Source organism: Peribacillus sp. FSL K6-1552, from assembly GCF_038005205.1.
GTDB lineage: Bacteria > Bacillota > Bacilli > Bacillales > DSM-1321 > Peribacillus > Peribacillus butanolivorans.
The window spans coordinates 2766672-3228044 of sequence record NZ_JBBOST010000001.1 but is presented as its reverse complement, the minus strand read 5'-3'; the positions used below and the strand labels follow the sequence as shown (position 1 = coordinate 3228044).

At 36.2% G+C, this 461373-nt stretch carries 398 protein-coding genes, 2 other RNA genes, 27 pseudogenes and 6 riboswitches (1 of these 433 cut by a window edge); of the genes and pseudogenes, 260 read left to right on the top strand and 167 right to left on the bottom strand.

The genetic code is table 11. The annotated features are described in order from the left end of the window. Both NST21_RS15520 and NST21_RS15515 read right to left on the bottom strand, forming a co-directional pair. Positions 1–671 (bottom strand): annotated as a pseudogene (locus NST21_RS15520) (tyrosine-type recombinase/integrase); it reaches 169 nt to the left of the window's first position. Positions 672–945: 274 nt separating this feature from the next. Further along, positions 946–1377 (bottom strand): annotated as a pseudogene (locus NST21_RS15515) (dihydrofolate reductase family protein); the annotation flags it as partial. A gap of 112 nt (positions 1378–1489) precedes the next feature. Between NST21_RS15515 and NST21_RS15510 the strand changes: the two are divergent. From NST21_RS15510 to NST21_RS15500, 3 genes are all read left to right on the top strand, one after another. Beyond that, on the top strand, positions 1490–2878 hold the full coding sequence (locus tag NST21_RS15510) for a M28 family peptidase (RefSeq protein ID WP_057216448.1): 1389 nt from the start codon (positions 1490–1492) through the stop codon (positions 2876–2878). Between the two features lie 937 nt (positions 2879–3815). Then, a complete protein-coding gene (locus NST21_RS15505) occupies positions 3816–5333 on the top strand; it encodes a LysM peptidoglycan-binding domain-containing protein (RefSeq protein WP_340890063.1) in 1518 nt (505 codons plus the stop codon). Between the two features lie 150 nt (positions 5334–5483). Further along, positions 5484–5666: an AbrB/MazE/SpoVT family DNA-binding domain-containing protein gene (locus tag NST21_RS15500; RefSeq protein ID WP_340890061.1), complete on the top strand. Its 183-nt coding sequence runs from the start codon at positions 5484–5486 to the stop codon at positions 5664–5666. Positions 5667–5917: 251 nt separating this feature from the next. Here the strand turns inward: NST21_RS15500 and NST21_RS15495 are convergent, their stop codons facing one another. Beyond that, positions 5918–7750: a sigma 54-interacting transcriptional regulator gene (locus NST21_RS15495; RefSeq protein WP_340890060.1), complete on the bottom strand. Its 1833-nt coding sequence runs from the start codon at positions 7748–7750 to the stop codon at positions 5918–5920. Positions 7751–7946: 196 nt separating this feature from the next. On the opposite strand from NST21_RS15495, the gene NST21_RS15490 reads away from it, so the two are divergent. The 9 genes from NST21_RS15490 (at position 7947) to NST21_RS15450 (ending at position 16487) form a co-directional block, all read left to right on the top strand. Beyond that, a complete protein-coding gene (locus tag NST21_RS15490; RefSeq protein ID WP_141993493.1) occupies positions 7947–8150 on the top strand; it encodes a hypothetical protein in 204 nt (67 codons plus the stop codon). A gap of 85 nt (positions 8151–8235) precedes the next feature. After that, on the top strand, positions 8236–9648 hold the full coding sequence (locus tag NST21_RS15485; RefSeq protein WP_340890057.1) for a purine-cytosine permease family protein: 1413 nt from the start codon (positions 8236–8238) through the stop codon (positions 9646–9648). A gap of 47 nt (positions 9649–9695) precedes the next feature. Beyond that, positions 9696–10685 carry a heme-dependent oxidative N-demethylase family protein gene (locus NST21_RS15480; protein ID WP_340890056.1) on the top strand — a complete coding sequence of 330 codons (990 nt, stop codon included), beginning with the start codon at positions 9696–9698 and terminating at the stop codon, positions 10683–10685. 13 nt (positions 10686–10698) lie between these two features. Further along, a complete protein-coding gene (locus NST21_RS15475; protein WP_340890055.1) occupies positions 10699–11220 on the top strand; it encodes a hypothetical protein in 522 nt (173 codons plus the stop codon). 5 nt (positions 11221–11225) lie between these two features. Beyond that, a complete protein-coding gene (locus tag NST21_RS15470; protein WP_340890054.1) occupies positions 11226–12191 on the top strand; it encodes a PDR/VanB family oxidoreductase in 966 nt (321 codons plus the stop codon). Between the two features lie 52 nt (positions 12192–12243). After that, positions 12244–13737 carry an aldehyde dehydrogenase family protein gene (locus NST21_RS15465; RefSeq protein ID WP_340890053.1) on the top strand — a complete coding sequence of 498 codons (1494 nt, stop codon included), beginning with the start codon at positions 12244–12246 and terminating at the stop codon, positions 13735–13737. Between the two features lie 363 nt (positions 13738–14100). Beyond that, the gene (locus tag NST21_RS15460; RefSeq protein ID WP_340890051.1) at positions 14101–14355 is read left to right on the top strand and encodes a hypothetical protein; all 255 of its coding nucleotides are present in this window, start codon (positions 14101–14103) and stop codon (positions 14353–14355) included. A gap of 448 nt (positions 14356–14803) precedes the next feature. Next, positions 14804–15430, top strand: a complete 627-nt coding sequence (locus NST21_RS15455; RefSeq protein ID WP_340890050.1) for a fumarylacetoacetate hydrolase family protein — start codon at positions 14804–14806, stop codon at positions 15428–15430. Between the two features lie 97 nt (positions 15431–15527). Next, the gene (locus tag NST21_RS15450; RefSeq protein WP_340890049.1) at positions 15528–16487 is read left to right on the top strand and encodes a D-2-hydroxyacid dehydrogenase; all 960 of its coding nucleotides are present in this window, start codon (positions 15528–15530) and stop codon (positions 16485–16487) included. A 714-nt stretch (positions 16488–17201) separates the two neighbouring features. On the opposite strand, the gene NST21_RS15445 is transcribed toward NST21_RS15450, so the two are convergent. Together NST21_RS15445 and NST21_RS15440 are read right to left on the bottom strand one after the other, a co-directional pair. Continuing rightward, the gene (locus NST21_RS15445; protein WP_340892573.1) at positions 17202–18320 is read right to left on the bottom strand and encodes an NAD(P)/FAD-dependent oxidoreductase; all 1119 of its coding nucleotides are present in this window, start codon (positions 18318–18320) and stop codon (positions 17202–17204) included. Between the two features lie 975 nt (positions 18321–19295). Further along, positions 19296–19472 carry a homing endonuclease associated repeat-containing protein gene (locus NST21_RS15440; RefSeq protein WP_200949504.1) on the bottom strand — a complete coding sequence of 59 codons (177 nt, stop codon included), beginning with the start codon at positions 19470–19472 and terminating at the stop codon, positions 19296–19298. A gap of 688 nt (positions 19473–20160) precedes the next feature. Here NST21_RS15440 and sigH point away from each other — a divergent pair. From sigH to NST21_RS15415, 5 genes are all read left to right on the top strand, one after another. After that, complete coding sequence (sigH, locus tag NST21_RS15435; protein ID WP_056529825.1) at positions 20161–20808, top strand: RNA polymerase sporulation sigma factor SigH; 648 nt, start codon at positions 20161–20163, stop codon at positions 20806–20808. 356 nt (positions 20809–21164) lie between these two features. Next, on the top strand, positions 21165–21719 hold the full coding sequence (locus NST21_RS15430; RefSeq protein WP_340890047.1) for a cysteine hydrolase family protein: 555 nt from the start codon (positions 21165–21167) through the stop codon (positions 21717–21719). A 257-nt stretch (positions 21720–21976) separates the two neighbouring features. After that, positions 21977–22537 carry a GNAT family N-acetyltransferase gene (locus NST21_RS15425; protein WP_340892572.1) on the top strand — a complete coding sequence of 187 codons (561 nt, stop codon included), beginning with the start codon at positions 21977–21979 and terminating at the stop codon, positions 22535–22537. Between the two features lie 307 nt (positions 22538–22844). Next, positions 22845–23300 carry a GNAT family N-acetyltransferase gene (locus NST21_RS15420; protein ID WP_056529819.1) on the top strand — a complete coding sequence of 152 codons (456 nt, stop codon included), beginning with the start codon at positions 22845–22847 and terminating at the stop codon, positions 23298–23300. 185 nt (positions 23301–23485) lie between these two features. Next, the gene (locus NST21_RS15415) at positions 23486–23905 is read left to right on the top strand and encodes a DUF4181 domain-containing protein (protein WP_056529816.1); all 420 of its coding nucleotides are present in this window, start codon (positions 23486–23488) and stop codon (positions 23903–23905) included. 329 nt (positions 23906–24234) lie between these two features. Here the strand turns inward: NST21_RS15415 and NST21_RS15410 are convergent, their stop codons facing one another. Together NST21_RS15410 and NST21_RS15405 are read right to left on the bottom strand one after the other, a co-directional pair. Further along, the gene (locus tag NST21_RS15410; RefSeq protein WP_340890044.1) at positions 24235–24573 is read right to left on the bottom strand and encodes a hypothetical protein; all 339 of its coding nucleotides are present in this window, start codon (positions 24571–24573) and stop codon (positions 24235–24237) included. Between the two features lie 140 nt (positions 24574–24713). Then, positions 24714–24878, bottom strand: coding sequence for a hypothetical protein (locus NST21_RS15405; RefSeq protein ID WP_340890043.1), 165 nt, complete (start codon positions 24876–24878; stop codon positions 24714–24716). Between the two features lie 520 nt (positions 24879–25398). Here NST21_RS15405 and NST21_RS15400 point away from each other — a divergent pair. The 3 genes from NST21_RS15400 (at position 25399) to NST21_RS15390 (ending at position 28083) form a co-directional block, all read left to right on the top strand. Next, entirely contained in the window at positions 25399–26559 is a 1161-nt protein-coding gene (locus tag NST21_RS15400) for a CapA family protein (protein ID WP_340890042.1), read from the top strand. Positions 26560–27103: 544 nt separating this feature from the next. Continuing rightward, positions 27104–27823 (top strand): IS110 family transposase, encoded by a 720-nt coding sequence (locus NST21_RS15395; protein WP_340890040.1) that lies wholly within the window; start codon positions 27104–27106, stop codon positions 27821–27823. Between the two features lie 71 nt (positions 27824–27894). After that, on the top strand, positions 27895–28083 hold the full coding sequence (locus NST21_RS15390) for a transposase (RefSeq protein ID WP_340890038.1): 189 nt from the start codon (positions 27895–27897) through the stop codon (positions 28081–28083). 563 nt (positions 28084–28646) lie between these two features. Here the strand turns inward: NST21_RS15390 and NST21_RS15385 are convergent. Together NST21_RS15385 and NST21_RS15380 are read right to left on the bottom strand one after the other, a co-directional pair. Next, positions 28647–29630: a glycosyltransferase family 2 protein gene (locus NST21_RS15385; protein ID WP_340890036.1), complete on the bottom strand. Its 984-nt coding sequence runs from the start codon at positions 29628–29630 to the stop codon at positions 28647–28649. Between the two features lie 561 nt (positions 29631–30191). Beyond that, positions 30192–30345 (bottom strand): annotated as a pseudogene (locus NST21_RS15380) (YitT family protein); the annotation flags it as partial. Positions 30346–30487: 142 nt separating this feature from the next. Here NST21_RS15380 and NST21_RS15375 point away from each other — a divergent pair. The 5 genes from NST21_RS15375 to NST21_RS15355 all read left to right on the top strand — a co-directional run bounded on the left by NST21_RS15375 (position 30488) and on the right by NST21_RS15355 (position 34025). Next, positions 30488–30940, top strand: coding sequence for a MarR family winged helix-turn-helix transcriptional regulator (locus NST21_RS15375; protein WP_098177371.1), 453 nt, complete (start codon positions 30488–30490; stop codon positions 30938–30940). A 21-nt stretch (positions 30941–30961) separates the two neighbouring features. Continuing rightward, positions 30962–31480 carry a GNAT family N-acetyltransferase gene (locus NST21_RS15370; RefSeq protein ID WP_340890031.1) on the top strand — a complete coding sequence of 173 codons (519 nt, stop codon included), beginning with the start codon at positions 30962–30964 and terminating at the stop codon, positions 31478–31480. A 23-nt stretch (positions 31481–31503) separates the two neighbouring features. Then, positions 31504–32127 (top strand): FMN-binding negative transcriptional regulator, encoded by a 624-nt coding sequence (locus tag NST21_RS15365; RefSeq protein WP_340890028.1) that lies wholly within the window; start codon positions 31504–31506, stop codon positions 32125–32127. Positions 32128–32716: 589 nt separating this feature from the next. Continuing rightward, complete coding sequence (map, locus tag NST21_RS15360) at positions 32717–33457, top strand: type I methionyl aminopeptidase (RefSeq protein ID WP_056524056.1); 741 nt, start codon at positions 32717–32719, stop codon at positions 33455–33457. A 274-nt stretch (positions 33458–33731) separates the two neighbouring features. Then, positions 33732–34025, top strand: coding sequence for an antibiotic biosynthesis monooxygenase family protein (locus tag NST21_RS15355; RefSeq protein WP_057216429.1), 294 nt, complete (start codon positions 33732–33734; stop codon positions 34023–34025). An 80-nt stretch (positions 34026–34105) separates the two neighbouring features. Here NST21_RS15355 and NST21_RS15350 read toward each other — a convergent pair whose 3' ends face one another. Beyond that, positions 34106–34474, bottom strand: coding sequence for a hypothetical protein (locus NST21_RS15350; RefSeq protein WP_340890024.1), 369 nt, complete (start codon positions 34472–34474; stop codon positions 34106–34108). A gap of 256 nt (positions 34475–34730) precedes the next feature. Here NST21_RS15350 and NST21_RS15345 point away from each other — a divergent pair, with 256 nt between their 5' ends. The 8 genes and pseudogenes from NST21_RS15345 (at position 34731) to NST21_RS15315 (ending at position 38904) form a co-directional block, all read left to right on the top strand. Then, entirely contained in the window at positions 34731–34949 is a 219-nt protein-coding gene (locus NST21_RS15345; RefSeq protein ID WP_056524047.1) for a hypothetical protein, read from the top strand. A 605-nt stretch (positions 34950–35554) separates the two neighbouring features. Beyond that, entirely contained in the window at positions 35555–36295 is a 741-nt protein-coding gene (locus NST21_RS15340) for a VCBS repeat-containing protein (RefSeq protein ID WP_340892571.1), read from the top strand. A gap of 38 nt (positions 36296–36333) precedes the next feature. Further along, a pseudogene (locus tag NST21_RS28905) lies at positions 36334–36459 on the top strand (IS110 family transposase); the annotation flags it as partial. 489 nt (positions 36460–36948) lie between these two features. After that, a complete protein-coding gene (locus tag NST21_RS15335; protein ID WP_056524041.1) occupies positions 36949–37131 on the top strand; it encodes a hypothetical protein in 183 nt (60 codons plus the stop codon). 114 nt (positions 37132–37245) lie between these two features. Beyond that, positions 37246–37377 carry a DUF6254 family protein gene (locus tag NST21_RS15330; RefSeq protein ID WP_223305502.1) on the top strand — a complete coding sequence of 44 codons (132 nt, stop codon included), beginning with the start codon at positions 37246–37248 and terminating at the stop codon, positions 37375–37377. Positions 37378–37506: 129 nt separating this feature from the next. Next, positions 37507–37635: pseudogene (locus tag NST21_RS15325) on the top strand (DUF4822 domain-containing protein); the annotation flags it as partial. A gap of 256 nt (positions 37636–37891) precedes the next feature. Beyond that, on the top strand, positions 37892–38344 hold the full coding sequence (locus NST21_RS15320) for a nucleoside deaminase (RefSeq protein ID WP_340890019.1): 453 nt from the start codon (positions 37892–37894) through the stop codon (positions 38342–38344). A gap of 266 nt (positions 38345–38610) precedes the next feature. Beyond that, the gene (locus NST21_RS15315; RefSeq protein ID WP_340890017.1) at positions 38611–38904 is read left to right on the top strand and encodes a recombinase family protein; all 294 of its coding nucleotides are present in this window, start codon (positions 38611–38613) and stop codon (positions 38902–38904) included. A 175-nt stretch (positions 38905–39079) separates the two neighbouring features. Here NST21_RS15315 and NST21_RS15310 read toward each other — a convergent pair whose 3' ends face one another. Continuing rightward, positions 39080–40075, bottom strand: coding sequence for a zinc-dependent alcohol dehydrogenase family protein (locus NST21_RS15310; protein ID WP_340890015.1), 996 nt, complete (start codon positions 40073–40075; stop codon positions 39080–39082). A 207-nt stretch (positions 40076–40282) separates the two neighbouring features. On the opposite strand from NST21_RS15310, the gene NST21_RS15305 reads away from it, so the two are divergent. The 4 genes from NST21_RS15305 to NST21_RS15290 all read left to right on the top strand — a co-directional run bounded on the left by NST21_RS15305 (position 40283) and on the right by NST21_RS15290 (position 43133). Next, complete coding sequence (locus NST21_RS15305; protein ID WP_340890012.1) at positions 40283–40537, top strand: hypothetical protein; 255 nt, start codon at positions 40283–40285, stop codon at positions 40535–40537. 585 nt (positions 40538–41122) lie between these two features. Then, positions 41123–41401: a hypothetical protein gene (locus NST21_RS15300; RefSeq protein WP_340890009.1), complete on the top strand. Its 279-nt coding sequence runs from the start codon at positions 41123–41125 to the stop codon at positions 41399–41401. 268 nt (positions 41402–41669) lie between these two features. Next, a complete protein-coding gene (locus tag NST21_RS15295) occupies positions 41670–42035 on the top strand; it encodes a VOC family protein (protein ID WP_340890008.1) in 366 nt (121 codons plus the stop codon). 471 nt (positions 42036–42506) lie between these two features. Then, complete coding sequence (locus NST21_RS15290; protein ID WP_289334962.1) at positions 42507–43133, top strand: isochorismatase family cysteine hydrolase; 627 nt, start codon at positions 42507–42509, stop codon at positions 43131–43133. Between the two features lie 232 nt (positions 43134–43365). Here the strand turns inward: NST21_RS15290 and NST21_RS28900 are convergent. Then, positions 43366–43443: pseudogene (locus NST21_RS28900) on the bottom strand (hypothetical protein); the annotation flags it as partial. 462 nt (positions 43444–43905) lie between these two features. Between NST21_RS28900 and NST21_RS15285 the strand changes: the two are divergent. Further along, positions 43906–44952 (top strand): SDR family oxidoreductase, encoded by a 1047-nt coding sequence (locus NST21_RS15285; RefSeq protein ID WP_340890003.1) that lies wholly within the window; start codon positions 43906–43908, stop codon positions 44950–44952. Between the two features lie 306 nt (positions 44953–45258). After that, positions 45259–45612: pseudogene (locus NST21_RS15280) on the top strand (GNAT family N-acetyltransferase); the annotation flags it as partial. A gap of 522 nt (positions 45613–46134) precedes the next feature. On the opposite strand, the gene NST21_RS15275 reads toward NST21_RS15280, so the two are convergent. Together NST21_RS15275 and NST21_RS15270 are read right to left on the bottom strand one after the other, a co-directional pair. Beyond that, positions 46135–46272, bottom strand: coding sequence for a hypothetical protein (locus NST21_RS15275; RefSeq protein WP_340890001.1), 138 nt, complete (start codon positions 46270–46272; stop codon positions 46135–46137). Between the two features lie 923 nt (positions 46273–47195). Further along, the gene (locus NST21_RS15270; RefSeq protein WP_340890000.1) at positions 47196–47903 is read right to left on the bottom strand and encodes a DNA alkylation repair protein; all 708 of its coding nucleotides are present in this window, start codon (positions 47901–47903) and stop codon (positions 47196–47198) included. A 941-nt stretch (positions 47904–48844) separates the two neighbouring features. Here NST21_RS15270 and NST21_RS15265 point away from each other — a divergent pair. The 7 genes and pseudogenes from NST21_RS15265 to NST21_RS15235 all read left to right on the top strand — a co-directional run bounded on the left by NST21_RS15265 (position 48845) and on the right by NST21_RS15235 (position 58740). After that, on the top strand, positions 48845–51220 hold the full coding sequence (locus tag NST21_RS15265) for a M14 family zinc carboxypeptidase (protein ID WP_340889997.1): 2376 nt from the start codon (positions 48845–48847) through the stop codon (positions 51218–51220). Positions 51221–51909: 689 nt separating this feature from the next. Beyond that, positions 51910–53385 carry a spore germination protein gene (locus NST21_RS15260; protein WP_340889994.1) on the top strand — a complete coding sequence of 492 codons (1476 nt, stop codon included), beginning with the start codon at positions 51910–51912 and terminating at the stop codon, positions 53383–53385. Positions 53386–53405: 20 nt separating this feature from the next. Then, positions 53406–54500: a GerAB/ArcD/ProY family transporter gene (locus tag NST21_RS15255; RefSeq protein ID WP_340889991.1), complete on the top strand. Its 1095-nt coding sequence runs from the start codon at positions 53406–53408 to the stop codon at positions 54498–54500. Further along, positions 54497–55573, top strand: a complete 1077-nt coding sequence (locus NST21_RS15250) for a Ger(x)C family spore germination protein (RefSeq protein ID WP_340889989.1) — start codon at positions 54497–54499, stop codon at positions 55571–55573. The genes NST21_RS15255 and NST21_RS15250 overlap by 4 nt, the downstream gene beginning before the upstream one ends. 206 nt (positions 55574–55779) lie before the next feature. Next, positions 55780–55918: pseudogene (locus NST21_RS15245) on the top strand (GlsB/YeaQ/YmgE family stress response membrane protein); the annotation flags it as partial. A gap of 415 nt (positions 55919–56333) precedes the next feature. Beyond that, the gene (locus NST21_RS15240) at positions 56334–57773 is read left to right on the top strand and encodes an MFS transporter (RefSeq protein ID WP_340889987.1); all 1440 of its coding nucleotides are present in this window, start codon (positions 56334–56336) and stop codon (positions 57771–57773) included. A gap of 355 nt (positions 57774–58128) precedes the next feature. Beyond that, a complete protein-coding gene (locus NST21_RS15235; protein ID WP_340889984.1) occupies positions 58129–58740 on the top strand; it encodes a HutD/Ves family protein in 612 nt (203 codons plus the stop codon). A 1062-nt stretch (positions 58741–59802) separates the two neighbouring features. Here NST21_RS15235 and NST21_RS15230 read toward each other — a convergent pair. Beyond that, on the bottom strand, positions 59803–60453 hold the full coding sequence (locus NST21_RS15230; protein WP_340889981.1) for a plasmid stabilization protein: 651 nt from the start codon (positions 60451–60453) through the stop codon (positions 59803–59805). 46 nt (positions 60454–60499) lie between these two features. After that, on the bottom strand, positions 60500–60799 hold the full coding sequence (locus NST21_RS15225) for a hypothetical protein (RefSeq protein WP_251037956.1): 300 nt from the start codon (positions 60797–60799) through the stop codon (positions 60500–60502). Positions 60800–61174: 375 nt separating this feature from the next. On the opposite strand from NST21_RS15225, the gene mobQ reads away from it, so the two are divergent. The 6 genes from mobQ to NST21_RS15195 all read left to right on the top strand — a co-directional run bounded on the left by mobQ (position 61175) and on the right by NST21_RS15195 (position 68370). After that, the gene (mobQ, locus tag NST21_RS15220; protein ID WP_340889974.1) at positions 61175–63118 is read left to right on the top strand and encodes a MobQ family relaxase; all 1944 of its coding nucleotides are present in this window, start codon (positions 61175–61177) and stop codon (positions 63116–63118) included. A gap of 554 nt (positions 63119–63672) precedes the next feature. After that, the gene (locus tag NST21_RS15215) at positions 63673–65160 is read left to right on the top strand and encodes a hypothetical protein (protein ID WP_340889972.1); all 1488 of its coding nucleotides are present in this window, start codon (positions 63673–63675) and stop codon (positions 65158–65160) included. Positions 65161–65176: 16 nt separating this feature from the next. Then, the gene (locus tag NST21_RS15210) at positions 65177–65614 is read left to right on the top strand and encodes a hypothetical protein (RefSeq protein WP_340889970.1); all 438 of its coding nucleotides are present in this window, start codon (positions 65177–65179) and stop codon (positions 65612–65614) included. 764 nt (positions 65615–66378) lie between these two features. After that, positions 66379–66882, top strand: a complete 504-nt coding sequence (locus NST21_RS15205; protein ID WP_340889968.1) for a hypothetical protein — start codon at positions 66379–66381, stop codon at positions 66880–66882. A 79-nt stretch (positions 66883–66961) separates the two neighbouring features. Further along, the gene (locus tag NST21_RS15200; RefSeq protein WP_340889966.1) at positions 66962–67903 is read left to right on the top strand and encodes a hypothetical protein; all 942 of its coding nucleotides are present in this window, start codon (positions 66962–66964) and stop codon (positions 67901–67903) included. 326 nt (positions 67904–68229) lie between these two features. Next, on the top strand, positions 68230–68370 hold the full coding sequence (locus NST21_RS15195; protein WP_340889964.1) for a hypothetical protein: 141 nt from the start codon (positions 68230–68232) through the stop codon (positions 68368–68370). Between the two features lie 302 nt (positions 68371–68672). Here NST21_RS15195 and NST21_RS15190 read toward each other — a convergent pair whose 3' ends face one another. Next, positions 68673–69134, bottom strand: coding sequence for a hypothetical protein (locus NST21_RS15190; RefSeq protein WP_340889958.1), 462 nt, complete (start codon positions 69132–69134; stop codon positions 68673–68675). 111 nt (positions 69135–69245) lie between these two features. On the opposite strand from NST21_RS15190, the gene NST21_RS15185 reads away from it, so the two are divergent. The 6 genes from NST21_RS15185 (at position 69246) to NST21_RS28895 (ending at position 74114) form a co-directional block, all read left to right on the top strand. Further along, complete coding sequence (locus tag NST21_RS15185) at positions 69246–69776, top strand: sigma-70 family RNA polymerase sigma factor (RefSeq protein WP_340889956.1); 531 nt, start codon at positions 69246–69248, stop codon at positions 69774–69776. Beyond that, on the top strand, positions 69766–70821 hold the full coding sequence (locus tag NST21_RS15180; protein ID WP_340889954.1) for a DUF4030 domain-containing protein: 1056 nt from the start codon (positions 69766–69768) through the stop codon (positions 70819–70821). The genes NST21_RS15185 and NST21_RS15180 overlap by 11 nt, the downstream gene beginning before the upstream one ends. Before the next feature lie 140 nt (positions 70822–70961). Next, complete coding sequence (locus NST21_RS15175; protein WP_340889953.1) at positions 70962–71117, top strand: hypothetical protein; 156 nt, start codon at positions 70962–70964, stop codon at positions 71115–71117. 672 nt (positions 71118–71789) lie between these two features. Beyond that, complete coding sequence (locus NST21_RS15170; RefSeq protein WP_340889952.1) at positions 71790–72416, top strand: MerR family transcriptional regulator; 627 nt, start codon at positions 71790–71792, stop codon at positions 72414–72416. Positions 72417–73026: 610 nt separating this feature from the next. Beyond that, positions 73027–73797, top strand: coding sequence for a hypothetical protein (locus tag NST21_RS15165; protein WP_340889951.1), 771 nt, complete (start codon positions 73027–73029; stop codon positions 73795–73797). A gap of 215 nt (positions 73798–74012) precedes the next feature. After that, a complete protein-coding gene (locus tag NST21_RS28895) occupies positions 74013–74114 on the top strand; it encodes a hypothetical protein (protein ID WP_445670524.1) in 102 nt (33 codons plus the stop codon). Positions 74115–74669: 555 nt separating this feature from the next. On the opposite strand, the gene NST21_RS15155 is transcribed toward NST21_RS28895, so the two are convergent. Further along, positions 74670–75473 carry a MerR family transcriptional regulator gene (locus NST21_RS15155; protein WP_340889950.1) on the bottom strand — a complete coding sequence of 268 codons (804 nt, stop codon included), beginning with the start codon at positions 75471–75473 and terminating at the stop codon, positions 74670–74672. A gap of 151 nt (positions 75474–75624) precedes the next feature. Between NST21_RS15155 and NST21_RS15150 the strand changes: the two genes are divergently transcribed. The 5 genes from NST21_RS15150 (at position 75625) to speB (ending at position 83018) form a co-directional block, all read left to right on the top strand. Then, the gene (locus tag NST21_RS15150; RefSeq protein ID WP_340889948.1) at positions 75625–77019 is read left to right on the top strand and encodes an APC family permease; all 1395 of its coding nucleotides are present in this window, start codon (positions 75625–75627) and stop codon (positions 77017–77019) included. A gap of 137 nt (positions 77020–77156) precedes the next feature. Then, positions 77157–78629: an aldehyde dehydrogenase family protein gene (locus tag NST21_RS15145; RefSeq protein WP_340889946.1), complete on the top strand. Its 1473-nt coding sequence runs from the start codon at positions 77157–77159 to the stop codon at positions 78627–78629. Positions 78630–78726: 97 nt separating this feature from the next. After that, on the top strand, positions 78727–79908 hold the full coding sequence (locus tag NST21_RS15140; RefSeq protein ID WP_242486889.1) for an iron-containing alcohol dehydrogenase: 1182 nt from the start codon (positions 78727–78729) through the stop codon (positions 79906–79908). A 188-nt stretch (positions 79909–80096) separates the two neighbouring features. Continuing rightward, the gene (locus NST21_RS15135; RefSeq protein WP_340889942.1) at positions 80097–81569 is read left to right on the top strand and encodes an aldehyde dehydrogenase family protein; all 1473 of its coding nucleotides are present in this window, start codon (positions 80097–80099) and stop codon (positions 81567–81569) included. Between the two features lie 447 nt (positions 81570–82016). Then, complete coding sequence (gene speB / locus NST21_RS15130; RefSeq protein WP_057216381.1) at positions 82017–83018, top strand: agmatinase; 1002 nt, start codon at positions 82017–82019, stop codon at positions 83016–83018. Positions 83019–83183: 165 nt separating this feature from the next. Then, positions 83184–83283: riboswitch (glycine riboswitch) on the top strand. After that, a riboswitch (glycine riboswitch) is annotated at positions 83284–83377 on the top strand. It begins immediately after the preceding riboswitch. Positions 83378–83437: 60 nt separating this feature from the next. On the opposite strand, the gene NST21_RS28890 is transcribed toward speB, so the two are convergent. Next, entirely contained in the window at positions 83438–83560 is a 123-nt protein-coding gene (locus NST21_RS28890; protein WP_445670523.1) for an IS3 family transposase, read from the bottom strand. Between the two features lie 401 nt (positions 83561–83961). Here NST21_RS28890 and NST21_RS15120 point away from each other — a divergent pair, with 401 nt between their 5' ends. The 31 genes and pseudogenes from NST21_RS15120 (at position 83962) to NST21_RS14975 (ending at position 116044) form a co-directional block, all read left to right on the top strand. Further along, positions 83962–85074 carry an ABC transporter substrate-binding protein gene (locus tag NST21_RS15120; protein ID WP_340889936.1) on the top strand — a complete coding sequence of 371 codons (1113 nt, stop codon included), beginning with the start codon at positions 83962–83964 and terminating at the stop codon, positions 85072–85074. Beyond that, positions 85064–85897, top strand: coding sequence for an alkaline phosphatase family protein (locus tag NST21_RS15115; RefSeq protein ID WP_340889934.1), 834 nt, complete (start codon positions 85064–85066; stop codon positions 85895–85897). The genes NST21_RS15120 and NST21_RS15115 overlap by 11 nt, the downstream gene beginning before the upstream one ends. Before the next feature lie 116 nt (positions 85898–86013). Next, a complete protein-coding gene (locus NST21_RS15110) occupies positions 86014–86868 on the top strand; it encodes an ABC transporter permease (protein WP_053346232.1) in 855 nt (284 codons plus the stop codon). Next, positions 86865–87737 carry an ABC transporter permease gene (locus NST21_RS15105; RefSeq protein ID WP_340889931.1) on the top strand — a complete coding sequence of 291 codons (873 nt, stop codon included), beginning with the start codon at positions 86865–86867 and terminating at the stop codon, positions 87735–87737. The genes NST21_RS15110 and NST21_RS15105 overlap by 4 nt, the downstream gene beginning before the upstream one ends. Further along, the gene (locus NST21_RS15100) at positions 87737–88750 is read left to right on the top strand and encodes an ABC transporter ATP-binding protein (protein WP_340889929.1); all 1014 of its coding nucleotides are present in this window, start codon (positions 87737–87739) and stop codon (positions 88748–88750) included. Before NST21_RS15105 ends, NST21_RS15100 begins: the two co-directional genes overlap by 1 nt. Before the next feature lie 27 nt (positions 88751–88777). Further along, positions 88778–89560, top strand: coding sequence for a DeoR/GlpR family DNA-binding transcription regulator (locus NST21_RS15095; protein WP_340889927.1), 783 nt, complete (start codon positions 88778–88780; stop codon positions 89558–89560). Positions 89561–89692: 132 nt separating this feature from the next. After that, positions 89693–90565 carry a Cof-type HAD-IIB family hydrolase gene (locus tag NST21_RS15090; protein ID WP_340889925.1) on the top strand — a complete coding sequence of 291 codons (873 nt, stop codon included), beginning with the start codon at positions 89693–89695 and terminating at the stop codon, positions 90563–90565. 29 nt (positions 90566–90594) lie between these two features. Continuing rightward, positions 90595–90924: a DMT family transporter gene (locus tag NST21_RS15085; protein WP_340889924.1), complete on the top strand. Its 330-nt coding sequence runs from the start codon at positions 90595–90597 to the stop codon at positions 90922–90924. Between the two features lie 40 nt (positions 90925–90964). Continuing rightward, a complete protein-coding gene (locus NST21_RS15080; protein ID WP_190271474.1) occupies positions 90965–91285 on the top strand; it encodes a DMT family transporter in 321 nt (106 codons plus the stop codon). Positions 91286–91758: 473 nt separating this feature from the next. Beyond that, positions 91759–91861, top strand: a riboswitch (glycine riboswitch). 3 nt (positions 91862–91864) lie between these two features. Further along, positions 91865–91921, top strand: a riboswitch (glycine riboswitch). A 365-nt stretch (positions 91922–92286) separates the two neighbouring features. Beyond that, on the top strand, positions 92287–93675 hold the full coding sequence (locus NST21_RS15075) for an amino acid permease (RefSeq protein WP_340889921.1): 1389 nt from the start codon (positions 92287–92289) through the stop codon (positions 93673–93675). A 317-nt stretch (positions 93676–93992) separates the two neighbouring features. After that, a riboswitch (glycine riboswitch) is annotated at positions 93993–94098 on the top strand. Between the two features lie 119 nt (positions 94099–94217). Next, positions 94218–95468 carry a serine hydroxymethyltransferase gene (gene glyA, locus NST21_RS15070; protein ID WP_340889920.1) on the top strand — a complete coding sequence of 417 codons (1251 nt, stop codon included), beginning with the start codon at positions 94218–94220 and terminating at the stop codon, positions 95466–95468. Positions 95469–95488: 20 nt separating this feature from the next. Continuing rightward, a complete protein-coding gene (locus tag NST21_RS15065) occupies positions 95489–96001 on the top strand; it encodes a serine dehydratase beta chain (protein WP_053346223.1) in 513 nt (170 codons plus the stop codon). Continuing rightward, entirely contained in the window at positions 96001–96882 is an 882-nt protein-coding gene (gene sdaAA / locus NST21_RS15060) for an L-serine ammonia-lyase, iron-sulfur-dependent, subunit alpha (protein WP_340892569.1), read from the top strand. Before NST21_RS15065 ends, sdaAA begins: the two co-directional genes overlap by 1 nt. A gap of 20 nt (positions 96883–96902) precedes the next feature. Beyond that, on the top strand, positions 96903–98012 hold the full coding sequence (gcvT, locus tag NST21_RS15055) for a glycine cleavage system aminomethyltransferase GcvT (RefSeq protein ID WP_340889917.1): 1110 nt from the start codon (positions 96903–96905) through the stop codon (positions 98010–98012). A gap of 149 nt (positions 98013–98161) precedes the next feature. Beyond that, positions 98162–98557, top strand: a complete 396-nt coding sequence (gene gcvH / locus NST21_RS15050) for a glycine cleavage system protein GcvH (RefSeq protein ID WP_340889915.1) — start codon at positions 98162–98164, stop codon at positions 98555–98557. A 1-nt stretch (position 98558) separates the two neighbouring features. Next, entirely contained in the window at positions 98559–99911 is a 1353-nt protein-coding gene (gene gcvPA, locus NST21_RS15045; protein ID WP_340889913.1) for an aminomethyl-transferring glycine dehydrogenase subunit GcvPA, read from the top strand. Continuing rightward, on the top strand, positions 99904–101388 hold the full coding sequence (gene gcvPB / locus NST21_RS15040) for an aminomethyl-transferring glycine dehydrogenase subunit GcvPB (protein WP_340889911.1): 1485 nt from the start codon (positions 99904–99906) through the stop codon (positions 101386–101388). The genes gcvPA and gcvPB overlap by 8 nt, the downstream gene beginning before the upstream one ends. 249 nt (positions 101389–101637) lie before the next feature. Further along, complete coding sequence (gene lipA, locus NST21_RS15035; RefSeq protein ID WP_340889909.1) at positions 101638–102516, top strand: lipoyl synthase; 879 nt, start codon at positions 101638–101640, stop codon at positions 102514–102516. A gap of 38 nt (positions 102517–102554) precedes the next feature. Then, a complete protein-coding gene (locus NST21_RS15030; RefSeq protein WP_056523945.1) occupies positions 102555–102860 on the top strand; it encodes an iron-sulfur cluster biosynthesis family protein in 306 nt (101 codons plus the stop codon). 108 nt (positions 102861–102968) lie between these two features. Beyond that, entirely contained in the window at positions 102969–104366 is a 1398-nt protein-coding gene (gene lpdA, locus NST21_RS15025) for a dihydrolipoyl dehydrogenase (RefSeq protein WP_340889907.1), read from the top strand. A gap of 206 nt (positions 104367–104572) precedes the next feature. Next, positions 104573–105442 (top strand): formyltetrahydrofolate deformylase, encoded by an 870-nt coding sequence (gene purU / locus NST21_RS15020; RefSeq protein WP_340889904.1) that lies wholly within the window; start codon positions 104573–104575, stop codon positions 105440–105442. A 455-nt stretch (positions 105443–105897) separates the two neighbouring features. Next, positions 105898–106115, top strand: a pseudogene (locus NST21_RS28885) (IS110 family transposase); the annotation flags it as partial. Between the two features lie 885 nt (positions 106116–107000). Then, entirely contained in the window at positions 107001–107186 is a 186-nt protein-coding gene (locus tag NST21_RS15015; RefSeq protein ID WP_056523936.1) for a hypothetical protein, read from the top strand. Between the two features lie 355 nt (positions 107187–107541). Then, on the top strand, positions 107542–109338 hold the full coding sequence (locus NST21_RS15010) for a M3 family oligoendopeptidase (RefSeq protein ID WP_340889902.1): 1797 nt from the start codon (positions 107542–107544) through the stop codon (positions 109336–109338). Positions 109339–109488: 150 nt separating this feature from the next. After that, a complete protein-coding gene (locus tag NST21_RS15005; RefSeq protein ID WP_340889901.1) occupies positions 109489–110253 on the top strand; it encodes a hypothetical protein in 765 nt (254 codons plus the stop codon). 215 nt (positions 110254–110468) lie between these two features. After that, on the top strand, positions 110469–110996 hold the full coding sequence (locus tag NST21_RS15000; RefSeq protein ID WP_340892568.1) for a nucleotidyltransferase family protein: 528 nt from the start codon (positions 110469–110471) through the stop codon (positions 110994–110996). Between the two features lie 181 nt (positions 110997–111177). Continuing rightward, positions 111178–111663 carry a GNAT family N-acetyltransferase gene (locus tag NST21_RS14995; RefSeq protein ID WP_340889899.1) on the top strand — a complete coding sequence of 162 codons (486 nt, stop codon included), beginning with the start codon at positions 111178–111180 and terminating at the stop codon, positions 111661–111663. Between the two features lie 186 nt (positions 111664–111849). Then, a complete protein-coding gene (locus NST21_RS14990; protein ID WP_340889897.1) occupies positions 111850–112275 on the top strand; it encodes an HIT family protein in 426 nt (141 codons plus the stop codon). A 220-nt stretch (positions 112276–112495) separates the two neighbouring features. Further along, positions 112496–113968: an amidase family protein gene (locus NST21_RS14985; RefSeq protein ID WP_340889896.1), complete on the top strand. Its 1473-nt coding sequence runs from the start codon at positions 112496–112498 to the stop codon at positions 113966–113968. A 113-nt stretch (positions 113969–114081) separates the two neighbouring features. Beyond that, positions 114082–114540, top strand: a complete 459-nt coding sequence (locus NST21_RS14980; protein ID WP_340889895.1) for a VOC family protein — start codon at positions 114082–114084, stop codon at positions 114538–114540. Between the two features lie 337 nt (positions 114541–114877). After that, positions 114878–116044, top strand: a complete 1167-nt coding sequence (locus NST21_RS14975; protein WP_340889894.1) for an MFS transporter — start codon at positions 114878–114880, stop codon at positions 116042–116044. A 485-nt stretch (positions 116045–116529) separates the two neighbouring features. Here NST21_RS14975 and NST21_RS14965 read toward each other — a convergent pair. Together NST21_RS14965 and NST21_RS14960 are read right to left on the bottom strand one after the other, a co-directional pair. After that, positions 116530–116634: pseudogene (locus tag NST21_RS14965) on the bottom strand (IS6 family transposase); the annotation flags it as partial. A gap of 162 nt (positions 116635–116796) precedes the next feature. After that, positions 116797–118026 (bottom strand): MerR family transcriptional regulator, encoded by a 1230-nt coding sequence (locus tag NST21_RS14960; protein WP_340889893.1) that lies wholly within the window; start codon positions 118024–118026, stop codon positions 116797–116799. 186 nt (positions 118027–118212) lie between these two features. Here NST21_RS14960 and NST21_RS14955 point away from each other — a divergent pair, with 186 nt between their 5' ends. The 8 genes and pseudogenes from NST21_RS14955 to NST21_RS14920 form a co-directional block, all read left to right on the top strand. Then, positions 118213–119499, top strand: coding sequence for an NAD(P)/FAD-dependent oxidoreductase (locus NST21_RS14955; protein ID WP_340889892.1), 1287 nt, complete (start codon positions 118213–118215; stop codon positions 119497–119499). A gap of 13 nt (positions 119500–119512) precedes the next feature. Next, on the top strand, positions 119513–120985 hold the full coding sequence (locus tag NST21_RS14950; RefSeq protein WP_340889891.1) for an aldehyde dehydrogenase family protein: 1473 nt from the start codon (positions 119513–119515) through the stop codon (positions 120983–120985). 45 nt (positions 120986–121030) lie between these two features. Then, positions 121031–122449 (top strand): MATE family efflux transporter, encoded by a 1419-nt coding sequence (locus NST21_RS14945; protein WP_340889888.1) that lies wholly within the window; start codon positions 121031–121033, stop codon positions 122447–122449. A 45-nt stretch (positions 122450–122494) separates the two neighbouring features. After that, positions 122495–122776, top strand: coding sequence for a cupin domain-containing protein (locus NST21_RS14940; RefSeq protein WP_340889886.1), 282 nt, complete (start codon positions 122495–122497; stop codon positions 122774–122776). Positions 122777–122959: 183 nt separating this feature from the next. Then, entirely contained in the window at positions 122960–124420 is a 1461-nt protein-coding gene (locus NST21_RS14935) for a CoA-acylating methylmalonate-semialdehyde dehydrogenase (RefSeq protein WP_098177619.1), read from the top strand. A gap of 45 nt (positions 124421–124465) precedes the next feature. After that, on the top strand, positions 124466–125806 hold the full coding sequence (locus NST21_RS14930; protein ID WP_340889883.1) for an aspartate aminotransferase family protein: 1341 nt from the start codon (positions 124466–124468) through the stop codon (positions 125804–125806). Between the two features lie 107 nt (positions 125807–125913). After that, the gene (locus NST21_RS14925; RefSeq protein WP_340889881.1) at positions 125914–127533 is read left to right on the top strand and encodes an amidohydrolase; all 1620 of its coding nucleotides are present in this window, start codon (positions 125914–125916) and stop codon (positions 127531–127533) included. 109 nt (positions 127534–127642) lie between these two features. Continuing rightward, positions 127643–127929 (top strand): annotated as a pseudogene (locus NST21_RS14920) (Zn-dependent hydrolase); the annotation flags it as partial. 161 nt (positions 127930–128090) lie between these two features. Here the strand turns inward: NST21_RS14920 and NST21_RS14915 are convergent. Then, complete coding sequence (locus NST21_RS14915; RefSeq protein ID WP_340889879.1) at positions 128091–128732, bottom strand: GTP pyrophosphokinase; 642 nt, start codon at positions 128730–128732, stop codon at positions 128091–128093. Positions 128733–128788: 56 nt separating this feature from the next. Here NST21_RS14915 and NST21_RS14910 point away from each other — a divergent pair. From NST21_RS14910 to NST21_RS14885, 6 genes and pseudogenes are all read left to right on the top strand, one after another. Then, positions 128789–129142: pseudogene (locus tag NST21_RS14910) on the top strand (IS6 family transposase); the annotation flags it as partial. Between the two features lie 24 nt (positions 129143–129166). Continuing rightward, positions 129167–129442: a hypothetical protein gene (locus tag NST21_RS14905; protein WP_445670522.1), complete on the top strand. Its 276-nt coding sequence runs from the start codon at positions 129167–129169 to the stop codon at positions 129440–129442. A 112-nt stretch (positions 129443–129554) separates the two neighbouring features. Beyond that, positions 129555–129721: pseudogene (locus NST21_RS14900) on the top strand (MFS transporter); the annotation flags it as partial. Positions 129722–130098: 377 nt separating this feature from the next. After that, complete coding sequence (locus tag NST21_RS14895; RefSeq protein ID WP_340889876.1) at positions 130099–130461, top strand: hypothetical protein; 363 nt, start codon at positions 130099–130101, stop codon at positions 130459–130461. A 165-nt stretch (positions 130462–130626) separates the two neighbouring features. Next, positions 130627–131511 carry an ABC transporter ATP-binding protein gene (locus tag NST21_RS14890; protein WP_340889875.1) on the top strand — a complete coding sequence of 295 codons (885 nt, stop codon included), beginning with the start codon at positions 130627–130629 and terminating at the stop codon, positions 131509–131511. After that, entirely contained in the window at positions 131508–134036 is a 2529-nt protein-coding gene (locus NST21_RS14885) for an ABC transporter permease (protein WP_340889873.1), read from the top strand. Before NST21_RS14890 ends, NST21_RS14885 begins: the two co-directional genes overlap by 4 nt. Positions 134037–134395: 359 nt before the next feature. On the opposite strand, the gene NST21_RS14880 is transcribed toward NST21_RS14885, so the two are convergent. Next, on the bottom strand, positions 134396–134953 hold the full coding sequence (locus NST21_RS14880; protein ID WP_340889872.1) for a hypothetical protein: 558 nt from the start codon (positions 134951–134953) through the stop codon (positions 134396–134398). A gap of 540 nt (positions 134954–135493) precedes the next feature. Between NST21_RS14880 and NST21_RS14875 the strand changes: the two genes are divergently transcribed. Together NST21_RS14875 and NST21_RS28880 are read left to right on the top strand one after the other, a co-directional pair. Further along, positions 135494–135628, top strand: coding sequence for a hypothetical protein (locus NST21_RS14875; protein ID WP_340889871.1), 135 nt, complete (start codon positions 135494–135496; stop codon positions 135626–135628). Between the two features lie 314 nt (positions 135629–135942). Further along, positions 135943–136080, top strand: a pseudogene (locus NST21_RS28880) (zinc-ribbon domain-containing protein); the annotation flags it as partial. 136 nt (positions 136081–136216) lie between these two features. On the opposite strand, the gene NST21_RS14870 reads toward NST21_RS28880, so the two are convergent. Continuing rightward, complete coding sequence (locus NST21_RS14870) at positions 136217–137044, bottom strand: glycerophosphodiester phosphodiesterase (RefSeq protein WP_340889870.1); 828 nt, start codon at positions 137042–137044, stop codon at positions 136217–136219. Positions 137045–137787: 743 nt separating this feature from the next. Here NST21_RS14870 and NST21_RS14865 point away from each other — a divergent pair. The 13 genes from NST21_RS14865 (at position 137788) to NST21_RS14815 (ending at position 149218) form a co-directional block, all read left to right on the top strand. Then, entirely contained in the window at positions 137788–138018 is a 231-nt protein-coding gene (locus NST21_RS14865) for a hypothetical protein (protein ID WP_340892693.1), read from the top strand. After that, positions 137969–138256, top strand: a complete 288-nt coding sequence (locus NST21_RS14860) for a PhoD-like phosphatase N-terminal domain-containing protein (RefSeq protein WP_340889869.1) — start codon at positions 137969–137971, stop codon at positions 138254–138256. The genes NST21_RS14865 and NST21_RS14860 overlap by 50 nt, the downstream gene beginning before the upstream one ends. Positions 138257–138302: 46 nt before the next feature. Next, positions 138303–138488, top strand: coding sequence for an alkaline phosphatase D family protein (locus tag NST21_RS28875; RefSeq protein WP_445670600.1), 186 nt, complete (start codon positions 138303–138305; stop codon positions 138486–138488). Next, positions 138416–138589 (top strand): alkaline phosphatase D family protein, encoded by a 174-nt coding sequence (locus tag NST21_RS28870; protein ID WP_445670599.1) that lies wholly within the window; start codon positions 138416–138418, stop codon positions 138587–138589. Before NST21_RS28875 ends, NST21_RS28870 begins: the two co-directional genes overlap by 73 nt. 731 nt (positions 138590–139320) lie before the next feature. Continuing rightward, positions 139321–139716 (top strand): VOC family protein, encoded by a 396-nt coding sequence (locus NST21_RS14855; RefSeq protein ID WP_340889868.1) that lies wholly within the window; start codon positions 139321–139323, stop codon positions 139714–139716. Between the two features lie 24 nt (positions 139717–139740). After that, complete coding sequence (locus NST21_RS14850) at positions 139741–140112, top strand: MmcQ/YjbR family DNA-binding protein (RefSeq protein ID WP_053346157.1); 372 nt, start codon at positions 139741–139743, stop codon at positions 140110–140112. Between the two features lie 45 nt (positions 140113–140157). Further along, positions 140158–141363: an aminotransferase-like domain-containing protein gene (locus NST21_RS14845; protein ID WP_445670521.1), complete on the top strand. Its 1206-nt coding sequence runs from the start codon at positions 140158–140160 to the stop codon at positions 141361–141363. Between the two features lie 516 nt (positions 141364–141879). Further along, positions 141880–142764 carry a hypothetical protein gene (locus tag NST21_RS14840; protein ID WP_340889866.1) on the top strand — a complete coding sequence of 295 codons (885 nt, stop codon included), beginning with the start codon at positions 141880–141882 and terminating at the stop codon, positions 142762–142764. A 561-nt stretch (positions 142765–143325) separates the two neighbouring features. Then, positions 143326–144945, top strand: a complete 1620-nt coding sequence (locus NST21_RS14835) for an amidohydrolase (protein WP_340889864.1) — start codon at positions 143326–143328, stop codon at positions 144943–144945. A gap of 155 nt (positions 144946–145100) precedes the next feature. After that, positions 145101–146333: a Zn-dependent hydrolase gene (locus tag NST21_RS14830; protein ID WP_340889862.1), complete on the top strand. Its 1233-nt coding sequence runs from the start codon at positions 145101–145103 to the stop codon at positions 146331–146333. Positions 146334–146525: 192 nt separating this feature from the next. After that, positions 146526–146726, top strand: a complete 201-nt coding sequence (locus NST21_RS14825) for a DUF3311 domain-containing protein (protein ID WP_053346153.1) — start codon at positions 146526–146528, stop codon at positions 146724–146726. Continuing rightward, positions 146723–148213 (top strand): sodium:solute symporter family protein, encoded by a 1491-nt coding sequence (locus tag NST21_RS14820; RefSeq protein WP_340889861.1) that lies wholly within the window; start codon positions 146723–146725, stop codon positions 148211–148213. The genes NST21_RS14825 and NST21_RS14820 overlap by 4 nt, the downstream gene beginning before the upstream one ends. A gap of 138 nt (positions 148214–148351) precedes the next feature. Further along, positions 148352–149218 carry a nitrilase-related carbon-nitrogen hydrolase gene (locus NST21_RS14815; protein WP_340889859.1) on the top strand — a complete coding sequence of 289 codons (867 nt, stop codon included), beginning with the start codon at positions 148352–148354 and terminating at the stop codon, positions 149216–149218. 122 nt (positions 149219–149340) lie between these two features. Here the strand turns inward: NST21_RS14815 and NST21_RS14810 are convergent, their stop codons facing one another. Then, positions 149341–149907, bottom strand: coding sequence for a peptidoglycan-binding domain-containing protein (locus NST21_RS14810; protein ID WP_340889858.1), 567 nt, complete (start codon positions 149905–149907; stop codon positions 149341–149343). A gap of 473 nt (positions 149908–150380) precedes the next feature. On the opposite strand from NST21_RS14810, the pseudogene NST21_RS14805 reads away from it, so the two are divergent. Continuing rightward, positions 150381–150518: pseudogene (locus NST21_RS14805) on the top strand (permease); the annotation flags it as partial. 735 nt (positions 150519–151253) lie between these two features. Here the strand turns inward: NST21_RS14805 and NST21_RS14800 are convergent. After that, positions 151254–151628 carry a DUF2294 domain-containing protein gene (locus NST21_RS14800; RefSeq protein ID WP_056523721.1) on the bottom strand — a complete coding sequence of 125 codons (375 nt, stop codon included), beginning with the start codon at positions 151626–151628 and terminating at the stop codon, positions 151254–151256. Between the two features lie 244 nt (positions 151629–151872). Continuing rightward, positions 151873–152014, top strand: a riboswitch (cyclic di-AMP (ydaO/yuaA leader). Positions 152015–153000: 986 nt separating this feature from the next. Between NST21_RS14800 and kdpA the strand changes: the two genes are divergently transcribed. From kdpA to NST21_RS14765, 7 genes are all read left to right on the top strand, one after another. Further along, positions 153001–154674 (top strand): potassium-transporting ATPase subunit KdpA, encoded by a 1674-nt coding sequence (gene kdpA, locus NST21_RS14795; RefSeq protein WP_340889856.1) that lies wholly within the window; start codon positions 153001–153003, stop codon positions 154672–154674. A gap of 22 nt (positions 154675–154696) precedes the next feature. Beyond that, entirely contained in the window at positions 154697–156736 is a 2040-nt protein-coding gene (kdpB, locus tag NST21_RS14790) for a potassium-transporting ATPase subunit KdpB (protein WP_340889854.1), read from the top strand. Positions 156737–156760: 24 nt separating this feature from the next. After that, on the top strand, positions 156761–157318 hold the full coding sequence (gene kdpC, locus NST21_RS14785) for a potassium-transporting ATPase subunit KdpC (protein ID WP_201253557.1): 558 nt from the start codon (positions 156761–156763) through the stop codon (positions 157316–157318). Positions 157319–157379: 61 nt separating this feature from the next. Next, the gene (locus tag NST21_RS14780; protein WP_340889849.1) at positions 157380–159704 is read left to right on the top strand and encodes a universal stress protein; all 2325 of its coding nucleotides are present in this window, start codon (positions 157380–157382) and stop codon (positions 159702–159704) included. Positions 159705–160304: 600 nt separating this feature from the next. Then, complete coding sequence (locus tag NST21_RS14775; protein WP_083450911.1) at positions 160305–160769, top strand: DUF2690 domain-containing protein; 465 nt, start codon at positions 160305–160307, stop codon at positions 160767–160769. Between the two features lie 69 nt (positions 160770–160838). Beyond that, complete coding sequence (locus tag NST21_RS14770) at positions 160839–161300, top strand: YjfA family protein (protein ID WP_445670598.1); 462 nt, start codon at positions 160839–160841, stop codon at positions 161298–161300. Positions 161301–161762: 462 nt separating this feature from the next. Then, entirely contained in the window at positions 161763–163562 is a 1800-nt protein-coding gene (locus NST21_RS14765) for a S9 family peptidase (RefSeq protein ID WP_340889845.1), read from the top strand. A gap of 464 nt (positions 163563–164026) precedes the next feature. Here NST21_RS14765 and NST21_RS14760 read toward each other — a convergent pair whose 3' ends face one another. Continuing rightward, positions 164027–164740 (bottom strand): class I SAM-dependent methyltransferase, encoded by a 714-nt coding sequence (locus NST21_RS14760; RefSeq protein WP_340889844.1) that lies wholly within the window; start codon positions 164738–164740, stop codon positions 164027–164029. Between the two features lie 179 nt (positions 164741–164919). Between NST21_RS14760 and NST21_RS14755 the strand changes: the two genes are divergently transcribed. From NST21_RS14755 to NST21_RS14655, 21 genes and pseudogenes are all read left to right on the top strand, one after another. Further along, entirely contained in the window at positions 164920–165177 is a 258-nt protein-coding gene (locus NST21_RS14755) for a hypothetical protein (protein WP_340889843.1), read from the top strand. A gap of 432 nt (positions 165178–165609) precedes the next feature. Further along, the gene (locus NST21_RS14750) at positions 165610–167451 is read left to right on the top strand and encodes a sigma-54 interaction domain-containing protein (RefSeq protein ID WP_340889841.1); all 1842 of its coding nucleotides are present in this window, start codon (positions 165610–165612) and stop codon (positions 167449–167451) included. A gap of 177 nt (positions 167452–167628) precedes the next feature. Further along, entirely contained in the window at positions 167629–168732 is a 1104-nt protein-coding gene (locus NST21_RS14745) for a tartrate dehydrogenase (RefSeq protein WP_340889840.1), read from the top strand. Further along, positions 168729–170150: an aldehyde dehydrogenase family protein gene (locus NST21_RS14740; protein WP_056523756.1), complete on the top strand. Its 1422-nt coding sequence runs from the start codon at positions 168729–168731 to the stop codon at positions 170148–170150. Before NST21_RS14745 ends, NST21_RS14740 begins: the two co-directional genes overlap by 4 nt. Beyond that, complete coding sequence (locus NST21_RS14735; RefSeq protein ID WP_056523759.1) at positions 170147–170917, top strand: SDR family NAD(P)-dependent oxidoreductase; 771 nt, start codon at positions 170147–170149, stop codon at positions 170915–170917. The genes NST21_RS14740 and NST21_RS14735 overlap by 4 nt, the downstream gene beginning before the upstream one ends. Before the next feature lie 633 nt (positions 170918–171550). Then, positions 171551–172873: an MFS transporter gene (locus tag NST21_RS14730; RefSeq protein WP_340889838.1), complete on the top strand. Its 1323-nt coding sequence runs from the start codon at positions 171551–171553 to the stop codon at positions 172871–172873. A 374-nt stretch (positions 172874–173247) separates the two neighbouring features. Continuing rightward, positions 173248–174822, top strand: coding sequence for an ABC transporter substrate-binding protein (locus NST21_RS14725; RefSeq protein WP_340889836.1), 1575 nt, complete (start codon positions 173248–173250; stop codon positions 174820–174822). 69 nt (positions 174823–174891) lie between these two features. Next, positions 174892–175842, top strand: coding sequence for an ABC transporter permease (locus NST21_RS14720; RefSeq protein WP_056523768.1), 951 nt, complete (start codon positions 174892–174894; stop codon positions 175840–175842). A gap of 27 nt (positions 175843–175869) precedes the next feature. Continuing rightward, on the top strand, positions 175870–176775 hold the full coding sequence (locus NST21_RS14715) for an ABC transporter permease (protein WP_056523771.1): 906 nt from the start codon (positions 175870–175872) through the stop codon (positions 176773–176775). Positions 176776–176808: 33 nt separating this feature from the next. Further along, positions 176809–177828 (top strand): ABC transporter ATP-binding protein, encoded by a 1020-nt coding sequence (locus NST21_RS14710; RefSeq protein WP_340889830.1) that lies wholly within the window; start codon positions 176809–176811, stop codon positions 177826–177828. Then, positions 177773–178792 carry an ABC transporter ATP-binding protein gene (locus tag NST21_RS14705; protein WP_057214449.1) on the top strand — a complete coding sequence of 340 codons (1020 nt, stop codon included), beginning with the start codon at positions 177773–177775 and terminating at the stop codon, positions 178790–178792. The genes NST21_RS14710 and NST21_RS14705 overlap by 56 nt, the downstream gene beginning before the upstream one ends. Before the next feature lie 90 nt (positions 178793–178882). After that, positions 178883–180511, top strand: a complete 1629-nt coding sequence (locus NST21_RS14700; RefSeq protein ID WP_340889827.1) for an amidohydrolase — start codon at positions 178883–178885, stop codon at positions 180509–180511. A 71-nt stretch (positions 180512–180582) separates the two neighbouring features. Then, positions 180583–182052 carry a M81 family metallopeptidase gene (locus NST21_RS14695; RefSeq protein WP_340889825.1) on the top strand — a complete coding sequence of 490 codons (1470 nt, stop codon included), beginning with the start codon at positions 180583–180585 and terminating at the stop codon, positions 182050–182052. Between the two features lie 163 nt (positions 182053–182215). After that, positions 182216–183442, top strand: coding sequence for a M20 family metallopeptidase (locus NST21_RS14690; RefSeq protein WP_056523790.1), 1227 nt, complete (start codon positions 182216–182218; stop codon positions 183440–183442). A 622-nt stretch (positions 183443–184064) separates the two neighbouring features. Then, positions 184065–185381: a MarR family transcriptional regulator gene (locus NST21_RS14685; RefSeq protein ID WP_340889823.1), complete on the top strand. Its 1317-nt coding sequence runs from the start codon at positions 184065–184067 to the stop codon at positions 185379–185381. Positions 185382–185467: 86 nt separating this feature from the next. Further along, positions 185468–186574: a mandelate racemase/muconate lactonizing enzyme family protein gene (locus NST21_RS14680; RefSeq protein ID WP_340889821.1), complete on the top strand. Its 1107-nt coding sequence runs from the start codon at positions 185468–185470 to the stop codon at positions 186572–186574. A 50-nt stretch (positions 186575–186624) separates the two neighbouring features. Beyond that, positions 186625–188043 carry a YfcC family protein gene (locus NST21_RS14675; protein ID WP_201184787.1) on the top strand — a complete coding sequence of 473 codons (1419 nt, stop codon included), beginning with the start codon at positions 186625–186627 and terminating at the stop codon, positions 188041–188043. A gap of 19 nt (positions 188044–188062) precedes the next feature. Then, a complete protein-coding gene (locus NST21_RS14670; protein ID WP_340889819.1) occupies positions 188063–189205 on the top strand; it encodes a M20 peptidase aminoacylase family protein in 1143 nt (380 codons plus the stop codon). Between the two features lie 269 nt (positions 189206–189474). Continuing rightward, a complete protein-coding gene (locus tag NST21_RS14665) occupies positions 189475–190860 on the top strand; it encodes an acyclic terpene utilization AtuA family protein (protein WP_340889818.1) in 1386 nt (461 codons plus the stop codon). Further along, the gene (locus NST21_RS14660) at positions 190832–191164 is read left to right on the top strand and encodes an AtuA-related protein (protein WP_340889816.1); all 333 of its coding nucleotides are present in this window, start codon (positions 190832–190834) and stop codon (positions 191162–191164) included. Before NST21_RS14665 ends, NST21_RS14660 begins: the two co-directional genes overlap by 29 nt. Before the next feature lie 486 nt (positions 191165–191650). Further along, a pseudogene (locus tag NST21_RS14655) lies at positions 191651–192453 on the top strand (DUF2935 domain-containing protein). Between the two features lie 303 nt (positions 192454–192756). Here the strand turns inward: NST21_RS14655 and NST21_RS14650 are convergent. Beyond that, positions 192757–193179 carry a VOC family protein gene (locus tag NST21_RS14650; RefSeq protein ID WP_056522925.1) on the bottom strand — a complete coding sequence of 141 codons (423 nt, stop codon included), beginning with the start codon at positions 193177–193179 and terminating at the stop codon, positions 192757–192759. Positions 193180–193784: 605 nt separating this feature from the next. Here NST21_RS14650 and NST21_RS14645 point away from each other — a divergent pair. Further along, a complete protein-coding gene (locus NST21_RS14645) occupies positions 193785–195413 on the top strand; it encodes an acetolactate synthase large subunit (RefSeq protein ID WP_340889811.1) in 1629 nt (542 codons plus the stop codon). A gap of 83 nt (positions 195414–195496) precedes the next feature. Then, complete coding sequence (locus NST21_RS14640) at positions 195497–195772, top strand: hypothetical protein (RefSeq protein WP_340889809.1); 276 nt, start codon at positions 195497–195499, stop codon at positions 195770–195772. Between the two features lie 473 nt (positions 195773–196245). Here NST21_RS14640 and NST21_RS14635 read toward each other — a convergent pair whose 3' ends face one another. Next, positions 196246–196401 carry a DUF4021 domain-containing protein gene (locus tag NST21_RS14635; RefSeq protein WP_340889807.1) on the bottom strand — a complete coding sequence of 52 codons (156 nt, stop codon included), beginning with the start codon at positions 196399–196401 and terminating at the stop codon, positions 196246–196248. Positions 196402–196700: 299 nt separating this feature from the next. Here NST21_RS14635 and NST21_RS14630 point away from each other — a divergent pair, with 299 nt between their 5' ends. Next, the gene (locus NST21_RS14630) at positions 196701–197267 is read left to right on the top strand and encodes a lysozyme family protein (protein WP_340889806.1); all 567 of its coding nucleotides are present in this window, start codon (positions 196701–196703) and stop codon (positions 197265–197267) included. A 377-nt stretch (positions 197268–197644) separates the two neighbouring features. On the opposite strand, the gene NST21_RS14625 is transcribed toward NST21_RS14630, so the two are convergent. Then, complete coding sequence (locus tag NST21_RS14625; RefSeq protein ID WP_056522919.1) at positions 197645–198550, bottom strand: LysR family transcriptional regulator; 906 nt, start codon at positions 198548–198550, stop codon at positions 197645–197647. A gap of 339 nt (positions 198551–198889) precedes the next feature. Between NST21_RS14625 and NST21_RS14620 the strand changes: the two genes are divergently transcribed. Both NST21_RS14620 and cysI read left to right on the top strand, forming a co-directional pair. After that, the gene (locus NST21_RS14620) at positions 198890–200698 is read left to right on the top strand and encodes an assimilatory sulfite reductase (NADPH) flavoprotein subunit (protein WP_340889805.1); all 1809 of its coding nucleotides are present in this window, start codon (positions 198890–198892) and stop codon (positions 200696–200698) included. Positions 200699–200724: 26 nt separating this feature from the next. Further along, positions 200725–202443 (top strand): assimilatory sulfite reductase (NADPH) hemoprotein subunit, encoded by a 1719-nt coding sequence (cysI, locus tag NST21_RS14615; RefSeq protein ID WP_340889803.1) that lies wholly within the window; start codon positions 200725–200727, stop codon positions 202441–202443. 904 nt (positions 202444–203347) lie between these two features. On the opposite strand, the gene NST21_RS14610 is transcribed toward cysI, so the two are convergent. The 3 genes and pseudogenes from NST21_RS14610 to NST21_RS14600 form a co-directional block, all read right to left on the bottom strand. Then, positions 203348–204400 carry a two-component system sensor histidine kinase NtrB gene (locus NST21_RS14610; protein ID WP_340889802.1) on the bottom strand — a complete coding sequence of 351 codons (1053 nt, stop codon included), beginning with the start codon at positions 204398–204400 and terminating at the stop codon, positions 203348–203350. Between the two features lie 458 nt (positions 204401–204858). Beyond that, a pseudogene (locus NST21_RS14605) lies at positions 204859–205072 on the bottom strand (IS3 family transposase); the annotation flags it as partial. A gap of 147 nt (positions 205073–205219) precedes the next feature. Beyond that, complete coding sequence (locus tag NST21_RS14600) at positions 205220–206128, bottom strand: LysR family transcriptional regulator (protein ID WP_340889801.1); 909 nt, start codon at positions 206126–206128, stop codon at positions 205220–205222. Positions 206129–206295: 167 nt separating this feature from the next. On the opposite strand from NST21_RS14600, the gene NST21_RS14595 reads away from it, so the two are divergent. From NST21_RS14595 to NST21_RS14575, 5 genes are all read left to right on the top strand, one after another. Further along, positions 206296–207471, top strand: coding sequence for an acyl-CoA dehydrogenase family protein (locus NST21_RS14595; RefSeq protein WP_340889800.1), 1176 nt, complete (start codon positions 206296–206298; stop codon positions 207469–207471). Between the two features lie 112 nt (positions 207472–207583). After that, positions 207584–209161, top strand: a complete 1578-nt coding sequence (locus NST21_RS14590; RefSeq protein ID WP_340889798.1) for a class I adenylate-forming enzyme family protein — start codon at positions 207584–207586, stop codon at positions 209159–209161. Between the two features lie 186 nt (positions 209162–209347). Further along, the gene (locus NST21_RS14585) at positions 209348–210583 is read left to right on the top strand and encodes an MFS transporter (RefSeq protein WP_340889797.1); all 1236 of its coding nucleotides are present in this window, start codon (positions 209348–209350) and stop codon (positions 210581–210583) included. Between the two features lie 19 nt (positions 210584–210602). Continuing rightward, complete coding sequence (locus NST21_RS14580) at positions 210603–211787, top strand: serine hydrolase domain-containing protein (RefSeq protein WP_340889795.1); 1185 nt, start codon at positions 210603–210605, stop codon at positions 211785–211787. A gap of 115 nt (positions 211788–211902) precedes the next feature. After that, positions 211903–212016, top strand: coding sequence for a DUF202 domain-containing protein (locus NST21_RS14575; protein WP_340889794.1), 114 nt, complete (start codon positions 211903–211905; stop codon positions 212014–212016). 2200 nt (positions 212017–214216) lie between these two features. Here the strand turns inward: NST21_RS14575 and NST21_RS14570 are convergent. Continuing rightward, positions 214217–214759 carry a chromate transporter gene (locus NST21_RS14570; protein WP_340892564.1) on the bottom strand — a complete coding sequence of 181 codons (543 nt, stop codon included), beginning with the start codon at positions 214757–214759 and terminating at the stop codon, positions 214217–214219. Between the two features lie 86 nt (positions 214760–214845). Next, positions 214846–215475 carry a chromate transporter gene (locus NST21_RS14565; RefSeq protein WP_340889793.1) on the bottom strand — a complete coding sequence of 210 codons (630 nt, stop codon included), beginning with the start codon at positions 215473–215475 and terminating at the stop codon, positions 214846–214848. Between the two features lie 258 nt (positions 215476–215733). On the opposite strand from NST21_RS14565, the gene NST21_RS14560 reads away from it, so the two are divergent. Continuing rightward, positions 215734–216612, top strand: coding sequence for a LysR substrate-binding domain-containing protein (locus NST21_RS14560; protein WP_116822130.1), 879 nt, complete (start codon positions 215734–215736; stop codon positions 216610–216612). Between the two features lie 617 nt (positions 216613–217229). Here NST21_RS14560 and NST21_RS14555 read toward each other — a convergent pair. Then, positions 217230–217376, bottom strand: coding sequence for a hypothetical protein (locus tag NST21_RS14555; protein WP_242485253.1), 147 nt, complete (start codon positions 217374–217376; stop codon positions 217230–217232). Positions 217377–217553: 177 nt separating this feature from the next. Here NST21_RS14555 and NST21_RS14550 point away from each other — a divergent pair, with 177 nt between their 5' ends. The 3 genes from NST21_RS14550 to NST21_RS14540 all read left to right on the top strand — a co-directional run bounded on the left by NST21_RS14550 (position 217554) and on the right by NST21_RS14540 (position 219953). After that, the gene (locus NST21_RS14550; protein ID WP_340889792.1) at positions 217554–217778 is read left to right on the top strand and encodes a hypothetical protein; all 225 of its coding nucleotides are present in this window, start codon (positions 217554–217556) and stop codon (positions 217776–217778) included. A gap of 55 nt (positions 217779–217833) precedes the next feature. Then, a complete protein-coding gene (locus NST21_RS14545; protein ID WP_162878852.1) occupies positions 217834–217977 on the top strand; it encodes a hypothetical protein in 144 nt (47 codons plus the stop codon). A gap of 383 nt (positions 217978–218360) precedes the next feature. Beyond that, complete coding sequence (locus tag NST21_RS14540) at positions 218361–219953, top strand: phosphodiester glycosidase family protein (protein ID WP_340889791.1); 1593 nt, start codon at positions 218361–218363, stop codon at positions 219951–219953. Between the two features lie 472 nt (positions 219954–220425). On the opposite strand, the gene NST21_RS14530 is transcribed toward NST21_RS14540, so the two are convergent. After that, positions 220426–221817: a DUF4910 domain-containing protein gene (locus NST21_RS14530; RefSeq protein ID WP_340889790.1), complete on the bottom strand. Its 1392-nt coding sequence runs from the start codon at positions 221815–221817 to the stop codon at positions 220426–220428. 145 nt (positions 221818–221962) lie between these two features. On the opposite strand from NST21_RS14530, the gene NST21_RS14525 reads away from it, so the two are divergent. The 3 genes from NST21_RS14525 to NST21_RS14515 all read left to right on the top strand — a co-directional run bounded on the left by NST21_RS14525 (position 221963) and on the right by NST21_RS14515 (position 222983). Then, on the top strand, positions 221963–222118 hold the full coding sequence (locus NST21_RS14525; RefSeq protein WP_340889789.1) for a hypothetical protein: 156 nt from the start codon (positions 221963–221965) through the stop codon (positions 222116–222118). 10 nt (positions 222119–222128) lie between these two features. Continuing rightward, positions 222129–222500: a hypothetical protein gene (locus NST21_RS14520; protein ID WP_340889788.1), complete on the top strand. Its 372-nt coding sequence runs from the start codon at positions 222129–222131 to the stop codon at positions 222498–222500. A 333-nt stretch (positions 222501–222833) separates the two neighbouring features. Beyond that, on the top strand, positions 222834–222983 hold the full coding sequence (locus NST21_RS14515; RefSeq protein ID WP_169787516.1) for a hypothetical protein: 150 nt from the start codon (positions 222834–222836) through the stop codon (positions 222981–222983). Between the two features lie 781 nt (positions 222984–223764). Here NST21_RS14515 and NST21_RS14510 read toward each other — a convergent pair. Beyond that, positions 223765–224097, bottom strand: coding sequence for a YmaF family protein (locus tag NST21_RS14510; protein WP_340889787.1), 333 nt, complete (start codon positions 224095–224097; stop codon positions 223765–223767). 741 nt (positions 224098–224838) lie between these two features. On the opposite strand from NST21_RS14510, the gene NST21_RS14505 reads away from it, so the two are divergent. From NST21_RS14505 to NST21_RS14485, 5 genes are all read left to right on the top strand, one after another. Then, positions 224839–225231, top strand: a complete 393-nt coding sequence (locus tag NST21_RS14505) for a sporulation protein (RefSeq protein WP_223305511.1) — start codon at positions 224839–224841, stop codon at positions 225229–225231. 22 nt (positions 225232–225253) lie between these two features. Continuing rightward, on the top strand, positions 225254–226135 hold the full coding sequence (locus NST21_RS14500; RefSeq protein WP_340889786.1) for a mechanosensitive ion channel family protein: 882 nt from the start codon (positions 225254–225256) through the stop codon (positions 226133–226135). Positions 226136–226637: 502 nt separating this feature from the next. Continuing rightward, positions 226638–227897: an MFS transporter gene (locus NST21_RS14495; protein ID WP_340889784.1), complete on the top strand. Its 1260-nt coding sequence runs from the start codon at positions 226638–226640 to the stop codon at positions 227895–227897. A 1043-nt stretch (positions 227898–228940) separates the two neighbouring features. After that, positions 228941–230350, top strand: coding sequence for a metallophosphoesterase (locus NST21_RS14490; protein WP_340889783.1), 1410 nt, complete (start codon positions 228941–228943; stop codon positions 230348–230350). A 43-nt stretch (positions 230351–230393) separates the two neighbouring features. After that, entirely contained in the window at positions 230394–230576 is a 183-nt protein-coding gene (locus NST21_RS14485; protein WP_056522886.1) for a twin-arginine translocase TatA/TatE family subunit, read from the top strand. A 539-nt stretch (positions 230577–231115) separates the two neighbouring features. Here the strand turns inward: NST21_RS14485 and NST21_RS14480 are convergent. Continuing rightward, positions 231116–232266, bottom strand: a protein-coding gene (locus tag NST21_RS14480) for an IS3 family transposase (protein ID WP_445670500.1) whose coding sequence is annotated in 2 segments (ribosomal slippage) — positions 231116–232017 and positions 232017–232266 — 1152 coding nt in all. Because the reading frame shifts where the segments join, the coding sequence is not laid out codon by codon here. A gap of 203 nt (positions 232267–232469) precedes the next feature. On the opposite strand from NST21_RS14480, the gene NST21_RS14475 reads away from it, so the two are divergent. The 12 genes from NST21_RS14475 to NST21_RS14420 all read left to right on the top strand — a co-directional run bounded on the left by NST21_RS14475 (position 232470) and on the right by NST21_RS14420 (position 240715). Continuing rightward, complete coding sequence (locus NST21_RS14475; RefSeq protein ID WP_328116233.1) at positions 232470–233105, top strand: FMN-dependent NADH-azoreductase; 636 nt, start codon at positions 232470–232472, stop codon at positions 233103–233105. A gap of 748 nt (positions 233106–233853) precedes the next feature. Next, positions 233854–234279, top strand: coding sequence for an OsmC family protein (locus tag NST21_RS14470; RefSeq protein ID WP_180320464.1), 426 nt, complete (start codon positions 233854–233856; stop codon positions 234277–234279). A 632-nt stretch (positions 234280–234911) separates the two neighbouring features. After that, positions 234912–235169, top strand: coding sequence for a DUF2533 family protein (locus NST21_RS14465; protein WP_056522882.1), 258 nt, complete (start codon positions 234912–234914; stop codon positions 235167–235169). A gap of 797 nt (positions 235170–235966) precedes the next feature. Beyond that, positions 235967–236104, top strand: coding sequence for a hypothetical protein (locus tag NST21_RS28865; RefSeq protein ID WP_377426778.1), 138 nt, complete (start codon positions 235967–235969; stop codon positions 236102–236104). Positions 236105–236160: 56 nt separating this feature from the next. Further along, positions 236161–236859 carry a Crp/Fnr family transcriptional regulator gene (locus NST21_RS14455; protein WP_340889780.1) on the top strand — a complete coding sequence of 233 codons (699 nt, stop codon included), beginning with the start codon at positions 236161–236163 and terminating at the stop codon, positions 236857–236859. Then, on the top strand, positions 236860–237192 hold the full coding sequence (locus NST21_RS14450) for a DMT family transporter (RefSeq protein WP_340892562.1): 333 nt from the start codon (positions 236860–236862) through the stop codon (positions 237190–237192). Positions 237193–237221: 29 nt separating this feature from the next. Then, on the top strand, positions 237222–237947 hold the full coding sequence (locus NST21_RS14445) for a YjjG family noncanonical pyrimidine nucleotidase (protein ID WP_340889779.1): 726 nt from the start codon (positions 237222–237224) through the stop codon (positions 237945–237947). A gap of 302 nt (positions 237948–238249) precedes the next feature. Further along, positions 238250–238456, top strand: a complete 207-nt coding sequence (locus NST21_RS14440; protein ID WP_340889778.1) for a 2-pyrone-4,6-dicarboxylate hydrolase — start codon at positions 238250–238252, stop codon at positions 238454–238456. Continuing rightward, positions 238434–238871 carry a hypothetical protein gene (locus NST21_RS14435; RefSeq protein ID WP_340889777.1) on the top strand — a complete coding sequence of 146 codons (438 nt, stop codon included), beginning with the start codon at positions 238434–238436 and terminating at the stop codon, positions 238869–238871. The genes NST21_RS14440 and NST21_RS14435 overlap by 23 nt, the downstream gene beginning before the upstream one ends. A gap of 234 nt (positions 238872–239105) precedes the next feature. After that, positions 239106–239492 carry an iron chaperone gene (locus tag NST21_RS14430; protein ID WP_340892560.1) on the top strand — a complete coding sequence of 129 codons (387 nt, stop codon included), beginning with the start codon at positions 239106–239108 and terminating at the stop codon, positions 239490–239492. Positions 239493–239918: 426 nt separating this feature from the next. Then, positions 239919–240296, top strand: coding sequence for a VOC family protein (locus NST21_RS14425; protein WP_340889776.1), 378 nt, complete (start codon positions 239919–239921; stop codon positions 240294–240296). A gap of 152 nt (positions 240297–240448) precedes the next feature. Further along, positions 240449–240715, top strand: a complete 267-nt coding sequence (locus NST21_RS14420; protein ID WP_445670520.1) for an NAD(P)-dependent oxidoreductase — start codon at positions 240449–240451, stop codon at positions 240713–240715. 130 nt (positions 240716–240845) lie between these two features. Here NST21_RS14420 and NST21_RS14415 read toward each other — a convergent pair whose 3' ends face one another. Continuing rightward, positions 240846–241751 (bottom strand): DMT family transporter, encoded by a 906-nt coding sequence (locus NST21_RS14415; protein ID WP_340889775.1) that lies wholly within the window; start codon positions 241749–241751, stop codon positions 240846–240848. 101 nt (positions 241752–241852) lie between these two features. Between NST21_RS14415 and NST21_RS14410 the strand changes: the two genes are divergently transcribed. After that, positions 241853–242731, top strand: a complete 879-nt coding sequence (locus NST21_RS14410) for an AraC family transcriptional regulator (RefSeq protein WP_340889773.1) — start codon at positions 241853–241855, stop codon at positions 242729–242731. A gap of 208 nt (positions 242732–242939) precedes the next feature. Further along, positions 242940–243503 (top strand): MOSC domain-containing protein, encoded by a 564-nt coding sequence (locus NST21_RS14405; RefSeq protein ID WP_340889772.1) that lies wholly within the window; start codon positions 242940–242942, stop codon positions 243501–243503. Between the two features lie 251 nt (positions 243504–243754). On the opposite strand, the gene NST21_RS14400 is transcribed toward NST21_RS14405, so the two are convergent. Continuing rightward, positions 243755–244075, bottom strand: a complete 321-nt coding sequence (locus NST21_RS14400; protein ID WP_056522869.1) for a 2Fe-2S iron-sulfur cluster-binding protein — start codon at positions 244073–244075, stop codon at positions 243755–243757. 317 nt (positions 244076–244392) lie between these two features. Here NST21_RS14400 and cdaS point away from each other — a divergent pair, with 317 nt between their 5' ends. The 4 genes from cdaS (at position 244393) to NST21_RS14380 (ending at position 247916) form a co-directional block, all read left to right on the top strand. Next, entirely contained in the window at positions 244393–245013 is a 621-nt protein-coding gene (gene cdaS, locus NST21_RS14395) for a sporulation-specific diadenylate cyclase CdaS (protein ID WP_340889770.1), read from the top strand. A 390-nt stretch (positions 245014–245403) separates the two neighbouring features. Continuing rightward, positions 245404–245847 carry a MarR family winged helix-turn-helix transcriptional regulator gene (locus NST21_RS14390; protein WP_340889769.1) on the top strand — a complete coding sequence of 148 codons (444 nt, stop codon included), beginning with the start codon at positions 245404–245406 and terminating at the stop codon, positions 245845–245847. A gap of 51 nt (positions 245848–245898) precedes the next feature. Continuing rightward, a complete protein-coding gene (locus NST21_RS14385) occupies positions 245899–246840 on the top strand; it encodes a ring-cleaving dioxygenase (RefSeq protein WP_340889768.1) in 942 nt (313 codons plus the stop codon). A gap of 17 nt (positions 246841–246857) precedes the next feature. Continuing rightward, a complete protein-coding gene (locus NST21_RS14380; RefSeq protein ID WP_340889766.1) occupies positions 246858–247916 on the top strand; it encodes an LLM class flavin-dependent oxidoreductase in 1059 nt (352 codons plus the stop codon). A 398-nt stretch (positions 247917–248314) separates the two neighbouring features. Here NST21_RS14380 and NST21_RS14370 read toward each other — a convergent pair whose 3' ends face one another. Both NST21_RS14370 and NST21_RS14365 read right to left on the bottom strand, forming a co-directional pair. Continuing rightward, entirely contained in the window at positions 248315–248821 is a 507-nt protein-coding gene (locus NST21_RS14370) for a D-lyxose/D-mannose family sugar isomerase (RefSeq protein ID WP_057215634.1), read from the bottom strand. Positions 248822–249183: 362 nt separating this feature from the next. Then, positions 249184–251145 (bottom strand): BglG family transcription antiterminator, encoded by a 1962-nt coding sequence (locus NST21_RS14365; protein ID WP_340889764.1) that lies wholly within the window; start codon positions 251143–251145, stop codon positions 249184–249186. Between the two features lie 670 nt (positions 251146–251815). Between NST21_RS14365 and NST21_RS14360 the strand changes: the two genes are divergently transcribed. From NST21_RS14360 to manA, 8 genes are all read left to right on the top strand, one after another. Next, entirely contained in the window at positions 251816–252280 is a 465-nt protein-coding gene (locus NST21_RS14360) for a PTS sugar transporter subunit IIA (protein WP_057215640.1), read from the top strand. An 80-nt stretch (positions 252281–252360) separates the two neighbouring features. Next, positions 252361–252690, top strand: coding sequence for a PTS fructose transporter subunit IIB (locus NST21_RS14355; RefSeq protein ID WP_057215642.1), 330 nt, complete (start codon positions 252361–252363; stop codon positions 252688–252690). Positions 252691–252693: 3 nt separating this feature from the next. Next, positions 252694–253785, top strand: a complete 1092-nt coding sequence (locus NST21_RS14350) for a PTS fructose transporter subunit IIC (protein WP_340889762.1) — start codon at positions 252694–252696, stop codon at positions 253783–253785. 183 nt (positions 253786–253968) lie between these two features. Then, positions 253969–254877 carry a ketose-bisphosphate aldolase gene (locus tag NST21_RS14345; RefSeq protein WP_340889758.1) on the top strand — a complete coding sequence of 303 codons (909 nt, stop codon included), beginning with the start codon at positions 253969–253971 and terminating at the stop codon, positions 254875–254877. A gap of 346 nt (positions 254878–255223) precedes the next feature. Next, on the top strand, positions 255224–255748 hold the full coding sequence (locus tag NST21_RS14340; RefSeq protein ID WP_340889756.1) for a type 1 glutamine amidotransferase domain-containing protein: 525 nt from the start codon (positions 255224–255226) through the stop codon (positions 255746–255748). A 33-nt stretch (positions 255749–255781) separates the two neighbouring features. Beyond that, positions 255782–257296 carry a xylulokinase gene (gene xylB / locus NST21_RS14335; protein ID WP_340889754.1) on the top strand — a complete coding sequence of 505 codons (1515 nt, stop codon included), beginning with the start codon at positions 255782–255784 and terminating at the stop codon, positions 257294–257296. Between the two features lie 524 nt (positions 257297–257820). Beyond that, complete coding sequence (locus NST21_RS14330) at positions 257821–258702, top strand: ROK family protein (RefSeq protein ID WP_340889752.1); 882 nt, start codon at positions 257821–257823, stop codon at positions 258700–258702. A gap of 46 nt (positions 258703–258748) precedes the next feature. Continuing rightward, positions 258749–259696 (top strand): mannose-6-phosphate isomerase, class I, encoded by a 948-nt coding sequence (manA, locus tag NST21_RS14325; protein ID WP_340889750.1) that lies wholly within the window; start codon positions 258749–258751, stop codon positions 259694–259696. 1058 nt (positions 259697–260754) lie between these two features. Here the strand turns inward: manA and NST21_RS14320 are convergent. The 4 genes and pseudogenes from NST21_RS14320 to NST21_RS28855 form a co-directional block, all read right to left on the bottom strand. Continuing rightward, positions 260755–261384 (bottom strand): hypothetical protein, encoded by a 630-nt coding sequence (locus NST21_RS14320; RefSeq protein ID WP_340889748.1) that lies wholly within the window; start codon positions 261382–261384, stop codon positions 260755–260757. Positions 261385–261480: 96 nt separating this feature from the next. Continuing rightward, on the bottom strand, positions 261481–261648 hold the full coding sequence (locus NST21_RS28860) for an SMI1/KNR4 family protein (RefSeq protein WP_445670597.1): 168 nt from the start codon (positions 261646–261648) through the stop codon (positions 261481–261483). 323 nt (positions 261649–261971) lie between these two features. After that, positions 261972–262130: pseudogene (locus NST21_RS14315) on the bottom strand (hypothetical protein); the annotation flags it as partial. 51 nt (positions 262131–262181) lie between these two features. Further along, a pseudogene (locus NST21_RS28855) lies at positions 262182–262641 on the bottom strand (transposase); the annotation flags it as partial. Between the two features lie 291 nt (positions 262642–262932). Here NST21_RS28855 and NST21_RS14300 point away from each other — a divergent pair. The 11 genes from NST21_RS14300 to NST21_RS14250 all read left to right on the top strand — a co-directional run bounded on the left by NST21_RS14300 (position 262933) and on the right by NST21_RS14250 (position 275154). Continuing rightward, positions 262933–263556: a TetR/AcrR family transcriptional regulator gene (locus NST21_RS14300; protein WP_340889745.1), complete on the top strand. Its 624-nt coding sequence runs from the start codon at positions 262933–262935 to the stop codon at positions 263554–263556. A gap of 68 nt (positions 263557–263624) precedes the next feature. Further along, entirely contained in the window at positions 263625–264509 is an 885-nt protein-coding gene (locus NST21_RS14295; protein ID WP_340889743.1) for an ABC transporter ATP-binding protein, read from the top strand. A 6-nt stretch (positions 264510–264515) separates the two neighbouring features. Next, positions 264516–265313, top strand: a complete 798-nt coding sequence (locus tag NST21_RS14290) for an ABC transporter permease subunit (protein WP_340889742.1) — start codon at positions 264516–264518, stop codon at positions 265311–265313. Between the two features lie 45 nt (positions 265314–265358). Continuing rightward, a complete protein-coding gene (locus NST21_RS14285; protein ID WP_201249452.1) occupies positions 265359–266156 on the top strand; it encodes an ABC transporter permease subunit in 798 nt (265 codons plus the stop codon). A 432-nt stretch (positions 266157–266588) separates the two neighbouring features. Beyond that, the gene (locus NST21_RS14280; protein WP_340889741.1) at positions 266589–266750 is read left to right on the top strand and encodes a hypothetical protein; all 162 of its coding nucleotides are present in this window, start codon (positions 266589–266591) and stop codon (positions 266748–266750) included. Between the two features lie 337 nt (positions 266751–267087). Further along, positions 267088–267834, top strand: a complete 747-nt coding sequence (map, locus tag NST21_RS14275) for a type I methionyl aminopeptidase (RefSeq protein WP_057215668.1) — start codon at positions 267088–267090, stop codon at positions 267832–267834. Positions 267835–268096: 262 nt separating this feature from the next. After that, positions 268097–268849: a helix-turn-helix transcriptional regulator gene (locus NST21_RS14270; protein WP_056522848.1), complete on the top strand. Its 753-nt coding sequence runs from the start codon at positions 268097–268099 to the stop codon at positions 268847–268849. A 154-nt stretch (positions 268850–269003) separates the two neighbouring features. After that, the gene (locus NST21_RS14265; protein ID WP_340889737.1) at positions 269004–270251 is read left to right on the top strand and encodes a GTPase; all 1248 of its coding nucleotides are present in this window, start codon (positions 269004–269006) and stop codon (positions 270249–270251) included. A 122-nt stretch (positions 270252–270373) separates the two neighbouring features. Beyond that, positions 270374–271513, top strand: coding sequence for an acyl-CoA dehydrogenase family protein (locus tag NST21_RS14260; RefSeq protein WP_340889735.1), 1140 nt, complete (start codon positions 270374–270376; stop codon positions 271511–271513). A 368-nt stretch (positions 271514–271881) separates the two neighbouring features. Continuing rightward, the gene (locus NST21_RS14255) at positions 271882–273048 is read left to right on the top strand and encodes a HAMP domain-containing sensor histidine kinase (RefSeq protein ID WP_340889734.1); all 1167 of its coding nucleotides are present in this window, start codon (positions 271882–271884) and stop codon (positions 273046–273048) included. Positions 273049–273165: 117 nt separating this feature from the next. After that, entirely contained in the window at positions 273166–275154 is a 1989-nt protein-coding gene (locus NST21_RS14250) for an acetoacetate--CoA ligase (protein WP_340889733.1), read from the top strand. Between the two features lie 544 nt (positions 275155–275698). On the opposite strand, the gene NST21_RS14245 is transcribed toward NST21_RS14250, so the two are convergent. Then, positions 275699–276901 carry an MFS transporter gene (locus NST21_RS14245; RefSeq protein WP_340889732.1) on the bottom strand — a complete coding sequence of 401 codons (1203 nt, stop codon included), beginning with the start codon at positions 276899–276901 and terminating at the stop codon, positions 275699–275701. 26 nt (positions 276902–276927) lie between these two features. Further along, positions 276928–277509, bottom strand: coding sequence for a TetR/AcrR family transcriptional regulator (locus NST21_RS14240; RefSeq protein WP_340889731.1), 582 nt, complete (start codon positions 277507–277509; stop codon positions 276928–276930). Between the two features lie 875 nt (positions 277510–278384). On the opposite strand from NST21_RS14240, the gene NST21_RS14235 reads away from it, so the two are divergent. The 9 genes from NST21_RS14235 (at position 278385) to NST21_RS14195 (ending at position 288355) form a co-directional block, all read left to right on the top strand. Continuing rightward, on the top strand, positions 278385–279377 hold the full coding sequence (locus NST21_RS14235) for a thiamine pyrophosphate-dependent dehydrogenase E1 component subunit alpha (protein WP_098177950.1): 993 nt from the start codon (positions 278385–278387) through the stop codon (positions 279375–279377). 21 nt (positions 279378–279398) lie between these two features. After that, complete coding sequence (locus tag NST21_RS14230) at positions 279399–280433, top strand: alpha-ketoacid dehydrogenase subunit beta (RefSeq protein ID WP_340889729.1); 1035 nt, start codon at positions 279399–279401, stop codon at positions 280431–280433. A gap of 53 nt (positions 280434–280486) precedes the next feature. After that, positions 280487–281716: a dihydrolipoamide acetyltransferase family protein gene (locus NST21_RS14225; RefSeq protein WP_340889728.1), complete on the top strand. Its 1230-nt coding sequence runs from the start codon at positions 280487–280489 to the stop codon at positions 281714–281716. A gap of 17 nt (positions 281717–281733) precedes the next feature. Continuing rightward, on the top strand, positions 281734–283116 hold the full coding sequence (lpdA, locus tag NST21_RS14220; RefSeq protein WP_340889727.1) for a dihydrolipoyl dehydrogenase: 1383 nt from the start codon (positions 281734–281736) through the stop codon (positions 283114–283116). Positions 283117–283151: 35 nt separating this feature from the next. Then, on the top strand, positions 283152–283928 hold the full coding sequence (locus tag NST21_RS14215; RefSeq protein WP_340889726.1) for an acetoin reductase: 777 nt from the start codon (positions 283152–283154) through the stop codon (positions 283926–283928). A 268-nt stretch (positions 283929–284196) separates the two neighbouring features. Further along, positions 284197–286077 (top strand): sigma-54-dependent Fis family transcriptional regulator, encoded by a 1881-nt coding sequence (locus tag NST21_RS14210; protein WP_340889725.1) that lies wholly within the window; start codon positions 284197–284199, stop codon positions 286075–286077. 80 nt (positions 286078–286157) lie between these two features. After that, a complete protein-coding gene (locus NST21_RS14205; protein WP_056522828.1) occupies positions 286158–287135 on the top strand; it encodes an NAD(P)H-dependent flavin oxidoreductase in 978 nt (325 codons plus the stop codon). A gap of 324 nt (positions 287136–287459) precedes the next feature. Further along, complete coding sequence (locus tag NST21_RS14200) at positions 287460–287987, top strand: GNAT family N-acetyltransferase (RefSeq protein WP_340889724.1); 528 nt, start codon at positions 287460–287462, stop codon at positions 287985–287987. A 215-nt stretch (positions 287988–288202) separates the two neighbouring features. Next, positions 288203–288355, top strand: a complete 153-nt coding sequence (locus NST21_RS14195) for a YfhD family protein (RefSeq protein WP_152952274.1) — start codon at positions 288203–288205, stop codon at positions 288353–288355. A gap of 1536 nt (positions 288356–289891) precedes the next feature. Here the strand turns inward: NST21_RS14195 and NST21_RS14190 are convergent. Then, complete coding sequence (locus tag NST21_RS14190; protein ID WP_340889719.1) at positions 289892–290362, bottom strand: hypothetical protein; 471 nt, start codon at positions 290360–290362, stop codon at positions 289892–289894. Positions 290363–290708: 346 nt separating this feature from the next. Further along, positions 290709–292139, bottom strand: coding sequence for a DHA2 family efflux MFS transporter permease subunit (locus NST21_RS14185; RefSeq protein WP_340889718.1), 1431 nt, complete (start codon positions 292137–292139; stop codon positions 290709–290711). 178 nt (positions 292140–292317) lie between these two features. On the opposite strand from NST21_RS14185, the gene NST21_RS14180 reads away from it, so the two are divergent. Continuing rightward, on the top strand, positions 292318–292764 hold the full coding sequence (locus NST21_RS14180; protein WP_053346085.1) for a MarR family winged helix-turn-helix transcriptional regulator: 447 nt from the start codon (positions 292318–292320) through the stop codon (positions 292762–292764). 242 nt (positions 292765–293006) lie between these two features. Here the strand turns inward: NST21_RS14180 and NST21_RS14175 are convergent, their stop codons facing one another. The 8 genes from NST21_RS14175 to NST21_RS14140 form a co-directional block, all read right to left on the bottom strand. Continuing rightward, positions 293007–293831 (bottom strand): class I SAM-dependent methyltransferase, encoded by an 825-nt coding sequence (locus NST21_RS14175; protein WP_340889717.1) that lies wholly within the window; start codon positions 293829–293831, stop codon positions 293007–293009. A 416-nt stretch (positions 293832–294247) separates the two neighbouring features. After that, positions 294248–295069: an alpha/beta fold hydrolase gene (locus NST21_RS14170; RefSeq protein ID WP_340889715.1), complete on the bottom strand. Its 822-nt coding sequence runs from the start codon at positions 295067–295069 to the stop codon at positions 294248–294250. Positions 295070–295824: 755 nt separating this feature from the next. Next, complete coding sequence (locus NST21_RS14165) at positions 295825–296280, bottom strand: hypothetical protein (RefSeq protein ID WP_377426858.1); 456 nt, start codon at positions 296278–296280, stop codon at positions 295825–295827. Between the two features lie 42 nt (positions 296281–296322). After that, positions 296323–296814, bottom strand: a complete 492-nt coding sequence (locus tag NST21_RS14160) for a (2Fe-2S)-binding protein (protein WP_340889713.1) — start codon at positions 296812–296814, stop codon at positions 296323–296325. Next, complete coding sequence (locus NST21_RS14155) at positions 296807–297649, bottom strand: FAD binding domain-containing protein (protein ID WP_340889712.1); 843 nt, start codon at positions 297647–297649, stop codon at positions 296807–296809. Before NST21_RS14155 ends, NST21_RS14160 begins: the two co-directional genes overlap by 8 nt. Beyond that, positions 297649–299970, bottom strand: a complete 2322-nt coding sequence (locus NST21_RS14150) for a xanthine dehydrogenase family protein molybdopterin-binding subunit (protein ID WP_340889711.1) — start codon at positions 299968–299970, stop codon at positions 297649–297651. Before NST21_RS14150 ends, NST21_RS14155 begins: the two co-directional genes overlap by 1 nt. Before the next feature lie 783 nt (positions 299971–300753). Continuing rightward, positions 300754–301200 carry a HEAT repeat domain-containing protein gene (locus NST21_RS14145; protein ID WP_200949354.1) on the bottom strand — a complete coding sequence of 149 codons (447 nt, stop codon included), beginning with the start codon at positions 301198–301200 and terminating at the stop codon, positions 300754–300756. Between the two features lie 528 nt (positions 301201–301728). After that, a complete protein-coding gene (locus NST21_RS14140) occupies positions 301729–301887 on the bottom strand; it encodes a hypothetical protein (RefSeq protein ID WP_340889710.1) in 159 nt (52 codons plus the stop codon). 794 nt (positions 301888–302681) lie between these two features. On the opposite strand from NST21_RS14140, the gene NST21_RS14135 reads away from it, so the two are divergent. Next, positions 302682–303323: a hypothetical protein gene (locus NST21_RS14135; RefSeq protein WP_340889709.1), complete on the top strand. Its 642-nt coding sequence runs from the start codon at positions 302682–302684 to the stop codon at positions 303321–303323. A gap of 76 nt (positions 303324–303399) precedes the next feature. Here the strand turns inward: NST21_RS14135 and NST21_RS14130 are convergent, their stop codons facing one another. From NST21_RS14130 to NST21_RS14100, 7 genes are all read right to left on the bottom strand, one after another. Beyond that, entirely contained in the window at positions 303400–304206 is an 807-nt protein-coding gene (locus NST21_RS14130; protein WP_176527609.1) for an ABC transporter permease, read from the bottom strand. Continuing rightward, positions 304206–305150, bottom strand: a complete 945-nt coding sequence (locus NST21_RS14125) for an ABC transporter permease (protein WP_340889708.1) — start codon at positions 305148–305150, stop codon at positions 304206–304208. The genes NST21_RS14130 and NST21_RS14125 overlap by 1 nt, the downstream gene beginning before the upstream one ends. After that, complete coding sequence (locus tag NST21_RS14120; protein ID WP_082527332.1) at positions 305114–306280, bottom strand: ABC transporter ATP-binding protein; 1167 nt, start codon at positions 306278–306280, stop codon at positions 305114–305116. Before NST21_RS14120 ends, NST21_RS14125 begins: the two co-directional genes overlap by 37 nt. Before the next feature lie 19 nt (positions 306281–306299). Continuing rightward, positions 306300–307400 (bottom strand): ABC transporter substrate-binding protein, encoded by a 1101-nt coding sequence (locus NST21_RS14115; RefSeq protein WP_340889706.1) that lies wholly within the window; start codon positions 307398–307400, stop codon positions 306300–306302. Between the two features lie 26 nt (positions 307401–307426). Continuing rightward, on the bottom strand, positions 307427–308428 hold the full coding sequence (locus tag NST21_RS14110; protein ID WP_340889704.1) for a TAXI family TRAP transporter solute-binding subunit: 1002 nt from the start codon (positions 308426–308428) through the stop codon (positions 307427–307429). Between the two features lie 174 nt (positions 308429–308602). Then, on the bottom strand, positions 308603–309979 hold the full coding sequence (locus NST21_RS14105) for a sigma-54-dependent transcriptional regulator (RefSeq protein ID WP_340889703.1): 1377 nt from the start codon (positions 309977–309979) through the stop codon (positions 308603–308605). Positions 309980–310027: 48 nt separating this feature from the next. Then, complete coding sequence (locus tag NST21_RS14100; protein WP_340889702.1) at positions 310028–312016, bottom strand: transporter substrate-binding domain-containing protein; 1989 nt, start codon at positions 312014–312016, stop codon at positions 310028–310030. 635 nt (positions 312017–312651) lie between these two features. Between NST21_RS14100 and NST21_RS14095 the strand changes: the two genes are divergently transcribed. Further along, complete coding sequence (locus NST21_RS14095; RefSeq protein ID WP_340889701.1) at positions 312652–312828, top strand: hypothetical protein; 177 nt, start codon at positions 312652–312654, stop codon at positions 312826–312828. A 356-nt stretch (positions 312829–313184) separates the two neighbouring features. Here NST21_RS14095 and NST21_RS14090 read toward each other — a convergent pair whose 3' ends face one another. The 4 genes from NST21_RS14090 to nirB (NST21_RS14075) form a co-directional block, all read right to left on the bottom strand. Further along, positions 313185–313514 carry a hypothetical protein gene (locus tag NST21_RS14090; protein ID WP_056519558.1) on the bottom strand — a complete coding sequence of 110 codons (330 nt, stop codon included), beginning with the start codon at positions 313512–313514 and terminating at the stop codon, positions 313185–313187. 283 nt (positions 313515–313797) lie between these two features. Next, on the bottom strand, positions 313798–315423 hold the full coding sequence (locus NST21_RS14085; RefSeq protein WP_340889700.1) for a family 14 glycosylhydrolase: 1626 nt from the start codon (positions 315421–315423) through the stop codon (positions 313798–313800). Positions 315424–315787: 364 nt separating this feature from the next. Continuing rightward, positions 315788–316105, bottom strand: a complete 318-nt coding sequence (gene nirD / locus NST21_RS14080) for a nitrite reductase small subunit NirD (RefSeq protein ID WP_340889698.1) — start codon at positions 316103–316105, stop codon at positions 315788–315790. Between the two features lie 20 nt (positions 316106–316125). Further along, positions 316126–318540, bottom strand: coding sequence for a nitrite reductase large subunit NirB (nirB, locus tag NST21_RS14075; protein WP_340889697.1), 2415 nt, complete (start codon positions 318538–318540; stop codon positions 316126–316128). Positions 318541–318733: 193 nt separating this feature from the next. On the opposite strand from nirB (NST21_RS14075), the gene NST21_RS14070 reads away from it, so the two are divergent. After that, the gene (locus NST21_RS14070) at positions 318734–319069 is read left to right on the top strand and encodes a MerR family transcriptional regulator (RefSeq protein WP_340889696.1); all 336 of its coding nucleotides are present in this window, start codon (positions 318734–318736) and stop codon (positions 319067–319069) included. A 604-nt stretch (positions 319070–319673) separates the two neighbouring features. Here NST21_RS14070 and nasC read toward each other — a convergent pair. The 3 genes from nasC to NST21_RS14055 form a co-directional block, all read right to left on the bottom strand. After that, positions 319674–321824: an assimilatory nitrate reductase catalytic subunit NasC gene (nasC, locus tag NST21_RS14065; RefSeq protein ID WP_340889695.1), complete on the bottom strand. Its 2151-nt coding sequence runs from the start codon at positions 321822–321824 to the stop codon at positions 319674–319676. A gap of 86 nt (positions 321825–321910) precedes the next feature. Then, on the bottom strand, positions 321911–324268 hold the full coding sequence (gene nirB, locus NST21_RS14060) for a nitrite reductase large subunit NirB (protein WP_340889694.1): 2358 nt from the start codon (positions 324266–324268) through the stop codon (positions 321911–321913). A gap of 142 nt (positions 324269–324410) precedes the next feature. Continuing rightward, positions 324411–325616 (bottom strand): nitrate/nitrite transporter, encoded by a 1206-nt coding sequence (locus NST21_RS14055; RefSeq protein WP_340889693.1) that lies wholly within the window; start codon positions 325614–325616, stop codon positions 324411–324413. Between the two features lie 782 nt (positions 325617–326398). On the opposite strand from NST21_RS14055, the gene NST21_RS14050 reads away from it, so the two are divergent. Further along, complete coding sequence (locus tag NST21_RS14050; protein WP_340889692.1) at positions 326399–326941, top strand: ribonuclease H-like YkuK family protein; 543 nt, start codon at positions 326399–326401, stop codon at positions 326939–326941. 217 nt (positions 326942–327158) lie between these two features. On the opposite strand, the gene ssrS (NST21_RS14045) is transcribed toward NST21_RS14050, so the two are convergent. The 3 genes from ssrS (NST21_RS14045) to NST21_RS14035 form a co-directional block, all read right to left on the bottom strand. After that, a non-coding RNA gene (ssrS, locus tag NST21_RS14045) (6S RNA) lies at positions 327159–327345 on the bottom strand. Between the two features lie 500 nt (positions 327346–327845). Beyond that, positions 327846–328343, bottom strand: coding sequence for an SRPBCC family protein (locus tag NST21_RS14040; protein ID WP_340889689.1), 498 nt, complete (start codon positions 328341–328343; stop codon positions 327846–327848). Positions 328344–328458: 115 nt separating this feature from the next. Next, positions 328459–328758: an ArsR/SmtB family transcription factor gene (locus NST21_RS14035; protein ID WP_340889688.1), complete on the bottom strand. Its 300-nt coding sequence runs from the start codon at positions 328756–328758 to the stop codon at positions 328459–328461. 452 nt (positions 328759–329210) lie between these two features. On the opposite strand from NST21_RS14035, the gene NST21_RS14030 reads away from it, so the two are divergent. Continuing rightward, a complete protein-coding gene (locus NST21_RS14030) occupies positions 329211–329744 on the top strand; it encodes an IseA DL-endopeptidase inhibitor family protein (RefSeq protein ID WP_340889687.1) in 534 nt (177 codons plus the stop codon). 170 nt (positions 329745–329914) lie between these two features. Here NST21_RS14030 and NST21_RS14025 read toward each other — a convergent pair whose 3' ends face one another. From NST21_RS14025 to NST21_RS14015, 3 genes are all read right to left on the bottom strand, one after another. Further along, a complete protein-coding gene (locus NST21_RS14025) occupies positions 329915–330907 on the bottom strand; it encodes an HAAS signaling domain-containing protein (RefSeq protein ID WP_340889686.1) in 993 nt (330 codons plus the stop codon). Then, positions 330894–331241 carry a PadR family transcriptional regulator gene (locus NST21_RS14020; RefSeq protein WP_053346065.1) on the bottom strand — a complete coding sequence of 116 codons (348 nt, stop codon included), beginning with the start codon at positions 331239–331241 and terminating at the stop codon, positions 330894–330896. The genes NST21_RS14025 and NST21_RS14020 overlap by 14 nt, the downstream gene beginning before the upstream one ends. A 303-nt stretch (positions 331242–331544) precedes the next feature. After that, entirely contained in the window at positions 331545–332684 is a 1140-nt protein-coding gene (locus NST21_RS14015) for a glycerate kinase (protein WP_340889685.1), read from the bottom strand. Positions 332685–332995: 311 nt separating this feature from the next. On the opposite strand from NST21_RS14015, the gene NST21_RS14010 reads away from it, so the two are divergent. Together NST21_RS14010 and NST21_RS14005 are read left to right on the top strand one after the other, a co-directional pair. Beyond that, complete coding sequence (locus NST21_RS14010) at positions 332996–334090, top strand: CdaR family transcriptional regulator (RefSeq protein ID WP_340889683.1); 1095 nt, start codon at positions 332996–332998, stop codon at positions 334088–334090. A 141-nt stretch (positions 334091–334231) separates the two neighbouring features. After that, a complete protein-coding gene (locus NST21_RS14005; protein WP_057213775.1) occupies positions 334232–335839 on the top strand; it encodes an FMN-binding glutamate synthase family protein in 1608 nt (535 codons plus the stop codon). Here NST21_RS14005 and NST21_RS14000 read toward each other — a convergent pair. From NST21_RS14000 to NST21_RS13990, 3 genes are all read right to left on the bottom strand, one after another. Then, on the bottom strand, positions 335801–336046 hold the full coding sequence (locus tag NST21_RS14000) for a hypothetical protein (protein WP_340892692.1): 246 nt from the start codon (positions 336044–336046) through the stop codon (positions 335801–335803). The genes NST21_RS14005 and NST21_RS14000 overlap by 39 nt on opposite strands. 350 nt (positions 336047–336396) lie before the next feature. Next, positions 336397–337335 carry an MBL fold metallo-hydrolase gene (locus tag NST21_RS13995; protein WP_340889682.1) on the bottom strand — a complete coding sequence of 313 codons (939 nt, stop codon included), beginning with the start codon at positions 337333–337335 and terminating at the stop codon, positions 336397–336399. Between the two features lie 437 nt (positions 337336–337772). Next, positions 337773–338366 (bottom strand): branched-chain amino acid aminotransferase, encoded by a 594-nt coding sequence (locus NST21_RS13990; protein ID WP_190269573.1) that lies wholly within the window; start codon positions 338364–338366, stop codon positions 337773–337775. A 175-nt stretch (positions 338367–338541) separates the two neighbouring features. On the opposite strand from NST21_RS13990, the gene NST21_RS13985 reads away from it, so the two are divergent. Further along, positions 338542–339660, top strand: a complete 1119-nt coding sequence (locus NST21_RS13985) for an NAD(P)/FAD-dependent oxidoreductase (RefSeq protein ID WP_328116491.1) — start codon at positions 338542–338544, stop codon at positions 339658–339660. Positions 339661–339943: 283 nt separating this feature from the next. Here the strand turns inward: NST21_RS13985 and glaH are convergent, their stop codons facing one another. The 4 genes from glaH to NST21_RS13965 all read right to left on the bottom strand — a co-directional run bounded on the left by glaH (position 339944) and on the right by NST21_RS13965 (position 343479). Further along, complete coding sequence (glaH, locus tag NST21_RS13980) at positions 339944–340882, bottom strand: glutarate dioxygenase GlaH (protein WP_340889678.1); 939 nt, start codon at positions 340880–340882, stop codon at positions 339944–339946. 332 nt (positions 340883–341214) lie between these two features. Further along, positions 341215–341556, bottom strand: a complete 342-nt coding sequence (locus tag NST21_RS13975; protein ID WP_057213787.1) for a DUF3870 domain-containing protein — start codon at positions 341554–341556, stop codon at positions 341215–341217. A 26-nt stretch (positions 341557–341582) separates the two neighbouring features. Continuing rightward, positions 341583–342800, bottom strand: coding sequence for an L-2-hydroxyglutarate oxidase (gene lhgO / locus NST21_RS13970; RefSeq protein ID WP_056519520.1), 1218 nt, complete (start codon positions 342798–342800; stop codon positions 341583–341585). 19 nt (positions 342801–342819) lie between these two features. After that, complete coding sequence (locus NST21_RS13965) at positions 342820–343479, bottom strand: GntR family transcriptional regulator (protein WP_056519518.1); 660 nt, start codon at positions 343477–343479, stop codon at positions 342820–342822. A 435-nt stretch (positions 343480–343914) separates the two neighbouring features. Here NST21_RS13965 and NST21_RS13960 point away from each other — a divergent pair, with 435 nt between their 5' ends. Beyond that, a complete protein-coding gene (locus NST21_RS13960) occupies positions 343915–344310 on the top strand; it encodes a GyrI-like domain-containing protein (protein ID WP_340889676.1) in 396 nt (131 codons plus the stop codon). A gap of 515 nt (positions 344311–344825) precedes the next feature. On the opposite strand, the gene NST21_RS13955 is transcribed toward NST21_RS13960, so the two are convergent. Together NST21_RS13955 and uvsE are read right to left on the bottom strand one after the other, a co-directional pair. Then, positions 344826–345398 carry a site-specific integrase gene (locus NST21_RS13955; RefSeq protein ID WP_223305274.1) on the bottom strand — a complete coding sequence of 191 codons (573 nt, stop codon included), beginning with the start codon at positions 345396–345398 and terminating at the stop codon, positions 344826–344828. A 535-nt stretch (positions 345399–345933) separates the two neighbouring features. Beyond that, entirely contained in the window at positions 345934–346905 is a 972-nt protein-coding gene (uvsE, locus tag NST21_RS13950) for a UV DNA damage repair endonuclease UvsE (RefSeq protein ID WP_340889672.1), read from the bottom strand. A gap of 217 nt (positions 346906–347122) precedes the next feature. Here uvsE and NST21_RS13945 point away from each other — a divergent pair. Continuing rightward, positions 347123–347481: pseudogene (locus NST21_RS13945) on the top strand (transposase); the annotation flags it as partial. Between the two features lie 102 nt (positions 347482–347583). On the opposite strand, the gene NST21_RS13940 reads toward NST21_RS13945, so the two are convergent. From NST21_RS13940 to NST21_RS13905, 8 genes and pseudogenes are all read right to left on the bottom strand, one after another. Further along, positions 347584–348084 carry a PCYCGC motif-containing (lipo)protein gene (locus NST21_RS13940; protein ID WP_056519510.1) on the bottom strand — a complete coding sequence of 167 codons (501 nt, stop codon included), beginning with the start codon at positions 348082–348084 and terminating at the stop codon, positions 347584–347586. A gap of 280 nt (positions 348085–348364) precedes the next feature. After that, positions 348365–348825: pseudogene (locus tag NST21_RS13935) on the bottom strand (2Fe-2S iron-sulfur cluster-binding protein); the annotation flags it as partial. A gap of 277 nt (positions 348826–349102) precedes the next feature. After that, positions 349103–350974: pseudogene (gene pulA, locus NST21_RS13930) on the bottom strand (type I pullulanase); the annotation flags it as partial. Positions 350975–351512: 538 nt separating this feature from the next. Continuing rightward, a complete protein-coding gene (locus tag NST21_RS13925; RefSeq protein WP_340889669.1) occupies positions 351513–353642 on the bottom strand; it encodes an ATP-dependent Clp protease ATP-binding subunit in 2130 nt (709 codons plus the stop codon). Between the two features lie 472 nt (positions 353643–354114). Beyond that, on the bottom strand, positions 354115–354402 hold the full coding sequence (locus NST21_RS13920; RefSeq protein WP_340892553.1) for a sugar phosphate isomerase/epimerase family protein: 288 nt from the start codon (positions 354400–354402) through the stop codon (positions 354115–354117). Next, positions 354380–354586: a hypothetical protein gene (locus tag NST21_RS13915; RefSeq protein WP_340889667.1), complete on the bottom strand. Its 207-nt coding sequence runs from the start codon at positions 354584–354586 to the stop codon at positions 354380–354382. Before NST21_RS13915 ends, NST21_RS13920 begins: the two co-directional genes overlap by 23 nt. Next, positions 354583–354777 (bottom strand): hypothetical protein, encoded by a 195-nt coding sequence (locus NST21_RS13910; RefSeq protein WP_340889665.1) that lies wholly within the window; start codon positions 354775–354777, stop codon positions 354583–354585. Before NST21_RS13910 ends, NST21_RS13915 begins: the two co-directional genes overlap by 4 nt. 63 nt (positions 354778–354840) lie before the next feature. Continuing rightward, positions 354841–354990: a hypothetical protein gene (locus tag NST21_RS13905; protein WP_157444317.1), complete on the bottom strand. Its 150-nt coding sequence runs from the start codon at positions 354988–354990 to the stop codon at positions 354841–354843. 234 nt (positions 354991–355224) lie between these two features. Between NST21_RS13905 and NST21_RS13900 the strand changes: the two genes are divergently transcribed. The 8 genes from NST21_RS13900 to NST21_RS28850 all read left to right on the top strand — a co-directional run bounded on the left by NST21_RS13900 (position 355225) and on the right by NST21_RS28850 (position 358663). Beyond that, positions 355225–355383 (top strand): hypothetical protein, encoded by a 159-nt coding sequence (locus NST21_RS13900; protein ID WP_157443762.1) that lies wholly within the window; start codon positions 355225–355227, stop codon positions 355381–355383. Next, a complete protein-coding gene (locus tag NST21_RS13895; protein WP_340889662.1) occupies positions 355380–355541 on the top strand; it encodes a hypothetical protein in 162 nt (53 codons plus the stop codon). Before NST21_RS13900 ends, NST21_RS13895 begins: the two co-directional genes overlap by 4 nt. 59 nt (positions 355542–355600) lie before the next feature. After that, positions 355601–355804 (top strand): hypothetical protein, encoded by a 204-nt coding sequence (locus NST21_RS13890; protein WP_056519503.1) that lies wholly within the window; start codon positions 355601–355603, stop codon positions 355802–355804. A gap of 51 nt (positions 355805–355855) precedes the next feature. Then, positions 355856–356125 (top strand): hypothetical protein, encoded by a 270-nt coding sequence (locus NST21_RS13885; protein ID WP_340889661.1) that lies wholly within the window; start codon positions 355856–355858, stop codon positions 356123–356125. Between the two features lie 75 nt (positions 356126–356200). After that, positions 356201–356386, top strand: coding sequence for a hypothetical protein (locus NST21_RS13880; protein WP_056519497.1), 186 nt, complete (start codon positions 356201–356203; stop codon positions 356384–356386). Positions 356387–357184: 798 nt separating this feature from the next. Continuing rightward, the gene (locus NST21_RS13875) at positions 357185–357502 is read left to right on the top strand and encodes a hypothetical protein (protein ID WP_340889659.1); all 318 of its coding nucleotides are present in this window, start codon (positions 357185–357187) and stop codon (positions 357500–357502) included. Positions 357503–358081: 579 nt separating this feature from the next. Continuing rightward, positions 358082–358480: a hypothetical protein gene (locus NST21_RS13870; RefSeq protein WP_340889657.1), complete on the top strand. Its 399-nt coding sequence runs from the start codon at positions 358082–358084 to the stop codon at positions 358478–358480. Then, positions 358481–358663, top strand: coding sequence for a sigma 54-interacting transcriptional regulator (locus NST21_RS28850; protein WP_445670596.1), 183 nt, complete (start codon positions 358481–358483; stop codon positions 358661–358663). 922 nt (positions 358664–359585) lie between these two features. Here the strand turns inward: NST21_RS28850 and NST21_RS13865 are convergent. The 7 genes from NST21_RS13865 to NST21_RS13835 form a co-directional block, all read right to left on the bottom strand. After that, positions 359586–359705, bottom strand: coding sequence for a hypothetical protein (locus NST21_RS13865; protein WP_340889656.1), 120 nt, complete (start codon positions 359703–359705; stop codon positions 359586–359588). Between the two features lie 151 nt (positions 359706–359856). Beyond that, entirely contained in the window at positions 359857–360108 is a 252-nt protein-coding gene (locus NST21_RS13860) for a histidine kinase dimerization/phospho-acceptor domain-containing protein (protein ID WP_235569429.1), read from the bottom strand. A 703-nt stretch (positions 360109–360811) separates the two neighbouring features. Next, on the bottom strand, positions 360812–361996 hold the full coding sequence (locus NST21_RS13855; RefSeq protein WP_057213815.1) for an acetyl-CoA C-acetyltransferase: 1185 nt from the start codon (positions 361994–361996) through the stop codon (positions 360812–360814). A gap of 253 nt (positions 361997–362249) precedes the next feature. Continuing rightward, positions 362250–363392, bottom strand: coding sequence for an acyl-CoA dehydrogenase (locus NST21_RS13850; protein ID WP_340889653.1), 1143 nt, complete (start codon positions 363390–363392; stop codon positions 362250–362252). A gap of 139 nt (positions 363393–363531) precedes the next feature. Next, a complete protein-coding gene (locus tag NST21_RS13845) occupies positions 363532–364314 on the bottom strand; it encodes an SDR family NAD(P)-dependent oxidoreductase (RefSeq protein WP_340889652.1) in 783 nt (260 codons plus the stop codon). 225 nt (positions 364315–364539) lie between these two features. Beyond that, a complete protein-coding gene (locus NST21_RS13840; protein WP_057213822.1) occupies positions 364540–365016 on the bottom strand; it encodes a 2,4'-dihydroxyacetophenone dioxygenase family protein in 477 nt (158 codons plus the stop codon). A gap of 189 nt (positions 365017–365205) precedes the next feature. Then, positions 365206–365994: an SDR family NAD(P)-dependent oxidoreductase gene (locus tag NST21_RS13835; protein ID WP_057213825.1), complete on the bottom strand. Its 789-nt coding sequence runs from the start codon at positions 365992–365994 to the stop codon at positions 365206–365208. A 143-nt stretch (positions 365995–366137) separates the two neighbouring features. Between NST21_RS13835 and NST21_RS13830 the strand changes: the two genes are divergently transcribed. Then, entirely contained in the window at positions 366138–367043 is a 906-nt protein-coding gene (locus NST21_RS13830; RefSeq protein WP_340889650.1) for a LysR family transcriptional regulator, read from the top strand. Positions 367044–367136: 93 nt separating this feature from the next. Here the strand turns inward: NST21_RS13830 and NST21_RS13825 are convergent, their stop codons facing one another. The 4 genes from NST21_RS13825 to NST21_RS13810 all read right to left on the bottom strand — a co-directional run bounded on the left by NST21_RS13825 (position 367137) and on the right by NST21_RS13810 (position 371549). Beyond that, positions 367137–367817: a 3-oxoacid CoA-transferase subunit B gene (locus NST21_RS13825; RefSeq protein WP_340889649.1), complete on the bottom strand. Its 681-nt coding sequence runs from the start codon at positions 367815–367817 to the stop codon at positions 367137–367139. 63 nt (positions 367818–367880) lie between these two features. Continuing rightward, positions 367881–368585 (bottom strand): CoA transferase subunit A, encoded by a 705-nt coding sequence (locus NST21_RS13820; RefSeq protein WP_431844661.1) that lies wholly within the window; start codon positions 368583–368585, stop codon positions 367881–367883. Positions 368586–369095: 510 nt separating this feature from the next. Then, positions 369096–370379 carry an MFS transporter gene (locus tag NST21_RS13815; protein ID WP_340889645.1) on the bottom strand — a complete coding sequence of 428 codons (1284 nt, stop codon included), beginning with the start codon at positions 370377–370379 and terminating at the stop codon, positions 369096–369098. Positions 370380–370493: 114 nt separating this feature from the next. Then, positions 370494–371549, bottom strand: a complete 1056-nt coding sequence (locus NST21_RS13810) for a TauD/TfdA family dioxygenase (protein WP_340889643.1) — start codon at positions 371547–371549, stop codon at positions 370494–370496. Between the two features lie 470 nt (positions 371550–372019). Between NST21_RS13810 and NST21_RS13805 the strand changes: the two genes are divergently transcribed. Then, the gene (locus tag NST21_RS13805; RefSeq protein ID WP_340889642.1) at positions 372020–372793 is read left to right on the top strand and encodes an SDR family NAD(P)-dependent oxidoreductase; all 774 of its coding nucleotides are present in this window, start codon (positions 372020–372022) and stop codon (positions 372791–372793) included. 127 nt (positions 372794–372920) lie between these two features. Here the strand turns inward: NST21_RS13805 and NST21_RS13800 are convergent, their stop codons facing one another. The 6 genes from NST21_RS13800 to NST21_RS13775 form a co-directional block, all read right to left on the bottom strand. After that, complete coding sequence (locus NST21_RS13800; protein WP_340889641.1) at positions 372921–373868, bottom strand: alpha/beta hydrolase; 948 nt, start codon at positions 373866–373868, stop codon at positions 372921–372923. Positions 373869–374053: 185 nt separating this feature from the next. Next, on the bottom strand, positions 374054–375052 hold the full coding sequence (locus tag NST21_RS13795) for a TauD/TfdA family dioxygenase (RefSeq protein ID WP_340889640.1): 999 nt from the start codon (positions 375050–375052) through the stop codon (positions 374054–374056). A gap of 171 nt (positions 375053–375223) precedes the next feature. Next, the gene (locus tag NST21_RS13790; RefSeq protein ID WP_340889638.1) at positions 375224–376516 is read right to left on the bottom strand and encodes an MFS transporter; all 1293 of its coding nucleotides are present in this window, start codon (positions 376514–376516) and stop codon (positions 375224–375226) included. A gap of 94 nt (positions 376517–376610) precedes the next feature. Continuing rightward, positions 376611–377666 (bottom strand): TauD/TfdA family dioxygenase, encoded by a 1056-nt coding sequence (locus NST21_RS13785; protein WP_098174436.1) that lies wholly within the window; start codon positions 377664–377666, stop codon positions 376611–376613. Between the two features lie 33 nt (positions 377667–377699). Beyond that, positions 377700–379220: a long-chain-fatty-acid--CoA ligase gene (locus NST21_RS13780; protein ID WP_340889637.1), complete on the bottom strand. Its 1521-nt coding sequence runs from the start codon at positions 379218–379220 to the stop codon at positions 377700–377702. 274 nt (positions 379221–379494) lie between these two features. Beyond that, entirely contained in the window at positions 379495–380391 is an 897-nt protein-coding gene (locus NST21_RS13775) for a LysR family transcriptional regulator (RefSeq protein WP_340889635.1), read from the bottom strand. A gap of 119 nt (positions 380392–380510) precedes the next feature. Between NST21_RS13775 and NST21_RS13770 the strand changes: the two genes are divergently transcribed. The 3 genes and pseudogenes from NST21_RS13770 to NST21_RS28845 all read left to right on the top strand — a co-directional run bounded on the left by NST21_RS13770 (position 380511) and on the right by NST21_RS28845 (position 382272). After that, complete coding sequence (locus NST21_RS13770; protein WP_082527327.1) at positions 380511–381551, top strand: YeiH family protein; 1041 nt, start codon at positions 380511–380513, stop codon at positions 381549–381551. Between the two features lie 242 nt (positions 381552–381793). Further along, a pseudogene (locus NST21_RS13765) lies at positions 381794–381940 on the top strand (IS110 family transposase); the annotation flags it as partial. Positions 381941–382155: 215 nt separating this feature from the next. After that, the gene (locus tag NST21_RS28845) at positions 382156–382272 is read left to right on the top strand and encodes a hypothetical protein (protein WP_445670517.1); all 117 of its coding nucleotides are present in this window, start codon (positions 382156–382158) and stop codon (positions 382270–382272) included. A gap of 81 nt (positions 382273–382353) precedes the next feature. Here the strand turns inward: NST21_RS28845 and NST21_RS13760 are convergent, their stop codons facing one another. Further along, a complete protein-coding gene (locus tag NST21_RS13760) occupies positions 382354–384924 on the bottom strand; it encodes a helicase-related protein (RefSeq protein WP_340889634.1) in 2571 nt (856 codons plus the stop codon). A gap of 621 nt (positions 384925–385545) precedes the next feature. On the opposite strand from NST21_RS13760, the gene NST21_RS13755 reads away from it, so the two are divergent. Beyond that, entirely contained in the window at positions 385546–386502 is a 957-nt protein-coding gene (locus tag NST21_RS13755; RefSeq protein ID WP_340889632.1) for a sensor domain-containing diguanylate cyclase, read from the top strand. Positions 386503–386792: 290 nt separating this feature from the next. Here NST21_RS13755 and NST21_RS13750 read toward each other — a convergent pair whose 3' ends face one another. From NST21_RS13750 to NST21_RS13740, 3 genes and pseudogenes are all read right to left on the bottom strand, one after another. Continuing rightward, positions 386793–386972, bottom strand: coding sequence for a hypothetical protein (locus NST21_RS13750; RefSeq protein ID WP_340889630.1), 180 nt, complete (start codon positions 386970–386972; stop codon positions 386793–386795). Continuing rightward, positions 386973–387716, bottom strand: coding sequence for a type II toxin-antitoxin system SpoIISA family toxin (locus NST21_RS13745; RefSeq protein WP_053346022.1), 744 nt, complete (start codon positions 387714–387716; stop codon positions 386973–386975). It lies immediately after the preceding gene. A gap of 112 nt (positions 387717–387828) precedes the next feature. Then, positions 387829–388050: pseudogene (locus tag NST21_RS13740) on the bottom strand (GntP family permease); the annotation flags it as partial. An 839-nt stretch (positions 388051–388889) separates the two neighbouring features. Between NST21_RS13740 and NST21_RS13735 the strand changes: the two are divergent. Both NST21_RS13735 and NST21_RS13730 read left to right on the top strand, forming a co-directional pair. Beyond that, positions 388890–390116, top strand: coding sequence for an acyl-CoA dehydrogenase family protein (locus NST21_RS13735; protein WP_340889629.1), 1227 nt, complete (start codon positions 388890–388892; stop codon positions 390114–390116). Then, positions 390076–391122 carry a phosphotransferase family protein gene (locus tag NST21_RS13730; RefSeq protein WP_340889627.1) on the top strand — a complete coding sequence of 349 codons (1047 nt, stop codon included), beginning with the start codon at positions 390076–390078 and terminating at the stop codon, positions 391120–391122. Before NST21_RS13735 ends, NST21_RS13730 begins: the two co-directional genes overlap by 41 nt. 561 nt (positions 391123–391683) lie before the next feature. Here NST21_RS13730 and NST21_RS13725 read toward each other — a convergent pair. The 10 genes from NST21_RS13725 to phaQ all read right to left on the bottom strand — a co-directional run bounded on the left by NST21_RS13725 (position 391684) and on the right by phaQ (position 402260). Next, entirely contained in the window at positions 391684–392865 is a 1182-nt protein-coding gene (locus tag NST21_RS13725; RefSeq protein ID WP_340889626.1) for a M20 family metallopeptidase, read from the bottom strand. A gap of 152 nt (positions 392866–393017) precedes the next feature. Then, positions 393018–394082: an alpha/beta fold hydrolase gene (locus NST21_RS13720; protein WP_340889624.1), complete on the bottom strand. Its 1065-nt coding sequence runs from the start codon at positions 394080–394082 to the stop codon at positions 393018–393020. Between the two features lie 18 nt (positions 394083–394100). Continuing rightward, positions 394101–394673 (bottom strand): polyhydroxyalkanoate biosynthesis repressor PhaR, encoded by a 573-nt coding sequence (locus NST21_RS13715; RefSeq protein ID WP_340889622.1) that lies wholly within the window; start codon positions 394671–394673, stop codon positions 394101–394103. Then, on the bottom strand, positions 394651–395280 hold the full coding sequence (locus tag NST21_RS13710; protein ID WP_340889621.1) for a hypothetical protein: 630 nt from the start codon (positions 395278–395280) through the stop codon (positions 394651–394653). Before NST21_RS13710 ends, NST21_RS13715 begins: the two co-directional genes overlap by 23 nt. Before the next feature lie 117 nt (positions 395281–395397). Continuing rightward, positions 395398–396723 (bottom strand): MFS transporter, encoded by a 1326-nt coding sequence (locus tag NST21_RS13705; RefSeq protein ID WP_340889619.1) that lies wholly within the window; start codon positions 396721–396723, stop codon positions 395398–395400. An 85-nt stretch (positions 396724–396808) separates the two neighbouring features. Continuing rightward, on the bottom strand, positions 396809–398398 hold the full coding sequence (locus NST21_RS13700; RefSeq protein ID WP_340889617.1) for a class I adenylate-forming enzyme family protein: 1590 nt from the start codon (positions 398396–398398) through the stop codon (positions 396809–396811). A gap of 24 nt (positions 398399–398422) precedes the next feature. Beyond that, positions 398423–399187 (bottom strand): SDR family NAD(P)-dependent oxidoreductase, encoded by a 765-nt coding sequence (locus NST21_RS13695; protein ID WP_057213876.1) that lies wholly within the window; start codon positions 399185–399187, stop codon positions 398423–398425. Between the two features lie 304 nt (positions 399188–399491). Continuing rightward, positions 399492–400922, bottom strand: a complete 1431-nt coding sequence (locus NST21_RS13690) for a sigma-54 interaction domain-containing protein (protein ID WP_340889615.1) — start codon at positions 400920–400922, stop codon at positions 399492–399494. A 365-nt stretch (positions 400923–401287) separates the two neighbouring features. Continuing rightward, on the bottom strand, positions 401288–401839 hold the full coding sequence (locus tag NST21_RS13685; protein ID WP_057213883.1) for a hypothetical protein: 552 nt from the start codon (positions 401837–401839) through the stop codon (positions 401288–401290). Beyond that, the gene (phaQ, locus tag NST21_RS13680) at positions 401820–402260 is read right to left on the bottom strand and encodes a poly-beta-hydroxybutyrate-responsive repressor (RefSeq protein WP_053346010.1); all 441 of its coding nucleotides are present in this window, start codon (positions 402258–402260) and stop codon (positions 401820–401822) included. Before phaQ ends, NST21_RS13685 begins: the two co-directional genes overlap by 20 nt. A 534-nt stretch (positions 402261–402794) precedes the next feature. On the opposite strand from phaQ, the gene NST21_RS13675 reads away from it, so the two are divergent. Together NST21_RS13675 and NST21_RS13665 are read left to right on the top strand one after the other, a co-directional pair. Then, positions 402795–403583 (top strand): alpha/beta fold hydrolase, encoded by a 789-nt coding sequence (locus NST21_RS13675; protein WP_223305279.1) that lies wholly within the window; start codon positions 402795–402797, stop codon positions 403581–403583. 1072 nt (positions 403584–404655) lie between these two features. Further along, positions 404656–405444 carry an alpha/beta fold hydrolase gene (locus NST21_RS13665; protein ID WP_340889613.1) on the top strand — a complete coding sequence of 263 codons (789 nt, stop codon included), beginning with the start codon at positions 404656–404658 and terminating at the stop codon, positions 405442–405444. Positions 405445–405510: 66 nt separating this feature from the next. On the opposite strand, the gene NST21_RS13660 is transcribed toward NST21_RS13665, so the two are convergent. Continuing rightward, positions 405511–405948, bottom strand: a complete 438-nt coding sequence (locus tag NST21_RS13660) for a hypothetical protein (protein ID WP_340889612.1) — start codon at positions 405946–405948, stop codon at positions 405511–405513. A gap of 157 nt (positions 405949–406105) precedes the next feature. On the opposite strand from NST21_RS13660, the gene NST21_RS13655 reads away from it, so the two are divergent. The 3 genes and pseudogenes from NST21_RS13655 (at position 406106) to NST21_RS13645 (ending at position 408582) form a co-directional block, all read left to right on the top strand. Then, positions 406106–406909 carry an alpha/beta fold hydrolase gene (locus NST21_RS13655; RefSeq protein ID WP_340889611.1) on the top strand — a complete coding sequence of 268 codons (804 nt, stop codon included), beginning with the start codon at positions 406106–406108 and terminating at the stop codon, positions 406907–406909. 9 nt (positions 406910–406918) lie between these two features. Beyond that, positions 406919–407169 (top strand): annotated as a pseudogene (locus tag NST21_RS13650) (6-phospho-3-hexuloisomerase); the annotation flags it as partial. A 327-nt stretch (positions 407170–407496) separates the two neighbouring features. Then, on the top strand, positions 407497–408582 hold the full coding sequence (locus tag NST21_RS13645; protein ID WP_340889610.1) for an MBL fold metallo-hydrolase: 1086 nt from the start codon (positions 407497–407499) through the stop codon (positions 408580–408582). Positions 408583–408623: 41 nt separating this feature from the next. Here NST21_RS13645 and NST21_RS13640 read toward each other — a convergent pair whose 3' ends face one another. Beyond that, positions 408624–409574 carry a DMT family transporter gene (locus NST21_RS13640; RefSeq protein ID WP_340889608.1) on the bottom strand — a complete coding sequence of 317 codons (951 nt, stop codon included), beginning with the start codon at positions 409572–409574 and terminating at the stop codon, positions 408624–408626. Positions 409575–410430: 856 nt separating this feature from the next. Between NST21_RS13640 and NST21_RS13635 the strand changes: the two genes are divergently transcribed. Next, positions 410431–410757 carry a YnfA family protein gene (locus tag NST21_RS13635; RefSeq protein ID WP_340889607.1) on the top strand — a complete coding sequence of 109 codons (327 nt, stop codon included), beginning with the start codon at positions 410431–410433 and terminating at the stop codon, positions 410755–410757. 147 nt (positions 410758–410904) lie between these two features. On the opposite strand, the gene NST21_RS13630 is transcribed toward NST21_RS13635, so the two are convergent. The 4 genes from NST21_RS13630 to ssrS (NST21_RS13615) form a co-directional block, all read right to left on the bottom strand. After that, on the bottom strand, positions 410905–412248 hold the full coding sequence (locus tag NST21_RS13630) for an MFS transporter (RefSeq protein ID WP_340889605.1): 1344 nt from the start codon (positions 412246–412248) through the stop codon (positions 410905–410907). Between the two features lie 272 nt (positions 412249–412520). Further along, positions 412521–412712 carry a hypothetical protein gene (locus tag NST21_RS13625; protein ID WP_056519400.1) on the bottom strand — a complete coding sequence of 64 codons (192 nt, stop codon included), beginning with the start codon at positions 412710–412712 and terminating at the stop codon, positions 412521–412523. A 536-nt stretch (positions 412713–413248) separates the two neighbouring features. Then, complete coding sequence (locus NST21_RS13620; RefSeq protein ID WP_340889603.1) at positions 413249–414616, bottom strand: MFS transporter; 1368 nt, start codon at positions 414614–414616, stop codon at positions 413249–413251. 407 nt (positions 414617–415023) lie between these two features. Beyond that, positions 415024–415211, bottom strand: a non-coding RNA gene (gene ssrS / locus NST21_RS13615) — 6S RNA. Between the two features lie 383 nt (positions 415212–415594). Here ssrS (NST21_RS13615) and NST21_RS13610 point away from each other — a divergent pair. Beyond that, positions 415595–415801, top strand: coding sequence for a twin-arginine translocase TatA/TatE family subunit (locus tag NST21_RS13610; protein ID WP_201180600.1), 207 nt, complete (start codon positions 415595–415597; stop codon positions 415799–415801). A 649-nt stretch (positions 415802–416450) separates the two neighbouring features. On the opposite strand, the gene NST21_RS13605 is transcribed toward NST21_RS13610, so the two are convergent. Continuing rightward, positions 416451–417857, bottom strand: a complete 1407-nt coding sequence (locus NST21_RS13605) for an amino acid permease (RefSeq protein ID WP_340889601.1) — start codon at positions 417855–417857, stop codon at positions 416451–416453. Between the two features lie 545 nt (positions 417858–418402). On the opposite strand from NST21_RS13605, the gene NST21_RS13600 reads away from it, so the two are divergent. Further along, a complete protein-coding gene (locus NST21_RS13600; RefSeq protein ID WP_340889600.1) occupies positions 418403–419464 on the top strand; it encodes a DUF3900 domain-containing protein in 1062 nt (353 codons plus the stop codon). Between the two features lie 1565 nt (positions 419465–421029). Here the strand turns inward: NST21_RS13600 and NST21_RS13595 are convergent. From NST21_RS13595 to NST21_RS13575, 6 genes and pseudogenes are all read right to left on the bottom strand, one after another. Then, the gene (locus NST21_RS13595) at positions 421030–421794 is read right to left on the bottom strand and encodes a hypothetical protein (protein ID WP_340889599.1); all 765 of its coding nucleotides are present in this window, start codon (positions 421792–421794) and stop codon (positions 421030–421032) included. A gap of 963 nt (positions 421795–422757) precedes the next feature. Then, on the bottom strand, positions 422758–424659 hold the full coding sequence (locus tag NST21_RS13590; RefSeq protein ID WP_340889597.1) for a hypothetical protein: 1902 nt from the start codon (positions 424657–424659) through the stop codon (positions 422758–422760). Positions 424660–424971: 312 nt separating this feature from the next. Continuing rightward, a pseudogene (locus tag NST21_RS13585) lies at positions 424972–425046 on the bottom strand (recombinase family protein); the annotation flags it as partial. 19 nt (positions 425047–425065) lie between these two features. Then, positions 425066–425203, bottom strand: coding sequence for a hypothetical protein (locus NST21_RS13580; RefSeq protein WP_340892690.1), 138 nt, complete (start codon positions 425201–425203; stop codon positions 425066–425068). A gap of 5 nt (positions 425204–425208) precedes the next feature. After that, a pseudogene (locus NST21_RS28840) lies at positions 425209–425259 on the bottom strand (zinc-ribbon domain-containing protein); the annotation flags it as partial. A 578-nt stretch (positions 425260–425837) separates the two neighbouring features. Next, entirely contained in the window at positions 425838–426467 is a 630-nt protein-coding gene (locus NST21_RS13575; RefSeq protein WP_340889595.1) for a hypothetical protein, read from the bottom strand. Between the two features lie 815 nt (positions 426468–427282). Between NST21_RS13575 and NST21_RS13570 the strand changes: the two genes are divergently transcribed. Further along, a complete protein-coding gene (locus NST21_RS13570; protein WP_340889592.1) occupies positions 427283–429025 on the top strand; it encodes an ATP-dependent nuclease in 1743 nt (580 codons plus the stop codon). 274 nt (positions 429026–429299) lie between these two features. Here NST21_RS13570 and NST21_RS13565 read toward each other — a convergent pair whose 3' ends face one another. Then, positions 429300–429875, bottom strand: coding sequence for a recombinase family protein (locus tag NST21_RS13565; protein WP_340889590.1), 576 nt, complete (start codon positions 429873–429875; stop codon positions 429300–429302). Between the two features lie 222 nt (positions 429876–430097). On the opposite strand from NST21_RS13565, the gene NST21_RS13560 reads away from it, so the two are divergent. After that, positions 430098–430301: an NUMOD4 domain-containing protein gene (locus NST21_RS13560; RefSeq protein WP_340892547.1), complete on the top strand. Its 204-nt coding sequence runs from the start codon at positions 430098–430100 to the stop codon at positions 430299–430301. A gap of 99 nt (positions 430302–430400) precedes the next feature. Beyond that, positions 430401–430562: a hypothetical protein gene (locus NST21_RS13555; protein ID WP_340889589.1), complete on the top strand. Its 162-nt coding sequence runs from the start codon at positions 430401–430403 to the stop codon at positions 430560–430562. 418 nt (positions 430563–430980) lie between these two features. Here the strand turns inward: NST21_RS13555 and NST21_RS13550 are convergent, their stop codons facing one another. From NST21_RS13550 to NST21_RS13515, 8 genes are all read right to left on the bottom strand, one after another. Beyond that, the gene (locus NST21_RS13550; RefSeq protein WP_340889587.1) at positions 430981–436299 is read right to left on the bottom strand and encodes a TOTE conflict system archaeo-eukaryotic primase domain-containing protein; all 5319 of its coding nucleotides are present in this window, start codon (positions 436297–436299) and stop codon (positions 430981–430983) included. A 988-nt stretch (positions 436300–437287) separates the two neighbouring features. Beyond that, on the bottom strand, positions 437288–437776 hold the full coding sequence (locus NST21_RS13545) for a hypothetical protein (protein ID WP_340889586.1): 489 nt from the start codon (positions 437774–437776) through the stop codon (positions 437288–437290). Between the two features lie 21 nt (positions 437777–437797). Further along, a protein-coding gene (locus NST21_RS13540) for an IS3 family transposase (protein WP_340888119.1) occupies positions 437798–439146 on the bottom strand; the annotation gives its coding sequence in 2 pieces (ribosomal slippage) (positions 437798–438702 and positions 438702–439146; 1350 coding nt in all). Between the two features lie 440 nt (positions 439147–439586). Next, positions 439587–440737, bottom strand: a protein-coding gene (locus tag NST21_RS13535; protein WP_445670500.1) for an IS3 family transposase whose coding sequence is annotated in 2 segments (ribosomal slippage) — positions 439587–440488 and positions 440488–440737 — 1152 coding nt in all. Because the reading frame shifts where the segments join, the coding sequence is not laid out codon by codon here. Positions 440738–441213: 476 nt separating this feature from the next. Further along, the gene (locus tag NST21_RS13530; RefSeq protein WP_340889585.1) at positions 441214–442272 is read right to left on the bottom strand and encodes a hypothetical protein; all 1059 of its coding nucleotides are present in this window, start codon (positions 442270–442272) and stop codon (positions 441214–441216) included. Positions 442273–442403: 131 nt separating this feature from the next. Continuing rightward, positions 442404–443627 (bottom strand): HNH endonuclease, encoded by a 1224-nt coding sequence (locus tag NST21_RS13525; protein ID WP_340889584.1) that lies wholly within the window; start codon positions 443625–443627, stop codon positions 442404–442406. A gap of 24 nt (positions 443628–443651) precedes the next feature. Further along, positions 443652–444578 (bottom strand): HNH endonuclease, encoded by a 927-nt coding sequence (locus NST21_RS13520; protein ID WP_340889583.1) that lies wholly within the window; start codon positions 444576–444578, stop codon positions 443652–443654. Positions 444579–444875: 297 nt separating this feature from the next. Beyond that, complete coding sequence (locus NST21_RS13515) at positions 444876–445301, bottom strand: hypothetical protein (protein ID WP_340889582.1); 426 nt, start codon at positions 445299–445301, stop codon at positions 444876–444878. A 70-nt stretch (positions 445302–445371) separates the two neighbouring features. Here NST21_RS13515 and NST21_RS13510 point away from each other — a divergent pair. Next, a protein-coding gene (locus tag NST21_RS13510; protein WP_445670595.1) for an IS3 family transposase occupies positions 445372–446471 on the top strand; the annotation gives its coding sequence in 2 pieces (ribosomal slippage) (positions 445372–445570 and positions 445570–446471; 1101 coding nt in all). 320 nt (positions 446472–446791) lie between these two features. Here NST21_RS13510 and NST21_RS13505 read toward each other — a convergent pair. Further along, complete coding sequence (locus NST21_RS13505) at positions 446792–447376, bottom strand: SMI1/KNR4 family protein (RefSeq protein ID WP_340892543.1); 585 nt, start codon at positions 447374–447376, stop codon at positions 446792–446794. A gap of 177 nt (positions 447377–447553) precedes the next feature. Further along, positions 447554–448102, bottom strand: a complete 549-nt coding sequence (lepB, locus tag NST21_RS13500) for a signal peptidase I (protein WP_340889581.1) — start codon at positions 448100–448102, stop codon at positions 447554–447556. A 279-nt stretch (positions 448103–448381) separates the two neighbouring features. Here lepB and NST21_RS13495 point away from each other — a divergent pair, with 279 nt between their 5' ends. Continuing rightward, entirely contained in the window at positions 448382–449230 is an 849-nt protein-coding gene (locus NST21_RS13495; RefSeq protein ID WP_340889580.1) for a TVP38/TMEM64 family protein, read from the top strand. Positions 449231–449300: 70 nt separating this feature from the next. Here the strand turns inward: NST21_RS13495 and NST21_RS13490 are convergent, their stop codons facing one another. From NST21_RS13490 to NST21_RS13415, 16 genes are all read right to left on the bottom strand, one after another. Continuing rightward, complete coding sequence (locus NST21_RS13490; protein ID WP_340889579.1) at positions 449301–449465, bottom strand: hypothetical protein; 165 nt, start codon at positions 449463–449465, stop codon at positions 449301–449303. Positions 449466–449488: 23 nt separating this feature from the next. After that, the gene (locus tag NST21_RS13485) at positions 449489–450088 is read right to left on the bottom strand and encodes a hypothetical protein (protein WP_340889578.1); all 600 of its coding nucleotides are present in this window, start codon (positions 450086–450088) and stop codon (positions 449489–449491) included. 1018 nt (positions 450089–451106) lie between these two features. Next, positions 451107–451610 carry a DinB family protein gene (locus NST21_RS13480; protein ID WP_340889576.1) on the bottom strand — a complete coding sequence of 168 codons (504 nt, stop codon included), beginning with the start codon at positions 451608–451610 and terminating at the stop codon, positions 451107–451109. A gap of 200 nt (positions 451611–451810) precedes the next feature. Next, complete coding sequence (locus tag NST21_RS13475; protein WP_340889574.1) at positions 451811–452260, bottom strand: DinB family protein; 450 nt, start codon at positions 452258–452260, stop codon at positions 451811–451813. 789 nt (positions 452261–453049) lie between these two features. Next, entirely contained in the window at positions 453050–453469 is a 420-nt protein-coding gene (locus tag NST21_RS13470) for a UPF0715 family protein (RefSeq protein WP_340889573.1), read from the bottom strand. A 267-nt stretch (positions 453470–453736) separates the two neighbouring features. Next, positions 453737–454246 carry a YfiT family bacillithiol transferase gene (locus tag NST21_RS13465; RefSeq protein ID WP_340889571.1) on the bottom strand — a complete coding sequence of 170 codons (510 nt, stop codon included), beginning with the start codon at positions 454244–454246 and terminating at the stop codon, positions 453737–453739. A 367-nt stretch (positions 454247–454613) separates the two neighbouring features. Beyond that, positions 454614–454808, bottom strand: a complete 195-nt coding sequence (locus tag NST21_RS13460) for a CDGSH iron-sulfur domain-containing protein (protein WP_081109037.1) — start codon at positions 454806–454808, stop codon at positions 454614–454616. A gap of 379 nt (positions 454809–455187) precedes the next feature. After that, positions 455188–455475: a hypothetical protein gene (locus NST21_RS13455; RefSeq protein WP_340889570.1), complete on the bottom strand. Its 288-nt coding sequence runs from the start codon at positions 455473–455475 to the stop codon at positions 455188–455190. 162 nt (positions 455476–455637) lie between these two features. Next, positions 455638–456180, bottom strand: a complete 543-nt coding sequence (locus NST21_RS13450; RefSeq protein ID WP_340892540.1) for a hypothetical protein — start codon at positions 456178–456180, stop codon at positions 455638–455640. A gap of 309 nt (positions 456181–456489) precedes the next feature. Then, positions 456490–457158 (bottom strand): hypothetical protein, encoded by a 669-nt coding sequence (locus NST21_RS13445; protein WP_340889567.1) that lies wholly within the window; start codon positions 457156–457158, stop codon positions 456490–456492. 229 nt (positions 457159–457387) lie between these two features. Continuing rightward, entirely contained in the window at positions 457388–457879 is a 492-nt protein-coding gene (locus NST21_RS13440; RefSeq protein ID WP_340892538.1) for a DUF6584 family protein, read from the bottom strand. A 170-nt stretch (positions 457880–458049) separates the two neighbouring features. Then, positions 458050–458280 carry a hypothetical protein gene (locus NST21_RS13435; RefSeq protein WP_340889565.1) on the bottom strand — a complete coding sequence of 77 codons (231 nt, stop codon included), beginning with the start codon at positions 458278–458280 and terminating at the stop codon, positions 458050–458052. Positions 458281–458541: 261 nt separating this feature from the next. Then, positions 458542–459096, bottom strand: coding sequence for a GNAT family N-acetyltransferase (locus tag NST21_RS13430; RefSeq protein WP_340889562.1), 555 nt, complete (start codon positions 459094–459096; stop codon positions 458542–458544). A 292-nt stretch (positions 459097–459388) separates the two neighbouring features. Then, positions 459389–459853, bottom strand: coding sequence for a hypothetical protein (locus NST21_RS13425; RefSeq protein ID WP_340889560.1), 465 nt, complete (start codon positions 459851–459853; stop codon positions 459389–459391). A gap of 218 nt (positions 459854–460071) precedes the next feature. Continuing rightward, the gene (locus tag NST21_RS13420) at positions 460072–460452 is read right to left on the bottom strand and encodes a hypothetical protein (RefSeq protein WP_340889558.1); all 381 of its coding nucleotides are present in this window, start codon (positions 460450–460452) and stop codon (positions 460072–460074) included. After that, positions 460442–460942 carry a helix-turn-helix transcriptional regulator gene (locus NST21_RS13415; protein WP_340889556.1) on the bottom strand — a complete coding sequence of 167 codons (501 nt, stop codon included), beginning with the start codon at positions 460940–460942 and terminating at the stop codon, positions 460442–460444. The genes NST21_RS13420 and NST21_RS13415 overlap by 11 nt, the downstream gene beginning before the upstream one ends. Between the last annotated feature and the right edge of the window lie 431 nt (positions 460943–461373).

Below are 461373 nucleotides of genomic sequence, written 5' to 3'. Positions count from 1 at the left end.
CTCTTTTTAATGTCCGTTCTCTTTGCTACCAGTTTTATAATGTTTCTCGCTTGAGAAATACTCATTCGATGGGGTGCACGTGTTGTCACAAATAGTGCTTCCTCATGATCTTTTCGCTCATTTAAATATCGCTTCAACCATATTTCACAACGAGTATTGAAATATACTTCTCGTTCTTTATGTCCTTTACCTAATACGATTGCTGATTGATTAGAGAAATTGATTGAGGCCCTATCTAGAGTTATGGCTTCACCAATTCTGCATCCTGTTGAATACATAAACTCAAATAAAGCATTTTCGAATGTTGTATGACAAGCTTCCCGCAAATGTTCAATTTCCTCTTCAGACAAGTATTTTGGAACCCTTAATTCTAATTTTGGTTCCTTGATTTTGGAGGCAGGATTTCCATTAATTAAATTTTCATCCTGGGCCCATCTAAATAAAGATTTAATAAATCGAATTCTGTGACCCAGACTGGATGGCTTAAGCTTTTCAGCTGCTTTTCCCAGATAAACAATAAGAGAATTAGTTGAAAGTTCTTGAATGGATATATTTCCAAAACTATTCACCAACGAGTTAAATTGGACGTAATAGGCCTTTAATGTTCGTGGAGAATAACCTTGGATTTGCTTATCTGCCTTATATAAACCCCATACATCAGTTAAGATCATACCTGTTTCTCTCCAATCTATACCATATTAATAGACAGTATAGACAAAAGAAGAACTATTATACTAGATTAGTAGATTTTTCATTAAACAATAACACCTGTTAGTTAAAGAAGAAAAGGCTGCCTTAAGACAGCTCCGATCTTCAGCTAACGCACCCGTTAGTTCTATAATAAAAGTGAACCTTCTTCAAGAATCGCGCCCGATTGTTGAAGAAGTGACAATTACTATCGAGTATTACCTATATTGTATTTTATCTTTGGAATGTGCAATATTATTAATTCCCATTCAAATGATAGATTAGTTGCACAACGCCAGAGGAGAACGTTCTTGTATTAACCATTTTTAAATTCAACCTCTGTTTTATATCAATAAACAACGGTTTTCCTTCTCCCAAAATAACAGGGTGAACAGATAATCTAAATTCATCAACAAGCCCTAAATTGATAAAAGTTGTAATAAGACTTGCTCCACCATATAACCAGATGTCTTTACCAGGCTTATTCTTTAATTTATTTACTTCTTTAAGAATATTATCATTTATGAATATTGCTTTATTATCAGTCCCTTTTTGCGTTCTGGAAAACACATATTTTTCTTTACTATGAACTAATTCCCAAATTTCTTTTTCAGTATCAGTATCTTCAATTTCTGGAGTAAATTGTCCCCATAAATCGTAGCTTTTTCTTCCATATAAAATAGTATCAATGAGAGCGGGTGTCAGACACCGATTGATAGTTGGAATTTAAAGACTAATGACTCATTTACAAACTATTCAGTTAAATACATAATTAGGAATATTATGAAGAAGGAGGGATTATATGTATAGAAAATCACTAACAGTACTATTAGCTGCGGGTATGGTTCTATCAACTGGTACAGTATTTGCACAAACAAACGGGGCAACAAATGCCCAGTCTGACACAGCTTTTGATAACAAAGTTATCAAAAAAATTAGTGCGGACAATATGTATAATACGATTGCCTATCTATCAGAGCAACCGAGGGCTGCTGGTACAGAAGGGGAGCTCCGTGCAGTCAAATACATAGAAAGTCAGTTTAAGAGTCTTGGTTTTGAAACAAAGGTTCAGCCTTTTCCCATCTATGATACGGTGCAAAATGTAAAAGTGAAAATTGGTGACAGTGATTTAGGAGGAACACCGCGTGCCATTAGCGGCAGTATCAGCGGGAAGGTAACGGCCGAACTTGTTAATGTTGGAAAAGCAAAGCCAGAGGAAGTTGGAGAAAATGTATCTGGGAAAATTGCACTAGTTGAACGTGGGGACATTACCTTTGTTGAAAAGGTTCAGAATGTCCTAAATAAAGGAGCGGTTGGCGTTTTAATGTACAACAACTCACCATCAGGAAATAATTTCGGACAAGTATCAGCGGGGCAAAATATACCTGCTGTAGCCATTACCCAAGCCCAAGGGTTAGAGTTGGTCGAACAGCTTAAAACTAAACAAATCACGTCCACTCTGGAAGTGGGAAAAGCTGAAAGAATCGAAAAGACATCCTACAATGTCATCGCTTCCCTAAAACCAAAAGCCAATAAGGATAATGGTCAAATCGTGACTGTTGGAGCCCATCATGATTCTGTCCCGGGCGGCCCTGGTGCAAACGATGATGCTTCGGGTGTATCAGCTGTGCTGGAACTGGCAAGGATCCTGGCCAAAACGCCAATTGACACTGAAATTCGCTTCCTCACGTTCGGATCTGAGGAAAGAGGGCTCGTTGGATCATCCTTCTATGCAGATTCCCTTCCCAAAGAGGATGTAGACCGCATGGTGGCTCACTTCCAAATGGATATGATAGGCGGACGTGATGCTGGCGAGGATAATCCTGCAGGTGGTTTGATTATGTATACCATTGATGGAATGAAAAACCTTGTGACGGACCTGGGTTCCTCAGCAGGGGCCAGAACGATGGATGTTGCGATTCCTTATGGACAGCTGGGCAGGAGTGACCACCAACCATTCCATGAGCTTGGCATTCCATCCGCCTTGTTTATCCATTCCCCTGTAGAGCCTTGGTATCACCAGCCTACAGATACACTGGATAAGATATCGAAAGAAAAATTGCAGCAAGCAGCTGAAATTGTCGGTGCCAGTGTGTATCAAATTGCCCGTCCGGAAACTCCGGCATTAACAAATGCACGTGTAGCTCCTGGCACGGTAGACTATGATTTTGATGACCGTCCGGTAGATTAAATATTTCATTGTACAGAATTACGAGATTAATAATGGATCTTGGAGAAAATCAGGAGGGCAGCTGTGTAGTTTACAGATGCTCTCTTCTTTATGTATGATGTAAGGAGATTATCTCATGAGCTATTTACAAGTAGTAGGTGGGGAATATTTGACGCTTACTTATAAAACCTTAAATACGAATTTTAAAAGAGTAATTTAATTCAAAGAAATAGAGCTAAGTACTATAGTGGCTTTTATTATGTGTAGAACAATTTATAGTAATAGATTATGAAACTTCGAATCTTAAACAAATGGGGCATTGATCCAAGAACGGTTAATGCTCTTTATTTGTACTAACGGTGCAGGATTGTAAAAAAAAGAGTTTGAAATTTAGGAGGTTAGTCAGTGCATTTAAAAGTTTTTCTATTACTTTTATTCTGCAGATGTATTTATTAGTTTACGAGCAACTTTTAGGGAGGATTGGTAATTGATTAGGTTCCAGAAGCAACAGCGTTTCAAAAAATTAAGGATATGTAGCTAATGGACTTTTTGGAAATTTTATTATTAATTATATCTCTTCACAATCTATTTAATTTTAGGATGACTGTTGCCTTAGACGTATTGAAACTAATAACATACTAACAATGAGTATTGTTTATGTGGCATGCTGGCAACTTGTGATTTGACTGGAAGCTATCTTTGAGACAGCTTTTTTCTTATTGAACTCCCTCGGCTAATAGTAGTTGTTGCCGCACCAGTAGAATAGTCATCCTTTTTAGACTCGTCATTAGGCGAGTTTTCTTTCTATTTTCATCTATTTGAATAGGGTAAATAATTAAGAAAATAGGAGGGGCGATTAAGAAATAACTTTTCCACAAAGTACCTCTATTTTATAACTATTCTCCATAGTAAACTAGTAAAGTTAAATTTATCAAAATTTAAGGAGAATAAAATAATAGTGAAAAAATTCTTTGGATGTCTTATTATGTTCTGCCTTCTTTGTATTTGTCTCTTTCCAACCAGTGGTAAAGCATCAAGTGATACACTTTACATAGGTTCTGTTAAAGCGGGCACTACAAAGGTTTATAGTTCTCCTAAACTAGGTTCCACTATGCTAATGACCTTAAAAAAAGGCGAGGAGTTTCCCATCATTTCTTCGGTCGTTGGAGATTCTACGAAGCCTATTATACATAAAGTAAAGACTGGAAACACATTATGGAAAGTAGCAAATCAATATGGAGTTTCAGTAAGTGAGTTACAGAAAGAAAACAAATTAACCTCTTCCGAAATTAATGTTGGCCAAAACCTGAAGATTCCCCAAAAATATAAGATCCATAAGGTTGTATCAGGAGATACATTGTGGAAGATTTCTACTAAATATGAGGTAACCAAAAGTGATTTGACGAAATTAAATAACTTACGAACAGTTACCCTTAAAGTTGGTCAAAAATTGAAGATTCCCGATTATTACTACCAGGTTCAACTGCTTGATGGTAAAAAGGGATGGATAAAGAAATCTCTACTTCAAAAAAAGAAGCAAAGCCTTATCGTCATGGGCTGGAAGCATAATGGATCGAAAGAAAACTACACCCAACAACTTAAACACCCCAATTTAAATGTAGTATCTCCTCGTTCCTATACGCTGAAGGATTCCGGTAATTTCGTTTCCGTTTCTGTCGATACAAAATACGTTCAATACGCTCATAAACAAGGAAAACAAGTATGGCAACTCATCGGTAATAAATTTGACCCTGTTTTAACTGGTTCTATACTAGGCAGTACAAAAAAACGTCAAAAATTAGTTTCAGCTTTACGTGATTCACTTGTTCAAACTAATAGTGATGGAATAAATGTAGATTTTGAAAACATTGATCCAAAAAATAAGAAGGACTTTGTACTTTTCATAGGCGAACTAAAAAAGGCACTAAAACCTTATGGAATTAAAATATCCGTGGATGTCACTCGAGAAAATGATGACCCTTTTTGGTCAAAAAGTCTAGATAGGAAAGAACTTGGCAAAATAGCAGACTATATAATCATAATGGGTTATGACGAGCATTGGGGAGGGAGCCCAGTAGCCGGGTCCGTTTCCTCGTTACCTTGGATCAAAGAAGGAACTAAGCTTTTAATGAAAGAAGTACCTGCTCATAAGATAATATTGGCTGTACCATTTTATACGAGAGAATGGGTAACTGATTTATCGACCAATAAAGTGAAAAGTCATGACCGTACTATGGCTGAGGTCAACAAAATCATTTCATCTCATGGACTTAAAAAGGTATGGGATAAAAAGACCTCACAAAATTACGTGGAGTATACTTCCAAAGGGAAAAAGCATCAAATATGGATAGAAGATAAAAAATCGATGAAGCTTCGGCTTGATCTGGTAAAACAAAATCATCTAGGCGGTGTATCTGCTTGGTACATTGGATCAGAAACACCTGACATTTGGGATGTATATCATTTTAATCAATAGTTTAACAGAAAAACCTTCGGATAATGGAGGCTGTTCAGCTTGTAGAATACGGTCCTTTTTAGGGTCTAAATCTGCAAGCTTTTTTTGTGTAATCAAAAATAACAGATTCCAGATAAAAGTAGTATAAACAATTTGAAGGAGGAATGAATAATGGCCATTAGGAAATTAACTAAAGTCGCCAATAGCTTGGGTATTACGTTTCCAGTTGAAATGTTGAAAGCTGCAAATTTAGCTTTTGGCGACGAATTAGAGGTTGAGTTCAAGGGTGAAGAAATCATTTTTATAATCTATCTTTCCACTAATCAAATTATTGCTATCGATGCCATTCAATAAAAGTTTATTCTCCTACTGAATCAATCGGAGTAAAAGATCCCGGTCTCCTTGATTCTGCAGTGAGCAGACCCAGACAAACTGTTAAAACCTCTCTTAATTTCCTTTATAACCTTAATAATGTATATCTAATGTTAATAACGAAAAAGCTGACTACAAAAGCCCGGTCAAGACGGCTCCTTTAATCAGCTTTTCTTTTTTCGCTATAGCATCCAACCAGTTTGAATTAATCCCGACATGACTGCGTCCTAAAATCAAACATGTATATTGAGTTGCTTACGGAGTCGTTGCATTTCAGAATTAAAATAGGCTTTACTGTAATCACATCCGACAATAGCAACGATATTGCCGTCATCATCAATAATTGGCGCAAAGCTTGTTTTCCACTCACCGTACCTGTCTTCGTATATGGGAGTAACACCCGCTTTACCATTAAACGCCTGGTAAGCGACATTAACCATTTCCGGGGGACCAATATATTCTTCCCCCGGTTCAATTACAAAGCCTTTGTCTGCAACGAGGTGAATCAGACGTCCATCCTCCGTCATGATAAATATAAAGACCCATTCAATTACGCCTTCCTTTTCTTGAATCATGGTAAGCTTTTGTTTTAATTTCTGGGAATAGGAAGTTTGCCGGTTCATATTTTTTTGTAGACTGATAACCTCTTCAGCTGGAATGATAGCTGCGGTTACAGCGGCAACGGAACGAAGCCGTTGATTTATTTGTTCTTCCAAAATGGCCCGTTTATTCACTGGTGAAAAGCGTGCCTCTTCAATTTTATTACGTAATTTTTTGTATTTCCTACTCATAGTCGGCTGGCTGACTTCCAATACCTTTGCCGCTAGTTTTAATGATTTGTATTGTTCCATTGCCATGTTGATCAGTTGTTCCTCCACAAGTTCGACTGCTTCTTGCAAAGGCATTAGAAAATCGATAACAGGTAGTGAAGTGGGTTTGGGCCCTTTAAAAGGGAGGACCTCTTTAACCAAAGCAACATCCACTTCCGGTATTCCGCTTGTAATCACAAGCCTCTCAACTGTATTTTCAAGTTCGCGCACGTTACCGGGCCATTGATAGATACATAGCAAGTCGATTGCATCCGGGGTGAAGGCTACATTTCGATTGTACAGTGTATTGTACTTTTGTAAAAAAAATTGAACCAGGTGAGGGATTTCATCTACACGATTCCTAAGCGGCGGAAGATGGATAGGTACGACGTGAAGACGATAATATAAGTCTTCTCGAAATTCACCTTTTTTCACCATTTTTTCGAGCGATTTATTTGTTGCGGCAATCACTTGAATATCAACAGGGTGTGAGGTCGTACTTCCTATTGGTGTGACCACGCGTTCCTGAAGGACGCGAAGCAGTTTTACCTGTACGTTAAGCGGTAACTCGCCCACTTCATCCAAGAATAAGATACCCTTATGGGCCAGTGTGAATTTCCCTTTGGCGCCGTCTTTCCGTGCGCTGGTAAAAGCCCCTTCTACGTAGCCAAACAGTTCGCTTTCAATCAAGTTTTCCGGGATGGCGCCGCAATTGACAGGTATAAATGGACCGTCGCTTCTGTTACCCATATTATGTATGGCCCTGGCGGCTATTTCCTTTCCTACACCGGATTCCCCCAATAAAAGGACTGTTGCGCTGACATCACAAACCATTTGCATTTTATGAAGAACATCAAGCATGGGTTTACTGCGGATCACAAATGGAAAAGATGGCTTCTTTGATTCCAACAAAGGCCCCGATTGCCTCATTGATGTATCTGGATAAGAGTCTTTAATTTCTTTGTAGGCCCAGACCCATGCCCCAGATTCAATCGGATACGCCGTCATCAGCATCTCTGGACCCTGCCATGAGGGCTGCAGGAAAGATCTTTTTTCATTTTTGCCCATTACCTCTTCTGCAAAGCTTGTAGAAAATAAATCTTGTTCCACATCTTTGATGGAACCGCCGACATTAGCGGATTTGACTGTTTGGAATAAGGAATTCCCTGTTCCGGTCGATTTCAGTATGGTGCCATTTTTATCTGTCACAATAAGCTGATCGTAAATAGACAAGAGTGCAGAGGTGAAGTGATCCATTTATGTCTACCTGCCTTTCATTAAACTTCCTAGTTTTTATATTACAGAAATTTCACAATTGTTCAATAGTTTCAAAAATGAATATTCTTCCTTTTGAAAACCCAGTAAGCATGGTGTTTTCTGATTGGCATGTTTATTGCATTAGAGTAAAGAGAAGGGACTAAAATGCATGATTGCAAAGGAGGGAGAAGCTATTTTGAATAAAGAGAATCAGTTCCAACAGAATATCAATTCTGAAGATCCCTTTATTAAAAATCTATATTCAGATTTGAATGAGCGGATCAATGCGTATGAGCAGGAAGATGCCGTGAAAATCGACAAAATGAAATGGAAGGATGCGACAGGTTCTATTTTTCTCATGATTTTAATCATCTTTTACCTGGTCTATACACTTTTCTAAAGTAGTTTTGTTTAGCTCACCCAAAATAAATACAGCCTTATTTCCAAGCGATACAATCATTATTTTATAGTTGGGAGAGAAGCGAGTGAGTAAAGAGAATTCCTCCATTTCAAAGGATGTGGCCTTTGGCTTTTTACCGGCAAGTAAAAGTGACCGGATTTTTAACCTTCGGGATTTAATTTTAGTTCAGGTTGTTATTGGCCTCTCATCTTTTGGGCTGTTAACTGGTGGATACACAGGTACAATGCTTGATGCGAAGCAGTCACTTGCAGCGATTTTATTCGGTAACGCCTTCCCTATGCTGTTGATTGTTCCCATTACCCTTTATTTTGCGCGGTATGGCATAGATACTTTTGTCGGGTTTCGAAGTTCACTAGGGTATCTAGGATCCAATATCTTTTTCTTTGTTTTTCTTATTTTAACTCTCGGCTACATTTCCATTGCGCTTTTCATGTCCGGCCAGGCGTTAGCAGAGGCTGCGAATTGGATGGGGATGCCCGCCATTTTCTCAAGCCAAGCAACGGGAGCACCGTTTTTCTCGATTTTACTCTTTATCTGTGCATTTCTTGTAACGGTGAGGGGACCGGTAGCGATTCAAAAATATACCGCAGTAGCCGTTCCGGTTTTTATGGTTCTCATGTTTGGCCTTCTCGCAATAGTCTTGTTTGGACAGGGATTCACGAAAGTTGCCAATATACTTCCTTCTGAACCGTTTGAAACGACTTCTCGATCATTCGCGACAGCCCTGGAATTGAATATCGGTCTCGGCTTTTCATGGCTTCCGTACCTTGGCCAATACAGCCGTTTATCTAAAACAGAAGGAGGCGCATTTAAAGCAGGATTCTACAGCTTTGGAATCATCGTCTGTATCGCTGCTTTAGTTGGGGCCCTTGCTGCATTAGTCGCTGGATCACTTAATCCTTCTGACTGGATGTTTTCAATTGCAGGAAGTTGGGGCGGATTCATTGGCTTGATTTTACTTTCGGTAGGGAATATCGGTGCAGCCATTTTCCTGATGTACTCACAAGCTGTCAGCTTTAAAACTGTATTCCCGAAAAAGTCATGGATGATTGCGATGGGTACAACCGTACCGGCTATATTCCTACTTCTAAGCTCAACGTTCTACGATGCATTTGGTTCATTCATTGCTGTCATTTCTTTTATTATGGCTGTTCTTGGTGGCATTGTCGTTGCAGATTACTTTTTTGTAAAGCGCCAACGCATTTCGATAAGGGATTTGTATGACACGCAAGGCTCTTATACCTATTGGAAAGGCATTAACCCGTCGGCCGTTCTCACGGTGGTCATAGGAACAATCGTTTACTGGGCACTCTATAATCCATTGACTTTTGAAGCAAGTGACTTTTTCCTTTATACGGCTGCCGGAATTCCAACATACTTTGTCGCTTTAGTCACCTATTATGTTTCATCTAAATACATTTTCCGTTTTGAAGTTGACATGGAACGTCCATCCGTTGAATTAAAGGAAGCTAAATAGAAAAAAACGCACTTTAAAGAATCTAGGGAACGAGAGGAGATTGTTCAATGTTTACACAAAGTTTAGATTTCAAAACAACTGATTTAGATACATTCCCATTTCCATTCACTTCAGGTAACTATCGTTATTCAAACGACTTGAAAAGACTCTCAAACATTAACTGTATTGAAGTTACACCAGAATACAAACTCCAAGTGGAAACGAAGCGTCGTCTCCTTCAAGAACAGCCGCATATAAGGTTTCAATCTTTTTCACACACATTAGAAATGCAATGGGAAGTATTGGAAATGCTAATCGACATGGCAACTGATCGCTATCCGGAGCATTTCGAGGTCATTAAAGATGGAGACAACTGGACCTTCAAGAACCACATTTTCGGGGAATCCGATTCATTTGTGTATGGCGATGCCAGAACACTTCCAAATGAGCCGCTTGATTATATAGGCCGCCATTTCCACAATGATTTTGTTTTAATGGTTCATCGCGATAGTAATTTCTATTTGGAAGTGGGGCAGGTTTCATACGCCGCACTCTTCTCGGCTAACTGGAATAAAGGCATGTCCTTTGATGAAATCCATGCACCTGTTCCATTTGTATCGCGGAAAGGTGATGAACTGGCAGATCGCGTTCGTAAGTTTTTATTATCCATCGAACCAGGAAAGCCATGGACACGCATCAACTGGAACCTGATGGCGAACCGTTGGGATGTCAACTATGAAACGATGGATGTGTGGGAGCCGCAGCGTTCTGAGATAACACCAGAAAATGCAGGAAAGCTGGTTCGTTTGCGTGTTGAAGAACAAAAATTTTATCGCATGCCACGAAGCAATGCCATTCTGTTCGTATTGAACACACAGTTCCTGCCACTTGAAGATTTGACATTACGCAAGGAGTGGTTTGATCTGACGTATAGCGTACTGCAGGATATTCCAGAACCTATGGCTGAATACAAAGGGATTGCCCCGTTTCTTTCGCAATCAGTCGAATATTTGAGACGCATTGATGAAGAACAAAAAGCAAAAATAAACAATAAGTAGGAGGAAGAGGGCCTTGTACAATAGTCCAGTATTGTTTGATAAATCTGTTACGATCGTAAATCAATTTACTCCTCGGAATGAACGAAGAAAGTTTGTCGTCATTTCAGATCAAGCCGGATATGAAAAGGCGAAAAGTTTCATTTCTGAAATCACAGGTACAGTCCCTTTTGAATGTCTTTCCATTAACGGAATAGAAAATAAAGAGGAGATTAAGAGAGTCATCTTGTCACAAAAGATGGGCACTCAATTTTATATTGCGGTTGCATGGAACAATGCCGTTATGGTCTTCTCGCTGGGGGTAGAAGCTGGTCTATCTGAAGATGAGATTCAGACGGTGATTATCGGGCCTAAACGACGCTACGTATATTGCATGAAATGTTTCGAAGTGTCGGAAGTCGCAGAAGAAGCAGAGATTGCAGAATGTGACCATTGCAGAGCCAGTCTTGAAATTGGTCCTTTTTATTCAATCGTACGGGAAGGATATATTGGTTACCCATTCATCCCAGTCGAAAAAGAAGAAGTAGTAGGGAGCTGATCATCATGCGGGTAGTAGGAAATATTCAAATGAAAGTAAATAAGATCATTCAAGAAACTCCATTCGTGAAACAGTTCGAGTTAATTCCAGTTGATGGAAAATCGTTGCCTGCATTTACAGGCGGTTCGCATTTGACCACTTTCATGCAGGCCGGGGATACGATTTTCGAGAGAGAATATTCCCTTATCAGCAACCCAAGGGACCGAAAAAAATATGCAATTTCCATTCGGCGTGATGAGACGTCACGCGGAGGCTCTGCTTTCTGGCATGAACATGTAAAGGTAGATTCCAGGCTGGAAGTCAGTTTCCCTAAAAATAACTTCCCTCTCAGCTTTCGAGCTAAGCATCATGCTTTTTATGCAGCTGGAATTGGCATCACCCCATTTCTGGCAATGATGGAAGACATGGCTGCCGAAGGGCAAACCTTCGAACTCCATTATGCAGCACGCACGCCGGAATTATGTCCTTTTTATGATCTGCTGAAAGCCAAATATCCTGATCAATGCACCTTTTATTTTTCGCAGGCAGAAGACAAACGCAGAATGTTGCCAGAGACGATGATGGATCATCGCATTGGCACACATGTATATTTTTGCGGACCACTCGAGATGGTACAAGAGTATCGAAAAGCTGCCAGTTCATATGGTTATCCGGAACACGCGATCCACTTCGAATTATTTGCGACAATAAATGATGGGCCGCAAGAACCTTTCATTGTCGACCTTACAGACAGCGATCGGTCCATCCACGTTCATGAAGGTGAAACACTGCTTGATGCGCTTTTAAGGGAAGGAATTGATGCACCCTATTCTTGTAAAGTGGGCGGGTGCGGAAGTTGTGAGATAGATGTTGCAGAAGGTGAAGTGGATCACCGGGATAACTTCCTTAGCGAAGAAAACCGTCAAACACGCAAGTCAATCCTGACTTGCTGCTCACGTGCAAAGGACGACAGACTTGTCTTAAAACTTTAACGATTCCGTACAGGGAAAATTAAAAAAAAAATGAAAACCGGAGGCATAAAACATGACAATTTTAGAAACGGCAGTTTTAGAGCTTAAAAATTACATCGACGGTAAGTGGCAGACCTCATCTTCATATGAAGTAATCCCGGTAATTAATCCTGCAACACAGGAAGTCATTGCAAGGGCTCCGCGTGCGACCAAGGAAGATACAGAAAATGCAATCTCAGTAGCGAAAACAGCTTTTGAAAGTGGAATCTGGTCAGGTCTAACAGCACAGGAGCGTTCTTCCTACCTTTATAAAATTGCGGATAAAATTGATGAACGTGCGGAAGAGTTAACAATTCTTGAAACAATGGACAACGGGAAACTTAAAGCAGAGGCGGGCTTCGATATTGCCGATGCCGCCGCGTGTTTCCGTTACTACGCTGGCTTAATCCTTCATCCAGAAGGTGAAACTTACCAAGTTCCCGCTCCCGTGCAAGCGATGGTTGTTCGCGAGCCAGTAGGTGTAGCTGGTTTGATTGTACCTTGGAACTTCCCTCTTCTAATGAGTGTCTGGAAAATCGCACCGGCCCTTGCGGCAGGTAACACAATTGTATATAAACCGGCTGAATTGACACCTGTAACAGCAATGAAATTATTTGAAATCCTAGAGGAAGTAGGTATCCCTAAAGGTGTGGCTAATATGGTGATGGGCCGGGGTACTGTTGTCGGTCAGACCATTGCAGAAAGCAAGGATGTTGACATTGTTTCATTTACAGGAAGTACGGATGTTGGCCGCTCTATCATGAAAGCGGCCGCGGGCAACTTAAAGAAAATTTCCCTTGAGCTTGGCGGTAAATCGCCTAACATCGTTTTTGCAGATGCAGATTTAGAGACAGCCGTCGATTACGGATTATTTGGCATCTTCTTCGGTGCCGGTCAAGTATGTTCATCAGGTAGCCGAATTCTAGTTGAAGAAAATATTTATGATGAATATGTAAAACGCTATGTGGAACGCGCAAATAAAATCAAAGTTGGACCTGGCCTTGCAGAAGACAGCAACATGGGGGCAATTGTCAGCGAAGCGCAAATGAATAGCATTTTGAACTATATTGAAATCGGGAAACAGGAAGGTGCGACACTTGCAGCAGGCGGTTACCGTCTTGTTGATGAGGGCCTTGACAAAGGATTCTTCATTGCACCGACTGTCTTCACCGATGTAACACCTGACATGCGCATCGTACAAGAGGAAATCTTCGGTCCAGTCGTTGTCATCCAAAAGTTTAAAGATGAAGAAGAAGCTATTAAACTTGCAAATGATACAGACTACGGCCTTGCAGGCGGCGTCTTCACTAACGATGGGGCAAAAGGATTGCGCGTGATCAAGAAAGTACGGGCAGGCATCACATGGGTAAATGATTATCATTCAACATATGTCGAGGCGCCATGGGGCGGTTACAAACAGAGCGGGATTGGACGCAGTTTAGGAAAATACGGCTTGGATGAATACCAGGAAATTAAACAAATCAACATTAATCTCGATGTAAAACCGGTCGGCTGGTTCCCAAATTAAGTATATATAATTTGAGAAGTAGCAATCAACTTTATTTAATCAAATCAAAAAACCTAATCCAAATACGGATTAGGTTTTTTTCGAATTGTCGAGAAACCTTTTTAAGCCCTCAAAAAAAAAGATAAAGATGTTCTTAATATTTCTTAATCTTATTAATAACTGAGGGCAACTATATGTATTTTAGATCCAGTTTAAAATCATACATAAGCTTATTAAGAAGATAATATTTCTTATTCCACAAACGGGCCTGAAGATCAGAGCTGTCTTTAAGGCAGCTTCTTCTTTAGATAACTATCGGGGCAGGATAGTTCGACAATTTATTGGGATTTCGTGGTAATTCACGTTAAGGGAGGAGGATGAGAGATGACATACGCAGTAATTATTTTAGTAATTGGAATAATAATAGCTATTTTTCTAAGTATCAAGAAACCAAAAAAATCGAAGTACAGCATTTGGGGGATAACTATAATGTTCGTAATAGCCCCTTTATTTTCGTGGATAGTCAGTACTCTCTATGGAATAAGTGAGGGGAGTGGATTTGCAGCGATAGGAGTATTAATCATTATGTTCCCTATTCTTTTTATAGCTGCGGTATTCCTTTTTTTGATAGGCGATTGATAAAAGAAATCTAAACAATTTATTTCTTCAATTAAAGGGGCAGTATTCCTGTAATGAATGAAAATGAGATTTGAGCACAAAAAGACCTCTTGATATGATGGAAGTGTCCCAAAGCTCGCCAGCGAAACGGATAAATACATCAAACCAGGAGGTCAAACATGAAGTATAACCAAAATAAAAAAACTTTAAAATTACTTCTGAAACACTTATTATCGGTGTCGATATCGCAAAATTCAAACATGTAGCCAGAGCTCAAGACTTTAACGATGCATGTCTTCTATTCGCTTATTCGTAGTCTTTAATACACATAATTATTAGATTTTTTTGTGTGTTACAATAAAGACATCGGCATACACTATCTCTTATTTTCTAACGAGAAACTTAGATAAAGAGTAATATTTTAGAATTAAAAGCTATAACACTACATTTATAGAAAGGGGAAAAGAACATGAATGAGATTAGAAATATTTATTGCGTTGGTCGAAACTACGTAGCACATGCAAAGGAATTAAATAATGAGGTACCTACTTCCCCATTTCTATTTTCTAAGCCTACCCATGCCTACATGGAAGCAAATGGTCAAGAGATTTACCTGCCTGGCAATCGTGGTTCTGTCCATTTTGAAACTGAACTTGTCATAAAGATTGGAAGACAACATGAAGTAGGCATGAAGGTAGATGAAGTGATAGAAAGTATGGGGATTGGGATCGATTTTACTTTACGGGAAGTTCAAAGTGAACTTAAGAAAAAAGGGCATCCATGGTTACTTGCAAAAGGTTTCCCTAATTCGGCTATTGTGAGTGAATTCGTTGTTTTTCCAGGAATAGAAGAAATAAAAAAAGTAGATTTCATGCTAATTAAAAATGGGGAGAAGGTTCAGCAAGGAAATATTAAAAATATGATTTTTGATTTGCAGACAATCGTGGATTTCACGGCCCTACACTTTGGATTGGGTGAAGGTGACATAATCTTTACGGGAACACCTGAAGGAGTTGGACCAGTTTTAGACGGAGATCATTTATCATTGGTATGGGATAATAAAGTTCTCGGTGAATGTTTTATTAAATTAGCTTAATTCAGTTTTCTTATATTTTTAACTAATTAAATTTATCATAATATGAGATTCTAGATCTCGCTTTGTGGCGTATTTGTATTTAAAAAGGAGCGATTTAATGAGTATAATCCAACCTAATATTCTTGTCTTTAGCCCTATGCAAACAGATGTTGAGACTTATGCTGAAAGTATTCGCAATGATGGGTTTATGTCAATAAAGACAGCTACAACTTTGGATGAAGTTGAAAAATATTTACCTGGTACTGAAGTTATTTTGGGATGGAACTTCCCCACGCATCTACTAAGTAAACCAATTGCCTCATCTGTCCGCTGGTTTCAGTCAATGGGAGCCGGAGTCAATGATTTAATTGAAGACAAATCTATACCTGAGAGCATTATACTAACCCGAATTGTAAACCAATTTGGTACTTATATTTCTGAATATGTATTTTCGTTTCTCTTGTACATAGTGAAAGACCATCCTCGTATGAGACAATCACAAATGGAACGGAGATGGGATCCTTTCATTTCTGAAACTCTGAAGGGGAAAACAATCGGGGTAGCCGGCCTCGGATCGATTGGTGCCGAAATTGTACGTAAAGCTCGAGTGTTTGATATGAATGTACATGGATTAAGCTTTAGCGGAAAACAAGCATCATTAGTGGACTGTCACTTTACTCCAGATCAATTGAGTGAATTTGTAAAAGATCTAGATTATTTGGTCCTAACCCTTCCTTTAACGGATTCCACACATCATATTATGACTAGGGACCTCCTTTTAGCAATGAAACCAAAAGCTTGTCTTATCAATGTTGGCCGTGGATTATTAATTGATGAAGAGAATTTAATATCTGTTATGCAATCAGGACATCTTCAGACAGCTATCCTTGATGTTTTTGAGACAGAACCGTTACCTAAAGACCATGTCTTCTGGACAATGCCGAATGTATATGTCACTTCTCATCTGTCAGGACCGAGTACTATTGAAGGCGTAAGCAGTTTTTTTATTGGAAATTTAAAGCGATTTTTAAGTGAACAGCCGTTACATGGATTGGTAGATCGGAAACGCGGATATTAACTAGAAGCATGAATAAACCGCTTTGAATCAATTCATTCAAAACGGTTTATTCATGTCGTCTTTTATCTCTTCAGATATTCCTTTTGTTAAACAACCGTTGAGAAAGACTCCTAGGACAAAGTTAAAAACTTCACTTGCTTTGAATTCACTACCATAGAAATAATGGAGTTAGTATAGTTTCATGGACACATTTTAGTTAAGTCCTTTACTTCATTAAGGGAGTTGCTTCGGCAGCTCTTTTTCCTATGGGGGTACCATCAGCAAAACGCGGATTTACAACGTTAAGGGGATCTGGATGCAAAAATAGCCACTCCCTCCAAAAACTATTAATTTATGTCAAAAAGTATATTAATAATATGAAATGTTTCAAAATGAAAAAACATACTTAATGACACACGGAATATTACCTGTTTTCCAACGTGTCATTAAGTATGCTTTTTGACAGTAGCTACAACATGAAAAATACATTAAATTCCTGTTGTTAAATGGCAATAAAGATGTTTAAACCAGTAAATAAAGTTGCTACACATCATTAATATGTTGTTTAAAAGTATTAGTCATATTATTCCATTAAAAGGGCCATTTAATGGAATAAGAGGTTGGATAAAACCCCACTTTTTATACAGCCATCAGGAGTACCAGAGTGTCCTGTAACATTGATTTATTAACGATGTATAAAAATCAGATACGATTGACAGAAAGATAATAATAAAGTTAGCTGAATTTAAGTAAGTAATAACTTTCAAACGCTCGCTTCAGCATATGTGGCATCATGCCACTCGTTGTGCATGTTAATGTTCCTTGTTTAAACGGTTTATTCATAATAAACATAGCACCTTCTTTTCCAAGCTCCATAAAATAAAGTGTTTCGTGTTGGAATGATCGAAGTGGTTCATGATGCATTTGTTTGACAATATTTTCAACAGCAAGTACGCCCTGGAGCTCAGCAGCACGCCCTGTTTTTGTTCCTTTGATATTATTTGCATCACCAACAACATAAATATTTTCCCATTGAACGGATTGGAGAGTTTCATGAACAGGTAGGATGCCATTTTCATGCACAAAATCTTTCGATGATAGAATACATTCCTTTCCTTTATAAGGAGGCAAAACGAGTAAAAATGAATATGGAAGTCGTTCTCCGTTATTCAAATAGACCTTTCCATCATCAACCTGTTCAATAGAAACATTACAGTAGTACGGTATCTGTTTTTCCGCCATTAATACTTCAAGCTTCTCTGTCGGCTCTTTTCCATTTCCGTCAAATAGCTCTTTTTCATATGTAAAAAACGTCATGGGGCATTTGATACGACGCTCATTGAGATATGCATCCAACTCAAATAAAAACTCATAAGCAATACCTTGGTTCGGATTCTCCTGCGCAACTCCTATAACAATTGGTTCACCTTCTTCCATTTCTTCAAGATTTTTTCTTGTTTTAAGAGCAGATGATACATCATAGATAGATGCACTTTTTCCTTCTAATCCTTTTATTCTTGCCCAGTCAGGAGAAGCGCCTGATGCAAGTATTAAATAATCGTACTCAATGATTACATCATCATTACATATCACATAATTTTGTTTTGGCATAAGTGATTTGACACTTTGTTCAATGAACCTAACACCTATCTTTTCAAATGTTGGACGAAGTGGAAAGGAGAGTTTTTTAATACTATGTTTGTGAAATGGAAGCCAAATTAGGGATGGACGAAAAATAAATTCTTCCTTATCAGAAATAACGGTGATCTCATGTTGAGAATGTTTTAATTTTTTTCTAATCTCAACAGCAGCATTTAACCCTCCAAATCCACTACCAATAACAACAATACGCATCGCATTCACTTCACTTCCACTTTTTTCTTTAGTTTTTTCTAAACCATGCCTATTTATGTTTTATTTCTACACGTTTAAATATATTTAAGGCGTTTTATGACTTATTTGTTGTAGCTCTTGAGATTTTTTAATATTCAATAATCGGGCGCTTTAGTCGAACAAGAAGTTAAAGGGTGATACATATTAAACATGTCTAATATGTATCACCCTTTATTTTTTATAACTTTTTACAATTTTGGTCTTGATAAAAAAAGCATCTTTCTGTCATTCCGTACGTGTCGCTTCGGACCGATAACCACGGACTGTACGGCTTACGCCTACATTCCGTAGGTTCTTGTTCCATTTACGGCTAACGCCACATACCGAACGAGCCGAAAACAGGAAAATCAAGATTGAAAGATCAAAAGAATAAAAGACAAAAGAGAGCAGCCGAAACGGCTACTTTGTTGGAATTCTCTTAGCGTATAAAATTTCCGAAAAGGGCGGTATAGCATTATTGCTACTTTCCGTAAAAGTACACTTTTATGAACGGTGTTTATCGAGTGTAAAAAGCAATCTACTCCCATTCAAATCATTATCACTTGGGGTACTAGGGCAGTACTAACGCAAAAACAAAGATACCCCTGCCCAACTTTTAAAGCTGGTAACAGAGGCAATTGCAGTAAACCATTTAGATGTTTCAAATTATAGTATTACCCCAAACATGGTTTGCGTTTCCAAAGAGATTTAGCCTGTCATGATAACAAGTGCTTTTTAAATGGGCAGGGAATCGGGAAATAATGAACGTTAATGCGGCTACCGATATTTGTCAGATCAAAAAAAGAGCTTTAATTATCTTATGAACAAATATAAAAAACCACAAAAACTCCCTTTTCAACTCAGGTAGCTTCTGTGGTTGGATCCAACACATTTGTAATACAAAAGCGAAAGAATTATACCCCAATTTGGAAAAAAATGTTTATGTATCGTTTATGGTTAAGTTCCAATGCTATGTTCTACTGCATTATCCCAACTAGGAAAATAATACAATGCATTTTTCATTAACTCTGGATCTGACTTCTTTACCTCTTTCTTCCGAGGTGGCTTCCCTTCTTTTTCTACTAATTCAGAAATTTGATTCACGACTTCTTCAACACTCATACTTACTTCCATTTGTATCCTCCTTCTCGAGATTTAGTTATATATATATATTTTCCTATTCAAGAAAAATAATACATTTTTTCCATCTGAACTGCCCAGTTCGAAACGAAGGCGTCATTGGATTTACAAAATCGATTGCTCTTGAACTTGGGCAATATGGCATTACTGCTAACTGTATTGCCCCATAAATAAAAGTAAAAGTGAAATTGCTTAACTCGTACGATTGAAACAAAAAGCAAAAGCAAAAACTGATGCTAGTACTAGCAAGGATGAAATGGATTCAATCGATATTTTGCTTGAAGGTAAGAAAGCACACTCTAAAAGAATATACAAGCCCTACCCCAACTAGAAATGATGTTGGTTTATAAAAGTGTTTGATCATTTATCAATACACTATGTGTTATGAAACTAAAGCCGTCCTTTAACATAAGAAAAGAATCTTAACAAAAATGTTTAATCAATCTTTATCTTAGATCAATTGCATTTTTAATTTTTTCATATTTCGACAGCGTTTTCATTTGTTGTCCTTTATACTTTTAATATGATAGAGAAATGATCAAGAGATATTAAAGTTGATTAAACAAGCGCTAGTTTCATAATGAATACATTATTTCTATATTGGTTTAGTTGCCTTAAGGAAAAGACAATCTATCAGCTTATTAAACATCAGAACTCAACTAAGTTTGGCGGAGGGATATGAGTGAGGGGAAACATCGGAGTACAGCAGATTGAAAATTATGCTAAATTAGAAGATAAAGTTTTGGTAAAGATGGTTCATAGTGGAGATAGCGAGTCATTGGCTTTTTTAATTAATAAATATCAGAATTTTGTTCGTGCGAAGACAACCCCATACTTTTTAATTGGCGCAGATAAAGAAGATCTTGTTCAAGAGGGAATGATTGGTCTATATAAAGCTATTCGTGACTTTAGAGAGGACAGGATGACTTCTTTTAAAGCTTTTGCTGAACTTTGTATCACTAGACAGATTATAACCGCAATCAAAACGGCTACTCGTCAAAAGCATGCACCTCTAAATTCGTATGTTTCTCTTGACAAGCCTCTTTATGATGAAGAATCTAACTATACACTTATGGATATGATATCCGGAGAAAAAATAACGAATCCCGAAGCATTAATCATTAACCAAGAAAAAGCTGATGATATAGAACTAAAAATATCAGAATTGCTTAGTGATTTGGAAAGAAGAGTGTTGGCCTTATATATGGATGGACAATCATATGTGGAAATTTCTGAAGAACTAAACACGCATGTAAAGTCGATTGATAATGCTCTCCAACGAGTAAAAAGAAAACTTGAACGGCATCTGGGGATAAGGATGGCTATCTGATAACTTCGTTTAAATTTCCCAAATTGATATATAGTTCCATTTGTTTTTGTGAAAATTAAAAACGTCGTTATTTGCAACCCCAGAAGTTGCTTGGAGGGCCAAGGCAGTTTCTGTGGCTTTTTCATTGCCCATAAGAAATTTTATGTTAAATAGACAAACAAAGAAATTGTGCTTTACTTATTCCCGCAATGGGCGCAATTCTGTAGCAAGAATTGTGCTCTTTCTTTATGTTAAGGTCATTTATGGTATATTTAGGCAGTATAGCTAAATAAACTAAGAATAAAATCACTTCTTAATATTTAACGAATAAGAGTTTTGTTACTATAAAAATAAGTGAAATAAGGAGGTGTTTACGGTTGGAAAAGAAAGTATTAGTTGTCATTGATGTGCAAACGGCCGTTGTTGAACACGGGTATAAACGCGATAAGATAATTGACAAAATCAACCGATTAATTCGTTGTGCAAGAGAGCAACAGATACCGATTATATATATTCAACACGAATATCCAGAAGGTCCGATGAGTAAGGGCGAACCTGGATGGCAGTTTCACCCACGACTTGAGAAGCCCCTCCATCAAGAGGTTACCATCTATAAAACCGTACCAAATTCATTTACTCACACACCTTTAAAACAAACACTCGACAAGCTAGACGCAACGCACATCTACATTTGTGGTGCACAGACGGAATTCTGTGTTGATTCTACATGTCGAGGAGCCTTTGATTTAGATTATAACGTCACCCTCATCACAGATGCTCATACCACGAGTGATGCAGATCACCTATCAGCCCCCCGCATTATCGAACATACCCATGTAACGTTAAAGAATTTTTGGAGTCCAAATGCAACAATAACTTTGGAAAAATCATTAGATCTTGACTGGATAAAAAATAAAGTAAACCCCAAATAAGGGATATACTAGTAACCTTTCATTTAGGGTTCTTCAGCAATTGGGCGCGATTCTTTAATAAGAATCGCTTTTCTTATAGAATTAACAGGTGCTTTACTTCAATAAGGAAGATTGCTGAGGCAGCCTTTTTCTTATGGCAATAACGGGGCAGGATAGGTTTATTAAGAATAAAGTCGCATGTGCTATAATTTGGAATAATCAAAATGTAAAGTTAAGGGGAAATGTTAAACGTGGTGAATGAATTTTATTAAAGCCAAATAATTTTAGAAAATCATCTTGTTAAGTTAATTCCATTTGAAGAAAAATACAAAGAGCAGTTAAAAAATATCATTTATGATGAAGAGGTTTACTCTACAATAGAGTGTAAGAAAGACGCAGAACTCAGCAAGTACATAGATGAAACCGTTAATCAAAGAATGTTGGGCTATTCATATCCTTTTTTAGTGATTGATAAAAGAACCAATGAAATTGCTGGTTCAACAAGGTTTGGACATATTCAATTTAATAATAAGCGATTGGAAATTGGATGGACTTGGTACGGTAAGCCATATAGAGGAACTGGATTAAATAAAGCCTGTAAATTTGAACTATTAAAATATGCATTTGAAATTATGGATTTTAGAAGAGTACAATTTAGTGCTGATATTAGAAATATTCGTTCACAAAAGGCAATTAAAAAGTTAGGAGCAACAAAAGAAGGAGTTTTTAGAGCAAATTATTTGGATACATCTGGAGTAAGCAGAGATGATGTATACTTTAGCATTATTCATACAGAATGGAACGATATTAAAAGAAATGTGTTTAAAGAGTTTATTTAATTATTCAACTAACAGGTGCTTTAGCTGAGATCGGAGCTATCTTTAAGGCAGCTTTTTCTTTATGCAACTATCAGGGCAGGTTAGTTGCATAAAGAAAAAGGAAATCTAATATATAAAGTAATTAGTAGAGAAATATGATATAATTGAATAGTCTGAAAATTAATTAATGATATTTTTAGACAGTATTTGTTAAGGGAGGCGTTCATTATGACAAACAAAAGAAATGTTATCGTTATTAATTTTAAGGGGATTACGACTAATTAACAAAGTTTTTTAGCGTTTCCCCGAATTTTGAAAGGGGAAAATTATGTATACAGAGAATGTGAAAATTGTAGAATTAAATGCAGAAAACTGGTACGACTGTTGTGAATTAGAGGTATCAACAGAACAAAAAGAATATATTGAGCCAAATGCAATATCAATAGCTCAGTCAAAGTTTGAACATACATTAAAACCATATGCTATATATTTTGAAGAAAAAGTAGCTGGCTTTTTAATGTACAATTCTATTCCAGAGGAACTTGATGGTTATTGGGTATATAGGATAATGGTTGATAAGGAATTCCAATGCAAGGGTATTGGTAAAGAGGCAACTAAATTAATGATTACAGAGATGGCTAAATTACCAAATGTGAAAAAAATTGTTGTAGGTTATCATCCGGAAAATTTGGGAGCACATAACTTATACTCAAGTTTAGGATTTATTGATAATGGCGATAGGTTCGGTAAAGAAATGGCAGTTATTAAATATATAAACGAGTGATAAACCACCGATAGAATTATAAGATAGACAAAGAGGGCCATTTTCTGGTCCTCTTCTTATCTATAAAGACTAGTTTGTGAATGATTGCACTTCAACTAACGGGTGCGTTAGCTGAAAATTGGGGTTGTCTTTAAGGCAGTTTTTTCTTTATGCAACTATCGGGGCAGGTTAATTCAATAAGATAAATGGAAATATTATGGCATAATAAAGATAGATTAGATATAAATGGGGGATTTGTGGTGAGATTTTTGGTTTTAATTATTGTTCTTATAATTTTGGGGTTCTTATTAGAAAAAATAATAAATAAATTACTTGGTGTAGAAAATAAAAAGATTTCGGAAACTTCTGGTAAAAAAGTTGACCGATGGGGAAGAGGCATTATTTTAGTTATCTTTTTATGCACTCTTCCGTTTGTTATTACAAAGGACACAAATGTTATGAAGTGGTATTGGATCCTTCATTTAATTTTATTATTGGGTTTTCAGTCTATTCTGGAGTGGAAGTATCTGAAGAACTCCAAACAATATGTTACTACACTTATTTTTCTAATGTTAAGTGTAGTTATTATGTATAATACATTTTCTTCAATTATTGGGTTGGAGTAGTTAGCTGAACTGATAAGATATTGTGAAGGATTGTACTTAAACTAACAGGTGCGTTAGTTCATAAAGAATCACTAAAAATAATCAAATTATTTTATAAAAACTGTATACCAACTCACAAGAAAAGAATCCATTTTGAACAATCTTTTTTCAAAATGGATACTTCATATTTACGCTAATTGGGGGTTCAAGAGGTCCTTTTGATCAATCTTTATTTCAAAGCTACAAGGATCGCCAAAATCTTATTATCCGAAGTGGTCACATATGATTGCTGCCCATTTTAAAATTAGCCATTCGTTGAACAGTGACAAGTTAGCTCACTTCTATTAAGTCTATTCCACATTCGCTTCGTTCACGATGTGCTTTAAGTATCCTTTTGGAATGGACTGCGTCAAACGGAAATGCTTTGTAAACGACTGATCCTTTGTCGTAGTGATTTCAAAGAGCAGCTCATCGTGTGAGCTAAGTTTATACGGCTCGTGAATGAGGACATCGACAGATTGTCCTCTTTTAAGAGCTAAGGGGAACACAGCTTCTTCAAAGGAAATCGTCGCCACGTTGTCATAGTGGCCAATCGAATCAATCGTTATATCTTCGGGTGCTGTATATGTATAGAGAAGTGCTTCATCTTGCTTTGTTACCTCAACACCCTCATCTTTCAATAAAAGCACGAGTATTGTCTCAATTGGTGAATAGGCTTCAAACGAAATGTCAACGGGTACTGAACGTCCATCTAGAGATAGAAAATACTCGAGTTGATCTTCTGTCAGTTCAACAATATCTTCTCGTAGCTCATAGCCATTTTGCTTTGCTAGTACTTGTGTATAATCCGTTTCCCCATCCCCATAACCGTTCGAACAGGCGGATAAAAACCTTTTGTATCGTGTGCAATTTCCATTACATACGTACTATCATCTTGCTCAACTATATAGGAGACTGCTAGAGTTTTAGCAGCTTCGTCAAATTGAACCGACATGACAACTGGCTTTTTTTAATGCGTTTTAGGCCAAGCGAAATACGTTCCTAACGCTATAATCACCACTAAAATTATGATCCATTTCTTCACCTATTTGCCTCCCTGCTCACTTCGTTTTAAAATTTTCTGCCTAGTTTTAAAGATTCATCCACTGAAACTTATAGGCAAATATTGTTATTTCTATTCTATCGTAAATATCAAAAGCCGAGACTAATTAATTAGTCTCGGCTTAGTTTCAAACAAACGTACTAGAGCTTTTGAATGTATCTAGCGTGCAAAATAGTACTTAAAATATACGCAAATTACCACCTAAAGTGACTAACAAGTGTTTTCAGATACAGTAGGCATATCAGAGATAGCAAGCACATCTGACATAGCAACACATGATATGTCTAACTTTTTTTCCTATTTCGTACTCTGTTTCAAACGAATGAAGTGCTCATTTTAAATATCAAATAGATATTTTTGTTGTTATTTCCTAAAAACACTCTACTATAATAGTAGGGAGGTAGCATTTGCCATGAAAAGAATACTAGTGTTTCTAGCTACATTTATGTGTTTGTTATGGATCCTTGCACCATTTGTAAAAGGTCAATTTCAAGAGGAACCAAAAGTCTCGGAAACAAAGGCTGAAAATAAAAAGAAACTTAAAGCCGAAAACGCTTCATCTCACGCTCATACACCTGTTCCGAAACAAAAAGTAACGGCAGCAACCATAGGCGCTGTGGGAGATATTTTAATTCACGATAGGGTGTATATACCCGCCCGCAAGTCAAACGGCTCGTATGACTTTAATCCGATGTTCCGATTTGTGAAGCCCTATCTGGGAAAAACGGATATTACGGTGGCTAATCAGGAAACGATGATTGGCGGGAAAGAAATAGGGCTTTCCTCATATCCTTCCTTTAATTCACCAGTAGAGGTGGGAGATGCTCTAAAGGCAAACGGGGTTGATCTCGTGACAATCGCCAATAACCATACACTTGACCGAGGAGAAAAGGCCATTTTGAATGCGCTTAACCACTGGAACAGTATTGGGATGCCTTATACAGGAGCTTATCGATCGTCTGAAGACCAGCGAATCATTCGGATATTAAAAAGAAACGATATAACCTTTTCGTTTCTCAGCTATACGTATGGAACGAACGGGATTCCTGTTCCTGCGGGGAAACCGCATCTTGTGAATTTAATTGATACCACGAGAATCCAGGCGGAAGTTAAAGAAGCAGAGAAAGTTTCAGATGTCGTTGTGGTCAGTCTGCATTTCGGCAAAGAGTATGAACGGTTGCCTAATGATGAACAAAAGCTGCTTGCTCAAACGACAGCGAATGCAGGTGCTGATATTATTATTGGCCACCACCCACACGTTTTGCAGCCTGTTTCATGGCTTACAAAACCAAACGGCGAACGGGCATTTGTTGCTTATTCGCTTGGGAATTTCTTATCCGGCCAGCAGGGAGATTACAAAGACATCGGCGGTATTATGCAAATTGGCGTAAAAAAAATCCAAACCGGGGATGATGTGAAAATCGAACTGCAAAATCCCAAATTCCTGCCAACCTGGGTCAACCGGCCATATGAGATCATTCCAATGAAAGCCTTGAGTGATCAGTCCGACAAATATAACGAAATCCAAAAACATATGAATCAATTCATGCCTGAACTGTCATTTGATTTTTAATGAAGGTACAGTCTTTGGATTTGGAAAAAACTAATTGTTTTACATAATGAAAAAGCCACCGGCTATGTAGCCGGTGGACCGCATATTCCTTCTAATAAGGTAAACACTATTCGCCATGTTCCAGCTAAACGGCTTGAACCAACAGACGAACACGACTCATTGACAAAGTACCTATTCCGCAAAACATATACGAAAAACTGTCATATGAGGTTATTTCTCTTATATCTAAAGTTGAAGAGTGGTGGAATTTAGATAAAATAGTCCGTATTATTAAGAAAAAAGAAAAAACAAGATATTAACCCCTTGTTCAACTAACAGGTGCGTTCGTATAATACGGTCGACCAGTAAAATTACTGGTTGACCTTTTTTTAATAGAATCTATTTTATCAGTAGCCATGGTAGGACGTACGGGTGCTTGGGACATGATCCCGTGAACTAAACTTTCCGCCTCTACTTGTAGAACGTAGATCTCGTATAACAAGCGAAGCTATGACACTGCAGGGGGACTAGTGGTACTGGTAAATAAGTAGAGGAGGAAAAAATAATGAATCTAATTGTTGGTCTGGATGTGGCAAAGGGAGAGAGCCAAGTTCAGGCATTTTTAGATCAATCTAAACCGTATGGGAAGAGCTTTTCAATGAAGCATATCAAAGAGGAATTAGATCATTTTTTAGGATTTTTTAGAAGAGATCGAAGAGGTGACAGGGAAAATGCCTATGATCATTTTAGAAGCTACAGGACATTACCATTCTCCCGTTATTCAAAATACTTGGAGGAACAAGAGATTCTATATATCTTACTAAATCCGATTATTTCTTATCAGGCAAAGAAGTCTAGTTTACGAAAGGTAAAAACAGACGCAATCGATGCGTATCAGTTGTGTGTGCTGTATTACAAGGAGGATTTTGAACCTCATAAAATTAGAGGGATTCAGCTTTTAGACCTTCGGAATTTGTCAAGACAACAGGAAATCGTAACGAATATGTATGTGGAAGCTAAACCTCAGTTTCACACTATTTTAGATCAAGTGTTTCTTGAATACCGAAAGGTTTTTGGCGATCTATATTCAAGGGTTTCTTTATTGATAGTAAAGAAATATCCCACTTCAGAGGCCGTATTAACAGCCGGGGAAAGTAAACTAGCAGAGAGAGTAATGGAGTTCTGCCCTAGCCGATCTGGTCAATGGGCATGGGGAAAAGCCAAAAAAATAATGGATTCCGTATCACGAAATCCTTTCGAACAAGCATGTATCAAAGTCACATAATTAATCTGCGTATGTATATTGAGTTGCTTTTACATTACCAGTGACACCTTTCTGATTTGGAAGATCGTATAGTGGCCCTGGCAAATGAAATGGAAGAATATAAGATAATTCAATCGATTCCCGGTATAGGAGAAAAAATCGCAGCTACGATTATCTCTGAAATTGGTGAAATCGATCGGTTTAATCATCCGAAAAAACTGGTTGCCTTCGCTGGAGTAGATCCAAGTGTTCACTCATTACGGCAACCATTAATCGTATGACTAAAAGAGGTTCGAGCAGACTACGTCATTCTCTGTATCTGTCCTATGCGGCATAAGAAGTTCAAGGAACAAAAAGCTTAAAGAATTCTATGATAAGAAAAAATCAGAAGGAAAACCTGCCAAAGTGTCAATCGTTGTCTGTATTAATAAGTTGCTTCACTGGATTTACGCTTTATTAAAGAGAAAAGAAACGTTCCTAGATTTAGCCTGATTAACGGTATTGTGTAACAGAGAAAAATCCTTCCAAAAGGATTTTGGAGGGTTATTTGGCATGGCCAAAAATAGTATATTATAAGGGAAATGAAAATTTTAGAGAAAGATATTGACATCCTATTAGCTGGTTTAGTATTAGGTTTGCCACAGTAACCCCTTATTGAAGTAAGAACAATATAGATATGCATATAACACTTGATATTAGAAGTTTTTCTATACATCGCTTATTTTTATAAACTTAAGAATGACGTCGATTAGTTTGTTATACTTTGTATCAGAAAGCCAGCAATTGAAAATATTCGAGTGAATTTCTATTTACTAATAATGGCCTCTATAAAAATTAACTAACATTATTTTATTTTCAAATACTCAGTAAATAAAAGATAATCCTTATTGCAAAGTAGCATTGCAGTATAACGTTTATAACCTGTTAATAACGGTGTTATTAAGGATCCTTCATACTTATTAAACAAACGTAGTAGAATCGCAAATGAATGATTTCTTTCCATTTCAGTTCTATTACGTTTAAACTCATTAACTATATCAAGTGTAAGTAATCTGTCCCAATATATTCTATAAGCTTCTGTTCTTTCTTTTTCAGTGATTCGGGCATTTTTTATTACTTCAAATGTTTCAAATAAATACTTATAAAATTCATCTACTGGGATGACGCCGCCAGTTAAATGAGTTTTATTCTCAGAATTAATATGTCTCACCCAATAATAACAAGGAGAATCTGCATATATACTAATTTTTTTAGTGTGTAAATAAGCACTCATAGCAATGGGGTGATCTTCTGCCAATCTAATATCTTTTCTAAAACGAATATTCAAAGAACGGAGATATTCAGTTTTAAACATTTTCAATACTGACATCGTGTCTTTTACTAGCGAATCAAAAAAATTCGTGTTTATTTGCGTACTTTTAAATACATATACAGGAACTCTACGATTGACGCCCTCGTATTTTCCGATAATAACATCTGAATCATTTTCTTTACCTAATGTATACATATTTGAAATGGAATTTTCAGCAAGATAATCGTCTCCATCAACAAAGAAGATATATTCCCCTTCGGCTTCATCGATAATTCTATTTCTAGCGGTTGATGGGCCGCCAGTATTTTTTTGAGTTAATATCCTCATATTTCCATTTATATTGTACTGTTTTTTATAATTCTCAATAATTTTTACTGTATCATCCGTTGACCCGTCATCTACTATTAGTACTTCGATACTCTGAAATATATCTGATTGAGATGTTATACTATCTAGGCATTTTAAAATGTTTTTACTTTCATTGAAACAAGGTATCCCAACTGTAACCTTACGCATAACCACTTCTCCTTAAAAGACTATAAACTGCACATCAGAAATATTTATCGTCATTTTTTGGTTAATTATACCATTATAAGTCTAGTTAATAGATGATTTATATGAATTTAACAATTAATAATTGTTACGAGGAATATTAATCATATTTAATTCGCTAGAAATTGATGTGTTGAATCTTCTTTGTATTAATGTGGTTACTGATGTAGCAAAGCTTCTTGAATAATGATGGAGTTCATTTATAATTAAGAATAATAAATAAGTCTCATTTACACACGTTACGCTTAACCTTACCTGTCCCTTTAGTTCCGTAAGAATAAGGTTGTCGCAGCAACCTCCCTTATTGAAGTAAACCACCTGTTAGTTATAGAGCAAAATAGTCTTCCCAAACATTAAAACCATTTAAAAAGAGTTAGGGTGTAATGTAGTAATTTGGAGAATAAAATGAAATTGAATAGATAAAGTATTCATGAGTACCCCTAAGTACTCCATCCAAAATGCCCATCTCATAAAGAGAGGGGCTTTTTATGCTTATTTAAAAATTAATGTTGATAATAAACTAAATGTATTACAACATATCAATATTAAAGCTATTATTATTTCCCAACTTCCCACAGTAAGCCCCACATTTATAGACAGTCCTACGAAAAGTATCAAAAGGTGAAGTTCCAAGGCCTGATTGTATAGTGAAAGAAATACCAAGGGTTAATATTAAAATTCCTAATACATAAAAAACATATTTACTTTACTCGACCTCTTTATCATTATTTTTTTGTTGCAAACGCAACAAAGTTAGGTTAAATTTAATATATGTTATTTTTATTGCATTTGCAACAAAAATATGTACTAAGGAGTTAATTATGAATGAAATTCTTCGTGAAATTGGAATGATTGCAAGGGCATTAGATTCTATAAGTAATATAGAATTTAAAGAATATGACCTTACAAAAGGGCAGTATTTGTACCTTGTTCGAATATGCGAAAACCCAGGAATCATTCAAGAAAAGTTAGCTGAGATGATAAAAGTAGATCGAACAACAGCAGCTCGTGCTATAAAAAAACTTGAAATTAATGGCTTTATTGAAAAGAAAGAAGATAAACATAACAAAAAAATTAAAAAACTCTTTCCAACAGAGAAAGGGAAAAATGTTTATCCTTTTATAAAAAGAGAAAATGATTATTCCAATATCGTTGCATTAGAGGGATTTTCCGAAAGAGAAGTAGAAACCATTTTCAATCTTCTTCAAAGAGTAAGAAAAAATATAGAAAAAGACTGGGAATTTGTAAAAAAGGGAAACAAGAGAAATTATTGATTATATAAAGGAGCGACATATATGACTATAAATATAAAAAAGTGTATCCTTGAAGATTCTCGCAAACTTCAAGAAATTAGTTATGAAACATTTAATGAGACATTTAAGCATCAGAATTCACCCGAAAATATGAATGCCTATTTGGAAAGGGCATTTAACTTAAAACAATTAGAAAAAGAATTATCCAATATTTCTTCGCAATTCTTTTTTGTTTATTTTAATAATGAAGTCGCTGGATATTTAAAGGTCAATACCAATGAAGCTCAGTCTGAAGAAATGGGTGCTGAATCACTTGAAATCGAAAGGATTTATATAAAGAAAAAATTTCAAAAACATGGGCTTGGTAAATATATGCTAAATAAAGCTATGGAAATTGCGATGGAACGTAATAAAAAGAAAATCTGGCTAGGCGTATGGGAAAAAAATGAAAATGCTATTGCTTTTTATAAGAAACTGGGGTTTGTTCAAACTGGAGCCCACTCTTTTTATATGGGTGATGAAGGACAAATGGACTTTATAATGACCAAAACACTCATATAACTTTTTTTGAAAGGTGGTTTATTATGTATATTCCAAAATATTATAAGGTCAAAAATGTTGATGAAATTTGGGGTTTTGTTCAAAGAAACTCTTTTGGCACGATTGTCACAACAGAACAAGGGAAACCAATTGCCACTCATTTGCCTTTGGGGTTAAATAAAAAAGGTGATGATTACTATATTACTGGGCATATGGCTTATGGAAATCCTCAGTGGAAAACATTTGAAACCTGTGAAGATGTGCTTGTAATGTTTCAGGGATCGAACGCTTACATTTCTTCTTCTTGGTATGGGCATGAAGAAGTTCCAACATGGAATTATCAAGCCGTCCATGTATATGGTAATGCAAGCATTTTAGAGAAAGATGAATTAATAGAAGAGTTAACAATAATGCTGGAAAAATATGAAGAAAATCGTGAAAATCCTGTTTTATGGGATAAACTTTCTCCTCATCTCTTAGAAAGTGAACTGAAAGGTATAGTTGGTTTTAAGATTAAGGTGGGAGAAATTCAGGCTGCTGATAAATTAAGTCAGAACCGAAATGAAACGGATTATATTAACATCATTGAAAAATTACAAAATGAAGGAAATCCAAATTCGAAACAAATGGCAGAACTGATGGAAAAGAGATTAAAAAATCACATATAAGCCCAATTTTTATTCAACCCTCAGATGCAAGAATTAAAGAGCTGTGACGATCAGCTCTTTTCTTATGGGGCTAACGGGGCAGTTTAGTTTAATGAGACTTTTAGAATTAAACTATCAGTTGAAACCTTTTTAGGAAAAATCACGTATACAGATTTAGGAAAATGTTTTTTAGCATAGGAGGAACAGGTTATGTTTATAGGGGATATTATATTTTAAGTTATTGTTTTCGGAGGTATAATTTTAGGTGTTTTAGGTTATTTATATTTTAAGAGGACCAAGAAAAGCTAATTAAATTTCTAATTCAAGTAACAGGTACTTTACTTCATTATCAGGAGCTGATCAGCAGCTCCTTTTCTTGTGGAACTATCGGGGCAGGTTAGCTTAATAAGAAAAGTGGAAGGTAAATCCAATTAATAGTATAGTCATATGTACTAGATCCTTTTTGTGGTCTATTTCTTGATCGAAGAAAAATTCAGTTGAGGGGTATTGTACCAAATAATTTACATTGCTTTTATTTTTCGAGAAAATAAAGGTACAATTAATACTTATATAGTTTATTGATGATAAAAGATAATGAGGTAGGAAAAAAATGATTGCAAAAACAGAAGAAGATTTTAATGGTTTGAAGGAAATTGGCAAAATTATTGCCTCCATTAGAGATGAATTGGTTCAAAGAACAATTCCTGGCATAACGACCAAAGAACTTGATGATATAGCCGGAGAACTTTTAGAAAAAGCAGGTGCAGTTTCAGCTCCAAAAGGTGAATATGATTTTCCTGGCTATACTTGCATTAGTCTTAATGAAGAAGTGGCACATGGTATTCCGGGTCATCGGGTTATTCATGAAGGGGATCTAGTAAATATAGATGTATCTGCTTCAAAGAACGGTTATTTCGCAGATACAGGAATCTCATTTGTAGTAGGAGAAGGAGAAGAAGTATTAACGAAAATATGCGACGTTGCTAAAAAGGCATTTGAAGCAGGTCTTAAGAAAGCAAAACCCGGTTCCAAAAAAAGTAGAATCGGAAAAGCAGTATTCGAAACAGCGAGACAGCATGGATTCACTGTTATCAAAAACCTTACAGGACATGGTGTTGGACGTAGAATACACGAAGCACCTGACCATATTTGTAATTATAATGATCCATGGGATAATGAAATATTAAAGGAAGGGATGGTTATCGCATTCGAACCATTTATCTCAACCTTTGAAGAAGAAGTATTCCAAAAAGAAGACGGTTGGACCTATGCTACAGAAAAAAGCTATGTAGCACAATTGGAACATACGATTATCCTTACTAAAAATGGTCCGATTATTGTCACACTTTAATTCAAGCATAGACGGAAAAGACTCGTATAAATATAAGTAGTTCGCTTACCGTGTAGGAAACTAAAATGGAGTAACAAATAAATTCGTAACACTTTTAAAGTATGTTACTCGCATCTAAAAAAGAAGGATTCGATTGGTGTATCCCACATCAACCCACTTAAATAAGGGAGTTGCTTTGGCAGCTCTTTTTCTTATGGAGCTAAAGGGGCAGGTTAGTTCAACAAAAAGTCATTAAAAAAGAGTAATGTTATACTTTTGAAAAGGGGGAAATTAAATGATATTGGAAGCTGTTATGCTACAAGTTAAGGAAGGTATGGAAGCAGGATATGAAGAAGCATTTCGTGGGGCATCGGAAATTATTTCTTCAATGAAAGGGTACATATCTCACGAATTACAGCGTTGTATGGAAGTTGAGGGGAAATATTTACTACTGGTGCAGTGGGAAACATTAGAAGACCATACAATTGGATTTAGACAATCCAACGAGTATCAAGAATGGAAAAAGAAATTACATAATTTTTATGACCCATTTCCAACAGTTGAACATTTTGAAAAGGTTAAACTTTAATAGTTGTTCTTGAACTAACAGGTGCTTTAGTTTTAGAACAAGAGTTGCTACGACAACTTTTTTTATGGGCGAACGGATGATTATTTAATATCCTTTAAGAATTCTTCTAAGGAATCATATAATACAGATGGTTCCCATTCGCCCATGCCGTGTTCAGCAGTCAGAACAGGATAATTTTTATTATGTATATCCACAAATATTGGGTCTCCTAAATCTTCATCGTAACCTATATCAAACCAACTTTCTTTCCAATCGCCTTCGTTATTGCCTACAAAGGAGTTACCTTCCTCATCTTCTCTATATCCTAGTTGTCCTTCTTCAAATTCATCTTTGGAAAACAGATGAAAAGAGATCGTTTCCTCTTCTACGCCCTCAAAATTTATTTCAATCTCATTAGTTTCGAGTGCTTCAAATCTGCTTAAAATCTTCTCTAAATCTTGATTTAACAATTTCCTTACCTCCCATTTGACACATTGTCTATTTTAATTATATCTTTTTTCTTCAACTAACAGGTGCTTTGCTTCAATAAGGGAGTTGATTTGGCACCTTTTTTTCTTATGGAACTAAAAGGGCAGGTAAGTTGATCAAGCTATGTAGACACCAAATTAATATGTAATGGAAAAAGGGATTTTTGACGGTTATGTGAACAGGTAGGATTAGCAACTAGACATAGAGAATACCTATTATCAAAAGGGGGCTTCTTTAATGGAAAAAGAAAACTTACTACCTGTAAAATGTTCGGCCTGCAAAAAAGAATTGGACGCAATTGACTTGGTCATAATCAATGAATCACTTCAACTGACGCATATTCAATGCCCGAATAAAGGAGAAATAGCAATTATTGATGTAGGATATTTTAATGCTGTATCCCGAAAATACTTGACCTGTACTCATGAAAAAGCCCTATTAAGTAGGGGCATGTAAATCTTTCTTTGCAATTACATTGTGGCAGATTATGTACTGATTGTGTTTTCTTCCACTAACAGTGCTTTACTTCAATAACAAGGGTTGCTGCGGCAACCTTTTTTTCTTGTGGAACTAAAGGGGAAGGATACTTGAAGAGTGTTGTTTGACCTTTATTCAACAATTGAGCCAGATTGTTTGACATTTCTTTTAATTCGCACTAAGTCTATCGGCGAAAAAATAAACATCTACACTTAGATTCATTACGGAGAACCATATCATTAATAACGGAGCGATTTTAACCATATCAGGCAAGATTGGCTTTTTATATATTTAGGATAGTACATTCATAGTGCAATAAAAAAGATCTTAAGGCTATAGCCGCAAATTCCTGCATATAATTCTATATTGAGAAAAAGGAAGGTGGGCTGAATATGGACATGTATGATCTCAGAAAAGCGATCCATTACTATCAAACAAAAATACAAGAAACGAATGATCCTTATTATTGGTTCTTTCTGGCTGATGCGCAGGTAAGAGTGGGATTAACAGACGAAGCACTGCAAACAATTGATAACGCCTTGTCGTTCCCAAATCCGTATCCTTCAAAGCAAGAGCTACTCGAAATGAAGGTGAAGCTCCAGCATTTTCTTTCAAGAGAAATGAATCAGAACAACCCTTCAATTGTAACTGAAAAGCGGGTAGATATTGACGGAGACGGTATAATTGATAATGTCCTTCTTACAGCAAATAAAACCCCTGATAGTCCACTATGGAAAAATATAACTCTTGTCATCCAAAATGGGCGAACAAATCACTATCAGCAATTCCCATTAAAGGATAACCTCGGATACAACCCCACACTCTTTCTTGGTGATTTTACAGACAACAAGGTGGATGATATTTTAGTAGTCATGGATACAGGAGGAAGCTCCGGTACGATTTATACGTATGTATTTTCTTATATTAACGGTCAAATGAGGCAGATTTTTAATTCTGATGCATTCAATGAAGATTATAAGTACAGTGTGACCTATCAAGATCAATACAAAGCGACTGTGATCAGTCATAAACTAAAAGAAAAGTACATTCTTGAACTTACTTACAAGGGAAAAGAATATTTAACTGAAATTTATAATAAGAATGGTATTTTGAAGGCATCGATAGAAGGCTGGGTCAATCCTTTGTCCGGTTTATATCCGGTCGATTTTAACAGGGACGGCATATATGAGCTCGAAGCCTATCAGAGGATAGCAGGGAGGTACAATGCTGACTCACTCGGATTTGTACAGACCGTATTGAAATGGAACGGGCATGTGTTTGGTCCTGACCGGCAGAATGTGGCAATCTTTGGCGGGGAAATATAGCAGCTGGAATCATTTTTTTTGGTATCTAAAGAAACTTCTTCATAGATAAGAAAAAATCAGAAGGAAAACCTGCCAAAGTGTCAATCGTTGCCTGCATTAATAAGTTGCTTCATTGGGTTTACGCTTTATTAAAGAGAAAAGAAACGTTCCTAGATTTAGCCTGATTAACGGTTTTGTGTAACAGAGAAAAATCCTTCTAAAAGGATTTTGGAGGGTTATTTGGCATGGCCAAAAATAGTATATCATAAGGTAAATGAAAATTTTAGAGAAAGATATTGACATCCTATTAGCTGGTTTAGTTCTAAAAGGAATAACAAGGAGTGAGTGGAAATGAGTTTGGCTTCCTATATTGATATGTCCCACTCCTGCTAACGTCTTGAACATCATGTATCCGATTATACAAGCGTGCATTAGGGTATCCATTGTTTCGTAGAAATCCAAGTCAAGAAATTCTGGTGTTAAGTTAATTTCAAACATCTTTTGTAAAAACGGCAACATTGTAAGTTATAACTTATAAAATAACCGAACTGGAACTTATTATTCACCTTGTTTTTTACCCGAATTACATGACAGATTCATGTTACTATCGGTTTTAATTCGGGGTATATTTCTTCTTTCTGATCTCATACTAAAGATAAGAAGGAGGGGTATCCATGGCAAAACGAACAAAGAAAAATGATGCAGACCAAAAGAACAAACAAGGATTTGATTCAAGCAAAACTGATTCAGAATTCTCTCAAGAATTTGGCAGTGCAAACGCTAATCAAGCACATAAAAATAAAGCAAAAAAAGAAAAAGCTTCTAAAAATCAAGGTGAGTGGAAAGGCATGCATTAATTAATACTTGCCAGACTCGACTCAAGATAAGTGATGCCTACACCGAGTACAAAGGGTGGAGGCTTATCTTGCTTCAAACTGTTTACTGAACTTTATGTAAAGGAGCTTATTTAGATGACACAATCTAAGCGACAACAAGAACGCCAATGGAAAGATCGTAAGCAATCGCAGAATCCACATGGTAAGGTCAGATCATTTGAACAATTAACTGAAGATATGGGCAAAAATGAATCTGAAACTAAGTAAAACTGTTTAAGAATGAGAGGCTATCCCAAAGGTCAGAGCCCCACATAATAGTGAGGTCACTCCCTTGGGGTACCCTCTCTTTGTCGTTACCTAAAAAACGTTAGTCATGCTATTTCATTAAAGGGCCATTTAATGGAGCAACGAAAAAAGCCTAATTTCTATAAAAGAACTGGCAAAGACAAAGATGGTAAAGACATAAACGTATACGTTGAGCATGAATCTTATAAAGGTGATCTTAAACCAAAATTCACTAAATAAAAAACGTCAAATAAGATTATCATCTAGTCAAAAAGGGAATGGATTTCTCCGTTCCCTTTTTGTTTTCCTTTAACAAGAAAAGAAATAATTAGTAATTCTTGGACAACTGAACTTTTTCCTCCGACAATGGTATCCCCAATTTCAAATTTATAGAACTATAGTGTTTATAGGTGAACGATTATTCAGCAAGGCCATTGTTAATGTCTTATTATTACATTAACAGTATTTAATTTAAATCATTAATGGAGGTTTTGAAATGGATATATTCATGGAACAAGCAGTAGAACTAGCGGTAGAAAATGTTCGTGAGGGTGGACAACCTTTTGGTGCAGTACTTGTGAAAAATAACAACGTTGTAGCTGAAGGTGTTAATGAGCTGCACAAAACTTATGATGTTAGTGGACATGCGGAATTACTGGCTATCCGGCGCGCGCAAGAGCAATTACAAACGAATGATCTATCAGGTTATATAATGTATGCAAGTGGGGAGCCTTGTCCGATGTGTCTAACGGCAATGTACTTTGCTGGAATCGAAAAGGTTTTTTATTGTGCTTCAGTTGAGAATGCGGTTGAAGTGGGATTAGGGAAATCTAAAATTATATATGAGGATTTACAAAAAACAAAAGCAGAACGCTCACTTTCGATGATACAAATGCCATTAAATGAAGGGCAAAAAAATCCAATGAAGCTTTGGAAGGAGAGAACGTAGTCTTGGGAAACTGTGGGTTTAATGATTCAGGAAACAAGTTTATATAGTTTATTGATCTTCAGCAAACGGGCGCATTTCTGTAGTAACGATAAAAGTCCAATTTCTCAATTTTAATGCTGAGAAATTGGGCTTGTTATTTTTACTTATAGTGAAAAATAACACCTAAAATGACATATTTGTTTATTTATTCTTGTTTCATGTCTAGAAGTTAGTCTGTAATTATTAGTATAAAACACTTAAGACTTTTAGACAAAGGGTGATACATATTGTTAAATGGTTATGCGAGGGTTTCAACTACTGGCCAGGATTTAGAAACGCAAAAGGAAATATTAGAAAAGGAAGGGTGCGAAAAGCTTTTTGTTGAAAAAGTAACCGGGACAAGTACAAAACAAAGAGCCCAACTTTATGAAGCTATTGAATTTGCACGAGAAGGAGATACATTAGTAGTAACTGAAATAGATCATTTAGCTCGTTCTATTATGGACTTAAATAAGATCGTTCATGAATCAGCTGAAAAAGGGGTTAATGTAAGATTTGTAAAACTTTTATTTAAAGAGTAGTATTGGTTTCAAATGATCTTAAAGTTGCCGATATTTCTATTACTATGCCCTGTTGGTTTTTACGGTAATTAAAAATAAAAGCAGACGGTACATCGAGAATCTTATAGAGATTCTATTGACCATCTACTTTTATATGAACGTAAAATTGTTGAGGCATTTCAAATCTGCAATAATATTACCAGCTATTTTTCAAAATAATTTTTCCTATCGCCTTGCCTGACTCCATGTACTCATGGGCTTTTGAGACTTCATCAAACGTAAAAATGTTTGAATCCAAAAGCGGACGCAGTTTCCCTTCCTCAACCATCCTAGCAACCTTCATCAAAATTTCTCCATAATGTTTATGCATGTCCTTGTTTAATATCTTCAACAACATAAAGGTTACATGAAGAGAAAGTCCCTTTGAATGCAAGGGGGAGAGGTCATGAGTCGAACGAGTAGCAATGGCTGTTACCGTTCCATGTACCGCTGCCGCCTCAAAAGAGCGATCAAGGTTTTCACCCCCTACCGTGTCAAACACGACGTCAAATCCTTTTCCGTTTGTATATTTTTGTACATAGTCATGAACGCTTTCTTCTCGATAATTAATAGTTATATCAGCACCAAGGCGCGTGCCAATCTCCAGTTTCTCTTGCGAAGAGGCAGTTGTATAGACTGTTGCTCCTCCCCATTTGGCTAGTTGAATGGCGATGTGTCCTACACCTCCGGTGGCTCCATGGATCAATATATTTTGTCCAGGTATAAGCCTTGCACGATTAAATAATGCTTCCCAAGCGGTGATGGAAACTAATGGTAAAGCTGCGGCTTCTTCCATCGTCAAATTTTTCGGCTTATGAGCAAGTAAATCGGCATCTGCAAGCATAAACTCTGCAAGTGCACCGCCAGTGCCTCTAAATCCACCCGCGCATCCAAACACTTCATCGCCAATTTTAAACTCGGTTACTCCTTCACCCACTGCAGATACCAACCCTGACACATCTCCGTGTAATACTGCTGGAAACTCGGGTGCAACGGCTGGAACTGCACCAGCACGAACTTTCGTATCAATAGGATTTACACTTGTAGCCTTTACTTGAATAAGTACATGTCCAGGTTTCAGTTCAGGTTTTGAAATCTCTTTATATTGAAATACGGATGGTTCACCAAAAGACTGAATAATTTGTGATTTCACTTTAGTTACTCCTTTTTATTTGCCTGAAAATAGGAAAATGTCTCATTGCCTATTCATGGTCAGGATAATGGTATGTGCTAAGAATAAAGCTAATATAACCTACTTTTACTTCCCTTTGACCTTTATGATACAAGCTTCTTCTCTAATCTATGTCTAGGTGATTTATTAAATCGTAAATTACCTGTTAAAAGAAACCGGATGGTTCCCATGGTAAATGGAGGGGATGACAGAAGACCAAATTTAACAGAAACAGCTCCAAGTTCCTATAAAATGGAAAATAATACCCCCGAAAACAATCCCAATCTCTTACCCTCCCTTCGAAACGATCATAAAAATGATTCCTTCATGTGTTATGAGATGATCTGGTTCCAATCCACTGCTGTGCCAGTTAGTGACATTCTCATCGGATCTTTTTACGAAACATCTTTAATGGTGAATAGTCTAAAAAGAGAGAATATTTAGTCTTTTCTTGCAAAATCAATGATACTTTATATATTATAAATTTAAAAGTACGCACAATTTTGTGGAATAGGATAAAATTTGATACTTAAAAAAATTGGGGTGTTACTATGAAGGACTTTAATACAGAAAAGTGTCCTGATACCACAGCTTGCCCTGTTGCAATTACAGTAGATGTGATAGGCGGTAAATGGAAAGGGATCATATTATATAACTGATCTCGCCGACAGATGATGTAGGTTCTATTGCTGTAGTTCATTCTGAAGGAGGAACAGCCGAAGGGACATTTTGCTTTCCTTTCCGTGATAAAAAATCATTTTTTGACTAACGGGTGCTAATTTAGTTGAAAAAGACCATCTTTTTTGGGGGTGAAAAAATCTCCAAATTTATACTCCACTCAAGATTGCGAGAAATGTACTTAAACTAACACGTGCACCGTTTTTGGTGCTGATATAGGGTTATAAACAACTTTTGTAGGTGATGATGATAGTTGAATAAGAAAATGTAATTTTATGTTAAAATAAGTAAGGAGATTGTGAAGGAGACGTATAATAAGACATAACTCACAAATGTTGGGGAGGGTTAGCCTTGTTTACTTCAGTTCTATTTTCCTATTGCTATTTTATTACTAAGTATTTGGGGTTTGTTTTGGGTAATCAAGAACAAGAAAAAATATATATTTCTCCATTAGTTCTTGTAAATTTAGGTATCATAACGCATTTGGTTGGTTTGAAGTTAATTAGGGGATTTGCAGGAATGGGAGTAAGTATGGTAGGTGCAATTATACTTGGAATAAGCCTAATAATCTTAGTTTTAATATTAATTACAGATTCAAATAAGAAAAGAAAATTGAAAAAAACCATTTGATTGATTAATGATGTTCTTCTTAAACTAACAGGTGCTTTACTTCAATAAGGAAGGTTGCTGAGGCGGCCTTTTCTTATGGCACTAACTGGGCAGGATAGTTCAAGAGTTCATATTGATTTGTTCAACAATTGGGCCATTTAGTTGAAGATCTCATCAGATAAGTAATAATAATTAAAGGAATAATTCACTCTGATAAAGAATATTAAAAAATGTGATGGATCTTTTTAAGAAGAACACGTAGCCATGAATGGCAGAAAGGAAATGAGAAATGAGAGTATTAGATACGATGGTTCGTGTAGATATTGAAACAAGTGAGATGAATAAAACGATTCAATTCTATGAAGAGTTATATCAAGAGAAGTGTAAGGCTCGTTTTCATTATGATGATCTCAATCTTGAATTGGCGATGATTTCTCATGTTCTGATCATGGCAGGAGATACGGAAACAAGAAAAGAGTTAGCGATCGCATCGGCTACCTTTGTGGTAGATTCTATTCAAGAAGCGAAAAATTTCTTAGAAGAACGTGGAGCAGTATGCCTAACAGAACCTAGACAGACACCAGGAAGTTGGATTATGTTCGTCAAGCATCCAGATGGTTCAATTGCTGAGTATGTACAACCCTTACCTCATTAAGAGAATTAAGATAAAAGGTTTATTTTTACCGTATCCCCTCTAACCACTTTCCTTGCATACCCACAAGCTATAAACAAAGTAGAAGCTTATCTCGGATTTTCCAAATGGTTATGCTTAAGGATGATTAGAATGATCTTCAGCAATAGGGCGCGATTCTTGAATAAGGTTCGCTTTTCTTATAGAACTAACGGGTGCAAGAGTTGAATATCTGGCTGCCATTTTCGGCGGTCTTTTTCTTATAGTGCTTACGGGGCAGGTTGAACAAGTGAGGTGAAATACAGCTCTTTTTTATGTTTATTGGAAGGAAATCATACAAAAAAAGAAATGGGGTTTCTATGCAATAGTTGTATTTGTTTATCCGTATTTTATTGTCACTCATTAAATTCAAAATTTCATTTTCCTAAGGAATTATTAATCAATGTAGTTCATATAATCGATAAGTGAAAACATAAAAAAGGTGGGAACAATTCTATGTTTAAACCAAATCCCGCGAATACTGCAATAGTTATTACTGACCCTCAAAATGACTTTTTGTCTCCAGGCGGAAGAGGATATCATTTGACAAAGGCTAACATTAAACAGAATAATACTTTAGCCAACTTGGAACTACTATTAAGCACTGCCCGTAGTAAAGGTTATCAGCTCTTTGTTTCCCCGCACTTTTTATATCCACATGACTATGATTGGCAGTTTACAGGGAACGAACAAGAGATGTTGATTAGTTTGAGTGTTTATCAGAAATTAAATCAATATAGTCCTCCAACTCCGGAAGCCGATTATGTTCCAACTTTAGCTCCGTATATCTGGGATAAAACATCCGTCATTGCAACACCGCACAAGGTGGCCAGTCCTCAGACAAATGATCTGGTCTATCAACTAAGGCAACGCAGAAAAGAACAAGTAATTTTGGCTGGGGTATTATCAAACGTATGTGTTGAATCGCATATGAGAGATTTAATCGAAAATGGCTTCAAGACAGCTGTTGTTTACGATGCAACTGCCACGATTAGTGAAAACGATTTTCATGCTGCTGTTACGAACTACCGAGCTTTCAGTAGTGCTACATGGACAACACGTGAAGCCATTTCAAATATGTAATGATACTCTTAAAAAGGCATACTAAAGAAGAGATTATTCTTTGATTAATTGTAATGTTGCAGCCGTTAGGTGCTTTCATTAACGATATCCAATAAGTCCATTCTTATAAAATTTAGATTCAATTACAGTGTGTTTCATTAGATAGATTTCCACCATATCCATTGCTAGTTCCTGAATCTCTCCCATCATCTTGTAGCACTTTTTCAAATATCTAACCGATCTTGATACAGACCTACTTTTCGATGACTGCTTCCAATTTAAACATCACAGCAGTTATAGGTGATTTAAGCTCATGCGATATGATAGCAACAAATTCACTTTAATTCATACTTCTTTATTAGCTAGTTCAATATCACCAATTATTTTGTAGAGGTACGGAAAAAGATAAGTTCGTGAAAACGAGCTTTCTGCAGTTTTTTATTATGAATATTAACGATTTGTGAGTTTGTGAAGAATTGTACTTAAATTAACGGGTGCGTTAGCTGAAGAGCTGTCTTTAAGGCGGCTTTTTCTTTATGCAACTATCGGGGCAGTTTAGTTGAAGATTAGTTTTCTTACACATCAACAATCAGGCCATATTCTTGAATAAGAAGAAAAAAGGAGATCATCGGAGTTTGGGAGAAATGTATCTGTTATATCTTTCGAATATTAGATAGGGTAGTCTGTTTAATCTTGATTTTATACTCTCCGTATCTTTTTAAGAAGGAAAACCGTTATGTAAAAATTAAAGATATTTTTACACTCTATTAAACTGAATGAATGGGGGAAAACTATGAAGGTCCTTATATTAGGAGGTACTCGTTTTTTAGGGAAAGCTTTGGTAAAAGAAGCATTGAAAAGAGGTCACGAAATTACATTATTTAATCGCGGTACCAATAAAGAGATGTTTCCTGAGGTTGAGCAGCTAATTGGTGATAGAGACGGTGATGTTTCACTTCTAGAAAACCGGAAATGGGATGTTGTAATGGATACCTGTGGATTTGCTCCGCATCAAATCAAAAAAATTGCGACTGTACTTGGGGATAACATCGAACATTATACATATATCTCAAGCATCTCTCTTTATAAGGATTGGATTCCCCTCAATATTACGGAAGACTATCATTTACAATCCATGCCGCCGGATGATAAGTTGAAAGACGTTGAGGAGGGGAAAATTTCTCCCTATGAGTATTACGGCGCGTTGAAAGTACTTTGTGAAGCAGAAGCAGAAAAGCATTGGCCAGGGCGTGTTTTGCATATAAGAGCAGGGCTGCTTGTCGGACCGTTTGACTATACGGATCGGCTTCCGTACTGGGTTCAGCGTGTGGCACAAGGTGGAAAAGTATTGGTGCCGGGACGTTCAGATCGTCCTGTTCAATTGATTGACGTAAAAGATATAGCAACATGGGTGTTCAATATGGCAGAAAACAGAAAAAAAGGCACGTTTAATGTAACAGGTCCGAATTATGAATTGACTATGAAAGAGCTATTAAACACCTGTAAAGCTGTCACAAACAGCGATACCGAATTTGTGTGGGCAGAAGAACAGTTTATATTGGAGCACAAAGTAAAGCCATGGACGGAAATGCCTTTATGGATTCCTGAACACTTCCCGTTAGAAGAAGAAACAGAACCGTGGAAAGGATCTTTTTTCATCAGTATAGAAAAAGCTGTTAACGCTGGTCTTTCCTTCCGACCTCTTGAAGATACTGTTTATGATGTGTATCAATGGGAGAAAGCGAGACAGGATACAGAACGAAAAACAGGGATATCACGAGAAAGAGAACAAGAGCTGCTAGAGGCTTGGTTCCAAAAAGAGAAAAAGGAGACATTGTGATGGGGTTATAACCCCCATACCCATCTAATTCAAGGAAAATTATATCCTAAATAATTGATTATTCTAAATAATGTTCTTCATCAATCGGGCGCGATTCTTTAATAAGAATCGCTTTTCTTATAGAACTAACAGGTGCATTAGCTGAAGATCAGAGCTGTCTTTAAGGCAGCTTTTTCTTTATGCAACTATCGGGGCAGGATAGTTTATTAAGAATAAAAGGAATTTCTTACTAATTAATGGAATTTATATTAAAATGATTAAATCCAAATAACGAGAATTATAATTACATATGAAAGAGTGATGAAACTGAATTTTACTATCCGTAAAATGCAAATGGAGGACATACATCAAGTTCAACAAGTTGCAAAAGCAAGTTGGAACTCTACCTAAGAAGGCATTATCCCTCTTAAAATTCAAGAAAATTTCTTAAAGTCTGCTTATAATGATGAGATGATGCAAAAACGTTTAGAGGGTTCTTTTATATTCGTTTCAGAGGTTGATAGGAAAATTGTGGGTTTCGCTAACTTCTCTCCTGTAAAAGAAGGCGGGGAGACGGAACTTGGAGCGATTTATATAAACCCAGAATACCAAGGAAAAGGAATAGGAACTGCTTTACTAAAAGAGGGCATTAAGAACTTAGAAGGTGCAAAAGAAATTTTTAATTCCTGCTTATTTTCTGGGGTATTTGTGGAACGCGAAATTCAGCAACATTAAGCCAATCCCTATAAGTCCGGCGAAGAAGGTTACGATAAATCCCTGTGGAGTCATATGAGCATTGTTGTCTCTTCATTTCATTTCTTTGTTTCCATACTGGGTTTCTTAATGAACTACCGGTGCGTTAGCTGAAGATCAGAGCTGTCTTTAAGGCAGCTCTTTCTTTATGCAACTATCGGGGCAGGTTAATCCAATGAGGATTGGTATAATAAATTGGGGGAATTTATGTAAAAAGACATTGGGATTTTACCTCCTAAGTATGTTTCTAAAAAAGACTGTTCTTGCTAAGCTATGGAGTATGTAAAGAAGAAATTTCAAGGCCTAATGAACAATATAAGGACTAAAATAAAAGTCTATTATACCTTTGAAGAGTCAAGTAATCCTTCATGTTAGTGGATTGCTTGACTCTTCATTTTCGTTTACCTGCAAGTTTCTTTTCGGAAAAGCAAAGAAATCACGAGATTGTACTTACCCTTTGGCATTGCGCGGGAGCTTATTAGTTGGTTTAATTGCTTTTTCCAAGTCTTCTGCTGCGATCACTGGGTCTACTGTATTGCTATTAGCTTTTCCCTTTTGACTATTGCCTTTATCACGCTTTTGGCTCATGCTTAGAACCTCCCTCCATGTAGCTTCATTTGTTAAGATGGATTAATAGATGGCGACTTATTCACCAAACGAGAAGGTTCTCGTTTGGTTGTGTATACATCCATATAGGGTTTAATATGTAAATGATGTCAGCTAATGGTGTATAGACAATTCAATGTTTAAACATTCCCCTCTTTAAATTGTATTGATATTGTGAAATGTTGTACTTAAACAAACGGGTGCGTTAGCTGAAGATGGAGCTGTCTTTAAGGCAGCTTTTTTCTTTATTCAACTATCTGGGGCAGGTTTGTAGAACAAGGATTGAAACTTTATTAATTTAGGAATCGTATAAAAGAGAGTAATACGGGTAGGAAACGATAACGATAAGGGATGATAAATAATGGAAACTTGTAGCAAATGCGGCAACGAACTTACGAGAGCCTATATTTCTGGAATTCAAGGAGAATTTCAGATAAATAAAGAACCAAGAGGTTTTTTCACGGATAGTCCGATTTACAGCAAAGTATCTCCTTATGTTTGTTCTAACTGTGGGTATTTAGAGTTCTATGTAGAACACCCTGACAAATTCAAATAATGAAAGGGATTTCTACTTCTTGTAAAAGACTCAAAGTTGCTGCGGTAAATTTTTCTTATAGAACTAACGGGTGCGTTAGTTCTATAAGAAAAAGTAAAAAAGTCGATTCCTTAACGTAGAGGAGATCGACTTTTTAGGTTGGAGTTCTCTTAGCGTATAAAATTTACGAAATAGGCGGTATAGCATTGTTGCTACCGTTCATAAAAGTATACTTAAACGAACGCAATCAATAAAAAGGAAAAGAATTATTATTAATAGATGTAGCTTTATAAAAAAGTTTGATCATTTCTGTGATCCTTCTTCCAAAGCGCCCGATAATTGAAGATAGTTCGCGATGCAAGGCTATTATTTAACATCTTACATTTTTGCGTTTGAAACCAAGCTGCCCTTTATCTACTTCCTTTTGAATACTTTCGGAAGCGAGGAGGAAACTGCTTTTTTTCTTGTCCCGTTTGACTTCTACTGGGCCTACTGCCTTTGCGGTCTCGACCGCCTTATCATGGAGCGGCAAATATGAAATCCCCACTGTGTAAATAAAATTATTCATAGCGTATTTAGTTCGTTCTGGAGAATCGTGAATCGTATTTTCCACATTTTCAAGCATATTGGCAATCTTGCTTTCGGAAAATTCATCGTCCGGGCGATTTCCCAAAAGCCAGCAGTAGCAACTCCAGCCCGCTGACATTCTCAGCTCTTCACCGCTTGCGATCCATTTATCGGCAACGTCTTGTGCAATATCTGTTTCAGCTAAAGTTACTGCAACCACATAATCGGACAGCATATAAAAATATGCCGCATCCATCCAACGCTCAAAATCCGCCTCAGACATTGTTTTTGGGTCTGCAATTATGCCTGCAAAGTACATTGCGTCGTAGTTCCCTGTGGCGTAAAGCTGCTCAGCCAAAGGTTGATTTTTTTTGATTTTCTTGGCGATCGGTTTCATAGCGCCTGTAGCCACGCCAAAAAGCGGCTCGTGCGCGCCATTGGATTCGTAAATTTTCTTGGTTCGTTCCTTGCCGAGAACTTCAAGCTCCTGCATAACCATTTGTAAATTCATCGTTTAACACTTCCTTCTTTTTGGAGGTTTTTCCCCTTAAGATTTAAGACCATCAAATCCATCTCTATTAGCCTATAACAAATCTTTACATTTGTCAGCAAAACCACAGTCACAACATGTGCAGAGTGTATGTGGCAACACATGGGATGTTGGTGAGTTCAAACTCGTTTATAAAGATTTATCCTTATTGTTTCTATCAAGGATTTTTGGATGAAGCAAACCTAAAAGAGATCTTTTGTTCACATAATACGGATAAGAGGAAATCAAAAAGCCCATGAATTTCATAGAATTCGAGGGCTTTTCCATGTAACTTGACCGTTGGGGACAAACTACAAAACAGTTAAACGAGCTTTTTACCGATTTAGAAGCGTATGGAAATTATTTGTAAATACTAACATGCTTCTGAAGTGATGAAAATAGGATAAAAATTCAGTTATTATTAACTGAAAATTCTTAATTTACACAAAAATAAGTGTATAATATTATAAAACAATTATCTAAGTTTGTGGGTTACTATTTCTTAATAAGGAGGCGATACTCTTAAACATGATGGAAATTTATTTTTTAGAAAGGAAATATTAGTAGGATGCAGAAAAGGAGAAATTTATTAGTCTAGAAAGGAATTAAAGCAGCTGCAGTAGCCGCTGGGAATGCGGGTTTAGGTATTGCGTTTCCACCAAGTCGTTCAATGTTTATTTTATTGGATTCGCTCCTATTGCAGCACTAGTTTCGGAGGTCAACTTTATGTAGCATTACTTGCTGGGGGAGCTTATCAAATTTTATGCAGAATATTTTTAACGTTGTGGTTTGTTCTATGTTATAAAATTAAAGCGCTTTCAACAGAATTTGTTCAGCCCATTAGTATTCAATTAAACTATGTATTAATTAATAAATTAATATATACAAAAAAATCACTATATATACATACTGGAGGTTTTAGGATGAAAAAGAAAAAAGCATTATCCGGCCTGATGGCTGTGAGTTTGCTAACAGTAATTCCGTGGAGTTCTGGACATGCTGAGAAACCTCAATGGACAAATGTGAATACATATGAGGAACAGGACGGAAGCAAGTTTAATAGCGAAAACTATAACTTTGTGAAATTCTCACAAATTGGTTCCAAATTAAAAGAGATTGAAAAACTTTCAAACCGTGTGAAAGTTGAAGTCCGTGGAACATCAGCTGATGGAAACCCACTCTACGTTGTCACGATTGCTGACCCAACAACGCAAGGGAAGTTCGGAAAAGTGAAGGCACTTAGAAAGCAAATGTTTAAGAATCCGGGCAAAGCTCAAGAATGGGTTGCCAATAATCCTGACTTTAAAGTTCCAATCATGATTAATGGTTCTATTCATGGGACTGAATTTGTCGGAAGCGATGCAATCCTTCAATTAATTGAACGTTTTGCTACCCAAAATGATGCAACAACCAAAGATGTTTTAGGGAATAATATTCTTATTTTCAATGTCGTACAAAACCCTGATGGACGTATTGATGCCACCCGCTTTAATGGCGAAGGAATTGACATAAATCGTGACTTTATCACCCAGTCGCAGCCAGAAACAAAAGAGATGGTTGAGCTCATTAAAGAATGGAACCCGATGGTGTTCCTTGATACTCATGGTTATGTGAAGAATTATCAGCCAAATCTGCAGGGGTTAATTGAGCCTTGTACGCCACCGCATAATCCTAATTACGAGTATGACTTATACGGAAAATGGGCCTATAAACAGGCAGAAGCGATGGAAGCGGAAATAATGAAGGATCATGAGAACTATTCAGGATCCTTGTATCAAAACATGAAAGGTACCTATATTCCGCTGCGCGATGATTCCGCCGGCTGGGATGATTACCCACCAATTTTCACACCAATGTATGCGATGTACCATGGTGCTTACGGTCATACATTAGAAGCTCCAACAAATGATTGGGATGGCGTACGATGGATGTATAATTCGATTATGGGGGCACTGAAATTTGCAACAGATAACAAGCAATCCATGATTACTGATCAAATTGAAGTTTTTAAAAGAGGAATTAACTTTGACCATCCTTTTCAGAAGGAAGGGTTATTTCCAAAAAACTACATACTTCCACTAGACCCTATGGATCCGAATGTTACGAATAAGGCAGTAAATCATTTGATCAATAATGATATTGAAGTTGTTCAAGCTGTGAATGCATTTGAAGCGGATGGAGTGTCATATCCAAAAGGAACTTATCTCGTTGAGATGGATCAGGCGAAAGCCGGATTAGCAAACACGATGCTCTGGGATGGGGAAGACATCACGAACGATACCCCAGCAATGTACGACATTTCCGCATGGAGTTTACCGGAGCTTTGGGGATTCGAGGCAGTAGCCACACAAAATCCTATTAAAGTCAATACAACGAAAGTAAAACAGATTACAGGTCAAGGAACGGTTTCAGGAAAAGGACAGTTTCTGATTCCGAACAGCTCTGTCCAATCGGTAAATTTAGTAAATGCATTGCTTAAGCAAGGAATACCTATAGTACGTGATGCACAAGGCAACTTCTTTGCAAAAGCAGTAGCTAATCAGGTTTCAGCAGCGGTGAAAGAATCTGGGTTACAGGTTGGAACTGCTGAGGTACCAGCAGATGCAGTGGCTATTACGTCTTTAAAAGTAGCTATATTAAAGGATGGAGGTATGGGTAAACAGAAATCACACGCAGGAACAAAGCTCGCTTTGAAAAGACTAGGTTTTGATGTGACAGAAGTTACGCCAGTCGAAGTGGCTAAAAATACCCTTAACGGTTTTGATATTTTTGTCTATAGTGGAACGGAAAGTCTCATTTCTACCAACCTATCTGAAGCTAATAAAGAATTTGGATTACAGAACGACGGGCAACTTAATGCGTTTAAAGACAATGTGACAAGCTTCTTAAATGAAGGAGGCAAATATATAGCTGTAGGTGCTGGTGCATCTAGAGCAACTAAGACACTTGGTCTTACAGACGACATCATTAATGTAGGAGGTTCCAACAGTAATGGTATCGTAAAAGTCGATTATGAGGGAACCGGTTTAACAGCAGGATATGGAGAGGATGATATCGGCTTTGTCTATCGTCCAACATGGTTCACGGGTACGGATAATGATGAAGTCGTCGCGACCCTTGCAGATTCAGATAATTTCTTCGTAGCAGGTCACTGGAAAAATAACATAACCGCCAAGGGCCAAGCCGTAATCGTAAAAGAACAGAATAAAGATGTAACTCTTATTGGGTTAGAAGCAGGTTTCCGCGACCACCCGGATTACTTGTTCCGTCTTCTATCAAATGCAATTTTCGAAAAATAGTAGAAATAGCCAAAGCCGGATTCAGCAATGAATCCGGCTTTGGCTATTTGAAAAATGCTAAACGCTTACTACTGAGTCTTGAACAATTATCTCAGCAACTGCTAGATAAATACTCATTACTTTTAAATCATTTGTTGCAAAAACCGCTGAAGGACGATTCTTATCAAGAAGTGGTTGTTTAGCAGATTGAAAGGCGTTTTCTACCATTTTAAAGGATTACTTGAAAAATAAATTAAAAAATTGGAAGTCTAAACCTAGTAAAGCTCCTTCATCCTACTATAAAAACGTATATCAAAGACTTTTCTTCGTCTGTATTACCTTTTGGAGAAAAATGGACGGAAATGTCATCGTTATAACAAGAAAACGGTCTTTGATATCTTAGGTGTTGTCATTGATCATTCGATGTCACAAAAACTCAAATTTGCCCAATATTATTTAAAAACCCTATTTAATGGGTTTTTTTCATGCGCAATTTTAGTATTAATGTAGCAAAATAAAGAGAATAGACTTTAAATTAACACATGGACGCTTAGCTTGATGGGGATTTTGTAAGACCCCTTTATTTAAATAATACAATTTTATTGTTATTCAACATTGATAATGTGTATAAGTTTTGTTTGCTATACCCATATTAAAATTATTGAATTTACTTTTCCCCAGAGTAATAGTAAAGGGAGGTGAAATTTCCAATGCCGAAAAACGATTCAGCTTTTCAAAAAAGCGAGCTTGCCAAGCTTTTAACAGTGTGCGGAGAGTCAGCGGACTTTCTTACTTTCAGTCTTTATGAAAACTCGCCCTTCTTCATTGCCTATTTTAAAACTTTAGTTAAACCAGAGATTATTCACCACGATATTCTCCCTACAGTTAAAGAAGAGCTTTCTACTTTAGAAGAAATAAAAGAAAAGCTGTTGATCGAGGATCTTTCTATTACGGACAATATACCGGATATTCAAGATAAATTAATGACCGGAAACTTGATTTTTTACAAGAAAGAAGGGCAGCCTGCCTGCCTGGCTGTTCCGGCACCAGCTGTCGAAAAACGGCAAGTAGCCACTCCGGAAACGGAATACTCAGTCGTTGGTCCGAAGGAAGCCTTTGTTGAATCACTCGATACAAATTTAAATCTTGTGCGCAAACGTCTACCGATTCCAGAACTGCAGGTAAAAGAACTGATGGTCGGAAAGTTATCAAAAACCCGGATCGCGGTCGTCTACGTGAAAGGAATCGCTGACTCGGACAACGTGAATACGGTTATCCAGCGGATTCAAGGGATTGAATACGATGAAATTGCCGACAGTTCGTTTCTCAGCCAAATGATTGCCGATAATAAAAACTCGCCATTCCCACAGTTAGTCGACACAGAGAGGCCTGATCGACTGGCCGCCTTACTCGCCGAAGGGAAAGTTGCCATCTTTTCGGACGGATCGCCCACTGCGATATCAGGTCCCGTGTCACTCATTACATTTTTCACGGCATTTGAAGACTATCTTTCCATTTGGAATGTCGCATCCGCTTTCCGGCTCCTCCGGCTCATTGCGGTTCTTTTCTCTGTTTTAGCCACATCGACTTATGTAGCCATTTTAACTTATCATTATGAAATGATTCCTCGTGATGTACTCAGCTTGCTGATTACATCACGGGGAAGTATTCCGTTTCCACCTTTTTTGGAAGCTGTTCTCCTTGAATTGGCGATTGAGCTTTTGCGGGAAGCAGGCGCCCGGCTGCCGACAAAGATTGGCCAAACGATTGGGATTGTCGGCGGTATAGTGCTCGGAACAGCGGCCGTTCAAGCAGGCTTGACGAGCAATGTACTGCTCATTGTTGTGGCCACGGGCGCGCTTGCTTCTTTCACTACGCCTATCTACCAACTTAGCAACGTGATCCGCCTGATCCGCTTTCCATTTATCCTGCTTGCCCAGCTGCTAGGCCTTGTCGGAGTCGCCGTCTGCTTTGCTTTTCTTATGTCTCATTTATTAAAGCTGACTTCTCTCGGTCGTCCTTTTCTTGAGCCGATCTATCCTTTGCGCGTGAAGGATTTCAAAGACTCTATTATTCGACTGCCGTTCAGCAAGCAAGCACTCCGTCCCCTCCAAATAAGAGCAAAAGACCGTGTGAGATTTCAGCAGGAGGCTCCGCAAAAAAAAGAATGGGATATTGACGACTAATTTGCATATGGAGGTGCTGTATGCTGCCCTTACCGCCGGAGAGCCGGAAAGTCTCTCCTTTCTTTGTTTTTTATCTTATAGTAGCGGCGCAATTTGGCTTGGGCGTTTTCAGCTTTCAACGGTATATTGTTAAAGCCGTGGGCAATGATGCCTGGATCGCTGTTATTATCGCCGGTCTCTCGATTCACATTGTCTTGTGGATGATTTATCAAATATTAAATAAAGGAACGAATGATATTACTGTTATCCACAAGGAACTGTTTGGAAAAGGGCTTGGAGGGCTCCTCAGTTTGGCTTTGATTGTTTATTTGCTGACTTTGGCTGTCTCGGTGTTCCGTAGTTATATCGAATTGATTCAAGTCTGGATCTTTCCGCAATTGGAAACATGGTATATGGCCCTGATTCTCTCTTCGCTCGTTTATGTGTATGTAATCGGAGGCTTTCGAGTCGTTGTTGGGATTTGCTTCCTCAGTTTCATCTTAACGACTCCTATATTTTTTATAATGTTAGAGTTCCCTTTACGGCACGTGCATTTTTCTCATCTTTTGCCTATTTTGGATCATACCGCAGTTGAGTTCTTATCCGCCTCAAAAAAGATGACGTATAGTTTAACGGGATTTGAAACACTTTTTTTCTTTTATCCTTTTATAAAAAATGCTCCAAGCTCGCAAAAGTGGGTGCATTATGGAGCGGCGTTCAGTACTTTTAGTTATTTAGTAATAATGATCGTTTCCCTTATGTACTTTACTAAGGCTCAATTACTTGAGTCGATTTGGCCGACATTAACTATTTGGAAAATTGCTGATTTTCCTTTTCTTGAAAGGTTTGAGTTTATGGGGCTCTCCCTTTGGCTGTTTAACGCTCTTAATAGTGTCTGTATATTTATTTGGGCCGGCACGAGAGGACTAAAGCAGCTGTTTACCGTGAAGCAAAAACATAGCCTTATTTTCGTTATCATCATGACAGCTGTTGTGGCTGTTCTCTTGAAAAACCGCGAGCAGATCGAGCAGCTAAATACAGTAATGGGCTTGGTGAGCCTTTACGTCATTTATGCTTACATTCCATTTCTCTTCTTTTACCAAATGATTAAAAGTAAAATGAGGCGAACGTCATGATAAGGTACCTCTTTTGGAGCATTTTTACGCTCATCCTGCTGTTCAATTATTCGATTGAAACAAAGATACTTGAAGATATCCAGCACGTTTCCGCCATTGGTTATGACTATGTGGACGAGGACCGGATGAAGGGAACAGCCGCCGCTCCTTTTTATCCTGCGGGGTTAGATGTTCAGCCGCTCAATGCCTTCTTTACGGCGGTCGGCCATACCGTTCTAGACATCTTACAAAAGCAGCAGATGGAGTCCCAAAGAAGACTTGCCACGGGACGTTTGCAGAATTTTTTGATTAGTAAAGATCTGGCAAAACACGGAGTCGCCGAGCTTACTGATCCACTCGGCCGCTCTACCGATATTGGCAGAGATGTTTACATGGCGGTCGTCGACGGCAGCGTCGAGGAGCTGTTAACTTTTAAGTATCCTAATGCGCCGACATCTGCTCAATATCTTTCCGATTTCATGGAGAGAAATCTGAAAGACATTGTTCCTCAGCCAACTGTTCATGCTTTCCTGGATCAATATGACGGGTTCGCTCAAGATCCTTTTCTACCTATTATCGGGAAAAAAGACGATCATATTCAATATAAAGGTCTCGCTCTTTTTAAGGATGATCTCTACGTAGGAGAGCTTTCCAATAAGGACAGTTATGTATTTAAACTCTTTTACGAAAAGACTAAAACAGGCGCGTATGAAATAAGCTTCAAAAATAAAAAGTACATTGCTACTGAAAATATTCGATCCAAAGTGAAATATAAAGTGTCCGGCAGCCAAGACAATCCGCGGGTGTCGGTTCATGTCTCGTTGATAGGAGAGGTTAAAGATGCTTCCAGCGTGCTGATGAAAGGGAACACCATGAAAGAAGTGGAGCAGGAATGGAGCAAAGAAACCACGAAAAGAGCGGAAAAGATGATGAGGAAATTTCAGGAGCTAAAGATTGATCCGCTCGGAATCGGCGAAAAAGTCCGGAGCCATTTTCGGAACTTTGATAAAGAAGCATGGAAAGACCGCTACCCAACCGTTCCTGTTGAATTTGATATGAAGGTTCGTATTGTGAACACCGGCATCACCGAATAGAAAGTGACGTCAAAAAGGGAGTGACTCAAAAAGGATAATTAAAAAATGTTTGAAGGCTTATACGATTATGCTTTTAAAAGTAAATTCCGTGTACCATTTATTTATTGCATAGGAGTGATTTCAAAACTTACTTAGCCGAAAGTTCAAAGGTTAAAGTACATCACGGATCGATATCTTTAAAAAGGAAATTCAAAGGAGGAAGAAAAATGACATTTTTATGGTCATTAATTATTGGCTGGTTAGCAGGTATGATTAACAGACGCGATACTCCATTTGGTATTGTACGGTAATATCATTCCTGGTTTCGTAGGTCCTTGGTTAGGCTTATTCAAAATGGGTTCTTTTTATTTCTATTAAAATCAGTTTTTGAAACATCTTTTTAATCAACCTTTTTTCCAAACCAACAACTGAGGCTATATTTTAGTTAATCCATTAAAGGGCGCACTTCTTTAGTAAGAAGGTGTCTTCTTTTTTGTTTATTATACAATAATAAAAGCAAGTGAATTTGCGAAAAAAGGGAATTTTCACTTTAGCATAGTTATGGATGAGTGATCCTTTGCAGAATATTTTAGAATTAATCTGCAAATATTTAAACAGGATCATATAAATAATCAATCACTGCGTCATTTTTAGTCGGATAAAAATGGTAGTGTAAAAAGTTCTATGAAAACTAACTGAGCGTGTAGGGTCTTTTCTATTTATTGGGTGGAAAGGCCATGCAATCGTCCTTAACAAACACGCTAATAATGGAGGTGTAATTATGGAAACAACAAGTTATAAAGGCACAAATAAAATGATTACAGGAATTGTATTTGGGGTCATCACATTTTGGCTCTTTGCCCAGTCTATGGTCAATGTTGTTCCGGCCGTTCAGAAAGATTTAGGCATTTCACTTGGCACATTAAACATAGCAATTAGTTTATCTGCTTTGTTCTCAGGTATGTTTATCGTTGCAGCTGGTGGCCTTGCAGATAAGATTGGACGTAAAAAAATTACGTATTTAGGGTTAATTTTAAGCATTATCGGTTCCTTGCTTATTGTTTTGACTCAAGGCGCAGCATTATTAATTATCGGACGAATCCTCATAGGGATTTCAGCAGCATGTATTATGCCAGCAACAATTGCTTTAGTGAAAGCTTATTATGAGGGGGCTGATCGCCAACGTGCCCTCAGTTTCTGGTCCATTGGTTCTTGGGGTGGTTCAGGTGTTTGTTCACTTGCTGGTGGTGCCATAGCAACATATATGGGCTGGAGATGGATTTTCATCTTTTCGATTATTTTCGCTCTTCTTGCGATGTGGCTTATTAAAGACACTCCAGAAAGTAAAGCAGAATCAACTGGTGCTTTTAAATTTGACTATACCGGATTAGTTATTTTTATCATTACGATGCTTGCATTAAACCTTTTCATTACTCGCGGAGCAGATTGGGGTTGGACAAGTACTATTACATTAGTCTGTGCGGTTATCACAATCATTGGGATTATCGTATTCGTCAAAGTGGAAAGAAATAATGACATAGCTCTAATTGACTTCTCTTTATTTAAAAATAAACCATACGCAGGAGCCACATATTCCAATTTCTTGTTAAACGCTGTAGCTGGAACACTAGTGGTTGCTAATACGTATGTTCAAGTTGGTCGCGGATTTACGGCTTTCCAATCTGGATTGTTATCAATCGGGTATTTAATAGCAGTACTTGCAATGATTCGTGTTGGTGAGAAAATTTTACAAAAATCCGGGGCAAAATCTCCAATGATTTGGGGAGCTATAATAACGACAGTTGGTTGTGCACTAATGGGCTTAACATTCTTACCTGGTTTTTCCTATACTGTTGCCGTATTCATTGGATTTGCTTTATTCGGTCTTGGACTTGGAATATACGCAACCCCTTCTACAGATACTTCTGTATCTAATTCACCTCCTGATAAAGTTGGAGCAGCAGCAGGGGTTTACAAAATGGCTAGCTCACTAGGTGGAGCGTTCGGAGTTGCGATTTCTGCTACTGTTTATGGTGCCATTGCAGCTGTTAGTAGTGTCGAAGTTGCTGCAACTGGTGGTATTATCGCAAACGTAATCTTCGGTATACTTTCAATCATATCTATAATAGCATTAGTACCAAAAGATACTGGAAAAACAACAAACGAAAAAGCAACAAAAATAGATTACAGGAACAATACTGAGCCAGAACCAAGTCATTAAACAAAAAAATTGGTAAGTCGAATAATGAATAGGTCTCAAGCCAGTTCATTATTCAAAATAAGGGGGAATGACAAAGTGCGTCATATTATCTATCCACCAATCCCTTGAATGCTTCGTCATGTTCTTTATTAACGTCTGATAACATTTCCATAAATTCTGCATCTACAACGCTAACAGGTGCATTACTTCAAAAACAGGGGTTGCTGCGGCAGCCTTTTTTAATAGAACTAAACCAGCTAAGCTCAGCTATTCCTCTCTGTGTATCGTATCCATCCTATTGACATAACACCAATTTTGATCTACATTGGGCGTGGTTTAAACTGAAGTAATGTAATAATAAAAGGGGAGAAATTAGTTGGCATATTTACTAAAATTAATAAGAAAAAGTGAACAAATAACAAGCCTTTGGTCAGGTGGTAAAACAACTCAACTTGCTATTTATCCTGAAAATGGAGATTACTCGAAGCGTGATTTCAAATGGCGGTTAAGCACCGCAGATGTTGAGGTAGACGAATCCTTATTTACTCATCTTCCAGGCATTCAGAGAATTATCATGATCCTTGATGGAGAAATGTTGCTTCAACATAAGGGAAAGCACCATGTGCATTTAAAGCCATTTGAACAGGATCGGTTTGATGGCGGCTGGACAACCCGAAGTATTGGGAGGGTTACGGATTTTAATTTGATGTTAGCAGAAGGATGCCAGGGAGACCTTAACATGATTCATATTAATAATGGGATCCAACATGAAGTGTTGGATAATAGGGAATCTACGAATAGATCCGAAGCCTTTTATTGTGTCAAAGGAACAAGTAAAATAAGTATAGATGAAAAAGAGACTGTTGTTTTAGATCAAGGTGACGTAGTAATCTTAAACATGGATCATTCATGCAACAATTTAAATATAAAGTTATCCAATCACAATGACTCAATTGCAAAAATTATTAAGGTAAGTATTTTTTATTGATAGAGATATTTTGGTTCTAGTGCAAAAATATTCACTAGAAGTATAGTATTCTTTCGAATTGTGGGTTAAGAGGCTAAACCAAATAAATCAATCATTATTATTTGGTGATTACTGGTAGGCGTGAAAAATGGGGAGTGAACGATATATTAAAAATACTCCAATGTTACTTCTTTTCGCATTTCTTTTTATTGGCATTTTTGGATTTTGGTTAAGAAAAAGGATTCTTTCATTCGATTTTAAAAACAAAAGTAAATTGTTCTTCTTGTTGGGCAACTATGAGTTGATTGGTGGAGTTCTTATTGGTATAGGCTTACTATTTATTGTGACTTTTCTCTAAGATTTATTTCACTCCCATGAAAATTAAAATATTCTTAAAACCAAAAAAGAGCATACAAAAATAGACCCAGAAAATGACTTTTTAAAAAAGGCTGAACCTTATGAGTGATCTGATTGAGTTTGGTAAATCGTTAAACAAAAACCTCCAATTATAGCAAATTAAGTAGAGGCTAGCGCGACGACCAAAAAAGGATTAATCTCCCATGAGTGCTACCCATAAAGGGCGCGACAGTCGGTGGTACACCGTGGTCGTCGGAGTCAGACTAACGGATGGGCTCAAAGGCACCATAGTTCAACAACCTTCTTCGCCAGCCATTAAAAGATTATCGACCTAGAAACCAATTTTCATTCTCTGTGGTGAAGCGCTGATTTTTGCGCTTCATGGATGGCTAACGGGTGCTTTTCTTCAAAAAGGGAGTTGCTTCAGCAGCTCTTTTTCTTATTTCACAGGGACCTTTAAAAAACTCATGGATCAAGCTTATTCGGCTCTGCCATTAGAGCAATTTGTACCTCTTCCGTAAAAAAAAGCCCTAAAAGGACTCTAGTGATTTCTATGTATAACATAATCTTCTGGAAAAAAATAAGAAAAACAGGTGTCTTAGAAGCTTTATTCGTTCTAATTTCTCTTTATTTAGCTTTCTACCACGTTTTTCTTTAAATCGGTAACCATAAATAGGGCTTTAGTGTAAAAATCGCTTATTCGGCCTCCTAGCGCCCTTAAAATACCTATATGTTTTTTTCACTTTTGATTGGAGCTGTTTCTTTTTCGTAGATAACAGGGACGATTTCTAACTCAAGCTGTTGAGCCACGATGTACCGTCTATAACCGTCTGTCAGCATGTTTGTCTCCCGGTTAATGGTTATAGGTTCATCTAAATGGCCGTTCTGTTTAACAAAGTTCACCACTTGCTGCGTTTTTTCAGGATTCGGGTGCGAGTTTAAAAACGCTTCTGGAACCACGATTTCTTTCATGGCTATAAAATCCTCGGTTCCTTTTGGAGCTTTTGGTTTTTCTTTTGGCTTTTCTGCTGCTTGACTCTTCACTGGCTTGATTGTTGCCTTTTTCTCAGGTTTTTCAGGGAGAACGGACACTTGAAAACAGATCAATCCGATTTCCCCTGGACAATCCTCCACGGGTACATCCAATGTTGGTTCGCCTTGCACCATGATTTTTTGTTGATTGATATTTTTGGCCGTAAGGCCAGATTTTTGAAGTTGTTTCTGATTGAGAAAGACTGTGTACGTAATTGTCGAACCCCCTGGAAGCCCCTTTGGGGAAGAGGGAGAACCACTTTCCTCCATATCAAACGTGTAAAAAGAGCCTTTCTGACATAAGGGACCTACAGGTTTTCCAGTTACCGTCATTTTATGAGGCATACTCATTTCACTCCTTTAGAATTTTACGAATAGAGGGAAGGATCCATTATTTTTTCTGAAGCTCTCTTTCCTTTTGGTTTTTCAACTCTTCTATGGAAAGTTTTAATAGATCCTCTTTTCGATTCGTGACCACTTTTTTTAATCCCCATGCGATTTTTTCAGCTTCTTCCTTGCTCGTAATCTCAAAGTGATGTTCAAAAATGGCCCCGATCTCAATCAATCGTTTCGTCCGTTCTTTTCGTTCCTTTTGTTTGATTCGACTCTCCACTTGCTGTTTTTTCGCCTTCATTTTCTCCATCTTTTCTTCTAATTCTTGTAATCTCTCACTGTCCGTTTTACGAGCCATAAAACCAAACCCTCTCTTCATTCCCATAATTTTCTTTAAGTATAGCGAAATAGGTGATAGAATACTAGACAAAAGGCAAGAATCGCTACAATGAGTGTGGCATGATTCCCTGAGATCGAAGAGCAAAGGGCGCACTTATACAAACTCCGTTTGTGTGCGGTTGCTACGCAACGGAACAGCATATTCGCTAGGGAGCGAATACCAAAAAACAAACCCTTCATTCGGCTGCAGGCCGAATGGAAAAGACGTATCCGTCTACGGGACGGATACGAAAAGGCCTCGCCTGTTCGGCGAAAACGAAATAAAGCAGCCACCATCTTCGATGCTTGCTGTTTCATTTCGTACCATCAAACCCATCAAAGGAGGTGCGCGATCATGGCCATTTACCATTTCTCTGCCCAAATGATTTCCAGAAGCAAAGGTCAATCGGCTGTCGCTTCTGCAGCTTATCGTTCGGGTGAACGATTAACGGACGAACGAATGAATGAAACCAAATTCTATAAAAGAGAAGTGCAACCAGAAACCATGATTTTGGCGCCTTCTCATTCTCCAGAATGGGTACAAGATCGGCAACAACTTTGGAATGAAGTCGAGAAATCGGAAATCAGAAAAAACTCACAAGTCGCAAGAGAAATTAATATCGCGTTGCCTAGAGAAATCTCCCATCAAGAACAAACCGAATTAATTCGTGGGTATGTGCAAAAAGAATTCGTCGATCAAGGCATGATTGCCGATGTGGCGGTTCACCGTGATGACCAAGACAATCCCCATGCTCATGTGATGTTGACCACTCGCGAAATTTCCAAAGAAGGATTCACCGTTAAAAATCGTGATTGGAACAAAAAAGAATTATTGGTGCAATGGCGTGAACAGTGGGCAGAACATGCGAATCAATCTTTAGAACGGGAAGGCATTCAGGACCGTATCTCCCATGAATCCCATGAAAAACGAAACCTGATTCTATTTCCTACAGTCCATCTTGGCCATGTGGCTCATGAAATGGAAAAGCGCGGGGTTCAAACGGACAGGGGAACGATCAATCGTGATCGTCAAGAATACAATCGTCTTGTTGTGGATATTCAAACATACCGAGAAGAGAAGAAAGCCCTGGAACAAGAAAAAGCACGGAAGCAAGAACAACGGCAACAATCCGAACGTTTCAACACGTCTGCAGAACGTGTTCACTTACAAGAAGCTTCTAAGCTTTTGAACCTGGATCGTGAACCTACCTTGCAAGAAATCTTTGTAAAATGTAAAGAGCTCGATCAGTGGGAGAATCAAGTGAATAAAGATGACCAACAGATACGATGGAAAGAGGAAACGATCAGAGGGGCTGCTGAAACCTACCGTTGGGTTCACATTTTTGAAAATCAACGCCAGCAAGCCCAGCAACAATTGGAAAGTATCAATTGGATGAATCCTTTTAAATTTAAGGAAAATCGAATGACAAAAGAACAAGCCGAGCTGGACATGTCAAAAGCAGAAGACCAAATAAAATCACGGGATAAAACGCTAGATGCCTACCGAGAAAAACTTGGCTTCCATACCGAAAAAGAATTTCACCAGATGCAACGTCAACATCAAACCGATTATCCAAGTCTCCTAGAGGAAAGTCGACAGGTGCGTGGACACATCCATCAGGAAAGAAAGGTCTTAGAAAAGGCTGGAATAGCCCATCAGAACGCTTTTGTGCGTCAGGTGGCTTCTTACTATCCAAAACGTCCTGAAATGCTCCATATAAGCCTTGAAACGGCTAATAAGCTTATGGACATGAAACAAGCAAACGGAAATCAAGTGGTTCCAATAGAGACCATCCAGAACACGCTAAATAACCGTAAAGAAGAGATTCACAGGCTCCATGGTGAATTGGATCGTGTGGATCAGCACCGGTTACGCCTGCAGCGTGCTGAAGGCTATTTGGGGAATTTTGAAAAACATCATGCCCTTGTTGAAAAAATCGAGAACAATCCTTTCTTGAAAGGAAAACTGCTTGTTTCAAAATCGGCTAAACAAGAGTATGACCAGGCTATTTCCACACGTGAAAGCTACCAAGATTCGATGAAAAAGGAAGGCATTTCTGGAAGAGTGGACCTTGAAAAACAGTTCCATACTTTAGTGAAAATGGAAGCTAGAGTTCCTGCGCTTAAAGGTCAGATTCAATCCCAAGAAAAAGGTCTCGACTTATTAGGTGCCATTATGAAGGGCGTTGAACAGGCAGGAAGGGACATGCAGAGAGAACAAAAACGTCAGCAACAAAATCTATCAATAACTAAAAATAAAGGAAAAAACCGTCAGCGTGCTTGGGAAATGGAAAGATGATAGTAACAAACAATCCCGCCCTCTTTTGAGGGTGTTTATTATATTTGAGAGATTATTTATTCCTAGACGGGGTCTCGCCAACATTTTGGAAATTTGTACGCTAAGCCATACCCAAAAATGATTTCGAATCATTTTGATGGAACTTTGTTTTCGGTAATGAGTTTTGGTTCTAAAAACTAGCTGTTTTCAAAGAAAATATGGGTTTCCCTGTTGTAGGACCAAAAACGAACGTTAGTGGAACATCCCTTTTATATCAACGGTTATAGCCTTAACGTACATTTTTTCCGAAATGTTGTCTGTACCCCTAGACTAATGCGAATGGCCATTTGGGGAGTTATCCCTTTTTCAAACCTATGATTTATTGAAACCCTGAATTTGACCAATTTTGGCCGAATTCAAGGTTTTTCTTGTTTGGTAGCTTTCGGTAAGGGCCTTTATGTAAACTATATTTATTTATAATTTTTTCCTTTTTTTTTAAAAAATACCTTTTTAAAGGTGTTCAATCTATTAAAATAGAATTATATATAATGTTAATAAATACTAGGAGGCGTTGAATGGCTAAAAGTTTAAAAATATTTTTGCTGTTGGTATTGTTAGGTAGCTTTTTTTTCTTTATTCAGAACATTAAAGATACAAATACTACCTCAATAGACACAGTTATCTCAGATAAAAACATTGTAAATCTTTCTTTATTGGAAGCTCTAGATATGGGTTTATCTGAAGCAGAAAAGTGGGATTCCGAAGTAGGAGTAGTTGAAGTTTCTAGCGTAGATGACAATATTAGTTCATCTGATGGTAAAAGAAGGAAATGGAATATGCTCTTTGCTTCTATAAATTCTGAAAGCAATATGGCTATTACAATTGAAGATGCAAAAATCACGGAAAAGTCTTTAAATGAAGGTAAATTAAATTCAGAGATAGTAATGAATATTGATGATATCAAAATGGATAGTATCGAGGCGTTTCAAGTTGCTATTAAGGAGTATAATTTGAAACCTGCTGTAACCTGGGCTAAAGGGTATCATTACTATTTAGCGAAGAATATAGAAACAGGTGAAAACGTCTTATCAGTAGAAGCGGATAATGTTGATGGAAAAGCTACAAAAGTTTTTTTTGATTCTAAGTCTAAAAAAATGTTAGGAGCTATAAACAAAGTCTATACCGGCGGGGGATTTTATAAGTTAGAGAAAAATGAAGCCTTTGTACTAACTGAGGAAGGTCAGTCTATTATAGGGCATAGTTTATCTCCAGATTTTAGTCAAGATAGAACCATACTAATTTGGGGTTATAGCACGAAAAAAGAGAATAGTGAAAAACCTATTATTAAAATTTCTAATAATAATGGTACTAATTGGACGAAGCTACATATTGATATTAATACTTTAAATGGAGTGCTATTTTCTCCTGATTTCTCCGAAAATAATATTATATATTTGTTTAATGAAAAATCTATTTTTAAGTACTCACTAAAAACAAAGAAAATAGATAAAATATACTCAAATACCAATATTCGTAATGTTATTATACATGAAAATAATTTAGCAGTACTTACTGAAAGAGAGATCTATACTATAGATCTTTATTCTAAAAGTGCTAGGAAACAAAATTTATCTAATACAATTTATTCAATTATATCTAATGATAATAAACTTTTTGCATTTACTATAGATGGAATTTTTGAAAAAAGAGAAGAAAGATGGGTTAAGTTGGATATCCCTACATTTGGTATAGATGGAATTGTACTTGAGGATAAAATATTTACATTTAAAGACTCTACTATTTCATATTTTATGAAAGGTAATAAAGAGTGGATTTCAACTGATATTTCTGAACCAATATTAAAACTTTACAATAGTTCTAATGGTGAATCTGTCTATCTGGTAACAACCAAAGGTATTTTTGAAATAATTGAAGGCGGTGGTGCAATTAAGTTAAAAGAAATATACAGGTTTACAGATGGAAATATTACATCCTTGAGCAGTCCTATGACAGATTTTTTCTTTTTATCAGTTGCACCTGAATCTAAATGGGAAAAATTATAAAATTGGAGGGAAAAGGATGTTTAATTTCAAGAAATGTATATTTACACTTTTATTTTTAGTAGCATTTTTCTTTGTAACAATTAATGATAACGCAGGAGCTGTGACTCGAGCTTATCAAGATGTTACTTGTTACTTAGCTAACCCAGCTAGTGAGAAGCCTTCACAACAAGGTTATAATTATGCAGTCGGGACTACAGCAGCTTCTCAATTAAGTATCAGAGGAAACACTGCTTCAAAACCTAAAATACCATATGGTAGTAGAGTGACTTTTCATGCACCAGTAAATGTTATTGGTTATGGGAATATTAGCTCTTTAACTATTCGTGATACAGGAGATCCAAACTGGACTAAAACTTCTTATTTTGTTGACGTATACTATGGAAATAGAAGTAGTGTGAATGAAAGTAATTGCTGGAACAAATTTGGATCACAGAAGAGAGATGTTTCTTACTAATAAAATAATCAATAAATTCTACTATAAAAAATCTAATAGACCCAAAAACTACTTGAATTCTTTCCAGGTAGTTTTTTGGGTCTATTTATTTAGTGGGGTGTGCCGAGATACATGGGAAGTTTTGAGTAATAGATTGTATTTTGTTTCCACTTATTCACTTTGATTTTTTTGTAAAGATTAATGTTTTGTTCATAAAAGTAGACTTTTACGAACGGTACTATTTCTTTACATAACAGTCGCAATTTACGTTCGCAATAGTGATAAAACATTTTACGGACGTTCACTAAATCCCATATACTTTTACGGACGTCTGGCTAAGTGAAAAAGTCGAGCTTTGTTTAGCTAGTAACTAAAAATCATTTTGGGGGCATTTATTTTCTTAGCTTGATGGGCTATATGGTGGTACGCCTATTATAAAATATAAGCTTAATTAATTATTAATCGAGTGTGATTTTTCGCAAAGAATACCTTTGAATTCTTAATAGTTCATGTCTAATTTTTTTTTGAGTTTACCTTTACTTTTTTGCACCGCCCTGTTATGGGGGTAAAATTTGATGTAAATATTAAAGATATATTTATTGTCCAACTGAGTCTGAGGTATTCTTTAGTAATCGTTCTCTGATTACCTTTTCATATTTCTGATAAAAATTTTCTAGCTAATTAGTCTCAAAATTCAGAATTTTCTTAATTGTTGATGGATATTTATTCCAATTAATACTATGATATATTTTAGAAGATCTTCTAAAATATATTAGGGGGACAATATGAAAAAGTTAATTGGATCAGTTGTGGTAGCAGTTAGTATTGCCGGTGTTACTTCAAGCGTATTTGCAGAAGAACCATTTGAATATAATCCTACTGTAAGAAATGTCGACACAGTAGAATATATTGATGGTGAAGAAGTCCAAGTAAATGGTATTGAGTTAACAGTAGATGAACATCCAGATAGTTCAGTAGGCGTTAATGCAGCTGGAAAAAGATCTGCAAAAATTGAAGCTAAGAAACCGTTTCTTTCAAATTGGTATGCTAAATCTTCTTCAACAGCAACTTATCAGCAAAATACAATAGGTGCTACAGCTAGAGCATTTAAGGGAAATGGCACTCAATTGGGGAATACAGCAACTTCTTCAATTAGTCACTCAACTATAGCTACTGCAATAACATATCCTGGAAATGAAATAGGTCCAACTGCTTATGCTATTGGAAACCATACATTTAAAAGAAGTGGATATGTAGATTGGTACCCACAAACAAAGCAATCTTTCTAAAACAAAATATAATATGAGGGGGTGAAATCATTATTTTCATCCCTCATATACTATTGAATTTAGATAAGGAGTATTCTAATTGAAAAAATATAATGTTATATTTGGTATCTTCTTATTGTCGTTACTTGCAATTTCTCTTTTATATTTCAAATTTAATTTTAGTTATTCTACGGAAACTGATTCAAATTCCAGTGAGAAAATCGGTTATTTAGAGAATAATGCTCTAGCTGTAGCTGCATTTAAAGATACTGGAGAACCTATTTTAGATAATGAATTATTACATAAAAACGAAGAATCTATTGCTAGTTTAGAGTTGTTTTTGGGTCATATTATGAACGAAGAGACAACTTATGGAATTATAGTGATGCAGGACTATATTCAAAGTGAATTTAGTTGTAACGGTGTTAAAACAAAGGATTTATGCAGAATAAAAGCAAAATCTAATACGGAAATTACTATACCATTATCACTTAAAGTAAATCCTAATACTAGAGAGTTAATAATATTAATTGTTAAAGAACCGGATTCCATGGTTAAAGAAATGGATATTGAGCAGTTATTTTATTATGAACAAGCTTATGCCAAAAGATATATTATCGAAGGATCAGATATAAAGGATATCACTTTCAAATATAAAGATCCAGATTACATATACGATTCAGAAGGTGATCAAAACTCAATATTTTTTAGCAGAAAACAAATTGACAGACAATTAATTAGTCATATAGATTCAAACCAAAAAACATATCTACATATGGGTAGCACTTTTGTAGATAAAGGAGTTAAATATAAAGTTGTTGCTTTTGAAAACTGGAATCAAGCTAAAATAAATAATGAAACTACACTCGATGTCAAAACGCAACCAAAACGCACATATGTATATGAGGTAACCACTTCTACTGTAAATATGGATACTAATTTACAACTATTTGCCTTTCCTGACCCTTTTGAAACAATAAAAAATGATAACCTATATAAGGTTCATCAAACAACAAGAACTGTAATAGAACCCAAAAATTAGGAAATAATCTTTGGGTAACTTTTGAAGTCTTCTCCTTCAGAATGGGGTAGCACCAACTTTTTATCATATTTCCCACGTTAAGGCTGAAACCCTTGGTAAATAAAGAGTTTCCCTTTAAATGTTCGTTTTAGGGAAGTTGAATATTAACCACTTGATGATGATAAATAAGGTAATTTTCGTTCCCTTAATCCTTCCCTATATATATCCCTCTTCCAAAGGCTTTTGGTTATAGGGAATAGCCTTAATTATCTACCAAATGTACGATTCTTTACATTATCATACATTCAAAAAGTGTAAAAAAGAACCATTCACTAAAGGAGACAATAATGCTGAAAAACAATAAGTCTAAAAGAGGGACGCCATTTTATATGGCATCCCTCTTTTGGACTTATTTAACTGGTGTAGATATAAAACCAAAATCTAGTGCATCTTCATTACTAGCAGCAGAATCACTTACAACTATATAAGCTTGAAGAGTAAATGCTTTTCCATCTTTTTGATAAACCTTCTGTGGAACAGAGGATTTGATGTATGTGATGTTTGTGTCTTCTGGTAGATCACTAAATTCAAGTGTTCTTATAGCTTTTTTAGTGTCATGAAAAGGTCGCCAATTGGCGACCTTTTTAACGGGATTGCAGACACAAAAGAAGTTTATGCGAAGCCAAACAAAAACATAAGATAGCTCCAAAGTAAGATCACGGTCTTATTTCTCAACTTCAAGTAATATAAAAACAACCCACCCTCTTTATAAGAGGATGGGTGTCTATTTTCAATCATACCATTCTGTAGCAACCTTACTTGTTGGAACTGTTAATTTAACTAGATGTAATTCAGCCTTACCATTAGCTCCATCAACAAAACTGCCAACCTTGAAGTCTACTGTGTATGTTCCACTTGAATTAGGTAGTTCAAAAGACTTGACGGTTTGGGTACTTGCGGGATCTTCTTCTATTAATTTATATAACCACTTAGTTGAAGGGCCTGTATAAGGTTGGGCTATTAGAATTCTAAGGTTACCTCCACCGGAGTAGAATGTCTTAGACGTACCGTAAAACGCATCGTATCCTATGTAATCCCATGCACCAGCACCACGTGTTGACATTAAATTCCCTAATAGTACATCATCAGATATTTTTGTGATTTTAATATCAACACTTGATTGATCATTAATTCCACCTTCTTCTTCAGGTCCCTCTTGGTTTAATGTTTGTTTTTGGGATTTTTTTATCAAATTTTAAACCATTTTTTTTATCTAAACTGACTAAGTAATATATAATTCAAAAAAACTTTCGGCCAAAATAGGAAATTTTTCGTCTAATAGGTATATGTACAAAAAAAGAAGGTGATTAACATAATTGAATTTAGTTACAAAAATCAAGGAGATAAGGATCAAGATTTTTTAGAATTATTTCAGCAATATGAACAAGAGATATACAGGATGGCATTTGTTTATGTGAAAAATAAGGATGATGCGCTAGACATCGTGCAGGAAACAGCATACCGGTCTTTCCTAAAATTTAATACATTGAATGATTTGAAGCTCTTTAGAACCTGGATCATAAAAATTACGATAAATTGTGCAATTGATTTATTAAGAAAAAATAACAAAGTGGTTCATTTAAACACAGAAGTGGTTGATTTTATTTCCAACAGCACGGAAGATATCCCTTTGTCATTAACACTACAAGATTTATTAGAAGAACTAAATGAAGAGGAAAAAACTGTTCTATTACTAAAATACTATCAGGAATACACCTTTAGTGAGATTTCAGAGATTTTAAATACACCCTTAAGCACGGTTAAATCAGTTTTATATCGAGCATTACAACGCCTTCGCAAAAAAACTAGGAGGTCAGATATGTATGGACAATAAGATAAGGCAAGAGATGGAGAAAATAGAGATTCCAAAGGAATTAACTAATAGGGTTATTTTAGGGGTGGAGAATGCAAAAAAAGATAATAAACGGCATAAACAACTTAAACCTGAAAGCAAAAGTGATAGAAAAAGATGGAGTCTGAGAAAAAGAATAATGTTTATTAGCAGTGTTGCTGTATTATTATTTGGATTGTTTATAAGTTCTGCTTTTGTTTCCCCTGCAATGGCAAAAGTGATATCAAACATTCCGTATTTAGGCTTAATTTTTCAATCTGAACCGATAAACAATCTGATTTTTGATGAATTAGAAGAAAAAGGTTACAAAATTAGTGGAACAGGAATCAGTTACAAGCCTAAAAAGGAATTAGAAGTAAGAGTAGAGGGTTCTTATGATTATTTTAATGAAGTAAAAGATGATATTGAAAAGACCGTCAAAGGAATTTTAAAATCAAAAGGCTATGATGCCTATTCCGTAAAAGTTAGTAAAGAACAAGCACAAAATGATTATGTCCTTAATGAAGAAGAGATGAAAGAAAAAACAATACTTGATAATCAGGTTACAAAAAAACTAAAACAATTGGACTATAAATTTGATTTGGTACAAACTGATCCTAAAGAAAAAATTATCTTTATAGATATGGGCGGATCCAAGAAATACTACGATTCTGTTAAAAGTGATGTTGAGAAAATTGCAATTGACGTTACAGAATTGAATGACTATAAAGATTATAGTATTGATGTAAATAGATCGACTGTAAAGATAGAAAAAGCAGATACAGGAGCATTAATTACACCTGCAATTGCTGAAGGACTAATGTCAAAAAAGGAATTTAAGGTTACAGGAGTAGGTTATAAAGAAAAGCCTTTGAATTTCATAATAAGTACCTCCATCCCAAGTTCTGATCCAGAAGCTAAAGTACTTGGAACAGAAATTGAATCAATGATTGTTGAATTTCTGAAATCAGAGGAAATATCGTCAATATTAGGTAAGGAATCGTATGAAATTATTGTAAAGAGCAAAGACAAAAAGAGAATAAATTGAAAAGAAATGGCTGACAAGGCTACCTTATTTCTTATAAGTTCCTTTATGTAGCTTACTATGTTTTACTGCTAAGGGCAGAGTTGTAGAAGATTAAATAAAGGTTACTTTGGTAATGTGAGATTATAGGGGTTGTTTCATATATGAAGATAGATGAAAAAAAGAAAAAGGTGCAAATGAAATATAGAGAAAAAATCAGGCAAAAAGAAGATGATAAAAATAGCAATAAAACAGTAGTTATTATTTCAATTGTTATTGTAATTCTCGTGGCATACTGGGCAAACTTTTTTTTCTTCTAAAAATCAAATTACATTTTACAAAAGTTGTGTATTAAAGGATAACCAATATTTATTGGTTGAAAGGTTCAAAAGGCACCTATTTGGTTGTAAAAATTCAATTTAAAAGAGCAGCCATTGTGGCTGCTCTTTTAGTTTTATGATAAGCCTAATATCCTTTGATTTCATCATGTCAAAAAGCCTGCATTCAAGTTATGCAATATTTCATTTGATTAAGGGACTTTATGACATATGGAGATTAGGAAGGTTCTCTTAACGTTGTCATATCAAGGGATTCTTGGGTTCTACGCCCCTTAGCGTTGTTAATCCGCGTTTCGCTGGCGGTACCCCTGTATAAAAAACTGGGTTTTTCTTTGACTTCTTATAGAATAATGCCTTTAATGGAACAATTTTATCGTCATTTAACGTCTAATTCTTCATTTTTTTGTTTTCCATAGTGGCCCCTCATTCTTCGAATCGTTTCCGTACCCCTTGAACACAAAACAAACGTTTTTATTTATAAAACTTGGATTTTTAATTTATACTTAGATTCATGGCAGGATTTAACCAGGCTCATGAGTAATTAATAAATACATAGCTCTAAAAGATAGATAAACCCCTTTGTAAATTTACTTACCAAACCTATTTATCCAACTTACCCATGTTTTTATCCATATTCGAAAGGTGGTAGGAAACTTGAATAAAAGTGAAAATCCAGGTGACGAAAAGCAAGATGAAAACTTGGATAAAGGTTTTACCGTAAAAGAGGTAGCAAGCTTCATAGATGAAACTCCAAATGTCATTAGAAACTGGTTTAAGGAGCTGCGCCAATATATCCCGCACGAAAAGAGCGACAAAGGTAACGGCTATAACATTTATAAGCGTGAAGGAATAGATCGCTTCAAAGAGATACAAGCTCTTCACCGCGAACAAAACTGGAGTATGAAGCAAATAGAACATTACTTTGCTACTGGTGGAGAATCATTCAAGCCGGAACCTGAAAAGAAAGCCGGGGAATTGATCGCGGAAGAATTAAAAGCCATACGTGAAGAAATGGCGGCACTTAGGGAAGAAAATAAACAAATGAAAGAACAGCTTGATAATCAGGAAACTTTTAATAAAGAGTTTGTTATCTCAGGTATCCAACAAATAAAAGGTGAAGTATCTAGCATTAGAGGAAGTATAGAACGCGATAAAGAACTGGATGAATCCAATAGAGCAGCAAAGGAAGCTAAACAATTAATAGCAGCTGCCAACGAAAACCCGGATACTAACCCGGATAAACAAAAAAAGGGCTTCTTTGCTCGACTTTTTGGAAAGTGAATAAAGAAACTCAGGGAAGCCACCAACTACAATCCCCACAGGTACTAATATAAAATTCGGGAGTGGAAAACACAGATGGAAAAGGTATTTTGAAAATCTACCATCGTTTTGATGTAGATTATTTCTATAAAGGTTTTCTATAACGTAAAAAAGGTAATTCAGCTGAATTACCTTTTTTTAATGCTAGAACTTCCGGTAAGGAGTTGTATGTAAACTGAAGCATTAAATATGACAAAGATTATAGGCTTTTTCTTTTTCTATAGTTTAACGTTTTAGCGTAAAGACTCATAAACTATCAAATTTGCTTGTTTTTTGGTAGCAATTGTTGGATAATTAACCATAATAAAATATGGACGAAAAAAAGAACTCCAACGTGTCTAAGTGGTGCGCTAACACCCTTAAACCGTTCCCCCTAATTGCCCTAGGGAAAACACTTGTCGAAGTTCTTTGTTACTAATAAAGTTATATCACTTATTTTAGTGTATATTGCTTTCAGTTTCAAGGAAAAAATATTGTTTCTTTCTATTTAGACACAATAAAAAAGACATTGTTTCCCTTAATCTTTATCGGGAGCAGTGTCTTTTTTATTGTCCTCTAAGGAGGAAATACCATGTTAGTCGCAGGCAGAATCGAAAACTTTAAAGACTACAGCAAGTTTAGCAGCATAAAAGAGTTTAACAACACGATTGAAATGTTCCTAGCCGAACATAAAAAAGATTTCACCAAAGGAGAACTAATCGCGTTCAAACGCCTGGTCCGGTTCTCCGCAAAATATGCAGGTGTAGCCAACGCCAAGATCGGAACGCTCGTAAAAGCCATCAATGAAAAATTGAAAGGATTTGGCGTCAGCCGTTCCACGTTTGAACGGATGTTGAGAAAAGCGAAAGATTTAGGCATTTTATCCATCGAAAACACAGCAAAATCTAAAGGTGGCAAAGGACATAATGTCTATATTTTCAATACAATTGATGTATTAAAAAAGAGAAAATTGACGTATTGCGAGAATCAAGAGAAGCCTTGCGGCAGTAAGGACGAACCCTCACATTTGGAAAGGGAAACTAGTAATCTTTTAGAAACTAGCACTATTAAAAGATTAAATACACGTAAGGATGTTCCTTTAGATTCTACTTTTACAGCTTCTTATGTTCCTAAAGAATTTGTCCAGGCTGTTAAGCCTTTCTTTGATCATGCAGCTGTGATTGAAGACTTTTGGAAAAGTGTTTTCCTTGATACAAAATCTATTTCACAGATAGTTGAACAAGAAACCATTACATATACAGCTATAAATGCCTTTAAACAAGCGATTAGGGGTTATAAACGAGGAAAAGTAAAAACCAATCTGGTTCGTTATAAAGGGATAGGTTATTTAAAGAAGAAATGATTGATTAAAAGTTTGGATTTCACAAGTGGATAGAGGAGGTATCCATTGGATGCAAAAGGAATACTTCGATTCAGAAAATTATAAGGGTCGCCATTTTCACGTAGAAAATTTTGAACCTTTTTAGATACCTTGGATTTTTTAACCATGTCCCTAAAAATTTTAAATATGATGAAGTTGGACTGAATCGTTTCTTTGGTCCATTAGAGGCTAATATCATGGAATATTTATGGGATAAAAATGAGCTGAGTATTAAAGTGGTTCAGCAGTCCTTGGGGCATGACAAGCCTATCAAATTTCATACTGTGATGACAGTATGAATCGTCAGTTGATAAAGGCGTTCTAAAAGAGGTCTGAAGGGTGGCTTTCATTATTTCGCCCCGTGCAGTCTAAGGAGGAGTTTTTAGAAGAGCATTCAAAGAAACTAACTGAGAATTTGCTAGATGAATTTGGTGGTGCTGTCATTAGCTGCTTGATGCCATGAAAGACGTTGACCAAAGTTTAATTGAAAAATTGGAACAAAAAATTCAATCCTTAAAAGAGGATAAATTATAATGTGGAAGAAAAAGTCTTATATCGTGTTAAGCCTGAGTCTTTTAATTGCCTGTGTAGTATGGAGCCAAATGGGAGCGCTTTGGGTACACATCTTTTTTTGGATTAAATATTAAAGCCAATAATTAAATAATTACCGTTAAATATTAGTGTAATATGTAAATTTTACAACGCGAAGAGTGAGGCTTTCCTCTTAATTGTTTTTTCGTTGGCATCCCTTCTGAAAAAAGAACTAGCCATTAGCTAGTTCAATTCCATATCAAAACTTCTCCTATATCTTTCGTCTAAACCATACAAATAAGCATTTGTCCTGCGCAAATAGGTCAGACTTTTTGAACGGGAACTTGAATTTCAAAGGTAATCTCGTTTGGTTTATCTGTGATCGTAATATCAACATGCATAATTTGCAGCGCATCGCCGGTAATTTGATAACCACCTTCATCAAGATAATCAAATATTTTACTCAAGCTTTCGCTTCGGTTCCATAGTAATTCTCCGTTATATCGGATACACGCAAATAACCCAGCCGGAACGATCCGTTGGTACTGTTTTGGTATTTTTTCTTTACTTTTTGCCACAACGAAAATGACTGATGGTTCTTCAAAACGTTTAGTTCTAAGATCCGCTTCCTGGATGAGAATGCCTAGTCTGTTACTGGCAAGAATCGGTGTCTTCTCAGCAAGCATATTTTCTAGACTTAGAACACCATAACAGAGTTCCAAATTATTATTGATTTTTTCATTCAATGTAATTAACTTCCTGCGTCCTAATTCACGAAACATAACCGTTTGAAGTTCCTTTTCTCTTGCTACGTGATCCAAATATACAATTTTTTCTCGGATATTTTCCTCCAAGTCAGTTAATTCGTTCAGCTTTGAAACAAGATCTGCGTGCTTTGCTTTAAGAATGTCCAAAGACTTACTAAAATTGCGTTCTTTGAAATAATCCTTTATTTCGTCCGTACTCATTCCAAGTTGCCGTAATTCTTTGATGGTTCCTAAAACCTCGTACTGGAAAATAGAATAGTAGCGGTATCCCGAATGTGAATCGATATATTGCGGCTTGAATAAGTTAATCCGATCATAATGACGCAAGGTCTCCGTAGTCATCCCTCGTAACTTTGCCATCTCACCAATTGTTAATTTTTCTTTCAGTTTAATCGCCCCCTTATAAAATATAATACAGGTGTTGACCTTTGTGTTACAACAACCTTTATAATCAAAATACACAATAATTTAAATCTTCTGAGTATTCTTTATAAATGTGAGGGAGCTGATTATGAAACGGAAGAAACTTGCTAGAACACTTACTTTGACACAGGTTGTTTTTTTAGGGATTGCTTGGAATAACCCCATGGTATTTTTTAATACCTATGGAATAGCTACCGTAACCTCACATGGTGTAATTACGGGTGCGTACATTATTGCATTTCTAGCGATACTGTTTACAGCGCTCAGCTACGGAAAGATGGCAAAAGCATATCCTATCTCAGGTTCAGCTTATACATTTACTCAAAAGTCTATTAATTCTGAAGTTGGGTTTCTTGTAGGTTGGACAATTATGCTTGATTATATTTTAACACCTATGGTGACGTGTTTGATGTCCACTGTCTTTTTAAGTGCAGTGTTTCCAGGGATTCCACATTATGTGTGGATTATTCTTTTAACTACTATCATAGTTGTACCAAGCATACTAGGGGTAAAGACATCAGCATCCGCAAGTAAAATTTTCGTTATTGCTCAAATCATTTTCGTTTGTTTTTTCTGGATATTAACCGTCAAAAATTTATTAGATGGAGTTGGGACAGGAACTCTTTTCTCGAGTAAACCATTATTCAATTCAGAGGTTCCCTTGTCCGTCATCTTAGCAGGCTCTTCAATTCTTTGTTTTAGTTTCCTTGGTTTTGACTCACTTACTACCTTGTCAGAGGAAACAATCAATCCTGAAAAAACCATCCCAAGAGCTATTATCATAATGTTGCTATTAATAGGGGTTTTGTATATTGGCTCTTCCTACTTAGCACAATTGGTCTATCCGGGTTTTTCATTTGAAAACACTGATTCAGCAGCCATGGAAATCGCTATACTTGTTGGAGGAAACCTATTTAAATCATTATTTATTACTGCGGTAATTATTGGTAACTTTTCTTCAGGAGTTGCTTCAATTACAAGCGCATCACGTGTGTTATATGCAATGGGCCGGGATTCAGTATTGCCTGAAAATCTATTTGGTTATATTCATCCCAAATTTAAAACACCGTCACACGGTATTATCGTGATAGGAATAATTTCTTTACTAGGCGTCGTGTTAACTCTGGAGCAAGTCATCAAGTTTATCAATTTTGGAGGGCTCATTGCTTTTACATCTGTTAATCTATCTGTCATCGCCCATTATTTTATAAAAAATCAGAAACGATCTTTTAACGATTGCATAAGGTATTTATTTTTACCGTTCATTGGCGCAGTATTTACTATGTGGTTATGGTCACATTTAGCAATAGAGGCATTGATTCTTGGAGGCATTTGGGTGATATGTGGCTTAGCATATCTTCTTTATATGACAAATTTTTTCCGCAAGCCTCTTCCTGAGTTTCATTTTGATGAGGAGATCATTCCTCAAGAGGTAGAAGATATGAATGAAAAAATTCTTTCCCAAAAGGTAGAAGACTTTTAATCCGTTTTTTACACTGAAGTAAGTATATGTAACTAAAGGAGGTGTGAATATTTTGAAAATAAGGAAAAATGAAAGCGTTACCTATTTTTAAAGCGGGATTGTTAAAGTAAGAATAACGAACAGGAGGTTTTTTCAAATTGTTGAAGCTGAAAAATTTTATAAACGGTGAGTGGATGGATTCTTTGAGTAAACAAAAGAGTAATGTTGTTAACCCGGCAAACGGCAAGATCATTGCGGAGGCTCCCAACGGAAATGCAGAAGATGCCCGGATGGCCATTGATGCGGCACGAACCGCATTTGATTCCGGGATTTGGTCAGACCTGCCGGCTTCGGAACGGGCTACCTATTTATTTAAAATAGCAGAGAAAATTGAAGAACATGCATCTAAGCTTAGCCAACTTGAAACAGCCAATACCGGAAAACCTCTTAAAGAAGCAGAGTTTGACATTGCGGATGCAGCGGATTGTTTTCGCTATTATGCCGGTTTAGTCACTAAACCGGACGGCCAAACATATCCTGTTTCCGGTCCTGTACAGGCCATGGTTGTTCGAGAGCCGGTAGGGGTATGTGGACTGATTGCTCCGTGGAATTTTCCTTTACTGACTGGAGCTTGGAAAATAGCCCCTGCCCTTGCTGCAGGAAATACGATTGTGTTTAAAACATCCGAGGTCACTCCGATTACGACTACTAAATTATTTGAGATTATCGAAGAAGTTGGCATACCAGATGGCGTTGCAAATCTAGTTATGGGTGGTGGTGCAACAGTAGGAAATGAACTAGCGGAAAGCGATAAAGTTGATATGGTTTCGTTCACTGGCAGTACATCGACAGGCAGAAGCATCATGAAAGCAGCAGCTGGAAATATTAAAAACATTGCACTCGAATTAGGCGGCAAGTCACCTAACATCGTTTTTGCCGACGCAGACTTTGAGACAGCCGTAGATTATGCTTTATATGGAATTTTTGTCAACGCCGGCCAAATTTGTAATGCAGGATCGCGTTTGCTGCTGGAAGAGAGCATTCACGACAAGTTTATCGATAGACTGATAGAGAAAGCGAAAAAGATCCGGGTCGGCCCTGGTGATCAACCGTCTACACAAATGGGTGCCCTTGTCAGTGAAGCACATATGAATAAGGTACTCCAATACATTCAACTTGGCATAGAAGAAGGGGCGACATTAGCCTGCGGCGGCAAGCGTATCACAAGCAATGGACTTGAAATGGGCTATTTTGTTGAGCCGACGATATTTGTTGATACCAAACCGGACATGAGAATTGTTCAGGAAGAAATATTCGGGCCAGTACTTACCGTGCAAAAATTTAAAGATGAAGCGGAAGCCATCCAGCTTGCCAATGATACTCCATACGGCCTCGCAGCAGGTGTATTTTCACAAGACGGCGCGAAGGCTTTAAGAGTGACTAAGAAAATAAGAGCCGGAATTACGTGGATTAATGCTTATAACCTAGCCTACAATGAAGCACCGTGGGGAGGCTACAAACAGAGCGGAATTGGCCGTGGATTAGGAACTTTTGGTTTGGATGAGTTTAGTGAGGTAAAACAAATCAACATTAATTTAGAAGTGGAGCCAACCAAGTGGTTTGATCATTAAAAATGGAGAAGTTGATATAAAAGAGTATAAGAGTAAAAGAGTATAAGAGTGAATCACTGTACTATTACACAGTTTGAAAAATTGAAAGGGGACATTAATGATGATCTGGGATTTTAATTTCAATCTTCCTACTTCTATAGAGTTTGGGAACGGAAAAGTTAAAAATATTGGGAAAAGAGCAAAAGAGCTAGGAGGAAAAAAGGCACTTCTAATTACCGATAAAGGACTGGCGCAAACTGGAATTTTACAAAAGGTTACCGATTCGTTAGACCAAGAAGGTGTCAATTATATTGTTTTTGATGAAATTACTCCTAATCCAAAAGATGTAGATTGCCATAGAGCCTATCAACAATTTAAAGACGAGGAAATAGATCTTTTGATAGGTCTTGGCGGCGGAAGTTCGATGGATACAGCAAAAGCAATTGGTACACTTTTAACCCATGGAGGAGAGCTTAGAGATCGTTACGGTTTTAATTTACTAGAGAGAGAAATCACTCCACTTATTTGTATTCCTACAACTTCAGGTACTGGAAGTGAGGTTACAACAGGTTCTGTCATTACAGATACAGTTACAAAACAGAAAGAGGCTATACTTGACATTAGACTGGCTCCGAAACTAGCAATTTTGGATCCTGAATTAACTCTAACTCTGCCTAAATCTATTACTGCTGCTACCGGAATGGATGCACTTACACACGCTATAGAGGCTTATACCAGCAATATTGCTGAACCGATTTCAGATGCTCTCAGTCTTTATGCAATTGAATTAATTGCTAAGTACCTTCCGTTAGCTGTAGAAAATGGGAACAACTTAGAAGCAAGGAAAAATATGCTTGTAGCCAGTTTAATTGCAGGTATGGCATTTAATCACGCGGATCTTGGTGCTGTACATGCTATGGCTGAACCACTTGGAGGTCTTTATGATACTCCACATGGGGTAGCGAATTCCATATTTCTTCCACATGTGTTTGAATTTAATATTCCTTCAAACCCTGAAAAGCATTCAATTGTAGCTGAAAAGCTTGGAGCAAATAAAGAAGGTAAAACAATAGAGGAAACTGCCTATGAAGGTGTTGTATTGTTAAAAGAGCTTGCACGTAAAATTGGCATTCCTGATTTCCGAGATTTAAATAATATTAATCCTGAAGATTTCCCATTCCTTGCTGAAGGAGCATCCGTTCATTTGTGTACACAGACTAATTCACGAAAAGTGACACCTGCAGATTATTTGGAATTATTTCAAAAGACTTATGAGGCGAAAAACACAACATTAATTTAAAAATTTAACTAGATTAATGTTGATCTAGAATTTTTGAATCGGCGGTCGGCTTAATGGGAGTTTTAATTGGGCGGCCGCCATGGTTTACAGAAAACATGCGTATGCCCACTTGCTGCGGGTACATAATTAGCTATTTATGGATATGAGATTGCTATAAAGTAAGAATAACGAACTGGAGGTTTTTCAAATTGCATAAGTTGAAAATGTTTATAAACGGTGAGTGGATGGATTCTTTAAGTAAACAGAAGAAAAATATTGTAAATCCGGCAAACGGCAAGATCATTGCAGAGGCTCCTAACGGAAATGCAGAAGATGCCAAGATGGCCATTGATGCGGCACGAACCGCATTTGATTCCGGGATTTGGTCGGACTTACCGGCTTCGGAACGGGCTTCCTATTTATTTAAAATAGCAGAGAAAATTGAAGAACATGTATCTGAGCTTAGCCAACTTGAAACAGCCAATACCGGAAAACCTCTTAAAGAGTCAGAGTTTGACATTGCTGACGCAGCGGATTGTTTTCGTTATTATGCCGGCTTAGTCACTAAACCTGACGGCCAAACATATCCTGTTTCTGGTCCTGTACAGGCTATGGTTGTTCGAGAGCCGGTAGGGGTATGTGGACTGATCGCTCCGTGGAATTTTCCTTTACTGACGGGAGCTTGGAAAATAGCCCCTGCCCTTGCTGCAGGAAATACGGTCGTGTTTAAACCAGCCGGGATAACTCCGGTTACCACCACTAAATTGTTCGAGATTATCAAAGAAGTTGGCATACCAGATGGCGTTGCAAACCTAGTTATGGGTGGTGGGGGAACAGTAGGAAATGAACTAGCGGAAAGCGATAAAGTTGATATGGTTTCCTTTACTGGCAGCACGTCAACAGGAAGAAACGTCATGCAAAAAGCAGCTGGAAATATTAAAAACATTGCACTCGAATTAGGCGGCAAGTCACCTAACATCGTTTTTGCCGACGCTGACTTTGAGACGGCCGTGGATTATGCTTTATATGGAATTTTTGTCAACGCCGGCCAAGTTTGTAATGCAGGATCGCGTTTGCTGCTTGAAGAGAGCATTCACGACAAGTTTATCGATAGACTGATAGAGAAAGCGAAAAAGATCCGGGTTGGCCCTGGTGATCAACCATCTACAGAAATGGGTGCCCTTGTCAGTGAAGCACATATGAATGAGGTACTCCAATATATTCAACATGGCATAGAAGAAGGGGCGACATTAGCCTGCGGCGGCAAGCGTATCACAAGCAATGGACTTGAAAAGGGCTATTTTGTTGAGCCGACAATATTTGTTGATACCAAACCGGACATGAGAATTGTTCAGGAAGAAATATTTGGGCCAGTACTGACTGTACAAAAATTTAAAGATGAAGCGGAAGCCATCCAGCTTGCCAATGATACTCCATACGGCCTCGCAGCAGGTGTATTTTCCCAAGACGGTGCGAAGGCTTTAAGAGTGATTAAGAAAATAAGAGCCGGAATTACATGGATTAATGCCTACAATCTAGCCTACAATGAAGCACCGTGGGGAGGCTACAAGCAGAGCGGGATTGGTCGGGGGTTAGGAACTTTTGGTTTAGATGAGTTTAGTGAGGTAAAACAAATCAACATTAATTTAGAAGTGGAGCCAACCAAGTGGTTTGATCATTAAAAATGGAGAAATAGAGGTAAATGAGTAAAAGAGAGTGAGTAATACTTACATCGAAGAAATTTTTGACTAATAATAGAGGATGCATTTTTTTGAATTCACCAATATTTTTAAATTTAAAAATTTTCAAATATTAATTTTGAAGATGGGCTTTAACAGAAAGAAAGCTGTCAGCCTAATTGTTTTATTTTACGAGTAAAAAGCCAGTTCATCAAGATTTGTCTTTTTTAAGACCTAATAAAACAAAAATAATATTTTACTATATATGAATTATATTCCCTCGCGCTCTTTCTCTGTAGCGTTTACTAAGGAGAATCGAGTAATCAGAAAATATGTTGGTTCCTGGTAGTCATTATTGACTACACAATTCCGTTTTGCCTAGTTTTATAGGTTGGCATGAAGCTTGCATATATATTAACGAGAACGTAATACAAGTGGGAGGCAAAGTACATGTCGAATAATGAAAAACAACATCTTAATTTACCTTTTACCGGAATCTGTACTTTCGGGAAATATCCCGTATGTCCGGATCTAGACCAGCTAGATGCAGATGTAGCTGTCATTGGAGTTCCAAATGATATGGGAACACAATGGAAGTCAGGCGCAAGAATGGGTCCAAGAGGAATTCGTGAAGGCTCTACATTATATAGTTTCGGGTTAGATGGAGCCTATGATATTGAAAATGATATCATGTATCTTGGCCCGAAATGGAAAGTTGTTGATTGCGGCGATGTAGACATGGTACATGGGGATATGATGCAATCCCATGATAATACGGAAGAAGCCATTCGGAAAATCGTTTCAAAAGGTGCAATGCCGGTTGTTTTAGGTGGAGATCATTCCATTACAATTCCAGTAGGAAAGGGCTTGGGTGAACTCGGGCCATTTCATGTGATCCAGATTGATGCGCATTTAGACTGGGCAGATCACCGGTCAGGAATGCGGGTTGGACATGGAAGCTGCATCCGCCGCTTATCTGAAATGAATCATGTTCAAAAGATTTTCCAATTGGGCATTCGGGGAATCAGCAGCAGTAAAAAAGAAGATGTCGATGCTGCCAGAGAATACGGAAGTGTCATCTTGTCTCCCCGCCAAATGAGAAAGATGGGATTTGAACAGGTTTTGGAACTTATTCCAGCAGGTGAAAAATATTATATTACCATGGACATTGATGGCCTCGACCCATCGATCGCCCCTGCGACAGGCACACCTTCTCCTGGAGGCCTGCTTTATGATGAAGTCAACGAATTACTCCATGGAATTGCAAAAAGAGGAGAAGTAATCGGTTTTGATATGGTAGAAGTAGCTCCTCCTTACGATCATACGGGAATAACTGGACAAGTGGCAGCGCGCCTCTCATTAGACTTGCTTAGTTATGTTTTAAAAGAAAAAGAGAAAAACCAGGATGCAATCAGCGATCATCAAGATCAGAACTTCATAAAGAAACATTAGTCTGTTAAATTTGAAAGCTTTTGCGGATATAAAGTGATTTTCCTCCGTTTTATCTTTTCTTAGTTTCCTGAATATGTATAAATATAGAGGCGATATCATAAAAAACACTTATGTAAATAATTATCCATTTAGAATATTTAGAGTATTTCAAAAAACGTATAGCGGTTGACGATTGTGGGAGAGTGCAATGTAGACAGCCACCGAAGGAGCAAGTTCCAAAAAAACCTTGAACAAATCTCTCAGGTAAGAGAACCACAATGGGACGCAACTCTGGAGAGCGCGTTTATAAAACGCCACCAAAGAGGAAGACTCTTTTTAGCATAGAGTTAAACTCTCAGTTAAAAGGACAGAGAAGGGAATGTTGCCATTACTCTTTTCTGTCCTTTTTTGCGTTGTGCGGGAGTCATTCTATTTAGGCTTCATTGGTAACGATTTGTATTGTATTCTTCCATATATTCTTCAATCAATCGGTGTAACTCATCAAAAGTTTGACACTCCAAATAATCCACTTCATCTTTAAAATGGGCAAAGAATGATTCCATAGGGGCGTTATCCCAACAGTTGCCCTTTCGGACATGGATTGTTTCAGCCCTAGTTCTTTCACTCGGCGCTGGAAATGGTTCATCGTGACAAAATACTTATTCTCTAAAATCATTTTGATGGTGAGTGCACCTGCTTTTTTCCCCTTGGCCTCCAATATTTCCTTAATAAGTTCATAATCCTGCCAATCTTTCTTCTCTTGAGTAAATCGAATCCTTTCAGCATGTACAAGCATAATATCCGTTGAGGCTTTCTTTCTGGATGATTATGGAAGACGAATAAAGAGTTGTTTTACAAAACCTTAATATTTGATTAATGTGGGATTAATATTGTCGAATTATGATTAAACCGTAATAAACAGTAATAAACGTTAAAAATTCCACACTAAATGGAGGCACTTTTTATGAATTACACATTCAAGAAGAATTGTTACAAGTCTATTCAAGCTGTGATGTTAGGAGTGAGTGTACTAGGATTAGCTGCTTGTGGATCTACTAAAGAGGAGGCTGCTCCAGTTGTTAAGGATCCAAGTTCGTTAAACCTGAAAGAAATTGAAACAAAGGCAAAAGAAGAGGGGACAATTAATAGTGTGGGTATGCCTGATTCATGGGCTAACTGGGGAGAAACGTGGAATGAAGTGATGAAAAAATATACATTGGAACACAATGATACAGATTTATCCAGTGCCGAAGAGATTGCCAAAATGGAATCTGAAGGAGAGAATGCAACAGCTGATATCGGCGATGTAGGGGTTTCCTTTGGGCCCATCGCAGAACAAAAAGAATTAACGATGCCATATAAAACTTCCTATTGGGACGAGGTACCTGACTGGGCAAAAGATGACAATGGAGATTGGGTTGTTGGATACCAAGGAACGATTGCATTCTTAACTAATAAAGAATTAGTAGATAACCCGCCAAAATCATGGGATGACATATTAAAAGGAGATTATAAAGTAACAGTTGGAGATGTTCAGCGTGGTACACAGAACCAAATGGCCGTTCTTGCTGCCGCTAAGGCTTACGGTGGTGATGAAACAAATCTCCAACCAGGAATTGACTATTTTGCTAAGCTTGCCAAGCAAGGCCGCCTTAGCTTAACTGATGCTAAACCAGCTAATATCGAAAAAGGGGAAGTGGAAGTTGCCTTAGTATGGGATTTCAATGCTCTTGGTTACGCTGACCAAATTAACCGCGATCAATTTGAAGTCGCCATTCCAAGTGAAGGTTCAGTCGTAAGCGGCTACGCAACTATTATTAACAAAAATGCAAAGCATCCGCATGCGGCGATGGCAACTAGAGAATATATCTTAAGCGATGAAGGACAAATTAACTTAGCTAAAGGATTTGCCCGTCCAATTCGCGATGTAGAACTACCGAAAGAAGTAGCTGAAAAAATGGTTCCAGAAGAACAGTATGAAAATGCAAAACCAATTGAAGATTACAAAGCTTGGGAAGAAACGGCAAAGAAATTACCACAGCTTTGGCAAGAAGAGGTGTTAGTCCATGTCAAATAAAGTAATAGCAATTATTGTTGATGGTATGAGATATGATAAAGCATGTGAGGCTCTTGGATTTATTCAACATCTAGTTGAAACAAATCAGGCAGCACTTTACAAAGTAAAGTCGGAACTCCCAAGTCTTTCCCGTCCATTATATGAAGTGTTACTAACGGGTACACCGGCATCAGAGAACGGAATTACGTCCAATCAAGCCGTTCGCCTATCTACTGAGAAAAGTCTCTTTCATCTTACGAAAGAAAACGGCTTAAGAAACGGAACGGTATCTTATTACTGGGTAAGCGAACTTTATAATCGCGCGCCATTCCATTTTATTGAAGATCGTGAGCAAGAGGATGAATCTAAGCCGATTCAATATGGAAAATTTTATTGGGATGATGACTATCCAGACAGCCATGTGTTAATGGATGCAGAAGCTTTGCGCAGAAAGTATGACCCACACTTTTTATATATTCATCCGCTCGGTGTAGATGTAAAAGGAGAAATTTTCGGTTCGGAATCGAAAGAATATCGTGAACAAATCTTAAAAATGGGAAGCTTGTTGGCACAACTTTTGCCAATTTGGATCAAAGAAGGTTACCACATTTTAATTACATCTGATCATGGCATGAGTGAATATGGCAACCATGGCGGCATAACTGATGGTGAGCGTGATGTACCGCTCTTTATCATGAGTCCAAAAGTTGAGCCTGGCGTTTACAGTGAAGTGGTTCCGCAATTAGCTTTTGCACCGCTCGTTTGTGAACTTTTAAATATTGAGCCGTCCAATAAAATGATTTCATATCAATTTCCAGGTCTGAAAGGAAAAAATACCCTTTAAAAAAGATACACTATTCAACATTATAATGAAGAATGAAGGTTGACGGGAATTGGTTTAACGTACGTACGGTTAAACCAATTCCCAAATTGTTAGAGAACAAAGAGGAGCGAGAAGTCTTGCGAAAAATAAAAAAACAAAAAATTTACTTATTAGCTCTTTTACTGCCATTTATTTTGTTTGTGATTGGATTTGAAATAGGACCATTAGTGGCAATGATTAAAAATAGTTTTTATGCAGACAATGGAATTCAAGTTACGATTGATCAATATATCACCATATTTAAAAGTAAATTTTACTTACAAGCCATTCAAAATAGCCTTGTCATTTCTTTATTTTCTGCTGTAACTTCTGTGATTATAGCAGTCATTGCAGCCTATTCGATTACAAAGTTCTCACAAAAAATACAAAATCGCTTACTGATGATTGCTAATATGACGTCGAACTTTGAGGGTATTCCCCTTTCATTTTCATTTATTATTTTACTTGGAAACAATGGGTTGTTTACGTTACTTTTTTCAAAGATTGGTGGGGATGTGTTTGCGGATTTTAATTTATATTCATGGACAGGCCTCATTCTTGTTTATATATATTTTCAAATTCCGCTTGCTATTATGCTCATCTACCCGTCTTATCAAGGAATTAAGAAACAATGGAAAGAAGCTTCTTCATTATTAGGAGGATCAACATTATCATTTTGGCTTCACATTGGGATTCCAGTTCTTTTACCTAGTATTGTAGGTACTTTCAGTATTTTGTTTGCTAATTCGATGGGAGCTTACGCTACTGCCTATGCATTAGTAGGCAGCAACTATAACTTATTGTCATTGCAAATTGCCTCTCTAGTTGCTAGTGACGTTGCATTAAAGCCGCAGCTAGGTAGTGCGATGGGAGTTCTTCTAGCAGCGACAATGATAGGGGCGATGTGGTTCAATGAACGAATGATGCGCCGCATTAGGAGGGATTTACGATGAAATCTTCATTGACTTTTCATAAAGTGATTGTTGGGTTACTAGTTATATATTTATTAATTCCGCTTGTAGGAACATTTTTATTCTCGATTGCCGGTAAATGGGATCATACCATTTTACCTGAGAGTTATACAATGGATTGGTATATTGAATTATTTCAAGATGAACGGTTTTATGATGCTTTTCGACGAACGCTGTTTTTAATTGTCATGTCTGTAGGTCTTAGTGTTGTTATTATGCTTCCGACTATCTTTATCATCACGGTATATTTCAGTAAATGGGAAGGATTACTTCAAGCAGCAGCTATGCTTCCTTATGGAATTCCTCCCATTGTTGGAGCTGTAGGATTAATCAAGGTATATTCAGATGGACCGATTCAAATTGCCGGAACACCTTGGATTTTAATCGGTGCCTATTTCATAACGATTCTGCCATTTATGTATCAAGGTATTCGTAGCAGTCTTCGTACGATTAATGCTGTGCAGCTTGTTGATGCAGCTGAATTACTCGGTGCTACAAAATTCCAGTCGTTTCGCACAGTGGTGTTTCCAAATATTATATCTGGTATTTTAGTATCTACCTTATTATCAGTCGCTCTTTTATTTAGTGAGTTTGCTTTTGCCAATTTGCTTGTCGGGGGCCGATTTGAAACCATTCAAATTTATCTTGCCGACAAACTAAACAGCAGTGGTCACTTAACAAGTGCAATTGTTATTACTTATTATTCAATGATTTTACTTTTAACGGGGATTGTATTAAAACTTACGTTTAGAAACGAAAAAAATCCTGTCGGGTCAAATAAGAAGCGAATTCTTTCATTTTTAAAAAAACAATACTGTAATAAAAATACTGCTATAGAAGGTGAAAAGTAATGAGCTATGTAACCATCGATCAAGTGACTAAGGGGTATGAAAATCAAGTCGTTCTAAATGACATTTCTTTAACATTAAAAAAAGGAGAATTTGCTACACTTCTTGGGCAAAGCGGATGCGGGAAAAGTACATTATTACGTTCCATTGCAGGGCTTGAAGGTGTTGATGTAGGAAGAATCTTAATTGATGGAAAAGATATTACTCATTTATCACCGCGTCAGCGTGAAGTCGGTATGGTTTTTCAGTCTTATGCGCTTTTCCCAAATATGAGCGTTTTTGACAATATCGCGTACGGCCTTAAAATGAAGAAGGTAAAAAATATTAAATCAAAAGTGAAAAATATGATTGATATGGTTGATTTAATAGGAAAAGAAGAGTCGTATCCTCATCAATTATCTGGTGGACAACAGCAGAGGGTTGCTCTTGCCCGTGCGCTTGTCATGGAGCCGAAAGTACTGCTTTTGGATGAGCCGTTAAGCGCATTGGATGCTAAAATTAGAAAAAGTTTGCAAAAAGAATTAAAGAGAATACAGAAAGAGTTAGATATTACAACTATTTTTGTTACTCATGATCAGGAAGAAGCAATGACGATGTCTGATCGAATTTTTGTCATGAATAAAGGAAAAGTTGTACAATCCGGTTCTCCATCAGAAATTTATACTTCTCCAGTCAATACATTTGTTGCAAAATTTATCGGAAATTATAATGTTTGTAATATGGAAGTTTTCCATAAACTTGTTCGCAGCACAGAATTAAAAGGGAATGAAGTCGCCATTCGTCCTGAAGTTTTACAATTAGTTTCTGCTGGTGAGGATAGCTTGGATTTACAAGAGAACTGGGGAATTAAAGGGTTTATTAAAGATGTTTCTATGACAGGGAATGTTTTAAGATATGAAGTAGAAACAGATGAGTCCGCTTTCCTTGTAGACTATCTTCACCACCGAGGGAAAATGTTTGAGCAAGGAGCACGCGTTCATATTCTTGTACCGAAGAAAGAATGCATTATTTTATAAATTATTAATGATCACGGGGGAAGGAATATGTCTGTTTTGCCTGAAGAAAGAAAGAATGAAATTTTAAAAGAACTTAACAAAATGGGAAAAGTAAAAGTTATGGAATTAGTTGATCAATTTAATGTTTCAGAGGAAACGATTCGACGCGATTTGATGATATTAGAGGAAAAAGGACTTTTAAAGAGGGTTTACGGTGGAGCGATTAAAAAAGTCTTTGAATTTGAGGAGCCTCCATTTACACAGCGTACAACAGTGAATCAAGAAGCGAAAATCAAGGTTGGGAAAAAAGCAGTAGAACTCATTTCTAACGGAGATGTGATTGCCATTGATGTAGGGACAACCATGCTTGAATTTGCGCAGTGTATCGAAAATAAAATAGACATTACGATTTTAACCAATTCTCTTCCTGTGTCGTCTGTGTTAACCGAATTGCTCAATGAAAATAAGTTTACAGGACAAATTCTATTACTAGGAGGACAAATTGATCCAAAGCATCAATCTATAAGCGGCGGTCTCACTGAACAAATGTTAAATCAATTTAATATTGATAAAGCCTTCATTTCAGCTGGTGGTGTTTCCATTCAAAATGGGGTTAGTAATTATCATTTACATGAAACATTAGTTTCACGCAAGATGGTCGAGGTATCAAAGCAAGTTATATTGCTAACGGATTACTCTAAAATTGGTGTCGACACATTTAGTAAAGTTTGTCCTCTAGAAAAAGTCGATGTGATTGTCTGCGAGCAACCATTTCCAGAGGAATGGAGAAATCATTCAAAATTAGAGGAGATCAATTGGATTCAAGCATAGTCAATCCATAAAAGGACATATCGAGTTGGATGAGGGAGTTCTCTCTCTTTTTTGATTGGATTTTTATTGATAGCAGGTATAAAAGCTAGAAAGAGAATTTAATAGATAGAATGAGAAAAGGGGCTATATAGCATGAGTTTCATTGCGATAGATTTAGACGGAACATTATTAAACGACCAGAATGAAATTAGTGAAGAAAATAAAAAGGCGATTCAATATGCCCAAGATAGAGGCTTTGAAGTAGTTATTTCAACAGGACGGGCTTATTTTGACGTTCAAACAATTTGTGAAAAAGCCGGGATTTCCCCATTTGTAATCGGAACAAATGGTGCAACCACTCATTCCAAAAGCGGAAAGTGTATTTCTTCTATTACGATAACTAAAGATCGTGTCGAATCTATTCTCCAATGGTTAGATGAACGGAATTATTATTACGAAGTGTTTACTGATAAAGCCATTTATACGCTTAAAAAGGGAAGAGAACATTTCCATAATGAGATTAAAAGTTTGAAAAGCGCCGATTTGAATACAGATATGAAAGAATTAGTTGAAGTAGCGGAAAGGCAATTTGACCAGTTTGGATATGTTTTAGTCGAAAACTATCATGATATCTTAAAACAGGAGGAAGAATTCTATAACATATTAGCATGTTCTTTTGATAAAAAGAAATTAGAGGAAGCATGGAGCCAATTCAAAAAGTTTGATGAGTTGATGGTTGTTTCATCTGCTGATCACAACATTGAAATTACTAGTAAAAGAGCTTCAAAAGGAATGGCCCTTGAAAAATTGGCTTTTTTGGTGAATGGCTCCTTAGAACAGGCTATGGCAATCGGGGACAGCAACAATGATTTATCCATGTTCCAGAAAGTTGGATACAGCGTAGCGATGGGAAATGCGAAAGATGTCATAAAAGCTGTTTGTACAACGACAACCCTTAAAAATGATGAGAATGGGGTAGCTTATGCGATTTATCGATATTTGGAGAACTTCGTGGTTCAAAAATAAGTGTCAATGCCGAAGGAGAGAGCGATAAAATGGCATGGATATATATCATAATGGCAGGACTTTTGGAAATCGTCTGGGTGATCGGTCTTAAATATTCTCACGGATTCACCAAAATTATACCTAGTATAGTAACGGTAGTTATTATAATCTTTAGTTTCTTTTTACTTTCAAAAGCTTTACATTCAATTCCCTTAGGAACTGGTTACGCTATTTTTACTGGATTGGGAACGGTGGGAACAGTAGTAATTGGGATGCTTTTTTTGGGAGAGACCATTAATCCACTAAAAGTATTTTTTATGGCTTTAATGATATTGGGGATAATTGGAATAAAAATCAATCCAGCAGAACCTAAATATTAAAGGAAATGATATGATTTATACAAGGTTAGGGGATGATTCAATGGCTTGGTTTTTTCTTCTAATTGCCGGATTTGCCGAGATTGGTAGTGTTATAAGCCTGAAACGTGCAGACGGGTTTAAAAAATTGCTTCCCTCTGTAGCGTGTCTTTTTTTTGGGAGTTTAAGCTTTTATTTTCTTTCTTTGTCATTAACTTCTATTCCAGTGGGGACTGCCTATGCAATATGGACCAGTATCGGCTCTGTTGGAACTGTTTTAGCAGGAATGATCTTCTTTAATGAACCTAAAAGTTTAAGATTGACCCTATTTATTATGTGTATTATTGCAGGGGCTGTAGGTATTAAAATGACTTCTGGACATTAAGGTCAGGGTTTAAAATGGCAATAAGTAGATAAAGAAAAAAGGTACGATACCTATGGAGGAGAAGAATGATGAAAACTATTCAAGATTGGATAAAAGGTGACTAAAACTATTAAGCACATTAAAGATAACTTCGGTATTGAATTGTAGGTTTTTCTATATGATTTCCAATAATAATGATTACGTAAACAGAGGATGCTTTTATCTAGATAGCATCCTCTGTAATGTATATTTGAAAGGTATAAGTAGTTTGTAAAAGTACACTATTATGAACGGTGTTTATCGACTGTAAAAAGCAATCTACTCCTATTCAATTCACAATTTACTTGGGGTACTAGGGGCATATAATTTATGAACTGTCAGAAAGCTCTATCTCTATATTTAAAATTCTGAAAATAAAGTTTTTTCAGATATTTGTTGAAATTTCCATTAGAACCATTTATTATACAACTGTTAATGCAATTTTATATCAGCGGATGATAATTGTGGGAGAGACTAAACGCATTGTTTAGCACCGAAGGGGCAATTCCCAAAAAAATTGGGTATCAATCTCTCAGGTAAAAGGACCACAATAGGACGCGTCTCTGGAGAGAGCCATGAGCCACCAAAGGAGTTAAACTCTCAGGTAAAAGGACAGAGGAAAGATAGGAGAACACCTATCTTTCCTCTGCCCTTTTTATGCTGGGAAAGATAGCACAAACGAAAAAAGGAGGATTGTGCTATGAAATTTATTAAAGAATGAGTCTTTCTTTTCAATTTTCCTGACTACAACTTTTACCTTAGAGAGAATCTGCAATAGGTTGAATGAAATACCTTTATCTTTTCAAAAGCTTGGTAGATTATTTCGAGGTTTGCACCAGAACCAGAATATTTATCAGCAACATATTGAGTATTATTATATTAAAATTGTAAGCGTTTTCTTTGTTGGATTGAATAATAATATGTCAAAATTTTATCGGAATATTATTATTCAATTATCTGGAAATTAGGGAGTGGGAAATCATATGCAGGAACAAAAATTGTCGAGAGGCCTAAAAAACAGGCACGTACAACTAATCGCTATTGGCGGGGCAATTGGAACGGGATTATTTCTCGGAGCAGGAAAATCTATTCACTTAGCAGGACCATCGATTTTATTTGCTTACATGATTACAGGCGTAATTTGCTTTTTAATCATGCGCGCACTTGGAGAACTACTCTTAACCAATTTGGAATATAATTCTTTTGTTGACTTTGTAAAAGACTATTTAGGTAATATGGCAGCATTTATCACCGGTTGGACCTACTGGTTTTGCTGGATTTCAATCGCAATGGCCGACTTAACAGCAGTTGGTCTTTATACCCAGTATTGGTTTCCCTCCGTACCACAGTGGATGCCAGGTTTAATTGCGCTTGTCATTTTGCTATTTATGAATCTAGCAACCGTAAAACTTTTTGGCGAAATGGAATTCTGGTTCGCATTAATTAAAGTTATCGCTATTCTAGCACTAATAGTTATCGGTATTTTCATGATTATTAAAGGCTTTTCCACAGATTCAGGCGCAGCCAGTTTCACGAATCTATGGAGCCACGAAGGTATGTTCCCAAATGGAATAAATGGATTTATCCTCTCATTCCAGATGGTAGTGTTTGCGTTTGTTGGTATTGAACTTGTAGGACTTACAGCAGGTGAAACAGAAGATCCAGAGAAAGTTATCCCAAAAGCAATCAATAATATTCCTATTCGGATTATAATTTTCTACATTGGCGCACTTATTGTCATTATGAGTGTTTATCCGTGGAACGCAATCATCCCATCGGAAAGCCCATTCGTCCAAGTATTCGTGGCTGTTGGTATCGCTGCAGCTGCTGGTATCGTCAATTTTGTCGTCCTAACATCGGCTGCTTCGGCATGCAACAGCGCAATCTTCAGTACAAGCCGGATGGTATACTCACTTGCCAAAGATAAAAATGCACCTGTGCCATTTGCAAAACTTAATGCCCGTAAAGTACCTTCCAATGCACTGGCCTTTTCAACTGTCGTCATTCTAACTTCCGTTGTTTTGAACTATTTAATGCCAGAAGGAGTATTTACGTTAATTACAAGTATTTCTACAGTATGTTTCATCTTTATTTGGGGAATTACTGTCATCAGTCATTTGAAATACCGCAAAACAAGGCCAGATCTAGCGAAAATGAACAAATTTAAATTACCATTTTATCCAATTTCTAATTACTTGATCCTTGCTTTCCTAGCGTTCGTACTTGTTGTGCTTGCACTTGCGGAAGATACTCGTGTTGCCTTGTTCGTAACTCCTGTTTGGTTTATTTCGCTGATTGCGATTTATAAGATGCGGAAAACGAAGGTAAATCATGCGGATCAGGCGAATCAGGGGAAGGTAGCGGAAAATTAAGAGGCAACGGACAAAAGTCAGTGACCTACTATTAACTTTATCAAAATAGTCAACTTGCAAAAAACGATGATACAAGCAGCCGTGAGTAATCTGGATGACCATATGTGACATTCATAAAGTAAGAATTTTCAAAAAAAATAATGTTAACGCTTACAAGAAAATCTTGACATTCTTATTTCCACCAATTATTCTAAATATAATAAAATTCAATATGAGCGAATGACGGTTGTGGGAGAGTGCAATGCGACACGCCACCGAAGGAGCAAGTTCCAAAAAGACCCTTGGAACAAATCTCTCAGGTAGATGGAACCACAACTGGACGCACCTCTGGAGAGCGCGTATAAAGTAGTACGCCACCAAAGGGGAAAGGCCCTTTTAATATAAAAGGGTTAAACTCTCAGGTAAAAGGACAGAGAAGGGTAGAGAAAGCTAAACTAAGCTACCCTTCTCTGTTCTTTTTTGTGCGCAAAAAAGGGTAGTGTTTCGTAGTCACTAGCTATGCAACAAACCTTTAATTCAAAAATTTTCAAGGGGGAGTACAAATGAGTTTACAGCAAAATGATTCAATCATTTTTCAAGCTATCAGAAACGAGCAAATTCGTCAGCATCAAACCTTAGAGTTGATTGCATCAGAAAACTTCGTCAGCCAAGATGTATTAGAAGCAATGGGAAGTGTAATGACGAATAAATATGCAGAAGGATATCCAGGAAAACGTTATTATGGCGGATGTGAATTTGTCGATGTGGCAGAACAAGCAGCTATTGAGCGCTTAACAAAGCTGTTTGGTGCCAAATATGCAAATGTTCAGCCTCACTCGGGTGCACAAGCAAATTTCGCAGTATTTTTCGCACTGCTTCAGCCTGGTGATAAAGTAATGGGAATGAACCTTTCACATGGCGGCCACTTAACTCATGGAAGTCCAGTCAGTGTTTCAGGAAAATGGTTTGAAGTTGTGTCTTATGGAGTTAGAGAAGATACCCAATTAATTGATTATGATGAGTTGGAAGCTATCGCAAAGAAAGAAAAACCAAAATTGATTATTGCAGGGACAAGTGCCTACCCAAGAACCATTAATTTTGCACGATTTAGAGAAATTGCTGATCAAGTTGGAGCAAAACTTATGGTGGATATGGCTCATATAGCAGGGCTGGTAGCAGCCGGTCTTCACCCATCCCCAATCCCATATGCAGATGTTGTGACAAGTACTACTCATAAAACATTGAGAGGGCCTCGCGGGGGTATCGTTTTAACAAACGATGAAGAGATTATCAAATCGATTAATAAATCTGTATTCCCAGGAATTCAGGGCGGCCCTCTCATGCACATTATTGCAGCAAAAGCGGTCGCTTTCAACGAAGCATTACAACCAAGCTTTAAGGACTATGCGAAACAAGTCATTGAAAATGCTGCAACACTTAGTGAAACATTAAAAAATGAAGGTGCAGCTCTTGTTTCTGGCGGAACAGATAATCATATTGTCCTTTTAGATTTACGTCCGTGGAATTTAACAGGAAAAGAAGCAGAGAAACTATTAGAAGAAGCAGGCATTACCGCTAATAAAAATACGATTCCATATGATCCAGAAAAGCCATTTGTTACGAGTGGTATCCGAATGGGAACAGCAGCATTAACAACTCGAGGCATGAAGCAGGATGAAATGGTGAAAATCGGTGAAGTGATTTCAGCTGTTCTAAAGAGTAAAGGGGATAAAGACGTTCTTGAGAAAGCAAAAGAAACAACCAAAGGAATTTGTGATATTTATCCGTTATTTCAACAACCAATTATTGTGTAAGAAAAAAAGGGGGGGACTCAATGGAATTTCAAAGTTGTTTTGACATAATAGGTCCAATCATGGTAGGACCGTCAAGTTCCCACACAGCCGGAGTCGTGTCAATCGGTAAATTCATCCATGAATTGTTAGGAGATTATCCAAAAGAAGTCAAAATTGTATTCTATGATTCATTTGCTGAAACCTATCAAGGACATGGAACAGATAAAGCACTGCTTGGCGGATTACTTGGGATGGATACCGATGATTCACGCATTAAAAACTCGTTGGAATGGGCAAAAGAGAATGGAATGCAGTACGAAATTGAATTTGAAAGCTGCTGCGAGTATTTTGACCATCCTAACACAACAATCGTGACAGCAAAACGCGGCGATTGTGTAGTAAAGGTAGGCGGAGCATCACTTGGTGGTGGTTTATCCAAGATTTTCATGATAGACGACGATATGGTAGCGATTCGTCTCAGTGCAGGTGATGACTTTTCAGCCCTTGCTAGTTCTTATCATCCAAGAAAGAAAGTAATGGACAAGGCTATATGATGGAAATCCAGACCATGAAAGAACTAAATGAAGCTTGTCAAAGAGAAGAAAAAAGCATTGGCGAAATCATGCTAATGATGGAAGCAGAAAAGTCAGGAAGAGACCAACAAAGTATTATCAGTATGATGGAAGAACGATTGATTAAAATGAAGGAAGCCGTTGATAACGGTATAAAGGATGCCACAACCGCACCGAGTGGAATTTCTGGCGGAGATGCTGTGAAAATGAATGATTACGTTCAACAAGGTAAATCTTTGTCAGGCAGCTATATAAGCAACGCAATGAGCTTTTCATTGGCAACTTCTGAAAGTAACGCCCGAATGGGGGTCATTGTAGCTACCCCGACTGCGGGTGCAGCAGGGATTCTGCCTGGGGTACTGTTTTCGCTTCATAAAAATGATGGCACGCCTTATAAAGATTTAGTTATGGGGTTATTCACAGCAAGTATGCTCGGGCTTGTCATTGCGAACCGTTCTTTCATTTCGGGGGCTGCTGGAGGCTGTCAAGCAGAGGTGGGCTCCGCAACGGCCATGGCAGCGGGGACAATCGTTGAGTTAAAAGGCGGAACACCACTGCAAGCCGTGAATGCGACAGCCATTGCGATGAAGTCACTTTTAGGATTGGTTTGTGATCCAGTCGCAGGACTTGTGGAAGTTCCTTGCATCAAGCGGAATGTGATTGGAACCTCAATTGCATTTTCAGCGGCCGACATGTCTCTAGCTGGGATTGAAAGCCGCATACCTTGTGATGAGGTAATTGAAGCCATGTATAAGGTTGGAAATGATATGCCAAGGACCCTTCGAGAAACGGCTCTTGGTGGCTTGGCAATGACAGAAACCGGTAAACGGGTGAAAGAACGTCTTTTTTGTAGGAAATCATGAATCATAATCGGGGGTAGATCATGGGTACTGAAACAGCATTAAAGCAAACACCGCTTTTTGAAGTATATAAAAAATACGGAGCAAAAGTTATTGATTTTGGTGGCTGGGCTCTGCCAGTTCAGTTTTCCAACATTTTAGAAGAGCATGAAGCTGTTCGAACAGAAGCAGGACTTTTTGATGTTTCTCATATGGGAGAAGTACTTGTGGAAGGGAAAGATGCCGAGAGTTATATTAACTACCTTGTTACAAATGATGTAACAAAGCTTAGCATCAATCAAGCACAGTATACCGCAATGTGCTATCCAGACGGCGGAACGGTCGATGATTTATTAGTTTATAAATTAGGGAATGAAAAATATTTACTCGTTATTAATGCCGCAAACATTGAGAAAGATTACGAATGGATGAAACAGCATGTAAAAGGAGAGATGGTGCTCCAAAATATTTCGGAAGACATCGCTCAGCTTGCAATCCAAGGTCCAAAGGCAGAAAGCATTTTGCAAAAGTTAACCGAAATGGATTTATCAGAAATTGGCTCTTTTAAATTCGCCCAACATGTCAACATCTCCGGGATTACCGACATACTTGTATCCCGTACAGGTTACACAGGAGAAAATGGATATGAACTTTATTTAGCAGCAGACAAAGCGGTAGTACTCTGGGAAAAGCTCTTAGAAGCAGGAACCACGAATGGATTACAACCATGTGGACTTGGTGCACGGGACACTCTTCGACTTGAAGCACGTCTTGCACTCTATGGCCAAGAACTCAGTAACGATATCAGCCCGCTTGAAGCAGGAATCGGCTTTGTCGTAAAGACGAACAAAGAAAGTGACTTTATCGGAAAATCTGCTCTTACAGAACAAAAAGAAGCTGGATTAAAACGAAAATTAGTAGGGATTGAAGTAACAGGCAGAGGGATTCCGCGTCATGGTTACAAGGTAATTTCTCAAGGTGGAGAGGAAATAGGTATTGTTACATCCGGAACACAATCACCATCTTTGAAGAAAAGCTTAGGTCTTGCCTTGGTATCAGCCGACCAAGCTGAAGTGGGGACGCCGATAAAAGTGGAAATTCGTAATAAACTGATTGAAGCTGTTATTGTTAATGCACCATTCTACAAAAGATAAGTGGAAATATTTTAATAGAGATATCGTGTAGTTTTTAAGTCGATTTCCGTTACTTTGCACGTAGACCGAAATCGCAACCTGTTATGAGTAAAATTGGTCTTTATTTTCTGAATTATGACAAAATTAAAAACGGAGAGGGAGAAAAAACAATGACAAAAGTAACATTAAGTTTACGATATAGCAAAGAACATGAGTGGGTGCAACAATTAGAAGGAAATCGTGTACGTATTGGAATCTCTGATTATGCACAAAAGGCGTTGGGTGATATCGTCTTTGTTGAAAATCCAGCGATTGATGATGAAGTAACTGTCAATGAATCGATGGGGACGATCGAGTCAGTTAAAGCAGTTTCCGAACTTTATTCACCTGTTTCAGGTACGGTAGTTACTGTAAACGAAGAGTTAGAAGGCGCTCCAGAGACAATTAACGAGCATCCATTTGATGCAGGGTGGTTAGTCGAAGTAGAAATGTCCAATCCAGAAGAGTTAAATTCACTTCTAAACGAAGATGAGTATCGAGCATTAACTAATGAAGGAGAGGAATAATATGACAGCAACTTTTAGATACCTCCCTGATACGAAACAAGATCAAAAGGAAATGCTCACATATTTAAATATTTCTTCTATAGATGAGTTATTTGAAGATATTCCAGCTGAAATTAGCCTGCAGGGTGAGCTAAACATCCCGGAGGCGGTCCCTGAACCGCTTCTTTTGAAAAAAATGAATCAGCTTGCTACAAAAAACAAAAATGCAAATCATTACCCAACTTTCCTAGGTGCGGGTACATATGATCACTATATTCCAAGTGTAGTAAATCATATGATTTCACGTTCCGAATTTTACACAGCTTATACACCCTACCAACCGGAGATCAGCCAAGGTGAATTACAAGCGATTTTTGAATTTCAAACGATGGTTTGTGAATTGACAGGAATGGCTGTGGCTAATTCATCCATGTACGATGGTTTTACATCGCTTGCAGAAGCTGCATCACTTGCCGTTGCATCTACAAGACGTTCAAAAGTACTTGTATCCAAAGCGGTACATCCTGAATCCCGTGCTATTTTACATACAGTAGCTGGAGGTCCGGGATACACAGCTGAGGAAGTAAATCTTGCTGATGAGGTTACAGATTTAGGGAAGCTGCAAGAACAAATCGACAAGGACACTGCTGCCGTAATTGTTCAATATCCAAATTTCTTCGGTTCCATTGAGGATTTAAAAGCAATTAAGAAAATTGCGGAAGAAAAAGGTGCCCTTTTAATCGTAAGCGCCAATCCTCTTGCACTAGCACTCTTGCAGGCTCCTGGGAAACTTGGGGCAGATATTGTGATCGGTGATATGCAGCCATTAGGAATCCCGATGTCCTTTGGCGGTCCACACTGCGGCTATTTTGCGGTAAGTAAGAAACTCATGCGCAAAATCCCAGGACGTATTGTAGGGCAAACAGCAGATGAAAAAGGACAACGTGGGTTTGTGTTAACACTGCAAGCGCGTGAACAGCATATTCGCCGTGATAAAGCCTCATCCAATATTTGTTCTAACCAGGCATTAAATGCTCTTGCCTCATCTATTTGTATGACATCTCTTGGAAAGCAAGGGATTCGTCAAATGGCACAGCTAAACATTGAGAAAGCTGATTACATGGCGAAAACTTTAGAACAGAAGGGCTTTACCATAATCAATGAAGCACCATTCTTCAATGAGTTTGTTGTCGGGCTTCCTCGACCGGTAAAGGAAGTCAATGCAAAACTTCTTAAGGCGGGTATTATCGGTGGATTTGATTTAGAAAGTGATTACGGCTTTGGAAATCAAATGCTGCTAGCTGTGACTGAGCAGCGAACAAAAGAAGAAATTGACCAATTTGTTGATGTTTTGGAGGCGATTGTAAATGGTTGAATATAATGAGTTAATTTTTGAAATAAGTCGACCAGGACGTGTGGGCTCAAGTCTTCCGGAAAGTGACGTTGACTATGTTGATATAAATGACAAATTTCCAAAGCATTTAATTCGTGACGAACCGGCGGAGCTCCCAGAAGTATCAGAGTTGCAGCTTGTCCGCCATTACACAGCGCTTTCTAATAAAAACCATGGGATCGATAATGGGTTCTATCCGCTGGGTTCTTGTACCATGAAATACAATCCGAAAATAAATGAAGATGTGGCACGTTTGGAAGGATTTAGCCGCATTCATCCATATCAGCCGGTTGAAACTGTACAGGGTGCACTAGAGGTTTTATATGAATTACAAGAAGAGCTAGCTGTCATCACAGGAATGGATGCTGTAACTTTACAGCCATCTGCAGGGGCTCAAGGGGAATGGACAGGTTTAATGATGGCTAAGGCGTATCATGCTCAAAAAGGTGAAACCAGAACGAAAGTACTTGTTCCAGACTCCGCGCACGGTACAAATCCTGCAAGTGCAAGTGTTGCTGGTTTTCAAACGATCACGATCCCATCCGATAAAAATGGATTAGTTAACCTAGAAGAATTAAAGAAACATGTAGGCCCTGATACTGCTGCGCTAATGTTGACAAATCCAAATACCCTTGGACTTTTTGAAAAAGAAATTGTGGAAATCGCTCAGGTTGTTCATGAAGCTGGCGGCTTATTATACTATGATGGAGCGAATGCCAATGCCATTTTAGGTAAAACAACACCAGGTCAAATGGGCTTTGACATCGTGCACTTAAATCTTCACAAAACATTTACGACGCCTCATGGCGGTGGCGGTCCAGGGGCAGGTCCTGTCGGTGTGAAAGAGAAACTTATTCCTTTCTTGCCAGTTCCGCGAATAGAAAAATCCGGGGATAAATATGTACTGAACTCAGATCATTCGCACTCTATAGGACGGGTAAAAGGGTATTATGGAAACTTCGGAATTCTCTTGCGGGCGTATACTTATATTCGCACGATGGGGCCTAAAGGGCTGCGCCAAGTATCTGAAAGTGCCGTACTTCATGCTAATTACCTTCGCAAAAGATTAGCGCCATATTTTGAAGCGCCATTTTCACAAATTTGTAAGCATGAATTTGTCCTATCCGGTTCTAGGCAGAAAAAGCTGGGTGTAAGAACGCTTGATATGGCAAAACGTCTGCTAGATTTCGGCTACCATCCGCCGACCATCTATTTCCCGTTAAATGTTGAGGAATGTTTGATGATTGAACCGACAGAAACAGAGTCGAAGGAAACACTCGATGCTTTTGCGGATGTAATGATTCAAATTGCCAAAGAAGTGGAAGAAAACCCAGGGGTTGTTTTAGACGCACCACATACTACGGTCATAGGGCGATTGGACGAGGTCCAAGCAGCTAGACAACCAATTTTGCGTTATTCCAAAGAGGAAGTAGTAGAGGAAGAAACGGTAAAGTCATAAATAAATGCTTGAACATGAACCACCAGGGATGAAAATAAAGAGAAAAAGGAAAGTCTCATTATTTTATTCATGGTGGTTTGATTAAGCGCGTGTAAAAAGGATGACAAAAAGAGCCAAGAAGTGCAAGGAGAAATAGTCTTGAGAACCAAAAAGTCAGAGCAACGGAGAAACTCAATCGGTCTTTTTATAGGACTATTGAATAACCTCTTTAAAGCTAAAATTACATCTGCTCAGAGGAGTGAGTAAAAAATGTCCATCAGTGATCTTCGTAAACCAGAATGGCTAAAAATTAAATTAAATACCAATGAACAGTATACGGGCTTAAAGAAAATGATGCGTGAAAAAAAGCTGCATACTGTTTGTGAAGAAGCAAGATGTCCTAACATTCATGAATGCTGGGCGGTCAGAAAAACGGCAACTTTCATGATTTTAGGAAGTGTATGTACGCGTGCTTGCAGGTTCTGTGCAGTTCAAACTGGGCTACCTTCAGAGCTTGATTGGGAAGAGCCTGAACGTGTCGCAGAATCAGTAGAGCAAATGGGCTTAAAGCATGTCGTTATTACCGCTGTTGCTCGTGATGATTTAAAAGACGGCGGAGCAGAGGTATTTGCGGAAACTGTAAAGGCAGTGAGGCGGCAAAATCCATTTTGCAGCATTGAAGTTCTCCCCTCTGATCTGAATGGGGAATATGACAACTTAAAAACATTGATGGATACAAGGCCAGACATTTTGAATCACAACATTGAAACAGTAAAACGCTTATCTCCAAAAGTTCGTGCACGTGCAACATACGAACGTTCACTAGAGTTTTTAAGCCGGGCAAAGCAAATGAATTCCACTATCCCGACGAAATCAAGCATTATGATTGGTCTAGGAGAAACAAAAGAAGAAATTATGGAAACGATGGATGATCTTCGTGCTAATGAAGTGGACATTATGACTATTGGTCAATATTTACAGCCTACTAAACGACATTTGAAGGTCCAAAAATATTGGAGTCCAGAAGAGTTTGAAGAACTGAAAAACATTGCCATGTCAAAAGGATTTAGTCATTGCGAAGCCGGTCCGCTTGTTCGCTCCTCCTATCATGCAGATGAACAAGTCCGTGCAACTAAGGCTAATGCGTAATCATTTTTCAATAATCCATTAAGAAAGGGGAGAATCAGATGATAGTCAAAATAACAGTGGCAGCCATAATTAAGCTGAAGGAAATGGCTCGTAAGGATGCACAAATTCCTCGCATTGATGCCGATATTGCCGGCGGCTGCGGGGTGTCGGTGAAGTTCTCCCTCGTATTGGACGAGCCCCGCAGAAACGATACAATTATTGAATATGAGGGAGTTCAGCTTAGATTAGATCATTTTACAAAACGCTATTTAGATGAGGAGACACAAATTGATTATTTAGAAGATCGTGGCTTTATTGTCGGAGATAGCTTTGCATCCAGTGCATGTGCCATTGAAATAGATTAATAGAATCGTTACAGCTTACCAATTATATAGAAGATCGTGTTTAGAAAGGTTTTTTTCTTACAATATTCAAATATCCAAGTTTATTAAAACAAAAGGGGGAAGTATTAGATGAATCAAGAATATGACATTGTTATCATCGGAGGCGGCACCGGTGGATATGTTGCGGCCATTCGTGCGTCTCAATTAGGATTAAAAACAGCGGTAGTTGAACGAGGTAAACTTGGTGGAACATGCCTTCATGCAGGTTGTATTCCAAGTAAAGCCTTATTAAGAAGTGCAGAAGTATATTCAAATGCAAAGAATGCAGATAAATTCGGTGTTATTGCCCCGGAAGTAGGACTGGATTTCTCAAAAGTACAGGCCAGGAAAGAAGAAATTACAGAACGCTTATATAAAGGTGTACAACATTTAATGAAAAAAGGAAAAATAGATGTGTACGAGGGTAAAGGAAGTATTTTACAGTCAAAAGATGTTTTGGTGAAATTGAATAATGAAGAACGGGAAATGATATTAGTCCCCAGAAATATTTTAATAGCAACAGGATCTCGTCCGAGAACACTTCCCGGTTTAGAAGCGGATAGCGAATATGTGATGACATCGGATGAAGCACTGCAAATGAAAGAGCTCCCAAATTCCATCATTATTGTCGGCGGCGGTGTTATTGGAATGGAATGGGCATCGATGCTTATTGACTTTGGATTAGAAGTGACTGTGATAGAGTATGCCGAGCGCATTTTACCGACGGAAGATAAAGATATTTCAAAGGAAGTACAGCGACTAATGAAGAAAAAAGGTGTGAAAATTGTAACAGGGGCAAAGGTTCTTCCAGAATCGTTAGAAAAAGGGGATGGTGTCTCTATTAAGGCGGAATATAAGGGGAAAGAAACGACATTTACAGCAGAAAAATTATTAGTATCCGTCGGAAGATTACCTAACATAGAAGGCATTCATCTTGAAAATACGAAAGTTGAAGTCGAACGTTTTATTCAAACAAATGAGTATTATCAAACGAATGAGCCAAACATTTATGCAATTGGAGATGTGATTGGCGGATTGCAGCTTGCTCATGTTGCTTCACATGAAGGAATTATCGCAATCGAACATATGGCAGGAGAAAAACCTGTGCCGCTTGATCCAACACTTGTTTCAAAATGCGTATATAGCAGTCCTGAGGTAGCGAGTGTCGGTCTAACAGAAGAAGAAGCAATGCAGAAAGGATATCAAGTAAAAACAGGCAAATTCTCATTCCGTGCGATTGGAAAGGCTCTTGTTTTTGGTGAATCAGATGGTTTTGTCAAACTTGTTGTTGAAGAAGAATCTAATAAGTTATTAGGAGCGCATATGGTTGGGCCACATGTAACCGATATGATCACAGAGGTTGGTCTTGCACAGGTATTAAATGCAACTGCCATGGATATCGCTCATACAATACACCCGCACCCTACATTAGCGGAAGCTATTGGGGAAGCAGCCCTGGCTGTGTATGGTAAAGAAATACATGCCTAGATAAAAATCCTAGTAAAAACTGAAAATATGTGTTGTGATTGCAAAATTCTTTGTAATTCTTTCGCCCATCCTCACAGTATTTCAAGATTGATAGGATTCGTTATTGCAGGTACAGGGATTGTTCAATCATCGATAGTAGTATATTCAGTTTAGATCCGCAGCTTTTTAGTGCTTTAATTACAATTCAATAGGATGGTGAAAAAACCTTGATTAAAGAAGTGAATGTTAACCGGGCTAAATTATTAATATCTTGCCCAGAGAAGCCAGGTATTATCTCGGTTGTATCTAATCTTTTATTAGAAAACAAAGCAAATGTTGTTCATTTTGATCAACATACGACGGATCCACAAACAGGTATGTTTTTTATGAGGATCGAATTTGATTTAAATGATTTTGATGTTTCCTATGCAAAACTTGAGGAAGACTTACATATGCTGGCTCAGGCTTATTCAATGGATTGGAGCTTAAGCGGTAATAAGAAAAGAAAACGATTGGCCATCTTTGTATCTAAAATGGATCACTGTCTAATGGAGCTTTTATGGCGTTGGAAATCGAATGAACTTCTAGTGGAAATCCCAATGGTAATCAGTAATCATCCTGATTTAAAAGAAGTAGTAGAGAGTTATGGTATCCCTTATTATCATATCCCTATAACTCATGAAACAAAACAACAAGCCGAACAGAAAGCGCTAGAACTACTGAAAGGGAAAGTAGACTCTATTGCCTTGGCCAGATATATGCAAATCCTTTCCCCTAAATTTATTTCCGAGTTTCCCAATCAAATTATTAATATTCATCATTCTTTCTTACCGGCATTTGTCGGAGCAAACCCTTATGCCAGGGCCTATAACCGTGGTGTTAAGTTAATTGGAGCAACTGCCCATTATGTTACGAATGATCTTGATGAAGGACCCATTATTCAGCAAGATGTAAAGCGGGTTAATCATAGACATACAATAGGAGAATTAAAAGTTGCCGGAAGTCATGTTGAAAGACAAGTTTTTGCCGAAGCTGTTTCCTGGCATATTGAAGATAAAGTTATTGTTCATGGTAATAAAACAATCGTGTTTGATTAAGTTCCATATTAACACGTTGCAAAGATAGGAGATAGACAAAAATTTTAAAGATAATTGAGTAACTTATTTAATTTTTCAATATTTCAAAAATAAATTTTTGCTGATACTATTAGAACAGACAGAATACTCGACTTGGAAGGATTTTGTTCTATCACAAATGGGATGCCAGTACTAGTTTGTGCCTCTCATGACTAGCTATTCCCTATATCAATACCAATATGTCCACCTCTTTTAAAGTATTAAAGAATACTATATGTCTGGCATTACTCCCCTAGGAGATACCGGTTTTTCAGTAGTGTCATCTCTTGGCGATGAACCAAGCTTTGGATTACGTGAAAAAACTTATTGGGCAGGGAGCATTCCTGTAGAACGCTAGATTTTACCTTCGAAAAAGAGCCCATCAGTGCGATAAATATACATAATCACAACACTCACCATAAGGTGGAAGCTCTACTATGAAATATAAAATGCAACAAAAATAAAATCAGCTATTGAACGAATTTCGGATCGTCATCTCGTTGTCGGTGTGGATATTTCACAACTATTAAAAGTGGCACGAGCTGTAAATTTTCGTGGAATTGTCGTTGGTGATTCTCTTACTTTTGAAAATAGCCAAAGGGTATTCACTAGATTACTAGAATGGATTAAAAAACTACAAGATTCAAACAACTTATAATTAATTTCAGGGGTTATGAAATCCTGCGAGTAAGTGAGCATTCGAGAGATATAGCTATCATACTGAGGGAGCTTGGAAAAGTATGTTGAAGGATTTTTTTGAAGACTTGGGAATAGAAATAGAAAGTCTATTTGATATATGCATAATCACATTGATTGTTTTTGTTTTTTTAAAAAGAAAAGGATGGATTAATTAAAGGGGGTTTGAATAGGTAATGTAGTTAAAGAAGACATATATAGTGGACTTACCCCGTCAAGTAGACAGCATCTAAAAAAGTTTAGGAAGCCATCGAGTTTCGATATTCAATCGGAGCTCGATTGTTGAGCCTAATTTCATGGGAATTTTCAAATTTGATCTACTTTATTCTCACAGTGGACTAGAGGGAAGACATGTTACGCTTATGTCTTTAGGACCAAGAGAACATAAAGGCTTTATAAAAGGGTTCGAGATTCATTGAGCATTTAAGCTAATTTGCTCTTTACCAAAGGTTGGTTTTTTTATAACATTGGAAAAATATAAAGATGGAGATATGCAGCAAATTCATGCTGTCTTTGGAATATAATAAGTGCTTATTCTAAAAAAGTGGGTACAAGTCATCTAGATGACTCTTGTCTCAGAATTTACCAGGTCAACTGTCGTCCTTGAATATGCCTCATCGATACAGGCAACCATTTTCTGTTTGAAAAAATGGAAAAATAACATTATTAAAGAAATGAAAAAAAGGTGTCTATAATAAATGAATTTCCAAATAGTAGAAATGTTAAGGAACTTTAAAGAAATTGCGAATTTTTGTTAAAAAATGGTAAATAAGATTCTGATTTTCTGAAATGCCTGTATGATAGTCTTGTAACTAAATTTGAACAATCATGGAGGCAGAAAAGGATGAAGAACCTTAAAAAATGGCTTATGGTATTGATGGCGTCTTTCATGTTGGTTGGTGTTGTCGAAGGTTGCAGTAGTGCGGGTACAGAGACAGAAGATACAGAAACGGAAGATAATCAAACTGATGATGGAACTGAAACAGAAGGTACTGAAGACGATTCACAAACAGATGAAAACGGACAATAAGAAAAATAAAACAGTGGCTGAATCATTTATGGTTCAGCCTTGATTAATAATCAGAACAAAAATACCGACAAAGTTAAACGGTCCTAGATAGCCTAATTAACGGTTTTGTGAAATAGAGAAAAGTCCTTCCAAATTTGAATAAGCATGTTAAAGGTAAACTAGCTTTCTATATTTTTCTTTTTGTAGAAATAACGGGTGCGTTAGCTGAAGATTGGGGCTGTCTTAAGGCAGCTTTTTCTTTATGCAACTATCGCGGATTAGTTAAAGAACCCCCATAATATTCCTTAGTTTGATAAACTGAGAATGTACGTTTTATTAAGGAACCGTAGTATTAAAATTTTTAGGGGGCAAACAAATGAAAGAAACAGAGTATCTGCAAGTATGGAACTTGGATAAATTGTTTCCAGATGGGAGCCAATCATCTCAATTTCGTGAACATTTAAAACAATTGGAAATCAAAGTTTCTAAATTTGAAGAAAAATTGAAATTTTTTCATACTCCAAAAGAATTAAATGAATCATTAAAAGTTGTAGATATTATTGAATACATAATAGACATTCGAATGAACCTATCACAAGCCAACTCTTTTATTACCTGTCTTCTTGCACAAAACCCAAAGGATCAATCTGCTACAACACTACGAGGAAAAACATCTTCTATAAATGCTCGTTTTGAGTCTGCTTTTAAAAAAGTACAAAAAGTACTTGTAAACACAAATCAACATTTGTGGGAAGGTATACTAGATACTGAGGTTTTAAATAACTATAAGTTCATACTTAATGAATGGCGTAAAAAAGCCGAGATGCATCTTTCAGATGAAGAAGAAAGCTTAGTTTCAGATCTGATGGTAGATGGTTATCATGCTTGGGGGCAGTTTTATAATTCACTTGTTAATAGTATTAGAGTTAATGTTCAAATCGACGGAGAAAAAAGTGAATTATCTGTTGGTCAAGCGATAAATTTACGTTCACACCCTGATGAAGAGGTTCGCAAAGAGTCTCATAGGGCTTTGGAAGATAAATGGAACGAGCAAGAAGAACTATTTGCCAAAATACTGAATCATATCGCAGGTTTCCGATTACAAGTGTACAAAAAACGAGGATTAGAAAATATACTAAAAGTTCCTTTGATTGAAAATCGCATCAAAGAGGAAACACTGAATGCAATGTGGAAAGCCGTTAGTAAATACAAAAAACCTTTTACTAATTACCTAAATCAAAAAGCAAAAATGAATGGTGATGAAAAAATGCATTCGTATAACTTTTGGGCTCCTGTTACAAAAGGTAATCAAAAGATAAAATATGAAGATGCTGTGGATTTTATTTTGGAGCATTTTAGTCAATTTGGAACGGAATTAGAAAGTTTTTCTCGGCAGGCATTTGATAAAGGTTGGATAGAGGCTGAAGATCGTCCAAATAAATCAACTGTTGCGTTTTGTGCGGGGTTCCCACTTTCAGGAGAATCAAGAGTTTTTATGACATATGGTGGTAGAATTACCAATGTTTTAACCTTGGCACATGAATTAGGTCATGCATTTCATAACCATGCGATGAAACCGGTTAATGGAATGAATAAACAATATCCAATGAGTATTGCTGAAACTGCTTCAACATTTTCCGAAATGATCATCTTAGATGCTGCAATGGAAACAGCTGAATCCACTAAAGAAAAATTGTTTTTACTTGATGAAAAATTAAAACGTAGTGTGATGAACTTCATGAATATTCATTCTAGGTTCTTGTTTGAAAAGAAATTTTACGAGGAACGTAAAGAGGGGATTGTTTCATCATCACGTTTAAATGAACTAATGCAAGAAGCAATAGATGAAGGGTATGAAGGTTCTCTTGATAATGCTTCTATCCATTCGTGGGTTTGGACACCACATTATTATATGACCAAATCTCCATTTTACAACTTCCCATATACATTCGGATACTTATTTTCTCTAAGTATTTATGCAAAGGCAAAGGAAAAAGGAAAAGAATTTGAAAAAGATTATTTAAACTTGCTTCGTGATTCAGGAAGTATGTCCACAGAAGATTTAGTAATGAAGCATTTAGGGGAAGATATTACATCAGAAGCCTTTTGGGAAAAAGGAATTGAATTATGCGTTAAAGATGTCGAAGAATTTATTACCTTAACATCTTCTTAAGTTTACGGGTACTTTACTTCAAAAAAGGCAGGTTGCTGAGGCAGCCTTTTTCTTATGGCACTAACGGGGCAGGATAGTTTAATAAGCAACAAAACAAACAAAAGTAAATAAATAATAATAAAGGCAATTAATGAACTGTAGGGTGATAAAATGGATAACTTTGAACGTATGCTGAATGAATTGCAACAATCAGCGATGGAACAAATGAAAATTTCAAATATTCAAATCGACAAAAATAAATTAAACTCGTTCAAAGATATTATCTCAGAGTTAGTAAGCATTAGAAATGAGTTTGCGAGTAAACTTTTCCGATTACAGAATTCAAAAGAAATGGAAATTGTCACTTTTGAGTATTCAAAAGGTGGAGAAACACTTCACAGAGGATATTATTGTCCAGGTCTGGTACTTGATTTGATCGTAGGAAATATTAAAAGAGGTAAACTACTTAAAAGAAAACCCGAATTTGGGAAATATTCTTATGAATACGGCTTCGATGCAGACAATAGATTGATAAGGGTAAAAGGTGTAAATGAGTTTACCACTCCAGTTAGCCGTTTTGATGAAGAATACTTGATTTACTCCGAAGATATTGTTCTTGGAGTAGTGTTTAATAATATGGGTCACATTGATGTGGTGTCCAAATTTACATATGATAATGGGAAAATTGTTAAGTATGAACGTAGCGTATGTGGCACACAGGATTACGCAGACCTTTACTACGAGGAATACTACTATGAAAACAATATGCTTTCAGAGGTTAGCATATTTGATGTAACTCCACGTATTGAAATATACGAAGAGCAAAAATATAAGGTTGAAATTGATGAAGACAGTAAAATAGTTAAATTAATAGGTGGGTTTATGACAAATGGAGTCGCGGAAAAAGATGTTTTGGATTTAAGAAGTAATTTATAAATAGGCCTTTTTCTTATAAAACTACAGGAGCGTTAGCTGAAGATCAAAGCTGTCTTTAAAGCAGCTTTTTCTTTATGGAACTATCGGGGCAGTTTAGTTGAAGAAGGATTTGAATCCGAAGTTAAAGAATAACTAATGAAATACATTTTACAAGGAGTAATTTTAAAGTGATTAATGAGGAAGAAATCGTTTCGCTTATTAGAGAAGATAAATGGATGATGGAAATATTAGAATCTGCCAAATCATTGAATTTGCCTGATTGGTGGATATGTGCTGGATTTATCCGATCAAAGGTCTGGGATGTGTTACACGATTTTAGCGTAAGAACAACTATTCCAGATATTGATGTGATCTATTTTGATCCAACAAATATTGATAAATTAGAAGTAAAGAAAATCGAAAAAAAACTAATATCCCTTATACCCAATATCCCTTGGTCGGTAAAGAATGAAGCGAGAATGCATGTTAAAAGTAATATGCCTCCTTATTCTTCGTCTGTTGATGCTATATCGAAGTTTCCAGAAACAGCAATAGCTTTAGGAGTAAAGTTAGATGAAAATGACAATGTAATATTAGCAGCCCCTTGTGGAATTAGTGATGTTATTAATATAGAGGTAAAACCAACACCTTATTTTAAAGAGACTAAAGAGCGAGTGGAAATTTATGAAGGTCGCATAACAAAAAAGAATTGGAAATCAACTTGGTATAAGATAAAAGTTAACCACATCAAAATCCCTTATTAAGCTAAAGGGTGCTTTACTTCATTTAGGAAGGGTTGCCGCGGCAGCCTTTTTCTTATGACACTAACGGGGCAGTTTAGTTTATTAAGAATAAAAGGAATTTCTTACTAATTAATGGAATTTATATTAAAATGATTAAATCCAAATAACAAGAATTATAATTACATATGAAAGAGTGATGAAAATGGATTTTACTATCCGTAAAATGCAAATGGAGGACATACATCAAGTTCAACAAGTTGCAAAAAAAAGTTGGAACTCTGCCTATGAAGGCATTATCCCTCTTAAAATTCAGGAAAATTTCTTAAAGTATGCTTATAATGATGCGATGATGCAAAAACGTGTAGAGGGTTCTTTTATATTCGTTTCAGAGGTTGATAAGAAAATTGTGGGCTTCGCTAACTTCTCTCCTGTAAAAGAAGGCGGGGAGGCGGAACTTGGAGCGATTTATATAAACCCAGAATACCAAGGAAAAGGAATAGGAACTGCTTTACTAAAAGAGGGCATTAAGAACTTAGAAGGTGCAAAAGAAATTTTTATCAATGTAGAAAAAGATAATCAAATAGGAACAACGTTTTACAAGGCAAAAGGATTAGAAGTTGTATCTGAATTTGATGATAACTTTGATGGACATACCCTTAAAACAGTAAGAATGGTCCTAAAACTATAATTCTGATTTGTTAAAAGAAGAATGATTTGAGAAGTTAAACCTTATGGTAACTATTTAAATCGTGTTAACCTAAATGGAGCGAAAGTTTAACAAAGGGTTGCTGCGGCAACCTTTTTCTTATTCAACAAATGGGGCAGGTAAATAAATTAAGAAAATAGAAATGATTCTTATTACGGAAAAAGGAGTGTGAAAATGGAGACTTGCATCTTTTGTGAGATTATCCATAAAAAAGCTGAAGCCTACATAATATATGAAAACGAGTTGGTGTGTTGCTTTTTAGATAAATTCCCAATAAATAAAGGGCACGTTTTAGTTGTTCCCAAAACACATTACCAAGAATTCAGAGAAGTTGATGGAAAGAGTTTGAATGAAGTAATTCTTATATCTCAAAAAGTAGCTATTTCACTTGAAAATTTACTCAATACAGATGGAATAACCATTATGCAAGAAAATGGAATCTACAAAGATGTTGAACACTATCATATGCATATAATACCGAGGTTTAAAGGTGATGGTTTTTCTTGGATCGAACCTGAAATTACCGTGAATCAAGTTGATTTTATGGATTTAAAAACAAGTTTGCAGGGCTATCTTAGTAAAAATTTCATTTAAAGCCTATAGAACTAAGGGTGCTTTACTTCATTACTAGGAGCTGATTAGCAGCTCCTTTTCTTATAGAGCTAAAGGGGTAGGATAGTTCAAGAATGCTGTTTGACTTTTGTTCAACAAATGGGGCCAGATAGTTGAAGAAGGATTACTGAATTTATATATAGAATAGAATTATAGATCTAAATATTAATCAATTTAAATTTGATAGTACAAGGAGAGTTTAATGGGAATTAATTTTAATAAATTTTTCAGAGAAGAGTTAACGATTAATGACATACAAAAAGCTATGGAAAATGGAGAAGTATCTTCAAAAGAGTTGGTAATGTATTACCTGTCTAGAATAGCAAAGTACGACCAAGACGGCCCGAAAATAAATTCTATTCTTGAAATAAACCCTGACGCAATATTCATTGCTGAAGCATTAGATTATGAAAGTGTAGCAAAAGGTGTTAGAGGACCCTTACATGGTATTCCTGTCTTTATTAAAGACAATATTGAAACTAATGATTCAATGCATACAAGTGCAGGAACAATTGCACTTGAGAATAATATTAGTGGTAAAGATGCATTTCTTGTTAAAAAACTCCGTAAAGCGGGCGCGGTTATCTTAGGTAAGACGAATATGACAGAATTAGCTAATGGGATGTCATTTGAAATGTGGGCTGGCTACAGTTCAAGGGGCGGACAAGTATTAAATCCATATGGGGATGCTGATCTTTATGTTGGTGGTTCAAGTTCAGGATCAGCAGTGGCGGTAGCAACAAATTTTACCTTATTATCAGTAGGTACTGAGACAGATGCTTCTATTCTTAGTCCAGCTGTTACAAACTCTGTGGTCGGTATTAAACCTACTGTGGGTTTAGTTAGTCGCAGTGGGATTATTCCCTTTACATATTCTCAAGATACAGCAGGACCATTCGCAAGAACTGTTACGGACGCAGCAATTTTATTAGGAACCTTAGCTGGAGTTGATAAGCTTGATCCTGCTACACATAAAAATGAAGGAAGGTTACAACAGGATTATACAGTTTATTTAGATTCTATGGGTCTTAAAGATGCTAAAATTGGAGTATTCAACAAAGCTTCTAATGATTATTATGACTCTGAAGAGTACGATGAGGAATTGTTTAATAATGTCATTCAAACACTAGGAAATGAAGGCGCACAGGTCTTTGAAAATATAGAGATCCCCTCTTTTCATAGAGAATGGAGCTGGGGAGTGTCATTATATGAATTGAAACATAGCTTAGATAATTATCTTTCAAAATTACCATCGAATACACCTGTACATTCTATTGCTGAATTAATTCAGTTTAACAAGAATATTGAAGAAAAAGCATTAAAGTACGGTCAAAATAAGTTGGAGCTAAGAGAAAGTTTCCCTAACACATTAAGAAATCCTGAATATTTGAATGCAAAATTAGAAGATTTGTATTTTTCCCAGGAACAGGGTATTGATTTTGCCTTAAAAAAGTATAATCTTGATGCGATACTTTTCCCTTCGTATATAGGTTCAACAATATGTGCTAAAGCTGGTTATCCTTCCATAGCTATACCTGCTGGATATATGAAAAGTGGAAGACCTTTTGGTGTCACTTTGGCAAGTACTGCTTTTAGCGAAGGGGTTTTAATAAAACTCGCTTATGCCTTTGAGCAGGCTACAAAGCATCGTAGAAGCCCAAAAATAAGATGTTGATATATACTATATTCTCTTTTTTAAAATCATTTTTAATCAAAACTAAAGGGACAGATTAGTTGTTTAAGAAAAAAAAAGAATAGAAGAGAATTATAATAAAAGGAGCTATATCAGTGATAAAAGGTTTATATGAAGCACATTTACCAGTAAGTAATTTAAATCGTTCAATTGAATTTTATGAAGGACTTGGTTTGCAATTTGATCACAAGGTTGAAGACAGATTGGCTTTTCTATGGATTGAAAAAGATAAAAGTTGGTTGGGACTATGGGAAACAGATAAAGTAGAAGTTGAGTATCATCCATCAATAAGACATATTGCATTTCAAGTAGAATTAGAAGATTTAAAAAACTCAGTTGTTTGGCTTGAAAATAAAGGTTATAAGCCAAGAGAGGCTTTTGGGTTTGAACCTATTGAGCCTTTTGTAATGCCTCACGAAGAATATGCACACGCTAAAATTCATTTTAATGACCTAGACGGAAACAGTTTAGAATTAATTTGTAAACTAGAAAACCCGAAAAAAATTAAGCAATGTATGTATTTAAGTGAATGGGAACAAATAAATGAAATGTAATTTGCATCTGAAATCATATTCGCAAAATACTTCAACTAACAGGTGCGTTAGCTGAAGATCGAAGCTGTCTTTAAGGCAGATGTTCTTTATTCAACTATCGTGTAGAGTGACAATAAAGTTGTTACATTTAAAATAAATTCATTTGAGTAATATTATAGTTGTTTAAAAAAGTCGTTTGTTTATAATGGGGAAGTCTGATATAATGATTTGATAAATTTTTAAGGAGTTTTAGAGAGGGTGAGTCAATTGACTAAAAAACTTAGGCAATTGAAAAACGTTTCAGTGTTCCAAACGCTTCTAACTTAGAAAAAATAATTTAGAAGCGAGGAATAATTCTATGAAAAATCAAAGAATCTTTAATAAATCATTTCTTTTTTTATTTATAAGCAACTTTTTAGTTTTTATAGGGTTTGAAATGTTGCTCCCTATTTTGCCAGCCTATTTGTTAAGCATGAATGCATCTTCCATTCAAGTAGGTTTAGTGACATCATTATTTACGATAGGCGCTGTTCTAATCAGACCTTTTGTAGGGTACTATTTAATTGATAACCAACGGAAAAGTCTAGCTATTAGTGCAAGTGCAGCTTTAATGATTATTACAATACTGTATCCTTTTCTTAATATTATATGGCTTTTTCTATTGTTACGACTTTTCCATGGCGCAGCGTGGGGGGTATCAACCACAGCGAATAGTACAATAGTAGTCGATTTAATTCCTAAGACACGGTTAGGAGAAGGAATGGGGTATTTTTCTATTTCAACAACGGTCGGGGCTATCATTGCACCGAGTATAGGTATCCTTATCTATGACTCTTTTTCCTTCGATATTTTAATTTGGTCATCAGTAGTACTCAGCCTATTGGCAGTAATTGCGCTTCAATTTGTATATTCACCTACTACTGTAAAGCGTGAGAAGCAACCATTTCGATTTTTAGATATGATTTTTGAAAAAGACGTATGGTTCCCAGCTTTACTGACGGTTATTACAACACTTGGTTTTGGAGCGATTATTACATTTTTAGTTCTTTTTGGGAAACAAAAGGGATTAGATCATATTTTTCTATTCTTCCTTATCAATGCAACAGTAGCAACTTTACTACGTCCGTTTACCGGAAAATGGTATGACAAAAAAGGGCCTTGGTCTATCATCATTATGTCAGCTGTGTTAGGATTTTTGTCACTTGTTATGCTGTCATATGCGACAAATGATCTTCATCTTATTATTGCTGCGATTTTATTTGGGGCAGGTTATGGAACTGTTATGCCATGTTTACAAACATGGACGGTTCAAAAGGTAAGTGAAGAAAAAAGTGGCGCAGCCAATGCAACCTTCTTTTCCAGTTTTGACGTTGGTGTTGGAGTTAGCGCCTTTGTATTAGGTATTTTAGCTGAATGGATTAGTTTAGAGATGATCTTCCGGGTTGTTAGTCTAAGTTTTATTGTTGTTGCTGTTTTAGTCTATAAAGATTTTTTAAATGTTAAGAAAAGGTATAAAAATATATAAATCGATCTAAAACAAATCCACCTCTATGTTAATAGAGGTGGATTTGTTTGCAAAAAAAGTCGATTATAAACTACAGGTGATTGTACTAATGGGTGGCGACACAAGTATAACTAACGGAGTTTGATAGTTGAGTAATGGGGTGGGATTTATCTGAATCGTGCCGTTGATTCGGAAGAAAATAGCATACACTTTAAGTAAAACAAGAGATCTCAATACTACAAAGCGTTTCTTCAAGAAAGCTTTACTGTGTATTATGTTTCAACGCCTCGTGTCATAACCGTCTATAAAAAAATCAACTTCCCCTATAACCATTGAAGGATCAAAAAAAGAAAAAAAGATGCCTATAGGCATCTGAATTAGACAGGTAAAATATCTTAATTATATCGTGGAAAAAGATCACCGTTTCATTAAGAACCGAGCTCGTTCTATGTTAGGATTTCAACTGGAAACCATGGTATGGCTGGAGCACCCGGTCACTCTCCCTTATATGTTTCATCGACTCTCCAATAGTCATTGGTTTGCTTGAGATGACGACGGATTCGTTTGTCATGATGATCATGTTTCCATTTGAATAAATTTCGCTTTTCCATACTGATCACGCACCTTTTTTAGAGTAATAGTATCAGTATGTCCAAGATTTAGAGATTACTTGCAATGATCTTGAAGTTTTCGCACCAGAACCATTTTAGCTACAAGGGGCTGTCTCATCCGTGAACTAGCCTACTTTTCGGACAGCCTCTTTTTGTATGCTATTATTTCGTACTAGCCAAATACATTAGCATGTGGAATTTTTCGTCTATTACATGATAATCAAAAAAAGGTCCTGGATCTGTACAGTAACCGATATTTTCACTTTGCGTAATTTGAAATCCGTTGACTGATATATTTTCTTCTATGTATTTTGGATATAAAATATGCTCGTGGGAATTTGGATATAAGGCTGAAATATTTTTCAAGGATTTGGCCGAGCTATCATAATAGGAGTACCCGCCGACAATTGTTGAACTGTTATGGAAATAGTTTTTTAGAACATGAATTGGGAACTGCGGATTGAGCAGTGAAAAATCATTTGCTGTAAAACTATCCACAAAAACATCGATGCTAAGCGGTTTCAATGGCAGATTTAAATCAGAATTCAAAATATAAAGGACATTTGGCTTCGGATTCATACTCTCAATTCTTTTTCTAACCTTCTTGAGCATCGCAAGCGAAAAGCCACTGAATACATAGGATGCGCTCGTTTCAAGAACATCGATATATTTGGGTAGTGACACAACAGCGTCAACGTTTGTTTCCACGATTAACTTGTTTTTCAAATCTATATTTTGTAGAACTTTTTGAAACCAAAAATTACTTTTTTCAAATAAGTTAATCATTTTGGGATTGATCTCTTTAATCGTTTCTTTATCGTAAAAATAAGATGGATAAGGAGACGTCTCGTACAAGTTCGCGGTAATGATAATACCTTCCTCGATAGCTGCCTCGTATCCACAGGTACAAGTTAAGCTCCCCGTTTGAATGTAGACTTTTTTAATCGTTATATCTTTCATTTCAAGTGGAATGTGGCACTTCGGACAATAGAGCATATTTACAAAGGAAAGTGGGATCCCTGTAAAATTCTCTTCTTTGGATGAAGGCGAGTTGGTTTGAACCGCTTTTTCAATCAAATGGATAGCTTTAGATATGTCTTCTATTTTCTTGGTCAGCTGGTTCTTTTTATCAATGAGCAAGTTGTTGTAGTAGTCGATATCCTCATGGTCCGAGAAGTTTGTGACACGCTGATACGATAAAATTTGTTGAATTTCTAGCAGTGTAAAATGAAATTTTTTCAGCTCAGTAATAAAAGCCATGTCGTCTAGACACAATTGGTTCATTTGATACTGGGTGTTTTTTTTGTCTGGTATTAATAATCCCTGTTCAATGTAATAACGAACGGTATCGGTCGTAACATGAAAAAGCTTTGCAAATGTACCAATTTTCATAGATGCCCCCCAATGAAGAAAGTGGAGTTACTCCACTTTTTTACGAAAATGAATCTAAAAAACTCTCAAATGGCTATTGACATGGAGGAAACTCCAAGTCATATGATGGACTCGAGAAGTGTGAATATTGCGAATAAAATTTGACTGTATTATAGCATACATGTCATAAAAGGAGAAGAACTAGCTATGGATAAGATGGATCGAATGGATGCTCTCTCACTGTGGGCAGCGACTGCAAACAGCTATGAAAAAGAAAAGCTTCTTGAAGGAAATGAAGAGGCGGATGTTGTCATTATTGGCGCAGGTTTCACAGGTCTTTCTTCTGCTTATCATTTGCAAAAATTAGGGAAGAGTGTCATTGTCCTTGAGCAAGAAACGATCGGATATGGCGCCAGCGGTCGTAACGGCGGGATGGTATTGCCAGGCTATAAGCCAACGGTGCAGGAGCTTGCCAAAAAGTATGGTGTCGACGAGGCGAGACAGCTTAACGATCTCTCCCTGTTTAGTGTTGAACTGGTTAAAAAAATCATTGACGAGCATCAAATCAACTGTGACTTTAGAAAGACAGGTCACATTGTGGCGGCTTACAAAGCCAAGCATTTTGAAGGATTGAAACATGAAAGCGAATACTTAAACAAAAATTTCGGGTACGAATCAAGCGTGCTTGATCGAAGTCAGTTGCATCAAGAGATCGATTCCCCACTTTATTATGGCTGCTTAGTCGACAACTCGAGTTACTCGTTCCAGCCACTGAACTATGCAATTGGTTTGGGAGAAGCAGCTAAATCGATTGGTGCAAAAATCTTTGAGCATTCGAAAGCACTATCTATTGAGTACGGTCAAAACAGTGTAAAAGTTGTAACAGAAAAAGGTGCTGTTACTGCGAAAGACATTATTGTCGCTACAGATGGTTACTCCGGAAAAATCATGAATGAACTGAACAAAGGCGTACTGCCAATTTCGGCACGTATTATTGCTACTGAACAGCTTCCAGAATCAATGGTGAGTACCGTCATTCCTAAAGATCGCATGGTTTTTGATACAAGCAATTTCCTTTACTATTTCCGACGTACACCAGATAATCGGATCGTATTTGGCGGTGGCGATATTCGTCCAAACTTAGGCGATACCGTTTATCAAAGTGTTTACGATGCCATGGTTAAAATAATGCCAAAACTAGCAGGAAGCAAGATTGATTTCCGTTGGGGTGGTTTTATCGGGGTTACAATTGATACGTTCCCGGTTATCGGAAGATCCAAAGAAGGCGCATATTTCGCAACGGGTTATACGGGCCACGGCGCTTCCCTCTCGACATTGTTTGGTAAGTTATTGGCACAATGGATCGTTACGGGGAGTGCAGGTGGATATCGATTTGAAAAGGAACGTCTCAAATCATTCCCGTTCTATAATCAGAAAACGATGCTGGTAAATCTAGCACATATTGGTTTCAAACTGAAAGATATTATTGCGTAAAGGAGAGTTGTTTATGAAAATTAACATGTTCATTGACGGGAAATGGGTAGAAGCGTTATCCGGTGCTAGACGAAACATTATCAATCCTGCAACCGGAGAGGTGATCGCAACGTCTGCTGATGGATCAGCAGACGATGCGAAGATAGCAATCAAGGCGGCTCGTAAAGCGTTTGACAGCGGGATCTGGTCGAATTTATCAGCTGATGAAAGAGCTGACTATCTCTATAAGATTGCAGACCGTCTTGAAGAGAAGGCAGTTGAAATTGCAAGTTTGGAAACTGCAAATAACGGTAAGGTTATTCGCGCAACCACTTATGCGGATATTCCGGTATCGATTCAATGCTTCCGATATTATGCTGACTTGATCAAAGGCATGAAAAAGGAATCTTACACTCGTGCTGATTCTTCGGAAACAATTATTATTCATGAACCGATTGGTGTTTGTGGACTTATTGTACCTTGGAATTTCCCGCTTATGTTAGCTGTTTGGCAAATTGCTCCTGCACTCGCCGCAGGGAATACAATTGTACTTAAGCCTGCTGAGGTCACTCCTGTAAGCGTATTCAAATTATTTGAAATTATCGAAGAGATCGGACTTCCGGCCGGAGTGGCAAACTTGGTATTGGGACCTGGATCAAAAGTTGGGAATGAGCTTGCCGAGAGCCATGATGTTGACAAGATTGCCTTTACCGGCGGAACAAAAACAGGCCAAAGCATTATGCGCGCAGCTGCAGGCAATATGAAAAAAATCACACTTGAACTGGGTGGTAAATCTCCACTTATTGTGTTCGACGATGTGGATTTTGAAACTGCAGTCGAGAATGCGATGTTTGGTATTTTCCACAATGCTGGGCAAGTTTGTTCAGCTGCATCTCGTTTGCTTGTACAAGAGACCATTTATGATAAGTTTGTTGAAAGATTGGCCGAGCGTGCAAGCAAAATTGTAGTTGGCAACGGGGAAAGCGAAAACATTGAAATGGGAGCCCTCACAAACGAGCCTCATATGAATGAAGTTTTACATTACATCAAGAGCGGAATCGAAGGGGGTGCAAAATTAGTTTGTGGTGGTAAGCGCTTAACAGAAAATGGGCTTGATCGAGGATTTTTTATTGCGCCAACGATCTTTGCTGATGTAAATGCGAATATGCGTATTGTTAAGGAAGAGATTTTTGGTCCAGTCCTTGTTGTACAGAAATTTAAAGATGAGGAAGATGCCATCCAAAAAGCGAATGATTCCATTTATGGATTAGCTGGTGCTGTATTTACTGAAGATATGGATCGAGCAAAACGTGTCATTAGTAAATTGCGTACGGGAATTACTTGGATTAATAGTTATCATCTCGCTTATGTTGAAGGTCCTTGGGGAGGATATAAGCAAAGTGGAATCGGCAGAGCGTTAGGTGCTGTTGGGCTGGAGCACTTTATGGAAACGAAGCAAATCAATATCCACCAGCATGCCAAGCCTGTAGGTTGGTATGCGAATTAATTGAGCTTAACTTACTACATCAATTATTTATAGGGGGACATGCTCATGGAAATAGCAGACAACCGTCCGTCATCGAAGATAGAGCAAGTAGAAGTAATGAATAAGCCAGCGTATGATTCAGTGCTGGGAACCAAAAGTATTCCGTTACTATATTTACGATTTGCTTTGGCAGGAATTATGGCTAACGCGATTCTAGGAGTTGCAGCGGTTGTCGATGGCTATTTCGTCAGTGGCTTTCAGGAGCTGGAAGTCGAAGGGATTGGAATTGGATTTACGGTAATGGTTATTACCCGTATGCTTGGCGTTCTTTTGGGGGTGGGAGCCGGAGCGGTCATTTCACTTCGACTTGGAAAAGGAAAAATCGAAGAAGCTAGAGGTATTATGGGACAAACCTTATGGTTTACTCTTTTCTTCTCCATTTTGCTAGCTGTACTTGGAGTGGTCTTTGAAAATCAAATTATGACCTTATTCGGAGCAAGTGATGAAGCGCTTCCATATGCAGTGCAATATAGCCGACTGCTCTGGATTTCATTGCCATTAACGATATTGGCCGTTGTATTAAGTGTTTTAACCAATATCGATGAAAAACCTGTATTATCAATGAACAGTTGGTTAGTCGCAGCAGTTGTTGCTGGGATTACTGAATGGATTATGGTAACGAAGTATGACATGGGGATGATGGGTTCCTCATGGGCCAATACGATTTCGCAATCGATCCCTGTTTTCCTGATCTTTTATTTCTGGTTTGGTAAAACAAAACTTAAGCCAAAAATGAAAGACATGATGATTAATCTCAAGACGATTGGTGAAGTGGCTTGGACGGGCTTTGCATCTTTCTCGAGTCTGTTCATGATGTTTTTTGCCATTATTTTCTTCAACAACATGCTGCAAAGCTATGGTGGTGGGCTGCACGTTGCCGCTTTCACGATTCAAAACGGTTACATTACAAATATGCTCGCCTTAGCAGCGCTGGGTGGGATGACAGGACTTCAACCGATCATTAGTTATAATTACGGTGCAGGCAACCTTGATCGTGTTAAACAAGCAATTAAGATGGGACTCATTTTTACAGTTGCCTTCTTTGTGATTGTGACAGCCATACTAATCATTTTTGCAGATCCAATTGTGTCATTTTTTTCCGTTGGAAATCCTGAATTGCAGAAACTGGGCATTTGGACGACAGTTGTATTCAATTCTTTGTTTACGCTTAATGCAGTCAGCTTGCTTATCTCCGGTTATTTCGAAGCACAAGAGAGAAACTGGTCCGCAACGTTTATTAGTGTTAGCAAAATGCTGTTGTTCATGTTCCCGTTTCTATTTATTTTCCCGAAATTCTGGGGTGTAGAAGGTATATGGTACGCAGGTCCTGCTGCAGAAATTCCAGGCGTTCTCATTGCCATATACTTTATGAAAAAAGAGTTCAAACGTTTAAAAGATACAAATGTTAAGACAGTACGTTTATAGAACCTATTCCTTCAAAATTATCTATATGAAAGAGAGAGGATCATCATGTTTTTTGCGAAAAAACTTATAGCAGAAGAAGCACAACAACTAGGTGTTGACACGTGGGAACCATGGGTAGGCGAAACGGATAAAGGAACGTGGCATCTAGAAGAACAGGAAGTTTTCTATGTGACAGACGGTGAAGTGTTTATTACTGTTAATGGAGAAAAGTATCATATTACAAAGGACTGGGTCGTTTCCTTGGCTAAGGACCTTATATGTGAATGGGATTGTCCAGTATTTTTGAAAAAGAATTATAAAATGAACCATGAGATCAATCTGAAATAATGTGCAATGGGGAGGGGGCAAATGCTAAGCAGGAGACTGCTCCTGTTGTCAATATTTATACTAGATGTTGACGAAATGTAGTGAGATTTAGCAAATAAGTTTACATACCGTCATATGAATGCGCTTTCTTTTGCGGATTCAATTAGTACATAGGACGGTTATCTAAAAATAGGAGGTTTCACCATGGCAGTAACGAAAAATGTACTAACGTTGAAAAATTATATTGGCGGACAATGGATAGAATCCACAAGTAAACAGGTTGAAGAAGTACCAAATCCAGCAACGGGAGAGGTCATTGCTCGTGTACCGCTTTCGACTAGAAAAGATTTAGATAGAGCTGTTACAACTGCAAATGAGGCATTCAAAACATGGAGAAATGTCGCTGTACCTCGACGTGCTCGTATTCTATTTCGCTATCAACAATTATTAGTTGAAAACTGGGATGAGTTAGCTAAAATCGTTACGCTAGAAAACGGAAAAAGTTATGAAGAAGCTTACGGTGAAGTGTTACGCGGGATTGAATGCGTTGAATTTGCCGCAGGTGCACCAACTTTAATGATGGGTCAGCAACTTCCTGATATTGCTACTGGTGTTGAATCGGGGATGTATCGTTACCCGATCGGAGTAATCGGAGGAATAACGCCATTTAACTTTCCGATGATGGTTCCATGCTGGATGTTTCCACTCGCGATTGCATGCGGAAACACGTTTGTATTAAAACCATCTGAAAGAACACCGTTGCTGGTTAATCGCTTAGCTGAACTGTTTAAAGAAGCAGGTCTTCCAGATGGCGTACTAAATGTTGTGCATGGTGCACATGACGTTGTTAATGGCATTCTTGACAATGAGGATGTGAAGGCTATATCTTTCGTTGGTTCTCAACCTGTGGCTGAGTATATATATAAAACAGCAGCAGCTAACGGCAAACGTGTACAAGCTCTTGCAGGTGCAAAAAATCATTCGATCGTATTAAAAGATGCGGACCTTAGTTCTGCAGCGAAAGAAATTACAAATGCTGCCTTCGGTTCAGCCGGTGAACGATGCATGGCGGCGGCTGTTGTTGTTGTGGAAGAAGACGTTGCAGATGAGCTCGTTAATAGACTGCTTCAAGCGGCTAATGTTATTACTATTGGCAATGGCCTGGAAGAAGGTGTTTTCCTTGGTCCCGTTATTCGTGAAGGACATAAAGAGCGGACACTCGGCTACATTCAATCCGGTGTAGAGCAGGGAGCGACACTTATTCGTGACGGACGTGAAGACGATGCAGCAAAAGGCCAAGGTTATTTTGTTGGCCCAACGATTTTTGACAATGTGACACAGGAAATGAAAATCTGGCAGGATGAAATCTTCGCACCGGTTCTTTCTGTTGTACGCGTAAAAGACTTGACGGAAGCGATTAATGTTGCTAATGCATCGCCATTCGCAAATGGTGCATGCCTGTACACCAATAGTGCTAAAGCTATTCGTGAATTCCGTGAAGAAATTGATGCAGGTATGCTTGGGGTCAATCTTGGAGTTCCTGCACCAATGGCATTCTTTCCATTCTCAGGTTATAAGAAATCCTTCTATGGCGATCTCCATGCAAATGGAAAAGATGGCGTAGAATTCTATACTCGCAAGAAAATGCTTACCGCTCGTTATTAAAAGAGTGATGTAAAATCATAAAAGGATAGAATGGAGTTGGTGATTGTGCAAGCGACAGAACAAACACAAAATTTGCAAAAAGCAGATGAAAAGTACCTTTGGCATGCAATGAGAGGAGCAGCTCCTACTCCAACGAATTTAATTATCACAAAAGCAGAAGGGGCATGGGTAACGGATATTGATGGAAATACTTATTTAGACGGTATGTCCGGTCTTTGGTGTGTGAATGTTGGGTATGGCCGCAAAGAGCTTGCGAGAGCGGCTTTTGAACAGCTTGAAGAAATGCCGTACTTTCCTCTGACACAAAGCCATGTTCCTGCTATTAAGTTAGCAGAAAAATTGAATGAATGGCTTGGTGATGATTATGTCATTTTCTTTTCTAACAGCGGGTCGGAAGCGAATGAAACGGCGTTTAAAATTGCTCGTCAATATCATCAGCAAAAAGGGGACCATGGACGCTATAAGTTTATTTCACGCTATCGTGCTTACCATGGTAATTCAATGGGGGCTCTTGCAGCAACAGGTCAAGCACAACGAAAGTACAAATATGAACCATTGGGGCAAGGATTTTTGCATGTAGCACCGCCTGATACGTATCGCAATCCAGATGATGTTCATACACTGGCAAGTGCTGATGAAATCGATCGTGTAATGACTTGGGAGCTAAGCCAAACAGTAGCCGGCGTGATTATGGAGCCGATTATTACTGGTGGAGGAATATTAATGCCTCCTGATGGTTATATGGCAAAGGTTAAAGAGATTTGTGAGAATCATGGTGCGTTGCTCATTTGTGATGAAGTTATATGTGGATTTGGCCGGACAGGGCAGCCGTTTGGATTTATGAACTATGGCGTCAAACCAGATATCATTACAATGGCAAAAGGTATTACAAGTGCGTATCTTCCTTTGTCAGCAACAGCAGTCAGACGAGAGATTTATGAGGCATACATAGGCAGTGAAGATTATGATCGCTTCCGTCATGTGAATACGTTCGGAGGAAATCCTGCTGCTTGCGCCCTAGCTTTGAAGAATTTGGAAATCATGGAGAATGAGAAACTCATTGAACGTTCCAAAGAATTGGGTGAACGACTGTTATATGAACTAGAGGATATAAAAGAGCATCCAAACGTAGGAGATGTTCGTGGAAAAGGCCTTCTTATAGGTATTGAATTAGTGGAAGATAAGCAAACAAAAGAACCGGCTGCCATTGAAAAGGTGAACAAAGTCATCAATGCTTGTAAAGAAAAAGGTTTAATTATTGGTAAAAATGGTGACACTGTTGCAGGTTACAATAATATTTTGCAGCTTGCTCCTCCATTAAGCATCACAGAAGAAGACTTTACTTTTATTGTTAAAACAATAAAAGAATGTTTATCTCAACTTTAACTAATTATTGATAAATCTTGTTAAAAAGCGAAATAGCATGTTGAGAGATATAGCTTTAAATACTGAACTGATCACTCTAAAAGAGTAATTACGAAAGGGATGAGTTTATGAAAGCTGATGTTGTATTGATAAATGGAGAAGTTATTACAGTAGACCAAAAGAATACAGTAGTCGAAGCTGTAGCAATAAAAGATAATCGTATCGCAGTTGTTGGTTCAAATCAGGAGGTTAAGAGTTTTATAGGAGAAAGAACGGATGTATTTGACCTGCAAGGAAAAACGCTTCTTCCTGGATTCATTGATTCTCATATTCACCTCATTTTTTATGGGGTGAATCAGTTGGCGGTAAGTTGTAAAGCTGAACATATCGATTCTATCGAGGCTTTGTTAGATGACCTGAAAAAGAAAGCCTTAGAAACTCCTAAAGGTGAATGGATACGTGCTTGGGGCTTTAATGAAACGGCTGTGAAGGAAAAGCGTTATCCAACAATCGCTGAGCTGGATGAAATTTCAGTTGAACACCCCATTATTGTATCCCGTACTTGCAACCATATAAGCGTGGTGAACAGCAAAGCATTAGAAATTTCGCAAATTAACGAGAACACACCGGATCCTAATGGGGGAGTTATTGAAAAGAATCAGTCAGGAAGGCTTACAGGAAAGTTAATTGAAGCAGCAAATATGGGTATGAATGAGGTTGCAAGTTATACAGAAAGTGAACTGATGAAGGCTGTGAAAATAGCATCAGATCATTTCGTTGCAGCGGGCATAACAAGTATACATGAGGCAGGTGGAAATGGTCCTGAGAGTTACCGTTTACTTCAACAAGCTGTGAAAAGTAAGGATATTCGTGTCCGTATATATGCAATGATATGTCAGGTAAATAACTCCCATGAATTTGTTAATAAAATGGTCGAAGCTGGTGTGGTAACTGGTACCGGAGATGAGAGATTCAAAGTTGGACCAGCTAAATTGTTTACAGATGGAAGTAGCACCGGACCTACCATTGCAACACGTGAGCCGTACTCCAGTGACTCTAACAATTATGGCATTCTTTATTATAGTGAGGAAGAAATCTACCAGGTTTTAGGTGAAGCACATAAAAAAGGCTATCAAATCACTGTACATGCACAAGGTGATAAAGCCATTGAAATGTATTTAAATTGTGTAGAAAGGGCGTTGGAGGAATCGCCAAGAAAAAACCATCGTCACCGGATTGAGCACGCGGGAATTTCTTCACCAGATTTACAAGAGAGAATGAAAAAACTCGAGATGGTTCCTATTCCAAATCCTCCATTTCCATATGAATTCGGAGAGATATATGTCCAACACTATGGTGATCGTGTTAATGACATGTACGCTGTTCGTGATTTTATTGATCGTGGCATCGTGGCAGCAGGTGGATCGGACGCGCCAGTTACTGACTATAATCCTTTATTAGGAATTCATGTTGCTGTCAATAGAAAAAGCCAGTCTGGAATGGAGTTTGGTGCTAATCAATCTATAAGCGTAATGGAAGCTATTAAACTATACACCTGGAATGGCGCTTATGCGAGTTTTGAAGAAGAGATAAAAGGAAGCATAGAGGTCGGAAAATTGGCGGATTTAGTTATATTAAATGACAGCATTTTAAGTATCAACCCAAACCAAATTAAAGATTTAAAAGTAGAAACAACTATTATTGATGGTGAAATTATCTATCAAAAAGAACAATCAGTGAAAATTTAATATATCATAGTTTGCATACCACGTAACTCTTGTAATGTTACGTGGTGTTTTATCCAAATAGGTACCCCAAATTAGTTGAAAGGAAATATACACTATGCAATAACAAAAAATATTAATTAATGGTGAGAGGTTAAATAATACGCTTGAAAAGTTGGAGGATTTTGGATGAACAGAAAACAATGGGGTAACTCGCCTAACGTTGTCTGAAGAGGACCGTTTAGTTAGAGATTACTTTTATTCATGATGTGAAGAATTAGGCATGCCCGTAAAGATTGATGATATGGGCAATCTTTACGCAACTATAGAAGGACTTGAAAACAAACCGCCGATTGTGATGGATTCACATATGGATACAGTAAAAAAGGCGAACAATTTGATGGAGTTTTAGGAGTGGTTGGTATCACAGGTACTATTCTGATTGGTTTTGGCATAAAACTAGCCCTGGAAAAAGTGCAAAATTAAGTTTCTTGTTAAAACCCTTAGATTCTAAGACTAAGTGTTTTTATTTGTCAGATTGACTTAAGGTTGTAAATGAGAAAGGTGTCACGATTGTTTGCTTAATTGGCTAGTAATTTTGTTCTTAATCTTGACATTTCTTTATCCATTAAGGAAGAAGCTTTGGCAAGCTCAATTAGCTGCTTTTGAGCATCCTCTGGTATAGTCTCGCCTTGATATTTATAGTTTAGTTTATGCTCGGTGGATGCCCAAAAATCCATAGCGGAAGTACGAATTTGTATTTCTGCAGGAACCCATATTATTTCGTTGGATAGGATGACTTGGGTTTCTACAATCAGGTGCAAACTTTTATATCCGCTCATTTTCTGGTCCTGAATATAATCCTTTACGCGTATCATTCGAATGTCTTCACGTTGCTCGATATGCTCCTTCAACATATATACGTCATCAATAAAACTTGTGACAATTCTAACTCCCAAAATATCTCTTATTTCATTCCTCACCGCTTCTTGTGTTAAAGGAATTTCTTTTCTTTGTATTTTCTCCACCAAAGAACTTAATTTTTTCATACGTGTTTTCATATGTTCAATAGGAGAATAGCCATGTTGTGTTTTCCATTCTAAGTCAATAACCTTGAAATCACTTTCTAATTCATGTAATGCCATTTGGTAAGGTAAAAAGAACCCCCTCCAATTGTCTAATACTTTTTGAATAACCTCGATTTTCATCTTTTTTTTCAGCATGTCCACAGCCCTCCTGTTATTATTCTGTTATCATAACACAGATGATTCAAAAATGAATGTATCTGTATCGAGCAGTGGATTCCAGAGGAAACACGATTGATTTTTATCTCAGAAAAACAAGAGACAAAAAGGCAGCAAAGCGCTTCTTTAAGAAAACTTTGCGGTCTCTTCATGTTTCAACGCCTCATGTGATAAACGTCGATAAAAATCCAGCTTACCCTATAGTCATCAAAGAATTGAAAAATGAAAGAAAGATACCTGTAGGCATCGAACTTAGGCAAGTGAAGTATTTCAATAACATCGTGGAACAAGATCATCGTTTTATTAAAAGACGAGTTCGTTCAATTCTAGGATTAAAAACATTTCGAGCAGCCAAACAGATCATCTGTGAAGTGGGGGTGTTGAATATATGCTGAAAAAAGGACTACTTCGGAGTGAAGTATCCGGATTTAGTTGTAGAACGGGAAGGGTGGTGTCTAACCATTATTTCACGGGACAATGAAGAAGTATTATTTGCCAACTTTCCTTCAAGTACAGCAGCACGGGCTATTAAATCACAAGATACAGCACTTGTTTTAGTTGCAAAGGAATATATTAGGTATGGCCTAATGTTTTCTGAACTAGCCAAAGAGGTTGATCTGCATAGAGCAGGGGAACTCTGGAAAAAAAACCCTAACCTATTCGTAGTTACAGGAAAACGGTTCAAGTAATTTGGACCGTATTTTCTTTGTCTTTTTCTATAATAATTAGGTTAATATTCTCTAAGATGATAAATAAGCTCTTCGGATAGGAAGACAGAATAATGTCCAATAAAGCTGAAGTATTAAAAAGTATAGGGAAAATCAACTAGGTTGGCTACAAAGATACATAGATTCTCCAGAAAAAAACAACAGTTATATCGACGTTCTTTGTTGATTGTTGTCATATCACAATTATTCGGGGGTGCAGGTCTTGCAGCTGGAGTAACAACCGTCGGAGCACTTCTTGTATAAGACATGTTGAGTACAGATAGTATGGTAGGGGCTCCGACTGCATTGTTCAGAATAAAAAAGTAGACCCCTGATGTTAAATAGCTTTTGCACAGAAGAGCAAAGGTTTGTTCATTTATCCTTAAATATCCATAGAGTTGAATTTTGCAGTGAAATAACTAGTTATGTAGCGAAAATTTTTCAGAGTGCCAATCTCAACACTCAACATGCATCTCAAGAAAAAAAAAGAAGGGTATGTTATCGAAAATTATTCAAAATCGGTATATTTTTTAACTTAATAGAGTTTATTTTTATAAAAATGGTATATCAAGTGGTAAATATTGTATATGAGTGTTGTGTTTAATGGGAGTTTTTACAAAATTACAAGGAGGAATATTATGTTAAAAAACAAACTATTGGCATTGATAACTGCCCCTTTACTTCTTATTACTTTTACCTCAGTAGCTTCAGCAGCTGAGAATAATTCATTAGGGGGAAAAGTGAATACTGTTAGCCCTACTACTTCAGTAACTACTCAAGCTGCTGCACCTAGTAGTGTTTATTATCCGGATTTATTTATTATATCTTTTAATCAAGAACCGGATGTAAAGTTCTTTCAAAGAACAAACTATAATAGAATTTATCGTGGATATCTATCAAAGTATAAGACTGCTGGAACTTATAAGTACTATAGAGGTTATTTATACCGTGACGATTTACCATATCCAATGCCAGCTAGTACAAAACCAATAGAAATGTAGTAGAATAAAGATTATGCTCTTGCTTAACATTCTTTAAAAAGACTGTTTCAAGAGCATTTCTTTTATCAATCTGATAGTCTAATAATCATATTTCTTTCAAATATTTAACTTCATTCATTATCCTGTTCAAAAAAATAGTTTACCAAATAATGGAGGTGAGCAAAATTGATTTTATCTGTTAATAACATACATAAATCATACGGTAAAGAAGAAGTGTTGAAGGGAATTTCTTTTGATATAAACAATTCTGAAATTGTAGCTCTCGTAGGTCCAAATGGTTCTGGCAAATCAACACTTCTAAATATTATTAATAACTTGTTACCTGCAAATAATGGTAAGGTCAATATACTAGGAGGAAGTAATAAAGATCCAAAAGTATTTAGAAAAATTTCTTTCATGCAGGATAACACAGTGCTTTATGATTATTTAACGGGATATGATCATCTCCAATTTATCGGGGACTTGCAAGGGATTACAAAAAAACATATTTTTGAAACCGCTGAAAGAATTGGGATAGATGGCTATTTGAATAAAAAGGTGGGACACTATTCACTCGGAATGAAGCAACATTTATTATTGGCGATGGCGCTAATCAATCAGCCGAAATTGATGATTCTTGACGAGCCACTGAATGGACTCGATCCAACTAGTGCAATAAAGGTCCGCGAACTATTATTAGAATTGGCTGAACAAGGAACGGCCATTCTTTTATCGTCACATAATTTAGCGGAAATTGACAAAGTCACTTCGAATATCTTGTTTTTAAAAAATGGTGTACTCATACATGAAGACCTATCACCACACAAACAAGTGTGGTATGAATTCAAAGTGATGGATGTTGAAATGGCAGAATTTATTTTAAGTGAAGCTAATATAACTACAAAATTTGAAGGAAATAGACTTTACATTTGTTTAAAGGATGAAAATCTGCAAGATATTTTTGAATTGTTAAAACTACATAACATAGTCGTCTTGGATATCGAAAAGAAAATTTTAGGCACAGAGGAACGATATAAGAAAATATTCTTTAGTAGCGATGGTGTGTCATGACGACCTTTCTGTTTGAACTTAAAAAAATTCGGCGCCAAAAAAAGCTACTTTGGCTATTTATTATTATTCTATTCTGTATAAGTGGACTATTTTTTCAAAATTATCAAAAGCAGTCTACCATGTCGGAGCGTGCCTCTAAAGCTATCGAACCTTATATCGCAGATAGTAATACAAGCTATAATAATTTAAAAGCAATTGAGATGGAAGGTTCTCTTACTGAATTACAAACAAAACAGTTAGAAGAAGTGATAAAAGTAGGTAAAGAATTAGTTGATTGGAAAGCTGCCATTTATAATGGGAAATGGGATAAAATACCGAACATTGAGCATGAATTTCTAATGTATGTGCAACAGTTTATTTCACATGGCGGGGATTTTAAATCTTTGGAAGGAAGCAAACTGGAAAAGGCAATGAAGAAAAATGATTGGCTTTTGGCTCATAATCTATCATATGCTGATGAAGCCTTTCCAGTAACACCGGTATTATACCTTAAAGACGTTATTATGCTTCTTTTTGGGGGCGGCTCCATCTTCCTTTTATTGTTGTTTTTTGGGAATATTATTACCACAGAAAAAGAACATAATACCTGGCGAATCTTAACGACCCAACCAATTCCTAAGTGGAATATAATTGTAGGTAAATATATCAGCTTGCTTTTCATGTTGTTTATATTCTTAGTGATGATTCTTAGTATAGGCATCATTATTCCATTGATTTTTGGAGAACGAGTATTCGATTTTCAGTATCCCCAATATGTTTCTACGGGTAAAGCGTATAGCTATATTTCGACGTCTAGTTATGTATTAAGAGCATACATGTTTTTTGGGAGTGCTTGTCTATTTACTTTTGCAGTTGTAACCCTATTAAGCAATTGGCTAAAGAACTCTTTTACATTGATACTATCGACCTGTTTTATCTTAGTCGTTGGCTATTTCACAACAGATGATCTTGTATTTTTCCAAAATACATGGAATCCTTATCAAGTTTTTCATTTTAGTGAATTGATAGCAAATATTCCTAAAAGCACGGATTGGCTGTATCTTCTTTCGGCTCTGATATGGAGTATCAGTTTGGTTGGAATATCCATAATTTTCAGTGAAAAGGATACTGGTTTGTTCAATTTTTCGGGTTATAAAAAACCATTTTGGAATGGACAAACGAAAAGAAATGTTAGATCCATTTGGACAATTTCAGTTTTTGAATTTCGAAAAGCACGTCGTAGAGGTTTAATGAAGCAGGTAAACATGCTATTTTCATTTTTAATAATATTAGGGTATTTTTTTCTTGCAGGGGAAACGGAAGATAAAGAAAAGGAGTACGTCAAACGAGTGCATGATGATGCTCAGCAAGTAGAAATGTTGCTTCTACCAACAGTGAAGGATAGCATTGCTACATTAGAAAAAGAACAACAAACGGAAAATATCCAATTAGATTTAATGAGAAATACTTTAGCATACGGTACTAAAATGATTGAAAAAAATAAAGATGCAATCGCTTCCTATGAACAAGGAGATTGGCGACCATTGGTGGACTACCAACTTTTTCAAAATCGGGCTGCCAACGGAGATATTGACACGGGACAATTGATAATAGAATATAAAACGGAGTTAGGTCAATTTTCAATTGATGCCAGCATTGCTGAAAAAGAATGGCTGATTGAACATGATATTCGTCCGATTTTTTCCGGTGAATATGTTCGAACGATATATTGGGATGATGAGATAAAAAATGATGTGCTGAAAGCCAATCAAAAAATTGATAATAGTGGTCTTTTTTCTCTTTATTACTTTTTTGAGAATCATCTATACCTTATATTAATACTTCCATTTTTATTTTTATTTGGTTCAGGATTGGCTGGGGAAAGAGGAAAGAAGTATACCTTGAACTTTTTAAAAACACAGCCAATTAAGGAGAGGGATATTTTAACAGGAAAAACTCTAACTGCAGCCATTCTTTCGATGGTAAGCTGTGCAGCATTATGCTTGCTTTTAGTTTTGGTAGGTACACTTTTTAATCGCTTCGGTGATTTGAACTATCCGGTTTTATACTATGATCACACAAGCATAATTGAATCAGTATCCTATACAGGGCATGTATCTAAAAATGGTGGCTTTCACTTTCTAGCTTTAGGTAATTATTTATGGGAAAGTATGCTTCTAGTTTTCCTTATTTTACTGTTGATACTTGTTTTATCGAACTTTCTATCCATCTTTTTAAAGAATACATTTACTATTTATATAGCTACAATCGCAATTTTTACAGTAGGATATGTAGTCAGCACCCAAATTCTAGAGGATTATTCCTATTTATCCCCTTTTACGTATCTTGATATTCCCAAAGTGGTTAACGGGGAGTTAACAATGGTTTTGAATCAACCCGGCATACAGGTTAAAACTGGATGTATTGTCCTTATTGTTTCAACGGTCATCGTGTTAATATCAGGGTACCTATCATTTTATTTGAAAACCCGGCTTCAACGTCAAGTGAAAGTAGCAAGAAGTAAAGACCTATCAAATAAGTTTTGAAGGTATAAGGAAATAAATTTAATGTTCTCAATTCTTATGGAGATATAAAAAAGACAATTGAAAATGTTAATCCATTTAATCTATTGCTTTCATTTCCAACATGCTATTTTGTTTTCACTAAAAAGTTTAACGGAACTGAAAGTGAAATTTACCCTACAATAGCAAGTGTTTTAACAACAGAATAGGGAACAAAGTTTAATAACAAAAAATTGATACGTAATTAATATTTTGCTGCATAGTTTCTCTGATCTTATATTAATAATAAGAAACATCAACACAAAATGAGCTTGGAAGTGCATCCAAGCTCATTTATGTAATTCATACCCCATATAATTAATCCAGTAGTTTAAATGAACCAATTATTCCTTTTCAATATTCTCCATTTTTATATTTAAATCTTCAGCTTTAATAATTATCATGAATTTTATTTTCTTAATATATCCATTTTCACTTAAATTCAAATTATTTCCATCTCTAAAAAAGAATACGTATTCTGAAAATTCATCATCATTTCCTTCATAATAATTAATCTTCTCCACATCTTCCCACAAATAAGTATATTCTTTCAGCGATAAAAGAGTAGAATATGAAATTGAATCTTCCGATAATGATTTATAAGATTGAGAAGCTACATAAAAGGAAGTTATACTCAACAATACAAAAAAACTACATAGAATTATAGAAACTTTCTTAATATCTAAAAAAAAGAGAACAAGAGCAGCGAATACTAAAAAAGAAAAACCAATACCATAAACAACAAAATTCACTCCTGGTACATAGACTTGCCAAATCCCTGTTTTATAATGAACTGCATCTGCTATTGCTTGGGGAGTAATCAAAAGAAATATTGGTGATACAACTGCTATTAAGATGCCAATTACCAAAGAAAAATATCTAGGTTCATAATGCTTTTTCACCTTAGTCTACCCCTTATTAAGTAATTATTTTAATTGTTTTGTTTATAATCAAATTTTTCTCCTTCCTCAGTTTTAATAATATATTTTGTAAATGCATTTTTTATTCTTTAAATGGTCTTGATGCAAATCTGACTTCGTTTTATAGCGTCAATTTCAATTAAAGAAAAGTCAAATAACATCGATCATTCTCACCTATATCTGTTAAAGTTACTTTATGCCTATGTGGTATTCTTCCTTTCAGTTCAAGTCAATATGAGAAAGTGATCCTTTATCTCCCCTATGAGCCTAAGAAATTCAGAAGAAAATGTGGAATGGAAAAGATAAATGTAGTTGAGCCCTGTTACAAAAGCTGTATGAAGCTCGATATTATAAACACACTTCGGGCTCCAACTGATTCTTAAACAATTATTTACTGGGTTCTTTGACGACTTTCTTCTATTATATACACACCCCAAGCACATCTGATTTCCACATATGAATTACATGACGTTCTTTTTCAAAAATCTTCTCCAAATAAATTTCTGTAGTGGAGAGTTGTTCATGGCCAAAGCTCTTCATAATCTGATAGACATCAACTCCATTCAAGTGAGAAATGATGGCAATAGCATGCCTAAAGATGCCTGTTATATTATGCAAGGCACTGAAAGGTATAGAGCTAAAGAAAAAGATTTTTGAACAGCAAAAGAATCTCCATTCTTATATCTTAACAATACGCCAAACTTACGCAAAGATATTACTTGGAAAGATAATATATTAGTTAGATAATCTTAGACTTTAGGAACATAATCCAACTTTTTATAAAGCTACAGGCTTGGTGTGGAATCGCATAATTGTCTGCTGATTAAAATTTTTGGGAATAATTATACTCAGCGACATTTAATACTTTTTTTGGAGAAGAGTAAATGAAGAAAAATCTAGCAAGCGAATATCCAGAAAAGGTGAACGAATGGGATTATGAACTAAATGGTGATATATAGCCAAGTGAGGTTCGTCCAAAAGGAAGACACCATATATGGTGGAAATGCAAGGAAGGGCATCCTAGTTATAGGGCTAAATTAGCATCCAGATCTAATAGAACTGGATGCCCATACCTCCCGGGGATTCCTTGCCACGGATCAAGGCTATAGGAAACGTTCAGTGTTCGGAGTAGGTTCAGACTTACATCGATACGGTTCTTTGAAACCCTATTAGTTTGTCAGCAGCCCTATCTCTTTTTCCATAAATAAATGATTGCATGAATCTTAAAAAGGATGAAAGGTTAGTTTAGTTTCTCGGATCTACATAATCTGGAAAGTCTGTAATAATTGCGTCCACATCCATGCTTAAAAGAAATTCAGCTGATTCATGGCTGCGTACTGTCCATGTAGAAATTTTCATTCCGTGTGAGTGTACTTGATTAACTAAATCTTCCGTAACAATTCCATAGTTCGGGTTAAAGTAATCAGCGTAGGTAGCAAAATCTTCTAATGCTTGCTCTGTTGTATGAGCTTTAGAAGATGTCAGTACTCCGATGGGAACCTTTGGAAGAAGAACATCTATTTTTTTCATTGATTCAAAATTAAATGATTGGATGATGATTTTTTCATTTTGCGGGTGATCAAGATTGCGTTCTATTAATTCCTGGGCCACGCTTTCTTCAATTCCTGGATAGAGCTCTGGGGACTTTAATTCTATTAAAATACCAATTTTCCCGTGATATCGATCGAGAACTTCTCCAAATGTCGCGATTTTTTCTCCAGTAAATTGTTCTCCCTTCCAGCTACCAGCATCCAGACTTCTCAGCTGTTCGAAAGTCAAATCCTTAATATATCCAGTACCATCTGTTGTTCGATCAACTTTGTTATCATGCATCACGACCAGTTCTCCATCTTTACTTCGTTGAACATCAATTTCAATATAGTCTACTTTCATTTCCAATGCTTTGTCAAATGCAGCAATGGTGTTTTCTGGTGCGTACCCTGATGCCCCGCGGTGAGCTACGGTGTCCATTTTCCTTAAATCCCCAGTTGTTTCTGGAGCGCACGCCTGGTGAAACGGACTAAATAATAGGGCAAGAGCAAAGCCCGCTCCTAATAATGTTTTCTTCTTCATATCTTTATCTCCAATGCCAAATTATTTTTTTGGCTAAGTTATGAAAATATAAAAAATCAGAATTTTCAGCATGTTTTGTTTACAAAACGATTGTTTCTAGAAACATAGAAAAAGATGGCAGCTGGAGATTGTAATGCTTCATTTAAAGGTGTTGTTCTGGTACTAATATTTCAGGATAATCGCAAGTAACTCTAAATCTCGGACATACTGATACTACTACTACTTTAAGAAATGTGATCTGACCCCAAAAATTAAATACTAGTAAAAGACCTACAAAACCTTTCAATATTCTTTGAGAAACTAAACATGCTAAAAAAACTGTCTAGTGGAGTTAGTATAGTTTCATGGACACATTTTAGTATTGAATCCTTTCATGCCCTATTAAAAGGAAGAAGTCAACCACGTACAATAGCTAGACTATCAAACAGCTAAATTACCGATGTTCCAATTTATTAAAGGTTGGTATAACCGAAAAAGAATGCAGATTGGACTATCAAACCCCACAGGCCATTGAAGATCGAATTAGGAATACAGCTTAAGATTTAACTTTTTAGTGTCCAAAACATTAACTAAAATCCAGTATTTGTTAATTCATTTACAACATTGTTAAATATCTATAGTTTGTATATAGTTTCGGTAAATTTGGTCATGTCCTCTCCCAATCAATGTTATTTATATATAATATGTCAGACTATTTGACAAGGTTCGATAATAACTTACACATCTTCTTAGGGGAGTAAAAGTTGAGGTACGAAAAATGGTTGAACGAATTTAATTCTAAAAAATTGAGTTGCAGAAATTTTTTTGGTACATCTGGCAAAGTAGCTTTAGCTACAACAATTGGGCTAACAACCTCTAATTCATTGGCAAATAAGGATGTAGAAGCTTTATTCACATCTAATGAATATCCATTTACTCTAGGAGTTGCATCCGTTACCAGATGGCGTCGTATTATGGACAAGATTAGCTCCTGATCCTACTGCTGGAGATGGTTTAGGTGGGATGATGGATAAAAGTATTCGTGTCGAGTGGGAAATGGCAGAAGATGAAAAGTTTAATAAGGTAGTAAGACACGGAACAGAGGTAGCAATGTCAGAGCTTGCTCATTCTGTTCACGCAGAAGTATATGACCTGAAACCAGGACGGGAGTATTATATTAAAACTGGAAACGAGATAAGTCCAGTAGGAAGGACCAAAACGGCTCATGCATGAGGAACACATTTAAACAGTCTTTCGTTTGCGTTTTTGCCAACTCTGGGTGGGAGGCCGTTACGCTGCCTACCGTGATATGGCACAGGGAGACTTCGATTTTGTTTTCCATCTTGGAGACTATATCTATGAGAAAAAGACCTCGGAAACCCTTGCAGATTTCTGTATCTACATGCCCTTTATAAAATTTCACCAGACTTACAGGCTGCCCATGCAGCGTTTACATTTATTGTAACGATGGATGATCAAGAGGTAGAAAACGACTGGGCGAATGGCATTTCACAACCGGATGGGGAGGAATCCAATCAGAATTTTCTTGCCGTTCGGGCTGCATAGTTCCAGGTATATTATGAACATTTGCCTAACTTATTACGTAATGCAGTACCCGCGCAATAATAGAGTAGGGGCTTTAAAGGTTCTTTTTTATCACATTTTTTTAGTTTACATAACATATATTATAGGGAGTTATAAAAACAAATAACGTCTCAAAACGACAAGGTAAAGAAGTTAAGGAATATTAGTGGAGAAATATTTTCGTGTGTAACTTCTAATAGTGATATTAATATTAAATTAATGGTAGGAGCATGGGAAACTAATAATAATTGTCCTTTTTGTGGAAAAAAATTAATGAAGGATAAGCTATATTTATTTATTATTATATTAAAAGGTTGCCTATCTAAGGAATTAATCTGTTTGTTAATCATTAGTTACTATATTTTAGATTAAGCTATTCCACCAACATTCCATGTATCGTCAAATAACATCCACACATGTGGAGTGCGTGTCACAATTAATTTTTAAAAAATAATTGAGTAGATATGTAGAAGGGACATAAAGCCGATTCTGTTGGTCGGAACTAACTATATTTGAAGAACGGTTCCTGTGGTCTTTCTAAAAAGTTATGACAAGATGTATGATGAGGCTCTAAAAATTGATTTAATCTCAACTAAAAATAATATATTCTTATAAAAATTGAATTTATTTCCACACCCGTTATAATAATAAATAGGAATTTGTAAGCGAACACACTGAATAATTTTAATTCTTGTAAAAAATAGGAGGAAATCATGGGAAGATTAGTTCATTTCGAAATTCATGTGAATGATATGGAACGGGCAAAGAAGTTTTATGGAGAGGTATTCGGATGGTCATTTCAAGATTGGAGTGATTATGCAGGAATGCCTTACTTTGGGGCTGTAACTGGCGATGAGAATGAACTTGGGATCAATGGTGCTTTGATGCAGCGTCAAAGTGCTCCGCCGGAAACAAACCAAGCTTTAAATGCATTTGCTTGTACAATGGGAGTGGAAAATTACGATTTAACGGAAGCTAAAATTATGGAGAATGGCGGCAAGATCGCAAAGCCTAAATATGCCCTGCCTGGAATGGCGTGGCAAGGATACTATATTGATACCGAAGGCAATATATTCGGAATTCATCAACCAGATGTGAATGCAAAATAGATTCGATAATAGGTGAATTAAAACATGAAATTACAAGACACGGCAGGCATGCTTGAAAATGTACGCAATATCTGTCTTGCGCTGCCCGAAGCTGTTGAACTTATTGACGGTTTCGGTCACAATACTTTTAAAATCAATGGAAAATCCTTCGTGATTTCAGGTGAAAGCGAGAAAGGATTCAGCTTATCTTTCAAGTCAGATCGGGACACTCAAGAATTATTGCTACAGAAAGAGAATTTTTTCAAAACACCGTATATAGGTCATCACGGTTGGGTCTCTATTCAAAATCCGGATAGGGAAGACTGGGATGAATTGACCGATCTTATACAAGAAGCCTATTTACGTGCGGCACCGAAGCGTTTGGTTAAGAAATGGAATGAGTTGCATAAAAAGTGAAGTAAGGCGGATGATCTGCCTTTCTTCACTTTTACGGAAAGGTGTATGGTCAAAGTGAATATTGAATCTTTTTTTTCTGAAAACATTAAAGCGGCACTTAAGAATGATCCGCCCGGTGCATGGATGCCAGATCTTCCAGATGGTTGTATTCACTTGAGTTCAGGTTATCCGGATCCTGCTCTCGTTCCTGCTGAGGAGCTCAAGGGAGCAGTAGCAAGACTTCTTGATGAGGAGCAGGATTTGCCGCTCCATTATCTCGGAAGTCCACGTATTGCAAGACTGAAGCAGCAACTCCAGATAAGATTGGCAGAGCGTGGAATTTGCGTTTTGGAAGAACAGCTTTTGATTACATCAGGAGCTTGCCAGGCGATTGATCTTATTGCCCGCATTCTCCTTGATGATAAAGCGGTCGTAGCGGTAGAATCTCCCACCTATATGGAGGCTTTAGAGATTTTTCAAAACTATACGAAGCAAATTATTAGTATACCTATAGATGAACACGGACTCCAAACATACCGATTAAAAGAAATGCTGGATGAAAGGAAACGTACAGGTCTCACCCTCCCGCGTTTTCTATATACCATCCCATCCTTTCAAAATCCAACTGGGACGACTATGACAACTGAGCGCCGGAAGCATTTATTGGAGCTTTCCATCGAGTTTGATTTCCTCATTCTAGAGGATGATGCATACGGAGAATTATCCTTCGATAAAAGTCCGCTGCCAATAAAATCTTTTGATAAAAGCGGACGAGTCCTTCACGTTGGTTCATTATCCAAGGTAGTGGCGCCAGGAATGCGAATTGGATGGATAGCAGGAGAAAGTGAATTCATTAAGGCTTTAGAGTGGTTTAAAAAAGATTTAGACCATCCATTTGCTCAAAGTACAATGGCTGTATACTTAGAAAACACCGATCTTGAGAAACGACTCGTCCTTCTAAAAGATGTGTATCGTACTAAATGTACTGCGTTAATCCGTTCGATGGAACAATTTCTTCCAGAATCCGTTTCCTGGTATGTACCAGATGGTGGTTACTTTGTATGGGTGAGAATTCCAGGTGTTGATACGTCGCATTTATTATCACAGGCTTTAGCTGAGGGTGTTTCGTATGTTCCAGGGAAATACTTTTTCTTGGATCAAAAGGATGGAATCGAGTTTATCCGGCTCTCGTTCAGTTATGCCAATGAGAAAGAAATAATCAAGGGAATTCGAAGACTAGGACAGCTTATCTCATCAGTTTATCAAAGATAGTCCTGAAGGATTGTTAGTTAGTTGTGTTAATCATTGCAATGATTAACACTCTAAGCTATTTCGAAGCTTTTTTGAAAATGAATTTGAATACGCCTACTTCCTTAAAGGAGGTAGGTTTTTTGCTAATGAAAGGATTCTTTATCTCTTTCGCGATGATTTTATGGACATATGCCTTCATTCTTTCCTAAACGAAACCATTAGTATTGCAGCACCGGCCAATATTATAAGAAAAATTCCGAGTAAACTTAGCAAAATCTTATTTGTTTTACTCATAAATCCCCCCTTTCTTTAACACGTAATTTCATTATATCCATATTACTCTAACATTTGTGTAGCTTATAAAGATCCTAAAAATATTAGAATATATAAACTTGAAAGTCTAAGAAATTTGAGAGACCTCCTGAATATTAGCAGTTTTGTTTTCGGTGCTTTGTGAAACTGTTTGAATCCCTCTACATAATAGAAATATTTTGATACAATATTTAAGTAAAGAGGACCTCAAAGGGAGCGATTTTCTTGGATACTTTTCAAAGAGAAATGAATCATAATAGAGATGAATTCAGAAGAACTAGATGGACAAAGCATCGTGAACAAGTTACAGGATTATTCGATGCTGTTTTTTTGAAAAAAGGTTTAGTTGATAACGTAGCAATATTTGGTGCAGGCAATTGCGATGATCTAGATCTTGACCGTCTTGCGACTAAATGTAACTCCATCTATTTATTCGATATAGATATAGAAAGTATGAATAAAGGTACGAAGAATTTTTCGGAAAGTACTCGTAATAAAATAAAACTGATTGAATTCGATGTAACAGGGTTGAATAAAATAGATTTTGAACATAAGCTTTCTTTTTTGCTAGAGCGTGGGGAAAAAGCCGATGATATTGTAAGATTTCTGAAAGATACTGAGAATCAGTTAGGTCAAATAGCGGATGGAGTTTTCGCTGATTATATTAATCATTTTGATATCGTTGCAACATCCGCAATTTATACCCAATTATTTTATAATTGGGCTATAGATACGCTTTCTGAATATGAGCACCAATATGAGAAGGAAGAATTAGAAAAGATTAAGGATGGCTTTCTTGACTTAAGAGATCAGATTGTACTTACCTTACATCACTCAATTTCTAAATGTTGCGTTGAAAATGGGATTTATATTACATGGTCTGATATTTTAAAGATAGAGCCTGAGTATATGGATACTTTTAATAAAGGGCTTAATGCCATATTTGCTTTAGCTTCTAATGTAGGGTATGGTGCAGCCCTGATTGGAATAAAAGATTTTATGGAAAAAGTGGATAAAAGTGAACTATCCCTTAGATATTGGCCATGGGACTTTAATGAAAATAAACAGTATTTGACTATGGGGCTTATTGGGAGGTTTCAACAAATTTAATAGGTAAAATAAAAAGAAGAAATTTAATAGGATAGATTAAGCCATCTCATAGGCTTTATCTATCCTTTTCTTCAAACATTTCAAAGTAAAAAAGGAATATCACCTCTGTTAAGAAGGAAATGATGCAGGAGATATAGTTATGTGTGAATTGAATTCAATAATTCGTATTGCGAGTTAGAATATTCCTGTTCACTAGAGGTTACATGTAGGTGCATATCAATGCTTGCTTTCTCTATATCCTCCTTTATTACACCTCAACAAATAGGTAATTTTACCCCTGGATAATTTGCGAATAAGACATAATCATATGAAAAGTATAAAAAATCGATGAAATTTTTAACTTTTTGTCTAATGTATATAATTCCTAATGTAGATATAATGAAACTACTGAAAACTGAATATTCAAAATTGTGGTTCTTGAAGGTATATATAAAGGACGAGTGTAGGTATTGAGAGAATACTAGTCAGCATTATTTTGGTTATGAAAAAGGGATTTACAGATCAGAAGTAAGGTTTTGATAACTGTCTCTTTAAAAGCGAAGTTCAATAAGGGGTGTGTTTATGCAAGCTGATATTGTGTTCATAAACGGAGAAGTTATTACAGTTGATCAAAAGAATAAAGTAGTCGAAGCGGTAGCGGTCAAAGGGAATCGTATCTCAGCAGTTGGTTCAAATCGAGAAGTTAAGGGTTTTATCGGAGAAGAAACGAAAGTGATGGATTTGCAAGGAAAGACACTACTTCCAGGATTTATTGATGCTCATATTCACCTTATTTTATACGGGGTTAATCAGTTGGCAGTAAGTTGTAAAGATGAGCATATCAAATCTATAGAGGATTTGTTAAATGATTTGAAGGAGAAAGCATCAACCATCCCAAAAGGTGAATGGATACGTGCCTGGGGATTCAATGAAACGGTTGTGAAAGAAAAGCGTTATCCAACAATAGCCGAGTTGGATGCAATTTCAGTCGAACATCCAATTATAGTATCCCGTACATGCAGTCATATAAGCGTGGTTAATAGCAAGGCGTTAGAGATTGCCAAAATTAATGAAAACTCTGAGAATCCTACAGGAGGGATTATTGAAAAGGATAAGACGGGAAGGTTTACAGGCAGATTAATTGAAACAGCAAATATGATAATGACTGAAATTGCAAGTTATACAGAAAGTGAACTTATGAAAGCAGTGAAAATTGCGTCAGAGCATTTTGTTGCAGCAGGCATAACAAGTATTCATGAAGCAGGTGCTTATGGTCCTGAGAGTTTCCGTTTACTTCAACAAGCTGTTAAAAGTAAGGATATTCGTGTTCGTATATATGCAATGATTGGTTCATTAAATAATTCTCATGAATTTGTTAATAAAATGGTAGAAGCAGGTGTAATAACCGGTACTGGGGATGAAAGATTCAAAATTGGACCGGCTAAATTGTTTACAGATGGAAGTAGTACTGGTCCTACGATTGCCACTCGTGAGACATACTCCAGTGACCCTGACAATTTTGGCATTCTTTATTATAGTGAAGAAGAAATCTATCAAGTTTTAGGTCAAGCACATAAAAAAGGCTATCAAATCACTGTGCATGCTCAAGGGGATAGAGCGATTGAAATGTATTTAAATTGTGTAGAAAAGGCGTTGGAGGAATCACCAAGAAAAGATCATCGCCACAGAATTGAGCATGCGGGGATCTCATCGCCAGATTTACAAGAGAGAATGAAAAATCTCGAACTCATCCCTATCCCAAACCCTCCATTTCCTTATGAATTCGGGGATATATATATCCAACACTATGGTAATCGAGTCAACCACATGTATGCTGTTCGTGATTTTATTGATAATGGCATCATTGCAGCAGGTGGTTCAGATGCTCCAGTTACTGATTATAACCCTTTATTAGGTATTCACGTTGCTGTTAATAGAACAAGCCAATCTGGTTCTGAAATAGGTGTTGCTCAATCAATTAGCGTAATGGAAGCCATTAAACTATACACTTGGAATGGCGCCTATGCGAGTTTTGAAGAAGATATTAAAGGCAGCATAGAGGTAGGCAAGTTGGCAGATTTCGTGGTTTTAACTGACAGTATTTTAAAAGTTAACCCGCTTCATATTAAAGATTTACAAGTAGAATCAACGATTATAGATGGTGAGATTCTATATCATAGAGAATCATTAGTGGAAATATAATCTATCGTAGAGGGTCCTTCACATTACTTTTTCAATGCAAGAGTAGTATTTTCACTGCAAGGATTTCCCAAAGAGCTTACATTTTTTAAAAAAGTGAAAAGCCGAAAAAATCGCTTTAAGAAATTTAGCAGTTTATTTGAAAGGGGATATGCTCTATGAAAAAACAAAAATTATTAATTAATGGTGAAAGGCTAAGTAAAACGCTTGAAAAATTTGCGGATTTTGGACGAACAGTAAACAATGGAGTCACTCGCCTATCACTGACTGAAGAAGATCGTTTAGTTCGTGATTACTTTTGCTCTTGTTGTGAAGAATTGGGAATGACCGTTAAAGTTGATGATTTGGGGAATATTTACGCTACTTTAGCAGGAAGTGAAGACAAACCGCCGATTGTAATGGGTTCACATATGGATACAGTAAAAAAGGGTGGACGGTTTGATGGCATCTTAGGAGTAGTTGCTGGTTTAGAAGTTGTGCGAACCCTAGTAGAAAATAATATCAAACCCAAAATTCCGGTTATGATTGTTAATTTTACTAATGAAGAAGGAGCCAGGTTTGAACCTTCTATGATGACATCGGGAATCCTTTCAGGAAAATTCGAAAAAACTATTATGCTACAAAAAACAGATAGTGAAGGAACTACTTTTGAAGAAGCATTAAATGCTAGTGGGTATGCAGGTGAAGTAGAGTCTCGTTTAAAAGAAGCTACAGCATTTTTAGAGTTGCATATTGAACAAGGCCCTATTCTTGAACGTGAATCACTAACCATTGGTGTTGTTGAATGTGTTCTTGGAATGGTTTGCTATGAAATCGAAGTAACAGGGGAATCTGATCATGCTGGAACCACTCCTATGAATATGAGAAAAGATGCTTTCTTTACTACGAATAGCTTAATCACAGAGGCTCGTCAAAAACTGGGTATGCTTGACGACGATTTAGTTTTTACGATGGGAAGGGTAAATGTGTTTCCTAATATTCATACGGTTATTCCAAATAAAGTTATTTTCTCGTTAGAAGCTAGACATAAGGATCCAAATACTATTAGACAGGTAGAGGAAATAATTGAAGGACTTACAACACCAGGTTCAAAAGATGGATGTGAAATCCAAGTAACAAAATTATGGGACCGGGATACCGTTTGGTTCGATAAGTCAATCTGTGATTTGTTAGAACAATCTACTAATTCATTAGGTCTTTCGTATAAAAGAATGGTAAGTGGAGCTGGTCATGACGCCCAGTTCATAGCTAGTTACATTCCAACTGCTATGGTTTTTGTCCCAAGTATTAACGGTAAAAGTCATTGTGAAGAAGAGCTTACCACATGGGAAGATTGTGAAAAAGGAGTAAATGTGATTTTAGAAACTGTACTTGCAATACAATCTAAATAAGAATTCTTAGTAAGAATAATTAAAATAGAATTGATTTGTAATTTGTTTGTTGTATGGATTTAAGAACATAAAAGGGTGACTAAATGTTTATCCATCATACCATCAGTAATGGATAAAAGAATCCTTACTGATGGTGATTCACTTAATCTAAAGATTAACTATTGAACCTACGAATTACAGGGAGGGTATAATTTGAATGCTATTAAGCTATTGCTCTGGGTACCATTCATAGGGTTTTTAGTTTTTCTGCCCTATGCAAATAAAATAGAACCTTACATATTAGGAATGCCTTTTTTGTTATTTTGGGTTGCATTTTGGATGGTGATGGCTTCGGTTATTTTAATGATTGTATATAAGTTCGATCCTGATAATAAAGGGAGTGATCTAGAATGAATATCTCATTATTTATTATTGCTATCTTCTTAGTTCTAGCTCTTTATTTAGGGATAAAAGCAAGAAAAGGAAAGGATATGGATATGGAGCAATTTGCCGTAGGCGGCAGGGGCTTCGGTACATTCTTTATTTTTCTACTAATTGCAGGTGAAATTTATACAACATTTACGTTTCTTGGTGGAAGTGGATGGGCTTACTCAAAAGGAGCAGCGGCTTATTACGTTCCTGCATATATATTCTTAGCCTATGTACTATCTTATTGGTTAGTGCCCAAAATATGGAGGTATTCAAAGCAACATTCAATTATTTCTCAGCCAGATTATTTTGCATCAAAATACAGCAGTCGTTCAATGGGGATGTTAGTGGCTGTTTTGGGAAGTTTGGCACTTGTACCTTATATAGTTATACAACTCAAAGGGTTAGGGATAATTGTTTCAGAAGCTTCTTACGGAGCAATTTCACCAGTTGCAGCTAGTATAATAGGTGCTATAGTTGTAACAACTTATGTAATGATATCAGGTATTCATGGCTCAGCATGGACCGCTATACTTAAAGATTTTATGATATTGGTAGTTGTAATATTTTTAGGTATTTATATTCCGTTCCATTACTTTGGAGGAATTCAGCCAATGTTTGAGACGGTTCAGTCTGCTAAACCTGAAATGCTAATCTTAGCTGATCAAGGGTTGAGTCAATCCTGGTTTATCTCCACGGTTTTGTTAAATGCTTTAGGGTTTTATTTATTACCACAAACATTTATGGTTGTTCTTTCGTCAAATGGAGAAAGAACGCTTCGTAAAAATGCAATTGCTTTACCACTATACACCTTGTTATTGCTCTTTGTCTTTTTCATAGGTTTTGCAGCTATTATGGAAATCCCGGGTTTGCAAGGGGCTGATGGAGATCTTTCGCTTTTAAGATTAGCGATACAAACATTTGATCCATGGGTAATCGGATTAATCGGAGCTGCAGGCTTATTGACCGCTCTAGTTCCGGCTTCCGTTATGCTAATGGCTGCATCGGTAGGGCTAACAAATAGCTTTTACAAAGTTTTGGTTCCAGCATCTAATGAGAAACAACAATTAATTGTCTCAAGATTAATAATAATTGGTATCTCAATCATTGCCTTAATCGTAACGGTAACAGGTGGCGAAGCGCTAGCCATCTTGAATATCATGTCATATAGTTTAATTACTCAATTAGCACCTGCATTATTTTGCAGTTTACCAAAAAGCAATATAATTAATAAATATGGAGCAATAGCTGGGATATTTGCTGGAGTGCTTATTGTTTTATATGCGACAATTTCAGGTGTGAAAATAGCTACATTTCTGCCGAATATACCACACGTAATTAATGACATCAGTACAGGTGTTATAGCGTTGTTAATAAATATAATAGTAACGTTTATTGTAAGTGGACTAACTAAAAATATCACTATTCATGGTAAGCAAATGAATAATATGAATAAAAGTAATATTTCCTGATTCCTACTCTAGTTTGTAGTTGTCATGTCATTCACTATTCGTTGAAATGGCTAACTAGACCAAGGAGGGCTTTGGACGTATAAATGAAATTAATGATTATTTCATTGCTACAAAAAGAAATAAATTGGGAGGGGTTCTGTGAAAGTCCAAATAACTGCTTGTCAATTTCGTGTAGAAAAAGTAGCATCGTTTAATGAATTCCAGAAACAAGTAGAAGACTTAATCAATCAAGTTCCCGAAAACTCAGATTATATTATTTTTCCTGAACTGTTAACTATCGGGTTATTAGCGACTTTTCCGGATCAGAATGCTTCGTCATTAATCAAGATCGCCGAATATACCACTCAATATAAAGAACTTTTTAGTTCGATTTCAAGAAAAAGAAAGCAGGTTATCATTGCAGGCTCACATCTTGAATGTCGTGAAGATGAGTACTTTAATATTGCATACATTTTTGATAAAGATGGATCTTATGTTGAACATAAAAAAACTCATATCTTTCCTGCTGAAGCAAATTGGCAAACCTCTGAAGGGAATACACTTGAAGTGTATTCTATAGGTCCTGTTAAGATTGGCATAGCCGTGTGTTATGAAGCTGAGATACCAGAAATATCAAGAATCCTAAGTGTAAACGGAGCAGACATTATATTCTGTCCATCATACACTTTTACTGAGGCTGGTTTTTGGAGAGTACGCCATTGTGCTCATGCACGTGCGATTGAAAACCAAGTATACTTTGTTCATTGTCCTACTGTTGGTGAACCAGGAGACCCCCTACCTAATGGATATGGGCGTGCAAGCATATTAAGTCCTTGTGACAAAGCTTGGCTAGCCAATGGGGTAGTAGCTGAAGCAGAAGTTAATAAACATACAGTAATTACCGGTACAGTGGATATTGACGAACTCTATGAGAATCGGAAAAGTGGTGCAGCAACAACATTTAAAGATAGAAAGCGCCGTAAAGATGTTTATACAAAGTATGAGCCGTATAAGCTGCTGAAATAATGTACAACATATTTTGTTAAATAGACTCTATTGTTATGGTACGGTAAGGCTGTCGAGAAACCCTCGACAGCCTTATCTATTTGTCGAGTTGATTCACATGATGGCTTATTTATTCACACAGCCTATTCTTGATAATTAAAGAGAATGTCCCAGGTTTCTGGACCAACAATTCCGTCTACTTGTAATCCGAATTTTTTCTGGAATTCCTTCACTTTGACTTGAGTTTTTAGTCCGAAAATACCATCCACTTTAATTGATCCCCCTGCATCATTAAGCCGAGCTTGAATTCTGGTCACATTCATACCTCGATCTCCAATTTTAATAGCATGACCTGGATAAGGAAACTCGGATTGATAAAGTGCAGTCCAAGTGGACGGTCCAACTATCCCATCTGTGTTCAAATGTCTTCGCATTTGAAATTCTTTGACCTTCTTAAGCGTTATCGAACCAAAAATGCCATCCACTGAGATTGGGACGTTGTTCTTGTTTAATTGGTTCTGTACTTTCCTCACTTCAGATCCTTGATCCCCGTATTTTATGACATGACCCGGGTAAGGATCACTTGCATTTACATAATGAGTGATGTTGGATTTGACGGTCGTTGAGGCTTCAGTCATTGTAGGGAGTAAAATTTGAAGCGCTATGAATCCAGCTGTAGACACTCCTATTAAGGATTTTTTCATGCTCATACCCATTTCCTCCTTAAATATTAAAATGGTAAACATAACACAGGTATAACTCTTGTTTTATTTTTACATATTTTGTATATAATGTAATTATATAATCTATTGAGTTCTGATGCAAAAAATTCAGGACAAATGCAAGTATTCTCTAAATCTTGGACATAATGATACTACTACTGTACAAAATGTGTTGGACCTGTATGGAAAACCAAAATTGTTTATAGTAACATTATCACCCAAACATGGATTGCTAACAGTGAGATGATACCCACGCGGTACGAATTGAGCTCTCGTAATGAAGTTGAAATGATGGAAGTACGTGGCTTATTAATGGCTTACTCAGCAATAAATATACCTGCTTTCACAATGATATAGTAATTTGATGTTGTTAAGTTTTTATAGTCAATGTCATAAGACTTATAATATCGTAATAATACATTCCTCAAATTATAAACAAAGTTAAGGTGAGGATACTTGCTATGTCAACCTTTTTACAATTGAATACAAGATTTATCAGTATCTTAATATAAGCAATTCCGTTTGTGTTAATCGATGTTTTTATGGCTGGAAAAATAAAGATGTTTGTTAGTGAAGAAATGGTTGGGAAAGTAGTGCCGATGACAACCTAAAACAGCAGTTATTACGGAGATGAAGATTATTAAGAGTTAAGGGAGGAAGAATTTAAGGCACTCTCCACAAAAAAAGAGTATTGTTTTAAATGATAAAAACTACCTATAAGGATTAGATATCCTATATAATTTCCCAGGTAACTTTATGGACAAAACTATTGAGGTTGATGGTAGTTAAAGGAGAAGCAGTGAGTGCTAAACTGCTCTCTGTAATTCGACTCCGAGTTATACATTATATCGCTGATTTAGGGGAAATTATCCTCAATTTATTACCAGCCATTCAAAGCAACTATTTCGTATCTCATAGCCCAAGATTGGAATACACTTGAAGATTCTGACAATCCTTACACCTATAAAAAGTATTAAATTGCTGGAATTTAAAATGCAGAAACATAATCTGTACAAATTACGGTCTTTTGATTTAACGAAAACGTAAAAAACATCGGTTAAGATGACAACATTCATAGTCATCCTACTGATGTTTTTTATTAAAAAAGCTCAATAAAAATAATCCGGCTTTTGACCGTATAGGTTACAGGATGTTATTGATGAATAGGATAAACATCCGACAAATTCTCAAATAAAAATAATCTTAATATAATATATGGATTTATCGAATCGTATCTAGAATCTTTAAGGAAATATTTTGTATTAATACTAAACAAGTACGTTCAAAAACTTCAATACTTTTTATCTTCATAATTTCAAAACAAGTATTATTATTTATTTGATAGTTTCTAAGTACCTCTCTAAATCCTTATCCATAATAAAAACTTCGATTCTTTCACCTGTTTTAGTGCTAATATCACTATGGGAGGAAAGAACCTTGCATCCAGTATGATCTTCAACTATTTTTTCGTAATCCTTGGTGTACATTTCACGAAGAAGCGAACGCATTTTTTTTACAAGTTTTTTGCCGGAATTGTGACTGACAAGGTGCTTTTCTTCCACTGTCAGAACACCTTTAAAACGAGTAATCAACATGTCATTAATTAAATATGTTTTGGCTTCCTGTGGTCCTCTGCCAATAAGATCACGCTGGAATTTAATAAATGCTTCACTTATTTCAGCCTCAAGTTTCTTTTTAGAATTTAACATATTGCCTCCATTTTATCTCAGGAATTTATGGGGTTTATCATAATGCCCAATCTAAGTTCTTGTCAATATGAGTTTGTAAAACTTTAGAAAAATACGTAATATATAGGAATTTAGAGTAAATAAAGGTTTTGATGGATAAATTTTATTGAAATGGACTTATATGAACGAATTTGAAGTTTTTTCGAGATTTAATGAGGTTTACAAACCTTTAATGGTGAGCGTAGAATAATCCTCATAAATAACAATTTGATATCGGCCAAATCTCAAGTAATTGAGAACGGAGGACCCACTATTATTGGGGTTAATTCTGCATTTGCAGAAGGGATGAGACACTCTTTCGCCATCCTACCCGTCAGCTAACTTCGTCGGCTAAAGCGAAGGAGGTCATTAGACCACCTTAATTCAGGAGGCTTTTTTTGTTGTGATTAAAGCAAAAAAGCAACCTGTCATTTCAGTAGGTCTTTTTATTATGCCTATAAATGAAAAGGTTTCTTGGAAGACTGATCGCAGAGAGAGCTGTATAGCTTGCTAGGCGTTAAGTAGACCAATGAGTACTTTTTCTCCAACAATATGTTTGTTTGTGCAAGTCATTCTTTTTTCCGCTGCGTGAATGTTTTTTACGCTGCTGGAATCTGAATAGAATTTGCATGGCTGCATACTGGAGAGAGAGTAAGCATTGGTCTATTTTTTATGTTTTAGTAGTCAGGATTATCTAACCAAGAAAAAATTAAGTGTGGAAAACAAAAAAAGTAAGCGGAGCGATTGTATGGGAAAAGTACTGATTAGAAATTATTCAAATTTAGTAAAGAATAGCATCTTGGCAAGCCATATGCACACAAATAATCTGCAAATATTTGACTATGACAAAAAGTGGTTTAAGACCAATATCAATTTGTCCGAATGCACTAGCTTTTTATAACTGTATCTCTTTCCTAATTCTCTTATTGATGGAATTAACTTTGTTAGAATTTTTTCAGAGTTCAAACCTTACAGACTAATAGTTGTTACTTGTCATAACCAATATATTAGCATGTGTAAAAGAATGGGACCTGATTGTGTTATCGGATTTTAACAAACAATGCTCTTTAGTTTAATTGCCAGTAATTATTAAGCGGTGGAAAAAAGAAATTTATTATTAATGGTTGTTTGGAATGAGAAGGGAGAAATTCACATGGATTTTGTATCGATATTACTTATAGCTATAACTTTTTTTCTCTTTTTAGGATTTATTCTTTTTTGTAACAAAGTTATAGAAAAAGAGGGAGAGTAGAAAATGTTTTTATTTCTTATCGTCGGAGCGATTACATTGTATTTAATTCATGCTCTAATTTATCCAGAAAAATATTAATAGTTACTAACGGAGGAAAAGTAAATGGATTTTTTACAAATCGGCGTGGTATTGGCACTTGTCGTTATATTAGCCATACCAATGGCCATATATTTAACGAATGTTTATTCTCTTGAAATAACAAAACAAGATAGCATGTTTGGAAAAATAGAACGAGTTATTTTCAAACTATCTGGCATTGATACAAATGATATGAGATGGCAGCAGTACGCCAAGGCACTGCTATTGAGTAACTTAGTAATGTTTATTATCTCGTATATTATCATTCGCTTTCAAGGTATTTTACCAGGTAACCCTAGTAAGATAGACAGCATGGAGCCATTATTGGCATTTAATACTGCTGCAAGTTTTCTTACAAATACCAATTTACAGCACTATAGTGGAGAATCGGGTCTCTCTTATTTATCTCAAATGGCAGTAATTATATTCTTGATGTTTACGACACCCGCTACTGGTCTTTCATTATGTATGGCATTTTTTAGAGGGTTAACGAATCAGCGGAGTATAGGAAACTTTTATGTGGATTTAATTCGTTCAATTACTCGGGTGCTACTTCCATTATCTATTTTGATTGGTTTAGTTCTAGTGTCACAGGGGGTGCCGCAAACACTTAATCCTACGGCAATTGCTACCACATTAGAAGGAGCCACGCAAAATATTGCAAGAGGGCCTGTAGCTGCATTGGAGTCTATCAAGCACATTGGTACAAATGGAGGAGGATTCTTTGGGGTCAACTCAGCCCATCCATTTGAAAATCCTAACGGTTTTACAAATGTCTTGGAAATATTATCTATGTTTCTGATACCTGCCGCTCTTCCATTGACTTTTGGATATATGGCGAGAAATAAGAAACAAGGATGGATCCTTTTTTCAGCGATGGGATTAATGTTGCTTGTCTTCCTAAGTATTACTTATATTAATGAAAAAAATGGTAATCCAGCATTAGAGAAAATAGGTCTTTCACAAGAGAATGGGAGTATGGAAGGAAAAGAGGTTCGTTTTGGTATTGCTCAGAGTGCATTATTTACAAGTGTGACAACAGCTGCTACTACAGGCTCTGTTAATAATATGCATGATACCCTTACTCCACTCGGAGGCATAGCACCACTGGCAATGATGATGTTGAACTGTGTGTTTGGCGGTGATGGAGTAGGGACGGTAAATATCCTTATGTATTCAGTAATGGCTGTATTTCTTGCCGGACTTATGGTTGGCCGTACACCTGAGTTTTTAGGTAAGAAAATTGAAGGAAAGGAGATGAAATTAATAGCAATAGCGATTCTTCTGCATCCATTAATCATCTTAGTACCCTCTGCCATAGCTTTAGCAACACAGTTGGGTTCATCGGCTATTTCAAACCCTGGTTTTCATGGTATTTCTCAAGTAGTCTATGAGTTTACTTCTTCTGCAGCCAATAATGGTTCTGGTTTTGAAGGTTTAGGTGACAATACACCATTTTGGAATATTTCCACTGGTTTAGTCATGTTGTTTGGCCGTTACTTCTCAATGATTGCAATGATTGCTGTCGCTGGATCATTACTCGCTAAGAAACGTGTTCCAGAAACAATCGGAACATTTAAAACAGATAATAGTACGTTCCTTGTTATTCTTTTAGCTACTGTTTTAATTATTGGAGCATTGACTTTCTTCCCTGTAATTGCACTTGGGCCAGTCGCTGAGTGGCTAACGATTAGATAAATGTTGAAAAGGAGTATTCCAAATGAGTACAAAGCGTAAAGCAAACGTAAGTAAGAAAATTGTTTTAGAGGCGTTTAAAGATGCGTTCAAAAAATTAAATCCAAAAGTAATGGCTCGTAATCCAGTTATGTTTGTAGTTGAAATAGGGTTTGTTATTACCCTTCTCCTTTCAATATTCCCTGCACTTTTTGGTGGAATATCAGAAAGAGGATATAACATTGCAGTGACCATCATTTTATTTGTGACCATTATTTTTGCTAATTTTGCTGAAGCTCTGGCAGAAGGACGCGGAAAAGCACAAGCTAATAGTCTTAAAAAGACAAAGCAGGATACTAAAGCAAGGTTAATCCTGAAAGATGGCAGCATAAAAATAGTCGATGCCACAGAACTACGCAAGGGCGATACAGTTTTAGTGAAAGCCAATGATTTAATTCCAACGGATGGTGATGTAATCGAAGGAGTGGCTGCTGTAGACGAATCAGCAATTACTGGTGAATCAGCTGCTGTAATAAAAGAGTCTGGTGGGGATTTTAGTTCGGTAACAGGTGGTACAAAAGTTATTAGTGACTATATAAAAGTCAAAGTAAGTACTGATCCTGGGGAATCTTTCCTTGATCGTATGATTAACTTGGTAGAAGGAGCTAAAAGACAAAAAACACCTAATGAAATTGCCCTTAGTACTCTGCTTGTTAGTTTGACACTTATCTTTTTGCTTGTATGTACTACGCTAGTACCTATTGCTTCATATATCAAAGTGACATTGCCAATCGCTACCTTAATAGCATTACTGGTATGCTTGATTCCCACAACAATCGGAGGTCTACTCTCTGCTATAGGAATAGCAGGAATGGACAGAGTAACACAATATAATGTAATTGCGAAGTCTGGAAAATCGGTAGAAGCAGCTGGTGATATTAATACGATCATCCTTGATAAAACGGGAACCATCACACATGGTAACCGCATGGCTGCTGCCCTTTTACCGGTTAGTGGTATAAGTCAAGAAGAGCTTAACAAATTTGCGGTATATTCATCTTTACATGATGAAACTCCAGAAGGCCGTTCTGTCATAGAATTTGCAAAAAAATCCGGCTTGTCTGAAAAAGGATTAGATAAAAATGGTACGGAAGGAATAGAGTTTACAGCTGAAACCAGGATGAGCGGAACTGACTTTACTGATGGGAAAAAGGTCAGAAAAGGTGCAGTTGATGCAATAATCGAAAACATCCTGTATCAGGGGGGAAAAGTCCCAAGTGATTTAAAAGACATTAGTGATAAAGTAGCCATGCAAGGCGGGACGCCACTTGTTGTTATAGAAGGAAATCGTGTACTAGGTGTTATTTACTTGAAAGATACAGTAAAACCAGGTATGAAGGAACGTTTTGATGAATTACGAAAAATGGGCATTAAAAGCGTGATGTGTACTGGTGATAATCCTTTAACAGCTGCGACTATTGCTAAAGAAGCCGGAGTAGATGATTTTATTGCCGAAGCAAAGCCTGAAGATAAAATTTCCGTTATTAAGAGGGAACAAGCGGAAGGTAAACTTGTAGCAATGACCGGAGATGGCACAAACGATGCGCCTGCGTTGGCACAGGCTGATGTAGGATTGGCTATGAATACAGGGACAAATGCAGCGAAGGAAGCTGCTAATATGGTGGATTTGGATTCAGATCCTACAAAAATCATTGAAGTAGTAGCCATTGGAAAACAATTGCTTATGACCCGAGGTGCTTTAACAACCTTTAGCATTGCGAATGATGTGGCTAAATATTTTGCGATAATCCCTGCTATGTTCATGTTGGCTATTCCTCAAATGAAAGCTCTAAATATTATGGGATTAGCAACACCTCAAAGTGCTATATTATCAGCTTTGATATTTAACGCCATTATCATTCCATTGCTAATACCATTAGCAATGAAGGGTGTTAAATATGTTCCTATGAGCGCCACAAGATTGTTAACAAAGAATTTGTCTCTATATGGATTAGGAGGCGTGTTAGTTCCTTTTATCGGAATTAAATTTATTGATTTAATTCTTGTGATGTTAAGAGTAGCTTAAAATTAAAAATAAGGGTGAGAATTCATGTTAAAGAATATACGTACAGTTTTCGTACTACTATTTATTTGTGGAATTGCGTATCCGTTACTGATGACAATGCTAGCTCAGGTGATAATGCCTGTAAAAGCAGAGGGTAGCTTAATTAAAAATGAATCGGGTGAAATTATAGGCTCCGAAATGATTGGTCAATCTTATAAAGATCCGGGTTACTTCCATGGTCGTATTTCTTCCATTAATTACGACGCAGCTGGCTCAGGTACGCCAAACTATTCTCCATCAAATAAAGAAATGATTGAACGGACATTAAATGATATTGAAGAATTTTTAAATGAAAACCCTACAGTAGATAAAGCAGATGTACCTTCTGACTTAATGACAAATTCGGCTTCAGGACTTGATCCAAATGTTTCTCCTCAAGGAGCGATTGTTCAGGTTCCCCGTATTGCAAATGAGAGAGGATTATCTGAAAAAAGTTTATATAATCTTGTTGACGAATACACGGAAAGTCGTTCATTTGGACTTTTTGGTGAACCTCGAATTAATGTTTTGAAGTTAAATATAGCATTGGACGAACTAGAATAATTTTGATTAGGAGAGTTTTTCTACTCTCCTTTTACCTTAGAATGAAACTGGAGGTAGTAATATGCCAGATCAATTTCGTAGAAAAACACCAGATGAAATTCTAAAGTCGATCTCTAATATTAAAAAAGGCAGGCTGAAGATCATACTTGGGGCTGTATATGGTTCAGGGAAAACCTATCATTTGCTCCTTGAAGGAAATGAGTTAAAAAAACGTGGAATTGACGTAGTTGTCGGGGGAGTTTGCACATCGAGTAGTCCTAAAACACTTGAGCAATTAGGCTGCCTAGAAATTATACCTTCTATCGAATGGGAGCAAAACGGTCATGTAAGACAAGATTTGAATATGAAGGAAATTTACAAACGAAACCCGGAAGTAATTTTAGTTGACCAATTAGCTCATAAAAATCATTCATCTGCTAAAAACCCAACTAGATTAGAAGATGTTAAGGAATTAATAAACAACGAGATTAGTGTCATAACAACAATAAATATTTACGAGTTGAAAGGAGTGAAAAAAGTTGCAGAGCAATTACTACAACTGCCACTTCATGTAAATGATACTGTACCCGAAGATACATTGACGCAGGCAGATGAAGTACGTCTTTTAGATGTTACTCCTGAAGCAATTTTAAAACGTCTCCAGGAAGGGGAAATTGAAGAAAAAGACGAACAAGCCAAAGGACTTGTGCAATTATACAATAAGGATAACCTAGCGGTACTTAGGGAACTGTCACTCCGGTTTTTGGCTGGAGAAGTGGAAGAGGATCTAACTGAATATCGAGAAGAGGAAGGGTTATTGGGACCTTCAGGTGCTTCTGAACGGATCTTGGTATGTGTACAATATCATTGGAATGGATCCATCTTAATACGAAGAGGGGATCAAATAGCCAAACGTTTAGGTGGGGAGCTATTGATTGTTAGCTTTGTTCCAATTCAAAGAAAATTATCTAAAGAAGAAGAAATGTTTAAAAGATCCATGCAAAAACTCATTAATAAATTAAATGGAAAATTTGAGGAATTGACAATAAAAGGGGAAGAAATCGCTGAAGAAATAGTTGAATATGCCATGCAACATTATGTAACTCGAATTATCCTAGGTCATTCTAAAAGGACGAGATGGGAAGAGATTATTCACGGTTCAATAGTCAATAGAATATTGAGAAAAACGAAAAATATTGATGTGTTTATTGTAGCAGACCGTGCAGAAGTACATGGAGAAAGAGTAATACCCGCTATTCATTCAAAAACAAGGAAAAAAAATCCATATCAAAGACTTTCTCCTGATGAAATAAAAGAAAAAATACAAGGGGTAAAAAGAGGTACGTTAAAAATTTATATTGGGGCTGCACCTGGTGTAGGAAAAACATATACCATGCTGAGGGAAGCAAATCAATTGAATCAAAACGAAATTGATGTTGTGATTGGATTATTGGAAACACACGGGCGTAAAGAGACAGCAGCGCAAATTGGAACTTTAGAAATCATACCTCGAAAACATATTACATATAAAAACGTAGTACTGGAAGAAATGGACCTTAAGGCCATAATTATTCGCAATCCTGAAGTAGTGCTGGTAGATGAATTAGCACATACGAATGTACCCGGAAGTAACAACCAAAAACGTTATCAAGATGTAATTGCCATTCTGGATGCCGGAATTTCGGTTATTTCTACAATGAATATTCAACATGTAGAAAGTTTAAATGATAGTGTAAAGCAAATAACAGGAGTGTGTGTAAGAGAAACTGTTCCAGACAGTTTTCTTCATTTAGCAGACGAACTAGAGTTAATTGATATCTCCCCAAAGGCACTCAGACAACGGATGCAGGAAGGATATATATATGCTAGAGATAAAGTAGAACAGTCACTTAGCAATTTCTTTAAGACACGAAACCTTATAGCATTGAGAGAACTTACGCTCCGTGAATTAGCAGATGATGTGGATGACAGATTAGAGTCATTAAAACGAAAAGAGGGAGTAAGAGGGCCGTGGAGAAAAGAAGAAGTAATCTTTGTCTGTGTAAATCTTAGACCAGATTCTGAGCGCCTAATTAGAAGGGGATTTCGTATTGCCTATCGTCTTAAAGCTAAGTGGTTTGTTGTGTACGTTAAAGATCAACCATCTCTGTCAAATGATGAGCAGAATATACTCGATAAAATCATAAGTCTTACGAATCGATTAGGTGGTAATTTCGAATTATATTCAACTGCAGACAGACGATTAGTGGTTGGTGAAATAACTAAACAATTACAAGATAAAAAAGCGACACAAGTTATCATAGGGCATTCAGCAAGATCGAGATGGCAAGAAATTAAACAAGGTTCCATTGTTGCACGTCTACTAAGAGAGGCTAGACATCTCGATGTTCTGGTGGTAGCTGATTAAATGACATATGATTATTTTATCAAAAAATCCCTTCTATAAAAATGTTCTAGATATAGTTTTTGATAAACTTAGATAGCCTAAGGTTATAAGAATCCTACCGAATACTTCCTACTAGTGCAACAACCTTCACTTTCACTACCTCCAGGTGTTTTTATTCATTTTACTTTGGTTCATATAATAATCGGTATTTATAAAAAAACGGAAAAGAATGCTTACGAATGCTCTTTTTTCTTTAATGAGCTTGCCTACATTCAATTGGTTCCTGTCCCGTTTTCAACAAACAAAGAACGACCCAAAACCATTATGTCTTTAGGTCCGTGCCAAATACCCCGTCAACAGTAACTAGATGGATAACTTTATACGAAAGATCCATGTATATTTCCTTAGTTTTACAGCTGGTTATAATCAAAAGCTCATGAGGACAGTTAGTTTTACGTCTGTTTTACAGATGAAAAAACGAGACATATCAGACTTGTAAGAGCAGTAACAAAGACCGTCCGTAAAGTATTTCATAAATTTAGGGATTTTTACTCTTACAGAAATATCCCATAATTGTAATATAAAGGGTGAATGAATTTCATGAAGGGAATGATTGATGCAATGAAAAGAATGGTTTTATGTATTTCATTGACTTTTGTAGCTTTTTTTGTCCTTTTTGGCTCCCTTGATTTCTTTACCAACAAGGCATCTGCAGAAACCCACGCCTATGATGGAAAAAGCCCTTACTACAATAGTTGTGCGGCAAGTGCGGTTACGAAGAAGAATTTGAAAATTTATGCAAACGGTGCTTCTGCAAATTTAGAGTTGAAATTCAGTACAACTTGCAAAACCGCTTGGGCAAAGATTACTCTAAGCAGGCCAGCTAAAACTGACGGAGAGGCAACGGCATTAGTCGTCCGGAACACTGATAATAAACAATTTAGTTGTGCATCTCCTGGAGGAAATGGGGAGATTAATAAAGGTCAAACAACATGTTATACACCTATGGTATATGATTTAGATCCGCGAAAAGCGAAAGCAGTTGCATTTTGGCCATATACGGCAGGTGAAACCGGCTGGTATTAATGATAAAGCAAAAGCCTTCTTCTACTTTTATGTAAAGAAAGGATGAATGACTTGAATCATAAACTTAAAATGATAGGTTTATCGTTAGTAATGATGTTGTCGATGTTCGTTATTGATTTTTTTATATTTGTGAATAATCAAGCACTAGCCGAAAATCATAATTATGATGGAAAAAGCCCTAACTATAATAGTTGTGCAAGCTCGGCTGTTACGAAGGATACAAAATGGATTGATTCCGTTTCGTATGTAGAATTGAAATTCAGCACTACCTGTAAAACTGCCTGGGCGAAAGTTACTGTTACGCGTCCGGCTGTATACAATCATGAAGCGGATGCTAGAATCGTTAGAAGCACAGATGGTAAAGCTTATACGTGTAACAGCACAGGAGGAAATGGTGTTGTAAATAAAGGGCAGACCTCATGTTATACACCAATGGTATATGACTTAGACCCGCGCAAGGCACAGGCCCAGGGGATACATGCAATCCCTAATAGTGACGCCTATAAGAAAGCGGTAACTATTTGGTATTAGAAGTGGTCTTTGATCATCATACAATGATTAGATGATAAATATTTCTTCACAACAAGCCTAGCTCCTTTTTTTGTGTAGATTTGTCAACCGAGAGCCATTCCATTGCGGAGTGGCTCTCTTTTTACTTTTTCTGAATGCCGTCCCTTTCCATCTGGATCTGTCTTAATACCATATGATAACAAGTGTCGCTTTTTTGTCTTGTAATTGATTCGTTATTGGGATGTGTACAAAGAGTTCCATGAAATCTTCGTATTAACTAATTCAATAATAATGGTTTGTTGAGAAGTATTTTATCTTGAAATGGTGATTATATAATTACCATTTCATCCTGTTAAATTGAATGGTACTTTAGGTCGGGGCAATGATCGCAAAAGTAGTAGTTTTATTTTTAAATATAAGGTAAAATATGGTATAATAATTACAGATTTTTCATTATATTAAAAATACAAGGAGTTGCAAACGATGATTTCATTTCCTAAGCCTGATGTTGAGCAGTTTTTGCGAACTTTTTCTATTGGTGATTTTGCACTTAGTCCAGATGAAAAGCAGCTGGTTTTTAGTACGAATTTGAGTGGCAAGTATAATTTATGGGGGATGAATCTGCCAAACACCTTCCCTTATCCGCTCACATTCGTGGATCAAAGCTGCCAAGGTCTTTTATATGATAAGCAAAGCAGGTTTATTATTGCTGGATTTGACCAAGACGGCAATGAAAATACTCAATTTTACGGGATTCCCTTGCAAGGTGGGGCGATGAAGGAAATTGTCTATCATGAAGATACTCGTAATTTTATGCCGATGTTATCGGAAGACAGCAATAAACTTTATTACACTTCATCGAAAGGAAATCCGTCCTATTTGAATGCCTATTGTTTAGATTTAGAATCGGGGCGTGAAACAAAGGTTCTAGAAGGAAATGATGCAGCAACGTATTTATATGGATTTAGCCCAGATGAAGAAACCTTACTTTACTATAAACACTTTGCCAATACATATACTCTTCTATATGCGAAACGCGGCAATGAAAATATCCTGCTAACGCCTCCTACTGAGAAACAACACACAGTTAATGATGGCGTTTTTGTTTCAGATTCAATGGTATATTTACTGACTGATTATGATTCAGATTTTACCTATTTGGCTTCATACAACCTTGAAACAGACCAATTCAGTAAAGTTAAAGAATTGAAAAATGAGAGTTTTGATGGCTTAAAATATAGTAAAGAGCATCAATTATTATATGTAACTAGTCAAAAGGGTGTAGAAGATCATTTATATGAATACAATCTCCAAAGTACCGATTGGAAAAAGCTTTCGTCCCCTTGCAGTGTCATTGAAAAGCTTGAAGTCGCTAAATCAGGCACTCTGTACTTATTAGGAAGGAGTGCAACTAAGCCTCATAATATTTATAAACGATTGGGAAATGAGTGGATATCATTAACTCAGTATTCTGTTCCTGGAGTAGATTCAAATGACTTAGTTGAACCGGATGTCATAACATACCCATCATTTGATCGTATGGAGATTGAAGCGTTATTTTTTAGGGCAAAAAAGGAAAATGATAATGGTGAAGTTATTTTCTGGCCTCACGGAGGTCCACAAGCGGCAGAACGGAAATTTTTTAGAGCTTCATTTCAGTTCTTTTTAAATCATGGGTACAGTATTTTCGCTCCAAACTTTCGTGGTTCTTCTGGTTATGGTTTGGAATTCATGAAAATGGTAGAAGGAGACTGGGGATATGGGCCACGCTTAGATAATGTCGCTGGTCTAGATTGGCTGATAAAACAAGGATATGCACAAAAAGGAAATATTCTATTAATGGGTGGAAGCTATGGTGGTTATATGGCTCTTCTTCTACACGGTCGCCATTCTGATTACTTTAAAGCGGTTGTTGATATTTTCGGTCCATCAAATCTATTCTCTTTTATCAATTCGGTTCCTGAAGATTGGAAGCCAGTTATGGATCAATGGGTAGGAAATCCGGAAAAAGATAAAGAAAAGCTCATTGAGTATTCTCCAATCACTTATTTAGACTCTATGACAAAGCCAATGCTTGTTATTCAAGGTGCAAACGATCCTCGTGTTGTCAAAGAAGAATCAGACCAAATTGTGCAAGCATTAAAGGATAAAGGAAGAGATGTTGAATATATGTTGTTAGAAGATGAAGGACATGGCTTTTCCAAGAAAGAAAATGAAATTGCCGTCTATCAAAAGATACTTTCATTCTTTAATCAATTCGTTCGTTCAAAAGAGAAAGCATAAACTAAAATTCCTGTTTGGGACTCCTCCGAAGCTACAAAGTTTATGAAACTATTAGAAATTACAAAATAATAATTGTATAACCTAAATTAGGTTCTGAAGGGAATAATCCTTCAACAGGACAAAAACACTAATTTAGCTGACACAAATTTTATTTAAGCTATTTCTTTGTAAATAAAGCGGAGTCCTTAGATGTAATAAGAAAATTAAGGAATTTAAAGTGAAAAAGAGGTTGTTTCAAAATTCGGACAGCCTCTTTAAATTTTTTTATTAATTAATTTAAAGATGAAAATATGAAGCCGATTTAACGATAATTTCATTCCCTTGGAGATTTTATACTTTGCACAGTTTGTTAATTACGAATTCAAGTGGAATGTATAATTGTTAGAGATGAATGGAGAAAACAACCCCCTTATCAGATTTGTTCCATAAAAATATTTGAATATATATATTAGAGTTTTATTGGGCTATTCCTTATTTGCCCTAAATACTCTATATCCCAAACTGTTTCCACAAGTTAGGACAAGCCGATAATGTTCCTCTATGATTTGTTCCAAAGATTCATTTAAAGGAAGAATGAGGTTATCGACAGCTGATGAATTTTTTAATTCTTCTAAAACTGTATTCGACTTTAGAATTTTTAGATTTTTAAATCCCTCCTTTTTGAATGCTTTTAACCATTCCGATTGTGTCAAGACATTCGTTAAATTATAGAATTTCATTATTTCCTTTTTTTGATTAAGGTTAAGTTCAGTCTCTGCCGTCATATCAATAGAAATCAAAGTACCACCAGGTTTTAGGACTCTGTAATATTCACAAAGCGATTGTTGAATATTAGTGAATGCTGTTGTGGATTCAGCCATGATAAAATCAAAATAATTATTAGTAAAAGGTAAATCTTCTATGGAATTCATATAAACATTACTGGGTATGTTAGCTTGTTGAAATCGTTGGTTTGCATGTTTTACCATCTCAGGGTGATTATCCAATGCGAAAACTTGGCAAAGAAAGTGTTGAGCCAAGAATTGAGATGTTTGCCCTGTTCCGCATCCAGCATCAAGGATTTTTGTGGATTGGTCTATTTTTTCATTCTTTAAGAGTTGTTTAGTTAGTTCAAATCCTCCAGGATGAGCCCCTTCAATTCCTAAGAATGCTAAGGCGTCTTGGTATGAATGATTCATTGCATTGTCTCCTTTAAAAAAGTAATTCATTTATTTTATGCAGCTGAATCAATGCGTGATTGAAATCAACAAAAAGGTAAATTTGAAACAGACTTTTAATTTGTATTAGGTGTTTAATCTATGCAGGCTAGTCCCCGGATGCATACGATGTAGAACGATTAAACAAGGGGAGTGTTAAAATGGGAAACCACAATTATTATCACAAGTGCAGGCAAGGTGTTGGAAGACCAGTAGAAATTCGTACAAATAGAGGGACGGTTCATCGTGGAATTATACATCGGGTTACTCGTAACCGTGTTTATATTCGTCCAATTGATGATGGTGGTAACATTGGAGGATTTGGTTTTGGTTTTAATTCAGGATTTGGTCGGGGGGCTGCTAATGGATTTGCCTTTGGGGCAATTTCGTCCTTAATCTTTCTTGCATTTCTTTGGTAGTAAAATAAAATAGAACACTAAAAAACCTGAAAAATAGACTCAGGTTTTTTTATTTTGTTTCGCGGAATGTCATATTAGTGGAAATAATCTAGAGGAAAAAAGGTACAAAAAAATAAAGGGGATTTTCTCTTCACTTGAAACCGGAATTTTTTCAATAAACCTGAAGACGAAGCGTTAAAGCAAGAGAGCCAGATGGTGATAGTACTCTTATAAACAGTTCACATACTTGATCTTTCAGGGCATCTATAGAAAGTGAATTTTAATATTTTTTTCACTTCAGGCTTCTTTATGGAGGAAGAAATGCAAACATGAAAACCTTTGAAATATATATTTGGGCATGAAGAAATCGTGCCATATATTGTATGTAAAGTGTATAATTGTAATGGAAATGATAGATTTGAATCCCAAATCTGTGTAACAAGGAGAAGTGTAATGATTGCCTTATATAAAATGAGTGACTCATTGGAAAATCAAATTGGAAAGCTGTTTCAAGGAGTAGGATACAAAACTGCTCGTTTTTATTCTGTGAATGCTTTGTTAGAGCAGATTATGAACCCGATGGTCATTATAACGCCCGCAATCTATCAAAAAGAATTAGAAGCTCTTCAAGTTCCAATTCTACCGCTTTCCATTCGTCTGGATGATATTGAGAGAATGAAAGAAAAAAAAGGTCTAATGAATGATTCTAGCAAAAAATGTTGTGTTGTTGCATCAGAAGAAGAAATTAAATGGCTAAAAAAAGAATATGATGAGAATCCAAGAATCCCATTACATTTTGTCAGTAAAGAAGAGTTTTTTTCAGCTGGTATACAACCGGATAGGGTGTATGTAGCTCCCGTTTGGATGAAAGATTTACTCACTCATTCACATAAAGGAACCGTACATCTTATCAAACCCTCCCTATCTTCTTTGATTTCTAGTATACAAATGGCAATTTCCATAGACAAATTAACAGCAAGTATAGCCATGGAAAGGTATCAGGTAGAAGCTATTGTTAAATCTGCTCACGATGGAGTTGTGGCAGTAGACCATGAGGGAAGAATTACAGTAGCTAACGAACATGCGAAAAAATTATTAGGTCTACAAGATGGAGTAAAAGGACATAAGATTACGGAATTTATCCCTCATTCCGATTTGATGCGCATTCTTGCAACTGGAAAAATTGAAATGGGGGATATTGCAACAGTTATGGGGAGGCAAATTGTCATTAACCGATTCCCAGTGATTGTCAAAGGTAAAATTGTTGGGGTAGTTTCAAGTTTTAAAGAAATCACTAATATTCAAAAAATGGAGCTTAAACTTAGAAAGATGTTACATCAAAGTGGACTTGAAGCAAAACATAGACTGAGTGATATTGTTGGTCGATCCTCGGAATTGATAAAGGCTAAGGAATTAGCCCAGCGATTTGCTCAAACTGAAGCAACTGTATTAATTACAGGTGAATCTGGAACCGGAAAAGAATTATTCGCACAAGGTATTCATTTGGCAAGTCCACGTGTACTGGGTCCTTTTGTTGCTGTAAACTGTTCTGCATTACCAGAAAGCCTGTTGGAAAGTGAATTATTTGGCTATGAAGAGGGTGCATTTACAGGGGCGAATAAGGGAGGAAAAGTAGGTCTATTTGAACTTGCTCACGGTGGTACTTTATTTTTAGATGAAATCGGTGAAATGCCTCTTCATATCCAAGCTCTATTATTGCGTGTTCTTCAGGAAAGAACAGTGCGAAGGGTCGGGGGCGAACGTGTTGTGCCAGTAGATGTTCGAATCATTGCTGCAACAAATCGAAAATTAGAGGAAGAAATTAGAGAAAAAAAGTTTCGAACTGACTTATATTACCGAATTAACGTTTTGAATGTTGAGTTACCACCTTTGCGAGATCGATTAATCGATATTCCTGATCTATTGGAGGCAATTGTTAATCAATTTAACGAAAAACGCGAAACGAAAATCGTTAGTATTGATCAAGAGGTATATACATTATTTAAGGCATATGACTGGCCAGGGAATATAAGGGAGCTCAGAAATATAGTTGAACGAATGGTACTGCTTGAGGAGGGAACATCCTTAACAGTGCAAAGCGGCGAATTCCTTTTACAAAAGCTTAATAGGAACAAAAACCAGAAAGATCTTTCTGATTTAAGCATTAAAGTGAAGGAGCGAGAACTGATTGAGGCGGCATTAAAAAAATATTTCAATAACAAAACTAAGACTGCACAAGCACTTGGAGTAGACCGATCTACTCTATGGAGAAAACTAAAAGAATATAATCTGTAGTGTTTCAAAATTCAACACCTTGTTGTAATTTAAAACACTTCTAGAAGGGTTAATAAAATAGAAAACCCCTATTTCGCTTAATATATCTGAATTTTCAGTATTTTTATTTTATTGGCACGGTTTTTGCAAGTTATGAAATTGTAGCACATTATTATGAAACATAATGAGGTGAAGAAATTGCAAAAACACTTTTCCATCGCAATTATTCCTGGGGACGGAATTGGTCCAGAAGTAGTTAATGAAGGGTTGAAAGTTTTAAAAGTGCTTGAAGAAGTACATTCAGATGTAAGATTTGTTTACGATTTCTATGATTGGAATTGTGAGTATTATCTAAAACATGGAAGGATGATGCCAACAAATGGACTAAATTTATTGGAGGATTACGACACGATTTTATTTGGAGCCGTTGGAGCTCCTACTGTTCCAGATCATGTTTCGGTATGGGAACTTATTCTTCCAATCCGCAGGCATTTTCAGCAATATGTTAACTTGAGACCGGTCAAACTGCTTAAAGGGTTGGAAAGCCCATTGAGATATAAATCACATGATGATTTAGACTTTGTCGTAATTAGAGAAAATACGGAAGGGGAGTATTCGAATATAGGTGGTCGCCTTCACGAAGGCACACCTTATGAAACAGCGATACAAAACAATGTATTTACCCGATATGGAAGTGAAAGGATTCTAAAGTATGCCTATTCAGTGGCTGAAAGTAGGCCAAAGAAAAGGCTGACGGTTGCAACAAAGTCCAATGCGATTAATCATACCATGCCATTTTGGGATGAAATCGTTAAAGAAATTGGAAATGAGTACCCTCAGATAGATGTTCAACTCTATCATATAGATGCACTTGCTGCTTATTTTATCTCAAAGCCTGAAAGCTTTGATGTCGTTGCGGGAAGCAATCTGTTTGGAGATATATTGACAGATTTAGGAGCCGCTATAGTTGGGGGACTAGGGTTGGCACCTTCTGGAAACATCAATCCTGAAAGGAAATATCCTTCGATGTTTGAACCAATACACGGCTCAGCACCAGATATAGCAGGAAAAGGTATTGCCAATCCAATTGCACAAATTTGGAGTATTAGTCTCATGATGGATCATCTTAGACTTCCTGAATTAGGAAAATTGGTGTTAAGCGCCATAGAAGAAGTGTTATTCGATGGTACTGTCAGAACTCCTGATCTCGGAGGAACGGCTAATACCATGGAAATGGGAGATGCAATTGTTTCAAAAATACGGGAAATGAGTTTAAAAACCAATTTGGGGGAGAAAAAATGATTATAAAAGACTATCATTTATCTATTGGTGGACAGCAAGTACCTACAGAAGAAACGATTCCTGTATATAACAAATATACAGGTGAAGTATTAACTCATGTTGCTAAGGCAGAAAAGCAGCATGTTTATAATGCTATAACAGAGGCACAAAAATGCTTTAAACAAGATCAATTAACTGCATTTCAAAGGTATCAAATTTTATTGAAAGCTTCCGAGTTGTTCCAAGAACGTAGAGAAGAATTTGAGATTACCTTGGTGAGAGAAGTAGGTAAGACCATTAAAGATGCCAAAGGTGAACTGGATCGCACCATTGAAACTTTGCGTTTGTCCGCGGAAGAAGCAAAAAGAATTACTGGTGAAATGATTCCGTTACAGGCCGTCGAAGGAGCGGATAATCGATTGGGGTTCACAATCCGTGTCCCTAAAGGAGTCATTGGAGCCATCACTCCCTTTAATTACCCATTATTGTTAGCGATACATAAAATCGCCCCAGCACTAGCATCAGGAAATACAGTAGTAGTAAAACCAGCACCAAACACACCTGTGACCACGTTTCAATTAGTAGAACTGTTTGAAGAGGCTGGACTGCCAAAAGGATATGTAAATGTGGTAAATGGTGGCGCCGAAGTTGGTGAATGGCTTTTACAGGATGAACGGATTGCCATGTATTCTTTCACTGGATCAGCAGGAGTTGGAAGATATATTAAAGAGAAAAGTGGAATGCGCCCAGTAACCTTGGAGCTAGGAAACAATTCTCCTAACATTATTCATTTTGATGCTGATTTGGACCAAGCGGCCAAGCTTACGGCTTCCCGTAGCTTTCACAATGCAGGGCAAGCATGTATATCTGTTCAGCGTTTATATGTGCATAATTCTGTATTGGATGATTTTACAGAAAAGTATCTTTCATATGTTCAACAACTGAAAGTTGGGAATCCGGAAGAACCGGACACGGATATAGGTCCAATGATTAATGAAAAAGAGGCGATTCGCGTAGAACAGTGGGTCAATGAGGCTATTTCAGAAGGTGCTGTTGCGCTTACGCCGATTCTTAGAGAAGGTTCACTGTTTTATCCAGCTGTATTAACTCAAACAACACCGAACATGAAAGTTGTTTGTCAGGAAGTGTTCGCACCGGTAGTGGCGATAATCCCTTACGAGGATATTTTGGAAGCATTAGAGTCGGCCAATCAATCGGATTATGGTCTTCAAGCAGGCATTTTTACACGAGATCTGGCTTTAGCTTTAAAGGCAGTCAAGGTGCTGGAATATGGTGGAGTAATCGTGAATGACGTATCAACCTACCGCAACGATATGATGCCATATGGTGGAGTTAAGAATAGTGGAATTGGCAAGGAAGGTCCAAGATATACGATTGAAGAAATGACAGATGAAAAAATGGTGGTGATTAACTTATGATTGAGAAATTATTACAGGGGAAAACAGCAATTGTAACGGGAGCAGGGTCAGGTATGGGGAAAGCCATTGCACAATTATTTGTTGAACAAAAAGCAAATGTAATCTTCGCAGACTTGAATATCGAGGCAGCAAAAGCAGCAAGCGATTCGTTTTCTAGCGAAAATGTCAAGGCCGTTCAGGTCGATGTTTCTAATAACGAAGATGTGGCTGCACTGTTCCAGGAAGTGGAGGAGGTTTTTGGAAGATTAGACATTGTAGTGAATTGTGCTGGGGTACCTCAGGTCTTCACAGAGGTGGAGGATTTAAGTATAGAACAATGGGATCGGATTATGGACGTTAATACGAAATCTATCTTTTTAACTACCAAGTATGCAGCTCCAATCATGAAAAAACAGCAAAGCGGTTCGATAATAAATATCGCTTCCATTGCAGGGGTACGAGCTCGTCCCGGTTTAAATGCATACTGTGCGTCAAAAGGAGCTGCCATTATGCTTACTAAGGCATTGGCATTGGAGTTCGCCCCGTATAAAATTCGTGTGAATGCCATTAACCCAGGACCTGCTGATACACCGATGATCAATCAATTTTTGAATGGGGACGGGACACTGATGGAAGAAGATAAGAAAAAAATCTTTTTGGACAGCGTTCCATTAGGTTCCCTTATACAGGCAGAGGATATTGCGCAAGCTTCGCTTTATCTCGCTTCCGACTTAGCAAAAATTGTGACTGGTGAGATACTCAATGTAGATGGTGGACGAGGGATATAATTAGTGAGCTAGACGAAAACATAGATAACAAGACTCCTTAATTAAGTGTATTTTTTCAGCCAAGCCGTACGATATTGTGAAATGACTTTAAGCAATATCGTATGCATTCAAAAAATGTAAGTGTCCGCTAGTGGCCTTTGATGTTGAGACTTTTGATTTTGCCATAATACTTATAAAGAACGACTTCAATCTAGTATTTTTTAGTTCATCAGTATATATAGCCTTTGAACCCGGTATAGCAGTCACAGTTAGAGCGAATCTGTCTAACACACTATTGCAATCAAAATGTCAGCTTACTTTGAATTTACCTTGGACGATAGGACTTCACGAACCTCGATTACGAGACCGATTCAGTAGAATTAGCAACAAGCTGGCTCACATGTTTCGTTAAATAAGACTTTCTTTTATGCTTCAACTTTATGTGATGTATCGAGGTACGAGATTACTATGGGCAGAGCCTACTAAATTATCCCCCTACAAAAAAGTAGGAGGAATCAAATAAAAATGGCTCAAGGATATCCTTGCAAGATTTAACTGGGCAAATGCAGTGATTCTATTAGTTAGAATAGTAAAAAAACGAGCTATTCTCTAGTACTCCAATATTAACAAAATTTCCTAAATAGGAGTTGTAATATGCAGGAATCTGAATTAGGAGCACGTACAATAAAAAAGGTATCCAGAAGGATTATTCCTTATATTTTTGTGTTGTATATCATTGCTTTTTTAGACAGAGTAAACATTGGCTATGCTGCTCTGGAGATGAATAAAGATCTCGGTTTAACAGCATCCACTTTGGGGTTAATTTCTGGTATTTTCTTTATTGGTTACTTTCTTTTTGAAGTACCCAGTAATATGCTAATGCATCGTATAGGAGCGAGAAAGTGGATTGGGCGAATAATGATAACCTGGGGTATTGTTGTAATATTAACAGCCTGGGTCCAAAATGCGAATCATTTGTATATCCTACGCTTTTTGCTAGGAGTTGCCGAAGCTGGATTTTTTCCAGGCGTTTTACTTTATATTACGTATTGGTTCCGAGGAAAAGAACGAGCTCGTGCAGTAGCCCTTTTCATGACAGCTTTGACAGTGTCCAATATTATTGGAGCACCCGTTACCACGTGGATAATTGATAATATTAATTGGGGTGGAATGGCTGGATGGCGCTGGATATTTGTACTGGAAGGAATTCCTGCTGTCATTTTAGGGATTACGACTATCTTTTATTTAACAGATCGTCCTGAACAGGCAAAGTGGCTTACAAAGGAAGAGAAAGGGTGGCTCATATCCGAAATTGAAAAAGAAAATCAAGGTAAGGAGATAGGCAAACACTCTAGTCTGAAAAATATTTTTTGGAGTTCTAGAATTTGGAGATTGTCGTTTATTTACCTTACATTAGTCACTGGTTTGTATGGAATAGGGTTTTGGATGCCAACTATTATCAAATCCTTTTCAAATATTTTAACAAATACTCAAGTCGGTTTGATTACAATGATACCTTATATTTTTGGAGGAATAGCGATGGTTTGGTGGGCACGCCGATCTGATCGCACTGGTGAAAGAAAAATGCATGCTGCCATTCCGCCGCTTGTTGGTGCTATTGGCCTTATGGGATGTGGATTAACTACGGATCCTATCCTATCTATAATCATGATGTCTGTTGCAACTGTTGGTATTTACAGTATTTTCGGACCTTTTTGGGCAATTCCTTCATTATTCCTTACTGAATTAGAAGCTGCTGTAGGAATAGCGCTCATTAGTTCCGTTGGTAATTTAGGTGGGTTTATCGGCCCATATGTAATTGGTTATGTACAGGATACTACAGGTAGTGTAGAGATGGGATTATATTTTATTAGTATAGTCTTATTCATCTGCTTTTTACTCGTCTTTACAATTAAGAAAGGACTTGTTACTTCTGCTTCAGTTCAGCAGCAATCAAAAAACCTTAATATAAGGTAAAGAGAAACGTTAGTGCAGAATAAGAAATCGAATTGAAAATAGATATATACGGATTAATAATAGGGAGTCTGTAGAGAGATTCCCTAATTTCATATAAGTAGGAGTAAGGTCATTGATATTAGAACTAAATAAGTAATTTATTTACCAAATCTTTTTTGACTACAAAATATGCAGCTTCGAAAATATTAGGATTAAGCGTCCTTGATTTAATGAAAAATGAGAATCTATTGGAAGTTGCAAAAGAAGAATTTGAAAAAGAATTAGAAGCCAAAGGTAATTACAGAACTCCTCTTCCAGAAGGAACAAGCCCTCCACTATATTAGTAAAAAAATCTATCCATATAAATTACAGAATGAAAAAAAGGGGGAAAGAAAATGTTTGAAAAGAAAAATCTTATCATTTCCATAGTCATGTTGATCTTTGCTCTTGTCCTTGTTGGATGTAGTTCGAAGTCAGATAATTCTAATAATAATGATTCTTCTTCATCCAAGCCAGGTGGTTCACTAAAAGTGGCCTATCCAGCACAGCCAACATCACTGGATCCACACCTGACGACAGCAAATGCAACACGCGACCCAGCAAGGCATATATTTGAGACATTAGTCACTTTAAATTCTAAATTTGAAGTAACTCCAATGCTTGCTGAATCCTATGAGGTTAGTAAAGATAGAAAAAAAGTTACATTTGTATTAAGAAAAGGCGTCAAATTTCATAATGGGAAAGAAATGAAGGCTGAGGATGTCATTGCTTCCATGAAAAAATGGCAAGAAGGGGCCGTTGCAAAGGCAAACCTAGGAAATTCTAAGTGGGAAGCTAAAGATGAATATACGGTTATCCTGCATGTCGAAACACCATCTATCGTTCTATTACCAGTACTGGCAGAAGTGGGGCAATTCGCAGCCATCATGCCAAAAGAGGTGATAGAATCGGCTGGTACAAGTGGAATCACAGAATATATCGGAACAGGTCCATTTAAGTTTGTAGAGTGGAAACAAAATCAATACGTTCATTTAAAGAAATTTGATGATTATAAGGCTTCATCCCAACCTGCAGACGGTTTAGCTGGTAAAAAGGAAGCTCTTGTAGATGACATATATTTTCACTTTGTCACTGATAACTCGACTCGAGTAGCAGGGATGATTAGTGGAGAATATGACTTGAGCGTAATGATGCCATGGGATGCAGCACCACAATTTAAAAATGTACCAAGTCTCGAAACCATTCAAGCGCCTTTGGGAATTCACACTCTAATTTTTAATAAACAAAATGGATTCCTGAAAAATGTTAAAGCTCGCCAAGCGGTGAATTTAGCAATTGATAAAAAAGAGGTCTTAACAGCTGCTGTTACTGATGGTTATTTTAGACTCGACCCTGGATATATGTTAAAAGAGCAAGGCTTATGGTACACGGATACAGGGAAAGAAATTTATGAAGCTAAAGATACTGAAAAGGCCAAACAATTGCTGAAGGAAGCTGGGTATAATGGGGAAGAATTAAGAATCCTGACAAGCCGTGACTATTCACAACATTATAATTCTGCCGTCGCAGTTCAGCAACAACTTAAGAAAATTGGTATGAACGTAAAGCTAGACGTGGTGGATTGGTCTACTCTATTAGATCGCCGAAATAAGCCTGATCAATGGGAAATGTTTTTTACTAGCTGGCCTGTTAGCGCAACCCCGCTCCAATATCCATTCTTGGATTCTAGAGCAAAGTTTGCAGGCTGGACGAATAACCCTGAAATAGACAAACTATTGGATCAAATTAAAGCTCAGTCTTCCCAGGATAAAGCTAAAGAAACCTTTAATGAATTGCAAAAAGTGATTTGGGAAGATATGCCTGTTGTTAATATTGGTGCTTATGATTCCATATCCGTAAAAGCGGAAAAAGTCAAAGGATATCAAGAATTCCTTGGACCTGTTTTATGGAATACGACCGTTAAAGAATAAAATCAATTGCTCAGATACCCCTTCATACGTTTTGCATTGAAGGGGTTAATTGTAGAAAGGAGATTTTTAATGAAAGCCTATATTCTACAGCGAGTCTTATCTCTCATTCCGGTTCTATTAACTGTAGCTATTGTAGTCTTTTTCATTATGCATTTAATACCAGGAGATCCAGCATCAGTAATGCTTGGGGCAGATGCAACTGAAGATGACATTGAAAGATTAAGAGAAGAACTCGGTTTAAATCTACCTATGTATGAGCAATTTTTTAATTGGGTCTTAGGTCTTCTTCAAGGAGACTTGGGTATGTCAATTTATATGAAGGAACCAGTTTTACAGGTATTTATGGATCACTTAGGTCCGACTCTTTCATTAGCGATATTGGCACAGGGGATTTCTATACTTATAGCTATTCCTATGGGAATTATTGCTGCCAAAAAACGGGGAACAAGCACAGACCAAATGTTCATGGTGGGTTCTTTGTTGGGAATTTCCTTGCCAAGCTTTCTCCTTGCATTATTATTATCTTTATTTTTCGCAGTGAAACTCCAATGGTTTCCGGTAGCTGGATATAAACCACTTGATGATGGGCTATTGGCTCACCTTGAATATCTAATATTGCCTGCCTTGTCACTTGGGGCCATACAAGCGGCTTTGATTGCGCGGATGACAAGGGCCTCAATGTTAGAGGTACTAAGCATGAACTACATTAAAACCGCAAAATCAAAAGGTGTAAAAGAAAAATTAATCATTTATAAACATGCATTGAGAAATGCTTTTATCCCTATTCTGACTGTCGTTGGACAAACCTTTGGGACATTGGTAGCGGGAGCAGTAATTACAGAAACGGTTTTTAATATTCCGGGACTCGGTCAACTTATCATGAACTCAATAGTCCAGCGAGATTACGAGGTTCTCCAAGGAACTGTTCTGCTGGTTTCCGCCGCATATGTATTCATTAATTTAATAGTAGATTTACTGTACGGTGTGGTTGATCCAAGGGTACGGTTAAGTCGGAAATAGAGAAATGAATTGAAGGGGGGATGATTTATGGAAGCAAAAACGATTATACAAAAAACAGACCCATTGTACTCAAAAAATCATATGAAGAAAGAACGTCAATCTTTACTTCTGCGCAGGTATTTTTCAAATCGGCTTGTAGTTACTGGAAGTGTGATTATATTAATTCTCAGTTTAATCTCTATTTTTGCACCTTTGATCACCATATACACACCATATGACATGATAGTAACGGCTCGTCTAAGCCCACCAAGTGCTGAACATTTTTTTGGAACAGATAACTTTGGCAGGGATTTATTTAGCCGGGTGGTTTATGGTACTCGGGTATCAATGACCGTCGGACTTACAGTAGCTGCGATAACACTGGTAATAGGAGCAGTAATTGGTTTGTACTCAGCTTATTATAGGACCTTGGATCATATTCTGATGAGGATATGTGACGGCTTAATGGCATTTCCAGCAATTCTATTGGCCATTGCGCTCATGGCAGCATTAGGGCCGAATATAATTAATGTCATTCTTTCGTTATCTATTGTAAATACACCTACTGTGGCACGCGTCGTTCGTTCGGCTGCCATTGTAGTCAAAGAACAAACCTTTATAGAAGCTTTGAGATCACAAGGTGCCAGTTCATGGCGAATTATCTGGCTTCATATTGCTCCAAACACTATGTCTCCTCTGATTGTTCAAATCACCTACGTATTTGGGGTTTCTGTCATAATTGAAGCATCGCTCAGCTTTTTGGGAGCTGGTATTCCTGCGCCAGCACCAAGTCTAGGAAACATTTTATTTGATGGTAAAATCGTAATTTTTAATGCTTGGTGGATGACAGTTTTCCCAGGTGTATTCATTATTCTATCCGTATTGGGTTTGAATCTATTCGGTGATGGACTTCGAGATTTGCTCGATCCGCACACCAATAAAGTAAAGAAATAATTTGATTACACGGTATTAATGAGGAGGACGTTTATGGGTAAAGAATGTTTATTAGAGGTCAAAAACCTGAAAACGACGTTCATGACAGAAAAGGGACCTGTTACCGCGGTTAATGGGGTTTCATTCGAGATATTTTCAGGAGAGACCCTTGGGATTGTTGGAGAGTCGGGATGCGGAAAAAGTGTAACCTCGGAATCTATTTTACGATTGCTAAATGAAAACACGACTAAATATGAAGGAGAGCTGATCTATAAGGGCAGAAACTTGCTATCCTTGAGCGAAGATCAAATGAGACACATTCGTGGAAACGAAATATCTATGATATTTCAAGATCCGATGACTTCTCTTAATCCTGTATATACAATTGGCTATCAAATTGCAGAATCTTTCATCATTCATCAAAAGCTTGGAAAAGAAGAGGCTTATACCAGAGCTATAGAAATGCTCAAATTAACAGGGATTCCTTCTCCAGAAAGAAGGGTGAATGAGTATCCTCATGAGTTATCAGGAGGAATGAGACAGAGGGTAATGATAGCAATGGCATTGGCGTGTAACCCTAATCTACTTATCGCAGATGAGCCCACGACCGCTTTAGACGTTACTATTCAAGCCCAAATATTGGACTTGATTCAAGGTTTGAAGAAGGAACTAAACATGGGAGTCATGTTGATAACACACGACTTGGGAGTAGTTGCTGAGGTCTGTACACGTGTGGTGGTTATGTATTTAGGTCAAATAATCGAAGAAGCTGAAGTAGGATCTTTATTTTCGGAACCCTTACATCCCTACACCAAAGGATTGTTAAAATCCGTTCCACGTTTGGATGGGGACCGTTCTAAAAATATGCATGTGATTGAAGGGATGGTCCCGTCTCTTAATAATATTCCCCAAGGGTGTCGATTTGCTCCAAGATGTTCGCATTCTACAAGCCTGTGTGAAGAAAAACCACCAGAATTAAAAGAGATTGAAGACGGACATAAAGTGCGCTGTTGGCATTATGAAACTGTATTACAAGAGGGGAGGCGAAAAGGTATTGCAGACGCTGTCAGATGAAAGAGCTCCGATTTTACAGGTTAAGAATTTGAGGAAGTATTTTCCTATTTATTCTCCTCTTGGCCGAGTGAAAGGGCATGTTAAAGCGGTAAATAATGTAGAGTTTACCTTAAATGAACGAGAAACGCTTGGACTTGTAGGTGAATCGGGTTGTGGGAAGAGTACAACAGGAAGAACCATCATGCGTTTAACGGAACCTACAGAGGGTCAAGCCATATATAAGGAAAGCGACCTTTTTAAGTTAAAAGGGAAGGAAATCGAGCAAATTAGGCAAGAAATACAAATGGTGTTTCAAGATCCTCATTCTTCTTTAGACCCTAAGCAAACCATAGGACATGCAATTGAAGAGCCTATGAAGATACATAAAATAGGGTCAAAGAAAGAACGTATGGAAAGAACCTTGGACTTACTTAATAAAGTCGGACTTAGAGAAGACCAATATTACCGTTATCCCCATGAATTTTCAGGTGGGCAAAGACAGAGGATTGGAATTGCTAGAGCTTTAGCAGTAAACCCTAAAATTGTAATTTGTGATGAACCAGTGTCCGCTCTCGATGTATCCATTCAATCGCAGGTCATAAACTTGTTGCAGGAATTGCAAGATAACTTAAATCTTTCTTACCTCTTTATTGCCCATGATTTAAGTGTAGTCCGACATATAGCTGATAACATTGGAGTTATGTATTTGGGACATATGGTAGAACGCGCTGCAACAGATGAACTATTTTCTCATCCCTTGCATCCGTATACTCAAGCATTATTATCCGCTGTTCCAATTCCCGATCCTAAATTAAAAAAGGAACGGATTATTTTAAAAGGGGATGTACCGTCTCCACTTAATCCGCCATCGGGATGCATTTTTCATACGAGATGTCCTCATGTAATGGATCGTTGCAAAGTTCTATCGCCTGCACTTACAAAAAAGGGGGCCAATCACTTTGTAGCTTGTCATTTATATGAATAATATATTTACATTATTCTGGTTCACTACTATTCTCCCAACTAACTTTTCTTTTTTAAAAAGAAGAATCTAAACCAATAACGAGGTGAATTGATGTTTGCAGATTTAGTGTTAGTGAATGGTCAAGTAATTACATCAAACATGGAATACGACGTAAATGAAGCTGTTGCGGTTACTGATAACCTAATTGTTGCGGTGGGAAAAAATGAAGAAGTGAAACGATTAATTGGTTCTCAAACGGAGGTAGTGGATTTAGCAGGTAGAAGTTTAGTGCCAGGCTTTATTGACTCTCATCTTCATATTACTTTATTTGGTACAAATAAATTAGGAGTAAGCTGTAAGGAGCCCACAATCGAATCTTTACATGACGTTTTAAAAGAAATTGAAAAAAAAGTGAATGAAACACCAATTGGAAACTGGGTGCGTGTATGGGGATTCAATGAAACCAAAATATCAGAAAATAGATATCCTTCTAGAAAAGAATTGGATCATATTTCTAGCAATCACCCGATCATTCTTCGGCGCGCCTGTGGTCACATTTCCGTGGTAAATAGCAAGGCGTTAGAGATAGCAGGGATTGATGAACATACCCCAGATCCCGAAGGTGGAAAAGTGGTCCGCGATGAAGTAGGAGTTCCTACAGGAGTTTTAATAGAAAACGCACAAATGCCTTATTACGAATTGGCTGATTATACACATGAAGAGCTTCTACAAGGATTGATGATGGCTTCAAATGATTTTATCGCTTCTGGCATTACCAGCATTCACGATGCAGGTGTCTCTAGCCCGGAAAACTTTAGGGTGATGCAAGAGGCAGTTCGTAACGGACAGGTTCAGGTTAGGACTTATGCAATTGTCTCAACAATCAATAAGTCAGAAGAATTTGTTGACAAGATGATAAAAGCAGGAATTTCAACAGGTCTGGGAGATGAGAAATTTAAAATTGGTCCAGCTAAGGTTTTTACTGATGGGAGTAGTAGCGGGCCAACTGCTGCAATGAGGGAACCTTACACTGATAATTCGGAATATTCCGGTATCCTGTACTTTAGCCAGGAGGAACTTAACCGTATTCTCGGGGAGGCTCATGAAAAAGGGTTTCAGATCACAGCTCATGCTCAAGGAGACCGGGCTATTGAAATGATGCTTAACTGTATTGAAGAGGCATTGAAAAAACATCCAAGAAAGAATCACCGCCATCGGATTGAACATGCAGGAATTACAATGCCTGATTTAGTTGAACGGATGAGGCAATTAGAGGTTATTCCTATTCCGAATCCTGCTTTCTTCCTTAAATACGGTGATGGCTACATTAAAAGCTACGGAGAACGAGTCAATCATATGTATCCAGTTCGTGATTTCATTGATAAGGGGATAATAGCTGCCGGAGGTTCCGACAGTCCGGTCACCTCGTTTAATCCGCTTTTAGGAATTCATGGAGCTGTAAATAGGAAAAGTTCAACAGGGCAGGATGTAGGAGGTAACCAGCGAATAGGCGTATTAGAGGCAATCAAGCTGTTTACATGGAATGGAGCATATGCGAGTTTTGAAGAGAATTTAAAAGGTAGCATAGAAATAGGAAAGTTAGCAGATTTGGTTGTATTAAACGGTGCAATTCTTGATGTACCTACTGATCAAATTAAAGATATGCAAGTGGATTATACAATAATAGGCGGTAAAGTGGTATTCCAAAAAGAAAGCAATGATATATTATCCAAATCCTAATTAAATCAAGATATCAATTTAAATAGAGATAGATGAAGTATATGTTCCTTAAATAGGAAGGATGAAAGGAATTGAGAATAGGTATAGGTCATATTATGCATGAAACTAATACGTTTTCCGCTGTAAAAACAACTAAAGATTCATTCAAGGAGATTCTTTGGGCAAGAAACGAGGAGGTGTTACGATGCCACGACGGTGTAAAGGATTATATTGGTGGAATGATTGATAAAGGAAGGGAATTAGGAGTTGACCTTATTCCGAGTTTTTCTGCATTTGCCAATCCAGCTGGTACGATAACTAGAGAATGTTTTGAAATATTAAAAAAGGAGCTAATAACAAATATACAAGGTAAAGGAAAACTAGATGCTATTTGCCTCGCTTTACATGGTGCCGGGGTCGTGGATGGAATTGATGATTTAGAAGGTGAATTACTAAGGGAGTTAAGAAAGATACTGGGCTATGAAATTCCCATAGTCGTCACTTTGGATTTACATGGAAATCTTTCTGAAACAATGGTAAAAGAAGCAAATTTGTTACTAGGCGTTAAGTATTATCCGCATATTGATTGTTATGAAACAGGCTTAAAGGCTATGGATTTAACAGTGAAAATACTTAAGGGAGAAATTAATCCTGTTATGGTAATGAAAAAATTGCCAATCTTAATACCAATAGCCGCTGGTACAACGGATAAGTCTCCTGCAAAAGATATTACTCATTTATGTCTACAAATGGAAGAACAAACAGAAGTGATTGATTGTACCTTCTTTCATGGATTTCCATATACAGACATTCCAGATGTATCGGCAACTGTCATAACGATAACTGATGGAAATGATGAAATAGCGCAAACTGTCTGCAAGGAAGTGGCCAAGGATATATGGGCTATGAGAGCAAAGTTTTTACGGGAACTTCCTGATCCTAAAAATGGGATGCTCCAAGCGTTATCTATTGGAGAATGTCCAATTATCATTAATGAATCTTCTGATAACCCTGGGGCTGGCGCTCCAGGGGACGGTACTTATTTATTGAGGGAAATGTTAGAGTTTAATATTCCTAAATCATGCTTTGGGTTTATTTATGATCCAGAAGTAGCAAACCTAGCTCACCAGGTAGGGGTTGGTGGAAAAATAGATGTGTTCATTGGTGGGAAAACTGATTCCCTACATGGAGAACCAATTGCTCTAACTTCTGCTTATATAAAAGCACTGACCGATGGTAGATTTACCACCTCATCACCTATGATGAAAGGATTTGAATTTAATCTAGGAAAATCAGTTCGGTTACAGGTTGGGAATGTAGATATTATAGTTTGTTCCGTAAATTGGCAGACGTTAGACGAACAAATCTTTTTGTTACATGGAATTGATGTTACTGAATTTAGGATTGTCGCATTAAAATCAGCACAGCATTTCCGTGCTGGTTTTAAGCACCTTGCTAAAAAGATTATCTCTGTAGATTCACCAGGATTAAGTACGAGTAAAGTAGCTAGCTTTAATTATCAAAGAATTATTAGACCGATCTATCCGTTAGATTGCAATTAATTATGAGTCTCATGTACCCAACATTTAATAAAAAAGGGAAGGCAATCGAAGGACTCTTTAACAGTGTCTTTTTTAGATATAACGATGATACGAACGTTTCTCTATTGATGGTGAACCACCAATAATTATAAGAAAACTTCTAATAGAAAGGGAGTATTTACGAATGAGTATACAGCAAATGCAAGCTAGGAGAATAAGAGATAAAGAGGAAGTAATCCGACTTACCCAGTCCCTTGTCAAAATCGAAAGTGTTTATCGCCCCGGAGTTGAAGGCGGAAACGAAGAAAAAGTCGCCAACTATGTAGCAAACTATCTAAGAGATATAGGGATTGAGGTATTTATTGAAGAAGTAGAGCCAGGCCGTCCAAATGTTATAGGCATTGTTGATTCCGGCAGACCAGGAAAAACGTTACTTTTCGAAGGTCATACAGATGTGGTAACAGAAGGAGAACGGGAAGCTTGGAAGTACGATCCATTTGGTGCGGAAATAGTAAATGGAAGAATGTATGGCCGAGGGACAAATGATACAAAAGGAAATCTGTCGTGTATGATTACTGCTGTTCATTCCTTATTAAGAGATAAGGAATACTGGTCAGGGAAAATTATTCTATGCATTCCTTGTGATGAAGAGGGAATGATGATTGGCATTAAACATTTTATCAAAAAGGGATGGGCAAAAGATGTAGCAGGAGCTATCATTTGTGAACCTGAAGAAAATGAAGTCTGCATTACACAAAAGGGGGCTATGCGGATTGCCATTAATGTTTACGGAAAAATGGCTCATGGAGCTATGCCTTTAAGCGGGATCAATCCGAATACACGTATGGCTAAAATAATCTGTGAAATTGATAAGTTAGAAACTCTTGAGAAAGAACGTCTTGGAAAGCACGATCTGTTGGGCTGGCCCTCCATAACACCGACAATATTAATGGGACCTGTTCACGGGGAAGCACAAATTAATGTTGTTCCAGATCAATGCATGACCACATTGGATATTCGAACTATACCTGGCCAAGAGCATAAGGTTATAAAATCTCAATTGCAAAACATTATAGATAAACTTGCTAAAGATGATCCTGATTTTAAAGCAGAAATGGAAGTGATTGAGGAACGTCCATGGACCATTACCGACCGTGATAACCCAGTAGTCACGGCTGTTGCAAAAGCTGCTCAAATCGTTACGGGAAAAGAAGCGGTTTATAACGGAGTCCCAGGAGCAACAGATGGGACATTCCTGCATATGGCTGGTATTCCAATTGTCACGATTGGAGCGGGGGAAAGGGAAGTACCACACCAAATAAATGAATATGTAGATGTTGAAGAACTTGCGGAGACAACAGAAATCTATCGGACTGCCGCCCTTATTTTTTTAAATGAAGAATCATTTTAGTGAAAGGATATTAAATTACTGTACTCCCTTGAAATTGGATAAGTCTTATAGCAGATTTATGCGATTAATAGAGCAAATTCGTAAAAAGCCCTTACTCTTCAAGAGTAAAGGCTTTTTACACTGGGTAAATATTTAAGTATTAGTTTAGTAACAGGAGCTAAACACTTATTATCGGTGTCGATAACGCAAAATTCAAACATGTTCTAGAGCTCAAGACTTTAGAGGAATAGAGTTTGGCTTACCCTGCTAAAAATGAAGTGTGAAGAAAAAATATGGATGAATACAAGGAAGCCAAAAACGAATTTTTCCAATGTGGCCCCACTTTCTCGAATCGCCTCCGTACTCCTTTTCCAGCTAAATGGATTCACTACTTGTGAGGTTATTTAGCTTCTTTAATATCTCCACATTTTAGTAGTAAAATATTCCAACATAAAAAAAGCGTGCCTGATAACATTTGTGAAACAACCATTTTCTTAATTTGATGGTGATGATGGCTTACCATCGCTATTGGGGCAAGCGATAGCGTGCAGGACTTTGGTATATTAATTAATTTAAAATAGTTACTGATACGATTCTACCGTTATAATATAATTATATTTCATTTTAGAGGTGAAACAACATAATGAAAATTAGTGTTATAGGCTCAAAGTATTTTTTAGAATCCTTATCTGTTCAATATCCCTTATTTCCTGAAGTACAATTTATTTCCTTTCAGTACGAGATGCCTGAAGAAAGTAGTCTGTTAATAGAAGAAGCTGGTAAACAAACTGATTTAGTATTGTTTTCAGGTTCAATCCCTTTTTATTATGGATACAAGCAAGTTAAAAGAAATTTCATAGAAGCTATATATGTCCCTTTTGATGAATTGACTATAGCGCTCTCGTTATTATCGATTTCTCATCGGGAAAAAGTGACTTTGAATGAAATTTCTATAGATTTACCGGATCAAAGCCGGTTAATGAAGGTGCTGGAAGAATCAGAAATCGTAGAAAAGTCCCTTTATGTTAAGGATTACCCTTGGATATATAAGAGGGATGAAGAAACCCAGGCACTAAATATAGCTGAATTTGTCCACTTTCATAGCAAACAATATAAGGAAGGAAAAACCCTTTTTGCACTAACGAGTATTCATGCAGTTTATCAGGAGCTTCAAAGGCTATCCATTCCTTCTAGATATATGGTCCAGCCCAAACGTACCTTAATTGAAAGCCTAACAAGAGCTGTATCCTTGTTGAAACTAAAGAAAACGGAAGAATCTCAGATTGCTGTTATTTCTATTCAAGATTATCAACAAAATCTTAATGGGAGTGATTCATTTTTAAATTTTTTACAGAAGTTGAGTAAAAGGCTACAAGCTCGTGTTTCTCTTGAATACTTAAATCCATATTTGATTTATACAACACGTGGAGCATTGCAGGCGTTCGAAAACGATTTTTATAATGATATTATCGGACAAATGGAAAGAGAATTTCAAACTTTATTCCAAATTGGTATTGGGTATGGGTATACAATTCAGGAGTCGGAAAAACATTCAGCCCAAGCGTTATTTTTTACTAATAAATTTCTAAAGAGTAAAACGATTGCATGCTTGGTGGATGAAGATCAAAAATTACAAGGACCTTTATTTGAAGAAAATCACCTTGTGGAATTGAAAAATGAGGATGAAACTATTCAAAAACTAGCCAGTGAACTTAAAATGAGTGCAAAAAATATAAAGTTAATTCATCAGTTTATTTCCATAAACAATTTTCGGGCTTTTTCTGCAGCAGAGCTAGAAGAATACATGAATTGCACCCGACGATCGGCAGAAAGATTTATTAAAAGGCTCATTGAAGGAGGCTGTTTTTTAAAAGGTGGTGAGGAACATCCTTACGATCAAGGAAGACCTCGAAATTTATATTTAGCTACAGAAAAATTCAAGAACCTAACTGGAATTTAAAAATTCAGACTTTACAGAAAAAGGGGATTAGTATATATTATTTTTATTAACGACATATAGCGACAGTGTGAAAGGGGAGCTTAGTTTTGATTATTGAACGTTGTGAAATTTATGCCACTCATTTGCCTTTAAAAGAACCATTTGTTATTTCCTATCAAACATATAAGTATATGCCTTCTGTTATCGTAAAATTGATAGCCGATAACGGGCTAGTAGGATATGGTGAAGCAGTACCTGATGAACATGTAACAGGGGAAACGTTTTATGCAACATTCGAAGTATTAAAGCATGTCCTATTGCCTGCTTTGAAACAAGAAAATCCATTTAATTTGGAAAAAATTCACGACATTATGAATTCGGCCATTATGGGAAATCCCTCAGCAAAAGCGGCAATTGATATTGCGTGCTATGACCTTATGGGAAAATACACAAAATTGCCGATTTATGATTTATTAGGTGGGAAATTTCATGAATCCCTAACTTTTGCAAAGGTTTTAAGTATTGACGAACCAGAGATTATGGCTGAAAAAGCTCAGGAAGCTGTCGACCAAGGATATACTTCGTTAAAACTTAAGGTAGGTTGGGATATTGAGTCAGATGTAGAGCGTATAGCAGCGGTTCGAGAAAAAGTTGGGGAGAAGTTTCCAATTCGGGTAGATGCCAATCAGGGATGGGGAACTTATGCCAATGCCCTTCCAGCAGTAAAAGCTTTGGAACCATTTCACCTTTCATGGTTAGAACAGCCGATTAGAATGGGAGACATTGACGGTCTTGCAGAACTCAAAGAAAAAACAACCATTCCCATTATGGCTGATGAAAGCATCCATCACGGGTACCATCTACAGGAACTAATTAAAAAGAAGGCCGTAGATAAAATCAATATAAAACTAATGAAGTGCGGTGGAATTTATCAGGCAATCCAATTGGCAAAGACAGCTGAGATTGCAGGTATCAGCTGCCAAATTGGGTCCATGGTAGAATCCTCAATCGGATCGTCAGCAGGATACCATACGGCCATTTCACGAAAAAATATTACCAGTACAGAACTGACAGGTCCACTGCTATTCAGTCAGGACATTGGAAATCTTGATTATGAAATTCCCTATGTACATCTTACAAGAGAACCGGGGCTTGGAATTAATATCAACGAGGAAGTTCTTGGGCAATTGACCATAAAAAAAGAGCAAGTTTAATATTTTTATAGAAACCGGATGTAGCAAATCAATTAGGATGAGGTGAAATGATGGAAACTGAAAAAAATAATGTGACAGTTAAGAAAAAGGCATGGTTAAAAGTGCCACATACATATACGCTCATATTTATCATAATCATCATGGCAGGGCTTGCTTCATATGTAATTCCTGCCGGTGAATTCGATCGTGTTGAAGATGAGAAATCGGGTAGAATGCTTGTTGTCGACGGAAGCTATCATGCTATTGATCGTGATCCTGTGAGCTTCTTTGACCTTTTCACGTCCATTCCATTGGGCTTAGAAAAGGGAGCCCAGATTATTTTTTATATTTTTCTTGTAAGTGGTGTATTTGGTATTATTCGAACTACTGGTGCGATTGAAGCAGGGGTCTATAAAGGGGTACGATCTCTTGAAGGGCGAGAAAAACTATTAATTCCGTTGAGTATGTTGCTTTTTTCCATAGGCGGCTTTAGCATGGGGATGGCAGAAGAAACCATTATCTTCGTGCCTATAGGGATCGCGATAGCAAGAGCTATGGGCTTTGATGCGGTTACTGGAACGGCTATGATTACCCTTGGTGCTGCTAGCGGATTTTTTGGAGGCATGCTCAACCCGTTCACTGTAGGGGTCGCCCAATCACTGGCAGAAGTACCTTTATTCTCTGGAATTGGTTTCCGTTTTGTTGTCTATATTTTTGTCCTGGCATTTGCCATTTGGTATGTCAGCCGTTATGCAAATAAGGTAAAACGGAATCCTGAAAAAAGTGTAATCTATGATATTGAACAAAAAGAAAAACAAACGGCCGGATTAGTTGATTTTCCTGAATTGACCGGACGCCATAAGCTAGTTTTTCTAGCAATGATCTTTGGGCTGGCTTTTAACATTTATGGCGTGTTTAAATGGGGCTGGTTTTTAACAGAGCTCACAGCTTCTTTCTTGATTATGGGTATCGTTAGCGGGCTGGTTGGCGGTTTGCAACTTGGTAAACTTTTTGATTCATTTATTGAGGGAGCTCGAGCAGTCACATTTGGTGCCTTGATCGTCGGCTTTGCAAGGGCTATTACAGTAGTTTTAGAAGAAGGTAAAATCATAGATTCGTTAGTCTTTATGGCAGCTTCGGGGATAAGTCACCTACCACAAACATTGAATGTCGTAGGTATGTTTTTCACCCAAGCATTTCTTAATTTATTCATTTCTTCAGGCAGTGGACAGGCTGCGGCTACAATGCCAATTATGGTTCCTATTACTGATATTTTGGGATTGGAAAGACAGCTTGCCGTTCTTGCCTTCCAATATGGGGATTCTGTTACGAACTCAATTATTCCAACGTCCTCAGCATTAATGGGATACCTGGCTATTGCTGGAATTCCATATGAGAGATGGGTTAAATTTATTTGGAAATTAATTCTCGGATGGACTTTGATTGCTTGTTTAGCGTTAATAGCGGCAGTCGCTCTCGGTGTCTCTTGAGAAAATAAGGAGCGGTTTGATGAAAGAATTATTGAAGGAAATAGAACCTCAAGTATTGGAGATTTTCCGCCATCTTCATGAGAATCCTGAAGTGAGCTGGAAAGAGTTTCAGACTACATCTTATATTTCAAAGGTGATCCAACAAAACGGGCTTGAAGTGACCAGTTTTTCGGATATGCCTGGAGTTATAGGTAAGTGGTCACCAGAGGACAGTATAAGTAATTTAACGATTGGGTTACGAGCTGATATGGATGCTCTACTTCAGGATGTGGACGGGACTTTTCGTGCTAACCATTCCTGTGGACATGATGCTCATATGACGATTGTATTAGGTGTCTTGCTTTTATTAAGAAAAATGAAGATTTTTCTTCCAGGTACGTTAAAATTTATTTTTCAGCCAGCTGAAGAAGTTGGTGAAGGTGCTTTAAAGATAATTGAAAAACAGGTACTGGATGATGTTGACTTTCTATATGGTCTTCATCTGCGTCCTATTCAGGAAATTAAGTATGGACAAGCTTCTTCAGGCATCATTCATGGCTCAGCTGATACAGTATTTGGTGAGATTCACGGATTTGACGGACATGGCGCAAGACCTCATTTAACTTTAAATGCCATTGAAGTGATTAGTGCGATTGTTGAACAAATTAAAGGAATCCGTCTAAACCCGCAACTATCTTATTCAGTCAAAATGACACAGGTTTCTGCGGGAGGGGAAAATGCGAATATTATACCTGGGTCCTCCAAGTTTAGCCTTGATTTACGTGCGCAAACAAATGAAGCGATGGATGAATTGATTGAGAAGGTGGACGATGTCCTGAAAAAAATGTCTGACTTCTATCAATGCCAAATAAGCTTCAAGCACAAAGAAAGAGTTTATGCCGCATCTGTTGATCAAGAAGCAGCAGAATTTATGGAGAAAGCAATCGAAAACACCTTAGGGGCTAAAGGGCTTGTGGAGCCTATTATTACCCCGGGTGGAGAGGATTTTCATTTTTATACAAAAGAAAGGCCTGCAATCAAGGCCACAATGCTGGGTGTGGGCTGCGATTTAGAGCCTGGTCTACATCATCCCAACATGGTATTTAATCAGGACGCCATTTTCACAGGAATTGAGATATTAACTAGGGTAGTTATTGAAACTTTTGAAAAATATAACAAATAAAAAATATAGTAAATCGAATTCTTATATCACTATGAATCATTTCAATTATAAAAAAGAGCAGACCTTTATGGTGAAGAAATCGAGGAAGTAGAAAGAATTGTAAGAGCGTTCGAACAGGCATTAGCCAAAGTGGAAGGTGTATTACTACTTGAAGGGAAAATGATCGACCTTCCTATTGTAGAACGTGCAAAGCGTACCCTTCAATCAGTTAAATTATATCAATCGTGACGACTCCAGTTCCTACTGGAGCTTGAAGGGAGGAATATCTTATGAAGAAGATTAGAATTGGTTCAGGTGCGGGATACGCAGGCGATCGAATTGAACCAGCGATGGAATTAATACAAAAAGGAAATTTGGATTACATCATTTTTGAATGCTTAGCAGAAAGAACAATCGCCCTTGCTCAGCAAGAGAAAATGAAAAATCCTGATATGGGGTATAACCATTTATTGAAGTATCGTATGGATAAGGTCTTATCACTGTGTGTCGAGAATAATGTCACATTAATCACCAATATGGGAGCAGCAAACCCACTTGCCGCAGCTAAGATTGTTAAGAATATAGCAGAGGAAAAAGGTATCCATGATTTAAAAATAGCAGCAGTAAGTGGAGATGATGTGTATCCAAACATCGGGAAGTACTTGGAATGCTCAATTATAGAAACCGGAGTACCATTGAAAGATGTGAAGTCTTCCATAATTTCTGCAAATGCCTATATCGGAATTTCTGGAATTGTGACCGCGTTGAAAGAAGGGGCAGATATTGTAATTACCGGCCGGGTATCAGATCCCTCATTAGTAGTTGCACCACTTCAGCATGAATTTGGTTGGCAGGATACAGACTATGAGCTTCTTGGTAAGGGGACAGCCGCTGGTCATTTACTCGAGTGTGCAGCCCAAGTGACAGGTGGTTATTTCGCCGATCCGGGGTATAAGGATGTTCCTGACTTATGGAATGTCGGTTATCCTATCGCCGAAGTACAGGGTAATGGGGACTTTTTTTTAACCAAGCTTGAGGATTCGGGAGGCATGGTTACGGCTGCGACCGTAAAGGAACAAGTTGTTTATGAAATACATGACCCAACCCGATATCTTACTCCTGATGTTATTGCTGATTTCTCACAAATAGAAGTGATAGAAAAAGTGACAAACCAAGTGCATATTACTGGAGTGTCTGGAAAAGAGAAGAGTGGTCTCTATAAAACGAGCATCGGCTACGTGGACGGATACATAGTTGAAGCAGAAATTAGTTACGGCGGTTCGGGTTGTTTGGAAAGGTCAAGACTGGCGGAAGAAGTAGTGAGGCACCGGTTGATTCAGGCTAATATAGTGATTCAAGAAATGAGAATCGATCATATTGGTTCTAATTCACTGTATGGATCTTCTATTTCAGAGCCGTTGTATGACAGAGAAAGGCTATCCGAGGTACGATTAAGAGTGGCTGCCAGGACGACTGATAAAGGAGCTGCTGATGTGATCGGGCAAGAGGTGGAAGCACTCTATACTAATGGGCCTGCTGGAGGCGGTGGTGTTCGGGTTAATGTCCAAGAGGTTGTATCAATTGCATCCATTCTTATTCCTAGCGAAGAGATTACAATCGAAGTAACGTACGAGGAGGTCGGCAAGATTGAAACTCAAGCAAGTCACTCACTCTAGGTCAGGGGATAAAGGAAATATTTCAAATGTTTCCGTCATCGTCTATCGTATGGAAGATTATGAAAAAGTAAAAAAACAGGTAACAGCAGAAAAGGTTAAGGATTACTTTCACGAAATAGTGAAGGGTGATGTGGTTAGGTATGAACTACCGAAAATTGGCGCATTGAACTTTGTCATGCAAAACGCATTAGGCGGAGGCGTCACAAAATCACTTACTTTGGATCGACATGGAAAAAGCTTGAGCTCGGCTTTAATGGATATGGAAATCGATATGGAAGCTGATGTGGATGACTTAAATTATTAATTTTCTTACGAAGGCGAGCCAATTATTAAGAGGCTCGTTTTTTGTATTCCGAAATTTTGGGACGATAAAAGTCTATATAGTAATTCTATGAAGATGGTGATGAATGTGTAAAATTCTACTGTTCAAGTGGGATATCAAAACCAACTGCAATAATGAAAATTTTCTTTCGATTCCGACCTAAGATAAATAAGCTCTACACATTGTTATACGTCACTTGTGGCTTATACAAACCGATTGTGAGGTTAAGATTATTGGGATATGTTATTACTAGTGAAGATACATTCTACAGCTGCTTGGTAGTATAAGTTGAAGAGCAAAGAGGGCTGCAGCGAACCTTTCTCTTTCCGTTAAAAATGATAATCAAATAAAAAACCTGCGGGCAAACACAGTTTGCTGACCTTTTTTCAATTTTTTGTTCATAAGTATATCCGTAAAGGAATAAAAAATCAAAAATGTTTTCGATTATTAAGATATGGAGGATAATAAATGAGCGAAGTATGGGAAAAGAAAGCAAGATTCGAGCATCAGTTTTGGCTGCAAATCTTAGGGGATCATTCCCGATTTATACATGAGTCTTTAGCACCGGTTGAACTAGAAAATATTGAAATTGCATCGGAGTTTATTCAAATATTTGACACTCTCCTTGGTAAAGTCAATTCGGAAGATATTTCACAATTGACTTTTGCGGCAGAAGATGCGGCTTTAAAACTTCGAGAGTTTAAGTTAAACCTAATGAAAAAACATTTAGTAGGGAAAATCAAAATACATCTTTCACCTACATTTCTTAATCATATGGTGAACGAATTAGAAGAATATTTAAGGTTATTAAAACACTTTAAATCCAATCAAACCCCACCAGTTTATCATGAACTTCATCATCATTTGGTTTGGCTGTTAGATGCCGCTGGGCATGCGGGTGCCATATCATCCAAATTGGATGATGTTGAAAAACGATTAAAAGAGAAAAGTGACCAATATACGAAGCATTTTAATGAATATTATATAAAAGCAGTCGAATTGGCGGGATATTTACGGACTAATTTATCCACTTTTCCTGCATTAGAAAAGATGAATGTAGACGTCACATTAGAAATAAAACTTTTTCAGCACTTTCTAAATGAATTGGAGGAACTAGAACTTAGTGCACAAGCTCTAGGAACATTTTCTCCATTAATGGCGGATCATATGTCGCGTGAAGAATGTTATTATTTGATGAAGCTCGCTGAATCGACAAATTCTGAAAAGCCTAACTGCGATCAGCCAAACCTAGACTAAATGAGGGGATTTGAACAGCTAACCTGTTCGAAAAAGTGCACTATAAACTTATCTTAATGCACCCAACCTAATATGAAACTGTTAAATAATATCAAGCAATCCAAGTTGTATTACATGCACTATCAAACGAAGGATATACGTATTGTAACTTTTATTGAACCTCTATCTCATTACTTCTTTTAGAATCTAACCCTACAACATCCACAACTTGATAAACAGGGTATTTTTAGTATTAGAAACACAAAAAGGATATAGAAACTTTTCTCTAGAAGAAAGCCCTATATCCTTTGTTGGGAATTTCTAGCAAAAATGTATTTTCACATTTCTCCAGTGTCATAATTTAATTGCCAAATAATTCCGAACTTATCTGTTACCTGACCATAGAGTTTGCTCCAGAATGTTTCTTGAAGGTCCATAACTACTGTGCCGCCTTCTTTCAGTTTATTAAAGATAGATTTAATTTCATCCATGTTCTTATTAACTACTGCAAGGCTTATGTTGTTTCCTTCAACAAAAGGCATACCAGGAAAAACATCAGAAAACATTACATTACTTCCCTCAATATTAAGCCTTGTGTGCATAACTAAATTTTTTGCTTCATCTGGGAGAGGGAATTCAGGGTTAGGTGGTGTTTCTCCAAAGGTCATAATTTGTGGTGTTTCTGTTCCAAAAACCTGTGCGTAAAACTCTACTGCTTCACGGCAGTTCCCATTAAAATTAATATAAACATCAACTGACATTTGTTTCACTCCTATGAATTATATTGTTTTTCATTGCTACATGATTTATTTACATATTGTAACATTTAACTGTTCAAAATCAAAAATATTTCCACGAGTTCCATAAAAAAGGTTTCGACAAACTAGAAAATAAAATATGAATACAAATGGAATATAAAATCAGAAAGATTGTAGAATCTACCAAAAAAATTTTGCCACTTTTAGAATACAATCCTTTTTCAATAAACTCCAATCTTCCTTATCCCCGCTTAAATTCACTATTTCATAATAAAGCTCTGTCCTAATAAAAACTAATAACAATTGAAGGCACTGCAAAATACAAACAAAAAATTCCGATATTTTAGGATTTGTATAAACGAAGTGAGAAACAATATTATGGGAAAATAAAACATCCCCATTACGAGGGGGCCAACTTCGATTTTTTACTCGCACGATTTGATAGTGACTCATAGAAATTACTTGAGTTAACAAATTTGTTTACCCAGATATAAATTCAGTAATAAACTATTTTCGACCTCGAATAAATCCATTCTGAAAGGGGATAGATAAAAGGTAAGTTAATAAGGATATAAAACTAGTGGCTTTTATGGGAAGGGGATGTATTTTTGAAGGCAGCAGAGCTTTTTGTAAAATGTTTAGAGGGTCAGGGTGTTGAATACATATTTGGAGTGCCGGGGGAAGAAAACATAGATTTGTTGGACGCGATAAATAAGTCGAGCATACAGTTTATCGTTTGCCGGCATGAAACCGGAGCAGCGTTTATCGCTGGGATGATGGGTAAGTTGACAGGAAAACCCGGAGTTTGTCTTTCAACACTTGGACCCGGGGCCACCAATATGGTGACGGGTGTTGCCAGTGCTACTTTGGATCGAATGCCGCTAATCGCGATTACGGCACAGACCGACCTCAAAATGCAGTTTAAGGGGGCTCATCAATACATAAATATTCTCGAGCTATATCACCCGATTTCGAAATGGAGTACAACTATTTACGATGGTTCCGTTATTCCAAAAATTATAACTAAAGCTTTTGCATTGGCTGCAAAGGATTTGACTGGAGCCATTCATATCGAGTTTCCGAATGATATCGCCTCCTCCCTTGTGCATGGAGAACCTTTACAAACTCAGCTTTATGACAAAAAAGTACGGTCATCTGAGCAAGCAATCAATGAAGTGGCTGTGGCTATCAATCAAGCAAAATTCCCCCTATTTTTGATAGGGAATAATGCTTCAAAAGGTGGAGCATCTACTGATATTTTAACTTTAATCGAAAAGCTTCAAGCCCCTTTCACAGAAACATTTATGGCGAAAGGCGTAGTTCCAGAAAATCACCCATTGCATTTACAAACAATTGGACTACCCGAAGGTGATATTGTCAATAAAGCCTTTAGTCGCGCAGATTTAGTCATTGCTATCGGATATGACCCTATCGAATACGAACCTAAAAAATGGAACCCATTACTATCACCTATCATTCATATCGATGTACAAGACCATGAGTTAGATAACTATTATCCGGTAAAGGCATCCCTTGTTGGTGACTTATCTGCAAATCTTTTGCGTTTAATTGACCAAATTGATCAAAGGAATGAAATCGATCCATTTTATCGTAATGTAAAGGAAACGATATTGTCAGAACGATTGTTACATTCAACCAGTAATTCATACCCAATGTCTCCTCAACGTATCATTAAGGAAATACGGGAAGTTCTATCAAATGATGATATTTTACTATCAGATGTTGGAGCTCATAAATTGTGGATTGGCCGGCAATATGAGACATTAAAGCCAAATACATGTATCCTATCAAATGGGCTTGCTTCAATGGGGATCGCACTTCCGGGAGCAATTGGTGCGAAACTAGCGTGTCCTGATAAAAAAGTAATGGCTGTATGCGGTGACGGGGCTTTTATCATGTCTATAGCAGAGTTTGAAACAGCGGTTCGTTTGAAGGTACCGATTGTTATTATGATTTGGCGAGATGGAAGATACGGAATGATTGAATGGGAACAAAAAAACAAGTTAGGCCATTCATCTAATATCCAATTTAATAACCCGGATTTTGTTGCCCTTGCAAGAGCATACGGTGCGAAAGGATATAAGGTAAAAAAAGCGGCAGAGCTAACAACAGTCTTACAAAAAGCAATATCTGAAGATGGACCGGTAATTGTTGAATGTGAGGTTGATTATCAAGAAAGTTTCAGGTTGAGTGAACGTTTAAAGGACTCTCGTTAAATGACTCACGAAACTTTAATAAATAAAGGAAAGAGAAGCCGAATATAGTATGCATGACGAACGATTGAAGGGGTGAGCATAAATTGTTACTTCAACCAATTACAGATCATGCGAAAATAGTCCACTATTCCTTTAATGAAAAAGCTTCTATTTCAAGAAAGATTACGGTCATTGCACTGTTAAGTACTATGGAGGCTACTCTCCAGGCAGCTGGCGGATTGATTCCGGCAGCTGGTTTGTTCATTAGTCCCCTTGCAACAGCACCCGCTATCCTTAGTATGGTTTTATCAGTAAGATATGGTTTGCTTGGTTACTTATTAACCTTGTTTTTGCTCTTTCTCATTCAGCCGAATCAGTAGATTAATAGGTGTATGTAATTCCGGCCAGAATACGTCAATTTCGTATCCTCTGGGCAATGCAATGTCATTCGGATTAAGATTTCTCTTCTTATTTTCGTTCATTCCTTTTCTGCCCCCTAATATCAAATGACAAGCACCTTTTCACCCCCAGCAACAGCTCTAGGGACGGCTGCACCAAAGCGAATTGATATGTTAGACAATTTGTATTAGACACTCTTAACCATCCAGATGTTTCATTAATAGATATTCCATGTGTATTATTCTCATTCACAAAGAATTAATTAGATTAAGAAGGGTTGTCCCCTTTAAGGAACTTAAGAGACAAGTAGTATAGGCTAATAGGGAGTCGACATTTTTCAATAAAAACTTAAAATATTGCTTCAAATAACACTTTATAAGGTGAGATTGATTTTTATTATAAAGAAAAACGCCAATTAAGGCGCTTAACAAAATATATAAGATACTTAGAACCGTTAATTATCTTTATCGTGAAGTTTATCTTCATGTTCAGTTTCTAACATACCATACATGCCATTCATCTCTTGTTCATCGGGATCTGCCCCAAAGTCGTTATCATTTTTTTTGCTATTATTATCAAGAATTTCTTCTTTATTATTTTTCTTATTCATACATCTCACCTCCAACTATTAGGGTGTCTTATTACCAAAGTAAATATACTATCGTAGACTCAGGTACATGTAGGAGTAAGTGTACCAATTGTATATGGATAATATATCGTTTTTTATTAGTGATTATACTTATAATAGATTTTGGTATTCTAAATAGTTATTACTCTTACTATTTGTTAAAATATAAATAAATAAACTAGAGATAACGGGGAGAGAATGTGAAGCGGAAACGGAAGAAATCAAACGCTATTTTTGTAATCTTTATCCTGCTTTTTGTATTTTTGCTCATGAGGCAGGTCATGGAAATTTCAATTGGGGGAAATGTCTTCACACCAGTGAATCCACCTGATTCGTTTGCGAATGTGAAAAAGTATAGCAACCTTCTGCACGATGAGTTAGCAAAATATGGGCTTGAGGAGCACACATCGACATTGATAGCCCTGATGCAGCAGGAAAGTCGTGGGCGGGGTGGTGATCCAATGCAGGCGTCTGAATCGGCAGGGCTCGATCCAAATACAATTACCGATCCTACCGAAAGCATCAGGTATGGAGTGAAACATTTCCAACGAATTATCAAATATGGGAATGAAAAGAACGTGGATTTCTCTACAATCATTCAATCTTATAATATGGGAATTGGTTATATTGATTACATTGCAAATGCAGGAGGGAAGCATACTGAAGAGCTAGCGAAGCAGTTCTCGATGCTCCAAGTTGAAAAGAATCCTACGCTATATGATTGCGGAGGCGACAAAGGAAATTTCCGATATCCATATTGCTACGGTGACTTTTCATATAGTGCAAAGGTAGCTAAGTACATTGATGAACTTGCAGATAGTGTACCTACTCATGTAAATGGAGAGTAAATAGGTGAAGCACTTTAACTGCCTCACCTGTGTTTACAGTTCATCAAATTTGATCCTATACATTTTTAGATAGATTTAAAACCCGATTTTAATCTGAGTGCCCAGCACCTCGGACATGGACTTTTAACATCTGGTTATAGTCCATGTAGATATCAGCGAGAACTATTGAAAGCCTGTTCGGTATCGTAGAAGCATCATTGAAGAAAGAGCACGACAACATTACCTAATTCAAAAAGTGGAGGGGCAAACATAAACAACAATCTAGCTCGGTTGTATTTGATATTATGGGCGTTTATCTAAGGATATGCTTCGTGGCATCGCCGAAAATGAGATCCTGCTATATGTCGGGATCATATGACCCTATTTTGTATTAATTATTATATTGATTTGATTTTGTTAGGCCATTTTTTGTTTAATGCACTTATAAATGTTTTCACGTTCTTTTTATCTACCATAATGGGGGAATACACGTAGGAAAGCGTTCTGTTAAAGGACTCATTTTTCAACTGTATAATTGAAAGAGTCTTATGCAGAATGTCTCTTTCAATGACACTACGGGATAAGAGAGTTAGCCCCATACTATTTTTTATAAGTGTTTCTTTAATTCCTTGATTACTGCTTATGGTAAGAAGCGATTTAACTTTCAAACCATTTGAACGAAGGAAGTGGTTAAGATATTCTCGTGTACCTGATCCAACTTCTCTGGTTATCCACGCTTGATTCTGAAGGTCAGCAATCGTAACTTCATCTTTACAAGCGAGTTTATGATTGTTTGAAGAAACTATAAATAACTCATCCTGCAAAAAAGCGTGTACGGAAAGTTCTTTTTCATTTGTTTGACCTTCTATTAAACCTATATCTACTTGATATAACCTGACTGATTGTACGATTTCTTCTGTGTTTCCAATTACAACTTGAAGTTCAAGTTCCGGAAAGTCTTTTTGAAGGTCAATAAGTAAAGAAGGCAATATATACTCGCCGATTGTAAAACTTGCGCCTATTTTTAATTCTCCTTTTATGGAGTTATCATGTTCCTGAATGTCTTGTCTGGTCTGTTCATAGATTGTGATCATTTGCTTAGCGCGATCATAAAGAATTTCTCCTGTTAAAGTGACTTTTAAGTATTTAGGAGAGCGGAGAAATAATTTAGTTTGGAACTCTTCTTCTAATTTTTTTATGTGCAAACTAACACTTGGTTGTGACATAAGAAGCATTTCTGCTGTTTTTGTAAAATTCTTGACTTCTACAAGGGTCACAAAAGTTTTTAAAGCATCATAGTACATAGGAATCCCACCTTATTATTAATATTCTTAATAGTTGCAATTAATTATATATATTTTACTAATGATGTGCCTTTAGGTAAAGTTAATGAGAAACTTATTTTAGGAAGAATCTAGGATGGGGAAGGCTATCGTCCTTTATTATGTTATTTTTTATTAATAGTGAGCTATGAAAAAGTGTTCCTTCCCTGTATGAACTGAACTTTCTAAATTTTTTTACAGTTAAAACCGACTTCGTCTATAGGAGTAAACGAGTTAATTTCATAGTTCTAAAAAATGTCTAAAACAACTCGTATAAGAATCAACTAAGATAAGTTTATATTCCTTTGTGAGGTGGAAAACGTGCAACTTCAGGTAAGTAACAGTCCTTTTAATCATGAACAGACAGAGCTTCTTAACAATCTACTGCCTAGCTTGACAGAAACACAAAAAGTTTGGCTGAGCGGTTATCTGACCGCGTCTTTGCCAGTTTTCAACGCAGGAACAGCCGACGTATCGGTGGCTCAACCCAGCGGGAAGACAATATCAAAAGAGGTTACCATCCTTTATGGTTCACAGACGGGAAATGCTCAAGGGTTGGCAGAGAATGCAGCAAGAAAGCTTGAGGGTAATGGCTTTCAGGTAACCATTTCATCCATGAGTGACTTTAAAGTGAACAATTTGAAAAAAGTCCAGAATCTTCTTATTGCCGTTAGCACGCATGGAGAAGGGGATCCACCGGATAATACTTTGTCATTCCATGAGTTTCTTCATGGCAGAAGGGCACCAAGCCTTGGAGATCTCCGCTTCTCCGTATTGGCGCTTGGGGACAGCTCATATGAGTTTTTCTGTGAAACGGGAAAACAATTCGATAAGCGCTTGGAAGAACTTGGCGGGACCCGGCTATTTCCGCGGATGGACTGTGATCTTGATTATGATGAGCCGGCTGCAGAATGGCTGGAAGGAGTAATTTCGAGCTTAAGTGAGGAGCAAGGAAGTACTGTTTCTGCCGTTCCCGCAATAATAACACCAGTAAGTGAACACACGTATTCCAGGACAAACCCTTTTAAAGCGGAAGTTATGGAAAATATTAACTTGAACGGCCGTGGCTCCAATAAAGAGACACACCATATCGAGTTATCGCTTGAAGGCTCTGGACTTACATTTGAACCTGGTGACAGCCTTGGTATTTATCCACAAAATGATTCCATTTTAGTGGATATGCTCCTTAAAGAACTCAATTGGGACCCTGAAGAAATCGTGAAGGTCAACAAGCAGGGAGACCTTCGAAAACTTAGGGAAGCGCTCATCTCCAATTTTGAAATAACAGTATTAACAAAATCGCTCCTTGAGCAAGCGGCCCAACTTTCAGGCAACGAGGATTTAAAGGCACTTTTATCAGCTGGTAATGAAGAAAAACTAAAAGAATATCGTGAAGGCCGTGATTTGCTTGATTTTGTCCGTGATTTTGGCTCATGGGGTGAATCGGCGCAAGAATTCGTCTCCATCCTTCGAAAAATTCCAGCCCGTCTATATTCGATTGCGAACAGCCTATCCGCGTATCCAGATGAAGTGCATCTGACAGTCGGAGCTGTCCGGTATGATAGTCACGGACGAGAAAGAAAAGGTGTCTGCTCCATTTTATGTGCGGAACGTTTACAGCCAGGGGATACGCTTCCTGTTTACATTCAGCATAACCCAAACTTTAAGCAGCCGAAGAACCCAGACACTCCAATCATCATGGTTGGACCGGGAACAGGCATTGCTCCGTTCAGATCCTTTATTCAAGAGCGCGAAGAAACTGAAGCGAATGGGAAAACGTGGCTTTTTTTCGGCGATCAGCATTTCGTAACGGATTTCCTATATCAGACTGAATGGCAAAAGTGGTTGAAAACAGGTGTACTTACGAATATGGATGTAGCCTTTTCGCGTGACGCGGATGAAAAAGTGTATGTTCAACACCGGATGCTTGAGCACAGTAGGAAATTATACGAATGGCTTCAAGAAGGAGCGGCGGTATACATTTGCGGAGATGAGAAAAACATGGCACAGGACGTCCATAATACGCTTATTGAGATCATTGAAAAAGAAGGTCAAATGAGCCATGCTGATGCACAAACTTACCTTGAAGAAATGCAACAGAATAAACGCTATCAACGAGATGTGTACTGAAATATGGATGAAAAGGAGATATCAATATGGTGAACCAACTATTAAAAGCACCAGAAGGCCCGCCTAGTGATGTTGAACAAATAAAAGATAAAAGCAATTATTTGCGTGGTACATTGGGTGAAGTAATGCTGGATCGGATCAGCGCCGGTATTCCAGATGATGACAATCGATTAATGAAACATCACGGCAGCTATCTGCAGGATGACCGGGATCTCCGCAATGAGCGTCAAAAGCAAAAACTTGAACCTGCGTATCAGTTCATGCTGCGTGTCCGTATGCCAGGTGGCGTAGCATTGCCTGCTCAATGGCTTGTCATGGACGAACTGGCCCAAAAATACGGCAATGATACCTTAAAATTGACAACACGTCAGACGTTTCAAATGCATGGCATTTTAAAATGGAACATGAAAAAAACGATTCAGGAAATCCACGCGTCTATGTTGGATACAATTGCGGCATGCGGTGATGTAAACCGGAACGTCATGTGCAACTCGAATCCATTTCAATCGGAAATCCACTCCGAAGTATATGATTGGTCAACAAAATTGAGTGATTACTTATTGCCACGCACCAGAGCGTATCACGAAATTTGGCTGGATGAAGAAAAAGTGGTTGGCACGGCAGAAATGGAAGAAGTCGAACCAATGTACGGAAAGCTTTATTTACCGCGGAAATTTAAAATTGGTATCGCCGTTCCGCCATCGAATGATATTGATGTCTTTTCACAGGATCTTGGATTCATTGCGATTGTTGAAGATAACAAGCTTGTCGGTTTTAATGTGGCGATAGGCGGTGGCATGGGCATGTCGCACGGCGATAAAGAAACCTATCCGCAGCTTGCCAAAGTAATTGGCTTCTGTATGCCGGACCAAATTCTTGATGTAGCAGAAAAAGTCATTACGATACAGCGTGATTACGGAAACCGTTCCCTCCGCAAAAATGCACGATTCAAGTACACAGTTGACCGACTTGGGCTAGAGACGGTCAAGGCTGAACTGGAAAACCGTCTAGGCTGGAGCTTGGAGGAGGCGAAGAAGTATCATTTTGACAATAACGGTGACCGCTATGGTTGGGTAAAAGGCATTCAAGGAAAATGGCATTTTACTTTGTTTGTAGAAGGAGGCCGTATTGCGGATATTGATGATTACAAGTTAATGACCGGTATACGCGAGATAGCCAAAATCCATACCGGTGATTTCCGTCTGACTGCAAATCAAAACCTGATCATTGCCAATGTATCAAGCCAGGAAAAGGAAAAAATCAGCGAACTGATCGTACAATACGGTTTGACGGATGGCGGTCATTATACAGCCCTCCGCCGCAGCTCAATGGCGTGCGTATCCCTTCCAACATGCGGGTTGGCGATGGCGGAAGCAGAACGTTATTTGCCGGTTTTATTGGATAAGATCGAGACCATTGTCGATGAAAATGGTCTAAGGAATGAAGAAATTACGATTCGCATGACTGGTTGCCCGAACGGATGTGCCCGCCATGCACTCGGAGAAATTGGCTTTATCGGCAAAGCTCCCGGTAAATACAACATGTATCTCGGTGCAGCTTTTGACGGTAGCCGGTTAAGCAAAATGTATCGTGAAAACATCGGTGAAGAAGAAATTTTGAGAGAGCTGCGTGTGCTTCTTTCCCGCTACGCGAAAGAACGGCAGGAAGAAGAGCACTTCGGTGACTTCGCTGTCCGCGCAGGCATCATCAAAGCAGTGACAGACGGCACAAATTTTCATGATTGATGAAGATGCATCAGAGACAGGAATGCGTTCCTGTCTCTTTTTTATTTGGTCCTGTCTGAAATCATTGCATAGATATTACTATTCGATATAGGAATAAAACACGGGGTAACTTACCATTATCAAGAGTGGCAATGACATTTTTATTATCATCTGTACAGAAGGGAACGGATAGACTTCTCCTCACCCTTTTTCCGGGGCATGTCTTTTCATCACAGATTCCCTCCTCAACGATATCTTGAATGCTGTTTTGATGCAGTTCAATAGTAGTAGGAAATAAACGAAGGGCTGTTAAAAAGAAATAAGACCAGTTATAAAGTAACAAGTAAGGAATAGAAAAACCACGAGTTTAGAAAACTTTGAGAAAGTACCAGGACATCTATTTAAGAAGTGTCAGACGTGAAAACTGATGCCACTAAAATTATTTAAACAAAATATCGTATTGCAACATTAACCTCGATAGAATATATAAATAATCCTTTAACCTTAAATATCTTAATATCGTATTTTTTTTATTTAAGTCACGCGATAAAGCATACGAGGGAATTAGGTCATTTTATAGACTTTTTAGAAATAGAGGAGGTACCAGGACAGATGCCCTTGATTATTTTAGAATCTATAGGGCATTATTATTCCCCCGTCGACAAATACTGCGACATAAAGGGGGCGGAAAAAATGATAATTCGATCGATAGTAAAGTTTTTTCAATGATTGCTGGGTTTGGTAAATCTGTATTTATTGATTACTTATTAGTGATTGCTTAAAAAATAAGAGGGCCGCCAATTGGCAGCCTTTTGAATGTACGATCATTTACAATTTCATACTAAGATAAACACCATATCAAGGTGATTATCTTTGGGATCTTTCTTTCACTGACAAACGTCATTAATGATTTAGAAGACATTTTTTATTTAACAGGAAGCTGAACATGAAAGGTAGTTCCTTTTCCAACTACACTTTTAACTGAGATATCTCCTCCATGTTTATGTATCGTTGTAAATACTTGAGTTAGGCCTAAACCTGTTCCTTCGCTTTTGGTGGAAAAGAACGGTGTTCCTAGCATCTTTAACTTATCTTTAGATATTCCTACTCCTGTATCACTAAGTTTTATATGAATCCTTCCACTTTTATAATAATGTTCAATTCTAATTTTTCCCTTACCCTGAGTCCCCTCAATTGCCTCAATTGCATTCTTCACCAGATTAAAAAAGGCTTTTAGAAATAAATTTCTCTTTCCAACTACTTTTCTCTCTGAATCCCTTAAATCCCATTCTATTTCCACGTTATAAAGTTTTTCTTGGAATAAAAACAAAAGAGCAGCTAACTCCTTACATAAATCAATGGGAACAAAAGGCTCCTCGTGTAAATCAGGTTTAGAAACGTGTAATAGATTTTGCAGAGTCTCTAATGCTTTTTCTAATTCTGCTTCCATCGTATTGATATAAGGATGAGGATGGGATTCTTTTAATAGCTGTAAAAATCCCTTTACTGAAGTAAGAGGATTTTTAACTTCATGAACAATCCCAGCAGCTATTTGACCGATTGATGCTAATTTTTCTCTGTCTTTCAAAAGAATTTCTGCTTTTTTACGATCTGTAATGTCTCGAATAATGACTTGAGTCAAGATCATCTCTTTCAAATAAAAAGGGGCAGCTGTTACTTCAATATCAATAATCTCTCCATTACTACAAATCATTTTTTGTTCCGCCAGTTCTAATATCTCTTGTTTTTCCAGCACCCTTTTTAATCGGTCATTACAACTAGCATGGTTATCTGGAGGGAGAAAAACGTACAAGTTTTTATACAATATGTCCTCAGGAGAAGCTAACTTTAGCAATTCCAAACAAGCTCTATTACAGTAAAGAATTTTTCCTGCCTGTCCAACAATCATAATTGAATTGAGGGAATACGAGATCAATTGATGGAAGTCAATGTCTGTTGAGTCAATTTGTAATTCCAAGTAAATCACTCCGTATTTAATCATTGCCATTAGTTTAACAGGAAACATCCTTAACTGGAATAAAAATTTTAACTTTAGCTCTTTTTAATTATTTATTTACCTATTTTTTACACGTTCGTTCAAGAACAGATCATCATTCCTCAACATCATTAATATGTGGAGAAGTTTAGATAAAATATATTGAATTTCTATAAAAAAGAGTATACAAAAAAAGCACTGCCTTATGAAAAGGGGTGCGAAGAGGTTAGGAAAGGGTTAAGAAATTTAAATGTACGACCCTTACTATTATCATACATTCAAATAAAATACCCTTCTTCAACTATCAGAACAGTTTAGTGCAATAAAACAAATCTTTTCAATCTTATTTTGATGCAAATAATCTTAACTATTATTAGGAGATAAAATGTTCAAATATATATTTTCACCTGAAATTCATGCCCTAATTCATAAACTACTTATGCTTTGTCTTGTTTGGTGATTGTTCCTTGTTTTGAACTTAGGCATTAAGCTTCTTAAAATAATAATGTATTCTCCATCCGTAAACGTTCTAATTCCGTTTGGGAGTGCTTCAATGGATCCTTCAGCTGGTACTTGTTTTTTCGATGTTTTTTGATTGTCATTTTTCATAAATTGACGCCCCTTTTTCTTTAATTGTAGGGTATCAAATCCTTCTGTTTCAGAGGGCAATTTTCCATATAATATAATTAATGCACTGTCAGTGATATATGTTATTAAATAATCATCAATAGTCCTTAGTAGTGTACTTTTCTTGAAACTTTCATTCAATTTCTAGGTAGGATTGCCGAGTAATGGTAAACCTCATTCTAATTTGGAGATATGTAATTTGAGGTATTTTAAAAACTCTCTGGCTGCTAAAGAAAAATGTTTTTTCTTTGACCGTACCCATCCGAAGGATCGGTGGTTGGATTCAAAGTTTATTAATGATATTGGGATAATTTCTCCACTTTTTACATAATGGTCATCTTTTAGTGCTATATCCATCAAAAAGCTTATCGCTAATCCTTCTGAAACCGCTTTTTTGATGACTTCGGTATTGTTAGAAGCAAATAAAATATTCATCGGTCCGTATCTATTCATAAATATAGAGATGGAATCTTTCCATATTACCCCATCATACATCACTACTGTTTCATTAATTAGCTCCTCAGGAGTTATATGATCACTGAATGCTAATGGAGAATGTTTGCTGACACACACCATGATTTTCCCTTCTAATAAGGATTCGAAAACCAGCTCTTCATGTGCATTCCAATCTATTTCATCAAGCATGGCTAATCCAATGTCAATCTTCCCTTGGGAAACATCTTCAATAATATTTGGTGACTTTTTTTCGGTCATGACAATACGGAAGTTAGGATAGTCCTTTTTAAAGTTTGCTAACGCTTTGAGTAAAATCGGCATGAAAAAGCTGGGGCTGGCCGATATATTTAATTCTCCGTTTATTAAGGATGTTTGCTCTTGCGCTTCTTCTTGTATTTCTTCAATCTTCACGACAATTTCATAGGCTTTTTTAATGATGTTTTTACCCTCTGTTGTCGGCTGGGCGCCTAACCGTGAACGTGTAAACAAATGTATGCTTAATTCCTGTTCTAAATTGGTAATCGCCTTACTAATGGTAGATTGTGAAACATGAAGATTTTGTGCAGCAATGGAAATAGAACGTGTTTTAGCTACTTCAACAATATATTTTAATTGTTCTAGATGCACAACATTCCCTCCTTTATATGAATTTGGTTCAAGTATATATGATATATAGCTATTTTACTTTATTGTCACCCATATATAAAATAAAATTATGAATATTAAAACTATTCAAATAACCATGAGAATAATTGAAATCACTTTTAAAAGTAGGGATTGGAAAGGAGGAAAGTATGCAGGAAACAGTACAAATCGAGAATACAGAACATTTAAGGGATAGGCTGCTTCATTTCATTCACAATGAGTTGTTACCGTTTGAAAGAGAACACGAAATTGACTCAGAAAAAGAGATTCCGATGGAACAGATCAAATGGGTAAGAAAGCGAGCGAAGGAGCTCGGGTTTTACGGCATCAGTCTTCCTAAGGAGGCAGGAGGGCAATCACTTAGCTTGAAAGGGCTATGTGGCTTAAAGGAGGAACTAGCAAAATCAGGGGCGGCTTTATGGGGGCATGTATTAGGTGAAATAGGCGGTCCTTTGCGCATTGGCCAGATGTTAAAAATTTTTACTCCGGATCAAATAACAAGGTATGTAATGCCGGTAATTAATGCAGAAGCGGGATGTTGTTTTGCATTGTCAGAACCCGGGGCGGGATCAGATGCCCATGCCATTCAAACGACTGCAGTACGCGAAGGTGATGACTACATTTTACATGGTAAAAAGCATTTTATTAGCGCTGCCCCTTATGCAGATTGGGCCATTGTGATGGCGAAAGAGATTGTGGAGGCAGATGGTGAAAGAGTTACTGCTTTTATTGTAGAGAAACAATCAGAGGGAAGGTCGGGTTTTGAATTAGGAAACATTCAAGTTCCAATTTCCGGTGAACGGAGCACGGCCGAGCTAATCTTTAATCAATGCCGAGTCCCATCTACCAATATTCTCGGTCAACCGGGCAAAGGGTTGATGCTGGGGCTCAGCAGAATAAATGAAAATCGGGCTTCTTGGGGGGCTACCTACCTTGGCGTTGCACAACGGCTATTAGACTTATCTATCGATCAAGCCAAAAAGCGGGTCCAGTTCGGTAGACCAATTGGAGATTTTCAAGCGATTCAACATATGCTAGCGGAGATGGCGACTGAAATATACGCCGCACGTTGCATGCTCTACGATGTCATCGAGAAGATTGATCATGGTGAAGAGGTGAGAGGAGCTTCATCCATGGTTAAACTGTATTCCTCTGAGGTTGCTAATCGAGTTGCCGACAAGGCTGTTCAAATCTTTGGCGGGCAAGGATTAATGAAAGGACACCCTGTCGAGAAAATGTACAGGGACGTACGGATGTTTAGAATTCTGACTGGTACATCTGAAATTCAGAAAAACATGATTGCCAAAGAACTGCTGAAGAAATAATGAAAAAAGGATTATTGTGTCAACTATACATTTGGAAAAATTCGGAGTTTCAAATTGAAAAGAACTATATTTTACACTAACTTTCGTATTTTACTAGGGAGAGGAATTTTTCATGGATACTTTAACCTATCAGGCTTTTCTGTTCAATAGTATGAACAAATTTGATTACCACCCGGCCCTTACTTGTGTAGATACAAATGAAACCATCACTTACAGGGAATTACGGGATAAGGTGGAGACGGCAGCGAACCAGTTAATTCGGCATGGCGTACAAATCGGAACCCATGTTGCGATACTGATCCCAAATAGTATTGAAAATGTTGTATATAATCTTGCTGTAAGTAGATGCGGGGCAACAGTCATCCCGTTAAATGATAAGCTGGGCGTTAGAGAAATCGAGTTTATCTTGAGAGATGCCGAGCCCCAAATGGTTATTATGGCAACCCAGAAACATGTAGAGTCTGTACTTGACTATCAAAAAGAGGCAGATAAAAACAGTGTAACGGTTATTGGTCTTACAGGCTTTGGTGTTGAATACCCAGAAGAATTCTATTCTGTTGATTTGGATGATAAAAAAGGCAGCTTGACATTCCCTGTTGCCTCATTGGATGATTTAGCAACCATATCGTACACCGGTGGTACAACAGGCACACCAAAAGGGGTGATGCATTCTCAACAAGGCTTTGGAGCCTCACTCATGGCTTCATGCATGGAATATCCATACGATGATCAAGACAAGGTACTGCTTTGTACACCGCTTATTCATGCTGCAGGTGTACTGCTGCAGCGGTCATTAGTATCCGGCTGCCATGTCTATATCATGAAGGCGTTTCATCCAGAAGTGTTTTTGCAGACCGTACAAGCAGCGCGGATTACAAGTACTTTTGTTGTTCCAACCATTATTTACCGCTTGATTGATGAGGCAAAGAAAAAAACCTACAACGTGAGCTCATTGCGTAACATGAATTATGGTTCATCCCCCATCTCTACAGAACGTCTAAAAGAAGCATTTACGATTTTCGGACCTATTCTAAGGCAGCAGTATGGAATGACAGAATGCAGTATTTTAATTGCCAGACTCACAAAAAGTGATCATCTCTGGGCGTACGAGAACAAACCAGAAGTGTTAAAGAGCTGCGGAAAACCGTGTATGCTAACCCAAATTCGCTTGATTGACGATAATGGATATGATGTAGAGCCACTGCATCCAGGGGAAATTGCTGTCAAAACCCCTTCTGTCTCTGTCGGTTATTACAAAAGACCCGATCTTACCGAAGCGGCATATCGTGATGGTTGGTTTTATACGGGAGATATCGGGAAACTGGATAAGCATGGTTTTCTTCATATTATCGAACGGAAAAAGGATATGATCATTTCTGGTGGTTTCAATGTATATCCCGCTGAAGTGGAGAGGCTTATCAATCAGCACCCTGCAGTTGCGATGAGCGCATGCATTGGCATACCACATAATGATTGGGGAGAAGCGGTCTGTATATTTGCGGTGCTTCGTGAGGGTGAAACCTGCTCTAAGGAAGAGTTAATGGAGTTCTGTAAAGAACGAACTTCTGTCTATATGCTTCCAAAAGAAATCTATTTTGAGACGTCATTACCTCTAACAATGGTAGGGAAGATAGACAAGAAAGAGCTGAAAAAACCTTTCTGGGAAGGGACAGAACGTCTGGTAAATTAGTAAGACATCAACAGGCAAAGGACATACCAAATATGTCCCTTGCCAAGACTTCTATCAGTATTTTTTTAAATAAGATATTTTACAAAAAAATGAAAGCCCTTCCATTTCGTGTTTTTGAAATTGGTTAAGTATAGTATTGATTACGGCTAACAGTGTTGATTCATACTGCGAAAGGGGGCGAATGGAATGCATGCGTATGCGACCAATAAAAAGCGTAAAACCATTATTATCATTTTACTATTTATCGGAATGACATTAAGTTACATTGATAAAGCGTCGATTAACGTAGCCATCATTCCAATTCAGAAAGAACTACAGCTTAACTCTTTAGAATCAGGTTTTGTATTAAGTATTTTCTTTTTCAGCTACGCCTTCATGCACCTATTGGGAGGATGGCTTACAGATAAGTACGGGTCACGAAAAGTGTTAGTCCTATCCATCTTAGCTTTTTCGCTTTTTACTACTTTTACGAGTTTTGCTTGGTCATTTGCATCACTACTTTTGTTTCGTTTCCTGTTTGGTATCGGGGAAGGCAGTGTTTTTCCTGCAAGTATACGATCGATTTCCGATAACTTTCCCGAAAATGAAAGAGGGAGAGCAAGTTCATTCTTTCTATCTGCACAAACGTTCGGTGGTGCGATAGGTTCCGTTACGATAGGGGTTTTGGTGGTTTCCCTTGGATGGAGATCGATGTTTGTCAGCATTGGGATTATAGGTGTTTTAGTCGCATGGGCATTTTGGGTCTATCTAAAATCTCCGGCAGATGCACAAATCAATCACGAAAAGCAGAATCAAAAGAAGGTTTCTTATAAAAAGGTATTTAAAACAAATAATTTTTGGAAGCTCTTCTTTACTAAGTTTTTTTCCAATATCGTGAATTGGGGTATGATTTCCTGGATGCCATCTTATTTGGTAAATAAAGGGTTAGATCTGTTGTCAGTAAGTGCCTTGATGTCCATTCCATATCTTGCTTCTTTTCTTATGTTTAATGTGAATGGCTGGATTTTAGATAAATATATGAGCGGAAGAGAAAAATATCTGGCAGTAGCAGGATCCATATCTTCTGGTGTCTTTCTTTATATGATGTTTAATGCAACGTCCGTTACCCTTGGGATTGTTTATATGACCTTTAATGCAATTTCCATCGCGTTTATCGGAACATCCCTTTACACGATGGTCATTAAATACTCACCAAAGGAGTTAACTGGATCTGTGACAGGGCTTGTCAGTTTTGGCGGGCAAATTGCCGGAGGGATTTCTCCCGTTGTCATTGGATTTGTTCTTACTCTTTTCAAGGGTTCATACAATGCTGCTTCCTGGTTTTTAATCACTGCTGCATTGGCAGGGGCCATTGCATCAATAACGATTAAAAATAAAGTCAAAGAAACAAAAGAAGACGTGCTTATAGAGCATTCTTTTTAATGAATAGGAGGGATTTGTCATGCAGTCCATTACAAAGAATGATATGAAGGTTTTTCCGCCAAATTCAGAGGATATCGTGACGAAGGATAATTGGTTTACTACTCAAAAAAGTTTGCAAGGGTATTGTCATAACGGGGAACTAAGTTCCAACCGTATTATCTGGAGAGGAAACCATAGTCCCACCCCATTATCATATGCTAAAGATTCATTAGATTTAGCAAAGATAAACGTTACCAATGCTGAAAGTGTTTTATCGTATCTTGAGCGAACGAACACAGATGCTTTTTTAGTGATGCATAAAGGAGAAGTTTTATACGAGAACTATTTTAATGGATATAAATCATATCAGCCGCATGCATTGAACTCCGCGACAAAATCATTTGTCGGCTTGATTGTTAGTTTGCTTTCTGATGAAGGAGTATTGGATTTAAATAAAAAAGCTTCCTTCTACGTTCCAGAGTTAGAAGGAACAGGACTTGGTGAGGGAACTATTCAGCAATTGTTAGATATGCAAGTTCCTGTGAAATATATGGAAGCTGTCACGCCAATGGGGATAGGCCGGGGGACACCGATTTTCATTGCATCCGGTTCAATGCCAAAACCAGATAACTATAATGGGCCGGAAAACCTATACGAATTTATGATATCGAGTAAAAAAGATAAACTACCTGGTACTGTATTTAAGTATGAAAACGGACAAACAGAAACATTGGGATGGATTGTCAAACGTTTGACAGGGAAAAACTTAGCAGAATTAATACAAGAATTCATCTGGTCTAAATTGGGGGTAGAAGAAAACGCCTTGATGCACTTGGATCAAATCGGTACGGATATAGCCAGTGGCGGTATGCGGGCTACATTGCGTGATTTGGCAAGATTTGGCGAAATGATGCGAAATAATGGTTACTACATTGGCCAACAAATCATTCCGGAACATATGATTAGGGATATTCAAAAAGGTGGGAATCAAAAATATCTTGCGGAAAGTAGCCATCATTATCTTTTAGGATTTTCTTATTATAATAAATGGTGGATTAGCCATGATCGATACGGAGGGTATTCAGCTCGAGGGAAGTTTGATCAGCAAATACACATTGCCCCAAAAGCCGATACAGTGATTGTTAAATTATCTTCCTATCATTCTCCTAATTCAGTGGGAATAGACGCATTTCAAGCGATACTAGATTATTTAGTAAAGCAATAACATCAAGCCGGGAGTATTTGTTGTTTTAAAAGCACTAAAAAAGCTACTTCACAGAATACGAGACTATCAAGAAAAGGAAAGCGGAATGGTAACCATTTATGGAAGCATTAAATAAATGGAAGAAGGGGCAGGCGATAGTGTAAAATTTGCACAGCAGCATTTAGCGAATGAAAGAACGTATTTAGCTTGGATACGGACTAGTGTATCTAATGTCGGAGTAGGGTTTTGACCAGGTCTTTGCATTTTACGATTAAAATTAACTCGAATCATAATATTAATAACGTAGCGATATTCCTCGGCATCTTTGCCCGTATCGTTGGTTTTGTAATAGGAGTACTGGCTACTCTTCAATATTCAAGGAAAAGGAAAGAAATCCAGGATGGTATAGTTAATCCTTCTAATCGTTGTATTTTCTTTATTCCTTCCCTGTATTCCATCTTAATCTTCATTATTTTTATGTATCTTTCTTGTTATTTATATAGGTTAATAACAAAATGGGTTATTTTAAAAAAAACGTGTCTTAACGAAATTAAATTTTGCAGAAATAAAAGTGATAAGAAATAAAGTGGTAAAGAATTATATGTAAAAATCCCCCACTAAGTAAATTATATAGAACTTCAAATAATATAAGCAATTCGTTAAATATAAGGGATATTATAGACAAAACATTATTAAGTCCATTATTTGAGAGATCTTATGGGGATAGGTATTTATAATATAAGCTTTGTAAATACGATGTTTAAAAATAACCAAAATAAAAACCAAATTTTGTATAAATCTGGGGGTAGAATATATTTTACCTCTTTTATCTTGGTCGTCTAATGGGCGGTCATGCGAACGGACAGATTTACCCTGAGTTTATTTTCTATTGTATTATCTTTTAAAGAAAGAGGGGTTTTATGAAAAGACAGTTGCAAAAGTCGATGGAAAAACACTAAAATTGATTGAGTTATACACCTTAGATGACTTATCTGTATTTGCTGTCGCTAAATTTCTTAAGGTATCAGATGAGCAAGTGGTGTTTGCTAAAGTTTCTCCAATAGTGATGTATAAAAGCAAAGTCACATTACATTAGATGTGAAAATAAAGACATGCTTTTAGGTTTTCTTAAGTTTGCACAAAAAATAACTTTGTTATTAAAGTCGTACTTTTTGAAGATGATAATGTGCAGGGGTTTATCAACAACCTTGAAGAAGATGTGCTTGTAATATCAAGTCTGAACGACTTCGGAGAACCAGATGGTGAGTCATACTTTAAGATAGAAGTTGTAACGGATATTTCGTGTGATAAAAAAGAGGGGAATGCTGGGGAATTTAGCCTCTAATATTACAAAATAAACGTTATAACCATACCTTTGCCTGGAGACCACTGATAATAAAGTGTTTAATTTTAAAGCGTTAAACGACAATTAATTCTAGCATACTGCAACAGGAATATAATGATCTCCCCAGTGACTAATCCTTTCTCTATACAAAGTGTAATAATATTGATCGATGATCTCTTGAAATACATTACTTTCCTTAAACCTTCTGCGTCGGTTTTTTGCTAAAAGTCAAGTGGTCAGGTATACGATTCAGATAGATCTAGTCCCAGAAACCAACGATTAACAATATTTAAAATCACTTCCTGTTCAAGGTCACATTCAAACTGAACATTTAATAAATAACCAATGGGCAGCATTTTAAAAAAAGTATCTGGTCTAAAGATTTGCGTCCGCGATTCGAATAATATTTTTCCATTTTCTCATATATAAAAGAGAAATTGATCGATTTTTTTAGTTTTCAGTAATTAGACGAAGAATGTGAGTAGAAGGAACAAAATCGTCCAATTCCATTTTACTTTGGTACTTATCATTACGTCCCATCATATAAGACTCCCCCAATAAAAAACATACATAGAATTAAATTCTACATAGGTTTCAAAAATCCCTGTTAATTTGTCAACAGCCTCGTTCGGCTGCTTTTATTTTATTATTTCTCCCTTTTGCCTTGTACGAATCGTACAATCAAGCTCATTGTTCGTTCTACTTGGGGTAGCGCCATGATTATGCGGTGATCTATACTTGGGAATAACCGTGTGTTGCTGCCTTGTAGGAAACTAACACGCTTTAAGACGTGATCAAGAAGTAGAAAAAGCTTTTGTTCTATATCGGAACGATGAATAGAATGGTACGGTATGGTTATTCGATGCCTTCTTATTGTCAAGACATCACTACATTTAATAGGTTGAATAGATTGTTTACAGAGTTAATATATCAAGTATTCAAAGTAATTTTGTACTCAATTTTTCTTCTTAGATTACTTTTTATACACCTGATTCTTATAGTACAGATAAACCATTTTCCTGATTGGACCCGAGTTGCGTCAGGAAAATGTGGATTTACAAAGGTTAGATTTTGGTACAAGTCTTATAGAAATAGAAATGAGTAGTTATGAATAGAGGACAACACCAACTAAACCAGAAAGAATAATGACATAGGCTGGATGCCAGCGTAATTTCAACAGGGAGAATAACGATAACCCAAAGACGAGTAATAAGCTTATCGAATGCCACGAAAAGTTTAGAGCAATCATATGATTGGAAATAGCAAAACTGATTGCTGCAAAGAGGATTAAACTAGTGACAATGGGTCTTAATCCATAAAACATCGATTGAACAACTTTATAATGATTCAATTTGTTGAAGAAGGTGGCTATAACGATTACGAGTATAATAGCAGGAAGCAAGATTCCGAGAGCGGATGATATGGATCCTGTTAATCCAGCAGTCGAATAGCCAACGAGAATGGCACTATTGATGGTGATAGGACCTGGGGACATGCCGGCAATAGCGATTATATCGGTAAATTGTTGCGTCGTCATCCATCCATGCTGTGAGACTTCAGATCCTATTACGGGAATCATGGCGTATCCCCCTCCGAATGATACAAAGCCGATAATAAAGAAGGTGCTAAACAACTCCCATAATTCCATCATTCTATATCCCACGCTTTCTTGAAAATTAGTTTAACAATTTATACCGATAACTTTCAGGAAAATATCGTCCACCTTTCATGGGCCTATATGCCTGCACCCATGAAATATTCGAAATCATTTTCTTCTTCTTTCTTTTCTTTTCGGTCCATGTTGATTTTGTAACCTAATTTCCTCTTAACAGAGATAGTCACAATCCCTGCTATCGCTCCTGATAATATAGCTAAAACCGGGTGAATGAAGAAAAGGACTGGAATCCCTACTATAAATATACCGAATGTTGATTTGTCAACAATAGCCGTTTTTCCTATCTTGATAGCCGCATAGGCTATGATGGCTACTATGGAAGCTCTAATCGATATAAATGCGGATTCTATCTTTGGATTATCCTGAATGAAAAAATACAAAATGCCGAGGAGTAGAACAATTATAAAGGTAGGAAATGATACACCAATCATGGCTGCCATTGCGCCCTTCATTCCGGCAATTCGATGGCCGATAAAGGTGGCGGAGTTAATAGCGACAGCTCCCGGTACGGACTGAGATAACGCAAAAACATCTGTAACTTCTTCGCTTTTCAGCCATTTTCTCTTCTCCACTACTTCTTTTTCGATTAAAGGGATCATCGCGAACCCGCCTCCGAATGTGACAGGTGCTATTTTAAAAAAGGTCCAAAATAATTGGAACAGTGTTTTCCATTGTCCAGTCATTGTCATCAGTTACTCTCCTTTGCTACTTTATATAAATCTTATAATTAACATATCAAAGAAAAAGGAATGGGTAAATTGCAACTAAATCATTGGGTATAACAAAACGTTATACCCAGAAGAGTTATCCGTTTTATATAGAATTTCACCAATAATTGAATAGGCTCACCTGTTCAGGGAATATAGCGCGGCTTTTCCATTTCACCATTTACCTATATGATGCTATCATTTTATTAAACTATTTAAAGACATGGAGGTTGGTTTCTTTTGAAACTAGAAAATCTAAGAATGTTTTGTTTAGTAGTGGATGAAGGAAGTATAAGCCAGGCAGCGAGGTTAAGCTACTTATCACAACCCGCGGTAACAAGACAGATTCACCAATTGGAAAATTTTTATAGCACTTTGTTATTCGACCGTGAGGAAGGGAGGCTGAGAGTGACAGAAGCAGGAAAGTTGTTATACCCTTTTGCAAAAGCCATTGTGAATGATTTCAACCATTCAAAGGAAGTGATTCAGCAATCAACGGGCGCGTACAATACAAACCTCATAGTAGGTGCATCCTTGACCATCGGCGAGTATTTGTTGCCGAGCTTGCTTGGGAAATTTAAAAAACAACAGCCTGAAGTAAAAGTAACATTAACGATAAAAAATACCCCCCGAGTTCTAGAGGATTTATCAAACGATGTCATTGATTTGGCCTTGGTGGAAGGACTTGTAGAAAATACCGATTTTATTGTGGAGAAGTTCGCCGATGACGAATTGATATTGGTTTGTCCATCAGACCACCCATGGAAAGACAGAAAAGAAATCCAGGTAGAGGAATTGGGAAATGAAAGGATGATCTGGCGTGAATCCATTTCAGGGACACGACTTATCGTAGAAAACATGTTAAGAGAGCACGGGGTTTTAGAAAAAATAGAAAGCTACATGGAGATTGGGAGTACACAAGCGATAAAAAGTGCGGTTGAATCTGGACTTGGAATCAGTATTCTGCCAAGGTTAACAGTGGCCAGGGAATTGGATCAAGGTTTTTTGCGGGAAGTGGGTATTTCCAGAATAGATATAACAAGAAATCTATGGCTAGTCAGAAAAAACAAGCGTTTTAATAAAATAGGGGTATCTAATTTTGTGAATTTTCTTCAATAGAGAATGAAGCATACCTTGATTCTTCATTACTTCACTTTAAAGAGATTTTCTATTATTTTATTTAGACTATTTGGGATATGCCAATTTTTTAATTAGTGGCTGGGTTGAAAGACGACGTGAACAGACGAATGTTGGGCCATTAGTACAAAAAAGACTGTTGGAAAAAGGGGTTCTATCTAAATGTTAAACCAAAGTTGATTGGAACGAAAGGTGCGAGACTCCTGCGGGAAAATCGCGTCCAAGGGAGACCCCACAGGCGCAAAGGGCGCCGAGGAGGCTCCCGGACCGCACGCGGAAAGCGAATGCCTGAAGAAGAAATCAACGTTCAAATTTTACAAATCCTCAAAAAAACTGTAGACAAACTCAATTATTTATCGAGTTTGTCTACAGTCTGGGGCTGATCTTACTAGATCAGCCTTTTATTTATAGGCTCAAAAAGATGTTTTATTTAGCTTGAATTTCAAAATTAAGATAATTTAGCTTGGCTGATTCTTAAAAAACCACATTGTGTTAACGAGTCGACCAAGGAATGGAAGAAATTCTTATTCAGGGCAGTAAGTAAATTTCATAATGAGGAGGTTCGGATAGATTCTTTTTTTGTAGCCGTCCTTCGTTTACTAATTCTGTAGGGTTCTTTCAACCTCCTCTGTATTTACATGAAAAAGATCTGCGATTTTAACTGTGGAAATGGAGATGTATTTCGGCTTTTTGGTAGAAGAAATAATCATAGTTTGTACTCGATGAAACAAAGTATCCTTTTCCATTTGTAAGCCTCCTTCCCTGTCCGTATATGAATATATAGAAACTTAACTAATTCCCTAAAAGGGTAACCAATTTAGATGTTCATATGCACCCTTTTTTCTATCTCAACTGTAAAATCTCGATAATGAATAATATTAATTTCAAATAAGGTAAATCTAAAAGGAACAAGGAGGGATATCATGGGATTTCATAGTCAGCCACGGATTGCACAATTAACGGTAGAGGCAGATACTCGAAAAGCCACATTGCCCCTTCACAGTATGCTTATCCTTGGTTTTTTGGGAGGGGTGAGTCTGCAAAAACAGCTGGCAACATTAAGTTTTAATGGAGATGCAGCTTCTTATGAGGATTTTCTTCAAGCTATTACAAATACGGGCTTCACTATCGAGACATCAAATCAGTAATTTTCATTCTTGGTAAGCAAATATTTTTATTTTTTCATGATAAGGAGGGTTAAAAATGAGAGTCTGTGAACTCTGTGGTTTAGAAGAAGAATTGGAAAACGTAAACAAAGATGAATCGGTACCTACTAGAATGCTTCATCTTTGCGAGAATTGCAGAAATGATCGGAAATTCGAGAACTTTCTAGAAACTCATCTTTAATAAGACAGGAGCTTACCTGATAGATCAGCAAATTTGCCCCCCCATTCTAATCCCAGTAATTCTTCTCCAATTTCTAAAGTTTCAAAAAACCTGTTGTATTTATAGAAGGAATGGGCTTGCAAAGTATCACGTAGTCACAAAAAAACATTGTAGTCCTTGTGCAAGGGATGCATTGAAATTCACTAAAATAAAGTACTGACCTAAAAAAACACTGTTAAATCAATTTGGTAACTACTAATACATCCTGAAAGCTTGAAAAATTTAATCATTTCATACCATTTCTTTACAATAAGTTCATTGGTCTGTAGCAGGTTCTACACATTAGATTAGGATAATGAAACCGACGGAACACAAGGTGTTTTATTAGGGGGAGGGGTCGAAAAATGAAGAAAAATTCAATGAAAATTTTTCAAAGGCTTGTCAGTAAAGGTTTATTTTCAGCAATGGCATTAACAGCTGGTTCGATTTTAACGTTAGACTTGCCATCAAGTGTTGTACAAGCCGCGTCTGTGAAGGAACAAGCTCTTCCTCTAGGGAATTCTAATCTTGCGGAAACCCGGGATCAAACAAAGATTACGCAGGGCTTAACCTATACGCATATCATCCGTGGGGCCAGTTCGGAAAAAGATGTCTTTATCATTGATGTGGGATTTTACAAAACCAAGGAAGAAGCTAATAAGGTGAAAATTCAACTGGATTCAAAAGGTTACGAGTCCAAAGTTAAGAAAATTTCAGAACGGCCTGCCGACGATCATGAACAAGGTCCGCTTGGATACCTTGTACGTGTTGGATCATTTAAAGCGGAGAAAGATGCCAACAAATTAAGAGATGAGTTAAAAGGAAAAGGATATGGTAATTCACGCGTTGTTTTTTCGGCTGAAGATGGAGGGAAATCTACGGGCCCTTGGGTTGTGAATATTTTAGAAATCGATCCAAAGAAGTTTAAAGGAAAAGTTTTACCTGAACTGGGAACTGAGATAGTACCCGGGAAGGAAAAATTAACTAGCATTTCAGCCCGTACTGGTGCGATAGCGACTGTAAACGGTGGATATTTTGTAATGGGACCGAGTGATGGTACAGAAGGGGATCTTGCTGGTGCGTCCATGATTGGTGGCGAACTCATTAGCGAAGCGGTAAATGGTAGGACAAGCCTGGTTTTATCTGGAAATAGGGCGCAGATAGCTTCAGTAGAAACTAAACTTTCAGTTACGGTATCTGATGCTGCAAAGAGAGAATTGGATGGCCTTAACCGCAAACCTGGCCTGATCCGTGGATGTGGAGGCATTGGTGATAATTTAAACTTTGCAAAGCATGATTTCACTTGTACGGATTCTGGGGAACTTATTCAATTTACATCCTCCTTTGGTGCTAAAACTGAGCCTGGGGATGGAGTGGAAGTTAATTTAAATTCAAAGGGTGAAGTTACAGAAGTACGCAAAAGCAGAGGCAGCTTCATTCCGCTTAAAGGCTCCGTCCTAGCAGGTACAGGCGATGCCGCTAATTGGCTTTTGGCCCATGCGAAGCTAGGTGCAAAACTGAAAGTGAATACCAGGATTCTTGCTGATAAACAACCACTTAAGGCGGCACCGAAAATTAGTATTGTCAATGGTGGGCCGCAATTGCTGCATGACGGTAAAGAGAAGATTAATGCGGTAAAAGAGGGGTTCAATTGGAGCGAAAATCCAGAATTCTACTATAAATTTGGAGAGCGTAGAAATCCCCGAACTCTTGCAGGGGTCACTGAAAAAGGGAAAATTCTCTTGGTTACGGTTGATGGACGTCAGCCATTTTATAGTGTGGGAGCAAATTTTAAAGAGAGTGCCCGTCTCATGAAAGCTCTCGGGGCGGTTGATGCAGTAAACTTGGATGGCGGAGGTTCTACGGCTATGACAGTAGGCTCCAAATTGGTGAATCGTACATCCGATGCGGCCGGTGAACGTCCGATAGGGGATGCGATAGTTATTTTACCTAAATAAAGGATGAGGAAACCTTATATCATTTTGTGTTATCGCTAAATATAACAATTCTTCTTCGCTTACATGAAGGTATTAGTCGCTTAGATAAAAGCAGCTATAGATTAATGCCGATTTAACAGGTCGTCAGTGAAGAGTGTCGAGAATAGTATATCGACGGATTGGAATTCTTTTTAAAAGATGAACAGGAAACAGTTGATTTTTTATTTGGGAATTGCAGATGAAGTAACGAACCCAAGTATTAAAGAGGCCTTTCGCCGAGCGGAAGCAGATTAACAAAATCATGCCGTTTGGTTTTTATATTATCTTGTTAATGCGAAATAGCTAAAGCGATTTGAGATTGACGATAGGGTCTAGTAAATTAAAAAAGCAGCTAAATAGAAGGACAAGAGACATCGTTTAATATGGATGTCTCTTGTCTTTTTTATTAGGAAAACTATTCTATCCTGTGGTTCTAGTAAATTAGAAAAAAGAATTATAAATGTAAACCCTCATCATATTCTGCCTCAACCGGTACAGGTGCTACATTGGACCTTTCCAGTGCCGGTGTGTCCGGACGGGCTGCTTGATAGACTGCTGCACCGAGCACTTGAGCCGTCTTTAACAATTTTTCCTTACTGATCAGCTCAATTGTATCCTTTGCCGTATGGTATTCCGGCTCCAATGGAGCATACGTAAACACCGCGGCAGGAATACCTACTTCTGTGAATGGCTGGTGGTCACTTCTTCCAATTTGATTATAAGGAATGGCATCATAAAGCCTTGTTCCTGCTGAATTTCCTAATGTCGTGACTGTATTTGGTTTTCCATCGTACGTAAACATGGCAAATTCGCCGGCATTTTTGCTGCCCACCATATCCATATTAAACATCGCTACCGTTCTGTTAATCTCATCTTTCGTAAGGCTTTGTGCATAATGCTTGGAGCCTAATAATCCGTTCTCCTCTGCGCCAAAGGTAATAAACCTGATTTCTGTATCAGAAGGTGCATTTTCCAGGACTCTTGCCAGTTCCAGCACAATGGATGTACCTGATGCATTATCACTGGCTCCTGATGAAACAGAAACAGAGTCATGATGCGCGCCAACTATAATAATTTGATTCGTATCCTTATTTTTCATCGGTTTTTTCGTGGCAATCACATTGTGAGAAGTGGCTTTTACAAACTCTGCTCCTTCAACAGACATATTTGCTGTCAGGTTATTGCCTTGCAGAGTAGAAATTAACTCATCACCATCGCTCTTTTTCATAAATAGTACAGGTAGATTACTCTCATTTGCCGGCAAGCTAAATAGCGGCGTGGAATTATCTGTATTAATGAACACGACTCCGATCGCTCCGGCTTTTTTTGCATTATCCATTTTTTCTGTAAATGGGATCGTGCCTCTTTTAATTAAGGCGATTTTTCCTTCTACCGAAGCATGAGCTACCTCTGCCGTCGTTCCTAAACCTGCGTACACAAGCTCTGCTGACACTCCGCCGGAAGGTGTGTTATTGGAAAAGCGGAAGGCGGCCGTTTCATAATTACGCCCATTTACTTTTAAGGAAACAGAGCTTGGGTGTTTATAGTCCTTAATAAATTGAAAAGACTGGACCTCTACTTCGTTAAGTCCATACTCCTTAAATTTACCAGTTATGTAATCTACAGTCGTTTGTTCACTTTGTGTTCCGGCTACCCGTGGTCCAATATTTACAGCTAAATGTGAAAGATTCTGGTAGATTTCTTCAACATCGATTCGTTTGATCACTTTATTGTCAAATGCATGCTCGGACGGGTTTTCACCCTGGATTGCCATAACAGAATGTGATGAAAACAGTAAACTCCCTGCCAATAAAGAAGCTCCTAAAATCTTCGTTCCTTTTTTCAAACTCCTTCGCCTCCCAAAAAATAGAATACTAGTTTAGTATATGGCTAGTATGTAAGCGCTATCAATGAGACTTTTGTAATGTTTTAAAAAAATACATATTATAACAAAAAATAAAGAAGTATGACAGCATATGATGGTCCACAACATGTCGTCTAGTCTTACTAAAACGGCAACAACAGCCGAGAAAAATGCAGTTGTAACGCGCGCCATTAAAGAAATGCAACTTGCTCTTCCTTATGAAGACCGCGTCGGATTAAAGACAATAATGCGTGATAAATCTGTAACGTTACATTTCGGTTAGGAGCGAGACGATGGGATTTTTTAATAAACTTCGCGATATGAAAGATTCAGTAAGCTATAAATTAGATGATGTAAAATATTTTGTTGTTGACAAGGCGGAAGATGCGAAAGACTTTGTCAAGGATAAGGTACTCGATGCAAAATATATTATTGCTGATAAGGCAAGTGATGTGAAGGACTTAGTAGAGGATGCAGCATATTATGTTACGGATAAAGCGAGTGACACCAAAAACTTTATTGTCGACAAAGCGATAGATACGAAGGATTTCGTTAGTGATAAAACGTTTGATGCACGCTACTTTATTGCGGACAAGCAGGAGATATTAGGGACTTTGTCAGTGATAAAACATTTGATGCGAAATACTTTATTACCGAAAAGGTAAAAGTTAAATCAAAGGCGGATGTAGTGGAACTTACTTCTAATCTACTGAAATCACATTACTTAATTAATGTATCAAAATAGATAGCGGTTACATTATTTTAGAAAAGAGTCGAGGTAAATGCTCAGCTCTTCTTTAGAAGCAAGTTTTTTTATGATTGTTTCTCTATTTAAAGTGCAAATGAAGGAATTTGCATCGTTTCTATAGATTCTTTAGAAATTTCATGTTCAGTATCCTTAAAAAACAGTGACTCGTACTATTCAGACGTGCGTATAAAATTGGGGGACAAGAGTAAGCTACAAACGTATGATAAGCTGTTGCGGGAGGTGAATAAATATGAGTAATGGTGCAGGTCGTTCTAAAAAGAATAAACCAAATGATGCAAACCATGTGAATGCGGAGACAAAAGCATATCAAAGACAAATGTCAGAAAAGAATAACCAAGAGCATAATGATGGAAGCAAGTATAAGGGGAAGGTTCAATAGGGCCTGATCTTTTTTGGTTTCCAGTATAAATTTCCTCTCATATCCCTCACAAATGTAGAAGAATATTTACTAGGGAACTGATATATCGATATCAGTTCTCTTTTTTGATATACCTTGAGTAAATCATATCTGTAACTAGTTTATATATATGGAGTAATGGGAAAAGCCTTGGAAATAAACATTTAAGGGCTATTTATGCAGCTCTCAAATTTCTTCAATAGAGCTTGATCCCCGACTAACCGTTTGAATAGCATTTAAAAAGATTGTAAATTGTGTTTCAGTTTGACTTTGGCTTCCTAGACCTATGGGTGTGTTATTTAAGTATGAGTTTGACTACAAACAATATTTTTATAAGAAAAAACGCTGCCCTAAAGTTTTCTTTTAGTCAGGATCATCAAGTTACAATCGTTAATTTTATATTAACTAACTTCCTCAATACCCATATGCCAAATTATAAAGATATCCATATGAGTATTCATATCCATTGATGTAGGAATTATTGGCCTTCTTGGATGATTTGAAAGACCTGGTTATTGTAATTATGCGTCCAACATTAGTCTTCCTCTATTTTAAAACACAATAAATGATATGAAAGACTTCACGTGAATTCTTGGTTATTTAACAATATTCGGAATAGACTTAATAGGTAGCCGTAGGAATTAAAACATATAAATAAATAAAAATAAAAGCAGTAAGATTCGCATATTCTAACTGCTTTTGCTCGTTATTATACAGGTAATCTTCATAAAAAAGTATAATTATTGGGACAGCTTGAATGACTTTACTTATCACCAGGCGCTGGCTGGTCAACACCCTTTACCTGATGGCGATGTCCGTTTGCTTCAGTCGTATAAAAATCATAATAATGAACATGCATTCCATTTCCTACAGGAATAGCAGGACCCGAATATGCCTGGTAATAATGAGTATGACCATCTTCAAAGACAACATAACCCTCAGTGTAATGCACATGGTTATCATCCTTAATCATAACAGGAGGTGAAGTTACATCTAAACACAGATGAACATGGCCATTATTAACAGATGTATAGTCAACGGACCCATGATTATGGTTTGGCACAAATCCCTGAACAAAATCATCCTTTCCAACCATCCTAACACTCCTAACTATCACTTTTCCAAAGAAATATTGGGCGCTATTTTTATAACCGTTCACCCATTTTTTGCATTAAATCCATCTTCCAATACCTAAATCATGTAAGCGCATTGATTCAAGTAATACATGGTTGACAAGATGCTACAAATTTGGCCTGTTTGGATTAAAGTCTTATACTGCACCTTGTTTTATTGTATTTCCGATTGGTACTTGACATTCCCTTAAATTCAAGGAAATATGTTTACACCATAAGATTTGATAAAGAATACCTACTTTCCATTAGCTCTCGATGACTTTCTGTTTACCCTTCTTTGCCGCTGATAACGTACCACTAATCACACCATGCTTATCTAAAAAGAATACTCCTATTTTAGTAAACATTGGTAAGCTAAGTGATTTCCGGGGGTTATTCCCGGAATTCCATAAAACTAAAAAGGTTTGACAAACTTTCTAATCTTACCGTATGATAAATAATATACTTGAATATATTCTCCTAAGGGGAGTAGCTTTTACAACAATGTCGTCAATACGGAGTTCTTCGCTCTCGGCTTTGTTGGCAACATTTTGTTGTTAGCCAGACCTTACCTAGTGGTAAAGGTCTATTTTCTATTAGTAAGCCTTTACCGAAATGGTAAAGGTTTTTTTGTAGTCCGGATAATGTAGCCCTTCAAGAATTGTATAAGCTAAGCTTGTGGGATGATAAATGAAAAACAAATAAAAATAAATGGAGTGTATACTTTGATACTGAGAAAATCTTTGTTACTTTTAGGGATAGGGTCTGCACAGATAGATTTAATCCTTCCCAAAAATACGTATAAATCTGGTGAATTAATAAATGGGTATTTCTTGATTAAGGGTGGTACCCAGGAGCAAAGAATAAGAAGGATTGAATGTGATTTAATTATGGATACTCATTCTACGGGAATGGAAGATATCCTTAAAACGAGCACCATTTTATCTTCAAGTGAGATTGATTCAGGGGAAAGTAATGAAATTCCTTTTAACTTTCGTCTGCCTACATTAAAGGAACCATATAAGCGAGGGGTTTCCTATCGCCTAAAAACGAGACTTATTCTTGATAAAGGGATAATAGGCAAGGATGATGATTGGATTTTAATCGATTCTGAATAAGAGTGGAAACGGAGGTGGGAACATGGATATTTTGAATTTTACAGAGCGTGCTTTGGATTATTTGAAAGAATTCTTATTATTGAGGCTTTTTATAATAGCTCTACTGTTATTGGCCGGTTATTATATATTGAATAAAATGGTTGAATGGTTCTTTAGAAGGTCTAATTTTTTTGAGGAAGAAGTCGAAAGAACGATACAGGGTGTTACTCGTTCTGCTCTAAGGTACGGTATTTCCGCGCTTTTCCTCATTTATCTAATTGGACAGTTTATTGACATTAAGGGAATACTGGCTGGAGCTGGGATTGTAGGGGTCGTTATCGGATTTGCCGCTCAACAAATGCTTAAGGATATCTTATTGGGATTTGTTAGGTTTTCAGATAATGAATTTCGAGTGGGGAACTTTGTTACATTTAATGGGACAAGTTCCGGGACGGTTGAGGAAATTGGCATCCGGTTCATGCAGATTCGGGAATGGTCAGGAAAACTGCTTACTATCCCACACAGTGAAATCAAGACGATTCAAAATTTTAATAAAGGGAGAATGCGAATCATTGAACGCATCACGGTGAGTTACCAAGAAAAACCAGATAGGGTGAAGCGGATGTTGGAAGAATTATGCCTCACTTGTAATGAGAAGTTTGCTGAAAGCCTTCTAAGGCTCGAGGACGGTACACCTGAAGAAGATTTTAGATATCTTGGCATTACGGATTTAAATCCGAATCTTAAATATGTTGGATATGAGCTATGCATAGTTGGACTCGTAAAACCTGAAGATTATTTTGAAACATCAAGAAATGTGAGGTTTGAGATGATGTCTGCTTTACATGAGCATCAAATTCAAATGCCATCTTCCAATTTACTTGTTCAGACAAATCCGAATCATGGAAGTTTGATGGAGAGCTAAAAAAGAAGCATCTTTTTGGATTTTTGTTGGGGCTATTTCGAAAGTGGTTATAAATAATATTGGATTCTTATGAAATAACGGATTGTGGGGAAGTCATTATTAACAAGGACTGTTGAGGCAGATGACTCAGCAACTATTCATGAGGTTGAAGAATATAAACGGGCTTTCTTAAAGAAAGTCTGTTTTTTTATTTTCATGACTTAATACTTGGTAATTATTCTATAATAGTATTATTTTTTGAAATTTGCACTTGATTAATCAGATTGATTCGATTATTATATAATTAACATTAAATGGAAGGGTGACCTTTAAACAATGATATATAATCCTATTCTTTAAGAAAAAATGCGTGTTAAATACGATCTTTTTTTCTGGATAGGATTAGTCTGTACATTAAATACAAACAAAGATCATTGTGTTCCTTCCATCATCAGGGATATTTTGCCTTTTTAATTTGTATTGTACTGCCTCCTGTCCAGATATTCGACAGGAGGTTTTTATATTGGGAAAAAACGCATCTGTAACATTAAGTAATAAGGAACCTAACTTATTTACAAATCGTGTATTTCGGGCCATTATCTTTTCAGGATTATTTCTACAAATAGGGATATGGGTACGGAATTTTGCAGTTTTGTTATTCGTCATGGAACAAACAAACGGTGATGCCTTTGCCATTTCAATGATTTCAGTGGCTGAATTCGCACCTATTTTTATTTTTTCATTTATTGGCGGGACGTTTGCAGACCGATGGAGCCCGAAAAAAACGATGGTTTGGTGTGATATTTTAAGTGCAGTATCGGTATTTGCTGTGCTTATCGCCCTTATCTTCGGAAGTTGGAAAGTGGTATTTTTTGCAACATTAATTTCTGCAATACTTTCTCAATTCTCTCAGCCATCGGGCATGAAGCTATTTAAGATGCATTTGCCAGAGAGTCAAATTCAAACAGGGATGTCTGTATATCAGACCGTATTCGCCGTATTTATGGTTTTAGGCCCGATCCTGGGTACATTTGCCTTCCAATCATTCGGGATCAACATCTCGATTGCGATTACTGGCCTAGCGTTTTTACTATCAGCGGGTGCACTCGCTTTCCTTCCAAAAGATCGCAAACTGGATGAAGGAACCGTAAAAACGACATTATGGCAGGAAATGAAAAGCGGAGTGAGCTACGTGTTGCGAAAAAAAGAACTAAGTCTATTAGGATTATGTTTTCTGGCAGCCGGGCTCGGACTTGGATTCATTCAGCCGCTCTCGATTTTCCTAGTTACCGAACAATTAGGTCTGCCAAAGGAAAATCTACAATGGTTATTTATGGTGAATGGTATTGGTATGATTTTAGGCGGTGCTGGAGTGATGATTTTTGCTAAAAAGGTGGCACCGCAGAGGTTATTGGCCTTTGGAATGCTTGTGAATGCCATTGGATTAGCGGTAATGGGGTTGTCGACCAACCTTTGGATTACACTTTCCGCAGAGTTCTTTAACGGGCTAATGTTGCCTTGTATTCAAATTGGAATTAATACATTGATATTGCAGAGGACCGAAGGCGAGTTCATCGGAAGAGTAAATGGAATCTTAAGCCCATTATTCACTGGTTCGATGGTTTTGACTATGAGTGCGGCAGGAGTGTTGAAAGAACAATTTTCACTCGTCGCTATATTTGAAACAGCGGCATTGTTTTTTATTATTGGGATGTTTTTCATTTTGCCATTGTACAATCAAAAGATAGAAACGAAATCCTTGGAAACTCAGTCGCAGGAATAAGGAAAAGTCAGTGAAGTGGTGAAAATTTTACATGTAAGTTGAAAGCAGAGAGCAGGCTCTCTGCTTTTTTGAATAACATGAATCTAGTAGATATCAACTTATTAAGGAGTGGGTATTACTTAAAGCTTGAATCTGGTTACTTAAACTTTGTACTTCATTCACTAAGTTATTCATGAATAAATCGTTAAGAATAATATACTATTGGTTTCTGAAGGTAACAGAAGCTAAAAACCATTAATAAAGAGAAGTATAACTATTGCCGGGTAAATTTGATGTTGCATCCTTATTAAAGGTTTGCCAGTTTGATAGGATTAACCGTATTATTTCAGTTTCTAAGTTGTCGAAAAAAGTATTGCAGAGGTACGAAAAGAAGGAATTGAGATTGTGAATAAATAGAAATCATACCATGTTACGTTGAGGAAAAGTGAATGTTGGCTTTTCCTCTTTTTATTATTTTAAAAAATGAACATGGAATTATTTGTTTGAATTAACAACAAAATCAAAAAAATACACTTCACATTAACGTTATCTTAATAATTAATATGTAATATTGAGTTGGAAGTAGGCCGTTTGTGGAAAAGTTGTTTTATTGTGGGTTTTGTAGATAGCAAATGATGATCGAAAACAAATCAATACAAGCATTAACAATTTTTTCGTTATTATTACCTGCCTAGACAATAAATACTGTACCGACAAACAAGTCTTAGTTCCTCTAGATCTTTCATATAGGAAGATACAGAATTCAAATTAGAAAATTTTATTCCTTCTTTTTAGAGTTTGTCAAAGTAAGTGATGCACAATTTGCGTTACTAACTTTAGGAGTGAATTTTTCTACTGAAAAAATGAATATAAGAGGGGGATTGATTGGCGGGTTCCATGATATGAATTCATTCTTATTACCAAAATTTTCAATGATTTATTATATATAAAATCAACTAAAAGTACCTTGAAATTTGCTTTAATTACATAAATTTTTAGAATTTTCATTAGATTGGTCTTAATTGAAATCAATAAAATCATATTGTGAAAAGAGGAGTAGAACAATGAAAGACGAGCAACTAAAAAATGAAACTGAAAAATTGTCAAATACTATCTTAGAAAAGGGAATGGATCGACGTAGTTTTTTGGGAGGTACAACGAAGATTGCCGGGCTTACGCTTGGATTATCGCTAGTAAACTCACTAAATGGTCTTGAGGCCGAAGCAGCATCGCATGTCGAAAAAGCATCGAAGTTCGGTTTACACAACAATCCTGATTTGGTGTTTCCTGTTATTAGCGATGTGCATATGTTGAAGAGTGGTACAACCGATCTGCAAAAGTTGGGTAGCGCATTGCATCAATTGAATGAGTTGGTGCCAAAACAAGATGCTCTTGTTGTTGTTGGAGATTTAACAGAAAATGGATTTACGGAAGAGTATGATCGCTTTATGGCTCTTTATAATGCAAAAAAACAAACGCAGGCCGCTTCTTTGTTTGCGATAGGAAATCATGACTATTGGAATGGTTTATCTGTAACAGATGCCCAAAAACTGTTTTTAAAGAAAATGGGGATGGAGTCTATTTTCTACCATAAGGTAATCAAAGGGTTTCATTTCATAGTTCTTGGCACTGAAAATGGAAAGACAGAAGGATACTTTTCAGAACAACAAATTGCGTGGTTAGGGGAGCAACTGCAGCAGGCGAAACTAGATGATCCTAAGAAACCGATATTTGTGTTTCTGCATCAGCCTATCAAAAATACAGTATACGGGAGTGAATGGGGATTCGAAGTTAACAGAGAGTTACTGTATAACACTCTAAAAGAATATCCGCAAGTAATTACGTTTTCCGGTCACACACATTATCCATTAGATGAACCAAGAGCAATCCATCAAAAGGATTTTACCTCCGTTGCAACAGCTTCTCTAAAAAACATGTGGGTAGAGGCTGGGTATCTTCAAGGAGAATTACCAAAAGGGTCCGAAACCTTTAGCCAAGGTCTAATTGTAGAGGTTCATGGAAACAAAGTGAACATTCATCGTCGTGACTTTAATCAAAATAATTGGATAGGCGAACCATGGGTAATTGACTATCCCGCTAAAAAGAATACATTTAAATATACAGAAATGAGAGAGCAAGTAAAACCTCATTTCCCTAAAGGAGCAAGCATTACGGTTCTTGATACAACTAGTACTGAGATGAATGTCATGTTTACTCAGGCAAATGATAATTTACTGGTACATTCATATAAAGTAGTGGCGAAGAACAAACAAACAGGACAAATAGCGAAAGAGTTTCGGGCTTTCTCAGAATTCTACAAAGATCCTATACCCAACCCATTCGTTCTGCCAGTTAAGGGATTGCAGCCAGGTATAAGTTATGATATCGAAGTATATGCGATAGATTCATTTGGGAATATGAGTAAAACATTCTTGAAAATAGAGGGAAAAACAAAAGCATTAGCGGCTCTTTAATATAACTTTAGCTTTCAGGAGAAATACAAAAGGAGGAAACTCAATGCTTCAAAATATTGGAATGCCTGGATTGATATTGATTTTAGTCATTGCCCTCATCATATTTGGACCATCTAAGTTGCCCGAAATTGGACGTGCTTTTGGCAGCACATTAAGAGAATTTAAAAACTCTACTAAAGATTTGATTTCTCCAGATGAGAAAGAAGAAAAGACACAATCCAAATAATTTTTTAGGAAGATGTAAGCAACATGCTTGCATCTTCCTCTTGTTTTTACAAGTATGCCATCTGAAGAATGAGTGCTCCCATATCCCAAATGTTTTGATAAAGAAAGGTGATGTTGAAAATTAAGTCTGGTGTGAAATATAAAGTAGTACCTATAAACAATTGGGCAACTGCAGATCATGTATCTTTAATAGATAAGTGATATTTAGAAATAAAAGGAAGAGTGGAAATTAATGTTCTCTCTTTTTTTCTTGTAAGGAAGTTTCCATTTTATTTTCATAAAATGTCTTAGCCTGGGTTTTAGGTTTAGAAGTATCGTTTTTGCATGTGACTATATATTTAGACAGTTTCATTTTTAATGGGCTCTTTTATTCAATTTTCGCGAAAATATTCAGCTGCCCTTTATAATGTTGTGATTTTTAACTAGGCGCAATTCTTGTACAAGGAATTGTGTCTTTTTTAGTTACATTAATTATTTAGCTTTTATGGCAAGACTCCTTTTGGATTTGAGTCAATATTTTGGACACTAAAAAGTTAAATCTTAAGCTGTATTCCTAATTCGATCTTCAATGGCTTGTGGGGTTTGATAGCCCAGGCTGCTGTGAATTCTTTTTCGGTTATACCAACCTTCAATAAATTGGAACATCGCTAATTTAGCTGTTTGATAGTCTAGATATTGTACGTGGTTGACTTCTTCCTTTTTTAATAGGGCATGAAAGGATTCAATACAGGCATTATCGTACGGGCAACCTTTCTGACTAAAGGATTGCTTAATATGATGGTTTTGGATATGTTGAGTAAACTCACTGCTTGTATATTGTGAGCCAAGATCTGTATGAAGAACTAAGCCCTCCGAGGGCTTTTGTGAAATGTGTGCGTTATTGAAAGCTTTTATGACCAGTTCTGTCGTCATTGAACGAGAAAATGAATACCCTACTATTTTCTTAGAATGAAGGTCCAATACCGAAGCTAAATAACACCATCCGTCTTTTAACGTGTGGATATACGTAATATCTGCTACCCATTTCTCATTAATGGTCTGAGTAGTGAAGTCTCGTTTTAGCAAATTATCCAATTGAATAACCTTTTCTTTAGATGGATAGGGACGGTATTTTTTCTTAGTAATAGAACGAATTCTTGCCTTGCTCATTAAACGTTGAACACGCTTTAGACTTAGGGAAAACCCTTTGGTTAATAAGCTTTCATGAATCTTTGGAGCCCCATATCGTCCCTTGCTTTCCAGGTAAATCAGATGAATTTCCTTCGTGAGTTCTTGGTTTTCCTGTTCGCGATTTGATACGACTATTTGAAGGGACTGATAATGGCTGCTTCTTGGGATTTCTAGTATTTCACACATCTTCTGTACGGGATATTGTTTCTTGTGTTCCTCAATAAATTCGGTAAGATCTGTCTCGGTTACTTTTTCGCGAATATGGCCATAGCCTTTTTTAAGATTTCAACTTCTTGCTTTAACCGAAGGTTTTCCTTCTGTATGGCGGCTAATTCCTTTGGAGTCATGGACTCTTCCCCTAAACCGATAGGAGTAAATTCTTTAACCCATTTATAAATGGTAACTTCTGATACGCCATATTCGCCGCTTAATTCTTTGACCGAATTACCCGAGTGATAAAGATCTACAATAGTCTTCTTGAATTCATTATTATATTTTTTACCTGTATTTTTACGTTCCAAGACGGACACATCCTCTCAAAAATCATTGTAAGGACTTAACTAAAATGTGTCCATGAAACTATACTAACTCCATTTTTGATACAAAGTAGAAGATATAACTACCTAAAATTAATGATATTTTACTTAAAGGTAATTGTATAAATGTTAATTTACTTAGACAAACTAGAATGTTCAAATATGTAAAAGGGAAGGAAAGATGCAGAATGACAAAGGTATTATACATCACAGCTCATCCGAATGATGAAACTCAATCTTACAGTATGGCCGTTGGAAAAACATTTATTGAAACTTATAAAGAAGTAAATCCTAGCCATGAAATCGTGAATATTGACCTTTATAAAGAAAATATTCCTGAAATTGATGTGGATGTTTTCAGTGGTTGGGGAAAACTTCAATCTGGAAAGGGATTTGAAGAACTTTCGTCGGAAGAGAAAACTAAAGTTGGTCGACTCTCAGAATTATGTGAGCAATTTATTGTTGCAGATAAATATATATTTGTAACACCATTATGGAATTTTTCATTCCCACCAGTATTAAAAGCATATATTGATTCTGTTTCTGTTGCAGGAAAAACATTTAAATACACCGACCAAGGTCCAGTTGGCCTTTTAACTGACAAAAAAGCATTGCATATTCAAGCTCGTGGTGGTATTTATTCCGAAGGACCAGCAGCTGAAATGGAAATGGGGCACCGATATCTAAATATCATTATGCAATTCTTCGGAGTTCCTTCATTTGAAGGATTATTCGTTGAAGGACATGCTGCAATGCCTGATAAAGCACAAGAAATTAAAGAAAATGCTATTACAAGAGCAAAAGATTTAGCTTCTACTTTTTAATTACCATAGAATCAACAACTTGTTGGCTTTTTTTATGTAGATTTATACTTAAAGCTATCAGACCTTCAACAATCACGTGCTTAAGTTGAAGAAGCATTAAAAAACAAACTAGATGCCTGAATTAACATAAAGAACCTATTTTAAATATTTCAATATTTTTTCAAAATAGGTTCTATTATTAGGCGGAAATCCAGGCTAAAATGTTATATGTGATCAAACTTTATCTTGAATTTTTAAAAAGAGTGGTTTAGTCCATTACTGTTTTGGATTAGAAAAAAACGTAAAATAGTTAATTAACATCCTAAATATAAAAAGGAGTAGGGAGTTTTCCTTACTCCTTTTTTGCATCAAAAGATTTCCCTTGCAGAGAGACTATTCTTAATAAATTGAATATAGGTATCAGTCGTGAAAAGGTCAAGACGAAGTGCTTGCTGCTATGACAGTTAAAATATATAAAAATCCTGCAAATCATAGCATCCTTGTTAATTACAGAATAGCAGTGAAAATTTGGTTAAATAATTTCTAGCTATATTACATAATATATAGGACAAACAATCTCAAGGGCGGTTCACATGTTAACAAAGTAAAATAAGAATTGGAAAAGTCCTTAAGGTACTCTAAGACTCAACACAAAAAATAGTCGGTAGGTTATGTACTAATAAAAACTTAATTGACCTGAAATTTAGTTAAATAGCTCTACGAACGTTTTATTAAAGGACAGGAAAACACCAAGGAAGGGTTGAAATAATTGAAGACAATAATTAAATGGACAGGAGAAATGGCTTTTTCTGGATCTACTCCGTCAGGACATGTAATAAAAATGGATGCTGCCAAAGAAGTAGGAGGACAAAATAGTGGAGCGAGACCCACAGAGTTACTGTTACATTCCTTAGCCGGTTGCACAGGAATTGATATTGTAATGATCTTGAAAAAAATGCGATTTGAACCAATTACTTTTCAAATAGAAATAGAAGGATCACGGGCAGAAAATCATCCAAAACGATTTACCGATTATCATATCCATTATTTACTAGAAGGGGAACTGCCAGAAGATAAAGTGGTCCGTGCTATTAAATTATCGAAAGATACGTACTGTTCAGTATATCACTCATTAAATGCAAACATTGAAGTGAGCTATTCAATTAATGGAGTCAAAGGAGATCAAAAATTATAATTTTTGATCTAGGGATAAAGCGTTTACGAACGTTGATGAGAAAAAGTATTATTAGAACTCATACATTCCATCTTATAAAATTTTTTTGAGGAAAATAATAAAGATTCTTTAAAGTACATATAAACCCTTTTACATTCCATTTAAAGGTCCCTTCATTTTTTTAATCCCGCTCTTGAGGTGAATTGTGTGGTTTTATACCCCAATCCTTCAATGGCTTTTTTGTGTTTTAAAACGTTAGGATAAAGTGATTAGTGCGATGGGATTTACACAAATAAGCAATGGATTAGTTGCATGACCATATGCTATATATGTACGTAGAAAGTCAACCGATTATCCTTTTCGGTAGCAAAACGCTTGAGATATTAAGTGGTCTACCAGTATTGTTTCTAGTGAAGAAAAAGGTGATCAGTAGACAAATTCTTGATAAACTGAAAAATGCTTAGATAATATTCTTTACAAACATCTATTAGGGATTTACCGGTAATCTAAAGGTTAATTAATTTAGTACGTCATGGTTCCACAGGCTTAATTTAATTGATTTATTAAAAATTGAAAATTTGAATTCTTTAGTTTTCTATATTATCTTGTTAATATAGAAGTAGCTATTATAAAAATCATAGGAGTGAAGGACAATGAGTGTACATAAAGCCCTTTCTTTACATGCCCAAAAACAAAATCAACTTTTTACTGAATTTTCCCTTTTAGACCAACAACGTGAAGATTATATTCAAGGAGCTATTGAATTATGTAAAGCTGAAAAGGATTTTACAACAGACCAAATTAATCAAATCACTATGCAAATCAATGTTCTTGCAAATCAAAGGTTTATACCAACTCGTAAATTAGTTACCCCAGACATGGTTCGTTCATATGTGGAGTCATTGAAGTAAACTAATTTACAGATCTTAGATGTAAGAAAAAGCACCGAATATCGGTGCGAGCCTGACACTCATTATATAGATGAGTGTTTTTTTGCACGAATTTTAATCTACCAATTAAGATAAATGGCATATAGAAATATATTTAGTTGTTTAGTTGGAATGATATTAAGAGGGATATAGAGTTATTAGATACTGTTGAATTCACCTATATGGTGGACACTTAAAAAGTTCCGATTTGGGTTTTTTAAATAGTAATAAATCAGGAATGATAAAATAGAAAAACTATGGCATCATGAATAACATAGCTAGTTCAATTGTTTGTTTTTCACTTTAAAAGCATGATTCTTTAAGGCACATGTAGGCGTGGCAAGAGTAAACCACCTTTCGATGATTGCGTAGTTCTTAGAAGGTCTGTTAAAGAAAAACCGAGTAATTGTTAGATTAAGGACATATGTCCTTTCCAAAATACGTGAATCTATCATTTAATAAAGAGAGCAATCTAAATGGGTGAGTGAAAAATGAGAGGAAGTTTCTTCGCGTTTTTAGGAAGCGCCTATATTACTTTGCAAGAAGTAGTTAATTAGCGGATGATTCAATATATAGGAACTTGGTAAACTGCAACGATTACCTAATTGGGATTCGTGATAACTTTGCTGATCTTGCTTTTCGCCCGATATAGATGGAAAATGGCAAATGTTTAAGAAAGTGAAACCGTTATATTTGTCTAGTGGGCCATTAGGAGCCTTTATTATCTTTAGCAATATTACAGCGACCAGCTGATTGGTGTTACGCTTACTATTTTAGCAGTGCTCCTTGCCCAGCTCAGTTTGATCTTTGGCATTGATTGTAATGGCTGGTTCGGTGAAATCAAGCAGCAGATGAAGCTACCACAGTTTATCGGTATTGGGTATGTTGGTAGCTTGCGCTGTAATTTTAGTGCTTAAATAGTAGAACTTTTTCAGAAATGGAATGAATGAGAGGGCAGAGGAGGAAGCGATTCATGAAGCAAACCGAAGATAGACAGCAACTCAATTACTATTTGCATGCTCATCAAATAGAATCTATATTTAACGCTCCATTAATTGCCCAGTTGTCGTTGTATAGCTTTGATCAGGGAGAGATTATTTGTGCACAAGGAGAGCCATCACAGTATCTCTATATACTAGTGAAGGGGAAGATTAAAATTTATACCACCTCTTTGGAAGGTAAGAAACTGATTCTTTCTTTTAAGACACCACTTGAATTGGTTGGGGATATTGAATACGTACAAGGTATTGATATTATCAATACGGTTGAGGCCGTCTCGTCAGTTAACATGATTGGAATTCATTATGATTCGTTAGGAAAATACGGAAGTGATTATACACCGTTTCTACAATTTTTACTCAAAACCATTACAAGAAAATTTTGTATTAAATCTAACTCTTTGAGCTTTAATTTGATGTATCCGGTAGAAATACGATTAGCAAGTTATTTATTGTCCATATCTTTTGATGAATCAGATGCTCATTTTAAAGGCCGTCTCAGTACAAATAGTTTAAGAGATGTAGCGGATTTAATCGGGACGAGTTATAGGCATCTCAATCGAGTTATCCATCACCTATGTACAGAGGGTCTGATTGAACGTAATAAGGAGTTCATCCATGCTAAAAATCGAGAAGGATTGAGTGATCTAGCCAATCACAACATTTATGAATGAATTAGAATAGAATCATTAAATTGGGGAGTAGAGGTTATTATTGTAGGACTAGCATTTGCACTGATCGTAGGTTTGTTAGTCAGTTCGCAAAATATAATTAATAGTAAAGTGAATGAAAATATAGGCTCTTGGGCTGCAACGACACTTGTATTAGGAATGGAATCTTTCACTTTGCTGATGATTGGTCTCATCGTTGAAGAAGGAATTCTATTTGCTTTGCAAAATATGAAGCCCTGGTATTGGTTCAGTGTCTTAACCGGAGTAGGTGTCGTCATCAGTATAATGAGGGCCATCAAGTTGCTTGGTCCCAGATATGCTAGCTCAATTTTGTAAATTACATACGTAGGAATGGAGAAGGAATTGTGAAAAAATATCAGACTTTATTATTTGATGTAGATGATACACTATTGGATTTTGGTGCAGCAGAAAATTTGGCTTTGCGCTTGCTTTTCGAGGATCAAAATATCCACTTAACTCCTGAAATCGAAGCACAATATAAAAAAATAAATCAAGGTCTCTGGAAGTCCTTTGAAAAAGGAAAAATAGATCGTGATACGGTAGTGTATACTCGCCATTCACGTTTATTTAAGGAATACGGTCGAGAAGTTGATGGAGTATTAATGGAAAAGAACTATCGTGGCTATTTAGAAGAGGGGCATCAGCTTGTTAATGGGGCCTTTGAATTGATAGCCGACCTGCAAAATAAATATGACTTATATATTGTTACTAATGGTGTTTCCAAGACCCAGTATAAACGCTTACGTGATTCAGGATTATTTCCGCTATTTAAGGGTATTTTCGTTTCAGAGGATACTGGTTTTCAAAAGCCCATGAAGGAATATTTCGATTATGTTTTTGCGCGAATTCCTAATTTCTCGATGGAAAAAGCATTAATCATCGGAGACTCCTTAAGTGCGGATATTAAAGGCGGACAGCAAGCTGCTATAGATACATGTTGGCTCAACCCTAAACTGGAACCTAATGAAACTAAAATTGTTCCAACATATCAAATACAAAACCTTGAAGAGCTGTATTGCATTTTAAACGTAGAAAAAGAATCAACAGCTGTTAGTCAGTACTGTTCCTGACTATCGCATTATCTTTGTTAACAGCTTTAATGAAAATGATCAATTTTTTTATGAAATCTATATTAATTAGCAAGCAAAGACCCATTTTGATCTAACTTTGATTAAGGGTTTAATAAAGGGCTGTTGATGCAGCTCTTTTCTATTGGAGACAAAGAGGCAGGTTTAATTGAACATCAAAATGCAAACTAAATTAATCGACTGATAAGTTTAACCTATCGATATTTATAAATATTATTAAATTTCATTATGGAAATTCAGGATATAAAATTTATTAGAAAGGTAATTAGACTGGAGGAAAAGATATGAAAGTTTTTGATTCGCATTTACATATTATCGATACGAAATTTCCATTGATTGAAAATCAGGGATTTATGCCTGATGCTTTTACCTGTGCCGATTACCTACATTCCGTAAGTAACATAAATATATTGGGCGGTGCCGTTGTCTCAGGCTCTTTTCAAGGATATGACCAATCATATTTAATTGATGCGGTTACAAACCCTTGGTGAAAACTTTGTTGGTGTAACTCAATTGCCATACAATACATCAGATGATGAAATCATTAAACTTAATGAACTTGGTGTGAAAGCCATTCGATTCAATGTAAATCGTGGAGGTTCCGAGGATATATCACGTTTAGATTACTTAGCGAGAAGAGTTTATGAATTAGTAAATTGGCATACAGAGCTATACATTGATTCTAACTCTTTAACAGAGATAACAACGATAGTAGAAAAGCTTCCTTCGGTTTCGATAGATCATCTTGGTTTATCAAAAAGCGGTTTTACGAATCTTTTATCTTTAGTTGATAAAGGTGTAAGAGTAAAAGCAACTGGTTTCGGAAGAATTGATTTTGATGCTGAAGAAGCTAAAAAAGTTCTTTATAAAAATGCACTTAATTGGTATTTAAAAATATCAGTATAGGAGTATGAAATGGCCTTAACGCTATTACAAATTGATTAATTACTGCACAGTTCGTCTATTATATGCATTTTAAGAGAAGTGACTTGTTCAACTAATGAGTGCTTGAGTTTAATAATGAGGTTGCTGCGGCAGCCTTTTTCTTGTTGAGCTATAAGGGAAGGAAAGTTGTGTAAGAAAACGTTATAATATAGGTAAATGACATTCTATGGGTTTGGATTAATGAAAGGAGAAATCATGGAGGGATCCTATACGTTTAAATCAATTGATGAATACATTTTACAATTTCCTCATGAGGTTCAGGAAAAACTTAAAAGGTTAAGAAAAGTTATAAAAGAATCAGCACCAGATGCAGAAGAAAAGATAAGTTATCAAATGCCTACCTTTGTTTTACATGGAAATCTGGTACATTTCGCTGCCTATAAAAAACATATAGGATTTTATCCAACTTCTAGCGGAATCGCTGCTTTTGAACATGGATTTTCGGAATATAAAAGTTCAAAAGGGGCAGTTCAGTTTCCTCTAGAAAAGCCGATGCCTTATGAATTAATAAGCGAGATAGTTAAATTTAGAGTTGCTGAGAATATAAAGAAAGCAGAAGGCAAATTGAAAAAGAAAAAATGATTTCATTCAAATTCTGTTGATTAAAATTTCTTATTCAAGTAACGAGGAAGTTTAGTCACATAACAAAATTTAATAAGAATACTTCTTTTATGTTCTGTTATTCATACTTTTTCATAAATTGTTCAAGCAGAAGAAAATTATAATCAAGAAGTGAAAGTAAATTATCAAATACTTCTATATGGGGCAGGCTGAAAACAGGTGCGTTTCTTATTGTACTTATTGGGCAGATTTCTAAAACAAAAAATGTAGGTACTTAACTTTATTTGTTCATCAAGGCAGAATTAAAAGTGAAGCATAGCAAAACTTTGCTTAAATCTTACATTTGGTATAATAACTAAGTAGTTATACTGCTTAAAAACAAAAGTATAATGCTCAAACGAAAAAAATATCAATATTAACCTAACTAGCAGAAATGGAGAGAAGTAAATGATTAATAAAGTCGGTCAAATTATGTTATATGTAAATAACCAAGATGAGACATTGAAATTCTGGACAGAAAAAGTAGGGTTTATCGTAGTTTCTGAAGAAGATAACGGCCAAATGAGATGGATTGAAATTGCTCCTACTAAGGAAGCAGAAACGAGTATCATTCTCCACAATAAAGAATTAATTGCAAAAATGCAGCCTGAATTGAATCTTAATACACCGTCGTTAATGTTTTACTCGGAAAATCTCGATAAATTATATAAAGACTTTTCGGATAAAAATATCACAGTCGGAGAACTTGTAAGTATGCCTTTTGGTAGAGTATTTAACTTTGCTGATAATGAAGAAAATTACTTTGCGATTATGGAAAAAAAGTAAATCACAAAACTAAAGAAGAAATAAACATCAAAACGACTAAGAAAACTATTTTTAGTCGTTCTGATGTTGAAAGACAATAAAGTAATTGGCCTTCTTAAACGGGTGCTTTACGTTAATAATAGTAGCCAGCCTAGGACCAGCACTTCCAACAAATGAAGGACACGGCTATAATCGTTAATACAGCGAGGTCCGGCCTCATTAAGGAAGACGATCTCATTCAAGCGTTGCAAAATAATGAAATTGCAGGAGCAGCTATCGACACCTTTGACCATGAGCCATTGGGGGACAACAGTCCATTCTTGCAACTCGACAATGTGACAATCACATCGCATATGGCTGGAAGTACAAATGATGCCTTTTCGAAATACCCCGAAGAAATTGGCGGAACGGCTGCTGAGTGGGATAAGAAGAAATCATAATGCTTTATTTATAAAAAAGAGCCCCGGTAATTTGCCGGGGTTCTATGTCTGGAAAAAAATGAGTAACCCTGTGAAAGCTTTTAATCAGCTACACAGTTGTGTTTTGGATTTTTTTATATTTAACCAGCGACTATTTTTTCTTGTTTTGTAGTGATAGATAAACAACTAATACTAAAATAAGGAATCCACCAACAATCTGCCAAGTTCCAAATGGTAACTGCAGCCAAAGAATACTACTGACAACAGCTGTTAAAGGCTCAACTGTGCCAAGTAAAGTCGTTTCCTTCGCAGTTAAGTATTCTAAGCTTTTGATAAACATCCAAAAAGCGAGTGCTGTGCCAAAGAGGATTGTAAACCCTAACGCTATATAAATGGAAGCTGACCAATTTGTAGCTTGGATTGCCCAAATAGGATGTACAAAATTCATCATAATTCCGGCAAGTAACATAGCCCAACCAACAACAATAACGGATGAAAAGGACTCCAATAACGAACGTGCATAGAGTGTGTAAAAAGCTAATGATAGTCCTGAAATTACGCCCCATATAACAGCTGAAAAGGGTACAGATAAATTATTAAAGGATCCATTGGTTAATAATAAAAAAGTACCAAGGAGTGTCAAACTAATGGCCAAAAGATCGGAACGTGTTAATTTTTGAATCCCCTTTACAATGAAATAAAAAATAATAAAAATCGGTGCTAAGTATTGTAGCAATGTAGCTACTGCAGCATTGCCGAGAGCGATGGAAGCCATGTAAGAATATTGAACAAGTAACATGCCGAACAGACTGAAGGTGATTAACCGATTCCGACTGGTCGGCTCCCTCCAAATTTGAAAAAGATGCTTACGATTACTGCTCACTAATTGGCTACTAAGTAAGAGAATTCCCCCGATTAAGAGTCGTGTTGTCACAAACCAATCCACATCGATATTACCAGATTGAAAAAGATGCTGCGCGACTGTCCCACCAACTCCCCAAAAACTAGCTCCAAAAATGACAAAGAAAATTCCTATTAAACGATTTTGTTTATTCATATAATCACCTATCAATATTAAGATATAATCAATATATAGAATATTTAGATGTATAAATAGCGAATTAATCTCTAAAAATATAAGAATATTGAGGTGATTAAGTGCAAATCTACAACATTTCTATTAATTCACAGTACCAAGAACTTGTACAATACAAAGACCCACAATGGCCAGTCATTTTCTATCATACTAATATTCGGAAAAATATTGTTGGCTATATTCCACTTCATTGGCATGAGGAGCTACAGTTTGTCGTTGTAACAGGTGGTCATGTATGCTTTCAAATTCATGGTGAAGAAATTAATTTAAATGAAGGAGAAGGGATTTTTATTAATTCAGGAGTAATTCATGAAGCACATGCCGATTCATGTGAGGGAGGTTATATTTGTTGGAATGTAGGTGTGCATATAGCCAGTTCGTATATTGAAAAGAAGTATATAGGGTTCCTTATTCAAAATGAAAAAGTTCCTTTTATCCCTTTTTCACCAAGTATCAATTGGCAAAGTGAAATTATGGAAGCAATCAAAAAAGGATTTGTCGCGTATGAGAACAAATCATTTGGATGTGAATTAGTGATTACACAACAGTACCTTTTCTGTATTGAGCGTCTGGTCACGAACATCGTACCTAATCATGGGCAGAAAAAAGTAGTTTACGATCCAAGAGTAAAAGAAATATTGCGATATATGCATCATCATTTTGGAAGTAAAATCACACTAGATGATGTCGCAAATGTTGCTTATTTAAGTAGAGCTGAAACCAATCGACTTTTTAAAAAGCATCTGGGCCGAACACCTTTTCAGTATTTATTGTCTTACCGATTAGATAGAAGTAAAGAGCTTTTAGTTAGAACAACAAGTTCTATTACAGAAATCTCTTTAGAAGTAGGTTTTTTAAGTACTAGCTATTTTATCGAAAAGTTTAAAGCAGCATTTGGCATGACTCCGAATCAATTTCGCCAAGTTGAAAAAAAAATTTAAAGCCTTTTGGCAAGTTGCTTCATCTAAAGAGATAATTGGTTTCATTGAAGCAGCAGTAAAAAAGGATCTTCGGATTGAAGATCCTTTTTTTATTGCGCAAAAGTGCCATAAAGTGAACTAGGATACTAATTCCCTTAATCTTCAACAAACAGGGCAGGATACTTTAATAAATATGTCAAATATAAGTATTATGAGGAGTTGAATGAAAATGAATTATGAAAAAATTGGCTCGGCTAGTGGAATAGTAATAGCTGTAAGTAAAAGTGATAAACACACATTTAGTAAGGAAAATTGCAGTAGTATAAAACTGTTGAAAGGTTTGGGAGTCGAAGGAGATGCCCATTTAGGTAAAACAGTTAAGCATCGTTCACGTGTAGCAAGTAACCCAAATCAACCTAACCTGCGACAAGTTCATCTAATCCACTCAGAATTATTAGATGAGTTGAAAGATAGCTTTAATGTTACAGCTGGACAAATGGGTGAAAATATCACCACACAAGGTATCGATCTACTTGAATTACCTAGGGATACGGTTCTATATATTGGGGAAACAGGAGTTATTAAAGTAACAGGCTTACGAAATCCATGTATCCAAATAGATCAATTTAAACCAGGACTTATGAAAGCAGTTTTAGACCGAGATAAGCAGGGGAAATTGATACGGAAAGCAGGAATAATGAGCATAGTTTTGGAAAGTGGTGAGGTTCACCCCGGAGACCAGGTTAGAATTCAATTACCACCTTTACCTTATAGACCTCTTGAAAGGGTATAATGTTTTCATTTGAACCTCTTTTTTGTTCGAAAAGTATTTAAGAATATAAGATTATTATCCATTCTATCCCCGGAACGACAGCAGAACTTTAAACCCTTATTTAACTGCCGATAGTCCTGAGTATTGTTTAATTAATGGTGCTTCAGCCTCTATTTCATATCTTCCAGCTGCTACTGATCACGAATCGGCTGCAGCTTATATTTTGATGTTATGATGTTAGAATGGGTCACTGAATAAAGTATTGTTCAAATTTAGTCAGCTGGCCTTGGTCCAGCGTCTATTCGAGAGTTTTCTACAGTCATGATCGGTCGAATGGTTATGTCTCCATTGACGAAAATTTGACAGGATAAACGCAAATGATCTTCCATTCCTTTTTCCTCAAAAGCCTTTTTTTCTTTATGTGTTACCTCAAAAAAATCACCTGCCAATATTTCTACTCTGCAAGTCGTACATTTTGCTTTCCCTCCACATCGATGGAGAATATTAATGTCGTTATCTTCTAGAGCTAATACTAACTTTTTACCCATTTCAACTTCAAAAGTTCCTTGGTCAAATACAGTTACGTAAGGCATTTTATACCACCTCATATATATAATATCTTCCAATTGGTTTTTAACATATTTATTGTCTTACCTTGCCCTTATGACATAAAAAAATGTAAAGTCATTCCTGATTGATGTAAAAGATGAATGAAGAAATGGAAAACTCGTTTTGCTTTCATTAATGAATAATAACTCTCTTGAAGACAAACTTTAAGTACATTAATAAATCTAGATTGAACAAGATGTAAACCGATATAAATAATATAAAAATCTAGATTGAACTTTTTGCGTTCAATGATGATTATCGCAAAAAAGAGAGTGAAAAAATAGAAGGGAGGTGCGTGTCTGTGAATAATGGTAATTGCGATTTTTCACCAATGAAACAAATATTAAAAGAGGATATTCGCCAAGTAATAACTGAATTACAGAATAACTTAGAAGCAATGGATAATGAAAACTATTGTCTTCTTGGAAATTTTGAAAAAATCAAAGAAAATTTTGTCTACATTGACATGAAAGCTGCAACTTTTTATTTAAACTGTTATTTGTCTCCGTTTACGGACAAATATCCCGAATTATCAATTTGTGTACAAAATATGTCGAATCTGAGACATGGTGGCTTAATTGTGATTCAACGGGAAGATTCTCTTGATTCTTTGATTCAACCAGGAATTTCAATTGGAGCAGAATTAACCCATTCTTTATTGGAATCAATTTTTTTCCCTGGAAATCCACTACATGATGGTGCTGTACTGGTTACTCTTAATCATATTGATTCCGCAGCAAATGTCCTTCCACTTTCAGACAGATCATCAGGGGGTAAAAAACTTGGAACACGCCATCGTGCTGCTTTAGGTTTAACTGAACGAAGTGATGCTCTTGTACTGGTAGTATCTGAGGAAACAGGTAGAGTTTCATTTGCCTTAAATGGGAACCTGTACCCAATTACTAATCATGGGTCTATATAGAAATTGATTTTCTGTTTCGAAAATCTCTTTGGATTGGGCTTCTAGACCTCCAAAGTCTGCGTATTACACAAAAAGTTAGTAGATGTAATTGGAGCCACTCCCGGGGGATAGACAATGATTTTGTTCTAATGCAAAATGAGACAACCTCTCCTTGAGTTTTCAACAGATGGTTCAGGATCTATGGAAGAATAGTACTATGAAACGATTAAAGAAGTAAATAAGATATAAAAAAATAGCAGTAAGTAGAGGGAGTGATAAATTCACTCTTTTTTTATGGGATTTGTTGCAATGTAATAAAGGTAATGTAAAAACTTTATAAGTTTTATTTCTTGCTATTTTATCAATTGAGTAGTAAAGTGATGTTATCTTTAACGGTGGGAGTGAACTGAAATGCGTAATAATACGATAGGCTCTTTAATCTGGCTACGTTTAATGCGTTTTACGAACCAAAGTAACCAGATGTCGAATGAATTTTTAAAACGATTTGAATTAACGACTGCTCAATTTGATGTACTCATGCAAATTCGCATTTATCAGCCACTCACGCAAATGGAGTTAGCCGAAAAAGTGACGGTTACGCAAGGTGGTATTTCACGTATGCTCTCACGTCTCGAAAAAGAAGGTTATATTGTACGTAAACAAGACTGGAAAACAAAAACGATTAACCTCTCAGCGAAAACTGAAGCTATTTTAGATCAAGTAATGCCTGAACAACTGGCATTTCAATCGTCATTTTTTGACGATGTTTTAAATGAAGAAGAACAACAAATACTATATACACTAATGACACGTGTTCATAAACATAGCCAAAAAAAAGAATTACCGCCAAAGTAATTTTTTTTACATTATCATTTGACTAGTCAAGTTATACAAGGAGGAATAACGATGTATACAATTTCTGGACATCATCATATTTCGATGATTACAAAAAACGCAAAAATTAATAATGAATTTTATCAAAAAGTACTAGGACTACGCAGAGTAAAAAAGACTGTTAATCAAGACGACCCTAGTATGTATCATTTATTCTATGGAGATTTAACAGGTAGTGCAGGAACAGAGCTGTCATTTTTCGAAATGCCCATTGCAGGAAGAACAACTCGTGGCACAAATGCAATCACACAAATTGGTTTGCTTGTCCCGTCATTTGAAAGTCTAGTATTTTGGAAAAATCGCTTTGATCTATTAGATGTAAAGCATGGTGACATTACAATGTATGCTGGCCGAGATGCTTTACATTTTGAAGATACAGAAGGCTTACGAATGATTTTATTGAATAATAACGGTGCTGAATTACCTAAACATTGGTCTGAATGGGAAGATTCAGTTATCGAGCAAAAGCATCGTATTTTGGGAATGGGCACAATCGAAATAACAGTGCGCTACCTAGAAAGCTTAGCGAAAACATTAAAGGATATGTTTGGCTATGTAGAGGTTTCTCATACTAATAAAGAGGCTATTTATCAGTCTATTGCTGGACAGGTATTTGGAGAGATTGTAATCAAACAGCAAGAAGGACCAAGTGAGAAGCCCGGAAGAGGAAGTATTCATCACTTAGCAATTCGTGTTAAAAACGAAGACGAGTTGAGCTATTGGGAAGAGGTCATTAAAGAACGTGGCTTCCAATCAACAGGGATTGTTGATCGTTTTTACTTTAAAAGCTTATATTTCCGTGAATCTAACGGCATTTTAATTGAAATCGCGACAGATGGTCCTGGCTTCACTGTAGATTCAACAGTCGAAGCGTTAGGAATAAAATTAGATTTACCACCATTTTTAGAAGAAAAACGTGCAGAAATAGAAGTAAAGCTAGTACCACTTGATTAATAAAGGAGAGTGTAAATGTGGAACAATATCGTATTAATACAAATAAGGGAATTGAATTCGGTTTATATTCGATTGGGGATCATTTACTTAATCCACATACAGGCTCAATGATTAGTGCTGAACAGCGTATTCAAGAATTAATTGAGGCAAGTAAGCTAGCTGACGAGGCAGGACTTGATGTATTTGCTGTCGGTGAAAGTCATCAAACGTATTTTACAACACAGGCACATACTGTCATTTTAGGGGCTATCGCACAGGCAACAAAAAATATTAAAATTGCTAGCTCAGCAACGGTGTTAAGTACATCCGATCCTGTTCGTGTGTATGAAGATTTTGCCACAATTGATTTAATTTCAAAAGGTCGAGCTGAAATTGTCGCTGGTCGTGGTTCACGTGTAGGGGCATATAGTTTACTTGGCTATGATGTACATGATTATGAAGAATTATTTGAAGAAAAATTGGAGCTTCTTTTGAAGTTAAATAATGAGGAAAAAGTAACCTGGGAAGGACAATTCCGTGCACCATTGAAAAATTCATCCATTTTACCGCAGCCTAAAAATGGCCATTTGCCAATTTGGCGTGCAGTAGGTGGCCCGCCTGCTAGTGCGATTAAGGCTGGATATGCAGGAGTACCAATGATGCTGACAACTCTAGGTGGTCCTGCTATCAACTTTAAGGTTTCGGTTGATGCGTATCGTGAAGCAGCAGAGCGTAGTAGTATTGATCCAGCTACTTTACCAATCGCAACAACAAGTTTATTTTATACAGCGAAAAATTCACAGGATGCAATTCGTGAGTACTATCCACATGCTAATTCTGGTATGCAGGCATTGCGTGGTGGCGGCTATCCAAAACAACAGTTTGCCCAATCTACAGATTATCGTGATGCGTTAATGATTGGAAGCCCACAACAAATTATTGAAAAAATGCTTTACCAACACGAATTATTTGGGCAACAGCGCTTTATGGCACAAATCGATTTTGGCGGCGTGCCATTCGACAAGATTGCGAAAAATATTGAGTTGATTGCAACAGAAATTATACCAGCGATTAAGAAACATACTGCTGTGAAATAAGGTGTGGTTAGGATGAAAATTGTATGAATTTCAGGTTCTAATGTGGGATCTAAGACACGAACAGCAATGGATTATACAATGAAATTAGCAAGTGAGAAATATCCCAATGTAGAAAGTTTAGTGATGGACGGAATTATTGGGAATAAACAATAAATGATTTTTCCATCCTCGTCTCCATCGGTACAAACAAATTTTGTACCAACTGCTCTATTCCACCATTAAGCATTTTTTTCCTCCTTACAGAAGTACAGGGGGAAATATGTAGTTTAATCATGTATAATACTGTTTTAAGCTAAAAACTAAACCTGAAAAATGATAAGCAAGTTGTATAAAAGAGATTGTAAATTGAAAAGTGATGGCAACAAGTCAAAGTAAAAGACTTGCTGCCATTTTTAATACTATCTAACAATATTCGGATTTGTAAAGATATCACTACTATCATCGCTATTTGATGAGAATTCCGATATGATAGCTCCTTCAGGTCCGGCTTTAAACCAATGGTTTGTATCAGTAGGGATAGTGTATTGGTCACCTGGATAGAGAATAATCTCCCTTTGAGCTGTGTAGTATTCAGCGTGTTTTGCCGGAAGAGTTGTTGAAATTCTACCTTTTCCTTCCACATATAGGTATACCATCCCCGAACGACATCTGAATGTTTCTTGTTTTCCATCTTCACCGTTCACCCTTCGTGGATGACGATGCTCAGGGCAGGTCTGATTGGGTAGCATAACTAATTCTTTAGCACAATAGCGCTCATTATTTATATAGACTATTAGTTGTAATCCTTCTTCATAAATGTTGCCTAAGCCAAAATCTGTTACTTCTATGTTTGCTTTTTCCACTTCATTCAGTACGATACCCAACTTATTAATATAAGATGACACTTGAGATTCGACTTTTTTCATTTCTTAACCCTCCATATAAAGTAGGACTTCCTCACAGTGGGGGCTTCATCCCACACTAATGGTTAGTTGAACCAATAATCGGACCTTATGAACAAGTTGTCCCCTACCTATTTTCTTCGCACCCCTGAAATCTTGAGGTGGGGGTCTTAGTACACGTTAAGAGTGGGATAATTCTACTTTTTCGATGAAATAAAAAGCAGCATTTTATAATTAATGGCTTTGCTAGCTTCAATAATATATTCAGGGTAAAGTATATTTGGGTTTTTAACGTTCCGTTATACCTCATCTTTTGTTTTGGCTTTGAGATGAATTTATTGGGGTTTCGTTGATCATATGCATTAAGAATTATCCTTTCAATCTTTTCAAATTAATATCTGTTCTAATTCAGAAAGGGTGCCTGCCTGTATAATTCTTTCAAATACTACTTTATGAATGGATAAAGAAAACACTTCAGTTAATAGTTCATTTAATGACAGCCGATCTTTAAAAGCGATAACAATTTCTAATTTTGAATCAGTTGGAGTGACACCCTTTATGATATTGATACCGACAGCCGTTTCATTAACTACTTTTTGATCTATAAGAAAAACGGAAAATTGATTGTTTACTTTAGTTTCTGAAACAATTTTTTTTTCAATAAATCCCTTATAAGATGTAGTTCCATCTATCATTTTAGCTAGCATCTCTTCAAAGGAGTGTTCGTTTTCTAATCTTTTTGGTTGAATCAATATGTAACTTGGATGTAAGTGTTTTTTTAAAAGGGGGAATGACAGAGTTCTAGTCTCTTTTGTTATTCCATCTTCAACAAATTTCTCCTTAATATGCTTCACATCTGCATCATTGAGTAAAGTCGATACATATGCGACAGGAAGGCTATTTTGTTGAAGTTTAACCGTTGAAATAATTAAATCAATGTCATCTAAGTTCGAAAAACGGTCCAGCCAGCTTGCCGATATAACATCAACAATCTCCCATTCAGGAAACGAACGGTTTATACGGTTCTTTAACAAATGAGAAGTTCCTATTCCTGTTGAACAAACTAAGATTACTCGTATTTTTTTGATTTTTTGTTCAATAGCTGCTTGAAAATGGACCAATAAGTAACTAATTTCATCCTGACTAATATAATTTAATTTATGAACTTGCATAATGGGTAGCATTCCAAGTCTTACTAATACAAAAACGGAAGAGTATTCTTTGTAGAGCTCATCTAAAAGAGGATTCTTAATGGAAATTTGGTACTTTACTCGATTCAGCATTGGCTTTAAATGAATGATTAATCCTTCATAAAGCTGACGATCATCTGTCAAATCCAGTTTTATTATATTGGAAACTGTTTGGATTAATTCCTTGGCTATAATTCTCGAGTCTAAATTTGCTTTATTTAATAAATTCGTGGTTTCAAGATTCAATGATGTAATGCACACGCCAGAAGAAATAAGATATTGATAAATAAAATAAATCTCTTCTTCAGGTAATGTTAACTCAAACAGTTTCGTAATTTGTTCTGCCATTTCTTTTGATATGGAGTAAATTTTTTGATCGGTTATTGATATATTGTAAGGTACATCTTCTTGGTAAACGATTTTGCCTTTTTTCAGACGTTTAATACAAATTAGTAAATGAGTTAACATGTTAATGTAATAGGGATCTCCAATTAAATATCCTAAACGAGATTCTGTTTCTTCTAAAATCTGTTTAATTATCTCGACATTTTTATGACCAAATTGATTGACTAATTCACTTAATGTTGCTTTTTCAATTCTGGATTCGATTTCTTTTTCTATTTTTGGTTCTTCATTAATCAATTCATTTATGAGATATACCATTGCTTTACGTATATCTCCCTCGCGTCCGATCAATCGAGTACCATTGTTGTTCTTTTCCAACGTCAGGTTAAAAGGTTGTATCCATTCTTCAATGACCTTTAAATCATTTACAATGGAAGTACTACTGATAAAATAGGCTTCAGAAAGTTTGTTGATAGAAGTCTCTTGAGGAGAATCATATAGTAAATTCGTTAAAATTTTCATTCTTCTTGACTCCACTGAAAGGCTACAAAGGTCTCTTTTATTCAAAAAAGAAATTTCTTCGCTAAGTTTTAGTATTTGATCATCTGTTAAAACTAGCGAAATACCTACGCCAGGTCGTTTCTTCAAATGGATATTTCTTTCTTTTAAATCTTCTTCGAGTAGTTTTAGATCTCTGTATATAGTTTTTTCTGATAATTGCATTTGTTTAGCGATTTCTTTTACTGGAACATATTCTTTCTTACTAATCAAATAATCTAATATTTTCCTATTTCTATATGGTAACGCTTTCATTAAAGAGCGCCTCCTGTCCTTCCTTACAACAAATAATACCAGTCCTAATAAACTTGAAGAATAACAAACTGTGTCCACATCATTAAAGACATTTTATTATACTATATAAATCGATGTAGAACCCTTGTAAGAGAATCCAAGAGGTTCTGAGTATCCGTTTGATCGCCCATAATCTAAGTAGGTTTATGCCGAGTAACCAAGTAAGACTTATATAATTATATGTATGGATTGATTCTGGTGCAAGAAATATAGAGATTTTTTACATAAAGATACAATCAGTCTAGAAAAGAATATCTATTGGTGTGAAAAAGTCAGTTGAATTCAAGTGAGAGTATTACAAACTTGAATTCATTTTACATGAGATACTTTGATACAGTATCTACTAGTTTCTTTAATTGTGTCTAGATGTGTTATGGACTCTTTAGTGTATTAATATGTCTTGAATGATGCGGACATATTTTAGTATGTTCCAATATTTTAGATGATGCTATGATTTGAGTATAAGAAAGGGGGGGCACCTCTTAATGAAAGCGCTTTATATACGAGAGATCAACTATTAAATTTTCTTTTGGACCTAAATGATTGTGTTCCAGAAAAAGAATTCAAACATTAGAGTTGTTAGAGTTGAAACAGCATTAAATTATATAAATGATAAAAAGGAGAATTTACAATGGACATTACTAAAATTATTAATGAAAAACTAATTGATTTAAACCTTAAAGCGAAAACAAAAGATGAAGCGATATGGGAACTTGCCGAATTATTAGAAAAAGACGGAGCTTTATCTTCAAAAGAAGAATTTATAAAAGATGTCTATTTAAGAGAGGCGGAAGGACAAACAGGATTAGAAAATCATATTGCAATTCCTCATGGTAAATCAGCAGCCGTATTAAAAACATCTTTGGCTATTGGACGTACTGAAAATGCCATTGAATGGGAAACGTTAGATGGTAAACCTGTTCACTGTATAATTCTATTTTCGGTAAGGCTTGTTGATCAGAATACGACTCACATCAAGTTGTTGTCTCAAGTAGCTAGTACACTTGCTGACGAGGAAATTATTGAACGTTTGTTAACTGAGCAAGAACCAGCTAATATTATGAATTTATTTGCTAACAGAGAAAGTATTTCCTAACGATTAGATGATATATCGGGTCAGCAGACCATTCAAATTAAGTTCATTTCTATGACAAAAAATAGTTGGAGGGATTTATGATGAAAATTGTTGGGGTTGCTGCATGTACAGCAGGGGTTGCACACACGTATATTGCCAAGGAGAAATTAATTAGAGGGGCGAAAGCTCGTGGGCATGAAGTCAAAGTTGAAACTCAAGGGACGATCGGTACAGAAAATAAGTTGACAAAAGAAGACATTGCTACTGCTGATGTTGTAATTTTGGCAGTAGATATTAAAATCGGTGGTGAAGAACGATTTAAAGGCAAGCCAATTATCAGAGTTAAAACAGAAACAGTCATTAAATCACCAATTAAATTTATAGAAAAAGTAGAACAATCATTGGGTGTTTCACCAATATTAGGAGGTTGATCTATGCACACTAAAGCTAATAATACTGCTTCAGCAATTAAAGGACATTTACTGACAGGTATTTCATATATGATACCCCTAATCGTTGCATCTGGGCTGTGTATAGCGCTAGGACAAATTTTAGGCGGGATGAATGTTAGTAAAGCAGAAGGTACAATTCCATATATGATTAATCAAATTGGCGGTTGGGGAATGGGATTGGTTGTCCCTGTTATCTGCGCAGCAATTGCATATTCTATTTCTGATCGCCCTGGGATTGTACCAGGATTGATTGTTGGTTTTATTTGTGCACAGATTAATGCTGGCTTTATTGGTGGTATGTTAGGGGGATTTTTGGTTGGTTATGTCGTTATTGGCATTAAAAAGTACGTAAAATTGCCAAAATCGATGCAAGGGTTAATGCCCATTTTAGTTATTCCTTTTTTAGCAACGTTGATGTGCGGTCTTTGTATATTCCTAATTATCGGTCAACCAATTGTATGGCTGCAAGATAGTTTGACGAACATGCTTGAATCAATGCAGGGCGGCTCAAAATTTACGTTAGGAGCTATCTTGGGGATGATGGCTACCTTTGATTTTGGCGGACCAGTCAATAAAACAATGTCACTTTTTGCGGATGGAATGTTGGTCCAAGGGATCTATGGACCAGAGGCTGTCAAGTTTGTGGGCTCAATCATACCACCATTAGGTATTACATTATCTTATTTTATTACAAAAAACAAATATACACAATCGGAAAAAGAAGCGTTAAAAGCAGCATTTCCAATGGGGATTTGTATGATTACAGAAGGTGTTATTCCAATCGCAGCACGAGATCTAATTCGTGTAGTTACTTCTTGTGTCATTGGCTCTGCTATAGCTGGAGGACTAATTATGATCTGGGGTGTTGAAGCTCCAGTACCTCACGGTGGATTGTTTGTAGTTCCGCTGTTTACCCATCCATGGTTGTTCTGCATATCGCTATTAATAGGTTCTGTCATTTGCGGTGTAACTTTATCATTATTGAAAAAGCCGGTAACTGAAGCGGATGAAGATTTTGATGACACCGAAAATGATAACGTATCTTATGATGACATTGTATTTAAAGTAGAATAATTGTTTGTTAATTAATTTGAAAGCGCTTTGTTTACTGCGGGGTCTGGAGTATTAATCATTATATTCGATAGAAAGTATCCCATAGGCTATATCTGAAGGGTGTGATGCCAAAACTTGATTTTTTGGATTCTAAAACAAATGTGAAAAATAATACTATTAAAAACTAAAGGAGATGGATAGATTATGTTAATCACAATGAAAGAATTACTTTCAGTAGCCAAAGAAAATAAATTTGCGGTAGGAGCATTTAATGTTGCGGATAGTACATTCTTAAGAGCGGTTGTTGAGGAAGCCGAAAAGGTAAATTCACCAGCTATTATAGCTATTCACCCATCTGAATTAGAGTTTTTAACTGATGAGTTTTTCTCATATGCAAAGCATCGTGCTTATGTAAGTCACGTACCATTTGTGCTTCATTTAGATCATGGTGGTTCAATTAAAGACATCATGCGAGCTATTAAATGTGGTTTCACTTCAGTAATGATTGATGGGTCATTGTTACCCTATGAAGAAAATGTAGAGTTAACAAAGCAAGTAGTAGAACTTGCACATGGTGTTGGAGTTTCTGTAGAAGGGGAGCTTGGCACTATTGGGCAAACAGGTAACTCTATTGAAGGAGGAGTTACTACCGTCACTTACACTGATCCGGCACAAGCAGAAGACTTTGTAGCACGAACAGGCGTAGATACACTAGCTGTTGCGATTGGTACAGCTCATGGCATATACCCAAAAGACGTTAAACCAGAACTTCAAATGGATATTTTGAAAGAAATTAATCAACTTGTTGACATTCCATTGGTTCTTCATGGTGGGTCTGCTAACCCAGATAGTGAGGTTTCTGAATCAGTACAGCTAGGGGTATGTAAAGTTAATATTTCAAGTGATATGAAGTTCTCTTATTTTAAAAAGGCTCGTGAAATTTTAAGCACTACAGAATTGTGGGATCCAAATGCAATTTATCCTGAATGTATTGTAGAAGCCCAAAATGTGATTAACCATAAGATGAACCTATTTAATTCTATCGGAAAAGCAGAGTTATATAAAGAATTACGTAATGAACAACGTCAAGTTGAAAGTGTTAGTTTATACTAAGATTTTCACGAGATCGGATGTTGGTAAATAAATCGATGTAGAAAATCTGACATGGTTAAAGAGCATCCATCCATGTCAGATTTTCTAAACCTAAGCGGATGACGTCCCCCATACGGGGTGGACGCCATCCGCATATGTGGACCTTTGAGAGTACATTCAAGATGTCAGGATCATCGTTTGTAAGTACTCTTTGATAAAAGTAGTTAGTGTCGATAATCAAGTTGTATTTATATAGATAATATGAAAGTGGCCACAAGTCTTATCTTTGACTTGTTGCCTTTCCTTTCTATTTTCTGGCAACTTATGGTGAATGGTAGACTAACATATTTGAAGGGAAGGTTATAACATGCGATTAAAAGGAAGGAAAATTGTCAGTCTGGTGCATGATGAATTTGAAGATTTAGAGCTTTGGTATCCTATTCTTAGACTCAAGGAAGAAGGAGCAATTGTCCATCTTGCTGGAGAAGAAGCAAATGAAAAATATATTGGAAAATACGGTGTACCTGCTCATTCCGAACTAGCGTATCGAGATATAAAGCCAGAGGAATATGACGCAATCCTTGTCCCAGGAGGCTGGGCACCTGATAAAATACGACGGTTTCCTGAAGTGATTTCATTGATTCAGCATATGGATGCAAATGAAAAACCTATCGGGCAAATTTGCCATGCGGGCTGGGTATTAGTTTCCGCTAAAATTTTACAGGGGAAAAAGGTAACCAGTACACCGGGAATTAAGGATGATATGGAAAATGCAGGCGCCATTTGGTATGACGAACCAGTTGTGACAGACGGACATCTTGTATCAAGCCGCCGCCCGCCAGATCTTCCAGACTATTTAAGAGAATTTATCAATGTTTTGGAACAAAAGTGAGTGTGAGGAAGAGGTTCTGGAAGGATGGCTTGTATGAAATATGTGATTGGGATTGATCTTGGCACAAGCTCTGTAAAAGTCATTCTTGTAAGTCAGGAAGGAGAAGTCAAACAGACGGTAACGAAGGAGTATCCGATAATTCATGAAAAACCGGGATACAGCGAACAAGACCCTGAACAATGGGTCCTTCAGACGCTTCAGGCATTAACCGAGCTTGTCCAATTATCCGCTGTTCCTTCTTCTGATATCGAAGGACTGAGCTTTTCAGGACAAATGCATGGTCTAGTTTTATTGAATCGTGAAGATAAGGTGATTAGACCTGCAATTCTATGGAATGATACACGCTCGACCTCACAATGTCTAAAAATAAAAAAGCAATTGGGCAGTCGTCTGCTGGAAATCACAAAAAACCCAGCGTTAGAAGGACTTACCCTTCCTAAATTACTGTGGGTTCAAGAGAATGAGGAAGAGAATTTTAGAAATATTAGTGTTTTTTTACTTCCGAAGGATTATCTCCGTTTTCGCTTAACTGGCCGGATAGCAAGTGAATATTCAGATGCAGCAGGCACTCTTCTGTTAAATATCGAAAATCAGTCTTGGAGTACCGAAATCATTCAATCGTTGGATTTGCCAAAAGAAATTTGTCCCCCATTAGTGGAATCGGGTGAATTCGTTGGAAATCTGTTACCGGAAATAGCCGGATATACTGGATTATCTGTGTCTACAAAAGTCTTTGCTGGTGGAGCAGATAATGCTTGCGGTGCTGTTGGTGCAGGTATTCTTTCAAAAGGAAAGGCATTATGCAGTATTGGCACATCAGGGGTGTTGCTAGCATACGATAAGGATTCGAGCAGAACTTTAAATGCTAACGTTCATTTTTTTAATCATATTGAAAAAGATTCTTATTATAAGATGGGTGTGACTCTAGCTGCAGGTTATAGTTTACGTTGGTTTAAACAAACATTCATGGAAAGCGAAAATTTTTCCTCTCTACTAGAAAAAGCAGGAGAATCTTCAGTTGGAGCTAATTATCTATTATTTACACCTTATTTAATAGGTGAAAGGACCCCACATGCGGATTCTAAAATTAGAGGAACATTTACCGGCATTAACGGTACGCATCGAAAGCAGGATTTTGTCAGAGCAGTGATTGAGGGCATCGTCTTTTCGATACATGAGACGTTACAGGTATTTAGAAGTAACGGTCCTGCTATTGATACGATTATTTCGATCGGTGGCGGAGCAAACAGTGACCTTTGGCTACAGATTCAAGCAGATATTTTTGATGCAAAAATTATAAAATTAAATAATGATCAAGGGCCAGGAATGGGCGCTGCCATGATTGCAGCAACAGGACTTGGATGGTTCAATACCCTTAAAGAATGTGCAAGTAAATACGTCTCTATTTCATATAGTTATTATCCAATCCAAGAAAATGTGAACAAATATAAGAAGTTATACCAACTTTATAAAGACATCTACACTCAAACGGCATCAATTAATCATCAATTATTTGATTTAAATCAGATAAATAATCAAACTTATTAATTGTATATAATTACCATTCGGAAAATAAAAAGGCAACTCTGTATCATGTGCAGATTTGCCTTGAGAATTTATTGGCATATGATACCTATTGGTCCACTTTTAGTTAACTGAATATTCTGACACACACCCTCACAAAATTCAGTTCTACACATTAGCTTTTTTACTGTTTTTTTAAGTGTACACATGCAATTGAAAAACGACGTGTGGTGAATATGCTAACTTATTTATTTGAGTTAAGGCTAGATATGAAAACTCATAGATTATTGATTCTTAGACAGTGGTCTGATGATGGGTTGCTTATGATTTTTAAAATTAATCACTATAGACATTATTAGAGTGGCATTAATGCTTTTTATATGGGGCGATTGAAAAGGATCAAAAAAAGAAGAAGATTCGACTGCATTTAATAAGAGAATTTCCAGTTATTGAAGTACCATGATTCCGTTTTTATATTTTATCTAGAATGACATTTCAAATCGAGTGGGTACCACAAACTTAGAAAAAAAAGGGTGGGTAGGGAAACTATGAATTTAGGTGCGATAGAAGCAGGAGGAACAAAATTCGTATGTGCAGTTGGAGATGAACAAGGGAAAATCATCGAAAGAAGTTCAATTCCGACAACGACACCGAAAGAAACGATGGACAATGTTATTGATTTTTTTCGGGGGTATTCAATATCGAGCATAGGCCTCGGTTCTTTTGGGCCTGTTGATTTAGATGTAGAAAGTCCACAATATGGTCATATTACTATGACGCCGAAAGTCGCCTGGCGAAATTATGATATTCTAGGCGAATTAAAGAAGCATTTTCCTATTCCAATCGGATTTGATACTGATGTAAATGCAGCTGCTTTTGGGGAAAAAGTCTGGGGAGCTGCCAGGGATGTAGACAGCTGTATTTATATGACGGTCGGAACTGGTATTGGGGTGGGTGCAATTGTAGGAGGGAAATTACTCCACGGACTTAATCATCCTGAAATGGGCCATATTTTGGTACGTAGACATCCATTAGATCAGTATGAAGGAAAATGTCCTTACCATAAAGATTGTTTAGAAGGCCTTGCGTCTGGTCCAGCAATTTCTGAAAGATGGGGGAAGGCTGGTTTGGAACTTCAAAATCAAGCTGAAGTTTGGGAAATGGAAGCCTTTTATCTAGCGCAGGCATTGATGAATTACATGTTAATCTTATCACCCAAAAAGATCATCTTAGGAGGCGGAGTGATGATGCAGAAGCAGTTGTTTCATCTAATACAAAATAAAGTTAAAGAGTTTGTCAATGGCTACATTCATCATTCTGCCATCTTATCTGAAATCGAGGAATATATAGTACCTTCTAGATTAGGTCATAATGCAGGAATCAGCGGTGCTCTGGCTCTTGCTATGAATGCAAGAAATACAGAATTTTAATTTAAGGGCATCAAAAAATTTTTAATCAAAAGGAGCCTTTTTATTTATGAATAAACCATTATTTCTTAAGCCGGTTTTTCAAGAGCGGATATGGGGAGGTACTGCTTTAAGAGATCAATTTAATTACGAAATTTCAACCGAACATACAGGAGAGAGCTGGGCTATTTCTGCCCATCCAAATGGACAGAGTGTGGTTAAAGATGGTCCTTATAGTGGTAAAACTATCAGAGATCTATGGAAATCCAATCATGATATTTTTGGAAACTACCCGTCGGACGTATTTCCATTGTTAACAAAGGTGCTTGATGCAAACACAGATTTATCTGTTCAGGTTCACCCGAATGATGACTATGCAAAAGTTCACGAAAAAGGAGAACTTGGGAAAACAGAGTTCTGGTATATTATCGATTGTAAAGAAAATGCAGAGCTAGTTTTCGGACATACTGCTCAAACAAAAGATGAATTCATTCAGCAAGTAGATGCAGAAAACTGGAACGAGCTCCTTCAACGAGTAAAAATCAAGCCGGGTGACTTCTTCTATGTTCCAAGTGGAACGATTCATGCGCTGTGTGAAGGGACTCTCGTCTTAGAAATACAACAAAATTCAGATACTACATATAGAGTGTATGATTACGACCGTACAGATCAAAGCGGAAATAAGCGGGAGTTACATATAAAAAAGGCAATTGAAGTTACCGCAGTTCCTCATATCAACGTTGAACTAGAGTTGAAATATGAAGTGAAACCCGGTGCTAAGTTAACCACGTTTGTAGAAGCAGAATATTTTTCTGTTTACAAATGGGATATTATCGGAAAATCTACCTTTGTTCAGGATAAACCATTTATGCTCTTTAGTATTCTAAGGGGAGAAGGTAATTTTGAGGTTGGAAATGAAAGTTATACAATTGGAAAAGGTGATCATTTTATTTTGCCTTCAAACATAGGTGAATTCATTCTAGAAGGAACGATGGAGATTATTGTATCGCACCCATAACAACTAATTAGACAGGAAAGTCCCAAAAGGGTTGAAATAAATTTCATTAAGTTTGGTAAAGGTTAATTTTCAAAGATTAAGACTACAACAAGAAAATTAATTCAAGTACTATCTATAATTGATAGTGCTATTTTTTATGTCATTAAACAATTGGGGAGAATTGTTTAATGTAGAAAATTAATCATTCAATTTTGAGAAGTTATTTGATGATATTGGCACTTGGAATCTGGTGGTTTTATATATGAGGAGCAATAGTGGGGAACATGTATAAAATGCTAATAAACAAAAATATGGATTTACAGATGATGAACTAAATTTAAAGAAAATTTAGATTACGAAGAAAAGGCTACTTTCCTTAGTGTTGCAAGAATGTTCCAAACAACCTTATCCTTAGGAAGAAAGAACAAAACAGTTAATTCATTGTATCAAATTGTCGTGCTTGATGCTTTATCTAAACCAATAAGGGTGGGCAATATAAAAATGCGATTATTTCTTTTGTAAAAAAATATTGTCCCGGCCAAGAGACTAAAATAGTTCAATTATATGAGAGTAGGTCAGCTCATTTTCATCAAGTTTTTTTTGAGAATGTGATATTACTGGATTGGATATAAGACCATTAATGGGGACGGCTTTCCTATTAATAGAGGAGGAATTCTTGACTGATAACGTTGTTACTCGTACAGTCCTGATTAAATGGTTAACAGAAAGAACACCTCTCGAAAACTCATAGAAATTTCCTTATTACACCTGAGATTTTATTTGTGTTTTTGGGTATGTTTAATTTTAAATCAGCAACCAAAAAAATCCAAAAGTGGTTGAATAATGATTGCTGGTCGTGAACTTGAAATGTTAAACAAGGATAGACCAAATGAAAAGAAAAATTGGTTGGCTTATGAAAAAATCACCATATCTTCTACAACCTAAAACTAATCCTGTGAATTGGCTACCGTGGGGACCACCTGCATTTCAATAAGCTAATAAGGAGGGTAAACCAGTGTTCTTGTCAGTGGGCTATTTCTAGTTAGAGGCATTTTACGTTAACACGCCACTGGTGTCAGTTATCTAAAATAACCAACCTTACCTAGTAAGTCAGATTGGTAGTCAGATAGATGCCATTGATTGGAATGTTCATTAACGTGATAAATTTTATCTTGGAAAGAAAGGATGACCGTTTCTCCCTTATAGACATCTTGTTTTAGTTGTTCGAACGAATAGTTCATTTTTTCGATCGCAAGTTCGGCATACATTCGAACTTCACTATCGACATCATTCTTGAAATTTTCTATCAATGAATGTAGAATTTCATCATCTAATCTATATGTAAGAGAATACCAAACACTGTTAGCAACACAACATCTCACATATCCGTCGTGATAATTACTTAAAGTTATAAGTAGATTTCCAAACCACTTCAAATCCACATCGCCTTGTGATAGGTCCGGTATAGCACGTATTAATTCATCTACATTATCTTCTTGAATAAACTTTTCAAGGTCTTGTTTATTGTATTCCTTTACCTCCATTCCCTCAAAATCAAATTCCTCATTTTCAAGGTATAGGTTTTTTAGAAATTCTTCAAAGCTATCTGCGATTTGTATAATTTGTTCCAAATCAACGTCTACATAAACAATGGGGGGCAGAGGTGGCATTGCGGTAATCAAATGCGAGCCAAGTATGACCGTCTCCATTGAATAAAATAAGTCCTTCCGGCAGTTCCCACTCTTTTATGTAATAATCATTTTAAAGTATTCCATTTCTGGCACCAATCCCTTTAATGTGTTCCACTATAACAAAAGATTCACCCCAGACGGTAGAAACAGGAGAAGGATGAGCATTACAGATGGGTTGCCCCCATTTTGTTGCTTAAGAATAGCAATGTACGAGTTTGGTAACGTTACATTAAATAATTCTTCTGCTTTTTTTACGGTTTCGTCTGTTAATGGTTGTAACATATACTCGTCATTACTTGCTTCCCATACACCTTTTACTAACGCATTCACCTCATAAAAGTTGGATTATTATTGATTTTCAAGCAACGGCTTATTTTTTGTACGTACTTTCCTCGTTAGCTGAAAAACCTATCTTACTATCATACTACAAAAAATTTTTACCTTATTTTTTATAGCAACAATTTTTACGAAAGGCTATGTTCGTAATGTGATTGTTGTTCAAGTCAAAACAATAGAGGCAGCAATTGCTGTCCCTTGTAGAACTAACACACCCGACTGTTCTTTGGTGATAAAACTAATCTAGTGGCAATTCAAACTTAAACACATTATATATATTTAACATACGTCCCTGTCTTAACATAACCATATATTTTGATGGAAGACTCTAGTATTTCACCTGGTACATTTATTTTCCTTAATATGTCTAATATGTCCTTTCTTATAGGATTATTTTCTATTTTAATCTCTAACCATTCAATTATTTCATATCCTCCAAGTCTAAAATATTCATACCAATCATTTGACCACGGACAAATAATTGTTCGTAAAGAACAACCATCTATCATCATTTTGATGTATTTGAGCCATTTATGAGGATATTTCGTACCAGACAAAGGGCTACCTGTCATATCATTAAACGATTTACCACAATCCTTACAAAGATAACGCTGACGAGCTTTATATGTACCATTCCTTTTAACAGACATACTCCCACAATGTACACAAGCTAATCCATTAGAAAAACGTTTCTCTCGAATATCTACAATCTTATCTGAAATATTAGCAGTAGAATCAGGAAACAAATCTTTTAACAGACATACTCCCACAATGTACACAAGCTAATCCATTAGAAAAACGTTTCTCTCGAATATCTACAATCTTATCTGAAATATTAGCAGTAGAATCAGGAAACAAATCGTCTTTAATTGCATAGAAGAGCTTCATTTGTTCACCTTTGGGAAGGGCTGAAAGTTGTTCATAAATATCTAGCCACATCAAAATCGCTCCTGTCATAATAAGTTTGACTATTATAACAGTATGACTTCCTCAGCAACAAATTATACGAACATAACCTTTTCAAAACACGCTCTTTCTTTTTTTCGTTTATCAAGGTTAATAGTATTAATTTGAGCAAACATTATTCAAAAGTTACAAATGCAACAATTTCATTTTTTTGTAAAAAATATAGCTTGAACAATATTGACCAGAGAGGTCAACGGGAGTACAATTTGATTGACTGATGTGGTCAACTGTAAATTTAGAATGAAAGAAAAGAGGGCCGCCCCTATGTTTTCAAAATTTTTGAACATGGATAAGGAAAAACAAGACCGTATAATAAATGCTGCGATAAAGGAATTTGCCCAGAAGGGATATGACAATGCATCCACCAATGAAATCGTCAAGGAAGCAGGAATATCAAAGGGGTTATTATTTCATTATTTTCAAAATAAAAAGCAATTATATTTATTCTTGTATGAACATATGATCGATATTCTAATGGATAAAATTATGGAAAAAATAAATTGGGAAGAAAAAGACATTTTTGTCCGTTATCGGCAAATCGCATTACTGAAAATTGAAATATATCAAATTTACCCTGAAATGTTAAACTTCGTTAAGTCGATCTATAAAGACTCCTCCCCTGCAGTGAAAATTGATATAAACAGCAGGGGGAAGGAATTGTTTGAAAGTTCCTTTAATAAATTATTTTCCGATATTGATCTTTCTAAATTTAAAAAAGGGATTGATATTAAAAAGGCGATCAACATTATTAATTGGACATTAGAAGGGTTCGCGTATCAAATGCAAGAAAAAGTATCGTCCCTATCCCTGGAGCAAATCGCTAGCGATGAGACAATGGCAGAAATGGAAGAATACCTGGAAATACTAAGGGTTTCTTTGTACGAATAAGGTAGTAATCAATCATATCTAAAATTGGTAATTCCGCATACCGATGAGAAAAAAGGGAGGAATTATAAATGAACGTAATAGAAATTAAAAATCTAACCAAAACTTACGGCAAATCAAGAGGAATATCCGATATTAGTTTTAATGTTGAACAGGGTGAAATTTTCGGGTTTATAGGACCGAATGGTGCCGGGAAGTCGACAACGATTCGCACATTATTATCGCTCATTTACCCAACGAGCGGCAGCGCCACGATTTTTGGGAAAGACTGTATTCGATTTGCTCCAGAAATAAAAAAGGAAATTGGCTATTTACCATCAGAAGTTTTTTACTATGACAATATGAAAGTAAAGGAACTTTTAAAATATTCAGCCAGTTTTTATAAAAAGGATTGTAGTAAGAGAATCAAAGATTTAGCAGAAATAATGGACTTGGATCTCAATAAAAAAATTGATGACCTTTCTTTAGGAAACAAGAAAAAGGTCGGGATTGTTCAAGGGCTTCTCCATGAACCTAAACTTATTATTTTGGATGAACCCACGAGCGGGCTTGACCCATTAATGCAGCAAAAATTCTTTGAACTATTAGAGGAAGAGAATAAAAAAGGTGCAACGATCCTATTTTCGTCGCACATCCTCAGCGAGGTTCAAAGATTATGTAATCGAGTTGCCATCATTAAAGAAGGTAAAATCGTAACGGTAGAAAAGATTAGTACGTTACAGGAGAACAACTATAAAAAGTTTAAAATTGAGACGAAATCTGCCCTAGATAAGAATTATTTCCAAATCGGAGGGGTCAATAAAATAGAGGTTAACAATAACGTAATCAGCTTTTTATTTAGAGGTAATATCAATACGGTGATGAAAAGAATCGCGGAAATTGAAATCGTGAACCTTTGGATCGAAGAGCCGGACCTTGAGGAGATATTTATGCATTATTACGAAAAGGAGGCCTAAGAAACTATGAATATCTTTATGCATGAATTGAAGGCTTATCGAAAGTCTACGATCATATGGTCTCTATCGTTAATTGTGATCATCGTTATTTTCATGTCGATGTATTCCTCATTTGCAGAGGATGCAGAGGATTTTAAAAAAATATTGGAAAATTATCCAGCTGCGATAAGAAACGCACTTGGGTTTAATCAAGAAAATTTCTTTACTATTATAGGATTCTATAGCTTCCCATTATCGTTTATTACTCTTTGCGCAGCAATCCAGGCAATGAATCTCGGCACTTCTATTGTTAGCAAGGAAGTCCTTGCAAAAACAGCGGACTTTTTGTTAACGAAGCCTGTTACCCGTACTAAAATTTTGACAGCCAAGTTATTGGCAGCTTTTGTTTCGATTGTCATGACGAACATCGTTTATTTCGCGGCAGCTAGCTTTGTGGCATTACAAGTCAAGACTGATGAGTTTAGCTTGAAAATTTTCTTTTTGCTGTCGCTTACAATTTTTTTCATTCAACTACTATTCTTAGCCTTGGGAATCATCATTTCTGTTATTGTCCAAAGGATCAAATCCGTGCTGACCGTCTCGCTTGCCACTGTCTTTGTTTTCTACTTTGTGGGAATGTTCAGTGATACGACAGGTGATGAAGTGAAACGTTATTTTTCCCCGTTTAAATATTTCGACGCGGCCTATATCATTAAACATTCCAGCTATGAAGCAACATTTTTGATTGTTGGTGCAGTTATTATCATTCTTGCCATAGCAGCTAGCTATGTCGTCTATAACAAGAAGGATATACATGCTGTTTAAGAATGCTTGCTTTACTTGTGGATCGCTAAATGGAGGAGTTGGGTCATGAATATATTTTTAAAAGAAATGAAGTATCATCGAAAATCGCTCATATTTTGGAGCATCGGTGTCTTTCTTATGGTGACATCAGGAATGACTAAATATGAAGCATATTCGTCATCGGGGCAATCGATAAATGATTTGATCGCAGATATTCCAAAATCGCTGCGGGCTGTATTGGGTTTCAGTGATTTAGATTTAACGAAGGCCAGCGGCTACTATGGAATGCTTTTTCTCTATTTATTATTAATGGCAACCATTCATGCGGTAATGCTTGGAGCAACCATTATTGCCAAAGAAGAACGGGATAAAACATCCGAGTTTTTATTCGTCAAACCAGTATCTAGAAGTAAAGTCATTACAAATAAGCTTTTGGCAGCATTCACTAATATCGTAATCTTTAATCTCGCAACATTCGTTTCGTCCATTATTCTTTTAGGGAAATACAGCGATGGTGAGGCGGTTAATGGTGAAATAGCCATATTAATGGCGGCAATGTTCTTTTTGCAGGTCTTGTTCATGGTCATCGGCAGCGCACTTGCTGCTGTAAAGAAGAAGCCAAAAACGGCTGCATCTGTAGCGGCTGGAATCCTTTTACTAACGTATTTGTTATCAATCGTTATTGATTTGAATGAGAACCTTGAAGGCTTAAGGTATCTTACACCATTTAAATATTTTGAAGCGAAAAATGTAATGTATGGCGGTGGTTTGGATGTAATATTTGTAGTAATTTCACTAATATTGATTCTAACACTTTTGGTCGTAACCTATGTTTTTTATAAAAAAAGAGATTTGAATGTTTAGTACAAAGACCGTAATTTTCGGTCTTTTTTCATGGGAATAAAAAGCAACAATGAAATGTAACATTGCCTATTAAATAAAACTTTTGAAAGAAAAAACTAAAAGATTTATGAAAAATTTAACTATTAGTACTCAGGCTTTGTAAATATTTAAATCCTTGAGCTTTATTCCAGAAAAGGGCGCTTTTATGAATTAACTAAAGCCTAATAAATAAATCGTGATGGCTGGAGTTAGTATAGTTTCATGAACACATTTTAGTTAAGTCCTTACAATGATAAAAAAGTCATATAACTAGGATTCTTTTAAAAGAAATTAGATTCCTATTGATCCACAGCTACAATGTGTGAGTTACAAGTTACTTATTCAGGAAAACAGAAAAAGGTCATTTATATATGTATGTGGAGACAGTAGCATCCCTAAAGATGAGGATAATCTGTGGCAGTAATAATGAAAAATGCTTTGGACAATACCAAGCGAAGTGTGGTAAATCAAAAACTAAATAAGGTACTTGTTAATATCTACTTTAATATGTTTTCATCTGAATCAATTTTTATGCCTATTCAAACAGAAGAGCAAGAAGTAAAAAAGTATGAGTAGGCTCATTTCCATACACTTGCACAATTTTATATCAGTGAGCAAGGATTTGCAGGAATGACTTATAGAAGCACAGTGCACCTACTTGGTCAGCAAAGATAACCAGAAACTAGCGGAGTTTGCGTCTTTTACTGATAGTTGTCAAAAGGTAAACGATGATAAAACGTTTTATATTTGTGAGAATTACGTTTGTTACCAGCCAATTACGGTTACAGAAAAAGCAATCAATTTATTAACCCGGTAATTTTACCGGGTTTTTGGTTGCTTTTTATATAAAAAAAGGCATATGATAAATAAGGAGTCTCAATCAGAAAAGATATTAAACGAAAGAGGATTTTAAATGATTACAATAAAAAGTGAACGAGAAATACATTTGATGCATGAAGCAGGAAAGCTTCTTGCTGCGACGCATAGAGAAATCGCTAAAATGATTAAGCCGGGTATTACAACTTGGGAAATTGAAGAGTTTGTCGACAAATATCTAGCAGAGCACGGTGCAACGCCGGAACAAAAGGGCTATAATGGCTACAAATATGCAACTTGTGCATCTGTGAATGATGTAATTTGCCATGGTTTCCCGCAAAAGAAGGCCTTGAAAGAGGGAGACATCGTAACAATTGATATGGTCGTTAATCTTAATGGTGGTTTGGCGGATTCAGCGTGGACCTATGCAGTTGGTGAGGTTTCCGAGGAAGCTCAACGTTTGATGGATGTAACAAAAAATGCACTTTATAGAGGCATTGAAGTTGCCCGGGCAGGCAATCGCCTTGGTGACATTGGGCATGCGATTCAATCTTATGCAGAAGGCGAAAAATTTTCTGTTGTCCGTGATTTCACAGGACACGGCATTGGTAAAACAATGCATGAAGACCCTACTGTTTTACATTATGGTAAACCAGGTAAAGGTGCTCGTCTGAAAGAAGGAATGGTCATCACAATCGAGCCAATGTTGAATGCAGGAACATGGCATATGAAAATGGACCAAGACGGCTGGACCGCTAGAACAACGGACGGCAAACTTTCCGCTCAATATGAACATACTCTTGTTATTACAAAAGAAGCTCCAATTATTTTAACGGAACAATAAGAGTATTTTAAAAAGCAACGGCCTATAATTGGTCGTTGCTTTTTTTATGTCGTAAATATCATTATTTATTTGAAAGAATACCTCGGCAGAATATTCAGAATTCTATTCAACCAATAATAGATGAAATCCCTAACTATAGTACTAAGCAGATTATACATTAAAAACTTTACTATTATGTGGTAGCACAGGATAATAAGGGTAGGACGAAGAAATATTTATTCTAACGAGTTAACTGATACACAATATAAAGGAGGTTTTGACAGTGAAGAAGGGGGAAAAACTGTCTACAACGGTAGAATCGGTTGGTTTAAGTCAGAGAGAATTTTTAACGATTTTTTTACTGCATTCTTTAACAGTAAAAACGAATTATCCAAGGGCGATTCATCAGGACCTGAAAAATACGTTTACTGGAAAAGTGCATAGCTATGACTACTTATGTAAGATTTCTAATACTCTTGTCGAATCCGGCCATTTATCATTATACACGAACAAGGGAAGAAATTATTATCAAATAACGGAAAAAGGGAAAGAACTTTATAAATGGTACCAGGAGAATTTTCTAGAACGCTTTTCTGAAGTGAAAAATGTCATTGACCGCTTTATGTTCGATTTAAAAGGATCTGGTGAAAACCCTCCGGTTGTGAACGAACTTCCTGAGGAATACCGATCTTATTTCTCGAAAATAATATCCGTAAAGGACTTAGTCCGTTATGTCACATTGAAGGCGGCTTTCAAAAAGAAGCCCATTTATATGGGGGAAATAGGGGACCTGCTTAAAAATCAGTTCGGTTGGATTGCTTCTAACGGGTATTTATACGATTTATCACATGAAATGGAAGAGACCGGCCTGCTTGTTGGCAGATGGGAAAGTGAAAAACGAACAAAACGTTATTTACGAATTACGGATGAAGGACAACATCATTACAAACAGATTGCTGATTCAGCGGCATATCAAGTACAGGAAATTCAAAAATACATGGCCAGTGTGGTTATGTTTCTAAAAGATAAATCCTGACTGAGAAACGAACAATTCGATCCAGTTCTAGTTTCCTGAAGAACAGATAAATCCCCTTTAGCTGATGTAATGCGATGGTTCGATGAACATGCTTAAGTTGAGCCAATCAGGGGTAAATATTCTATAAAACAGTTCTTATCAAGGGGGAATTCATATGGTAGAGAAACACGATGAAATGGGCAGTTTGTTTACGTTTATTAAAGGTCAGGTCGATAAATTACCTATTTCAGAATCGAAAAAGAACAAAATGCTCGGTCAGCTTTTGAAGCTTAAAACGATGACGGTCGATGCGAGGGAACCGCGGATTGCTCTTGTTGGGAGGCGCGGTTCAGGGAAGTCATCACTGATTAATGCAATGTTTGGCCAAGAACGGCAATACGTTAGCCCCGTTAAATCTGGAACTGGTAAAGGTAAATGGCTTTGGTATCCGAGTGATTCTCAACCTAAAATTCGTCTGCTGGACTCTCGTGGATTGGGTGAGAGTGAGACTCCTACGGAAGACTATGAAGAAGAGACACCAATGGATGAATTAATTAAAGCGGTGACTGAGGAACAGCCGGATGTGTTTCTTTTCTTAATCAAAGCAAAAGAAACGGATTCTCGGATTGAAGAGGATTTACAAGAGTTAAGTAAATTGCGGAAAATTGTGAAAGATAAACATCATTATGATGTGCCAGTTATCTGTGTTATCACCCAAGTAGATGAATTAGATCCGCCACATTATAAACAAGTACCTTTTGATGCCCACCCTAAGAAAAAACAGCATATTGATGAGGCCATCGGTTTAATGGCTAAGCGGTTTAAAGAAAGTGAAATCCCACTATTGAACATCATTCCAATTTGTTCATATATTGATTTTGATGAAAAGGGAAATATTGAATATGACATGCGCTGGAATATAGATTTGCTTTCTGATTACTTAATTGAGGCCTTACCCAGTGAAGCGAAACTAAAGACTGCAAAGGCGATACAGAGCCAATTCGTTAAGAAAAAATTTGCGCGGACTATCGTAGGTACGTTCACGGCCATTGCCAGTCTAATCGGTGCCGAGCCAATCCCTTTTGCTGATTTTCCAATATTGACTGGTATCCAAGCCCTGATGATTGTTGTGATTGGTTTTATCGCAGATAAAGATATCAATACGAAAACTGCCAGTGAATTCATTACAGCTTTAGGAATTAACGTCGGAATTGGTCTGCTTGTCAGGGAAGGTGTTCGGGCTGCAGTTCGATTCATTCCAGGTGCTGGTCTTGCTGTTTCAGGTGCAGTAGCGGGAGCTGTTACTTATGGTATCGGTCAAGCTGCCATTGCATATTTCATAGAAAATAAAGATATGAATCAAGCGAAAGAAGCTTATAAGAATGCTAATAAACAATATAAAAATGAAGACATTAACTCTTAATGTACAGATTCAAACTGTAATCACCACTAAAGTGATATGATAAAGGTGAGTTCTAGCAGATGCTGATTCCCCTGCTAGATGGTATAGGATATTGTTTTACATATATAGAAGGGATGATCTTCATGTCGTTTTTTCAATCAGCAGAGCAAAAAGAATATATACAAAAATTAGAGGCGGCGATTAAGTCTTTTTCCGGACGATCTGAAAATCTTGATGAATCAAAAGGCTTTCCTTTTGAAAACATTCAGGAATTAAAGGATTTCGGATATCCTAAATTAACGCTAGCAAAAGAGTATGGAGGTAATGGTGGATCCTTGTATGATTTCCTCCTTAGCCAGGAGAAAATAGCAGAGTATTGTGGTCCAACTGCTTTAGGAATCGGCTGGCATGTAGGAACGGTACTTTCTCTGACTGAAAAAAGACCATGGGAAAAAGAGGACATGGACGAATTGTTTGATGCAGTGTCCAAAGGTGCCCTCATCAACACGGCAGCATCAGAGGCAGGAACAGGAAGTCCGACCCGTGGAGGACGTCCTGAAACGACAGCTATCAAGAAAGGTAATCAATGGGTATTGGATGGCAGAAAAACCTTTACGACCCTATCACCTGTCCTAGATATATTCCTTGTTACAGCCTGGGTACCCCAAGATGAGCAACTTGGCACCTTTTTGGTTCATCGAAACATAAAAGGGATAAGTATAGAAGAAACATGGGATATGATTTCCATGCAAGGTACAGGAAGTCATGATTTAGTGTTAAATGAAGTCATCCTTCCTGAAAAGTATTATGTCATGCAAAGCAAACCTGGCAAGAAGGAACCTGAATCCTGGCTGTTACATATACCAGCCTGCTATTTAGGAATCGCAATGGCTGCGAGAAATTATGCAATCGAATTTGCGAAAACTTATTCACCAAATAGCCTGCCGGGACCAATTCGAGATCTTCCTAATGTTCAAAGAATGATTGGAGAAATTGAACTGGAATTAAGTGAAGCACGCCATTTTCTCTATTCTGTCGCGGAAAAATGGGAAACACAAACCGAAAATCATGATGAATTATCGAAAGAGCTGGGCGCGGTTAAGTTATCAGTCGTAAACAAATCAATATCTATCGTTGATAAAGCGATGAGGGTCGTTGGGGCCAAAAGCTTACAACGGACGAACCCATTGCAACGTTATTACAGAGATGTACGTGCTGGACTTCATAATCCCCCAATGGACGATGCAACGATTACTATGCTCGCGAAAGCAGCTCTTTATTAAAGAATTATATTTGTGCGGCACTGAAATGACTGTTTCAGTGCTTTTTTTTGTCTTTTTTGAGGAGTTCTCACCTATTCATTTTTTAGACTGAATCGACCGCTTCTTGTTTCGTATTCTATTATGTACCTCAGTGTTTTGCGCATTTCTTTATTGAAAATTACTCAATAATTTTACTAGATTAAAATTCGCTAACTTGTTATGATTTATATGCATTTCAAAATTTTCGCAAAACATTGAAAGTTCGGTGTGGATATGAACCTTATGACTAAAGATTTACTGATTAACTTTTTATTAATTCTTCTTCCCATCTTTTTATTGCAAATGGTGTATCTAGTGAAATACGTGTACCGTTTAGATGCATTAAAAGGATGGTTCTTAGCCATTTTCCTATTCTTTCACTTGTTTTATGTATGTTATTTCCAGTAGTAATAGAAGAACACTTTGTTTGGGATCTCCGATGGATTCCATTTCTTTTAGGTGGTTTATATGGAGGTTATCGATTAGGTTTTTTATTAATAGCTATCACTCTTATTATTCGATATTTGTCGGGGGGAGAAAATGGATTTTATATTTCATGCATCACTTTTCCGTTAATTGGTATTTCAATTTCTTTTATTTCTAAATACTATTTACAAATGTCTGTCTTCAAAAAAAATATCGTTGGTATTTTATTAATCTTTATTGTTCAGATTCTTACACAGTTTATTGCAACACAAATATTTGGAATCAATATAGGTATAAGTTTATGGAAACAATACTTTATAATCCAAGTCGTTGGCATTGTTATTGTGATTATTCTGTGGGAGGTCATCCTTGCTAATTTTCAGATTTTGGAAAAATTAGCAAAAGCAGAAAAGTTACAAATCGTAAGTCACCTTGCTGCAAGTATTTCACATGAAGTTCGTAATCCCCTTACTGTAACTAGAGGATATATTCAAATGTTACAAGAGGATGTTTCTTCGCAAACAAAGGTAAAGTATGCAAATATCGCTTTGAGGGAATTAGATCGAGCTACAGAAGTCATTAATGATTATTTAACGTTTGCAGCAACAACCCCTGAAAATAAAGAACACTTAAGAGTGTCCGATGAGATTCAGCATGCGGTAAATATTATTAAGCCCTTGGCAAACATGAATGGAATAGACATAAAATTATCGCTTTTGGAAGATGACGCTTATTATATCATAGGAGAAAGAAAAAAATTTCAACAGTGCTTGTTTAATATTTTAAAAAACGGCATCGAATCGATGCAAGTTAATGGTGAACTATACATACATTTAATCCATCACGCCCCAACTCTCCAAATTAAGATTCAAGATAAAGGCGTTGGCATGACAAAAGAACAAATAAGCCGCTTAGGTGAGCCTTATTTTACGACAAAAGAAAAAGGGACAGGACTAGGTATGATGGTTTCTTATAGTATTATCAAAAGTATGAATGGAACTATTAGTGTGTCAAGTGTGAAAGGGAAAGGAACTTGCTTCTGTATTAAACTTCCTATTCATAGAAACGAAAGTGATAGATTAAAGAATTAATCCATCCTAAGTTTGAGTGAATTGACGGTTTTGAGAGAATACTTTATCATTTAATTAAACTACCAATTATATGAAATAATTCAATAATGCATTTGATGCCAAAGGGAGATGATTTTAATGAAAACGCTTGCAGATGGACAAATCATTTGGGAACCGAGTAAAGAACAAATCGATCAAACAGTATTGACTCAATACGTGAATTGGTTAAAGGAAAAGAAAGGTTTGGCGTTTCATAATTATCATGAGCTATGGAAATGGTCGGTTTATGAGCTAGAGAACTTCTGGGCGTCAATATGGGATTTTTGTGAAGTAAAAGCTGAAAGAAAATATGACAAGGTTTTAGCAGATAATTCGATGCCGGGTGCAAAGTGGTTTGAAGAATCGAGACTCAATTATGCAGAGAATGCATTATCGAATGATCAAGAAGATAAAACGGCGATTTTTTTCCGTTCCGAGCTTATCAAGAAGCAAGAGGTAAGCTGGAAAGAGCTGAAAGAAAAAGTTGCCTCTGTCGCTCATTCATTAAGGAAACTTGGTGTGAAATCGGGTGACCGTGTTGTGGCCTATATGCCAAATATCCCTGAAACCGTCATAGCGTTCTTGGCAACAGCAAGTATAGGCGCCATCTGGTCGAGTTGTTCACCCGACTTCGGGGCAAGAAGTGTCATTGACCGCTTTAAGCAAATTGAACCGGTTGTCTTACTTGCAATTGACGGGTATCAGTATAATGGGAACGTGTATGATAAAACCTCAGTTGTTTCGCAGCTGCAAAAGGAAATAGCGACTATCAAGCATACAGTGTTGATTCCGTACATAGATAAAACGAACTTTGAGGTAAATCTGAAGGAAATAATTCCATGGTCAACCCTTTTAAACGAAACAGCGGAACTATCTTTTGAAAGTGTTCCATTCGATCACCCGCTTTGGATCCTCTATTCATCAGGTACAACCGGAATGCCAAAACCGATTGTACAGGGGCATGGGGGCATTTTATTGGAGCATTTTAAATCCACACGATTGCATCAAAGTATGACTTCCGAAGATACCGTTTTCTGGTTCACAACAACAGGGTGGATGATGTGGAACCTGCTAATGGGTGGTTTGCTTAATGGAGCGACTATAGTTCTATATGACGGTAGTCCTTCCTTCCCTAACATGGATACTCTTTGGGAATTGGCTGAAGATACAGGCATGACATTCTTTGGAACAAGTGCCCCTTTTCTAACGAATTCTATGAAATTAGGAATCAAGCCAATGGAAAAATATGATCTATCGAAATTGAAAGCTCTTTTTTCTACAGGAGCTCCTTTATCAGGTGACGGATACAAGTGGGTATATGGAAATGTTAAAAAGGATATCTGGCTCAGTTCATCGAGTGGCGGAACAGATGTCTGTGCCGGATTTGTAGGAGGTGTGCCTACATTACCAGTTAGAATTGGCGAAATACAGGGACGGGCATTAGGTGTTCATGTCGAAGCCTTTGATGAACAAGGCCAATCTTTAATTAATGATGTCGGAGAATTGGTCATTACCAAACCGATGCCATCCATGCCGCTTTATTTCTGGAATGACAAAGATGGGATAAGATACTACGAGAGTTATTTTGATACGTATCCTGGTATTTGGAAACATGGTGATTGGATAAAAATTGACGATAAAGGCAGTTGTATCATTTATGGACGTTCCGATTCGACGATTAATCGTTCTGGAGTACGTATGGGTACAAGTGATATTTACCGGGTTGTTGAAGCGATTGACGAGGTAATGGAAAGTCTTGTAATTGATAGAGAAGTGCTAGGGCGTGGTTCTTCCTTACTGATGTTTGTTGTTCTTAAGTCTGGCAACAGTCTAGACCCTACCCTGAAAGCAAAAATTAAGGAACAAATTAGAGGGAATGTTTCTCCGCGTTTTATCCCAGACCAAATTTATGTCGTTGAGCAAATACCAAAAACATTGAACGGAAAGAAAATGGAAGTTCCGATTCGCAAAGTACTATTAGGTTTTGAGTTTGATAAGGTAGTGAATCCAGACTCTATGGGCAATCCTGAATCGCTTCAATTTTTCAAAGATTTAGCATTTGAATTAAATGAGGAAAAAATATTCTAAGAATACTGTGGCTCTAAAATAAGTTAGTGATGTTAAAAAAATGTTCTGACGAAGAGTGGTTTGATAAGATATCCTGTTTAATGCAGGATATTTTTTATTTATAGAAAATAGCAGGTTGGTGATAAAAGAAGGGAAGTAACTTTTTTCTTTGAAAACAAGGTAGGATAGAGGCAACGGAGGAGAAAAATTTGTTTATCCAAAAGATTGATGAAGAAGTATCTTTGAGATTATTAAATGAAGATGACGCAGAAGGATTTTAAATATAAAAAATGGCTCGGTTGGCTCGACAGCGGAAGAAGCTCAAAGGGTAAAGCAGTACCTAAAACACGTTTAAAATCTACATTTTGACTCAAAGGGAAATTTATTAGTAGAGAAGATCTAACCCCCTTGTTCAATATGGACAAGGGGGTTAGATACAAAGATAAGAAAGTATAACTTTTCGAGTTTAAAAAATTGCCTATCTCCACAAGGAAAGCTACTTTGTATGATCATCGCAGGAACAACCTGGTTTTTGATTGTTCAAAGGCGCCCTGCGCTTTTCTAATTATTTTGCTAAGCTTTCTGCCAATTGTTTTTCTTTCCACATGACTGTAATACCGAGGCCAATGACAATTATGACAGCAGCAAAAAGATAAGGATAGTGGATGTTTACATCAAATAGTATTCCGCCCATTGCTGGCCCGAAGATATTACCTAAGCTCGTATAGGTTGAGTTCATTCCAGCTACAAATCCTTGCTCTTTCCCAGCAGCTTTTGATAAAAATGTCGTCAATGCCGGACGAAGCAAGTCAAATGCGAGGAAGATGAAGCAAGTTACCGCCAGCACTGCCAAATAGCTAGAAATCAGGGTGGACGCCACCGCAAATATTGCACCTGTAATTAAACATAATTGGATTAGTTTTTTTTCACCGAGTATATCTACCATTCTTCCAAACATAAATACTTGTACAACAACACCGAAGATTGAGCTTATTGTAATAATGGCGGCAATGTCCTTCGGCGTGAAGCCGAATTTATGATCAGAAAATAGGCTAAAAACAGTTTCATATGCTGACAAACCGAAAGCAAGAACAAATACTATGATAAATGCAATAAAGTAAAGTGGATTAAGTGATCTTTTTAAATCGCTTAAAAAGTTTGTTTGCTTTGTATTAGCAGAAATTTCTGCAAGCTGTTCTTTTGTTAGCGGCTCTTTTAAAATAAATATTGATGAAATGCATGCTAAAAAGGCAATGGCTGCCGCAAAGAAGAAGGGCATGCGTATACCGTATTCTGCAATAAAACCACCAATGCCAGGTCCTATAATAAAACCAGTACTAATGGCGGCAGAAAGATAGCCCATCGCTTTTGGCCGTTCCTGAACTGATGTAATATCTGCAACATAAGCAGTAACACCTGGCATAATAAAGGCGGCACTAATTCCCCCTAGAATCCTTGATATATAAAGCACTGATACATTCGTTCCTAAACCAAAGATAAGTTCTGAAACACCAAAAAGGAATAAGCCGATTATGATGATTTTCTTTCTACCATAATGGTCAACCCAACGTCCTGCGAGTGGTGACATAAGTAGTTGTGCCATCGCAAATACGGCTACAAGATAGCCCATCGTTTTTCCTGATAAATGCATGATATTCATAAAAGACGGCATAACGGGAATTATGAGACCAATTCCTAGAAATGGAATGAATACATTGCTTAGAAGAATAATTAATACCGACTTTTGTTCTTTTATTGTTTTCTTCATGTATCAACACCTCCTTTCTTTATGAATCATTGATGTGAAATACCTCTCCAAAATACTGTCCAAGAGGCTTCTAATTTATCCTTCAACCGCTTCTCATCATTGCCATATACAAGCTCCAGCAAAATGGAATCGACTACTCCTAAGAAGGCAAAGGTCGGCGTTTTTGATACATCTCCGACTATTACTTTAGCATCGATCCAATCCTGAAATTTACTTTCCAGTATCACCTGCACCTTATCTTCTATATCGATTACTTCCTTTTCGATTGCTTTCGCAAGATGTGCTGGCGGAAAAAAAGACATACGTAGCCAAAACTTTAACTGCTCATTTTTTTGGAAAAGATCGATTACCAATTGTAGAAATCCGTATAAATCTAATTTGGGATTTCGTGAATCAATTTCACTGAAATATTGGAGTTTTGAAGATAGCTCAGTCTCTTTCGCATCACGTAAAACTTGTAAAAATAGATCATCCTTTCCTTTAAAATGTGCGTAAATGGATTGTTTTTTCATGCCGACTTCTTCAGCTATTAGAGAAAGGGATGCTCCTTCATAACCATGAATTGTGAAATATTTTAGAGCTGCCTCCTTAATTTCATTGCTTTTCAATAAAATCACCTCGAATTTAACGAACGTTCGTCAGTTATATTAGCAAATTAAATAAACATAAGCAAGTGGAAAATATATTTAGATATCTAAACAAATAATTTAAGGTTAAATACTTTAGTAATAAATAAATATTGTAATACAGATTATAATGTCAGTTATCGACTTACATAACCAAACGGGCCCTATCTGTAATAGAGTGCAGCGCGGTAATGCAGAACGAACTTCCACCTAACAGGTGGAATTACTTCTATTACAGGGTTGCTACGCAACTTTTTTTAAGTTGAGGTAATTTACTTATTATAGGAATCTGAAGGATACTGAGAAATATGTTACAAAAGCAACTTAAATATCAACTTTTGAATAGCGACGAACTAAGTCTTTGCTTTGGTCTGACTAGACAATTTGAATTTGATAGTAGATGTCTACCCAGCACTTTTATGGAACTAACGGGGGCTCTAGCAGAAGAAGGTCCAATGAAATAATCAAACTTTTTTCAAAATGGAGTCTTTGCGTTAACAACCAAATAAGGTTTAGTGACCTACTTTTTATCAAACTTTATTACAAAGCTACAAATACAGGCGGAGCAAATTGACTCCGTCTTTTTTTGTCCCCATCTCTAGTAGTTTTTGAACAGCTATCTAATAGTACCTATCAATTTTGCATGCTATATCAAGTTACATACATTCTTTATGAAGAATTCTAAAACCCCCTTTATCATTTTTTGTTTAAAACGAGACAAAACGAGACAACAATCTCATTTTGTCTCGTTTTGTTTCTTTAGAAAATAGATAAATTCCTAATATAGCGAATTTCCATTTTGGCACGTAAATTGCACTATATATTATTGACTCATTATTAAGATTGGGGGCTGGAATATGGAAACGATTCAAACTAAAGAAATTCAGTTATCACAGGACAAGGCTTATTGGATGTACAAAAAAATGCTTGAGATTAGAAAATTCGAAGACCAAGTTCATGAATCATTTGCTAAGGGAATCTTACCAGGATTTGTTCATTTGTATGCTGGGGAGGAAGCGGTTGCAGTTGGAGTGTGTGCCCACCTTACAGAAAAGGACAGCATTACGAGCACTCATCGGGGTCATGGTCACTGCATCGCTAAAGAATGCGACCTTAATGGGATGATGGCTGAAATCTACGGGAAAGTAACAGGGCTTTGTAAAGGAAAAGGCGGTTCCATGCATATAGCCGATTTAGATAAAGGAATGTTAGGCGCAAACGGTATTGTCGGAGGAGGCTTTCCACTTGCTTGTGGTGCAGCATTAACTGCCAAGTATAAAAAAACTGATCATGTAAGTGTATGTTTTTTTGGAGATGGTGCTAATAATCACGGCACTTTTCATGAAGGGATTAATCTTGCGGCTATTTGGAATCTTCCTGTTGTTTTTATTGCTGAAAACAATGGTTATGGTGAAGCCACACCTTTTAATTATGCTTCTAGTTGCAAAACGATAGCCGATCGTGCGATAAGCTACAATATCCCGGGAGTTCGCGTGGATGGGAAGGATGTAATCGCTGTTTATCAGGCAGCAGAAGAAGCAGTTCAAAGAGCTCGCAGAGGAGAAGGTCCTTCATTAATAGAATGCGTAACTTATAGAAATTATGGACACTTCGAGGGCGATGCTCAGAAATATAAAAAAGAACAAGACAAGAAAGAACATAAACAAGAAAAAGATGCCATTGCTCAATTTAGAAAATACTTACTGAATCAGAATCTGTTAGCTGAAAATGAATTGGTTTCCCTCGAGAATTCAGTTGAAGAGGCGATTAAACAAGCTGTTAAGTTTAGTGAAGAAAGCCCATATCCAGAGGCTTCCGATTTATTAAACGATGTTTATGTATCCTATTAAACAATAAAAGGAGGAATTGAGATGAGTAGAAAAATCAGTATGTCACAAGCAATAAATGAAGCAATGGCACTCGCAATGAGAAAAGATGAAAATGTCATTCTTATGGGAGAGGATGTAGCCGGCGGAGCAGAAGTTGATCACCTTCAAGATGACGAAGCATGGGGTGGTGTTTTAGGGGTTACAAAAGGATTAGTGCAAGAATTTGGTCGTGACCGGATTTTAGATACACCGATTGCCGAAGCAGGGTATATGGGAGCAGCTATGGCAGCAGCTTCTACGGGATTACGTCCGATTGCAGAGTTAATGTTTAACGATTTTATTGGGAGTTGTTTAGATGAGGTTTTAAATCAAGGGGCCAAGTTCCGTTATATGTTTGGAGGAAAAGCGCAAGTTCCTGTTACGATTCGTACGATGCATGGCGCAGGATTTAGGGCAGCAGCTCAGCATTCGCAAAGCTTATATGCCTTGTTTACAAGTATTCCGGGACTGAAAGTAGTTGTCCCCTCTTCCCCTTATGATGCAAAAGGGCTGTTACTCTCAGCCATCGAGGATAATGATCCAGTAATCTTTTTTGAAGATAAAACGCTATATAACATGGTAGGTGAGGTACCAGAAGGTTATTATACGATTCCAATCGGAAAAGCAGAAATAAAACGGTCTGGTTCAGATTTAACCATCGTTGCTATCGGTAAACAGGTTCATACGGCAATGGATGCTGCTGAACAACTTGCTGGTAGAGGTATTGAAGTTGAAATTGTTGATCCAAGGAGCTTGTCACCGTTGGATGAAAAATCGATTCTTTCCTCCGTCGCAAAAACAAACCGTCTTATTGTGATGGATGAAGCAAATCCAAGGTGCAGCGTGGCCACAGATATTGCAGCATTGGTCGCGGATAAAGGATTTGATACGCTTGATGCGCCAATAAAAAGAATTACTGCACCACATACGCCGGTACCATTTTCTCCACCACTAGAAGATATCTATCTACCTACACCAGAGAAAGTAATTAAAGTTGTATCAGAATTGTTAGGAGAACCATCTATTCTTAGGGTGTAAGTAACTGAAACCAATGATAGGCAAAGAAACAAAGCTGAAGGGAGAAAAAAGATATGGCTGTTGAAGTAGTAATGCCGAAATTAGGCATGGCAATGAAAGAAGGTACTGTTTCGGAATGGAGTAAGGGAGTCGGCGATACTGTAGAAAAGGGCGAAGCAATAGCCAGCATTAATTCTGAGAAAATAGAAATGGATATCGAGTCGCCGTCAGAAGGTACGATACTAAACATAGCTGTACCAGAGGGACAAGGCGTCCCTCCTGGAACAGTTATCTGTTATATCGGAAATCCGAATGAAAACGTAATGGTTAATGAGCCTGTTGCTGAAGAAATCAAGCCGGAAAACCACAAACAAGAAACAACGAAAAATCCAGATCTACCTAATTTGCCAATTAGTAAAAATGTGGATCGTGTGATGATTACCCCGGTTGCACGTAAAATGGCACAGGCCGCTAATCTTGATATTGAGAAAATTCAAGGCACTGGACCGGGTGGAAGAATTACTAAAGATGATGTACAGAAAGCAATTAAGAGACCTGAATCAAAGCCTGAAAATAAAGAAGATAGTATCTTAATCCCTGCGCAATCTATAGAGAAAACACAGGAGATTCCTGTAAACGGAATGCGGAAAATTATTGCCACACGTATGCAGGATAGCTTACAAAGTAGTGCTCAATTGACTCTTACGATGAAGGCAGATGTAACCGCTTTAATCAAATTGCAAAGACAAGCTACAGAAATTATTCAAAAACATGATGATAGTAAACTGACGGTCACAGACTTTGTTGCCAAAGCTGTCGTCCATTCATTAAAAGATCACCCTAAAATGAACAGTGCTTATGTAGAAGATAAAATCCATTTGTTTGAGCATGTACATCTTGGATTAGCTGTTGCCTTGGAAAAGGGGTTAGTTGTTCCAGTCATAAGAAATGCGGATGTCTGTACACTAAAGCAGTTATCGAAGAAAGGTAAGGAGCTAGCTAAGCTTGCTCGTGAAGGTCAATTGCCATCTGAAGAAATGAATGGCTCTACTTTTACGATCAGCAATTTGGGAGCATACGGTGTAGAACACTTCACGCCGATTTTAAATACCCCGGAAACAGGAATTCTTGGAATTGGCTCTGCTTATGATACTCCGCTCTATATTGAAGATACGTTGGAAAGAAGAACTATTTTGCCACTCAGTTTAACCTTTGATCATCGTGTCTTAGATGGGGCTCCTGCTTCTGCCTTTTTACAAACAATAAAAAGATATTTAGAAGAGCCAATGACCATGCTTTTATAGAAAAAGGAGGAAATCTCTTGAATCGTATAGCAATTATCGGAGGAGGTCCTGCTGGGTATGTAGCGGCAATTACTGCTGCCCAGCAGGGAAAAGAAGTGACACTGGTTGTCGATGGGCCACTTGGAGGAACCTGTTTAAACGAAGGATGCATGCCAACGAAGTCTTTGTTAGAAAGTGCTGATACGTATGAGTTGGTGAAAAATGCAGGTGAATTGGGAATCCGTCTCCCATCTAACTCAATTGAAATCGATTGGGAAGTGGTGCAGAAACGAAAGAAAGCTATTGTATCGACACTTGTCCAAGGCGTTCATTATTTAATGAAAAAAAATAAAATAAAAGTAATGCAAGGAAGAGCTTCTTTAATAACGAACCACCAACTTCGGATAGAAAATGACAATAAATATGAAGAGATTGAAGCTAGTAAAATCATTATTTCTACAGGTTCCGAACCCATTCCATTGCCATTTGCACCGTTCGATGGTAAATGGATCATCCATAGTGGTCAAGCCATGTCACTCCCTTCTATTCCTACTTCACTTTTGATTATTGGAGGCGGAGTAATTGGATGTGAGTTTGCAAGTATTTATAGCCGGATGGGCACTAAGGTTACAATCGTTGAGATGGGGGAAAAGCTGCTCCCAGGGGAAGATGAAGATATCTCAGCCGTCCTACATAAAGAACTGGAAAGCCAAGGGGTAATAATCCATGCCTCCACATCTGTCAAAGACATGAATACTAATAATAAGAAAGTATTTTTAGATAAAGGTGATGGCGGTATTGACGAAGTTCATGCCGATTACGTACTTGTTTCAATAGGGAGAAAGCCTAGAGTAAACGGAATGGACCTAGAGCGGAATGGTATTGATTTTTCCAAACATGGTATTTCTGTAAATAATCAAATGCAAACAAGTAATTCTTCAATATATGCCTGTGGTGATGTGATTGGTGGAATCCAACTTGCACATGTAGCTTTTCATGAGGGAAGAGTAGCTGCTCTGAATGCCTGTGGACACGAGACTAAAGTAAATTATCGAGCAATTCCCCGATGTATTTATACTTCCCCTGAGATTGCTAGCGTAGGATTGACGGAAACAGAAGCAAGAAATAAATATGGTGATATTAAAGTTGGAGAATTTCCTTTTTCCGCAAATGGAAAAGCTGTCATTTCTAACAAACAGATTGGAAAGGTTAAAGTCGTAGTAGATCCTCAATTTAATGAGATACTTGGGTTTTCCATCGTTGGCCCACACGCCACAGAAATAATTGGTCAAGGGACGGTCATGCTCCATGCGGAAATTACGACTGATATTATGGAAGATCTAATAGCAGCGCACCCAACCTTGTCGGAGTGCATACATGAGGCATTATTAAGCGTTAGTGGCCAAGCAGTGCATACTTAAATGAACTGAATCCTATTGAATTGGGGGTATTTTGTATGGTTATTAGTCATCGAACAGCGATTGTCACTGGTTCAGGTCGTGGAATTGGACGTGCGATTGCATTGAGACTAGCTCAAGATGGATTGAATGTGGTGATAAACGACGTCAATTTGGATAGCGCCGAATCGGTCGTAAACGAAATTAAGGAACTTGGACGTGAAAGCTTTGCAGTGAAAGCTGATGTAAGTAAAAGAAATGAAGTATTCAATATGGTTGCGCAAGTTGTGGATCATTTTGGACAACTTGATGTTATGGTTTCAAATGCAGGAATTGCCCAAATTAAACCATTGCTTGAAGTAACTCAGGAAGATCTTGAACTGATTTTTAGTATAAATGTAAATGGTGTGCTTTTTTGTCTGCAAGCGGCTGCTGAGCAAATGAAAAAGCAAGAAGGCGGGAAAATTATTAATGCTGCCAGTATAGCTAGTTATAAAGGGTTTAGCCTACTAGGAACTTACTCAGCAACTAAATTTGCCGTTAGAGGCATTACACAAGCGGCAGCACAAGAATTGGCTCAGTTTGGAATTACGGTAAATGCATACTGTCCAGGTATCGTCGGTACACAAATGTGGGATCTTATCGATGAAAAAATGGGGCAATATATGAATCTGGGAAAAGGAGAAGCATTTAAAAAGTTTTCGGATTCTATTACCTTGGGACGACCTGAAACCCCAGAAGATGTTGCGAAGTTTGTATCGTATCTAGCCTCACGAGATTCTGACTATATGACAGGACAATCTATCATGATTGATGGAGGCGTCATTTTTTCATAAAAACAAGCATTATAGGACTAGGAATTACGCATAAATGATTAATAAGTAAGCTTCACGTGAATGATCATGTGAAGCTTTTATTGTGAAGTTTTTGTTAATTGTAATCAAAATATTGTAAGCGTATACATAATCTACTATAATAAAGTGGACCTCGATTAACATCCTTTTTATTACTCCACGGTATTATTTCTCTTGATTGAAAAGACATGCTTTTATTTTTCAAATGAATGTTGAAAATGTTTAAACCAGATGATTAGAGGAGGATTATATGTTATCCACTAGTTGTTATCTACGTACATGGGAACGTTTTATTAGTGAGGGGGTTCTCGATTCAAATCGCTTGGACAAGCGAATTAAGGAATCTTGGCATCGATGTAAAAAAGAACAAGTCAATCCGTATCTAAATAAAGGTAAGCATGTATTAACAAATGATTTATTGAACGTTCAAAGAGAAAAAAACTCCGTACTTCTAGATGTAGCATCGCCCCAATTAACAAGAATGAACCAAGCGATTAAAGAGTCTGGAATGATGGCTTTATTAGTAGACCCTGATGGATATGTTCTTTCACTCTCAGGAAACGAAAAAATTTTGGATGAAGCAGGTAAAATAAATTTTGTGGAAGGCGTACGCTGGACGGAGGGGGAAGTCGGAACAAACGCGATTGGAACCGCTTTGAAAACGGGGGAGGCAGTAATGATTCAAGGAACCGAACATTACTCTATTGCCTCACATAAATGGAGTTGTTCTGCAATGCCTATTTTTAATGAAGATAGAATGTTAATGGGCGTTTTAGATATATCGTGTCCGGTTGAATATTTTCATCCATCTATGCTTGGTATGGTTGCCACTTTGGCGTATACGATAGAACAAGAGATGGCGGTTCGCTCCTATAAAAGAGAGTTGGCACTAACTCAGCAATCTATTGAACTAGCAGAAGCTTATCCAGACCGCCCCTTTATTGTTTGTAATCATAAAGAAATCATCATTTCAGCCAGCAAACAAGTTCGTCAAAAAATTTCTCAATCTATTGGAATGAGACTATCTGATTTTTTAACCTTTGGATACCAAATTGAAAAGGAAACTCCGCTTATTTCTACAGAAGATAAAAGGGTATCAGGAAAGTGTTTATTTTTATCAGAAGGTCATACCCAAAATAGGCTTTTTTCAACTTCTACGCCATCTAAGTTGTTTAATTTCAAGGGTGAAATTGGTATTAGTGAAGCGTTTCAAAACACATTACATAAAGTAAAGCTTGTTGCACCAACCGAAGCTAATGTGTATATATCTGGTGAAACAGGAGTTGGAAAAGAGCTTGTTGCTTTGTCTATTCACGAAAATAGTCCTCGTAAAAAAGGACCGTTTATCACCATAAATTGCGGAGCCATCCCCAAAGATTTAATGGAGAGTGAATTATTTGGTTATGTCGAAGGCGCATTTACAGGGGCTAAGCGTCAAGGGCATAAAGGGAAATTTGAGCAGGCTAATGGAGGGACCATTTTTCTCGATGAAATTGGTGAAATCCCACATGCGATGCAAGTGGCGTTATTGCGTGTACTTCAGGAAAAAAAAATCGTTCCGATTGGTGGTACAAAAAGTATTTCTTTAGACATTCGCATTATTACAGCAACACATCGTAACCTAGCAGAGCTTGTAAATGAAGGATCCTTTCGCCAAGATTTATATTATCGTTTAAATGTTTATCCTGTATTTGTACCACCCTTAAGGGAAAGGAAAGGGGATATTCCGTATCTTGTCCGCTATCTTAGTGAAGTGAATAACTGGTATATTCCATTATCAGAAGAATTATTAAATAGTTTAAAGGGTTACAATTGGCCAGGGAATATAAGAGAACTACAGAATGTTCTGCAACGATTGTCTATCTTGCTTCAAGATGGAGGAGTAGATTATGAACAATTATTAAATTCTATGCATTCACTAGCAATTACGCAGCAAGCGGATTGCCAGTCTCCGAAGGAAATTGATAAAAATTGTATTAAGGGAAATGAACTGACAACCCGAGAAAAAATACAAAGAGATTTAATGCTAGAGGCATTGCAAAGGACACAAGGAAATGTCACCGCAGCTGCAAAATTGATAGATCTCCCTAGAAGTACATTTTACAAGCGGCTTCATAAATATGGTCTATAGCCATGGATGTGTAATTTTCATTGGAATAATAGATTATTTATATTTAACGGAATGCATGAGTATAGAGAGGGGTATGGCATATGAAAACGAGAATTACTGAATTATTAGGAATAGAATATCCAATTATTTGCGGTGGCATGTTTCAAGTTGGCCGAGCTCAGCTTGCTGCTGCAGTAACTGAAGCAGGCGGATTAGGTATCATTACCTCCAAAACACAGGTTACACCCGAAGGCCTTCGTGATGAAGTACGCAAAGTAAAAGCATTAACGAAGAAACCCTTTGCTGTCAACCTGAATCTATTTCCAAGTCAAACTGCTACTCCAAATGAAGACTTTATTGATATTTTAGTAGAGGAAGACGTTAAAATTGTTGAAACCAGTGGCCGAAGTCCTGAGGCTTTAATGCCAAAACTTAAAAAGCATGGTTTTACTGTCATCCATAAGGTTGCAAGTGTCAAAAACGCACTGTCTGCAGAGAAATTGGGAGTCGATGCTGTTGTTATCGTAGGAAATGAAACGGGCGGCCATCCTGGCATGGGGGATGTAGGAACGCTTGTAATGCTCCCTAGAGTGGTTGATTCTGTTAAAATACCTGTACTAGCAGGTGGAGGCTTTTCAGACGGTAGAGGCCTTATTAGTGCATTGGCACTCGGTGCTGAAGGGATTGTTATGGGGACTCGATTTATGGCTACGAAGGAAGCCCCTATTCATGATAACGTGAAGAACTGGATGGTTTCAGCAAATGAGTCGGATACAATCGTTATTCAGCGAAATATAGGAAGTCCTTCGCGTGTAGCGTTAAATACTGTTAGTAAAGAGGTCGACCGACTAGAAAATGAGGGAGCCACTTTAGGAGAATTAATCCCGCTAATAACGGGACAAAGAAGTAAAAGCGTCTACTTTGAAGGTAATTTAGACGGAGGGATCTGGTCATGCGGTCAATCAGTCGGTTTAATTAAGGAAGTCAAAACAGTTGATGAACTTTTAAAACAAATCGTTCATGAAGCTAAAGGTTCGTTGGAATATATCCAAAATCGTGTCGAATCGATTCGAACTTGATCAACAAAGCTTTTCATATAGAATAGGAAAACGCATATGATTTCCTATTCTATTTTTTATTGATGAATAGTATAAGCGACTTATTTAGCAACTCTATATAAAATGATTTCTTTATTTGTCGTTAATATGTGTTATTTAAAAGTAATTATTCTCTACATAGATTACTCAACTAAACCAGGTCATTGATGCTTTACTTCAAGTGAGGTTCTGCTGTAGCAACCTCTTTCTTAAGGAATGAAAGGATCAGGTTAGTTGACGAAAAAAAATATGATAAAATACGGGTTAAAATAAAAATATAAGCTATATGAGTTAGGAGATTTAAGAATGAGCATTACAATTAGGCAGGAACTATCTGAGGATTATAAAATTACTGAAAAAGTTGTAAGAAGTGCATTTGCTAATATGGAGTTTAGTGATAAAAAAGAACATGAATTGGTGTCTCGTATTAGAAAATCCGACGCATTTATTCCAAATTTATCTTTAGTGGCCGTGATTAAAGAAATTGTTGGCCATATTCTTTTATCTAAAATAAAAATTAATAATGACAATCAATTTGCTGAATCACTTGCCCTTGCTCCTGTTTCAGTCTTGCCAGAGTATCAAAATAAAGGTATAGGAAGACTCTTAATTCTTGAAGCATTAAAAAAAGCAAAAGAACTTGAATACAATTCTGTTGTTGTACTAGGGCACCCAGAATATTATCCAAAATTCGGGTTTGAAAAAGCATCTTTATGGGGAATAAAAGCACCTTTCGAAGTACCAGAAGAGGCATTTATGGCATTGGAGTTGCAAGAAAATGCTCTTTATAATATTTCAGGAGTTGTTGAATATCCAAGTGCATTTTTTGAATAAGGGAATACCTAAAAAAGGGTTCAATAAAAGAGTGCGATTCTTAAATAAGAATCGCTTTTTTTATGAACTAACTCGTACGTTAGTAGTATAAGAAGGCGCTGTCCAAAAAAACTGTTATTAAGGTAAAATATTTGTTCATGAGCTAATCTAAAGATATATAATTGTGAATCCTAGCCATACTAATAAAGATTAAAATTTAGTTAGGAGGCAATATTATGGGAAGATCAAACAATCAAAAATCATCTAGCAGAAAAAAATCATTACCTCAAACTCCCAAAAACTTAAAAATAGAACCGGAACGTGTTAATGAAGAGTTTTCTCGTGAGCTAGGTGAAAGTCCGAAAATAAGAGCTACAAGACCTAAATGAAACTAAGATACGGATTGATTACATGCCTTTATTAAATTTTAGTAAAGCAGATACAAAAGGGGCCACAATAAGTGGTCTCTTTTGTATGTTTAAAAATCAACATTAAGGTTTACAAAGCTATATGTTGAAAAGATCATATTGTTTTCATATTCAGTAACTTATTTTACCTTAAAGCTATTAATTATCGCGCATTATGTGAAAGTACTCTCTTATTGCTGAATCTTTGTATTTCGTATCCTTTTCTCGAAATGCTTAGTTGTTTAGTGATTTTTTAGTACATTACAGAATACTTCTTAAAATGACTTAGTAGCTATTTGAGCATGATTGTGTTTAATATAGCGGAAAAGAGACTCAAACTTAATGTTACGTTTAACATTATAAGTCATAATATCTTTATTATGAAATTAAGTTTGATCATATGAAAGCGGATCTACTTTGTTTTTCTCCATCATTATTTCCTTATGTGCTTAATAAGAATGGTTAATTAATTCAGCATTAATCTACCTAAGAGCGGATCTAATATTTGATCAAAATGTTTGATATTTATTAACATATTTCTGAAAGTTATTTATGCTAACCGTTACTCTAACAGCTTTCCAAACACAACTTTGTTTAAGTAGCATTAGTAATAAACAGTTAACTAATAATAAAACATATTAACGGTATTATGAGAATTATGTGGGTAGAGAGAGAAGACTATCTTATTATTTCTTAAAAATTGGTAAGCGGAACTTATGATATTTCAGGTTGTTAATTAAACAACTGCATAATTTTTGATGGATTTATTCAATTCAATAAGGAATTTCCGTTTTTGACGTATATAAATTATTTTAATATAACTTTTTCGAAGTGTTAACCCGAAATATTTCTCATTTTGCTGATATTTATATATATCAGAATAATAAATTCGTCATTTTAATTCTTTTTGATCTTTAACGTTGAAGGATACCAAGTACAGAGCAAAATATTTACTGAATTTGTAAGAGCTTTTATGTAAACAAATCGTGAGGAAACATTCTGATAATTAATGCTGGATTTAATTTGGGAGAAATCCTAAATAAACTACGAATGAAATATTAGATCCTGGTTAAAATAAAGATTGAAAATCATTTATGTACGTAGCCAGAAGAAATTAGCAGATAATTATAGAATTAAGTAAAAGTAAAGTAAATTAAATTACATAAGAATTGAACTTTCTGTGAAATTAGTAAGAACCGCAATAATGAAAAATAAAAAACACATTATAATGCTGAGATTCTAAATCAATTTTTTAACGAAATTATGATAAATGTAATTTCTAAGATTAATAAATAAAACAGATTATAAATAATAAAAATCTGACTTTCGTCTCACTTTGTTAAGTATTCTTAAGATATGAGACAAAATTAACAATTAATATACAACTTCCTATAATATATATTATGTAAACTAGAAAAATTTATAATTAAATTGGGGTTATCCCCTGATGACTAATGTTATAAATGTGTTATCTTTTCGTTCTAATATTTTAGATCATTCTTTAAGTGTTAAAAACAACTAACTTCTCGTTCCGTAGTTACCTAGTGTCATCTTGTTAAGCGATTTAGTGATACTTTGTAATGGCTTACGGATTCTTTCCGCGACCCAATAGCTGTAAAGAATAATGATAAATAGACTCAATACGATTGTGCCATAAAAATATGCTTTAACATTTACAAATTCTTTAGACTTATTCGTATTATTTGGCGAAGTTAAAAAGTCACTTATGGTGACTACTTTATCCATTGGAGCCTTCAAGACTAAATAAATCACTTCTTCCTTACTATCTAGAATTACAATTAAAGCATAATACGTTTGGACTGAATGATTGCTGAGTAATTGACAAACTCGTCGATATACTGCTAATTTTAGTTGCTGGTGTCCATAAACTTTGATAACTCTTCTTTCCGAATTCAGCTCTTCTAACCATCCCCCTTTTCTTTCTAATTCTTTAAACTGTGAGTTAGTTTCCTTTTCCTTAGGACTCACATCAATATGTGAAAATCTATTTTTGCTGTTTATACCTTATTAACAATTCTTTGCTATCCAATTCAATACAATGATTCTAATCTTTATTTTGTTATCCCTTTTAACCAAAATCAACTACCACAATCTGGTAGTTGATTTTTGGTAATACTCTGTTTGATTCCCTATCTGAAGATTCGTTACCAGTTGATAGATTCCCCACCAAGTAACATTTGTAAAGTGGTTGCTCCGACATTATTCATGAATTGATCCGCCTCATTTGTGAACACTGAAGGGCTGAACTAACTCAAATAGTGTTTTAACGCAGGAAATGAGTCTCACTGCGCCTTATAATAATTTTGCGTTAATATTATATCTCTTTTTTCTTTGTTAAAAATAATGTAATAAATATGGCTATACCAGCTACTGTGATAATGCTAAATGCATCATGCATGCCTAATACGTTTGCATGTCGAAAGGCTTCCTCTTTTGGTAGTTTTTCTTGCAACTTAGGTAGATAAGATTGACTTTGAGTAGTCATAATTGTAGTCAGTAGTGCTGTTCCAATTGAGCCTGACAACATTCGAACAGTGTTAGAGGCGGCTGCACCATGTTTACTCATTGCGGGAGGTAATTGATTTAACCCGAATGTCATGGCCGTCATCATCATCAAGGAGATACCAAACATAAAGGATGTGTATGTTACCGATACAACAACTAAACTGGAATCTGTACTTAATGTTGTATAAAAATAAGACATAACAACCACTAATGTCATTCCTATAAAGACAAGAGGTCTAATGCCATATTTGTCTAAAATGGAACCCGCGATTGGAGACATGATTCCCATAATAATTGCACCAGGTAAGAGTACAAGTCCCGTCTGCAGAGTTGAGTGACCTAAAATGTGCTGAACATAGACAGGTGTTAATAGTTCCACACTGTACATAGCTAAAGCAACGAAAGATACGATTCCAATTGTGATTAAATACTGTTTATTTGTGAATACCCGTAAATTCAACATAGGGTAGTCAGCTGTTAATTGACGCCAAATAAAAAGACCAATAAAAATAATACCTATGATCAATGTAACTATAATAGAAGTGGAATCCCAACCTTGATTCCCAGCCATGGAGAATCCATATAGTAGAGAACCAAAACCAATCGTTGATGTCACTACGCCTGAAAGATCAAATTTAGGGTTAGTTTTTTCAGTTACATTTTGTAAAAAGAAGAATGCCATTACAATGTTAATAACTGCGATTGGAATAACAATATAAAACAGCATTCGCCAAGAATAATGTTGCAAGATCCAGCCAGAAAGTGTGGGCCCAAGCGCAGGTGCGAAAGTCATCGCAATACCTACCATACCCATGGCCTTCCCTCGTTGATTTGGTGGATAGAGAGTAAAAATGACAGTTTGTACGAGAGGCATCATAATCCCGCCTGCTATTGCTTGTATTAAACGACCAGTAAGTAATAAGGTAAAGTTAGGAGAAAATGCACTAAGTATCGTCCCTGTCGCAAAAATGAGTAAGGCACCTAAAAATAACTGTCTGGTCGAAAATTTACCGATTAGGTATGCAGTTATTGGTATGACAATCCCGTTCACCATTATGAAGCCGGTTACTAACCATTGTGCCGTACTTAGTTCGATTTGAAAGACCTCACTTAACTCAGGTATTGCGACGTTTAATAACGTTTGATTGAGCAACGACGTGAAGGATCCTAAAACTAAAATGGTTAGCATCACCCTTTTCTCTTTTCCGCTCAAAGTAAAATTTATTTTGTTCTGTATCATAAAATAACACCTCTCTAGTTGTTTTAACAACTATATGAATATTGATTACAAAGCTTATAAGTAATATAATAATATTATATAGTTGCACCCGCAACTAAAACGCTTAGTTGAAAACGTTATAAGGTGTTAATCAGGACTTTTCGAGTATACTTAATGAAAAAACTGGAGGTTAGGATATATGGATAGTGAGCATAATAAATCAATTGGACGATTAATTTCACTCCTTAATAAATATGGGAATGTATACATGAATGAAAAATTGAAAGACTATAATCTAGGAGCAGGTCAATATCAATTTTTAATGGTACTTTATCAAAATGAAGGTCTGTCACAGGATGAAGTAGCAAGTATTTTAAAGATGGATAAAGGCACTACAGCTCGAGCTATTGCAAAATTAGAATCTGAAGGATATGTGGAACGTAAAGTTTTTAATACGGATAAACGTGTAAAAAAACTGTACCTCACAATCAAGGCACATGAATTTGAGAAGGAAATTCGATCAATTTTGACAAATTGGAAGATGGTTCTTGCGAATGGGTTAAGTACAGAAGAACAAAATATTACATTAGTCTTACTAAATCAGATAGCCCTAAATGCTGAGGAGTATTTGGATTGTAAACATTAATCCGAAGTAAGTCTTTTATTAATGTCGAGAGCATATTAAACTTGTATAAAACAAAGAGACGAACTAAACGATTATCCCTTAACGATCAAGTTCGTCTCCATAGTTTCAATAGAACGATTTTACAACGTAAACTGCTTTTAAAGTACCTTAACTATTGTTGTAACGTCTTTTTTGCCAAATTAAGGAAAATACTTTTATTTCACAACTTACTTATCAAGATTTTCAGAATTCTATTTTCAAATTTACTTTGGACTCCAATACATTAAGGCTGCATGAAATGGATATTCATACTCATATTTCCCCTCTTTTTCTACCACATATTTATCAAGAATGGTTTTCACCTCATGGTCAGAATAATGCTGATCCAGAATTTTTGTAGTATTATCGCGAATCATTTCCTCATAAGAAGAATAGATTTTTTTGCTTTTTAACTTCACGATCTTACAGTCGGCTAGTATTCCAAGTTGATACAATACATTCAAAATGTGTATGTAATCTCGTTTTCTCAAATTGATTGTATATCCTCGTTGTTTCAATTCCATGTAATGCGGCTTTTCTGGACCTGTTGTCATACCTACAATTACTAATCGGGATGCTGCCTCATTCATTTTTAATAAGGTTTCTCCAATATCATTCATGCGATAGTAACAATTAAACCCAAACACTACATCATACTTCTCTCTTTTTTTCTCACATTCCCACTTATTATGTATCAATTCCATGTTCTCGAGACCTTTTTCATTTGCCTGAGATGCCAAAAAACTGATAATGCTTTTTGAACTATCTATACAAGTTAACTTCCTAACTTCTTCAGCAATAGCGAAGGTATAATTGCCCCACCCAGGACCGATTTCTAAAACATGATCATCTTGATTTAATAATGTTAGTAGCTCTTGTTGCACAAGTTTTGCATAAGGATCCTCTTTATGTTGTTTTTTCCCTTCAACCCTCGAAGACCAAAAAGCTTCTTCTGCTGCATCATCATTTAGCCTTTTCGGTATATTTCCAGTATGATCTACCATGGCTTGTCTCCAAAGTTCAATATAATCAAAATTATCTGTCTTCATCTTTTCTCTCCTCAAATAATATAATTTATGTATAATATTTTCTTAAACTATTCTACCCCATGGTTGCAAAAGAAAAAGAGCTGCAAATCAGCTCCTGATAATGAACAAAGCCTTTTTCTATAATGATTTTTCAACAGATTAGCATTCGTCATTCTTAACTTCGTTCAATGCTTTGTGTAATGACTCACTGTTACTTTTAAGGATTTCTATCACCCTATTTTATAGGTACTTATTCTAATAATACAATAAGATTATTCAAACAGAATGAAGTAATGTTTACATTACTTGTGAAAAAGGGATTGAGACGTTCAGAAATCGTGTCTTTTACGTGAGAACAAGTCGATCTAAAGAATAAAACGATAAGAATGTAAGGGAAACGCTGCCGCTTCTCCCGCTCTATTAAAATTATTAAAGGTTTACACGTTTTTAAAATGCTGTTGGATATAAAAATTCACTTTATCAGGCACTTCGATTTGGATGAAATGCCCTGCATTTTGAATGATGTGAACCTGTGCATGTGGTAAGCCTTCTTTCTGGAGCTTGTAGGCAAATTCAAAAGGGATATAAGGATCCTTCTCCCCCCAAATTATGGTGACAGGTATTTTGATCTGGTTTAGTTTTTGATTGTACGATTTAACCTTTTCTATATTTCCTGACCGGTATAGATCTAAGATGACTTTACCTGATTCGGGAGTTCTAAAGACACGATAGAAGTCTTCCAGAGTTTCGTCAACTATGTTCGGAATCGAATTCTTCATGTCAGTTTGAAATTGGGAATCATCTGACATGCGCTTCATTATTTTTTCTCCGACATTTGGTGTTCTCCAAATCTGAGCAAGTGAGTGCCACTTGTAATCTCCTGATATGGTTGTATTTGAAACAAAGAGACTTAGTATTCTCTCTGGATGATCACATGCCCATTTAAGTCCAATAAGTCCGCCCCAGTCATGTACAATCAGATGGAATTTAGCTAGTTTTAGTTCCCTCGTAAAATCCGAGACAAACTGTTCATATCTCTCCCATGTTGAGGATTCATCAAACCGTTCACTTTCGCCGAATCCAGGGAGATCCGGTGCAATGGTTCTAAATCCACAAGACACAAGGCAAGGAATCATTTCCTTCCACAAAAGGCTGGACTCAGGTACCCCGTGCAATAAAAGAACAGGGGGGTCATTAACATTGCCCTTCTCAATATAAGATATTTTCTTTCCATTTATTATCATATTTTTCTTTTCCACTTTAATCTACCTCCTGAAAAAAGTATGGTGAAACCTTATTAGCATAAAATCAGGTCATAGTTACTGGACTGTAGAAAGGGGATTTCTTTGGAAACAGACTATTGATAAAATACTGAATTGACTATACAGAGAGACTCAATGAAATTTCTACCAATCTCCCTCTCTCATTTCTATGTTTAACTGCGATTTAATGCTTGTGTTTTTTTATACAATGCTTATTTAAAAATGCATTCTCAGGGATTTTTTTATGATTAGTCTTTATTAATTCATGCATCTCCAATATATATTAGGTTTATATTGATTTCGAAATGTTTCCACATCAAGAATACTTGCAATGCAAAAAAATTTTATTTACATATGACAAATAAAAAAAAGGTAAAGCATAAAAATCAGGCCTCACCTCTGAAATGATTAAAACCTATATTTCTCTCAAGATATCAAAGCTAATTCATTTTACCTTGTTGTTCCGCTCTTTAATATACTGATCTAATTCTTTACGGGTATTTCATCTAATTTATTTAATACCTTAAAGATAATTCATTTATCTCCCGTACCTTTTGTATCAAGGATTCTCTATATTAGCATTTTTAGCAGATGACACTTATCTAGGATTAAGGTATTACCTTTATAAATGAATTTAGACATCTGTGGACTTTTGCTGAGTGAAGAAAAATATGAAAATGATAATGGGAAGGGCTATTAGAAATGCATTGTTTCTAGAACTTTTCACTGTAGGAATATCTGTTAAAGACATTTTACTCATTCCCTCTTATATTAGTTAATAATTCTGGTGGTACGATATAATGCTTAGTTATGATTGTATTAAACAAGTTATAATCTTCAATTGGCAGTGCCGGAACAACTTCAGGATAACCAAAAATAGGACCTGAAACATTAATTGTAAACTCACCAGACGAAACAAATAAGCCAGTCACATGTATTACATCATTGATTAATAATATAGCTATAATGATGTCCAGTATATCGATAAAAAGGTTTCCTTCTTGCGAGTGGTCCTTCCCTTCTAAACGATGTCCTCCAAAAAGAGGACCACCTAATGAGAGACTAAATCTGCCTGGTCTTACAAATATGCCAATGATTGTGATTTGCCCGGTTAATAATAGGATTGCTGAAGTAATTTCGATACTACGTTGAAAGGAGTGAATTACTTTTTTATTTGTATCAAATTCACAGGTCTCATTCAATATCATCACTCCCTATGTAGGCATTTTATTCAGATAAACTGACAAACGTCACTTAATTGATTGATTTTTTATATTGTTTATTACTGAACGTATTGATTCTTCAATTTCTTTATATCCGGTGCAACGACAAATATTCGAAGAAAGCCATGTTTTAATCTTTTCAGGACTAGGATTGTTGTCATTAAGGAGTAATGCCTGACAAATCAATATAAATCCTGATGTACAATACCCGCATTGAAAAGCAAAATGCTCCACAAATGCTCTTTGAATGGGTGTATCCTTGAGACCTTCAATTGTAAGGATTTCTGTATCAATTGCCTCAATAGCTAACATTAAACAGGATTTTATTGGCTGATTATTCAATATCACAGTACAAGCCCCGCAGTCCCCATTTAAACACCCAGGTTTAGCTCCAGTAAGTCCGATTTTATCTCGGAGTACATCAAGCAATATATCTGAAGCCAGTATATCTATCTCGTACCATTCTTTATTTATTTCTAAATTAATTGTGATTCTTTGATTTGTGGGGTACCTATTCAAGTTCTTCACCACCTAAATATGACAAAATATTAGATAGGGTATTTTCTAAAACAAATAATCGATATCCATCTGATCCTTCTATATCGTTTAATATAGGACTTGGTAAATACTCAAAAGAAGCTAAAACTCGATCCTTATAAGATAATTTCTTGTCATTTAGTATTTTTTCCATTGGAATTGAACGAAATGGATATGGGCATACCCCACTGAATGCAAATCTAATAATCCCGTCTTTTTTTAAAGCGGCAACTGTTAAAAGTGGGTATCCCGTGTCCCACTGCTTACGTTTCTTTACACTTAGGTATGGTGCTTTTAGATTTTCTTTTTCTGTCCCAATTTGAACTAGAAATTCCCCTTCGTCAAGGCGTAACTCTTTATTGAAAATCTCGTTAATTAATAATTTTTTTACTCCGCTTGGTCCTGCAATAATAACAGTACTATCTGATAATAAAAATGGCAGTACAGCCTCCCTATAAAAAATTTGTCCACATATATTTCCACCTATAGTAATTGAATTTCTTGATGAATAATCCGCAACCTCTTTTGAAGTATTCGTTAATAAAGGGAACACCTTGTTTTCTTCAAATACACTTAAACTCAATGTTGAACCAATGATTAGTTCATTGTTTTGAAAGCCGAATTCCTTACATTCAGGAATACCCTTTAAATCAATAATCACATCGGTATATATATAATTCAGACGTCCTAATGTTAAAATTTCTGTTCCTCCACCATAGTACAAAGGTTTTTTATTTTGTGATTTTGATGTTTGGTATTGTTCTATCGCTTCTTTTATGGATTTTGGTTTATAGTATTCGAAATTGTAAGATAACATCAGAGTCTACTCCCTTTCTTCCCTCTCCAAATAAGTTCAGGGATTAAAGGCAACTGGTTTAATGGTATTCCAGCAGCAAGAGATAAACAGTTACCGAGAGCAGCTGGCATGCCAAGAAGACCATGTTCTCCAAGGCCCCTAGCGCCATATGGAGCATCTAATTGTGGGGTATTTACAAATTCACAAATATATTCAGGATTTTCTCCATATCTTAACGGTCTATAGGTTCTAAATTGAGGATTCAACACCCTTCCAAAGTTATCAAAGTAGAACGTTTCACGTCCGCCAAAAGCTAAGCCCATGCTCATTGCACCCATTATTTGTCCTTCTGCAGTTTTTTGATTCAGTACCCTTCCTGCATCAATGACAGATATTGCCCTGACTATCTTGTAAGTATATTCATTTATGTCATACTCTACTTCAACCCCTTGTGCACCAACTGTCCATTCAGGTCCTGGCTTGCCTGCACCTGTTTCGGGGTCTAAATTTGTTATGTGTGGAATGGTATATTGTCCTCTACCGATTATTTGTCCTCCTATTGCACTTCCATCAGGATATTTATATCCATAAACTAGCTGATTGAATGGTATTCCAATTTCTGGATCACCCCTTAGATATACCCTTTCTTGACCTAGGTCGATGTCTTCAACTGGGGCTCTTAACACAATGGAAGCAAGTTGCTTTATTTGTAATAGAGCATCTTCGGCAGCTTGAATCGCTGCCCTCCCTGCCATTAATGTCGCACGACTTGCTACAGTTTTCCAATGTTCTGGAGTACTCTGTGTATTTACCTCCATCTGAACTTTTACATGATCAATATCCATCTTCAATTTTTCAGATACAATCTGTGCTAATACCGTTTTCGTTCCTGTACCGATTTCTATTACTCCTGATATGACGTTTACACTTCCATCAGGATTAAAGGTTAAAATGACACCTGAGCCAGCGTTGGTATCAATCGTAGAAGTTTTCCATACACAAGCTATCCCTTTTGCCCTTATTGTATTGTCGTTTATTTTAACTAGCTGGCCCTCTTCCCAATTCATTTTTTTCTTAAGCTCACTTATACATTTAGGGAGATTACCTACCGTGCTAGAATTCAATTGAACCTGGGTTGGAGTGGAATTACCTGGGAGTATCGCATTTATTTCACGAAGTTCAAGTGGATCTATTCCAAGCTTTTTGGAAAGGGAATCCATAGTCCGCTCAAATGCAAACAAAACTTCTGAATGCGCAAAGCCACGATAAGGTGAGGCATATGGATGGTTCGTATACATACAAAGAGAATCGCACCAAATATTTTCTATATTGTAAGGACCAGTGCAATCAACTGCTCCAGCACGACTCAGGTCTGTAGCCTTGTCAGCATATGCTCCTCCGTCCCAAAGATAAGTCATTTCCGCAATTTTAAGCAAACCAGATTTTGTACATCCTAATTTCACTGTCGCATCTAATCCTATATGACATGGTGATGTCAAAATATCCTCTTCACGACTATTTTCAACTTTTACTAGCCTTCCATTAACAGCCTTTGATGCAATATAGGCTAATAGTTCAAGTTGTACCGAGGCTTTACCACCAAAAGCACCTCCAACTAGAGGTGTGTTTACAATAACATTTCCAATTTCAACACCAAAATAATCACTTATTAAACGCTTGATCATAAATGGTGCTTGAGAAGAAGAACTTATCACAACTTTATTATCTGCCCGAATTTCTGCCAAGGAACATCTTGTTTCCATAGCAACATGATCTGAAGGGGAAAAAGAAAACTTTTCCTCGACAATAATATCGCTCTCTTGCCAACCTTTTTTTATATCACCTTTTCGGATTTTGGTTCGATTTGCTATATTTGTACCTGGCTCAGGAAATACCTCGGATATTTTTTTATAGGTATCTAAATCTGGGTGGATTAAAGGATATTTAGGATTTATGGCATCCATTGGTGAATTGATAACAGGTAAAGGTTCATAAATAACTTGAATACTGTCTGCTGCAAATTTTGCTTGTTTGGGTGTATCAGCAACAACAAGTGCGACAACTTCTCCATGATAGCGGACTTTATCTTGAGCTATGGGGTACCGATCCCTGATCTCTTCTCCTGTTAGCGGTAAATTCCCGCCAGTTATGATTGCACGAACTCCAGCAACTTTTTCAGCCTTGGTTATGTCAATATTTTTAATATTGGCATGTCCATAAGGACTAATTACCTTTTTAACATGAAGGATTTTTGTTTCTTTATGGTCACCGGTGTAAATGGCTTGTCCTGTCACCTTATCCCATGCATCTTTACGAGTTACACCTTTTCCGATAATATCCATATTGAATCCCCTCGTTATCATTATTATTCTTGGTTAATTGTTACAAATATCAATTTTCTAAAATAAGTAATCTAATATATCATCAATGTAAGCAAATAGATTTCCCGCTAAAAAAGGCACAAGTATTCCTGTGCTCTCTATAACTTCAGAATATGTTTTGCCTCTTGGTTTCCTTGTATATTGTTAATTTCAGAAAAAGATATTTTTGTCTCTAAGTATTGGAGGTTGTAAACAGCCTTGAAAACTAGAAGCAACTAAGGAGTAGATAGGTTCTTTTTGAATACTTCGATGATGGTAGCCACCATTACAGCAAATACTAAAAAGGGTTTTTCGTGTTATGTAATTAACATCTATATCTTTGGACACAAATATATGTATTATTAACTTTATGTTGAGTTATAAAGAAAATGTGTTTTTAGAGGGAATTAATAAATAATTCATTATATATACAATGAAATGTACAAAGTGTTTGGAGGGCATTATGGAGATTGAAAGGTATCCCATTAGAAGACCCTTTTGCTTTATGGCTTCATCTATATTGTGTTTCTCAGCTTATGCTTTGTAAGACAACACCTAATATGGAATATGATTAATTATTAACAAATTCAATATTGAGTGAATCAGAAGAGCATAACTTTTGTGATTTTTAATGTATTGATATTTAAACATAAGAAAAAGGAGCAAAACAATGCTCCTTTTTCTTATGTTATTAAACTAAAACGCTAATAGTTGAATGTGTAACTTACTTTATATTCTTTAAAATAAAATTGTGACATTTAATATTTACTTTTTCGATAAGGCTGTCCATGTGTTTTCAAGCCAATTATCGAAGTCCGCTCCCTTTTCACCTTCGTAAGTATCATAAATGTCCATTCTCATTTTCTTTAACTTCTCTTTGAATTCTTTAAACGTATGATCTTCAGGTAAGCTCTTCTTAATTCTTAACAGGATTTTTCGTAATCCCTTAATCAATTCTCCTTTTTTCCTTGAAGGTAATTGAACATCTTCACCGAATGCTTTAAGTTTACGGTAAGCGGCCTCTTGAATCTTATACACAGCATCGTTATTCATTATATGTGTAAGTACATCGATAACTTGTTTATTTTTGAACTGACCTAACTCTTCAATCGCATCTAAACGTTCTCTCCAATTCGATGTACGATTGGCAGATTTTTTTAATTCCTCATAATTTGCAGGTAGCTCAATTTTTTTTGCTTCTTTATTATTCAAACGAATCATTTCTCCTTCTGTCTTTATGTAAACCCGATACTACAAATATCCTTTTTACTAAGAAATTTATTCTTACATTTCTTATTATACCCTTTTCCATATGTTAATATAGTAAAATTTCAAGGCCTTATGATTAGTAATATCAATTAATGGTTTTAATCAATCGAACTAAAAGGGGTCATCGAGGCGGCTCACCCTAGCTTTCGATATAATGGAGCTAATAAAATGGTATAGAGCCATCCGCTTCTGTTCAACAACCCTTAAACTGCATATTTTGTATATAAGTTCTCCTTAGATTTTTTACCAGCACATTTCGAGCAACTGATAATGCCATCTACCGGGTCAGACAGCTATAGTATGTATTGAAATCAATCATATAATTTAGTAGCATATGCTTTAAGAATTGAGCATGAAATAGATTATTATGGATTAACAAAAAGCACCAGCAAGTTCTCCTTATTTAAAGGAATTGCTGGTGCTTTTTATGCTTACTTGTTCTATTGACTAATTACCGCATTTTTCTTTCCATTAATGTATTCCGCAAGCCTCAGCGAGTATTTCAACAAGATGCATACTTTTGATTCGCTTTGCCGCTCCTTCTCTTTGAATGCCAATGCTCATTTGCATCTGGCAGCCAGGATTAACAGTGATGACAGTGGCAGAATGTGTTTCTTTTAGATCTTTCATTTATTCATTTTCTAAAAAATTCCCACCTATAGTGGCCACATTGGAACTACTAGGGTCAGGTGGATAGAACAATCCCACTTCTTCAGCTTTTTATGTATATTTGCCGTAATTTCTCCTGGAGAAACTATGGCAAGCATATTTTCGCGGTCTATAATCAATTTATCACTTAAAAGAGTCAAATCAAGAACCATACCCCTTTAACTGGTAATGGTCCACCACTTAGTGAAGTACCTGAACCTCTAGGGTAAACAGGTATTTTGAACGTTTTTGCCTATTTTACTAATTTACTAATTTCATTTGCGTTCTTTGGTTGAATAACTATTTCAGGTAAATACCCTCCAAAAGAAGATACCTATAACAATACCTTTCTGCTAAATCATTAAATATTCTGTCACTGGGGATAATCTGGCTTATTTCAGCAAGTACTTCTTTCTCCATGCTTCTCACTTCCTTCTCTATAATAATCCTAGAGATAAATGAATAGGAAAAAATCATCATACCCTCTTTATAGTTTTCGAATAAAAATATGGCTGATCGAAAAGATCGTACACATATGAATCGAGTTTCACAACAGAAAAGATCATCGATAAGTGAAATCACTTCTTCAGTCAAACACTTTATCCTTTTCCTCACAAAAGACATACTTTTTGAACACTATCTAACATTTTTTATTAAATGAGGTTTTTATCGAAGTGATTTTGTCACCTCTGTCATTCGTATTCATTTTTAAGAATATAATAGCGTTGCAGTGTTCTGCTAGATATAATGAAATTAAAGGAAAAGGAGGGTTTCTATTGAAAATTGCATTGATTCATGCAACAACAACCGCACTAAATCCGATTGAAAAAGCGTTTCAGACAGTTGAACCAGACCTTGAGCTTCTTCATTTTATGGACACGAACCTGCTTGCATTAATGGAAAAAAGCGGCACGCTAACTCCAGAAATCATTCGCCGCTTTTCTTTATTAGTGAACTTAGCCTATGACTCTGGTGTTTCCTGTATTCAACTTACCTGCTCTGCATTTAACGATATTACATCAATTTTACAACCTCTTTATCCTGTGAAGTTATTTCGGTCAGATGAGGCGATGCTTGATGAAGCACTTCAATATAATAGTATCGGTCTAATATCTACAGTAAAAGAAACACCAATCGCCCTTCAAAATTATCTAAGAGATAAAAACCCAGACTGTATTGTGGAATCCATAGTTGATCCTGGGATTATTCACTTATTATCGCAAGGAAAAAGAACAGAACATGACGAGCGGGTAAAAATGATGGTTGAACAAATGGATGGAAGAACAGAAGTGATTGTGCTTTCCCAATATAGTATGGAACATGTAGCAAAGCTGGTTAACCCTTCTGTCCCCATCCTAACGGCTCCTTTATCAGCAGCAAAACGGTGTCTAGCTTATTTGAATGGACATATTGTGTAAAAACCCGCAGGGGCAAATGTCTGAAAAATTAGTTGATTCAAGCTAGTGAATAATAAACTTATTGTCTACGTTTCTATTAACCGTTCGTATGATGAGAACCGCCGAAAACCTTTCCGACACCTTGAATTTTTTCAAGTATAACGATTAGAACGACTGATATGAAAATAACTACGCTTGACACGGAAGCAACGATTGGATTATAGGCATCCTGCATTTGAGAAAAAATCTCAATTGGAAGCGTACGCATTTCAGGTGATACCATAAAAAGAGAGACAGTTACATTATCAAATGATGTTAGAAATGCAAATAGTCCTCCTGAGATAGCAGCTGATCCAATAAGCGGAAGTGTCACTTTCAAAAAAACAGTAAGTGGATTAGCACCAAGTATAGCTGCAGCACGTTCAAGATTATAATCAAATCCACTTAAACCCGTTAAAACGAGACGCATTACATATGGGATACAAATGACAATATGGGCAATTAAAAATCCTGTAGAAGTACCGGCAAGCATCATTGGTGTGAAATACATCAACAGTGCAATACCTAAAACAAGCTGCGGCACACTTAATGGAGAAGTTAAGAGAGCCGTAATATACGATTTGCCGGGTATATCATACTTTGCAATGCCAAGAGCCCCTAAAGTTCCAAATATGACGGAGAAAATAGCTGCTAAGGCGGCGAATTTGGCACTATTAATAAATGCTTCCAAAAACTCAGGGCGCTCTAAAATTTTGGTATACCATTGTAGTGAGAAACCTTCTGCTGGAAAACTTGGATAATTAGCACTTGTAAAAGAAGCCGGTATAACTACAATGAGTGGTATTAAGATATAGATTATTGCTAACACAGCAACAGCGATGCGAAGGCCACCAAGAGTTTTCATCATCGGAATACCTCCTTAAATTTCCCTTTTTCAAACATTCTAGTAAAGACAGCTACTGAAATGACAGTTGTTGCTAATAGAATATAAGAAAGAGCTGATCCAAATGTCCAGTGAAGCAAGTTATTTATTTGATCATATATGACAACTGGCATTACTGGTACATTTGCTCCACCCATTAGTGCAGGTGTAACATAGGCACTCATCGACAAGCTAAATACAAGAATGCAACCAGAGACAATACCAGGTATACTTAGCGGCAAAGTAATTGAAAAGAACCTTCTGAAAGGACTTGCCCCAAGAATTGCTCCCGCCTTATCTAAAGAAGGATCAATATTATATAAGCTAGCAACAATAGATAAGATCATGAAAGGCAGATATGCGTTAGAAAGCCCGATAACAACTCCAATTTCCGAAAATAGTAGTTTCAATGGAGTATCTATAATACCTAGAGCCATCAACGTTTGATTTATCGTTCCGTTAGGCAGTAGCAATAGATACCAACCAAAATTACGAACCACTATACTTACCAAAAGTGGTGACACGATCAAGAGAGTAATGTACCCTCTAACTCGTGCTGAACTTTTTGCCATTGTCATTGCTACTGGATAACCTAGAAATAGAGAAACTAAAACCGAATATAAACTGATTTTCACTGTCAACCATAAAGAAGACAAATAGTAACTATCGGTAAATATTTGTGTATAGTTTTTCAAGCTATATACTGCATCTGCCCCACCAAGATTATCAGTTGAAATAAAGCTTAAATATAGAATGTATAGCATTGGAATGACAAAGAAACCAAAGATAAATAATAAAATAGGTGTTAAAAGGAGTAGTCCAGGTATCCAAACTTTTCTTTTTTTGAATTTAGGTTCTTTTTGTGGCTCTATTGGATTCATATCCTTTTCTATTTCTTGACTAGCATTACTTCTGATGGGCTCCATCCGATATACACCTCACTCCCATTTTGCCATGAAGAATTAAAAGAAGAAGTCAAAACTTGAACACTTTTCCCTTGTAATAAAACATTAATTTCCCATGACGTACCAAGATAATTAATTTGACTAATCTTGGCTTTATGGTAATCAAAAAGTGATAAAGCGGTTTCTTCTGCAGGAACAATTTGTACTTTTTCGGGTCTAATATACATCTTCACCTCATCCCCAGCTTTCAAATTGCTATCATTTCCCATGATATTATCTGCATCAACATGAGTGATATCATCACCTATTTTGACTGAAATTCTCCGCTTATCCACTTCTGAAACTTTACCTTCAAAACAGTTTGACTTTCCAATAAATTGAAAGACGAACTCTGTTTTAGGATGATTGTAAATATCAGTTGGGGTACTGATTTGTTCGATTTTCCCTGCATTCATAACCACTACTCGATCTGACATAGACAGAGCTTCTTCTTGATCATGTGTTACAAAAATAGTTGTTACCCCAATCTCCTTTTGTAAACGTTTAATCTCGGCTCTTAGCTCATGGCGTAACTTAGCATCAAGATTTGAAAGGGGCTCATCAAGTAAAAGGAGTTCTGGCTCAACTACAAGTGCCCTTGATATAGCAACACGCTGACGTTGTCCTCCTGATAATTCTCTCGGATAACGATTTTCCAATCCTGACATTTTTACTAATTCAAGTGCTTTACTTATTTTCTTTTTTTGTTCAGCTTTACCTACTTTTCGCAACTTCAATCCAAAGCTTAGATTTTCATAGACTGTCATATGAGGAAAAAGGGAATAAGTTTGAAAAACCATTCCTAAATCTCTCTTATATGGCGGAACCTTTGTTACATTGTTCCCTTTAATATAAACCTCACCTTGATCTGCATCGAGAAAACCTGCAATCAGATTTAAGGTAGTCGACTTTCCACATCCAGAAGGACCAAGAAGAGTAAGTAACTCTCCTTGCTTCACTTCTAAATCAATGCCATTTAATACGACATTTGATCCGAATTGTTTAAATGCTCCTTTCACCTCTACATCATTTTTATTCGTACCTTTCTGTTGAACTGGTTCAAGATGTGTATGTGTCCTTTTAATTTCTACATCGTTTTTTAAGACTTCCATGTGTTCAACCCGCTCCTTTTTATTTGAGTTTTTTACCTAGTTCAGGAGTAACTTCTTTTGCCCATCTGTCAGACACTTCAGCACGAATCTCAGCAAACTTAGCAAAATCAGGTTTGAATGTTTTATCCGTTTCTTTAAGTCCGATTGACTCTTCGAATTTTTCTGAAATTTTCATTCCTTCTACCGTCGGATAAAATCCTTTCTCGGAAATTAGCGCTTGTGCTTCTTCACTAATTAAATAGTTGATAAATTCAAGTGCTTCTTCATTGTTAGGTGTATTCTTCACAAGTGAAGCATTAAATGCTTGAAGCGGCACACCTTCTTTAGGAACAGCCATTTTAATCGGAACTCCTGAAACAGCAAGTTCGCCAATAGAATAACTTCCCATCACGGTTACGTCAGCAGCTCCTTGTTGGATAGCTGGCATCATTTGCGTTGAATTTTTATAAAAAGTATTAGAATATCCTGCAAGATCTTTTGCTTTTTCAAGCCCTGGCTCCATGTCGTCTGTACTGCCGCCATTTGAAATTGCTAACCCATTAAGGGTATTAAAGCCCCAATCATTCGTAATGTCTGAAAATGCCGTTTTACCCTCGTAATCTGGAGATACAAGATCGTTCCAAGATTCAATCGATTTTAACCCTTTCTTTTTAAATGTTTCTGTATTATAAGCTGGAGCAATAACCAAGCCGAATACTGGAGCAGCTGCCTTTTCAATTGGAATAAATCGCGAATCTACAGATTTCATATTTGGAACATTAGACTCATCAACGGTATCAATAAGTCCCTTTTCTTGAGCACGTATTACATCAACTGGTACAAAAAGGGCGACATCAATTTGTGGTGAGTTTTTTTGTAATTCCACTTTCGACAAAATTTCACCTGATAAACCAGAAATATAGTTAACTGTAATGCCAGTTTCTTCTTTGAATTTTGGAGCAATCACATCTCGAATGGCGCTTTCGATAACCCCGCCATTACCGGCTATCGTAATTTTTTTCTCACCCTTTTCACCTGCACTTGTTTGTGTTGCTTCCCCCGGCTTTTGTGGCGTTGGATTACCACAACCTGCAAGTATAACCAATAATATTATTGAGAATAAACTAATTATTTTTTTCAATTGATGAACCTCCCCATTTTACTTTATTAATGAATAATTCCTTGTTCGGTAAAATAATTTATGGCACCTTGATGATACTCAATTGGAATTTGCTTAATTGCTTCATTTAATGAAATATCAGAAGCAGCTGGATGTGTACGCTGCAACTCAGGCAGATGTTCATATAATGTTTTAACAAGATTGTACGCCTGCAAATCTGACATTTCGTCGTAAGTTAATAAGACATTTTTAATTGAAATCGTTTGAATATTCTTTTTCATTCCTTTATATGTGTCACTTGAAATTTCATTCTTTGTATAACCCCCATTTTGTTTTTGAAGGCGGTCAATGATATCTTCCGGTATAGGTATAAATGAGAGATTCGTTTCCTTTGAGATGAAAGCGATTTCATTATTCGGGATACCTGAAGAGAAGAAAGCCACATCAATAGTACCATTACGTAATGCTTCTGCAGATTGAGAAAATGAAAGATAGGATAAATTCAATTGGTCAAGCGGTAAATCAGTTTCCAAGAGGATCCGTTCTGCAATTAGTCTTGTACCACTCCCTGACGTTCCAATACTAATGCGTTTCCCAACTAAATCTTCTAAGGAATCAATATTGTTTTGTTTCGTTGTAACAATTTGAACATAGTTTGAATAAAGGGTGGTTAATGCACGTAACTTTGATTTATTCGTTTCTGGCAAATCAAGTACATCTACAGTAGTAAACCCAATTTCTGCTTGATGTTGGCTAACTAATTCAGTATTTTCAATAGATGCATGAGTGACTTGAGTCCCCGATACAGCTCCATTATATTTTTCATACAAGTTGGACAATACTTGTCCTAATGAAAAATAAACTCCTGACATATCTCCTGTTGCAATAATTAGCAGCCGATTATTTAAATCCTGACCCTCAGAAATTAATTGCTTCTGAATTAAAGTATTAGCAGGTGTAGTTATTTCCTGCTGCTCATTCATAAAAGAGCATCCTGTTATGAAACAAAATAACAAAGCAGCTTTTATAAAGAGTGCTCCATTTTTCATATTGGCCCTCCTTTCTTAGTAAAGTTAAATGCAAGTACTGTGCCAAGTCGATTTATAGCTATAAAATGCAATTCCTGCCGAATTTTTGTGCATTTTACTCTTAAAAATCGGCATTTTTTGCCGGGTACCCAGAAAAAAATGCCGGTACGGTAAGTGGTTGATTTAATTTATCTCTTATTCCCCATTTGAAATAAGCTTAATTTTATCGCGAAGGCTTCTTTCTGAAATTTTTAGAATTTGTGCTGTTTTTTGTCGGTGATTTTTACAGTATTGAAGTGTAGCTGTTATTACTTTTTCCTCTATCTCTTTCATGGAGATTCCGATTGGGATACTAAAACTGTTAAAGTCTTCATTGGGACTTCCAGACTGTAATATTAGCTTTTGTTCTTGAACATATTGTGGCAAGTCAGTATCTTCCATATTTTTTGAGTTTGAAAGGGCAACAGCATACTCTATAATGTTACCAAGCTCGCGCACATTTCCTGGATAATGATAATCTAGTAACAACCGGCGTGCTGATGCTGTGAACGTCTTATCTTCCCGATTCATATCCTTAGCGTGTTTTTTGATGAAATAATCCATAAGCAATGGTAAATCTTCTTTTCTTTCTCTTAATGGTGGCATAGAAATTGGGATAACATTTAGCCTGAAATACAAATCCTCCCGGAACTTACCTTCCATTACCATTTGTTCCAGGTTTTTATTAGCTGCGCTTATAATACGGACATCCAATGATATTTTTGTATTGGAACCAAGAGGTGTTACTTCCCGTTCCTGTAGCACACGTAATAATTTAGCTTGAAGAGGAAGAGGCATTTCACTAATCTCATCGAGAAAAAGGATACCCCCATCGGCAGCAACGCATTTCCCTTCCTTCCGCTGTGTGGCACCGGAAAACGCTCCTTTTTCATAACCGAATAATTCAGATTCTAGCAACATCTCGGGTATAGCTGCACAATTAACAATCTGCATTGGATTGTTTTTTCGTCTTCCTAAAGTATGAATGTTTCGGGCGACAAGTTCTTTTCCAGTTCCACTTTCTCCTGTAATAAGAACACTTGAATCAATATCCTTCACTCTTTCGATCATTGAAAAAATACGCTGCATTGCTTTGCTGTTACCAAGGAAATTTCCGAATCCTCTTGTCTTCTCTAATTCTTCATGAAGCGTCTCTAACTGATTGGACATCTGTTTAAATTCGGCTGCCCTCATTAAAAGCAATGACAGTTCTTCTATATTGATAGGCTTTTCAATATAGTAATAGGCCCCATTTTTTATTGCCTCAATGGAAGTTTCAATAGATGAATAGGCCGTCATCATAATTACAGTAACATTGGGGGACCTGTGTTTAATTTTTTGAAGAATATCTAATCCACTTTTACTTCCAATCCGCAAATCAAGTAGAACAATATCAACTGAAATCTGTTCAATATGTCGAAGACCTTCATCTGGATCTGTAGTAGTGACAACTTGATAATCGTCTTCTAATGCAAAGCTAAGAGCTGTACAAATTGCAGGTTCGTCATCGATCACTAGCACATGTGGCTTCATATTTCTGTTCCTCCTTTTATGATCATAACAAAAGATTTAATAACATTATTAACTCAAAATGGCTTCTTGTTCTTCAGATAAAGGTAATAAGATGACGAATTTTGTTCCTGAATTAAGATAACTTTTCACATAAATATCCCCATTATTTTCTTTAATTAGTCTGTATGATAACGTCAGGCCTAATCCGACCCCTTTTTCTTTATTGGTGAAGAAAGGTTCAAAGATGTGATTTTGTTCCTCCTGTTTCATCCCCTTGCCCGTGTCAGCTATGATAATCCGTCCTGTTTTTTCGTTCATTTTATCAATTGTAATTTTAATAGTTTTATGCTCTGTTTCTTCTACCGCTTGAATAGAATTTAATACTAAGTTAAGAAGCACCTGATGAATTTGTTGTAAATCTATATAAAAAACAAGCTCTTCATCAATTGTTTGTTCAAAATTAATTTGTTTTTTTTCCATAGTTACCTTATGAAAAGCAAGTAAAGAAATAAGCTCGTGAGCGTAATAATTTCGTATATTTGGTGGACGTGGACGTGCATAATCAATTAGATCAGTAACAATTGCATTTAACCGGTTTACTTCAGTAGGCAAGTGTTCCATAAGAACTTGGCGAAATTGAGGATTTTCATATTTACTCGGAAGCAGATCTATGAAAGTTTTTATAGATGTTAAGGGATTCCGAATTTCATGTGCAACACCTGCGACTAGTTGACCAAGTGCATGCAACTTTTCTTGAGTGACCAATTTTTTCTCTAATAGTTTCTTTTCCGTCTCATCATTCATGGAAAGTAAGAATCCTGTTTGTATTTCTTCAGAACTGTACATTTTATGTACCGTATACGAGATTACTTTGCGTTCACTCTCCTCATTTAATACCAAAACTTGAAAATAGTTTGTCCCATTTTTCTCTTCATGTTCTTGATAGGAACTATTAAATAACCTTATTAGAGTTGGATAATTCCTAAGATTCAAAATATTTTCCGCGGAGATGTTAAGAATGTCCGATGCTTTTGTATTACAGCTAGTTATTACAAAATCAAGGTCGAATGTAATAATCCCTGTATTTATATTGTTTAAAATTTGATCTTTAAATGCTTTACTATTAGCAATATTTTGCCGTTGCATCTGTAAATCCTTATTTAAAAGGTGTAGACTCTTTGTTTGGGCATGGACTGATTTCTTAAGTTTTTGATTCCATATGTAAATAATTAAAAGGATCAGAGCTACTGCGGCTAAGATTATGATTAACCAAAAAATAAATTGCTCCAACCTGGCAATTTTTTGATTGGATTGAGGCATGACCCATTTATCAATTATCTCGTTTAAATTTCGATTTGCTTTAAGTTCAGTGAGTGTATTGTCCATCATGAAAAGCAACGTTTGATTCCCTTTTTTAACTGCAATCGTATAATCTGCGGGTTCAATAACTTCATCAAGTATGATGTAATGATTTTCTTGTCTGAACTTTTTCAAATAATAGTCTGCAGTCCATTTGTTTCCGATAAATACATCTGCACGTTTGTTCAATAATGTTAGAATACCCGAGTATTGATTAGAAACAGTAGTTAGGTTTGTATTTCTCATGTTCAAAAATGTGCTGATTACTGGCGTGTTATTATCAAGTACAACATGTGAATTACGTAAATCTGTGAGAGTATGAATATCATTTTGCTTGGCCTTTGGGATAATTATTGATTGAGACATTGTGAAATATGATTGGGTAAAGTCAAATTGATTATCTTTTTCGGTACTATATGTACTACCAACAATCGCATCAATAGATCCATCCTTTAAAGCCTTTTCCGCATCTTGCATACCCATAGGAATATATTCAAAATCAAGCCCATTATAATCCGCTATTTTCTCCATTATATCAATGTTAATACCAGTCAGCTCTCCATCCTTATTTTTAAATGAAAAAGGTGGAAGAGCCCATTCTCCTGCAATTTTATACGTTTTTTGTTCGGCAAAAATATCAGGGGACCATATTGTTTGAAAAAAGAGAGTGAAACAACAGATACCTAATATTTTATACAATTGTTTTATAATTAAGAGCCCTCCTTAAAGTTGAAATTCTAAATTCCATGTAGTTATACTCTCGTTAAAAAACGCCATGATATTAATACTTCTCCAATAAGAACTTTATACCTTTAATATCAAACATATTATTAGTGAAATCTGACACAGTTTTACATGTTGCAACAAATTATGTGCCGCTATTCTACAATAAATAAATCAACTTTATTGTAGTAGGTAGCCATGCTGCCACCATTGCATCGGCACGTTTGCAAAATCTGTATATATGTAAATCGGGCTTAATGTCAAAAGCGTAATTACTATATAATTAAGTACCACATATTCAAACTGAATACAGAAAGCTTTCTAAGCAACTAAAGTAAGAATAGCCCCTCTCAAATTGAGAAGGGCTATTCAAACAATTTATATAATTTTCATTCACTTTTAGAAATAGCATCTGATTCTATTTAGTTTAGAAAAGATTAACCTAGCAGGTGCCGATTTTAGAGAATTCCAACAGAAAAAAATAGTCCGCATAGGCAATTGGATACTCCTAAAAAGTAAACTCTTCCTCGTATAAAATTAATGTAATTTTGGCAAATTGAGATTAATTAAATTGATAAATGTCAATAATATTAAGAAAAGGAGTGAATAAAATGTCGATAAAACAAACTAGGCCAATTAAACACCAAGTAGTCTCTGAAACAGAGAAGACCTTAAGGATGTTAGTGAAGAATGAAAATATGTCTCCAGAATTACAAGATTGCTATAAATTAGTGATTGGACACTTAAAACATACAATGGGCCATAAATATAACGGAAACGGAAAGTAATGTTTGGTCATACTCACTATTTAGATTTAGTTCCGGATGTTTATTAGATTCAATTTCAACTTAAAGTCAATTTTTTTCGCTCAGTTTACTCCAGTTCACTATTTTATACAAAAAATAATAGGAAAACGTTTGAAAGTCTATTTTCTTAGGTTCAGATATAGAATCCAATTCGAACATTTAAGGTGTTTTCCTAATTGAATTTCATAGGACAAAATTGTCTATTCATTGATTATTTGCCAATTTAATTTCTAACAACTCAAAAAAGCTAATATTACTCTATAGATGGAAAAATTCCAAAAAGCATTTCCTTAAAATTACAAGGCTTTATTTATGGCAGGTTCTGTTATCTTGTTCAACTAACGGTTCAGATTTGATTCCAGATGCTCCTCTAGAGACAAAATTCTAAACGCTAACTCTTGATTTAGGTCCAAGACCCCTATAACAATCTGATTATCTTCCGTTATTGTTACATATCTTAAGGTTTCATCACCTTGAATCCGAAAATTGGTTTCCAATGGTGTCTCCATCTTTGCAAAGACAGTATCTGTGTACGTAAGTGGAAGAAAATCATCTAAACCTTCTTCGGGGCTACCTAGCCACTTAAACATAAAATCTTTCAATGAAAGTTGTTCAATCGTCGATAGATGATTTTTAAATGTTAATTTGTCTATTGTTACCTTTTTCAACTTAACCACTCCTCAATATTAAATAAAGTTTATACGTATAAACTCCTAACATCAAGGGTATTACCATGACAAACGATTTACATTTTGATTACTAGCTAACTTAATAAGCCAACTATTCCAACCATTTCCCAAGTATCTAATTACTTCTTCTTAAATCTTTTTTTTAAATAGTATAAGATATTTTTTTCCAAATTTCCAAATCGTATTTCACCCTTCCCTCTAAACAGTAGCTTTGCCTACCTATCATTAGTACTCATTTTCTTATAACTCCTTATATATTTATCTACCATGAGGTTTTATAGTTTCCTTTACCATTCAAAGGAGTTTTATAGCTATTATTTTCACCATCTTGCCATATAGTATTTCCATTTTCATCTTTTATGAGAAACTTGAATTCATAGAATCGATCTGCGGCTAAAGGGAATGTTCCACTCCAGTTGCCTTCTGGATTTTGGGTTAGCTTATATTCGTAATCTTCAGGTTTCCACCTGCCGATTTCTCCTCTATCACCAATCAAGTAAACACCCTGATTGGGTGTGACAGGTACATTTTCAACTGTGAATGTAACTGGAATAGACTTACCTTCTAATTTATCTGCCAGCATTCTAAACTCATTTGTTGGATTTCCTTCATCATCGAATAAATATGACATTCTAAGCAAGGTAAAGCCGTCAAAATCGTAGTTGAAAACCATTTCTGCTATATTATCGAAACCCCATTCATTATTGATAAGAGGAAGTGCATTTTCACCGTTTAAGGAAATTCCTTTCTCTTTAGCTAAAGTAGCGATTTGAGTCACTAACGTTTTAGGAGCGCTATAGTATGGTGCAGTATGGGCGTCGTAATCTCCCATTTCTAAACAAGTAAACGTGAGGGCCAAATTAGATTTTTTAAACTGATCAAGTAGTTGAGAGTAGTTATAGTAACCAGCGCTATACTCTGCTGAATGCGGCATAACTGGATCATTCATTTTCCAATGGACACCTGAGATTTTAGCCCCAATTGGTACATTAAAAACTTTATCAAAATGTTTATGGGCAAATTTTGAAATTTTTGAAAGATGATTTTCAAGAGCTCCTTGATACCACTCCATAAAGTCGTTTCCAAATTGTGTGTCACTTGCTTCACCACTAGTAAAAAATTCATCCCCGTTACCTGGCGGTTGAATCTCATTCCATTTTTTATACTCTGTTCCCCATGCAGCATTGAGTTTTTTAATAGTTGAATATTTTTCTTTCATGGTAAGCCTGAAATTCCGTTTCGCACCTTCTGTATAAACTTGAAGCTGTCCCCTCTCAGGATAGTTCCAACCGGCTGCATTTTGATAGGAGGGATATCTTAATTCTCCAGCTGGACCTGCACTTAGATAGATTTTGACAATTAGATCCTTTTTATCAGCAAAGTTCGTTGCAAAGGATTTGTACAATTCGTTGTATTGATCAGCTGTTCCATCCCACCATGGAGCAAGTACTTCTTTATTCCAGTAACCACTTTCACTCTTGAATGCCATGTTTTCGGCAGAGTCTTTCTTCCAGAGCCAACTTGGGATGGGATAGTTACAATCATCCCCCACATTCCCACCACATTGATGCGTGGATAAAATGGGCACCCATTTTAAACCGGAAGCCTCAACTACCTCCCCATACTTTTTATAATAGGACCATTCAAACTTATTATCTTTTTTACTCTCGACTAATCCCCACCAGATATCTGTTGTTATTGCATATACTCCATTTTCCTTCAACTGAATCAATTCCGCTTTAAATGCTTCCCAATCTGTTATTTCACCCAATGGCGCCATCACATATAGCTTGTAATCTGGTTTTACTTCTGCAAAACCAGGTGAAGTACTTGATAAAGGAACAAAATACAGCATAAAGGTAAACATGCCAATAGATAATTTTTTCAAAAAACCACACCTTCCCTTATTGATAATAGAAACCGAGACTTAGTAATAAAATCAGAAATAAGGTTCATGATGTGATAACGTTTTCATTTTCGTGAAAAATAAAGTTGACCTTTACAAAAAAGTATATTTCACTTGGAAATATTTATCAATTATTTTTTCGGGAAATATAGGGAAATATCCGTCTCAGCATAATAGCTAAGTAGGGACTTCAGGAGTTCATAACTCCTCAAAAAAGAAAAACTGGATAGTCCTAAAAAAGGCTATCCAGAGCATAGGTTTTAATTCTTACTTACTACCCGACCCTAAATTTTAATTTTCCTTAACTTAGATTTACATATGACATCCATTGCACATCTTTTAGATTTTATAAAACGATATAAACATCACCATTTTCGATTTCAACTTTGAATGTATTTACGCAACCATTATCAGGTTTTTGTACGTTTCCATTCACGACACTGATTTTCCAGTCATGCATCGGACAAAAGACGTGATCACCACTCACAATACCTTCCACCAGAACTCCGCCTTTATGTGGGCAACGATTTTCAATAGCCCGAAATTCACCATTAGCTAAATGAAAAAGAGCAATTTCATGAGAACCTATCGTTACTGTTTTCCCCAGATTCTTGGGCATCTCATTCACTGAAGAAACCTTGATCCGTTGAAGAGTTTTTCTCATAATGGCTTCCTCCAAATCTATTATTTTGATATTACAGGAATTTTTACTTTTTGAAATAATCCGGTTTGGATCGTATTGCTCTCAATGATTTCTTTCCACGGTTCTTGTAATACTGATAACGCTTCATTTAATCGTTGATTAAGCTCAACCCTTTTTTGCTTATCATCAATAACCGCTTTAATAGCATCGAACCCTACACGCTCAACCCAGACAGATGTTCTTTCTAAATAGTTGGCAGTTTCTCGATAATATTGGAAGTATGCACCTGTAATTTCTATAACCTCTGCACTTGTTTTTACTTTGCATAATAGTTCAGCCGCTTTTAAATGCGTTCCACCGTTGCCGCCAATATAAATTTCCCAAGCACCGTCAACACCCACAACACCAAGGTCTTTGATCCCTGATTCAGCACAGTTACGAGGACAAGCCGATACAGCCATCTTAAATTTATGCGGCGTGCCTACGCGTTCAAATTTCTTCTCTAGAGTAATGCCTAGGCCCATCGAATCCTGAGTGCCAAAACGGCAAAAGTTTTCACCTACGCATGTTTTCACTGTTCGAAGAGTTTTTCCATAGGCGTATCCTGAAGGCATATCTAGGTCGGCCCAAACGCTAGGAAGATCTTCTTTCTCTACGCCGAACATATCTATTCTCTGTCCACCAGTAACCTTTAGTAGCTTAACATTATACTTATCTGCAACATTTGCGATTTTCCTCAATTGATCGGGATTCGTGACGCCACCATACATCCTAGGCACAACAGAAAAAGTACCATCCTTTTGAATATTTGCATGAAGTCTTTCATTGACATAGCGAGATTCTTTTTCATCTTCATATTCAACAGGATGAATCATCCCTAAGTAATAGTTTAATGCCGGTTTACACTTCGAACACCCATTACTAGTATTCCAGCCAAGAACATTCATGACTTCTCGAGTATGAGTTAGATTCTTTTCCCGTATATTAGCTACAATTTCATCTCTTGATAATGTGGTACAGCTGCATATGGCTTCCTTCTGACTAGACTTACTAAATTCATCACCCAATGTCTGCTCGAGAATATCACCAACTAACGACTTACAACCTCCACATGACCTTGACGCATTTGTGCAGCCCTTTACGTCTTCAATGCTTGTTAACCCTTTAGATTCAATAGCCTGTACAATAGCACCCTTCGTTACGCCATTACACCCACAGATAATTTCTTCATCAGACATCTTTGAGACAAAACTAGTACTAGGTTCTTCACTCGAAGCGTTTTCTAAATACTCAGAAATTTCGACGCCTTTATCGATCATATTCAACAAACTATTGCCTTCCTTTGTATCACCAAACAATACCGCTCCAGAAATTTTCCCATCTCGAATCATTACTTTTTTGTATGTACCGTTCCACTCATTAAATTCCTTAATTGATTTTGCATGTTCATCCTCGAAAATTTCTCCCGCTGAAAATACATCAACACCAGAGACTTTTAACTTCGTTGACAGCACAGAACCCTCGTAAGCATCGCCTTCCAGTCCACAAACCCTTTTAGCTAATACTTTGCCCTGTTCATAAAGCGGAGCAACCAATCCATATACCATTCCACGATGTTCCGCACATTCACCTACTGCATAAATATTAGGAATTCCTGTTTCCATATAATCGTTTACATTAATTCCTCGATTTACAGGGATGCCACTTTTAAGGGCCAATTGTGTATTGGGCTTGATACCAACTGCCATCACTACTAAATCGGCGCTGATTTCATCGCCATCACTAAAGCGTAATCCTTCAACATCAATCTCACCAAATACCTCCTGCGTTTGTTTCCCTAGTAAAAAATTCATTCCCTGGCTTTCAAGTTCCTTTTGTAGCATTTTCCCTGCAGTTGGATCCAACTGCTTATCCATCAAATTATCGGAAATATGAATAACATCAACCTGCATTCCTAAATTCAATAGACCTCTAGCTGCCTCAAGGCCCAATAATCCTCCCCCAATGACGGCAGCCTTCTTATTAATTTTAGAGTATTCAATCATTTTTTCGCAGTCTTCAATATTTCGAAAGGCTGTTACTCCTTTTTTATCAGCTCCCTTAATCGGTAAAATGAAAGGAACCGATCCAGTTGCTAAAATTAAATGATCATATTCGACTTCTCGATTTCTATCTGAGTAAATGATTTGTTTTGTTGTATCAATATTCGTAACTGTTTCACCTGGATACAGTGTAATATTGTGTTCTTTGTACCAGTTCCAATCATTTATTGTAATATCATCTATCGTCGTATCTCCTTGTAAAACGTTCGATAATTGGATTCTATTATAATTCGGATGTGGCTCACTTCCGAAGACAGTCACCTCAAAACTTTCTGGTTGAATTTTCAAAATTTCTTCTATACATCGTACTCCTGCCATTCCATTCCCAATTAGTACTAATTTCTGGTTCGTCATGTTTTGTCCTCCAATAATTTTTTTTGAAAGGATTATGTGTTTGATTATAGGTGAGGACGATATCTAAAACAACAAACATGTTATATAATCTTACATGATTTTTATAAATAAATTATAAATGTTAGTTAATCTAACAAATATTCAGAAAATTGGGATATAATATCCTTGTAGATCTAGTAGAAATCTTAATGAGGTGATTATCATCGTTCAGCAAAAAGAATCTTATATAGACAGAAAAGTAATTTCTATAGGAGTGGTTAGTGAATTAACGGGGCTATCAGAAAGACAGATTCGTTATTACGAAGAAAGAAAACTCATTTTCCCTGAAAGGTCTAAAGGAGGTAACCGCAAATACTCTTTTTCCGACATCAAGGCATTAGTGGAAATTGCCGATAAAATAGAGGATGGAGTACAAACCTATGAAATTAGACAAGAAAAGATAAAAGAAAACAGAAAAATCGAACAAGATAAAATGCGAAAAAAAATGCTGCAGGGTCAATTAAATGCACACTTTGGTATGCGTAATTGATTTTACACTGGTTCCCACGACACTCAGCACCAAATCACACCCTGGTAAGTGGATACACAAATCCTTTATCCTAGTCTTTCTTAGTTTTACATACACAACTATAAAAAGTTAATAATATGGTAAGATGGTTTTAATTAGTATTATGGTTAAACAGATCTACAAGAATAGTAAATAATAGCTTGTCCAATTACGTAATCTAATGTTCAGGCGTGACAACCCAGGTTCCAATTTTAAGCCTAGATTTTTTCTTAATATAGTAGCTTTTTATTATTACAATTGACATGGTTTCTTCCATGTCCAGTTTGATATTTTCTAGAGATTCACTGCAGAAGGAACGATACCCTGCATGGACAACTTTTTACATCATCGATGTGGCGTCCATCGCATTCCGGGCTATTCCTTGTATCTGCAAAAGAAACACATTCTAAGGAAAAACTGACCTAGCTATATGAGATACATATAAAACTATAACTCTTAATCCTTTGGAAAAAAACCGACTAAAAATATAGCCGGTTTTTTGTTTTGTTTATGATCAAATTAACATTTATATATTATTGATAAAGGTAAGGAAAATGATTGGAGTAAAAAAGAGTTACTTCGCTCTTTAATTTGATGTTAATTCAACAATAGGATTTACATTTACCGTACTAACTTTAAATCCAGGCATTTTGCACACTGGGTCCAAATCCTGCGAGACGAGGCGATTGACATTTTGTGAGTCTGCCCAATGAAAAGGAACGAATACAGTATCTTGACGAATAGTCTCTGACCATTTACTTCTTACGACAATACTTCCCCGCCTTGATTCAATTTTCACCAGAGAATTGTCTAGAATGTGATATCTATTGGCAGTATTAGGGTGAATTTCCATAAATGATTCGAAATTTCTCGCTGCTAATGATGAGCTTTTTCTCGTTTGTACGCCAGTTAAATAATGTGACATGACCCTTCCTGTTGTTAAATACAGCGGAAACTCTATACATGGCTGTTCTTTTGGAACATTAGGTACATTTGTAACAACAACCATTGATGCCTTTCCATCTGGGTGTGCAAAAGCCGTTTCAAATAATCTTTTTGTCCCTTTATGGTCAAAGTTTGGACACGGCCACAAAATGCCTCCTTCCTTTCTTAAACGATCATAGGTAATACCATAATAATCAGCGGTTCCCCCACGACTTGCCACTCTTAATTCATTGAAAATCTCCTTTGCAGATTGAAAGGAAAAATGCTCACCTTTTCCAAGTACTCGTGCTATGTCACAAATTATTTGCCAATCATGCTTTACTTCTCCAGGTGATGAAAAACTTGCTTCCCGCAACGTTACTCGTCCCTCTAAATTTGTCATCGTTCCTTCATCCTCTAAATAAGACGAAGTAGGTAAAATTAAATCTGCTAATCTAGCAGTTTCTGAAACGAACATATCGACTGCCACAAGAAACTTTAATTTTTTTAATGCCTTTTTGACAAAGTTAGCATTGGGATTAGAGACAATTGGATTAGAGCACATTAAAAACATGCCGGTAATTTCACCTTTATTTATTTTCTCTATCATTTCGTAGGCTGATACACCTTTTCTTGGCAAATCGTCTACATCGATTCCCCATATCCTTGCAATATGTAATCTGTGTTCTTCATTTTCAATCATACGATACCCGGGTAGCTGGTCTGCCTTTTGGCCATGCTCTCTTGCTCCCTGTCCATTTCCTTGTCCAGTGATTGCTCCATAACCCGAATTAACTTTTCCGATTTTGCCAGTAACGATGAGAATATTAAGAAAATTACGAACGGCTGCAGAACCATCTGTTTGTTGTTCAACACCCCTTGCTGTAAAAATCATCCCTGATTCTTCTTGCCCGAACATTGTAGCCGCTTTTTGAATTTGTTCGCTTGTGACTCCAGTCATCTCTGCAATCTCTTCCAATTTTAAAGATGAAACATACTCTTTAACTTCATTAAAGCCATTTGCTCGTCCCTGAATAAACACATCATCAATTAAATTCTCTTCAATGATCACTTTCAATAATCCGTTTGCTAAGGCGGCATCCATTCCAGGTTTTACTTTCATATGTAAGTCAGCAATTTTCGTTGTTGCTGTTTCTCGCGGATCAATAGCAATAATATATGCCCCATTTTCTTTCGCTTTCTCAAAGTACGGCATAATAGTCGGCTGACATTCCGCAATATTTGTGCCCGCCAAAATAATACATTTTGTGAACGGAACCTCTGACAAGCTGTTGGTTAGGCCCCTGTCCATACCAAATGTTTGGCTTGCTGCCGAAGCCGCTGCGGACATACACAGCCGTCCATTATAATCTATATACTTTGTTTTTAAAGCTACTCGTGCAAATTTGCCAAGTAAATATGCTTCTTCATTTGAAATGGAAGCACTCCCATAAACAGATAAGGCATTTACCCCATCGTCCGCTTGGATCTTAGTGAAATTCTCCTTAATATGGTTTAGTGCTTGCTCCCAAGATATGCGAACAAATTCACCATTTTTTTTTAATAATGGGTATTTAATTCGATCGTTATGCAAAGCATGTTGGTGTGCATTCATACCTTTAATGCATAAACGTCCCTCAGAAGTTGGGTTATCTTTTCCAACCGTAATATACTTTTTTCTTGTGACAATGGTTTGTTCTAGCAATTGCATCTTGCATTGCATGCTGCAAAATGGACATTGTGTATCATACCTTTTTTCTGATTGAACTTCCCGTTGCTTCATACGGAAATACTTTAATAATAATTCAGTCAAGGTTTCTCACCCTTTGCTCATAAAATTTCTTTGCTCCGTTTTTGTGCTTTACAAACATTTATTTAAACCTTATTTTACTGAGTAAGTTAAATAGTACTTTCCTCCAAGTTCTTTCGTTGAGCTGCGCCCATTTCCAATCGCTGAATTAGTTGCTGACTAAGTTCTTTATCAAACAAGACTTCTCTTACATGAATTAATCCCACTCGTTCAATCCATTGCCAAGTCCGTTCTAAGTAATTAGCTGTCTCACGATAATATTGAATAAAGCCGATGATAATTTCAATTGCTTCTTCATTTGTCTCGGCTACACATAACAGTTCACCGGCACGTACATTACGCCCGCTGCTGCCGCCAACATAGATTTCCCAGCCCCTGTCAATACCCATAACACCTATATCTTTCGTTGTTGAGCCTGCACCATTATGCATACAAGCAGATATGCCCATTTTTATACGGTAAGGCGTTGATATAAATTCAAATCTTTTTTCCAAGTCCACAGCAAGCAGCAGGGCTTGATTTTTATCACAATGACAAACGTGTTCACCAATACATGTTTTAACGTTTTGAACTGTATTACCATATTTCGAACTTAACGGCATATTTAAATCAGCCCAAACACCTGGGAGATCTTCTTTTTTCACACCCATTAAATGAACTCTTTGTTCACTTGTTACTGCAACATGCGATATATCATATTTATCTGCAACGTTTGCAATTTTTCGCAAGTCTTCCGCATTAGTTATACCACCGTACATTTGTGGGATAACAGAGTAACGATTATCGCTTTGAACAGTAGCATTCTTTTGTTCGTTTATGAATAGAGTTTCCTGTTTAATCTCATACTCTGGATAAATCATTCCTAAATAATAGCTCAAAGCTGGTCGGCATATTGAACAACCTGCGCTATTTCCCCATTCAAGAACATCCATCACTTCTTGAGCAGATGTTAAGTTTCCGAGCTGCATCTTATTCACTACTTCGTCCTCAGTTAATGTGGTACATGAGCACATTACCTTTTGTTCAATATCTTCATCAAATGAATCACTTTGAGTATATTCCAAAAGCTCGGTCACTGACGGCTTACAACCACCGCAAGAACCAGTGGCCTTTGTACAATGTTTAACCTGTTCAACTGTTGTTAATCCTTTATTTTGAACGGCTTCAATAATTGCCCCTTTTGAAACAGTGTTACAATTGCAAATAATATCACTATATGCCATAGAAGCGATTAAACTTTCACCCGTACTTGATGATTGGAACAGTGTAATTTTTTCCTCTTTAGTAACTTCTTTTCGCTTTAAAATCATATCAAGTAATTGTGTGCTAGCCTTTGTATCACCATACAGCACAGCACCAATGATTTTTCGTTCTTGAAAGACTACCTTTTTATAAATACCATCTAATTCATCAAAAGCCGTAATTGACTTTGTTGTTTCATCACCAAGGAACTGTCCAGCAGAGAACAACTCAACACCTGATATTTTCAAGTTGGTTGAGAGGACAGAACCTTGGTATCCCTGGGATTTTATATCACAAATATGTTTTGCTAATACTTCACCTTGCTCATATAGAGGTTTCACCAGCCCATAGACCAGGCCTTTATGTTCGGCACATTCTCCAACCGCATAAATATTAGGATCGCTTGTTTCTAAATAGTCGTTTACAATAATGGCACGATTTGTATTAATTCCGCTTTCCTTAGCCAATTGAATATTTGGTCTAACTCCTGCAGCCATCACTACTAAATCGGCTTCTACCTCCGTTCCATCATTAAAACGCACTCGCTCTACACGGTCGTTACCAATTATCTCCATGGTCTCCTTTTTTAAAAGAAAGCGCATCCCTTGGTTTTCTAACTCTTTTTGCAGCAAAATGGAAGCCGTTGAATCAAGCTGCCTCTCCATTAAATAACCAGCAATATGAACAACATTCACTTCCATACCAAGGTTTAACAGCCCTCTCGCTGCTTCTAAACCTAATAAACCGCCTCCAATGACTACTGCTTTTGTATATTGCTTTGAAGTTTCAATCATTTTTTGACAATCTTCAATTGTTCGAAATGCAATAACTCCTTCTTTATCAACACCGGTTACAGGAAGAATAAACGGGACAGAACCTGTAGCAATGATGAGCTTATCATAGTAAACTTCCCTTTCTTTGTCTGTTTTTAACAATCGATTCTCTCTCTCGATTTTCACTACCGTTTCTCCTGTGAACAGTTGGATATTATGCTTCTTATACCAGTTTCGATCATTTATCTTAATATCTTCAAATGATGTGTTGCCTTGCAGCACAGTCGACAATAAGATTCGATTATAGTTAACGTGTGGTTCACTACCGAAAATAGTAATCTCAAAAGCATTAGGATTATTCATAATAATTGACTCAATGCAACGCAATCCCGCCATACCGTTCCCAACTAATACTAGTTTTTGTCTATACATTTACTAACCTCCAACAAGTAATGAATTTTAGTATTAAACCATTGATAGGTAAGCAAATAATAAAGAGCTAATAGTGTTATCATTTAGCTCTCTAAAATGATTTATTTTTGTATTTTCTCCTTCTTTTTATTGAAAAATTGTTCTAGATTTTAACTGAATTCTTTCCAAGTACCCACGATTTTCTCCATGAGAGTTGAGCAAGAACCAAGATCATGAACGCCAAAATTCCAATTGCAGAAAATACTATAAATCCTGTAGCATATGTTCCAGTAATCTGTTTTAACGTTCCAAGTATGTTTGGAACCAAGAATCCGCCAACACCTCCAGCAGCTCCTACAATTCCTGTGATAAAACCAATTTCTTTAGAAAATCGCTGTGGAACTAACTGAAAGACAGCCCCGTTGCCCATTCCAAGAAATAGCATTCCGAGAAACAGTAAGATCGTAACGGTAGAAAAAGAATAAAGAAAACTAATACCAAACATACATAATGTGAGTCCGACAAATAAAAACATAAGTAGTTTAACTCCACCTATTTTATCGGCAATAAATCCTCCAACAGGACGAAAGAAACTTCCAGCGATGACACATAATGTAACAAATTCCCCGGCCCTTACTCTTGTTAACCCATACTCATCAACAAAAAAGATGCTTAAAAAGCTAGTAAACCCAATAAACCCTCCAAAAGTCACACTGTAGAGAATACAGAAATACCAAGTATCTCTAATTTTAAATACGTTGAAATATTCCTTGAGTGGTTTTGCAGGCGGTTGAGATGGGGCGTCCTTTGCAATTAAAATATAAATGACAAATACGATGGTTAAAGGAATCAAAGCTAACCCCATCACATTATGCCAACCAATAGACTCTGCAATACGCGGTCCAAACAATGTCGCAAACAGAGTTCCGCTGTTACCGGCTCCGGCAATGCCCATCGCAAGACCCTGTAAGTGAGGGGGATACCAGCGGCTAGCCATAGGAAGTGCTGCAGCAAAACTTGCACCTGCAACTCCGAGTAAAATCCCAATTAAATAGAGTTCCGCTAAACTTTCTCCGAATAACCATCCCCAAAAAAGTGGAATCATCGTAACAAGCATCCCACCGATCGCAGTTTTTCGTGGACCGATCCGATCAGTCAAAAAACCAAGAACGATTCGGAAAAACGAGCCTCCCAAAATCGGAATAGCTACAATCAAACCTTTTTCAGCTGGGGATAGCCCGAAATCCTTTGTAATATAGACACCGAGTGCACCTAGTAATACCCAAATCATGAAACTAATATCAAAATATAGGAATGAAGCTAATAATGACGGAGCATGCCCGCTTTTTTTCAATTCGGATATTTTCACTTTTCATCTCTCCTATCTTTTATTCATTGAATATTCACTTATTTTACTATTATAAAGGTGAGATTTCTTTATTCATGTAAGAAAACATTACATACTTTTTTTGAAAGTTATAGAATTTTAATACTTTAAAGCAGTTATTAGTTAAAATTTTCATAATTTCAAATTTGGATTTTCTTCGATAAACCTTACTCTGTCATATCATTTGGATGATGTTTGGATCTTTTCTAAGGTGATATATAAAATTACAAGCTTAATTTATTTTTCAGTTAAAGCCGAGATACACCAATCGATAACTTCTATTAACTTTTTTTCGTAAAAGATTATCATGAAATTCTTCTTTCTTACAAAAAAAAAGAGAAGCCTGAGGCTCAGACTTCTGTTCGCTTTAAATCTCTACATTTTAAAATAAATGGCTTACTTAACATCTGTATAAGGAATCAATAAGTTAGAAACCGAAAAAATTCCTAATGGATGCTCTTTCTATGTATGTTTAGTTAGGGATATATATTTTCGAACCGTTAACGATTCAAACTATTAATGAGCTTCATCAGCAAAGGTCGTTCTCGTCCATATCGGTATCTCTCAAATAGATTTTTCATTAAGGATTTTGCTTACTTAATAAGAGCTCTTTCTTACATTTCCTTTTATTGATGACTACGTCTTCATTTGGGGGTTGTTTTACTCACTGCACGAAACAAGAACTTACTTCATATGATGTGTTATTGGCGGGAAGTAGATATCGAACAATCAGTAATAGCCAGGGAAAGGTTGGGTGCAACAATATGAGGCAATATCCAATTCATAACATTCCATTTCAAAATCTTCAGGAAAAAAACATGTCATTTGAAGAGGTATTCGAACATATTGTAGAGTTCATGAAATTAAATCCATCTGGTAACTATCGATTGATGGTCGGTACTGATTCTCAAGTACATAAAAAACATACGGTTTTCATTACAGGCATTGTGATACAGCAGGTCGGGAATGGTGTGTGGGCTTGTATTAGAAAAGTGACGATTCCTAGAAGGATGACCCAATTACATGAACGTATTTCCCATGAATTGTCGTTAACTGAGGAGATTGTATCCATGTTTACGGAAGAAAGAAAAAATCAGTTGATCGATATTGTACTGCCTGCTGTATATCAAGGGGCAACGTTCATCATGGAGGGCCACATTGATATCGGGATTGGAAAACGGAACAAAACAAGTGAGTTTGTAAAAGAAATGGTAGCTAGGATGGAATCCATGGGAGTGGAACCCAAAATTAAACCCAATGCTTTCGTTGCCTCAAGTTATGCCAATCGGTATACAAAGCAAGAATAAATGTTGCCAAAACAACATGTAAGGTACCAAGCTGTAAACAATGGCATTTTTTTAAAAAAAGTAGAACGGTTGAAAAAAATATATTAGTTCAAAATGGGTTCGATATTATCGGTTCGGTTCTTCAGACTACAAAGCGATACATACAATTCCTATAGGACGTTGTGAAAAAAACAGCACAAAACCGGCCTCAGACCGAGACCGGTTTCAACATTTAAAGATGTAAGCCGCCATTGCCGTATTCAGTAAGAAAGTTTTAAACCACCACTCCTCAAAGTGGGTGTTTGCAGAAACAATCCTGTTGTCCAAGTCAGTGACAAGGCATAACATTCCTGTTTCAATATAAAACTCCCTATTACAGCTTAAAGGTTAAAACTTAATAATCATTACGAACAGCGCAGCTTCTATAGTTATATTACCTAAACTCCGCTCATTCAGCAATGTGAATAATTACCATTATCTAAAAAGATTCAGCAAAGCCCTATACAACCTAAAAATAGCTATGAATGAATTGAACATTTGTAAATCAAAATATCGGTATATTCCCATTTTTACTAACTTAAATGATCACTGTCTCAAGAGTTTATATAACACCCATTCGATAAAAATATATTTATATTGAATGAAACGATTGATTAAAAAAACCTATATAACCCCTGGTTTTTTTCTTGAAGGTGTAATCCTGTTTCTTTGTTAGAAAAGGTGGGCAGGGCGAAATTTTTTTCATATCCTTCCCTGGCTACTGATATAATAGAATCTATTAAAAAAGGTCAACCAGTAATTTTTATTGGTCGACCTTATAATACGAACTATCCGATAGTTAAACAAGCACCTTATTTTCTATTGCATTATTGCGTATTTCCGAAATAAAAGCACGAGCGAAAGTAGACGCTCGTGTGAATGTAATTTAAGATGGATAATTAATTTTACCAGTTTCAACTAATTGTTTTAACCCTTCAAACATATAACCCCAACCTTGTTCAGTTTGACTATTATATTCATTCTGTGCTTTTTCAATGTCTTCCTCAGTCCAACCTTTTTCGTGAGGAACGACAATCAATTGTGTGAAGGTCATCTCGCAACCATTTTCAAAAGGTTTAATTTCAACGGTAATCCTGTCCTCCGTATCACTGAATTGTGGCATTTTAAATGTGAAAACTAATTTACTTGGTGAGTCAACTTCTATGTACTTACCAACTGCCCTGTAATCTTTACCTTCTCTATGGTCGACAATTTCCCAGAAGCCACCTACTATAGGCTCATTGTTAGCCACTTTATTCGTTGATTCCATTGTAAAAAACCATTTTCTCATCATTTCTGGGTTCAACCAAGCGTCAAATACTCTTTCCGCCGGGACATCAAAACGACGAATCATAGTAAGTGTTGTTGTTGATGTATTAACCATCTTTATCAACCTTTCCTAAATAAGTTAATTATTAAATTGTACTAATAATCTAATGTTCTTCCTTTTTGGCTTTATTTAGCTCACATCCAAGAACATCAAACTGCCTGTTTCAAAATCACTCATAAAAACGAAGCCATTCTGTAGCGGATGATAACGAATCGGGATTTAGACGACATATATGTGTTCTCCCTTTCGTTGTCTTATTAAGTAATCCTGCCCGTTCTAAAACTTTGATATGCTTAGAAATTGCTGCTAAAGACATATCAAAAGGTGCTGCCAGTTCTGAAACTGTTCGGTCATTAGAGGCAATAAGACGAACTATTTCTCTTCGAGTTGGGTCAGCCAAAGCTTGGAAAATATTATCTAGTTTATCATTATTTTGTTCAACCAAATGGTTAACTATAATGATAACCATTTGGTTAAATAAGATCTTTGTGCCTTTTATTTTTAACAGATTCGTGTAATGTATAACATCAACTCTTTATTTCACTATCTTGCTTACGTTAGGGCAACAAGAAAAGCGATTTATTCCGATAACTGCCTAATATAGCGGAAGCTCTTCTATATAATGTAAGTTCCTCATAGAATAAGTGATGGATGATAAATAAATACTTAGCTGTAAGCTAAATTGGAATGCAACTCTTAAATCATTCCCTTTTCTTTATGTAGATAGGGTAAACGCTACTTTTGAAGCAATAAATATGAACAAATTATGTATACTCCAATAAAAACTAAAAATATATTATGAAATTACTAATATTTCTCTTTTACTAATGTCGATCTTGTTGTAATATAAATGTAACAATTGTAATATTAATTGCGCTATTGTTACATAATTATCCTAATTAGAGATTGGGGAGAGAAAGTATGAAAAAATTTACAGGTATGCTATTATCAATCATCATTCTTTTTTGTACAATGAGTACCGTAGTTACAGCACAAAATACATCACAGAATTTATCTGACAAAAATGCATTAAAGATAGCCGATAAAGCCAGCAATCATTTCTGGAATGCATTACATGGATACACTAATCAATCCTGTTCACAAAAAACATTTAATTATAAAGGTACAGAGTATTCTTACCTTTGCCAAGAATTTAATACTAAAGACAAGCTAGTTAAATACTTAACTGAAACATTTACTAATAGTGCAGTAGAAAAAGGGCTGACAAAGTATAAATATATTACGTATAAAGGAAAATTAGCTCGTCCTATAGGAGACGGCGACAGCATGTTAGAATGGCGGAAAGCAAAAATTAAATTGGTCTCTCAAAAACTAAACGTTAGATCTTATAAATTAATTGTTCCTACTGTTGATGGTGACACCGTAAACCGAACTGTTACCTTTTACAAGTCAGGTTCTACTTGGAAAGTAAATCAGTTCGATGCAGTTCAATAAGAAAATAGCAAAAATGAAACACCTCTTATCCAAATAGTTAAAACTATATTGGATAAGAGGTGTATTTTTTATGAGAACTACCATTTGAATGGATAATTCTTTATATAGGCTCATTTTTGTGTATGGCGCGGAACCTCACTTCTAATAAAGCAAAGCAAGTATGCTGTGTATTAACGGATTTTTGCTTTTCGAAAGCCTTTATAGGATTCCAAGACTGTAAAAAATACATCGATTAGAATGACTCCCCAGTAAATCGAGCTTTTCCATTCATTGATAGAAAATAGATTCGAGATATACGTAATGAATTCGTGGGTGAATAAATTCGGATTACTGATGATGATGATAAATGTTATAGTGGATAGTAGCTGATAAATGGCATTGATCAAGGCAAGTTTTAGCGTCCATTGTCCTACGAGTAACTTGTAAATAGCCAAGATGACACCCATGATAATGATGCAAAAAATCAGCGGCCAATAGGAATTCAAGACCTCTTGATTAAAAGAGGGTGTCACAAAAATGAGGCCGTTATTTCTTCCTTCATAGACACCTAAGAGGTTGGCTGCGTTAAAATAAACGACAGCGAATATTGAGATAGCTAACAAACTTCCGAAAATCTCAATCTTAGGAATTACTTTTTTCTTAGAAATGTTCGGAATATGTTTTAAATCCTCTGGAGTCCATCGTTTCAAACTTTTTGTTAAAGGCATCTGATCCTTTGAAGTATCTGTGCGTTCTAAAATGGCAAATAAAAGCGTTAACCAAAAAAACACTTGGATACCTGTACTGATGATCCCTGCTATCCCTTTTCCGATTAACATGATAACTACTTCTATAACCGTTTTTTCACCAATATCTCCAAACACATTTTCTCCTATAAGTGCAATCAAGGAAATTACGGCTGCGATTGGTAAAATCATTTTTAATAGACTGATATATACATCATAATAACGTGGTCCAATCAAGTGCATCGGCCGATCTCGATAACCACTTGCCAGTGTAACCGGATCTCCTAATTTTAAAAGGACCTCTTTCACGTCTTGCTCGGTATAATCGTCTGGAAGCATATCTTCGATTGTAGACTGAAGCTCAAGCGCAATATCCTCTCGGTTTTTCTCTGGTAGTCTGCGGGTAACTTCCTGAATATAAAGTTCAATCAGTTCCATCGTCTTCCTCTCCTTTTAATAAAATATAAAGCTCCTGAGATGTTTTTTCCCATTCCTTCTTTAGTTGAATGAAAATTTTGTTTCCATAATCGCTTAAAATATAATACTTACGCGGTCTGCTCTCTGTAGTATCCCAGCTACTAGTCACCAATTCCTGTTTTTCCAGGCGTCGAAGCAATGGATATAATGTACTTTGATCAATGGTAATTCCCGACTTCTCTAATCGTTGGACAAGCGAATAACCATATTGGGGTTTTTTGAGCTGACTTAGAACTGCTAACGTCAAAGTTCCTCTGCGAAGCTCTGTTGTTAATGAATTCAATAAAGTGCTCACCCACTCACCTCTTCTCTATACTATGTGACGTACACTATACTTTATACTATGTATCATACACTATTATAGTTCCTACACCAACAAAAAAATGTAAATATTTTCCGGAAAAGGATTTAGTGTATGGAAATTTTAGAGTCACAAAAAAAAGAAGCGATTTCCGCCTCTCTGCTTTTCGTTATTAAAATCATACAAGAATGACCCATAAAATCATCGTGGTAATTATCGTAACTACACCCTGTAGCAATGTTGCCATCGTTTGTGCTTTGTAGGCATCCGTTACTTTCATTCCACTAAATTGGGTGACTATTTTTTAAAAGAAGCTAAAAAAGTGCGCATAACTTGCTCAGCTGAAACCTCTAAAAATTCAGCCCCTCTTTCCATAGCTTCTTGTAACGGCATGGGAGCGTTTACAAGACTATGAATGCTAGTAATTCCATGATTATATAAAACGTCAATACCTGTTCCAATTGAACCAGCTAAGACAAATACGGGAATGCCTTGCTTTTTCGCTTCTTCTGCCACTCCCATGGGTGTTTTACCTGATGCAGTTTGGTAATCGATTTGTCCTTCACCAGTAAAGACACAATGAGCTCCACGGAGTTTTTCTCCAAGTTTGGTATATTCAATAACGATATCGACGCCTCTTTTCGTTTCGGCAGAGAAAAAGGCTTGGAATGCACCGCCAATTCCGCCTGCAGCACCAGCCCCTGCTTTATTATGCAAGCGAATACCTGTCTTGGTTTCTACCAAATCAGCCCAAATTGATAAAGCTTTATCGAGAAGATCCACCATGACTGGTGTTGCCCCTTTTTGTGGACCAAATACAGAAGAGGCCCCATCAGGTCCGACCAATGGATTTTGAACATCTGATGCGATTATAAACTCACATTCTGCTATTCTTGAATCAAAATCTTGTGTATTTATTTCCACAATTCGTGATAATTCCGCCCCTCCGAATCCAACCGATTTCCCTTCTAAATCTAATATTTTCATTCCTAAAGCCTGGAGCATTCCCACTCCGCCATCATTGGTAGCGCTTCCACCAATTCCTAAAATGAATTTTCGACATCCATCATTCAATGCTTTTTGAATGAGCTCGCCAGTTCCATATGTAGTGGCTATCAATGGGTTCAGTTTATCTGACTCGACTAGACATAAACCTGATGCACTTGCCATTTCAATCACACAGGTTTCCTGATCTCCCAAGATTCCATATGCAGCCTGCACGCTATCAAGTAATGGTCCTTTTACTGTAACTTCGACTTTCCGACCATTTGTTGCAGCAACAAGACTATCCATTGTACCCTCGCCGCCATCCGCTACGGGAACTAGTACTGTCTCTGCAGCTGGCAATACCTTTTTGACTCCCCGGTCTATTGCTTGCGAAGCCTCTAGTGCTGTCAAGCTTCCTTTAAAGGAATCTGGTGCAATAACAATTTTCATGGTCAGGCCCCCTGCGAATAAATTTAATATTAGGTTTATTATAATCTTCAGAAATATTTTAATCATCGTTCAAGCTATACAAAAAATTAGTATGACATATTTAGTTTTTTTGGCTATACTACATAGAAATAATTATCCTATGTTTGCTTTTTGTTTAATATCTAAATTTAATAAACTACTAGTATTAGAGTGGGTTGGAGTAATACCTTAAAACACTTATATAAAAATTAAAAGGTTAGTTAATAAAAATAGCTACACTTACTCTATCTCAGCAGTAAAACTACCTAAAAAACTATTTGAGGATGATTTATATGCTAACTCAAGAAATCGCAAGGGAAATTGTTAAACAAACTACTATCAGACTCAATCGAAATATCAATATTATGGATGAGAAAGGAACCATTATTGCTTCAGGGAATCCTGATCGTATTAACCAAGCGCATTTTGGAGCAATAGAGGTACTTAAAACCGGTAAACCTTTAATTATTCATGAACAGGATCGCCATCATTGGCTGGGCGTACTTCCTGGTATTAATTTACCCATAGAGTTCCAGAAAGTAATTATTGGTGTTATAGGGATCACAGGAGACCCCGCAGAACTCAAGGAGTTTGGAGATTTAGTGAAAATGATTACAGAAATGATGCTTAATCAATCATTTATGGCAGAACAACTCGAGTGGAAACAGCATTTGAAGGAACTCGTTTTTGAAGACTTACTTAAGGAAACGATTAATCAAAATTCAATAGATCAGCGACTCAACCTGATTGGAATGAAATTAGAACCTCCTTTTCAAGTAGGTATTTTGGAAATAAAATTGAATCCGTTAAAAAAGAATGAGGTGATCCAACTATTAGAAAATGTTTTCGATATACAACACACCCTTATTGGATTCTTAAACGTTAATCGAGTTTTCATACTAACTTCTACCCTTACTGAAAATTTAATGAAGCAAAAAATGAATACAGCTATCCATCAATTAATCGCAAAAAAATTTTCATTGCGGGTTGGGATGGGTTCATTGGCGGAATCCGAATTATTTATATGTCACTCATTCCACGAAGCCGAATCAGCCCTGTTACTTGGCGACGACAATCAGTCTTTAACTACATATACAGAAGTGGAAACCAAAGCCCTTTTGGACCGAATAGATGATCGAACGAAACAACAATTTCAAGAAAGAATATTGGGCAGCTTATCTGAAAAACTGATTGAAACACTCCAACAATTTTTCCTTAGTAACTTAAATATCGGCGAATGTGCAAAAAGTATGTACATTCACCGTAATTCTCTTATTTACAGAATCAAAAAAATAAAGGAAATCACCGGTTATAACCCTCAGGAGCTAAATGATGCAATAACCTTACAATTAGCCATTTGGGTCAAACAAATGCAGCGGAAAGTTTGATTTTTATTGAGTGATAAAGTTGTACCTTCAATCTAATTATGTTCCTTTCCTGTTTAAGAGTCTGAAGTAAATTTTTGTATAAATAATCGAAGTACCGAGTAGATTAACAATACATGATTCTTTGCATACAGGAGGGCTAGGATGAATAGCATCGCAAATATTTTAATTATTCTTGGATTTTCTATTATTTTCTTAATTTTCATTGTAATAGTTCTTTTATTAATCTATATGATTTTCTTTGATCGTAGGCAGAAACATCATGCGATTCTAAGGAATTATCCAGTGCTTGGAAGGGTTCGTTACTTTTTAGAAAAGATAGGTCCTGAAATGCGTCAATACTGGTTCAACAGTGATAATGAGGGAAAACCTTTTTCTCGAGATGACTATGAACACATGGTAAAAAGCTCAAAATATTTACGGGATGTCATTGGTTTTGGTTCAAAACGAGATTTCGATGAAGAAGGATTCTTTGTAAGGAATAGTATGTTCCCAAAATTGGCTGAAGAAGAAAAATACGACCGAGAAACAAAAGTGATGACTAAAAGATACGTCCTTATGAAGGATCCGCTTTTCTCACAACGAGAAGAAACATGGGGAGATGAAGAATCCTCTGCCTATTTATTGGATGATGAGGATGCTGTGATTATTGGTCCGAACACAAAAAATCCCTTTAAATTAAAAGGACTTATCGGGATGTCTGCTATGAGTTACGGATCATTGGGGAAGAATGCTATCACTGCTCTGTCTGAAGGATTAGCTTTAGCAAAAGGGACATGGATGAATACAGGAGAAGGTGGCCTTTCCCCTTATCATTTAATAGGAGGGGTCGATATTATTATGCAAATCGGACCAGCCATGTTTGGAGTTCGAGATAGTATCGGCGAAATGGATTGGGATGAGTTAAAAAGAAAAAGTGAAATTCCAGAAATCAAAGCCTTTGAGGTTAAATTAGCCCAAGGGGCAAAAACTCGCGGAGGTCATATCGATGCTGAAAAAGTAAATCCTGAAATTGCAGAGATTCGAAAGGTTGAGGCATACAAATCAATCGATAGTCCGAATCGATTTCATCAATTTCATGATGTAGAATCAATGTGTGACTTTGTTGACAAAATCCGAAACCATACAGGCATACCGGTTGGTATTAAGATGGTTATCGGTGGAAATGATAGTGTTGAAAAACTTGCCAAATATATGAAAGATACTGGAAAAGGTCCAGATTTCATAACGTTGGATGGCGGAGAAGGAGGCACAGGTGCTTCTTATCAAGAATTGATTGATAGCGTAGGGTTGCCTATCAAATCAGCTTTACCAATCCTAGTTTCAACTCTTGAAAAATATGGCGTCCGAGATCAGGTGAAAATCATTGCCTCTGGTAAGCTGTTCACTCCTGACCGAATTGCCATCGCTTTAGCTATGGGAGCTGATCTTGTCAATATAGCCCGCGGTTTCATGATTTCAATCGGATGTATACAGACTATGAAATGTCAATCCAACGCTTGTCCTGTCGGGGTTGCAACGACTGATCCAGAATTGCAACAGGCACTAGTCATTGATGAAAAGAAATACCGGGTCGTAAATTTTCTCGTTACCCTAAGAAAAGGACTATTCCGAATATCAGCCGCCGCTGGTTTGGATTCTCCCGTTCGTTTCCAGCCAATGCATATTAGCTATAAGGACGACAAAGGAATCGTCACGTCCCTTGAAAATATTCTAAATGAAGTAAAGGGACAAATAAGAGTAAGTAAATAGTTGTAAAAGTACTAAACCACCGCCTATTTTGTTGATAGGCGTTTTTTTGTCGGAGTCCCCTCTTCTATTTCCTTCGATACGAAAAGAAATGAAAGTGAAGTCAATGGCCCCATCAATTTTACGAACCAAATGGTTCGCTGGCACCAGTTGATCCAAAGTAATCATTTCAAGTTGATCTCGCTGAATAGAATTATGTTTCGAAAGCATTGTCATCACCTCAAGTTTTAATACTCCTATATTAAAACAAAAAAGACTGTAGGCAAAAGTGTTTATTTCTAATTGTTAAAACAAAGTTGATTGGAACGAAAGGTTCGAGACTCCTGCGGGAAAAGCGTGTCCAAGGGAGACCCCACAGGCGCAAAGGCGCCGAGGAGGCTCCCTGACCGCCCGCGGAAAGCGAGTGCCCTACGTTCCAATCAACGTTCGAATTTTTACAACCCTTCAAAAAAACTGTAGACAAACTCGATTTTCATCGAGTTTGTCTACAGTCTGAAAGCTCAAGTGTATGAGCTTGTATAAACCAAATTAATTTTTTAAATCAAAACTAGGAAGAAAAATTAAATGGATTGATAATACCATATGCCTTCACGTTTGAATTTACTGCATTGGTCGTTTGAATAGAGGTATTCAAGGTGTGCCAATGTTTCACCCACCGCAAATCGTGATTCGTGGATTGATAAATTTTTAAAAAGGACATTGCACGCGGTATTTACGGTTATCGGCTCTTTCATGTTTTCATAAACTTCATTTAATCGATCTTGATGGTGATCCAATAATTCCACAATTCTTTTATTGGCATTTTTAAAAGGTGTTCCATGTGAAGGAATGACATATTCAACGTCCAGCTTTTGTATTTTTTTCAATGAAGTAAAAAACGCTTCTAATGGATTGTTGATGCCTCGAAACCAATAAGAGATATTTGGTGAAATCCTAGGTAAAATATGATCTGTTGAGAAAAGGACACTATTTTCCTTATTATATAAGGTAATTAGCCCGTCTGAATGTCCAGGTGTCAAAATCACTTCATATTCGTACTTGCCAAAACATATTTTCATCCCTTCTTCAAGGTGATGATTCACAGTAGGATAGGGTTTTACCTGTGTGATAAAGCTAATTTCATCACTGGACAAGGCAGATGCTTTATCATCTATAATACCGCATGCATCATAATTGCCCTTAAGGAATTGTAGTGAACCAGGTTCCCAATATGTCGTCCCCGCCAATTCATCCACTTGTGTCATCCAAACATCTGCACCTGTTAATGCTTGTAAAGTTCCAGCATAGCCGAAATGATCTGGATGATAATGAGTAAGTAAGATATCATTAACATCGTGTTTATCAATTATGGGATTCCATATATCCCTTGTTACTTTGTTGTTCAATCCTGTATCAATAATTGTCCACCCTTTTTCACCTTCTGCTAGAAAACAATGAACGTGGTCCAACCTAAAAGGCAATGGAATGGTAACTTGAGTAACTTCCAATTCATTCAGCAAGTCTAATTCTCCTTCCAATTTAGTATCGATTATCTTTTCGAATTCCCATCCCGTTAATAACAAAAAAAATATTTATCGCCGAGTAATTACGCGATACCTTTTAAGGGAGATTGTTTGGTTATCAAACTTTTCAAGTAACTAGTTAATAGAAGTAACTATTAAATAAAGTATATAATTTATTAATTCGACACGTTCTCTGATGTTCCTCTAATCAATATCCTTGGATTTATCGATAATGGTATAAAAAATCAAATTATTATTTTATTTAAATAGTTGAGTTGCTGTATAAAAGCACCACGATAATCTTACATCAAATTTAATTCTTGTAGAAATTATTCTATTAGAGAGGTCATTTTGCTTGCTTATTCCATTGTAATCACTACTAGTTAACTTAATGAAAAAGAACCGCCATCACTATATGATGGCGGTTCTTCGCTTTACTTATCTTCCTCGATTGTTTCAACAAGAATAAATAGAAAATTATAGATTAGACTAAAAGCTTCTCCTAATGACATGTCTTCTCGAAATCCTTTAACATTATTCAAAGCAAAATTCACGTCCCATAGCCCATCACCTTGGTTGAACATCAAACTGAATGACCCGATACCGCCTTGGAGCTCCTTATTTAAATAGGCTTTTATAGCATCTCCTATTTTTTTCTGAAATTTTAATCCGAACATAGCGTTATAAGTACTGAATACATCATCAACTTCCAAAGAAAGTGCCTCAACCCCGATTAGTTCGAACCATGAAGATTCAAAGTAAAGGAATTCCTCTATATTTGTTTTTAAAAACTCAATTGGTTGAGATAAAAATGCAGCAGTTTCTTCAGAAATCATTTCTTCGCTTTCTTTATTACTGCGTTCGATATAAGCATCAGCAAAGCGGAAAGTGTTTTCTTTTTCTACGATAGAAATATCGTCAGGGATTAACTTATGTCTCTCTGCATAATCCAATTCTTCTTTAAACAATTCCAGCTTGTTTTCACTTAAAGTTTTTGATATGTATGCTTCCATTTGTTTTTTTAACATGGTATGTCCTCCTAGTATCTTTTCAAAATGATCCGTTTCAATCATAGCATATTCATTACAGATAAAATAACTATGTGAAAAATCAATTAATATATCGGTTGTGGCAATCGTTTGACGTCTTCGATATAGTTATACTAGAGGGTTTTATACAAATGAAAGAAATGAGATGTTAAACATGCAAAAAATCATTATAGTTGGAGCAGGAATTTTAGGAGCCTCCACGGCCTATCAGCTTGTAAAAATGGGAGCCGATGTTGTCATTGTTGATCGCCTAGATAGAGGACAAGCCACCGCCGCTGCGGCAGGTATCGTGTGTCCATGGATTTCACAACGGCGTAATAAAGATTGGTATCACCTTGCGAAAAATGGTGCTCGTTTTTATCCCAATCTAATTGAAGAGCTTGAACGGGACGGGGAAACAGAGACTGGCTATGCCCAAGTAGGGGCTATCAGCTTACATACGGATGAAGAAAAACTGCTGGCCATGCAGAAACGAGCGACAAAACGAAAAGAAGATGCACCTGAGATAGGGGATATTACTTTGCTCACTTCTGAGGAAACGAATGCCCTATTTCCGCCTCTTTCCGGCGAATATGCTGCTGTTCATATAAGTGGAGCCGCACGAGTCGATGGACGGGCACTTCGTGATTCATTACTTCGTGCTTCACAAAAAAACGGAGCGAAACTTATGTATGGTGAGGCTGCTCTGACATATAGCGATTCACAAGTAACAGGTGTAACAATTGCTGATGAGGTCATTACCGCCGATAAAGTAATTGTATGCGCAGGAGCATGGGCCCATCAGTTACTGGAACCATTGGGAGTCAATTTTCAAGTCAGCTTTCAAAAGGCTCAAATTGTTCATCTAGGGTTGCCGGATACAAACACAAATAACTGGCCGGTTGTTATGCCGCCTAGTGACCAATACTTGTTGGCTTTCGAAGATAATAAAATCGTAGCCGGGGCAACACATGAAAATATGGAAGTATTCGATAATCGAATGACCGCAGGAGGATTGCAGGAAGTTTTTAATAAAGCATTAAATACTGCTCCTGGTTTGGCAGATAGTACGTTTATTGAAGCAAGAGTAGGGTTCAGACCCTTCACTCCTGATTTCCTTCCAGTAATTGGCCCCATACCTGATTGGGAAGGTATCATAGTTGCTAACGGGCTAGGTGCTTCCGGTCTAACAATGGGCCCTTATATCGGCTCTCAACTGGCAAATCTTGCACTTGATAGAGAAATAGACATCGATTTAGAAAAGTATGACGTGAAGGGTGCTCTAGGAATGTAACTTCTTGTATTAGCGCTCGATGTATAAATACACGAAACAAATAGATTAAGAATATGAACTGTGCCCCAGAAATAGACGATTGACAACAGTAATATCTTTGATTTACCACTAAATGACCCCGGCCTTTGTCCAGGGTCATTCTTTTCGGTATGCAATCGTACTTCAGTTTCGAATTCAGAGAAAAAAAAGACAAATTCTCGTTCCGAACCGAAAGGCAGGAAAAGAATTTATCTTTAAAAGGTTTTTGGGGATAGAGATAAACGATAGGGTTTACAGGTAAAACTTATTGGTTAAAACGTCCGCGCTGGCGTAGTAATTCTCGGTTCAAGTTTGGATCCTTTTCAAATGCAGCACGTCCGTGAAGCCAAAAAATATTATTAACGACAACCAAATCACCAACAGGAAGTTCTAGTTCAATTACACTTTCATCAGCTTCCAATGATTTAGAGAAATCACGTAGGTATTTTGCTTGTTCAATGGACTCAGGATAAACAAATTGATCGATAAAACAAACACCCGGCTTGTTATTATGATTAAAGAAAGTTAAACGTTCAATTTCTTGATCAATATTTTTACTTTTTGGGGCTTTATACGTAAATTTTTGATTTGATAATGGGTGATTGACGTACTTATCAAGTTCCTTCCAATCATCAAGGTGTAATAAACGTGATTCGCCTCCGCGGGCATTTTCTTCGATCGTCTTCATCATAAGCAACCAGTCTGTCGGCTCATCTACAAAGGTACCGTCTGTATGAAGAGTAAATAAACGATATGCCTGACGTAGATATGAATCGCTGCTATCTGTATCTTGTACACTAAAACGTGCATAGTACTTTCCAGACATTGAATCATGGTTTGGAGTTCCAAGTAAGTGTGAAATCGCTGTTGCGAAAATAACATATTCATCAGTATTTTCAGTGACACCTTCTAAACCAAGAGTGAATCCGCCAGACTCTCGATCATGAACAATGCTCCGAAGTACTTCGCCAAACTCTTCTCCTACTTGATCCAATAGGTAAGAAGCGACAATGTGACGTGCGTATGGTGTATATTCCAAATGTTGTACAGATTGATTATCCTTTAATACTACTTCTAAAAAACTTGCAATTGCCTCTTTTGAGATTTCAATATGATACAAACGATCTGTTTGCGGGTGAACTTTCACCTCATATTTTTCAGTTTTCTTTTCAAACTTCGCTTTCTTTTTTTCTGCAATACTCATGAATAATTCCTCCTGTTATTTGTAGAATAGGGTAATGAGTTAACGGGAAATATAAAAAGCCAGTCGCACAAGTTCCCTACTAAAATAGGATTCAACTTGTACAACTGGCTTATATTCACTTCACTGCTCTATGCAAATAGAGTCACAGCGAATATGCAGTTTATGTATTATTTATGTTTCCTGTTTCCAATTATTATAATCTATTCACGATTTTGAAAAGGTATTTTACAAAAGGTGATAATGTCATAATATTGGCTTAATTCAATTAAAACACTTTCGTATTCTAATGTCAACTCTTTTTACTTATTATTCAGATAAATTAAATTAAAAATCTAGTTCGGTTGTTTTGGTTTTTCCCCGGCCTTAATTTGCTGAAAATGGAGATCTAAGTCTTTTAATGCAGCGATCAACGCATTTGTTGCCTTTCCCCGATAATAGGATTGAATAGATTCTATCGCATTATCAACACCATCATTTAAACTAGTCCCTTTTAACACGCGTCCAATAAATTCACGTCCATGTTCTGTTGCCAATGTACAGGAAGCTTCTAGTATAACCCCATATTTAGCATCGACTTCTGCAGTAATGGTTAACGTTTCAAAGACACTTTTTGCTGCCATTCCCTGGGGTAAACGTGCGTGACCTGCGATAAATATTGTTTTACCATTAAACATGAGGCTTCTTCCTTTCTAAATATGATTTATTTTATTAAAGCTGCTTCCAATAAGTGCGATTGTTCTGGAATACGGTTAACAACCTCTTTTCCAATTTCAATAGAAGCTGTAGCTGCAGGAGACGGAGCGTTACATACATGAACAGTACGTTTCCCCATTATAATATGAAAGTCATCTACCATATTCCCATCGTCCTGTAAGGCCTGCGCTCGAACGCCTGCAGGTGCCGGAATTAAATCATCTTCCTGAATTTCAGGAATTAACTCCTGGAGGCTTTTCGTAAATTGCTTCTTGCTAAAAGAACGGACATATTCATCCATCCCTTCTTTCATAAATTTACTCGCGAGTTTCCAGAACCCTTTGTAACTTAAAACTTCTGTTAAATCTTTTGCATTGAAGTCCGTTTTTTTATATCCTTCACGTTTAAAACTTAACACAGCATTTGGACCAGCATCTACTTCTCCGCTAATCATCCGAGTAAAATGGACCCCTAAAAACGGAAATTTTGGATTTGGAACAGGATAAATTAAATGGTTAACGAGATGGCGTTTTTCTGGTATCAACTTAAAATACTCGCCACGGAATGGTACAATTTTCATATCAGTTTTGTACCCCGCTGCTGCTGCAATACGGTCACTGTGCAACCCAGCACAATTAATTACCATTCGTGCTTTTAGGGTACCGTTGTTCGTCTCGATCGTTACACTATCTGATTCCTCGTTAATTTTTTCTACTTTTGTATTTAGCTTAATCTCACCTCCATATTCTTTGATAATATCGGCGATTTTTTCGCTGACCTGACGATAATTTACAATACCAGCTTGCGGGACGCGAATCGCACCAAGTCCGTTTACATGTGGTTCGATTTCCTTTAATTCATCCACACTTATTTTTTTTATAGCCAGTTCATTTTGTAGACCACGTGTATACAAATCATTAAGAATTGGTAACTCATCTTGCTTTGTCGCAACAATGACCTTTCCACAAATATCATGTTCGATTCCATGTGTTTGACAGAATTCCGTCATTGATTTGCTTCCTTGGCGAGCAAATCGTGCTTTAAAACTTCCTGGTTTATAATATATTCCTGAATGAATAACACCGCTGTTATGACCAGTTTGATGATCTGCAACAACAGACTCTTTTTCAATAACTACCACTCTCGCATTAGGAAACCGCTTATAAAGTGCCATTCCCGTTGATAAACCTACAATTCCCCCACCAACAATTGCAAAATCGTACATAATTACCACTCCTTATTATTTATGGTTTTTTTAGCAACTCCATACACGTGATTAAATTATTCTTGGTTCGTAAAATATGATATTCCACAGATGCTCGAAGTTCTGCAGGATCGCCTCGCAAAGCTGCTTCATAAATCATCCTGTGTTCCCGCTGCGTTTCAGGGTAATAATCAATAAGCAAGTTGGGCGCAATTGGCGAGATACCTAGCGTTTCTACCATTTTTTGAACCCTAGGCCATGGACAACCTTTTCGAAGGGTTTCATGAAAAGCCGCATTCAATTGAATATAGTGTTCATTTGTTACATCGGATAACTGAATCTCTTCCATTTCAATCAATATTTTCTCTAATTGTTTTTTGTCTTCTTTTGTTAAATAGGGAAGTGACTTTTCAACAGCAAGGCCTTCAAGAAGAGACCTAGTGTGGTAGATTTCTTCAATATCATCTCGGGTTATTGGAGTGACGATAGCTCCTTTGTGTGGAACCATTTCCACTAAACCTTCCATTTGAAGCTGTGTAAGCGCTTCTCGAATGGGCATTCTGCTTACATCTAATCGTTCAGCCCATTCCTCTTGAATTAAACGCTCGCCTTTTTTCAGTGTCCCGTTTAAAATTGCCTGTCTAAGACTTTTTGTTACATTGTTTACGATAGTTGACTTATCTCTATTAGCATTATCCAATTTATCTTCCACCTTTCAATATTGGATACAATTTTAACTATAACAACTATATAAAACGATTACAATAGTAAAAATAAAAGATATTGTATCCAATCTAAAAATTATTGGATACAATATTTCTAAAAATCCACCTTTTATCACAAAAGAAAGTAACCTTCTGCTACGCTTACTTTAGTTCAATCTTTAATTTTTCTACTCTACGTAATAATGTCGTTCTATGGAAGACAGAGTTTTTCATCAGTTTAGACACATCCTCTCCTTTGTATAGATTATATAATTATTAATGTTGGTATTTAAAAGCGGACAAAAAAACTTGGTCCTCTTTATGTTTTTCAACTATGCTTCCGTTTGTTATATTGAAAAAGGAGATTCTTTTTTTCTGACTATGATACAATTAACTAAAAAACCAAATTTATACAAAGGAGTGAGGATATAATGAGTAAAGAAGTATATAATATTGGCGATATTCGCACTAATAATTTCACGGATGAAAATTTATTCGATAAAATTGGGTCATTATGGAATAGAATAAATGATTTCAATATTGAAAATGATATTAAGTATGGGGTTTACCATCAATACACAAGTAATTATCGTGGTGACTATACTTTAACTATTGCTACTGAAACTCCAGTGTCAAATGAAAAAATTATTATTCCAGAAAATGAATATAAAGTGTTTGAATGTTTACAAGATGAGCATTCCATAGGTGAAACTTGGAAAAAGATATGGCAGCTTGAAGATGAAAAAAAGTTGAATAGGGCATATAGCCTGGATTATGAAAAATATTATCCTGATGGAAAAGTGGAAATACATATAGCGATTAAATAATGCATTAACAAAAGAACCCTATAAAATATAGGGTTCTTTTGTTATGTCCCTAAAAAATAGTTATCTATACTATCCTTAGCTCATGTTCCCATTGAATTTAACACCTAATATCTAAGAAGAAAAAGACACTGTCATTACTCTTGTTGAGCAATATTCCCTCATGTTCTTCCCTCTTTATTTTAGATTCATCAAGTATTTTGTTAGTACAGATTTAAATATCTTTTCTAAATATAAGGAATTCTACTTTCCAGTTATTTATTATGTACGCTGATGGTTCTATAAAATAACAACTATTCCAAAAGAATATTAAATTTATATGTAAATATATTTACTAACAAAACTTTTTTTTGATTTACCTCATTTTATTCCCCTGGGTTTTATTATAAGATGAATCATTTATATACAAATGATTCATCCTAGATAATTTACTCTTAAATTTAGAATTACAATTGAAAATAACTAGTTTACATAATGTTATTATGATAAATAAAAAAAGAACCTTATTGGTCCTTTTTTTAATAATAGAAATCCATCAATGTTTCGTCCATTAAATCCTGTGTGAGTCCTATGTATATCATCGTATCTTTTGGATTGGAGTGATTAAGAATTTGTTGAAGTAAAGCGATATCCTTAAATTTTTGATAATGCAAATAGCCAAATGTTTTTCGTAGTGTATGTGTGCCAACATCCGGAATATCAGCCATTTCTGCTGCTTTGTTTAAAACCCGATATGCTTGTACCCTAGTGATTGGACCATTTCCTTTTCGGCTAGGAAATAAATAGTTTTCATTTTTCAGGTTCATCTTCCGAACATACTTCCGGACTTCTTTCCGAAGTTGAGGGTTGACAAGGAACCGTTTAATTTTCTCTGTCTTTTGCTCTACAATGACGATATGCGTTCCCTCTAGGATATCTTTTACACGTAACTGTAAAAGATCACCGATTCGAAGTCCAATGTTAATCCCGATAGAGAACATCATATAATCGCGGTAGCTGCAATATTTTAATAGAGATTTTTTCATCTTATCTATGTGATCCAGTCGGCGTATCGGCTGGACATTTTTGATTCTTTGAGAGGTTGCTTGCATGAGTAACTCATTCCCCTTTCCTCTTCTTTCATTGTACGTGAATTGACGAAAAAAAGGCAAGTTTTTTAAATTATAATGCTCTCAAAAACCTTGATTTGACGCGATTCCGAATGTATCAATACAGGTCCTTTGTTACATTCGGAATATTCTTATATTATTGATAGATAAAGAGTTTAATTCTCCCAATCTCCTTAAATATATTTTAATAGCGTTTAGAAAGACTTTATAACAATCGCGATGAAATACCCTACCACTTAAAAATGGACACCTTAAAATCAATTTATGGGACCTGTTTTTTATCTTTTATTGTTTTTTTTATATGAAAAATGTAGAAGTTCAAACACTGGTATTTTTTTCTGGATTATTATTTACAATAATACCCTTTCTCTTCCTGATGACATTATACAATTTTCCCCATTTATTTTATTTACGATAATAACATTATGTAAACTATATATATTTAATATTTATTCTATTACATTTGATAAAGAGCCTTACACATCTCTTCATCAAATGTAAGTTTCATCCAAGTCACTCAGCGGATATAAAAACTTGCACCGTCAATCATCTCGATTTCCGGGTAAGCTCTTAGTTGATCCATCAATTGGAAAAGTGCACCATCTTTTTGCTTCGCTTCAATCATACAATCTAACTGTGGTAAACTTCCTTTTATTTGTTGTAAAAACTCCATAAACATAACCGGATCAACGTAATCAGCGTGTGCTCTAAATTCTTTTTCCGATCTTGGGCTAGAAATATGCATCTTCGGAGATAGTTTGGAATAATCCCAAGTTTGGAGTATTCGATTCCAATGATCAACCCATTTTTCAGATGCCGAATGGTGCGCAAGGTAATGGTGGTAATCAAAAACCATGGGAATTCCTAGTTTTTCACACAAGTAGAGAGTTTCCGATAAAGTAAATGTAGTATCATCGTTTTCAAGAATCACCATTTTTTGAATTGACTCAGGTATAAACCCCCAATTATGTATAAACTGCTCTAGCGCCTGTTCATGTTCACCATAACCACCACCGACATGAAGAACACAACGATGCTCAGGGTCCAATCCCATTTTTTTTAATAATGTATAATGCATTCTTAATGTTTTTAGAGAAGTCTTCAGTATATCGATATTCGAACTATTTAAAATGACGAAATGATCTGGATGAAAATCAATTCTTATAGCTGGCTGATTAGTAAGGTAGGTTTTAATTTTTTCAAGTTCTTCTGAAACTGGTTCTAGGTAGTCCCATTCTGGAATTTCTGGGTGATTGACAAGGGGAATGAGTTTAGATGAAAGCCTAAAAAATTGGATATCATAAGCTGCGTTATGGATTAGTAATCGCCAGCAATTATTAAGATTAGAAACTGAAATGCGTTCAAGTTTTCTTATGGCTGCCTCCCTATCCTTAATTTTCGAAAACTGGGAAAAAGTCATGGTTTGGGATGGTGAGCAGTTTGGCACATGAGTACTCATGGCCACATAACCAAGGCGGATTAAAGTCAAATGGATAACCCCCTTATATTTTAGTTGTTTTTGTCAGTATTCCCTTATTTATCTTTAATATGAATAATAATAAAGAGCCTCATAATTTGAACTGCCCCCCAATTGTTAGACAGCATCTAACAATTGGGGGGCAGTTTTTTTGACTAAATATACGATAGACGAAAAATCACATGCAGTTTTAGAGTACTTCGAAGGAAAAAAAACCTATAAATCCATTGCCCTCGTTACCAAGATGCTAGATAAAGCCTTTGACCGCTTGGAATCGAAAGATTCACCCATTCTTCATTCAGATTAGGGCTGGCATTACCAGATGAAACAATATTCGCATGATTTAAAAAGACATAACATTACACAAAGCATGTCCCACAATAGAAATTGTATCGATAATGCGGTCATTGAAAACTTTTCTTTGGCCTATTAAAATTAGAGTTACTCTATCTTCAAGAATTTGAAAGCATGGAGCATTTCAACCAAGAACTAGAAGAAGAATATATCCATTACTACAGTCTCAAACGAATCAAGGTAATATTAAAAGGCATGAGCCGGGTAGATTACCGGGTTCATGCCTTCAAGGCTGACCTATTAAATAAAGTGTCTAACTTTTTGGGTTCACTTCATTTCAGGCTCTTTTTCATTTATTTACTCGCTTGTAACTATTTAATTTGGAAATTCATGAACTTAAACCTCAGGGGTAGGTGTTGGTTTTGCATATCCACTCTTATATTTTTCATCCACTTTAGTACGGATATCTTTAATTGACATCCCATCCCTTAAATCTAAAATGGATTGAGCTGCTATTTCTAGACAAACTCCACATCTAGTACCATGATCGTCCCAAACCACTTCACCACTTTTTTTATTTTCATGGATAAAACAATCGTAATTGTTTTTATGGTTAGCTTCTTCGCCACAACCACAGTAACATGGTATATTTTCTAATAGTTCCTGATTTTGAGCAACCGCTAAATAGATAGTTTTCATTTCTTCTGGTTTTCCAGATAGAAATTCAGGTGCTATTTCCTTACTGCTAGTCTCTTCTTGTAGATCTCCTGAAACAGTATGGGCTGAATGGCCTTCATGACTAGTTTCTTTATCCACAACACTTTTTTCTTCATTCGAACAACCGGAAAGTAGTAAAGATGAACAGATACCAATTATGGCCATTAATTTAAAATTCATTTGTACACTCCTTGAATATTATAGTTACTCCCATTTTATGGGGTGGAATGTATTTCTACAAGTTATTTCACAAAAAGTACATTATTAAATGATGTTTTCATGAAAAGATATTTTTAAATTATTCAAGTAATGTAAGAAAGGCATTCATTAAAGGACCCTTCCATATTAATTTATTCTCATTTGTTTCTTCTTTGATAGTGTCAGTGGAATGGTTATGAGCGAATTTCCGGTTAAAATCCAAAACCAGCTAGAGTTACTTATCCCAAATAACTCAGAGCCATTTTGCTTCCCAATCGATAGTTAAAATTTCAGTGACTTGTACATCCTGACAAGCCTCTACACAACGGCCGCAAAGGGTGCATTGGTCCGAATCATAACGGAAAATGGATTTAAATTATCCACTACATACGGTTTTTTATCAAATGGAACACTTTGATGATTTACTTTTATTTCATGAACAGTATTATGTATTTCACATCCCCCATTATTGTAATCACAAACCGTACAGTACAGTTCATGGTTATACAGTATCTTGAACATTGCGATAACCTATGCTTCTTTGACATCAGGTGCAACTGTATCAATTACATCCCCATCTTTGATTTCGGTAGAACACGATCTCACAAGCGCTCCATTAACATTCACGAGACATGACATGTATCATGTCTAAATCGGGCCTAAGTTTGAATGGTAACATACATTCGGAACTTCAATCGAACTATTTGTTAGCATATGTAAAATTGTTTAAATTACCGTTCAGGATGGCCTCAGCCTCATTAATAATTATATGAACTTTCTCAGGCAAAATAATCTTTCCTCACTAAAAAAACGAGAAAATTTATTCATTCAATATTTTCTACCCTGGCAAATTTTCCTTAAACTTAATTAATGATGAGAGATTATATTTCAACATTATTAGCTATTTCACTATTCCATTTTTTAGTAAACATTTCGATGGAAAGCTAAAAAAACAAATTCGAAGTGAGTGATAACCTATCATTCACTTCGAATCACTATTTTACAAATTACTTCTCAACACATATGAACTTAAAGGGGAAACGGTTATATGACTCCCCTGAATCCTTTCAATTTCTTCAAGACCCGCCAGCTGACCATTCGCTAAAACAGACCAATCTCCATGAAATGGAAGTGTAATATTTACAGCTTCCCAGTTTGCATTATGAATAACAACAATCGTTGAATGTTCTGTCATTAGAGAAAATGCAATCACATTCGCAGGAGCTTCAAGGAATGTTAAATGCTGCTCGATTTCTTCAGCTGTCCTTAACCTGAAAGCGGAAATATTATTTCGAAGCGAAATTAGTCCTTTTAAATATTCTACTTCATTATCAAATTCCGCTCTCCTTTTCCAATCCAATCGGTTAACCCAGTCAGATGATTGATAGCTATTTTCATCCCCATCCTTTGTTCGCATAAATTCTTGTCCAGCATGGATCATTGGAATTCCCTGTGACAGTAATACCACTGAAGAACCGAGTTTGTGCATCTGTTTGCGTTCTTGCTCAGTCGCATCTGGATTGGTAATTATAAGCTTATCCCACAATGTATAATTATCATGAGCTTCGACATAGTTGATGACCTGGGCTGGGTTTTGATAGGTTGCTATATGATCATCGTATTTCAATCCACCAGCAATCCCTTTTTTAATGATATCTTCCATCCCTGGTTTGCCATTGATAAAGCCTTTATCATGTTCATTCATCACAAAGCCTTTTAACCCATCCCGGATAGCGTCATTAAAATGGGCTATACCAGGCATTTTATAAGCATTCTTTTGATTCGCTTTCTGATCCTGAGACAATGGGGTATTCATATCCCACCCTTCTCCTAAAACAATAATAGTCGGATCAATTTCACAAACAGCTTTTTTCACTTCATTCATCGTTTCCACATCATGAATCCCCATTAAATCAAAACGGAAGCCGTCGAGTTTAAACTCTTTCGCCCAATAGATCACAGATTCAACGATAAATTTACGCATCATTTTATGTTCGGACGCTGTATCGTTTCCTACACCGGTACCATTGGATAGTGTGCCGTCCTCGTTAAAGCGAAAAAAATAGTTAGGTACAAGTTTGTTAAAGCTAGAATCATCCACCGAATATACGTGATTGTAAACTACATCCATAATTACACGTAATCCCTTATCATGTAATGCTTGGATCATCTGCTTCGCCTCACGAATTCTGAGCTTTGGTTGAAAGGGGTCAGTCGAATAAGACCCTTCTGGTGCATTATAATTCTTTGGGTCGTATCCCCAATTATATTGAGGTTCATTTAATTTCAATTCATTGACAGTAGCAAAATCAAAAATGGGGATAAATTGTACATGAGTCACACCCATATCCTTAATATGATCGAGACCAGTTTTAACTCCTTCAGGACCCTTGGTACCCATTTCGGTTACTCCTAAAAATTTCCCTTTATTTTGAATTCCACTTTCAGGATGGATCGATAAATCCCTGATATGAATTTCATAGATAATTGCATCCTCAGGGCTATTCAGCGCAGGTTTATCATTTGTCCACTTTTCTGGGTTGGTGTCTGCTAAATCTATTACAACACCTCTATTCCCATTTACCGTCACTGCCCGGACATAGGGATCCACAGCTTCATTCCATACATCGCCCACTTTCACTTTATATGTATAAATCAACCCATCCTGATCACCGGATATTTCAACAATCCACGTTCCCTTCTCCGAACGCTGCATATCAATTTCTATTCCATCTGTATCATCCCAACGTTTATAAGTAACGAGCTTAGCTTCAGATGAAGTGGGAGCCCATAACCGGAAGGAAGTTTTATCTTTTAAATAGGAATTTCCTAAGTCTTTTCCTTCATAGTAATAAAGATTATCCAGTTCTTCAGGATTTTGAGTATTTGCAATGGGTAGGACATCCGACTTATTATCGAAATCTTTATCATTAGGTGTTTGATTGGTATTTTCCTCTTCAAAATAAGAAAGTGAATCTTTAATAGGTCATTCCTCCAATGAAATTCCTATTTCAAAACAGGAATTTATTTCATATATTTTTATTATTTCCTTTTTATGAAGGGTTGCTATCAAAAATCAGTGTGATATTTTCAATATGATTCTAACGCCCTAGGGTCTCAGGGATATGTTAATAAACTTGATGTATTCATTTATCAATAATACGTATTATCACCCGAAATAAGTTCAGGAATAATTGAGAATCTCGATGTCCATTTTTTATAGTTTAGTTTATCTAAGTTGTTCCAAAAATCATAAACCTGTACTACTTTTACATAAAATTCTACGTCTGTGTAGAATATACCTCTCTTTGTCTTTTAAATAGTCATATTGAAATTCTATACCTTAAAAAGTGATAAAAAAAAATGCCTCCATAACAGTTTTACGGTCTTGGAGGCATTTCTAGTACTCTTTATGGTGTTTTGATTATTTTAACCTGATTATCTTCAACAACTGCCATGAAGTTTTTCACTTTAGGCTGATCAAAGATATAGTCAGTAATGCCATCTTCTAGCTGTTCTTGAAGAACACGGCGGAGCGGTCTTGCCCCGAATGATGGATGATAACCTAACTCGATCAGTTTTTGTTTTGCTTCATCTGTTACGACCAACGATATGTCTTGAGAAGTAAGTGTTTTGTCAAGATCCTGAATCATAATATCAACAATTTGCAAAAGGTCTTCCTTCTTCAGTGCTGAGAATTCAATGATGCTGTCAAATCGGTTCAGGAATTCCGGTTTGAAAAAACTGCCTAATGATTGTAGGATAGAAGCTTCATCTACGGCTGTACTTGTACCGAATCCCATTACTTTTTGTTTTTCCCCGACTCCAGCATTAGATGTCATGATAATGACGGTATCTTTAAAGGTAACAGTACGTCCCTGGCTATCAGTTAACCGGCCATCTTCTAGAATTTGTAAGAACATGTGCATCACATCTGGATGTGCTTTTTCAATCTCATCCAATAAGATAATACTGTAAGGCTTACGACGAACTTTTTCAGTTAATTGGCCTGCTTCCTCATGTCCTACGTATCCAGGAGGAGAACCAATTAATTTGGAAACACTATGTTTCTCCATGAATTCACTCATATCAAGGCGAATCATGGCTTCTTTATCACCAAACAATTCCAAAGCAAGGGTTTTCGCTAATTCAGTTTTCCCAACTCCTGTCGGACCAACGAATAGGAAAGAACCAGTGGGACGGTTTTTGGACTTCAAACCGGCACGACTCCTTCGGACGGCCTTCGCAACCTTTCTGACTGCTTCTTCCTGCCCAATTACTTTTTTCATTAGCTCCTCTTGAAGATGAAGCATTCTTTCCTGCTCATCTTCTTGCAGCTTGCCTACAGGGATTCCAGTTTTTTGTTCGATAATCTTTTGGATATCTTCGACAGTGACGTTTGGTTTAACTGAATTTACTCCAGCTTGCAATGATTTTTCCAGTTTTTCTTCTTCATCCCGAAGTACAGCTGCTTTTTCATAGTCTTCTTCATTTAGGGCCTGCTCTTTTTCCTTATAGATATTTGCAAGACGTTCTTTCATAACCTCTTCCTGTCCATCTTCAATGGTCAAGTTTAATTTAGAACCTGCCTCGTCCATTAAGTCGATTGCTTTGTCAGGTAGAAAACGGTCTTGAATGTAGCGGTTTGAAAGTTCAACAGCTGCTTTCAGCGCTTCCTTGCTATATGTGACCCCATGATACGCTTCATAACTGTCTTTTAAACCTTGCAAAATAACCAATGCTTCATCTGTTGTAGGCTCATTAACCTGAACGGGTTGAAAGCGGCGTTCAAGTGCTCCGTCTTTTTCAATTTTCCGATATTCAGACAAAGTGGTCGCTCCCACCAGCTGAAGTTCACCTCGTGCAAGTGCGGGTTTTAAGATATTCCCAGCATCCATCGATCCTTCGGCTGAACCAGCACCGACAATTTGGTGAATTTCATCAATGAATAAAATGACATTCTTTCTTTCCTGCAATTCACTGATTAATTGCTTCATTCGTTCTTCGAATTGTCCCCGGATTCCAGTGTTTGTAACAAGTGAAGCGATATCAAGCATATACACCAGCTTATTACGCAATTTAACAGGAACTGCACCTTCAACAATGGCTAGAGCAAGTCCTTCAGCAATCGCTGTTTTACCTACGCCAGGTTCACCTATTAATACTGGATTATTTTTATTACGTCTATTTAGAACTTCAATCACTCTTTTTATTTCTTCATTCCTGCCGATAACCGGATCAATTAGGCCGGCTTTAGCAGCATCTGTCAGATTCTGCCCGTACTCTTCTAATAATCCTCTTCCGCCGCTTTGTTGAGCAGGTTCCGGTTGAGGGATTTTACTATTATTAAAGGGATTGAATAAATTGTGGGATCCATTAAATTGGAAGTTCCCTAAATCTTTTCCTCCCATAGCTGCACCAAGTTTATTTCTTTCTTCTTTATAACAAGTGGAGCACAGCATAACATCATGCTCCTGACCATTCATATTTAGATGTACTTGAATATTAGCTTGGTTTACATGGCATTTTTCACAAAGCATGTAGTACTCCTCCTTAAAGTTTGTTTTTATGAATCAACTTTGACCTTCTTTGACTTTCTGACTTTATTATACATTGACCTTCTTTGACTTTCAATAATTTTGACTGGAAATTCTTTTGGATTGTTTTCTCAAATTTTTTCTATTAATAACAGCCATATCGGTAATCCATAATAGCCCTATTTCTATAGAAATAGGGCTTCATCCAAATTATCTGTATTTCATCTTCAGAAGTTGGTTGCAATTTCCTTATAAAGATATGATAAATATATCGGAGTACAAGTATATTAGTTAATTGTGAAAATAAAAAATTCAAACAACATTATTTTGATTTTGATGTAAAACATCAAGATTTAGCATCTATTGAGATTATCTTGAGTTTTTGCATCAGAACCGATTTTCTTATAATTTTTTCCCCATTAATCATAATTTTTTTCTCATATTGTATTTATGATTAAAAACCAATACTCTTCAATTAAGCCAAACTCTGGCTAACATCTCGTAGACTACTATCACAATTTCTAGGATCACGCTTTTGCTCTACAGTAATGTACCCATGATAATCGATTTCTTTCAGTAACCTGTTAATGGATTTATAGTCAATGATGCCTTGTCCGATAGGGCACATAACTCCCTTGCCACATGTAACAAAAAAGCGGATACACTCAGTCATTACTTTTTGATAATTATCTAGATTAATATCTTTAAAATGTATATAATCCAGTCTATTTGCACAGTCCCTAAGCCAATGTACGGAGTCCATTTTTGAATAATAAAGTTGTCCTGTGTCCAAGGCAAAGTCCTGCAATTTCATGTGGAATATCCTGCATAAGTTTCTTTATTTCATCTTCAAATTCGATATAGCCACCAGCATGAGGATGAACTACCGATCGTACTCCATATTTTGTCCATGCACGCTCTGCCAATATCCGGATATGAGTCATCATATTGTTCCATCCCTCTGGAGATAAACGTTTTGCATCATCTGGGTGACCAGCTGTGTAATCCCTTTCATCAGTCCCCAATCAATTAGTACAAGATAAGGCGTTGGAAATTGCTGTCCTTCTTCCTGTATCGAAGGAGGAAGTTTGATAATTAGAGAACAAATGTCATCAACTTGGCGCACTAAGTGTTCCAAATTCGATTCTGCTACCCAATTATCAAAATATCTACGTAATTCATTAGAACGACTCCCTTTTTGTTATTTGGATAATCCTTTGGTTAATAATTCCACAGCTTTTGTAATGGAAATACTACCGTAATCCTCTGCGAATTCTATGATCTTTTCCATGTCGCTTTTGGTAAATTGCGTCCCTACACGTTCACTTCTGTTTTGTTTAATTTTCTTCATCTGATATTCTCCTTTTTGTGCTTATATAGTATCTATACATACTGAGTGTAAAAGTCAGTAGAAGTTACACACTTTTTTTAAATTATTTCACTCCGTCATTATATTGAAAAAAATTAAAAAGTAAGGACGATTAACCATATATGAATAAATTTATTTTTTATAAAGGTTGCTAGCTACAATTTGGTGAATTAGTATTAAAGTATCAGAATTTTTAGTATATTAGGAGGAGTTACTATGAAACCAATAATGACTATGGACTTACAATTGTTAGCAGATGTTCTTAAGGAGAATAATTGTACAAGTTTAATTAGTGCGATTGCCGAAAAGGATTTTCAGGTTGCTCAAATGCTCGATGTATTAATAATTGAGGATAAATGGGGGGATGACATTTGACTAAGCTCAGAATCCTTTTAACCATTCCAATTTTGCTATATGGAATTTTCATATTTGTTGTCATTCAAAACGATAAGAATATTCCACTTTATTTGCACCTTCTATTGGCAATCTACTTGATGTTGTTTGTACATTATGAAGAAAAAAGCGGAGCTTGAGGAACTACGTATCAAGTACCGCCTGTACGAATATTAGTCATTGGAAAGTAGGAGAAGCCATGGAAAAGCCAAATAGTTTACAAGAAATATATAACGCTAACCGACCGGAGAATAATGAACTCTTTCGAGCGATACAACAGCATCTTCAATTGAAACATCCAGACAAACGAATGACAGCCACGAGAACTTTACAATATATTGTGGCTGACAGTGTTTCATCTGGAGAGCTGCGTAATGTTGAAAGTCGGATTTTATATAGTTGAAATCCTAAGGTCATTTGAAATGACCTTAGAAAATTACATAACACAGGAGGTATGCTACCAATTAAAAATTTTCTAATATTAGCTGGCTACATTTTCACCGTCATGACCATGATATTCGGTTATGGAGTAATGTTCTTGAGCAGTGCTTTCTTGGACACAACCCCGCATACGAATCCTAAATCAACTGAAGTTGACCATGGCGTTGGGAAGGTCCAAAAGATGAATATCAAAAAATTAAAATTGCGGAGGAACAAAAATATGATTATGAATGGTATAAACCAATTGAAGGTGAATATGAATATTAAAAGGACCCCCGCTTAATAAGCGGAGTCCTTTTTTTAAGCAAGTAAAACCGTTCCATTTGTTGAAATGAAGTAAATGGAAGGAAGTGATAATATGAATGCTCAAGATGAATTTAAAAATTTGGATGTTGGCAAATTAAGCCCGCAAGACATACAAATGGCCACAGTTTTAACTTTAGTGAATTTATTGAAAAAAAAGGGTATTCTTACAGGTGAAGAGTATGCCGAAAAACTCAGAAATATAGTGAACGAAATGAAAATTGAAAAGGATAATGAATAAATGAAAACAGACATCCTTTCGGGGATGTTTTTTTATTTCTTCACTAAACCGCCCTGGTTGACGTGCTTCACTAGATAATGAAAATTGCGTGTAATCGCCGTCTAAGACCCATTCGTCAACAACTTGCACGTGAATGAATCGGGCGTCCCACAACGGGGCGTCTTTTTTTGTTTTCATTATTGAAATATTAGTTATAACTTAGTGAGTTTCTATTCGTTTTCATAGGAAAGTTCCGTTAATGAATTTCTGTGGCTAGCGAGGATTTTTTTAATCCCTCGGTTTTCTTCATCTCTTTATAGTCGCAAATAAATAGCCACATGCTTAATGTTTTCGTTTGTAATCATTGGTACAACAACACTCCTCGGATTTCAAGTGTCAATTATACCTCAGTTGTCCCCAGTTACTTAACTCGTACATTGAGAGAAATCTGAGGATGGATATACGCCAGTTCCCATGACGGACTGTAACTGCTATATGTATGTATTTTAAATAATCTCCGTACTTAACAATTTTCGTAGGAATAACTTAGAGCTTCCCTTCTTTTATTTCCATTTATATCCTTTTAAGATACCTTTCTTACCATTCTACCTTACTTTTATCACTAATTTACAGGTTGACGGTTATATTTTATATTCTAACAAGGTATATGTTGAAATTAGTAATAAGCATAAATGTTAATATCTTTTCTCTGCAACACGATTTTTCAGGGAATAGTAACGACTATAGAAAATTAATTAGAAATAAATTGAATTCCATTCTTTTAGGAACACTACTATTAAAAACAGGAGGATAATATATATGACACCTCGAAATGTACCGGCAAACAAAGATAATGAAGAGAATGAAAATAAGGTCCCACCATTAGTTAAGGAAAATGAAATAGTTCAACTCAACCGATTGTTAGGTGCCGTCATGAAGTATTTATCCGATGATGAACAAGAAGAAATTGACATTGAATATCTACTAGAAAACACGGACGGATTACGAGACTGGTGGAATAAATATAGGGAGCTTGATCGAAAAAGGATTGAAGAAGAAATAAAAAAATCTCTAGGTGATCTATCCTTAGAAGAACTTGAAACAATCCGTGAACAAATACGAAATAAAGAAAACTAAGAAAAATCTTTCTGCTTATGGATTTCCCCAATTCTGATGCGATTCTTAGTAAAACGCAAAATTCACATTAGCTTATATACTTAGGACCCTTTAGTTTCATCAGACAGTTGAATCGCCCCTAATTAGGGGGAGAATTAACGTTCTTATTTTTAAATTGTGGTTTTACAGCCTGTAGACACCTTTGACTTGATTTTTCCAGGTGAAGTCTGCATGTTTTTTTATATTCACTCTCTAATGTCCTAGTTTATAAATCCGATTAATTTTTTTCAAATCACTAAAACTTCAAACATATTTTCATTGAGGGTTTCTCCCGAAGATCTAATTGATCAATCACGAAATCTGCTAATACATTTAATGGATTTATTATAGTCATACGCGGTCATGCTTCCTACTATATTAGAATCAGTGGCTTGTAAGCTATTCTTCAAATAAACTTATAGATAATGAACCAGAATCAGTTTTAAAAGATAAAAAAAGACACCAACACAATGGTTAGTGCCTTTTCTCCATCCTCTACTTAGACAGTGTATTTTTCTGATTGTACGAAGGTTATCCGATTCTCACTAATGAAGCCTTAATTTGTCTCATGCATTTATTAATTCCTATGTTTTTTACGATGCTGTAGAAATGATGGCGGTTCCAAAAACTAGTGCTGCGATTGTCCTTGAAACGAAACAAGCTTGTACGACAATTATTGAATATGAACACGGGAATAAGTGTATCGTAACAGCCACTCATTATTTAGATGCAGATAATGAAATACTGTTCGTTGTTTCCAACCTACGAGATATAACAGAAATGAACCGGCTGCAAAAAGAACTTGAAGAAACACAACAAATCAAAGACATGTATCAAAAGAACTTAGAGAGGTTGCGGAATGAAATAGGCAATCAACAGCATATTATTTATCAGAGTATGAACATGAAGCAGGTAATGTCGCTTGCAGAAAGGTTTGCTGAGAATGACTTACCGATATAACTGTTAGGAGAATCTGGAGTCGGGAAAGATGTCCTGGCTAATTTCATTCACGAGCAAAGAAAACGAAAAGGTCCATTAATTAAAATTAACTGCGGAGCGATACCTGATCAGGAGCAGGTGAAGGCTAAAAAGGCTGTGAAACAGCTAGGAGAAAGAAGAACCAATTATCGTGAAAAGGATTAAATGAAAAGGAGAAGATTTTCTAGTCTTCTTTTTTGTGTGTAGAAATTAAAACATAAGATACCATCTATGCTTCTCTCACTTGGTAAGGCTAAATAATGGTAGCTAAATACATGTAATAATTGCTAAAAATAGCTCTTTACAAATGGCCAATAAATATATGAGCCTTAAAGCCCCTACCCTATTATTTATAGTCCGAATCTTACAAGTTGTTCTTAGATAATATAACTATCGGCAGGACCCCTTTAAGAGAAAAAAGACCCTATGAGGATTGCTCACTCAGCCCATGTAGTTGAAAGGATCTGAACTGTAAAGTATAACCGAAAATGAAAAGATATAAATAAAGAATTAATATCCGTAAAAAAGCCGTTTCTTAAACATAACTTCGGGTGGAATATTGTATATATTGCAGCTTATAGATATTTTTCAGATATGGCACTTAATGCGATACCCATCCCTCCCGAAGCCTAGCCCGTAACTCCTGCTAAAACATTTTGAGGGAATTTTTAGATGAATAATTTTTAGATTGATTTTTAGAAAAATAGTAAGTTTGGTGGGAATAATAAATTTTTGCAATAGCAAAATTATCACAGAGCGAACATTTAATTTGGTACGTAGCCTTGCTGACATGTGGAGTATCTAACAATGGCAATGATTCTTTCATGTGTGTGCTACAGATCCACATAGTTTCACCCCTTCATTAAGATTTCAATACTACACTTACCAATTCCATATTTTTATCCATTATTATTGATTTCTTTCACTGCAGCCTTTTCAATTTCTCCTATATGACACATTTAACTCGCCAATGGTAACGTAAGCTCAATTAAAGTTCCTTCGTTCACTTTACTAAGGTAGGAAATACTGCCATTGTACTGTTAAGTAATTTTAGTCCGGTGCCCTTTTCTTTTAATGTGTAAAATGGCTAGCCTAAACCAGGGAGCAGCTCTACGGGTATGCCACATCCCTGATCTTGAAGTGAAATAATACACGAGCCATCTTGACCTTTTATAATTTGGATATGAATTTCACCTCCTCCATTCATGGCTTCTATAGCGTTCTTTATATCATTAATGAATACCTGCTTTAATTGATTCTTCTCACAAGTTATAAAAATAGGAGATTATTCTACAAACAGTTTAGATTGTATATCATTCATAATGAACTGAGGTGAAAGTATATCAAGAGTATTTTCTTTATATCCATACGGAGTAGTTGGACAGCTTGAGGTTTCCCAAAGAACGAAGTTCGCTCGTAATCGTTTCAATTCTTTCCAGTTTACTTAGGAGCAATTCAATATCCTCAGCAGATTTATTTTCCTTCTTATAAAGTTGAAAAAAACCTTTTATGGTTATCAGAGGATTTCTTATTTCGTGCGCCACTACTTTATAAATAGCAAAACTAGGAAGATCGTAAAAATTCCAGCATAAAAACCGACCAAAAGTCATTTTATTACTTGGCTTATGATTGATAAACGAACGTATAACTAGAGGCATAATAACAAAAAGGCAAAATAAAGAGAGATTAACAATTTAGTTAAAAAAATCAACCTAATTCCCACTATACTTAAACGGTTCACGATTTTTTTTACATGGTTGACGTGATATTGAAAACACTTACAAAACTCCTGTTAAATTTTGCAGCACTAAAATTAATGCTGGGAATCTGTGAGTGTTTTCATTATAAATACTAAACTAATAGAATTGGCTTCTTTTCATTAACATTATTTACCTTTATTTGGATCTTTCTTCTAACCAATCAACAATCGTTGGATACGTTATTTTTGAAGCTTTACTTCCAAAAGCAATTGACTTATGCCCTACTGGTAATTTTGGATCTTTACTGGAAATGTGATTCATCAATGCTTCTACTTAATGTGGTTGAGTAATGATGTCAATTTCACCTGATAAGTTGAGCACTTTCGCAGTGATTGTCTCAAGATTAACCTGACGGCCACGAATTGGTAGCTCAGGGTGCAGAGCTGCAAATATTGATGTTATTGTACCACCTATGCAGTATCCCAGAATGGACACTTCCTCCGCATTCGATTTCCGTAAGGCTTTCGCATTGCTCGTGGGATGTAGTCCATAATATAATCATCTAATTTCATATTTTTATCTTCCATGCCTGGTGTACCCCAATCAAACATGTTCATAGAGCCTCAATGATTACTGAGATTCCTTGTCCTCCTCCAATACAGAGGGAAGCTAGTCCATACTTCTTTTCTCGATTCCGTAACTCTAGGGCCAATGAATATATAATTCTAGCTCCACTAGCACCAACTGGATGACCTAATGCGATTGCTCCACCATTGACGTTAACTTTTTCCCGTTTCAATCCAAGCTCTCTCTCTACTGCAAGATACTGGGCAGAGAATGCTTCATTGATTTCGAACAAATCGATATCTTCAATATTGAGTCCGGCTTTCCGTAAAGCTAATTGACTAGCAGGAACTGGTCCAATCCCCATAATATTTGGGTCTACCCCCGCAATCCCCCAGGATATGATTCTTGCCAATGGCTTCACATTGTGATTGGTTTGAAGGAAGGATTCACTTCCAAGTATTAATGCAGCTGCCCCATCATTAATACCACTTGCATTACCTGCCGTTACGGTCCCATCCTTTTTAAAGGTTGGTTTCAGTTTCGCTAATCCTTCAATTGAAGTATTATGGCGAATATGTTCATCATCTAAAATGGTTATTTCTTTTCCTTTTTTGGTGAATATCGTGACAGGGGAAATCTCTTGTTGAAATCGCCCCGTCAGTTGGGCCTTTGCTGATCTTTGGTGTGATTGGACAGCCAAACTATCTTGATCGTCTCGGGTTAGTTCATATTTTTCAGCAAGAGTTTCCGCTGTTACTCCCATCCCACACCCTATATATTCATCGCTCAAAGTCGCCCAAAGCATGTCGTCCATTTGTGGAGACTGTAGACCCGTACCAAAGCGGACATCTCGTAATACGTGAGGAGATTGGCTCATATTTTCGGTTCCCAAGGCTAGGGCGACTTCAGCATCCTTTAAAATAATCGACTGAGCTGCCGATACGACCGCTTGCAATCCAGAACCGCATAAACGATTGAGAGTTAAAGCGGGGCTCTCGATTGGAATTCCAGCATTCAAAGCAATATGCCTGGATAGGTAAGAGGCATTTTTCGAAGTATGTATCACATTCCCTGCAAAAACATGCTCAACCTCTTCAACTGAAATATTACTTTTTTCAATAGCTCCTTTACTTGCGATCACTCCAAGGTCTATGGCAGAAATATCCTTTAATACCCCTCCAAAACTCCCGAATGGCGTCCTAGCTCCACCTAAAATATAAACATGACTCATAATTCATTCTCCTTTATTGAAGGTTGTTTGATTCTCCAACTTGTAAATCTTCATAATACATGGTTCATATCTACTCTCATCAAACACTATTTAATGACGGTGAATTAACGGAATTTTCGCAATTACTACTAATTCGTCCTTTACCATGCTGTAAGGCTCTAACTCATGCCCAAGTATATCTTTCACGTTTGACAAGCCCATTCACCTCTTTTTAATAGATTACATTCCTGTTTTCGTTAATTTTGAGTTTTTTCTATGCTTTAAGCAGATTTCCGGCAATAACAAGACGCTGAATCTCTTGCGTCCCTTCATAGATTTGGGTGATTTTAGCATCCCTCATATATCGTTCTACCGGGTATTCCCTTGTGTATCCATATCCGCCGAATACTTGAACAGCCTCTACCGCTACTTCCATGGCGGTGTCTCCAGCAAATAGTTTGGACATTGCAGATTGAAGACCGTAAGGAATTCCTTGATCCTCACGCCATGCTGCCTGATACGTCAATAAACGGGCAGCTTCGATTTTTGTGGCCATATCGGCTAATTTGAATTGAATAGCTTGAAGTGAGCTAATCGGTTTTCCAAATTGGACGCGATCCTTTGCAAATGCGACAGCATTATCAAATGCTCCTTGAGAGATCCCAACAGCTTGGGAAGCGATTCCGTTCCGACCGCCGTCGAGAGTCATCATGGCAATCTGGAACCCTTCACCCACTTGGCCCAAAAGATTGTCCTTTGGAACGCGGCAGTCCTCAAAAATGACCTCTGTCGTGGCGGAAGAGCGAATGCCTAGCTTTTTTTCCTTCTTTCCTACCGAGAAACCTGGGAAGCCCTTTTCCACAATAAACGCAGAAATGCCTTTATGCTTTAGTGTCGAGTTGGTCTGTGCGAAAACGATATAAATGTCGGCATAGCCTCCGTTGGTAATAAAAATCTTCGATCCGTTCAAGACCCATTCATCTCCGTCTAGAACGGCAGTTGTTCTCATTCCACTGGCATCAGATCCGGATCCAGATTCCGTCAAGCAATACGCACCCATGTTTTTTCCTTCCGCCATGGCCCGCAAATATTTTCGCTTTTGATGTTCCGTTCCAAACTTGTAAACCGGCCATCCGGCTAACGATGTATGTGCAGAAAGTGCGGTCCCAATTGAAGCGTCCACTCGAGACAATTCCTCCACCGCGATCACATAACTCAAGTAATCGGCACCTGCACCTCCGTACTCTTCTGGCCAAGGAATGCCGCATAAACCAAGTTCCGCCATCTTGTGCCAAATCTTGATATCAAAGTATTCCTCTTCATCACGTTGAGCAGCAGTAGGTTCACATTCGTTTAGAGCAAACTCTCGCACCATTTTTTGCATCATTTGATGTTCCTTAGATAATAAAAAATTCATCATTAGTCCCCTTTTTTGATTTTGTTATTCTAAACATGATATCTTCTGAAAAACTATGCAAGCTATTTGCCATCGTAAATCTATAAAGATAATACTTTAAAAAACTCCAACCCTTTCAAGGATAGGACTTTAATGCTATTTACACTTTTTGTTCGATAAGCTTTCGGGTATAGATGGTTACCCATTTCCTTGGCAGCAATCCCACAGATTTAGCCATGAGTTTATTTTTAAAGCCTGGAATGATCACAGTTTTATTCTTCATTAACCCTTCAAATCCGCACTTGGCAACAGCTTGCGGTTCTATTAAGTTCTTAATGAAAATTTTTGTTCTTGTTGAAGCCAACCCTTGCGTGAGCGGCGTTTTGGTAGAAGGGGGACATAATACAGAAGCTTGAACTCCGGTTCCTTTAAGTTCTTCCGCAATTGCTTCCGTAAAGAATAAGACGTAAGATTTGCTGGCCCCATACATCGACATCCGTGGAGTTGGCTGAAAGGCTGCTGTTGAAGCCACGTTTAAAATTTTACCTTGCTTTCGTTTCACCATGTCATCCGTAATAAGTCTAGTTAAATACGTGAGCGAGATCATGTTGAGCTGCAGGTATTCCATTTCTTTTTGAATATCCAATTCCGTCATCAACCCTAATCCGCCAGCTCCAGCATTATTAATCAAAATATCGATGTCGATTCCTTCGCTTTTCAAGTATCGATGCAAGCTCTCTACCGTTGTATGACTGCTCAGATCGCCTGCAAAAGTATTCACTTGCACGCCATATTCCTTTTTTAAACTCTCGGCTTGTTGTTCCAACAACGCCGAATCTCTGGCAACTAATACCAAGTTATAACAATGCCCTGCAAAAACTTTTGTGAATTCATATCCGATCCCTTTTGTAGCACCAGTAATCAAAACCGTCTCTGCTGTCATTTATCATTATTCCTCCTAGTATTATTATCTGTTAAGTTAGAATATTGAAAATTTTAAAAATATTATTATGTTAATGATTATACTTATAAGTTTTAATAAAATAAAATTAAAAATATTAATTTGTAAATTATTATGACTAATATTAAAAATGAAAAAGCCAAGAAAAAAGAGAAGCCTCTTCGTCAAGTGGACGCCGGACTTCTCTTTTTTTTATTAATCAAATTATCAAAATTTAGTCACATCAATAGGTTCAATTCCTTCAGCCGCGCAATGTTCATAGTATCTTTTCAGGAATGTTTCCCAATTGTCTCTGGCAAGAATTTCTCCTTCTTCACCTATATAGTCTAATGTTCCTTCTACAATATTGAAGGTGATAACATCTTCATCCCCTACAGCTGTCGGCGTATGTTTGGAGCCTGCAGGCTCATAAACCATGTCACCAGGTTTGGAGATCCAAGGCTCCTCGAGATATCTCCAAGTCCCTTGGACGGTATATACAATGACTGTTCCAGGATGGAAATGGGCCGGAAGCTGCATTTTCGCAGGAACAGATAATAAAGTAACCGTTTGTCCTGTCACAGGGTTGGCTTTAAGCAATTTAAATTTCGCATCTCCAAAATATGGAATCCAAGGCAATTCATCTACACTAACATTACCTGCATGAAATACTTCTACTTCTTTTACATCTTTTAAATTACCCACTTAAAATCCCCTCTTCCAATAAATATTTATTAAATTCGCATATTGTTATCGCTTTCATCAGCAAGCAAATTAACTGGGTTCGAATTTATTAATTTCAGTATATTCTTAATTTTCAGTTAAGTAAAATTGATTTTTTTTAATTGCAATTAAGTATGATTAATTTACGCAAACACGTTATTTGGATGAAATTTACTTAGCCCCAAGTCCACCATCAAGAGTCAAAATTTGTCCAGTACAATAATCAGATGCTGCTGAAGCAAAGTAAAGGAGTGCACCTACCAAATCATTGTCACTGCCTAATCTTCTAACTGGAACTTGTGAGGCAATGAAAGGGCCTGCTTTGTGTACAAGTGTTCCCGGTATTTCTGGGTTATTCATTCCTGTAGTGAAAACTCCAGGAGCAATTGAATTTACATACACTCCATGTCGTCCCCACTTAACTGCCAGATCCTTCGTTAAAGTCATGACTGCACCCTTACTAGTTGTATATCCGACAGAATCTACAGCTTCCGGGTCAACACCTTTAAAACCGATACTAGAAGAAATGTTAATGATTTTACCGTATTCGTTATTAATCATATGTTTACCAACTGCCTGACACATCAAGAATGTTCCTGTCACATTTGTATCCAGCATAGCTTGCCATTGTTCTAAAGGCATATCCGTAGCAGGAGACTCAAAAACTGTTCCGCTCCCGTTGACTAAAATTTTGATTTCCCCAAAATGAGAAACCGCTTTCTCCACACCTTGAACGACAGATTCCCGATCTGTGACATCCAATGATAGAGCAAGTGCCTGTCTTCCTAACGCCTCGATTTCTTTTACAACTGCTTCGCAAACTTCTAAACGCCGTGAACATACAACAACGTTTGCTCCGGCTTCTGCCAACGCCAGTGCCATTACACGCCCTAACCCGCTGCCGCCTCCGGTAACGATTGCTGTCTTACCATTTAAATCAAACAATTGGTTCAATGACATTCTAGTTCTCCTCCTGTTTTTAGAATATTCAAAGATTTTAAAATATTATTGATATTGATTATACTAATAAATTATAATTAAATAAAATTAAAGATTTTAATCTGTAAGTAAGTATTACTAATATTTAAAAAAGGAGAACAGTCATGAATATTGAACAATTACTATATATCGTAGAAGTCGCAAAATACAGTTCTCTGTCTATCGCAGCACAGAATCTACATGTGACTCAATCCAACATCAGCCAGTCCATAACCAACTTGGAAAAGGAGTTGGGGATTAAAGTTCTTAAGCGGTCACGGGGACACGGCGCTGTCCCAACCGATGAAGGAAGAATCATTCTGAAACTCGCCTATGAAGTACAAAAAAAACTTGAGGAAATAAAAGTGACTGCTAACTTATTGAATTCCACGGAAGTGGGGGAACTAAAAATTTCGTCATTACCTGGATTGATGACGTTCCTGGTAAAAGCGATATCATCGTTTAGACATGATTATCCGCACGTAAATTTGGAGGTTTCCGATAAAAGTGGATCTGCTGTAATTGAAGATGTTCGACAGCACAAGACTGACATTGGACTGATTACGTATTCAAGTGATTTGAACATAAACATGGAAGGAATAGCTTTTGAAGCATTAATCGAAGGGAAGCAGAAAGTTTATGTTTCTAAGCATTCTCCCTTAGCCATCCTTGGTACTATAACTCCGCATGATATACTTGATCAAACTCTCGTGACATATAAGGGTGAATTTATGCAGTATTTTGTACAAGAATTCTTTCATAAATATAAGCCCTTGAAAATCTTATTTACATCAAATAATATGGATGGAGTTCTCCAAGCCGTCAATGAAAATTTGGCAATTACATTTGCTCCTGATTTCGTAATGAAAAACTATCCCCTTATCATTAATGGTGATATCGTTCCAATTGATTTGGTGTATCATCCGACTGTAAATATTTCTTTAGGATTAGTTCGATCAGAAAATAAACATTTGTCCACTTTTGCCAACAAATATATTCATTATTTAAAATCAGAAATTATTAAGAATTAAAAAAGAAAAAAAAGAGAAGGTTCTTCGTCTCAAGGTGGGCGAAAAAGCTTCTCTTATTACAAATCTATCTCTACCCTTAGCAGTGTAATCTCTTTACCTTGTAATAGAATTCTTTTGGCGATCCCCTTTACCACATGTCAAATTGGTGCTGATCGTAAAGGAAGCCTCCGTCTTTTCTATCACTTCATCAAGTGAAACACCTTCTTGAGTTTCCACAAGAATCATTCCCTCGGGAGTAAAATCAAATACAGCCAAGTCAGTAATCAGTCGATTTACAACCTTTTGACCTGTCAATGGAAGGGAACAGCTTTTTTTGATTTTGGATTCATTGTACTTATTGGTGTGCTCCATTATGACCACAATTCTTTTGGCACCATGGACAAGATCCATCGCACCTCCCATCCCTTTGACCAATTTTCCCGGAATCATCCAATTTGCCAAGTCACCTTGTTCGGAAACCTCCATACCTCCCAAGATAGCCAGATCAATGTGTCCCCCACGAATCATGGCAAAGGACTCAGCACTGTCAAAGAAAGATCCACCGATTACCGCTGTAACCGTTTCTTTCCCTGCGTTAATAAGATCAGGATCTTCCATCCCTTCAACTGGATAGGGTCCGATGCCAAGCAACCCATTTTCGGATTGCAATAATACATGTAATTCTTTCGGTATTTCGTTCGCAAGTAAAGTAGCCATTCCAATTCCTAGATTCACATTCATCCCATTTTGAATCTCTTGAACCGCACGCTTAATGATTTTTGTCCTGGTATCCATACTGTTAATCCTCCTGAAAAATCGCATTGTAATTTTTGCGGTAAGTTACCCTTTAAAGGTAAGTTAAGTAGGTATGACGGTACGGCGTTCAATTCTTTTCACATAATTTTTTCCTTCCAATATCCTTTGAACATAGATCCCAGGTGTATGAATCTCATCCGGATCAAGAGCACCTACTTCAACCATTTGCTCCACTTCGGCAATCGTAATCCTGCCTGCCGTTGCTGCTAGTGGATTAAAATTCCGCGCTGTCTTCCGGTAAACAAGATTTCCTAACGGTTCACCTTTCCATGCCTTGACGAAGGCAAAATCCCCAACAATTCCTTCTTCAAGAATATGCGTTCTGCCATTAAATAATCGGTGCTCTTTGCCCTCTGCAATCGGTGTACCCACTCCAGTCGGCGTATAGAATCCAGGGATGCCAGCTCCTCCTGCCCGAATTCTTTCCGCCAGTGTACCCTGGGGAACAAGCTCTACTTCCAATTCTCTACTTAAAAATTGCTTTTCAAAGATCTTGTTCTCACCTACATAGCTTGCCACCATTTTCTTAATCTGTTTATTGGCAAGCAGTAAACCCAGTCCCCAATCATCCACCCCACAATTGTTACTGACAATCGTAAGGTCTTTTGTTCCCTTTTCTCGCAATGCTAGAATTAGATTCTCGGGAATTCCCGACAGACCAAACCCACCAACAATGATGGTTGCACCATCTTGAATATCTTGAATCGCTTCATAAAATGTTGTGTTTAACTTTCCTTGCCCAGCCAATATTTTCACTCCCTGCATTATTAACTTAATTAATAGAATTTTTTTATTATGATACCGACCATACTCATAAGTAATAATTAAATAAAATTAAATTTTTTAATCGGTAAGTAAGTAATCTTTATATACTACAAACTATAATCTTAAATATAAGCTGTGTTAAACTTACCTGTTGATTTCCGCTCCAGGCACTTCGCTCCAATCAACATAGTTTGAAAAATCAACAATTATGTTTAACATAGCCTAAGAATAAATAAGGACCTCCGTAATAAAGAAGTTCCTTTTACAGTTCAAATCATTTACGAAACTAACTAATTTACTTAATCCTCCGCTTCAATATGATCATCAGCGTAAGTCTCGGATATCTTATCCTGACAACTCCAGCACTTACTGCGATTTCGCTCCATAATGGCTAATTCCTCATGACACAATACACAACTGTCCATCTCAGAAACGGCCTTTTCATTTTTACACATAGTTTATTTCCCTCCTTGATTCACCTATTAATGATTTTTATACAATAACTTGTTCCTCAGGTTTTATCTGACTTTGGTTCGCGGGACGGACAATGGTCCAAAATAATAATCCGATTACGAACATAACCAAAGAAGTTACTTGAAAGCCATAACTATATCCAATTGCCTCTGTTCCTGCATACTGGATAAGATACCCGAATATGAGTGGAGCAATAATGCTTGTTGAACTTGATAGAGCCACATAGGTCCCTTGAGCCTTTCCAATGTTTTTAGGAGAAAATAATTCCATTAATATGGCGGGTGCGAGTGAAAGAATAACAATCGCAAAACCCGGAGCAAGGATGAAGAATAGAATGGAAATAGAACTAGAATTAAAGGCATTTGCAAGAAATAAACAAATAGCGGAGATCACCATCGTTATCCCTGCAACATTTATTCGTGCTTTACGAATATCTCCTGTTTTGCGATAAAGCCGATCCGATAACAAGGCAAATACAATCTGGCAAATGGCAGCAAAAAGAAAGGGTAAAGACACTGCAAGTTTCAACATTTTTCCATCAAAATGTTGAATTTCGGTAAAATATGCAGGAAACCATACTGCTTGAACGGACAATAACCAATAGGCACAGCCTGCACACAAAACGATAAAAATAAAATTTTTAGATAAAAGATACGGAAGAAACTGACGCCAAGAAACATTAGAAGAAATTATTGAGTGCTTATCTTCTTGATCAAAAGTATACGAACCGATTTCTTTTGGGCTTTCTTTTCCAAGAATCAACCATAAAACTAGCACCATTAGTCCAACAATCCCCATTGCTATAAAAGCAGATCTCCATCCATATCCATTGATCAAGGAGATTAATAATGGCGAAGCAATCGCGGGTCCGATTGTTGCTCCAAAGAGAACGGCGCCAAAGCCTATACCATGTCTATGTTTAGGGAACCATTTCCCTATTATTGAAGTTGATATAGCAACTGCAGGACCTTCTCCTGCTCCCAAGACCATTCTTGTCATTACTAGCAGAGTCAGACTGGAAACAAAAGGTGTGGTAAATTGAACAATCAACCAGACAAACGAGATCCAAGTAAACATTTTTTTCGTATTTCTTGTATCGGCCATTCCCCCTAGAATGAAAGAGGAAAAGGTAAAGAACCAAAAAAACGAACTGCCGACAATTCCCCATTGTGAAGGACTTAAATGTAACTCTTTCATTAAAGGAACAGAAACCAAACCAATGATAATTTTATCAACCTGGTTGATCATACCTGAAGCTACAAGAATTAATAATATGATCCAAGAATATTTAGGTGTTTTCAAATTAATAATCTCCCCTTCTATTCCGTTAACATGAATCAATTGGTGTTTTAAAAGTTTTTAAAGGTAAACCTTCCGTGTTTAACCTCCTCTAAACTCTTATATTTATTAATCCCATTACCTCATTTTATCTGCAATACCTCCAGCTGTTTTTTCACGTACCGGAATACCGCCGCGACCCGCTTTACCTGTTTTCTCATCAATGAACATCGCGAAGTCTGGCGCAATTTCTCGCCCATTTGGCATCGTGAGCCACAATCTTAATAAATGACGTTTGCGTTCAGGTTCTTCATAGTCTTCGTATACCGTACGTGAATGAAGAACAGAATAATTATTAACAAATTGCATATCACCCGGTTCCATCATCATATCAATATGCATGTTTTCATCATATAGGAGGGAATCAATTAAGTCATATGCTTCAGTTTCAACCTTTGACAAATATCTACCTGTTTTCGCTTGTGCCGATTCGACATATCCGCGGTTATATCTGCAGCTTAATTTACCTTCGTAATAACTAAAGACTGGTGATGAATAAACAGGAGATTCACCTAGTGTTTCCTCACCACGGCGATCCAAGAAATATGGAAGATAGAGAATTCCAAGATACTCTGGGTACCTATCCAGAATTTCATTGTAAACCGCGATGGAACTTACGATACTACTGTAACCGCCAACTTTAGCTTTTCGAAGACTTAATAATCCTACTACGTCAGATCCATCTGGGTGAAAGGGAAGATGAGCATTCGTTTGGTAACCACGTACATTTGAATCATTAATGTCGAGACCTTGGTCAACAACATGCCCTAATAGATCACCTTTGGCGTTTTGCGTTACCGGGATGCCCAGGTGGACTCCGAGACCCCAGTAAATGATGCTTGCTTCTTCATCTGTATACTTTTCAATTGGTAAGCCACGAATTAATAGAAAACCTCTCCCATTTTCCAGCTCGTCTATAAAGTAGGATATTTCGTCAGAAAGATCCGGAATTGGAAAGTCCTCCTTGTTAAAATCAGGTGCCTTTAACCCTTTTTGTTTTACATAGAATAAAGCACTTTCAAGATTTGCAATCGTTTTCTCTGACAAATAATAAATCCATGAATCATCTTTAGCTAAATCAATACCTTTCCAAGCCACTGGTCCTTGAATTTTTTCCTTTAAAATAGACGGCACCGAGAATCCTCCTTCGTTTTCTATTGCAATTTTAACTAATGAAAAAGTTTGGGCTGTTTTCCTACTTTAAAAGCGACTGTCACTATCTTTCAAACCCTTATACAAACAATTATTGCTTAATAAATGATGTTCCTTGTTCCCCCCTTCACTTCCATGGAAGCGCTTTAAATAACTTCTGACTGTTATAATTGTTATTCTGTTAATTATATTCATAATTTTCAGTTAAATAAAATTAAAATTTTTAATCTGCAAATAATCTTTACTAATAAATGGAAAATACAATACTCATGTACATGGCAATCTTATAACACATATCATTATATTAATAAAACTTAAGTGCAATTTAAAATTTTTAATTTTATATAATTATCATTTATAGGTAGAATCAAAGATAGAAATGATTAAATATTCTAATAAATAACTTTCAAGCAGAGTCTAATACAAGTTAATTCGAAACAGGAGGTTGAACTATGGACTTAAAATTATCTGGAAAAAAAGCACTTATCGTTGGAGGAAGCAGGGGTATTGGCAAAGCTATTGCCCGTCAGTTGGCTTTGGAAGGTGTAGATTGTACGATTTGTTCAAGAAACGAATCTTCACTAAAGAATGCAGCAGACGAATTGGCCAAAGAAACCAACAGAAGTATTTATCCAATCGTGGCAGATACCAATGATCCTGACTCTATCCTAAATTTAGTTGAAAAATCAGCAGCAGAAATGGGAAGCATTGATATTTTAATCAACAGTGGAGCCCGTGTTGGAGGCCATGAACCAGAGGAATTTAACAGCATTAAAGATGAACTTATCTTGAAAGATTTTGAAGAAAAGTATATGGGCTATTTTCGTTGTGTCCGGGCTGTTGCTCCTTATATGATCCAAAATAATTGGGGACGTATTATCAATATAAGTGGTCTGGCAGCTAGAATTGGCGGCAATTATTTTAGTTCCGGTCCTCGTAATGCATCTGTTGTCCATATGACAAAATCCGCATCATTAGAATTAGGAAAGCACGGAATTACTGTCAATGCTGTTTATCCAGGGATTGTCGATACGGAAACGTTTAGAGGCCGTGTCACTAATGAGGAAGCTATACGCCAGGCAGCATCAATGAATGCCCTCGGCCGCTTGATTACACCAGAGGAAATTGCTAATGTCGTTACCTTCCTAGCCTCACCTTTGGCGGCATCGATAACTGGCGATGTCATTTCGGTAACCGGTGGAATTGGAAATACCGTTTATTACTAAATGCCTAGGGTTGCTATTGTTACTGTTTCGTAGATTATCAATAATTTCTATTTAAAAATTAAATAGGTTATTTTAAAAAGCGAGCCTCACTAAATTCTGAGGCTCGCTTCATTTAGAACATTTTCTTTCAATCTATCTCTATTGTATATTTTAAGGAACTCAAGAACTTCTCGATCCTAGAAACAGTTAATTCTATGTTCTTTGAGAAAATGGCCATTTGTACAAAAAATCCGTGCACCATCCCGGGTTCACATTCATATTCAACTTGAACACCAAAATCTTTCAGACGTTCAGCATAGGCCATTCCTTCATCCCGAAGCACATCATTTTCCGCTGTAATAACAATTGCTGGCGGGAGACCACTTAAATCTTGAGCGACCAAGGGGGAAGCATATTCATTACACCTGTCCTCATTTTTCCTTAAATAATGATCACGGAACCAAATCAACTGTTCGCGATCAAGACCAAATCCTTTTGCAAAGGCTCGATGGGATTCCGTATTGAACTCAAGATTTGTCGCAGGATAGATTAAGACCTGTGCAGTGATGTTTGGACCTTTTTTGTTTCTCGCCATCATCGTAACTACAGTCGCTAGATTTCCACCTACGCTATCCCCTCCAACTACCAATCGAGAAACTTCTCCGTTAAATGAAGTTCCTTTTTCAAAAACCCATTGCAATGCGGAATAGGCGTCTTCTACTGGAGTCGGAAACTTATACTCTGGAGAAAGACGATAGTTTACGGATACAACAATACTTTCCGTTCGATTCGCTATCATTCGGCAGCTTGCATCCGTTGATTCAATGTCTCCTAGAACCCATCCTCCACCATGGTAGTAAATAAATAGAGGGAAAGGACCTTGCCCTTCCGGTATATATACCCTGCATTTGATTGTTTCATCCTGGCTTACCGGAATCATGAAATCCTCAACTTTTGAAAGCGGTTCTAATTTTACAGCAGGACGCGGTGCTTTAGAAAGCATCTCTCTTACTGACTTATGATCCATCGTATGAATAGGTGGCAGCTGATTAAATGCTTGTAAATATTTTTCTGCTTGCGGATCTAAACTTGCCAAAAAACATCATCCTCACTTCAGGTTATTTTTAAATTACCCAGTCTATATGCGAAACCATTATTCCTGTCACGAGACTCTCAGATTAACTTCAAAATAAAAACATAAAATGGTGATTTTATTCATCATTTTCGTTGAATAAAATCACCATACAAGAAATATTGGTGATTATTATTACCACCGGTTTTTTATCTAATTACTGGTGCTCCTCCTATATAAAACTCGAAACCTGGAGCAATTTTTCGGCCATTTGGCATCATGAGCCATAATCTTAATAAATGACGTTTGCGGTCATCTTCTTCATAATCTACAAATAGTGTACGTGAATGAAAAACGGTATAATTATTAACGAATTGCATATCACCCGGTTCCATCATCATATCAATATGGAAGTTTTTATCAGCAGTAAGGGAATCTATACAATTAAATGCTTCGATTTCCTCTTTCGACAAAGAGATACCTGTTTTCGTTTGTGCTGATTCGACATATTGACGCATATATCTGCAGCTTAATTTACCATCGTAATAGCTAAAGATCGGTGATGGAACTACTGGAGATTGACCTGGTGCTTCTTCCCCACGAAGATCATGGGCGAATGGACGATAGAGAATTTCAAGGTACTCTGGGTGATTATCCAGAATTTCATTATAGATAGACATCGCACTAGCGATACTGCTTAAACCGCCAGATTTCGCTTTACGAAGACATAGTAATCCGACAACATCAGCGAGATCTGTGTGATAGTCAAGACGTACATTCGTTTGGTAACCTCTTACTGTTGTATTATCATTAAAGTCTTTACCCATGTTTTTGATATGCCCTAAGAGGTCACCCTTTTTTCCTTGGATGATCGGTAGGCCCAAGTGAAGTCCAAGACCCCAGTAAATGATACTAGCTTCATCGTCAGTATATTGATCCATTGGTAATCCACGAATCAATAGAAATCCTCTCCCATTCTCCAGCTCGTCAACAAAATAAGCAATTACATCAGCGAGATCAGGAATTGGGAAATCCTCCTTTTTAAAATTGGGTGCCTTTAACCCTTTTTGTTGAACATGTAATACAGCCTTGTCAAGAGCTGCAAGGGTTTTCTCTGACAAATAATAAATCCATGAATCATCTTTTGCTAGTTCGATACCTTTCCACGCTGAACGCCCTTGAATTTTTTCCTTTAAAATAACTGACATACATATTCCTCCTTTATATTTGTTATATCACTATAATTGAGCGAATATTCAGAATTTATTATTTATGGTACACTTATTATTATTAATTAAATGAAATTATCATTTGTAACTTATAATTAAGTTAGATTAATATAATCTTACTAAGAATCTTTCAATCAACGTTTATATCTCTTAAATACTCACTTGGTCATCTGTTTCAATTATTGTGTGGCTTTCCTTTGCGGGACGTACACCGATCCAAAATAATAATCCGATAATGAGCATCCCTAAAGAAGAGGCTTGAAATGCGTATCCGTATCCGATAGCTTCAGTCGCTGCATTTTGAATAAGATAGCCAAATACGAGTGGAGCAATAATACTTGTAGTACTTGCAAGTGCAATGAACGTCCCTTGTGCCTTTCCAATATTCTGGGGAGAAAAAAACTCCATCAATATTGCGGGTGCGAGTGAAAGAATGACATACGCAAAACCCGGAGCAAGGGTGAAGAACAATATGGACATCACCGTAGAATTCGCGGCATTTGCTAGGTATAAGCATAGAGCGGATACCATCATCGTTATACCGGCAAGATTTATTCGTGCTTTACGAATATCTCTGGTTTTACGATAGAGCCAATCTGATAGAATGGCAAATCCTAATTGGAAAAAGGCTGCAAAAAGAAAAGGTAAAGACACGGCTAATTTTAATGTTTGACCATTAAAATGTTGAATTTTGGTAAAATAGGCTGGAAGCCATACCGCTTGTACGGACAATAACCAATAGGCACACCCCCCGCACAAAACGATCAGAATAAAATTTTTAGATAATAGATGCGGAAGAAACTGACTCCAAGAAACTTTAGAGAGGCTTGATGATTGCTGCTCCTTTTGCTGTATCGACGGCCAGCCGATTTCTTGAGGACTATCTTTACCGAAAATCATCCATAAAACCAGTACAATCAGTCCCAGAATACCCATCGCTATAAATGCAGATCTCCATCCATAATGATCAATCAAGGAGATTAAAAATGGTGAAGCGATCGCAGATCCCCCTGTCGTTCCTAATAGAAACGCACCAAAGCCGATGCCGTGCCTGTGTTTTGGGAACCATTTTCCCATGATTGCCGTGGATAGAGCGGGGGCAGGACCTTCACCAGCTCCCAAAATCATTCTGGTTAACAAAAGCATAGACAAACTGCTAACGAAAGGGGTGAAAAATTGAACTATCAACCAAATCAACGACATCCAAGTTAACATTTTTTTCGTGTTTTTTGAATCGGCCATGCCGCCAAGAATAATAGAGGAGAAGGTAAAGAACCAAAAGAAAGAACTTCCTACGACTCCCCATTGCGATGGACTTAAATGTAACTCTTTCATTAAAGGAACGGAAACCAAACCAATAATTATTTTATCCACTTGGTTGATCATCCCGCTAAGAACTAGAAATAATAAGATAATCCAAGAATATTTTGGAGTGTTTGTCATGTAAATTTCCCCACGTTTCCCTATATAAGGAACACCTTATTTCTGAACTCTGAAAAGGTGTTCCCACTCGTTCTTACTAAACGTTTTTAAAAAATTACTTCAGGGTTTCTATAATACCGCCAGATGTTGTTTTACGTTGCGGTACGCCGCCGCGACCTGGTTTACCCGTATTCTCATCAATAAACATCGCGAATTCCGGGGAAATTTCCCGACCATTTGGCATCGTGAGCCACAATCTTAAAAGATGACGTTTGCGTTCCGGCTCTTCATAGTCTTCGTATTGAGTACGTGAGTGAAGAATCGTATAATTATTGACGAACTGCATATCCCCTGCCTCCAACATCATGTTATAATGTAAATTCTCATCATGAAGGAGGGAATCCAGTAAGTCTAATGCTTCAATTTCCACTTTTGACAATTGGATGCCTGTTTTTGCTTGTGCTGATTCGATAAATAAACGGACATATCTACAGCTCAGTTTACCATCATAATAATTAAAGATTGATGATGTAAATACTGGAGGTTCTCCCGGCGCTTCCTCTCCACGACGATCAAAGTAAAATGGACGACAGAGAACTCCTAGATATTCCGGGTTCTTCTCCAGAATTTCATTGTAAACAGTCATCGAACTGATGATACTGCTGTGACCTCCAGATTTCCCTTTTCGCAGGCTTAATAATCCAACAACATCAGATCCATCAGCATGAAATGGAAGGTGTAGTTTCGTTTGGTAACCACGTACATTAGAATTTTCTAAGCTAAGACCTTGATCTTTGACGTGCCCTAAGAGGTCACCATTTGCGTTTTGCGATACCGGAATGCCCATGTGAAGTCCTAGACCCCAGTAAATGATGCTTGCTTCTTCATCTGTATACCTTTCAATAGGTAATCCACGAATTAATAGGAACCCTCTCCCATTCTCCAGCTCTTCAACAAAGTAAACGATTTCTTCATATATATCAGGAATCGGAAAATCCTCTTTGTTAAAATCAGGTGCTTTTAAACCCTTTTGTTTAACATGAACTAAAGCGTTCTCAAGCGAGGCAATCGTTTTTTCAGACAAATAATAAACCCATGAATCATCTTTAGCCAGGTCAGTGCCTTTCCAGGCTACTTGCCCTTTAACTTTTTCCTTTAAAATGGTTGACATAATTAATCCCCCTTTAATAAGTTGGTTCATCTCTTACTTCACTTCAGTCAATTCTCTTAACTCTCTGCGCAAAATCTTCCCTGTTGAGTTCTTAGGCAGCTCTTTAAAAAATTCTACTCGTTTAGGAAGCTTGTACTTCACCAGCTTATCGTGACAGAATTGAATAATGTCATTCATGGTGATCTGCTCATCCTTAACTACAACAAAAGCTTTAACACTTTCTCCGTATTCCCCATCTGGAACTCCGATTACGGCCGCCTCTACCACAGCAGGATGTTGATACAGGACTTCCTCCACTTCACGAGGATATACATTGTAGCCTCCAACAATAATAATGTCCTTCTTGCGGTCAACAATGTAGATGTATCCTTCTTCATCCATTGTTGCGAGATCACCAGTGTAAAACCACCCGTCATTAAAAGCAGCTGAAGTAGCTTCCGGCATCCCCAAATATCCCTTCATTACATTTGGCCCTTGAACAACTAATTCTCCGACTTCTCCTCTCGGCAATTCTTTTCCGAACTCATCTACAACTTTGCTTTGGACAGCTGGAATATTCAAGCCTATAGAACCTGGCTTGCGAGTTCCTTTTAAAGGATTAATAGCGACGAGAGGAGCAGTTTCCGAAAGCCCATATCCTTCCAAGATAGAAACATTAAACTTGTTTTCAAATTTATGCAGCAGCTCTGCCGGAATCGAGGCACCTCCAGAGATACACATGCGAATAGATTGGCAATCCTCCGCAATCGCTTCAGGCAATTGATAGATAAAACTGTACATCGTAGGTACTCCAGCAAACACGGTTGCCTTTTTTTCTCGAATGGTGCTGACCACGTCATGAGGGCTGAATTTAGGCTGGATCAGGACTGTTGCCCCACAAGCAATTGGCGCATTCAAACAAATTGTCATACAGAATACATGGAACATTGGCAGAACAGCTACGACACGATCTTTAACATCGAGTTCTAATAATTTTGAAATGGAGTCCGCATTTGAAACCAAGTTCCGATGCGTTAACATTGCACCCTTTGGTTTCCCGGTTGTTCCTGATGTGTATAGAATGACTGCAAGATCTTCCTCATCAATGTAAGGGCTTCCATAAACATTAATGCTTGTGCCTGTTTCCATGAGATGCTCCCATGTCGATTCCTGATCCTCGGCTTCGGTATAAACCACAAGCTTCAGATTTTCCAATTGCTTTTTTACTTCTGATAACTTCGGTTCTACAGATACATGAGTAATGACCGCTTTGGCTTGACTATTGTCTAATAAGTAGTTAATTTCCCCTTGGGTATACAAAGGATTGATCGGAACAACAAATGCACCAAGCCGTAAAATACCGTAGTACGCAATGAGAAATTCAGGGCTATTTCCTAAAATAAGAGCCACTCCATCTCCCTTCCTGATTCCTTGTACATACAGACCAGCAGCCAATCGATCCACCTTCTGATTTAGTTCTTGATAAGTAACACTTTTATCTCCATAGATATAAGCGATACTTTCTGGGAAATTACTTGCGCTTTTTTTTAGATTTTCGTTTAAGTTATAACTCATTAAATGAATTCCACCCCTTTTCTCACATAGGAGGATTTGAATACCCACTATTTTGAATATTTAAAATATTATTACATTTTAAGTATACTCATAAATTATAATTAAATAAAATTAAAGATTTTAATTTGTATATAAGTATTAATAATATTAAAAAGAAACTTCAGGATAACAGAAGGGCTACTTCGATGATCTCTCCATCTACTTCTAAAAAAAAGACAAAACCCCAGTAAAGAGCTTTGTCTTTTTTATATTTTTATTAATTTATAAAATAGAGCTATTGCAATAATTGGTTCTTTAGATATTTTTCTATTAACTCAATAAATAAGTTCATAGATTTCGTATGCAATTCCACAGATTCTGTTATAACTGAAAAATTTCTTTTTATCGGTGTCCCTTTTACATTTAATACTTGAATGGTACCAAGCATTCTTTCTTTTTTTACAGTAAGTTCAGATAAGTAACTAATGCCAAGCCCGGCTTCAACTGCTTCTTTTATAAGTTGTGTGCTGCCGAACTCCATTAACTTGGTAGGACGTAATTGTAAAGATTGAAATAATGTTTCTGTTGCCTCTCTTGTACCAGAACCTTCTTCACGGACAATCCAATTCTCTTGTTCTACCTGTCTTCGTGTAACTTCCTTATTGAAATAAATTGGATATTTACCCCCTGCCACGATATACATTTGGTCGGTGGAAACGGATTTTATATATATATTTCGAAGAGAAATTTCCCCCTCTACAATTCCGACATCGATCTCATGACTTGTGATTGCTTTGGCAATATCCCTTGTGTTGCCAATCTGTACCGAAGGGAAGATATTAGGAAATAGGTTTTTCATTCTTGCAAGTATATGTGGTAATACATACTCTCCAAAGGTATAGCTGGCACCAATTTTTAATGGTCCTGTTGGCTCGTTATTTAATTCATTCACTAACATTGACATTCGTTTATATATACCTGTTATTTCTTTAGCATGTAAATAGACTATTTCTCCTGCTTTAGTTAGCTGGACAGATTTGTTTGTTCGCAGAAGTAGTTTTGCACCTACATGTTTTTCCAATTGTTGAATTTGCTGGCTGACTGCAGGCTGAGTCATATGAAGCACTTCCGCTGCTCTGGAAAAGTTTCTTTTATCAGCTACAGATATAAATACAGATAATAGTTGATCCATATGTTCTCCTTCTTACTATCGCATTTACTTATTATAACTATAATAATCATTTATTTTCCTTATTGTAAATCATTAGGTACGATAAATTATAAATAATCCAAATAAGGGGTTGAAAAACATTGGAACAAAAAGCGTTAATAACTCCCAGTCCAAATAAGCAAAAAAAAGCGGCAAAAAAGCTAAATGTTTCTTTGATTTATGGAATTGGTTTTACATTGATCATAGCCGTGTTAGGTTTTATTTTGGCAGCGTTGCCAGGTCTAAATCATATTGGACCTCTTGCGTGTGCCATTTTACTAGCTGTGGTTTATAGACAGGTTTTTGGATATCCAAAAAAATTACGTACTGGTATTCAATTTTCATCAAAAAAACTATTGAGATTTGCCATCATACTTTATGGATTAAAGCTTAACATGATTGTGATATTTCATCAGGGTTTCCCTCTATTGCTAAGAGGGACAATAACGATCATTTTTTCAATTGTTGTTCTTATGATCATTGCAAAATGGCTGAAGGCAGATTTTAATCTTTCTTTATTATTAAGTGTCGGCACAGGCATTTGTGGTGCAGCTGCCATCGCAGCCGTATCGCCAATTATAAAAGCAAAAGATGAAGATACGGCTATGGGAGTAGGCATCATCGCATTAGTCGGCACAGTGTTTTCAATAATCTATACGTTAATATATCCTTTTTTATCAATTGGTCCTATGAACTACGGAAATTGGGTTGGAATCAGCCTACACGAGATAGGCCATGTTGCTTTAGCTGCTGCCCCGGCAGGCCAGGATGCTCTTGCTCACGCATTACTTGCCAAACTTACACGAGTATTCCTATTAATTCCGGTTTGCTTTATTCTCATGCTTTGGATGAAAAAGAAAGGAAAAATAGAAGGGGAGGCAAGATTCGAGTTTCCATGGTTTTTAATTGGCTTTATCGTTATGAGTTTTGTAGGAAGCTATATCATTGGTAATAAGGTATTGGTATCACAAAAAGTGATGTCTGATATTGCAGACTTCACATCATTAATGTTAACAATGTCAATGACCGGATTAGGATTAAATATTAGCTTGAAAGAATTACGTACCAAAGCAATACGTCCACTTATTGCCATTATTATTACATCATTTCTTTTATCATCGCTAACGTATATTAGTCTTTAACAAAGAATAAAAAGGAGAATTTTTACCCACTGCAATACATATATGACCGTCATGAGTATGTTCAAACCGAATATTTTTTTCTTTTTTTAACTCATTATAGATGTATAGATCATATCAAAATCGTAATTTTCCTTGTTGAAATTCTGAATAGTATCTGTAGGATTTTGCTAACTAATTCTAAATCAAACTATATGGAGGTATAGGGGTTACCGGTTAATTGTATTTCAAGGAGGAGATAAACGATGAATCCAGTCATTGGTCTGGATGTAGCAAAAGGTGAAAGTCAGGTTCAATCATTCTTGGATAAAAAGAAGCCATACAAAAAGAGCTTTAAAGTAGCACATAAACTTGAAGGGCTGACAAGTCTTCTAGACTTTATTAGAGAAGTCGGATGTATCAGGGAGACGTCCTCTATTATGTTTGAGTTATTTGAATTATTTGAATTTTATAAATCATAATTGACTATTATATCACATGGTTGTAGTATTTAATTATGAGTAATTGGTCCCATTTAAAATTAGGAGCGTTATCAATAGTGATTGAGCGGGATCTATTTATGGAAGGATTCATAATAAAATATATATAAGTATACAGGGAATGATCCATGCATATTGGGCAATTTGAAGAGGAATTAGGGATCAAAATATTTAACAGGTCAAGGTCAGGGGCTTTACCAACTGAGGAAGGAAAAAAATCAGATTATGACCAACAACCCGAATAACGACGCTTTTTAAAGGCGTATTTATTCGGGTTGATCTGTCTCTTAAATTCACCAGTTGCCAATTTCCTTTAACAAGTTCAGCTATTTGGATCTGTGTGTTCTTCTTTGACCCTTATGATAGCATGCGTCACAAGTTTGAAACCGTAAGCTATCCGGCAACTTTTTTCCACATCGCTTGCATTTTTTCTGATAATTAATCATTTCATCTTTTAACTGATCATGAACACCATCACTGATCTCTTCACGGACACGTTCCCAATAAATGGCTTCAGTTCTTCTTCCCATTCGGTATAGAAATAAAAGATGTAGACCTATGGCTTTATAGGAAAGTTCCAATTCCTCTAGATTCCTTGTCTTGATGATTGGATCTGGTAGATTGCTGCTCTCGGCAATGGCTTCGACTGTCTCTAGCCACTGCCGGATAAGTCTAGGTTCTTTTGCTGAAAAGGGTAGATGTAGGAAACCATATAAATCCATTAACGAAAAACGTGCTTCGATTTCAGTATCTCGAATCAACTCGTAAAGCTCGCGTTCTTCTGTGAGGGATGCCTTTTTAGTTCCGTTTGGGGGCTCGAATTTCTCCCACAATTCAAAAAATGTTCCTAGATGCCGATAATACTTCTGAAAACGTTCAAATACTGCAGAAGTAGGAGCTATAGTAAAAGTTTGAACGGGCTCATCTACCTGATCAAGCAGTTTATTCATTATTTTAATCTCTGCTGTAAAAGCAACCTTTCCGGTGTCGTAAATACCTTTTCTCCCTGCCCGTCCTGCGATTTGTTTAACTTCTTGTGATGTCAGTCTTCTTCTGCGTGTCCCGTCGAATTTTTCATTCTCAAGAAAGACAATGCGACGGATTGGCAAGTTCAATCCCATTCCTATTGCATCTGTGGCAACAACAACAGATGTTTCGCCACGATTAAAAAGCTCAATTTGTCGTTTTCTATTCTCAGGGGGCATGCTCCCATATATCATGCTGACACTATGCCCACTCCCTTGGAGACGGGAGGCAGTTTCTAGAACCTGCCTTCTTGAAAAACAAATAAGCGCATCCCCTTTTTTGGTGTACTTCAATCCAAACTCTCTTGGTTCTATCTCCAAGGGAATGTCCCGTGTGTATTCATGCAGTTCCAAATTTGCTCCATTTAATAGGTTGAGAAGCATCATTTTTATATTCCTGCTCCCAATAATGTGTACTTCCTTAGCATTTGCTTGCGTGATTGCTCGAAACCAAGAAAAGCCACGATCTTTATCTGCAATCATTTGGGCTTCATCAATGACGATTACCTCATGGTAGTCTTTTTCATGAAACATTTCGACTGTACAAGAGAAATGTTTAGCACCCTCCACCGACTTTTCTTCTTCACCGGTCTTTAATGAGCAAGGCACCCCTTCTGCATTTAGCTTGTCAAACACTTCTAATGCTAGAAGTCTTAGCGGGGCAAGATATAAACCACTTTCGGCTGCTTTCATTTTTTTGAGTGCCTGATGTGTCTTCCCAGTATTGGTCTCACCGATATGCAAAACATACCTAACCCTTTTTCCTAATGAAGGAGTATAGGCCTTTCCAAAAATATCTTCAATAATCCTTTCCTCTTCTGCTTGCCTTCTGGCTTGTTCCGCCAATACTTCAGCTTTTCTTTTTTCCCTGTTCTCCTCATCTTCTTCAAATATTTTCTGATGCAATGATTCATCAAAAGGAGTCTTCGTAAGTTTCAGTAAATCAGAAAGGTATTCTTCTTGAAGTTCATCAAAACAAGCCTGTGACAAATCAGCCAATTCATCTCGAAGCAGTCCTTGAAGGGCTCCCGAAGTCAATTTTTCCCCATATGCTTCCAAAAAATCATGGTGCAGTGTTGCAGGTAAATGGTTAATGAACTTTTTTGGGGCGAACCCTAAAATAAACTCTGAAATTAACCTTTCATACCTATAAAAATAATTTTCATATTCGTAATGATTCTTCCCCCAATCAAACAAGGAGTGTATATCACCTGTTAGTTCTTCAAAAAAATCAGTCACCATTAAATATTCTGTTGATTCAAACAAACCTGCTTCCACCAATTGTTCTTCTAGCATATATGGGGTAACATATTGAAATTTCGGTTTATTTTGAAGATCAGCTACTAATATTTCAGCGATATAATACCTAACATGCAAATATAAAAGAAGCGAACTCTCCTCAAAAAAAGTATTAGCTTCGTCTTGAAGCCTTTCACGTACTTTCCACCGCTCATTAGCCAGCCGTTGTTCTTCTTGTCGTTTAAAGAAGTTTTCCCTTGCTTTTTTATATCTCTTTTCCCATTCTTCCTGATTTTCAGAGAAGGTTTTTTTAATCCAGGTTAATACATCAAAAGGACGATAGCTCTTCAATTCATTGCGGAACAAGCTGTTGATTAGCTTGTGATCTGACCCTTCAGTAACAAAGCCCCTTTCGTTTAGAAATCCCCTTTTTTCTTTTCTAGGCACATCGTTTGAAGCCTTACTCAACCAGACATTAATCCATATCTGCTCCATATAAGACATCCTGTCAGATATGTACGTCGAATAAGAAGGTAATGTCTCTTGATTCTCTAAATAAAAATCCATATCCTGGATGATTTTTTGTTTTGTATTCTCTATTGCAATTGGGTATATATTTTCTAATTTTCCCATAATGATCCCCTTTTGAATTTCCTGTATGTAAGTTTACTCTTTTTCTTATTTATCCTCTCCAAAACAATTTTATAAATTATCTCCACGCATGTTTTATCTGCAAAATTCATAAGGACTTAGTCGTTCGTTAAAGAAACGTACAAACGCAACCTTGCAGATAATATGATAAATCATACCAGGTGTGTTAGGTAAATGGTACTCTTACCATTTCATGTACAGTATAATACATGATAGTTAGATTAGTTACTTATTATAATGGACTTTCATCGAGAAGTGATATAAATCACGTCTTATTGATTTTGCAGAGGAAACGTATGAATGACAATACATTGACTAATGCTTATGTAAAAGGTATATAAGGTAGATTTTAAATGAGGGTAAGGAAAATAATGATTTTTCAATTTATCCGAAATATAATAAGGATCATGAGTATACTGACAAAACATTCTGAACTTAGAAATATAGAGAGTGTTACTTACATAATCGACAAAATATGTGTCCTTTATAAATGAATTCAAACTGTCACGGCAATCAATATATTGCTCTTGAGTCTTTCTAGTTGATTATGAAAAATAACATCCAGAAAAGCTAAAAAGACTATAGAAAAAGGGGAGCCTGAAAATGATTCAGCATGATATCAATTACTATAAAAATTTCGACTCTATCGCAAAAGAGGTATTAGCATTATTAGCTCATACGATAGAGGTCAATACATTCTTCCTTTCTATTCGTAGTCCTTTACAAAGTTTTATGATCAAATCTTTTAACCGAAATGCAGAGTTAATATTTGAAGGAGACACCCTTCCTTATAATATGGTTTTTTGCAAATTAGTTGTTGAAAATGATTTGGAACCGCTTGTTATCCCCAACTTGAAGCAACATCCATTGACAAGTGATCATCCTATAACGAAGGTTATTGGAAACGGATGTTTTATGGGCTATCCCCTTACAAATGGGAATAATATCTTCGGGACACTTTGTGCTTTTGACATTAAACCTTTTGATTTCAAAGAGTATGATGTGATACTCATTAAGTCTTTGGCAACTTTAATCAGCCAATCAATCGTTCTTGAAAATGGGATTATCAGGGACTCATTGACAGGTCTCTATAATCGGAACTTCATTTATAATTATTTCAATTATAATAAGGATAAAATGCACAATGAAATGGCTATACTTTATATTGATTTGGATCATTTTAAATATTTTAACGATTCTTTTGGTCATGATGTCGGAGACTCTGTTATTAAAAGGACGGCTGAATGTCTATTGCAATTTGTACCCGAGGATAGTTATGTGGCACGAATCGGCGGGGATGAATTTATTGTTTTGTTACCTACATCTCAGTGTGAGGATCTCTTAATATGCACCCAACAAAAGGCTGAATTCATTTTAAAACAATTATCCACCATGCCCATTCACATTAATGGAAATGTTTATTTTGTCTCCGCAAGCATCGGGATAAGTTTTTATCCTGACAACGGTACCGAAATGGAGTCACTATTGAAAAAAGCGGATTGGACAATGTATAAGGCTAAAGAGTCTGGACGAAAAAAAATCCGATACTATCAAGAATGATTTTGCACTTCTAAATAAATAAAAAAACCAGTGTGTAATAAACACTGGTCTTCCATTATCGTAAAAAGATCCAACGTTTCGCTTTCAACCTTTGCAGAAGCTTCAGCAAGTTCGCATTTTCTTTATGTATCCGTTTCTCAGATGGTGAAGCGGAGGGGGTCGGGATGTTCACTCTCTCGGGTTTTTTGTTCATATACTGAAAGACCCTTCCTATTCTTTAGTTTTGAATAGTATATGCATATTTCCTCTAAATATCATAAGGGCAGAGGAATTTTCCTCTGCCCTTATTCTTATAGTACGTCTCTTAATCGGCTGAATCGTGCAGTTTTTTCTTTTTGATTCAGGATAATGCGTTCATTCTGTTTCATCACCTTTTTAGTATGAGGACTTAATCCTACATCGGGAATCTTGACCTTCGGTTTGATTACGGCAACTGAAATCTCGCTGCCTGCTTTATCATAAATGCTCATTCATCCTTCACCACCTTGCTTTTGTTTTATGACCATATCAAACATCATGATCAATAATGCTATTAATAAACAATCCACTTCTGAAACGAAGCTTTCTGATTTAACGTTTAGGATATAGGGTTCCATTAAAATACTTACAGGCTGCAATGCCATTTTTTCTTCATCGTTATAATACGTATCTTCTCTTTCCAATGTAGCACGGATGATACTGCCATTCAAGTTCGGATGCCCATTTAGCACCAATTGCTTGTCCTGTTCCGTTTTAAAAGGGAGAATCTTCACGTTCATCCCCTCTTTAGCGGCATAGGCCTGAAGCAGAATACTCAAGTAAGCTAGGTATTCCTTATTCGTTTGATAATACTCCGGAATTCCCTCTTTTTTCAAAAGGTGAAACATATTTTTTACCTTTTCGCGGTTGTCTGTTAAAAGTTTGTCACTTTCCGCAACAGCCCTTGTGGCATAGGAAAGTTCATTATCGCCGATTTTGGATATATACATACTCAAAAACACAAACATATCCACCAGAACAAACACAATCGCCATAATCAAAAAGTTCTTCCACTCAATGAATATACTTTTCGGATAGAAACTCCAATAAATTAATGCTCCCAATATAAAAATGACATACCAGGTTTTCCTAATCGCTTCAATCTTCCTACTTACCTTGTCTTTAAATTTCCAGGAAAGAACAACATATGCTAATAAAGCTATAAATACAATCCACACAAAGACTCTGAAAAACATTAACACATCGTTTTATCACCCTGCCCCTCATACAGCTGTTACCTTTCTCATATATCTCTCTATATATTATTCAGTATATATACATCTTTTCCCTGCATAGGGAGTGTGAAACTTATGTGCCGGTGGAGAGTTTTTCCCTATATAAATAAGACACTAACATATCTCGGTACGATTGACGGTGTGATAGTCCTGTAATGACAAGTAAAGTAATAACCTCACCATTGTGAGGAAGGGAATCCATCCCTCCTGATGCAGAACCCGTGATTCCAGCAAGGATAGTAGTAGTTACCTAACCATTTATTAGAGGACGTGTGAAAATACTTGATTTTCCTGATTCTGGGGTTAATGAAACAGCCTTTCCTGTACTTGCTTCTCAATTCATAATAACAGAAACAGCTTGGACGACAGCTACTAACAAATATGCTTACCATTTATTTTTTTAACAGGGTGTCTTTCTAAGAGCTTTTTAAAGCACTGTCCTAGGCATCCTCGATAAAATGGACCGATTCTATTTGGAATCATTGATGAATAATGTAATCACTTTCAAAATCTAATTTAAACTAGAGTTGGTTGGGTCCAGGGAATATAAATGCATTCACTAATTTACCTACATCCTATTCCCCAAGATCGAGCAACGCCCCCGCTACATTGAATGATGCCGTCCTTGCTTTTTACCAAAAAGCTACTACAGTGTATTCCTTAAATTAATAATAGATTATTGACATTATTCCATACTTTAGTGTTACCTTCTTGTTACCAGTCTCCAGAACTTCTTTCCCTTACTAGCTGGATGATCATAATCAGTTGGCTGCTCTTTTGCTTTTAAGTGATTGATTCTAAAATGAAACCTTCCCGTTTAATGTCCCGTAGTACTTTACAAATCAATTCTTCTCTATGTCACCCTGTTATTTTTTATATGCCTCCCTCCCATGATTCCATATCCGATCACATTGGCAATATAAATTCATCATAGCTTGATTAAAGATAGTTATATAGTTTCAAAGTTTTCTCATTTTCTAATACATCTCAATCCTATTATTATTTTCAAAAAAACTTTGCACCTCGATTCGAATAGTAATCATGTATTTTAGAATTAGAACGCAACTAAACGGCCCTTGACCTGGCATTATTCTTGCATGTATTACCAATGAAAAAATTTAAGGAGTGATTTTATTGTTTAATTTTAACCCTTCTGAAGAACAACAAATCATGATTGAAAAAGCAACTGCATTTATGAACGAGTTCGTTTACCCAAATGAAAAATATATGGTTCCACATCGCGGCCTGCCGGATGATATTTTAAAACCATTACAGGAACGGGTGAAAGAGCTTGGATTATGGGCCGGTCATTTACCAAAAGAAGTTAATGGAATGGGGATGGGCTTCGTTTCCCTCGGTTTACTGTCTGAAGTAATCGGTAGAAGTCCAATTGGTCCATACATTTTCGGCTCTATGGCACCTGATGCTGGAAATGGGGAAATTCTATGGAAGGCAGCCACCCCGAAACAGAAAGAGAAGTACTTGGTGCCTCTTGCCAACGGTGATATCCGCTCCTGCTTTGCGATGACAGAACCAGAAGTTTCCGGATCGGACCCTACGACACTTCAGGCCCGAGCTGAACTGGAGGGCGATGAATGGGTCATTAATGCCCATAAATGGTTTACAACAGGCGCTATCGGTGCATCGTTTTCCATTGTAATGGCGATGACAGATCCGGAGGCTCCACGTCATCAAAGATTCAGCTTGTTTCTCGTCGATTCTGATAATCCTGGTTTTGAAATCGTTCGTGAAGTACCCATTATCGGCGATCATTATACTGGTGGCCATTGTGAAGTTCGGTATACGAACTGCCGCATTCCTAAAGAAAACCTTCTAGGACAGTGTGGTGAAGGGTTTAAGCTTGCCCAACTAAGGCTTGGACCAGGAAGAATCACCCATGCAATGCGCTGGATTGGCGTTTCGAAACGAAGCTTCGATTTAATGCTTGACTACGCTTCTCGACGTGTGACACGTGGAAAAACACTAACCGAGTTCCAATCGATCCAAAACTTCATTGCTGATTCATCTGCTGATATTGAAGCTGCTCGTCTAATGACGCTACATGCTGCCTGGAAATTGGACAATGGTGATCAAGCTCGTAAAGAAATCTCAAGAATCAAATATTTTGGAGCAAAAGTGCTGCATGATGTCATCGACCGAGCCATTCAAGTGCATGGCGCTCTCGGAATTACAGGGGATACGCCACTTGAAGGCTTTTACCGTGAAGCACGGACTGCCAGAATCTATGACGGTCCGGATGAAGTCCATCGCAGCGTAGTAGCCAAGCTGGAACTCAAGGAGTTCATGGGGGGGAAATCCAATGTCCAAAAACCAGTCCAAAACACAAGCCAGTCAAATTGATTGGAATGTAATCGAAAACTACATCCGCTCACATATTCCTTTTTTACCGAATGATTCACTGCAGGCTAAAGCTTTCTCTGCAGGTTACTCGAATATTACGTACCAAATCAATATCGGAAAGTGGGAGGGTGTTTTTCGTCGTCAACCATTCGGAGACCTCCCGCCAAATGCACATGACATGAAGCGAGAGTTTACGATTTTGGGCAAGCTTAATCCCGTTTTTCCTTTGGCACCAAAACCGTTTTTATATTGTGATGACCCAGCCATTACGGATAAGCAATTTTATATAATGGAAAAGAAGGTAGGGCTTGTCCTTGATGATTCCCTTCCCCCTGAGTTGGATGGAAATCAAGCATATGCTAGGGCAGTCTCGGAAACGGTTGTCGATACACTTACATGTTTACACAGCATTGATTATCAAGCAGCCGGGCTCAATATGATCGGCAAACCGAATGGATATCTCGAACGTCAAGTCAAAGGCTGGATTAAACGCTACGAACGGTCGAAAACAGATGAATTAGACGGGGTAGGTGAAACCGAGCAGTGGCTGCTCGGCAAGCTTCCCTCCTCGTCACTTTCCAGTATTGTGCATAATGACTTCAAATTGAATAATATGATGTTTTCCTACAATAGCCCTGAAGCCGTGGCTGTTTTTGACTGGGAAATGAGCACAATCGGTGATCCATTAACGGATCTCGCCATCAGCTTGGCTTATTGGACCGAGCCAGGTGAAACCGAAACAGGACTCACCTCCGTTACTAGCAAGCCAGGATTCCTAACACGTAGGGAAATTGCCAACCTTTATGCATTAAAAAGTGGCAACAGTCTCAGTGATATTGACTATTATCTAACCTTTGCCTTCTATAAGATAGCCGTTGTCCTTCAGCAGCTTTATTATCGTTGGAAAAATGGGGATAGTCAGGACAGCCGGTTTGAACATTTACACATTGGAATCAAAAATTTAATGCATCAAGCAAATCGAGCAAAAAACCGTGAATTGTTATAAGAAACATTTGGATATGTCTATCCACACCTTGGGTTAAAATTTAAATAAAAGTTTAAAAGAACAAAGTCCCTCTTATCAGCGACTGACGGACATCAGTAAGCTAGATTAGTCATCTTCCTCAACAGATTGATTAGCAAATGCCCTCGAGCCGATGGTGTCTGGTGCTAGACACTAGGACATTTCGTATTAGTTACATTTCCATAAAAAAAAACAGACCAAGACAGAAAAACTTCACGGCCATTTCTGTTCCAAATGGTCGTGAAGTTTTTCTTCTATAGGTGGTTTCATAGTATTCAGAGATCTGTTTCCGAATAAAAGGATTCAAGTGATATCTTGACCAATTTCCCATGAATTCTGTTGAGGAAATTCCCTTGTTCTTCATGTTCGATTCCTTCTGCGATATGACGAAAAGCAATCTAGAAAAAAAGAAAAATAATATTACCAACAACATGGTAAAACAGTAAAGGTGAAATCTGTTGGACTTCACCTTTACTGTTTTTCTATAATAATCCGAAAAGAAAAACCATTGACTAGACTAATGTTGTGTTTCTATAATCCATACTATTCCCCATCTAAATAATCAATGGAAAGGGCAATAAAATAACGAATAGATTCCAAAAACTTATCAATTTCTACATATTCATCCGGCTGGTGAGCAAGTCGTGGGTTTCCGGGACCAATTATAATAGTTGGAATTCGTAAATGAGGCCAATACACTGAAGCGTCAGTATAATAATTAACACCTGAGGGCCGTAGGTCTAAATTAACGTGATTCTTCCCTGTTTGAACAGCAAGTTTTACGAAATCATCAAATTCATTTGTGGATACGGAATCCATTCGATTAATAACCTTTATTTGATATGTTGACTGTGACTTCTCTGAAATCTCCTTGATCATATTCTCAATATCATGTAAAATGCTGTCATTATCTTGTCCAGGGACAGTTCGTATATCTAGAGTTAAATTACACTGATCAGGCACAACATTTGTTTTTACTCCACCTTCAATTGTTCCAATATTAATAGTTGGGTAGCCTAATAGTGGATGTGGAGAGTATTCAAATTCATAGGTATGGAGGCGATTCATTAATTCGTTCATCGCCGTAATGGCATTTATCCCTTGGTCAGGCATTGATCCATGGGCCGTTTTTCCGTAAGTAATAATTTCTAGCCATAGACAGCCTTTATGAGATGTATACAGTTCGTTTTCACTAGGTTCCGATACAACTAACGCAGTAGCTTTATCTATTTGTCCCTTTTCTACGACTTTTTTTGCACCGTAACCATCAACCTCTTCTCCTGCAGTGCCGACAAACTGCAACTTCCCATTTAAATGAACACCAGCACGTTCGATACATTCTAAAGCGAGGACCATTGCAGCTACACCGCTTTTCATATCGGTTGCCCCTCGACCAAATACTTTATTATCTATTAATTGGCCGGAAAACGGGTCGTGTTTCCACTCTACCTTACCCGTAGGGACCGTATCAAAATGCCCACTATACACTAAATATCTATCATCTGATTTCACATTCGGGTATGTTACAAATAGATTTGCACGATCGTTACCGAGATCATCCAATTCGACTTGAAGGTTTGATGATTTTAAATAAGTTTGGATGACCTCAGCCACCTTTTTTTCATTTCCTTGTGGATTCACGCTGTTCACTTGAATAAGTGATTGTAGAAATCGAACAGATTTTGATTCATCAATAAGTTCAAAAATAGAATGCAAATCAGTCATCCAATCCCACCTTTTTAGAATGATTCTTCTTTAGGTTTTTCAGCTTAAAATTTTATTCACAAATACCAAAAATCCACTTGTCTCCAAATATATTTGGAGACAGGAGAATAATTAGGTCCTAGGTTTCTATCACTAACTTTTATTGGATATACTTAATGATTTGAACGATCACATAACCAACTATCTAATATGCCTGAAAGTTTCCCAGTTAATGCCAATGAAGCATGACCAGCTTCCACAAGTTGATGGGTTTTATCTTCACTTGAAACCAAATCCATCAATGGCAGGCTTTGTTCTTGAGGTATAAGGTTATCATTTTTTGAGATAACAACTAATAGGTTTGACTTAATTTTACCCAAATCGACTTTATTACCACGAATAGTGAACTCGCCCCTAACGAGTTTATTTTCTTTCATGAGGTCATTACTTATTTGTCGGAAAGCTTCTCCAGTTAAGGGTACATGGCCTTTTGTCCATTGGTTCATACGCCGCCACTTTTCCACAAAACGCTTATCATTAGCACGGGTCAAAAGTGTAACATAAGGACTGTAATAGATTGGAGAAGTTATGGATCTAAACATTGCTTCAATATAGACAGGAGGAATTAATCCGTAAACATCAATGAAGCGGTCTATATTAAAAGCACCTTCTTTTAGTCCCTCCGCCCATTTCTCAGGCATGGCAGGCACACTATAATCAATTGGTACCGCCGCACATACCAAGTTCTTAATTGGTTCATCCGCAATTGCGGCATACATGGCTGCAAGTGTACCTCCCAGGCAATACCCGACTACAGACACTTCATCTGCACCCGCATGCCTTAATGCTCGCCCTACACCTTTTTTAATATAGTCAACAACATAATCACCCAAAGTAATGTCTTTATCTTCGTATCCCGCAATCCCCCAGTCTAATAAATAAACATCATAGCCACTGTTTACAAGGCCTCCTATTACACTGGTACCAGGTGCAAAATCTAGGATAGTAGGGCGGTTGATTAGCGAGTAAACAATAAAGACAGGAACATCATATTTTTTTTCAACGGTAGGATAATGCCATAATGTCGCCTTATTTTTTTTCCAAATAGCATGTCTTGGAGTGTGACCTTCACTTAGTTCAGGTCCACTGATGGCATTTGAAAATTCGTTCCAACGCGTCATCTCTTTTTCAAAATCGAAAGAGGGAATTGTATTTTTATTTAAAGTTTCCGTAGCCAAATTTATTCCTCCTCATTATCATTTAGATGTAACAGCTAGGTTTTGTTCTTGTTTTGCTTTTGTATCAATGTTTTTGCCCATTAGCTCTTTAAGAATCAGAATCTCCTCTTTTAAGCTATGGATTTCTGCCAATTCACTTTTCACTTCTTGGAGATTTGATTTCAACTGTTTTACCTCTTCTAACTCTTTTTTGGATATCGTTTGCTCTTTTTTTAGCTGTTTTACTAGCTTAATAATGTCACGGGAAACTTCAGTAATGCTTTCCATTTCCTTATTGGAGGAATCAACAGAATCTTGTAATTTCCATAACTGTTCTTCCAGCGAGTCCAATTTTTCTTCCGTTTGGATAGCTAATTTCGCTACGTTAGACAAATCTGCTTTAGTAGGTACGTTCCATTGATTGGCGAAAAACTCCTGGTTCTTTTTAAAAAACTCCAGATAACGTGCTTGGGTATCCGAGGTTAATCTTGAATAGCTTACAAATTCCGGATCATTTGACGATCCTTTGATGAAATCATTTGCTTGTTTTTCCCATTGATCACTAAATTTTTTAAACATATCATAAGGATCAAATGTTTTTTGATCTACCATTTTCTGAAGAACCCCCTGTATTTTGATTTGATTTTATAGATTCGTTTAATCCCTCCATATATGTATGAAAAGGAAAAAACACATTTTTCATTTGGTTATTCATTATTTTCAAGAAATCACGTTGTTTATTCTGGATAATGGAAGCAGTTTGTTTCATATTTTCCACATACAAATAGCGGTTATTTTGTCTAAATTCAACATGGTCTTTTAACACGGACACAAAGTTGTCAACATGTTCGCCATTTAGCAGATTAGCCCCTGATGTTAACTTTACTGTATTGTTTTGCACATCATCTAATTGTTTGTTAATTTCCTCATAGGACTTTACTGGGAAAAAATATTGCAGGACAGTCGTTGCGTTGAGAAGTTCCTCTCTAGAGATTTTTTCCCAATGATGCAGTTCTTTAGAAAATTGTTCACTGAGTTCTTTACTATTTTTATGATTCCTTTTAACATTTTCTGCAAATTGGAGAACAGATTGAAGGAGTACTTCCTCACGAAATTCCGTTCTTTCAACCCAAGCATCTAATTGTTCAAACGCTTGATCCCATAAAAGGTCTAAACTTGAATTTGAAGTATTTTTTTCGATTTGGTGTATTTTTGCCATTATTTTTCCCCTCCACGCTTTACGATCGAAGTCATTAATTAAAGGACTTCGTCAAAAATTCATATATACTTCCCTTACCCACAAATAATCAGAGATAACAAAAATTACTAAACAACCTTAAATAACCTTCTCTTGGTTTACCGTTGGAATAACTGAATCCGATACCGGCTTTTCTTTTAGTATGATTGCACAAACAACAGACAGGGCCGCTACTGAGGCAAAAAATATAAAAACGTTACCAAAGTCTTGTGTACCATCCGCCCCTACAGTTACTAAATAACCCGCGACAAGAGGAGACACAAAAGCACCGAGTTGACCAATACCATTAGATAACCCAGTAGCACTTCCGACTATTTCCTTTGGATAGCGTTTAGGCAAAAAAGCATAAATTGAGCCGAAGTTTAAGTTAACAAAGAAACCGACAAGCAAGAGCAGAGTGAGCAACAGGGCAGGTTTCCCACTGTCTATCGCTCCAAGCATCCACAATACAGGAATACTACCTATCCCTCCAATTAAAGCAACAGGTTTCATACGGCCAAGAACTTTATCCATCAGCCATCCCCCTAATAACATAGCGAAGAAAGCAATGATATAAGGGGCAGAACCGAAGAAGCCCATTTCCTTAATATTCATCCCATGTTGCGTAACCAAAAAACTAGTTAACCAGGTAGTAGTTCCCCAATAAACGGCCAATTGACAAAAAAGAAGCAAAGTATAGACATAAAAATGAAAGTCTTTTAAGAAAAGCCCGTAGGTTTTTCTTTTCTCTTCCTTCGACATCTTTTCAATTGGAGAATCGTTTTGTCCATCAATATCCTGTTCCTTACTCATTCTCCCTTTAGCAATCATTTCTTTTGGGGTATTCGATACAAAAAACCACAGTAAAAAAATTGCAACCGCACCCGGAATAGCAAGAACATAGAATACCGGTCTCCAATCCCCCCCAAAAAAGTAGAAAGAGATACTAGTGACTATGACTGGCACAATTGCGGGAGCAACAGCCCATGAAGTTGCGAAAAAAGAAGTGGCTCTTCCTTTTTCATTTTGAGGAAACCAGTTGTTTATTGCCCGAATTGCTGGGGCAAAATGATGTCCTTCTCCAAATCCTAAGCCAATACGTAATAATAAAAACTGGGTGAAGTTTTTGACAGCTCCTGTTAAGGCTGTAATAACAGTGAATACCAATATTGCAATGTACATAACCTTTTTAGGACCAATTTTATCAGCAAGATAACCAGCGCTTATTTGAGCAGCAGCATAAGCAAAGAAAAACACGGATGCAAGTTGTCCTACTTCGACTGGGGTTAAGTTTAAATCTTCCTGAATAAATGGAAGGAAGGTTAAGACTGCCATCCTATCAAAATAATTAATAATATAGACCAGCCAAAGAACGACAAGAACGACATAACGGTAGTTCCATGCTTTTTTCACAATTTTATTCAATTTGATCGCTTCCTCTACATAGATTATGGTAAATCAATCCGCAATAAATAATTAGAGATGCTTTACTACTAAATAGTGTGAAATTTTAATTAAGCAGAAGATTCTTCAACTCGGCCTTTAAAACTTTGCCTGCCGAATTACGAGGAAATTCTTCTACGAATTGAATTTCTGTTGGGACTTTATAATTGGCTAAATATTCGGAAACAAAATCTTTTATTTCTTGCTTTTCTATGGTTTCATCAGCCTTGGGTATGATAAAGGTTTTTACGACTTCGCCCCAGAGAGGATCTGGAATTCCTACTACAGCGGCTTCTAATACTTTTGGATGATTATATAAAACATTTTCTACTTCAATCGAGAATATTTTTTCCCCACCACGGTTTATCATGTCTTTTTTACGGTCCATAATATATACAAAACCATCCTGGTCTATTTTTGCTAAATCTCCTGAGCGCCAGAACCCATCAATGAATGATGCTTGGTTCGCTACCTCATTGTCCCAATAGCCCTCAACCACCATTGGTCCCTTCATTAATAATTCTCCAACTTCTTCAGGTAAACATGGTTCACCCTTATCATTAACCACTTTTAATACTCCAACAGGAACCGGCAATCCAACCGAAACAATCTTGTTTTGATTATAGGATTGTGGCATTATTGTTGCTGGTGAAGTACTCTCGGTTGCGCCGTAAGCATTATGCAGATAGGCATTCGGAAAATGCCTTTTTAAATTATTAATAGTTTCGGAAGACATAGGTGCACCACCAAAGGCAATACAATTTACCTTTGGATACCTATAATTTGGAAAATCTTGGTGAGACATCATCATGACATAGATGGTTGGGACGTTAAATAAAAAGGAAACATTTTCTTCAGCTGTTAAACGAATATATTCTTCCGTCCTATATCTACTCATGATAACGGATGTCCCGCCTATTCTAACCATATGCAATAACTGGCCAATCAAGCCGGTGACGTGAAAGAGAGGAACAGCGATTAATGTCCGTGTTTCTTGATTTAATTTTAATACCTGTTCATAATTCATTGAGCTGTGAATGGCTCCTAAATGACTACCAATGGCTCCTTTTGGAAGTCCCGTTGTACCTGAAGTATACATAATGAATAACTCATCATCTTCCGAGACATTTATGTTTACAACTGAAGATTTTTGTTCTAGGACTTCAAAAGGAAGATAGTCTTTTCGCCTTGGTGTTCCATTTCCAATCAAGAAATAATTTTGAACATTTATGATTGAATCTTCATCCCTCAAGTTTTCTACTTTAGGTAAAAATTCATCATCCGTAATCAAAATTTTGGTGCCGGAATGTCCTACCATATAAGAAAGTTCTTTTTCTTTTAATCTCGTATTTAATGGCACAACTATGGCGCCAATTTTCGCACAAGCAAACACTAGTAAAGAGAACTCGATACTATTCCCCAATAAAAGGGCCACACGGTCTCCCTTCCCAACAAGCAAAGAGTTTTGTAAATTACCGGCAATATTTTCCACTTTATCGAGCATCTCTTGATATGTGAGTCGAATTCCATTCATGACCAGTGCTTCTTTTTCGGGATATTGTTCAACCGTTTCTTTCAACATAGACATGATATTTTTTGGCCGTTTTCCGAAAACCTTCATTTTACGATTAAAATGCATTTCTTCCACGATGTTCATTTTCATACCTCCTTAACTAGCTATTTATCTTGCAGTCCAGCCCCCATCGACATTCAATATTTGGCCCGTAACATACGCAGATGTATCAGAAGCCAAGAAAACCACTGGCCCTACCAAGTCTGAAATTTCTCCAATTCGTTTGATCATTGCAGAATCTATTATCTTTTGAAGCCTTTCAGGGTCAGAGAGCCAGTCACCAGTCATCGGAGTTTTTATATATCCTGGTCCAATTGCATTAACGGTAATATTATATGCAGCTAATTCTTCCGCCCAAACTTTTGTCATTTGGTTAATGCCACCTTTACTTGCAGCATAAGATGTTTGGAATGGCATTCCAATCGTTCCTAAAATTGATGAGATATTGATTATTTTTCCATAGCTTTGTTTGATCATTTGTTTTGCACAAGTTTGACCAACTAGAAAGATTCCTTTTAAATTAACTTCTAAAACTGTATCCCAGTCGCTTTCTTCTATGTCAATTAATGGCTTACGAATATTGAGTCCCGCATTGTTCACTAAAATATCAAGTGAACCAAATCTATCGACAATTTGGCTAACCAAATCTTCCACTTGAGACTTTTTAGTAACATCGCAAGAAATGTAGTGTGCATCAATATTTTCTTCCCTTAACTGTAAAACCGCTCGTTCTCCTTCCTCAGTTCCTCGGCTGGAAATGACAACTGTTGCATCATGATGGCCTAAAGCCTGAGCCATTCCAAATCCAATACCTTTACTACCTCCTGTTACTAGTGCAATCTTTCCTGCTAGATTAAATGTAGGCAAATTCATACTCTTTTTCCCCTTCCCCTTTTTGAATGACTGTTCTTTTGTTTCAGCAAAAGAATAATCAAACCGCCATTTATATATTTTTTTTAGACTTACACAATAATTAGTTAATGCAATTGCCGTGCCAGCTTTTATAATTGGATTAAAAAAATTATTTCATGGCACCTTTTTTACCCGAAATATGTTTATATAGCAATGAATCGGGGTAGTAAAACTTTATTTATTGCAAAAAAAGCCAACGAATTTACGTTGACCATAATGGATTATATAAATTGCCCTTGATTACTTTCTTCATCATTTACCGTGTTTACAAACCTAATCTCTTCATTTTTTTTACAAGTGCCGATTGACTGATGCCTAATTCTTTAGCCGTGCTACGTGTTGTTTTATATTCTTGAATTTTCTCTTTTATTATCTTTCGTTCAACTTTTTCAATGATTTCTTTTAATGTACTCTTTACATTTTGTTTAAGTTCTAATCCTTGTAACATACTTGGTGGCAAATCCTCCAAGCCTATTTGTTCCAGATCGGCCGTTACAACTAATCTCTCAATCAAGTTTTCCAATTCCCTAATATTACCAGGCCATGGGTATTCCTCGAAGAAACGAATGATTTCCGGATGAAAACGCTTATTTAATCGGTTCTTTTTGTTCATTTTATTTAAAAAATAGAAGGCTAACGGTACGATATCTGCTTTCCTTTCTCGTAATGCTGGTATTTTAATGGGAACAATATTTAATCGGTAGTAAAGATCCTTTCTAAACTCACCATTTTCGACCATTTCCTCCAAATTCCTATGTGTCGCGGAAACAACCCTTACATCTATTTTGAAGCTACTTCTCCCGCCGACACGAGTGATTTCAAATTCTTGTAAAACCCTTAATAATTTAACTTGAAGATCGATTGGCATGTCCCCAATCTCATCTAAAAAAATCGTACCCCCATTTGCCTGTTCAAATAAACCAGGTTTTCCACGACTGTCCGCACCTGTAAATGCGCCCTTTTCATATCCAAATAGTTCAGATTCAAGAAGGTGCTTTGGTATGGCTGCACAATTCACTTTAATTAAAGGTTGGTTTGCGCGTTCACTTTCTTGGTGTAGGTATTTAACGATGACCTCTTTCCCGACGCCGGACTCACCTAAGATGAGTAAAGTTGAATCGACTTTTGCCAGTTTTTTAGCAAGAAGAAAAACCTTTATAATCTCTTGGCTTTGGGCTACGGATCCGTCAAGGTTCATATGCAGCATTTCCTTTTTTTTAAGTTCCTCGATTTCATTTAAATATTTTTGGGTTAAATTTATGGAATTTTGCAGTTCGGTCTTCATATGGTTTAAATCCGTTATATCCCTTACATTCGTTACAACGTAAGCAATTTCCCCATTCTTGTCATATACAGGATTTCCAGTGACTAATAGTTCCTTTCCTCTTACAGTCTGAATAATCGTTTTTGGCGCTTTACCATCTAAAACTTTCATTGTAACGGATTCAGAAACTAGGCCCTCTTTCACCACTGTTTTCATATTTTTACCAAGAAGTTCCTGGCTTTTCACACCAGTAACTCTTGAATATGCATGATTTACCATCATTCCATTACCATTTTTGTCGGCAACGTATATCCCATCGTAACTTGACTGAAATATGGAAGCTAAGATGTTTTGGATGTCTGTATTGTCAACACTTTCTATCTTGGTGTCCTGAGATATGATGAAGTCACCAATTGTATACATATTTTGCATTTCATTCGCCCCTAAAGAGTGTTTTGTAAGAATAACAGGTAAAGCGTTTTTAAATAAACTTTTTGTTTTAGATAAATAGGATGATGAATTTTCGAATCAAAAAACATAGGTGATTCAAAATGTACTCAATTACATTTATTTATTTAATTCTCCAAATTGTTTGAAATACCTTTTGCTTTTTCAGAATTTTCACTATACTCTACATAGTTAACGAATTCTTTACAAAACTTCTAATTAGTTGGATGAATTTAAAAATGGCCAAAAAAAATAACCCGTACACGTACTAATGGAAAGTACCTGTTCATGGTTATTTCTCAATGAGATTTTTCATTTTTAATAATTAACGGTCTCGAGCTTACACTCTACTACTTATTTACCCCTGAACCTACCATAACTTTAAAACCGTCTTCCACACGACGTAATAATCTAAGCTGTGCTGTTCTAGCAAGATTAATGTATTCGTTTGAATTAGCTGTACGTTCTTTTCTATGTGTTTGTAAGTTCTCTACATAGGCTTTATTGTTTTCAACAGCCCTCTTTTCAAATCGCTCCATTATATCAAAGGATGATTTTAATGGAGTTAACATAATGTTTTCGAATCGATTCACGACTTCCTGTCCTTCATTAATGAAAGAACGATGTCCCTCTGACAAAACTTCCTCCGCTTTATTACTTTGGAATGAGTTCATAACATCCGCATTTACTTTTTTATTTCCTTCGTAAAAGGATGTGAGTGATTTACGAAGTTCAGCATTGAACTTTGAGGTTTCCTCAAGTGTCCTAATGTATACTTCCTCTTGATTTTCAAGCACTTTACGGGACCGCTCAATAGCACCTTCATACTGATTCCAAACTGTATTAACGATTGATTCAGAAATATAGGCCTTTTCAATTTGTTCATTCTTCTTTTGACTCATTTTTGTTCCTCCCCTTATTCTTGCTAGATTTCTCTATTGAATCCCTCATCTGAAATGAAGGCATATAGAGCTCTAAAAAACTTGAATACATACGGAAAAATTGATCCAACATGGATTGGTAGTTCTCCAAATGGGTTGCATGGGTTCTTAAGTAAGCAACACCAGCGTCTGTGATCGAATATTTCCTTTTAGCGGGACCACTGCCTGTGGTATCCCATTCAGAACTCACTAAATTATCTTGTTCCAGTTTTCGCAATAGCCGATATAAGTTCCCTTGATCAAGGGTTTGGAACCCAAAGTTTTGCAGCTTTTGGATAAGCTCGTAGCCATGTAAAGAAAATCCGCTGAGAAGTAACAAAATAAATGGCATAATAAAATTTTTCGAAGGGGCTAATGATTGTTCTTTGTTGTCTTTTGCCATCCAATTTCACCTCGATAATTAATCTATATATGTATTTTACACCTATAAGTAATTACAAGTCAAGCGAGCACATATATATATAATGCAATTGACTGAAATTTCAAAAATAAGCCACCATGGGGTAAGGTTTTGATCTTACAGAAAAAGGAATATCTTGCTAAATCTCGAATTAGTCAATTACGGACCAAACTATTTGAGAATGGTGGTGACTCAAAACGCTTGTTAGACAAAGAAATGGCATCCAGGAATTATACGACTTAGAACCTACAACGTTTGATTCAAACAAAATTTGGATTCTGTCTTGCGTTTTATTTCAAAATAGCCATGGTTGGGTGCTCCTAAGAATTGAACTATGCTGATGGTATATGTACGAGTGGAGTGAATGGCGAGCTCATCCACTATTGTACGAAAATTTTATTACTAGCAGCTTGACGTTACATTAAAAGAGAGCATGCGGACATCGATGCAATTACCATTGTTTCATTCTTCGTATTTATGGCAATTAAATCAAAACAAGTTAAGGGGGTTTTGATTGTGAAAAAGACAGCTGTCAGTAAAAACGAAATGCCTTATTTACGTGTTGGTTATGGCGAATCTTTAATTCTCATTCATGGACTTGGTGAAATAAAGGAGGGTTGGGGGAAACAGTTTGAATTAGCAGATCAGTATGACCTGATTGTTCCTGATTTAAGAGGACATGGTGATAATCTAAGAATGGACGGAATAACGATTAAAAATTTTGCAAAGGATATTTTGTCCTTACTTGATGAATTAAAAATAGAAAGCGCTCATATTTGTGGAATGTCAATGGGGGGTATTGTAGTACAGGAAATTTATCGGCAAGCACCAGAAAGATGCCTATCCTTAATTTTAGTCAGTACGTTTTATCATGCCCCAGCACAGTTTAGAACAATCTTTTTCCCTGTTCGAAAGGCAAGGGCACTCTTATTGTCTTCCGAGGAGCAAAAATTAATGGCTGCCAAAACTTGTTTATACTCTTGGAAACAGGAGAACATGGAAGCGTTCTTCAAGTTTTATAAACCAAACAAAGAAGCTTACGTTAAATCTATGGAGGCATGCCTAGAAATCGATAATCGCTCTTTATTGCCGAAAATTAAAGTTCCTACACTTGTTATTGGCTGTCAATATGATTCAATAACCCCAGTTTGGATACAGATTCTTATGCACGAACAAATCCCTAACTCTGATCTAGTTATTTTCCAAAAATCAGGACATATTGCAAAACTTGAAGTTACGGAAAAATTCAATCACACATTGCGTCACTTTTTAAATGAAAACGGACTGACTGAAAAAGCTGGATAATTTGTCGAAGGAGTACTTTCTTCCCTTTTATCTACCCATTGGAATCAAAGAATATTATTAATTCTAGGTCAACACCAATAATTCAGTCTCAGAATCGAAGAAATGATTCCTTTTTCAATGGAAGCATTTCTTCTTTATTTTATTGAACATTGACCACTACATTGATTGTTAATGCTTAGATTTTATTTTCCCATCCAAATCCGTTCCTTTGAAACAGTTACAGAAGGAGCACGGGAGTTATTTTACATAATCAAAAACTCATTCGAATTGAGTGAGTTTTTTTGCATGATTAGAAATTAATTAGCTGAATATGTGCAAAGGATATCATTCTTTACACGGCTTTGAGGGGAAATCAAATTATTTGAACAACATCGGGGGACAAAATCATCGGTTCATTAAGAGACAAGTCCTACTTTAACGTTAATTTGTTGACATTTTAACCTTTATTAAACTTATTGAAATAACCCTATTCGTCACTTTATGATTTTAAAGCAATTCAGCATATCTTTAGGTAAATTGAATGAATTTATTATTCACATCCATTTAGAACAGTGGTGACTCCCAACACGTAATATAAGACAAAGAAGCTCTAGGGGATTCAGGAGTCCTACGCTTTAAGACTGGATATTATTTCGCCTTCCATTTCAAAATAGTTATTTTAGATTTGATGCTGGAAGATATATTCTTTGTTCGAAAGGATTGTCGAGCGCCTCCCTACTATCAAGGACTTGATAAAAAGATTAAAACATGACCTTAACTTTCGCTGCGAATGTAACAATCACGTTTCTGATATACATCCTCCGTTGCTTCCTATTCCCGTTTAGTCAAGAAATCTCAGAAATAATATGCTGGAAAAAGTGCAGGACTCCATTCCTTTTCATGCTATGAAGAGGGTCTAGTTCTTTTAGATGCCACACATTTTGAGCAAGAGACCATACAACTGCACAAGATTAACTTTTTACCGGAAAGAAGGCAAAAGATTATAGAAACAATTATTAAACACTCAATTACAAGTGATTAACCATCCGTAATTATGGAAACTCTATTAAAACAAGTTAAGGAGGTTTTGAATGTGAAAACGACAGCTGTTAGTGAAGACGAAATGCCCTATTTGCGTACTGGCAATGGCGAACCTTTAGTTCTCATTCATGGACTTGGTGAAATAAAGGAAGGTTGGGAGAAACAGTTTGAATTAGCAGATCAGTATGACCTGATTGTTCCTGATTTAAGAGGACATGGCAATAATCCAAGAATGGACGGAATAACGATTAAAAATTTCGCGAAGGATATTTTGTCCTTACTTGATGAATTAAAAATAGAAAGCGCACACATTTGTGGAATGTCAATGGGGGGTATTGTAGTACAGGAAATTTATCGGCAAGCATCAGAGAGATGCCTATCCTTAATTCTAGTCAGTACGTTTTATCATGCTCCAGTTCAATTAAGAACAATGTTTTTCCCTGTTCGAAAGGCACGGGCTCTCTTGTTGTCTTCCGAGGAGCAAAAATTAATGGCTGCCAAAACTTGTTTATACTCTTGGAAACAGGAGAATATGGATGAGTTCTACAAGTTTTACAAACCAAACAAAGAAGGTTATGTAAAATCTATGGAAGCATGCCTTGAGGTCGATAATCGCTCTTTGTTGCCAGAAATAAAGGTTCCTACACTTGTTATTGGTTGTCAATATGATTCAATAATCCCAGTTTGGATACAGATCCTTATGCACGAGCTAATCCCTAATTCTAAATTAGTTATTCTTAAGAAATCAGGGCATATTGCAAAGCTTGAAGTAACGGAAAAATTCAATCATACATTGCGTCACTTTTTAAATGAAAACGGACTGACTGAAAAAGCTGGATAAATGGGAAGGAGTTCATCCTTCCCTCTACATTCTTTAATTGTTTCCTTTGGAACTGGCAAGTTTGCGTCACTTTACAAAGAGCAACTTTACCTCTTTTAGTTCATCCTTTAAATTATTGATTTCATTATTCATCATTTCCATACGACTTTCTTTAAGTACAAAACTCATCTCATTCAATACTTCTTTCAAGGAAGTGAAGTTACCTTTTTCATTCCATTTTTTTGATATGTTGTATGTTATGTCATCTAAATGATCTAGTTTAGTTTCATTCATAATATAATGTTTAGCAACATTAACTATCTCTTCTTTACTCATGTAATTCATGAAGTCCAACCAATATTTAATAATGGCTCTTTGGTCCTGGACTTGGTTTAGGTGTGACCCTACTAACTCTTCTACCAGCAATACGAATCGTTCGCAATTTGCCGTCTGTTTAATATGTTTATTCCACTCTTCTTCAAGCTTTTTATATTCAATATATGTCTCATTTTCCATACCTGGCATTCTATTCTCCTAATCTACTAACCCCTATGGGGTCCAGATTAAGCGTAATGTAGTATAGGATTTTAGTCAATTAGCAATTTTTAAAATATTTGGTACGATCACATAATAGAATCATATATAATGAATAAAATATTAATTACAGAAAAGAGGTATTTTCATGCCATTCGTAAATCATGACAATGAAAGCCTTTACTATGAGGTTCACGGACAAGGTGATCCTTTATTGTTGATAATGGGACTCGGCTATAACTCTTCATCATGGCATAGAACGTTGCCCACTTTAGCTAAGCGCTTTAAAGTAATCGTTTTTGACAATCGTGGTGTTGGTAAGAGCAGTAAGCCTGAACAGCCATATTCTATTGAAATGATGGCTGAGGATGCAAGAGCGGTCCTTGATGCTGTTTCGGTTGACTCAGCACATGTATATGGAATTTCAATGGGTGGAATGATTGCCCAAAGGCTGGCAATCACTTATCCAGAACGTGTTCGTTCTCTTGTTCTAGGTTGTACCACTGCGGGTGGTACTACTCATATTCAACCTGCTCCAGAAATATCTGCTTTAATGGTATCTCGAGCCTCCCTTACAGGTTCTCCAAGGGATAATGCCTGGTTAGCGGCACCAATAGTTTATAGTCAAGCTTTTATTGAGAAGCACCCTGAATTAATTCATGAAGATATCCAAAAGCGAATAGAAATCATTACTCCGCCAAGCGCATATCTGTCTCAACTACAAGCTTGTCTAACTCATGATACATCCAATGAACTTGATAAAATAAACATACCAACATTGATTATACACGGTGATGCAGATAATTTGGTTCCATATGAAAACGGTAAAATGTTAGCTGAACGTATTCAGGGTTCTCAGTTTCACACCGTATCCGGTGCTGGCCACATTTACATAACAGAAGCAACTGAGGAAGCAAATGACAAAGTTATTCAGTTTCTAGCTCATCTATAAAGTTACGAAAAAAGTATCGGTGGGACGATTGCAACTGCTACAATATTTCCTGGATCAAGCATTGGAAAATTAGCAGATATCGCAATAAAATTACCTGGATCATCAAAAGATCAGTCAGAAGGCGATTATAAACCAATCCATCTAATGGGCTCTCTTGTTGAGCAAGCGCTTTTACTTTTCTACGATGCTGTCATCCTTAGAATTAAAGAGAAAAAGAAATTGGATCCAATAAAATGTATGGACGACACGCCAACCAATGATGAAATAAAAAGTAAGATGTAAAAAACAGCAAGGAATTCTTCTGAATTCCTTGCTGTTTTTTGAATTAAGATAGTTGATTGAAGTTTATTTTAATGGAATTATTTTATTTTCAAACCTAACCCAAACATTTTATATATGGGCTAAAATCAAACATATCCTTCACTCCTCCTGTTTATTAATTAAATTCAGTTTAGTAATATGCAATAAACATGCCAGTTAAGAAATAAGATGAAAGGTTTTTTAGAACATCACAGTAAATAACCTTCCAAATTCTGTGTTATGATAAGTGAACGAAAATATTGCTTAAATTCAGGAGGAAAGTATATATGCTTAAAATTATAAAGTTTTTAACTTTCATTTTTATTTCAGGGATACTTTTTTTGGACCTTTATCCTCCTCTAGGGAGACGAGCGACTAAAGAAAAAATAAAAAGTTTCAGCACAAAGGAGAATTTTGTTGATGGGAAGTTCATCAACCAGATTCCTGCAAGTCAGGCGATGAGCCTCAAACATACAGGTTCGATACTACGGGATTATATAAAAGGAAATCCCAATAAGCGGCCCGACAATCCTATTCTGATTGAAACTAAAGAACATATGATAGGTGATTTCAATAAAATCACCTGGTTTGGACATTCTGCCTTCATGTTGGAGATGGATGGAAAAACCTTATTAGTGGATCCAATGTTTGGTAAAGCCCCCACTCCCTTTCCGCTGTTTGGAAATAAGCGTTTTAGCAGGGACTTGCCTATAGATTTGGAAAGGCTTCCTCCAATCGATGCGGTTCTACTATCACATGACCACTATGATCATTTAGATTATTACTCTATAAAGAAGTTAAAAGATAAGGTCGGTCAGTTCATTGTTCCACTGGGGGTTGGGGGCCATCTTGAAAGATGGGGCGTTAAAAAAGAAAAGATTCAGGAGCATAATTGGTGGGATGAAGTTAATTACAACGGCCTGCATTTGGTTTGCACGCCTGCGAGACATTTTTCCGGAAGAAGTTTACGCGATGGCAATTCTACTCTGTGGTGCTCCTGGGTAATTAACGGAAAACAAGACAAGATATTTTTTAGCGGGGACAGTGGGTATGGTACACATTTTAAAGAAATTGGAGAAAAATTCGGTCCATTTGATCTTACATTAATGGAATGTGGCCAATATGATGAGCGCTGGTCCACCATCCATATGACGCCGGAAGAAACAGTTCAAGCAAACATCGATGTGCAAGGAAAACTAATGATTCCGATTCATTGGGCAGGGTTCACATTGTCATTTCATGACTGGACAGACCCAATTGAAAGGGTAACTAATGCGGCCAAAGAACATTCCGTTCAGGTTTCTACACCGCAAATAGGCGAACCAGTATTTATTGGAGTAAAAGAGTTTCCTCAAACAATATGGTGGAAATAAAATCAGTCTATCCTAATTTGGGATAGACTGATTTTATTTATTTAACTGTGTTCCTTCTTATTATAATGAAGATTCATTTTTATAGTATGATCTTTCTTTCCCCCAAAATAATTTGTTCCGATTACACCTAAAATGATAAGGACCGACCCGATTATATCGTAGATTGTAATCTTTTCATTTAGAATAAGTGCTCCTGCCACTATTGTGACAACGGTGGAAAGGTTTGCAAAGACACTCATTTGTGTCGCATTGATTTTTGATAAAATGCTGTTGGATAGCAACGAAGTGACCAATGAGGCCAATATTCCTAAATACAAAATGGAACTGATGAATTCCATGCTCAACCATGGTGAAAAGAATTCCTGCATTGTTCCTTGGTTGATGTGGGAACTGATAGCGGCAATGTTAAAAATGACGAATCCTATTCCCATCATAAAAAAGGACATTTCACCTGGGGTATAATCTTTGGCTAGTGAACGGGTCATTGTCGTATAACATGCGGTAGCAATACAGGATAGAAGGATTAACACCATTCCGAGCATGTCGGAAAAATTGATTGAGCTCCCTTTCAATACAAAAATAAAAATGACACCCACTACCGATAAGACAATCGAAAGCTTCTGATATAAAGACGTTTTTTCCTTTAAAAAATATCCCGCTATCATCACCGTTATAATCGGGGTAACGGCTGATAAGATTCCAGCATCGGTGGATTGTGAGTATTTAAGTCCGAAGGCTTGAAAGGCAAAGAAAAGAGTTGGAAATAATAATGACAGCGGAACCAGTTTTTTTGCTGACTCCCACGTGTAATTTACTTTGATGACTTTAAAAGCAACTAATAATGATATGATGGCGAAGGAAACGCTGAATCGGAACGCCAATGTATCAAGTGGATTTGATTCAGCAATTGCCATTTTCGTGAATAAGAATGATAGGCCGACAATACTGGCATGAAATATGGCCAACATATATGCAAAAGATTGGGATTTCATAGATGCAGCTCCTCGACTAGACTACTATATATCCATTTTAGGTATAGTACCCCTTGTATCTGAATTGCAACCCAAGTTTAAAGGTAAAAGATACAGCTCCCACGATCCTCCGCTTAAATATTGCAGGTTATATTAAGCTTCAGTAATCTTATTATTCTTAGGAACGACAAAAATTGTTACGATTAGCGAAGTTTTTTTACTCTTGGATATATCTTTTGGCTTTTATTATATATTGATGGTTCTAGTATTATATGAATGACTAAAACTAAGATTCCTAAAAAGGCAATAAGAAAAAGCTAATCCGTAGGTAAAGGATTTGCTTCTTCTGTTCTGATACAAATAATACATAACTTGAAACAATACCTGGGTACTAAATTTTTGATCTCCTTTTATGTTTAGTTCCAATTTCGATGTGTGTAATACAATCTGATTTCTTCAAAGCGAATCAGGATATTTAATTTATTTTAGTGTGATACAAATTTAAACCCTTTTAGGGTGAATGGTCGGTTGAAAATATGGTCTGCTGATTTTGATAATAAAAGGTATTCAGCAAAAAAGTTTACTTGGTAACATACCTCTTGTAGTGATACCTTTAATTATATTGAAAAGCTTCGATTTGTCGGAAACACGGTTGAATATCTCGAAGAAACCCAATAATGAATTTCCTAGTCTAGATGTAGCATGACTTCATTTTCTTTAATAAAGCTAGAATAGATGGAGATTCTGTAGCTAACTTTCAGTTATTATCACTATTTATTCACAAAATAATAGAAACGACCATTAAGACATTACTAAATAATGATTATTTTCCATTTTCACTTATGATAAAATTTCAAGGAGAAAGTGAGGTTTACATATGTTAGTGACCACTATTATATTTCTTTTGGCCGGTCTAGCTGAGATTGGTGGGGGTTATCTTATTTGGCTTTGGTTAAGAGATGGAAAATCCATATATTTAGGATTTATTGGAGGGATCGTTTTAGTTTTATATGGCATCATTGCAACATTCCAAACGTTTCCAACTTTCGGGCGTGTATATGCTGCATATGGCGGTGTTTTTATTGTGTTATCGGTATTATGGGGATGGGGCATCGATAAGAAAACGCCTGATTTTTATGATTGGATTGGGGCTGCAATCTGTTTAATTGGGGTGTCTGTCATCATTTGGGCGCCGAGACATTAGAAGTAAAGGGCTTTAAAGCCCTTTACTTACTCAAAGCAGCCGATTGATTAAATATTTTCCATCGTACGCAATATAAAATCTCACGTCCTCTCGGGATCATTATTTAGGTGTTACATATCTTCAGATAACCTTGGAATGAATGTTTTTCTAAACCAATTTCTTTTCCTTACTACTAACGGCCATATTGCTGGATTTTCCCTGTATAAACCAAATCGCAACTGCCGCGATAATGCATGGAATGGCAAATGCTAAAAAATTAACCTGCAATGACAATTTCATATCAAGCAAGACCCCGCAGAAAGTAGGAGCGATAATTCCACCTATTCTTCCTACACCTAATGCCCAGCCTACTCCAGTTGAACGGATTTCGTTAGGATAAAACTGTGATACATAAGCGTTCGTTACGATTTGTGTACCAGTTGTAGTTCCTCCCGCAATGGCAATCAACACATAGAGCATGATCATGCTTGGTTTAAAGCTCAGCATCGTAAGTGTTGCAAACCCTATGACTAAGAAGGAAATCAGAACCACTTTAGATCCAAATCGATCAGCAAGCTTTCCTCCGACAATTGCCCCAAATACGGCGCCGAGGTTAAGTGTCACTAGGAAAGTTAAGCTGGATCCTAATTCATATCCTGCCCCTTCCATAATTTTTGGAAGCCATGTACTCAATCCGTACATCACGAACAGGCACATGAAAAAGGCGACCCAGAACATGATTGTACTAACTGTCCGACCATTTTTGAATAATTGTTTCACCGGGAAACCAGTAGAATCATTTTTACTTTTCTCATGAAGAACATAATGATCATTCGCAGTGTATTTCCCGTTTACATCCACTTGATTCAGTACGTCCGCCAATTGGCTTTTTTGGTTTTTTAATATAAAATAATTCAATGATTCTGGTAACATTTTATAAAGAATCGGCATAAAGATCAGTGGAAGAGCACCAAGCCATACCACTGCGCGCCATCCAAAGTTAGGAATCAGATACATCGCACCTAATGATGCAACAACACCACCTAAGGCATGTCCACTGAACATAATTGCAACCAGTGTGCTACGAATTTTTTTCGGAGCATATTCAGTAATAATTGCTATTAGATTAGGCATGACTCCCCCCAATCCTAAACCTGCAACAAAACGTTGTATTCCAAAAGAAGTTGGCGTATCTGCAAACCCTGAAGTAAAAGTAAATATAGAAAAAATGACCGTACAAATTAAGATGACTTTCTTTCTTCCAAATTTATCAGCTATTGGTCCAAAGACTAACGCGCCTATCATCATTCCAAACAAAGCATAGCTGCTAAATAATCCTGCTTCTACAGCAGTGATTTTCCACTCAGTCATCAAAGAATGTAGGATTGTTCCAAGCATGAACATATCATATCCATCACAGATAATGATAAAGATACAACATAATAAAATCTGTAAATGAAAGCGGTTAAATTTTTGTTCATCAATCATTTCAGATACACGGATTGTGCGCATTTCCTTCGCCTCTTTCTTCTTTTCCTTTATTGACGAAAGTCTAAAGGAACATTCTAAGTTTTTTGAAACCAGCTAACCACCAAATTAAAAAATAACAATAAAGACTTAAATTACACTTATATAGAACTAAGTTCACTATATATTAACTTAATTTTTAGAATATTGTCAATTATCAATATTCATTAAGGTTCATAGAATAGGAAAAACTTTTTATGAAAAAAAGGCAAAAAAAAGCCCTCTAGTCAAAAGAGGACTTTTTTGAAAATAAGAATTTAGGCATCTAATGCTTCTTTTCTCTTTCTTTTTTTAGATTCTGTTATAAGATCATAACCAAGATAAAGGATAATGGCTGCGCCTAGCAATTTAATATATAACGGAATATCCGCTACAAAGAAATATATCATTGAGAATAATGTTCCTATTATAGATAACCAAAAAATTAAATGTTTTAGAATTTTTTTCAAAGTAATGACTCCCTCTCAAAAGATGAGATTAATTATTCTAGTTCGCTCCACTTCAAGGAGGAATTTTAATTATCCGTTCTTTCATTTTAACATTTATCCTTTAAATAATGGAGTAAATCATATTGCGAAATATGAACAATTAAGCAATTTTTCATAGAAATTTTATTATTGCTCTAAAACTTAGACCACATTATTTATGAGATCATTTATTTTTACAACCTATCATTGACAAATATACATTTCCCACTCCCCTAATAATAATTACTTTGTCATTTAAGGAATTTATAGATAATGGGGTTTACAATATAGTTTGCATCAGTCATCTGTTGAATCTCATTTTTGTAATGATTACACTCTATCCAGACAGCCCCCTTCGTTATTTAGAACATTGTGTCCTTTGAGCAGATCTGCGACGAAACTAATTATAAGAATAGAAAGAAATTTAATTAGGAGCAACTATACAATCTCTCCTAACATAAAATAAACATGAAAATGACAGCGTAGATATCTCCTACGCGCCATTTTCATGTTTATTCTTACAGTATATTCATTTTATTGGAGTCTACCTTTATTTCTTCACTTTGTTCTGGTTGATTATTTTTATAATAAGCCATCTTCACTGGAACAAAGGATAAAGCAATCGCGGCAATAAGACCAGGAATAGCAAAGGCAATAAAATTCAATTGAATTGGTAGCGAGATTGATAATAGGAATCCACCAAGGATGGGTCCAAGCATACCACCAATCCTTCCTATTCCAGATGCCACCCCAAGTGCAGTCGATCTAATATTTGGTGGATAGTACTGGGAAACATAGGCTTGTACAAGATTTTGGGCGCCAATCGTACAGGCACCTGCAATCGCTACTAATGTGTAAATCATGAAGGAACTTCCACCCATTCCTAACAGTGTCAAACTAACTGCACCTAGCGCATACAACGGTACAAGCATTTTTTTAGAACCATATCGATCACAAAGCTTAGCTATTATAAGAGTACCTACGATAGCTCCACCTTGAAGAACGATTAAGAAACCTAGACTTGAATTCAAAGCATACCCCGCTTCAATCATTAGCTTTGGTAGCCATGTATTCAACCCATATACCATCAATAGACACATGAAAAAGGCAACCCAGAACATCAAAGTACTTAGAGCGCGGGAATTTTTAAACAATCCGACAATCGGCAGTTTCTCATCTGATTTTTTCACTTCTACAATTTCGTCATGTATGGTGAAATTGCTATCAGGACTGACTTTGGATAATACTCTGATTAATTCCTCTTTTCTGTTAATTCTAATGAGATGTGTGGAGGTTTCTGGTAAATGCTTCATCATGATTGGTAGAAATAGTAAAGGTATGCCGGCAAACCAGAATATTGACTCCCAGCCTAATGAAGGCATAATTAGGATACCTAGTATCGGGGCAAGCATCCCCCCGAATGAATAGCCGCATAATACAATCGAAACGACCATGCTTCTCATTGTTTTCGGTGCGTAATCCGTCAATAAAGCGATGACGTTCGGCATAATGCCTCCCAGTCCTAACCCCGCTAAAAATCGAAAAGTTGAAAATATGGTAGGTGTACTCGCAAATCCACATAGCAATGTAAATAAACTAAATAAAATCAATGAAATGGCAATGACGTTTTTTCTTCCAATCCGATCCGCTAATGTCCCAAAAAAGATGGCGCCGAACATCATACCGAATAGACCATAGCTACCCATTGCTCCCGCTTCCACTGAAGTTAGATTCCACTCCTCTGTTAACACTGGGACAACCGTTCCATAAACGACAAGGTCGTACCCATCAAAAAGGATGATAATGAAACACCATGCCAACAAACCGAAATGAAAGCGGTTAAATTTACTGTTACTAATTACCTCTGTCGTGTTAATACTAGCCATAAAAAGTTCCCCTCTCTAGGTGACTACCAATAATTCACATGATAGCGCTTACGGAATTTCTAATTAAAAAAGATAACTTTTCACTAACTTTACACAAATAGTGAACCGAGTTATCTAATTGTTATTATAATAGGTAATTATCTGATATTTCAATAAAAATTTTCACAAATTAGTCATAAACATCAAAACACCAAAGCATAAGCCATTTTGAAATATAATGAATTCATGAGTGTAATAGAGAATTAAGATGATTTCGATTGAAATCGTTTCCAAGTTACATGTATTAAAAATTTTTTTCACACTATAATACAACAACTATTTATTATAGATATGTTATTCAATAGCTCAACAGGAGGAAAAAACAGAAAAAAACCAGTCCCTGATCGGAACTGGTTTCTAATTTTAAAGATAGAGCCGCCATTGCCGTATTCACGTAAGAAAGTTTTAAACCACCACTCCTCAAAGTGGGTGTTTGCAGAAACAATCCTGTTGTCCAAGTCAGTGACGAGGCATAACATTCCTGTTTCGATGTAAAACTCCCTATTACAGCTTAAAGGTTAAAACTTAATTATCATTACGAACAACGCAGCTTGTATAGTTATAATACATAAATTCATTCTCTCTTGCAAGACTAATAATTCCCAAGTAACAAAAAAATTTTTGTATTTCGTAATTAGTTATTGATTGCAATGAGACTCTAATAGTGGGTTCTGTAATCCTTCCATTAAAGACTAACTATGTAAAGACATTAATTTTTTCAAAAAAGTATAATATGTTATGTAACAAACATTATAATGAAGAAAGATCTATAGAATTTTATGTGATTTATAAGATATAGGAGGTAGAATCTAAAGGTTTTTAAGGTACTATTTATCCCTTTTTAGATATAGACTCTTACAATTAATAGTAATTTACATTTGCAACTGGTTATAAGTGGTCTATAATATTAGATATCAGATTTGATAGGAGTGACTAGCTATGCTTTCAAACATTGGTTTTCCTGGTTTAATTCTAATCTTTCTTTTAGCATTAATTGTCTTTGGGCCGAAAAAACTTCCTCAAATCGGACGCGCTGTAGGTACATCGCTTCGAGAGTTTAAGGATGCAACAAAGGGAATAACAGATGAAATTCAAGAGGAATTTAAAGAAGACGTTCAAGCTGCGAAAAAAGAATCGGTAAAATAAAAAAACAATGAAAAAGACGCCTGCACGCAGCAGGCGTCTTTGATGCGTTTGAGGCGGGAACCGTCAGGCCACATCCCGACGTTTAGCTTAAAAAGCATGTTCTTCGACTTACACAAATTAGCTCATCGCTTTATTAATATAACATTTATCCTTTATTATTTCAAGAGAATTATTGAAACTCCTTAAAGAAATTTCATTGTTGTAAGTTGTTAGTGTAAAACCGCTTCTTTTCTGTAATTGGTTATAAATTAATAAAAAACCCATGTAATTTTATCCTACTAACCCGTGTTGATGTTTTACAATTAAATATTCTACCGAGGAAACTTGTCAAATATAAAATTTAATATCTATATTCTTTACTGGCAAAAAATAGGCATTAGCCTTCTTGTAAAGATACTACACTCCTTTTTGCATCATCTTTTAGACGACCTCTCTCCTATTTACTTTTAAAATCCAACATATTGTTTATTACTGATTAACTTCAACTCCATTTAAAATAGCTTAATCATTGTTGATCAAGCTTCAATATATACTTGCCTCTTTTATTTCAACCATAACACTGCATATTAGTCTTAAACTACTTTGACTTTATCCACCTTTAATTTAGAGTTAAACAAAAAAACACTCGATTGAGTGTTTTTTAAAATTATTATTTTTCTTGCTGATTAAGGTTGGAATGTTTTCGAGAATAAACAAAGTAAATCACGATACCGATAGCCATCCAAATTAAGAAGCGTATCCATGTATGGCTACCCAGTTGTAACATAAGGAATACACAAAAAACAATCGCTAAACCTGGCACAAGCGGTACAGCCGGACAATAGAAAGCGCGTTTCATATCTGGTCTTGTTTTACGTAAAACGATTACCGCTACGGAAATCATCGTAAACGCAGTTAACGTTCCGATATTAACCAATTCGGCCAATTCACCAAGCGGTATAAAGGCTCCTAGTAAGGCGGCAATTATACCAAACATCCATGATGCTGCATAAGGCGTATTATATTTCTTATGAAGTTTTGATAAAGATTTAGGCATCAATCCATCACGTGACATCGCAAACATGATGCGAGTTTGTCCATATAACATAACCAAGATGACCGTTGTCATTCCAATAAAGGCTCCAAGGTCTATAATTCCTGCAATCCAATTCTGGCCTGCGCTTTGTAGTACTAAAGAAATCGGGTGATCCAGTGCCGTTGCGAACTGTGCATACGGTACCACACCTGTCATAATTAAACTAACAATCATATAAAGGACAACACAAATAATCAATGAACCGATAATTCCTCGTGGTAAATTCTTTCCTGGATCTCTTGTTTCCTCAGCAGCAGATGCTACTGCATCAAAGCCGATAAATGCAAAGAACATTAAAGCGGCTGTAGAAAATACTCCACTGATTCCGAATGGCATGAATGGCTGCCAGTTTTCAGGTTTCACATAGTAAATAGAAGAGACGATAAACAACAAAACAACGATCACTTTAATAACAACCATAATGTTGTTTATCCTTGTAGTTTGTTTCGTACCTCTAGAAATCAATAAAGTAATAGCCATAACAATTAAAAAGGCTGGCAAATTCATATAAGTTGTAACACCCTCAATTGAACCAGGCGCTGCGGTTAGTTTCTCCGGGAAGTTAATCCCGAATCCACCTAAAAACGATTGGAAATAACCAGACCAGCCGGCCGATACGGCACTAACTGCCAATAAGTATTCAAGGATTAAATCCCACCCTATAATCCAGGCAGCAAATTCACCTAGTGTTGCATACGCATAAGTGTAAGTTGAACCAGATACCGGCACGGATGATGCAAATTCAGCATATGAAAGTGCTGCGAATAAACAAGCAAGGCCGGCAATGACGAACGATAACGAAAGCGCCGGACCAGCATTAACTGCTCCAGTTCCCGTTAATACAAAAATACCAGTGCCAATTATTGCTCCAATTCCAAGCATCGTTAAATCCCAAGCACCTAGTTCCCTTTTCAATCCCTTACTGTTGGAACCAGCGTTTTTCAATAAGTCCTCAATAGACTTCTTTCTAAAAATACTCATGTTTTCTCCTCCACAAAATCAAAAAACTATTCAGAAAATAACAAATAAATGAATTCACTTACTTTTTATTGTAGATAATTTTCGACAAAATTCAACAATTACTGAATTATCTGATTTTCAAATTATACGTATTAAACCCTTATACGTCAATGGTTTTATTATAGTAGAATTTCTATTTTGAAAATCCGCTGAATATCTCTAGTGATTTTTCGACAAAATTCTCTATCAATTGTTTAGGCGCATTTACATATAGAACGTTAAAATAAATATCCAAATTTTATAATCTTACATGAATGGATTTGACAAATCCTGAGCTGGGATACCTACTTACCCTTTTAGATCTTCATTTGATTCTATTTTCCGATATATCCAAATTTTAGATAGAGACTCCAATTTATGTTCCCTACTCTTATTATTATGGAATAATACACCATAATTATTCTATCCATTCAAGAGCTAAACGTTTGACGGAATCGATGTACATCTCTATACTTATTAAGTCTAAAAAGTACGGGAAATATGCTTAATTGGAGATGGTGACTTTCATGGATTTTACGATTACCTATCTGTCTTTTTATTTAATACAGGTTGAAGGAAAAGGCGATCAGGCTGATAAACGATTTAAACATTTTCAAACACTCGATACCCAGGAATACGAAGAAAGTCCTTTAAAGGATTTTTTGGATGGGGAATTGATGAAAATCTCCAAACGAAAAGTAGACCGTCATCCAAAAACTGAACAAATACCCACAAAAATCGGTTCTTTTATTGTTGAAGAAGGCCATGCACTTGATTCCAATCCTAATTACAATGTATTTAACCGTGTCCGCTTTGCCGGTACAAAAGAAGTCTTCCAGCAGGAAAATGAACAATTCGCCCAGTCTTATATAGATACAAGTGCAGTCCGTGGCGGGGTCTTCCTTGTCGCATCTGCTAAATTAACGAAATATCTGGATGAACCGTTCGTCTTCTTATTAAAATGTGATTTCGAGCCGAAGGTTGCTTCCATTTCAGATGAACGAACACTAATTCGACACGTTGAAATGGCAATCACCACTAAAAATATGAAATCCATCCAATACCCCTACATGCCCGAAGAAGGAATGGTAGAGGAAGCCGAACTGAAAATTCACCAGGCTTCACATGCCCGCTACTTCGAGGACTTCTTGAAATTCGTCGAATATGGCGAATCGATGCCTGAAATCATGAAAAACCAGGTCATCCATATGGTCCATGAACATGTATCCGCTCAATTCGAAGAAAACAGTGACGAACTGCAGAAATTCGAACAGGACCTGGAAATCTGGGAAACAAGCGATAAACGAGAAATCCAAGAACGTCTTGAAACCCACCAAGTCGTCGAAGCCACAGCCCAGATTGTTGAGCATACACCTGAAGCCGAACTGCGCATGAAGCTTGGGAGTACATCTATCAAAGGACTTCTAGCTGATTTCGGGAATAGCATTCATTTAGGTAAGATTAATGGGAAGTATGTATTGATGATAGAATCCGATACGATAGAGTTCGATAAAGGCGTGTCGCCAATTGAATTTCATAGGCCGGATGATTTGATGGAGATTGTGGAGCGGATTAGTAGGAAGGTTTGAGCGAGTTGAGTAGGCGGGGTTTTTGTAGTTTTTTGAACGCTAAAAGTGTTGATATAACTATGATTCCACGCATTTTTGTGACCACATTTGTGACCACGAAATTAGTATAAAAAGAGTGTTTGTGACCACGTTTGTGACCACAAAAAATAAAAAATCAAGGTCTTATGGCTTGTATTTAAAGGTTTCCATTTAATGAAATTATACTTCTAGCCACTCCGCTTGAAAAAAGCAGAGTGGTTTTTCTTATTAAGATTTATCTGTACAATACAAAAGACATCCTAATTCTAATTAAAAGTATTTCCTCTTAAAATATTTAAGAGGTTAAGATTTTTTAGAGTTATGCATACACGACAATTTAGTAACACTATTATTATATCAACCTTTCAGGAATTATTACTTTCATTTTCGGGTTTATTTTGAAAGTATAAAATTTTGAAATTTATTAATCGGTGTGGAAAAATCATGGTGTGTAAGCTGGTACTAAACAATCATAAACGTTAAGTATCTGTCACTGCAATTCATCCTAATTTATGGTGTATTTAACAAAGAAAAGTTCTTTGTGTTTTTAGCTTAGCTTGCGTCGGAGGTTCGATTCCTCTAATGATTTCCTTTTTATTCAGCTTTATAGAAGTTAAACTAACGGAGGTGAGTTCCATGGAACAAAACATTTCTTCATGAGACAAGCACAAGCAACAGTAGTAGCAGGTATTATGGTCAAGTTAGCAACAGAAATGGTAATTGGGTTGGTACCCTCGCTAAGCTAAGAGTATAATGAAAAACTTTAAATCCTTACAACAGCGAAGTAATCTCATTTGCCTGTGAAGGGTTTGTTGTGTAACTTATATGTTATGTTATACAACTTCACTGTCTGCTCCGCTACCTTTTGACGCAAATCAACTCTATATCGTTGGAAATAGTCATAAATGCTCTTATAGTGTGCCTAGCTACTCCTTTCGCCTATTTCAGCAAATATAATCGTTCAAACATTTCCTGCATTGTTAAGGTATCCTGGGTCTGTTTGGCTGCCATGACGGCATCCCTATTAAACTTCCTGTTCACTCTTTTTTGAATAACAAAAGCCCCCTTAATAAATATTAAGCGAGCTACGAACCAAACGGTTTTCTTGATAAGTCCTACACAAAATTAATTGTCGGTCCAAAACGGTCTTTCGTCAAACTGGATGAAAACTGTTACAGATATCCCTATGTATTGTCATCTGATTAATGCAAAGGTCAATTAAAGAGCGTAAACCTTTGCAGCTGTAAGTGAATTTGGGTGGTTCGTGTGGGGGACCGAACCCACCAGAGAGGACAACCCGCCTCTCGAGCAGTTTTGAAGGCCGTGGAGGACACCAGCACCCTAATCAGCCTCTACCAAATGTTGATATATCAATGTTTATCCGCACCACTCCGACGGTTTTTCCGTTCCATTCCACGGTCTTTACGTCGTCTCACACGGTTAATTTTAACATATGAAATTGTATTTGAACTTTTTTGTAAGTCACCATAAAAAAATTTAGATGTGATTAAAATCGAGATATTATCGCCCTCTAACCTAACCAAAAATTATCTCAGATACTTTATATGCTTATCAGCTATTTCTCTTAGTCTTTTATACTTATTGATAATATTTATAAACTTAGTTTTATTAACCTCTATACTTCTTTTATAAATGATACTCTCTACTTTATCTTTATATGATTTTTCAATGATATTTAATTCTATTACTTCCTTATCATCACTATATTTCTTATGATTGGCTAAATAAAGTTCTATAGTGGCATACTCTTTAACTTTTTTCTCAATCCTATTATAACGATTAACAGTAAAATATTTACTTTGGTTAATACTGTTTATCATGTCTTTACTGTATTTGTCGTTATCTATAGTTTGAAAGTATATGTTCACACTCTTTTGCATATTTAAAAACGAATAAGGTAAGTTAAACTTATTAAGATAAACATAATAGTAACCCTCTGATTTCATAAAATTATCAAGCATTTCGTCAAACTTTGCATCCGAGAATTTGATTTTTGTTATAATCCGAATATAATTATATAGTATCTCTGGATAAGTTTTAATTAAGGCGATTATTTCATTACGCCTCTCCTTGTTTTCTCTTTTCTCACTTTGGCTAAAAGAATGAAAATTTGATAAAGGACAGCTGTCATATCTTTCTTGTTCATATCTAACTAAATTTTTTACATCTTTCTTATAATGTCTCGCATGCAAAGGCATTTTATTACCGTTCTCATCTAAAGATTTATCTACATATAGACTTATTATTCTAATTGGATTATTACAAGCAGGACAGACAGCAAAATAACTCATTGTACTTCCATTCTTATTATAATAAGGTTCTCGTTTATTTGTCTTATACTCATAATTAGACCTTGTGAGTTCAAAAATCTCCTCACTATTTGTATTTATTTTAAATACATTGATGGCTCATCTCTCCTTTTTATAGTTAGGACATCAAAAAATAGTCTGGTTTATGTTCACATGCCCAAATCAAATTATTTCTGAACGATTTACTTATATTAAGTAATGTATTCTATTATATTCTTTACTTTGTCGTTTACCAATCAATTACCATTTTACCATAATTTAAACAATAGAGTTATCTTAAAATGATATCAGTGCTCTTATACTTTCACTTAACTTCAACCACACATTTCGTAATAGACATTTTTCTTAGGAAACCCTTTGAAGTTGTGAATATAGGTTTCCTAATTAAAAATCCTACCTCCAAAAAGGAGATAGGATTTTTAATTCTTTCTTATAATGATAAACAGAAACAATGAAATTGAGATAACGTATTCTAGTTTTAATATCAACAAATTTCCTTTTGTTTATCAACTGCAACTACTTCAGTTGTTAGGAACATTGCTGCAACAGATGCAGAAAACATTGATATAATCATGTATTAATTATTAGCACTAACCACTTCTCATGATATAGTTACATTTACAATTATAAAGTAATGATAGAATCCAGTAAAGTGGTTAACATTCATCAAACTTTTTTAATAACAAAAAATCCCCATGCCTATTGAAGATTCAAGAGGCATAAGGATTATAGGCATGCACTTGGCACAATTCAACAGAAGAAATGAAAATCACGTGCTATCCGTTACACCACATTCGGCTCATAAAGTCATTAGGCGTTATTATAATGCCATGTTTGAGTATTTTACACTGCGTGTTATACCTAAAAACAATGATACTTAAGCATGCTCATAATTGCAATAAATAAAACAAGACCTATCTCGTCAAGAGTTAGGTCTTATTTTATTTATTGGCATCCATCCTCTTTAATACATAAGTCATCATTTATTTTAATGACTATTATGACAAATAGTTTAAGAATCAAGTAGTAATCTAACTCGTATTGTTTCTCATCATTAGTATTTGTTCCATGTAAATATTTATTTCGAATATCATGACCATTGGTGAATTTTGATTTATTGAGATAATAATCAAGATAATCTTGTTCATTCCTTGAAAACAGGCTGTTTTCAAAATCAACAAGATCGCGAGTACTTAACTCCTCTATCAATAGTTGTATATCCTCAGAATAATGCCAATAACTCATTACTTCTTTATAATACAGTTCCTTAAGAACATATATGACTCTTTGGTCAACAAACTCTAAGTGGCCCATGTTACTTTCACAGATTAAGTTATTATCAAATAACCATTGCATTCTTTTCAATTGATACTCTTGAAAATCACTTCTTGTTAATTTTTTAGAAATCATCAAGTTGAAAAAATTCTTATATTTCTCTTCTTTATTTGGTAAATAGAATATGCTACTCTGGTCAGAAAATAATAAGAATGAAGCTGTTCTATACCAGTCACTAGAAGAGTAAACATACTTCTTTTTATTAAACGACTTAATATCTTTATTTTTCAAACTTGAAGATGACATTTGAATTAATTCCTGGTCTATCATCCCATCTTCAATCAGAGTATTATACTGTTTAAAAATTCTATCTATCTCAGGAAGAATAGTTCTACACTTTTCAAAATATGATGCTTCACTCGAAGGCATTTTAACGATGAAATCATTAATTTGAAATTCTTCTTTGACATATACATCAAAAAACCATTCAATCATTTCTTCCAATCTTACACCAAGAACATCTAACACGTTAACATAACTATCTATCTCAGCATTAGACAACATTTCATTTAAATAAAAAGAGGTAGATTGGTAATACAAGTGTGTTGCTTGTTGTCTAAATACTAACTCTAGAGTACTGCTTTCACTTTTTTTAGAATCGAATTCTAATCTCATCTTTTCATCAACAAATCCAAATAGATAAATAAAATTATTCCAAAGTGTAGGATAATCAAAATTTTCTTCAATCCATTTTCGACTTACCTTAATGTCTGCTGTTCTACCATCCATAGTAACTAATACAGCTTCATCTTGGTCCTCCGGATAAGAAATCATTACTCCCGATTCAATACCTGTTCCGTTATTAAAGATTTTTTCTTCCTCTTCTTTAGCTTTCCTCTTGGCATGCAATTTGATTTTATCAGGTATACTTAACGCCTTATTTGTTGGGAAGTTAATGATTTTTCTCAATACATTTATATTAACTAGTGGTGAATCAATATATTCATCAATCAAACTTAATGTATCTGTTTCAGTCAAAGATGGTGGCAAATATAAATCATTTTCTTTTAGATACTTTGACAGAATGGTCTTTGCATTCCTAGAATCAGATAATAACACATCTTTAACTGCTTCATTAAAATACTCAGTCAATCTCTTGAACTTGAGTACTGTATAAATATGTACGTTTTCCTTTTCTAAAAATCGTCTAAAATTATTAATTTCAATTCTTTGATATAACTTGTAATCTTCAAGAACTTCATAGAAATCATCTGTGGTATCAAAGTCAATCTCATCATACAGATTGATGAAGACATCCTTGTGACAGCCTACGAATATACCGATTCTCTGTTTTATTTTCTTCTCATAAGTTTTTATATCAATACTTGTCTCTTGAACGATATGGTCACTAAACCTTTCAATGTTTATGTATTTTAAAACATTATGAAAGTCTAATAAATCAGTGATATCCCATTCAGAATCAATAGCCTCATTATTAACTTTTTCAACTATTTTTTCTAGTTCCCAACCACAAGCCCAATCATACTCAGAATAGAATTTAATCCCTGACATATGTTCTCCTTTCGTTACCTTTTAGATTCTTTAACTATAGTGTATTCATTTTAATGATTAATAAATTAGGCTAAATCATGTTAGGAGGAATTTCCATATAACATTCTTCAAAAGACACTCACCTTGATTAGTGAGTGTCTATACAATCACCTTTTTACTTTTCCGCTTTCTTATCTTGTTTAATCACTTGTAAATTTTCATGGTGTGTGGACTAACCAACTATAGGTTTAGCCTATTTCTGAACCTAGTGAAAATGTGGAAAATACCGCCCCCCTAACTACAAACAAAGTAAGATACCCCTTTAGGAATCCCTTATATTTGCCTTTCTTCTAGTTCATTTTTTCTGTTAATTAGTGTTCGCTTCTTTATTACCGTCATTGCTTCAACTTCTTTGTATGTATGATTCTTAAACAATTCTAAAGCGTGAAGTACTTGCTGCTTGGAGTGTTTTCTTAGAGTGTTTTCTAGGTCTATCTTCTCTGAATTCATCACGTTGCCTAGCCAATGCTTTCCCTTGTTTCTGTTCTGTATCACAACCTCCCATTCATGTTCCTTCTTACATCGCCACCATACTTTCTTTCTCGAATTTGGTTTAATCAAATGGGGTTAACTCTCCGTTCTTTGTTGGGTGCCACTACTCTGCTAAGTTAGGGTTCACCGTGCTTAAGTTATTCTCATTTGTAACCTTGTTTACTGAACAATAGGGACAGCCTCTTCCCAACAAATGATGCCTCGCTTTCTAATCTTGAATTTTTCTCCACATATAGTACATTTCAACTCAACTCTAGTATCAAAATATTCAGTCCTGCAATCATTACTACAACAAAGTGTCCTTTTGTCAGCCTTAAAGGGTTGATTACAATTTGCACAGTTTTTTTCGATTAATCGCTTTTTCCATCTTTGTTTTCTGTAATCTTCACTACAATAAACGAAGGGTCTACTTTTACCTTCCACTGTAAATTGCACTTTACACACTATACATTCCTTTTTAATAGATGGTTTAGCTACACTTCTTGCCTTCGCCTTAACGCCAGCAATTTAAGTATGAGCTTGAAATTTGGGAGATAAGTCCAAAACAGTAGATACAGGAACGTTTGACAACAAAAAAGGTTGTTGAAGCAACTCCCATAATTGTGAAGCACACCCCTGAATATTTACTTTACAGTAAAAGCCATTTTTCATTTATTAATAAAGTCCTGGAACAAGTTTTCAAACTGGATACGATTAGTTTTAATGTTCTCTACTATATTATTTATATCTATTTCGGTGCTATATTCTACGTTTAATAACATTAACAGCAGAAAATAAGCGTAAAGAAATAGGAAATAAGCATGAGCGTAAGTTTTCATACTAGAAACACTGCTTCTAAACGGAGAAAAAGTTTCTCCATGAAACCTTACATTCCTATATGTGTAAGTTACTCCCTTTACTAGTAATCGGACTATGTCTTTTTCATTTAATCTAAACTTTTTATCCTTTTCATCTTCTTCCAGCTTAATCTTTATTTCTTCTCCTAATATTAATTTGCGAAACAATCTCGCACAATTTCTTTGTTGCTCTCCATCAAAATCTTTATATTTGGTTTTAATTCTTTGGTATAACCCTTTTCCTATTGCTTCTTCCACTCTTTCAATTACTTTGTTTTGCTGATTTTTACTTATACCTTTATTCCTGTCTGCAAATGCTCTTTTGGCTAGGTACTCACATGTTTGAACTGGAATCAAATTAATAAAAGATATAAATTCATCCTTTAAAGAATCATTTCTATTTAAAAGAGGCATCCATACTTCTTCAATTGTTCTATCCATTAAAGCATTAGCTTTTGTAAGTTTCCAACTTTTACTGTGAGAGATAGTTTGTAAATAGTTATCTATTACTTTCCAAATATTATCAAAAGCTAAGTCAGGTCTTAAAGGTAAATTATCTAGAGCATCTAATAAATAGGATAGATTTTTTTGAAAGAATTTATCTTCTATCTTTAAGAATTTAAAGCTTGTAAATGTAAACCCTTTTTCTTATATTAATATTTTTAGTTCTGTCTCGCATGGGTAATCAACTATACTAGTAGGCCATGAATTATTATGATTAATACGCAATTCTTTGTAATCAATTTTCGACATTAAATTGTAACCTCCATATTAAAGTTAAAATCTATTATTCCTGTTTATATATAGGAAAATGATACCATATAATTAGGTAACTTAACTAGAAATATGTGAAAAAAATAACAACGAAAATATGTTACTCTAGGAAATTTAATAATTATTTAGGTAGGAAGTACTTTGACACATAAATACTTTAAAAATATGAATCAAGAACAATTTAATAAAATAGGTTTTTTATTTCATGAAAAAATTTCCATGATATGTGTGTGAGCCAATTATACCCCTATCCCCGAAAAGGGGTGCTTTAAAATGTGGAAATATCCCCCATATCATCAACTGTATAGTTTCAAAGGCACCTAATAATCGTAATTTGTTGTCCACACGATTAGCAATTCATTTTATTAAAATAAAGCACAAAAAAGTAATTATTAACATTAACAGTATGTTTTAAATATAGGTCAATTGTGCTTTATGGTACAATTTAAGTAATAAATATAAAAAGAAAGGAATATAAGAGAGTGAGAATCTTAAAAGTAAAAATCGGTAAATCTTTTAAAAGTATATCTGGAGTAAGATTACAATTTCATAATCGTTTTAGTATTTTAGCAGGTCGTAATAATGTGGGCAAAACTGCTTTATTAGAGGCGATAGGTAACGTTTGTAAGTGTACAATTCTAGATAAAATACCAGATTTCCCTAATATTAGCAACAAAGAGTATCTATTAACATTGGATATAGAATTAGATGAGAGTGATAAAGTCTTATTATTTGGTAAATCTATAGAACCCGATAATTGTCCTAAATATTTAAATTTAGGGTTAGATATCGATGAAAACATTATTTATTTCGACAGTTATTTTTGTGCTTTTAGTAGCGAAGATTTTCTTAATGAAAAATATGAATTGCTTGTCCCTTTTCTTAAACAACTTTACAAAAGAAAAGATAGAACAAATGAGGATGAGTATGAGGATGAGTTTGATGAATTAATGTCGGAAATTCAAAAGTTATTTTTAACTTGGTTTCGGGAATCAATAATTTATATTAGTGTACATAGACAAATTTCATCTCCATCTTCAATAATACCCAATTTAAATTTAGATTATAATGCTTCTAATCTTTATACAGTTTTGTATACATTAAGGAATAATGAAGGGGAGATATTTGATAAAATTCAGCAACAGTTTCTATTAATGTTCCCTGACGTTAGACGTATAAATACAGTTGTAGATTATTACCAAGAAACGCAAGAGAATTTCACTAGGGTGACCTTAGATTTCGAAAATCAAAATAACATTCCTTTAGATGAGTGCGGAAGTGGCTATACACAGGTACTTATAATGCTTTGTTTAATTTATTCAAAAAAAGAGAGGGTCATATTATTCGATGAGCCTCATACTTTTTTACATCCACATGCTGAAAAGTCAATTTATGATTTAGCGGTAGGATGTGATAGGCACCAATATATATTCTCAACCCATTCACCGTTACTTATTAATTATCCTGTCGAGAAAAGAATCTTTTTTGTAAAAAAGATTAATAATGTTTCAAATTACATAGAAATGGATTCCATACAAGAAATTTTGGAGGATTTAGGGATTAGCAACAGTGATTTTTCATTTGCTGACCGTGTCATTTTTGTTGAAGGACCTACTGAAGAGAAGATTTTACCCCTTATTTTCAAAAAAAATGGATTTAGACAAGTTGGGTTTAACTATAAAATAATTAGCTTAAATGGAACTGACCGAGATTTTATGAAACGAAGTGCAATGGTTAATAATTCAGAGAAATTAGAGTCAATATTCAATGCTATCTCTCATTCTCCTATTCCTTACAGAATTTTGTTAGATAGAGATGAAAAAACTCAAGACAAGATAATTGAATTAGAGACAAACTACCAGGGAAAAATAGTTGTATTACCAAGAAGGGAGATAGAAAACTATTTTTTAATAGAGGAAGCTATTTGTGCTCTAATTAAAAATCATACCCCAGAAGAAGAAGTCAAGTTAGATAATATAAAAGAATACATAAAAAACTGTTTGGCTGATAAACAAAATAAAAACTTTTATCCAAGAGGCTGTAATACCCCGCTCGATGATATAAAAGCTAGCAAGGTTCTTGAAGAAATTTTAAGTAAATACTCAATAAAGTATAATAAGATTATAGATGGGTTATTCATAGTAGAATGGTTATATCAAAATGGCTACCATGTTCTTGACGAAATATACAACTTTTTTGCTGATTTTCTACAGGGAAAGAATTAATTGTGAATAAAAAGTGATTGAAATATCAACGATAACAAATTTTTCATCACAGAAATGAGCTTCTTGTAGCTTTTTCTGTGATTTATTCGTTAACTTTTGACTAATTTTAGGTAAATCAACTGTTTCTAAATTTAATAATTAAACCTGTCAATAATCAACATAGTTCTTTTTCGTTTCGGATTTTCTGTGATGTGTGGATGTGGGTACATAGGGTCTATCTCAGTTATGCCCCCTAGTGAAAATTTGGAAATATACCCCCTATCAAAAAAAGACCCTAGAGAGTCCCTTGTAATTGCTTTGCTTCTAACTCATTTTTCCTTCTTATTAGAGTTCTCTTCGTTATCCCTGTCATCGCTTCTACTTCTTTATATGTATGAGTTTCCAGCAGCATTAAAGCGTGTTGTACTTGTTGCTTCGAATGCTTTCTCGGTCTTCCTTCTCTGAAACCATCACGCTGTCTTGCTAGAGCCTTGCCTTCTTGTGTACGCTCAACAATTAGATTTCTTTCCATTTCAGCGACTGCCAGTAAAGTTTGTAGAAAGAACCGTCCCATTGTTGTATTCTCCAACAAACCGACATTCAATACATGAACCTTAACACCCTTCATGAACAAATCCTCGATAATCTCAATACCTTCCTTTGAGGTACGTGCAAGACGGTCTAGCTTTGTCACTACCAAAGTGTCTCCCACTTGCAACTCCATGAGCAACTTATTAAACTGTGGTCTATCAGTTCTAGTACCAGTGAACTTCTCTTCAAAGATGACCTCACAGCCTTCCTTTTTTAGTTCCTCATTTTGTACATTAAGGTCTTGAGCATTTGTTGAGACTCTCGCATAACCATATTCCATCTGTTTTTCCACCTTATTTATGTCACTATCTTTTGGCACCACTTAATACCTTGATAATACTAGACCTATATAACAGTGTCAATACTATTAAGTTTTGTCACTCCAGTAATATAGACTGTGTATAATAGGTGCATTTTTCTCTCGTTAAAAAAAGTACGACTATAAAAGGAAAATATTATAAAATAGAATCATGATAATAATAACAGGAGTGAGAAATTGGAAATGCAAGAAGAAAGCAGAGGAATAAAAGGGTATGAAGATTTATACAAGATTACAAGTACGGGTAGAATTATTACTCTAAGGCAGCAAAGACCATTGACTAGATGTGGTGACGAATATGGATTCCATATCCTTAAGTTAAACAAAAATGGCATATCTACAAATCATAATGTTTTTGATATATGGAAACAAGCATATCCAGGTTGAAACACAGTGAATTTAAAGGAGTGCTAAAAGTTAAGTATGGAACTGGCTGCAAACTGATTAAAAGAAGTGGAATTCATTTTTAATTTTCAGGAGTTGATTATGTTGGAACATCAATTTGTTAGAGAAGACGTTTACAAGTCTGATAAAGAAAATTCGATGACATTTGCTTTCGTAGTCAACGTTTATCAAGATAAAGTTGATAAAGAAAAAATATGGAGTTGTATCGAAAGAAATCAGAAACCTACAAGTAAACAACCATAATAATTCGGTTAATTATCACCCTAAAATGTTTCAGCGATTAAGTGAAGTATTAATTAATAAAAGTCGATGGACTGATTAAAACCTTATCAAAAGACTCTACAATAAACAAAATGGAAGTAAAAATGTTACAGTAATATTCAAGCATTTAATTAAATCAATATTTTAATCATTTGAGTAAAAAACAAAAGACAGTGAGCTTTTTCCTTGCTCACTGTCTTTGCCAATTTAATCTTATTACAATGAAATACCTGCTACAGCGTTTTTCAAAAGCAGTGATGGACAGAAGTACCCAATCAGCCCCGATTAAATATTGATATATTAATTTATCCGCATCATTCCGATGGTCTAGTCTCGGTTCACACGGTCTATTATTCATAGTGGTGGGTAAGACTTCAAGCAAATTATAATAGAAGCCTGTTTAATCTTTTCTATACCTAAACACAGATGTTCCTACTGTAAAGGCAAGGTGATGATATTTCGGCATACTTTTATATCTAGCAACTAAGACATTTGTTATCTTATCCATTTCTAATTCTGCTAAATATTTTTCATAAGTCTTATTTCCCTTAACAGGAAATTTCATTTCATTCACAGAATATTTCTCTTTTACAAATTTCAAGAAAACTTCTCTCACTTTTTTTTCTTTAACAATATTACTAAATAAATAATCCTGATAGTTAAATTTATTACCCTTGAACACAACTTGGCCTTTGAAGCCCATTTCATTAAAATAGCTAGTTATTTCCTCTTCATACTTATCTGAGTACAAACAGTTTAATAATGTTATAGACACGTTGGAATCTAACATAAAATTTCTAAAGAATGCTGGATTAACATCGTGGTACATTTTGTCTTTTTTCTTATTTTCCTTTAAATAATAATCAAACGCCTTCTTTAATTGATTACCACTTAAACCAATATCAGAGAGGATTATAATTTCGTTAATATCCTTATTGTCGTTAATCTTCCTAAAGTCTTGTATAATTCTTCGCTCATTCAGACTTTTTCTATCAAACAAATCCTTGTACTTTTGGAATAAAATTTGGTACAGTCCATTATCATCAGTTCTTCTTTTAATTGGGAATATACATTTATTATCGCCTTCTTCGATTTTTCCAGTAAGTTCACCGATAAAACTATCCATTTTTTCATTGTCTATAACTAAGTAAGAGGCAATAATGCGGAGTATTGCTGAAAAATATTTAGAATCAACTCCATATAAATAGGCGTTTATTCTTCGTTTCGCTTCATATTCCGATACATCACTTTGAATTTTTATGTTTTTAATAGCTTTGCCAAAGTATTCGTTATTTACTATATCGAATTCAATATTTAAAGAGGACTTATCATACTCCCCTTTTTTATTCCCAATTATTTCAATTGACTTTGCTAAGGCTTTCGGGACTAACACAACATGACTATTATTAAAGTAGGTAAAGTCACTATTTACTAGTTGAAATATCTCTTTTGTAGTTAAACTCTTCATTTCATCGTTTGTTAATAGTTCATAAAAAGTGATATCACCAATGTCATAACTCGCATTATCTATTTTTACTCGTGAATTATCTATGGCGTTATTTTCTATATTCACCAACTTAAAGTCATTTAGATTTGAACATGATGTTTTTTCTTCAATATATTTCTTTTCTTCATCTAAACTTTGAGTAAGAAAGTTAATATCGTCATGTTCTAAATTAGTTTTAATAGACTTTATTACCCCATCAAGAAGGCTTCCCAAATTAATTGGATTAAGGTCGATATATCCATAAAGAACATGTTTCTCATAGTCATTTTCGTATAGACTATTATAATAATTCAACACCACTAGTTCCTTTTTATGGTACTTAACCTCTTGTCTGTCTAATAATGACTTTAGCGAAGTAATTTTTGCTAACTCTAGAGCATAAATACTTTCACCTTCCGACTTAAAGTAGGTATTGATTTTGTCATTTAGTATTTCAATAAAATCTATAATATTTTCTATGCCTTTTAGATGTGAAGGTATAAAGTCTTTCATAAAATTTTTATGGTCATATTCATAATTAATTATAAATTCTTTTCCTTTTATACTAGCATTCTGAAAACACTCAAATAATTTTGTTAAAAAAGGTTTTCTTTCATTACTAATTGCCTTTTCTTCATGTAAAACTAACTTTTTATCATGTCTACTATACAGAAAATAAAAGTTATTAGTTCTCTCTCGAAAAGTACCCGTTTCGAAAACGTTTATATACTTCCCATTTTTCTCGGCTGAATTTTTCAGTTCTACTATTAAATTAATCGCATCAAACATATCCATATTTTCAAATTTCTCGTATAGATTCTGAAGCTTAGTATTAAGTTCAACTTTAACGTATTTATATTCTTTATCCTTGTACCAATCTTCAGTTATAATATTATCTTCAGTAAAATCACTTAATATAGATTTATTTCCACGAATTAGAAGCTGATTTTTCTTTTTAAGTAAAACTCTATCATTATGGTGAATATTTTGGATAGCTATACTATCGCTTGGAAAATAGCTTGTATCCTCATCTAGACACCACTTTAAAAATTCTAAGTTCTTTCCATCTGCTATTTCCTGTATTTTTTCTTTTATTTCATCCCGAAGTACATGATTCTCTTCTGAGTTAAATAAATATAAAAATAAGTACATTGCATATTCTTCTTCTAGTTTCATAACACCTAATTCTGGGACAATCCCGTTTGCACTGAAAACACTTGTTAAAAAGTGAACTACAGAATTATCTATAATCTTTGACTTATCAATAACTTTATTGTATTTATACCAATCATTGAACTTTATTTTGCCTTGTAGCTTGTTTAAACTTAATCTTGTTTGGAATTCATACCATACATCTTTTATTTGAGTAGAATTTTCTAAATACATTGTTATAAAGCATATTAGGTTATTTATCAACTGTATATTCTTATCTATAAATATATTTTCCTTATTTCTTGAAATGGTGGCATATATAGTATCAGTTACTTCTTGTAACGCAGGTAAATCTTCTGAGTTAGACAATAAGCAATCTAGATAACTCAGTGTTTGGCTCTTGTCATCTACTCTTTGAAGTGCGATAAGTGTCTTCTTAAGTAAATCATAATTCCAATTAATGTGTTTTGTGCAACTCATTAATCGTATAACTAATTCATAATCATGTACTTCTAACAAATTACTGTCAATAATTATCCCAGACTGTAGGATTAATCTAATTAGTTCCATCCGCTCATAATCACATAAATCCGAGCATTTCAAATAAAAATTTATTATTTCTTTAAGTTTATCGCTGCCTATAATCTTGTAACTTCTAGAAAGTTGATTTATAAAGTTTGCACGGGACAATCCCTTTATCTTTGTATAGAATTCTATTTCAACCTCTTGTGCAGAGGTGAAAACTATATTTTGATAAAAGTGCTTAAAAATGCTTCCTCTTCCTAAGTCATTTTTAGTTACCTCTCTAATTATTTCTGCTTTTCTTCCGTCTAAATATTCGTTATTAATGAGGTGAGTTAGATAAAAGGGTAACTGTTTTACATTAACATTATAAATTTCGTCACGAAACATATTATCTAACATTTCTAAAGCTCGGTTAACAACTCTGCTTGGAGTTGTACTTTCGTCAATTCCATCAATAAAGTACTTTTGAATATCTTGCCCTATAATCTTGTACTTTAAATCAGAAACCCTTCCTCTAAGGTTTTTGTGGCCTATACTTAGTTCTAAACCTAGAGTACCAAGTGATTTTTTAATTTCATTATAAATAAAATCAGCTTTTTCTTTGCTTTCAGTAAGAATTACCATATCATCTACATATCGAAAGTAATGCTCAAAATCTGGATTTAGCAACTTTAAAATAGTCTCATCCAAAGTAGTTAAATATATCTCAGCTAAGTATCTTGCATAAGCTGGTCCTTGGGGAACTCCTCTATTCGAGAGTTGACTCGATATGTCTAACAAATATTCACATATGTTTTTATACTCACTTGCTTGTTCCATAGATAGTTCTTTAATTAATAAAAGTGTTAATTCAGATGGCTTTTCATATAAAATTTCTCGGAGCATTATATGATTTATCCGTTCATAAAACTTACTTATGTCTAGTTTTAAAATATAATATTCATCGTAACTATCACTATGTATTTTTCCTTCAATATCCTTTACATATTTAAGCCATAGACTATTCCAATTTATAAATATGTCATTTGTACTTAAATCATAATTTAATCTATAACTGTAGCTACTACTCGAATATTGACCATATAGTATTTTATTTATTTCAAACATTGCAAACGTTGATAGGACCCTGTCTTTAGCTGATAGAGAATATAAAACCCTTTCCCTATCATCATCTTCTTTTCTAAAATATTTAAATGCCTCCATTTTAGAAACTCTGCCTAGTCTAATATCATTAAATTGTTCCTGCAAGTCTTCTATATTAAGATTTGACAATTCATCATAGATAAAATTCAGAGATACTTCATCATTTTGTGTAAGATACTTTTTTTCTGAATTTATTACCCAGTTTAAAAATTTCTTCTCTTCATTCTTTGGTTTAGTCTCTATCCCTATATCCTTTAAAAGCTGAAATACATTTGTTATATTATTTTCTTTACAATAATTGCAATTCAGACTATATATTTTTTCCAAATATTTGATACTAGGAGGATAAAGATTGTTTAATCCCTCTAATTTCCTTGAAGTTAATTCTTTATTATATACATCTGAATCACTAGAAAAGTATTGAATTAATAAATCTCTACCAAAATTTTCATTTTCTTCACTTTTTAATCTTATTAAGGTTCCAGTTATAACTGTACGGTCCAGTTCGGTTAATTTGGCAACTCCTTTAGAAAAAATGTGATAATATATTTCACATTTAGAAAGCATTTCTATCACTTCATTTAGCTTAACTCCACCATTCAAGACCCCTAAAATATCATCGTATTCCTTTACTTCAGAATAGCTTGAAATATCTAATATTTCTAATAATTTAGATACTTCTACCTCTTTTACTTTTATAAGTAGTCTCAATTGAAACAGTAAAAAATCTTCAGACAGCATCGTTAACTTTTGAGCGTGGTCTATATCCTCAATTAAATGTGAGTAGGCATTACTTCTTAAGTGATAAGATAACGGTATTTTTACTCCTAGGCCTATCTTATTACCTTTTGCCTTCCCATTTTTAGGATACATGTCTATTGTAATAGGGCTTTCCTTTTTACCAATTATTTCAAAATCCATCTTTTTAATTAAGCCCTCTAACAATAAAAAGCCAATATGTTTATTAACTTCTTCTTTCAAAAATATCCATATATGAAACCCCCTATTTCCAGAGAACTCAAGTAAATAATCTATATCTAGTTCTTTTAAAATTTTTTTAGCCTTATTAACTTCTTTTTCAAGCATTGTTCTATATTCATTGTCCATAAAGAAGTCGTATTTATCATAATCATTAAGAAAAGACTTTTTAATATCAAAATCCAAACACAACCATTTTAATTTTTCAAAATTTTGTTGGTAGGTCATAATAGCTTGCTGATTTTTAATCATAAAACGAATTTTCGTTGCATCTATCTTATGGTGAATGGTGTGGTATATAACCTTCCCCTCGTTATCCCTGAGTTGCTTCGCATGTATATCTGAGTTATAAAAAAATAATTCTAATAATTTCTTAGATAATAAAGATTCAATCTCTTCTCCTTCCTTTGTAAAATTCAATAATGGTATTTCCATAACCAATCACTCCTTAAATCTGTAACTTTTTCTATCCTAATCTTAAACTAATTTTTATTGTATAACTATTATTTTTATACAAAAAAACCATCTTGTTCCAACAATTCATGAAAAGTTCCAGTACAAGTAGTCAATAACTTACATATATATCACGGACTTTCCTTTCTTTTTTATTTCAATAACCCTTACACAGCTTTTTTTCCTTTCTCAGTTATCTCTCTCTTACTTTCGCCCTTTAAACTTACCTTCTTTCTTTGAAATCTCTTTACCTTCACGTTGACGCTGTAATATCCACGTTCTAACTGCGCTAAGATGCCCAAGATATTAAGTTGTAATTCATTTATTGGTTTCATATTCCTTCACTTTTCGGTTAAAGGTTGCCTTAGCCTTACCCACGGATTCCATGAACTGCACCTTTGTTGTCTTTCTCCACTGCCCTCGCCTTTCATAGTCTCAATTTACCTGGCAACATTTTGTTCCTTGGAAGAAACATGAACATATCCGAATGTTTTCATAATCCAATACTCCTACCATCTTTTAGATACGCTTATTGTCCATCGTTTAGTCCCAAAGTGTCCCTGACACTTTTCGTATGTATCAAAAGGAAAAGGAATAAGTTTAGATACTAATAAAATGCTTGTTTAATCATGTCTCAAATTCCGTCCCGTTTTATGTACTTTCTGAAACGTTTGTTAAAAGAATGCATTGATTGTTCAAATACTTAAAAGGACTAGGTTTTTACCTAATCCTCTTCTTCTGACAGAATATAAATGATTATGTGCTTTCACCAATTGTAATTTATTCTAAACTCGATACTTTTAACATTTCCCTTAATTTGGAATACACTTTGATTTGGATTAAAAAAAGCATAATTTATATTAATTATACCCAATTATTTTACCACCAATAATTAAATCTAGTGGTAGAATTAATATCACAAATAGCCTTGCTTTGGTATCAAACAAGGCTCTAGTTATAAAGATACTCACTACATCGATTCATTATTTTCAAAATTAGGATTTTGATAATATATATGATTCTTAAGTGATTTTGATACTGCTAAAAGTAATTCATTATATTCATTCTTTATTTCTCTATTATATTCAATTAACTCATTCAATTGGTAGCTTTGGATATTTAGAGTGTTGGAACTTCTCTTTTCAGCAAGTTGAATTAAGGATTCTTTTCCAAATGAAAAACGTGAAAAGGTATCAATAGTTTTCATTAAAGTTTCATAGTGATTATCTTCAATAAGAAATACACTCTTCTCTAACATTTCTTTTGTTTCCTTTAGCTGTTTGGCAAATGAGAGTAAATTATCTTTACTTGCACGTTCCCACAGTCTGTCTGCGCTGTTTCTTAAATCACACAGTGAAATCCAAAACTCATTATATAATTTAAATTGTTCATCTGCATAACGTGTATAATTGTTGAGGTTTATTTTATAATTTTCTACCTCTTTTTGAAGTGAACCCAAAAAGTTAGACACTTTATTTAATTAGGCAGCCTTGAGGGCATGAACCCGGTAATCTACCGGGCTCATGCCTTTTAATTTTACCTTGATTCGTTGATGATTGTAGTAATGGATATATTCTTCTAATTCTTGTTTGAAATGCTCCATGCTTTCAAATTCTTGAAGATAAAGTAACTCTGATTTTAATAGGCCAAAGAAGTTTTCTATGACCGCATTATCGAGACAATTTCCTTTACGGGACATGCTTTGTGTAATGTTATGTCTTTTCAAATCATGCGAATATTGTTTCATCTGGTAATGCCAGCCCTGATCTGAATGAAGAATGGGTGAATCTTTCGATTCCAAGCGGTCAAAGGCTTTCTCCAGCATTTTGGAAACGAGGGGATAAACAGGCCGAGATTCGATATTATAGGCGATGATTTCTCCATTAAACAGATCAAGAATGGCCGATAAGTATAGTTTCTCCCCAGCTAGATGGAATTCTGTGACGTCTGTCACCCATTTTTCATTTGAGTTTGTTGCCTTGAAATCACGTGCTAGAATGTTGGGTGCAATCTTGCCGATTTTCCCTTTGTACGAACGGTATTTCTTCATGCGAACTAAAGACTTCAATCCTAGTTCATTCATCAATCGGAGAACTGTTTTATGATTGATGCGAGCACCTCTGTTACGTAATTCTAGGGTGATACGACGATACCCATAACGCCCTTTATGCGTATGGAAAATCTCCTCGATAAGGGATTTCATTTCTGTGTATTTATCCTCACGCCCGAAGGCGTTTACCCAATAATAGTATGTACTCCGTGCCATGTTAGAAATGGATAGAAGCAGATTTAAATCAAATTGTTCCCTTAGTTCATGGACTACTTTCGCTTTGTCTTTCTTTGTAGGGCTTCCTTTTCTTGAACTAAGGCATTCAACTTTTTTAGATAGGCATTCTCTGCACGTAAGTATTCTAATTCGGCAAGAAGTGCTTCTTGAGAGCCTTTAGCTGGTGATGTTTTCTTGGTTTCTTTTTTCATGGATAGACGCCCCTTTTTCTTTGGTTTAAGGGCGTCTATACCTCCTTCCTTCAACTGATTTGACCATTTCAAAAGTGTAGAATCGGAAGGAAGATTATAGTGTACAGCGGTCTCGCTGATCGATGCCCCATAATCGTTCATATATTTAAGTACCTCTAGTTTAAAGGGCAGAGTGTAATTTGTATAGGATGAAGCAATTCCTTCCATCCCATGTTCTAGATAGCGAGCGACCCATCTCTTCAAAGGGGATAAACCTACATTTCTTTCTTGTGCAATGGATTTATAGGATTTTTTCCCCTCCAAGTACTCTAAAACTGCATGTAATTTTTCGTCTATCGTATATTTAGTCAAAAAAACTGCACCTCCAATTGTTAGATGTTGTCTAACAATTGGGGTGCAGTTCAAATTGATGGCTCTTTTTTATTTCTTCTAAACTCTTTGCATACTGGCTCTTTATCTCTTCCAAAATTAGTCTATTATGTTGTAGCTGCTGTTCAGACATACTATTTATTATTAACCTTTGAAATATGTATATTATAGTACCACTACCAAAAACAGTACTCAAAATAGTTATAACAGTTGATAACATTTCTTTTACTCCTCACCATTTTTCATAAATTGGATATTATTAGAAACTATCTTAACCCTCCTTCAAATAACTATATATTTCCTTTCCTGTAAGGATAAAAAGTCCATTCTGACCTTCTATAATAACCTTAAAGACTAGTTTTAAGGTTATATCTTACTGGATTGGATTTGAGTCAATATTTTGGACACTAAAAAGTTAAATCTTAAGCTGTATTCCTAATTCGATCTTCAATGGCTTGTGGGGTTTGATAGCCCAGGCTGCTGTGAATTCTTTTTCGGTTATACCAACCTTCAATAAATTGGAACATCGCTAATTTAGCTGTTTGATAGTCTAGATATTGTACGTGGTTGACTTCTTCCTTTTTTAATAGGGCATGAAAGGATTCAATACAGGCATTATCGTACGGGCAACCTTTCTGACTAAAGGATTGCTTAATATGATGGTTTTGGATATGTTGAGTAAACTCACTGCTTGTATATTGTGAGCCAAGATCTGTATGAAGAACTAAGCCCTCCGAGGGCTTTTGTGAAATGTGTGCGTTATTGAAAGCTTTTATGACCAGTTCTGTCGTCATTGAACGAGAAAATGAATACCCTACTATTTTCTTAGAATGAAGGTCCAATACCGAAGCTAAATAACACCATCCGTCTTTTAACGTGTGGATATACGTAATATCTGCTACCCATTTCTCATTAATGGTCTGAGTAGTGAAGTCTCGTTTTAGCAAATTATCCAATTGAATAACCTTTTCTTTAGATGGATAGGGACGGTATTTTTTCTTAGTAATAGAACGAATTCTTGCCTTGCTCATTAAACGTTGAACACGCTTTAGACTTAGGGAAAACCCTTTGGTTAATAAGCTTTCATGAATCTTTGGAGCCCCATATCGTCCCTTGCTTTCCAGGTAAATCAGATGAATTTCCTTCGTGAGTTCTTGGTTTTCCTGTTCGCGATTTGATACGACTATTTGAAGGGACTGATAATGGCTGCTTCTTGGGATTTCTAGTATTTCACACATCTTCTGTACGGGATATTGTTTCTTGTGTTCCTCAATAAATTCGGTAAGATCTGTCTCGGTTACTTTTTCGCGAATATGGCCATAGCCTTTTTTAAGATTTCAACTTCTTGCTTTAACCGAAGGTTTTCCTTCTGTATGGCGGCTAATTCCTTTGGAGTCATGGACTCTTCCCCTAAACCGATAGGAGTAAATTCTTTAACCCATTTATAAATGGTAACTTCTGATACGCCATATTCGCCGCTTAATTCTTTGACCGAATTACCCGAGTGATAAAGATCTACAATAGTCTTCTTGAATTCATTATTATATTTTTTACCTGTATTTTTACGTTCCAAGACGGACACATCCTCTCAAAAATCATTGTAAGGACTTAACTAAAATGTGTCCATGAAACTATACTAACTCCAGGATGGTATCTTAGGTGTAACTACAAAGTGTCCTATTATTATTCAGAATAATCACCAATAACCAACTTATAATAAAATCAAAATTTTATTAGCTCTGAACTTTTTTTAACCACTCTAATTACTTAAGTAATTAGAAATATTGAATTGACTGTACTTATATTAACCCTAATTATGAAGTCTATGAGCGGAGTCTTCTTTGACTGTAGCTAAGATTTTAAACAGTATATTGTTCAATTCCTTTTTAAGTAATGGGACTAGTTTTTACCTTGTCCCAGCAAATTAGTCAATTTTTATCCTCTTATTATCTGTCTTGTTTAATTTCGTATGATTCTTGCTCGCCTTCTTTTTCTAAGATTTTACTGTAATTAGAAAGTAGTAAATTTAAGAAAGTGACTGTGACTTTCTTAATCTTTTTTTCTTTTTTTACTACTCTTTCTTTTACTTATCTCATCAATTAATTTTTCTATGGATTCCTTTTTAAATCTCAAAGATAACGACCTTAAAATATTATCTATTATGTAAGGGAAATGAAAAATAATTTTTTCTTCTTTAATTAATTTCCTAAGTAAACTTTCTGGTAAAGCAAAATGGTATTTTCTCTTATTCGAATCTTGGGAGAATTCTAACCATGTGTTGAAATCATTTTCCATTTTTGTAAAGTTCATTGTGCACTCTTGTTCATCAGTCTTTTTAAATAAATCTTTAGGAAATTCATTTTGACTTAAAATATGTAACATTATCCCTGAATTGCTATTAGCTAAAAAACTTGTCTGAATTTGATTTAAAGAATTTGAAATCCTTTCCAAATTTTGTCTAGCTATAAAATCGGGTTTCTTACTACCTTGAAAGTATTTTTTCGAAAAAACACCAATATTTTGTTGAAAATCTCTTAACAAGCCATCTAAATCCTTCAGAAAAACATTTCGTTTACCCTTTACAATTGTCTTACTGACTGGCAAAACAGTTTCTAGCACTTCTACAAAATTCCTTAAATGTTTAAATTCCATATTATTTTTATATGAAACAGTTTTAATTTCATGAGCATAAGCTAATTTTATAGCCTCTTCTTGAAAGCCACTTGCTGAAAAATATACTGCAATATTAGTGTATCTTGTTTGCCCTAAACTATCCTCATCAACGAAGAGATTCTCATTAATGTCTTTCATTACACCAATATACTCCCTTATTTTCTCCTTTTGAATCTCCACCGAATAAAATTTCACTTCGCCCAGTAATCTTAATGGATATGTATATGGTATCCTTCTGTTAAAATAACATGGGACATCAATTTGATGCCAAGTTCCCCTACCCCTAAATTCGACTTCCTGACCACTTATTTTAACTTTGTTTTCTACCTCCTCTTGTATAGCATACCATCCATGTTTCTCAAGAAGAATTCTAACTACAACTTCAAGTATATAACCTTTAAGTTGCCCTCTTGATTTTTTATCATCACTTATCATCAGTTTTTCTCCTAATTTATAGATTGAAAATATATTTTTTATACCAGTTCTCTCTAGTCATCTCTCTAAATCAGTCTTTGAAAAGTAGCCCTAACAAAGAAACGCCATCCCTCCCCCTACTAGTAGATAGGCTAGTTATCTGTCACTTGCCTCTTTTTATTTAGCCCATTACTAATTAAACTTCTTAACTCCTCAACACTTAACACGTCATCTTTTTTTCTATGTATCACCCTATGACAATTCGAGCAGACAGGAACAAGGTCTTCTTTAGGGTCAATAACCATCTCATATTTGAAAGTACTAAGTGGTTTAATATGATGTACTTCTATAAAATCTTTCCCCCGCTCCCCATAAACCTCTTCAAAGTTAAAATCACATACCTTGCATATAGTACCGTGAATGCGAATTGCTTCTATACGATTTTTTGGATTTCTTTCATATCGAGCACCATGATAAAACTTAACTTCACCGTCTCTATAATATGAATCCTCTTGGGCAATTTCTGCGTCTATATCATTTATTACTATATGTTCAATATATTTTTCACGATACGCCCCAAATAATGTACGAAAATCATTAGATGGCTCTTTTTCCCATGCGTTACCATTAGGTCTATCTTGCTTATAATGAACCATCGATACATCTTCAAATTTAATTGTTGAAGAGTGTTCAAATAAAAGTTTTATTCCCCGTTTCTTCGCAGGTGTTAGTAGCTGTTTAGATGTTTCATGTTTAATAGTAACCTTTGTAACTAACCTATGATTTTTTAATAGTAAGATTTGAAATCTGAATGGACCTTGAATTTGATTTTCCTGGAATCTTTTTACCGTTAAAATGTAGTAGGGAGTTTCATTACCACTAATGTATCTTCTAGTTTTCAATTCATTTTGAAATTCATCTTTGTTAAACTTATTAACAGATTGGGAAATGGATTTTGATACATTTTTCTGCTTTTTAGAATCTGAGTAATTACTCTCTCCAATACCGTTTGTCTCACTAAAAGAAGAAAGAAACGACTTCCAACTGTTAAAATCAAAAACATCCCTCTTCTGTTGTTCATAAAAATCTTCGTATTGAGCATAAGTCAAATTGGAATATCCCATCTTAGGAGCAACATAATTAAATAGTCCATCTCCAGGCAACCTTGTTTCCTTATTTATAACAATAGCAGATAAAGGAGGATAACCATGTTCAATGCAACGAACTGAAATCTCCCCTAATGGGTCTTTTAGTACAATAGGTGGAACATCTTTTAATCCAATCTTTTTACATAGTTGCCCATATTCAATAACTTCCTCTCGATTAGCATATTGAACTAACACTTCACTTATCTTTATCAACAACTCTAACCTCACTATGTCCCCTCCTTTACTATCCTCTTAACTGCTATGATATAGTTCAGTCTTAAGCATATTATCCCTATGCCATTTCATATACTCCTGCTGACTCTCATTCATCCTAATATTCATAGTTTCATTTATATTAAGAAAAACCTTTGTAGCTTCATCTAAACTAGCTGAAATCATGATTGTTCCATCCACATCAAAGCTAATATACCCTTTGTCAAACAACGCATCATGATTCGGACAAAGCAACAAACCATTATTTGAATCTAACCGCTCATGATTATTAGATTTGCTCCAAGGCTTGATATGGCTAGCTACTAAGAACCGTTCATCTGTTACACCACATAATCTACATTTCTTGTCATTCACTAAAAGTGCCTTTTTGAAAGCGGATTGACCAATTCTAGATTTAATAATCTGCTCTTTCTCAGTTCCTGTTATTTCATCATCAACAATACTTTCCAACTCTCTATGAAAATTGTTTTTAAGTTCATTTTGAATGCTATTATTGCTAGAGTTCCATAACTTCTGAAGTTCAATTGCATGCTCTAATGACAACAAGTAATTTGTTTGCGTACGCTGTCTCAGAATAAGTAAATCCTTTAATACAGTATGCTCAAGAAGAGAAAGCCTGCTTATAAATCCCTCTAGCATTCTTACTTCTAAAACCTCTAACTTCACACCTAGATATGGTTTCTTCCAGGCCTTTGTATGCCAATAATCCTTTGCACTTTCATCATTTAGTCTTTCTTGAGGTAAACCTACCACTCGAGTTTTTGCTAGTATACCTCCAGTACCTCGCTTATCCCCATTTGACCTCCACATAAAAACTTCATCATCTAATTTAATTTTATCTCGAAAACGCCTCTGCCTTAATGCCCACCATATGTATTTTTGATTCTGTATATATCTGTCAATATCAAAATCTTTGGGGTTCCCCTGAAATATCCATGTATTCAATCAACTCATCCTTATTCAAAAATACTAATTCAAACTTCACTATCCTTTTGTTTCTCTGTACACCTCTCTTTGCACTGCATTTTAATTTAAGTACTATCTCCTAGTCTCTCCATACAGGTAAATCATACCATACCACTGTTAAATTTTTGAGCGTATATTAAAAGAAAGTAGCACTATAATATGCTACTCTCGACTGATAAAACTTTATCCACAATTTAACGATACAAAACAAGTAGGTACTAGAAAGCTTCAACTAAGAAACTATTTAATGCCTTCCCTCTAATTACACACCCATTTTCAAAGTCCTAATGCAACCAACCAATCTTCTTTAGGCTTTTCTTGCTCTTCAGAAAATATCGAAAGGTTCTTCCAAAGCTTTTCTTCTTCCTCTTTTTTCTTTTCTATTTCTTTTTCCTTTAATCGTTTGTGAGTTTCACTATACGCTTTATTGTAATCAAACAATGGAATAACAGGTTCATTCATTAATTTTTCATTTGCGCTTTTTTGTATCTCCACCTGTTTTTTACGCTCATTAGCTTTTGAAATTATATTATTAGAGAAGTACCCTAGCCATTTAGATTCTGGAATACTATTGTTTCGACAAATGAATTCCAATTCTTTAATAGCAATGATAAGCTGGTCTACTCCACAGATTCCAATAGCCTCGTTTAACTTTGATTTAGTACCCTTGTGTATTGCTAATCCAATTTCAACAAAACCCACTAAAGCCTCATCAATGGATGGGTCAAAACCAGTATAATCATTTCTTTGTGTAGTAGATTTAGACGTAACTATTGTAGATCTTTATCACTCGGGTAATTCGGTCAAAGAATTAAGCGGCGAATATGGCGTATCAGAAGTTACCATTTATAAATGGGTTAAAGAATTTACTCCTATCGGTTTAGGGGAAGAGTCCATGACTCCAAAGGAATTAGCCGCCATACAGAAGGAAAACCTTCGGTTAAAGCAAGAAGTTGAAATCTTAAAAAAGGCTATGGCCATATTCGCGAAAAAGTAACCGAGACAGATCTTACCGAATTTATTGAGGAACACAAGAAACAATATCCCGTACAGAAGATGTGTGAAATACTAGAAATCCCAAGAAGCAGCCATTATCAGTCCCTTCAAATAGTCGTATCAAATCGCGAACAGGAAAACCAAGAACTCACGAAGGAAATTCATCTGATTTACCTGGAAAGCAAGGGACGATATGGGGCTCCAAAGATTCATGAAAGCTTATTAACCAAAGGGTTTTCCCTAAGTCTAAAGCGTGTTCAACGTTTAATGAGCAAGGCAAGAATTCGTTCTATTACTAAGAAAAAATACCGTCCCTATCCATCTAAAGAAAAGGTTATTCAATTGGATAATTTGCTAAAACGAGACTTCACTACTCAGACCATTAATGAGAAATGGGTAGCAGATATTACGTATATCCACACGTTAAAAGACGGATGGTGTTATTTAGCTTCGGTATTGGACCTTCATTCTAAGAAAATAGTAGGGTATTCATTTTCTCGTTCAATGACGACAGAACTGGTCATAAAAGCTTTCAATAACGCACACATTTCACAAAAGCCCTCGGAGGGCTTAGTTCTTCATACAGATCTTGGCTCACAATATACAAGCAGTGAGTTTACTCAACATATCCAAAACCATCATATTAAGCAATCCTTTAGTCAGAAAGGTTGCCCGTACGATAATGCCTGTATTGAATCCTTTCATGCCCTATTAAAAAAGGAAGAAGTCAACCACGTACAATATCTAGACTATCAAACAGCTAAATTAGCGATGTTCCAATTTATTGAAGGTTGGTATAACCGAAAAAGAATTCACAGCAGCCTGGGCTATCAAACCCCACAAGCCATTGAAGATCGAATTAGGAATACAGCTTAAGATTTAACTTTTTATTGTCCAAAATATTGACTCAAATCCAATCTTTTATTGTATTTCATAAATAAAATTTTATTTTTTATAGAATTTGTTCCAAAACTCGTGATTTAGTATACAGTTTTTATTAAATAGTTTGATAATTTTTAGAGATCCTTTTAGTGATCCTTATAGAACTAACGCACCCGTTAGTTGAAGAAGAAGGTGTTATTTTCTACTTAAATAAAAAGTAAATCTCTCTTAGAGTCTATAATCCAAAATTCACTCCCTGTTTTACTCGTCTGATTCTGATTCACTTTCTTCAAAATTCTCAAATTCATCATCAACTACGAATTTTTATACAATCCCTTTACGTGAGAGATTGCTTCATTAGAATTTCTATTAAATTCCTCAACAGAAGATATACGTTCATTAATAAAATCAATCTCTTCTAACTGTTTACCATATCTATTAATTGTGTATGTTTTTTCATCCTTAATGCCTATCCAACAATTTTTATGATAATCTTCTCCTATAATAAAAAATCGACTACTAATTTTCTTTGGTGCAAATGATTGGTTAACTTCAATAACGTCAGGTCCAAAAAAAGCCTTCTCTTTATGAGAGAAACCCTTCCATAAATCCAAGTCCAATCCGTAAAAATTAAAATGACCAATCTCCAATGAGAAACCATTACAACCTTTTAGAAGCTCTCTATAAAGGTTTGGAAATTCAATATTGTTTTCCTTTTCCTTTTCTAATAAAAAATCATCTGTAACAGGAGAAAAAAAGGCGTAAGCAACATTGTCTGGATATACAATATTCTTATCTTCTTTTAATTCTTGAGATAGATATACAAGAGTTAATCCACTCTGTTTAAACCGTTCAACTGGACCATTATATTCTAAGACTTTTTCTATTAATTTATTCATTCCCACCAATTACCTCCTCTTATCGCTCATTCTTAATTCCTAATTTACTAATGATATTATTTCCCCTACTTAAACTATCCTGCCCTGATAGTTGCATAAGAAAAAGCTGCCTTAAAGACAGCTCTGATCTTCAACTAACGCACCCGTTTGTTCATTAAGAAAAGATTGCCTTGGCAACTATTTAGGTATGCCGATTTCTTGTAATGGATAAAATCGAAATTTCACTTCTCCAACAATCGAGTCGTAGGAAATAAATCCGAAAATCCTGCTATCCTTACTATTTAAACGATTATCCCCCATCACAAATAACATGTTTTTAGGCACTTTGGATTCTCCAGTTTTTTCTTGCAATGAAAAGTCCTCTGTCAGTTTATTAAATGGATTATCTTCTTTATTTGCATTTAAATACGGTTCTTCTACGACTTTTCCATTAATATAGAGCACATCATCTTTCATATCAATACTATCTCCAGGAAGACCTATTACCCTCTTAATATAGTCTTTACCCTCAACATCTGGTGCATCGAATACAATCACATCAGATCGTTGAATTTCAGTCGTTTTACTTACAACTACTCTATCTTGGTCTTGAAAGGTAGGCGACATTGATGCTCCCAATACAGTTGTAGGTGTAAAAAGAAGCTGTCTACAAATAAAAGCGATGATGAATGCAAAGACAATTGATTTTACCCAAGAATAAATTTCTTTTTTTGTACTTTCTTTCATGGTTTCCCTCCCAATATAATCTTGTTTTAATATATTAATTCTATCCTATATCAAGGGATATTAACAAAATTTGGTTCATAGTTCTTATACAACTATCCTGCCCCGTTAGTTAATTAAGGGTACTTTTTCCCTTGAACTTGAAAGTATGATAATGGGAATGATCTCACGAAATTTAAGCCTCAGGTCTTACTTTCAGTTAAACCCCAGGTCTGTTTTCTTAAGATGGCATAGCCAGTACACTTAATCATACAAATATCACTTAAAGGGAGAAAGAATACTGTGGTTATTGGAAAGAAACTGCCTGAGTTTTGGACGAATTTATTGATGGGCGCGTTTGCAGCCATGTGCGTTTTTGTATTTTTACCATCGCTGCTGATAATTTATAAAGTTATATTTACAGTCATCTTAATAGGCATTCTGTCTATTAATCTTGTCTTGATAAAAATGAAAAAAGTAAACTATTTAAAACTTACGAGTCTTTCCTTAGTGTACTTGAGCATTTTTTTGATTATTGTCTGTCTGATTTTTTATTCTACAAAGTTTTTGATTCTGGCAGATGCGAACGGTATTGAGAGCGTTTTAGGAGAAAATATCCTATTAGGCAAACTCCTTTTCCTACTTATTTGTTTCCTTCAGCCAATCATATTACCCTTGCCTGAAGCTGTAACAATTCCTGCAGGTAGTGCAGTTTTTGGCTCATTTACCGCAGCTTATCTAGGTTTTTTCGGAACTATTGCCGGAATAGCAGTCATGTTCCTAATAGCTAGGATTGGTGGACAAAAGCTTGCATTAAAATTAGTAAAAGAAAAGCACTTGCAAACCTACCAAAACTATGTAGAAAAAAATGAAACGGCCATCCTATTCCTTCTGTTTATTATCCCGATTCTCCCAGATGAAATCATTTGCCTGGGATCGGGGATAGGCGGAGTTTCTTTTTGCAGATTTATTCTGATTGCTTCACTCTCAAAACTAATGACAGCCTTAGCCCTATCATATTCAGTCGAATTGGCAAAAGCCCTCACCATGACAGGACAGGAATTAATCTCGGCAGTGTCACTTGCTGCTGGTGTATTGTTTATTTTATCGATAGGAGTAACATGGGTTTTAAACAAAAGAAAAGTACAATAGCAGAATGTATTATGAGAAAAACGCTGGAAAGAGTATAGCGTTTTTTTTGTGACCGAAAAAATTATAGGTATCAAATCCATTCATTCTTAACACTGTTACTTACGTTTATGGAACTATCCTGCCCCGTTATTGCATAAAAAAAAGCTGCCTTAAAGACAACTCCTTGTTCAACTAACGCACCCGTTTGTTCATTAAGAAATAGCAAAAAAGGGCGTTCCATCCTAATAATGAACATAATCATTCCCTCTAGTGAAATTATTACAAATGCATTGAGATTTCCAAACCTGTGGGTTTGTCCCCAAAAGGACCGCTATATTCTCTAAAAACTAAATCAAGTCCTGAAATATCGTCAGGTAAAGGCGGAGACACGATAAAACTGTATACGAATTGCCCTGTTGAACCACTTCCAGCATCCCATCGACAATCATATTGTTCTCCTAAAAACAATTCGAAAAAATTGTGTTGATGTCGGCCGCCTGGTGAATCCTTCATCGGATCCCAATCGATATTAAGATGAACCACGCTTGCATTCTGGTACTGCCGAATAAAGGTTACCGTATATATATATTCACCTTTATCAACTGATTTTAAGATGGGTAAATGCCGTCTAAATTCTTTTGGTTCAACACGTGGTCTAAATTCTTCATCATCTCTCAATGTACCGAATACTGAATTTAACAATTCCTCGTACAGTCCGAACCTTTCTGCCCAATTTGAGATATTTTTATGAGGTGGAAAACCTGGATCATTGTTTGAAATTTCCTTCCGTTGTTTTAGTAATGCACAAAGTTGTTCATCTATTGAAAAAACCTTTTCATCATAATGGTCTGTTGGTTGTTCGAATGGCATTCGTTTCATTGTATTCCTCCTCTTTTTTAATTTAAACGCAAATCATTAGCCCCCTTTATATTAACAAATATTGAATTTATTAGAAATAATGTTCTTCAACTAACCTGCCCCTTTAGTTGCATAAGAAAAAGCTGCCTTAAAGACAGCTCTAATCTTCAGCTAACGCACCCGTTAGTTGAATTTCTTGGCTTTTAACACACTCCATGATAGCAACCATGTAACACAAAGAAACATTATTTCTATCATATAAGATTCAAAGTCATTCATATGTACAGCAAAAAATTCAGATGAATTAGATGAATAAAAATATACCCAAATCCACAAATAGAAAAGCAGGGATAATGTAACATGAACTAAGGGTCCTACCACTGCTTTCTTAGTAAACCACGCTGATAAAGTTCCCAATATAATAACAATTGGTATTTCAAGAACCTCCAAGACGTAAGGGTCAAACCAAGTTGATGCACTTATCATTATCATATACCCCATTACTATTATATAATTCTTGTCACTTTCTTTTACTAAATAACTAATTTGTAAATCAACCTTTTAGTTCTATCAGACCTTTGGTAGAGTTGACACAAACTATTAAAAAAGCCGAAGTTACTCAACGGCAAATTCATATTTATACATATTTATTTACTAAAGCTATAAATTCTGGTCAGTATAATGGTGCAAAAAGAGAAATACTCCAAGCTATAAGAATAAAAGATACAGTTAGCCAAAATGTGTTCTTTGCAGTACTTTCATGTGCCACTGCTTTTTTAATAATACTGACTAGATTTAAACAAAATATAATACAAAAAATAGGCATGAAGTTTTCAGCGATTAAAGTGAAAAATTGGTACATTTATTTATCAACCTTTCTCTCATGAATAAACAATTGATGGATTATTATGTAAAACAATTTTACCACATATTTCGGTACAAACTATGCTTCATAAACTAACCTGCCCCGTTGGTGCCATAAGAAAAAGGCTGCCGCAGCAACCCCTGTTAATCAACTAAAGCACCCGTTAGTTCATTATTAAAGTGGTGGATTTTCCACCCCTAAATGAATCCAATCTTCTTTTGGTGGTCCATATACCCCAAACGGTTTTAATCCTGCTTGACGCATCAAAACGGTAATTTGACCACGATGATGAACAATGTGCTTGATTAGTCCCATTAGTATTTGAGCATTTGATTCCTGTCTTCCAAATGCTTCTTGTATTTGTTCTAGGGATTTGTCTGTCCATTGTTGTTCAATGATTTGGGATGCGTGAGAATTTACCACTTTAAAGGTTTCAGTAATTTCCTTTGCTGAAGTTGGGACACTTTTTGCAATTTCTACTCCATCAATGTTCAACCCAAAATGAGATAAATATTCCGGAATACTTGTTGTTAGATGCCACGCAATCCTTCCCAAAGTACGACCTTCTGGATAAACTTGTTGTTTTAAAGATTCATCTGTTAAACCTTCCAAAACGTTTTGAGTTAACAAAGCTTCCCTATTCCATTCTTTAATAAAGTCTGAAACCGTTACATACATATATAATTCCTCCAAAATTTATTGATAGAAATACATTATAATTCTTATATTTCCATTTTGCTTCTAAACTAACCTGCCTCGATAGTTGCATAAAGAAAAAGCTGCCTTAAAGAAAGCTCCGATTTTCAGCTAACGCACCTGTTAGTGGAACATAGACACATATCATAAACTAGTATTGAACAAGGCTACCCCGAATACATCTATCTCACAAATGTAATAAAGTCAATATTAGCTGGTTCAAAACCATCTGATCGCAGTCGTGAGTTAATCTGTCCTCGATGATACTGACCATGCAATGCTACATGAGTTAAAATATCCCGTACAGAATTCTTAAACTCTTTTCCTTTACTATTTGTGTAGGATATTAATTTATCTAGGTCAGTATTTGATGAATTAGTAAGAAACGTTGTTAAGCTCTCTTTATTGTGCATAACAAGCTCTGCACAGACTTCTATATCGACCTCTGACCAGATCGGCAGTCGTGAACTGTCCAATCCTCGTAATCTAGTTATCCATACTTTTTCTGCAAGTAGGATATGGGAAAACAAATGGCTCACCTCTTGATTTTTATCTTCAATACTTTGCAATGTTTCAAGAATAAGTTGATTAGCCCAATTTAAATGCTCATACATCTTTTGGATAGTTTTCAATGAGAATAACACCACCAATGATTGAATTTTTCAATAGGATTTTCCGTTTTAAAAATCAATTTCCCTTCATTTTTATATTACCATATAATTACATTAATTCGAGTGAAATAAAAGGATTCTTATTCAACTAACCTGCCCCGTTAGTGCCATAAGAAAAAGGCTGCCGCAGCAACCCTTGTTAATGAACTAACGCACCCGTTAGTTTAAGTAGATTTCTTCACAAACTTTTTAGTATTTCAGTTAATACAGGACAGGAATACTGCCCCGTTAGTTTACCCATTTATGAATTTCCCTAATGAAAAAACCAATAAAATTAATAATTGATAAAGAGTAAAGGGGATTAGTGTAAGGAATGGGATGTACTTCATCTTATCTTGTTCTTTCCTTATCACAGCGATAATCGTACATATAATAGAAACACCATACAGGCTCAAACTACTAATTAGTAATATATCACTAAACTTAATTATTTCAATTGAAACAAATAAAAGTAATGGAGCCATAACTCCAACTATGGCTGACGTAAAACTAAACATATTTTTCTTCATTTCAATTTCTATCCTCAATTCATTTGATATTGGTGGTGGCAGCCACACATCTTGAACTATAGCACAAGTTAGCTTAATAAAATTTTCTCTGTTAATCACTCTTTTTTTCAATAATAGATTTATTTAATCCTACTTGTCTTATGCAACTAACCTGCCCCGTTAGTTCCATAAGAAAAAGCTGCCTTAAAGACAGCTCCGAGCTTCAGCTAACGTACCCTGTTAGCTAAAGGACTAGGATATTTCAGTTTTTCTTTTGTAAGAAGACAGAATCCCAAAACCAATAAATAGCAGCTGCTGCAAAACTTAAACCGTAATATATTTGGGTTTTAACTAAATATGTAGGTTCAACTCTAAATAACATTACATTAAACAAAAATACTGCTACAAAAGAAAGTACCGTGTAAATTAAAAGATAAAACACATTAAATTTTCTCGGGCGTTTATTAAATATAATTTGCAATGGTACTGCAAAAAGTAAATAAGGTATAACAACATAAAAAGAATAAATAATAACAGGCAATAACCGCAACCAAGAGGGTTCTCCACTAAAAACAATTATAACAACAGAAAATGAGATACAAGACAAGAATAGACTAAAAAAATAACAAGGTATTACATCGCTAATTTTCGATACTTTTTCACTTAATTTCCAAATCTCCAATTTTGCTCAACCTTCCTAAATGTCATGTTAATTTATTCCATCATAATATCATTTCTTCAACTATTCTGCCTCGATAGATGCATAAAGAAAAAGCTGCCTTAAAGACAGCTCCGATCTTAAGCTAACGCACCCGTTAGTTCTTTAAGAAAAGCGATTCTTATTAAAGAATCGCGCCCTTTAGTTGAATAAAACTTCTGTAATTATTCCTTATTTTAATTTTAAAAATGGCTTATCGAGGTTCGATAAGCCACTTTTATACATATTGTATTATTTTGATAATGCGATTTTTATATGGGCTAAATGATGCTCTTCGTGCCAAGCTAATTTTGCAACTTTTGTTGCAACTGTTATTATACCGTTTATCTGGTGAGTAAAAGCTCGATCTAATTGCTCTTCAGTTAAACTATGTCCTAAAGATAAGATGCGCTCATTTATACCTTCTAACATTTTAATAGAACTTTCTACAGGAAGCTTTGTATCCGGTTGAATAGCCCACTTTTCTTCATCAAAAGCTGGTACTGTTGGATTCTCATCTGTTAAAGCCAGCTTCAAACGTTGATACATGTTCAACTGAGAATCTGCAATGTGATGAACAAGTTGACGAACTGTCCAGCTACCTTCACGATAAGTTCTGCTTAATTCCTCATCACTTAATGAGTCGACAGTTTCTCTTAATCGAATCGTGTAAGTTTCGATTTCCTTTAGCCATTCTTGAATATTTTCTAATGTTACTTTTTCAGGAACTTGTAGTTTCCCAATTGGGTATCTTACATCCATTTTCAATCCCCCTTTTCCTTATTCTTTATTTCATTATATTTCGGTATTAACGTTTAATTTTATTTAATTATATCACTTCAACAAACTGCATCGTAATTCAAAAGTTTATTCAATTAAATGGCCCTTTAATGGAATAACATGACTGACGTATTTAAACAACTTTAATGTCACTTAACAGTATTCCTTATGGAACTATCCTGCCCCTTTAGTTCATTAAGCAAAAAGGCCACCAAATGGCAGCCCCGGTTCACAACTAACGCACCCGATAGTTCAACAACATACTCTTTCGTAAAAGAAAAATGAATCGGGCGGCTTTTTGGGGTTCGATTTCCCAAAAGGGTGCCCTAAAGCTTCTGTCCCACTAGCTTTATTCTGCCCTAACTACGCTTTCGAAATTACTTTTGTGGGATCCGTCACAAAAAGGTTTATTATCGGAAAGTCCACATCTGCATAGGGAAAAGGCTTCTTTTGTTTCAATTTTATTCCCTTCACCATCGACTAGCTCTACATTCCCTGATACACGTAATGAACCATTATCATTAACTTTAATAGTAGCTATAATAAATCACCTCTTTTTTAAAACATTTTTGCCATGGGGGAATAACTTTAAACGATAAATAAGTTCTACTTCCTCAATATTATTTGATTGACATCCTGCAATTACCAAAAGAAGAAGTGTTATACCAATAAAAACACACCACATTTAATCGCCCTCCCCCTTATTTTTAGAGGATATTACTTTAAAAAGTTCCAAAAACCTTATTCTACTAACCTGATCCTTTAGCTGCATAAGAAAAAGCAATCCTTCTTAATGAAGAATCGCACCCGTTAGTTAAGGAATCGACTTTTTTTACTTCTTCTTAATGAATTAACTCACCCGTTAGTTTAAGTACATTTTTTCACAATCTTTTGGTTTGAATATTAAACATTTAAGAAAAACTCTAAAAATATAATTTCTTTTTAGCACATAATTGAGGATTCGTGATTAATTTAGCTTTCGCTATTCCTCGCTTAAATCTTACATTGTTTAACCATTCAACAATTGCTTTTGCATCATAATTAGGGTGAATTCTTTCCCCATTTTCTAAAGCCCAATATTCTGTATTCTTTTCCTCGTCAAAAATCCAATTTAGAAAGTCCTCCTGAATACTGTTCATCTTCCTACCTACTTTTGTTGAACAAGAAATGTATTGAATAAAATCGTCACCAAAGTCAATTTTTATAATCATAAGAGTTTCACTCCTTAAAATCATTTTGAAATTAAGGCTATTATAGCATTCCTTATTAATCTAACACTTGCCCTTTAGTTCAAAAAAAAGCTGTCGCAATGACAGCTCGAATCTTAAAGTAAAGCCCCCGTTAGTTGAACAAAGGCGTATAGCAAAACAAATTCAAACCTGAGGCGGAATATATTCTCCTGTTTTTACATTAAAGCCAGCTGCTTTCATTTTTGTCTGGTCGCTATTCCAACCTATTACTAACATTAGGGTAATATTTGTTTCTGGATCTTTGGATAGCCTAAAATTATAGCCTTTAGCCCAATCTTTACCTGGATAAATACTGTCCATTTTCAGTGCTTTTTTTAGTAACTGAGGTGAATCGTAGTTAATATCTTTCAATTTTATAAACTCTTTTTTGGGGTAAGGAGAATCACCTTTATTGGTCAAATCATTTATTTTATCAATTTCTCCATTATGGATGGTTACTAAAAAAAACTTATTGGTATCTGGCACTCCAAATGAAATATTCCAATGTTTTCTTTTACCGTTGCTCCCTATTGACTTTCCTGGCTTATCCAAGTCTATATTTATTGCGTCTAATAATTGGGCATTTTTATTCCATTTTAAAGCAGAGGGATATGCCAACTCAATAGCTTGTTTTAATGACAACTCGGTTCTATCCTGAATTGGATTAGTAATATCAGTTTGCCCCATAGCAATAGCTTGCTGATTATAAAAAAGAAAATATATCGGGAATATTACTAAAACTAAACAGGCTTTAAAAAGAAAATTTAATTTTTCCAACAGCCTTCCTCCAATTGCCCAAATTTAAATATAGCTTGTGTAATTGGAATAAAATTATCAATAATTGTTTCAAAACTCGGTCTGTTAGTACGAAAAAGATGCCTTATATATACACGATTCTTCTTGAACTAAACTGCCCCGTTAGTTCCATAAAAAAAGAGCTGTTTCCAGCCCCGTATAGAAGTAATGCACTCTTTAATTGGATCAAAGATTGGAACCTCAATTGTCAAGGTAATATATATTAGCTTCATTTTTTTTAGTTACATAAACGTTCATATTTCCTAAAGATTTATCATTTAAAAATAGTTGCAATTCCCAAATACCTGACTCGTTGAATTTAATTGAAGTGGATGATATAGATACAGGGAAAGTTAAATTAATTTCTATATCTTTTTCTATATTTTCTTCAATACTCTTATTAATACTAACTGGCTTTGGGGTATAATCTTTAGGTAATTCTTTTAAAGGTGTCTCTTTTTTTACTATCTCTCCTTTTGATATTATACTCTTTCCACTTTCATTTTGAACTGCTTTTACCTTTAACTCGCCTAACGGAAGCTGTTCATCCATTGTCCAAAAAAGCCATTCCAACTTAATTTCTTTATCCATTATCAAAGGTTTATCGAAAAAACCAAATTTCCGATTTTCACCCCTTATTTCATATACCATTATTACATCGTTTACTTTTTCATTTACTGTGAATGTTGGTGTTTGTATTGAGTTGTTGTTAGGTGAAATAATGTTAGAACTTGAATTTAATTTAATACCTTGTTCCTTTAGGCCATCTTGTACTTCTGCTTTCGCAACATTGTCATTCTTTTGCTTGGAAGAACAACCAAACAATAAAACTGAAGATAAAACTAAAACAACAAAATAGTGTATTTTCATTATTTCTCCTTTCAGATTTAGGTTTAATATTATTGACGTTATATGTCCAATATAGTTTCGATTTTATGGTATAAATTTACACATTAGTCCTCATTTCCTTATGGAACTATCCTGCCCCTTTAGTTCAATAAAAAAAGACTGCCAGCGATGGCAGCTAGATCTTCAAGTAACGTAATCGTTAGGTAAAGAACAAGTACTATAAAACTCTCTTATAATGCAATATTACGGATCAAAAAATCCAGTTTAAAAGAGCGTAGACTCCGATTAATGCAAAGAGAATTGTTAATATTATTATTGAGAAGCAACCAAAAATAACCAACTTATCTTTCAATAGATCGTCAGGTTGTTCCAGCAAATTCTCTTTCACTTTATTTTGTATAGGCGAAATTATCTGATCCAATTCCAGTCTTATTAAAATTTCACTATCACCTTTAAATTTTAGAGCTCGTGCTATTTTGAAAGGATCGTTTCCCAAAGATTTTTCGAACAGAATACACGCTTTTACCATCTCTGATGTCTTATTCTTTTCTAAATACCAGTAACGACCTGCCATTGAAGGATATTCTAATGCAAAATAGATGTCCCCCAACTTTCTGCGGAGTTCTAACTCATTAGGATAGGTTGAAATTAACCCGTGTAGTCTATCCCTTGCTTTCCCTAAATCATTTTTATCAATGTCCTCTTCTATCTTCTTAATCGTTTTAACAGGTACCTTTTCTATACAAACACCTCATTATCTTTTTTCTTTATAGTCTTTATTTCTAGCTAGCTCAAAATAGTTCCTTCTTCAACTATCCTGCCCCGTTAGTGCCGTAAGAAAAAGGTTGCCGCAGCAACCTTCCACATTAAGGGTAAAGCACCTTATAGTAGTACAAGTACAGAAATTATTTATTACCTTTTCTGTATCTTTAACTTTCGTTCATCAATATGTATAGAAAAAGAAAGTACAAGTATTGCTAATGTTACAACTATAAATAACCAAGTTAATTCTATATCTGTGAAATAATCAACCGTGAGTATAATAAAATTTAAAAAATTGAGAATTAAGAATAAATGATTCTTTTTATTAGGGATCTTTTTTTCAAAAAACAATCCCATTACATATTTCAACTTATTTGACATTAAGTTCCCCCTATGAAACTTCAATCTGAACTTAATAAACTATATCATATCGCAAACGGGTCTTCTTCAACTAAACTGCCCCGTTAGTGCCACAAGAAAAAGGCTGCCGCAGCAACCCTTGTTATTGAAGTAAAGCACCCGTTAGTTCTTTAAGGAAAGCGATTCTTATTAAAGAATAGCGCCCTTTAATTGAATAAGAATGGACAATATTTTATTGAAATTATCGTCAGCAAACCTCTTCATTTTATCCGTATAAGAACACTAAATTTCCAGGTTAGTAATTTTGCCGAAAAGTAACGCATCATAATACTTACCCTCTATAAAATAGTGGTCTTTTAAACGCCCTTCTAACTCATACCTGTTCTTTTCAAGTATCCGTGCAGAACCAATATTGGCATGCGCTACCATAGCATGGAGTTTATGAAGATTAAGTGATGTAAATGCAAAATCACTCATCAATGCAACAGTCTCTGTGCCATACCCCTTACCCCAATGATGTTTATGCAACACATAACCAATTTCAGCTCGGTTTGCTCCATGGTCAAAATTGAAAATTATGGCTGTCCCTATAATTGCTTGAGTTGATTTTTCAACAATGGAGGAATATAAATGAGTTCCTTCCGACTCACGTTTTAACATTATTTCAATGAACTGACGAGTTTCCTCCAAAGTACTCATCAAATTCCAGCCAATAAATCGTGATACTTCTTGATTTGACGCATAGCGATGTATCTCTTGAACATCCTCTATCTTTAGTGCTTTGAAGTAGATTTTTTCACCATCCAATGAATGAAATAAAACAGCCTGCTTCTCCATTTTAGCCTCCTCTAACTTCGCTTTGTTAATGAACCTCCGATGGTAGCGAAAATGTCCCCAATTAAGGTTAATATCATCGCTGCCTAATTACAATTCTCTATTCGCTTATACTCTCCTGCTTGATTAGCTTTATAAGCCTTGTTCTAGAATCTGGCCCAATTGTTGAACAAAGATTAAACAGGACTCTTTAACTATCCTGCCCCGATAGTTGCATAAAGAAAGAGCTGCCTTAAAGACAGCTCTGATCCTAAGCTAAAGCACCCGTTAGTTCATTAACGATTTTAAACAATCTTTATATGCCGCAATGGTACAGATAAAATTCACCTTTAGCTAAAGTTTCTGACATTGAAATTATCTTTTCAAACTGTGTAATCACTTCATCTCGGTTGAAGACTAGTTTTTCATAGTTCCCCTCCTGATTGTCAGCTTCGCCATAAACGAATTCTCCAGTGAGTTCAAATTTAACAGGTGCATTTTTAAATAGACTTTTCCATGACGCAAAAATACTTATTAAAGTTTCAGAAGACTGCTTGTCAAAAAGGGTTACTCCATGATAGTTAATACCTCGACCATTAGGAGTTCCTAGCAATGATGGGTTTTTACTTGGAATCCATTCTAATGAGTCCATAATGTATTGAATCAAATCATCATGTATGACAACACTGTCAATGAAACTGTTATTTCTTTCTCTATACATCCAAAAATCATTTATATCAGTTGTCTTAGAAATAAGGTAAAACTCATGCTCCAAGCTCATGTTTTCCTCCTTAAAATAAGTTCCTCGTTAGATCTAATATTAGCATTCCTTATGGAACTATCCTGCCCCTATAGTTCCATAAGAATAACGGTTAAACTTTTTTCAAATCGGTACGACTTTATTGTAAATTAAACACCTATAAGAATAAAGAAAGCCTACGATCCTTGCTATTTTAGGAAGTAGGCTTTCTTTTATTTCAGTTATTTTTTGACTTTTCTCTATTTTTTAAATGGAAGTCGTGGACTTTCGTCTTTATATATAGAGTAAGTCCACGCTTCATTTTCCATTTTTGAGCATTGGTCATTATTACAAGTGAAAATATAGGTCTGCTTATCAGTACGAACACTTACCTCAAAATATTTGGGGAACATTCCACCTTTATTTTTATCCATACTTCTATCAATAGCAATGATATTCTCTTTTTCTGCTATCTTTTTATAATCTTCACTCTCAACTGTTTTCAGCACCATTTCACTTAAAATAGCCTGTTCACTTTCGGACGGTTCATACGCTTGTTCCAAAAAATACCATCTTCCAAATAAAAACAAATTAATCCCTATACTGATTATCAATACTGTAACTAAAATCTTATTCTTCATATATCCCCATCCCTATACCTTTGTCTATCTCGATAGTCCCCACCGCCTGTAATTCATTTAAACGACTTAAACTCTCTTCTTTATTAAAAGAACTATGCCAACGATAATCATATTGATCCAATATACGGTAATGGTTACTAATCAAATTTTGTTGCAAACGAAAATCCCCTCTATACTCGATTTCTTTCCACCATACCTTACCACCCATTGTTTTTTCTTTAGGCGTACCACCATTTTTGCTAGCAATTAACTGAACAAAATCAACTGGATTGTCACCAATTGATGATATCAACAATTGGCTATGATTAAACAAAGCACAAAATGCAACAACGGTGGTCCAATTGGCTTCTGTTCTTCTTTTTTCAATTTGAACTAGTGTTTTTTTTGAAATCCCTAGAATTTCAGACATCTTATCTTGAGAAAAACTTTGTTCTGTTCGGACAAGTTTCATTTTTTCTGATATTAAATTGATGAATTCTTCTTTTTCCATATATACTAAATACTCCTTTTTAGTGTAATTTTACACTAATAGTATTATTTTTCAACAAAAAAATACCCTAAATAAGTTTGAAATAGGAATGTTTCTCAATTAAAGCTTGTTGAACTCCCTCAGTATGATAGCTATATCTCTCGAATGCTCACTTATTCGCAGGATTTCATAACCCTTGAAAATACATTAACGGTTAAAAGCAATGAGCTCAGATCATTTTGGTTTCATGGAGGCATAGTTAAATAAAGGAGTAATAGGAAACTCCATATTCTACCATATAATGCACATAATCTCCACGCCGCCCCTGGAGGCTTTCCCTCCCATGTCTCAACGGGTCATCGAAAAATATGCCCTCTCATTCCTTCGTCATGCCTATCCAAGGGGTGGAGGCCAGTTATGCTAACCTAATGGGTCGGTGCCCTTTTGTTCAA

Excerpts from the sequence above, each read along its gene's own strand:
- NST21_RS15510 (WP_057216448.1), top strand. The coding sequence starts at position 1,490 with ATGTATAGAAAATCACTAACAGTACTATTAGCTGCGGGTATGGTTCTA.
- NST21_RS15500 (WP_340890061.1), top strand. The coding sequence starts at position 5,484 with ATGGCCATTAGGAAATTAACTAAAGTCGCCAATAGCTTGGGTATTACG.
- NST21_RS15495 (WP_340890060.1), bottom strand. The coding sequence starts at position 7,750 with ATGGATCACTTCACCTCTGCACTCTTGTCTATTTACGATCAGCTTATT.
- NST21_RS15480 (WP_340890056.1), top strand. The coding sequence starts at position 9,696 with ATGTTTACACAAAGTTTAGATTTCAAAACAACTGATTTAGATACATTC.
- NST21_RS15470 (WP_340890054.1), top strand. The coding sequence starts at position 11,226 with ATGCGGGTAGTAGGAAATATTCAAATGAAAGTAAATAAGATCATTCAA.
- NST21_RS15465 (WP_340890053.1), top strand. The coding sequence starts at position 12,244 with ATGACAATTTTAGAAACGGCAGTTTTAGAGCTTAAAAATTACATCGAC.
- NST21_RS15460 (WP_340890051.1), top strand. The coding sequence starts at position 14,101 with ATGACATACGCAGTAATTATTTTAGTAATTGGAATAATAATAGCTATT.
- NST21_RS15455 (WP_340890050.1), top strand. The coding sequence starts at position 14,804 with ATGAATGAGATTAGAAATATTTATTGCGTTGGTCGAAACTACGTAGCA.
- NST21_RS15450 (WP_340890049.1), top strand. The coding sequence starts at position 15,528 with ATGAGTATAATCCAACCTAATATTCTTGTCTTTAGCCCTATGCAAACA.
- NST21_RS15445 (WP_340892573.1), bottom strand. The coding sequence starts at position 18,320 with ATGCGTATTGTTGTTATTGGTAGTGGATTTGGAGGGTTAAATGCTGCT.
- NST21_RS15440 (WP_200949504.1), bottom strand. The coding sequence starts at position 19,472 with ATGGAAGTAAGTATGAGTGTTGAAGAAGTCGTGAATCAAATTTCTGAA.
- NST21_RS15420 (WP_056529819.1), top strand. The coding sequence starts at position 22,845 with ATGTATACAGAGAATGTGAAAATTGTAGAATTAAATGCAGAAAACTGG.
- NST21_RS15415 (WP_056529816.1), top strand. The coding sequence starts at position 23,486 with ATGGAAATATTATGGCATAATAAAGATAGATTAGATATAAATGGGGGA.
- NST21_RS15405 (WP_340890043.1), bottom strand. The coding sequence starts at position 24,878 with ATGTCGGTTCAATTTGACGAAGCTGCTAAAACTCTAGCAGTCTCCTAT.
- NST21_RS15400 (WP_340890042.1), top strand. The coding sequence starts at position 25,399 with ATGAAAAGAATACTAGTGTTTCTAGCTACATTTATGTGTTTGTTATGG.
- NST21_RS15395 (WP_340890040.1), top strand. The coding sequence starts at position 27,104 with ATGAATCTAATTGTTGGTCTGGATGTGGCAAAGGGAGAGAGCCAAGTT.
- NST21_RS15385 (WP_340890036.1), bottom strand. The coding sequence starts at position 29,630 with ATGCGTAAGGTTACAGTTGGGATACCTTGTTTCAATGAAAGTAAAAAC.
- NST21_RS15375 (WP_098177371.1), top strand. The coding sequence starts at position 30,488 with ATGAATGAAATTCTTCGTGAAATTGGAATGATTGCAAGGGCATTAGAT.
- NST21_RS15370 (WP_340890031.1), top strand. The coding sequence starts at position 30,962 with ATGACTATAAATATAAAAAAGTGTATCCTTGAAGATTCTCGCAAACTT.
- NST21_RS15365 (WP_340890028.1), top strand. The coding sequence starts at position 31,504 with ATGTATATTCCAAAATATTATAAGGTCAAAAATGTTGATGAAATTTGG.
- map (WP_056524056.1), top strand. The coding sequence starts at position 32,717 with ATGATTGCAAAAACAGAAGAAGATTTTAATGGTTTGAAGGAAATTGGC.
- NST21_RS15355 (WP_057216429.1), top strand. The coding sequence starts at position 33,732 with ATGATATTGGAAGCTGTTATGCTACAAGTTAAGGAAGGTATGGAAGCA.
- NST21_RS15345 (WP_056524047.1), top strand. The coding sequence starts at position 34,731 with ATGGAAAAAGAAAACTTACTACCTGTAAAATGTTCGGCCTGCAAAAAA.
- NST21_RS15340 (WP_340892571.1), top strand. The coding sequence starts at position 35,555 with ATGAAGGTGAAGCTCCAGCATTTTCTTTCAAGAGAAATGAATCAGAAC.
- NST21_RS15335 (WP_056524041.1), top strand. The coding sequence starts at position 36,949 with ATGGCAAAACGAACAAAGAAAAATGATGCAGACCAAAAGAACAAACAA.
- NST21_RS15330 (WP_223305502.1), top strand. The coding sequence starts at position 37,246 with ATGACACAATCTAAGCGACAACAAGAACGCCAATGGAAAGATCGTAAG.
- NST21_RS15320 (WP_340890019.1), top strand. The coding sequence starts at position 37,892 with ATGGATATATTCATGGAACAAGCAGTAGAACTAGCGGTAGAAAATGTT.
- NST21_RS15305 (WP_340890012.1), top strand. The coding sequence starts at position 40,283 with ATGGTAAATGGAGGGGATGACAGAAGACCAAATTTAACAGAAACAGCT.
- NST21_RS15295 (WP_340890008.1), top strand. The coding sequence starts at position 41,670 with ATGAGAGTATTAGATACGATGGTTCGTGTAGATATTGAAACAAGTGAG.
- NST21_RS15290 (WP_289334962.1), top strand. The coding sequence starts at position 42,507 with ATGTTTAAACCAAATCCCGCGAATACTGCAATAGTTATTACTGACCCT.
- NST21_RS15285 (WP_340890003.1), top strand. The coding sequence starts at position 43,906 with ATGAAGGTCCTTATATTAGGAGGTACTCGTTTTTTAGGGAAAGCTTTG.
- NST21_RS15275 (WP_340890001.1), bottom strand. The coding sequence starts at position 46,272 with ATGAGCCAAAAGCGTGATAAAGGCAATAGTCAAAAGGGAAAAGCTAAT.
- NST21_RS15270 (WP_340890000.1), bottom strand. The coding sequence starts at position 47,903 with ATGAATTTACAAATGGTTATGCAGGAGCTTGAAGTTCTCGGCAAGGAA.
- NST21_RS15265 (WP_340889997.1), top strand. The coding sequence starts at position 48,845 with ATGAAAAAGAAAAAAGCATTATCCGGCCTGATGGCTGTGAGTTTGCTA.
- NST21_RS15260 (WP_340889994.1), top strand. The coding sequence starts at position 51,910 with ATGCCGAAAAACGATTCAGCTTTTCAAAAAAGCGAGCTTGCCAAGCTT.
- NST21_RS15255 (WP_340889991.1), top strand. The coding sequence starts at position 53,406 with ATGCTGCCCTTACCGCCGGAGAGCCGGAAAGTCTCTCCTTTCTTTGTT.
- NST21_RS15250 (WP_340889989.1), top strand. The coding sequence starts at position 54,497 with ATGATAAGGTACCTCTTTTGGAGCATTTTTACGCTCATCCTGCTGTTC.
- NST21_RS15240 (WP_340889987.1), top strand. The coding sequence starts at position 56,334 with ATGGAAACAACAAGTTATAAAGGCACAAATAAAATGATTACAGGAATT.
- NST21_RS15230 (WP_340889981.1), bottom strand. The coding sequence starts at position 60,453 with ATGCCTCATAAAATGACGGTAACTGGAAAACCTGTAGGTCCCTTATGT.
- NST21_RS15225 (WP_251037956.1), bottom strand. The coding sequence starts at position 60,799 with ATGGCTCGTAAAACGGACAGTGAGAGATTACAAGAATTAGAAGAAAAG.
- mobQ (WP_340889974.1), top strand. The coding sequence starts at position 61,175 with ATGGCCATTTACCATTTCTCTGCCCAAATGATTTCCAGAAGCAAAGGT.
- NST21_RS15215 (WP_340889972.1), top strand. The coding sequence starts at position 63,673 with ATGGCTAAAAGTTTAAAAATATTTTTGCTGTTGGTATTGTTAGGTAGC.
- NST21_RS15210 (WP_340889970.1), top strand. The coding sequence starts at position 65,177 with ATGTTTAATTTCAAGAAATGTATATTTACACTTTTATTTTTAGTAGCA.
- NST21_RS15205 (WP_340889968.1), top strand. The coding sequence starts at position 66,379 with ATGAAAAAGTTAATTGGATCAGTTGTGGTAGCAGTTAGTATTGCCGGT.
- NST21_RS15195 (WP_340889964.1), top strand. The coding sequence starts at position 68,230 with ATGCTGAAAAACAATAAGTCTAAAAGAGGGACGCCATTTTATATGGCA.
- NST21_RS15180 (WP_340889954.1), top strand. The coding sequence starts at position 69,766 with ATGGACAATAAGATAAGGCAAGAGATGGAGAAAATAGAGATTCCAAAG.
- NST21_RS15175 (WP_340889953.1), top strand. The coding sequence starts at position 70,962 with ATGAAGATAGATGAAAAAAAGAAAAAGGTGCAAATGAAATATAGAGAA.
- NST21_RS15165 (WP_340889951.1), top strand. The coding sequence starts at position 73,027 with ATGTTAGTCGCAGGCAGAATCGAAAACTTTAAAGACTACAGCAAGTTT.
- NST21_RS28895 (WP_445670524.1), top strand. The coding sequence starts at position 74,013 with ATGGAATATTTATGGGATAAAAATGAGCTGAGTATTAAAGTGGTTCAG.
- NST21_RS15155 (WP_340889950.1), bottom strand. The coding sequence starts at position 75,473 with ATGGCAAAGTTACGAGGGATGACTACGGAGACCTTGCGTCATTATGAT.
- NST21_RS15150 (WP_340889948.1), top strand. The coding sequence starts at position 75,625 with ATGAAACGGAAGAAACTTGCTAGAACACTTACTTTGACACAGGTTGTT.
- NST21_RS15140 (WP_242486889.1), top strand. The coding sequence starts at position 78,727 with ATGATGATCTGGGATTTTAATTTCAATCTTCCTACTTCTATAGAGTTT.
- speB (WP_057216381.1), top strand. The coding sequence starts at position 82,017 with ATGTCGAATAATGAAAAACAACATCTTAATTTACCTTTTACCGGAATC.
- NST21_RS28890 (WP_445670523.1), bottom strand. The coding sequence starts at position 83,560 with ATGGAATCATTCTTTGCCCATTTTAAAGATGAAGTGGATTATTTGGAG.
- NST21_RS15120 (WP_340889936.1), top strand. The coding sequence starts at position 83,962 with ATGAATTACACATTCAAGAAGAATTGTTACAAGTCTATTCAAGCTGTG.
- NST21_RS15115 (WP_340889934.1), top strand. The coding sequence starts at position 85,064 with ATGTCAAATAAAGTAATAGCAATTATTGTTGATGGTATGAGATATGAT.
- NST21_RS15105 (WP_340889931.1), top strand. The coding sequence starts at position 86,865 with ATGAAATCTTCATTGACTTTTCATAAAGTGATTGTTGGGTTACTAGTT.
- NST21_RS15100 (WP_340889929.1), top strand. The coding sequence starts at position 87,737 with ATGAGCTATGTAACCATCGATCAAGTGACTAAGGGGTATGAAAATCAA.
- NST21_RS15095 (WP_340889927.1), top strand. The coding sequence starts at position 88,778 with ATGTCTGTTTTGCCTGAAGAAAGAAAGAATGAAATTTTAAAAGAACTT.
- NST21_RS15090 (WP_340889925.1), top strand. The coding sequence starts at position 89,693 with ATGAGTTTCATTGCGATAGATTTAGACGGAACATTATTAAACGACCAG.
- NST21_RS15085 (WP_340889924.1), top strand. The coding sequence starts at position 90,595 with ATGGCATGGATATATATCATAATGGCAGGACTTTTGGAAATCGTCTGG.
- NST21_RS15080 (WP_190271474.1), top strand. The coding sequence starts at position 90,965 with ATGGCTTGGTTTTTTCTTCTAATTGCCGGATTTGCCGAGATTGGTAGT.
- NST21_RS15075 (WP_340889921.1), top strand. The coding sequence starts at position 92,287 with ATGCAGGAACAAAAATTGTCGAGAGGCCTAAAAAACAGGCACGTACAA.
- glyA (WP_340889920.1), top strand. The coding sequence starts at position 94,218 with ATGAGTTTACAGCAAAATGATTCAATCATTTTTCAAGCTATCAGAAAC.
- NST21_RS15065 (WP_053346223.1), top strand. The coding sequence starts at position 95,489 with ATGGAATTTCAAAGTTGTTTTGACATAATAGGTCCAATCATGGTAGGA.
- sdaAA (WP_340892569.1), top strand. The coding sequence starts at position 96,001 with ATGGAAATCCAGACCATGAAAGAACTAAATGAAGCTTGTCAAAGAGAA.
- gcvT (WP_340889917.1), top strand. The coding sequence starts at position 96,903 with ATGGGTACTGAAACAGCATTAAAGCAAACACCGCTTTTTGAAGTATAT.
- gcvH (WP_340889915.1), top strand. The coding sequence starts at position 98,162 with ATGACAAAAGTAACATTAAGTTTACGATATAGCAAAGAACATGAGTGG.
- gcvPA (WP_340889913.1), top strand. The coding sequence starts at position 98,559 with ATGACAGCAACTTTTAGATACCTCCCTGATACGAAACAAGATCAAAAG.
- gcvPB (WP_340889911.1), top strand. The coding sequence starts at position 99,904 with ATGGTTGAATATAATGAGTTAATTTTTGAAATAAGTCGACCAGGACGT.
- lipA (WP_340889909.1), top strand. The coding sequence starts at position 101,638 with ATGTCCATCAGTGATCTTCGTAAACCAGAATGGCTAAAAATTAAATTA.
- NST21_RS15030 (WP_056523945.1), top strand. The coding sequence starts at position 102,555 with ATGATAGTCAAAATAACAGTGGCAGCCATAATTAAGCTGAAGGAAATG.
- lpdA (WP_340889907.1), top strand. The coding sequence starts at position 102,969 with ATGAATCAAGAATATGACATTGTTATCATCGGAGGCGGCACCGGTGGA.
- NST21_RS15015 (WP_056523936.1), top strand. The coding sequence starts at position 107,001 with ATGAAGAACCTTAAAAAATGGCTTATGGTATTGATGGCGTCTTTCATG.
- NST21_RS15010 (WP_340889902.1), top strand. The coding sequence starts at position 107,542 with ATGAAAGAAACAGAGTATCTGCAAGTATGGAACTTGGATAAATTGTTT.
- NST21_RS15005 (WP_340889901.1), top strand. The coding sequence starts at position 109,489 with ATGGATAACTTTGAACGTATGCTGAATGAATTGCAACAATCAGCGATG.
- NST21_RS15000 (WP_340892568.1), top strand. The coding sequence starts at position 110,469 with ATGATGGAAATATTAGAATCTGCCAAATCATTGAATTTGCCTGATTGG.
- NST21_RS14995 (WP_340889899.1), top strand. The coding sequence starts at position 111,178 with ATGGATTTTACTATCCGTAAAATGCAAATGGAGGACATACATCAAGTT.
- NST21_RS14985 (WP_340889896.1), top strand. The coding sequence starts at position 112,496 with ATGGGAATTAATTTTAATAAATTTTTCAGAGAAGAGTTAACGATTAAT.
- NST21_RS14975 (WP_340889894.1), top strand. The coding sequence starts at position 114,878 with ATGAAAAATCAAAGAATCTTTAATAAATCATTTCTTTTTTTATTTATA.
- NST21_RS14960 (WP_340889893.1), bottom strand. The coding sequence starts at position 118,026 with ATGAAAATTGGTACATTTGCAAAGCTTTTTCATGTTACGACCGATACC.
- NST21_RS14955 (WP_340889892.1), top strand. The coding sequence starts at position 118,213 with ATGGATAAGATGGATCGAATGGATGCTCTCTCACTGTGGGCAGCGACT.
- NST21_RS14950 (WP_340889891.1), top strand. The coding sequence starts at position 119,513 with ATGAAAATTAACATGTTCATTGACGGGAAATGGGTAGAAGCGTTATCC.
- NST21_RS14945 (WP_340889888.1), top strand. The coding sequence starts at position 121,031 with ATGGAAATAGCAGACAACCGTCCGTCATCGAAGATAGAGCAAGTAGAA.
- NST21_RS14940 (WP_340889886.1), top strand. The coding sequence starts at position 122,495 with ATGTTTTTTGCGAAAAAACTTATAGCAGAAGAAGCACAACAACTAGGT.
- NST21_RS14935 (WP_098177619.1), top strand. The coding sequence starts at position 122,960 with ATGGCAGTAACGAAAAATGTACTAACGTTGAAAAATTATATTGGCGGA.
- NST21_RS14925 (WP_340889881.1), top strand. The coding sequence starts at position 125,914 with ATGAAAGCTGATGTTGTATTGATAAATGGAGAAGTTATTACAGTAGAC.
- NST21_RS14915 (WP_340889879.1), bottom strand. The coding sequence starts at position 128,732 with ATGCTGAAAAAAAAGATGAAAATCGAGGTTATTCAAAAAGTATTAGAC.
- NST21_RS14895 (WP_340889876.1), top strand. The coding sequence starts at position 130,099 with ATGTTAAAAAACAAACTATTGGCATTGATAACTGCCCCTTTACTTCTT.
- NST21_RS14885 (WP_340889873.1), top strand. The coding sequence starts at position 131,508 with ATGACGACCTTTCTGTTTGAACTTAAAAAAATTCGGCGCCAAAAAAAG.
- NST21_RS14875 (WP_340889871.1), top strand. The coding sequence starts at position 135,494 with ATGGCCAAAGCTCTTCATAATCTGATAGACATCAACTCCATTCAAGTG.
- NST21_RS14870 (WP_340889870.1), bottom strand. The coding sequence starts at position 137,044 with ATGAAGAAGAAAACATTATTAGGAGCGGGCTTTGCTCTTGCCCTATTA.
- NST21_RS14855 (WP_340889868.1), top strand. The coding sequence starts at position 139,321 with ATGGGAAGATTAGTTCATTTCGAAATTCATGTGAATGATATGGAACGG.
- NST21_RS14850 (WP_053346157.1), top strand. The coding sequence starts at position 139,741 with ATGAAATTACAAGACACGGCAGGCATGCTTGAAAATGTACGCAATATC.
- NST21_RS14845 (WP_445670521.1), top strand. The coding sequence starts at position 140,158 with ATGGTCAAAGTGAATATTGAATCTTTTTTTTCTGAAAACATTAAAGCG.
- NST21_RS14835 (WP_340889864.1), top strand. The coding sequence starts at position 143,326 with ATGCAAGCTGATATTGTGTTCATAAACGGAGAAGTTATTACAGTTGAT.
- NST21_RS14830 (WP_340889862.1), top strand. The coding sequence starts at position 145,101 with ATGAAAAAACAAAAATTATTAATTAATGGTGAAAGGCTAAGTAAAACG.
- NST21_RS14820 (WP_340889861.1), top strand. The coding sequence starts at position 146,723 with ATGAATATCTCATTATTTATTATTGCTATCTTCTTAGTTCTAGCTCTT.
- NST21_RS14810 (WP_340889858.1), bottom strand. The coding sequence starts at position 149,907 with ATGAGCATGAAAAAATCCTTAATAGGAGTGTCTACAGCTGGATTCATA.
- NST21_RS14800 (WP_056523721.1), bottom strand. The coding sequence starts at position 151,628 with ATGTTAAATTCTAAAAAGAAACTTGAGGCTGAAATAAGTGAAGCATTT.
- kdpA (WP_340889856.1), top strand. The coding sequence starts at position 153,001 with ATGGATTTTTTACAAATCGGCGTGGTATTGGCACTTGTCGTTATATTA.
- kdpB (WP_340889854.1), top strand. The coding sequence starts at position 154,697 with ATGAGTACAAAGCGTAAAGCAAACGTAAGTAAGAAAATTGTTTTAGAG.
- kdpC (WP_201253557.1), top strand. The coding sequence starts at position 156,761 with ATGTTAAAGAATATACGTACAGTTTTCGTACTACTATTTATTTGTGGA.
- NST21_RS14780 (WP_340889849.1), top strand. The coding sequence starts at position 157,380 with ATGCCAGATCAATTTCGTAGAAAAACACCAGATGAAATTCTAAAGTCG.
- NST21_RS14775 (WP_083450911.1), top strand. The coding sequence starts at position 160,305 with ATGAAAAGAATGGTTTTATGTATTTCATTGACTTTTGTAGCTTTTTTT.
- NST21_RS14770 (WP_445670598.1), top strand. The coding sequence starts at position 160,839 with ATGATAGGTTTATCGTTAGTAATGATGTTGTCGATGTTCGTTATTGAT.
- NST21_RS14765 (WP_340889845.1), top strand. The coding sequence starts at position 161,763 with ATGATTTCATTTCCTAAGCCTGATGTTGAGCAGTTTTTGCGAACTTTT.
- NST21_RS14760 (WP_340889844.1), bottom strand. The coding sequence starts at position 164,740 with ATGAATCATTCATACCAAGACGCCTTAGCATTCTTAGGAATTGAAGGG.
- NST21_RS14755 (WP_340889843.1), top strand. The coding sequence starts at position 164,920 with ATGGGAAACCACAATTATTATCACAAGTGCAGGCAAGGTGTTGGAAGA.
- NST21_RS14750 (WP_340889841.1), top strand. The coding sequence starts at position 165,610 with ATGATTGCCTTATATAAAATGAGTGACTCATTGGAAAATCAAATTGGA.
- NST21_RS14740 (WP_056523756.1), top strand. The coding sequence starts at position 168,729 with ATGATTATAAAAGACTATCATTTATCTATTGGTGGACAGCAAGTACCT.
- NST21_RS14735 (WP_056523759.1), top strand. The coding sequence starts at position 170,147 with ATGATTGAGAAATTATTACAGGGGAAAACAGCAATTGTAACGGGAGCA.
- NST21_RS14730 (WP_340889838.1), top strand. The coding sequence starts at position 171,551 with ATGCAGGAATCTGAATTAGGAGCACGTACAATAAAAAAGGTATCCAGA.
- NST21_RS14725 (WP_340889836.1), top strand. The coding sequence starts at position 173,248 with ATGTTTGAAAAGAAAAATCTTATCATTTCCATAGTCATGTTGATCTTT.
- NST21_RS14720 (WP_056523768.1), top strand. The coding sequence starts at position 174,892 with ATGAAAGCCTATATTCTACAGCGAGTCTTATCTCTCATTCCGGTTCTA.
- NST21_RS14715 (WP_056523771.1), top strand. The coding sequence starts at position 175,870 with ATGGAAGCAAAAACGATTATACAAAAAACAGACCCATTGTACTCAAAA.
- NST21_RS14710 (WP_340889830.1), top strand. The coding sequence starts at position 176,809 with ATGGGTAAAGAATGTTTATTAGAGGTCAAAAACCTGAAAACGACGTTC.
- NST21_RS14705 (WP_057214449.1), top strand. The coding sequence starts at position 177,773 with ATGAAACTGTATTACAAGAGGGGAGGCGAAAAGGTATTGCAGACGCTG.
- NST21_RS14700 (WP_340889827.1), top strand. The coding sequence starts at position 178,883 with ATGTTTGCAGATTTAGTGTTAGTGAATGGTCAAGTAATTACATCAAAC.
- NST21_RS14690 (WP_056523790.1), top strand. The coding sequence starts at position 182,216 with ATGAGTATACAGCAAATGCAAGCTAGGAGAATAAGAGATAAAGAGGAA.
- NST21_RS14685 (WP_340889823.1), top strand. The coding sequence starts at position 184,065 with ATGAAAATTAGTGTTATAGGCTCAAAGTATTTTTTAGAATCCTTATCT.
- NST21_RS14675 (WP_201184787.1), top strand. The coding sequence starts at position 186,625 with ATGGAAACTGAAAAAAATAATGTGACAGTTAAGAAAAAGGCATGGTTA.
- NST21_RS14670 (WP_340889819.1), top strand. The coding sequence starts at position 188,063 with ATGAAAGAATTATTGAAGGAAATAGAACCTCAAGTATTGGAGATTTTC.
- NST21_RS14665 (WP_340889818.1), top strand. The coding sequence starts at position 189,475 with ATGAAGAAGATTAGAATTGGTTCAGGTGCGGGATACGCAGGCGATCGA.
- NST21_RS14650 (WP_056522925.1), bottom strand. The coding sequence starts at position 193,179 with ATGTCAGTTGATGTTTATATTAATTTTAATGGGAACTGCCGTGAAGCA.
- NST21_RS14635 (WP_340889807.1), bottom strand. The coding sequence starts at position 196,401 with ATGAATAAGAAAAATAATAAAGAAGAAATTCTTGATAATAATAGCAAA.
- NST21_RS14630 (WP_340889806.1), top strand. The coding sequence starts at position 196,701 with ATGGAAATTTCAATTGGGGGAAATGTCTTCACACCAGTGAATCCACCT.
- NST21_RS14625 (WP_056522919.1), bottom strand. The coding sequence starts at position 198,550 with ATGTACTATGATGCTTTAAAAACTTTTGTGACCCTTGTAGAAGTCAAG.
- cysI (WP_340889803.1), top strand. The coding sequence starts at position 200,725 with ATGGTGAACCAACTATTAAAAGCACCAGAAGGCCCGCCTAGTGATGTT.
- NST21_RS14595 (WP_340889800.1), top strand. The coding sequence starts at position 206,296 with ATGCAGGAAACAGTACAAATCGAGAATACAGAACATTTAAGGGATAGG.
- NST21_RS14590 (WP_340889798.1), top strand. The coding sequence starts at position 207,584 with ATGGATACTTTAACCTATCAGGCTTTTCTGTTCAATAGTATGAACAAA.
- NST21_RS14585 (WP_340889797.1), top strand. The coding sequence starts at position 209,348 with ATGCATGCGTATGCGACCAATAAAAAGCGTAAAACCATTATTATCATT.
- NST21_RS14580 (WP_340889795.1), top strand. The coding sequence starts at position 210,603 with ATGCAGTCCATTACAAAGAATGATATGAAGGTTTTTCCGCCAAATTCA.
- NST21_RS14575 (WP_340889794.1), top strand. The coding sequence starts at position 211,903 with ATGGAAGAAGGGGCAGGCGATAGTGTAAAATTTGCACAGCAGCATTTA.
- NST21_RS14570 (WP_340892564.1), bottom strand. The coding sequence starts at position 214,759 with ATGGAATTATGGGAGTTGTTTAGCACCTTCTTTATTATCGGCTTTGTA.
- NST21_RS14565 (WP_340889793.1), bottom strand. The coding sequence starts at position 215,475 with ATGACAATGACTGGACAATGGAAAACACTGTTCCAATTATTTTGGACC.
- NST21_RS14555 (WP_242485253.1), bottom strand. The coding sequence starts at position 217,376 with ATGGAAAAGGATACTTTGTTTCATCGAGTACAAACTATGATTATTTCT.
- NST21_RS14550 (WP_340889792.1), top strand. The coding sequence starts at position 217,554 with ATGGGATTTCATAGTCAGCCACGGATTGCACAATTAACGGTAGAGGCA.
- NST21_RS14545 (WP_162878852.1), top strand. The coding sequence starts at position 217,834 with ATGAGAGTCTGTGAACTCTGTGGTTTAGAAGAAGAATTGGAAAACGTA.
- NST21_RS14540 (WP_340889791.1), top strand. The coding sequence starts at position 218,361 with ATGAAGAAAAATTCAATGAAAATTTTTCAAAGGCTTGTCAGTAAAGGT.
- NST21_RS14525 (WP_340889789.1), top strand. The coding sequence starts at position 221,963 with ATGTCGTCTAGTCTTACTAAAACGGCAACAACAGCCGAGAAAAATGCA.
- NST21_RS14520 (WP_340889788.1), top strand. The coding sequence starts at position 222,129 with ATGGGATTTTTTAATAAACTTCGCGATATGAAAGATTCAGTAAGCTAT.
- NST21_RS14515 (WP_169787516.1), top strand. The coding sequence starts at position 222,834 with ATGAGTAATGGTGCAGGTCGTTCTAAAAAGAATAAACCAAATGATGCA.
- NST21_RS14510 (WP_340889787.1), bottom strand. The coding sequence starts at position 224,097 with ATGGTTGGAAAGGATGATTTTGTTCAGGGATTTGTGCCAAACCATAAT.
- NST21_RS14500 (WP_340889786.1), top strand. The coding sequence starts at position 225,254 with ATGGATATTTTGAATTTTACAGAGCGTGCTTTGGATTATTTGAAAGAA.
- NST21_RS14490 (WP_340889783.1), top strand. The coding sequence starts at position 228,941 with ATGAAAGACGAGCAACTAAAAAATGAAACTGAAAAATTGTCAAATACT.
- NST21_RS14485 (WP_056522886.1), top strand. The coding sequence starts at position 230,394 with ATGCTTCAAAATATTGGAATGCCTGGATTGATATTGATTTTAGTCATT.
- NST21_RS14475 (WP_328116233.1), top strand. The coding sequence starts at position 232,470 with ATGACAAAGGTATTATACATCACAGCTCATCCGAATGATGAAACTCAA.
- NST21_RS14465 (WP_056522882.1), top strand. The coding sequence starts at position 234,912 with ATGAGTGTACATAAAGCCCTTTCTTTACATGCCCAAAAACAAAATCAA.
- NST21_RS14455 (WP_340889780.1), top strand. The coding sequence starts at position 236,161 with ATGAAGCAAACCGAAGATAGACAGCAACTCAATTACTATTTGCATGCT.
- NST21_RS14440 (WP_340889778.1), top strand. The coding sequence starts at position 238,250 with ATGAAAGTTTTTGATTCGCATTTACATATTATCGATACGAAATTTCCA.
- NST21_RS14435 (WP_340889777.1), top strand. The coding sequence starts at position 238,434 with ATGCGGTTACAAACCCTTGGTGAAAACTTTGTTGGTGTAACTCAATTG.
- NST21_RS14430 (WP_340892560.1), top strand. The coding sequence starts at position 239,106 with ATGGAGGGATCCTATACGTTTAAATCAATTGATGAATACATTTTACAA.
- NST21_RS14425 (WP_340889776.1), top strand. The coding sequence starts at position 239,919 with ATGATTAATAAAGTCGGTCAAATTATGTTATATGTAAATAACCAAGAT.
- NST21_RS14420 (WP_445670520.1), top strand. The coding sequence starts at position 240,449 with ATGAAGGACACGGCTATAATCGTTAATACAGCGAGGTCCGGCCTCATT.
- NST21_RS14415 (WP_340889775.1), bottom strand. The coding sequence starts at position 241,751 with ATGAATAAACAAAATCGTTTAATAGGAATTTTCTTTGTCATTTTTGGA.
- NST21_RS14405 (WP_340889772.1), top strand. The coding sequence starts at position 242,940 with ATGAATTATGAAAAAATTGGCTCGGCTAGTGGAATAGTAATAGCTGTA.
- NST21_RS14400 (WP_056522869.1), bottom strand. The coding sequence starts at position 244,075 with ATGCCTTACGTAACTGTATTTGACCAAGGAACTTTTGAAGTTGAAATG.
- NST21_RS14390 (WP_340889769.1), top strand. The coding sequence starts at position 245,404 with ATGCGTAATAATACGATAGGCTCTTTAATCTGGCTACGTTTAATGCGT.
- NST21_RS14385 (WP_340889768.1), top strand. The coding sequence starts at position 245,899 with ATGTATACAATTTCTGGACATCATCATATTTCGATGATTACAAAAAAC.
- NST21_RS14370 (WP_057215634.1), bottom strand. The coding sequence starts at position 248,821 with ATGAAAAAAGTCGAATCTCAAGTGTCATCTTATATTAATAAGTTGGGT.
- NST21_RS14365 (WP_340889764.1), bottom strand. The coding sequence starts at position 251,145 with ATGAAAGCGTTACCATATAGAAATAGGAAAATATTAGATTATTTGATT.
- NST21_RS14360 (WP_057215640.1), top strand. The coding sequence starts at position 251,816 with ATGGACATTACTAAAATTATTAATGAAAAACTAATTGATTTAAACCTT.
- NST21_RS14355 (WP_057215642.1), top strand. The coding sequence starts at position 252,361 with ATGAAAATTGTTGGGGTTGCTGCATGTACAGCAGGGGTTGCACACACG.
- NST21_RS14350 (WP_340889762.1), top strand. The coding sequence starts at position 252,694 with ATGCACACTAAAGCTAATAATACTGCTTCAGCAATTAAAGGACATTTA.
- NST21_RS14345 (WP_340889758.1), top strand. The coding sequence starts at position 253,969 with ATGTTAATCACAATGAAAGAATTACTTTCAGTAGCCAAAGAAAATAAA.
- NST21_RS14340 (WP_340889756.1), top strand. The coding sequence starts at position 255,224 with ATGCGATTAAAAGGAAGGAAAATTGTCAGTCTGGTGCATGATGAATTT.
- xylB (WP_340889754.1), top strand. The coding sequence starts at position 255,782 with ATGAAATATGTGATTGGGATTGATCTTGGCACAAGCTCTGTAAAAGTC.
- NST21_RS14330 (WP_340889752.1), top strand. The coding sequence starts at position 257,821 with ATGAATTTAGGTGCGATAGAAGCAGGAGGAACAAAATTCGTATGTGCA.
- manA (WP_340889750.1), top strand. The coding sequence starts at position 258,749 with ATGAATAAACCATTATTTCTTAAGCCGGTTTTTCAAGAGCGGATATGG.
- NST21_RS14320 (WP_340889748.1), bottom strand. The coding sequence starts at position 261,384 with ATGGAGACGGTCATACTTGGCTCGCATTTGATTACCGCAATGCCACCT.
- NST21_RS28860 (WP_445670597.1), bottom strand. The coding sequence starts at position 261,648 with ATGTTACAACCATTAACAGACGAAACCGTAAAAAAAGCAGAAGAATTA.
- NST21_RS14300 (WP_340889745.1), top strand. The coding sequence starts at position 262,933 with ATGTTTTCAAAATTTTTGAACATGGATAAGGAAAAACAAGACCGTATA.
- NST21_RS14295 (WP_340889743.1), top strand. The coding sequence starts at position 263,625 with ATGAACGTAATAGAAATTAAAAATCTAACCAAAACTTACGGCAAATCA.
- NST21_RS14290 (WP_340889742.1), top strand. The coding sequence starts at position 264,516 with ATGAATATCTTTATGCATGAATTGAAGGCTTATCGAAAGTCTACGATC.
- NST21_RS14285 (WP_201249452.1), top strand. The coding sequence starts at position 265,359 with ATGAATATATTTTTAAAAGAAATGAAGTATCATCGAAAATCGCTCATA.
- map (WP_057215668.1), top strand. The coding sequence starts at position 267,088 with ATGATTACAATAAAAAGTGAACGAGAAATACATTTGATGCATGAAGCA.
- NST21_RS14265 (WP_340889737.1), top strand. The coding sequence starts at position 269,004 with ATGGTAGAGAAACACGATGAAATGGGCAGTTTGTTTACGTTTATTAAA.
- NST21_RS14260 (WP_340889735.1), top strand. The coding sequence starts at position 270,374 with ATGTCGTTTTTTCAATCAGCAGAGCAAAAAGAATATATACAAAAATTA.
- NST21_RS14255 (WP_340889734.1), top strand. The coding sequence starts at position 271,882 with ATGGTTCTTAGCCATTTTCCTATTCTTTCACTTGTTTTATGTATGTTA.
- NST21_RS14250 (WP_340889733.1), top strand. The coding sequence starts at position 273,166 with ATGAAAACGCTTGCAGATGGACAAATCATTTGGGAACCGAGTAAAGAA.
- NST21_RS14245 (WP_340889732.1), bottom strand. The coding sequence starts at position 276,901 with ATGAAGAAAACAATAAAAGAACAAAAGTCGGTATTAATTATTCTTCTA.
- NST21_RS14235 (WP_098177950.1), top strand. The coding sequence starts at position 278,385 with ATGGAAACGATTCAAACTAAAGAAATTCAGTTATCACAGGACAAGGCT.
- NST21_RS14230 (WP_340889729.1), top strand. The coding sequence starts at position 279,399 with ATGAGTAGAAAAATCAGTATGTCACAAGCAATAAATGAAGCAATGGCA.
- NST21_RS14225 (WP_340889728.1), top strand. The coding sequence starts at position 280,487 with ATGGCTGTTGAAGTAGTAATGCCGAAATTAGGCATGGCAATGAAAGAA.
- NST21_RS14215 (WP_340889726.1), top strand. The coding sequence starts at position 283,152 with ATGGTTATTAGTCATCGAACAGCGATTGTCACTGGTTCAGGTCGTGGA.
- NST21_RS14210 (WP_340889725.1), top strand. The coding sequence starts at position 284,197 with ATGTTATCCACTAGTTGTTATCTACGTACATGGGAACGTTTTATTAGT.
- NST21_RS14205 (WP_056522828.1), top strand. The coding sequence starts at position 286,158 with ATGAAAACGAGAATTACTGAATTATTAGGAATAGAATATCCAATTATT.
- NST21_RS14200 (WP_340889724.1), top strand. The coding sequence starts at position 287,460 with ATGAGCATTACAATTAGGCAGGAACTATCTGAGGATTATAAAATTACT.
- NST21_RS14195 (WP_152952274.1), top strand. The coding sequence starts at position 288,203 with ATGGGAAGATCAAACAATCAAAAATCATCTAGCAGAAAAAAATCATTA.
- NST21_RS14185 (WP_340889718.1), bottom strand. The coding sequence starts at position 292,139 with ATGATACAGAACAAAATAAATTTTACTTTGAGCGGAAAAGAGAAAAGG.
- NST21_RS14180 (WP_053346085.1), top strand. The coding sequence starts at position 292,318 with ATGGATAGTGAGCATAATAAATCAATTGGACGATTAATTTCACTCCTT.
- NST21_RS14175 (WP_340889717.1), bottom strand. The coding sequence starts at position 293,831 with ATGAAGACAGATAATTTTGATTATATTGAACTTTGGAGACAAGCCATG.
- NST21_RS14165 (WP_377426858.1), bottom strand. The coding sequence starts at position 296,280 with ATGATATTGAATGAGACCTGTGAATTTGATACAAATAAAAAAGTAATT.
- NST21_RS14155 (WP_340889712.1), bottom strand. The coding sequence starts at position 297,649 with ATGTTATCTTACAATTTCGAATACTATAAACCAAAATCCATAAAAGAA.
- NST21_RS14150 (WP_340889711.1), bottom strand. The coding sequence starts at position 299,970 with ATGGATATTATCGGAAAAGGTGTAACTCGTAAAGATGCATGGGATAAG.
- NST21_RS14140 (WP_340889710.1), bottom strand. The coding sequence starts at position 301,887 with ATGAAAGATCTAAAAGAAACACATTCTGCCACTGTCATCACTGTTAAT.
- NST21_RS14130 (WP_176527609.1), bottom strand. The coding sequence starts at position 304,206 with ATGAAAACTCTTGGTGGCCTTCGCATCGCTGTTGCTGTGTTAGCAATA.
- NST21_RS14125 (WP_340889708.1), bottom strand. The coding sequence starts at position 305,150 with ATGGAGCCCATCAGAAGTAATGCTAGTCAAGAAATAGAAAAGGATATG.
- NST21_RS14120 (WP_082527332.1), bottom strand. The coding sequence starts at position 306,280 with ATGGAAGTCTTAAAAAACGATGTAGAAATTAAAAGGACACATACACAT.
- NST21_RS14110 (WP_340889704.1), bottom strand. The coding sequence starts at position 308,428 with ATGAAAAATGGAGCACTCTTTATAAAAGCTGCTTTGTTATTTTGTTTC.
- NST21_RS14105 (WP_340889703.1), bottom strand. The coding sequence starts at position 309,979 with ATGAAGCCACATGTGCTAGTGATCGATGACGAACCTGCAATTTGTACA.
- NST21_RS14095 (WP_340889701.1), top strand. The coding sequence starts at position 312,652 with ATGTCGATAAAACAAACTAGGCCAATTAAACACCAAGTAGTCTCTGAA.
- nirD (WP_340889698.1), bottom strand. The coding sequence starts at position 316,105 with ATGAGAAAAACTCTTCAACGGATCAAGGTTTCTTCAGTGAATGAGATG.
- nirB (WP_340889697.1), bottom strand. The coding sequence starts at position 318,540 with ATGACGAACCAGAAATTAGTACTAATTGGGAATGGAATGGCAGGAGTA.
- nirB (WP_340889694.1), bottom strand. The coding sequence starts at position 324,268 with ATGTATAGACAAAAACTAGTATTAGTTGGGAACGGTATGGCGGGATTG.
- NST21_RS14050 (WP_340889692.1), top strand. The coding sequence starts at position 326,399 with ATGAGGCAATATCCAATTCATAACATTCCATTTCAAAATCTTCAGGAA.
- NST21_RS14040 (WP_340889689.1), bottom strand. The coding sequence starts at position 328,343 with ATGGTTAATACATCAACAACAACACTTACTATGATTCGTCGTTTTGAT.
- NST21_RS14035 (WP_340889688.1), bottom strand. The coding sequence starts at position 328,758 with ATGGTTATCATTATAGTTAACCATTTGGTTGAACAAAATAATGATAAA.
- NST21_RS14030 (WP_340889687.1), top strand. The coding sequence starts at position 329,211 with ATGAAAAAATTTACAGGTATGCTATTATCAATCATCATTCTTTTTTGT.
- NST21_RS14025 (WP_340889686.1), bottom strand. The coding sequence starts at position 330,907 with ATGGAACTGATTGAACTTTATATTCAGGAAGTTACCCGCAGACTACCA.
- NST21_RS14015 (WP_340889685.1), bottom strand. The coding sequence starts at position 332,684 with ATGAAAATTGTTATTGCACCAGATTCCTTTAAAGGAAGCTTGACAGCA.
- NST21_RS14010 (WP_340889683.1), top strand. The coding sequence starts at position 332,996 with ATGCTAACTCAAGAAATCGCAAGGGAAATTGTTAAACAAACTACTATC.
- NST21_RS14005 (WP_057213775.1), top strand. The coding sequence starts at position 334,232 with ATGAATAGCATCGCAAATATTTTAATTATTCTTGGATTTTCTATTATT.
- NST21_RS14000 (WP_340892692.1), bottom strand. The coding sequence starts at position 336,046 with ATGCTTTCGAAACATAATTCTATTCAGCGAGATCAACTTGAAATGATT.
- NST21_RS13990 (WP_190269573.1), bottom strand. The coding sequence starts at position 338,366 with ATGTTAAAAAAACAAATGGAAGCATACATATCAAAAACTTTAAGTGAA.
- NST21_RS13985 (WP_328116491.1), top strand. The coding sequence starts at position 338,542 with ATGCAAAAAATCATTATAGTTGGAGCAGGAATTTTAGGAGCCTCCACG.
- glaH (WP_340889678.1), bottom strand. The coding sequence starts at position 340,882 with ATGAGTATTGCAGAAAAAAAGAAAGCGAAGTTTGAAAAGAAAACTGAA.
- NST21_RS13975 (WP_057213787.1), bottom strand. The coding sequence starts at position 341,556 with ATGTTTAATGGTAAAACAATATTTATCGCAGGTCACGCACGTTTACCC.
- lhgO (WP_056519520.1), bottom strand. The coding sequence starts at position 342,800 with ATGTACGATTTTGCAATTGTTGGTGGGGGAATTGTAGGTTTATCAACG.
- NST21_RS13960 (WP_340889676.1), top strand. The coding sequence starts at position 343,915 with ATGAGTAAAGAAGTATATAATATTGGCGATATTCGCACTAATAATTTC.
- NST21_RS13955 (WP_223305274.1), bottom strand. The coding sequence starts at position 345,398 with ATGCAAGCAACCTCTCAAAGAATCAAAAATGTCCAGCCGATACGCCGA.
- NST21_RS13940 (WP_056519510.1), bottom strand. The coding sequence starts at position 348,084 with ATGAATTTTAAATTAATGGCCATAATTGGTATCTGTTCATCTTTACTA.
- NST21_RS13925 (WP_340889669.1), bottom strand. The coding sequence starts at position 353,642 with ATGCTTTGTGAAAAATGCCATGTAAACCAAGCTAATATTCAAGTACAT.
- NST21_RS13920 (WP_340892553.1), bottom strand. The coding sequence starts at position 354,402 with ATGGACTCCGTACATTGGCTTAGGGACTGTGCAAATAGACTGGATTAT.
- NST21_RS13915 (WP_340889667.1), bottom strand. The coding sequence starts at position 354,586 with ATGATGACTCATATCCGGATATTGGCAGAGCGTGCATGGACAAAATAT.
- NST21_RS13905 (WP_157444317.1), bottom strand. The coding sequence starts at position 354,990 with ATGAAGAAAATTAAACAAAACAGAAGTGAACGTGTAGGGACGCAATTT.
- NST21_RS13900 (WP_157443762.1), top strand. The coding sequence starts at position 355,225 with ATGAAACCAATAATGACTATGGACTTACAATTGTTAGCAGATGTTCTT.
- NST21_RS13890 (WP_056519503.1), top strand. The coding sequence starts at position 355,601 with ATGGAAAAGCCAAATAGTTTACAAGAAATATATAACGCTAACCGACCG.
- NST21_RS13885 (WP_340889661.1), top strand. The coding sequence starts at position 355,856 with ATGCTACCAATTAAAAATTTTCTAATATTAGCTGGCTACATTTTCACC.
- NST21_RS13880 (WP_056519497.1), top strand. The coding sequence starts at position 356,201 with ATGAATGCTCAAGATGAATTTAAAAATTTGGATGTTGGCAAATTAAGC.
- NST21_RS13875 (WP_340889659.1), top strand. The coding sequence starts at position 357,185 with ATGACACCTCGAAATGTACCGGCAAACAAAGATAATGAAGAGAATGAA.
- NST21_RS13865 (WP_340889656.1), bottom strand. The coding sequence starts at position 359,705 with ATGAATGGAGGAGGTGAAATTCATATCCAAATTATAAAAGGTCAAGAT.
- NST21_RS13860 (WP_235569429.1), bottom strand. The coding sequence starts at position 360,108 with ATGACTTTTGGTCGGTTTTTATGCTGGAATTTTTACGATCTTCCTAGT.
- NST21_RS13855 (WP_057213815.1), bottom strand. The coding sequence starts at position 361,996 with ATGAGTCATGTTTATATTTTAGGTGGAGCTAGGACGCCATTCGGGAGT.
- NST21_RS13850 (WP_340889653.1), bottom strand. The coding sequence starts at position 363,392 with ATGAATTTTTTATTATCTAAGGAACATCAAATGATGCAAAAAATGGTG.
- NST21_RS13845 (WP_340889652.1), bottom strand. The coding sequence starts at position 364,314 with ATGACAGCAGAGACGGTTTTGATTACTGGTGCTACAAAAGGGATCGGA.
- NST21_RS13835 (WP_057213825.1), bottom strand. The coding sequence starts at position 365,994 with ATGTCATTGAACCAATTGTTTGATTTAAATGGTAAGACAGCAATCGTT.
- NST21_RS13830 (WP_340889650.1), top strand. The coding sequence starts at position 366,138 with ATGAATATTGAACAATTACTATATATCGTAGAAGTCGCAAAATACAGT.
- NST21_RS13825 (WP_340889649.1), bottom strand. The coding sequence starts at position 367,817 with ATGGATACCAGGACAAAAATCATTAAGCGTGCGGTTCAAGAGATTCAA.
- NST21_RS13805 (WP_340889642.1), top strand. The coding sequence starts at position 372,020 with ATGGACTTAAAATTATCTGGAAAAAAAGCACTTATCGTTGGAGGAAGC.
- NST21_RS13795 (WP_340889640.1), bottom strand. The coding sequence starts at position 375,052 with ATGTCAGTTATTTTAAAGGAAAAAATTCAAGGGCGTTCAGCGTGGAAA.
- NST21_RS13790 (WP_340889638.1), bottom strand. The coding sequence starts at position 376,516 with ATGACAAACACTCCAAAATATTCTTGGATTATCTTATTATTTCTAGTT.
- NST21_RS13785 (WP_098174436.1), bottom strand. The coding sequence starts at position 377,666 with ATGTCAACCATTTTAAAGGAAAAAGTTAAAGGGCAAGTAGCCTGGAAA.
- NST21_RS13780 (WP_340889637.1), bottom strand. The coding sequence starts at position 379,220 with ATGAGTTATAACTTAAACGAAAATCTAAAAAAAAGCGCAAGTAATTTC.
- NST21_RS13775 (WP_340889635.1), bottom strand. The coding sequence starts at position 380,391 with ATGGATCAACTATTATCTGTATTTATATCTGTAGCTGATAAAAGAAAC.
- NST21_RS28845 (WP_445670517.1), top strand. The coding sequence starts at position 382,156 with ATGCATATTGGGCAATTTGAAGAGGAATTAGGGATCAAAATATTTAAC.
- NST21_RS13760 (WP_340889634.1), bottom strand. The coding sequence starts at position 384,924 with ATGGGAAAATTAGAAAATATATACCCAATTGCAATAGAGAATACAAAA.
- NST21_RS13755 (WP_340889632.1), top strand. The coding sequence starts at position 385,546 with ATGATTCAGCATGATATCAATTACTATAAAAATTTCGACTCTATCGCA.
- NST21_RS13750 (WP_340889630.1), bottom strand. The coding sequence starts at position 386,972 with ATGAGCATTTATGATAAAGCAGGCAGCGAGATTTCAGTTGCCGTAATC.
- NST21_RS13745 (WP_053346022.1), bottom strand. The coding sequence starts at position 387,716 with ATGTTTTTCAGAGTCTTTGTGTGGATTGTATTTATAGCTTTATTAGCA.
- NST21_RS13730 (WP_340889627.1), top strand. The coding sequence starts at position 390,076 with ATGTCCAAAAACCAGTCCAAAACACAAGCCAGTCAAATTGATTGGAAT.
- NST21_RS13725 (WP_340889626.1), bottom strand. The coding sequence starts at position 392,865 with ATGACTGATTTGCATTCTATTTTTGAACTTATTGATGAATCAAAATCT.
- NST21_RS13715 (WP_340889622.1), bottom strand. The coding sequence starts at position 394,673 with ATGGTAGATCAAAAAACATTTGATCCTTATGATATGTTTAAAAAATTT.
- NST21_RS13710 (WP_340889621.1), bottom strand. The coding sequence starts at position 395,280 with ATGGCAAAAATACACCAAATCGAAAAAAATACTTCAAATTCAAGTTTA.
- NST21_RS13700 (WP_340889617.1), bottom strand. The coding sequence starts at position 398,398 with ATGAACATCGTGGAAGAAATGCATTTTAATCGTAAAATGAAGGTTTTC.
- NST21_RS13695 (WP_057213876.1), bottom strand. The coding sequence starts at position 399,187 with ATGAATTTGCCTACATTTAATCTAGCAGGAAAGATTGCACTAGTAACA.
- NST21_RS13690 (WP_340889615.1), bottom strand. The coding sequence starts at position 400,922 with ATGCAAAATATGTATACAATTGGTGACTTCATCATATCTCAGGACACC.
- NST21_RS13685 (WP_057213883.1), bottom strand. The coding sequence starts at position 401,839 with ATGAGTCAAAAGAAGAATGAACAAATTGAAAAGGCCTATATTTCTGAA.
- phaQ (WP_053346010.1), bottom strand. The coding sequence starts at position 402,260 with ATGGCAAAAGACAACAAAGAACAATCATTAGCCCCTTCGAAAAATTTT.
- NST21_RS13660 (WP_340889612.1), bottom strand. The coding sequence starts at position 405,948 with ATGCCAGGTATGGAAAATGAGACATATATTGAATATAAAAAGCTTGAA.
- NST21_RS13655 (WP_340889611.1), top strand. The coding sequence starts at position 406,106 with ATGCCATTCGTAAATCATGACAATGAAAGCCTTTACTATGAGGTTCAC.
- NST21_RS13645 (WP_340889610.1), top strand. The coding sequence starts at position 407,497 with ATGCTTAAAATTATAAAGTTTTTAACTTTCATTTTTATTTCAGGGATA.
- NST21_RS13640 (WP_340889608.1), bottom strand. The coding sequence starts at position 409,574 with ATGAAATCCCAATCTTTTGCATATATGTTGGCCATATTTCATGCCAGT.
- NST21_RS13635 (WP_340889607.1), top strand. The coding sequence starts at position 410,431 with ATGTTAGTGACCACTATTATATTTCTTTTGGCCGGTCTAGCTGAGATT.
- NST21_RS13630 (WP_340889605.1), bottom strand. The coding sequence starts at position 412,248 with ATGCGCACAATCCGTGTATCTGAAATGATTGATGAACAAAAATTTAAC.
- NST21_RS13620 (WP_340889603.1), bottom strand. The coding sequence starts at position 414,616 with ATGGCTAGTATTAACACGACAGAGGTAATTAGTAACAGTAAATTTAAC.
- NST21_RS13610 (WP_201180600.1), top strand. The coding sequence starts at position 415,595 with ATGCTTTCAAACATTGGTTTTCCTGGTTTAATTCTAATCTTTCTTTTA.
- NST21_RS13605 (WP_340889601.1), bottom strand. The coding sequence starts at position 417,857 with ATGAGTATTTTTAGAAAGAAGTCTATTGAGGACTTATTGAAAAACGCT.
- NST21_RS13600 (WP_340889600.1), top strand. The coding sequence starts at position 418,403 with ATGGATTTTACGATTACCTATCTGTCTTTTTATTTAATACAGGTTGAA.
- NST21_RS13595 (WP_340889599.1), bottom strand. The coding sequence starts at position 421,794 with ATGAGTTATTTTGCTGTCTGTCCTGCTTGTAATAATCCAATTAGAATA.
- NST21_RS13590 (WP_340889597.1), bottom strand. The coding sequence starts at position 424,659 with ATGTCAGGGATTAAATTCTATTCTGAGTATGATTGGGCTTGTGGTTGG.
- NST21_RS13580 (WP_340892690.1), bottom strand. The coding sequence starts at position 425,203 with ATGGGAGGTTGTGATACAGAACAGAAACAAGGGAAAGCATTGGCTAGG.
- NST21_RS13575 (WP_340889595.1), bottom strand. The coding sequence starts at position 426,467 with ATGGATAGAACAATTGAAGAAGTATGGATGCCTCTTTTAAATAGAAAT.
- NST21_RS13565 (WP_340889590.1), bottom strand. The coding sequence starts at position 429,875 with ATGGAATATGGTTATGCGAGAGTCTCAACAAATGCTCAAGACCTTAAT.
- NST21_RS13560 (WP_340892547.1), top strand. The coding sequence starts at position 430,098 with ATGCAAGAAGAAAGCAGAGGAATAAAAGGGTATGAAGATTTATACAAG.
- NST21_RS13555 (WP_340889589.1), top strand. The coding sequence starts at position 430,401 with ATGTTGGAACATCAATTTGTTAGAGAAGACGTTTACAAGTCTGATAAA.
- NST21_RS13550 (WP_340889587.1), bottom strand. The coding sequence starts at position 436,299 with ATGGAAATACCATTATTGAATTTTACAAAGGAAGGAGAAGAGATTGAA.
- NST21_RS13530 (WP_340889585.1), bottom strand. The coding sequence starts at position 442,272 with ATGATAAGTGATGATAAAAAATCAAGAGGGCAACTTAAAGGTTATATA.
- NST21_RS13505 (WP_340892543.1), bottom strand. The coding sequence starts at position 447,376 with ATGAATAAATTAATAGAAAAAGTCTTAGAATATAATGGTCCAGTTGAA.
- lepB (WP_340889581.1), bottom strand. The coding sequence starts at position 448,102 with ATGAAAGAAAGTACAAAAAAAGAAATTTATTCTTGGGTAAAATCAATT.
- NST21_RS13490 (WP_340889579.1), bottom strand. The coding sequence starts at position 449,465 with ATGTTCATTATTAGGATGGAACGCCCTTTTTTGCTATTTCTTAATGAA.
- NST21_RS13485 (WP_340889578.1), bottom strand. The coding sequence starts at position 450,088 with ATGAAACGAATGCCATTCGAACAACCAACAGACCATTATGATGAAAAG.
- NST21_RS13480 (WP_340889576.1), bottom strand. The coding sequence starts at position 451,610 with ATGTATGTAACGGTTTCAGACTTTATTAAAGAATGGAATAGGGAAGCT.
- NST21_RS13465 (WP_340889571.1), bottom strand. The coding sequence starts at position 454,246 with ATGGATGTAAGATACCCAATTGGGAAACTACAAGTTCCTGAAAAAGTA.
- NST21_RS13455 (WP_340889570.1), bottom strand. The coding sequence starts at position 455,475 with ATGATTATAAAAATTGACTTTGGTGACGATTTTATTCAATACATTTCT.
- NST21_RS13450 (WP_340892540.1), bottom strand. The coding sequence starts at position 456,180 with ATGGGGCAAACTGATATTACTAATCCAATTCAGGATAGAACCGAGTTG.
- NST21_RS13445 (WP_340889567.1), bottom strand. The coding sequence starts at position 457,158 with ATGAAAATACACTATTTTGTTGTTTTAGTTTTATCTTCAGTTTTATTG.
- NST21_RS13435 (WP_340889565.1), bottom strand. The coding sequence starts at position 458,280 with ATGTCAAATAAGTTGAAATATGTAATGGGATTGTTTTTTGAAAAAAAG.
- NST21_RS13430 (WP_340889562.1), bottom strand. The coding sequence starts at position 459,096 with ATGGAGAAGCAGGCTGTTTTATTTCATTCATTGGATGGTGAAAAAATC.
- NST21_RS13425 (WP_340889560.1), bottom strand. The coding sequence starts at position 459,853 with ATGAGCTTGGAGCATGAGTTTTACCTTATTTCTAAGACAACTGATATA.
- NST21_RS13420 (WP_340889558.1), bottom strand. The coding sequence starts at position 460,452 with ATGAAGAATAAGATTTTAGTTACAGTATTGATAATCAGTATAGGGATT.
- NST21_RS13415 (WP_340889556.1), bottom strand. The coding sequence starts at position 460,942 with ATGGAAAAAGAAGAATTCATCAATTTAATATCAGAAAAAATGAAACTT.